The 456,487-nt window shown below is 71.5% G+C and carries 372 protein-coding genes, 10 tRNA genes, 5 pseudogenes and 3 CRISPR repeat arrays (1 of these 390 only partly in view); of the genes and pseudogenes, 206 read left to right on the top strand and 181 right to left on the bottom strand.

The window, feature by feature from the left end; translation table 11 throughout:
• Positions 1 to 35: 35 nt before the first annotated feature.
• The 4 genes from ACH4D5_RS03425 to ACH4D5_RS03410 all read right to left on the bottom strand — a co-directional run bounded on the left by ACH4D5_RS03425 (position 36) and on the right by ACH4D5_RS03410 (position 5,478).
• Complete coding sequence (locus tag ACH4D5_RS03425; RefSeq protein WP_398298040.1) at positions 36 to 1,397, bottom strand: AAA domain-containing protein; 1,362 nt, start codon at positions 1,395 to 1,397, stop codon at positions 36 to 38.
• Positions 1,397 to 3,001: a hypothetical protein gene (locus ACH4D5_RS03420; protein WP_398298038.1), complete on the bottom strand. Its 1,605-nt coding sequence runs from the start codon at positions 2,999 to 3,001 to the stop codon at positions 1,397 to 1,399. The genes ACH4D5_RS03425 and ACH4D5_RS03420 overlap by 1 nt, the downstream gene beginning before the upstream one ends.
• 397 nt (positions 3,002 to 3,398) lie before the next feature.
• Positions 3,399 to 4,574, bottom strand: coding sequence for a hypothetical protein (locus tag ACH4D5_RS03415; RefSeq protein WP_398298036.1), 1,176 nt, complete (start codon positions 4,572 to 4,574; stop codon positions 3,399 to 3,401).
• Positions 4,507 to 5,478, bottom strand: a complete 972-nt coding sequence (locus ACH4D5_RS03410) for a phosphatase PAP2 family protein (RefSeq protein WP_398298034.1) — start codon at positions 5,476 to 5,478, stop codon at positions 4,507 to 4,509. The genes ACH4D5_RS03415 and ACH4D5_RS03410 overlap by 68 nt, the downstream gene beginning before the upstream one ends.
• Positions 5,479 to 5,731: 253 nt before the next feature.
• On the opposite strand from ACH4D5_RS03410, the gene ACH4D5_RS03405 reads away from it, so the two are divergent.
• The gene (locus ACH4D5_RS03405; protein ID WP_398298032.1) at positions 5,732 to 6,325 is read left to right on the top strand and encodes a histidine phosphatase family protein; all 594 of its coding nucleotides are present in this window, start codon (positions 5,732 to 5,734) and stop codon (positions 6,323 to 6,325) included.
• Here the strand turns inward: ACH4D5_RS03405 and ACH4D5_RS03400 are convergent.
• Positions 6,322 to 7,761: a tetratricopeptide repeat protein gene (locus tag ACH4D5_RS03400; protein ID WP_398298030.1), complete on the bottom strand. Its 1,440-nt coding sequence runs from the start codon at positions 7,759 to 7,761 to the stop codon at positions 6,322 to 6,324. The genes ACH4D5_RS03405 and ACH4D5_RS03400 overlap by 4 nt on opposite strands.
• A gap of 291 nt (positions 7,762 to 8,052) precedes the next feature.
• Between ACH4D5_RS03400 and ACH4D5_RS03395 the strand changes: the two genes are divergently transcribed.
• Positions 8,053 to 8,589, top strand: coding sequence for a hypothetical protein (locus ACH4D5_RS03395; protein WP_398298028.1), 537 nt, complete (start codon positions 8,053 to 8,055; stop codon positions 8,587 to 8,589).
• A 91-nt stretch (positions 8,590 to 8,680) separates the two neighbouring features.
• On the top strand, positions 8,681 to 9,541 hold the full coding sequence (locus ACH4D5_RS03390; RefSeq protein WP_398298026.1) for a spermidine synthase: 861 nt from the start codon (positions 8,681 to 8,683) through the stop codon (positions 9,539 to 9,541).
• 21 nt (positions 9,542 to 9,562) lie between these two features.
• Here ACH4D5_RS03390 and ACH4D5_RS03385 read toward each other — a convergent pair whose 3' ends face one another.
• Positions 9,563 to 10,108, bottom strand: coding sequence for a hypothetical protein (locus ACH4D5_RS03385; RefSeq protein WP_398298024.1), 546 nt, complete (start codon positions 10,106 to 10,108; stop codon positions 9,563 to 9,565).
• Positions 10,109 to 10,207: 99 nt separating this feature from the next.
• Between ACH4D5_RS03385 and ACH4D5_RS03380 the strand changes: the two genes are divergently transcribed.
• From ACH4D5_RS03380 to ACH4D5_RS03370, 3 genes are all read left to right on the top strand, one after another.
• Positions 10,208 to 10,912: a response regulator transcription factor gene (locus ACH4D5_RS03380; RefSeq protein ID WP_398298022.1), complete on the top strand. Its 705-nt coding sequence runs from the start codon at positions 10,208 to 10,210 to the stop codon at positions 10,910 to 10,912.
• Entirely contained in the window at positions 10,909 to 12,315 is a 1,407-nt protein-coding gene (locus ACH4D5_RS03375) for a sensor histidine kinase (RefSeq protein ID WP_398298020.1), read from the top strand. Before ACH4D5_RS03380 ends, ACH4D5_RS03375 begins: the two co-directional genes overlap by 4 nt.
• Before the next feature lie 261 nt (positions 12,316 to 12,576).
• On the top strand, positions 12,577 to 13,620 hold the full coding sequence (locus ACH4D5_RS03370; RefSeq protein WP_398298018.1) for a chitinase: 1,044 nt from the start codon (positions 12,577 to 12,579) through the stop codon (positions 13,618 to 13,620).
• A 37-nt stretch (positions 13,621 to 13,657) separates the two neighbouring features.
• Here ACH4D5_RS03370 and ACH4D5_RS03365 read toward each other — a convergent pair whose 3' ends face one another.
• From ACH4D5_RS03365 to ACH4D5_RS03350, 4 genes are all read right to left on the bottom strand, one after another.
• Positions 13,658 to 15,079 carry a GH1 family beta-glucosidase gene (locus ACH4D5_RS03365; RefSeq protein WP_398298017.1) on the bottom strand — a complete coding sequence of 474 codons (1,422 nt, stop codon included), beginning with the start codon at positions 15,077 to 15,079 and terminating at the stop codon, positions 13,658 to 13,660.
• A 98-nt stretch (positions 15,080 to 15,177) separates the two neighbouring features.
• Positions 15,178 to 16,056, bottom strand: coding sequence for a carbohydrate ABC transporter permease (locus ACH4D5_RS03360; protein WP_398298016.1), 879 nt, complete (start codon positions 16,054 to 16,056; stop codon positions 15,178 to 15,180).
• Positions 16,053 to 17,057 (bottom strand): carbohydrate ABC transporter permease, encoded by a 1,005-nt coding sequence (locus ACH4D5_RS03355; protein ID WP_398298015.1) that lies wholly within the window; start codon positions 17,055 to 17,057, stop codon positions 16,053 to 16,055. Before ACH4D5_RS03355 ends, ACH4D5_RS03360 begins: the two co-directional genes overlap by 4 nt.
• A gap of 5 nt (positions 17,058 to 17,062) precedes the next feature.
• Positions 17,063 to 18,376, bottom strand: coding sequence for an extracellular solute-binding protein (locus ACH4D5_RS03350; protein WP_398298014.1), 1,314 nt, complete (start codon positions 18,374 to 18,376; stop codon positions 17,063 to 17,065).
• A gap of 312 nt (positions 18,377 to 18,688) precedes the next feature.
• On the opposite strand from ACH4D5_RS03350, the gene ACH4D5_RS03345 reads away from it, so the two are divergent.
• A complete protein-coding gene (locus ACH4D5_RS03345) occupies positions 18,689 to 19,744 on the top strand; it encodes a LacI family DNA-binding transcriptional regulator (RefSeq protein WP_398298013.1) in 1,056 nt (351 codons plus the stop codon).
• Between the two features lie 104 nt (positions 19,745 to 19,848).
• Here ACH4D5_RS03345 and ACH4D5_RS03340 read toward each other — a convergent pair.
• The 4 genes from ACH4D5_RS03340 to ACH4D5_RS03325 form a co-directional block, all read right to left on the bottom strand.
• Positions 19,849 to 19,921 (bottom strand) — tRNA-His (locus ACH4D5_RS03340).
• 111 nt (positions 19,922 to 20,032) lie between these two features.
• Positions 20,033 to 20,635 carry an oligoribonuclease gene (orn, locus tag ACH4D5_RS03335; protein ID WP_398298012.1) on the bottom strand — a complete coding sequence of 201 codons (603 nt, stop codon included), beginning with the start codon at positions 20,633 to 20,635 and terminating at the stop codon, positions 20,033 to 20,035.
• Positions 20,636 to 20,645: 10 nt separating this feature from the next.
• Entirely contained in the window at positions 20,646 to 21,875 is a 1,230-nt protein-coding gene (locus ACH4D5_RS03330; RefSeq protein WP_398298011.1) for a helix-turn-helix domain-containing protein, read from the bottom strand.
• Positions 21,876 to 22,298: 423 nt separating this feature from the next.
• Positions 22,299 to 22,727, bottom strand: a complete 429-nt coding sequence (locus ACH4D5_RS03325) for a hypothetical protein (protein ID WP_398298009.1) — start codon at positions 22,725 to 22,727, stop codon at positions 22,299 to 22,301.
• 376 nt (positions 22,728 to 23,103) lie between these two features.
• Between ACH4D5_RS03325 and ACH4D5_RS03320 the strand changes: the two genes are divergently transcribed.
• Positions 23,104 to 23,628 (top strand): universal stress protein, encoded by a 525-nt coding sequence (locus ACH4D5_RS03320; protein WP_398298007.1) that lies wholly within the window; start codon positions 23,104 to 23,106, stop codon positions 23,626 to 23,628.
• A 239-nt stretch (positions 23,629 to 23,867) separates the two neighbouring features.
• Here ACH4D5_RS03320 and glmS read toward each other — a convergent pair whose 3' ends face one another.
• From glmS to ACH4D5_RS03305, 3 genes are all read right to left on the bottom strand, one after another.
• Positions 23,868 to 25,685 carry a glutamine--fructose-6-phosphate transaminase (isomerizing) gene (gene glmS, locus ACH4D5_RS03315; RefSeq protein ID WP_398298005.1) on the bottom strand — a complete coding sequence of 606 codons (1,818 nt, stop codon included), beginning with the start codon at positions 25,683 to 25,685 and terminating at the stop codon, positions 23,868 to 23,870.
• 10 nt (positions 25,686 to 25,695) lie between these two features.
• The gene (locus tag ACH4D5_RS03310) at positions 25,696 to 25,953 is read right to left on the bottom strand and encodes a hypothetical protein (protein ID WP_398298003.1); all 258 of its coding nucleotides are present in this window, start codon (positions 25,951 to 25,953) and stop codon (positions 25,696 to 25,698) included.
• 143 nt (positions 25,954 to 26,096) lie between these two features.
• The gene (locus tag ACH4D5_RS03305; protein ID WP_398298001.1) at positions 26,097 to 26,978 is read right to left on the bottom strand and encodes a DUF4429 domain-containing protein; all 882 of its coding nucleotides are present in this window, start codon (positions 26,976 to 26,978) and stop codon (positions 26,097 to 26,099) included.
• A gap of 93 nt (positions 26,979 to 27,071) precedes the next feature.
• Here ACH4D5_RS03305 and ACH4D5_RS03300 point away from each other — a divergent pair, with 93 nt between their 5' ends.
• A complete protein-coding gene (locus ACH4D5_RS03300; protein ID WP_398297999.1) occupies positions 27,072 to 28,721 on the top strand; it encodes a beta-N-acetylhexosaminidase in 1,650 nt (549 codons plus the stop codon).
• Between the two features lie 62 nt (positions 28,722 to 28,783).
• Here the strand turns inward: ACH4D5_RS03300 and ACH4D5_RS03295 are convergent, their stop codons facing one another.
• The 7 genes and pseudogenes from ACH4D5_RS03295 to ACH4D5_RS03265 form a co-directional block, all read right to left on the bottom strand.
• Complete coding sequence (locus tag ACH4D5_RS03295; protein ID WP_398298527.1) at positions 28,784 to 29,098, bottom strand: GNAT family N-acetyltransferase; 315 nt, start codon at positions 29,096 to 29,098, stop codon at positions 28,784 to 28,786.
• A pseudogene (locus ACH4D5_RS03290) lies at positions 29,088 to 30,104 on the bottom strand (pyridoxal phosphate-dependent decarboxylase family protein); the annotation flags it as partial. The gene ACH4D5_RS03295 and the pseudogene ACH4D5_RS03290, both read right to left, overlap by 11 nt.
• Before the next feature lie 199 nt (positions 30,105 to 30,303).
• The gene (locus ACH4D5_RS03285; protein ID WP_398297997.1) at positions 30,304 to 31,353 is read right to left on the bottom strand and encodes an ABC transporter substrate-binding protein; all 1,050 of its coding nucleotides are present in this window, start codon (positions 31,351 to 31,353) and stop codon (positions 30,304 to 30,306) included.
• A 130-nt stretch (positions 31,354 to 31,483) separates the two neighbouring features.
• Complete coding sequence (locus ACH4D5_RS03280) at positions 31,484 to 32,638, bottom strand: acyl-CoA dehydrogenase family protein (RefSeq protein ID WP_398297995.1); 1,155 nt, start codon at positions 32,636 to 32,638, stop codon at positions 31,484 to 31,486.
• Between the two features lie 6 nt (positions 32,639 to 32,644).
• Positions 32,645 to 33,667 (bottom strand): hydroxymethylglutaryl-CoA lyase, encoded by a 1,023-nt coding sequence (locus ACH4D5_RS03275; RefSeq protein WP_398297993.1) that lies wholly within the window; start codon positions 33,665 to 33,667, stop codon positions 32,645 to 32,647.
• Positions 33,664 to 35,601 (bottom strand): acetyl/propionyl/methylcrotonyl-CoA carboxylase subunit alpha, encoded by a 1,938-nt coding sequence (locus ACH4D5_RS03270; RefSeq protein WP_398298525.1) that lies wholly within the window; start codon positions 35,599 to 35,601, stop codon positions 33,664 to 33,666. The genes ACH4D5_RS03275 and ACH4D5_RS03270 overlap by 4 nt, the downstream gene beginning before the upstream one ends.
• 13 nt (positions 35,602 to 35,614) lie before the next feature.
• Entirely contained in the window at positions 35,615 to 37,246 is a 1,632-nt protein-coding gene (locus ACH4D5_RS03265) for a carboxyl transferase domain-containing protein (RefSeq protein ID WP_398297991.1), read from the bottom strand.
• Positions 37,247 to 37,366: 120 nt separating this feature from the next.
• On the opposite strand from ACH4D5_RS03265, the gene ACH4D5_RS03260 reads away from it, so the two are divergent.
• The 4 genes from ACH4D5_RS03260 (at position 37,367) to ACH4D5_RS03245 (ending at position 41,101) form a co-directional block, all read left to right on the top strand.
• On the top strand, positions 37,367 to 37,957 hold the full coding sequence (locus ACH4D5_RS03260) for a TetR/AcrR family transcriptional regulator (RefSeq protein WP_398297989.1): 591 nt from the start codon (positions 37,367 to 37,369) through the stop codon (positions 37,955 to 37,957).
• Positions 37,958 to 38,051: 94 nt separating this feature from the next.
• Positions 38,052 to 39,209: an acyl-CoA dehydrogenase family protein gene (locus ACH4D5_RS03255; protein ID WP_398297987.1), complete on the top strand. Its 1,158-nt coding sequence runs from the start codon at positions 38,052 to 38,054 to the stop codon at positions 39,207 to 39,209.
• Positions 39,210 to 39,245: 36 nt separating this feature from the next.
• Positions 39,246 to 40,106, top strand: coding sequence for an acyl-CoA thioesterase (locus ACH4D5_RS03250; RefSeq protein WP_398297985.1), 861 nt, complete (start codon positions 39,246 to 39,248; stop codon positions 40,104 to 40,106).
• A 20-nt stretch (positions 40,107 to 40,126) separates the two neighbouring features.
• Entirely contained in the window at positions 40,127 to 41,101 is a 975-nt protein-coding gene (locus tag ACH4D5_RS03245; protein ID WP_398297983.1) for a cation diffusion facilitator family transporter, read from the top strand.
• Here the strand turns inward: ACH4D5_RS03245 and ACH4D5_RS03240 are convergent.
• Together ACH4D5_RS03240 and ACH4D5_RS03235 are read right to left on the bottom strand one after the other, a co-directional pair.
• Positions 41,062 to 41,850 (bottom strand): phosphatase, encoded by a 789-nt coding sequence (locus ACH4D5_RS03240; protein ID WP_398297981.1) that lies wholly within the window; start codon positions 41,848 to 41,850, stop codon positions 41,062 to 41,064. The genes ACH4D5_RS03245 and ACH4D5_RS03240 overlap by 40 nt on opposite strands.
• Before the next feature lie 79 nt (positions 41,851 to 41,929).
• Entirely contained in the window at positions 41,930 to 43,393 is a 1,464-nt protein-coding gene (locus ACH4D5_RS03235; RefSeq protein ID WP_398297979.1) for a PucR family transcriptional regulator ligand-binding domain-containing protein, read from the bottom strand.
• A 180-nt stretch (positions 43,394 to 43,573) separates the two neighbouring features.
• Here ACH4D5_RS03235 and ACH4D5_RS03230 point away from each other — a divergent pair, with 180 nt between their 5' ends.
• The 7 genes from ACH4D5_RS03230 (at position 43,574) to ACH4D5_RS03200 (ending at position 54,746) form a co-directional block, all read left to right on the top strand.
• Complete coding sequence (locus ACH4D5_RS03230) at positions 43,574 to 45,043, top strand: sodium:solute symporter (protein WP_398297977.1); 1,470 nt, start codon at positions 43,574 to 43,576, stop codon at positions 45,041 to 45,043.
• Between the two features lie 56 nt (positions 45,044 to 45,099).
• A complete protein-coding gene (gene speB / locus ACH4D5_RS03225; protein WP_398297975.1) occupies positions 45,100 to 46,083 on the top strand; it encodes an agmatinase in 984 nt (327 codons plus the stop codon).
• On the top strand, positions 46,080 to 47,768 hold the full coding sequence (locus ACH4D5_RS03220) for a thiamine pyrophosphate-binding protein (RefSeq protein ID WP_398297973.1): 1,689 nt from the start codon (positions 46,080 to 46,082) through the stop codon (positions 47,766 to 47,768). Before speB ends, ACH4D5_RS03220 begins: the two co-directional genes overlap by 4 nt.
• A 173-nt stretch (positions 47,769 to 47,941) precedes the next feature.
• Positions 47,942 to 48,841 carry a serine hydrolase gene (locus ACH4D5_RS03215; RefSeq protein WP_398298523.1) on the top strand — a complete coding sequence of 300 codons (900 nt, stop codon included), beginning with the start codon at positions 47,942 to 47,944 and terminating at the stop codon, positions 48,839 to 48,841.
• Positions 48,842 to 48,951: 110 nt separating this feature from the next.
• On the top strand, positions 48,952 to 52,680 hold the full coding sequence (locus ACH4D5_RS03210) for an ABC transporter ATP-binding protein (RefSeq protein WP_398297970.1): 3,729 nt from the start codon (positions 48,952 to 48,954) through the stop codon (positions 52,678 to 52,680).
• Positions 52,681 to 52,815: 135 nt separating this feature from the next.
• Positions 52,816 to 53,223 (top strand): hypothetical protein, encoded by a 408-nt coding sequence (locus ACH4D5_RS03205; protein ID WP_398297968.1) that lies wholly within the window; start codon positions 52,816 to 52,818, stop codon positions 53,221 to 53,223.
• An 89-nt stretch (positions 53,224 to 53,312) separates the two neighbouring features.
• Positions 53,313 to 54,746 carry an aminopeptidase gene (locus ACH4D5_RS03200; protein WP_398297966.1) on the top strand — a complete coding sequence of 478 codons (1,434 nt, stop codon included), beginning with the start codon at positions 53,313 to 53,315 and terminating at the stop codon, positions 54,744 to 54,746.
• Positions 54,747 to 54,770: 24 nt separating this feature from the next.
• Here the strand turns inward: ACH4D5_RS03200 and ACH4D5_RS03195 are convergent, their stop codons facing one another.
• Together ACH4D5_RS03195 and ACH4D5_RS03190 are read right to left on the bottom strand one after the other, a co-directional pair.
• Positions 54,771 to 56,534 (bottom strand): glycoside hydrolase family 3 protein, encoded by a 1,764-nt coding sequence (locus ACH4D5_RS03195; protein ID WP_398298521.1) that lies wholly within the window; start codon positions 56,532 to 56,534, stop codon positions 54,771 to 54,773.
• Between the two features lie 374 nt (positions 56,535 to 56,908).
• Entirely contained in the window at positions 56,909 to 57,805 is an 897-nt protein-coding gene (locus tag ACH4D5_RS03190; protein ID WP_398298519.1) for a LysR family transcriptional regulator, read from the bottom strand.
• 121 nt (positions 57,806 to 57,926) lie between these two features.
• Between ACH4D5_RS03190 and ACH4D5_RS03185 the strand changes: the two genes are divergently transcribed.
• A complete protein-coding gene (locus ACH4D5_RS03185; protein WP_398297964.1) occupies positions 57,927 to 59,006 on the top strand; it encodes an EamA family transporter in 1,080 nt (359 codons plus the stop codon).
• Here the strand turns inward: ACH4D5_RS03185 and ACH4D5_RS03180 are convergent.
• From ACH4D5_RS03180 to ACH4D5_RS03170, 3 genes and pseudogenes are all read right to left on the bottom strand, one after another.
• Positions 58,996 to 59,673 (bottom strand): annotated as a pseudogene (locus tag ACH4D5_RS03180) (sugar phosphate isomerase/epimerase family protein); the annotation flags it as partial. The gene ACH4D5_RS03185 and the pseudogene ACH4D5_RS03180 overlap by 11 nt on opposite strands.
• Positions 59,674 to 59,727: 54 nt before the next feature.
• Entirely contained in the window at positions 59,728 to 60,660 is a 933-nt protein-coding gene (locus ACH4D5_RS03175; protein ID WP_398298517.1) for a GNAT family N-acetyltransferase, read from the bottom strand.
• Between the two features lie 166 nt (positions 60,661 to 60,826).
• Positions 60,827 to 61,426, bottom strand: a complete 600-nt coding sequence (locus tag ACH4D5_RS03170) for a LysE family translocator (protein ID WP_398297962.1) — start codon at positions 61,424 to 61,426, stop codon at positions 60,827 to 60,829.
• A gap of 29 nt (positions 61,427 to 61,455) precedes the next feature.
• Here ACH4D5_RS03170 and ACH4D5_RS03165 point away from each other — a divergent pair, with 29 nt between their 5' ends.
• Entirely contained in the window at positions 61,456 to 62,991 is a 1,536-nt protein-coding gene (locus tag ACH4D5_RS03165) for a PLP-dependent aminotransferase family protein (protein ID WP_398297960.1), read from the top strand.
• Positions 62,992 to 63,197: 206 nt separating this feature from the next.
• On the opposite strand, the gene ACH4D5_RS03160 is transcribed toward ACH4D5_RS03165, so the two are convergent.
• Positions 63,198 to 64,241: a LacI family DNA-binding transcriptional regulator gene (locus ACH4D5_RS03160; RefSeq protein WP_398297958.1), complete on the bottom strand. Its 1,044-nt coding sequence runs from the start codon at positions 64,239 to 64,241 to the stop codon at positions 63,198 to 63,200.
• Positions 64,242 to 64,526: 285 nt separating this feature from the next.
• Between ACH4D5_RS03160 and ACH4D5_RS03155 the strand changes: the two genes are divergently transcribed.
• The 3 genes from ACH4D5_RS03155 to ACH4D5_RS03145 are packed head-to-tail and all read left to right on the top strand — an operon-like array spanning position 64,527 to position 67,704.
• Positions 64,527 to 65,684 carry a Gfo/Idh/MocA family protein gene (locus ACH4D5_RS03155; RefSeq protein ID WP_398297956.1) on the top strand — a complete coding sequence of 386 codons (1,158 nt, stop codon included), beginning with the start codon at positions 64,527 to 64,529 and terminating at the stop codon, positions 65,682 to 65,684.
• Entirely contained in the window at positions 65,681 to 66,850 is a 1,170-nt protein-coding gene (locus ACH4D5_RS03150) for a dihydrodipicolinate synthase family protein (protein ID WP_398297954.1), read from the top strand. Before ACH4D5_RS03155 ends, ACH4D5_RS03150 begins: the two co-directional genes overlap by 4 nt.
• A complete protein-coding gene (locus ACH4D5_RS03145; RefSeq protein ID WP_398297952.1) occupies positions 66,847 to 67,704 on the top strand; it encodes a sugar phosphate isomerase/epimerase family protein in 858 nt (285 codons plus the stop codon). Before ACH4D5_RS03150 ends, ACH4D5_RS03145 begins: the two co-directional genes overlap by 4 nt.
• A 24-nt stretch (positions 67,705 to 67,728) precedes the next feature.
• On the opposite strand, the gene ACH4D5_RS03140 is transcribed toward ACH4D5_RS03145, so the two are convergent.
• Positions 67,729 to 67,926 (bottom strand): hypothetical protein, encoded by a 198-nt coding sequence (locus tag ACH4D5_RS03140; protein WP_398297950.1) that lies wholly within the window; start codon positions 67,924 to 67,926, stop codon positions 67,729 to 67,731.
• Between the two features lie 385 nt (positions 67,927 to 68,311).
• On the opposite strand from ACH4D5_RS03140, the gene ACH4D5_RS03135 reads away from it, so the two are divergent.
• The gene (locus ACH4D5_RS03135) at positions 68,312 to 70,543 is read left to right on the top strand and encodes an ATP-dependent RecD-like DNA helicase (protein ID WP_398298515.1); all 2,232 of its coding nucleotides are present in this window, start codon (positions 68,312 to 68,314) and stop codon (positions 70,541 to 70,543) included.
• A gap of 197 nt (positions 70,544 to 70,740) precedes the next feature.
• Positions 70,741 to 72,039, top strand: a complete 1,299-nt coding sequence (locus ACH4D5_RS03130) for a citrate synthase (RefSeq protein WP_398297948.1) — start codon at positions 70,741 to 70,743, stop codon at positions 72,037 to 72,039.
• Positions 72,040 to 72,452: 413 nt separating this feature from the next.
• Here the strand turns inward: ACH4D5_RS03130 and ACH4D5_RS03125 are convergent, their stop codons facing one another.
• The 4 genes from ACH4D5_RS03125 to ACH4D5_RS03110 form a co-directional block, all read right to left on the bottom strand.
• Positions 72,453 to 74,717 (bottom strand): heavy metal translocating P-type ATPase, encoded by a 2,265-nt coding sequence (locus tag ACH4D5_RS03125; RefSeq protein ID WP_398297946.1) that lies wholly within the window; start codon positions 74,715 to 74,717, stop codon positions 72,453 to 72,455.
• Between the two features lie 123 nt (positions 74,718 to 74,840).
• Positions 74,841 to 75,161 (bottom strand): heavy-metal-associated domain-containing protein, encoded by a 321-nt coding sequence (locus ACH4D5_RS03120; protein ID WP_398297944.1) that lies wholly within the window; start codon positions 75,159 to 75,161, stop codon positions 74,841 to 74,843.
• Positions 75,162 to 75,321: 160 nt separating this feature from the next.
• Positions 75,322 to 75,519, bottom strand: coding sequence for a MerR family transcriptional regulator (locus tag ACH4D5_RS03115; protein ID WP_150168108.1), 198 nt, complete (start codon positions 75,517 to 75,519; stop codon positions 75,322 to 75,324).
• A 266-nt stretch (positions 75,520 to 75,785) separates the two neighbouring features.
• A complete protein-coding gene (locus ACH4D5_RS03110) occupies positions 75,786 to 76,685 on the bottom strand; it encodes a sugar phosphate isomerase/epimerase family protein (RefSeq protein WP_398297942.1) in 900 nt (299 codons plus the stop codon).
• Positions 76,686 to 76,842: 157 nt separating this feature from the next.
• Between ACH4D5_RS03110 and iolC the strand changes: the two genes are divergently transcribed.
• From iolC to ACH4D5_RS03075, 7 genes are all read left to right on the top strand, one after another.
• Positions 76,843 to 77,835, top strand: coding sequence for a 5-dehydro-2-deoxygluconokinase (gene iolC, locus ACH4D5_RS03105; protein ID WP_398298513.1), 993 nt, complete (start codon positions 76,843 to 76,845; stop codon positions 77,833 to 77,835).
• A complete protein-coding gene (locus ACH4D5_RS03100; protein ID WP_398297940.1) occupies positions 77,828 to 78,724 on the top strand; it encodes a deoxyribose-phosphate aldolase in 897 nt (298 codons plus the stop codon). The genes iolC and ACH4D5_RS03100 overlap by 8 nt, the downstream gene beginning before the upstream one ends.
• A gap of 27 nt (positions 78,725 to 78,751) precedes the next feature.
• Positions 78,752 to 79,564: a 5-deoxy-glucuronate isomerase gene (gene iolB, locus ACH4D5_RS03095; protein ID WP_398297938.1), complete on the top strand. Its 813-nt coding sequence runs from the start codon at positions 78,752 to 78,754 to the stop codon at positions 79,562 to 79,564.
• Positions 79,561 to 81,450: a 3D-(3,5/4)-trihydroxycyclohexane-1,2-dione acylhydrolase (decyclizing) gene (gene iolD / locus ACH4D5_RS03090; RefSeq protein ID WP_398297936.1), complete on the top strand. Its 1,890-nt coding sequence runs from the start codon at positions 79,561 to 79,563 to the stop codon at positions 81,448 to 81,450. The genes iolB and iolD overlap by 4 nt, the downstream gene beginning before the upstream one ends.
• A 17-nt stretch (positions 81,451 to 81,467) precedes the next feature.
• Positions 81,468 to 82,970 (top strand): CoA-acylating methylmalonate-semialdehyde dehydrogenase, encoded by a 1,503-nt coding sequence (gene mmsA / locus ACH4D5_RS03085; protein WP_398297934.1) that lies wholly within the window; start codon positions 81,468 to 81,470, stop codon positions 82,968 to 82,970.
• Positions 82,971 to 83,074: 104 nt separating this feature from the next.
• The gene (locus tag ACH4D5_RS03080; protein WP_398297932.1) at positions 83,075 to 83,419 is read left to right on the top strand and encodes a 5-carboxymethyl-2-hydroxymuconate delta isomerase; all 345 of its coding nucleotides are present in this window, start codon (positions 83,075 to 83,077) and stop codon (positions 83,417 to 83,419) included.
• Between the two features lie 400 nt (positions 83,420 to 83,819).
• A complete protein-coding gene (locus ACH4D5_RS03075; RefSeq protein ID WP_398297930.1) occupies positions 83,820 to 85,253 on the top strand; it encodes an APC family permease in 1,434 nt (477 codons plus the stop codon).
• 21 nt (positions 85,254 to 85,274) lie between these two features.
• On the opposite strand, the gene ACH4D5_RS03070 is transcribed toward ACH4D5_RS03075, so the two are convergent.
• From ACH4D5_RS03070 to ACH4D5_RS03060, 3 genes are read right to left on the bottom strand one after another with little or no spacing between them, the layout of a single operon-like run.
• On the bottom strand, positions 85,275 to 86,513 hold the full coding sequence (locus ACH4D5_RS03070; protein ID WP_398297928.1) for a pyridoxal-phosphate dependent enzyme: 1,239 nt from the start codon (positions 86,511 to 86,513) through the stop codon (positions 85,275 to 85,277).
• A 22-nt stretch (positions 86,514 to 86,535) separates the two neighbouring features.
• On the bottom strand, positions 86,536 to 87,195 hold the full coding sequence (locus ACH4D5_RS03065) for a response regulator (RefSeq protein ID WP_398297926.1): 660 nt from the start codon (positions 87,193 to 87,195) through the stop codon (positions 86,536 to 86,538).
• Positions 87,180 to 88,448 (bottom strand): sensor histidine kinase, encoded by a 1,269-nt coding sequence (locus tag ACH4D5_RS03060; protein WP_398297924.1) that lies wholly within the window; start codon positions 88,446 to 88,448, stop codon positions 87,180 to 87,182. The genes ACH4D5_RS03065 and ACH4D5_RS03060 overlap by 16 nt, the downstream gene beginning before the upstream one ends.
• Positions 88,449 to 88,599: 151 nt before the next feature.
• Here ACH4D5_RS03060 and ACH4D5_RS03055 point away from each other — a divergent pair, with 151 nt between their 5' ends.
• The 4 genes from ACH4D5_RS03055 (at position 88,600) to ACH4D5_RS03040 (ending at position 94,488) form a co-directional block, all read left to right on the top strand.
• On the top strand, positions 88,600 to 88,998 hold the full coding sequence (locus ACH4D5_RS03055) for a hypothetical protein (RefSeq protein ID WP_398297922.1): 399 nt from the start codon (positions 88,600 to 88,602) through the stop codon (positions 88,996 to 88,998).
• A gap of 130 nt (positions 88,999 to 89,128) precedes the next feature.
• A complete protein-coding gene (locus ACH4D5_RS03050; protein ID WP_398297920.1) occupies positions 89,129 to 91,786 on the top strand; it encodes an alpha/beta fold hydrolase in 2,658 nt (885 codons plus the stop codon).
• Positions 91,783 to 92,649, top strand: a complete 867-nt coding sequence (locus ACH4D5_RS03045) for an ABC transporter permease (RefSeq protein WP_398297918.1) — start codon at positions 91,783 to 91,785, stop codon at positions 92,647 to 92,649. Before ACH4D5_RS03050 ends, ACH4D5_RS03045 begins: the two co-directional genes overlap by 4 nt.
• Before the next feature lie 153 nt (positions 92,650 to 92,802).
• Positions 92,803 to 94,488: a von Willebrand factor type A domain-containing protein gene (locus ACH4D5_RS03040; protein WP_398297916.1), complete on the top strand. Its 1,686-nt coding sequence runs from the start codon at positions 92,803 to 92,805 to the stop codon at positions 94,486 to 94,488.
• Here the strand turns inward: ACH4D5_RS03040 and ACH4D5_RS03035 are convergent.
• A complete protein-coding gene (locus ACH4D5_RS03035) occupies positions 94,485 to 96,398 on the bottom strand; it encodes a hypothetical protein (protein WP_398297914.1) in 1,914 nt (637 codons plus the stop codon). The two genes, ACH4D5_RS03040 and ACH4D5_RS03035, sit on opposite strands and share 4 nt — an antisense overlap.
• Positions 96,399 to 96,500: 102 nt before the next feature.
• Positions 96,501 to 96,974: an SCP2 sterol-binding domain-containing protein gene (locus ACH4D5_RS03030; RefSeq protein ID WP_398297912.1), complete on the bottom strand. Its 474-nt coding sequence runs from the start codon at positions 96,972 to 96,974 to the stop codon at positions 96,501 to 96,503.
• Positions 96,975 to 97,200: 226 nt separating this feature from the next.
• On the opposite strand from ACH4D5_RS03030, the gene ACH4D5_RS03025 reads away from it, so the two are divergent.
• From ACH4D5_RS03025 to ACH4D5_RS03005, 5 genes are all read left to right on the top strand, one after another.
• Positions 97,201 to 99,195, top strand: a complete 1,995-nt coding sequence (locus ACH4D5_RS03025) for an AMP-dependent synthetase/ligase (RefSeq protein WP_398297911.1) — start codon at positions 97,201 to 97,203, stop codon at positions 99,193 to 99,195.
• Between the two features lie 310 nt (positions 99,196 to 99,505).
• Positions 99,506 to 100,471, top strand: a complete 966-nt coding sequence (locus ACH4D5_RS03020) for a hypothetical protein (protein WP_398297909.1) — start codon at positions 99,506 to 99,508, stop codon at positions 100,469 to 100,471.
• Positions 100,472 to 100,557: 86 nt separating this feature from the next.
• Entirely contained in the window at positions 100,558 to 100,734 is a 177-nt protein-coding gene (locus ACH4D5_RS03015; RefSeq protein WP_398297907.1) for a hypothetical protein, read from the top strand.
• Positions 100,735 to 101,007: 273 nt separating this feature from the next.
• Complete coding sequence (locus tag ACH4D5_RS03010; RefSeq protein ID WP_398297905.1) at positions 101,008 to 102,117, top strand: ferredoxin reductase; 1,110 nt, start codon at positions 101,008 to 101,010, stop codon at positions 102,115 to 102,117.
• Positions 102,118 to 102,141: 24 nt separating this feature from the next.
• A complete protein-coding gene (locus ACH4D5_RS03005; protein WP_398297903.1) occupies positions 102,142 to 103,317 on the top strand; it encodes a fatty acid desaturase family protein in 1,176 nt (391 codons plus the stop codon).
• 19 nt (positions 103,318 to 103,336) lie between these two features.
• Here the strand turns inward: ACH4D5_RS03005 and ACH4D5_RS03000 are convergent, their stop codons facing one another.
• The 3 genes from ACH4D5_RS03000 to ACH4D5_RS02990 all read right to left on the bottom strand — a co-directional run bounded on the left by ACH4D5_RS03000 (position 103,337) and on the right by ACH4D5_RS02990 (position 104,914).
• Positions 103,337 to 103,519, bottom strand: a complete 183-nt coding sequence (locus ACH4D5_RS03000; protein WP_398297901.1) for a hypothetical protein — start codon at positions 103,517 to 103,519, stop codon at positions 103,337 to 103,339.
• Between the two features lie 236 nt (positions 103,520 to 103,755).
• Positions 103,756 to 103,826: transfer RNA gene (locus tag ACH4D5_RS02995), tRNA-Arg, on the bottom strand.
• A 332-nt stretch (positions 103,827 to 104,158) separates the two neighbouring features.
• Positions 104,159 to 104,914, bottom strand: a complete 756-nt coding sequence (locus ACH4D5_RS02990) for a GntR family transcriptional regulator (protein ID WP_398297899.1) — start codon at positions 104,912 to 104,914, stop codon at positions 104,159 to 104,161.
• Between the two features lie 78 nt (positions 104,915 to 104,992).
• On the opposite strand from ACH4D5_RS02990, the pseudogene ACH4D5_RS02985 reads away from it, so the two are divergent.
• Positions 104,993 to 105,273: pseudogene (locus ACH4D5_RS02985) on the top strand (hypothetical protein).
• 12 nt (positions 105,274 to 105,285) lie between these two features.
• Positions 105,286 to 106,389, top strand: coding sequence for a GntR family transcriptional regulator (locus tag ACH4D5_RS02980; protein WP_398297897.1), 1,104 nt, complete (start codon positions 105,286 to 105,288; stop codon positions 106,387 to 106,389).
• Positions 106,390 to 107,049: 660 nt separating this feature from the next.
• Here the strand turns inward: ACH4D5_RS02980 and ACH4D5_RS02975 are convergent.
• The 4 genes from ACH4D5_RS02975 to ACH4D5_RS02960 form a co-directional block, all read right to left on the bottom strand.
• Positions 107,050 to 109,143: an ATP-binding protein gene (locus ACH4D5_RS02975; RefSeq protein WP_398297895.1), complete on the bottom strand. Its 2,094-nt coding sequence runs from the start codon at positions 109,141 to 109,143 to the stop codon at positions 107,050 to 107,052.
• A 32-nt stretch (positions 109,144 to 109,175) separates the two neighbouring features.
• A complete protein-coding gene (locus ACH4D5_RS02970; protein WP_398297893.1) occupies positions 109,176 to 110,324 on the bottom strand; it encodes a hypothetical protein in 1,149 nt (382 codons plus the stop codon).
• Between the two features lie 17 nt (positions 110,325 to 110,341).
• On the bottom strand, positions 110,342 to 111,415 hold the full coding sequence (locus ACH4D5_RS02965) for a DNA methyltransferase (protein WP_398297891.1): 1,074 nt from the start codon (positions 111,413 to 111,415) through the stop codon (positions 110,342 to 110,344).
• Between the two features lie 1,065 nt (positions 111,416 to 112,480).
• A tRNA-Arg gene (locus ACH4D5_RS02960) sits at positions 112,481 to 112,553 on the bottom strand.
• Positions 112,554 to 112,823: 270 nt separating this feature from the next.
• Between ACH4D5_RS02960 and ACH4D5_RS02955 the strand changes: the two genes are divergently transcribed.
• From ACH4D5_RS02955 to ACH4D5_RS02925, 7 genes are all read left to right on the top strand, one after another.
• Positions 112,824 to 114,515 (top strand): dynamin family protein, encoded by a 1,692-nt coding sequence (locus ACH4D5_RS02955; RefSeq protein ID WP_398297889.1) that lies wholly within the window; start codon positions 112,824 to 112,826, stop codon positions 114,513 to 114,515.
• A 5-nt stretch (positions 114,516 to 114,520) separates the two neighbouring features.
• Complete coding sequence (locus ACH4D5_RS02950) at positions 114,521 to 116,374, top strand: GTPase (protein ID WP_398297887.1); 1,854 nt, start codon at positions 114,521 to 114,523, stop codon at positions 116,372 to 116,374.
• A gap of 174 nt (positions 116,375 to 116,548) precedes the next feature.
• Positions 116,549 to 116,992: a single-stranded DNA-binding protein gene (locus ACH4D5_RS02945; protein ID WP_398297885.1), complete on the top strand. Its 444-nt coding sequence runs from the start codon at positions 116,549 to 116,551 to the stop codon at positions 116,990 to 116,992.
• A 302-nt stretch (positions 116,993 to 117,294) separates the two neighbouring features.
• Positions 117,295 to 118,707 carry a Cys-Gln thioester bond-forming surface protein gene (locus ACH4D5_RS02940; RefSeq protein WP_398297883.1) on the top strand — a complete coding sequence of 471 codons (1,413 nt, stop codon included), beginning with the start codon at positions 117,295 to 117,297 and terminating at the stop codon, positions 118,705 to 118,707.
• Positions 118,708 to 118,819: 112 nt separating this feature from the next.
• A complete protein-coding gene (gene ettA, locus ACH4D5_RS02935) occupies positions 118,820 to 120,484 on the top strand; it encodes an energy-dependent translational throttle protein EttA (protein ID WP_398297881.1) in 1,665 nt (554 codons plus the stop codon).
• A gap of 7 nt (positions 120,485 to 120,491) precedes the next feature.
• Positions 120,492 to 120,932 carry an acyl-CoA thioesterase gene (locus tag ACH4D5_RS02930; RefSeq protein WP_398297879.1) on the top strand — a complete coding sequence of 147 codons (441 nt, stop codon included), beginning with the start codon at positions 120,492 to 120,494 and terminating at the stop codon, positions 120,930 to 120,932.
• A complete protein-coding gene (locus tag ACH4D5_RS02925; RefSeq protein WP_398297877.1) occupies positions 120,929 to 121,615 on the top strand; it encodes a hypothetical protein in 687 nt (228 codons plus the stop codon). The genes ACH4D5_RS02930 and ACH4D5_RS02925 overlap by 4 nt, the downstream gene beginning before the upstream one ends.
• A 36-nt stretch (positions 121,616 to 121,651) precedes the next feature.
• On the opposite strand, the gene ACH4D5_RS02920 is transcribed toward ACH4D5_RS02925, so the two are convergent.
• Entirely contained in the window at positions 121,652 to 122,065 is a 414-nt protein-coding gene (locus tag ACH4D5_RS02920) for a globin (RefSeq protein WP_398297875.1), read from the bottom strand.
• A gap of 81 nt (positions 122,066 to 122,146) precedes the next feature.
• On the opposite strand from ACH4D5_RS02920, the gene ACH4D5_RS02915 reads away from it, so the two are divergent.
• A complete protein-coding gene (locus tag ACH4D5_RS02915) occupies positions 122,147 to 123,106 on the top strand; it encodes a methyltransferase domain-containing protein (protein ID WP_398297873.1) in 960 nt (319 codons plus the stop codon).
• Between the two features lie 42 nt (positions 123,107 to 123,148).
• Here ACH4D5_RS02915 and ACH4D5_RS02910 read toward each other — a convergent pair whose 3' ends face one another.
• The 14 genes from ACH4D5_RS02910 to ACH4D5_RS02845 all read right to left on the bottom strand — a co-directional run bounded on the left by ACH4D5_RS02910 (position 123,149) and on the right by ACH4D5_RS02845 (position 143,831).
• Positions 123,149 to 124,645 carry an FHA domain-containing protein gene (locus ACH4D5_RS02910; protein ID WP_398297871.1) on the bottom strand — a complete coding sequence of 499 codons (1,497 nt, stop codon included), beginning with the start codon at positions 124,643 to 124,645 and terminating at the stop codon, positions 123,149 to 123,151.
• A gap of 113 nt (positions 124,646 to 124,758) precedes the next feature.
• Entirely contained in the window at positions 124,759 to 126,114 is a 1,356-nt protein-coding gene (locus ACH4D5_RS02905; RefSeq protein ID WP_398297869.1) for a VWA domain-containing protein, read from the bottom strand.
• A 90-nt stretch (positions 126,115 to 126,204) separates the two neighbouring features.
• On the bottom strand, positions 126,205 to 127,560 hold the full coding sequence (locus ACH4D5_RS02900; protein ID WP_398297867.1) for a PP2C family protein-serine/threonine phosphatase: 1,356 nt from the start codon (positions 127,558 to 127,560) through the stop codon (positions 126,205 to 126,207).
• 2 nt (positions 127,561 to 127,562) lie between these two features.
• On the bottom strand, positions 127,563 to 130,091 hold the full coding sequence (locus ACH4D5_RS02895; protein ID WP_398298511.1) for a tetratricopeptide repeat protein: 2,529 nt from the start codon (positions 130,089 to 130,091) through the stop codon (positions 127,563 to 127,565).
• On the bottom strand, positions 130,085 to 131,404 hold the full coding sequence (locus ACH4D5_RS02890; RefSeq protein ID WP_398297865.1) for a hypothetical protein: 1,320 nt from the start codon (positions 131,402 to 131,404) through the stop codon (positions 130,085 to 130,087). Before ACH4D5_RS02890 ends, ACH4D5_RS02895 begins: the two co-directional genes overlap by 7 nt.
• A gap of 107 nt (positions 131,405 to 131,511) precedes the next feature.
• Entirely contained in the window at positions 131,512 to 132,528 is a 1,017-nt protein-coding gene (locus ACH4D5_RS02885) for a glutamate ABC transporter substrate-binding protein (RefSeq protein WP_398297863.1), read from the bottom strand.
• A gap of 62 nt (positions 132,529 to 132,590) precedes the next feature.
• Positions 132,591 to 134,114, bottom strand: a complete 1,524-nt coding sequence (locus ACH4D5_RS02880; protein ID WP_398298509.1) for a hypothetical protein — start codon at positions 134,112 to 134,114, stop codon at positions 132,591 to 132,593.
• A gap of 216 nt (positions 134,115 to 134,330) precedes the next feature.
• Positions 134,331 to 135,305 carry an N-acetylglucosamine kinase gene (locus ACH4D5_RS02875; protein ID WP_398297861.1) on the bottom strand — a complete coding sequence of 325 codons (975 nt, stop codon included), beginning with the start codon at positions 135,303 to 135,305 and terminating at the stop codon, positions 134,331 to 134,333.
• On the bottom strand, positions 135,296 to 136,561 hold the full coding sequence (locus ACH4D5_RS02870) for a 6-phospho-beta-glucosidase (RefSeq protein ID WP_398297859.1): 1,266 nt from the start codon (positions 136,559 to 136,561) through the stop codon (positions 135,296 to 135,298). Before ACH4D5_RS02870 ends, ACH4D5_RS02875 begins: the two co-directional genes overlap by 10 nt.
• Before the next feature lie 8 nt (positions 136,562 to 136,569).
• A complete protein-coding gene (locus ACH4D5_RS02865) occupies positions 136,570 to 137,481 on the bottom strand; it encodes a carbohydrate ABC transporter permease (RefSeq protein WP_398297857.1) in 912 nt (303 codons plus the stop codon).
• Positions 137,482 to 137,489: 8 nt separating this feature from the next.
• On the bottom strand, positions 137,490 to 138,425 hold the full coding sequence (locus tag ACH4D5_RS02860; RefSeq protein WP_398297855.1) for a carbohydrate ABC transporter permease: 936 nt from the start codon (positions 138,423 to 138,425) through the stop codon (positions 137,490 to 137,492).
• A gap of 19 nt (positions 138,426 to 138,444) precedes the next feature.
• Positions 138,445 to 139,806 carry an ABC transporter substrate-binding protein gene (locus ACH4D5_RS02855; protein ID WP_398297853.1) on the bottom strand — a complete coding sequence of 454 codons (1,362 nt, stop codon included), beginning with the start codon at positions 139,804 to 139,806 and terminating at the stop codon, positions 138,445 to 138,447.
• A gap of 56 nt (positions 139,807 to 139,862) precedes the next feature.
• A complete protein-coding gene (locus tag ACH4D5_RS02850; RefSeq protein ID WP_398297851.1) occupies positions 139,863 to 141,050 on the bottom strand; it encodes an ROK family protein in 1,188 nt (395 codons plus the stop codon).
• A 1,647-nt stretch (positions 141,051 to 142,697) separates the two neighbouring features.
• A complete protein-coding gene (locus ACH4D5_RS02845; RefSeq protein ID WP_398297849.1) occupies positions 142,698 to 143,831 on the bottom strand; it encodes a mechanosensitive ion channel family protein in 1,134 nt (377 codons plus the stop codon).
• A 274-nt stretch (positions 143,832 to 144,105) separates the two neighbouring features.
• On the opposite strand from ACH4D5_RS02845, the gene ACH4D5_RS02840 reads away from it, so the two are divergent.
• Positions 144,106 to 144,642, top strand: coding sequence for an HNH endonuclease (locus tag ACH4D5_RS02840; RefSeq protein WP_150184145.1), 537 nt, complete (start codon positions 144,106 to 144,108; stop codon positions 144,640 to 144,642).
• A gap of 62 nt (positions 144,643 to 144,704) precedes the next feature.
• On the opposite strand, the gene ACH4D5_RS02835 is transcribed toward ACH4D5_RS02840, so the two are convergent.
• Positions 144,705 to 147,689, bottom strand: coding sequence for a beta-N-acetylglucosaminidase domain-containing protein (locus ACH4D5_RS02835; RefSeq protein WP_398297847.1), 2,985 nt, complete (start codon positions 147,687 to 147,689; stop codon positions 144,705 to 144,707).
• 355 nt (positions 147,690 to 148,044) lie between these two features.
• Between ACH4D5_RS02835 and ACH4D5_RS02830 the strand changes: the two genes are divergently transcribed.
• Genes ACH4D5_RS02830 through ACH4D5_RS02820 form a run of 3 tightly spaced genes read left to right on the top strand, consistent with a single transcriptional unit; the run spans position 148,045 to position 150,688 of the window.
• The gene (locus ACH4D5_RS02830; RefSeq protein WP_398297845.1) at positions 148,045 to 148,281 is read left to right on the top strand and encodes a hypothetical protein; all 237 of its coding nucleotides are present in this window, start codon (positions 148,045 to 148,047) and stop codon (positions 148,279 to 148,281) included.
• Positions 148,281 to 150,428, top strand: a complete 2,148-nt coding sequence (gene malQ / locus ACH4D5_RS02825; RefSeq protein ID WP_398297843.1) for a 4-alpha-glucanotransferase — start codon at positions 148,281 to 148,283, stop codon at positions 150,426 to 150,428. The genes ACH4D5_RS02830 and malQ overlap by 1 nt, the downstream gene beginning before the upstream one ends.
• Positions 150,429 to 150,448: 20 nt before the next feature.
• Entirely contained in the window at positions 150,449 to 150,688 is a 240-nt protein-coding gene (locus ACH4D5_RS02820) for a hypothetical protein (RefSeq protein ID WP_150167792.1), read from the top strand.
• 82 nt (positions 150,689 to 150,770) lie between these two features.
• On the opposite strand, the gene ACH4D5_RS02815 is transcribed toward ACH4D5_RS02820, so the two are convergent.
• A complete protein-coding gene (locus ACH4D5_RS02815; protein ID WP_398297841.1) occupies positions 150,771 to 151,340 on the bottom strand; it encodes a TetR family transcriptional regulator in 570 nt (189 codons plus the stop codon).
• A gap of 127 nt (positions 151,341 to 151,467) precedes the next feature.
• Here ACH4D5_RS02815 and ACH4D5_RS02810 point away from each other — a divergent pair, with 127 nt between their 5' ends.
• The 3 genes from ACH4D5_RS02810 (at position 151,468) to ACH4D5_RS02800 (ending at position 154,993) form a co-directional block, all read left to right on the top strand.
• A complete protein-coding gene (locus ACH4D5_RS02810) occupies positions 151,468 to 152,955 on the top strand; it encodes an FAD-dependent monooxygenase (protein ID WP_398297839.1) in 1,488 nt (495 codons plus the stop codon).
• A 158-nt stretch (positions 152,956 to 153,113) separates the two neighbouring features.
• Positions 153,114 to 154,043, top strand: a complete 930-nt coding sequence (locus tag ACH4D5_RS02805; RefSeq protein ID WP_398297837.1) for a DMT family transporter — start codon at positions 153,114 to 153,116, stop codon at positions 154,041 to 154,043.
• 29 nt (positions 154,044 to 154,072) lie between these two features.
• Positions 154,073 to 154,993: a LysR family transcriptional regulator gene (locus ACH4D5_RS02800; protein ID WP_398297835.1), complete on the top strand. Its 921-nt coding sequence runs from the start codon at positions 154,073 to 154,075 to the stop codon at positions 154,991 to 154,993.
• 22 nt (positions 154,994 to 155,015) lie between these two features.
• Positions 155,016 to 155,307: direct repeats of the CRISPR family, unit length 22 nt; unit sequence CGCGCAGTTCCCCGCGCCCCTG.
• A gap of 181 nt (positions 155,308 to 155,488) precedes the next feature.
• Here ACH4D5_RS02800 and pepN (ACH4D5_RS02795) read toward each other — a convergent pair.
• The gene (pepN, locus tag ACH4D5_RS02795) at positions 155,489 to 158,056 is read right to left on the bottom strand and encodes an aminopeptidase N (protein ID WP_398297833.1); all 2,568 of its coding nucleotides are present in this window, start codon (positions 158,054 to 158,056) and stop codon (positions 155,489 to 155,491) included.
• A 255-nt stretch (positions 158,057 to 158,311) separates the two neighbouring features.
• Between pepN (ACH4D5_RS02795) and ACH4D5_RS02790 the strand changes: the two genes are divergently transcribed.
• Together ACH4D5_RS02790 and ACH4D5_RS02785 are read left to right on the top strand one after the other, a co-directional pair.
• Positions 158,312 to 159,601: a flavin-dependent oxidoreductase gene (locus ACH4D5_RS02790; protein ID WP_398297831.1), complete on the top strand. Its 1,290-nt coding sequence runs from the start codon at positions 158,312 to 158,314 to the stop codon at positions 159,599 to 159,601.
• 138 nt (positions 159,602 to 159,739) lie between these two features.
• On the top strand, positions 159,740 to 160,291 hold the full coding sequence (locus ACH4D5_RS02785) for a DUF1203 domain-containing protein (protein WP_398297829.1): 552 nt from the start codon (positions 159,740 to 159,742) through the stop codon (positions 160,289 to 160,291).
• A gap of 7 nt (positions 160,292 to 160,298) precedes the next feature.
• On the opposite strand, the gene ACH4D5_RS02780 is transcribed toward ACH4D5_RS02785, so the two are convergent.
• Positions 160,299 to 161,174: a LysR family transcriptional regulator gene (locus ACH4D5_RS02780; protein ID WP_398297827.1), complete on the bottom strand. Its 876-nt coding sequence runs from the start codon at positions 161,172 to 161,174 to the stop codon at positions 160,299 to 160,301.
• A gap of 124 nt (positions 161,175 to 161,298) precedes the next feature.
• Here ACH4D5_RS02780 and ACH4D5_RS02775 point away from each other — a divergent pair, with 124 nt between their 5' ends.
• A complete protein-coding gene (locus tag ACH4D5_RS02775; RefSeq protein ID WP_398297825.1) occupies positions 161,299 to 162,513 on the top strand; it encodes an MFS transporter in 1,215 nt (404 codons plus the stop codon).
• Positions 162,514 to 162,546: 33 nt separating this feature from the next.
• Here the strand turns inward: ACH4D5_RS02775 and ACH4D5_RS02770 are convergent, their stop codons facing one another.
• On the bottom strand, positions 162,547 to 163,563 hold the full coding sequence (locus ACH4D5_RS02770) for an aspartate-semialdehyde dehydrogenase (protein ID WP_398297823.1): 1,017 nt from the start codon (positions 163,561 to 163,563) through the stop codon (positions 162,547 to 162,549).
• A gap of 197 nt (positions 163,564 to 163,760) precedes the next feature.
• Here ACH4D5_RS02770 and ACH4D5_RS02765 point away from each other — a divergent pair, with 197 nt between their 5' ends.
• The gene (locus ACH4D5_RS02765) at positions 163,761 to 164,294 is read left to right on the top strand and encodes an RNA polymerase sigma factor (protein ID WP_398297821.1); all 534 of its coding nucleotides are present in this window, start codon (positions 163,761 to 163,763) and stop codon (positions 164,292 to 164,294) included.
• Positions 164,291 to 165,049 (top strand): hypothetical protein, encoded by a 759-nt coding sequence (locus ACH4D5_RS02760; RefSeq protein ID WP_398297819.1) that lies wholly within the window; start codon positions 164,291 to 164,293, stop codon positions 165,047 to 165,049. The genes ACH4D5_RS02765 and ACH4D5_RS02760 overlap by 4 nt, the downstream gene beginning before the upstream one ends.
• 67 nt (positions 165,050 to 165,116) lie before the next feature.
• Here the strand turns inward: ACH4D5_RS02760 and ACH4D5_RS02755 are convergent, their stop codons facing one another.
• Complete coding sequence (locus ACH4D5_RS02755; protein WP_398297817.1) at positions 165,117 to 168,401, bottom strand: S8 family serine peptidase; 3,285 nt, start codon at positions 168,399 to 168,401, stop codon at positions 165,117 to 165,119.
• 305 nt (positions 168,402 to 168,706) lie between these two features.
• Between ACH4D5_RS02755 and ACH4D5_RS02750 the strand changes: the two genes are divergently transcribed.
• From ACH4D5_RS02750 to ACH4D5_RS02740, 3 genes are all read left to right on the top strand, one after another.
• A complete protein-coding gene (locus tag ACH4D5_RS02750) occupies positions 168,707 to 169,171 on the top strand; it encodes an NUDIX hydrolase (RefSeq protein WP_398297815.1) in 465 nt (154 codons plus the stop codon).
• Positions 169,172 to 169,426: 255 nt separating this feature from the next.
• Positions 169,427 to 171,247, top strand: a complete 1,821-nt coding sequence (locus tag ACH4D5_RS02745) for a TIGR03767 family metallophosphoesterase (protein WP_398297813.1) — start codon at positions 169,427 to 169,429, stop codon at positions 171,245 to 171,247.
• A gap of 109 nt (positions 171,248 to 171,356) precedes the next feature.
• Entirely contained in the window at positions 171,357 to 172,514 is a 1,158-nt protein-coding gene (locus ACH4D5_RS02740) for a serine hydrolase domain-containing protein (RefSeq protein WP_398297812.1), read from the top strand.
• Between the two features lie 79 nt (positions 172,515 to 172,593).
• On the opposite strand, the gene ACH4D5_RS02735 is transcribed toward ACH4D5_RS02740, so the two are convergent.
• Positions 172,594 to 173,661 (bottom strand): hypothetical protein, encoded by a 1,068-nt coding sequence (locus ACH4D5_RS02735; protein ID WP_398297810.1) that lies wholly within the window; start codon positions 173,659 to 173,661, stop codon positions 172,594 to 172,596.
• Positions 173,662 to 173,870: 209 nt separating this feature from the next.
• Positions 173,871 to 176,447, bottom strand: coding sequence for an aminopeptidase N (gene pepN, locus ACH4D5_RS02730; RefSeq protein WP_398297808.1), 2,577 nt, complete (start codon positions 176,445 to 176,447; stop codon positions 173,871 to 173,873).
• Between the two features lie 196 nt (positions 176,448 to 176,643).
• Between pepN (ACH4D5_RS02730) and ACH4D5_RS02725 the strand changes: the two genes are divergently transcribed.
• Positions 176,644 to 177,285, top strand: a complete 642-nt coding sequence (locus ACH4D5_RS02725; RefSeq protein ID WP_398297806.1) for a DsbA family protein — start codon at positions 176,644 to 176,646, stop codon at positions 177,283 to 177,285.
• A gap of 168 nt (positions 177,286 to 177,453) precedes the next feature.
• On the opposite strand, the gene ACH4D5_RS02720 is transcribed toward ACH4D5_RS02725, so the two are convergent.
• The 3 genes from ACH4D5_RS02720 to ACH4D5_RS02710 form a co-directional block, all read right to left on the bottom strand.
• Complete coding sequence (locus tag ACH4D5_RS02720; RefSeq protein WP_362339562.1) at positions 177,454 to 178,104, bottom strand: superoxide dismutase; 651 nt, start codon at positions 178,102 to 178,104, stop codon at positions 177,454 to 177,456.
• 213 nt (positions 178,105 to 178,317) lie between these two features.
• Positions 178,318 to 179,742, bottom strand: coding sequence for an amino acid permease (locus ACH4D5_RS02715; protein WP_398297804.1), 1,425 nt, complete (start codon positions 179,740 to 179,742; stop codon positions 178,318 to 178,320).
• A gap of 135 nt (positions 179,743 to 179,877) precedes the next feature.
• Positions 179,878 to 181,296 (bottom strand): amino acid permease, encoded by a 1,419-nt coding sequence (locus ACH4D5_RS02710; RefSeq protein WP_398297802.1) that lies wholly within the window; start codon positions 181,294 to 181,296, stop codon positions 179,878 to 179,880.
• 262 nt (positions 181,297 to 181,558) lie between these two features.
• Between ACH4D5_RS02710 and ACH4D5_RS02705 the strand changes: the two genes are divergently transcribed.
• Positions 181,559 to 182,137 carry a biotin transporter BioY gene (locus ACH4D5_RS02705; protein WP_398297800.1) on the top strand — a complete coding sequence of 193 codons (579 nt, stop codon included), beginning with the start codon at positions 181,559 to 181,561 and terminating at the stop codon, positions 182,135 to 182,137.
• Between the two features lie 10 nt (positions 182,138 to 182,147).
• On the opposite strand, the gene ACH4D5_RS02700 is transcribed toward ACH4D5_RS02705, so the two are convergent.
• Both ACH4D5_RS02700 and ACH4D5_RS02695 read right to left on the bottom strand, forming a co-directional pair.
• Complete coding sequence (locus ACH4D5_RS02700) at positions 182,148 to 183,407, bottom strand: FAD-binding oxidoreductase (RefSeq protein ID WP_398298507.1); 1,260 nt, start codon at positions 183,405 to 183,407, stop codon at positions 182,148 to 182,150.
• Positions 183,408 to 183,622: 215 nt separating this feature from the next.
• Positions 183,623 to 185,071, bottom strand: a complete 1,449-nt coding sequence (locus ACH4D5_RS02695; RefSeq protein ID WP_398297798.1) for an amino acid permease — start codon at positions 185,069 to 185,071, stop codon at positions 183,623 to 183,625.
• 205 nt (positions 185,072 to 185,276) lie between these two features.
• On the opposite strand from ACH4D5_RS02695, the gene ACH4D5_RS02690 reads away from it, so the two are divergent.
• From ACH4D5_RS02690 to ACH4D5_RS02680, 3 genes are all read left to right on the top strand, one after another.
• The gene (locus ACH4D5_RS02690) at positions 185,277 to 185,762 is read left to right on the top strand and encodes a ribose-5-phosphate isomerase (protein ID WP_398297796.1); all 486 of its coding nucleotides are present in this window, start codon (positions 185,277 to 185,279) and stop codon (positions 185,760 to 185,762) included.
• A gap of 103 nt (positions 185,763 to 185,865) precedes the next feature.
• Positions 185,866 to 186,678 (top strand): Fpg/Nei family DNA glycosylase, encoded by an 813-nt coding sequence (locus tag ACH4D5_RS02685; protein ID WP_398297794.1) that lies wholly within the window; start codon positions 185,866 to 185,868, stop codon positions 186,676 to 186,678.
• A 73-nt stretch (positions 186,679 to 186,751) separates the two neighbouring features.
• Positions 186,752 to 186,979, top strand: coding sequence for a superinfection immunity protein (locus ACH4D5_RS02680; protein WP_398297792.1), 228 nt, complete (start codon positions 186,752 to 186,754; stop codon positions 186,977 to 186,979).
• 17 nt (positions 186,980 to 186,996) lie between these two features.
• On the opposite strand, the gene ACH4D5_RS02675 is transcribed toward ACH4D5_RS02680, so the two are convergent.
• The gene (locus ACH4D5_RS02675) at positions 186,997 to 188,226 is read right to left on the bottom strand and encodes a GNAT family N-acetyltransferase (RefSeq protein WP_398297790.1); all 1,230 of its coding nucleotides are present in this window, start codon (positions 188,224 to 188,226) and stop codon (positions 186,997 to 186,999) included.
• A 128-nt stretch (positions 188,227 to 188,354) separates the two neighbouring features.
• Here ACH4D5_RS02675 and ACH4D5_RS02670 point away from each other — a divergent pair, with 128 nt between their 5' ends.
• Complete coding sequence (locus ACH4D5_RS02670) at positions 188,355 to 189,530, top strand: PP2C family protein-serine/threonine phosphatase (RefSeq protein WP_398297788.1); 1,176 nt, start codon at positions 188,355 to 188,357, stop codon at positions 189,528 to 189,530.
• 18 nt (positions 189,531 to 189,548) lie between these two features.
• On the opposite strand, the gene ACH4D5_RS02665 is transcribed toward ACH4D5_RS02670, so the two are convergent.
• Positions 189,549 to 190,712 (bottom strand): cation:proton antiporter, encoded by a 1,164-nt coding sequence (locus ACH4D5_RS02665; protein WP_398297786.1) that lies wholly within the window; start codon positions 190,710 to 190,712, stop codon positions 189,549 to 189,551.
• 275 nt (positions 190,713 to 190,987) lie between these two features.
• Here ACH4D5_RS02665 and ACH4D5_RS02660 point away from each other — a divergent pair, with 275 nt between their 5' ends.
• From ACH4D5_RS02660 to ACH4D5_RS02650, 3 genes are read left to right on the top strand one after another with little or no spacing between them, the layout of a single operon-like run.
• Positions 190,988 to 191,806: an ABC transporter ATP-binding protein gene (locus ACH4D5_RS02660; RefSeq protein ID WP_398297784.1), complete on the top strand. Its 819-nt coding sequence runs from the start codon at positions 190,988 to 190,990 to the stop codon at positions 191,804 to 191,806.
• Complete coding sequence (locus ACH4D5_RS02655; RefSeq protein ID WP_398297782.1) at positions 191,806 to 194,262, top strand: FtsX-like permease family protein; 2,457 nt, start codon at positions 191,806 to 191,808, stop codon at positions 194,260 to 194,262. The genes ACH4D5_RS02660 and ACH4D5_RS02655 overlap by 1 nt, the downstream gene beginning before the upstream one ends.
• A complete protein-coding gene (locus tag ACH4D5_RS02650; RefSeq protein WP_398297780.1) occupies positions 194,259 to 194,723 on the top strand; it encodes an HD domain-containing protein in 465 nt (154 codons plus the stop codon). The genes ACH4D5_RS02655 and ACH4D5_RS02650 overlap by 4 nt, the downstream gene beginning before the upstream one ends.
• Before the next feature lie 8 nt (positions 194,724 to 194,731).
• Here the strand turns inward: ACH4D5_RS02650 and ACH4D5_RS02645 are convergent, their stop codons facing one another.
• Positions 194,732 to 195,943 (bottom strand): acyltransferase family protein, encoded by a 1,212-nt coding sequence (locus ACH4D5_RS02645; RefSeq protein ID WP_398297779.1) that lies wholly within the window; start codon positions 195,941 to 195,943, stop codon positions 194,732 to 194,734.
• A 553-nt stretch (positions 195,944 to 196,496) separates the two neighbouring features.
• On the opposite strand from ACH4D5_RS02645, the gene ACH4D5_RS02640 reads away from it, so the two are divergent.
• The gene (locus ACH4D5_RS02640) at positions 196,497 to 196,691 is read left to right on the top strand and encodes a hypothetical protein (RefSeq protein WP_398297777.1); all 195 of its coding nucleotides are present in this window, start codon (positions 196,497 to 196,499) and stop codon (positions 196,689 to 196,691) included.
• A gap of 76 nt (positions 196,692 to 196,767) precedes the next feature.
• Here the strand turns inward: ACH4D5_RS02640 and ACH4D5_RS02635 are convergent.
• Positions 196,768 to 196,838: transfer RNA gene (locus ACH4D5_RS02635), tRNA-Gly, on the bottom strand.
• Positions 196,839 to 196,982: 144 nt separating this feature from the next.
• Here ACH4D5_RS02635 and ACH4D5_RS02630 point away from each other — a divergent pair.
• From ACH4D5_RS02630 to clpX, 5 genes are all read left to right on the top strand, one after another.
• Positions 196,983 to 197,059, top strand: a tRNA-Pro gene (locus ACH4D5_RS02630).
• Between the two features lie 160 nt (positions 197,060 to 197,219).
• Positions 197,220 to 198,599 carry a trigger factor gene (gene tig, locus ACH4D5_RS02625; RefSeq protein WP_398297775.1) on the top strand — a complete coding sequence of 460 codons (1,380 nt, stop codon included), beginning with the start codon at positions 197,220 to 197,222 and terminating at the stop codon, positions 198,597 to 198,599.
• Positions 198,600 to 199,029: 430 nt separating this feature from the next.
• Positions 199,030 to 199,635 carry an ATP-dependent Clp protease proteolytic subunit gene (locus ACH4D5_RS02620; protein WP_190329594.1) on the top strand — a complete coding sequence of 202 codons (606 nt, stop codon included), beginning with the start codon at positions 199,030 to 199,032 and terminating at the stop codon, positions 199,633 to 199,635.
• A 62-nt stretch (positions 199,636 to 199,697) separates the two neighbouring features.
• Positions 199,698 to 200,393 (top strand): ATP-dependent Clp protease proteolytic subunit, encoded by a 696-nt coding sequence (locus ACH4D5_RS02615; RefSeq protein ID WP_362987667.1) that lies wholly within the window; start codon positions 199,698 to 199,700, stop codon positions 200,391 to 200,393.
• Positions 200,394 to 200,559: 166 nt separating this feature from the next.
• On the top strand, positions 200,560 to 201,846 hold the full coding sequence (gene clpX, locus ACH4D5_RS02610) for an ATP-dependent Clp protease ATP-binding subunit ClpX (protein WP_398297773.1): 1,287 nt from the start codon (positions 200,560 to 200,562) through the stop codon (positions 201,844 to 201,846).
• Between the two features lie 69 nt (positions 201,847 to 201,915).
• Here the strand turns inward: clpX and ACH4D5_RS02605 are convergent, their stop codons facing one another.
• The 4 genes from ACH4D5_RS02605 to ACH4D5_RS02590 form a co-directional block, all read right to left on the bottom strand.
• Entirely contained in the window at positions 201,916 to 202,743 is an 828-nt protein-coding gene (locus tag ACH4D5_RS02605; RefSeq protein ID WP_398297771.1) for a hypothetical protein, read from the bottom strand.
• Between the two features lie 64 nt (positions 202,744 to 202,807).
• Positions 202,808 to 203,806 carry a hypothetical protein gene (locus tag ACH4D5_RS02600; RefSeq protein WP_398297769.1) on the bottom strand — a complete coding sequence of 333 codons (999 nt, stop codon included), beginning with the start codon at positions 203,804 to 203,806 and terminating at the stop codon, positions 202,808 to 202,810.
• Positions 203,807 to 203,901: 95 nt separating this feature from the next.
• The gene (locus ACH4D5_RS02595; RefSeq protein WP_398297767.1) at positions 203,902 to 204,945 is read right to left on the bottom strand and encodes a hypothetical protein; all 1,044 of its coding nucleotides are present in this window, start codon (positions 204,943 to 204,945) and stop codon (positions 203,902 to 203,904) included.
• Between the two features lie 184 nt (positions 204,946 to 205,129).
• Positions 205,130 to 206,095 (bottom strand): hypothetical protein, encoded by a 966-nt coding sequence (locus ACH4D5_RS02590; RefSeq protein WP_398297765.1) that lies wholly within the window; start codon positions 206,093 to 206,095, stop codon positions 205,130 to 205,132.
• 135 nt (positions 206,096 to 206,230) lie between these two features.
• Between ACH4D5_RS02590 and ACH4D5_RS02585 the strand changes: the two genes are divergently transcribed.
• Positions 206,231 to 208,855: a valine--tRNA ligase gene (locus ACH4D5_RS02585; protein ID WP_398297763.1), complete on the top strand. Its 2,625-nt coding sequence runs from the start codon at positions 206,231 to 206,233 to the stop codon at positions 208,853 to 208,855.
• A 223-nt stretch (positions 208,856 to 209,078) separates the two neighbouring features.
• Here the strand turns inward: ACH4D5_RS02585 and ACH4D5_RS02580 are convergent, their stop codons facing one another.
• On the bottom strand, positions 209,079 to 209,723 hold the full coding sequence (locus ACH4D5_RS02580; protein ID WP_398297761.1) for a hypothetical protein: 645 nt from the start codon (positions 209,721 to 209,723) through the stop codon (positions 209,079 to 209,081).
• Positions 209,724 to 209,881: 158 nt separating this feature from the next.
• On the opposite strand from ACH4D5_RS02580, the gene ACH4D5_RS02575 reads away from it, so the two are divergent.
• Complete coding sequence (locus ACH4D5_RS02575) at positions 209,882 to 211,045, top strand: histidine kinase (protein WP_398297759.1); 1,164 nt, start codon at positions 209,882 to 209,884, stop codon at positions 211,043 to 211,045.
• A 172-nt stretch (positions 211,046 to 211,217) separates the two neighbouring features.
• Here ACH4D5_RS02575 and ACH4D5_RS02570 read toward each other — a convergent pair whose 3' ends face one another.
• On the bottom strand, positions 211,218 to 212,234 hold the full coding sequence (locus ACH4D5_RS02570; RefSeq protein ID WP_398297757.1) for a rod shape-determining protein: 1,017 nt from the start codon (positions 212,232 to 212,234) through the stop codon (positions 211,218 to 211,220).
• Between the two features lie 144 nt (positions 212,235 to 212,378).
• Here ACH4D5_RS02570 and ACH4D5_RS02565 point away from each other — a divergent pair, with 144 nt between their 5' ends.
• From ACH4D5_RS02565 to obgE, 18 genes are all read left to right on the top strand, one after another.
• Complete coding sequence (locus ACH4D5_RS02565) at positions 212,379 to 213,902, top strand: bifunctional folylpolyglutamate synthase/dihydrofolate synthase (RefSeq protein ID WP_398297755.1); 1,524 nt, start codon at positions 212,379 to 212,381, stop codon at positions 213,900 to 213,902.
• Positions 213,903 to 213,908: 6 nt separating this feature from the next.
• Positions 213,909 to 214,274, top strand: coding sequence for a DUF4233 domain-containing protein (locus ACH4D5_RS02560; RefSeq protein ID WP_398297753.1), 366 nt, complete (start codon positions 213,909 to 213,911; stop codon positions 214,272 to 214,274).
• 71 nt (positions 214,275 to 214,345) lie between these two features.
• Positions 214,346 to 214,759 (top strand): nucleoside-diphosphate kinase, encoded by a 414-nt coding sequence (gene ndk, locus ACH4D5_RS02555; RefSeq protein ID WP_127911807.1) that lies wholly within the window; start codon positions 214,346 to 214,348, stop codon positions 214,757 to 214,759.
• Positions 214,760 to 215,083: 324 nt separating this feature from the next.
• Positions 215,084 to 216,103: a rod shape-determining protein gene (locus ACH4D5_RS02550; protein WP_030362602.1), complete on the top strand. Its 1,020-nt coding sequence runs from the start codon at positions 215,084 to 215,086 to the stop codon at positions 216,101 to 216,103.
• A gap of 163 nt (positions 216,104 to 216,266) precedes the next feature.
• Entirely contained in the window at positions 216,267 to 217,217 is a 951-nt protein-coding gene (mreC, locus tag ACH4D5_RS02545) for a rod shape-determining protein MreC (RefSeq protein WP_398297751.1), read from the top strand.
• A 12-nt stretch (positions 217,218 to 217,229) separates the two neighbouring features.
• A complete protein-coding gene (gene mreD / locus ACH4D5_RS02540; RefSeq protein WP_398297749.1) occupies positions 217,230 to 217,904 on the top strand; it encodes a rod shape-determining protein MreD in 675 nt (224 codons plus the stop codon).
• A complete protein-coding gene (mrdA, locus tag ACH4D5_RS02535) occupies positions 217,901 to 220,078 on the top strand; it encodes a penicillin-binding protein 2 (RefSeq protein WP_398297747.1) in 2,178 nt (725 codons plus the stop codon). The genes mreD and mrdA overlap by 4 nt, the downstream gene beginning before the upstream one ends.
• Positions 220,078 to 221,271, top strand: coding sequence for a rod shape-determining protein RodA (gene rodA / locus ACH4D5_RS02530; protein WP_398297745.1), 1,194 nt, complete (start codon positions 220,078 to 220,080; stop codon positions 221,269 to 221,271). The genes mrdA and rodA overlap by 1 nt, the downstream gene beginning before the upstream one ends.
• A 63-nt stretch (positions 221,272 to 221,334) precedes the next feature.
• Entirely contained in the window at positions 221,335 to 222,939 is a 1,605-nt protein-coding gene (locus tag ACH4D5_RS02525; RefSeq protein ID WP_398297743.1) for a CHAD domain-containing protein, read from the top strand.
• 50 nt (positions 222,940 to 222,989) lie between these two features.
• Positions 222,990 to 224,915 carry a TIGR03960 family B12-binding radical SAM protein gene (locus ACH4D5_RS02520; protein ID WP_398297741.1) on the top strand — a complete coding sequence of 642 codons (1,926 nt, stop codon included), beginning with the start codon at positions 222,990 to 222,992 and terminating at the stop codon, positions 224,913 to 224,915.
• A 15-nt stretch (positions 224,916 to 224,930) separates the two neighbouring features.
• Positions 224,931 to 225,476 (top strand): GNAT family N-acetyltransferase, encoded by a 546-nt coding sequence (locus ACH4D5_RS02515; protein WP_398297739.1) that lies wholly within the window; start codon positions 224,931 to 224,933, stop codon positions 225,474 to 225,476.
• A 6-nt stretch (positions 225,477 to 225,482) separates the two neighbouring features.
• Positions 225,483 to 226,673: a hypothetical protein gene (locus ACH4D5_RS02510; protein WP_398297737.1), complete on the top strand. Its 1,191-nt coding sequence runs from the start codon at positions 225,483 to 225,485 to the stop codon at positions 226,671 to 226,673.
• 47 nt (positions 226,674 to 226,720) lie between these two features.
• Complete coding sequence (locus ACH4D5_RS02505; RefSeq protein ID WP_398297735.1) at positions 226,721 to 227,518, top strand: TIGR03936 family radical SAM-associated protein; 798 nt, start codon at positions 226,721 to 226,723, stop codon at positions 227,516 to 227,518.
• Positions 227,519 to 227,749: 231 nt separating this feature from the next.
• Positions 227,750 to 232,117, top strand: coding sequence for an Rne/Rng family ribonuclease (locus ACH4D5_RS02500; RefSeq protein WP_398297733.1), 4,368 nt, complete (start codon positions 227,750 to 227,752; stop codon positions 232,115 to 232,117).
• A 219-nt stretch (positions 232,118 to 232,336) separates the two neighbouring features.
• A complete protein-coding gene (locus ACH4D5_RS02495; protein WP_398297731.1) occupies positions 232,337 to 233,689 on the top strand; it encodes a phospholipase D-like domain-containing protein in 1,353 nt (450 codons plus the stop codon).
• 188 nt (positions 233,690 to 233,877) lie between these two features.
• Entirely contained in the window at positions 233,878 to 234,198 is a 321-nt protein-coding gene (gene rplU, locus ACH4D5_RS02490) for a 50S ribosomal protein L21 (RefSeq protein ID WP_055566950.1), read from the top strand.
• A 14-nt stretch (positions 234,199 to 234,212) separates the two neighbouring features.
• Positions 234,213 to 234,467, top strand: coding sequence for a 50S ribosomal protein L27 (gene rpmA / locus ACH4D5_RS02485; RefSeq protein WP_365355700.1), 255 nt, complete (start codon positions 234,213 to 234,215; stop codon positions 234,465 to 234,467).
• A gap of 123 nt (positions 234,468 to 234,590) precedes the next feature.
• Positions 234,591 to 236,039 (top strand): GTPase ObgE, encoded by a 1,449-nt coding sequence (obgE, locus tag ACH4D5_RS02480; RefSeq protein ID WP_398297728.1) that lies wholly within the window; start codon positions 234,591 to 234,593, stop codon positions 236,037 to 236,039.
• Between the two features lie 103 nt (positions 236,040 to 236,142).
• On the opposite strand, the gene ACH4D5_RS02475 is transcribed toward obgE, so the two are convergent.
• Positions 236,143 to 238,242, bottom strand: coding sequence for a hypothetical protein (locus ACH4D5_RS02475; RefSeq protein ID WP_398297727.1), 2,100 nt, complete (start codon positions 238,240 to 238,242; stop codon positions 236,143 to 236,145).
• 251 nt (positions 238,243 to 238,493) lie between these two features.
• Between ACH4D5_RS02475 and proB the strand changes: the two genes are divergently transcribed.
• From proB to ACH4D5_RS02450, 5 genes are all read left to right on the top strand, one after another.
• Complete coding sequence (gene proB / locus ACH4D5_RS02470) at positions 238,494 to 239,600, top strand: glutamate 5-kinase (protein WP_398297725.1); 1,107 nt, start codon at positions 238,494 to 238,496, stop codon at positions 239,598 to 239,600.
• Between the two features lie 215 nt (positions 239,601 to 239,815).
• Positions 239,816 to 240,304 (top strand): hypothetical protein, encoded by a 489-nt coding sequence (locus ACH4D5_RS02465; RefSeq protein ID WP_398297723.1) that lies wholly within the window; start codon positions 239,816 to 239,818, stop codon positions 240,302 to 240,304.
• Between the two features lie 100 nt (positions 240,305 to 240,404).
• Positions 240,405 to 241,697 carry a glutamate-5-semialdehyde dehydrogenase gene (locus ACH4D5_RS02460; protein ID WP_398297721.1) on the top strand — a complete coding sequence of 431 codons (1,293 nt, stop codon included), beginning with the start codon at positions 240,405 to 240,407 and terminating at the stop codon, positions 241,695 to 241,697.
• A 50-nt stretch (positions 241,698 to 241,747) separates the two neighbouring features.
• Positions 241,748 to 242,362, top strand: coding sequence for a hypothetical protein (locus tag ACH4D5_RS02455; protein ID WP_398297719.1), 615 nt, complete (start codon positions 241,748 to 241,750; stop codon positions 242,360 to 242,362).
• 66 nt (positions 242,363 to 242,428) lie between these two features.
• On the top strand, positions 242,429 to 243,514 hold the full coding sequence (locus ACH4D5_RS02450) for a hypothetical protein (protein WP_398297717.1): 1,086 nt from the start codon (positions 242,429 to 242,431) through the stop codon (positions 243,512 to 243,514).
• Between the two features lie 28 nt (positions 243,515 to 243,542).
• Here the strand turns inward: ACH4D5_RS02450 and ACH4D5_RS02445 are convergent, their stop codons facing one another.
• Positions 243,543 to 244,622: a M48 family metallopeptidase gene (locus ACH4D5_RS02445; protein WP_398297715.1), complete on the bottom strand. Its 1,080-nt coding sequence runs from the start codon at positions 244,620 to 244,622 to the stop codon at positions 243,543 to 243,545.
• A gap of 99 nt (positions 244,623 to 244,721) precedes the next feature.
• On the opposite strand from ACH4D5_RS02445, the gene ACH4D5_RS02440 reads away from it, so the two are divergent.
• The 9 genes from ACH4D5_RS02440 (at position 244,722) to ACH4D5_RS02400 (ending at position 249,551) form a co-directional block, all read left to right on the top strand.
• On the top strand, positions 244,722 to 245,006 hold the full coding sequence (locus tag ACH4D5_RS02440) for a hypothetical protein (protein WP_398298556.1): 285 nt from the start codon (positions 244,722 to 244,724) through the stop codon (positions 245,004 to 245,006).
• A gap of 86 nt (positions 245,007 to 245,092) precedes the next feature.
• Positions 245,093 to 245,257, top strand: a complete 165-nt coding sequence (locus tag ACH4D5_RS02435) for a hypothetical protein (RefSeq protein WP_362995757.1) — start codon at positions 245,093 to 245,095, stop codon at positions 245,255 to 245,257.
• A gap of 44 nt (positions 245,258 to 245,301) precedes the next feature.
• Positions 245,302 to 245,928 carry a nicotinate-nucleotide adenylyltransferase gene (nadD, locus tag ACH4D5_RS02430; RefSeq protein ID WP_356262450.1) on the top strand — a complete coding sequence of 209 codons (627 nt, stop codon included), beginning with the start codon at positions 245,302 to 245,304 and terminating at the stop codon, positions 245,926 to 245,928.
• A 16-nt stretch (positions 245,929 to 245,944) separates the two neighbouring features.
• Positions 245,945 to 247,582, top strand: a complete 1,638-nt coding sequence (locus ACH4D5_RS02425; protein WP_398297712.1) for an LCP family protein — start codon at positions 245,945 to 245,947, stop codon at positions 247,580 to 247,582.
• Positions 247,583 to 247,681: 99 nt separating this feature from the next.
• The gene (rsfS, locus tag ACH4D5_RS02420) at positions 247,682 to 248,125 is read left to right on the top strand and encodes a ribosome silencing factor (protein ID WP_398297710.1); all 444 of its coding nucleotides are present in this window, start codon (positions 247,682 to 247,684) and stop codon (positions 248,123 to 248,125) included.
• Positions 248,122 to 248,763: a histidine phosphatase family protein gene (locus ACH4D5_RS02415; protein ID WP_398297708.1), complete on the top strand. Its 642-nt coding sequence runs from the start codon at positions 248,122 to 248,124 to the stop codon at positions 248,761 to 248,763. Before rsfS ends, ACH4D5_RS02415 begins: the two co-directional genes overlap by 4 nt.
• A 127-nt stretch (positions 248,764 to 248,890) precedes the next feature.
• Positions 248,891 to 248,963, top strand: a tRNA-Ala gene (locus tag ACH4D5_RS02410).
• Between the two features lie 168 nt (positions 248,964 to 249,131).
• Positions 249,132 to 249,314 (top strand): hypothetical protein, encoded by a 183-nt coding sequence (locus tag ACH4D5_RS02405; protein ID WP_362995749.1) that lies wholly within the window; start codon positions 249,132 to 249,134, stop codon positions 249,312 to 249,314.
• Between the two features lie 3 nt (positions 249,315 to 249,317).
• On the top strand, positions 249,318 to 249,551 hold the full coding sequence (locus ACH4D5_RS02400; protein WP_365132444.1) for a hypothetical protein: 234 nt from the start codon (positions 249,318 to 249,320) through the stop codon (positions 249,549 to 249,551).
• On the opposite strand, the gene ACH4D5_RS02395 is transcribed toward ACH4D5_RS02400, so the two are convergent.
• Positions 249,520 to 250,782 carry a glycosyltransferase 87 family protein gene (locus ACH4D5_RS02395; RefSeq protein WP_398297706.1) on the bottom strand — a complete coding sequence of 421 codons (1,263 nt, stop codon included), beginning with the start codon at positions 250,780 to 250,782 and terminating at the stop codon, positions 249,520 to 249,522. The genes ACH4D5_RS02400 and ACH4D5_RS02395 overlap by 32 nt on opposite strands.
• A gap of 121 nt (positions 250,783 to 250,903) precedes the next feature.
• Between ACH4D5_RS02395 and ACH4D5_RS02390 the strand changes: the two genes are divergently transcribed.
• Positions 250,904 to 250,976, top strand: a tRNA-Ala gene (locus ACH4D5_RS02390).
• A gap of 94 nt (positions 250,977 to 251,070) precedes the next feature.
• On the opposite strand, the gene ACH4D5_RS02385 is transcribed toward ACH4D5_RS02390, so the two are convergent.
• Both ACH4D5_RS02385 and ACH4D5_RS02380 read right to left on the bottom strand, forming a co-directional pair.
• Positions 251,071 to 252,663, bottom strand: coding sequence for a ferredoxin (locus ACH4D5_RS02385; RefSeq protein WP_398297704.1), 1,593 nt, complete (start codon positions 252,661 to 252,663; stop codon positions 251,071 to 251,073).
• On the bottom strand, positions 252,660 to 253,748 hold the full coding sequence (locus ACH4D5_RS02380; RefSeq protein WP_398297702.1) for a hypothetical protein: 1,089 nt from the start codon (positions 253,746 to 253,748) through the stop codon (positions 252,660 to 252,662). The genes ACH4D5_RS02385 and ACH4D5_RS02380 overlap by 4 nt, the downstream gene beginning before the upstream one ends.
• A gap of 439 nt (positions 253,749 to 254,187) precedes the next feature.
• Here ACH4D5_RS02380 and leuS point away from each other — a divergent pair, with 439 nt between their 5' ends.
• From leuS to ACH4D5_RS02350, 6 genes are all read left to right on the top strand, one after another.
• Positions 254,188 to 257,088 (top strand): leucine--tRNA ligase, encoded by a 2,901-nt coding sequence (leuS, locus tag ACH4D5_RS02375; RefSeq protein WP_398297700.1) that lies wholly within the window; start codon positions 254,188 to 254,190, stop codon positions 257,086 to 257,088.
• A 194-nt stretch (positions 257,089 to 257,282) separates the two neighbouring features.
• Complete coding sequence (locus ACH4D5_RS02370; protein ID WP_398297698.1) at positions 257,283 to 258,023, top strand: hypothetical protein; 741 nt, start codon at positions 257,283 to 257,285, stop codon at positions 258,021 to 258,023.
• Between the two features lie 54 nt (positions 258,024 to 258,077).
• Positions 258,078 to 258,923, top strand: coding sequence for a DegV family protein (locus tag ACH4D5_RS02365; RefSeq protein WP_398297696.1), 846 nt, complete (start codon positions 258,078 to 258,080; stop codon positions 258,921 to 258,923).
• A 162-nt stretch (positions 258,924 to 259,085) separates the two neighbouring features.
• Positions 259,086 to 260,291 (top strand): helix-hairpin-helix domain-containing protein, encoded by a 1,206-nt coding sequence (locus ACH4D5_RS02360; RefSeq protein ID WP_398297694.1) that lies wholly within the window; start codon positions 259,086 to 259,088, stop codon positions 260,289 to 260,291.
• Positions 260,288 to 262,936 carry a ComEC/Rec2 family competence protein gene (locus ACH4D5_RS02355; RefSeq protein WP_398297692.1) on the top strand — a complete coding sequence of 883 codons (2,649 nt, stop codon included), beginning with the start codon at positions 260,288 to 260,290 and terminating at the stop codon, positions 262,934 to 262,936. Before ACH4D5_RS02360 ends, ACH4D5_RS02355 begins: the two co-directional genes overlap by 4 nt.
• A gap of 259 nt (positions 262,937 to 263,195) precedes the next feature.
• Entirely contained in the window at positions 263,196 to 264,080 is an 885-nt protein-coding gene (locus ACH4D5_RS02350) for a YceI family protein (protein WP_398298505.1), read from the top strand.
• 17 nt (positions 264,081 to 264,097) lie between these two features.
• Here the strand turns inward: ACH4D5_RS02350 and ACH4D5_RS02345 are convergent, their stop codons facing one another.
• Positions 264,098 to 264,343, bottom strand: a complete 246-nt coding sequence (locus ACH4D5_RS02345; RefSeq protein ID WP_398297690.1) for a hypothetical protein — start codon at positions 264,341 to 264,343, stop codon at positions 264,098 to 264,100.
• Positions 264,344 to 264,459: 116 nt separating this feature from the next.
• Between ACH4D5_RS02345 and holA the strand changes: the two genes are divergently transcribed.
• Positions 264,460 to 265,452, top strand: a complete 993-nt coding sequence (gene holA / locus ACH4D5_RS02340) for a DNA polymerase III subunit delta (protein ID WP_398297688.1) — start codon at positions 264,460 to 264,462, stop codon at positions 265,450 to 265,452.
• Positions 265,453 to 265,783: 331 nt separating this feature from the next.
• Here holA and rpsT read toward each other — a convergent pair whose 3' ends face one another.
• A complete protein-coding gene (gene rpsT, locus ACH4D5_RS02335) occupies positions 265,784 to 266,050 on the bottom strand; it encodes a 30S ribosomal protein S20 (RefSeq protein ID WP_365355753.1) in 267 nt (88 codons plus the stop codon).
• A gap of 217 nt (positions 266,051 to 266,267) precedes the next feature.
• Between rpsT and lepA the strand changes: the two genes are divergently transcribed.
• Together lepA and ACH4D5_RS02325 are read left to right on the top strand one after the other, a co-directional pair.
• On the top strand, positions 266,268 to 268,139 hold the full coding sequence (gene lepA, locus ACH4D5_RS02330; RefSeq protein ID WP_362995725.1) for a translation elongation factor 4: 1,872 nt from the start codon (positions 266,268 to 266,270) through the stop codon (positions 268,137 to 268,139).
• A gap of 294 nt (positions 268,140 to 268,433) precedes the next feature.
• Positions 268,434 to 270,323, top strand: a complete 1,890-nt coding sequence (locus ACH4D5_RS02325) for an AMP-dependent synthetase/ligase (RefSeq protein ID WP_398297686.1) — start codon at positions 268,434 to 268,436, stop codon at positions 270,321 to 270,323.
• Between the two features lie 58 nt (positions 270,324 to 270,381).
• Here the strand turns inward: ACH4D5_RS02325 and ACH4D5_RS02320 are convergent, their stop codons facing one another.
• Complete coding sequence (locus ACH4D5_RS02320; RefSeq protein WP_398297684.1) at positions 270,382 to 270,966, bottom strand: two-component system response regulator; 585 nt, start codon at positions 270,964 to 270,966, stop codon at positions 270,382 to 270,384.
• A 12-nt stretch (positions 270,967 to 270,978) separates the two neighbouring features.
• Entirely contained in the window at positions 270,979 to 275,082 is a 4,104-nt protein-coding gene (locus ACH4D5_RS02315; RefSeq protein ID WP_398297682.1) for a HAMP domain-containing protein, read from the bottom strand.
• A gap of 234 nt (positions 275,083 to 275,316) precedes the next feature.
• Between ACH4D5_RS02315 and ACH4D5_RS02310 the strand changes: the two genes are divergently transcribed.
• The gene (locus ACH4D5_RS02310; protein ID WP_398298503.1) at positions 275,317 to 277,314 is read left to right on the top strand and encodes a SpoIIE family protein phosphatase; all 1,998 of its coding nucleotides are present in this window, start codon (positions 275,317 to 275,319) and stop codon (positions 277,312 to 277,314) included.
• 40 nt (positions 277,315 to 277,354) lie between these two features.
• Complete coding sequence (gene hemW, locus ACH4D5_RS02305) at positions 277,355 to 278,587, top strand: radical SAM family heme chaperone HemW (RefSeq protein WP_398297680.1); 1,233 nt, start codon at positions 277,355 to 277,357, stop codon at positions 278,585 to 278,587.
• A 16-nt stretch (positions 278,588 to 278,603) separates the two neighbouring features.
• Here the strand turns inward: hemW and ACH4D5_RS02300 are convergent, their stop codons facing one another.
• Positions 278,604 to 279,422 (bottom strand): DUF3097 domain-containing protein, encoded by an 819-nt coding sequence (locus ACH4D5_RS02300; RefSeq protein ID WP_398297678.1) that lies wholly within the window; start codon positions 279,420 to 279,422, stop codon positions 278,604 to 278,606.
• Between the two features lie 35 nt (positions 279,423 to 279,457).
• Positions 279,458 to 280,192 (bottom strand): MBL fold metallo-hydrolase, encoded by a 735-nt coding sequence (locus tag ACH4D5_RS02295; RefSeq protein ID WP_398298501.1) that lies wholly within the window; start codon positions 280,190 to 280,192, stop codon positions 279,458 to 279,460.
• Between the two features lie 155 nt (positions 280,193 to 280,347).
• Between ACH4D5_RS02295 and hrcA the strand changes: the two genes are divergently transcribed.
• The 16 genes from hrcA to ACH4D5_RS02215 all read left to right on the top strand — a co-directional run bounded on the left by hrcA (position 280,348) and on the right by ACH4D5_RS02215 (position 298,248).
• Entirely contained in the window at positions 280,348 to 281,364 is a 1,017-nt protein-coding gene (hrcA, locus tag ACH4D5_RS02290) for a heat-inducible transcriptional repressor HrcA (protein ID WP_398297676.1), read from the top strand.
• Entirely contained in the window at positions 281,365 to 282,504 is a 1,140-nt protein-coding gene (gene dnaJ, locus ACH4D5_RS02285; RefSeq protein WP_398297674.1) for a molecular chaperone DnaJ, read from the top strand. It begins immediately after the preceding gene.
• Positions 282,505 to 282,761: 257 nt separating this feature from the next.
• Positions 282,762 to 283,835 carry a nitronate monooxygenase gene (locus ACH4D5_RS02280; RefSeq protein WP_398297672.1) on the top strand — a complete coding sequence of 358 codons (1,074 nt, stop codon included), beginning with the start codon at positions 282,762 to 282,764 and terminating at the stop codon, positions 283,833 to 283,835.
• The gene (locus ACH4D5_RS02275) at positions 283,832 to 284,572 is read left to right on the top strand and encodes a 16S rRNA (uracil(1498)-N(3))-methyltransferase (RefSeq protein ID WP_398297670.1); all 741 of its coding nucleotides are present in this window, start codon (positions 283,832 to 283,834) and stop codon (positions 284,570 to 284,572) included. The genes ACH4D5_RS02280 and ACH4D5_RS02275 overlap by 4 nt, the downstream gene beginning before the upstream one ends.
• A gap of 123 nt (positions 284,573 to 284,695) precedes the next feature.
• Positions 284,696 to 285,322 carry a hypothetical protein gene (locus ACH4D5_RS02270; RefSeq protein ID WP_398297668.1) on the top strand — a complete coding sequence of 209 codons (627 nt, stop codon included), beginning with the start codon at positions 284,696 to 284,698 and terminating at the stop codon, positions 285,320 to 285,322.
• A gap of 71 nt (positions 285,323 to 285,393) precedes the next feature.
• A complete protein-coding gene (locus tag ACH4D5_RS02265) occupies positions 285,394 to 288,642 on the top strand; it encodes a S41 family peptidase (protein WP_398297666.1) in 3,249 nt (1,082 codons plus the stop codon).
• Positions 288,643 to 288,730: 88 nt separating this feature from the next.
• Positions 288,731 to 289,084 (top strand): histidine triad nucleotide-binding protein, encoded by a 354-nt coding sequence (locus ACH4D5_RS02260; protein ID WP_398297664.1) that lies wholly within the window; start codon positions 288,731 to 288,733, stop codon positions 289,082 to 289,084.
• 14 nt (positions 289,085 to 289,098) lie between these two features.
• On the top strand, positions 289,099 to 290,004 hold the full coding sequence (locus ACH4D5_RS02255; RefSeq protein ID WP_398297663.1) for a ribonuclease Z: 906 nt from the start codon (positions 289,099 to 289,101) through the stop codon (positions 290,002 to 290,004).
• Between the two features lie 32 nt (positions 290,005 to 290,036).
• Entirely contained in the window at positions 290,037 to 291,038 is a 1,002-nt protein-coding gene (locus ACH4D5_RS02250; RefSeq protein WP_398297661.1) for an adenosine deaminase, read from the top strand.
• 167 nt (positions 291,039 to 291,205) lie between these two features.
• On the top strand, positions 291,206 to 292,396 hold the full coding sequence (locus ACH4D5_RS02245; RefSeq protein ID WP_398297659.1) for a macrolide family glycosyltransferase: 1,191 nt from the start codon (positions 291,206 to 291,208) through the stop codon (positions 292,394 to 292,396).
• 65 nt (positions 292,397 to 292,461) lie between these two features.
• The gene (locus ACH4D5_RS02240; protein ID WP_398297657.1) at positions 292,462 to 293,775 is read left to right on the top strand and encodes a glucarate dehydratase family protein; all 1,314 of its coding nucleotides are present in this window, start codon (positions 292,462 to 292,464) and stop codon (positions 293,773 to 293,775) included.
• 24 nt (positions 293,776 to 293,799) lie between these two features.
• Entirely contained in the window at positions 293,800 to 294,903 is a 1,104-nt protein-coding gene (locus ACH4D5_RS02235) for a carbohydrate kinase family protein (protein WP_398297655.1), read from the top strand.
• Between the two features lie 147 nt (positions 294,904 to 295,050).
• Positions 295,051 to 296,067 carry a PhoH family protein gene (locus ACH4D5_RS02230; RefSeq protein WP_362995693.1) on the top strand — a complete coding sequence of 339 codons (1,017 nt, stop codon included), beginning with the start codon at positions 295,051 to 295,053 and terminating at the stop codon, positions 296,065 to 296,067.
• Positions 296,068 to 296,079: 12 nt separating this feature from the next.
• On the top strand, positions 296,080 to 296,577 hold the full coding sequence (gene ybeY, locus ACH4D5_RS02225; RefSeq protein ID WP_398297653.1) for an rRNA maturation RNase YbeY: 498 nt from the start codon (positions 296,080 to 296,082) through the stop codon (positions 296,575 to 296,577).
• A 4-nt stretch (positions 296,578 to 296,581) separates the two neighbouring features.
• On the top strand, positions 296,582 to 297,895 hold the full coding sequence (locus ACH4D5_RS02220) for a hemolysin family protein (RefSeq protein WP_398297651.1): 1,314 nt from the start codon (positions 296,582 to 296,584) through the stop codon (positions 297,893 to 297,895).
• Positions 297,892 to 298,248 carry an MmcQ/YjbR family DNA-binding protein gene (locus ACH4D5_RS02215; RefSeq protein WP_398297649.1) on the top strand — a complete coding sequence of 119 codons (357 nt, stop codon included), beginning with the start codon at positions 297,892 to 297,894 and terminating at the stop codon, positions 298,246 to 298,248. The genes ACH4D5_RS02220 and ACH4D5_RS02215 overlap by 4 nt, the downstream gene beginning before the upstream one ends.
• Before the next feature lie 206 nt (positions 298,249 to 298,454).
• On the opposite strand, the gene ACH4D5_RS02210 is transcribed toward ACH4D5_RS02215, so the two are convergent.
• The gene (locus ACH4D5_RS02210; protein ID WP_398297647.1) at positions 298,455 to 298,586 is read right to left on the bottom strand and encodes a hypothetical protein; all 132 of its coding nucleotides are present in this window, start codon (positions 298,584 to 298,586) and stop codon (positions 298,455 to 298,457) included.
• Positions 298,587 to 299,010: 424 nt separating this feature from the next.
• On the opposite strand from ACH4D5_RS02210, the gene ACH4D5_RS02205 reads away from it, so the two are divergent.
• Positions 299,011 to 299,910 (top strand): helix-turn-helix domain-containing protein, encoded by a 900-nt coding sequence (locus tag ACH4D5_RS02205; protein WP_398297645.1) that lies wholly within the window; start codon positions 299,011 to 299,013, stop codon positions 299,908 to 299,910.
• 157 nt (positions 299,911 to 300,067) lie between these two features.
• Entirely contained in the window at positions 300,068 to 300,280 is a 213-nt protein-coding gene (locus ACH4D5_RS02200) for a DUF397 domain-containing protein (RefSeq protein ID WP_398297643.1), read from the top strand.
• 33 nt (positions 300,281 to 300,313) lie between these two features.
• Here ACH4D5_RS02200 and ACH4D5_RS02195 read toward each other — a convergent pair whose 3' ends face one another.
• Positions 300,314 to 301,753 (bottom strand): MFS transporter, encoded by a 1,440-nt coding sequence (locus tag ACH4D5_RS02195; protein WP_398297641.1) that lies wholly within the window; start codon positions 301,751 to 301,753, stop codon positions 300,314 to 300,316.
• A 91-nt stretch (positions 301,754 to 301,844) separates the two neighbouring features.
• Between ACH4D5_RS02195 and ACH4D5_RS02190 the strand changes: the two genes are divergently transcribed.
• From ACH4D5_RS02190 to era, 3 genes are all read left to right on the top strand, one after another.
• The gene (locus tag ACH4D5_RS02190) at positions 301,845 to 302,750 is read left to right on the top strand and encodes a helix-turn-helix transcriptional regulator (RefSeq protein ID WP_398297639.1); all 906 of its coding nucleotides are present in this window, start codon (positions 301,845 to 301,847) and stop codon (positions 302,748 to 302,750) included.
• A 62-nt stretch (positions 302,751 to 302,812) separates the two neighbouring features.
• The gene (locus tag ACH4D5_RS02185; RefSeq protein WP_398297637.1) at positions 302,813 to 303,166 is read left to right on the top strand and encodes a cytidine deaminase; all 354 of its coding nucleotides are present in this window, start codon (positions 302,813 to 302,815) and stop codon (positions 303,164 to 303,166) included.
• Positions 303,167 to 303,249: 83 nt separating this feature from the next.
• Entirely contained in the window at positions 303,250 to 304,212 is a 963-nt protein-coding gene (gene era / locus ACH4D5_RS02180) for a GTPase Era (protein WP_372459912.1), read from the top strand.
• A gap of 8 nt (positions 304,213 to 304,220) precedes the next feature.
• Here era and ACH4D5_RS02175 read toward each other — a convergent pair whose 3' ends face one another.
• The 4 genes from ACH4D5_RS02175 to ACH4D5_RS02160 all read right to left on the bottom strand — a co-directional run bounded on the left by ACH4D5_RS02175 (position 304,221) and on the right by ACH4D5_RS02160 (position 308,296).
• On the bottom strand, positions 304,221 to 305,459 hold the full coding sequence (locus ACH4D5_RS02175; RefSeq protein ID WP_398297635.1) for an MFS transporter: 1,239 nt from the start codon (positions 305,457 to 305,459) through the stop codon (positions 304,221 to 304,223).
• On the bottom strand, positions 305,456 to 306,814 hold the full coding sequence (locus ACH4D5_RS02170; protein ID WP_398297634.1) for a GH1 family beta-glucosidase: 1,359 nt from the start codon (positions 306,812 to 306,814) through the stop codon (positions 305,456 to 305,458). The genes ACH4D5_RS02175 and ACH4D5_RS02170 overlap by 4 nt, the downstream gene beginning before the upstream one ends.
• Positions 306,815 to 306,901: 87 nt before the next feature.
• Positions 306,902 to 307,168, bottom strand: a complete 267-nt coding sequence (locus ACH4D5_RS02165) for a protealysin inhibitor emfourin (RefSeq protein ID WP_398297632.1) — start codon at positions 307,166 to 307,168, stop codon at positions 306,902 to 306,904.
• Between the two features lie 51 nt (positions 307,169 to 307,219).
• Positions 307,220 to 308,296, bottom strand: coding sequence for a M4 family metallopeptidase (locus ACH4D5_RS02160; RefSeq protein WP_398297630.1), 1,077 nt, complete (start codon positions 308,294 to 308,296; stop codon positions 307,220 to 307,222).
• A gap of 291 nt (positions 308,297 to 308,587) precedes the next feature.
• Between ACH4D5_RS02160 and leuA the strand changes: the two genes are divergently transcribed.
• The 5 genes from leuA to ACH4D5_RS02135 all read left to right on the top strand — a co-directional run bounded on the left by leuA (position 308,588) and on the right by ACH4D5_RS02135 (position 315,495).
• Entirely contained in the window at positions 308,588 to 310,309 is a 1,722-nt protein-coding gene (gene leuA / locus ACH4D5_RS02155) for a 2-isopropylmalate synthase (RefSeq protein WP_398297628.1), read from the top strand.
• Positions 310,310 to 310,479: 170 nt separating this feature from the next.
• Positions 310,480 to 311,220, top strand: a complete 741-nt coding sequence (locus ACH4D5_RS02150) for a TerB family tellurite resistance protein (RefSeq protein ID WP_398297626.1) — start codon at positions 310,480 to 310,482, stop codon at positions 311,218 to 311,220.
• Positions 311,221 to 311,399: 179 nt separating this feature from the next.
• Positions 311,400 to 313,499: an MMPL family transporter gene (locus ACH4D5_RS02145; RefSeq protein ID WP_398297624.1), complete on the top strand. Its 2,100-nt coding sequence runs from the start codon at positions 311,400 to 311,402 to the stop codon at positions 313,497 to 313,499.
• Positions 313,500 to 313,561: 62 nt separating this feature from the next.
• The gene (locus ACH4D5_RS02140; RefSeq protein ID WP_398297622.1) at positions 313,562 to 314,815 is read left to right on the top strand and encodes a sensor histidine kinase; all 1,254 of its coding nucleotides are present in this window, start codon (positions 313,562 to 313,564) and stop codon (positions 314,813 to 314,815) included.
• The gene (locus tag ACH4D5_RS02135) at positions 314,812 to 315,495 is read left to right on the top strand and encodes a response regulator (protein ID WP_398297620.1); all 684 of its coding nucleotides are present in this window, start codon (positions 314,812 to 314,814) and stop codon (positions 315,493 to 315,495) included. The genes ACH4D5_RS02140 and ACH4D5_RS02135 overlap by 4 nt, the downstream gene beginning before the upstream one ends.
• 18 nt (positions 315,496 to 315,513) lie before the next feature.
• On the opposite strand, the gene ACH4D5_RS02130 is transcribed toward ACH4D5_RS02135, so the two are convergent.
• A complete protein-coding gene (locus ACH4D5_RS02130; protein ID WP_398297618.1) occupies positions 315,514 to 316,746 on the bottom strand; it encodes an MFS transporter in 1,233 nt (410 codons plus the stop codon).
• Between the two features lie 36 nt (positions 316,747 to 316,782).
• Complete coding sequence (locus ACH4D5_RS02125; RefSeq protein ID WP_398297616.1) at positions 316,783 to 317,376, bottom strand: malonic semialdehyde reductase; 594 nt, start codon at positions 317,374 to 317,376, stop codon at positions 316,783 to 316,785.
• Between the two features lie 229 nt (positions 317,377 to 317,605).
• Here ACH4D5_RS02125 and ACH4D5_RS02120 point away from each other — a divergent pair, with 229 nt between their 5' ends.
• Positions 317,606 to 318,112, top strand: coding sequence for a MarR family winged helix-turn-helix transcriptional regulator (locus ACH4D5_RS02120; protein WP_398297614.1), 507 nt, complete (start codon positions 317,606 to 317,608; stop codon positions 318,110 to 318,112).
• Between the two features lie 27 nt (positions 318,113 to 318,139).
• On the opposite strand, the gene ACH4D5_RS02115 is transcribed toward ACH4D5_RS02120, so the two are convergent.
• From ACH4D5_RS02115 to ACH4D5_RS02095, 5 genes are read right to left on the bottom strand one after another with little or no spacing between them, the layout of a single operon-like run.
• A complete protein-coding gene (locus ACH4D5_RS02115; protein WP_398297612.1) occupies positions 318,140 to 319,075 on the bottom strand; it encodes a dihydrodipicolinate synthase family protein in 936 nt (311 codons plus the stop codon).
• On the bottom strand, positions 319,072 to 320,169 hold the full coding sequence (locus ACH4D5_RS02110; protein ID WP_398297610.1) for an oligopeptide/dipeptide ABC transporter ATP-binding protein: 1,098 nt from the start codon (positions 320,167 to 320,169) through the stop codon (positions 319,072 to 319,074). The genes ACH4D5_RS02115 and ACH4D5_RS02110 overlap by 4 nt, the downstream gene beginning before the upstream one ends.
• A gap of 6 nt (positions 320,170 to 320,175) precedes the next feature.
• Positions 320,176 to 322,197, bottom strand: a complete 2,022-nt coding sequence (locus ACH4D5_RS02105) for a dipeptide/oligopeptide/nickel ABC transporter permease/ATP-binding protein (protein WP_398297608.1) — start codon at positions 322,195 to 322,197, stop codon at positions 320,176 to 320,178.
• Positions 322,197 to 323,156 carry an ABC transporter permease gene (locus ACH4D5_RS02100; protein ID WP_398297606.1) on the bottom strand — a complete coding sequence of 320 codons (960 nt, stop codon included), beginning with the start codon at positions 323,154 to 323,156 and terminating at the stop codon, positions 322,197 to 322,199. Before ACH4D5_RS02100 ends, ACH4D5_RS02105 begins: the two co-directional genes overlap by 1 nt.
• A 29-nt stretch (positions 323,157 to 323,185) precedes the next feature.
• Positions 323,186 to 324,829 (bottom strand): ABC transporter substrate-binding protein, encoded by a 1,644-nt coding sequence (locus tag ACH4D5_RS02095; RefSeq protein WP_398297604.1) that lies wholly within the window; start codon positions 324,827 to 324,829, stop codon positions 323,186 to 323,188.
• Positions 324,830 to 325,114: 285 nt separating this feature from the next.
• Between ACH4D5_RS02095 and ACH4D5_RS02090 the strand changes: the two genes are divergently transcribed.
• Positions 325,115 to 326,407 (top strand): aminotransferase class I/II-fold pyridoxal phosphate-dependent enzyme, encoded by a 1,293-nt coding sequence (locus ACH4D5_RS02090; RefSeq protein WP_398297602.1) that lies wholly within the window; start codon positions 325,115 to 325,117, stop codon positions 326,405 to 326,407.
• 144 nt (positions 326,408 to 326,551) lie between these two features.
• Here the strand turns inward: ACH4D5_RS02090 and ACH4D5_RS02085 are convergent, their stop codons facing one another.
• The 6 genes from ACH4D5_RS02085 to ACH4D5_RS02060 form a co-directional block, all read right to left on the bottom strand.
• Positions 326,552 to 328,147: a PH domain-containing protein gene (locus ACH4D5_RS02085; RefSeq protein ID WP_398297600.1), complete on the bottom strand. Its 1,596-nt coding sequence runs from the start codon at positions 328,145 to 328,147 to the stop codon at positions 326,552 to 326,554.
• The gene (locus tag ACH4D5_RS02080; protein ID WP_398297598.1) at positions 328,144 to 328,659 is read right to left on the bottom strand and encodes a PH domain-containing protein; all 516 of its coding nucleotides are present in this window, start codon (positions 328,657 to 328,659) and stop codon (positions 328,144 to 328,146) included. The genes ACH4D5_RS02085 and ACH4D5_RS02080 overlap by 4 nt, the downstream gene beginning before the upstream one ends.
• Before the next feature lie 102 nt (positions 328,660 to 328,761).
• Entirely contained in the window at positions 328,762 to 329,439 is a 678-nt protein-coding gene (locus ACH4D5_RS02075; RefSeq protein ID WP_398297596.1) for an AIM24 family protein, read from the bottom strand.
• Between the two features lie 89 nt (positions 329,440 to 329,528).
• Positions 329,529 to 329,831 carry a hypothetical protein gene (locus ACH4D5_RS02070; RefSeq protein ID WP_398297594.1) on the bottom strand — a complete coding sequence of 101 codons (303 nt, stop codon included), beginning with the start codon at positions 329,829 to 329,831 and terminating at the stop codon, positions 329,529 to 329,531.
• Positions 329,832 to 329,886: 55 nt separating this feature from the next.
• The gene (locus ACH4D5_RS02065) at positions 329,887 to 330,177 is read right to left on the bottom strand and encodes a hypothetical protein (RefSeq protein ID WP_398297592.1); all 291 of its coding nucleotides are present in this window, start codon (positions 330,175 to 330,177) and stop codon (positions 329,887 to 329,889) included.
• Positions 330,178 to 330,187: 10 nt separating this feature from the next.
• Positions 330,188 to 330,676, bottom strand: coding sequence for a hypothetical protein (locus ACH4D5_RS02060; RefSeq protein WP_398297590.1), 489 nt, complete (start codon positions 330,674 to 330,676; stop codon positions 330,188 to 330,190).
• Positions 330,677 to 330,716: 40 nt separating this feature from the next.
• Between ACH4D5_RS02060 and ACH4D5_RS02055 the strand changes: the two genes are divergently transcribed.
• Together ACH4D5_RS02055 and ACH4D5_RS02050 are read left to right on the top strand one after the other, a co-directional pair.
• On the top strand, positions 330,717 to 331,508 hold the full coding sequence (locus ACH4D5_RS02055; RefSeq protein ID WP_398297588.1) for an isocitrate lyase/phosphoenolpyruvate mutase family protein: 792 nt from the start codon (positions 330,717 to 330,719) through the stop codon (positions 331,506 to 331,508).
• Positions 331,509 to 331,518: 10 nt separating this feature from the next.
• Complete coding sequence (locus ACH4D5_RS02050) at positions 331,519 to 332,991, top strand: membrane-associated oxidoreductase (RefSeq protein ID WP_398297586.1); 1,473 nt, start codon at positions 331,519 to 331,521, stop codon at positions 332,989 to 332,991.
• On the opposite strand, the gene ACH4D5_RS02045 is transcribed toward ACH4D5_RS02050, so the two are convergent.
• Together ACH4D5_RS02045 and ACH4D5_RS02040 are read right to left on the bottom strand one after the other, a co-directional pair.
• The gene (locus ACH4D5_RS02045; RefSeq protein WP_398297584.1) at positions 332,978 to 333,262 is read right to left on the bottom strand and encodes a DUF397 domain-containing protein; all 285 of its coding nucleotides are present in this window, start codon (positions 333,260 to 333,262) and stop codon (positions 332,978 to 332,980) included. The genes ACH4D5_RS02050 and ACH4D5_RS02045 overlap by 14 nt on opposite strands.
• Positions 333,244 to 334,077: a helix-turn-helix domain-containing protein gene (locus ACH4D5_RS02040; protein ID WP_398297582.1), complete on the bottom strand. Its 834-nt coding sequence runs from the start codon at positions 334,075 to 334,077 to the stop codon at positions 333,244 to 333,246. Before ACH4D5_RS02040 ends, ACH4D5_RS02045 begins: the two co-directional genes overlap by 19 nt.
• A 336-nt stretch (positions 334,078 to 334,413) precedes the next feature.
• Between ACH4D5_RS02040 and ACH4D5_RS02035 the strand changes: the two genes are divergently transcribed.
• On the top strand, positions 334,414 to 334,641 hold the full coding sequence (locus ACH4D5_RS02035; protein WP_398297580.1) for a hypothetical protein: 228 nt from the start codon (positions 334,414 to 334,416) through the stop codon (positions 334,639 to 334,641).
• Positions 334,642 to 334,727: 86 nt separating this feature from the next.
• Here the strand turns inward: ACH4D5_RS02035 and ACH4D5_RS02030 are convergent, their stop codons facing one another.
• On the bottom strand, positions 334,728 to 335,075 hold the full coding sequence (locus ACH4D5_RS02030) for a hypothetical protein (protein ID WP_398297578.1): 348 nt from the start codon (positions 335,073 to 335,075) through the stop codon (positions 334,728 to 334,730).
• Between the two features lie 68 nt (positions 335,076 to 335,143).
• Between ACH4D5_RS02030 and recO the strand changes: the two genes are divergently transcribed.
• Together recO and ACH4D5_RS02020 are read left to right on the top strand one after the other, a co-directional pair.
• Positions 335,144 to 335,896: a DNA repair protein RecO gene (gene recO, locus ACH4D5_RS02025; RefSeq protein ID WP_398297576.1), complete on the top strand. Its 753-nt coding sequence runs from the start codon at positions 335,144 to 335,146 to the stop codon at positions 335,894 to 335,896.
• Positions 335,897 to 335,948: 52 nt separating this feature from the next.
• Positions 335,949 to 336,770: an isoprenyl transferase gene (locus ACH4D5_RS02020; RefSeq protein WP_398297574.1), complete on the top strand. Its 822-nt coding sequence runs from the start codon at positions 335,949 to 335,951 to the stop codon at positions 336,768 to 336,770.
• 66 nt (positions 336,771 to 336,836) lie between these two features.
• On the opposite strand, the gene ACH4D5_RS02015 is transcribed toward ACH4D5_RS02020, so the two are convergent.
• The 4 genes from ACH4D5_RS02015 to ACH4D5_RS02000 all read right to left on the bottom strand — a co-directional run bounded on the left by ACH4D5_RS02015 (position 336,837) and on the right by ACH4D5_RS02000 (position 340,027).
• Complete coding sequence (locus ACH4D5_RS02015) at positions 336,837 to 337,238, bottom strand: Fur family transcriptional regulator (RefSeq protein WP_398297572.1); 402 nt, start codon at positions 337,236 to 337,238, stop codon at positions 336,837 to 336,839.
• A 71-nt stretch (positions 337,239 to 337,309) separates the two neighbouring features.
• Positions 337,310 to 338,200 carry a metal ABC transporter permease gene (locus tag ACH4D5_RS02010; RefSeq protein WP_398297571.1) on the bottom strand — a complete coding sequence of 297 codons (891 nt, stop codon included), beginning with the start codon at positions 338,198 to 338,200 and terminating at the stop codon, positions 337,310 to 337,312.
• A gap of 19 nt (positions 338,201 to 338,219) precedes the next feature.
• The gene (locus ACH4D5_RS02005) at positions 338,220 to 339,026 is read right to left on the bottom strand and encodes a metal ABC transporter ATP-binding protein (protein ID WP_398297569.1); all 807 of its coding nucleotides are present in this window, start codon (positions 339,024 to 339,026) and stop codon (positions 338,220 to 338,222) included.
• A 29-nt stretch (positions 339,027 to 339,055) separates the two neighbouring features.
• Positions 339,056 to 340,027 carry a metal ABC transporter substrate-binding protein gene (locus tag ACH4D5_RS02000; RefSeq protein WP_398297567.1) on the bottom strand — a complete coding sequence of 324 codons (972 nt, stop codon included), beginning with the start codon at positions 340,025 to 340,027 and terminating at the stop codon, positions 339,056 to 339,058.
• 174 nt (positions 340,028 to 340,201) lie between these two features.
• Between ACH4D5_RS02000 and ACH4D5_RS01995 the strand changes: the two genes are divergently transcribed.
• Positions 340,202 to 341,584 carry a glycine--tRNA ligase gene (locus ACH4D5_RS01995; protein WP_362999753.1) on the top strand — a complete coding sequence of 461 codons (1,383 nt, stop codon included), beginning with the start codon at positions 340,202 to 340,204 and terminating at the stop codon, positions 341,582 to 341,584.
• Between the two features lie 78 nt (positions 341,585 to 341,662).
• A complete protein-coding gene (locus tag ACH4D5_RS01990) occupies positions 341,663 to 341,878 on the top strand; it encodes a hypothetical protein (RefSeq protein WP_398297565.1) in 216 nt (71 codons plus the stop codon).
• On the opposite strand, the gene ACH4D5_RS01985 is transcribed toward ACH4D5_RS01990, so the two are convergent.
• Positions 341,811 to 342,695: a helix-turn-helix transcriptional regulator gene (locus ACH4D5_RS01985; RefSeq protein ID WP_398297563.1), complete on the bottom strand. Its 885-nt coding sequence runs from the start codon at positions 342,693 to 342,695 to the stop codon at positions 341,811 to 341,813. The two genes, ACH4D5_RS01990 and ACH4D5_RS01985, sit on opposite strands and share 68 nt — an antisense overlap.
• 78 nt (positions 342,696 to 342,773) lie before the next feature.
• Between ACH4D5_RS01985 and ACH4D5_RS01980 the strand changes: the two genes are divergently transcribed.
• Complete coding sequence (locus ACH4D5_RS01980) at positions 342,774 to 343,223, top strand: hypothetical protein (protein ID WP_398297561.1); 450 nt, start codon at positions 342,774 to 342,776, stop codon at positions 343,221 to 343,223.
• 32 nt (positions 343,224 to 343,255) lie between these two features.
• Here the strand turns inward: ACH4D5_RS01980 and ACH4D5_RS01975 are convergent, their stop codons facing one another.
• Entirely contained in the window at positions 343,256 to 343,852 is a 597-nt protein-coding gene (locus tag ACH4D5_RS01975; RefSeq protein ID WP_398297559.1) for a TetR/AcrR family transcriptional regulator, read from the bottom strand.
• Positions 343,853 to 343,963: 111 nt separating this feature from the next.
• Between ACH4D5_RS01975 and ACH4D5_RS01970 the strand changes: the two genes are divergently transcribed.
• From ACH4D5_RS01970 to ACH4D5_RS01955, 4 genes are all read left to right on the top strand, one after another.
• Positions 343,964 to 344,656 carry a nitroreductase gene (locus ACH4D5_RS01970; protein WP_398297557.1) on the top strand — a complete coding sequence of 231 codons (693 nt, stop codon included), beginning with the start codon at positions 343,964 to 343,966 and terminating at the stop codon, positions 344,654 to 344,656.
• A gap of 65 nt (positions 344,657 to 344,721) precedes the next feature.
• Complete coding sequence (locus ACH4D5_RS01965) at positions 344,722 to 345,360, top strand: class I SAM-dependent DNA methyltransferase (RefSeq protein WP_398297555.1); 639 nt, start codon at positions 344,722 to 344,724, stop codon at positions 345,358 to 345,360.
• Positions 345,361 to 345,711: 351 nt separating this feature from the next.
• Positions 345,712 to 346,278, top strand: a complete 567-nt coding sequence (locus ACH4D5_RS01960) for a Uma2 family endonuclease (RefSeq protein WP_398297553.1) — start codon at positions 345,712 to 345,714, stop codon at positions 346,276 to 346,278.
• A 54-nt stretch (positions 346,279 to 346,332) separates the two neighbouring features.
• Positions 346,333 to 346,665, top strand: a complete 333-nt coding sequence (locus ACH4D5_RS01955) for a hypothetical protein (protein WP_398297552.1) — start codon at positions 346,333 to 346,335, stop codon at positions 346,663 to 346,665.
• A gap of 6 nt (positions 346,666 to 346,671) precedes the next feature.
• Here the strand turns inward: ACH4D5_RS01955 and ACH4D5_RS01950 are convergent, their stop codons facing one another.
• From ACH4D5_RS01950 to ACH4D5_RS01935, 4 genes are all read right to left on the bottom strand, one after another.
• Positions 346,672 to 347,259, bottom strand: coding sequence for a TetR family transcriptional regulator (locus ACH4D5_RS01950; protein WP_398297550.1), 588 nt, complete (start codon positions 347,257 to 347,259; stop codon positions 346,672 to 346,674).
• A gap of 24 nt (positions 347,260 to 347,283) precedes the next feature.
• On the bottom strand, positions 347,284 to 348,300 hold the full coding sequence (locus tag ACH4D5_RS01945; protein WP_398297548.1) for an aldo/keto reductase: 1,017 nt from the start codon (positions 348,298 to 348,300) through the stop codon (positions 347,284 to 347,286).
• Positions 348,301 to 348,397: 97 nt separating this feature from the next.
• On the bottom strand, positions 348,398 to 349,825 hold the full coding sequence (locus tag ACH4D5_RS01940; protein ID WP_398298499.1) for an MFS transporter: 1,428 nt from the start codon (positions 349,823 to 349,825) through the stop codon (positions 348,398 to 348,400).
• Positions 349,826 to 350,100: 275 nt separating this feature from the next.
• Entirely contained in the window at positions 350,101 to 351,546 is a 1,446-nt protein-coding gene (locus tag ACH4D5_RS01935; RefSeq protein ID WP_398297547.1) for an MFS transporter, read from the bottom strand.
• 101 nt (positions 351,547 to 351,647) lie between these two features.
• Here ACH4D5_RS01935 and ACH4D5_RS01930 point away from each other — a divergent pair, with 101 nt between their 5' ends.
• Both ACH4D5_RS01930 and dusB read left to right on the top strand, forming a co-directional pair.
• The gene (locus ACH4D5_RS01930; RefSeq protein WP_398297545.1) at positions 351,648 to 352,583 is read left to right on the top strand and encodes a helix-turn-helix transcriptional regulator; all 936 of its coding nucleotides are present in this window, start codon (positions 351,648 to 351,650) and stop codon (positions 352,581 to 352,583) included.
• 48 nt (positions 352,584 to 352,631) lie between these two features.
• Complete coding sequence (gene dusB / locus ACH4D5_RS01925) at positions 352,632 to 353,771, top strand: tRNA dihydrouridine synthase DusB (protein WP_398297543.1); 1,140 nt, start codon at positions 352,632 to 352,634, stop codon at positions 353,769 to 353,771.
• Between the two features lie 34 nt (positions 353,772 to 353,805).
• On the opposite strand, the gene ACH4D5_RS01920 is transcribed toward dusB, so the two are convergent.
• Both ACH4D5_RS01920 and ACH4D5_RS01915 read right to left on the bottom strand, forming a co-directional pair.
• Positions 353,806 to 355,164: a cytochrome P450 gene (locus ACH4D5_RS01920; protein WP_398297541.1), complete on the bottom strand. Its 1,359-nt coding sequence runs from the start codon at positions 355,162 to 355,164 to the stop codon at positions 353,806 to 353,808.
• The gene (locus ACH4D5_RS01915; RefSeq protein ID WP_398298497.1) at positions 355,148 to 356,449 is read right to left on the bottom strand and encodes a glutamine synthetase family protein; all 1,302 of its coding nucleotides are present in this window, start codon (positions 356,447 to 356,449) and stop codon (positions 355,148 to 355,150) included. The genes ACH4D5_RS01920 and ACH4D5_RS01915 overlap by 17 nt, the downstream gene beginning before the upstream one ends.
• A 720-nt stretch (positions 356,450 to 357,169) precedes the next feature.
• On the opposite strand from ACH4D5_RS01915, the gene ACH4D5_RS01910 reads away from it, so the two are divergent.
• Together ACH4D5_RS01910 and ACH4D5_RS01905 are read left to right on the top strand one after the other, a co-directional pair.
• Positions 357,170 to 357,961 (top strand): acetoacetate decarboxylase family protein, encoded by a 792-nt coding sequence (locus tag ACH4D5_RS01910; RefSeq protein ID WP_398297539.1) that lies wholly within the window; start codon positions 357,170 to 357,172, stop codon positions 357,959 to 357,961.
• Positions 357,962 to 358,020: 59 nt separating this feature from the next.
• Positions 358,021 to 358,605, top strand: a complete 585-nt coding sequence (locus ACH4D5_RS01905; protein ID WP_398297537.1) for a MarR family winged helix-turn-helix transcriptional regulator — start codon at positions 358,021 to 358,023, stop codon at positions 358,603 to 358,605.
• Positions 358,606 to 358,860: 255 nt separating this feature from the next.
• On the opposite strand, the gene ACH4D5_RS01900 is transcribed toward ACH4D5_RS01905, so the two are convergent.
• Positions 358,861 to 359,646, bottom strand: a complete 786-nt coding sequence (locus ACH4D5_RS01900) for a gamma-glutamyl-gamma-aminobutyrate hydrolase family protein (RefSeq protein WP_398297535.1) — start codon at positions 359,644 to 359,646, stop codon at positions 358,861 to 358,863.
• Positions 359,647 to 359,785: 139 nt separating this feature from the next.
• Between ACH4D5_RS01900 and ACH4D5_RS01895 the strand changes: the two genes are divergently transcribed.
• Genes ACH4D5_RS01895 through ACH4D5_RS01875 form a run of 5 tightly spaced genes read left to right on the top strand, consistent with a single transcriptional unit; the run spans position 359,786 to position 364,664 of the window.
• Positions 359,786 to 361,336 carry an aldehyde dehydrogenase gene (locus tag ACH4D5_RS01895; RefSeq protein ID WP_398297533.1) on the top strand — a complete coding sequence of 517 codons (1,551 nt, stop codon included), beginning with the start codon at positions 359,786 to 359,788 and terminating at the stop codon, positions 361,334 to 361,336.
• Between the two features lie 28 nt (positions 361,337 to 361,364).
• Complete coding sequence (locus tag ACH4D5_RS01890; RefSeq protein ID WP_398298495.1) at positions 361,365 to 362,312, top strand: 3,4-dihydroxyphenylacetate 2,3-dioxygenase; 948 nt, start codon at positions 361,365 to 361,367, stop codon at positions 362,310 to 362,312.
• Complete coding sequence (locus tag ACH4D5_RS01885) at positions 362,309 to 363,169, top strand: fumarylacetoacetate hydrolase family protein (protein ID WP_398297531.1); 861 nt, start codon at positions 362,309 to 362,311, stop codon at positions 363,167 to 363,169. The genes ACH4D5_RS01890 and ACH4D5_RS01885 overlap by 4 nt, the downstream gene beginning before the upstream one ends.
• Before the next feature lie 37 nt (positions 363,170 to 363,206).
• Entirely contained in the window at positions 363,207 to 363,404 is a 198-nt protein-coding gene (locus tag ACH4D5_RS01880) for a ferredoxin (RefSeq protein ID WP_362996863.1), read from the top strand.
• A gap of 9 nt (positions 363,405 to 363,413) precedes the next feature.
• Positions 363,414 to 364,664, top strand: coding sequence for an NAD(P)/FAD-dependent oxidoreductase (locus ACH4D5_RS01875; RefSeq protein ID WP_398297529.1), 1,251 nt, complete (start codon positions 363,414 to 363,416; stop codon positions 364,662 to 364,664).
• Between the two features lie 40 nt (positions 364,665 to 364,704).
• On the opposite strand, the gene ACH4D5_RS01870 is transcribed toward ACH4D5_RS01875, so the two are convergent.
• From ACH4D5_RS01870 to ACH4D5_RS01860, 3 genes are all read right to left on the bottom strand, one after another.
• Positions 364,705 to 365,277 (bottom strand): phosphatase PAP2 family protein, encoded by a 573-nt coding sequence (locus ACH4D5_RS01870; RefSeq protein ID WP_398297527.1) that lies wholly within the window; start codon positions 365,275 to 365,277, stop codon positions 364,705 to 364,707.
• A 226-nt stretch (positions 365,278 to 365,503) separates the two neighbouring features.
• On the bottom strand, positions 365,504 to 368,239 hold the full coding sequence (gene ppdK, locus ACH4D5_RS01865; protein ID WP_398297525.1) for a pyruvate, phosphate dikinase: 2,736 nt from the start codon (positions 368,237 to 368,239) through the stop codon (positions 365,504 to 365,506).
• 428 nt (positions 368,240 to 368,667) lie between these two features.
• The gene (locus ACH4D5_RS01860) at positions 368,668 to 369,954 is read right to left on the bottom strand and encodes an ROK family protein (protein WP_398297523.1); all 1,287 of its coding nucleotides are present in this window, start codon (positions 369,952 to 369,954) and stop codon (positions 368,668 to 368,670) included.
• A gap of 193 nt (positions 369,955 to 370,147) precedes the next feature.
• Between ACH4D5_RS01860 and ACH4D5_RS01855 the strand changes: the two genes are divergently transcribed.
• On the top strand, positions 370,148 to 371,518 hold the full coding sequence (locus tag ACH4D5_RS01855) for an MGH1-like glycoside hydrolase domain-containing protein (RefSeq protein ID WP_398298493.1): 1,371 nt from the start codon (positions 370,148 to 370,150) through the stop codon (positions 371,516 to 371,518).
• Complete coding sequence (locus tag ACH4D5_RS01850) at positions 371,515 to 373,479, top strand: glycogen debranching N-terminal domain-containing protein (RefSeq protein ID WP_398297521.1); 1,965 nt, start codon at positions 371,515 to 371,517, stop codon at positions 373,477 to 373,479. Before ACH4D5_RS01855 ends, ACH4D5_RS01850 begins: the two co-directional genes overlap by 4 nt.
• 2 nt (positions 373,480 to 373,481) lie before the next feature.
• On the opposite strand, the gene ACH4D5_RS01845 is transcribed toward ACH4D5_RS01850, so the two are convergent.
• From ACH4D5_RS01845 to ACH4D5_RS01835, 3 genes are read right to left on the bottom strand one after another with little or no spacing between them, the layout of a single operon-like run.
• The gene (locus tag ACH4D5_RS01845) at positions 373,482 to 374,318 is read right to left on the bottom strand and encodes a carbohydrate ABC transporter permease (protein WP_398297519.1); all 837 of its coding nucleotides are present in this window, start codon (positions 374,316 to 374,318) and stop codon (positions 373,482 to 373,484) included.
• 50 nt (positions 374,319 to 374,368) lie between these two features.
• Positions 374,369 to 375,319, bottom strand: coding sequence for a carbohydrate ABC transporter permease (locus ACH4D5_RS01840; RefSeq protein WP_398298491.1), 951 nt, complete (start codon positions 375,317 to 375,319; stop codon positions 374,369 to 374,371).
• Positions 375,320 to 375,348: 29 nt separating this feature from the next.
• Positions 375,349 to 376,614, bottom strand: coding sequence for an ABC transporter substrate-binding protein (locus ACH4D5_RS01835; RefSeq protein WP_398297517.1), 1,266 nt, complete (start codon positions 376,612 to 376,614; stop codon positions 375,349 to 375,351).
• 224 nt (positions 376,615 to 376,838) lie between these two features.
• Here ACH4D5_RS01835 and ACH4D5_RS01830 point away from each other — a divergent pair, with 224 nt between their 5' ends.
• Both ACH4D5_RS01830 and ACH4D5_RS01825 read left to right on the top strand, forming a co-directional pair.
• Positions 376,839 to 377,444, top strand: a complete 606-nt coding sequence (locus tag ACH4D5_RS01830) for a hypothetical protein (protein ID WP_398297515.1) — start codon at positions 376,839 to 376,841, stop codon at positions 377,442 to 377,444.
• A gap of 79 nt (positions 377,445 to 377,523) precedes the next feature.
• The gene (locus ACH4D5_RS01825; protein WP_398297513.1) at positions 377,524 to 377,961 is read left to right on the top strand and encodes a group III truncated hemoglobin; all 438 of its coding nucleotides are present in this window, start codon (positions 377,524 to 377,526) and stop codon (positions 377,959 to 377,961) included.
• 55 nt (positions 377,962 to 378,016) lie between these two features.
• Here the strand turns inward: ACH4D5_RS01825 and ACH4D5_RS01820 are convergent, their stop codons facing one another.
• From ACH4D5_RS01820 to ACH4D5_RS01795, 6 genes are all read right to left on the bottom strand, one after another.
• On the bottom strand, positions 378,017 to 378,943 hold the full coding sequence (locus tag ACH4D5_RS01820) for an oxidoreductase (protein ID WP_398297511.1): 927 nt from the start codon (positions 378,941 to 378,943) through the stop codon (positions 378,017 to 378,019).
• 139 nt (positions 378,944 to 379,082) lie between these two features.
• Positions 379,083 to 379,862, bottom strand: coding sequence for an SDR family NAD(P)-dependent oxidoreductase (locus ACH4D5_RS01815; RefSeq protein WP_398297509.1), 780 nt, complete (start codon positions 379,860 to 379,862; stop codon positions 379,083 to 379,085).
• Positions 379,863 to 379,929: 67 nt separating this feature from the next.
• A complete protein-coding gene (locus ACH4D5_RS01810) occupies positions 379,930 to 380,514 on the bottom strand; it encodes a TetR/AcrR family transcriptional regulator (protein ID WP_398297507.1) in 585 nt (194 codons plus the stop codon).
• A gap of 66 nt (positions 380,515 to 380,580) precedes the next feature.
• Positions 380,581 to 380,922: a nitrite reductase small subunit NirD gene (gene nirD, locus ACH4D5_RS01805; RefSeq protein ID WP_398297505.1), complete on the bottom strand. Its 342-nt coding sequence runs from the start codon at positions 380,920 to 380,922 to the stop codon at positions 380,581 to 380,583.
• Positions 380,919 to 383,480: a nitrite reductase large subunit NirB gene (nirB, locus tag ACH4D5_RS01800; RefSeq protein ID WP_398297503.1), complete on the bottom strand. Its 2,562-nt coding sequence runs from the start codon at positions 383,478 to 383,480 to the stop codon at positions 380,919 to 380,921. Before nirB ends, nirD begins: the two co-directional genes overlap by 4 nt.
• A 1-nt stretch (position 383,481) precedes the next feature.
• On the bottom strand, positions 383,482 to 384,741 hold the full coding sequence (locus ACH4D5_RS01795; protein ID WP_398297501.1) for an NAD(P)/FAD-dependent oxidoreductase: 1,260 nt from the start codon (positions 384,739 to 384,741) through the stop codon (positions 383,482 to 383,484).
• Positions 384,742 to 385,024: 283 nt separating this feature from the next.
• Here ACH4D5_RS01795 and ACH4D5_RS01790 point away from each other — a divergent pair, with 283 nt between their 5' ends.
• From ACH4D5_RS01790 to ACH4D5_RS01780, 3 genes are all read left to right on the top strand, one after another.
• Positions 385,025 to 386,356: a ferric reductase-like transmembrane domain-containing protein gene (locus ACH4D5_RS01790; protein ID WP_398297499.1), complete on the top strand. Its 1,332-nt coding sequence runs from the start codon at positions 385,025 to 385,027 to the stop codon at positions 386,354 to 386,356.
• 38 nt (positions 386,357 to 386,394) lie between these two features.
• On the top strand, positions 386,395 to 386,586 hold the full coding sequence (locus tag ACH4D5_RS01785; RefSeq protein WP_398297497.1) for a hypothetical protein: 192 nt from the start codon (positions 386,395 to 386,397) through the stop codon (positions 386,584 to 386,586).
• Positions 386,587 to 386,691: 105 nt separating this feature from the next.
• Positions 386,692 to 387,474 (top strand): sulfite exporter TauE/SafE family protein, encoded by a 783-nt coding sequence (locus ACH4D5_RS01780; protein ID WP_398297495.1) that lies wholly within the window; start codon positions 386,692 to 386,694, stop codon positions 387,472 to 387,474.
• A 19-nt stretch (positions 387,475 to 387,493) separates the two neighbouring features.
• On the opposite strand, the gene ACH4D5_RS01775 is transcribed toward ACH4D5_RS01780, so the two are convergent.
• From ACH4D5_RS01775 to ACH4D5_RS01755, 5 genes are all read right to left on the bottom strand, one after another.
• The gene (locus tag ACH4D5_RS01775; RefSeq protein ID WP_398297493.1) at positions 387,494 to 388,192 is read right to left on the bottom strand and encodes a class F sortase; all 699 of its coding nucleotides are present in this window, start codon (positions 388,190 to 388,192) and stop codon (positions 387,494 to 387,496) included.
• Positions 388,193 to 388,308: 116 nt separating this feature from the next.
• Positions 388,309 to 388,875: a hypothetical protein gene (locus ACH4D5_RS01770; RefSeq protein ID WP_398297491.1), complete on the bottom strand. Its 567-nt coding sequence runs from the start codon at positions 388,873 to 388,875 to the stop codon at positions 388,309 to 388,311.
• 293 nt (positions 388,876 to 389,168) lie between these two features.
• Positions 389,169 to 389,765: a redox-sensitive transcriptional activator SoxR gene (gene soxR, locus ACH4D5_RS01765; protein ID WP_398297489.1), complete on the bottom strand. Its 597-nt coding sequence runs from the start codon at positions 389,763 to 389,765 to the stop codon at positions 389,169 to 389,171.
• 113 nt (positions 389,766 to 389,878) lie between these two features.
• Entirely contained in the window at positions 389,879 to 391,198 is a 1,320-nt protein-coding gene (locus ACH4D5_RS01760) for an ATP-binding protein (protein WP_398297487.1), read from the bottom strand.
• On the bottom strand, positions 391,198 to 391,911 hold the full coding sequence (locus ACH4D5_RS01755) for a hypothetical protein (RefSeq protein ID WP_398297485.1): 714 nt from the start codon (positions 391,909 to 391,911) through the stop codon (positions 391,198 to 391,200). Before ACH4D5_RS01755 ends, ACH4D5_RS01760 begins: the two co-directional genes overlap by 1 nt.
• Before the next feature lie 345 nt (positions 391,912 to 392,256).
• Between ACH4D5_RS01755 and cutA the strand changes: the two are divergent.
• The 3 genes and pseudogenes from cutA to ACH4D5_RS01740 all read left to right on the top strand — a co-directional run bounded on the left by cutA (position 392,257) and on the right by ACH4D5_RS01740 (position 393,524).
• A pseudogene (cutA, locus tag ACH4D5_RS01750) lies at positions 392,257 to 392,597 on the top strand (divalent-cation tolerance protein CutA).
• Positions 392,594 to 393,034 (top strand): gamma-glutamylcyclotransferase family protein, encoded by a 441-nt coding sequence (locus ACH4D5_RS01745; RefSeq protein WP_398297483.1) that lies wholly within the window; start codon positions 392,594 to 392,596, stop codon positions 393,032 to 393,034. The pseudogene cutA and the gene ACH4D5_RS01745 overlap by 4 nt, the downstream one beginning before the upstream one ends.
• Before the next feature lie 199 nt (positions 393,035 to 393,233).
• Complete coding sequence (locus tag ACH4D5_RS01740) at positions 393,234 to 393,524, top strand: DUF6355 family natural product biosynthesis protein (RefSeq protein ID WP_398297481.1); 291 nt, start codon at positions 393,234 to 393,236, stop codon at positions 393,522 to 393,524.
• Between the two features lie 59 nt (positions 393,525 to 393,583).
• On the opposite strand, the gene ACH4D5_RS01735 is transcribed toward ACH4D5_RS01740, so the two are convergent.
• Both ACH4D5_RS01735 and ACH4D5_RS01730 read right to left on the bottom strand, forming a co-directional pair.
• Positions 393,584 to 395,707 (bottom strand): molybdopterin oxidoreductase family protein, encoded by a 2,124-nt coding sequence (locus ACH4D5_RS01735; protein WP_398297479.1) that lies wholly within the window; start codon positions 395,705 to 395,707, stop codon positions 393,584 to 393,586.
• 225 nt (positions 395,708 to 395,932) lie between these two features.
• Entirely contained in the window at positions 395,933 to 396,550 is a 618-nt protein-coding gene (locus ACH4D5_RS01730) for a vancomycin high temperature exclusion protein (protein WP_398298490.1), read from the bottom strand.
• Positions 396,551 to 396,940: 390 nt separating this feature from the next.
• On the opposite strand from ACH4D5_RS01730, the gene ACH4D5_RS01725 reads away from it, so the two are divergent.
• The 5 genes from ACH4D5_RS01725 (at position 396,941) to ACH4D5_RS01705 (ending at position 404,138) form a co-directional block, all read left to right on the top strand.
• A complete protein-coding gene (locus ACH4D5_RS01725; protein WP_398297477.1) occupies positions 396,941 to 397,855 on the top strand; it encodes a sirohydrochlorin chelatase in 915 nt (304 codons plus the stop codon).
• 124 nt (positions 397,856 to 397,979) lie between these two features.
• The gene (locus ACH4D5_RS01720; protein WP_398297475.1) at positions 397,980 to 399,308 is read left to right on the top strand and encodes a deoxyguanosinetriphosphate triphosphohydrolase; all 1,329 of its coding nucleotides are present in this window, start codon (positions 397,980 to 397,982) and stop codon (positions 399,306 to 399,308) included.
• Positions 399,309 to 399,499: 191 nt separating this feature from the next.
• Positions 399,500 to 400,762, top strand: coding sequence for an NAD(P)/FAD-dependent oxidoreductase (locus tag ACH4D5_RS01715; RefSeq protein WP_398297473.1), 1,263 nt, complete (start codon positions 399,500 to 399,502; stop codon positions 400,760 to 400,762).
• Between the two features lie 43 nt (positions 400,763 to 400,805).
• Complete coding sequence (gene dnaG, locus ACH4D5_RS01710) at positions 400,806 to 402,704, top strand: DNA primase (protein ID WP_398297471.1); 1,899 nt, start codon at positions 400,806 to 400,808, stop codon at positions 402,702 to 402,704.
• Between the two features lie 141 nt (positions 402,705 to 402,845).
• Positions 402,846 to 404,138, top strand: a complete 1,293-nt coding sequence (locus ACH4D5_RS01705; RefSeq protein WP_398297469.1) for an RNA polymerase sigma factor — start codon at positions 402,846 to 402,848, stop codon at positions 404,136 to 404,138.
• A 39-nt stretch (positions 404,139 to 404,177) separates the two neighbouring features.
• Here the strand turns inward: ACH4D5_RS01705 and ACH4D5_RS01700 are convergent, their stop codons facing one another.
• From ACH4D5_RS01700 to ACH4D5_RS01685, 4 genes are all read right to left on the bottom strand, one after another.
• Positions 404,178 to 406,100: an ABC transporter ATP-binding protein gene (locus ACH4D5_RS01700; RefSeq protein ID WP_398297467.1), complete on the bottom strand. Its 1,923-nt coding sequence runs from the start codon at positions 406,098 to 406,100 to the stop codon at positions 404,178 to 404,180.
• Complete coding sequence (locus ACH4D5_RS01695) at positions 406,100 to 407,833, bottom strand: ABC transporter ATP-binding protein (RefSeq protein WP_398297465.1); 1,734 nt, start codon at positions 407,831 to 407,833, stop codon at positions 406,100 to 406,102. The genes ACH4D5_RS01700 and ACH4D5_RS01695 overlap by 1 nt, the downstream gene beginning before the upstream one ends.
• A gap of 158 nt (positions 407,834 to 407,991) precedes the next feature.
• A complete protein-coding gene (locus tag ACH4D5_RS01690; protein WP_398297463.1) occupies positions 407,992 to 409,419 on the bottom strand; it encodes an FGGY-family carbohydrate kinase in 1,428 nt (475 codons plus the stop codon).
• Positions 409,420 to 409,554: 135 nt separating this feature from the next.
• Positions 409,555 to 409,869, bottom strand: a complete 315-nt coding sequence (locus ACH4D5_RS01685) for a YtxH domain-containing protein (protein WP_362996808.1) — start codon at positions 409,867 to 409,869, stop codon at positions 409,555 to 409,557.
• A gap of 185 nt (positions 409,870 to 410,054) precedes the next feature.
• Between ACH4D5_RS01685 and ACH4D5_RS01680 the strand changes: the two genes are divergently transcribed.
• The 5 genes from ACH4D5_RS01680 (at position 410,055) to ACH4D5_RS01660 (ending at position 411,555) form a co-directional block, all read left to right on the top strand.
• A tRNA-Asn gene (locus ACH4D5_RS01680) sits at positions 410,055 to 410,127 on the top strand.
• Between the two features lie 5 nt (positions 410,128 to 410,132).
• Positions 410,133 to 410,205: transfer RNA gene (locus tag ACH4D5_RS01675), tRNA-Asn, on the top strand.
• Positions 410,206 to 410,414: 209 nt separating this feature from the next.
• A tRNA-Ile gene (locus ACH4D5_RS01670) sits at positions 410,415 to 410,488 on the top strand.
• 429 nt (positions 410,489 to 410,917) lie between these two features.
• Positions 410,918 to 411,151 carry a type II toxin-antitoxin system VapB family antitoxin gene (locus tag ACH4D5_RS01665; RefSeq protein WP_398297461.1) on the top strand — a complete coding sequence of 78 codons (234 nt, stop codon included), beginning with the start codon at positions 410,918 to 410,920 and terminating at the stop codon, positions 411,149 to 411,151.
• The gene (locus ACH4D5_RS01660) at positions 411,148 to 411,555 is read left to right on the top strand and encodes a PIN domain nuclease (RefSeq protein WP_398297459.1); all 408 of its coding nucleotides are present in this window, start codon (positions 411,148 to 411,150) and stop codon (positions 411,553 to 411,555) included. Before ACH4D5_RS01665 ends, ACH4D5_RS01660 begins: the two co-directional genes overlap by 4 nt.
• Before the next feature lie 202 nt (positions 411,556 to 411,757).
• Here the strand turns inward: ACH4D5_RS01660 and ACH4D5_RS01655 are convergent.
• The 9 genes and pseudogenes from ACH4D5_RS01655 to ACH4D5_RS01615 form a co-directional block, all read right to left on the bottom strand.
• Positions 411,758 to 411,975: pseudogene (locus tag ACH4D5_RS01655) on the bottom strand (IS110 family transposase); the annotation flags it as partial.
• 23 nt (positions 411,976 to 411,998) lie between these two features.
• A CRISPR array of direct repeats spans positions 411,999 to 412,697; the repeat unit is 28 nt; unit sequence GGACCACCCCCGCACGCGCGGGGACCAC.
• A 122-nt stretch (positions 412,698 to 412,819) separates the two neighbouring features.
• A complete protein-coding gene (gene cas2e, locus ACH4D5_RS01650) occupies positions 412,820 to 413,179 on the bottom strand; it encodes a type I-E CRISPR-associated endoribonuclease Cas2e (protein WP_398297457.1) in 360 nt (119 codons plus the stop codon).
• The gene (gene cas1e, locus ACH4D5_RS01645) at positions 413,176 to 414,129 is read right to left on the bottom strand and encodes a type I-E CRISPR-associated endonuclease Cas1e (RefSeq protein WP_398297455.1); all 954 of its coding nucleotides are present in this window, start codon (positions 414,127 to 414,129) and stop codon (positions 413,176 to 413,178) included. The genes cas2e and cas1e overlap by 4 nt, the downstream gene beginning before the upstream one ends.
• Entirely contained in the window at positions 414,126 to 414,848 is a 723-nt protein-coding gene (cas6e, locus tag ACH4D5_RS01640; protein WP_398297454.1) for a type I-E CRISPR-associated protein Cas6/Cse3/CasE, read from the bottom strand. Before cas6e ends, cas1e begins: the two co-directional genes overlap by 4 nt.
• Positions 414,848 to 415,657: a type I-E CRISPR-associated protein Cas5/CasD gene (gene cas5e, locus ACH4D5_RS01635; protein WP_398297452.1), complete on the bottom strand. Its 810-nt coding sequence runs from the start codon at positions 415,655 to 415,657 to the stop codon at positions 414,848 to 414,850. Before cas5e ends, cas6e begins: the two co-directional genes overlap by 1 nt.
• Positions 415,654 to 416,889, bottom strand: a complete 1,236-nt coding sequence (cas7e, locus tag ACH4D5_RS01630; RefSeq protein ID WP_398297450.1) for a type I-E CRISPR-associated protein Cas7/Cse4/CasC — start codon at positions 416,887 to 416,889, stop codon at positions 415,654 to 415,656. The genes cas5e and cas7e overlap by 4 nt, the downstream gene beginning before the upstream one ends.
• A 63-nt stretch (positions 416,890 to 416,952) precedes the next feature.
• Complete coding sequence (gene casB, locus ACH4D5_RS01625) at positions 416,953 to 417,795, bottom strand: type I-E CRISPR-associated protein Cse2/CasB (protein WP_398297448.1); 843 nt, start codon at positions 417,793 to 417,795, stop codon at positions 416,953 to 416,955.
• Positions 417,796 to 422,433: a type I-E CRISPR-associated protein Cse1/CasA gene (casA, locus tag ACH4D5_RS01620; protein ID WP_398297446.1), complete on the bottom strand. Its 4,638-nt coding sequence runs from the start codon at positions 422,431 to 422,433 to the stop codon at positions 417,796 to 417,798.
• 888 nt (positions 422,434 to 423,321) lie between these two features.
• A CRISPR array of direct repeats spans positions 423,322 to 424,825; the repeat unit is 29 nt; unit sequence GGGACCACCCCCGCATGCGCGGGGACCAC.
• Positions 424,826 to 426,236: 1,411 nt separating this feature from the next.
• The gene (locus ACH4D5_RS01615) at positions 426,237 to 427,304 is read right to left on the bottom strand and encodes a YihY/virulence factor BrkB family protein (RefSeq protein ID WP_398297444.1); all 1,068 of its coding nucleotides are present in this window, start codon (positions 427,302 to 427,304) and stop codon (positions 426,237 to 426,239) included.
• Positions 427,305 to 427,465: 161 nt separating this feature from the next.
• Here ACH4D5_RS01615 and ACH4D5_RS01610 point away from each other — a divergent pair, with 161 nt between their 5' ends.
• The 3 genes from ACH4D5_RS01610 (at position 427,466) to ACH4D5_RS01600 (ending at position 430,838) form a co-directional block, all read left to right on the top strand.
• Positions 427,466 to 427,864 carry a molybdopterin-binding protein gene (locus ACH4D5_RS01610; RefSeq protein ID WP_398298488.1) on the top strand — a complete coding sequence of 133 codons (399 nt, stop codon included), beginning with the start codon at positions 427,466 to 427,468 and terminating at the stop codon, positions 427,862 to 427,864.
• A gap of 140 nt (positions 427,865 to 428,004) precedes the next feature.
• Positions 428,005 to 428,802 carry a molybdate ABC transporter substrate-binding protein gene (gene modA / locus ACH4D5_RS01605; protein WP_398297442.1) on the top strand — a complete coding sequence of 266 codons (798 nt, stop codon included), beginning with the start codon at positions 428,005 to 428,007 and terminating at the stop codon, positions 428,800 to 428,802.
• Positions 428,803 to 428,885: 83 nt separating this feature from the next.
• Entirely contained in the window at positions 428,886 to 430,838 is a 1,953-nt protein-coding gene (locus tag ACH4D5_RS01600) for an ABC transporter permease (protein WP_398298486.1), read from the top strand.
• 82 nt (positions 430,839 to 430,920) lie between these two features.
• On the opposite strand, the gene ACH4D5_RS01595 is transcribed toward ACH4D5_RS01600, so the two are convergent.
• The 4 genes from ACH4D5_RS01595 to ACH4D5_RS01580 all read right to left on the bottom strand — a co-directional run bounded on the left by ACH4D5_RS01595 (position 430,921) and on the right by ACH4D5_RS01580 (position 434,839).
• Positions 430,921 to 432,534: a GAF domain-containing sensor histidine kinase gene (locus ACH4D5_RS01595; RefSeq protein WP_398297440.1), complete on the bottom strand. Its 1,614-nt coding sequence runs from the start codon at positions 432,532 to 432,534 to the stop codon at positions 430,921 to 430,923.
• Between the two features lie 62 nt (positions 432,535 to 432,596).
• Positions 432,597 to 433,634: a rod shape-determining protein gene (locus ACH4D5_RS01590; protein WP_398297438.1), complete on the bottom strand. Its 1,038-nt coding sequence runs from the start codon at positions 433,632 to 433,634 to the stop codon at positions 432,597 to 432,599.
• Positions 433,635 to 434,213: 579 nt separating this feature from the next.
• Positions 434,214 to 434,516 carry a hypothetical protein gene (locus ACH4D5_RS01585; RefSeq protein WP_398297436.1) on the bottom strand — a complete coding sequence of 101 codons (303 nt, stop codon included), beginning with the start codon at positions 434,514 to 434,516 and terminating at the stop codon, positions 434,214 to 434,216.
• Positions 434,516 to 434,839 carry a hypothetical protein gene (locus tag ACH4D5_RS01580; RefSeq protein WP_398297434.1) on the bottom strand — a complete coding sequence of 108 codons (324 nt, stop codon included), beginning with the start codon at positions 434,837 to 434,839 and terminating at the stop codon, positions 434,516 to 434,518. Before ACH4D5_RS01580 ends, ACH4D5_RS01585 begins: the two co-directional genes overlap by 1 nt.
• Before the next feature lie 568 nt (positions 434,840 to 435,407).
• Here ACH4D5_RS01580 and ACH4D5_RS01575 point away from each other — a divergent pair.
• Positions 435,408 to 439,112 (top strand): S8 family serine peptidase, encoded by a 3,705-nt coding sequence (locus ACH4D5_RS01575; RefSeq protein WP_398297432.1) that lies wholly within the window; start codon positions 435,408 to 435,410, stop codon positions 439,110 to 439,112.
• A gap of 70 nt (positions 439,113 to 439,182) precedes the next feature.
• On the opposite strand, the gene ACH4D5_RS01570 is transcribed toward ACH4D5_RS01575, so the two are convergent.
• On the bottom strand, positions 439,183 to 440,772 hold the full coding sequence (locus ACH4D5_RS01570; protein WP_398297431.1) for an acyl-CoA synthetase: 1,590 nt from the start codon (positions 440,770 to 440,772) through the stop codon (positions 439,183 to 439,185).
• 218 nt (positions 440,773 to 440,990) lie between these two features.
• Here ACH4D5_RS01570 and ACH4D5_RS01565 point away from each other — a divergent pair, with 218 nt between their 5' ends.
• From ACH4D5_RS01565 to ACH4D5_RS01555, 3 genes are all read left to right on the top strand, one after another.
• Positions 440,991 to 443,396, top strand: coding sequence for a glycosyltransferase (locus tag ACH4D5_RS01565; RefSeq protein WP_398297429.1), 2,406 nt, complete (start codon positions 440,991 to 440,993; stop codon positions 443,394 to 443,396).
• Entirely contained in the window at positions 443,393 to 444,721 is a 1,329-nt protein-coding gene (locus ACH4D5_RS01560) for an acyltransferase family protein (RefSeq protein ID WP_398297427.1), read from the top strand. The genes ACH4D5_RS01565 and ACH4D5_RS01560 overlap by 4 nt, the downstream gene beginning before the upstream one ends.
• Before the next feature lie 72 nt (positions 444,722 to 444,793).
• Positions 444,794 to 445,852 carry an esterase-like activity of phytase family protein gene (locus tag ACH4D5_RS01555; RefSeq protein ID WP_398297425.1) on the top strand — a complete coding sequence of 353 codons (1,059 nt, stop codon included), beginning with the start codon at positions 444,794 to 444,796 and terminating at the stop codon, positions 445,850 to 445,852.
• 9 nt (positions 445,853 to 445,861) lie between these two features.
• Here the strand turns inward: ACH4D5_RS01555 and ACH4D5_RS01550 are convergent, their stop codons facing one another.
• The 3 genes from ACH4D5_RS01550 to ACH4D5_RS01540 form a co-directional block, all read right to left on the bottom strand.
• Positions 445,862 to 446,932 (bottom strand): YeiH family protein, encoded by a 1,071-nt coding sequence (locus tag ACH4D5_RS01550; protein ID WP_398297423.1) that lies wholly within the window; start codon positions 446,930 to 446,932, stop codon positions 445,862 to 445,864.
• A complete protein-coding gene (locus tag ACH4D5_RS01545) occupies positions 446,932 to 447,501 on the bottom strand; it encodes a cysteine dioxygenase (protein ID WP_398297421.1) in 570 nt (189 codons plus the stop codon). Before ACH4D5_RS01545 ends, ACH4D5_RS01550 begins: the two co-directional genes overlap by 1 nt.
• Positions 447,502 to 447,601: 100 nt before the next feature.
• The gene (locus ACH4D5_RS01540) at positions 447,602 to 448,507 is read right to left on the bottom strand and encodes a LysR family transcriptional regulator (protein ID WP_398297419.1); all 906 of its coding nucleotides are present in this window, start codon (positions 448,505 to 448,507) and stop codon (positions 447,602 to 447,604) included.
• Positions 448,508 to 448,715: 208 nt separating this feature from the next.
• Here ACH4D5_RS01540 and ACH4D5_RS01535 point away from each other — a divergent pair, with 208 nt between their 5' ends.
• On the top strand, positions 448,716 to 449,549 hold the full coding sequence (locus ACH4D5_RS01535; protein ID WP_398298484.1) for a RimK family alpha-L-glutamate ligase: 834 nt from the start codon (positions 448,716 to 448,718) through the stop codon (positions 449,547 to 449,549).
• Between the two features lie 18 nt (positions 449,550 to 449,567).
• On the opposite strand, the gene ACH4D5_RS01530 is transcribed toward ACH4D5_RS01535, so the two are convergent.
• From ACH4D5_RS01530 to ACH4D5_RS01495, 8 genes are all read right to left on the bottom strand, one after another.
• Positions 449,568 to 450,809, bottom strand: a complete 1,242-nt coding sequence (locus ACH4D5_RS01530; protein ID WP_398297417.1) for a beta-ketoacyl-[acyl-carrier-protein] synthase family protein — start codon at positions 450,807 to 450,809, stop codon at positions 449,568 to 449,570.
• A 138-nt stretch (positions 450,810 to 450,947) separates the two neighbouring features.
• Positions 450,948 to 451,544: a hypothetical protein gene (locus tag ACH4D5_RS01525; protein ID WP_398297415.1), complete on the bottom strand. Its 597-nt coding sequence runs from the start codon at positions 451,542 to 451,544 to the stop codon at positions 450,948 to 450,950.
• Entirely contained in the window at positions 451,525 to 452,328 is an 804-nt protein-coding gene (locus ACH4D5_RS01520; protein ID WP_398297413.1) for an FkbM family methyltransferase, read from the bottom strand. Before ACH4D5_RS01520 ends, ACH4D5_RS01525 begins: the two co-directional genes overlap by 20 nt.
• Positions 452,329 to 452,341: 13 nt before the next feature.
• Positions 452,342 to 452,569, bottom strand: coding sequence for a Trm112 family protein (locus ACH4D5_RS01515; RefSeq protein WP_398297411.1), 228 nt, complete (start codon positions 452,567 to 452,569; stop codon positions 452,342 to 452,344).
• A complete protein-coding gene (locus ACH4D5_RS01510; RefSeq protein ID WP_398297409.1) occupies positions 452,566 to 453,474 on the bottom strand; it encodes a hypothetical protein in 909 nt (302 codons plus the stop codon). Before ACH4D5_RS01510 ends, ACH4D5_RS01515 begins: the two co-directional genes overlap by 4 nt.
• Before the next feature lie 14 nt (positions 453,475 to 453,488).
• Positions 453,489 to 454,226, bottom strand: a complete 738-nt coding sequence (locus tag ACH4D5_RS01505) for a class I SAM-dependent methyltransferase (RefSeq protein WP_398297407.1) — start codon at positions 454,224 to 454,226, stop codon at positions 453,489 to 453,491.
• On the bottom strand, positions 454,223 to 455,623 hold the full coding sequence (locus ACH4D5_RS01500) for a condensation protein (RefSeq protein ID WP_398297405.1): 1,401 nt from the start codon (positions 455,621 to 455,623) through the stop codon (positions 454,223 to 454,225). Before ACH4D5_RS01500 ends, ACH4D5_RS01505 begins: the two co-directional genes overlap by 4 nt.
• Positions 455,620 to 456,487, bottom strand: partial view of a DUF3367 domain-containing protein gene (locus ACH4D5_RS01495; protein WP_398297403.1) — the 3' end only. Its footprint extends 3,524 nt past the window's final position; the window shows 868 of its 4,392 coding nt (coding positions 3,525-4,392); its start codon lies off the right edge, out of view — the gene reads right to left on this strand; its stop codon occupies positions 455,620 to 455,622. The genes ACH4D5_RS01500 and ACH4D5_RS01495 overlap by 4 nt, the downstream gene beginning before the upstream one ends.

Below are 456,487 nucleotides of genomic sequence, written 5' to 3'. Positions count from 1 at the left end.
CTCGCGCAGTTCCCCGCGCCCCTGCCGGGGCCCCATCAGGGGCGCCAAGTCACCCTGTGTTCGGAGAGACGGGCCAGGACCGCATGGTTCGCCTCCCAGCCGTCGGGGAACTTCACCGTGACGCCCAGCTGAACCGGCTCCGTCGACGGATGCTCGTCGAGCAGGGCGCTTACGCCCGCGCGGCAGACGACGATGCAGGCGTGCCGGTGACGGGACGCCAGAACGCAGAGGCGCCCCGTCTCCAGGTGGAAGGCCGTGGCGTCCGGCCGCCCGGAGAGCGGGTGCAGGACGACCGTCACGTCGTACTCCCGGCCCTGGAGACGATTCGCCGTGTCCACCGTGACGTCCAGGACGCCGAGGTCCGCGAGGGCGGCCCGCACCGCTGCCGCCTGGTCGCGGTGGGCGGTGCCGACGGCGATCCGGTCGGCGGTGAGCGGCGTGGGATCAGGGCCGCGCTCGGAGGTGGCCGCGCCGCCGCGGTCCAGCAGGCGGCGCACGACCTGCGCCAACGCGCGGACGGCCTCCGGATCCGTACGCGGCGTGTTCCGCGCGGGCAGCTCCAGCAGGCCCCAGCCCGACTCCGCCGCCTCGTCGATCACCCGGTCGGGGGCCGAACCGTCCGACGGCACCCCGAAGTTGAGCACACGGTCCCCGTGCCCCGTACCGCTGCGGAAGGGCGTGTACGGATAGAACGCGTCCGAGACGAGGGGCGCCGCCGAGGCCGGCAGCCGCCAGGACACCGGCAGGCGGTGCTGCGGCAGTTCGGGATTGTGGGCGAGCAGCGTCGACACGGCGGACGCCGAGGGGTCGTACGAAAGGCCTGCCCACTGCTCGGCGCCGACGATGGAGAACGGGTCCAACTGCCCCGGGTCGCCCACGAACAGCGCCCGCTCGAAGAGCCCCGCCACGGCGAGCAACGCGTCCGAGCGCATCTGATAGGCCTCGTCGACGATGGCGTGGCCCCACGGCGCGTCGAGCTGGTCGGCCTTGACGTGCGCCCACTTCGCGGCCGTCGAGATGACGATGTCGAGGCCCGCCAGGTCGCCCGCCTTCGTCGACGTGCGGACGTTCGCGAGGTCGTCGAGGGCCTTGTCGTACGGATCGGGGTCGCTGCTGTGCAGCCGGCCGACCGGCAGCTCGGGGTCCTTCTCGGCGAGGCGCAGGACCAGGTCGTCCACCTGCGCGTTCGTCTGCGCGATCACCATCAGGGGGCGGCCCGCCGCGGCCAGTTCGCGGGCCGCGCGGACCACGAGGGTCGACTTTCCCGCACCGGGCGGGGAGTCGACCACGACGCCGCGGTGCGTGCCGTGCAGCGTGTCGTGGAGGATCGCGTCCGTGGCGCGCGCGGCCTCGGCGCCGGGGTCGAACGTGCCGCCCGCGGGCGGGGCGAGCTGCATCACAGGGTGTCCTCCGCGGTCACGGGGTCAGGACTCTCCGCGGCGCCCGACGGCGGGCCGCCGTGGGTCCACGGGGTGGCTTCCGGGTCGGGCAGCTTGGGGCCGCCGCGCTGCTCGTGCTCGAAGAGCGTCCAGCAGATCCGGTCGCCCTTCTCGGGGACGGATCCCGGCTCGGGCTCCTTGCCGCGCCCCATCTTGTCGGTGATGCGCAGCACGACGGCCGCCGTGCCGCTCTCCCTCTCGTACGCCTCGTACCCCACGAACTCCGCGGTCTGCGGCTTGCCGCCGAGGGCGCGGTACACCTTCGTGCGCTCGCCGAGGTGCGGCTGGTCGTCCGTGCGGACGGTGACCAGGGGGCGCGGCCGCGGGCTCTTCCCCTCGCTGTACGCCATGACGACCTCCGTCACCTCGCCGACGAAGGCCTCGCCCGCGAGCCGGCGGCCGGCCATCACCAGCGGGTCGTCGAGGGCCTCCTGGGCTTCCAGGCGGGCCTGTTCGCGCTCGCGGGTCGCCAGTTTGTTCGCCGCGGTGACCGCGTCGTCGACGCGTGGCTGCGGCGGCTCGCCCGCCGCCACCCGGTCGCGGTGGCCGGTGAACGACCAGCGGTCGCGGGTCCACCGGTCGGCGGCGTGCGCCGCCTCGGGGAGCGTGCACAGGGCGTCGAGGCCGCGCCACACGGCGTCCCAGGTGGGCCGCGTCCTGCTGTCGATCAGGGCGTGGATCTCCCGCTCGGCGGCGGTCAGGAGCGCCAGCCGCTCGTCCGCCTCGACACCGTCCTCGGCGGCGGCCAGGGCGGTGCGCGCGCGGTCGTAGCGCTCGATGGCGGGGGCCAGCAGGTCGTTGTCGAACGCCGGGTCGGTGGCCGGGCCCGCGGGCGGACACAACAACTGGCCGTCCCCGTCCCGGGCCAGCTCGGCGCGGAGCGCGGCCTCGGCGCCCGAGGTGCCCTCCGGGGCCTCGATCCAGGCGAGCAGGGCGCCCAGGTGCTGGTCCTCCAGGCTGGACTGGCCCGTCGCCCAGTGCCGGGACAGCAGCTCGGTCATGGCGACGAGCAGGGACGACCCGGGGACGCGGGCCCGCTCCCCGAAGTGCGTCAGCCAGCGGCCGAGGAGGGGGACGCGGGGCGGGGCGGGGTAGGGCGCGTCGGGGTCCTGCTCGGCGGTGCGCCGGAACCGCATGGAGCGGCCGAGGAGCCGTACGAACTCGATGCCCGCGCGGCTCGGCACGATCAGCTGCGGCGCGTCCGTGCAGAGCTCCACCTCGACCTTGACGCGCTTGCCGGTCTCGGGGTCGGTTTCGTTGCGCTCGGCGGCCTCGACGTCCTGCGCGAACGCGTCCACGTACGGCAGAACGATCTCCGCGAGCTGCGCGAGGAACGCGAAGCGGAGGTCGCGGTCGCGGGGCTGCGGTACGACCAGCAGGCGGGGCGAGGTGCGCTCCGTCCCGACGAGCGCACCGAGCGGCGCGCCCGCCTCACCGGCGGTGATGAGCGGCACGAGCACGAGAGGCCGCTGAGACACATGCCGATGCCGAACGGTGGCCCGCACCTGCGCCCGCCCCGCCCTGACCGCCTCCAACCGAGCAAGCCCATCAATCAACGACACGAAGGCCCCTTCCCCATCCGCACAAGCCCCCCACCGACCTGCCCCCAACTCCCCACCCACGGTCCCCCGGCACCGCCTGCCCGGAGGCCGACGGCCCGAGCGGGCGCCGCGGGGCTGCCCGCCTGGGAGCCGACGATCCGAGCGATGGCCGCGTGGCCGCCCGGCCGGGAGCCGGCGGACTCTTCGCCGGTCGCCCCGTCGGTAGGCCGGCCGTCGGGCTCGGTGCCGGTCCGGCGGGGGCCGGCGGCTCGGTGACCCGGCACGGCACGGGTCGGCCAGATGCTGTCGGTCCTGCCGCCGCTGTGGTCGGCGGCGCCGACGCGCGGTGGGGGCGGGGTCGGTCGGTGGGTGAAGGGTGGGTGGGTGGGGAGGTGACCTTCGGGCGACGGGACGACGGTCAGCATTCCGCACCGCCCGAGGCGCCCACGCCAGAAATCGCGCCCACGCCAGCAACCGCCTCGGCCCGCAACCCCGCCGCCCTCCGCAGCGCCGCCACCGCCGGGTCGTCCGGGTCGCCCGCCGAGCCCGCGGCCGCCGCCAGGACCTCTCCGATGGTCGTCAGGCCGCCCAGCTCACCGCGGATCGCGCGGCCGAGGGCCGTCACCTCGCCGTGCTCACGGGCCCGCTCCCGGCAGTGGAAGGCCAGCTCGCAGGCGGCGAGGCACTCGGGGGCGTACGCCGCGGGGACCGCCTCGACCGCCGCCGTCAGCTCGTCCACGGGACGGCGCACGTCGAAGGTCGTGCCCTCCGGAAGCTCCGCCGCGATGTCCTCGACGCGGGTCAGCCGGGCCAGCTGGCGGCGGGTCACCGACAGCTGCTTGCGGACGTCGATCGCGGACGCCGTCGGCAGGTTCGAGAAGTCCTTGGGGCAGACGAGGACGACGTCGTGCCGGACGCGGGGCGCCGGCTCCATGCGCTCCGCCACCCGCTCCAGCGCCAGCGCGTACACCGCGGACTGGCGGGCGGCCGCGCCCACCTTCGCCGCGTCCGCCGAGCCGTCGATCATCGGGAAGGACTTGATCTCGACGACCGTCCAGCTGCCGTCCGGATGGACCACCACCGCGTCCGGCTCCAGGAAGGCGGGGCTCCCCGCGACGTCCAGGGCCAGCATGGGGTGGTCGAGGAGCGTCCACCCGCCCGCACCCGTGGCCTCCCGCAGCGCGAGCGCGGTCCGCGCGGCGCGGCCCTCGGGGCCCGCCGCCGACAGGTCGGGGACGGCCGACTCGCCGGGCACCGGCTCGGGCCCGCCGCCCACGCGCGCGTGCGTCAGGCGCAGCAGCTCCGCGCCGCCGTCGGCCTTGACCCGCGCCTCGAAGGCATTGCCCCGCATGAACGCGAACTGGGACTGGCCGAAGCCCGAGGGCGAGCCGAGGGACTCCGCGAGCGCCGCCTTGTCCACCCCCGCGCCGTCCAGCAGCGCACGCCGTCCGCACCCCGGGTTGGCCGCGAGCGCGGCCAGCGCCCGGGCGTCCAGCGGCCGCGCGGGAAGATCCGCGCCGCGCAGCTCAGCGAGCCGGTGCCGCAGCGCCTTCCCCCGCGTCGGTGGGTCGGCCGACGTCTGCGGGGCGGGCACTCGACTCGGTGCCGGGGGCGACACTCTGCTTGCGCTGTCGGGGAATTCGCTCACCTGTCGAAGTCTGGCATCCACCACCGACAATTGAGGACTCTGTGGCGGACGAGGGCACCGAGGACGGCAGGAAGCGGGCCCGCAACCGGTTCATCACGGGCTCCGCGAGCCGCTGCACGGGTCGTACGAGCAGCAGCCCGACGCCCATCACCGCGGCGCCCGCGAGCGCGTCGAAGAGGTAGTGGTTGGCGGTGCCCATCACCACGATCGTGGTGATGAGGGGGTAGGCGACGGCGGCCACCCTGGTCACCGGCGTGCGCCCGCACCGCCACAGCATCACGCCGCACCACAGCGCCCACCCCACGTGCAGGCTGGGCATCGCCGCGTACTGGTTCGTCATCCCGCCGAGCCCGCGCGGCGCGCTCGCCTCGCCGCCCCACCAGCCGTAGTTGCTGTACTGCGCCATGGTGTCGACGAAGCCGTACCCCTTGCTCAGCAGCCGGGGCGGGCAGGTCGGCAGGAGCGTGAAGCCGATCAGGCCGATCATGGTGGAGATCATCAGCCACGCGCGTGCGGCCCGGTAGCGGACGGCACGGCTGCGGAACAGCCAGACCAGGACGGCGGGCGTGACGAGGTAGTGCAGTGACGCGTACCAGAAGTCGGCGGGGACGCCGATCCAGGCGTTGTCGGTGAAGAGACGGTTCAGCGGGGTCTCCGCGTCGATACGGAGGAACCGCTCGGCCTTCAGGATTCCCACACCGTGGTCGATGGCACTGGAGACATCGCCTCGGACGATGAGCCGGCCCGCCGAGTACGCGGCGTACACCAGGACGATCAGCGGCAGCTCCGTCCACCAGCGCAGCCGGGGCCCGGATATGCCGGTGATGCCCGGCACGTCGGTCTTCGGCATCCGATAGGTCCCCCATGTCTTTGTTCACGCGGCGTCTGCCGCCGCCTCACTTTACGGCGTACGCGAAGGCGGGCGAGGCATCCCCCGGCCGACTAAGACGCAGAGATCGGCGCCCGGGTTGCCCACCCCGGCGGGGGCTCGATCACAGGTGGGCGATGATGGAGGGGCAGGCGCGCCCTGTCCGTAAAAAGCATCAAAAGTGTCATCGGCGCACGTGGCCGGATTCGACATGTGTACGACTTGGAGTGACCCCATGGCCCCCCGCATCCTGCTGGCCCGGCACGGACAGACGGAATGGTCCCTGTCCGGGAAACACACCGGCAGGACCGACATCCCCCTCCTCGAAGAAGGCCGCCGCGGCGCCAAGCTCCTGGGCGAGCGGCTGCGCCGCGCGCCCTTCGACGGCCTCCCGGACGTCGAGGTGCGCACCAGCCCGCTCTCCCGCGCGCGGGAGACCTGCGAACTCGCCGGCTTCGGGGACCGCGCCACCGCCTGGGACGCGCTCATGGAGTTCGACTACGGCGCGTACGACGGCATGACCCCCGCCGACATCCAGGCGATCCGGCCCGGCTGGCTCATCTGGCGCGACGGGGTCCCCGAGGGCGAGACGCTGGAGCAGGTCTCCGCGCGCGCGGACGAGGTCGTGGAGTGGGCGAGGAGCGCCGACCGCGACGTGCTGGTCTTCGCGCACGGCCACATCCTGCGGGTCATCGGCGCGCGCTGGCTGGGCCTCGGCATCGAATTCGCCGCCCGCATCCGCCTCAACCCGACGTCCCTGTCGGTCCTCGGCTGGGCCTACGGAGAGCCTGCCGTCGAGTCGTGGAACGAGACCGGTCACCTGGCCTAGTGCCCCGCGCCCTGGGCCACGCGCGGCAGGGCGGCGTGCCCCTCCAGGAAGTCGCTCACCCCCGAGGTGCTGCGGTGCGGCAGGAGGACCCGTGCCGTCGTGGCGAGCATCGACTGGATGCGTGAGGACTGCACCTCTCCCAGGAGCGCGAGGACTTCGAGACCCGCCGCCGCGGCCTCGTCGGGGCGGCCCGCGCGGGCCAGGTCGTCGGCGAGCTCGGCGGTGTAGAGCGCGATGTTCCGGGTGAACTGCGGGGTCTGCGAGGAGGCGGTGTCCACGGCCTGCCGGGCGTGCCCGGTGGCCCGCGCCCACTCGCCGAGGGCCGACCAGCACTGCGCCTCCAGGCCCGCGAACTCGGCGGGGCCGTAGAAGCTCATCCACTCCGGGTCCTCCGCGCGGGCCCCGCGGTCGAAGAGGCCGTGGGCGCGGGCCAGCGCCTGCTCGCAGCCCGAGCGGTCGCCGAGCCCCGCCCAGCCCCCGGCCTCCCGCAGCGCGATGAGCGAGAGCAGCCGGTGCGAGCCGAGGTGGCGGGCGGCGCGCGAGGCCGCCTGGGCCGCCCGCACCGCCTCCCGGGGCCGCCCCGCGTCCCGCGCGAGGAAGGCCGTGTTGCAGAAGGCGTGCGCCTCCAGGGCGTCGTCCCCGGAGACCCGGGCCGTCGCCAGGGCCTCGGCGTAGTGCGAGCGGGCGTCGTCGAAGCGGCCCGAGTCGTGGGCCAGCCAGCCCACCGAGATCGCCAGCTCACCGGCGGCCGCGTGCAGCCGGTCCGAGGTGGCCTGCCGGGTGGTGGTCCCCGCGTCGAGCAGGGTGTAGGCGGTGCGCAGGGGGGCGGCCGCGCGCCGGTAGAGCCCGTCGGCGCCGTGCCGGTCGTCGAGCAGCCTGATCTTGCGCACGGCCTCCTCGACCGCGCCGGCCTCGGCGTCACCGACCCTGCGGCCGCGCAGGGCGGCCGCCTCCGCCGGACCGCCCAGGGTGAGGCCGATGGGGCCGAGGGCGGCGGCCACGGTGGCCGTGGAACCGGTCATGAACGCGCGACGCTGCACGTCGCTCTCCTCGTGGGTCTGGACCGCGTACGGATCGCAGGCGCGGGGGTCGGACCCGGACGGATGGGACTCGTACAACTGGATCGTGGTCGGTTGCTCGGCGCGCGCCCCCCTGCCGCGCACCAGGGCGCGGGGGGCGAACCCCAGGTCGGTCAGGGACCGGCCCGGGAACATGTGCAGGAACACGCGCTCGTAGGCGTAGTTGGGACAGCGGATCTCGCCCGCCTCCACGCGCCCGATGTAGCGGGCGTCGCAGCTGACGCGTTCGCCGATCTCGCGGGCGGACCGTCGGACGGCCGCGGCGAACTCGCCCGGCGAGCGCTGTCCGCGGAGTTGTCGGAATGCGAGGTTCGGTCGTGGGGACTGAGTTGACGATGCCATCGGTGACGACGCCATGGCCGGACCCTCTCGTGCGGATCGTGCCGGATGGTGCACACGCTCGCGCACTGGACGCCGCGCCCGCGCGCTGGGTCTCGCGGGCCTGCCCTGTTCCGGCGGAGCACGAACGTACCGGCTGTGACGGGTCCGCCACGCGGGGTTTGGCTACAAACCGGATATCTCATCCGGGATCCGCCATGAAATGCCATCCTTTGCGGCGGCGTGCCGCAGTGCCTGTTGACGTCGTCGCGCGTTGAACCATGAGGAGCGGGAGCCGGGCGGCTGCCGCACTGGCGAGGAGGGGTTTCCTTGTTGGAGATCGGCATGGAGAACGGCGACTCCCGTAAGGGGAACGGCACGTCCCCGGCGTCCCTGACGACGGCGCGACACCGGCCCACCCAGGACCGCAGCGCCCCGCCCCCCGGCCCGATGCCCTGCGACGACGAGTGCTGCGACCTGGTCACCGTCCCGGCCAGGCAGGGCCTCGAAGCGGTCGACATCCTGCGCCGCGGCGCGGGCGACACCATCGGCCCCGTGCTGCACGACGGCGGCTGCGCCACGCTCGGCTTCCTCGTGCCGCCGGGCACCGCCGACGGCTGGGACCTGCCGGGCAGCGCCTGCACCCAGACGTACGGACGCGGCATGAGCGTGTACACCCACCCGGCGGCCGGGCAGCCGGGCCAGGGCGGGCCCGCCGGGTCCGTCGTCCCCGACCCCCCGGTCGCGGGCACCGGCTGGCTGCTCCCGCCGGGCGGCGAGACCGACCCCGTCACCGACCCGGCCGTCCTGCGGGCCGCGCTCGGCCAGGCCGCCCGCACCATCGAGGCCGCCGACAACTGCCGCTGAGCCGGCCCACAGCGCACCACACCGCACCGCAGGGCCCCGGCGCCCGCACCGCCGGCGGGCCGTGCCGTTCGCGTACGCCGATAATGGCCGGATGGCAAGGAACAAGCGGGCCCGGGAAGCGCGGGAGGCCGTCGTCGAGAAGGTGGACGGCGGACTCGCCGAACTCATGCCGGACCGGGACAGGCCGCGCGCCTGGACGCTGCTCGTGGACGGCGCCCCGCAGTCCCACGTCGACCTCGACGACCCCGCGTACCTCGACTTCGAGTACCAGCGCAGAATCGGCCACATCTGCGACCTCGTCGCCCCGCCCGGCAAGCCCGTGCACGCCGTGCATCTCGGCGGCGGCGCCTTCACCCTCGCCCGCTACATAGCCGCGACCCGCCCCCGCTCCACCCAGCAGGTGGTCGAGCGCGACACCGCCCTCGTCCGGCTCGTCCGCCGCGAGCTGCCGCTGGACCCGCAGAGCCGCATACGGGTGCGCGGCACCGACGCCCGCGAAGGCCTCGCCAAGATCCCCGACGGCTGGGCGGACCTCGTCATAGCCGACGTCTTCAGCGGGGCACGCACCCCCGCCCACCTCACCAGCACGGAATTCCTCACCGACATACGCAGGGTCCTGAAGCCCGGCGGGTACTACACCGCCAACCTCGCCGACGGCCCGCCGCTCGCACACCTGCGCGGCCAGCTCGCCACCGCCGCCGTCCTCTTCCCCGAACTCGCCCTCGCCGCCGACCCCGCCGTGCTCCGCGGCAAACGCTTCGGCAACGCCGTGCTGCTCGGCTCCGACCGGGAGCTGCCCGTCGCCGAGCTGACCCGGCGCTGCGCGAGCGACCCGCACCCCGGCCGGGTCGAACACGGGCGCGCGCTCCGGGACTTCGGCGGCGGAGCGGCGGCCGTCACCGACGCGGGCGCGGTCGCCTCACCGGCGCCGCCGCCGTCGGTCTTCCGCTGACGCCTCCGGGGCTCGCGAAGCTCAGGACTTGTCGATCTCCACGCGCGGCGCCGTGTCGTGCCACGTGCAGAACACCGAGACGCGGGCCGCGCCCCCGGTGAACTCCACCCGGATCCACTTGTCCTGCTTCCACGTCTGCACCGACCAGCCCGCCGCGGGCGTCGCCGAGACCAGCGTCGCGGAGTCCTTGCCGAGGTCGAGGACGACCCGGCCGCCGTCGGTGCTGTAGCTCTTCACCCTGCCGGAGCTCGTGGGCGGCGGGGCCGAAGGATCGTCGGAGGGTGTCCTGGACGGTCCGGCGGATTTCGGGGCAGTCGGCGGCTTCGGTGATTTCTCGGGCTTCCGGGACTTCTCGGGCTTCTCGGCCGGTGTCGACTCGGGGCGGTGCGTCGAGGACGCCAGCGGCTCCGCGCGGCCCGCGCCGCCGTCCTCACCGGCCAGCGGCAGGGCACGCGGCGGGTCGTAGGCGGTGCCCGCCAGCACGGTGTGGACGCCCCACCAGGACAGCGTGACCGCCGCGCCCGTGGCGAGCGACCAGGCGATTCCGTGTACGAGTCCTCTGCGCATCGCGGGCCATACTGCACCACGCGTCGCGCCGCTGTCCCCCGGGGGCACGGTCACCCGGGAGGGGGACCGCGTTCCTCCGTATGGCGTACGGTGCCGCCCATGGCAAGTGTGCTCGTCGTCGAGGACGACCAGTTCGTACGCTCCGCCCTCATCCGGCATCTGACCGACGCGTCGCACACCGTGCGCAGCGTCGGCACGGCCCTGGAGGCGCTGCGTGAGGTCGCCCATTTCCGCTTTGACGTGGTGATCCTGGATCTCGGCCTGCCCGACCTCGACGGGTCGGAGGCGCTGAAGATGCTCCGCGGCATCACGGACGTCCCCGTGATCATCGCGACCGCGCGGGACGACGAGACGGAGATCGTGCGGCTCCTGAACGACGGCGCCGACGACTACCTCACCAAGCCGTTCTCCGTCGAGCACCTCTCAGCGCGCATGGCCGCCGTGCTGCGCCGCGCGCGCGTCCCGGCCGGCGAGGCGGCGCCGGGCAGCGTGCTCCGCGTCGGCGGGCTCTCCATCGATCCGCTGCGTCGCCAGGCCGAGCTGGACGGGACGCGGCTCGACCTGACCCGGCGCGAGTTCGACCTGCTCGCCTTCCTCGCCGGGCGGCCCGGTGTCGTCGTGCCGCGCAAGGAACTGCTCGCCGAGGTCTGGCAGCAGAGTTACGGCGACGACCAGACCATCGACGTACATCTGTCGTGGCTGCGGCGGAAGTTGGGGGAGACGGCCGCCCGGCCGCGCTATCTCCACACCCTGCGCGGGGTCGGGGTGAAGCTGGAGCCGCCGTCGGCGGAGCCCGCGCCGTGAGGTGGGCTCTCGTCAAGGTGTGCCTGGCCGTCACGACGATGGTCGTGGTGGCGTTCGCGGTGCCGCTCGGCCTCGTCGTCAAGGAGATGGCAAGGGACCGCGCCATCTCGAACGCGGAACGGCACGGCGCGGGCATGGGCCCCACGCTCTCCATCACCACCGACCGCGAGGAGCTGACCCGGGCCGTCGCCTCGTCCGAGGCGGGCGGCGACGGCCGGATGGCCGTGTACGTGCCGGCCGTCGACGGCGCGGATGCCTTCGAGGTCGGCGAGCCGAGGGCCGGGGCGCGGGCCGTGGCGGCGACCCGCGAGGAGGGCAGGGCCAGGACCACCGGGGTGCCCGGCGGCTTCGTGGTCCTGCAGCCGACCGCGCTCAGCTCGGGCACGGCGGTCGTGGAGATCTACGTCCCCGAGGCCGAGGTCAGCAATGGCGTGGCCACGGCGTGGCTGGTGCTCGCGGGTGTCGGCATCGCGCTCGTCATCGGCTCGGTGGCGGTCGCGGACCGGCTCGGCGTACGCATGGTCCAGCCCGCCAAGCGCCTGGTGGGTGCCGCCCACGACCTCGGTGAGGGGAAGCTGGGCGCGCGGGTGCCGGAGGAGGGGCCGAAGGAGCTGCGGCTCGCCGCGGTGGCGTTCAACTCGATGGCGGACCAGGTGGTGCGACTCCTCGCCAATGAGCGGGAGCTGGCGGCCGACCTGTCGCACCGCCTGCGGACGCCGTTGACCGTCCTGCGGCTGAACGCGGCCTCGCTCGGCGAGGGGCCCGCCGCGGAGCAGACCCGCACGGCGGTCGAGACGCTGGAGCGCGAGGTCGACACCATCATCCGCACCGCGCGCGACGCGAAGCCGCAGACCGCGACGGTCGGACCCGGCGCGGGCTGCGACGCCGCCGAGGTGATCAGGGAGCGGATGGCGTTCTGGTCGGCGCTCGCCGAGGACGAGGGGCGCGAGGTGCGGGTGGCGGGTGTCGAGCGGCCGGTCCGCATCCCGGTGGCCCGCGCCGAACTGGTCGCCGCCCTCGACGCGTTGCTCGGCAACGTCTTCCGGCACACGGGCGAAGGCACCGCCTTCTCGGTGGACGTGCACAGCGGCGAGGACGCCGTGATCGTGCTCGTCTCCGACGCGGGCCCCGGCATCGCCGACCCGGAGGCCGCGCTCGCCAGGGGCGCGGGCTCCGGCGAGGACGGCTCCACGGGTCTCGGCCTCGACATCGTGCGCCGCCTCGCCGAGTCGACGGGCGGCGACGTCCGCATCGGCAGCTCGGTCCTCGGCGGCACGGAGGTCCGCATCTGGATACAGCTGGACGCCCGCCGCCCGGCCGAGGGGCGCCGGGGCCACCGGGGGACCGCGGTGCGCGGCCGCAAGCGCGCCCCGGGACCGAGCCGCCCGGGCCGGACGGCGTGACGCCGGCCGGGGAGAGCTACTTCCGCGGGAACATCGCCTGACTGGCCGAGTCGACGAACGGCGCCACCGTGTTGACGCAGTCCGCGCGCCGGTCCGCCCGCCCCCGTACGCGATCTTTAATCGGCCCCCATCCCTCCCTTAAGCGCACCCTAAGATCGCCGACCCCCGCCCCGCATGGGCGTTTTGTCGTTTCTCGCGCGGCTAGCGTGCTGCCGCACCCCCACCCCGTACAACTCCCCCTACAGCTAAGGCAGGCACGCCATGAGCAGCACGCACCGGCGCACGGTCAGCACCCGGTCCAAGGTCGTCGGCGGACTCGTCGCCGCGTCCCTCGTCGGCGGCGGCGCGTTCCTCTTCTCCGGGACGGCGCTCGCGACGAAGGCCGCCCCCGCGAAGACGAAGGCCGCCCCCGCGAAGACGAAGTTCGCTCCCTTCGTCGACACCTCCCTCGCCCCGGCCTACGACCTCCTCGAAACCGCGGCGAAGACCGGCGTGAAGGAGTTCAACCTCGCGTTCATCACCTCCGGCGGCGGCTGTGAGCCGCTGTGGGGCGGCACCACCGGGCTCGGTGACGACAAGGTGGCCGCGCAGATCGACGGCCTGCGCGCCAAGGGCGGCGACGTCCGCGTCTCCTTCGGCGGCGCGGCCGGTTCCGAGCTGGGCCTGAAGTGCGACAGCGCCGACTCCCTCGCCGCGGCGTACAGCAAGGTCGTCGACGCGTACGACCTGACCAAGGTCGACTTCGACATCGAGGGCGCCGCGCTGCCCGACACCGCGGCCAACACCCGCCGCGCCCGCGCGATCGCTCAACTGCAGGAGCGGCACCCGGATCTGGACGTGTCGTTCACGCTGCCCGTGATGCCGGAGGGCCTGACGCAACCCGGCGTCGACCTGCTCGCCGACGCGAAGAAGAACGGCGTGCGGATCGACGCGGTCAACATCATGGCCATGGATTACGGGCCCGCCTACAGCGGCGACATGGGCGAGTACGCGATCCAGGCCGCCACCGCCACGCAGAAGCAGCTCAAGACCGCGCTCGGCCTCTCCGACAAGGCCGCGTGGCAGACCGTCGCCGTCACCCCGATGATCGGTGTCAACGACGTCACCACCGAGGTCTTCAGGACCGAGGACGCCACCGAGCTCGTGAAGTTCGCCGAGTCCAAGGGCGTCGGCAGGCTCTCCATGTGGTCCTCGACCCGCGACAAGGCCTGCGAGGGCGGCGCGTCCGGCTCCGCGCAGCCGACGTGCTCGTCCATGGAGCAGCAGCCGCTGGAGTTCACGAAGGCGTTCGCCGCGTACAAGTAGCGAACCCCCGGCCGGGACGCCGCCCTGCCCGCACCCGTCAGCCCACGACGGACTCCGCGGGCAGCGCGCCCGCCCCCGCGACCGTCGCGTACCAGTGGGCGCTGGACTTCGGGGTGCGGACCTGCGTCTCGTAGTCGACGTAGACCGCGCCGAACCGCTTGCCGTAGCCGTACGACCACTCGAAGTTGTCCAGGAGCGACCACAGGTAGTAGCCCCGCACGTCGGCGCCGTCGGCGATGGCGCGGCGGACGGCGCTCAGGTGGCCGTGCAGATAGGCGATGCGCTCCGGGTCGTGGACGCGGCCGTCCGGGTCGGGCTTGTCGTCGTAGGCCGCGCCGTTCTCCGTGATGTACATCGGGAGCCCGGGCGCCTCCCGGGAGTACCGCATGATCAGCTCGTGCAGGCCCGTCGGGTCGATGGTCCAGCCCATCTCGGTGCGCTCGCCCGGCGTCTGGTGGAAGGCGACGTCGTCGGAGCCCGGCCACGGGGAGTGCTCGCTCACCCCGTGCCCGTCGGCGCGCCGGGTCGCGGAGCCGTCCGGCGCGGCCGAGACAAGGGCGGGCGTGTAGTAGTTGAGGCCGAGCGCGTCCAGCGGCTGGTGGATGGCGGCCAGGTCGCCGTCCTGCACGCAGGACCAGTCGGTGATCCGGGCCGTGTCCGCGAACAGGTCCGCCGGGTAGGCGCCGTGCAGCATCGGGCCGTGGAAGACGCCGTTGGCGAGGTTGTCGATGCGCCGCCGGGCGTCCTGGTCGCCCGGCGCGTCGGAGACCGCCCTGACCACCGCGGAGTTGAGGCTCACCGCGACACCGGCGCGGGCCGGCAGGACGGCGCGCAGCGCCTGGGTGCCCAGGCCGTGCGCGAGGTTCAGGTGGTGGGCGGCGTGCAGGGCGGCCGCCGGGTCGGTGCGGCCGGGGGCGTGCACGCCGGAGCCGTAGCCGAGGAAGGCGCTGCACCAGGGTTCGTTGAGGGTGATCCAGGATGGGACGCGGTCGCCGAGCGCCTCGCCGACGATGCCCGCGTACTCGGCGAACCGGTACGCCGTCTCGCGCGCCGGCCAGCCGCCCGCGTCCTCAAGCTCCTGCGGCAGGTCCCAGTGGTAGAGGGTCAGGGCGGGCTGGATGCCGCGGCCGAGCAGTTCGTCGACGAGGCGCCGGTAGAAGTCCAGGCCCCGCTGGACGGCGGGGCCGCGCCCGGTGGGCTGCACGCGGGACCAGGAGACGGAGAACCGGTAGGCGTTCAGGCCCAGGTCGGCCATGAGCTCCACGTCGTCGCGGTAGCGGTGGTAGTGCTCGACGGCGACGTCACCGGTGTCGCCGCCGGCCGTCCGGCCCGGGGTGTGGCTGAAGGTGTCCCAGATGGAGGGCGTGCGGCCGTCCTCACGCACGGCACCCTCGATCTGGTACGCGGAGGTGGCGGTGCCCCAGAGGAAGTCGGCGGGAAAGGCAAGGGATTCGGACATGGAAGCGCTCCCACGGGAGAGAGGAAAGGGGTACGAGAGGAAGGCGAAGCGGGGGTGAGGGCGGGGGAAGCCCGGGAGCCCGGAGGCTCCCGGGAAGTTCAGCCCTTGACCGCGCCCTGCATGATGCCGCTCACGATCTGCTTGCCGAACAGGACGAACGCGAGCAGCAGCGGCAGCGTGCCGAGCAGCGCACCCGCCATGATCACCGCCCGGTCGGGGATGTAGCCCGTACCCAGGGAGTTGAGCGCCACCTGGACGGTCGGGTTCGACTGGTTGAGCGCGATGATCGGCCACAGGAAGTCGTTCCAGGCCATGACGAACGTGAGCAGCCCGAGGACGGCCATCGCGGGCCGCGCCGCGGGGAACACCACGTGCCAGATGATCCGCAGGCTGTTGGCCCCGTCCATCCGCGCCGCCTCGATCAGCTCGCTCGGCAGCGCCTGCGTGAGGTACTGCCGCATGAAGAACACCCCGAAGGCGCTCACGAACGTCGGCAGGATCACCGCCTGGAGCTGGTTCGTCCACTGCAGGTCGGCCACCCACAGATAGAGCGGTACGACGCTGAGCTGCGGCGGTACCATCATCGTGCCGATGGTCAGCAGGAGCAGCGCGCCGCTGAACCTGAACTTCAGCTTGGCGAAGGCGAAGCCGGCGATGGTGGAGAACAGGACCGTGCCGATGGTGATGCTGCCCGCCACGATCGTGGTGTTGAGCATCGCGTCGCCGAGGCTCGCCTCGGTCCAGGCCCGTTCGAGGTTCTTGAAGAGGTTGCCGCCGAACCACAGGGGCGGCGGGGTCTGTGCGAGCCGCCCGCTCGTCCGCGAGGCCGCGATCGCCGTCCAGATCAGCGGCGCCAGCGAGACGGCCGTGAACAGCGCGAGGACGAGGTAGGTGACGGGCCCCGCGTGCATCGTGCGGCCGGCCTTCGGACCCAGCCGACGCCCTCCGGACTTCGGGTCCACCGTGCGGGCCTTCATCGGTCCTTCCTCAGTCGTCGGGCGATCAGCAGATTGACCGCGGCGATGAGCAGCAGGATCACGAACATCAGCCAGGCGACCGCGGACGCCCGGCCCAGGTGGCCGTTGATCCAGCCCTGGTCGTACAGATAGAGCCCCAGCGTCTGGAACTGGTGGTCGGCGCCGCCCTTGGACCCGGCCGTGCCGCCGAACAGCAGCGGCTCGCCGAAGAGCTGGGTCGCCCCGATGGTGGAGACGACCACCGTGAACAGGATCGTCGGCCGCAGCATCGGGATGGTCACGTGCCAGAACTGCTGCCAGCGCGAGGCGCCGTCCAGCGAGGCCGACTCGTACAGGTCGTGCGGCACGGCCTGCATCGCCGCCAGATAGATCAGCGCGTTGTACCCGGTCCACCGCCAGATGACGATCGAGGACACCGCGAACTGCGAACCCCACGACGACTCACGCCAGTTGACGGGGTCGATGCCCACCGACCCGATCATCCAGTTGACCATGCCGCCGTCCCACGCGAACAGCAGCGTGAAGACCAGCGAGGCGCTCGCCACCGACGTGGCGTACGGAGCGAGCATCGCCACGCGCCACAGCGTGGAGCCGCGCAGCTTGTAGTTGAGCAGGTGCGCGATGCCGAGGGCGACGGCCAGCTGCGGGACGGTGGAGATGACACCGATGGTGAAGGTGTTGCCGAGCGCGTTCCAGAAGTAGTCGCTCTGCAGCAGGTTGGTGTAGTTCTCCAGGCCGATCCAGGTGCTGTCGTCGAGGTTGGTCAGCGACAGGCGGTGCAGCGACGCCCAGCCGGTGTAGAGCAGCGGGAAGAGGCCGAAGGCGCCGAAGAAGAGGAAGAAGGGGGCGACGAAGACGTACGGCGACGCTTTTATGTCCCAGCGGTACAGACGGCTGCGCCACGGCGACGTGGGGGAGGCCTTGCGGCTCCCGGACGCGGCCGGGGCCGCGTCCCCCGCACCGGGGGACGCGGTCTCGGCGTACTCAGTGGTCTCGGACATGGGCGTCACTGTCCCAGAACGTCCTTGATCTCTTCCTGCGCGGCCTTCCAGCCCTCGGCCGGGGACTTGCCCTGTTGCTCCACCTGGAGCACACCGATGTCGGTGATGGACTGGCCGATCTGGGCGTCCTTCAGGCCGTAGACGGCCGAGGGGGTGTTCTTCGCGATGCCGGCGTAGATCTCCGTGATGGGCGCGTCGTTGAAGTACGCCTTCGTGGCGGGCGACGGCTTCAGCGTGTCGTAGACCGACGGGGTGGACGGGAAGCTGGCCTGCTTGGCGAAGATCTTCGCGAGCTGCTCGGGCTGGGTCAGCCAGACGGCGAGCTCGGTCGCCTCCTTCTTGTGCTTGCCCGCGCTCGGCACGCCGAGGAACGTGCCGCCCCAGTTGCCGTCCGTGGGCGCCTTGGCCATGTCCCACTGGCCCTTGCCCTCGGGGCCCGTCTTCTCCTGGATGTACCCGGCCATCCACGCGGGGCAGGCCACGGTCGCGAACTTGGCGTTGGCGAAGCCCTGGTCCCACGTCGGGTCGAACTGCTTGAGCTTGGCGGACATGTCGCCCTGCGCGACCTTCATCGCCGCCGCCCAGGCGTCCTTGCGGCCCTGGCTGTCCTCGTAGATCTCCTTGCCGCTCTTGTCGTAGTACCGCTCTTTCGCCCCGGCGAAGACGGCGTTGTAGACACTGGAGGCGGAGTCGACGAACTTGCTGCCCCCGGGCGCCTTCTTCATGTACTTCTCGCCCATGGCGACGTACTTGTCCCAGTCGCCGGCCCACTCCTCGGCGAGCTTCTCGCGGTCGGTGGGCAGGCCTGCCTTCTCGAAGAGGTCCTTGCGGTAGCAGAGCGCCGTCGGGCCGATGTCGACGCCGAGGCCGATCGTCTTGCCGTCCTCGGTCGTGGCCTGCTGCCACTTCCAGTCGAGATACGTCGACTTCTTGACGCCCTCGGCCTTGCTCAGGTCCTCGAACTTGGCGCCCTGGGTCTGCACGACCTCGGTGATGTTGCTGACCTCTATGGCCGCGACGTCGTTGACACCCGCGCCCGACTGCAGCTGGGTGAGGAGCTTCGGGTAGTAGGCGTCGTTCCGCTCGATGACGTTCTCTTTGATCCTGATGTTCGGATGCGACTTCTCGTACTCGTCGTAGAGACCGGCCTGCTTCAGGCCCAGTACGCCGAACGTGCCGACATTGAGCGTGATCTTGCCGTCGCCGCCTGCCGAGCCACTGTCGTCGTCGCTCGAACATGCGGTCAGCAGGCCCGTGGCCAGCGCGGTCGCTGCCGCGTAGGCCACCAGTCGGCGGGACCGGCGGTGATTGGTGCGCATGACGTCCTCCTGTTGCCTGACGTGCCGACCCCCCGGCCAACTGCACTGCTGGGCCCGTTGGTTCACGCTGCGGCTCGGGCGGGGAACGTGCGGGTTGTGTACGTGTCAGGTAGTGTGGGAGCGCTCCCACAGGTGATGAGTTGAAGACTCGTGGCTGGGGACGGGGGTGTCAAGGGACCGGACAGAGAGTTATGTCTTCGGTTATCGGGCCGTTACGGGAGGCCCCTGGTTCGGCCCGGCTCCGGCTCGGCGGCCCGCCAAAGATCGGGCTGTTACATTCCTCGCCGGGGGAAGTGTGACGGGAGGCGGACAATGGCAGCTCACGCAGCGCGCGGCCGCAGTGGCGGCCGGCCCACTCTGGAAATGGTCGCCGCGCGGGCGGGGGTCGGCCGGGGGACGGTCTCCCGGGTGATCAACGGCTCGCCCCGGGTGAGCGAGGCGACCCGCACGGCCGTCGAGGCCGCCGTCGCCGAACTGGGGTACGTCCCGAACACCGCGGCCCGCGCCCTCGCCGCCAACCGCACGGACGCCATCGCCCTGGTCGTGCCCGAGCCCGAGACCCGCTTCTTCGCCGAGCCGTACTTCTCCGACGTCCTGCGCGGGGTCGGCGCCGAGCTCAGCGAGACCGAGATGCAGCTGCTGCTGATCTTCGCGGGCAACGACCAGCGGCGCCAGCGCCTGGCCCAGTACCTCGCGGCCCACCGGGTCGACGGGGTGCTCCTCGTCTCGGTGCACGCCGACGACCCGCTGCCCGACCTGCTGTCCCAGCTGGAGATCCCCGCGGTGATCAGCGGCCGCCGCTCCGCCGAGGAGGCGCTGCCCTCCGTCGACTCCGACAACTACGCCGGGGCCTGCTCGGCCGTGGAGCACCTGCTCTCCCGCGGCCGCACCTCCATAGCCACCATCACGGGCCGCCTCGACGTGTACGGAGCCCAGCGCCGCCTCGACGGCTACCGCGCCGCGCTGCGGGACGCGGGCCGCCCGGTGGACGAGCGGCTGATCGTGCCGGGCGACTTCACAGAGGAGGGCGGCCGGCGGGCGATGCGGGAGCTCCTCGCCGCCTGCCCCGAGGTGGACGCGGTCTTCGCGGGCTCCGACGTGATGGCGGCGGGCGCCCGGCAGGCGCTGCGCGAGGCGGGCCGCCGCATACCCGACGACGTGGCGCTCGTCGGCTTCGACGACTCGGCGATCGCCCGGCACATGGACCCGCCGCTGACGAGCGTGCGGCAGCCGATCGAGGAGATGGGGCGGGCGATGATCGACCTGCTGCTCGCCGAGATCGCGGACAGCCGCCCCGCGGCCGCCCGGCGCCTGGAGCGGCGCCAGCTGGTGCTCCCGACGGAACTGGTGGAGCGGGCGTCTTCCTGACGCCCGGGGAAGCGGTCGGCCCGTGGGAGAACACGGAAAACCCGTGGGAGAACACGGAAAAGCGGAAGGGCCCCGGTTCTCTCGAACCGGGGCCCTTCCTTCAGGGTGAGTGACGGGACTTGAACCCGCGGCCACCTGGACCACAACCAGGTGCTCTACCAACTGAGCTACACCCACCATGTCCGGTCTTTTGTCGTTCTTCCGACCGGCCGAGAAAAAGTGTACAGGGTCCGAAGGGGTGCTCGCGCACACCTTTTCCGGACCCCGTACGAAGGGGACCCGCGGAGGCTACTCCGCAGGCAGGACGTGCTTGGCCGCGATCGTCCGCGCGGTCTCCGAGTCCGGGCCGGGCTGCGGCACGAAGATCGCCTCGCGGTAGTAGCGCAGCTCGGCGATGGACTCGCGGATGTCGGCGAGCGCGCGGTGGTTGCCGTTCTTGTCCGGACTGTTGAAGTACGCCCTCGGATACCAGCGCCGGGCCAGCTCCTTGATCGAGGAGACGTCGACGATCCGGTAGTGGAGGTACTCCTCCAGCGTCGCCATGTCCCGCAGCAGGAAGCCGCGGTCGGTGCCGACCGAGTTTCCGCACAGCGGAGCCTTCCGCGGCTCCTTGACGTGCTCACGTACGTACGCCAGGACCTGCTCCTCGGCGTCGGCCAGCGTGGTGCCGCCGGCCAGCTCGTCGAGGAGCCCCGAGGCGGTGTGCATGGCGCGCACCACCTCGGGCATGGTCTCCAGCGCCGCGTCCGGCGGGCGGATCACGATGTCCACACCTTCGCCGAGCACGTTCAGTTCCGAGTCGGTGACCAGTGCGGCCACCTCGATAAGTGCGTCATCCGTCAACGAGAGCCCGGTCATCTCGCAGTCGATCCACACCATGCGATCGTTCATGCCCCCAACCCTACGGCGCGCTCCTCTGGCCGGGCAGGGGAGCACGTCCTGGCGCGTACACGTCGGAGTTCGGCTTGCCGGAGTCGGTCGGCACCGAGGTCGACGGGCCGAGCGCGCTCGCGGCCGCCGTGCGCCGGGTCTGGGTCGGCACCGGGCCTGCCTCGACCAGCGTGGGCACGGCCTGCGCCGTCGCGGACACCGGCTCGAGCACGCGCTCGCCCTGCGGCCTGCGGGCGCGGTACGCGGCGCGGTAGGCGGCGGGCGACGAACCCAGCTGGCGCCGGAAGTGACCCCGCAGCGCCACCGGCGAACGGAAGCCGCAGCGGCCCGCGACCTCGTCGACGGAGTAGTCGGAGGTCTCCAGGAGCCGCTGGGCCTGCAGCACCCGCTGGGTGATCAGCCACTGGAGCGGCGCGCTGCCGGTGAGCGAGCGGAACCTGCGGTCGAAGGTCCGCCTGCTCATGTAGGCGCGCGCGGCCAGGGTCTCCACGTCGAACTGCTCGTGGAGGTGCTCCAGCGCCCAGGCGACGACCTCGGCGAGCGGGTCGGCGCCGATCTCCTCGGGTAAAGACCTGTCGAGATAGCGCTCCTGGCCGCCGGCCCGGCGCGGCGGCACCACGAGCCTGCGGGCGAGCGCGCCCGCCGCTTCGTTGCCGTGGTCCGTGCGCACGATGTGCAGACAGAGATCGATTCCGGCCGCGGTGCCGGCGCTCGTCAGGACGTCACCGTCGTCGACGAACAGCTCGCGCGGATCCACGTGGACGGACGGATAGCGCTTCGCGAGCGTCGGCGCGTACATCCAGTGGGTGGTCGCGGGACGCCCGTCGAGCAGTCCCGCCGCGGCGAGCACGAACGCGCCGGTGCAGAGCCCGACGATGCGGGCGCCCTCCTCGTGCGCGCGGCGCAGCGCTTCGAGCGCTTCCGGCGGCGGCGGTGAGGTGATCGACCGCCAGGCCGGTACGACGACGGTGCCGGCCCGGCCGATGGCCTCCAGGCCGTGTGGCGCGGTGAGTTCCAGTCCGCCGGTGGTCCGCAGCGGGCCCTCCTCGCCGGCGCAGACCAGCAGCCGGTAGCGGGGGACCCCCGCGTCCTGCCGGTCGATGCCGAACACGGAGAGCGGTATGGAACTCTCGAAAATGGGACCGCCGCTGAAGAGCAGCACCGCTACGATCTCCCGGCGGCGCCGCCCCGAGAGTTTCCGAGCCGCGGCCTCCGGCGCGGCAGTGGAGTCGTGGCTCATGGTGCTAAACCCCCCTTGGGCTTCGCGGCTCCCTGTTCCTGGCGTGCTTGACGTTTTTGACGTGCTTGACGCGCTTGCCTGGCTTGTCGCTGCTGCACGTTTCCCCTCGGTCCTCCACCAGTCCCCCGCCGTAATACAGTCAAGATCGAATCTACTGCGTCCCGTGCTGCCGGGGTGACCAGTTCATCACTCGGCAGATTGTCGACATGGCAACTTGGCGTGAAGCATTCGATCACGAAGCGTTGCACTCGGGCGGCTTACTGGGAAGTGCGCCTTGGCTCCATGGCCGGTCCCCGTAGGGTGCGGGCGGCTCGTGCGCGTCTTTCAGCCCTGGTCGGACGGGGGTTGAGGGGGCGTTCGGCCAAGGAATCGACGGCCCCCGGAAGTTGGCTGAAAAGCTACGGGAGCGTGTGTGTGAATTGGTCAGTCGACCGGCGCACTGTCGGCACTGTGACGAGTGCCCCTGTGCGCCCCCGAGCCCGTTCTGCCGTGCCGTCCCCGGTGCCCGTTGTTCTGTTCTGCAAGCAGTCGCGCGGCGCCCCGTTCGGACTGCCGCAGGAGCACCCGGCAGACCCCGGTGACGGCCACGAGGCCGAGCGCCGCGCCGGCGGCGCCGGCCAGTGAGCCCCCGTACCCGACGAGCACGACGGGGACCAGTACACAGCTGAAAGCGGCCCAGCGGACCACATCGCTCACCGAGTCCGCCGGGGGCGCGTCCCGCGGGTCGCGGGCGCGCGGCGCGGGCACCGCGGCGGGGTGACGCTCGTGCGCGCCCTCCCGGCCCGGCCGGCCTTGCTCGGGTGAAGGCGGGAAGAGGGTGGAAGGTGAGGACGCGGGCGAAGGTCCAGGCACGGCGTGCTCCCTGTGGCGGTGGCGTACGGAGATCCAGCGCTGTCCAACGCCTGGCTTCCCGGCGGGTCACTGGGGAGGCCGCCGGGTGGCGCCGGACGGGTGGGCAAACCGCCTGTAGGAGGCAGCAACCATTGCCATCCGGGCGACGCTCATGCATGCTCCGGTGAAGCCGGGAGGCCCTGTGCAGGCCCGGCGCGGCCTCTGTGCGGGGCTCTTCGCAGGTCCCGGGCAGGCTCTGGGCAGGAGGGGAGTGTCGCCGTACCCTTGGGGGTATGGGGTTGGGAAGATGATTCCCGGACGACCTTTCAAGTCCTGAACTTTCGCACCACCAGAAAAAGCCGACCCTCCCACAGAGGACTCCTTCGCCGAGACACCGATGGCCGGTCACGAATTCTTCGAACCTGCGGACCGCAAGCGGCAGGTCGCCGATCCGACAGCGACCCCCCGAGCGGCGGAAGAACCGCGTCACTCCTGCGATCCCGCCTTCAGGCACGGTGTCGTCGTCGGCTTCGACGGCTCGACCTCCAGTGAGCGGGCCCTGTCCTACGCGATCGGCATGGCCCACCGCTCCGGATCGGGCCTGATCATCGTCCACGTCGCCAACCGGCTGCCCACCACGGTGTGGGCGGGCTGCGAGCCGCCGGTCTTCGTCGACGTGCCGGACCACCGCACCGAGGTGCTCGGCCTGGAGCTGGCCTGCGCGGACTATCTCGCCGAGGTGCCGTGGATCCTCGTCGAGCGCGGCGGCGACATCTGCCACGAGCTGGAGGAGGTCGGCCGCGAGTACAGCGCGGACGCGATCGTCGTCGGCTCCACGCACGGCATCGTCGGCCGCATCTTCGGCTCCGTCGCGGGCCGTCTCGCGCGCCGTGCGCAGCGCCCCGTCGTCGTCATTCCGTAACGCTCCCCGGCTTCCGGCGAGTTGGGTCCGACAGCCCTCAACTCCCGTGCGCGGGCGGTTCCATGAGCAGATAAATCTACTCGTGCGTAGAGGTGGTTTGCGCCCTCGTGAAGGGTACATAACGGTCGGCGGCGCGGGTCGGGGTAATGGGCGACCCCGGCCCTTGAGGAACGACCCCCTGTGCGCTGGTGGCACGCACGGGGGGTCGTTCATGTCGCGGCCCGACGGGGGCCGTTCGGCTACTCGACGGTGACCGACTTCGCGAGGTTGCGCGGCTTGTCGATGTCCCGGCCGAGCGCCAGCGCCGTGTGGTAGGCGAGGAGCTGGAGCGGGATGCCCATCAGGATCGGGTCCAGCTCGTTCTCGTTCTTCGGGACGAGGATGGTCTGGTCGGCCTTCTCCTGCTCCTGGTGCGCGACCGCGAGGATCTTGCCGCTGCGGGCCTTGATCTCCTCGAGGGCGGCGCGGTTCTTCTCCAGGAGGTCGTCGTCCGGGACGATCGCGACCGTCGGCAGGGCGGGCTCGATGAGGGCGAGCGGGCCGTGCTTCAGCTCGGAGGCGGGGTAGGCCTCGGCGTGGATGTACGAGACCTCCTTGAGCTTGAGGGAGGCCTCGCGGGCGACGGGGTAGCCGCGTACGCGCCCGATGAAGAGCATCGAACGGGCGTCCGCGTAGCTCTTGGCGATCTTCTTGATCTCGTCCTCCTGCTTGAGGATCTCCGAGATCTGGCCGGGCAGCTTCCGCAGGCCCTCGATGATCCGCTTGCCGTCGGAGACCGACAGGTCGCGGATGCGGCCGAGGTGCAGGGCGAGCAGGCCGAAGGCCACGGTGGTGTTGGTGAAGCACTTGGTGGAGACGACGCAGACCTCCGGGCCCGCGTGGACGTACACGCCCGCGTCGGCCTCGCGGGCGATCGCCGAGCCGACGACGTTCACGACGCCGAGGACGCGGGCGCCCTTGCGCTTCAGCTCCTGCACGGCGGCCAGCACGTCGTACGTCTCGCCGGACTGCGAGACCGCGATGTAGAGGGTGTCGGGGTCGACGACCGGGTTGCGGTAGCGGAACTCGCTCGCGGGCTCGGCGTCGGCGGGGATGCGGGCCAGCTCCTCGATCATCTGGGCGCCGATCATGCCCGCGTGGTACGAGGTGCCGCAGCCGAGGATCTTGACGCGGCGCACCTTGCGGGCGTCGTGCGCGTCGAGGTTGAGGCCGCCGAGGTGCACGGTGGAGAAGCGGTCGTCGATGCGGCCGCGCAGGACGCGGTCGACCGCGTCGGGCTGCTCGAAGATCTCCTTGTGCATGTACGTGTCGTGGCCGCCCATGTCGTACGACTCGGCCTCCCACTCCACGGTGGTCGGCGAGGCCGTCGTGCGCGAGCCCTCGGTGGTGTAGGTGCGGTAGTCGTCGGCCTTGATGGTGGCCATCTCGCCGTCGTCGAGGGTGACGACCTGGCGGGTGTGCGAGACGAGCGCGGCGACGTCCGAGGCGACGAACATCTCCTTCTCGCCGATGCCGAGGACGACGGGGGAGCCGTTGCGGGCCACCACGATGCGGTCGTTGAAGTCGGCGTGCAGGACGGCGATGCCGTACGTGCCCTCGACGTGGCGCAGAGCCTCGCGGACCTTCTCCTCGAGGGTGTCCGCCTGGGAGCGGGCGATGAGGTGGGTGAGGACCTCGGTGTCCGTCTCGGAGAGGAACTCGACGCCGTCCGCGGTGAGCTTGGCGCGCAGCTCGGAGGCGTTGTCGATGATGCCGTTGTGGACGACGGCGACCTTCTCGTCCTGCGAGAGGTGCGGGTGGGCGTTCTCGTCGGAGGGGGCGCCGTGGGTGGCCCAGCGGGTGTGGGCGATGCCGGTCGTGCCCTTGAAGCGGGCGGGGACCCTCGCCTCCAGGTCGCGGACGCGGCCCTTGGCCTTCACCGTCTTCAGGCCCGTGGCCTTGGGGCCGGTGACGGCGATGCCCGCGGAGTCGTAGCCGCGGTACTCCAGGCGCTGCAGGCCTTCGAGGAGAAGCGGGGCGACATCACGCTTGCCGATGTATCCGACGATTCCACACATAGAGGGATTCCTAGCCGTAGACGATGCGGCGCAGCTGCCGGAGCGTGAGCTCCGGCGGTGCGACCGCGCGGTATGCGAGGTCCGCCGAGATCTGTTCGAAGATCGCCGCGTTCAGCAGGCCCTGACCCTGCAGCTCGCGGTGGCGGCGACGGACGAACTGCTCGGTCGTCTCGTCGAAGTAGGCGAGCACGTCCTGGATGACCCGCAGCGCTTCGCCCCGCTGGAGCGGGGTGCTGCGGGTGAGGTGGTCCACCAGGTCGTCGTGCATTCGTTGATCCTGGGGTATCGCATGCCCTTTCGCAAGAATCCTGCCCGGAATCGGGCAGGATCGTGTCGCATCGGCGCTCGCGCGCCATGGAATCGGTGGTCACGTGTGCCGGAATCGGTGGTCACGCGCGAGGGAATCCGTGGTCACATGCGGCGCAGGACCGCCTGCTTGGCCGTCGCGAACTCCTCGTCCGTGAGGATGCCGCCCTGGTGCAGCTCGCCCAGTTCGCGCAGGCGGCGCAGCAGCGTGTCGTGGTCGTCGGCCGGGGGCGGCGGGGTGAGGCTCTTGGTGACGGCGGACGGCGCGTCCGCCGGGGCCGCGGGGGCCGAGGGGTGCGGCAGCCGGGCCTGGACCGCGGCGGCGACCAGGGCCATCAGCGGGTCCTTCTTGAAGCCCCACAGCTCGACGGAGTTCGGGTCGTACTTCGGCGGGGCCTTCGTCGGCGCGTTCTTCACGGTGAACCGCAGGCAGCCGTTCTCCAGGCCGACCGCCGGCTGCCACTCGACCGCCGCGATGTCGGCGAGCGCCAGGGACCGGGTGCCGGACACCGACTTCGCCTCCTCCGTCTTCCAGTTCCACTCCAGGCGGACGCGCTCCCCGTCGAAGCTCGCCGTGCCGTCCCCCGCGGAGACGGACAGCGGCACGGACGGGCCGGGGAGGAGATAGGCGTCGCAGGGCGTGGTCGGCACCTGTTCGATCAGGTGCGCGTTGCGGACCTCGTCGACCAGGTACTCCGCGACCCCGTACCGGTCCGCATCGACCGTCAGCTGATACGGGTCCGAGGCGTCCGTCAGCTTCCCGCCCGTCGCCTGGAGCAGCGGGTCGGCGCCCTCCCGCAGCCGCAGCCGCAACCGGCCCGACTTCTTGCCCTGCTCGAAGGCGATGCCCGCCAACGCCCCCAGGGGGACGGTCAGTTCGCCCAGAGTCGCGCGCAACAGGGACACGCTCTTGTCGCGTCCGGGCACGAGGCGCAGCGTCTTCCCGTCGAAGGTCCAGGTCCCGTCGCGCTGGATGATTTCCGCCATGCAGGGATTCTCGCACCGACCTCTCGGATAACTGGTCTACACCCCTTGACCCCTTATGGGGCCCGGGTTACCAAGGGGGATCGTTCGATTGCGATGCACCACAGATGCGCCCGAAGGGACCCGCTCGTGAGATCGCACAGCAGATCGACACGCATCCTCGGCTCGCTGCTGCTCGTCGCGGCCGCCGGAATCTCCTCGTTCGCCGCGGCGCCCACCGCGAGCGAGGCGAGGGCCCCCGCCGTCACCCCGCTCGGCCGGGTCGTCCCCGCGCCCCTGGCGGCCGAGGCGGGCGGCGCCGGATACGAGATCACCGCCAAGACCCGGATCCGCGTGGGCAAGGGCAGCCCCGAGGAACGGCGCGTCGGCGAGTACCTCGCCGAGGTGCTGCGCCCCTCCACCGGCTACAAGCTGCCCGTCACCACCGGCGGGGGCCGCGACGGCATCCGGTTGCGCATCAGCGCCGAACCGGCGAACAAGGCCCTCGGCGACGAGGGATACCGCGTCATCTCCGCGCGCGGCTCCCTCACCATCACCTCATGGACCGGCGCAGGGCTCTTCCACGGCGTACAGACCGTCCGCCAGCAACTGCCCGCCGCCGTCGAGAAGAAGACGAAGCAGCCGGGCCCCTGGCGCATCGCAGGCGGCACCGTCAAGGACATGCCGCGCTACGGCTACCGCTCCACGATGCTCGACGTGTCCCGGCACTTCTTCACCGTCGACCAGGTCAAGCGGACCATCGACCAGGCCGCCCTCTACAAGATGAACAAGCTCCACCTGCACCTCAGCGACGACCAGGGCTGGCGCATCGCCATCGACTCCTGGCCGCGCCTCGCCACGTACGGCGGCTCCACGCAGGTCGGCGGCGGCAAGGGCGGCTACTACACGAAGGCGCAGTACAAGGAGATCGTCGACTACGCCGCCTCGCGGTACGTGGAAGTCGTCCCCGAGATAGACATGCCGGGGCACACCAACGCCGCGCTCGCCTCGTACGCCGAGCTGAACTGCGACGGCGTCGCCCCGCCGCTCTACACCGGCACCGAGGTCGGCTTCAGCTCGCTGTGCGTGAAGAAGGACGTGACGTACGACTTCGTGGACGACGTGATCCGCGAGCTCGCCGCGATGACGCCCGGCAAGTACATCCACATCGGCGGCGACGAGGCGCACTCCACCAGCCACGAGGACTTCGTCGCCTTCATGGACAAGGTGCAGCCGGTCGTCGCCAAGTACGGCAAGACGGTGATGGGCTGGCACCAGCTGACCGGCGCCAACCCGGCCAAGGGCGCCGTCGCGCAGTACTGGGGCTACGACAGGACCGGCGCCGCCGAGCGCGAGCAGGTGGTGAACGCCGCGAAGAACGGCACCAAGCTGGTCCTCTCGCCGGCCGACCGCTCCTACCTCGACCACAAGTACACGAAGGACACGCCGCTCGGGCTGTCCTGGGCGGGCTATGTCGAGGTGCAGCGCTCCTACGACTGGGACCCGGCCACGTACCTCAAGGGCGCGCCCGCGGACTCGATCCTCGGCGTCGAGGCGCCGCTGTGGACGGAGACGCTGTCGACCTCCGCGCACCTCGACTACATGGCGTTCCCGCGGCTTCCCGGCATCGCCGAGCTCGGCTGGTCGCCCGCGGCCACGCACGACTGGGAGAAGTACAAGGCGCGGCTCGCCGCGCAGGCCCCGCGCTGGGACGCGCTGGGCATCGGCTACTACAAGTCGCCGCAGGTGCCCTGGCCCGCCGAGTAGGCGGCGGACCCGGCACGTTCAGGAGCGGGGCTCCCGAGGACCGTCTCGGGAGCCCCGCTCGGTCAGGGGGCGGACAGGGCCCGCAGGTCGTACCACTCCACGAGGAACGACGGCACGCCCTCGCACAGGCCGAGGTAGGCCTCGCGGCGGCCGGAGGCCGCGATCGCCATGTAGGCGCGCTCGACGTCCGTCAGGGTGGCGTCCCGTGTCATCCAGTGCTCCGCCCGGGGGTCCGTCACCCAGGAGTGCAGCAGCTCGGAGTCGGTCAGGGGGTCGAGGGTCCGGAGCGTGAAGTCGGGGCTCCCGTGGGCGGGGCTCACACGGCCGGGGCTCACACCGTCGAGGCGTCCGGTGGGCAGGTGGAGGTCAGCAAGCACGGTCAAGGCGCTCTCCCAGGTACCGCTCGGCGTGGCCGGCGATCAGGTCGAGGACGGCCGTGATGTCCGCGACGGTCGTCCCGGGGTCGAGGAGCGTGCACTTCAGGAACTGCCGGCCGCCCACCTCGACGCCCGCCACCACCGCGTCCCCGGAGGCACACAGGGCCTTTCGCGCGTAGAGGTTGGCGCGGTCGATCACGGAGGGGGCGCAGATCCGCGCGGGGATGTAGCGGAAGACGAGTGTGGACAGCTGCGGCTCGGCCACCACGTCGAAGCGCGGGTCGGCGACGAGCAGTTTCCAGCCACGGGTGGCCAGGTCGCAGACCTCGTCGAAGAGGTCGCCGACGCCGTTCGCGCCCACCACGCGGAGCGTCATCCACAGTTCCAGGGCGTCGAAGCGCCGACCGGTGGCGAGGAGGGACCTGTCGCCCGGGGCACGCACCAGGACCGCCGACGAACTCGCCGGCTGGAAGAAGGCCTTGCGGTAGTCCACGGTCACGGAGTCGGCGCGCTCGATGCCGTCCAGGAGGTGCCGGTTCCTGCGCGAGGCGAGCAGCCCGCAGCCGTACGCGGCGTCCACGTGCAGCCAGGTGTCGTACTGCGCGCAGAGCGCGGCGATCTCGGGCAGCGGGTCGATGGAGCCGAAGTCGTCGGTGCCCGCGGTGGCGACGACCGCCATGGGGGAGAGGTCGTCGCGCACGCAGCGCTCAAGGGCCCGGGCGAGGGCCACGATCTGCATGCGCCCGCTCCGGTCGGTGCGGACCGCCACGACGGCTTCGTCGCCGAGGCCGAGCGACCGGGCCGTCCGGCGCACGCCGGGGAGAGCGGCCTCGGAGGTGAGGATCCGCAGGGAGGCGGGGTCCCGCTCCCCGACCGCCTCGCGAGCGAGCAGCAGCGCCTGGAGGTCTGACTCGGCACTGTCGCCGGTGAACACCCCGTCGGCGTCCGGCCCGAGACCGATCCGTTCGGCGGTCCAGCCGATGACGCGGCGCTCGACGGGGACGCCTTCGGTCACGGAGCTGCGGTACCGCTCCGCGGTGGTGCCGTTGAGCAGGTGCGAGCGCATGAGCTGTCCTCCAGGGCCGGGACTTGACTTAGGTAAGCCTAACCTAACTTCACCTCTCTTTGGGGTACGGGCTCGGAAAACGAAACCGCCCCCTCCGGGAGCGAAGGGGGCGGCGCGCCGAGGGCGGTGGTGGCGTGGGCTACTTCAGCTTCTTCGCCTTTTCGATCGCGTCCGCGAGGTCCTCGAGGATCGGCGCGCACTTGTCGTACGAGAAGATCGGCTCCGTGACGCGCGGGATGACCTGGCCGGCCTTGACCGCGGGCAGCTTCTTCCACGTCGGCTTGGACTTGTCGAGGTCGGCGGGCTGGATCGCGGAGGTGCGGTTGTCCATCATGATGATGTCCGCGTCGTACTTGTCGACGTTCTCCCAGCTGAGGTTCTCGAACCAGCCGCCGGACTCCTTCTTGGCCTTCTCCGGCGGCTCGATGATGTTCACGCCGAGCGCCTTGAAGTACTCCAGGTCGACCGAGAGGTTCGTGCCCGAGACGTAGAACAGCTCCTGGCTCGCGGAGCCGACCAGGATCTTGATGTCCTTGTGCGCCTTGGCGACCTTGCGCAGCCGCTCGGACGCGTCCTCGAAGCGCTTCTTCGCCTTGACGACCTTGTCGGACTTCACGTCCGCGCCCAGCGACTCGGCGAGTTCCAGGATGCGCTGCAGCGGGTGCGTGAGCTGCCGGTCGTAGACGCTGATGCCGACGCTCGGGGCGAGCTTGAGGATCTTGTCCTTGCTCTCCTCGGGGACGTACCAGAGGGTGCCCTGGCCGTCGAACATCGTGGAGATCAGCACGTCGGGCGCGAGGGCCGCGTACTTCTCGATCTTGAACTGACCCCATTCGTTGCCGATGATCGTCAGCTTGCTGATGTCCATGTCGCCGGCCTGGACGTCGGGCTTGCCGTCCTTGGTCTTCGTCGGGCCGAAGACGCCCTTGACCTCGATGCCGTAGTCGTAGAGTGCCGCGGCGACACCCGTGAACGCCACGATGTTCTTCGGCGTCGCGTCCTTCTCGGCCGTCTTGCCGCGGTCGTCCTTGAAGCTCCACGGGCCCGACTTGCCCGCGCCGCCCTCGGCCGTGCCGGACCCGTCCTTTTTCTCGCTGCCGCAGGCCGCCAGGACGGCGGTGAGGCCGAGGGCGCCGCCGGCGGCGAGGATGCCGCGGCGGGAAGGCTGGGGGAGGCGGGCCTGGGGCATGGGGGTCTCTGCTTTCGTGACGTACGGCGGCGGGGCCGCTGGCCGGAATTAGAGCTTAGGTTAACCTAAGCTAACTCCGGCTCGGCGGACCCCTCATGCCCGCCGTACGTCACGTCACGTCACGACCGGCTCAGCTCGCGAAGCCCAGCTCCCGGGCGATCAGCATGCGCTGCACCTCGCTCGTGCCCTCGCCGATCTCCAGGATCTTCGAGTCCCGCCACATGCGGGCGACCGGGTACTCGTTCATGAAGCCGTACCCGCCGTGGATCTGGGTGGCCTCGCGGGCGTTGTCCACGGCGACCGTCGAGGAGTAGAGCTTGGCGATGGCCGCCTCCTTCTTGAAGGGCTCGCCCGCGACCAGGCGCGACGCCGCGTCGTACCACCCGACGCGGGCCATGTGCGCCCGTGTCTCCATGTCGGCGATCTTGAACTGGATCGCCTGGTTCGCGCCGATCGGCTTGCCGAAGGCGTGCCTCTCCTTGGCGTACTTCACGGACTCGTCCACGCAGCCCTGCGCGAGCCCGGTGGCGAGCGCGGAGATCGCGATCCGGCCCTCGTCGAGGATGCGCAGGAACTGCGCGTACCCCCGGCCCTCCTCGCCGAGGAGGTTCGCCGCGGGCACCCGGACGTCGGAGAAGGACAGCTCGCGGGTGTCCGAGGCGTTCCACCCCACCTTCGAGTAGGGCGCGGCCACCGTGAAGCCGGGCGTCCCGGACGGCACGATGATCGAGGAGATCAGCGGGCGGCCGTCCGCCTTGCGACCGGTGACGGCGGTGACCGTGACCAGGCCCGTGATGTCCGTGCCGGAGTTGGTGATGAAGCACTTGGAGCCGTTGATCACCCAGTCGTCGCCGTCGCGCACCGCCGTCGTGCGCGTGCCGCCCGCGTCCGAGCCGCCGTCCGGCTCGGTCAGGCCGAACGCGCCGAGCATCTCGCCCGCGCACAGCCGCGGCAGCCACTGGCGCTTCTGCTCCTCCGTGCCGAAGAGGTGCAGCGGCATCGCGCCGAGCGAGACGCCGGCCTCCAGGGTGATCGCCACGGACGAGTCGACGCGGGCGAGCTCTTCGAGGGCGATGCCCAGCGCGAAGTAGTCACCGCCCATCCCGCCGTACTCCTCGGGGAAGGGCAGGCCGAACAGGCCCATGCGGCCCATCTCGCGGACGATCTCGTAGGGGAACTCGTGGCGCTCGTAGAAGTCGCCGATCTTGGGGGCGACGACGTCGTGCGCGAACGCCTCTACCGTGCGGCGCAGTTCCTCGTGCTCGGGGCTCAGACGGTGGTCCATCGTTCTTCACTGCTCCTGGTGGGAGGCGGTCGCGGTCTGCTCGTCGTGGGAGCGGGCCGTGAGGGCGCGGACGGTGCGGGAGGGGCTGGGCCGGCCCAACTGGTCGGCCATCCAGGCGCTGGTGGCGCTGAGCCGGACGAGGTCGACCCCGGTGTCGATGCCGAGGCCGTGCAGCATCCACACGAGGTCTTCGGTGGCGAGGTTCCCGGTGGCGCTCTTCGCGTACGGACAGCCGCCGAGGCCGCCCGCGGAGGCGTCCACCGTCGTCACGCCGTGCTGCAGGGCGGCGAGGGTGTTGGTGAGCGCCTGGCCGTACGTGTCGTGGAAGTGGACGCCGATGCGGTCGGTCGGCACCTGGACGGCGTTGAGCGCGGCGAGCATCGCGGAGACGTGGCCCGGCGTGGCCACGCCGATGGTGTCGCCGAGGCTCAGCTCGTCGCAGCCCATGTCGAGCAGGGCGCGGGCGACGCGGACCACCTTGGAGATGGGCACGGCGCCCTCCCAGGGGTCGCCGAAGCACATCGAGAGATAGCCGCGGACGTGCACGCCCTGCTCACGCGCGCGGGCGACCACCGGGGCGAACATCGCGAGGGCCTCGTCCACCGTGCGGTTGAGGTTGGCCCGGGAGAACGACTCGGTGGCGCTGGCGAAGACCCCGACGCGGTGCGCGCCGAGCGCGAGGGCGCGGTCCAGGCCGCGTTCGTTCGGCACGAGGACCGGCAGGTGGACGCCCTGGAGGTCGCCGAGGAGCGGGAACAGCTGCTCGGCGTCGGCCAGTTGGGGCACCCACTTGGGGTGCACGAAGCTGGTCGCCTCGACGGTCGTGAGGCCCGCGTCGGCGAGGCGGTGGATGAACTCCGCCTTGATCTCCGTGGGGAGAGCCGTCTTCTCGTTCTGCAGGCCGTCGCGGGCGCCGACCTCGTGGATGCGGACGTGGGAGGGCAGGCCGCGGGTCGGGACGACCATGGGGAGCGGCGCGTCCCCGAGCTCCATCGGCTCGGATTGGGGGGCCGGTTCGGTGCTGGTCATTCCTGCTCCTCCTCGGGGGTGACGACGGCGAGGACCTGGTCCATGGCGACGGTCGTGCCCGGGGTGACGTCGAGCTCCGTGACGGTGCCGGCGTGCGGGGCGGAGATGACGTGCTCCATCTTCATCGCCTCGACCACCAGCAGGCTCTGGCCCGCGTCCACCCGGTCGCCGGGGGAGACCTTCACGACGGTGACGGTGCCGGGCATGGGGGCGGTGAGGGCGTCCGCCCCGGCGTGCGCGGCGCCGGTGAGGGAGGCCGCGACGGGGTCGTGGTCCTGGATGTGCCAGGCGTCGCCGTCGCGGCCGAGCCAGTCGGCGGCGCGCCGGAAGGTGTGCCGGGTGCCGTCGACGGTGACGTGCACGCGGTCGGCGGTGACCGTGCGGTCGGTGCCCCGCAGGCGGTGGGCGACAGGTTCGAGTCCCGCGGCCTTGAGCCAGTGCGTCACGGGTGTCGGGGTGCCCCCGAGGCGCCAGCCGCTCGGCACGGAGAAGGGGTCGGTCCAGCCGTCGGCCGGGGGCCGGAGCGCGGCCTCGCGCACGGCGGCCGCCGCCTCGTACACCTCGTCGGGCACGCCGTCCGGGACGAGTGAGTCCGCCTCGCGCTCCACGAGGCCGGTGTCCAGCTCGCCCGCGACCACGGACGGGTGGGCGAGGAGCCTGCGCAGGAAGCCCGCGTTGGTCGGGACGCCGAGGGTGACCGTGTCCGCGAGGGCGGCGCGCAGCTTGCGGAGCGCCGTCGCGCGGTCGGGGCCGTACGCGATGACCTTCGAGAGCATCGGGTCGTAGAGGCTGCCGACCTCGGTGCCCTCGCTCAGGCCGGAGTCGGTGCGCACGCCGTCGCCCTGCGGCTCGTGCAGGGCGAGGACCGTGCCGCCGGAGGGCAGGAAGCCGCGGGAGGGGTCCTCGGCGCAGACACGGGCCTCCACGGCGTGCCCGGTGAGGGTGATGTCGTCCTGGGTGAAGGGGAGTTCCTCGCCCGCGGCCACCCGCAGCTGCCACTCCACCAGGTCGAGGCCGGTGACGAGCTCGGTGACCGGGTGCTCCACCTGGAGGCGGGTGTTCATCTCCATGAAGTAGTACGAGGAGGGGTCCTTGCCCGGCACGATGAACTCCACCGTGCCCGCGCCCGCGTACCCGCAGGAGCGGGCGGCCTGGACCGCGGCCTCGCCCATCGCCGCGCGCGTGGCCTCGTCCAGGAGGACGCTGGGCGCCTCCTCGATGATCTTCTGGTGGCGGCGCTGGAGGGAGCACTCGCGCTCGCCCAGGTGCACCACGTGCCCGTGGCCGTCGGCGAGGACCTGGATCTCGATGTGGCGGGGGCGGTCGACCCAGCGCTCCACGAGCAGGGTGTCGTCGCCGAAGGAGGCGCGGGCCTCGCGGCGGGCCGCCGCGATCTCGTCGGCGAGGAGCGTCTCGTCCCGCACCAGGCGCATGCCCTTGCCGCCGCCGCCCGCGCTGGGCTTGAGCAGCACGGGGGTGCCGATCTCGCGTGCCGCGTCGACCAGTTGGGCGTCGGTCAGGCCGCTGCCGGAGGAGCCTGGGACGACCGGCACGCCGGCCGCCTTCACGGTCTCCTTGGCGCGGATCTTGTCGCCCATGAGGGCGATGGCGGCGGCGGGCGGGCCGATGAAGGTGAGTCCGGCGTCGGCGCAGGCCTGGGCGAACTCGGCGTTCTCCGCGAGGAAGCCGTAGCCCGGGTGGACCGCCTGGGCGCCGGACTTCGCGGCCGCCTCCAGGATGCGGTCCACGCGCAGATAGCTCTCGGTGGCGGGCGCGGGGCCGATCCGCACCGCCGTGTCGGCCTCGCGCACGTGCCGGGCGTCCGCGTCCGCGTCGCTGAAGACGGCGACCGAGCGGACGCCGAGCGCCCGCAGCGTGCGGATGACGCGGACCGCGATCTCGCCTCGGTTGGCGACAAGGACCGTGTCGAACATCGTCATTTGTTCCTCACATCCGGAAGACGCCGAAGGCGGGCGCCGCGGGGTCCTTTTCGGGAAGCGGGGCGTTCGCACACGCCGTCAGGGCCAGTCCGAGCACCTGCCGGGTGTCCAGGGGGTCGATCACGCCGTCGTCCCAGAGGCGGGCCGTGGCGTAGTACGCGTTGCCCTGTTCCTCGTACTGGGCGCGGATCGGGTCCTTGAAGGCCTCTTCGTCCTCGGCGGTCCACTGCTCGCCGCGCGCCTCCAGCTGGTCGCGCTTGACCGTGGCGAGAACGGACGCGGCCTGCTCGCCGCCCATCACGGAGATCTTGGCGTTCGGCCACATCCACAGGAAGCGGGGGCTGTAGGCCCGGCCGCACATGGAGTAGTTGCCCGCGCCGTACGAACCGCCGACGACGACGGTCAGCTTCGGCACGCGGGTGCAGGCCACGGCCGTCACCATCTTCGCGCCGTGCTTGGCGATGCCGCCCGCCTCATAGTCCCGGCCGACCATGAAGCCGGAGATGTTCTGCAGGAAGACCAGCGGGATGCCGCGCTGGTCGCAGAGCTCGATGAAGTGGGCGCCCTTCTGGGCGGACTCGGAGAACAGGATGCCGTTGTTCGCGACGATGCCGACCGGGTGGCCGTGGATGTGGGCGAAGCCGGTGACGAGGGTCGTGCCGTACTCCGCCTTGAACTCGGCGAAGCGGGAGCCGTCGACCACGCGCGCGATGACCTCGCGGACGTCGTAGGGGGTGCGGGAGTCCGTGGGCACCGCGCCGTACAGCCCCAGGGGGTCGGCCTTCGGCTCCTCCACCGGCTGCACGGACCACGGCAGCGGGCCGCGCTCGGGGAGCGTGGAGACGATGGTGCGCACGATGCGCAGGGCGTGGGCGTCGTCCTCGGCGAGGTGGTCGGTGACTCCGGAGGTCCGCGAGTGGACCTCGCCGCCGCCGAGCTCCTCGGCGGTGACGACCTCGCCGGTGGCGGCCTTCACCAGCGGCGGGCCGCCGAGGAAGATCGTGCCCTGATTGCGGACGATCACCGCCTCGTCGCTCATCGCCGGGACATACGCCCCGCCGGCCGTGCAGGAGCCGAGGACGGCGGCGATCTGCGGGATGCCGGCGCCCGACATCCGCGCCTGGTTGTAGAAGATCCGCCCGAAGTGCTCGCGGTCGGGGAAGACGTCGTCCTGCATCGGCAGGAAGGCGCCGCCGGAGTCGACCAGGTAGAGACACGGGAGGCGGTTCTCCAGGGCCACCTCCTGGGCGCGCAGGTGCTTCTTCACCGTCATCGGGTAATACGTGCCGCCCTTGACGGTGGCGTCATTGGCGACGATCACGCACTCACGGCCCGAGACGCGGCCGATGCCGGCGATGACACCGGCGGCCGGCGCGCCTCCGCCATACAGCCCGTCGGCCGCGAGGGGGGCCAGCTCCAGGAAGGGTGAGCCGGGGTCGAGGAGCGTGTCGACCCGGTCGCGGGGCAGCAGCTTGCCGCGCGCCACATGGCGGTCCCGCGCCCGCTCGCCGCCGCCGAGCGCGGCTGCCGCGAGCTTGGCCCGCAGCTCGTCGACGAGGGCGGTGTGCGCCGTCTCGTTCGCCCGCCATGCCTCGGACGCGGGGTCAGCCGCGCTCGTCAGCACTGGTGCCTGCCGCATCAGTCGAGCCCCCTTGCTCGGTCCACTCGGTTCACTCGGTCGACCTCTGATCGGTTAATGAGCGTTAACGCGTTTCCTCCAGGTTAACGAGCGCTAACGGGCCTGTCTAGAATCAATTCCATGGCCACCAGAACCGACGCCCCCACCCGTCGCGAGCAGATCCTCAAGGAAGCCGCCCGGCTCTTCGCCGAGCGGGGCTTCCACGGGGTCGGCGTGGATGAGATAGGAGCTGCCGTCGGTATCAGCGGGCCCGGTCTCTACCGGCACTTCGCGGGCAAGGACGCGATGCTCGCCGAGCTGCTCGTGGGCATCAGCGGGCAGCTCCTGACGGGCGGCAGGCACTGTGTGGCCGATGTGGACGGCTCGCCCGAGCGGGTCCTCGACGCGCTGATCCAGGGGCACATCGACTTCGCGCTCGACGACCGCTCCCTGATCACCCTGCACGACCGCGAGCTGGACCGCCTGCGGGACAGCGACCGCAAGCTGGTCCGCCAGCTCCAGCGGCAGTACGTGGAGATCTGGGTCGACGTCGTCCGCAAGGTCTACCCGGACCTCGCGGAGAACGCGGCGCGGGTGGCCGTCCACGCCGTCTTCGGCCTGCTGAACTCCACGCCGCACCTGAGCCGCCGCGACGCGCTGCCCAGCCGGGGCGCCATGGCGGAACTCCTGCACCGCCTGGCCCGGGGGGCGTTCGCGGCCGCCGCGGAGTGACACGCGTCTCTGGACGCTCTCGTGACCGCCGGGTAACCTGCCTCTGAGCAAGCGCTTAGTCGATGCAGGCAGCTGTTGGCAGAGGGAGTTCTCCGTGCGCCGTACCGTTTTCAATGAGGACCACGAGGCGTTCCGGGAGACCCTGCGCGCCTTCATCGAGGCCGAGGTCGTCCCCGTCCACGACGAGTGGTTCGCCGCGGGTCAGGTGCCGCGCGAGTTCTACTACAAGCTCGCCGAGCTCGGCCTCTTCGGCATCAACGTCCCCGAGGAGTTCGGCGGCGCCGGCCTCGACACGCACAAGTTCGAGGCCATCCAGTACGAGGAGACCGCCCGCGCGGGCGTCTCCTTCGGCGGCTCCGGCGTCCACGTGCTGCTCGCCCTGCCGTACATCAAGATGCTCGCCACCGACGAGCAGAAGAAGCGCTACCTGGAGAAGTTCGTCTCCGCCGAGGAGATGTGGGCCCTCGCGATGACCGAGCCGGGTACCGGCTCCGACGTCGCGGGCATGAAGACCACCGCCAAGCTCTCCGAGGACGGCACGCACTACGTCCTCAACGGCGCCAAGACCTTCATCACCGGCGGCGTCCACGCCGACCGTGTGATCGTCTGCGCCCGCACCTCCGCGCCCACCGCCGAGGACCGCCGCTTCGGCATCTCCCTCTTCGCCGTCGACACCAAGTCCGAGGGCTACTCCGTCGGCCGCAAGCTCGACAAGCTGGGCCTGAAGACCTCCGACACCGCCGAGCTGGCGTTCGTCGACGTCAAGGTCCCGGTCGAGGACCTCCTCGGCGAGGAGAACAAGGGCTTCTACTACCTCGGCAGCAACCTCCCCTCCGAGCGCTGGGGCATCGCCTTCGGCGCCTACGCGCAGGCCAAGGCCGCCGTCCGGTTCGCCAAGGAGTACGTCCAGGACCGCACGGTCTTCGGCAAGCCGGTCGCCTCCTTCCAGAACACCAAGTTCGAACTGGCCGCCTGCCAGGCCGAGGTGGACGCCGCCGAGGCCGTCGTCGACCGCGCCCTGGAGGCCCTGGACGCCGGTGAGCTGACCGCCGCCGAGGCCGCGTCCGCGAAGCTCTTCGCCACCGAGGTCGCGCACCGCGTCATCGACAAGTGCCTCCAGCTGCACGGCGGTTACGGCTTCATGAACGAGTACCCCATCGCCCGCCTGTACGCGGACAACCGCGTCAACCGCATCTACGGCGGCACCAGCGAGGTCATGAAGATGATCATCGCCAAGAACATGGGCCTGTAGGGGCTCCCTCCGTAGAGGCCCGGTAGAACTACCTTCATGAACCAGGCACTTGAGGATCTCCTCGATCTGCTCGACTTGGAGCAGATCGAGGAGGACATCTTCCGGGGCGTGAGCCGCTCGGCGCTCGTGCCCCGCGTCTTCGGCGGCCAGGTCGCCGCACAGGCGCTCGTCGCGGCCGGACGCACCGTCCCCGACGACCGGCCTGCCCACTCCCTGCACGCGTACTTCCTGCGCCCCGGGGACCCCGGTGCGCCCATCGTGTACTCCGTGGACCGCATCCGCGACGGCCGCTCCTTCACCACGCGCCGCGTCGTCGCCGTCCAGCACGGGCAGCCGATCTTCCACCTCTCCGCGTCCTTCCAGACGTACGAGGAGGGCCTTGAGCACCAGTCCGGCATGCCGGAAGCGCCCGACCCGGAGACGCTGCCCACCGCCGCCGAGACGCTCCCGCGCCACCTGCCGCCCGAGGTCGCCGACCGGCTCCTGGAGACCCGCGCCGCCGTCGACCTGCGCTATGTCGACGACCCGCCCTGGGCCACCGTCGGACAGCCGCGCGAACCCCGCTCCCAGGTGTGGTTCCGCACCGACGGCAAGCTCGCGGACGACTCCCTGCTGCACGTCTGCCTCGCCACGTACGTCTCCGACATGACCCTGCTCGACTCCGTGCTGCTCGCGCACGGCCGGGGCGGGTGGGCCGTCGGCGACGTCGTCGGTGCCTCGCTCGACCACGCCATGTGGTTCCACCGGCCCTTCCGCGCGGACGAATGGCTGCTGTACGACCAGGAGTCGCCGTCGTCGTCCGGCGGGCGCGGGCTCGGCCAGGCGCGCATCTGGACACAGGACGGCCGGCTCGCGGTGACCGTCATCCAGGAGGGTGTCGTTCGCGTTCCCCGCTGATCGGACATACCGTCCGATACATGTCGGAGCAAGTGGAACAGAAGGACAACGGCGAGAGCACGTTCACCGTCATCGTCGCCGCCGTCGCCAACCTCGGGATCGCCCTTGCCAAGGCCGTCGCCGGTGTCATCAGCGGCTCCAGCGCGATGCTCTCCGAAGCGGCGCACTCCGTGGCCGACACCGTCACCGAGCTGATGCTGCTCGTCTCCCTGAAGGCCAGTGACAGACCGGCCGACGAGGAGCACCCGCTCGGCTACGGAGGCGCCCGCTACATCTGGGCGCTGCTCGCCTCCGTCGCCACCTTCGTCGGCGGCGGTGTCTTCGCCGTCTACGACGGCATCCACACCCTCACCCACGGGGAGGACCCGGGCGACCCCCTCATCTCGTACATCGTGCTCGCCGTCGCCTTCCTCCTGGAGGGCTACTCGCTGCGCACCGGCCTCAAGCAGGCCCGGGGCGAGGCGGACCGCTTCGGAGTGCACCTCAAGCGCTATCTGCGCCACACGCCCGACACCGCGGTCAAGGCCGTCGTGATGGAGGACTCGGCGGCGCTCGCGGGCCTCGTGCTCGCCGCGGCCGGACTGCTCGGCGGACAGCTCACCGGGTCCGGCGTGTGGGACGGCGTGGCCTCGCTCTGCATCGGCGTGCTGCTCGTGTACGTCGCCTGGGTCCTCGGGCGCGCCAACTCCGAGCTGCTCATCGGGCGTCCGCTGCCGCCGGAGATGCGGGCCGCGGTCCGCGCCGAGCTGCTCGCCGACCCGCACGTCGTGGACGTTCTGGAGCTGACCACGCTCCTCCAGGGGCCCAAGGAGGCCTTGGTCGCCGCGAAGGTCGACTTCCGGGACGTGTCGACGGCCGGGGACATCGAGCGCGCCTGCGACCGGATGGCGCAGCGCATCCAGGAGCGGTTCCCCGCCGTCCGGCGGGTCTACCTGGACCCGACGCCGGGCCCGGCTCAGGAGGCGGGCGTCAGCCCCGCCGCGTCGAGCAGGTAGGCCGTCAGCGGGTCGTAGTGGCGCGGGCTCGTGACGTGGTCGTCGAGCGGCACCGTCACCTGCACGGTGCCCTCGGCCTCGCCGATGAACAGCGCCGGGTCGTTGCAGTCCGCGTACCCCACGGAGTCCAGGCCGCGCTGGCCCGCGCGCCCCGCCCAGCCGTGGTCGGCGACGACGAGGTCGGGCTGCGGGCGGCCCTCGCGCTCCAGGCCGTCCAGGATGGCGTTCATCGGCTCGGGGGAGTGGGTGTGCCACAGCGTCGCGCCGCGCTCGAGCACCGCCACGTCCGCGAACTGGAAGACCATGCCCTCGTCGGCCATCAGGCCCTCGGGGATCACGACGATCTCGCAGCCCGCCGCGCGCAGGGCCGCGGCCGTCGCCCGGTGCACGTCGAGCAGCCCTCCGGGGTGGCCGGTAGCGAAGAGCACGCTCTCCTTGCCGGCGGCGGCCTTGCGCAGGCGCGCCGCCATCCGCTCCAGGGCGTCGACCGTCAGCTCCGGGTCGATGGTGTCCTGGCCGTGCCGGTACTGCGGGTCGTCGATGACGCCGCAGCGCTCCGCCATCACCGCGAGGACGTCCTGCTCGTCGGTCCACCGGTCGCCGAGCTCCAGACCGAGCCAGTAGTGGCGGTCGCCGTTCGCGAGCTTCCTGTAGTGGCTGAGGTTGTTGTCACGGGGCGTGGCGACGTCACCCGCGATGCGGGTGCGGACGAGATGGTCGACGAGCGCGGCACGGCTGGGTATCGGCATGGGTCCCATTCTGCCGTCGGTGGCGGTCCCGCGGTGGGCCGTCCCGAACCCCGGACCTGTGACCTCTGCCCCTTCGGCCTCAGGACGCACGGCTCAGCGCGAACCACAGCTCCATGCGCACGTCGGGGTCGTCCAGGTCCGCGCCGAGCAGTGCCGCGCAGCGCGTGATCCGCTGGCGGACCGTGTTGCGGTGCACCCCGAGCGCGACCGCCGTGCGGTCCCAACTGCCGTGCAGGGAGAGCCAGGTGCGCAGGGTGGTGATCAGTGCCTCGTTTCCGGCCAGGGGAGCGAGCAGCACGCGCGCGTGGGCGTCGGCCTCCTCGGGGGCGAGCAGGGCGGCGAGGCCGTTCTCGTGGTGGCGGACGAGGGGCTGCCGGGTGGCCTCCGCGCGGCGCAGGGCGCGGGCCGCGCGGGCGTCGGCCGCGGGCAGGTCACCGGGGGCCGCCGGGGCGGCGACGCCCAGCGTCCAGCCGTCCGTGGCGGTCACCTCTTGGCCGGCGGGGACCAGGAGGCGTACGACGTCGTCGTCATCCCTCGGGTCGACCAGGCCGGTGCCCAGCGCCGCGGCGAGGGCGGCCGCGGCCAGCGGGGTGCGCTCCCCGCGCGCGTGCACCACGGTCCACAGCTCGCTCCCCAGGAGAAGACCGGTCTCCTCCGGGGGCGCCCCGATGAGCAGCCGCACCAGCGCCGCCGAGCGGGCCGCCTCGGAGGCGCCCTGGTGTTCGCCGGTGAGCAGCGAGAGCAGGACGACCGCCGCCCCGGCGATGGTGTGGTCGCCCGGCTCGCGGCGCTCCGTGGCGACCCCGAGCGCGAAGCCGCGGCCGCCGCCCAGGGCGTAGGCGGCCAGGTGGGTGGCCCCCGCCGTGTCGGCGGCGGACGCCGGGGCGGCGGGCGCGGGGCGGCGCACGACGGCGGTCAGCTCCCGCAGCGCGTCGCGCGCGGCGTCCCGCGCCTGCCCCGCCGCCTGCAGCTCCGCCCCGTCCGGCCCGTACAGCACCGCGGCCCCGCCGAGCCTGGCCGCCAGCTGGCGCAGCACGGCCGGCACCGGGTCGGGCCGTGCCGCGGCCGTGGCGAGGCCCTGCTGCGCCTCCGTCACCCGGCGCAGCTCCGCGTGCCTGGCCTCGGCCATCAGCCGCCACACGGCCCGCGCGACCCCGCTGAAGGTGGTCCGCGGCGGGACCTCGACGAGCGGCAGGCCGTACCGGTCGCAGGCCTCGGCGAGGGCGCGCGGCACCGTGTCGTGCACGGGCGCGACGCCGAAGCCGAGGGCCGCGCCGCCCGCCGCGAGGATCCGGGTCACGTAGGCGTCGAGGTACGCGGCCGGGCCCGTCGGGTCCGTGAGGTGCACGCCCGCGGTGAGGAGCAGCTCGCCGCCGAGCAGGTAGGGGTACGGGTCGGCCATCTCCGAGGTGTGCACCCACTGCACTGCCGTGCCCGCGGTCCGCGCGTCGGGGCCCGCGATCTGGCGCAGGCCGAGGTCCTCGCGGGCGAGCAGCGCGGCGAGCGGGACGGGCGGGGTGGGGGGTGCCGTGGGGTCGGCCATGGTGGACGTTCCATCCGTCTGGGGCGCGGAGAGTGGAGGAAACGTACACTTCAGCGTTGCTTTCCGGCCACTTAAGGTCGTGCCGACCGCAGGCCTCGGGTACGGGCGGATGTCCCCGCGGCCGGTCCTCACCCCCATCTGCACGACACGCCACCGAGGTGCGCGAAGGAGGCCCCCCTTATGGCCGTCGACTACACAGTGATCGTCGTCTATCTCGCCGGGATGCTGGCCATGGGCTGGTGGGGCATGCGCCGCGCCAAGTCCAAGGCCGAGTTCCTGGTCGCCGGGCGCCGCCTCGGGCCGTGGATGTACTCCGGCACCATGGCCGCCATCGTCCTCGGCGGCGCCTCCACCATCGGCGGCGTCGGCCTCGGCTACCAGTACGGGCTCTCCGGCGCCTGGATGGTCTTCACCATCGGCCTCGGGCTCCTCGCGCTGAGCGTGTTCTTCTCCGCCCGCATCGCGCGCCTGAAGGTGTACACCGTCTCCGAGATGCTCGACCTGCGCTACGGAGGGCGCGCGGGCGTCATCTCCGGAGTGGTCATGTGGGCGTACACGCTGATGCTCGCGGTCACCTCGACCATCGCGTACGCCACGATCTTCGACGTCCTCTTCGACCTGAACCGCACCGTGGCGATCGTCCTCGGCGGCTCGATCGTCGTCGCCTACTCCACGCTCGGCGGCATGTGGTCCATCACGCTCACCGACATGGTGCAGTTCGTGGTGAAGACGATCGGCGTGCTGCTGCTCCTGCTGCCCATCGCGGTCGTCAAGGCCGGTGGCTTCGGCGAGATGAAGGAGAAGCTGCCCACCGAGTACTTCGACCCGCTCGGCGTCGGCGGCGAGACGATCTTCACGTACGTGCTGATCTATACGTTCGGCATGCTCATCGGGCAGGACATCTGGCAGCGCGTCTTCACCGCACGCAGCGACAAGGTCGCCCGCTACGGAGGCACCGTCGCCGGCACGTACTGCCTGGTCTACGCGATCGCGGGCGCCGTCATCGGCACCGCCGCCAAGGTCATGTACCCGAAGCTGCCCAGCGCCGACGCGGCCTTCGCGACCATCGTCAAGGACGAACTCCCCATGGGCGTACGGGGGCTGGTCCTCGCGGCCGCCCTCGCCGCCGTCATGTCGACGTCCTCCGGAGCGCTCATCGCCTGCGCGACCGTCGCCAACAACGACATCTGGTCGCGGCTGCGGGGTGCGGTCACCAAGGGCGGCGACGAGCCGCACGACGAGGTCAAGGGCAACCGCGCCTTCATCCTCGTCATGGGCGTCGCCGTGATCGTCATCGCCATCGCGCTCAACGACGTCGTCGAGGCCCTGACCGTCGCGTACAACCTCCTCGTCGGCGGCCTGCTCGTGCCGATCCTCGGCGGTCTGCTGTGGCGCCGCGGCACCGCGGCCGGCGCACTCGCCGCGGTCGCCGCCGGCGGGCTGTCCGTCATCGGGCTCATGTGGGGGTACGGGATCCTCGCCAACGAGCCCGTCTACTACGGCCTGCTGACCTCACTCGCCGTCTACGTAGTGGTCTCCTTCGCGACGAAGCCCACCGACGCCGCGGTCCTCGCCGCCTGGCGCGAACGCCTCGCCGGGCGCGGCGCCGATCCCGAGCCCGAGACCGAACCGACCCCCGTACCTCAGTAAAGTCAGAAAGCGCCCACAAAGCGCATCGAAGCGTAAAAAGGAAGGCACTCCCCACCATGAGCAGCAACGAGACGCCCCGCGGCCCCGTCGACTCCTCCCGCATCCCCCGGTACGCGGGCCCGGCGACGTACGCCCGGCTGCCCCGCCTCGACGAGGTCGGCGGCAAGGCGGACATCGCGGTGGTCGGTGTGCCCTTCGACTCCGGCGTCTCGTACCGCCCCGGCGCCCGCTTCGGCGGCAACGCGATCCGCGAGGCCTCCCGCCTCCTGCGCCCCTACAACCCGGCGCAGGACGCCTCGCCCTTCGCGCTCGCCCAGGTCGCCGACGCGGGCGACATAGCGGCCAACCCGTTCAACATCAACGAGGCCGTCGAGACCATCGAGGCCGCCGCCGACGACCTCCTCGGCACCGGCGCCCGCATGATGACCCTCGGCGGCGACCACACCATCGCGCTGCCGCTGCTCCGCTCGGTCGCCAAGAAGCACGGCCCGGTCGCGCTGCTCCACTTCGACGCGCACCTGGACACCTGGGACACCTACTTCGGCGCCGAGTACACGCACGGCACGCCGTTCCGCCGCGCCGTCGAGGAGGGCATCCTCGACACCGAGGCGCTCTCCCACGTCGGCACGCGCGGCCCGCTGTACGGCAAGAAGGACCTCACCGACGACGAGAAGATGGGCTTCGGCATCGTCACCTCGGCGGACATCTACCGGCGCGGCGCCGACGAGGTCGCCGACCAGCTCCGCCAGCGCATCGGCGACCGCCCGCTCTACATCTCCATCGACATCGACTGCCTCGACCCGGCCCACGCGCCCGGCACCGGCACCCCCGAGGCGGGCGGCATGACCTCCCGCGAGCTCCTGGAGATCCTGCGCGGCCTGTCCTCCTGCAACCTCGTCTCCGCGGACGTCGTCGAGGTCGCCCCGGCCTACGACCACGCCGAGATCACGGCGGTGGCGGCCTCCCACACTGCGTACGAACTGACGACGATCATGTCCCGCCAGATCGCGGAGGCCCGCGGGACGGGGAGCACACAGTGACCCACGACCACGACCTGGTGCTGCGCCCCACGCCGCGCCAGACCGAGGCGGCCCTGAACCCGCCGCCGGGCCGCAACGGCGGCGACCTCGTCGTCGAGACCCTCGCGGGCCTCGGCGCGACCACCGTCTTCGGCCTGCCCGGCCAGCACGCGCTCGGCATGTTCGACGCGCTGCGGCGCTCCTCGCTCTCGTACGTCGGATTCCGCGTCGAGAACAACACGGGGTTCGCGGCGGACGCGTACGGCCGGATCACCGGCGAGGTCGCCCCGCTGCTGCTCTCCACCGGGCCCGGCGCGCTCACCTCGCTCGCCGCGCTCCAGGAGGCGGCGGCGGGCTCCTCGCCGGTCCTCGCGATCGGCAGCCAGGTCCCGGTCGCCGGGCTCGGCGGCGGGCGCCACGGCTATCTGCACGAGCTCCGCGACCAGCAGGCGTCCTTCCGCGACGTCGTGAAGTCCGTCCACACGGTCCGCACGGCCTCGCAGATCCCCTCCGCGATCGCGGCGGCCTGGGAGTCGGCGCTGACGGCCCCGCACGGCCCCGTCTGGGTGGAGATCCCGCAGGACGTACTCCTCGCCGAGACGACGCTGCCGGTCGTCACGGCGATGGACGCGACCCCGGAGGAGGTCGTACCGCGCCCCGAGCTGACCGCCGTCGCCGCCGATCTGCTGTCGCGCGCCGAGCGGCCCGCGATCATCGCGGGCGGCGGCGTCGTCCGCTCGGACGCGAGCGGCAAGCTGCTCGCGCTCGCCGAGCTGGTCAACGCCCCTGTCGTCACGACCTTCGGCGGCAAGGGCGCCTTTCCCTGGGAGCACCCGCTCTCGCTCCAGTCGTGGCTGGAGGACCGCCACACCACGGACTTCCTGGAGGACGCCGACGTCCTGCTGGTGGTCGGCTCCGGGCTCGGCGAACTCTCCTCGAACTACCACACGTTCAAGCCCCGCGGCCGGGTCATCCAGATCGAGGCGGACGCCGGGAAGCTGGAGTCCAACCACCCCGCACTCGGCATCCACGCGGACGCCCGGATCGCCCTGTCGGCGCTCCTGGAGACGATCGAGACGCCCAGGGAGGACGCCGAGGCCCCCCAGAGGGTGGCCGCTCTCCTCGGCAAGGTCCGCGAGCGGATCGCCGCGCAGGACCTCACCCTGGAGCAGCAGGTCCTCACCGCCGTCCGCGACGCCCTGCCCGACGCGGCACCGTCCTTCTGGGACATGACGATCCTCGCGTACTGGGCGTGGTCGGCCTTCGACGCGCGGCGCCCGAACACCATGCACTCGGCGCAGGGCGCGGGCGGCCTCGGCTACGGCTTCCCCGCGGCGCTCGGCGCGGCCGTCGCGGACCCCTCGCACCCGGTCCTCGCCGTCTCCGGCGACGGCGGCGCGATGTACTCGATCGCGGAGCTGGCCACGGCGAAGCAGTACGACCTGCCGGTGACCTGGCTGATCGTCGACGACGGCGGCTACGGCATCCTGCGCGAGTACATGTCCGACGCCTTCGGCGAGGCGACCGGCACGGAGCTTGCGCGGCCCGACTTCGTGAAGCTCGCGGAGTCCTTCGGGGTGCCGGGCGTCCGGACGACCCCGGAGACGCTCCGGGACGACCTGGCGAAGGCACTGGCCGAGCCCGGGCCTTCGGTCGTGGTGCTTCCGGCGGTGCTTCGGATGTTCGCGCCGACGCATCTGGGCTGACCGACCGAGATTTTCATACAAGTCATACAACCCTTCACCGGTACCGGTGAGTCATGTGAAGCGAGCGCGTCGGGGGACGCGCTTGTACGGGCCCCGAGGGTCTTGTACAGACCCAAGGGGATGGGAAGAACTCCATGACTCACCCGGTATCCGGGATATCCCGGCGCGCCCGCATGCTCTCGGCCGGACTCGCCGCCGGAGTGCTCGTGCCGCTCGGCACGGCCGCGACCGCGACGCCCGCTGTCGCCGCGCCGGCACCCACGGTCACCTGCACCTCCGCGCAGGCCGGCCTGGCCGCCAAGCTCACCAAGGACATCACCGCCGCGCTGAAGAACCGCAAGGGCACCGTCGCGGTCGGCCTCCACGACCGCACCACCGACACCACCTGCACCCTGCGCGCGGGCACCTCCTTCGACTCGGCCAGCGTCGTCAAGGTGACGGTCCTCGCGGCGCTCCTGTGGGACGCGAAGAAGACCGAGCGGAAGCTGACCGAGCGCGAGTCGGACCTCGCGCACGCCATGATCACCACGTCGGACAACGCGGCGACCAGCACGCTCTGGCGCCAGCTCGGCACGGAGAAGATCAAGGGCTTCCTCAAGGCCGCCAAGATGACGAAGACCGTGCCGGGGACCGGCGGCTACTGGGGTCTGACCCGCATCAACGCCACCGACGAGCAGAAGCTGCTCGCCCTGGTCACCGCCAAGAACACCGTCCTCAGCGACAACGCCCGCGCCTACATCCTCAAGCTCATGGGCAAGGTCGTCTCCTCGCAGCGCTGGGGCACCCCGGCGGGCGCCCCGTCCGCCGTCAAGATCCACGTCAAGAACGGCTGGCTGCAGCGGTCGACCCACGGCTGGCGCGTGCACAGCATCGGCGCGTTCAAGGGCGGCGGCCACGACTACACGATCTCCGTGCTCACGCACGGCAACAGCACGATGAACTACGGCGTCGCCACGATTCAGGGGGTGGCCAAGGCCATCCACAAGGACCTCGCGCCCAGCGTCGCCGCGGCGAACCGGTACGTGCCGACGGACACGCCCCGTGAGGCCTTCGTGGCGGTGCCCGGCGCCTGAGCCCCCACAGGCCCGCGCCCCCGACGGGGCGCGGGTTTGTTGCGGCGGGATGAAAATCGCCTCCCGCCGTGTTGGGCCTCTCGGCAGGTCAGGTCGACGGGAGGCAAGTGGTGGCGGAGCAACGGGGCTGGGCCAAGCGGCTGACGGGATACGCATGGCGGTATCCGAAGGACGTCGTGCTCGCGCTCGGCTCCTCGCTCGGCGGCATGGCCGTCATGGCCCTCGTGCCGCTGATCACCAAGGTGATCATCGACGACGTCATAGGCCAGGACGGCCAGGGCGGCGGCCGGTCCATGGGGCCCTGGGCCGGCGCGCTCATCGGCGCCGCCGTCGTCGTCTACGTCCTCACCTACATCCGCCGCTACTACGGCGGCCGCCTCGCCCTCGACGTCCAGCACGACCTGCGGACCGAGATGTACGGCACGATCACCAAGCTCGACGGACGGCGGCAGGACGAGCTGTCCACCGGGCAGGTCGTGGGGCGGGCGACGAGCGACCTCCAGCTCATCCAGGGCCTGCTCTTCATGTTGCCGATGACCATCGGCAACATCCTGCTCTTCGTGATCTCCCTCGTGATCATGGCGTGGCTCTCCCTGCCGCTCACCCTCGTCGCGCTCGCCGTCGCCCCCGCCCTCTGGTTCATCGCCCGCCGCTCCCGTACCCGGCTGCACCCCGCCACCTGGTACGCGCAGGCCCAGGCCGCCGCCGTCGCCGGAGTGGTCGACGGCGCCGTCAGCGGCGTACGCGTCGTGAAGGGCTTCGGGCAGGAGGACCAGGAGACCGGGAAGCTCAGGGAGGTCGGGCGCAAGCTGTTCGCCGGACGGCTGCGGACCATCCGCCTCAACTCCCGCTACACGCCCGCCCTCCAGGCCGTTCCCATGCTCGGCCAGGTCGCCATGCTCGCCGTCGGCGGCTGGCTCGCGGTCGAGGGGGACATCACCCTCGGCACGTTCGTCGCCTTCTCCACCTACCTCGCCCAGCTCGTCGGACCCGTGCGCATGCTCGCCATGGTCCTCACCGTCGGCCAGCAGGCCCGCGCCGGCGTCGAGCGCGTCCTCGAACTCATCGACACCGAGCCGAGCATGCAGGACGGGACGAAGGAGCTGCCCGCCGACGCCCCCGCCACCGTCGAGTTCGACGACGTCGGCTTCGCCTATGAAGACGACCGGCCCGTCCTCAGCGGTCTCTCCTTCGAGATCCGCCCCGGCGAGACCCTCGCCGTCGTCGGCTCCTCCGGAAGCGGCAAGTCCACCGTCTCGCTGCTCCTGCCGCGCTTCTACGACGTGACGCACGGCGCCGTCCTCATCGGCGGTCACGACGTGCGCGAGCTGACCCTCGACTCCCTGCGGTCCGCCATCGGGCTCGTCCCCGAGGACTCCTTCCTCTTCTCCGACACCGTCGGCGCCAACATCGCCTACGGCCACCCGGACGCCACCCGCGAGGAGATCGAGACCGCCGCCCGCGCCGCCCAGGCCCACGGCTTCATATCCGACCTGCCCGAGGGGTACGACACCAAGGTCGGTGAGCAGGGCCTCACCCTCTCCGGCGGCCAGCGCCAGCGCATCGCGCTCGCCCGCGCCATCCTCACCGACCCCCGCCTCCTCGTCCTCGACGACGCCACATCGGCGGTCGACGCGCGCGTGGAGCACGAGATCCACGAGGCGTTGCGCAGCGTCATGGCGGGGCGCACCACCCTCCTGATCGCCCACCGCCGCTCCACCCTCGGTCTGGCCGACCGCATCGCCGTCCTCGACGGCGGACGCCTCGCCGACCTCGGCACGCACGAGGAGCTGGAGGAGCGCTCCGCCCTCTACCGGCGGCTGCTCACCGACCCCGACGAGCTGGGCGGCGTCTCGCCCGGCCACACGCTCCCCGCCGACCTGCCCGAGGACACCTCCGTACGCGACGAGCTCGACGCCGAGTTCGACGCGGAGCGCGGCATCACGCCCGCGCTGTGGACCGGCGACCGGGAGCCGAAGGACACCACCCTCGCCGGGATGCCGTCCACGCCCGAACTCCTCGCCCAGGTCGAGGCGCTGCCCCCGGCCACCGACACCCCCGGCATCGACGAGGCGCGGGCCGTCACGCCCGAGGAGTCGTACGGCCTGCGCAGGCTGCTCGCCGGGTTCGGGGTGCCGCTCCTGTTCAGCCTGCTGCTCGTCGCCGTCGACGCGGGCGTGGGGCTGCTCCTTCCCGTCCTGATCCGGCACGGCATCGACGAGGGCGTCAACGAGCTCGCGCTCGGCGCCGTCTGGGCCGCGGCCGGGCTCGCGCTCGCCGCCGTCGTCGTGCAGTGGGTGGCGCAGACCGGCGAGATGCGGATGACGGGACGGACCGGCGAGCGGGTGCTCTACTCGCTCCGGCTGAAGATCTTCTCGCAGCTCCAGCGGCTCGGACTCGACTATTACGAACGCGAGTTGACCGGGCGCATCATGACCCGGATGACGACCGACGTCGACGCGCTCTCCACGTTCCTGCAGACCGGACTCGTCACCGCGTTCGTCTCCGTCGTCACCTTCTTCGGCATCATGGCCGCCCTGCTCGTCATCGACGTGGAGCTGGCCCTCGTCGTCTTCGCGACACTGCCGCTGCTGATCGTCGGCACGTACTTCTTCCGCAAGGCCAGCGTGAAGGCGTACGAACTGGCGCGCGAGCGCGTGTCCGTGGTCAACGCCGACCTCCAGGAGTCCGTCGCCGGACTGCGCATCGTGCAGGCCTTCCGGCGCGAGCGCGCGGGCGCCGAGCGGTTCGCGGAGAACAGCGACAGCTACCGCAAGGCCCGCATCCGCGGCCAGTGGCTGATCTCCGTGTACTTCCCCTTCGTGCAGTTCCTGTCGTCCGTCGCCGTCGTCGCCGTGCTGATCGTCGGCGCGGGCCGGGTCGAGGCGGGCACGCTCACGACCGGCGCGCTCGTCGCCTACCTCCTCTACATCGACCTCTTCTTCGCGCCCGTGCAGCAGCTGTCGCAGGTCTTCGACGGCTACCAGCAGGCGTCCGTCTCGCTGGGCCGCATCCAGGAACTGCTTCAGGAGCCCACGTCCACGGAGGCCGCGAAGGAGCCGATGGAGGTGCTCTCGCTGCGCGGCGAGATCGCCTTCGAGGACGTCGACTTCGCGTACGCGGCCACCGGCGACGGCGACCCCGAGGAGGCGCTCAGCGACGTACGCCTGCGCATCCCCGCCGGGCAGACCGTCGCCTTCGTCGGCGAGACCGGCGCCGGCAAGTCGACGCTCGTGAAGCTCGTCGCCCGCTTCTACGACCCCACCGGCGGCCGCGTCACGGTCGACGGCACGGACCTGCGCTCCCTCGACCTCACCTCGTACCGCCACCGCCTCGGCGTCGTGCCGCAGGAGGCGTACCTCTTCGCCGGCACGGTCCGCGACGCCATCGCCTACGGCCGTCCCGACGCCACCGACGCCGAGGTCGAGGCGGCCGCCCGCGCGGTCGGCGCGCACGACATGATCGCGACCCTGGAGGGCGGCTACCTCCACGAGGTGAGCGAGCGGGGCCGCAACCTCTCCGCCGGTCAGCGCCAGCTCATCGCGCTGGCCCGCGCCGAACTGGTCGACCCCGACATCCTGCTCCTCGACGAGGCGACGGCCGCGCTCGACCTCGCCACGGAGGCGCAGGTCAACCAGGCCACCGACCGCATCGCGGGCAAGCGCACGACCCTGGTCGTCGCCCACCGGCTGACCACGGCGGCCCGCGCCGACCGGGTCGTCGTCATGGACCACGGCCGGGTCGCGGAGGACGGCACGCACGAGGAGCTCCTCGCGCTCGACGGGCGGTACGCGCGGCTGTGGCGGACCTTCGTGGGGGAGCCGGTCGAAGCGGCCTGAGACCGTCGGCGGACGGCGCACGGGGGAGCGCGCCGCGAAAGCGCGGGAAAAGGCGGGGTTTCCCTGCAACCGCAAGGGGTCGGGGCTGCGTCCGTACACCAGTACGCTGAGGCAGGAGTGGCGGGAGGGGCAACCGTGAGCAGTGAGCGGAGCAGTGGCCGGATACGACGGCGGCTGACGCTCGGCACCGCCGTGCTCGCCGCCGCCGTGCTCCTCGCCCTCGCGGGCCCCGGCACCGCGTCCGCGGAGGCCGTCACCGGCCTCTGCGGAGGACGCAAGGTGCGCACGCTCCCCTTCAGCACCGGCCGGGTCGACGTCTTCAAGACCCGCGGCTACGTCTGCGCCGTGGCCTTCGCCAAGCACACCGGCACCCGCAAGACGATGTCCGTCAGCGTCCAGGCCCGCGGCAGCAGGCCCGCGCGCGACAAGGGCCGGTACTCCCACCACGCGGGCCCGGTGACCGTTCACGCGGGCCACCGCTGCGTGTGGGTGAAGGGGAAGGTCGGCGGACACGGGGTCAGTTCGGGCTGGATTCTCTGCTGATCCCGTCGGCCGGGTCGCAACTCCCTCTGGTGCGGACCCAGTTGCTTCGTTAGGTTCCGGGGCATTGCTGTGTCGACAGGGGAGGGTGCATGCGCAAGACGCTCAGATGGGTGCTGTCGCTCGTGGTGCTGATAGGCACGGCGGGCGCGGCAGGAGCGACGTCCGGAGCGGCCACCGCCGCGGAACCGGGCAGGACCGACAGTGCGCACAGCACTGACATCAAGGACAGGCTGCTCGCCATCCCCGGCATGAGCCTGATCGAGGAGAAGCCGTACCCCGGCTACCGCTTCTTCGTCCTCAACTACACCCAGCCGGTCGACCACCGGCACCCGTCCAAGGGCACCTTCAAGCAGCGCCTCACCGTGCTGCACAAGGACACCAGCCGCCCCACGGTCTACTACACCAGCGGCTACAGCGTCTCCACGAACCCCGGCCGCCGCGAGCCGACCCAGATCGTCGACGGCAACCAGGTCTCCATGGAGTATCGATTCTTCACGCCGTCGCGCCCCGACCCGGCCGACTGGTCCAAGCTCGACATCTGGCAGGCCGCCACCGACCAGCACCGCATCTATCAGGCGCTCAAGCCCATCTACGGCAAGAAGTGGCTGGCCACCGGCATCTCCAAGGGCGGCATGACCGCGACGTACTACGAGCGCTTCTACCCGCGCGACATGGCGGGCATCGTCGCCTACGTAGCGCCCAATGACGTCGTCGACAAGGAGGACTCGGCCTACGACGAGTTCCTCGCGGAGGTCGGCACCAAGGAGTGCCGCGACCGGATCCAGGCCGTGCAGCGCGAGGCGCTGGTGCGCAGGGAACCGCTGTCGGCGAAGCTCGCGGCGTACGCGGAGGCGGAGGGCTACACCTTCAAGACCGTCGGCACGCTGGACAAGGCCTTCGAAGCCGTCGTCATGGACCTGGTGTGGGGCTTCTGGCAGTACCAGCCCGCCGCCACCGCCTGCGGAAAGATCCCGGACGCGGCCACCATGACCGACCAGGCCCTCTTCGACTACGTCGACACGGTGGGCGGCTGGTCCTCCTACACCGACCAGGGCCTCGCCCCCTACACGCCGTACTACTACCAGGCGGGCACCGAACTCGGCGCGCCCACCATCGAGCAGCCCTGGCTCGGCGACCTGAGCCGGTACGGCTACCAGCCGCCGCGCAACTTCGTGCCGCGCGAGATCCCGATGAAGTTCAAGCCGCACGCGATGCGGGACGTCGACCGCTGGGTGCGGCACAACGCGCACCGGATGATGTACGTGTACGGCGAGTACGACCCGTACGGCGCCGAGCAGTTCCGCCCCGCGCGGGGCGCCAAGCACGACAGCCACGTCTTCACGGCGCCCGGCGCCAACCACGGGGCGACCGTCGCGCAGCTCGTCGCCGACCAGAAGGCGAAGGCCACGCAGCGGATCCAGGCGTGGGCCGGGGTGCCATCCGACTCAGGCAAGCCGCTGGCCGCGTACGACAAGAAGCTCGACCGGCGTGACGTGCGGGAGGAGCGGACGCTGCGGCCGTAGGACGGCTGTGGCGGGGCGGACGGCTCAGTACGTCAGGCCGTACCCGATCGGGTACAGCACCTGCGCCGGGTCGTCCGCCCGCCGCACCGGCACGGGCAGCCGGCCCCGGGGCGCGACCCGGCCCGCGATGACCCGTGCGGCGGCGCGCAGCTCGACGTCCGTCCAGGAGTACGAGGCGAGGGCGGCGTCGACGGGGGGCAGGTGGGCGATGTCGTACGGGTTGCGGATCGCGAGGGTGATGACGGGGACGCCGGTCGCCTTGAGCGCTGCGACGAGGGTGGCCTGGCTGGTGTCGTCGGGGTGATCGGTGGCTCGGTGCGCCCGGGCGCGGGTGTTGTCCAGGGTCGTGTTCGCCGCCTGGGTGTTGTCCCTCGTGGTGGCGTGCGTGGTGATGTTGTACGTCGTCACGAGGACGGCGTCCTGGCCTCCCAGTGCGGCCGCCACGGCCTTCTCGATCGCCGCCTCGTCGGGGGCGGTGCCGGTCGGCAGGGCCGTGGCCCGGAAGCCCAGGGCGTCGAGGGCGTCCGCGAGGACCGTGGTCGGCGGACCCGTGGTCCCGGACGGCGAACGGGGGTCGGCGCCGACCACCAGGATGTTGGGGTGGGTGGCGGGTGACAGGGGGAGGAGCCCGTCGGTGTTGACCAGGAGGGTCGTGGTGGCGTCGGCGATGCGGTCGGCGGCGGCGAGGTGGGCGGGGGTGCCGACGGCGGGGAGTGCCGAGGCCAGGTCTGCGCCGGTGGGCTCGTCGTCGCTCAGGAGGCCCACTTTCGCCTTCATGCGGAGTACGCGCAGGACCGACTCGTCGATGCGGTCCTCGGTGAGTTCGCCGCTCCTGACCGCGTCGATGACCGCGTGCCACGCGACGTCCGGGCGGGGCGGGTTCAGGAGCTGGTCGGCGCCCGCCTTGAGGGCGAGTACGGCCACGCGGTTGTCGCCGTACTTCGTACGGACACCGCGCATCGCGAGCGAGTCCGTGGCGATCACGCCGTCGAAGCCGAGCTCCTCGCGCAGGACGCCGGTGAGGATCGGGTGGGAGAGCGTCGCCGGGTCGCCCGAGGGGTCGAGGGCGGGCACCACGATGTGCGCGGTCATGACGGAGTCGACGCCCGCGGCGATCGCGGCGCGGAACGGGGGCGCGTCGTAGCGGTCCCACTCCTCGCGGGTGTGGTGGATGTGCGGGAGCTCCGTGTGGCTGTCGTCCGTCGTGTCGCCGTGCCCGGGGAAGTGCTTGGCGGCGGTGGCGATGCCGGCGCTCCGATAGCCCTCGATCTGCGCGGTCACGAAGCCGGCGACGGCGTCGGGGTCGGCGCCGAAGGAGCGGACGCCGATGACGGGGTTGGCGGGGTTCACGTTCACGTCGGCGTCCGGGGCGTGGTCCTGGCGGATGCCGAGGGCGCGCAGCTCGGTGCCGGCGATGCGGGCGGCCTCGCGGGCGTGCTCGAGCGAGCCGGACGCGCCGAGGGCCATGGCGCCGGGGAGCAGGGTGGCGGGGGCGCCGACGCGGGCGACGACGCCGTGCTCCTGGTCGACGGAGATGAGGACGGGGACGGCCGGTGCCGCCTGCTGGATGCCGCGGGAGAGCTCGGCGATCTGCTGGGGGTCGCGGGTGTTGTGGGCCCAGCCGAAGTAGATGATGCCGCCGAGGCGGTAGCGGGCGATCAGCTCGGCGGCGTCGCGCACGCCGAGCTCCCGGAGGTTCGTGTCGATGTCGGCCCGGTCGGGGTCGGTCGCGCTGTGGCCGTACACGTGCATCACGAAGAGCTGGCCGACCTTGTCCTCCAGGGACATGGAGCCGACGAGGTCGCGGAGCCTGCGGTCGCTGTCGTCGGGCTGCTGCACGTGGGCTCCTGCGGTTCGGAGGAAACTTTCAGGAGTTACGGATATCCCGAAGATTTCTGCCGGTCAAGGGAGGAGCGCGGGCCGTCACCGGCGCTTGGAAGGGGGGCGCACCGGTGACGGCGGGCTGCCGACCGCGGGCGGCGGAGAGGGTGGTCAGCGTTCGCAGCCAGCAGCGATGCCGACACCGCCTCGCGGGGACTCACCGGCAGCGTGCCGGTTGGACGGCGGGGATGCCGGGCGGGTTCCCGCCCGCCCCCGAAATCCCGGAAGTCGGGGCGAGGGAGAGAAGGGAGAGAAGGGGGGAGAAGGGTGAAGCGAGCGGGCTAGGACGGCCAGTGGGACTGGAGGGTGTGGACTGTCTCGGCGATGGCGGGGCGGCGGGAGGCTCCCGTGCGCCACAGGGCGTAGAGGCGGCGGACAGGAACGGGGTCGAGGGGGACCGTGACCGCGCCGGACGGGATGGGGCCGCGGCCCAGGCGGGGGATGAGCGCGATGCCGAGCCCCGCGGCGACGAGCGCGACGAGGGTCGGGTTCTCCTCGGCCTGGTGGGCGATGTCCGGCTCGCACCCCGCCTCGCGGAGCGTCCGGATCAGCCACTCGTGGCAGACGAGCCCCGGAGGCTGCGTGATCCAGCGTTCCGCTTTCAGCTCCTCGCGGCGCACGGATGCGCGCCCCGCGAGCCAGTGGCCCTCGGGGACCACGAGGTCGCAGAAGTCGTCGCCGATGACCGTCTGTTCGACGCCGGGCGGTGTCGGAAGCGGCGCGATGTCCCAGTCGTGGACGACGGCCACGTCGATCGCGCCCTTGGCCACGAGGTCGACGGACAGATGCGGGTCGATCTCCGTCATGCGGGCGTCCAGGGCGGGGTGCCGGCGCGCCAGGTCGGCGAGGACGGACGGCAGGAGCCCTCGCGCCGCCGAGGCGAACGCGGCGATCGTCAGGCGCCCGGCGGGCACCCCGCGCCGCTCCTCCAGCTCTGTCTCCGCCCGCTCGACGATGGCCATCAACTGGCGTGCCGTCTCGGCGAGATGAAGCGCTTCCTCGGTGAGGGCGACGCCTCTGCCGCGGCGCTCCAGGAGCGTCGTGCGGGTCTCCCGTTCCAGCTTGGCTATCTGCTGGGAGACCGCGGACGGCGTATAGCCGAGCGCGGTCGCGGCGGCGCCCACCGTGCCGTGCACGGAGACGGCGTGCAGCGCGCGGAGCCGGGCGAGATCGAGCACGCGGTCCTCCCTCTTCATGAGTGTCGCTCTTCGTAAGCGTGCTATTCGTAAGCGTTGCTTCATCCAATCATGCAGAGATCCGCGCTGGTCCTACATGGTCGGGGCGGGTGATCCTCGACGCATGCGACCTGCACACATCTGTCTGGCTGTCCTCGTTGCCGCCGTCTGGGGCGTCAACTTCGTGGTGATCGAGGTGGGGCTCGGCCACTTCCCGCCGCTGCTCTTCTCCGCCTTGCGCTTCCTCGTGGCGGCGCTGCCCGCCGTCTTCTTCGTGGGGCGGCCGAAGGTGGCGTGGAAGTGGGTGATCGGGGTGGGGCTCGTGCTCGGCGTGGCCAAGTTCGGGCTGCTCTTCATCGGGATGGACGCCGGGATGCCCGCCGGTCTGTCCTCGCTCGTGCTGCAGGTGCAGGCCGTGTTCACCGCGCTGTTCGCCTTTGTGCTGCTGGGTGAACGGCCGGGCCGTGTACGGGTGGTGGGCATGGTCGTCGCCCTCGCGGGGATCGCGGTCGCGGGCGTCGACGAGGGCGGGACCGGCCCGCTCACCGCCTTCGCGCTGCTTGTGGCCGCCGCGGCCTGCTGGGGCGTCTCCAACATCCTCACCCGCAGGGCGTCGCCGCCGGACGCCCTGAACTTCATGGTGTGGGTGAGTACGGTGCCGGTGCTGCCGCTGCTCGGCCTCTCCCTGCTCTTCGAGGGGCCGTCCCGGGATCTGGCGGCCCTGCGCTCCCTCGACTGGTCGGGCGCGGGCATCATCGTCTACGTCGCCTGGGTCACCACGGTCTTCGGCTTCGGCGCCTGGGGCTATCTGCTGCGGCGCCACCCCGCGTCCACGGTCGCCCCGTTCTCCCTGCTCGTGCCGGTCTTCGGGATGTCGTCGGCCGCCCTGGTCCTGGGTGAGTCGGTGAGCGGGCTGCGGTGGTGCGCGGCGGCGCTGCTGGTGGGCGGGGTCGCGCTGACCTCGTTCGCGAGGACGGGCGGTCCGGCCCGCGCCCGGGTCGGCCGGAGCGGGTCGCCTGTCGTTGCCGACGGGGTCAGCGGGAGCGGGTCGCCTGTCGTTGCCGACGGGGTCAGTCGGATCGGGTCACCAGGCGTGACAGGAGTTCACGGCCCGGACCCAGCAACTCCGGCAGCGGTGCCGCCTCTTCGTACCAGCGCTTCTCGTACTCCCAGCACAGCCACCCCTCCCACTTCTCCGCGCTGAGCAGCGCCACGCACTCGGCGAGCGGCAGCGCGCCGGCGCCGAGGGCCAGCGGGGTCTTGTCGTCGGCGGACGCGATGTCCTTCACCTGGACATAGCCGAGGTAGGGGGAGAGCGCGGCGAAGGTGTCGGTGACGGACTCGCCGCCGAGCCAGGTGTGCATCACGTCCCACAGGGCGCCGACCTGGCGGTGCCCGACGGTGCCGAGGACGCGGGTGGCGGCGGCGCCCGTGCGGTGCGAGTCGTGGGTCTCCAGGAGGATGCGTACGCCGGCGTCGGCGGCGTGCCGGGCGGCGGTGCCGAGCCGCCGCGCGGCCGTCGCGTCGGCTTCTTCCGCGCTCTGTTCGGTGCCGCCGCCGGGGAAGACGCGGACGAAGGGGGCGCCCACGTCGCGGGCGAGGTCGACGAGGGACCGTATCTCGTCGAGGACGGGACCGTCCTCGCCGGGCGTCGCCACGCGCGCGTACCCGGAGATGCCGAGGATCTCGACGCCGGCCGCCTTGAACTCGGCGGCCACATCGGCCCGTTCGACGAGTCCGAGCCCCGGGTGCACCGGCTCCTCGGGGTGCGCGCGGAGCTCGACGCCGTGGTAGCCGTGGGCCGTGGCGAGCCGCAGCACGTCGGGGACGGGCAGGCCGGGGACGCCGAGGGTGGAGAAGGCGAATTTCATGGTCCCGACAGTAGGCGGCGCGCGGGCAAGGTCAACCCCGCCTCGGCGGGGGCGTCACGCGGGCCGCCCGTGCAGCGGAAGCAGCCAGTCCTGTCCCACGAGGTCGACGCCGAAGGAGCGGTGCGGCTTCTCGGAGACGAGGACGAAGCCGTGCCGCTGGTAGATCCCGCGGGCCGACGCGAGGACGTCGTTGGTCCACAGGGTCAGCTCGCGGTAGCCGACGCCGCGCGCGAACTCGACGCACGCGGTGACCAGTTGGTTTCCGATGCCGAGGCCCCGCGCGTCGGGTTCGACGAGCAGGAGGCGCAGCCGGGCCGTCCCGGGCGCCTCGTCCCGTACGCACATCACGCACCCCACGGGCCGCCCGTCGAGCTCGGCGATCCACACGCGCTCCAGGTGGGGGTCGTGGTCCTCGGCGAAGTCGGCGACGATGCGGGCGACGAGGCCCTCATAGTCGGTGTTCCAGCCGAACTCGGCCGCGTACACGGCGGCGTTGCGCTGCACGATCCATCCGAGGTCGCCCGGTCCCGGCTCCCTGAGCATTACGTCCGCGCGCTTCCCGCGGCGGTGGGGCCGTCCGCGGCCGCCCCCGAGGATCTCCCGCACCGTGCGCATCGCCGCCGCGAGGCGGGCCCGATCCGCGGCGGGCACCTCGGCGAGCAGCGAGCCGACGGCTTCCCGCGACCGCTCGTCGAGCAGCTCGGCGGCGTCGCGCCCGCGTGCGGTGAGCGTGATGCGCTGCCGTCGCGGGTCGGCCGCCGAGGGCGCCCGCTCGACGAGCCCGTCCCGCTCGAACTTGGCCAGGAGCCGACTCAAGTACCCGGCGTCGAGGGAGAGTTCGGCACGCAGATCGGCCGCGTCGGTACGCGCCGCGTGCGCCAGTTCGTACAGGACGCGGGACTCGGTGAGGGTGTACGGGACGTACAGATGGCGGCTGTAGTCCAGCGCGCCGATGAGGTTCGTATAGAACCGGTTGAAGGCACGCATCTCATGGATGGGGGCACGCGACACCACACGCGCCGGGGCTTCTCGCGGGGGCTTCGTCATGCGGATCACTCCGGGTCACCTTTGACTGAGTCAACGGTACGCCGGGTCGCCGAGGCTGGGAACCCCGGTGTCGGCCGGACGGTTCACAACCCGGACGCCGACCGTCTCAGAGGAACGCCAGGCGTGCGCCCAGTGCCGCGAAGGCCACGGCGAAGGTGCGGCGGAGCCAGCCCACCACGTGGGGGCGGGAGATGACGTGGTTGCGCATGGCGGCGGCGAACCGGCCGTACGCCGCGAAGACCAGGAACGTGATCAGCATGAAGTAGGCGCTCAGCTCCGTCATGCGCAGGGCGGCGTACGGCTCGTCGGTGTCCACGAACTGCGGCAGGAACGCGAAGAAGAACAGCGTCAGCTTCGGGTTGAGGATGTTGATCAGTACGCCCGTCAGGATCGTGCGGCCCGCCGAACGCGGCTCGCTCTCCTCTTCGGCGGTGAGCTCGCTCTTGTCCCGCAGCGTGCTCCACGCCATGTACAGCAGATAGGCCACGCCCAGGTACTTGAGCGTCTGGAAGGCGACGGCGCTGGTGTTCAGGAGCGCCGCGAGGCCGGTGATCGCCGCCACCATGTGCGGGACGACCCCCAGCGTGCAGCCGACGGCCGCGATCAGGGCGGCGCGGGTGCCGCGCGAGAGCCCGGCCGCGATGGTGAACAGGGCGCCGGTGCCCGGCGTCACGCAGACGACCAGGGAAGTGAGCAGAAATTCCATGCCCCCGACCCTCCCGCCACAATGGCTCCATGAACAGGTCCATTGGATCTCCTTCCCACAGGTCCATAAGTGTGGCCGGGGCCGTCGACTTCCTTCAGCTCGACATCGGTGACGCCCCCAGGGGCGGGCTCTCCGACTGGCTGGCGCGGCAGATCAGGGGCGCGATCGCCGACGGCCGCCTCGCCGTCGGCAGCAGGCTCCCCGCCACCCGCACCCTCGCAGGGGACCTGCGCGTGTCCCGCGGCGTCGTCACCGAGGCCTACCGGCGCCTCACCGAGGACGGACACGTCGCGGGGCGCGGCCGGGGCGGCACCGTCGTCGTGGCCGTGCCCCATGCGCGGGGCGTGGGCTCGCGGGCGTCGACCACCGCCGCGGACAAGGCAAAGGCGAGCGGAGCGCCTTCACCCTCCCCCTCCACCACCACCCTCTTCACCACCCCTCCCGACCTCGGCGTCTTCGACGCCATCCGTTCCGCGCCCGCCCGCATCGACCTGTCGCCCGGCCTGCCCGACCTCGCCGCCTTCCCGCGGGCGGCCTGGCTGCGCGCCGAGCGCTCCGTGCTCGCCGGGCTCTCGCCGGCGGACTTCGGATACGGCGACCCGCGCGGCACCCCCGCCCTGCGCGGCGCCGTCGCGCACTGGCTCTCGCGCAACCGCGGGATCCTCGCCGACCCGGACGACGTGCTGATCGTCAACGGCACGGCCCAGGCGCTGCGGATGCTCGTCGACGTCCTGCGCGCCGACGGGATCTCCCGTGTGGCGGTGGAGGAGCCGGGGTCGCTCGGCGTACGACAGCACCTGCGGCCGCTCGACACCCCGCCCGTGCCGGTCGACGCCCACGGCATCCGCGTCGACGCGCTGCGCGCCACGGGGGCGCCGGCCGTCCTGCTCACGCCCGCCCACCAGTTCCCCACCGGAGTCGTCCTCGGCGGCGAACGGCGCCGCGAGCTGATGGACTGGGCCCGCGACGGCGGCCTCGTCATCGAGGACGACTACGACGCCGAACACCGCTACGACCGGCCCGCTGTCCCTGCCCTGCGCGCCCTGCTCCCCGAACACGTCTGCTACGCCGGCAGCGTCTCCAAGCTCCTCGCGCCCGCCCTGCGCCTGGGCTGGCTGCTGGCCCCGCCCGCGTACCGGGAGGCGCTCGTCGACGCCAAACGCCTCATCGACCTCGGCAGCCCGGCACTGCCCCAACTCGTCCTCGCCCACCTCATGGAGTCGGGCGACCTGGAACGCCACCTGCGCCTCATCCGCAGGCACCACCGCCGACGCAGGGACGCGATGATCGGGGCGATCCGGGAACACCTGCCGGGGGCGGTGGTGCACGGCGCCGCGGCGGGCCTGCACCTGATGATCACGTTCGGCACGGAGGCACGCGGAGGCCCTTACGCCGACCTCTCCGACGCGGAGCTCGCCACCGAGGCCCTCGCCCAAGGAGTCAAGGTCCACCCCTTGTCCTGGCACACCCAACGCCCCCAGCCCCCCGGCCTGGTCCTCGGCTACGCGGCAACCGGCACGGCGGAGATCGCGGAGGGGGTGGCGATACTGGGAGGGCTGGTGTGAGGACCTCATCCACAGCGGCTGCGCTGGCTGCCCGGCGCCGCTCCAACTGCCCAGGCCACCCCAGCCGCTCCGGTCGCTGGCCCCCCGGCTGCCCGGGCCGCCCCGGCCACCGGCCACCCCAGCCGCTTCAGTCGCCGGTCACCCGGCCACCCGCCCGCCCAGGACCACCCCAGCCACCCCGCTAGCCCCAGCCGCCTCCGAACCCCCTACCGCGGCCCCGCCGTGGACCCCCGCACCATCAGCTCCCCGTGCACCGTCGCCACCCCGCCCGGCGGAGCCTTCTCCTTGCCCATCGCGATGCGGCCGGCGCGGGCGCCCGCCTCGTGGAGGGGGAGGCGGACCGTCGTCAGGGCGGGGACGGCGTCGATGCTGAACGGGAGGTCGTCGAAGCCCGCCACCGACACGTCGTCCGGGATGCGCAGGCCCTTGTCGCGCAGTGCCGCGCAGGCGCCGAGTGCCACCGTGTCGTTGGCGGCGACGACGGCCGTCAGGTCGGGGGCGCGGCGCAGGAGTTCGGCCGTGGCGTCGTAGCCGGACCGGCGGTCGTACGGGCCGTGGACCGTCAGCGCCGGGTCGTCCGCGATGCCGCGCGCGGCGAGGGCGGCACGGTGGCCCTCAAGACGGTGCCGGGTGGTCGTGCGCTCCTCCGGCCCCGCGATGTAGCCGATACGGCGGTGCCCGAGGCTCAGCAGATGTTCCGTCAGCTGCTGCCCGCCGCCCCGGTTGTCGAAGGTGAGCGCCACCGCGTCGGTGTCCGGCGAGGGCGGCCGGCCGCACAGCACCACCCGCGTGCCCGCCTCCGCGAGGCGCCGGAGCTTCCCCGCGATCGCGGCGGCGTGCTCGGCGTCCTCGATCGCGCCACCCGTGAGGATCACCGCGGCGGCGCGCTGCCGCTGGAGGAGCGTGAGGTAGGTCAGTTCGCGCTCCGGGGAGCCGCCGGTGTTGCAGACGACGGCCATCCGCTCGCCGCCCGCGCGGCCGCCGGGCCCGCCGATCTCGGACTGCACCGCGCCCGCCATGATCCCGAAGAAGGGGTCGGCGATGTCGTTGACGAGGATGCCGACCAGGTCGGAGGTGGCCGCGGCGAGCGCGCTCGCGGGACCGTTCAGGACGTAGTCGAGGTCGTCCACGGCGCGCAGGACGCGCTCGCGCGTGGCGGCCGCCACGGGGTAGTTGCCGTTCAGCACGCGGGAGACGGTGGCGGGCGACACCTGCGCGCGGGCCGCCACGTCCGCCAGGGTCACGGTCACGTCGTACTCCTCCGGTTGCCCATGCCCATGCCCACGCCCACGCCCCTGCCCATCACGTACTCCTCCGGTCGTCCCTCACACGCGCCCCTCCGGCCGCCCGGACCAGGCCCCAGCACACACCCGCCCCCGGTCACCCATTTGTCCTCGCCTGGTCGTCGCTCTCCACCGGAACCCTTGTCCGAACCTTGTCCGGCAGGCTAGCTTGCCCCCAAATAGAAAGCGCTTGCTACTAGCCTCGCTCCCAGCTCCCCGCTCCCCGCTCCCCGCTCCTACGGAGGGACTTCCGTGACACGCAAGACGGTGCGCATCGCCATGAACGGCGTCACCGGACGCATGGGCCACCGCCAGCACCTGGTCCGCTCGATCCTCGCCCTCCGCGAACAGGGCGGCCTCGATCTGGGCGACGGCACCGTGCTGTGGCCCGAGCCCGTCCTGGTCGGCCGTAGGGAGCACGCGCTGCGCGCGCTCGCCGCCCAGCACGGCCTGGAGCACTTCTCGACCGACCTGGACGCCGTCCTCGCCGACCCGACCGTCGACATCTACTTCGACGCGCAGGTCACCTCCGCGCGCGAGGACGCCATCAAGCGGGCCATCGCCGCCGGCAAGCACATCTACACCGAGAAGCCGAGCGCCACCGGACTCGACGCCGCCCTCGGGCTCGCCCGGCTCGCCGAGGACGCCGGCATCAAGCACGGCGTCGTCCAGGACAAGCTCTTTCTGCCGGGGCTGCTGAAGCTGAAGCGGCTCATCGACGGGGGCTTCTTCGGCCGGATTCTCTCCGTCCGCGGGGAGTTCGGGTACTGGGTCTTCGAAGGCGACTGGCAGAGCGCCCAGCGCCCCTCCTGGAACTACCGCGCCGAGGACGGCGGCGGCATCGTCGTCGACATGTTCCCGCACTGGGAGTACGTCCTGCACGAGCTGTTCGGCCGCGTGCGTACTGTCCAGGCGCTCACCGCCACCCACATCCCGCAGCGCTGGGACGAGCGCGACAAGCCCTACGACGCCACCGCCGACGACGCCGCGTACGGCATCTTCGAGCTGGAGGGCGGCGCCGTCGCGCAGATCAACTCCTCCTGGGCGGTGCGCGTCCACCGCGACGAGCTCGTGGAGTTCCAGGTCGACGGCACCGAGGGGTCGGCGGTCGCCGGGCTGCGCAACTGCCGCGTACAGCACCGGAGTACGACACCGAAGCCCGTCTGGAACCCGGACCTGCCCGTCACCCACTCCTTCCGCGACCAGTGGCAGGAGGTGCCCGACAACCAGGCCGACGGGTTCGACAACGGCTTCAAGGCGCAGTGGGAGCTCTTCCTCAGGCACGTGTACGCCGACGCGCCCTACCGCTGGGACCTCCTCGCGGGCGCGCGCGGCGTGCAACTCGCCGAACTGGGCCTGAAGTCCTCCGCCGAGGGCCGCCGCATCGAGGTCCCGGAGATCGCGCTGTGACCCGCCCCCCTCAGGTACTGCTGCCGGCCGCGGGAGGCGGCACGCGCGCGTACACCCCGCGCGAGGCGCCCCCGCGCACGACCGTCGGCGGGCCCCCGCTCACCTCCCGCACCGTCTTCTCGGCCGCCCACGTGGTCGCCGACCCGTACGCGGACGTGTCACCGGACGGCCCCGCCGCCGTCGACTGGGACGCCACCCTCGCCTTCCGCCGGCACCTCTGGGCGCACGGCCTGGGCGTCGCCGAGGCCATGGACACCGCCCAGCGCGGCATGGGCCTGGACTGGGCGGGCGCGGCCGAGCTGATCCGCCGCTCCGCCGCGGAGGCGAAGGCGTCCGGCGGGCGGCTCGCGTGCGGGGTGGGAACCGACCAACTCGCCCTGCCCGCAAGCCTTCCGCAGGTCAGGGACGCGTACGAGGAGCAGCTCGCCCTCGTCGAGTCGGTCGGCGCCCAGCCGATCCTCATGGCGTCCCGCGCCCTCGCCGCCGCGGCCACGTCGCCGGACGACTATGTGGAGACGTACGGCCATCTCCTGCGCCAGGCCACCGAGCCCGTGATCCTGCACTGGCTCGGCCCCATGTTCGACCCCGCCCTGGAGGGCTACTGGGGGTCGGCCGACCTCGACACGGCCACGGACACCTTCCTGGAGGTGATCGCCGCCCACCCCGACAAGGTCGACGGCATCAAGGTCTCGCTCCTGGCCGCCGACCGCGAGATCGCCCTGCGCCGCCGACTGCCGGACGGCGTCCGCTGCTACACCGGCGACGACTTCAACTACCCCGAGCTGATCGCGGGCGACGACCACGGCTTCAGCCACGCCCTGCTCGGCATCTTCGACCCGCTGGCCCCGGTCGCCGCGGAGGCCGTGCGCGTCCTGGACACCGGTGACGTGAAGGGCTTCCGGGCTCTCCTGGACCCCACCGTCGAGCTGTCCCGCCACCTCTTCCAGGCCCCGACCCGCTACTACAAGACCGGTGTCGTCCTGCTGGCCTGGCTGGCCGGACACCAGACGCACTTCACCATGGTCGGCGGCCTCCAGTCGGCCCGCTCGCTGCCCCACCTCGCCCGTGCCTACGAACTCGCCGACGGCCTCGGCCTGTTCCCCGACCCGCCCCTCGCGGCCGCCCGCATGCGATCCCTGCTCACCGTCCACGGAGTCCCGCAATGAGCCCCGAGCCCGAGCCCGCTCCCGTGCCGCTGTCGCTTTCGCGGCTGAGTGTGAACCAAGAGACCATCAAGCAGTGGTCGCTCCCCGAACTCGCCGAGGGCTGCGTCAAAGAGGGCATCGGAGCGGTCGGCCTGTGGCGGGCGCCCGTCCAGGAGTACGGGGTCGAGCGCGCCGCCCGCCTGATGCGGGACGCAGGCCTCACGGTGACGAGCCTGTGCAGGGGCGGCTTCCTCACGGACGTCGAAGAGGCGGCACGCGCGCGTGCCCTCGACGACAACCGCGCGGCCGTCGACGAGGCGGCGGCCCTCGGCACGGACACGCTGGTCCTGGTCTCGGGCGGCCTGCCGCCCGGCAGCAAGGACCTGTCCGGCGCGCGCGAGCGGATCGCGGACGCGCTCGCCGTCCTCGGGCCTTACGCCGAGGAGCGGGGCGTGCGCCTCGCGATCGAGCCGCTGCACCCGATGTTCGCGTCGGACCGCTGCGTGGTCTCCACCCTCGGCCAGGCTCTCGACATCGCGGAGCGCTTCCCGGCGCAGCAGGTCGGCGTGGTCGTCGACACGTACCACGTGTGGTGGGACGACCGGGCGCCCGAGCAGATCGCGCGGGCGGGGGCCGCAGGCCGGCTGCACGCCTTCCAACTTGCGGACTGGATCACGCCGTTGCCCGCGGGCGTCCTGCTCGGCCGTGGACAACTGGGTGACGGCAGCGTCGACTTCAGGGCCTTCCGCGGCCTCGTCGACGCCGCCGGGTACCGCGGGCCGATCGAGGTGGAGATCTTCAACGAGGGGCTGTGGGCGCGTGACGGGAGCGAGGTGCTGAGGGAGACGGCGGAACGCTTCCGCGCGTACGCGTAGCGGTCTGCTTCCCGCGCTCCCGGTCTACTTCCCGCGGCCCGTGCCCTTGGGGCCCGCGCCGCCCTTGCCCTTCGTGCGCGCGGCCCGCTTGGAGAGCACGGTCAGGACCACAGGGACGCCCACCTCGATCGCGCGCGTGACCGTCGGCACGGGAATGCCGGTCTTCTTGGAGACCGCCTTGGCCACCGGCTTGCTCAACTTCGCGAGGACACCGAACATCATTCCTCCTCAGTCATGCGTCAAACGCTACCTATGCCCCGCTTTGTCAGCACCTGGAAGCCCGCCAAAAACTTTTGGGCAACACCGTGCAACCCTTCGGGCACGACGCGTGTCGTATATGGCGTCAGAGCTTCTGAGGGGGGAAATCCAGGATCTGGGGGGATCCGGGGGATCCGGGGGATCCGGGGGGATCGCGAGGTTCTGACAGGGGAGGGGAAACCCGAAGGGGTCTGGTCCACGGGGCCAGGCCCCTTCGAAGTTGCCGCGGGCACGGACGTTGTCCACAGGCCCCGCCCGGCGTGCGGAAGCGTGCGGAAGTTGTCCACAGGCCCGCCGCGTTGTCGGTGCCGGGCGGTAGCGTCGGATCATGTCGAGTCCAGCTGCAGCGATGGCGGTGCTCGAGGGGGTCCTCGAGCGCATCACGTACGCCAATGAGGAGACCGGGTACACGGTCGCGCGTGTCGACACCGGCCGCGGCGCCGGTGACCTGCTCACCGTCGTCGGCGCGCTGCTCGGCGCGCAGGTCGGCGAGTCGCTGCGGATGCACGGCCGCTGGGCCTCCCACCCGCAGTACGGCAAGCAGTTCACCGTGGAGAACTACACGACGGTGCTGCCCGCCACCGTCCAGGGCATCCGCCGCTATCTCGGCTCAGGCCTCATCAAGGGCATCGGCCCCGTGATGGCCGACCGGATCACCACCCACTTCGGCGTCGACACCCTCGACATCATCGAGACCGCGCCGAAGCGGCTCGTGGAAGTGCCCGGCCTCGGACCCAAGCGGACGAAGATGATCGCCGCCGCCTGGGAGGAGCAGAAGGCCATCAAGGAGGTCATGGTCTTCCTCCAGGGAGTCGGAGTCTCCACCTCCATCGCCGTCCGGATCTACAAGAAGTACGGCGACGCGTCCATCTCCGTCGTGAAGAACGAGCCCTATCGCCTCGCCGCCGACGTCTGGGGCATCGGCTTCCTCACCGCAGACCGCATCGCCCAGTCCGTCGGCATCCCGCACGACAGCCCGGAGCGCGTCAAGGCCGGTCTGCAGTACGCCCTTTCGCAATCCACCGACCAGGGCAACTGCTATCTGCCCGAGGAGCGCCTCATCGCGGACGCGGTGAAGCTGCTCCAGGTCGACACGGGCCTCGTCATCGACTGCCTCGCCGAACTGGCCGGGGAAGAGGAGGGCGTCGTCCGCGAATCCCTGCCCGACCCGGACGGCGGGGACGACATCGCGGCCGTCTACCTCGTCCCCTTCCACCGTGCCGAACTGTCCCTGGCAGGACAGCTGTTGCGGCTCCTGAAGACCACGGACGACCGCATGCCCGCCTTCCGGGACGTCGCCTGGGACAAGGCACTCGCCTGGCTCTCGGACCGCACAGGCGCCGAGCTAGCGCCCGAGCAGGAGGAGGCGGTCCGGCTCGCGCTGACCCAGAAGGTCGCCGTCCTGACCGGCGGCCCCGGCTGCGGCAAGTCCTTCACGGTCCGCTCCGTCGTCGAGCTGGCCCGCGCCAAGAAGGCCAAGGTCGTCCTCGCCGCCCCCACAGGCCGCGCCGCCAAGCGCCTCGCCGAGCTCACCGGCGCGGAGGCCTCCACCGTCCACCGCCTGCTCGAACTGCGGCCCGGCGGCGACGCGGCGTACGACAAGGACCGGCCGCTCGACGCCGATCTGGTCGTCGTCGACGAGGCCTCGATGCTCGACCTGCTGCTCGCCAACAAGCTGGTGAAGGCCGTGCCGCCCGGCGCCCACCTGCTCTTCGTGGGCGACGTGGACCAGTTGCCGAGCGTCGGCGCCGGCGAGGTGCTGCGGGACATGCTCAGCGACGAGAGCCCGATCCCCGCCGTCCGGCTCACCCGCATCTTCCGGCAGGCCCAGGAGTCGGGCGTCGTCACCAACGCCCACCGGATCAACTCCGGCGTCCCGCCCATCACCCAGGGCATGAAGGACTTCTTCCTCTTCGTCGAGGAGGAGACCGAGGACGCGGGCCGCGTGACGGTGGACGTCGCCGCGCACCGCATCCCGAAGAAGTTCGGCCTCGACCCGCGCCGTGACGTGCAGGTGCTGGCCCCCATGCACCGCGGCCCGGCCGGCGCCGGCAATCTGAACGGCCTCCTCCAGCAGGCCATCACCCCCGCCAGGCCCGACCTGCCGGAGAAGCGGTTCGGCGGCCGGGTCTTCCGCGTCGGCGACAAGGTCACCCAGATCCGCAACAACTACGAGAAGGGCCAGAACGGCGTCTTCAACGGCACGGTGGGCGTCGTCACCGCCCTCGACACCGACGAGCAGCGGCTCACCGTCCGCACCGACGAGGACGAGGAAGTCCCGTACGACTTCGACGAACTGGACGAGCTCGCCCATGCCTACGCCGTGACGATCCACCGCTCCCAGGGCAGTGAATATCCGGCCGTGGTGATCCCGGTCACCACCGGCGCCTGGATGATGCTGCAGCGGAATCTGCTCTACACCGCCGTGACACGCGCCAAGAGGCTGGTCGTCCTGGTCGGTTCGCGCAAGGCTCTGGGACAGGCAGTGCGCACGGTCTCCGCGGGAAGGCGCTGCACGGCCCTGGATTACAGGCTTTCGGGGCCTGTCGGCCGCCGCGGAGCAGGCCCTGGAACATTTTGATCGATCAAACGAGTAGGAAAGCTCACACAGTACTTCCGGAACCGGGGCGAAGGGGGCAGGATGAGCAGGTTGGCGGCACTGAGTGCCGCCAATAGGCCCAATGGTCGACCCCGAGTGCACTCTCCAGGGCCAAATGGGGGATGGTAGAGACAGTCAGGGCACCTCGAAGAAGAGGCACAACGTCGGTGAGGGATGACGTGAGCGAGAACGCTAACAACGGTGTAGTACTGCGGTACGGCGACGACGAGTACACCTACCCGGTGATCGAGTCGACCGTCGGCGACAAGGGCTTCGACATCGGGAAGCTCCGCGCCCAGACCGGTCTGGTGACCCTGGACAGCGGCTACGGCAACACCGCCGCCTATAAATCCGCCATCACCTATCTCGACGGTGAACAGGGCATCCTCCGGTACCGCGGCTACCCGATCGAGCAGCTGGCCGAGCGCTCCACCTTCACCGAGGTGGCGTACCTCCTGATCAACGGCGAGCTGCCGAAGGTCGACGAGCTGGCCACCTTCAAGAACGAGATCACGCAGCACACGCTGCTGCACGAGGACGTCAAGCGGTTCTACGACGGCTTCCCGCGCGACGCCCACCCGATGGCGATGCTGTCGTCCGTGGTCAGCGCGCTGTCGACGTTCTACCAGGACAGCCACAACCCGTTCGACGAGAAGCAGCGTCACCTCTCGACGATCCGCCTGCTCGCCAAGCTTCCGACGATCGCGGCCTACGCGTACAAGAAGTCGCAGGGCCACCCGGTCGTCTACCCGCGCAACGACCTCGGCTACGTCGAGAACTTCCTGCGCATGACCTTCTCGGTGCCCGCCGCCGAGTACGAGCTGGACCCGGTCGTCGTCGCGGCGCTCGACAAGCTCCTGATCCTGCACGCGGACCACGAGCAGAACTGTTCGACCTCCACCGTGCGTCTGGTCGGCTCCTCGCAGGCGAACATGTTCGCCTCGATCTCCGCCGGCATCTCGGCCCTGTGGGGCCCGCTGCACGGCGGCGCCAACCAGTCGGTCCTGGAGATGCTGGAAGGCATCCAGGCCTCCGGCGGCGACGTCGACACCTTCATCCGCAAGGTGAAGAACAAGGAAGACGGCGTGAAGCTCATGGGCTTCGGGCACCGCGTCTACAAGAACTTCGACCCCCGGGCGAAGATCATCAAGGCGGCGGCGCACGACGTCCTCTCGGCCCTCGGCAAGTCCGACGAGCTGCTCGACATCGCGCTGAAGCTGGAAGAGCACGCGCTGGCCGACGACTACTTCGTCGAGCGCAAGCTCTACCCGAACGTGGACTTCTACACGGGCCTCATCTACCGCGCGATGGGCTTCCCGACCGAGATGTTCACCGTGCTCTTCGCCCTCGGCCGGCTGCCGGGCTGGATCGCCCAGTGGCACGAGATGATCAAGGAGCCGGGTTCCCGCATCGGCCGCCCGCGCCAGATCTACACGGGCGAGGTGCTCCGCGACTTCGTGCCGGTCGAGGGTCGCTGACCCCGGGCCGCACAAGCGGAAAGCGCCCCGCCGCCGATCCCCCCACGGGTCGACGGTCGGGGCGCTTCCCTTTTTCCCGGTGCGGATTCCCCCCACGGGATCCGGCCGGGCGTCTGTGGCGGCCCTGCGGTCTGCCGGGACGCGTACGTACGGGAGGGCCGCTCAAAGCTCCCCGGTGCACGTGCCCCGGCAACGCAATTTCCAGGAACATCCCCCAAGATGTTCCCTGATGTCAGAAGACGTCCCCCAAGACATCTTCCTGCATCGCCCCATTAGACTCTCGTCCCCCCTCAATGGTTACGTTCGGATCACTGTGATCTGCGTCTCTTGCATATGTCCAGTACATGCGCAAGGGCCCCGATATGGGGATTTCGGGACTGGCGTGAGGATGCTGAAACGACCTTGTGAAGGGGTTATGTGAACGTCCTCAGACGGAGACTGTTGGTCACCACGAAGACCGAGGAGAACGCCATCGCGGCGCCCGCGATCATCGGGTTCAGCAGACCGGCCGCCGCGAGCGGCAGCGCGGCCACGTTGTAACCGAAGGCCCAGAAGAGATTGCCCTTGATGGTGGCGAGAGTCTTTCGGGAGAGCCTGATGGCGTCGGCCGCGACCCGCAAGTCCCCGCGCACCAATGTCAGGTCGCTCGCCTCGATGGCCGCGTCCGTGCCGGTGCCCATCGCGAGCCCCAGATCGGCGGTGGCGAGCGCGGCCGCGTCGTTCACACCGTCCCCGACCATCGCCACGACCCTGCCCTCGGCCTGCAGCCTTCGTACGACGTCGACCTTGTCCTGCGGCAGGACCTCCGCGAAGACGGAGTCCGGCGCGATGCCCACCGCGCGGGCGACCGTGTCGGCGACGGCCTTGTTGTCGCCGGTCAGCAGCACCGGCGTGAGACCGAGCGCGCGCAGCTCGCGCACCGCTTCCGGACTGGTCTCCTTCAGCGCGTCCGCGACCGCGAGGACCCCGCGCGCGGCGCCGTCCCAGGCGACCAGGACCGCCGTGCGCCCGGCGGCCTCCGCGTCGTCCCGCAGCTTGGCCACCGCGTCGAGGCCCGTCACCCCCGCGTCCGCGAGGAGCCGCTCCCGGCCGACGAGCACCTCGTGCCCGTCCACCGTGCCGCGCACCCCGGACCCGGCGACGTTCTCGAACCCCTCCGGCGCCGGCAGCTCCCCGGCCGCGATCCCGAGACGTTCGGCGGCACCCGCCGTGACGGCACGGGCGACCGGGTGCTCCGAGGCGTGCTCCAGGGCGCCCGCGAGCCGGAGCAGCAGCTGCTCCTGCGCGTCCCCGGCGAGGTGCACGTCCGTCAGCTCCATGCGGCCCGTCGTCACCGTGCCGGTCTTGTCGAGCACGACGGTGTCGACGCGGCGGGTGGACTCCAGGACCTCGGGGCCCTTGATGAGGATGCCGAGCTGGGCGCCGCGCCCGGTGCCGACCATCAGGGCCGTCGGCGTGGCGAGGCCGAGCGCGCAGGGGCAGGCGATGATCAGTACGGCGACGGCGGCGGTGAACGCGGCGGTCACGTCGCCGGTGGCGCCCAGCCAGCCGCCGAGCGTGCCGATCGCGATGAGCAGCACCGCGGGCACGAAGATCCCGGCGATCCGGTCGGCGAGCCGCTGCACCTGGGCCTTGCCGGTCTGCGCGTCCTCGACGAGCCGCGCCATCCGCGCGAGCGAGGTGTCCGAGCCGACGCGCGTCGCCCGCACCACGAGGCGCCCGGAGACGTTCACGGTGCCCCCGGTCACGACGGCGCCCGTCCCCACGTCCACCGGCACGGACTCGCCGGTGAGCATCGAGGCGTCGATCGCGGACGCGCCCTCGACGACGGTGCCGTCGGTGGCGACGGTCTCCCCGGGGCGTACGACGAAGTGGTCCCCGACGGCCAGTCGCCCGACCGGCACCCGCTGCTCCGTGCCGTCCCGCAGCACCGCCACGTCCTTGGCGCCCAGTTCCAGCAGGGCGCGCAGCGCGGAGCCCGCCTTCCGCTTGGAGCGGGCCTCCAGCCAGCGGCCGAGCAGGATGAACGTGATGACGCCGGAGGCGACTTCGAGATAGATGGTGGAGGCCCCGTCACCGGGCGAGGCCGTGAAGTCGAAGCCGTGCCGCATCCCGGGCATCCCGGCGTCCCCGACGAACAGCGCCCACAGTGACCAGCCGAAGGCGGCGAGCGTGCCGACGGAGACGAGGGTGTCCATGGTCGCGGCGGCGTGCCGCAGGTTGGTGAACGCCGCCCGGTGGAAGGGCAGACCGCCCCAGACGACGACGGGCGCGGCCAGCGTCAGCGAGAGCCACTGCCAGTAGTCGAACTGCAGGGCGGGGACCATCGCGAGCAGGACGACGGGCAGGGACAGGACGGCGGAGACGATCAGGCGCTGCCGCAGGGTGTCGGGCTCGGTGATGTCGGCGGTGGTGGGGGCCGGGGGGCCGTCGGCGGCGGGGGAGAGGGGTTCCGGCGGCGCCGGCACGATCTCCTCGGCCGTGTAGCCGAGCTTCTCGACCAGGGCGATCAGCTGGTCGACCGCGACCCCCTCGCCCTCGTCGTACGAGACTTTCGCCTTCTCCGTCGCGAGGTTGACCGTGGCGGTCACGCCCTCCACGCGGTTCAGCTTCTTCTCGATGCGCGAGGAGCAGGAGGCGCAGGTCATCCCGCCGACGGCGAGTTCGACTTCGGTCATGACTCTTTCGTACTGCTTCCGGGTGGGGACACGGCGGCGGGCCCTGTGGTGTCGGCGCCGACACCACAGGGCCCGGGGTACCCGGCGGACCGCCGGGCAGACGTCGCGGCGGGCGCGGCGGCCTCAGGCCTTGGTCGAGACGAGCTCGTAACCGGCCTCGTCGACGGCGGCGCGCACGGCGGCCTCGTCCAGCGGCGCGTCGGAGACCACGGTGACCCGGCCCGTGGCGGCGACGGCCTTGACGGAGGTGACGCCCGCGATCGCCGAGATCTCCTCGGACACCGCGCCCTCGCAGTGCCCGCAGGTCATCCCCGTCACCTCGTACTCGGTGGTGACGGCGCCCTGCGGCGTCTCGGCGGCGTCGGAGTGGCAGGAACCGCTGGGGGAGCAGCAGGACCCGGTCGTCTCGGACGCGGCCTGCGGGAGCTCGGTCTGGGCGCTCATGTCGTTCTCCTCGGGGAGGGATGTGTACGTATGCGGCGTAGCGTGCTGGAGGTGGTCCCGGGAGCCCCGGCGACCTCCTCGCCCCACACTCCGAGACTATACCCCTAGGGGGTATTACTCAACGAGGAGGGGCCGCGGCGGCGGCCGCGGCCCCGTGGACTCAGCCTCTGCGGCCCCGATTGCCGGGCCGGGCGGCCACCCAGGCCCGGACGGTGTCCGCGTACCAGTAGGGCTTGCCGCCCTCGACGTGGTCGGGGTCCGGCAGCAGTCCGTGCTTGCGGTAGGAGCGGACGGTGTCGGGCTGCACACGAATGTGCGCGGCGATCTCCTTGTACGACCAGAGCCTGCGGTCGGTCATCGGTGGCACCTCCCTGCGCGCGCCCAGGGCGGCCGGAGAGGCCGACGGGGGAACTGGGCGGGACGCGTGGCGATCACTCAGCCTGTGCCCGGTGCAACGACGCAGGGTGACCACAGGGGGGTGACTGTCGACCGCCTGTGACGCAAGCCCCGCGTTCGTGAGACATGTGTGACAGGACGGGAGTGTTTGTGACAGAAGAGACGCATGCGGAAGCTGTGCGGTCCGGCTGTCCGTTCCCCCTCTACGCGCCGCACGACCTCAGGTCTCTACGCGCCGCACGACCTCAGGTAGGAGCGGGTGCGGCGGGCGACCGGCAGCGGCCTGTCCGGCTCGCACGGGTACATGTCCTGCTCCACGATGGCGAACAGCTCCACGCCGAGCTTCTGGGCGGCGTCGAGGACGGGCCCGAGGGCGGGCACCCCGGCGGGCGGCTCGCACATCACGCCGCGCGCCACCGCGGGCCCGAACGGCACCTCCTGGGCCCGCACCTCCGCGAGGATCTCCGGGTCGACCTGCTTGAGGTGCAGATAACCGATGCGTTCGCCGTACGTCTCGATGAGCTTGACGCTGTCGCCGCCGCAGTAGGCGTAGTGGCCGGTGTCCAGGCAGAGCGAGACGAGGTCCGGGTCGGTGGCGTCGAGGAAACGGGTGACGTTCTCCTCGCTGTCGATGTGGGTGTCGGCGTGCGGGTGGACCACCACGCGCAGGCCGTACCGCTCGCGGACCTCGTGGGCCAGGCGCTCGGTCTGGGTGGTCAGTTCGCGCCATTGTGCGGGCGTGAGGACGCGGTCCTCCAGGACCTCGCCGGTCTTGTCGTCGCGCCAGAAGGAGGGGATGACGACCAGGTGCTCGGCGCCCATGGCCTGGGCGAGCGCGGCGTTGTCCGCGACGTGCGCCCAGGTCTTCTCCCAGACGGCGGGCCCGTGGTGCAGCCCCGTGAAGACTGTGCCCGCGGACACCTTGAGGCCGCGGCGGGCCGTCTCCGCGGTCAGTTCGGCCGGGTCGGTGGGCAGATAGCCGTACGGACCGAGCTCGATCCACTCGTACCCGGACTCCGCGACCTCGTCGAGGAAGCGCCGCCAGGGGACCTGCCGAGGGTCCTCGGGAAACCAGACGCCCCACGAGTCGGGCGCCGAACCGATCCGGATACGGGACAGCGTCGTCATGCCAGCCAGACTCCAGGCCGTCTCGGAAGAGTGTCAAGCAGTGGTCCGAATGTAAGGACAAAATGTTGACAGGGTTCCTGGGGCGGGATTAGACCTGGGGGCACACGAACGCGAGGAAGGGGCGTGCAGGGTGTCCGATCCGTACGACGTCATCACGATGGGCCGGATCGGGGTGGACCTGTATCCCCTGCAGAGCGGGGTGCCCCTCGCCGAGGTGACCGCGTTCGGGAAGTTCCTCGGCGGCTCCGCGAGCAACGTCGCGGTGGCCGCCGCCCGCCTCGGCCGCCGCGTCGCCGTCGTCACCCGCACCGGCCAAGATCCCTTCGGCGACTATCTGCACGGCGCGCTGCGGGAGTTCGGCGTCGACGACCGCTGGGTGAGCCCGGTCGCGCACCTGCCGACGCCGGTGACGTTCTGCGAGATCTTCCCGCCGGACGACTTCCCGCTGTACTTCTACCGGCTGCCGAAGGCGCCCGACCTGGAGATCCACGAGGCCGAGCTCGACCTCGACGCGATCGCGGCGGCGCGGATCTTCTGGATGACGGGGACGGGGCTGTGCGCGGAGCCGAGCCGGTCGGCGACGCTGGCGGCGCTCGCCCGCCGTGCGCGGTCCGGGATCACCGTCTTCGACCTGGACTGGCGGCCGATGTTCTGGGCCGACCCGGAAGAGGCGCGGCCGCACTACGCCGCCGCCCTCGCCCACGCCACCGTCGCCGTCGGCAACCTCGACGAGGTGGAGATCGCCACGGGGGAGCGCGAACCGCTCGCGGCCGCCCGGGCGTTGCTCGACGCCGGGGTCGAACTGGCCGTTGTCAAGCAGGGCCCCGACGGCGTCCTCGCCATGAACCGTGAGGGGGAGTGCGCGCAGGTGCCGCCGGTGCCGGTGAAGGTCCTCAACGGGCTCGGCGCGGGGGACGCGTTCGGCGGGGCGCTCTGCCACGGGCTGCTCGCGGGCTGGGACCTGGAACGGATCATGCGGTACGCCAACGCGGCGGGGGCGATTGTCGCCTCCCGCCTGGAGTGTTCCTCCGCCATGCCGTTTCCCGGCGAGGTCGAGGAGGCGCTGGAGGATGCAGCTCGTCCGGCGTTTGAGGAGGAACTTGGCGGAGCCGGTGATCTGCGGGAACAGGGGCAGGGCAGGCATGAATAGCGGCTTGGACGTCTCCGCCCTGGTCAGGACCAGGGCCCGCCACCCCGAAGCCATAGCTGAAGCCGCCGCCAGGCGCCGGCGGCGCCCGCTGCTCGGGGACAGCGGGCGGCTGATGATCGTCGCCGCCGACCATCCCGCCCGCGGCTCCCTCGGCGCGGGCGGCGCGCCCTTCGCCATGGCCAACCGCGCGGATCTGCTCGAACGGCTCTGTCTCGCATTGTCGCGGCCCGGCGTCGACGGGGTCCTCGCCAGTGCCGACGTCCTGGACGACCTGCTGCTGCTCGGCGCCCTCGACGGCAAGGTCGTCATGGGGTCGATGAACCGCGGCGGCCTCGCGGGCGCCGCCTTCGAACTGGACGACCGGTTCACCGGGTACCGGCCCGAGGACATCGAGCGGCTCGGCTTCGACGCGGGCAAACTGCTGCTCCGCGTCGACTACGACGACCCGGGGTCGCTGCGGACCCTGCACTCCGCGGCCCGGGTCGTCGACGCCATGGCCGAGCGCAGGCTGCCCGTCTTCGTCGAGCCGTTCCTCACCGGACGCGACGGGACGGGCCCGCCCCGCAACGACCTGAGCGCCGAAGCCGTCACGCGGTCCATCGCCATCGCCTCCGGCCTCGGCGGCACCTCCGCGTACACCTGGCTGAAGGTCCCCGTCACCGAGAACCCCGACGACATGGCCCGTGTCATGGAGACCTCGACGCTGCCCGCGGTGCTGCTTGGCGGCGACATCGGGGGAGAGGCCGGGGACGCGGACGCCGCGTTCGAGAAGTGGCGCGGCGCCCTGCAACTTCCCACCGTGCAGGGGCTCGTCGTCGGCAGGGCGCTGCTCTATCCGCCCGACGGTGACGTGGCGGGGGCGGTCGACACTGCCGTAGGACTGCTGTAGCGGGGCGGACAGGCCGAGGAGGCCCACATGACGTACGTACCGAAAGGGAGTGCGGCCGACGGTCCGTACGCCCTGGACATCGATCCGAAAAAGGCCGGTTGGACCTATTCCCACCTGCGCGTCGTCGAGCTCGGACCGGGCGGGCTGCACTCCTTCGCCACCGGGGAGAGTGAATGGATCGTGCTCCCGCTGACCGGCGGCTGTACGGTGCAGACAGCAGACGGGATCATCGAACTGCTGGGCCGCGAGAGCGTGTTCAGCGGAGTCTCCGACTTCGCTTACGTGCCCCGTGACGCCCGGATCCAGATCGCCTCCGGCGCGGGAGGCCGCTTCGCCCTGGCAGGAGCGAAGTGCGAGCGTCGACTCCCCGCCCGCTACGGCTCCGCGCCGGAGGTACCCGTCGAGAGCAGAGGCAGCGGCGGCTGCGCCCGCGAGGTCCGCAACTTTGCCTCCGCGGACGCCTTCGACTGCGACCGGCTCATCGCCGTCGAGGTGATCACGCCCGGCGGCAACTGGTCCTCGTATCCACCGCACAAGCACGACGAGCACCGCCCCGGCGTCGAGGCGGAGCTGGAGGAGATCTACTACTTCGAGATCGAGGCGCCGGACGGCCGCGACGGCTTCGGTTACCAGCGCGTCTTCCCGTCGCGGGAAGGCGGCACCGACGTCCTCGCCGAGGTCCGCACCGGAGACGCCGTGCTGGTGCCGGACGGCTGGCACGGCCCGTCCATCGCCCAGCCGGGGCACGCGATGTACTACCTGAACGTGATGGCGGGCCCCGGCCAGGAGCGGGAGTGGCGGATCTGCTTCCACCCCGACCACACGGAGGGATACCGATGACACAGGTCAAGACCGGCCATGTGCGGCTCACCACCGCGCAGGCGCTCGTGCGCTTCCTGTCCCGGCAGTACACCGAGCGGGACGGCACGCGGCAGCGGCTGATCGGCGCGACCTGGGGCATCTTCGGCCACGGCAACGTGGCGGGCATCGGGCAGGCACTCGTCGAGCACGCCAACGAGATGCCCTTCCACCAGGGCAGGAACGAACAGGCCATGGTGCACGCCGCCGTCGGCTACGCCAGGCAGTGCGGCCGCCTCGCCACCCACGCCGTCACCACCTCCATCGGCCCCGGCGCCACCAACCTCGTCACCGGCGCCGCGCTCGCCACCGTCAACCGGCTGCCCGTCCTCCTGCTGCCCGGCGACACCTTCGCGGCCCGCCCCGCCGACCCCGTCCTCCAGCAGCTCGAAGTGCCCTACGCCGGCGACGTGTCGGTCAACGACTGCCTGCGCCCGGTGTCGAGGTACTTCGACCGCGTGACCCGGCCCGAGGCGCTGATCCCCGCCGCGCTCGCCGCGGTGCGGGTGCTCACCGACCCGGCGGAGACCGGCGCGGTCACGCTCGCCCTGCCGCAGGACGTGCAGGCGGAGGCGTACGACTGGCCGGACGAGTTCTTCGCCGAGCGGACGTGGACCGTCCGGCGCCCGGCACCCGATCCGCGCGAACTGGCCACCGCCGTGGCCGTGGTGCGCGCGGCCCGCCGCCCCCTGGTCGTGGCGGGCGGCGGCGTCCACCACAGCGCCGCAGAGGACGCGCTGCGGGACTTCGCCGACGCCACCGGGATTCCCGTCGCCTCCACCCAGGCCGGCAAGGGCTCCCTGCGCCACGACCACCCGGCGGACGTCGGCGGCATCGGGCACACCGGCACGGCCACCGCCGACGAACTCGCCCGCACCGCCGACCTGGTGATCGGCGTCGGCACCCGCTACACCGACTTCACCACCGCGTCCGGCACGCTCTTCGAGGCGCCCGGAGTGCGCTTCCTCAACCTCAACATCGCGCCATTCGACGGCCACAAGCTGGCCGGCGACACCCTGATCGCCGACGCCCGCGCCGGACTCGAAGCGCTCACGCAGGCGCTGCGCGGCCATCGCGTCGAGCCCGCGTACGCCGTCGAATACACGGACGACAAGGAGCGCTGGGAGCGGCGCGTCGACGCCGCGTTCCAGGCGGACGAGCCGGACGTGCGCCCGACGCAGGCCCAGGTCGTCGGCCTGCTCGACGCGCTGGTGACGGACGAGGACGTCATCATCAACGCCGCGGGATCGCTCCCCGGCGACCTGCACAAGCTGTGGCGGGCCCGGTCGCCGCGGCAGTACCACGTCGAGTACGGCTACTCCTGCATGGGATACGAGATTCCGGCGGCCATCGGCGTCGCGCTCGCCGCGCCGGAGCGGCCCGTGTGGGCGCTGGTCGGCGACGGCACGTACCTGATGAACCCCACCGAGATCGTCACGGCCGTCCAGGAGAACCTGCCGATCAAGGTCGTCATCCTGCAGAACCACGGTTACGCCTCCATCGGCGGGCTCTCGGAGTCCGTGGGCGGCGAGCGGTTCGGCACCGCGTACCGCTTCCGGGCGCCGGACGGGTCGTACACCGAGGGCCCGCTGCCCGTCGATCTCGCGGCCAACGCGGCCTCGCTCGGCATGCGGGTCCTGCGCGCCAGGACCGTCCGTGACCTGCGGGAGGCGCTGCGCGAGGCGCGCGGGGCAGACCGTCCCACATGTGTCTATGTGGAGACGGAAACGGCAGACACAGTGTCGGGGCCGCCCCCGGCGCAGGCGTGGTGGGATGTGCCCGTGGCCGAGACGGCGACCCGGGTGTCCGCGGTCAAGGCCAGGGAAGAGTACGACCGGCACGTCGCTGCCCGACGCCGCCACCTGTGAGAGTAGGGATGCTTGTCATGACGAAGACCGTCAATCACTGGATCGGCGGGAAGGCCGTCGAGGGCGCGTCCGGCAACCACGGCCCGGTCACCGACCCGGCGACCGGTGCCGTCACGACGCAGGTCGCGTTCGCGTCGGTCGACGAGGTGGACGCCGCCGTCGGCGCCGCCCGCGAGGCCTTCGCGACCTGGGGCACGTCCTCGCTCGCCAAGCGCACCGCGATCCTCTTCAAGTTCCGCGCGCTGCTCGACGCCAACCGCGACGCGATCGCCGAGCTGATCGTCGCCGAGCACGGCAAGGTGCACTCCGACGCGCTCGGCGAGGTCGCCCGCGGCCTGGAGATCGTCGACCTGGCCTGCGGCATCACGGTGCAGCTGAAGGGCGAGCTGTCGACGGAGGTGGCGTCGCGCGTGGACGTCTCGTCGATCCGCCAGCCGCTGGGCGTCGTCGCGGGCATCACGCCGTTCAACTTCCCCGCCATGGTCCCGATGTGGATGTTCCCGCTGGCCATCGCGTGCGGCAACACCTTCGTGCTCAAGCCGAGCGAGAAGGACCCCTCGGCGTCGATGAAGATCGCGGAGCTGCTGAGCGAGGCCGGTCTGCCGGACGGCGTCTTCAACGTCGTGCACGGCGACAAGGTGGCCGTGGACCGTCTCCTGGAGCACCCGGACGTCGCGGCCGTCTCCTTCGTCGGCTCCACCCCGATCGCCCGCCACATCCACGCCACGGCCTCCGCCAACGGCAAGCGGGTGCAGGCCCTCGGCGGCGCCAAGAACCACATGCTGGTCCTGCCGGACGCCGACCTGGACGCGGCCGCCGACGCCGCCGTCTCCGCGGCCTACGGCTCCGCCGGCGAGCGCTGCATGGCCATCTCCGCCGTCGTCGCGGTCGGCTCGATCGCGGACGAGCTGGTCGCCAAGATCAAGGAGCGCGCCGAGAAGATCAAGATCGGTCCCGGCAACGACCCGACGTCGGAGATGGGCCCGCTGATCACCGCGGCCCACCGCGACAAGGTCGCCTCGTACGTCACGGGCGCGGCGGCCGAGGGCTGCGAGGTCGTCCTCGACGGCACGGGGTACACGGTCGAGGGATACGAGGACGGCCACTGGATCGGCCTCTCCCTGCTCGACCGCGTCCCCACGACCGCCAAGGCCTACCGGGACGAGATCTTCGGCCCGGTCCTGTGCGTGCTGCGCGTCGACACGTACGACGAGGGCGTGGCGCTCATGAACGCCTCGCCGTTCGGCAACGGCACCGCGATCTTCACCCGGGACGGCGGCGCGGCCCGCCGCTTCCAGCTGGAGATCGAGGCGGGCATGGTCGGCGTGAACGTGCCGATCCCGGTGCCGGTGGGCTACCACTCCTTCGGCGGCTGGAAGGACTCGCTCTTCGGCGACCACCACATCTACGGCAACGACGGCACGCACTTCTACACGCGCGGCAAGGTCGTCACCACGCGCTGGCCGGACCCGTCGGACGCGCCGGCCGGGGTGGACCTCGGATTCCCGCGCAACCACTGAGCCACCTCCCCCGGCTCCCGAAGCCCCCGGCCCCCCCGGCCGGGGGCTTCGCCGTTGGTTCACCGTTCTACGATGTGTGTGCACTACATGAAAGGCCGTGAGCCATGCCGCACATCGACATCGACTACGCCGACACCCTGTCCGGCGTCCTGGATCTGCCGTCCCTGGTGGCGGAGCTGCATCCCCTGGTCGTGGAGCAGGTGGACTCGGTCGGTGTCGGCAAGACGTTCTGCCGCTCCTCGGCGGCCTTCGTGGACGGCAGGCCCGGCGCGCCCTTCGTGCACGTCACCGTGGGCCTGCTGCCGGGGCGCGGCCGCGCCGTGAAGGCGGCGCTCTCCGACGACGTGCTGGCGCTGCTCGGCAAGCACCTGTCGGGGGTGGAGGGCGCGACGTACTCGGCGGAGATCCGCGACCTGGATCCGTCGTACCGGCTCCACCCGACGCACTGACCGCAGCCAACCGATGACCGAGTGTGCATCAGGGCCGTCCGGATTCCGGACGGCCCTGATTCTTTTTTGACGCTCCCCTTGCGGTTCCCGTGCACAGGGCGCAATTCGGGCAGCTAAAGCCCCCGTGTTCATACGCCTGCAATATGAAGGTCATCTTCGGTAGCGGCATGTTCATTGAGGCCTGCCTCGGCAAACTCTTGGGAATGCGAGGCGACTTGGCGTCGGGCCGTGCTGCGGATTCCGTAGGTAAGTGACCGTTGACGTTCCGGTTGTCGCCGGGGTTCGATGACGCGCCGGGAGCCACAGAAACACGCAGCTCAACCAGCCTTCGGAGGCGATAGCGCTCCCGCCGCATCCCAGACGCATCTCCTGCCGCACGAGTCGATCGGAACCGCGCTCCATGACCGATACGCTTCGCCCGCCCCAGTCCGCCACCACCGAAGCACCTCCGGTGCCGGTGGCCGTCCCGGGTGATCCCCAGAAGCTCAAGCGTTCCATCGGCGTCGTCGGCGGCACCCTCCTCACGCTGTCGTGCGTGACGCCCGCCTCCACGCTCTTCGTCGTCGTCCCCGACCTCTTCTCCTCGCTCGGCACCGCCACCGCGCTCACCATCGCGATCGGCTCGCTGCTCTGCGTGGGCGTCGCGTTCTGCTACTCCGAGCTGGGCACCCTCATCCCCAGTGCGGGCGGCGAGTACGCCATGGTCTCCACGATGGCGGGCCGCCTCGCGGGCTGGCTGGTCTTCGTCCTGTCCCTGCTGGTCGTGATGATCGTGCCGCCCGTGATCGCCATGGGCACGGCCGACTACCTGGCCCCGGTCGTCCACCTCGACCCGTCCTACGCGGGCGCGGGCGTCATGATCTGCGCGACCCTCGCCGGCCTGCTCGACCTGCGCGCCAACGCGTGGATCACCGGCATCTTTCTGGTCCTCGAAGTCGTCGCGGCGGGCGTCGTCGCCGTCCTCGGCTTCGCGCACGCCGAGCGCGGCCCGGGCAGCCTGGTCGACCTGACGGTGGCGTCCGGCTCCGGCTCGGGCGGCTCCGGCGGCGTCGACACCGTCACCGCCATGCTCATCGTCTCCGGGCTCGCCATCGCCCTCTTCGTCACCCAGGGCTTCTCCACGGCCGTCTACCTCTCCGAGGAGATGGACAACCCCCGCCGCAACGTCGCGCGCACCGTCCTCGCCACCCTCGCCATCTCCGCCGTGATCATCCTGGTGCCGGTCATCGCCATCACCATGGGCGCGGAGAGCCTCACGGCGCTGACCGAGGGCGACATCAGCGCCATGGTGGCCGCCTGGTCGAACTCGGCGGTCGGCACGTTCGTCAGCCTCTGCGTGGCCCTCGCGATCATCAACGCGGGCATCGTCATGGTCATCCAGAACTCCCGCGTCCTGTTCGCGTCGGCGCGGGACAAGGCGTGGCCCACCCCGGTCAACAAGGCCCTGTCCAAGCTCGGCGCGTCCGGCGCCCCCTGGATCGCCACGCTGCTCGTGGGCGTCCCCGGCGCGCTCCTCTGCTTCGTCAACCTGGACACGCTGTACGGCGTGACCGGCGTCTCCGTGACCGGCATGTACCTGCTGGTGGCCGTCGCCGCGCTGCTGGCCCGCCGGGGCTCGCACAACCACGCGGCGGCCTGGCGGATGCCGCTGTGGCCCGCGGTGCCGGTGGTACTGATCGCGGTGCTCGCGTACGTGCTCAGCCAGCAGGAGGCGGCCTACCTCGGCTGGACCGGCGGGATCGTGGTGGCCGCCACCCTGTACTGGGCGCTGTACCTGCGGCCGCGACGGGACACGCGGTGGCTGGTGAGCGTGCCGGAGGACGGGCAGGGCTGACGCGGCAGACGCGGGGCGGGCTCACGCCCCCACCCGCCGCTCCACCTCCGCCCAGTCCGCCGGGTCCAGCTCGACGGAGCCCGCCCCGTCGAGCAGGTCACGGTCCTTGAACCCGCTGGACGTGGAGACGCACACCACGGGCCCCTCCACGGCGGCGGGCCCCAGCTGCCGGTACCCCGCGAGCCCCGCCGCGGCGGACAGCTCCGGCCACAGCCCGCCCCGCGCCAGCTCGTCCCGCGCGGCCACCATCTCCGCGTCCGTGACGAGCAGCGCCGCGCCCCCGCTCTCCCGCACGGCGACGACCCCGCGGTACCCGCCCACCGACGAGCTGATGGCGTACGCGGCCGTCTCGCCGACCGGCACCTCCGTCGCGGGCACCCCGTCCCGCAGCGCCGCGGCGAGCGGCCCGCCGGCCGCGGGCTCGCAGGAGTAGAAGCGCGGCACCCGGTCGGTCACGCCGATCCTGACCAGGTCCGCGAAGCCCTTCCAGACGCCGAAGAGGAGCTCGCCGTACCCGGTGGGCAGGAACACCGCGCCGGGGACGCCGAGTTCGGCATGGATCTCGTACGCGAGGGTCTTGTAGCCCTCGGGCCCGAACGCGTGTCCGGTGTGGGTGGGCGTCACGTTGCTGACGGGGTGGTAGCCGAACCGCTCCACGATCCGCCGCAGCAGCGGCCAGCGCGCGTCCACGGGCACCGGCAGCACCACGGCGCCGTACGCCCGCAGGAACGCGTCGACCGCGGGCGGTGTGTCCACCGAGGTGAGGACGGCGCAGCGCAGCCCCGCCCGCGCCGCGTACGCCGCCGCGGAGGCCCCGTGGTTGCCGGACGAGGCGACGACGATGCCCTCCGCGCCCGCGCCGACCGCCGCGCTCACGGTGACGCGGTTGATGCGGTCCTTGTGGCTCCAGGTCGGGTTGCGGGACTCGTCCTTGATCCAGAGGCCGTCGCCGAAGGCCACGAGGGGCGTGCCGCCCTCGCCGAGTCCGGGGGCGTGCAGCGGCGGCAGGACAGGGGCCCACCGGTCGTGGCCGTACGAATGGCGAGGTGCGGAGGTGAAGAGGTCGGCGGGCACCTGGTCGTAGGCGTAGTCGACCTCGACCGGGTACGACACGGTGTCCGTACTGGTGACCGGGCACCCGGCGGTGAGCGGCGGCCACAGCGGGAAGCGGACGGACGGATCACCCAGCGAACGCTGGCCGGTGGCGAGAGAGCCGAGCGGGTCGGGGGAGTTGGACGAGTCGGAGTCCCGGGATGTCATGACGCGACTCTATGGGGCGCGTTCAGGCGGGCGGGGAGGACTCGTTGAGGTAGGTCAGGACGGCCAGGACGCGGCGGTTGCTGTCGTCGTCGTCACTGATGCCGAGCTTGCCGAACATGGAGGTCGTGTACTTGCTGATCGCGCTCTCGCTGAGGAACAGGCGGCGCCCGATGGCCTGGTTGGACAGCCCCTCGGCCATGAGGGCGAGGACGGAGTGCTCGCGTTCGGTGAGCCGGTCGAGGCCCCGCCCGGTGGAACCGGCGGACAGCAGTTTCGCGATGACGGCCGGGTCCATGGCGGTCCCGCCGCCCGCGACGCGCTCCAGGGCACCGATGAACTGGTCGGCGTCGAACACGCTCTCCTTGAGGAGGTAGCCGACGGCGCCCGAGCCGTCGGCCAGCAACTCCCGCGCGTACAGCTGCTCGACGTGCTGGGAGAGGACGAGGACCGGCAGGCCCGGCATCTCACGGCGGGCGGCGAGGGCCGCGCGCAGCCCCTCGTCCGACTGCGTCGGCGGCATGCGGACGTCGATGACGGCCACGTCGGGGCGGAAGGTCCGCAGCGCGTCGAGCGTCTCGGGCCCGGTGGCAGCCGTCGCCACCACCTCGTGCCCGCACGCCTCGATCAGGCGGACCATCCCGTCCCGCAGGAGGTAGAGGTCTTCGGCTACGACGATTCGCATGGCACCGCCATCCTCACACGCGTCGGGCCGCCCGCGGGACTGCTGATCTCCAGAGTGCCGTCGAACACCGCGAGGCGGCGGCGCAGGCCCGCGAGCCCGCCGCCGTCCCGGGCACCGGCCCCGCCCCGGCCGTCGTCCTCGACCTCGGCGACGACGCCGGTGCCGTCCCGGGACAGGGAGACGCGTGCCCGGGTCGCGCCGGAGTGCCGCACCGCGTTGGTGAGCAGCTCGGCGACGCCGAAGTAGACGGCGGCCTCGATGGGCGGGTCCAGGCGCAGCCCGTCGTCGGCGGTGACGGTCACGTCGAGCGGGACGTCCAGGGCGAGCGCGCGGACGGCGTCGACGAGTCCCCGCTCGGTGAGCACCGGCGGGCTGATCCCCCGTACCAGCTCGCGGAGTTCGGCCAGCGAGGCCACGGCGCCTGCCCGCGCCTCCCGCATCAGCGCCCTGGCCTGCTCGGGGTCGGTCGCCATCAGCTTCTCCGCGGTCGCGAGGGAGAGCCCGAGGCCCACCAGGCGGGCCTGTGCCCCGTCGTGCAGGTCCCGCTCGATGCGGCGGATCTCGGCGGCCTGCGCGACGGTCGTGTCCGCGCGCTGGGCGGTCAGCTCGGCAACCCGGTCGGCCAGCGCCATCGCGGGCGACGGGCGCAGGAAGCGGACGGCCACCGGTCCGAGGAGGCGCCAGGCGTACGGGGCCGTGGCGACCGCCACCACCAGGCCAAGTACGCCGACGACGCGCACCCCGGCCCCCGCCCCGCCGAGCCCGACGACCGCCGCAGCCACTCCCGCCGGCGGCACACAGGCGGCCAACCCCGCGGTGAACGGCACGATCACCGTGAAGCGCAGGTCGCGCCAGGTGGCGGGGTCGGCCCACCGGACCCGCCACTTCTGGTCCATGAGGGCGTCGCGCCGGGTCCGCTCGTAGCCGAAGCCGTTCCACCAGTACCCGGTGGACATCCGCGTCACCGGCCCGGCCTGCCGGTATCCGGCGGGGAGCACCGTGCCCGTCCACCGCGCGACGAGGTGCCGTACCGCCCGGCAGACCGGGCGGGACAGCGCGAGCGTGCCCCCGCACACCAGCACGAACGGCGCGAGCCACGACCACGGGTTCCCTGGCCCCCACCGGATGCCCAGGGCCACGGCGGCGGCCCACACGGCGGGCACCGGCATGCTGACGACCACCACGGCGCACGCCCGCACGAACCCGGTGCCGACGCGCACCCCCGCCGCCCTCCACTTACTCAGCTGACGCATGTTTCTTCCTTCGCCTTCCGTCCCGGTGCTCCCACTCTGCACCGGACGGAGGCCGCGGCCGCCCCGATCGCCGGGGGAGTGGGTCTGGCCCCACCCACCCGTGCGTCCAGACGGATACTCCGCAGGTCACGCGCTCCCTAGCGTCGACGGCATGGAATCCCTCACGCACACCTTCCGGACGATCCGGCTCCTCGTCACCCTCTACGGAGCACTGAGCGCCGCGCTGCTCGGCACGGTCGCCGTGCTCGCGGCGACCGGACATCCGGTGAACACGTTCATGTGGGTGCGGGCGGTGCTGCTGCCCCTGGTCGCCGTGCTGATCCACCGGCTGACCCGCTCCGCTTCCCGCGGCTCCCAGCGGGCCCTCGAACGCGTGCGGACCCTCACCGTCATCATGCCGATCGCCGTCATCGGCGTCGACCTGATCCCCGGCGTCTGCCCGCCGTGGTACGCGGTGACGCAGACCGTCTGCATGCTGCCCGTCATCGGGGCCGCGTTCCTCGCCCGGCGCTCCGCACCGCCCTCTGCGACGCGCTCCGGCCTTGGCTGACCGACGACCCCGATCTCCCCGCGTACCACCACCGCGGTACGCGGGGCGCGGAGTCTACTCCCCGGGGAGGCGCACGGGTTCAGACCGGCGGCTGCCCCGGTTGTCGGTGCCCGCCCGTACGGTGGACGGCATGGATCTACGACTGCCCAGGCCCAGGTTCCCCGTGCCGCGAGGTCCGCGCCGGCTGCTCGCCACCGCGGCCGCCGTCGCGGTCCTCGCCGGCGTGGGCACATGGTCGGCGGTCGCCTCGGACGACGGCCCGGCCGTGCACAGGGCGGACCGCATGGTCGACACCGGCAAAGCCCGGATCGACACCTCGTACTTCACGGCGGGCGACCCGGACGAGAAGCGGCCCGCCGTCCTCATCGGCCACGGCTTCGGCGGCAGCAAGAGCGACGTGCGCGCGCAGGCGGAAGACCTCGCCAAGGAGGGGTACGCCGTCCTGACGTGGTCCGCCCGCGGCTTCGGCAGGTCCACCGGCAAGATCGGGCTCAACGACCCCAAGGGCGAGGTCGCCGACGTGTCGAAGCTGATCGACTGGCTCGCGACCCGCCCCGAGGTGCGGCTCGACAAGGACGGCGACCCCCGCGTCGGCGTCACCGGCTCCTCGTACGGAGGGGCGGTGTCACTGCTCGCCGCCGGGCACGACGAGCGGGTGGACGCGATCGCCCCCCAGATCACGTACTGGAACCTCGCGGACGCGCTGTTCCCCGACGGCGTCTTCAAGAAGCTCTGGGCCGGCATGTTCATCAACACCGGTGGCGGCTGCGAGAAGTTCGAGAAGCGGCTGTGCGCGATGTACGAGCGCGTCGCCGTGGCCGGCAAGCCCGACGCGGAGGCGCGCGAGCTGCTCGCCGAGCGCAGCCCGGTCGCCGTCGGCGACCGCATCAAGGTGCCGACGTTCCTCGCCCAGGGCCAGACCGACTCCCTCTTCCCGCTGAGCCAGGGCGACGCCATCGCCAAGGCCGTCCGCGCGAACCACGCGCCCGTGTCCGTCGACTGGATCGCCGGCGGCCACGACGGCGGAGACCGCGAGCGCGACCGCGTCGAGCAGCGCATCGGCACGTGGTTCGACCGCTATCTGAAGGACGACAAGAGCGTCGACACGGGCCCGGCGTTCCGCGTCACCCGCACCGGAGGGATGGACTCCACCGATGGTGCCGCGCGGCAGCGTGGCGCGAGCGACGACCGCTATCCGGGCCTCAGGAGCGGTCCGCGCGCGGTGCCGCTGGGTGGGCGCGAGCAGACCTTCGACAACCCCGCGGGCGCGAGCCCGCCCGCGATCTCCGGGCTCCCCGGGGCCGGCGGCGGCTCGCTCTCCCGGCTGTCCTCCCTGGGCGTCGGCGTCTCCCTGGACTTCCCCGGACAGTTCGCCAAGTTCGACTCGAAGCCCCTCGGCGGCGACCTGCGCATCACCGGGACCCCGACGGTGCGCGCCCACGTGAAGTCCTCCAGCGGCGACGCGGTCCTGTTCGGCAAGGTGTACGACGTGGGGCCCGACGGCAAGCAGCAGGTCCTGCCCTCCCAACTCGTCGCTCCCACAAGGGTGACCGGCGCGAAGGACGGCAAGGACGTCGAGCTGACCCTGCCCGCCGTCGACCACGAGGTGCAGAAGGGCCACCGCCTCCGCCTCGCCCTCTCCTCGACCGACCTCGGCTACGCGTCACCCGTCGAGCCCGCCAAGTACACCGTCTCCCTGAAGAGCGACCTGAAGGTGCCGACCGCGCCCGGCGTGGAGACCGCCGCCGCGCCGCTGCCCTCCTGGGTGTGGTGGCTGCCCGCCGCCGCGGCCGTCCTCGCCCTCGGCCTGCTCGTCACCGCGCGCCGGCGCACCACGGCCCCCGCGCCCGACCCGGAGCTCGCCGAAGTCCCCCTCCGGATCACCGACTTGAGCAAGCGGTACGCCAAATCCACCGACCGGTACGCGGTCCGCGACGTCTCCTTCACCGTGGAGAAGGGCCAGGTCCTCGGCCTCCTGGGGCCGAACGGCGCGGGCAAGACCACGACCCTGCGCATGCTCATGGGCCTCATCCGGCCCGACGCCGGCGAGATCCGCGTCTTCGGCCACGCGATCCGGCCGGGGGCGCCCGTCCTCTCCCGCGTCGGCGCGTTCGTCGAGGGCGCCGGATTCCTGCCGCACCTGTCCGGCCGGGAGAACCTGGAGCTGTACTGGAAGGCCACCGGCCGCCCCGCCGAGGACGCCCACCTGGAGGAGGCGCTGGAGATCGCGGGCCTCGGCGACGCCCTGGCCCGCGCCGTGCGCACGTACTCCCAGGGCATGCGCCAGCGCCTCGCCATCGCCCAGGCCATGCTCGGCCTGCCGGACCTGCTGATCCTCGACGAGCCGACGAACGGCCTCGACCCGCCGCAGATCCGCGAGATGCGCGAGGTCATGATCCGGTACGCGCGCGGCGGCCGCACCGTCATCGTCTCCAGCCACCTCCTCGCCGAGGTCGAGCAGTCCTGCACGCACCTCGTCGTCATGGACCGCGGCCGCCTCGTCCAGGCGGGCCCGGTCGCCGAGATCGTGGGCTCCGGAGACACGCTCCTCGTCGGCCTCGCGACAGACATCCCCGACCCGCTCGTCGAGAAGGTCGCCGCGCTGCCCGGCGTCGCCTCGGCGGTCCGCGCCGACGACGGCATCCTGCTGCGCCTCGACGGCACGGAGCACGGCAGTGCCGTCCGCCTCCTGCCCGAACTGGTCCGCCTGGACGTGCCCGTGGAGTCCATGGGCCCGCACCGCCGCCTCGAAGACGCGTTCCTGACCCTGATCGGAGGCACCGCATGAGCGCCCCCACCTTGGAGCGCCCCACCGCGCCCGGCTACCGCGCGGGCCGCACCCTGCCCCTGCGGGTCGAGGCGGTCCGCCAGCTGAAGCGGCGCCGCACACTCGTCATGGGCGGCATCATGGCGCTCCTCCCCGTCGTGCTGGTCATCGCGTTCGCCGTCGCGGGCGGCTCACCGGGCTCCCGCAGCGGCGAGGTGACGCTGATGGACACGGCGACGGCGTCCGCCACGAACTTCGCCGCGACGTGCCTGTTCGTGTCGGCGGGCTTCCTGCTCGTCATCCCCGTCGCACTGTTCTGCGGGGACACCGTCGCCTCCGAGGCGAGCTGGTCCTCCCTGCGCTATCTGCTCGCAGCGCCCGTGCCGCGGGCCCGCCTGCTCTGGTCCAAGATGGCCGTCGCACTCGGCATGAGCGCCGCCGCGATGGTGCTGCTGCCCCTCGTCGCCCTGGCGGTCGGCGCGCTGGCGTACGGCTGGGGGCCCCTGGAGATCCCCACGGGCGGCACGCTCCCCGCGGGCACGGCGACCCGCCGCCTCGTCATCGTCGTCGCCTACGTCTTCGTCTCCCAACTGGTCACCGCGGCCCTCGCCTTCTGGCTGTCGACAAAGACGGACGCCCCGCTCGGCGCGGTGGGCGGCGCGGTCGGCCTGACGATCGTCGGCAACGTCCTGGACGCGGTGACCGCCCTCGGCGGCTGGCGCGACTTCCTCCCCGCCCACTGGCAGTTCGCCTGGGCCGACGCGATCCAGCCCCGGATGGAGTGGGGCGGCATGATCCAGGGCTCGGCGGTCTCGGTGGCGTACGCGCTGGTGCTGTTCGCGCTGGCGTTCCGTGGCTTCGCGCGGAAGGACGTGGTCAGCTGAGGCGAGGATGCCGCATCGCGACCTTTCGACGATGCCGCACCGCAACCCTTCGACGATGCCGCATCGCAACCCTTCCGCAACGTCCCGGGCCGATCGTTCGACGCCCTCTCCGCGTCACAGTCGGGAAAGCCGACGACGACACGAGGGGGAGAGATGCGGACCCGGACGACGCGACACGGGCTGCTCGCCGTGGCCATGGTGGGCGGTCTGCTGCTCACCGGCTGCACCGGCGGCAGCAGCGGCAACGGCGCCACCGCGGAGGGCAAGGCCAGGGGCGACGGCTCCCGACCGCTCCCCGCGCCCGCGCCCACCACGCCCGGCGGGGAGGACGAGAGCGGCCACCGGGACGCCGCGCCCCCGCCCGACCACCTCTCCACGTTCGCCCTGGACGTCGACACCGCCTCGTACGGCTTCGCGCGGCGCACCCTCGCCGAAGGGCGGCTGCCCGATCCGGCGACGGTCCGGCCCGAGGAGTTCGTCAACAGCTTCCGCCAGGAGTATCCGCGGCCCGACGGCGACGGGTTCAGCGTGAGCGTCGACGGTGCAAGGACAGGGGACGACGGCTGGTCGCTGGTGCGGGTCGGCCTCGCCACCCGCGGCGAGCCGGACGCCGGCGAACGCCCGCCCGCCGCCCTCACCTTCGTCATCGACATATCGGGATCCATGGCCGAACCGGGCCGCCTCGACCTCGTGAAGAGGTCACTCGGGATCATGACCGACCAGCTGCGGCCCGACGACTCCATCGCGCTCGTCACCTTCAGCGACACCGCGGAGACGGTCCTGCCGATGACCCGCCTCGGCGCATCCGGCACCGGGGACGGTCGCCACCGCGTGCACGACGCCATCGACGGCCTGGAGCCCACCCAGTCCACCAACCTCGAAGCGGGCGTCACCACCGGCTACGACACCGCCGTGCGCGGCAGGAGGGCGGGCGCCACCAACCGGGTCGTACTGCTCTCCGACGCCCTCGCCAACACCGGCGACACCAGTGCCGACGGCATCCTGGAGAGGATCTCCGACGCCCGCCGCGAGCACGGCATCACCCTCTTCGGCGTCGGTGTCGGCAGCGACTACGGCGACGCCCTCATGGAGCGGCTCGCCGACAAGGGCGACGGCCACACCTCATACGTCTCGAACGACGAGGACGCCCGCGAGGTCTTCTGCGAGCAGCTCCCCGCCCACATCGAACTGCGGGCCCGCGAAGCGAAGGCGCAGGTCGCGTTCGACCCGGAGACCGTCGAGCAGTTCCGGCTCATCGGGTACGAGAACCGTGAGGTCGCCGACGACGACTTCCGCGACGACTCCGTGGACGGCGGCGAGATCGGACCCGGCCACACGGTGACGGCGCTGTACGCGGTGCGGGCCGAGCCGGGCGCGGAGGGCCACCTCGCCACGGCGAGCGTGCGCTGGCTCGACCCGGACAGCCGCGCGCCGCACGAGGAGTCGGGCCGGATCGAGGCCGCCGACCTCGACGGCTCACTGCGCGAGGCGGACGAGGGGCTGCGGGTCGCCGCGACCGCCGCCTATTTCGCCGACGGCCTGCGCGCAGCGTCCCCGGCCGGCGATCACTCCGGACCGGAGCGCGGAACGGCCCTCCCCGCCGCCCCGTCCCTGCGTGAACTGTCGGGGTGGGTACACGCGTTGCCCTCCCGCGGTCGCGACAAGCAGGTACGCGACTTGACCGAGGCCATCGACAGGGCGGTGCGTCTCACCGGTGGGCGGGCTGATGGCGGTCGGACCGATGGCGGTCGGGCAGATGCTGGTCGGGCCGGTGGTGAGGGCGCCGCCACCGGCCCGCCCCGCGGCGAGATCCGGCCCGGCGGCGCCCTCGCCGGCTAGGACTTCGCCGGGTGGGTCACGGTGCCGCACAGCTCCCGCTCGGCCCGCACCGGGTCGTTCGGGAAGCGGAAGGACGTGAGGTCCGCGGCCCCCGTCAGGTTCCGCCAGAACCGCCCCGCCGTCAGCGGCGCGCGCGTGGCCGCCCGCAGCTCCGCGAAAGGAGCACAGCGCAGGGCACGCCGGGCGGCGTCGACGCGAGCGGGGTCAAGCCCGGGGGGCAGGTCGCCCGGAACGCCGCGCTCGGCGACGATCCACTCGTCGGGGAGCCGCTTGTCGTGCCCCACACGGCCGACGAAGCCCTCGGAGTGGGCCGCCAGCGGGTAGGCGAGCCCGATCGGGTCGAGGGCGGCCCCGGAGAGCGGGATCACGGAGCCGCTGAAGCCGAGGGTGTTGTAGACCCCGGTCACCCCGGGCTGCCGGGCCCCGACGGGCGTCTGGGCCAGGAGCAGCGTGGGCGTGCCGGCCCGCGCCCGGTCCCGTACGAGCCGGGCGTACGACGCGTTGCCCGGATGCCCCGCGAAGTCGTGGTGGAGGGGGTGCGGCGCGGCGTTCTGCCGTACGTACACCCCGCGCTCGTCCGCGACACCGCTCTGCCCGATGTACCCCTCGTACGGAACCCGCAGACTGGCCGCGCACACGGCGGCCCACACCCCGACCACCACGGCGACAACGCTCCACACCCGTGTGACGGGCACGAGAAAGACGGGCAGCAGCATCAGCAACAGCCCCGGCAGGAACATCCGCCCGTGCATGAAGTCGCCGCCCACCTTGATGACGTACGCCCAGCAGAGGACGCCGGCGAGGACTGGGGCGAGGACCGGGGCGAGGAGGGGGGCAAGGGCGGGGGCCTCGGGGGTCTCGGCGGAAGCGGCGCCCGGAACCCCGGCAGCGGCGGCAGTGTGTGTGACGGCTGAGTCGGGTCCCGGCACACGCCCCTTCCGTCGCCCCGGCCCCGCCGCCAGAACCCCCGCGCCCAGCGCCGCCAACGGCAGCCACAGCGCGTACGGACCGGTGAAGTCCCAGAGGTAGTCGAAGCCCCGGCCCCACAGGCTGCGCGAAGCCTCCTTCGTGACGCCGGGCAGCGGCATCAGATGCCCGTAGTAGCCCATGCGGAAGATCTCGTACGAGACGGGCAGCGCCCCCGCGACACCCGCCCCGGCGAGGACGCCTCGCCACGAGGGCCGCGCCATGAGCCACTGCGCGGCCAGGAAGACCGCCGACACCAGGGCCAGATCGGGCCGGACGAGCGGTCCGAGCCCCAGGACCGCGCACGTCACCAGCGACCGGGGCCGGGCGATGAGCGCGAGCCAGGACCCCGCGATCCAGCAGGTGGCCAGGCCGGTCTCCAGACCGGAGGTGGCGAAGTCCCAGACGGGCGGCAGTGCGAGCAGCACGAGTGCCCCGCAGGGCAGCAGGAAGCCGTCCTCACCGGAGAGCCGGAGGGGGCCGACGCGGCCGACGCGGCCCACGCGGCCGACGCGGCCCACGGGGCGCGGGGGAGGCACGGAACGCAGCAAGCGCCGTGCCCCGAGCGCGGCCAGCGCGAACCCGGCGGCGGTGAGCAGCAGCCCTCCGTACATCGCCACCGTCGCGATGTCGGCCCCCGTCGCCCCGCCCGCGACGAGCAGCCACTGCCACAGGGTGCCGGTGGACGACTCGGCGCGCTCGCCGGGGTTGAAGACGGGTCCGTTCCCCGCAAGCACCTGCCGGACCGTCCGCACGTAGATGTGCCCGTCGTCGGACATCCACCGCCGCTGGAACCCGGCGAAGCCGATGACGAGAGCGGGCAGCAGGCAGACGGCGAGACGGACGGAACGGCCCCGCCATCGCCCGCCCCCGGGCGGCGCTCCGGGGGCGGGCCCGGCGACGGTTTCGGAGCTACGGACGGAGGAGTACGCAGACGTCGTCATGACCGCTACATCGGCGCAGGTCAACGACGGCTTGAGCCACGCCGACGCCCACGCCGGGGCCAGCGTCGACGCCGACTCCGACGCCGGGGCCCGGCGCCCCCCTCACGCTTTCGGAATGTCGAAGTACCGCGTGAGCCCGGCGGCCAGGGCCACGTCACCCGCGATCTTGACCTTGCGCAGCATGAACAGGGTGACGGGGCTGGCGTTTCCGGAGACGAGCTTGAGGAACTCGGCGTCGGCCATGACGAGCGTGACCCGCGGCTCCGCGTCCGAGCGCCCCTCGCGGACCACACACGTGCCGTCGGCGATATCCGTCTCGTACACCACGTCGTCGTTGCCGCCGCTGCCCGTGACCTTCCAGCGGATGAGGGCCTTCAAGGAGCCCGCCGCGTCCGGCTTGAACTGCCGCTCCACGCGCCCGAAGACCTCCTTCAGGACGCGCCCGCGCAACTCGCCGTCCTGGGAGATCTCGGCGATCTGCCTGCCGGAGAGGCCCTTCACAATCCGGGCGAACTCCTCGGGCGTGACGCGGGCGAAGTCGAGCTCGGCGATCCTGCTGATGTCGGCGTCCGCCACGGCAATCTCCCCACTGATCAGCAAACTTACTAGGAAGTAAGGTATGCCGCCGCCCAGCCCTTCGCCAAGCGTGGTGATCCCGGCGACTGTCGCCGAAGCCCGCGGCGACCGGACCTGAGCGGACTGTGTCCGTCCCATTGAATTTCTCTTACGTGTCAGTAAGTTGACCCCTGAGTAAGTACCTGGAGCGCGCCGATCACCTGGGAACCGGAAGCCGGGAGCCGTCATGGGCGTACGCAAGGATCTGAAACGGGCACAGCGCCACAGCGGCCTGGCGGACCGGGCCGAGGTCGAACTCATCAGGGACGAACACGGCACGGTGCGCGAGGTCCGGGCCGCCGCGCTCGTGGCACCCGCCACCGCAGGCAGCGCCGCCGACATCCCCTTCACCAACGCAGTCGAGGCCCCCGACGCCGTGGTCCTGCGCCGCAAGGAGGGCGACCAGTGGCGCCCCGTCACCGCGACCGCCTTCGCGCGCGAAGTGACGGAAGCCGCCAAGGGATTGATCGCGGACGGACTCGAACCGGGCGGCCGGGTCGCCCTGATGTCCCGTACCCGTTACGAGTGGGCCGTCCTGGACTTCGCGATCTGGGCGGCGGGCGGCCAGACCGTGCCCGTCTACGCCACGTCGTCGGCGGAGCAGATCGAGTGGATCGTCCGCGACTCGGGCGTCCGCTTCCTCATCGCGGAGACCGCGGAGAACGCGGCGACGGCCGAGCAGGCGCTGGCCGCCCTCGCCGACCCGCCGCGCATCCGGCACCTCGACGGCGGCGCGATGGCGGAACTGACCGCCCTGGGGCGGGAACTGTCGGACGAGGAGGTGACCAAGCGCAGGGCCGCGCTCACCCCGGACTCCATCGCGACGCTCGTGTACACCTCGGGCACCACGGGCCGCCCCAAGGGCTGCGTCCTCACGCACGGCAACCTGCACGCGGAGGCGGCGAACACCGTCGACCTCCTCCACCCCGTCTTCAAGGAGATCACGGGACAGGTCGCCTCCACGCTCCTCTTCCTGCCGCTCGCGCACATCCTGGGCCGCAGCATCCAGATCGCCTGCATGCTCGCCCGCATCGAGCTCGGCCACTGCCCCAGCATCAAACCGGAGGAACTCCGCCCGGAGCTGAGGGCGTTCAGGCCGACGTTCATCGTCGGCGTCCCGTACCTCTTCGAGAAGATCCACGACACCGGCCGTGCGACCGCCGAGAAGATCGGCCGCGCCTCGTCCTTCGACCGCGCGGAGCGGATCGCGGTGCGCTTCGGCGAGGCGTACCTGAACAAGTTCCTGAACAGGTCGCAGAGCAACAGGTCTCAGGGCAGCAGCTCCCAGAGCAACGGAACCCACGCCGACGGAACCCGTCCCACCAAGACCCCGGGCCCCTCCCTCGCCCTCTACGCCGGCTGGGCGCTGTACGAACTCCTCGTCTACCGGCGCATCCGCAAGGAGGTCGGCGGCCGGCTGCGTTACGCGATCAGCGGCGGCTCACCGCTGGACCGCAACCTCAACCTCTTCTTCTACGCCGCCGGAATCGTCATCTACGAGGGGTACGGCCTGACGGAGACCACGGCCGCCGCCACCATCACGCCGCCGCTCAGGCCCCGCCCGGGCACGGTCGGCCTGCCCGTCCCCGGCACGGCCGTGCGCATCGCGGACGACGGAGAGGTGCTGATCAAGGGCGGCATCGTCTTCGGCTCGTACTGGAACAACCCGGCCGCGACGGACGCCGTACTGACGGACGAATGGCTGGCCACCGGTGACCTGGGCGCGCTGGACGACCACGGCTATCTCACGATCACCGGCCGCAAGAAGGACATCATCGTCACCTCCGGCGGAAAGAACGTCTCGCCCGCCGTCCTGGAGGACCGGCTGCGCAGCCGCGCCCCCGTCGGTCAGTGCATCGTCGTCGGCGACAACCGCTCGTACGTCGCCGCGCTCGTCACCCTGGACCCCGAGGCGGTGGAGCACTGGCTCACCGTCCGCAAGCGCCCCAGGGACACGCCGCTCGCGGAGCTGGCCCGAGACCCACAGATGATCGCCGAGGTCCAGAAGGCCGTGGACCACGCCAACGCGGCGGTATCGAGGGCCGAATCGATCCGCAGGTTCGCGATAGTGGAGGGCGAGTTCACGGAGGACAACGGCCTGCTCACCCCGTCCCTGAAGATCAAGCGGCATGCGGTGACGGCGGCGTACGCGGCGGAGATCGAGGCGCTCTACGGCGGCTGAGCACACGGCGAGTTGGTGAGGCCGGCGGCGCCGCCGGCCTCACAGGGCCAACGCCCGGGCGGGCGCACGGAGTTCCCGCGACCCGGTGGGGCCACTCCCACGCGGGACCAAGCCTTGGCCTTCTGCGCGGGACCAAAGCCACGGCCTTCCGCGCGGGACCAAAGTCCCGACCTTGATCTCATTCACGTAACCCCGGGCGATCACTGTTGGTCACCTTCTACACATGTGTAAAAGTATGCGCGGCACCCCGGGCGGGGATCCTCTTCGAGGGCTCGGGGTGCCTTCGTATGCACTGAAACGGGAGGGACCCATGAAGAAGAGCACGCGGATGGCGCGGCGCATGACCGGCGGCCTCGTCGCGGCGGTGACGGCGGGGGCCGTCCTCGGGGCGACGGCCCCCGCGGCCGTCGCCGGAGAGGCGCCGTCGGCGGCGGCGCGGGCGGCCGCCGTGGTCGAGAAGGCGACCGGAACCGCGGATCTGACCGCGCTCGACGGCCGCCGTGGCAGCGGGCGGACCGACGAGGGGAACGTCACGGTCACCGCGCCCGCGAAGGCCGACGGCGACGTGCTGATCGACGCGCCGAACGCCGACGTGTCGCTCGGCGTCACGAAGACGAGGGGAGCCACCGGCGTCGCGGCCGGTGCGGGCACGGTCGTGTACCCCGACGCCGCGCCCTCGACGGACATCGCCGTACAGCCCACGGCGGACGGCGCCGCCCGCACCCTGGTGACGCTCAAGGACCGGAAGGCCCCGACCACGCACGACTTCTCGCTGACGCTCCCCGAGGGGGCGCGGCTGATGGAGGACGGCGAGGGCGGCTTCCTGATCGCCAGGAGCCACGGCGAGGACACCGAGGTCCTGGGCGCGATCGACGCCCCGTGGGCCAAGGACGCGGACGGCGAGGCCGTACCCACCCGGTACCGCCTCGACGGCGACAAGCTGACGCAGACGATCGACACCGACGCCGACACCGCGTTCCCGGTGGTGGCCGACCCGAAGGTCTCGCTCGGCTGGTCCATCTACCTCCGCTTCAGCAAGAAGGAGGTGAAGGACATGGCCAAGACCCCCATGTACCACTTCGCGGCGACGGCCACCGTGATGGCCTGCGCCAAGATCCCCAACGCGGTGGCGGCGGCGGGCTGCGGCGCCGCCCTGACCGCCCAGGCGAGCTCCCTGCGCGGCCAGATGCAGGACGCCGCCAAGGCCAACCAGTGCGTGGAGTGGAAGGTCAGCTACGTAGGGGTCATCACCAACTGGAAGCGCTACAAGTGCTGACGTCAGACCAGTCGACGACAGACCAGCTGACGACAGACCGGCTGACGGCAGACCGGCTGACGGCAGACCAAGAGAGGAAGACGAAGATGACCACGAAGACGAGCACGAAGAAGGACCTGCTGGTCCTCACCGTCACCTACCTCGCACTCGTGGCCGTCGCCTGGGCAGTCATGGACGGGAACACCGCCCGCTGGATGCTCCTGCTGCTCCCGGTACTGGTGGCGGCCCGCGCCCTCATGCTCCGAGGCCGCGGTTCGCGATGAGCCTTTCCGGGCCCTGACCCAGGGCGCTTTCCGCCCGTCTTCGGCCCGGGGTTCCGCTTCCGTCTCCGCAGGCCACCGGATCCGCATCCGGACACCGCCGCGTCGGGGCTGGCGGGGGAGGCGCGGCGGGTGGCGGAAAGCCCTCGCCGCCTCCTGTGTCCCGGCGCGCGGTGTGCTTCGCTGGCGAGCCCGGCAGGCGGGGCCCGCAGAGGCCGCGGAAGCCGCAGAAGCCGCGGATGAGCCGGGCCCGCGGGAAGGGAGGAGGGCGTCGGCATGTCCCTGTTGCCCATGTCGCCTCTATCGCCCCTATCACCCCTGTCGTCGCTGCTGGCGGCCGCGTCCTGGCTGACCAGCCCCCTGTCCCCGGACGACTATCTCGGGCTGCTCGACCCGTTGCTGTCGGCGCGGCACCCCGCGGGCCGGGTCACCGCCGTGCGGGCGGAGGGGCCCGCGGCGGCCACCCTGGTGATCCGGCCGGGCCGGGGCTGGGCGGGGCACCGTCCCGGCCAGTACCTGCCGGTGGGCGTGGAGATCGACGGCGTACGGCATTGGCGTACGTACTCGCTCATCACCCCGCCCGGCGCGCCGGACGGCAACGTCGCCGTCACGGTCAAGGAGGACCCGCGCGGCCGGGTCTCTCCGCACCTCGTGCACCGCACGCCGCCCGGCACTGTCCTGCGACTGGGCCCGGCTCAGGGGGAGTTCGTGCTGCCGGACCCGCCGCCCGGACGGATGCTGTTCGTGACGGCGGGCAGTGGCATCACCCCAGTGGTGGGGATTCTGCGCACCCTGGCCCGTCGCCGCCGGGCACCGACCCTCGACGTCGTACTCCTGCACAGCGCTCCGACACCGGAACAGTGCCTTTTCCGCGCCGAACTGACCGATCTGGCGGCCCGCTCGCGCTGGCTTCGGCTGCACCTGACCTACACGCGTACGGACGGCCGGCTGACCCCGGACCGTATCGTCGGGCGCTGCGCCGATTGGCGGAATCGGGACACCTGGGTGTGCGGTCCACCGGGGCTCCTCGCCGCGGCGGAACGGCACTGGGCCGAGCGGGGAGTCCTTGAGCGACTCCGCCTGGAGCGCTTCCGTCCTGCCCCGCTGCTCCCACCCGGCCCCGGAGTCACGGGCGGCCGGGTGCGGTTCGGCCGAACCGGTGTCGAGGCGGACGCCCCCGCGGCCGTGCCGCTGCTGGTGCTCGGCGAGGCCGAGGGCGTGGCGATGCCGTACGGGTGCCGGGCGGGGGTCTGCCACGGCTGTCTCGTCCCGCTCGCGGCCGGGAGGGTCCGCGATCTGCGGACCGGCGAAGTGCACGGCGAACCGGGCGGTTTGATCCAGACCTGTGTCAACGGAGCCACGGGCCCGCTCGTCCTGGACGTCTAGGACCTCCCGAGGAGGCAACTCCCCATGGCCACCACCACCTCGACAACAACGACGACCCCCTCCGCCGCCGAAGAGGAACCCCCGGAAGAGGCAGGCGGAGCAGCACCGGCGGACGAAGGCGCGTCTGAAGCAGCACCAGCGGGCGCGCCCGGAGCAGACCCGCAAGGCGCAGAGCGCATCGAGGAGCTAGGAGCGGAACTGGACCGTCTCCGCGCCGAGATCGTCGCGGCGCGCGGCAACGGCGACGCCCGCTACATCCGCACGGTGATCGCCGTCCAGCGCGGCCTGGAGACAGGCGGCCGGCTCGCCCTGGCCGTCTCCCTGTTCCCGCCCGCCTGGCTCACCGGCACCGCCCTGCTCGCCGCCGCCAAGACGCTGGAGAACATGGAGCTCGGCCACAACATCCTGCACGGCCAGTGGGACTGGATGGGCGACCCGGCCATCCACTCCACGACCTGGGAATGGGACTTCCTCACCCCCGCCGATGCCTGGAAGCACACCCACAACCACCTGCACCACACGTACACGAACGTCGTGGGCCGCGACCGCGACCTCGGCTACACCGTCCTGCGCATGAGCCCCGACCAGCCCTGGCGCCCGTTCCACCTCTTGCAACCGCTGTACGCGGCTCTGCTGGCGCCCGTCTTCGAATGGGGCATCGCCCTGTACGACCTGGAGGCCGACGCGGTGCGGGACGGCCGCAAGAGCCCGCGCGCGTTCCTCGGAGACCTGGCGGAGCTGCTCGGCAAGGCGGCACGCCAGTCGGCCAAGGACTACGTCCTCTTCCCGCTGCTCGCAGGACCGTCCGCGCTGCCCTGCCTGCTCGGCAACCTCACCGCCAACACCGCGCGCAACATCTGGGCGCACACCATCATCTTCTGCGGCCACTTCCCGGGCGATGTGCGGACCTTCGCCGAGGAGCAGCTGGAGGGCGAGAGCCGTGCCCAGTGGTACCTGCGGCAGATCCAGGGCTCCGCGAACATCGAGGGCGGCACCCTGTTCCACGTCCTCACCGGCAACCTCAGTCACCAGATCGAACACCACGTCTTCCCGGACCTCCCCAGCAACCGCTACGCCGAGGTGGCCCCGCACCTGCGCGAGCTGTGCGAGAAATACGGCCTGCCCTACGTCACGGGCCCCCTACGGAAGCAGTACACCTCGATGTGGCACCGCATCCTGCGCCACGCGCTGCCCGGCTGAGAGGCTCCGTTCCGCCCCCTCAGCGCCGGCGTCCGCCTCCGCGGCCGGACCATCCGGACCCCACACCGGCCGAGTGCAGGGCGAGGAGCGCGAGTCCGACCAGCATGAGACTCGTCGGGCTGAAGACCGTCTCGGTCGAGGTCTCGGCCGCGTGAATGACGAAGGCGATGACGAAGAGCAAGGCCGCCGCGAAAGCCAGCATCTGTCTCCTCCTGCCGATGAACGGCGAACCACGGGCCGCTCCCGTGGCTGCACCGGTGGCTGCCGTGTACCCGTCACACGGTGGATCAGGCAGCGGACATCGCGGGCAGTCGCGGACAGCGGTGGCGGGCAGGCCAAGGCACTTGGTGTCATTGCGATGACACGGCGACGGCGCAGCGATGTGTGTCCGGAGAGGAAAGAGCCTCTCACGCGTTTCCGCAGGTGAGAGGCCATTTGCGCCCTCGGCAGGACTCGAACCTGCGGCCAAGCGCTTAGAAGGCGCTTGGCTTTTCGGCGGCTGGACTGGCTCTGACCTGCGCGCGGTTCCCTCTTCCTGCCCATGGCGACGCTACCTTCGACAGGCGGTGCCCGAGCCACGGGTGGACGCCGGACCGACGCATCAAGATCACAAAAGGCGTCAGATTTGAAGCTGACTTATCTCCCCCTGGCGCGCAGGGTTGCCGTAGCGAGGCTGGTCGTCGGCATCACGCTTTGGGCCCACGCTGATCGGGCGGGCGCACGGCACTGAAGCGACCACTTGGGTACTGACTCCGGCTCTCATGCGCGAAATCCTGACGGAACCACAGGGGCGTGGGGAGGCGTGATGGTCAGTCACTGGGGTCACAACGGCCCGGAGCGGTCAACGATTGATCGGGATCTCATAGACGATCTCGCAAAGAGCGGTCGGCACCACGATGTCCGCCGTCTCGACGGGGCGGCCCTGGTCGCTGTAGTAGGTCCGCCGGATGTGGGTGACCAGCGCAGCCTTTTGGATGCCCAGCAGCGACGCTTCCTCGGTCGTCGCTGTGCGCGGCTCCGGCTGCTCCACCGCGTGGCTGACGGTGACCCCGATCGCCGCCATCCGGTTCACGACTCCCGCTCCCGCGTGCGGCCCGCCCTCGGGGAGAACGATGAGGGTTCCGGCGGTGAGGTCATACGGCTCCCAACTCGTCGAGAGCTGCACCGGCTTGCCGTTGGCCAGGAACTCGTACGTGGTGCGGACACACAGGTCTTCTTCGGCGAGACCGAGCCGAGCGGCGATGTCCGCCGGTGCCGGCACCTTCGCATCCGTCCGGCTCTCCCAGTCGCCTTGTCTGCCGAGGGACTTCATGCCGGCACGAAACGGCGAGCCTCCAGGCTGCTCCCGCGCCGATGACCGTACGACCCGCACTCGCTGCCGAGGCTCGGCGACGTATGTGCCAGAACCGGCGCGGCCTTCCAGAATGCCTTGCGAGATCAGGAGTTCCTGAGCACGGCGGACCACGTTCTCTCCGACCCCGTGTTCCTGGCCGATTTGCGCGCGGGAGGGGAGCCGGTCCCCGGGTGCCCACACGCGCTCCGCGATGAGCCGGCGGAACTCGTCGGTGAGGCGAAGGTAAGGCGGCTGCTCAAGCATATAGAAAATCTAGTCCACTAGCTCTATCTAGTTAACTAGGTTGGTGGAGGGTGATTGCCAAGTGACGGGGGCGGAGCTGTGTCTACTGCTTCGGGCGCACGCGCTGAAGGCATCGCTGCTCGGCTAACGGCGCTCGGACTCATTCCCCGCGTCCTAGGGCACGCCCAGCACTTGGTGATCGAGGCGAGGTACCCGACTCACTCCCCGCCGAGAGATGGCGGGATGTCCTGAACGCAGTGGCAGAGGCCGACCGATTCGGCCTCCTGGCCAACAGCCTCAACGGCCGCACGTTATGGGCCGCCGTCAACACAGAGCCCCAGTCGACGGGCGACGTCCGAGGGCCTGACAGCCAGCGATAGGAGCTGATCAGCATGTTCAACGGCATTTGCAGTACTGCCCGCAACATAGGCGCGCGGCGTACCCCACCCGTGGAGTTCGTACTAACAGGGCAGCGTGATGTCGCTGAACGAGCCCCCGGGCGTCTCCTACGAGACGCCCGTCCCGTACAGGTCGAGTGCATGTTCAGTCGGCAAGCACGACGCCTGCGCACAGACCTCGCCCGCGGCCGCAGCGGTCGATGTACCCCTGATCTACGAGACGTGCGGCTGCGAATGTCACCTGCTGGCCTCCGATGGCAGCACACCGAGGATGCCCCGGTGAGGGCGTGGTCGCCGAGTGGCGCAGTAGCAGCTCCGGTCGAGATCACTGCGTCCAGCATCCGGCGCGAGGACGTCATTAACGTCGGTGGCAGTCCGCATCGAGTAGTTGATCTCATCCAACTTCCTGGAGGGGCCAAGCAGGTCCGGTTCGAAACGGGCGACCTCCGCAACCAGATCACGGCCAGCGAACTCAAAGCCGGCGAACGCCTCCCACCAGAAACGACCCTCGCTTCGCGGTACGGAGTGAGTACATCGACGCTGCGAAGCGCCATGGCACTCCTCCAGAGCGAGGGCCTGGTCGAGAAGACCCACGGCAAGGGCAACTTCGTCAGTCACGCGTCGCGTCGTCACACATACGTCGGTGGTGGCCGAAAGCACCTTGAGACCAGCGGGATTGGCTCGACGCTTCGGGTCACTGTCCACACCACTCGACTTCAGGCGCAAGGCCCCTTGATCCCACTGCTGCGGGTGCCGCCCAACACGGAACTAATTCAGTTCCTGTGCATCCACAACGAGGGGACCTCCCCACACAGCCTGGCCCGCATCTACGTGCCATACGACCTGCCACCGAAGGGCCCACCCTGTGAGCCGCCTTCGTGCCAGGCCTTCGGAACGAGGCTGGCGGAGTACTGCCCACCGTCGGCACAGATCCGAGAACGCCTCACAGCCCGCTTACCGACACACGAAGAAGCCGACACCCTTCGAATCGGCTCCACCCTCGCCGTGCTCGACATCACCCGCGTGACGATCGACAGCACCGGACGTGTTATCGAGGCGGCGCTCCTCGTCCTTCCCAGCCACCGCGCAGACGCGTAGTTCCTTACCCGCGCCGCGCCCGCAGAGAACAGGAGGGAAGGATGACAACACCGAATGAGTTGCGACTCCTCCTTTGGGGCGCCTTGATGGCCAGCCCTGCTACTTGAGCACCGACAACGCGAACAGCTACTTGTCCCGCCTGGCCGACAACACCGAGGCCATCCACTTGGGAATGGCGGCCGAAGTCCTGGAGCAGGCTGACGGACTCCTCGCTGAGGAGAAGGTGACACCGAGCGACTTGCGACTGGTAGCGAGGGACCTTGTTGGAGCCCTGAGGCCAACCCTCAGAGTTGCCAAAAGCCGCGGTCGGCGCTTGCCCCAGCAGGACTCAGCCAGCGACGAGCTTGACGACGAGGGACCCCGGTTGCCGACATCGGCAATTGGCTAGCCAACCAGTACACAGACGATGGAGGGCCCTTAGGAACCACTGGGGCCCTCCATCGTTGCTGTCTGGCGCTTCAGTCTGTAGAGAGGCTAGGGATCATCCGCTCGGGACAACCGCCTGAGAGGTGATTGCCGGAGGCCGCAAGCAGAATGAGTAACGACTCCAAATACCGGATAGGTGCACCGTCTATCGGCAGGTCAGGGACATAACGTCAGCGGACCAGTCATGTGTCCGCCAGCCGTCCACACCCGCGCAGCGAACCTACCTACGGTGCGCTACTTCTGCTTAGCGCGCACCCACCTGACCTCCACAGACGGATCGTCAACCTTGGGCCGCTTGAACGACTCCCAACCGCCGTTGCCGAAGACGCCGTCGAGGACTTGAGTGACGGAACGGGCGGCCCAGGCGTTTTGGTCACTGGCTGTAGAGGAGGGCGCAAACGGTTCCAGAAATGAGATTACACCCCTCCAGGGCTTGCCTCGACCTGTGAGTTCAGTCATTAGTCGCTGGTCCTGCTTTACGCGTTCAATTGCGCTTTTAATTACTGTGGCTGAGACGTCGATGCTTCCACCATCGGCACCTGCTGAAACGGCTTGACCGCCAGCATCCCGGACGGCTTTCTGCAATTGTTGATCCATCTCGCCCCGCAAGAGCGATGCGTAAGTCTCGATGGATTCACTGCCGTTCTTATCGAGCAACTCAATGTCGCGCGCGAAGTCCAGAACGCGAACTGGAATCGGATACTTAGCACCTCCTACGCTGGACCACGTGACGCCATGACCAACCAGTGGCTCGTTCAGAAGAGAAGACAACAGGTCGTCAGAGAAGTGAGCGTTCGCCTTTTTTAGCGCAGTAAGGTCTACTGCGCTAAGCAGGTGGAATACGAACCAGTTGTCTCCCTGGCTTAGCAAGTCAGCCGATAGGCTGCCTGGCTGCTGAGTGATCAGCACAGCTCCGAGATCGTACTTCCGTCCCTCTTTAACCCAGGCGACGAAGGGGCTGTCACCGGTCATGGAGGCGCCGTTGAGAACGCTTTGGGCTTCTTCGAGCACAGCGATGGTGGGAATTGTCCGAGGCTCGGCAGCGGTAAACTCTTCCTGGTTGTGCTCGAAGATGTGCTGCATAAGAACGCCGGCCAAGTTGAGCCCCTGAGACCCGCGCATGCGCGAGATGTCTACGACGCACAGTTTTCCGTCGCCTAGGGCGCGCAGTAGGGCATCCAGCAGACGAGAAGACGGGTCGTGAAGTTGGCGGACGACACGGACCATGTTCGCTCGGGCAGCTAGCGCCTCAATCTCTTGATTGCCAGTCAGCCCGATGATCTCGCTAATGTTTTCGAGCGGTGTCTCATGCGCTGACCCGTGAACAGCGTCAACGAGGCGCCTCCACTTGTCGGGGTTTAGCTGCCTGAGTTTCTGAACGTTCTGTCGCTCTTGCTGCTCCGGCCCCAGGACTAGCGAAATAACCTTGGCTGCCGAGAGCTGGCGAATGTCGAGCTTTACGCCGTCGACGACAAATGAGCCGTAGACGCTACTGGGCGCCTTCCGATCGGTGAATAGTGCTAGCCGATTGCGAAGCCCGGGAACATCGCATAGACCAGGTCGCCCCTTGTCGTCAGGCCAGAAGTACTCGCCATCAGGGTCAAAAATTACCGTTCCAACGGGAACTCTCCGTCCGCCTCGCTTTGGGACTGAAGGCGAGTTCTCCCCGGCGTACAGCCCTGAAAATAGGAGCTTGACGAGGTTACTCTTTCCGAATCCGGCTCGGGCAAATACAAAGCTGCGACGCGCAACGAGTTGCTCGATATCGAAGCGCACAACGACGTCGGGTTTCTGTACAACCATCCAGGGCTCGGGGGAAAGTCGCGGATCGGAACCGGACCATATGAACTCACCCAGGGCGAAGAACCCCAGATCGGCGCCCACTAGGTCTGAGCCGGCAACGGCTCGCAGTACATCAGGCGAGAGAAAAGCTACTTTGGCACCAACGTGAGGAACACGTCTGTGGCTCGCTACGACATCGAGCCCCTCGCCTCTGGCGCGCACGACACCTAGAATGCGAATGTCGATTTTGTAGCGGAGGTACTGGTCGCGTAGATCTTCAGGGATGGGGCGATCGTCCTGAACGGCGCGAACCGCGTAGTCCTCTCCAGAAGTAGAGGCTAGCCTTCCCTGGGCACTCACAGATGTGACTCGTCCCAGCACTGCCTCATTCTCAGTTTCCAGCGCAACTAGCACAAACTGGCCATGCATCGCGCTGGATTGAAACTCGCTGCGATAGGGGAGCACCAAATCCGCGTGAAACTCTAACCCGCTGCCGGAGAAACCTCGGAAAACGCCAACGATGTGATCGCGATGAAAAAGCTGCATGTCAATGCTCCGGAGTTCTGAGAGATGCTGACCTATGAGTACCTACGCGAAGCGATGTCCGTATAAGCCAGCATCAAGCCGTCAAGGATCTTTTGCCGGGTTCCGTCCCCCAGGAGCCCTCTGACTGCCGCAGCCAGTTCATCACGCAAGATGTCCATGTCCAGGCCCACAACGTGAGCGTGCTCGTCTGCCCGCTGCAGACACAGGGGGTAGAAGGGGACTGGGAAACCTTCGACTGCATCGCCAAGCAGGAATCCGAAGATCTTCTGTGCGTCAGCTGCTTGTGCGTGCAGGAGGTCCGCAGTCCATACGGGGTCACTTTGCGCCGATCCAAAACGAACGAAGTGCATCGAACCGATATTGAACTTCGGATCCTCTTTGGAATCGCCATCGGCGTCTGCGACAGGTGCTCTGATGTATTCCGGCCACTTATACGCCTTCTGCTGCAGTTCCATCGGCACGGCAGCAAACAGTGGATGTCCAGACGGGAAGATCTCCTGGACGCTCATGGCGGTGGCGTATCGCTGCAAGACTTCTGTCCTCTTAGCGATTCCCACGAGGAAAACATCTCGCCGTCGACGCGACTTGGTTTCCTCGATGGTTTCCATAATGCGGCGATACATCTGCACGAATAAGTCACCGCGAAAGATTTTGGAGCGCAGCAGTCCGTCACGTACGATTAGGGTGTCCGAGCCCCAATGGGTCCTCGTGATGAGTTGATAAAGTACGGCCCATTCGCACAAGTCTCGGTAGACTAGAGGCCATCCGGGACTCTTTTTCTCAGGGTCGTTGTTGAGCATTGGACTCAAAGCGTACAGAGAGTCGCATCCCAGATCGCGCATGAGAGTGCCGAGCGGATCATCCGGCCTTGCTGGGTCGAGGTGCCAGGCCGCCAAATCTGCGAGGTCGGTATAGGGACTCACTACTTTGGTTAGGAGTTCCACTCCGTGGCTGTCCATTACTCGGACGACCTGCAGCTCGAATGGGTTGAACTCTGCGCGATTATTTCCGCCATCGCTAGCTACCAGTGAGATCGAGGTGGTAGTTCGTGGCTGAATTTTAATCGCGGCATGCCGCATCGGTTCGATCTCCGAGAGTAGCTGGTCGAGTAACCAGCGATTCTCGATGGTCGTGCGCTTCACTTCCTTACGCAGTCGTGTAATCGACTCCGCGTCAAACATGGCCCCCCCAATCTTTGTTACTTAGCCCTCTTTGCCCACACGTCTACCTCGCCAACGTATCCACCAGTTGTCGAAAACTGATCCGCTTGTCGGCGCCCCGAGGGGGCGACCCCCGCCGATTTGATAGTTGAGATGGTCCAGGCTTCGGAAGCTCTAAGTGATTCCTTAATCAAAGCCGCAGGGTCTTTCTTCAAGCTCGGTAGAGATCCGAACCTTATTACGAGCTTCGCGGAATCGTGGCAAGCTGCTGCGGCTTTCTGCCATACTGACGACAGGGCTTCAATGAATTCCACTTCTCGTTTTCCCCCGATCTGTCCTCGCTCGGAGTATTCGACGTCGGGAGAACCGCCGATGAACCAATTCCTCAGCCATTGGTCTGGTACGTAGCTACGCATGCCAAAATACGGAGGACTGGTTACCACCCAGTCGAAGGGCTTCTTCCCGATATTTTCCTTGCGCTCCAGGGCGTCACGGCTGTCACCGTTCTCGACGTAGGAATCAACGCGGGGAGGTAGCTCGGCGAGTGTAAATAGAGCCCTACGTCGCACTAGGTCGATAACTCGAACTTCTTCCGGCGGCATCTCCCGCTTTTGCCAGAAACGAACCGCGGCCGCAGGCTTGGTTGCGTAGGTTCGTGGCATTTGGTTGCTGAAATAGCTGGGTAGACTCTTCGTTCGTGGCCCGTGTAGCACACCCATTAGGAGGGCCCTAAGCAAATGCACGGTATCTTCATCCTCCGGCGAGATTCCCAGATTGGATGAATCGAGGAGGTGCCCTCTGATACGGCAGATGTCTTCTAGCGTTTGGGGTGCGTAGGCCCAATCCCAGAACTCTCCCTTAGGGGCTGCTTCGCAGGGTGCCGGCGTTTTGAGGGCCCTCTCCGCCAAGTCTGTCACCGCATCAGGGGTGGACCAGCTGATCTTGGCCCTGGATAGATGTGCGGCGACAGGTGAGCTGTCCACTCCGACACATTCGAGGCCTAGTAGGCGCGCCGCGAATAGCGTAGTCCCTCTTCCTGAAAAGGGGTCCAATACTTTTTGTCCCTCGGTCGCAGATGCCAATACTCGAAGGGGGAAGCTGAGCGGGAACATTGTATAATAGGGGCAGATCGCGTTTAGGCGGAGCGCCGGATGCGTAGCTGGCAGAGCGTTTAATTCTCTACTCGTGCGAAACCGGTTCAATGCCACAGAGGCTTGCGGGAATAGCGCCGGCGCGACGGCGCTGACCGCCGTCACTTGTGCCGCCGAAGAGGGAGGGAGCCGCGGGGCTCTGCGTCCTCTCGGTGTAGGTATGGACGCGGCGAGCGCTGAGTCACGTGACTACCTCCTGGTCTGCCATGGCCAACGTGAGTCCAAAGGCTGCCAGTTGGCTTGTGCATTGCCAACGTGACTCTGCGTGCCGGTGCTGTCGTTCACGATGCCACCAACTAGCTGAGGCCGCCACTAGTCCATCTGAGTTGGTCTGTAAGAAGCTGTCGGCAACGGTCCACGAAGGTCGGCGGAGCGGGTTTGGCCGGTGGCCTGCCCAGTCTGGGGTCGGGGACGATCAGGGGGCCGTACGCTCGTTGGCAACTCGGGCAGTCTTTGGATCTGCCCGGAATTTGGTCGATTGGCCCCCTGGTCTTGCTCGACGCGGGCCCCGGACTGGGGAGGTGGCTAAAAGCCGCGGAGCCAACCGGCCCCAGCCATGGCGGTTGTTCCTTGACCCTCGGCCCATGCATGCAAGGCTGTTCTGCCCCCGCACGTCTACGAGTCACCCATAGGCAAGTGGGTGTACGACCTGCGACACCCCCGCCTGACCAAGTGGCTCAACGACGGGATCCCGCCCGTTCAGGTGGCCGACTGGGCGGGCAACAGCGTCCCCGTGCTGCTCTCGATCTACGCCTGATGCGTCGACGGTCAGTTGCCGGACCTGAAGAGGCGACTCGAAGCGGCTGGGGATCTCGAAGACCTTCCCGAGGCCGACTGACTCACCGACCGCCCCGCCACCGAAAACTTCGACACGTAGTCGACACAGCGACCCGCAGAAACCCGGTTTCAGCCGGACAGCCCCGGACCCGCACCGTGATCATTGGGGGAGCGGCCGGGGCTTCTGCACGCTCGCCAAACATCCCCTGACCAGCAAAAAGGCCCCGCCGAAGCGGAGCCAGTTAGCGGCGCCCCCGGCAGGACTCGAACCTGCGGCCAAGCGCTTAGAAGGCGCCTGCTCTATCCACTGAGCTACGGGGGCCGGGTGTGGCCGGGTGGCAGGGGGTTCGGATGTGGGGGTGATCCGTGACCTTGCCGGGGACAAGGATAGGGCTCCCGGGGCCCTGTCCCTGGTGCTTCGCCTCCGCGCCGTGATGTGGAGGTTCGGTGAAGCGGTCCTGATAATCGCAGGCAGGTGCGAATCTCGCATCGCTTTTGGCGTCTCGCGCCCCGGGTGTTGTGCACTCGTTATGCCTGCGCCCCAGTCGCCCCTTCCATCCCCTGTGTCCGATCGGCGCGCAGAGACGGCCATATGCTTCAGAAAGCCGCCAAAATTGGGCATTCTTCGCATGTGGTGACCTTGGACGTACGGCCTCAATTGCTTGACGCACTCTCCGCCCTGCGCGAGCGTGTAGCCGCCGCACGCTTTCCGCTCCCCCTGCCAGGGGCGCCACGCGCGCGTGCCAACCGGGACGAGTTGCTGGCACAGCTCGATGACTATCTGGTGCCCCGGCTCAGGGCACCCGAAGCGCCCCTGCTCGCCGTCATCGGCGGATCCACCGGCGCCGGCAAGTCCACCCTCGTGAACTCCCTGGTGGGACGGCAGGTCAGCGAGGCGGGCGTGCTGCGGCCCACCACGCGTACGCCGGTGCTCGTCTGCCACCCGGACGATCATCACTGGTTCTCGGGGATGCGGATCCTGCCCGACCTCACGCGCGTGTGGGTGCCCCGGCAGGACCCGGGGGAGGGCGGCGACGGGGACGACGAGGGCGACGGCGAAGAGGACGTACAGGCGCTCGTCGGCGAGGACGAGCGGGCCCTGCGGATCGAGACCGCGTCCAGCCTGCCCTGCGGGCTCGCCCTCCTCGACGCCCCCGACATCGACGCGCTGGCCGCCGACAACCGCGTCCTGGCCGCCGAACTGATCTCCGCGGCCGACGTGTGGGTCATGGTCACCACCGCCTCGCGGTACGCCGACGCCGTGCCCTGGCATCTGCTGCGTACCGCCAAGGAGCACGACGCCACCCTCGTCACGGTCCTCGACCGCGTGCCCCACCAAGTGGTGACCGAGGTGTCACGGCAGTACGGGGCGCTGCTCACCAAGGCGGGCCTCGGCGACGTGCCGCGCTTCACCGTGCCCGAGCTGCCCGAGTCCGCGGGCGGCGGCGGGCTGCTCCCCGCCACCGCGGTCGCCCCCCTGCGCGCCTGGCTCACCCACCGCGTCCAGGAACCCACGGCCCGCGCCCAGGCCGTCGCACGCACCGCGCGGGGCGTCCTGCGCTCCCTCGACTCCCGGATGCCGGAACTGGCGAGCGCAGTCGCCGCCCAGCACGCCGCCGCGCTGCGGCTCACCGCCGCCGTCGACGACGCGTACGAGAACGAGCACGCGCGCGTGCACCGCCGTCTGCAGGCGGGCGGTGTGCTCGCCGGCGGCGCCCTGAAGCGGTGGCGCAGCTATCCCCTCGACTGCGGGGCCGGTGAGCTGCTCGACGCCATCGCCGAGAGCCTGGAGGCGCTGCTGCTGTGCGCCGTCACCGCCGCCGACGAGCGCATCGACGATGCCTGGCGCCGCGAACCCGCCGCGGGCGCTCCCGGCCTCGCCGACCGCGACCCGGAGGCGGAGAGCGCCGAGCACCGCATCGGGATGGCCGTCCGCAGATGGCGGCGCGTCCTGGAGGAGTACGCCGAGGACGAGGTGCGCGGGTTGGAAAGGGTCGACAAGAACGCCCTTCCCGACCCCGAGGTCGTCGCCGCGCTGCTCGCCACGGCGCTGCTCGGCGGGCGCCGGGCGCGGTCGGCCGGCGAGGTCCTCGCCGAGCGGATCGGCGCCCAGGGTGCGGTCCGGCTCCTCGACAGGGGCGGCCGCCTGCTGACCGAGTACCTGGAGAAGGTCCTCGCCGCCGAACGGGAGCGCAGGCTCGCCCCTCTCGACGCCCTCGAAGTGCACCCCGAACCCCAGGCCGAGCTCATTGCGGCCCTGTCCGTACTGCAGAAGGAGAGGTGACCGCGGTGACCGCCGTCACTGATCACGCCGACCGCGCCGATCACCCCGACCACAGCGACCGGACCGACCACGAGAGGCGCAAGGAGTCCCCCGGCGGCGGCAGCGAGCGTGAAAGGGCCTGGGACGACGGGCTGATCGCGCGGCGCGTCGCGGGCGGCCCGCGGGGCTCGCGCACGGGCACGCACAGCGGTGCCAGTACCGGCGCGGACACGGGAACCCGCTCGTACGCCCCGTCCGGCAGCCCCACTTCTTACGAAGGACCCCTGCGCGCCCGGCTCGACGCGCTCCGCGAACTCGTCGGGCTCTCCCGCACCCGCCTCGACAGCGGCACGCTCGCCGAGGCCGGCCGGATCCTGGACGAGGCGGCCGCCCGGCGCAGACTCTCCGAACGGCACACCGTCGTCGCCATCGCGGGCGCCACCGGAAGCGGCAAGTCCACGCTCTTCAACTCACTCGCCGGAGTGATGATCTCCGACACCGGCGTGCGCAGGCCCACCACGGCCGCACCCATCGGGTGCAGCTGGACGGACGGTGCGGCGGGGCTCCTCGACCGGCTGGGAATCCCCGGGCGCCTGCGCCGCCGGCCGCTCCAGGGACCCGGTGCCGACGAGCTCCAGGGGCTCGTACTCATCGACCTGCCCGACCACGACTCGGCGGTCGGCGAGCACCGTGAGCAGGTCGACCGCATCCTGGCCCTCGTCGACGCCGTCATCTGGGTCGTCGACCCCGAGAAGTACGCCGACGCGATGCTCCACGAACGCTATCTGCGGCCCATGGCCGGGCACGCCGAAGTCACCTTCGTCGTGCTCAACCAGATCGACCGGCTCCCCGGGGACGCCGCCGACCAGGTCCTCGACGATCTGCGGCGGCTCCTCGACGAGGACGGCGTCGCGCTCGGCGAGCACGGGGAACCGGGCGCCACAGTGCTCGCGATCTCCGCGCTGACCGGCGAGGGAATGGGCGAACTGCGCGAGACGCTCGGCCAGTTCACCCAGGAGCGTGGCGCGGCGGCCCGCCGCATCTCCGCGGACCTGGACGCCGCCGCGGAACGGTTGCGTCCGGTGTACGTCTCGGGGGCGCGCGGCGGCCGGAACCGCGGGCGGATCGGGCTCAGCGAGGAGGCGCGCGAGGAGTTCGCCGACCGGCTCGCGGACGCGGTCGGCGCGACCGCCGCCGGGGAAGCGGCGGAGCGCGCCTGGCGCAGGCACGCGGGCAAGGCGTGCGGCGACCCCTGGCTGCGGCTGTGGCGCCTGTACGAGGCCCGGCGCTCCCCGCAGGGCGTCCCGACGCAGACCACCCACGTCCCCGCCGACGAGGAGGTGACGGCACGTCAGCGTGTGGAGCAGGCCGTGCGCACGGTCGCCGATCAGGCGGCGACGGGCCTGCCCGCGCCCTGGGGCCAGGCGGTGCGGGAGGCGGCGGTGCGCGGCGCCGAAGGGCTGCCGGAGGCGCTCGACGAGCTGGCGGTGACGGCGGGCGTGCCGACCGGGCGGCCGCCGCGACCCGGCTGGTGGCCGGTCGCGGTCCTCGCCCAGGCGGCGATGACGCTGCTCCAGATCGTGGGCGGGCTCTGGCTTGTGGGGCAGATCATCGGGATCGCCACGCCGAACCTGGGCGTGCCGGTGCTGCTGATGCTGGCGGGGATCGTGGGCGGCCCGTGCGTGGAGTGGCTGAGCCGGATGGCGGCGCGGGGGCCCGCGCGCCGGTACGGCTACGAGGCGGAACGGCGGCTGCGGGACGCGGCCGCCGGGTGCGGGCGGGCGAGGGTCCTCGATCCGGTGGCGGCGGAGCTGCTGCGGTATCGCGAGGTCAGGGAGCAGTACGTGCGGGTGACGGGAGGGCGCTCCGCGATGGCCTGACGGACCACGTGCTCACCCCAGTGGCCTGACGGATGCCCCGATGGGGTGACGGAGTTTTCCACAACCGGATGGTTGCCCACAGGGCTCAGCGGGATCGGCGCGACCGGTGCAGTCTGAGATCGCGGCCGTGAGAGCGCGGCGGCGGACACGGACGAGCGGGGGAGAGGTTCGACGATGAACGAGACCTTGGTGACGGTGGTGGGGAACGTGGCGACGACTCCGGTGTACCGGGAGCTGCCGTCGGGACCGGTGGCGCGATTCCGGCTCGCGGTGACGTCGCGGTACTACGACGCCGCGAAGAACACGTGGAACGACGGGCACACCAATTTCTTCACGGTCTGGGCCTGGCGGGCTCTCGGTACGAACGTGCAGGGATCGGTGTCCGTGGGTGAACCGGTCATCGTTCAGGGCCGGTTGAAGGTCCGCGACGAGGAGCGGGGCGGGCAGCACTGGACGTCCGCGGACATCGAGGCGGTGGCCGTCGGACACGACCTGTCGCGCGGCACCGCCGCGTTCCGCCGCGTGGGCAGGGCCAATCCGGCGCTGACGGAGCCGACGGCAGGACGGGAGGAAAGCGCCGCCGGGGAGCGGGACAAGGAGCCGACGCCCGTGGGGTGACGGCCCATCAGGCAAGTGGACCGAAGTGCGGCATATCGGCGAATCAATGCCGTTGATTTGTCGATAAGCCCAGCTCGGAGCGGTTGTTGGGGATAACGATTCCGAGTCGGATCCGCTGTCCGATGAGATGCGTGGGGCTCGTGATGCGCTGCTTCCTTAGGATGCCGGACGTAGCTCACGGGGCAGTTGGCAGGAGATGCCATGCAGGTGGCAGGCGTTCCTGCCCCTTTCAGTCTGCTGGCGGGACCACCCCCCACGTTGTGAACGGGTCCCGCCCGGAGGGGAATTCAGTGTTTTCTGCGTTGTCCATACGTAGCCGAGGTGCCGCCCGGCTCGCCGCGGTGACCGTGTCGGCGGGTCTGGCCGTGGCGGGCGGAGTAACCCTCGCGGGCCCGGCCGCGGCGGAAGAGGCGCCACAGCACCGGGGCGGCGCGATCGCGACGCTGGGCGGGCTGCAGACGTACGACCAGGCGATCATCCGTGACAACGGCAGCTCGCAGCAGGTGCCCGCCGGACTCTTCGAGATGTCCGTGGAGGGCGGCGGCACCCTGAAGACGTACTGCATCGACATCCTGAACCCCACGCAGAAGGACGCCAAGTACGAGGAGACCCCCTGGAGCGGCACCTCGCTGAACGGCAACCGTGACGCGGGCAAGATCCGCTGGATCCTGCAGCACTCCTACCCGCAGGTGAACGACCTCGCGGCGCTGGCCCGCAAGGCGGGCGTGGGCTCCCTCACCGAGCAGACCGCCGCGGCCGGCACCCAGGTGGCGATCTGGCGGTACTCCGACGGCGCCGAGGTCGACGCCCTCGACCCGAAGGCGGAGAAACTCGCCGACTATCTGTACAAGAGCGCGCGCGGCAGCGCGGAACCCAAGGCGTCGCTGACGCTGGAGCCGCCCGCCGTGTCGGGCCGTGCGGGGGAGCGGCTCGGTCCGGTCACCGTGCGGACCGACGCCGAGTCGGTGACGGTGACGCAGCCCGCGGACTCCGCGGCGAGCGGTGTGAAGGTCGTCGGGAAGAACGGCAAGGCCGTGCAGTCCGCGGGCGACGGCAGCCGTCTCTACTTCGACGTGCCGAAGGGCGCGCCGGACGGTTCGGCCGCACTCTCCGTGCAGGCGTCGACCACCGTGCCGGTCGGCCGGGCCTTCGCCTCCGAGACCAGGAGCCAGACACAGATACTCGCGGGCTCCAGCGAGTCGACGGTGTCCGCGACGGCGACCGCCGACTGGGCCGCCGAGGGGGCGCTCCCCGCGCTCTCCGCCGAGAAGAACTGCGCCGAGAGCGGCATCGACATCACCGCGGTCAACAAGGGCGACAAGCCCTTCACCTTCCGCCTGATGGGCTTCAAGCACACGATCAAGGCGGGCTCCTCACAGACCGTGACGATCCCGCTGCAGGAGGACCAGCCCTACGACTTCACGATCAAGGGGCCGAACGGCGTCGAGAACCGCTTCAAGGGCGTGCTCGACTGCCGGACGGCCGGCGACACGATAGACAGCAAGGCCCAGCCCGTCTCCGAGCCGAGCCCCGCCTCCGCGGGCGGCACCTACGGCGGCGGCGACCTGGCAGAGACCGGCAGCTCCAGCAACACCCCGATGATCCTCGGCATCGCCGTGACGTTCATCGTGCTCGGCGGCGCCGCGGTCTTCTTCCTGCGCAAGAAGGACGCCCCGGCCCAGGCTGCGGACACCTCCACCTCGACGGAGGAGTGAGGCGCCGGTGGTCCCGTAGTCCCGGCGGACAACCATCCGGTTTCCGCCGGGGGGTGGCCGTCAGGCAAGATGGGGTGTATCTGCCCACTCACTGATTGCCGGACGGTTTCTCTTGGCTGAGTACATCTACACCATGCGCAAGACGCGCAAGGCGCACGGCGACAAGGTGATCCTCGACGATGTCACCTTGAGCTTCCTTCCTGGCGCGAAGATCGGTGTCGTGGGCCCCAACGGCGCCGGTAAGTCCACGGTGCTGAAGATCATGGCCGGTCTGGAGCAGCCGTCGAACGGTGACGCGTTCCTCTCGCCGGGGTACACCGTCGGCATCCTCATGCAGGAGCCGCAGCTCGACGAGTCGAAGACCGTCCTGGAGAACGTCCAGGACGGCGCCGCCGAGATCATGGGCAAGCTCAAGCGCTTCAACGAGGTCGCGGAGCTCATGGCGACCGACTACTCCGACGAGCTCATGGAGGAGATGGGCAAGCTCCAGGAGGACCTGGACCACGCCAACGCGTGGGACCTGGACGCCCAGCTCGAGCAGGCCATGGACGCGCTCGGCTGCCCGCCCGGCGACTGGCCCGTCACCACCCTCTCCGGTGGCGAGAAGCGCCGTGTCGCGCTCTGCAAGCTCCTCATCGAGGCGCCCGACCTGCTCCTCCTCGACGAGCCCACCAACCACCTCGACGCCGAGTCGGTGAACTGGCTGGAGCAGCACCTCTCCAAGTACGCCGGCGCCGTCGTCGCGGTCACCCACGACCGGTACTTCCTGGACAACGTCGCCGAGTGGATCCTGGAGCTCGACCGCGGCCGCGCCCACCCGTACGAGGGCAACTACTCCACGTACCTGGAGAAGAAGCAGTCCCGCCTCAAGGTCGAGGGCCAGAAGGACGCCAAGCGCGCCAAGCGGCTCAAGGAAGAGCTCGAGTGGGTGCGGTCCAACGCCAAGGGGCGCCAGGCCAAGTCCAAGGCGCGTCTGGCGCGCTACGAGGAGATGGCCGCCGAGGCGGACAAGATGCGGAAGCTGGACTTCGAGGAGATCCAGATCCCGCCGGGCCCGCGTCTCGGCAGCATCGTCGTCGAGGTCGAGAACCTCTCCAAGGCCTTCGGCGACAAGGTCCTCATCGACGACCTGAGCTTCACGCTGCCGCGCAACGGCATCGTCGGCATCATCGGTCCGAACGGCGCGGGCAAGACCACGCTGTTCAAGATGATCCAGGGCCTCGAGCAGCCCGACTCCGGCAAGATCAAGATCGGTGAGACGGTCAAGGTCAGCTACGTCGACCAGGGCCGCGCCAACATCGACCCGAAGAAGACGCTGTGGGCCGTCGTCTCCGACGAGCTCGACTACATCAACGTCGGCCAGGTCGAGATGCCCTCGCGGGCGTACGTCTCCGCCTTCGGGTTCAAGGGGCCGGACCAGCAGAAGCCGGCCGGCGTGCTCTCCGGTGGTGAGCGCAACCGCCTCAACCTGGCGCTGACCCTCAAGGAGGGCGGCAACCTCCTCCTCCTCGACGAGCCGACGAACGACCTGGACGTCGAGACCCTCTCCTCGCTGGAGAACGCGCTCCTGGAGTTCCCGGGTGCCGCTGTCGTGATCTCCCACGACCGGTGGTTCCTCGACCGGGTCGCCACGCACATCCTGGCGTACGAGGGCGACTCCAAGTGGTACTGGTTCGAGGGCAACTTCGAGTCGTACGAGAAGAACAAGATCGAGCGCCTGGGCGCCGATGCGGCCCGTCCGCACCGCGCCACCTACAAGAAGCTCACGCGAGGCTGAGGCGGCTGTGGCTCGACACATATACCAGTGCCCGCTGCGCTGGTCGGACATGGATGCCTTCGGGCACGTCAACAACGTCGTCTTCCTGCGGTATCTGGAAGAGGCGCGCATCGACTTCATGTTCCGGCTCGCGCCCGGTGACGGGTCGCCGTCGTTCTCCGGCGGGTCGGTCGTGGCCCGGCACGAGATCGACTACGTACGGCCGTTGGTGCACCGGCACGAGCCGGTCACCGTCGAGTCGTGGGTGACGAAGATCGGTGCCGCTTCGCTGACCATCGCGTACGAGATCAAGGACGCGGACCAGGTGTATGTGCGGGCCTCGACCGTGGTCGTGCCGTTCGACCTGGAGGCGCAGCGGCCGCGGCGGATCACCGCCGAGGAGAGGTCGTTCCTCCAGGAGTACGTCGACGACAGTGCCGACAGTGGCTCGGGGGCGCTCGCCGCATGACCTCGCGGCTCCACTTCGCCGATGCCGGGGAGGCGGCGGACCTCGCCGCCTTCCTGGCCAGGCTGATCCACTACGACAAGGCAGCCGCCGTACGGCTGCAGGCCGCCGGGGACACGCTCGCCGTGTTCGGGCGGCCGCCGTCGTTCGAGGTGCTCGTCGTCCGGACGGCGCGGCTCGCCAAGCCGTACGAACACGGGATCGACACCGCGCTGGACGTCACCGTCTCGGCCGGTGAGTTCCTGGAGTGCGTCGGTGAGTCGGCGGAGTCCCTGGAGAGCGCGGGGGTCGCCGATGTCCCGGAGGCCGTCACCGGGCCGCCGTGGGCGGGCGTGCTGCCGCCGCGCGGCGGCTGGCGGCCGGAGCCGGGACTTCCGGCTCCGGACGCGGTGCGGTCCCTGGTCAAGCAGGCCGTGGCCGAATTCCGGGCCCGCGTCGAGGAATTGCCCGCCGAGCGGCGGGTGCGGGCCGAGCTCGACCGGCTCGGGCGGGAGATCTGGTCCCGGCCCGTCGGCGACACCGAGCTGCCCGTACGGGCCGCGCACGCGGCGCAGACCCTGGGATTCCTGCGCGGAGAAGCGCTGACACTGCTGTCGGCCGGGGCGTGGCTGCGGTTGCGTACGGCCTACGGATCCGTCGCGGTGCGCCGGGCGGGTGCTTCGGGGCTCTCCGTCACACCCGCCTAGCCTCGCGGCGCTCCGAGGGGCGGTCTGAAGGGGTGGTCAGCCCTCGGAGTTGACCATGGACGCCGCCGCGTACGTCAGGTAGTTCCAGAGCGTGCGCTCGTGCTCCTCGGAGAGGCCGAGCTCGTCCACCGCCGCACGCATGTGCTTCAGCCAGGCGTCGTGCGCGGCCCTGTCGACCGTGAACGGCGCGTGCCGCATGCGCAGCCGGGGGTGGCCGCGGTTGTCGCTGTACGTCCGGGGACCGCCCCAGTACTGCATCAGGAAGAGCGCCAGGCGCTCCTCGGCCGGGCCCAGGTCCTCCTCCGGGTACATCGGTCGCAGCAGCGGGTCCTCCGCGACCCCCTGGTAGAAGAGGTGCACCAGGCGTCGGAAGGTCTCCTCGCCGCCGACCTGTTCGTAGTAGGTCTGCTCCTGAAGCGTGCCGCGCGGGATCTCGTTCACGCGTTCCATGGTCTCAGACGGGACGGCCGAGGACGGAAGGCTTAGGACCATCGCCTCGCATCGACGGCGACGGCGCAGCACAGTGGACCTATGGAACCCGATCCTGTGCTGCTCACCGAGGCCCGGACCGCCCTCGTGCGCGAGATCGAGGCGAGCGGGGCCTGGCGGGACGACCCGGCCTGGCGGGAGGCGTTCAGAGCCGTGCCGCGGCACCTGTTCGTGCCCTACTACTACCTGGGCGTCGTCGGCGGATACGAGCGGCTGTGGGGCGAGGACCCCGACGACCGACGCCGTACCCGCTGGCTGCGCGGCGCCTACGCGGACGCCCCGCTCGCCACCCGGGTGCGCGACGGGGAACTCGTCTCGTCCAGCAGCCAGCCGTCCCTGATGGCGAAGATGCTCGTCGAACTGGACGTACGCGAAGGCGACCGCGTCCTGGAGATCGGCGCAGGCACCGGCTACAACGCGGCGCTGCTCGCCCACCGGCTCGGCGACGACCACGTCACGACCGTCGACCTCGACCCGGAGATCACGGAGTCCGCGCGGCGGCATCTGGCGGCCGCCGGGTACCACCCCGCCGTGGTGACGGGCGACGGTGCGGCCGGCTGCCCCGAGCGCGCGCCCTACGACCGGATCATCGCCACCTGCACCCTCAGCTCGGTGCCCAGGGAGTGGCTCGCCCAGTGCCGCCCCGGTGCTCGCATCCTCGCACCCCTTGCCACCGGTCTGATCGCGCTGACCGTGCGGGACGCGGAGCACGCCGAGGGGCGTTTCCTGCACACCCCCGCGTACTTCGTGCCGCTGCGCGGCGGCGGCGCGAGGGCCCCGCAGGAGCAGCACATCGGCGGACTGCCGCGCAAGGCGCTGCAGAACGAGCTGTTCCGCTTCCTTCTGGAACTGACCGCGGGCAGCCTCGATCCGCACGAAGCGCTCGCGCTGTGGCAGCGCGAGGGGCGGCCGGTGCGCGAGCGCTTCGGGATCACGGTGAGCGGGGCGTACGAGTGGGCCTGGCTTGACGACCCCGAAGGGCCGTACGTCTGGCCTCTCTGACGGTTCGCCTCGGCCTCGCCTCGGTCTCGCCCCAGCCTCGACTCAGTCCCGGCGGATCGTGATCGTCGTCCAGGCGCCCACGTGCACCTGATCGCCGTCCTGGAGCGGGACGGGGACGAACGGCTGGATCGGGTCCTCGCCGCCGTTGACCGTCGTGCCGTTCGTCGAGTTCTGGTCGACGACCGCCCAGCTGCCGTCGGGCTGCTGGACCAGGACCGCGTGCTGGTGCGAGACGCCCGGGTCCTCCGGCGGCACCGACAGGTCGATGTCCGGGGTGTCACCCGTGGAGTGCCGACGGCGGCCGATGCTGATCTGGTTGCCGGCCAGCGGGCGCTGCTGCTCCGGCGAGTACGCGGGCAGGTTCAGCCCCGACGCCTCGGGGCCGCTGCGCTGCATCATCGCCATGAAGTACTCGCGGTCGGGACCGATCGTCACCGTCCAGGTGCCGGGACCCTGCTCGGCCTGCGGAGCCTGCGGCTGCTCGGCGCCCTGCTGGAAGGGCTCCTGCGGGAAGGACTCCTGCTGGGACGGGGGCGAGGACGGGGGCGAGAGCACCCAGTCGTCGTCTCCGCCGCCGAAGGAAGGGCCGCTGGGGCCGGGCGGCGGCGGGGGCGGGCCCTGCGGGCCGCCCTCCTGCGGGAACGCGGGGGGCGCGGGCGGGCCCGGCTGCTGGAACGCCTGGGGGGCACCGGGGGGTGCCTGACCCGGCCGACCGGGCTGCGGGCCGGGCTGGCCCGGCTGACCGTGACCCTGGGGGCCGTGGCTCTGCGGACCGTGCCCCTGCGGGCCCGGACCGGGCTGACCCGGGATCGGCTGACCGTGGCCCTGCGGACCCTGGCCCTGCTGGCCGGGTCCCTGCTGGCCAGGTCCTTGCCGGCCAGGCCCCTGAGGGCCGGGCCCGTGCGGACCGGAATTCTGCGGACCGGGACCCTGGGGACCACCCGGGCCCTGGGGGCCCGGACCCTGCTGGCCGCCACCCGGGCCACCGGGACCGCCGGGACCACCAGGACCGCCACCGTTGCCGAACGGCGGGATCGGCTCCGCGGGCCGGTTCACCTGCGAGGGACGCGAGCCCTGGTACTCGTACCCGGGCGGCGGCTGCTGCTGGAACTGCTGCGGCGGGTTCGGACCCGGCGGCATCCCGGGGCCGGCGCCCGGACCCCGCCCGGGACCGCCGCCGGGACCGCCGTGCGTGGCCGGCAGCGGCGGGTTCGGCGCGGCAGGCGTGTACGACGTCGCCGTGTTGGTGAGGAAGTTCCAGCGGCACTCCTCGCAGAACGGCGCGTTCGCCTCGCGGGGCGTGCGGCACTGCGGGCAGAGCTGCCCCTCCGGAGCCGGATCCGGCACGGCGGCCAGATGCGGGCGCCCCGGCGCGGGCTGCGGGAAGCCCGGGTCCTGGCCGGGCGGCGGCGGGGGATAGCCGTACCCGGCCGGGGGCGGCGGCGGGGGAGGCGGCGGTACGGCACCGGCCATGCGGTGACCGCAGACCTCGCACCAGTCGTCGGAACCCGACTGGTGTCCGTTCGGGCAGGTCGGCATGTCGGCGCTTCCCCCTCTCCTTCTCCGGCCCGAGGGCCGTACGTACTGCGTCTGTGCTGCTTCTGTACCGTCCGCGGCGCCGGAGCGCCGCGCTACCGCTCTGTCACGAGCGGCTACTGCTTCTTCACGCGAACAGTTTTCGTCGACCGTGTCTCGAGTGTCATCTCGTCGGCCTCGGCGACCTTCGCCTTCAATCGAACAGTACCTGCCGCGGCATCCACGACGTCCACCACCTTCGAAAGCAGTTTCGCCGTATCGGCGTTGCCCGAGGCGCTCGCGAGCTGGACGGCGCGGCCCAGTTTGGCCGTCGCCCCGTCGACATCTCCCGATTTGCGGGCGTCCAGTCCCTGCTGGATGACTTGCGCCAGTTCGGCCTGGCCGGTGTAGTGCGCGACCTGCGGATTCATCGAGGTGGAGGCCGCCATGTCGTCCGTCCACACCGCCCGCACGAGGCCCTGCGACAGCGTCTGCGCGCTGCCGTCCCCCTGCGGCACGACCAGCGAGACGCGGGCCGCGAGCATCTCCTGGCCCAGCTCGGCACTCGGCACCTGCACACAGATGTGGTAGTCGCGGGACTCGTCGCCCCAGGACCCCGTGGGGTAGTCCCCGGCGCGCGGCCCCGCCTCTGTGCGACGGTCCGTCAACTCCTCGACCCGGGGCGCCACTTGCTTGACGAACTTGATCTCCACGCCCATCGGCGTCCACAGCCGCAGGCTGACGTCGGCGACCTCCTTGCCCATCGCCGTCTCCATCATCTGCGTGAAGTCGGCGGCGAGCCCGGCCGGATCGGCGACGATGTCGGCGGTGCCGAGCAGCGCGGAGGCTATCCCTGTGACCTCCTTCACCTCCCAGTCCGTGCCGACGCCGCGGGCGTCGCAGGTGAAGCGGCCCGCGCAGGAGTCGAGCGCGGCCTTGAGGTCGTCCGGCGACTCGTGTTCGTTGCGGCCGTCGGTGAGCAGGATGCCGTGCCGGACCGCGGTCGGGGCGATGTCGGCGGAGGCCAGGAGGCGGTCGGCCAGGCGCAGCCAGGTGCCGATCGCCGTGCCACCGCCCGCGCTCAGCCTGCGCAGCGCCTGCTTGGCCTGTTCACGGGTCTGCGGTCCCGCCACCGCGAGGCGGCCGCCGCCCGGATAGACCTCCTTGGCGATGTGCGTGCCGCCGATCACCGCGAAGTGCACGCCGTCGCGGAGCGCGTCGATGGCGGCGGCCGTCGCGTCCCGCGCGCCCCGCATCTTCGTCGGCGGGTAGTCCATCGAGCCGGAACAGTCGACCATGATCGCCACGGCGGCGTCCGGGCTCCGCCCCGCCGCGTACAGGTGCGGTGCGCGCACCGCCGAGCCGATCGTCCCCCCACCGGTCGACGTGACCGTGGCGATGGCGTTGACCTCCCGGCCGCCCTCCGGGAGGTACTCGTTCTGATAGACCTCCACCGAGAACTGCGGCACGTTCGGTTTCGAGAAATTGGCCATGGAACTGCTCCCCCTCAGATCCTGAAAAACCTCACGGCCCCACGAGCCGGTACGGCCCCCCGCCCGGCTCCGGGCCGCTCCTGCCTCTGTCTAGGCCGATCCTGCCCCTTGCGGCACGTACGGGAACGGGACGACGGCCACTGTTACGTTGTCGTGGCCCCCGCCGTCCAGCGCGTGACCGACGAGCACCTGGGCGCTGTGCAGCGGCCGGTCCGCGGCGTCGGCGGGCACCGCGTCGGCCATCTCCTCGACGGCTTCGGCGTAGTTCCACAGCCCGTCCGTGCACACCACCACTACACCCGCACGGTCCGGCTTGAAGGAAGCGGTGTGCGGCTCCAGTTCGTACGCGTCGGCGCCGAGCCAGCCCGTGATGGCGTGCGCGCGCTCGTCGGCGTAGGCCTCGGCCTCGTTCATCAGGCCCGCGGCGACCATCTGCGCGGCCCACGAGTCGTCCTCGGTCAGGCGGACGGTGGGACCGCTGCGGTCGTCAGGGACCCAGTAGGCGCGGCTGTCGCCGACCCAGCCGACGACGAGCAGGCCATTGGCGACGACCGCGCCGACCAACGTGCAGGCAGGCGCGTTCTGATGGGGGCTGTGCTCGCGGGCCGACGCGGGCTCGGCGGCGAGCGCGTTGACGGCGTCGGCCGCGGCGAGGATCGCCTCGTGCATCGCCTGCTGCGGGTGGGTGCCGCGAGGCAGCGCCGCGAGCAGCGACTCGTTGGCGGCGCGGGAGGCGGCGAGCGAGGCCTCGTCCGGGCGGGTCGCCGAGGAGACGCCGTCGCAGACGATCGCGACGACGGCGGGGGAGCCGTCGGACAGCGCGGCCGCGGAGATCGCGAAGGCGTCCTCGTTGCGGTGGTGGCGCAGGCCGCGGTCGCTGACCGCGGCGACCGCGTCGAGCTCCTGCTCCATGTGGTCGCGCTCGCGCGGCTGGGCGTGCCCGCAGTTCTCGCAGTACCCGTCCGGGTCGACCCGCCCCGAGCGGCAGGCCACGCAGAGCTTGGTGCCGGCGGGGGGCGTGGGGTCGGGCATGTCCGTACGCGGGTCGGTGGCGGCCGCGGGCGCGGTCCCCGCGGCGGCGGGGGCCGGCAGCGGGTACTCGTCCGGCTCGCTCAGGCCGTCGGGGTGCTCCGGGGCCACGGCCTCGGGGTCCACGGCCTCGGGGGCGGCGGGCAGTTGGCCGCCCGCCGAGTCGGTGCCCCGCAGGTCCGTCGGGAGGTGGGTCGGCACCGGCGTGTCGGAGCTGTCGACCTCCGGAGCGTCGGGCCACTCCGACGGGTCCCCGTCCGGGACGGCGCTCCCCGACCGCGCGGATCCGTTGGGGGAGACGTCCGGCCGCGGTGGCACCGCCGACAGGTCGAACCCGCACGCACCGCAAAACAGGTCACCCGACTCCAGCGGCTCCTCACAGCTGGGGCAGGCAGACAGCTGGGGCATCTGCGACATACTCACACCCACGTCCGGGGGCGGAAACGGTTGGCCCGTTCCACCAGTTCGATCCTCTCATCGCCACCCTGTGCGAGCCGGGCCAGCGTCCGGTACGAACGCTCCAGACCGAACCGGAGTCCGCGCTCGTCCAGGTCGCTGCCGAGCAGTACGGTCCGCGCCCCGGCGGCGGCCGGTGGTGCGGAGACGTGACCAGAGTGCCTACCGGAGAGTACCCAGTCGAGCGCCGTCCCCAGAACCTCGGTCGACAGACGCTCCCTGCGCACCGCGTCGAGACCGAACCCGGCGAGCGCCTCGATCTGGCCCGCGGCCGCCCTCAAGTCGTCCAGCAGAGCGGTGTCCGACGGGACCGCCGCCGTGTCCGGCGCCAGCCTCTGCCGCAGCCGCGCCCGCACCGCCGCGACCCGGGCCGCGGTGTAGTGGATGGACGACTCCGGCACCGACTCCAGAGTGCGCACGGCACCGGCCCTGTCGGCGGCGGCGAGCTGCACCCGGGCCAGGCCGAACGCGGCGCTGACATAGCTGGGATCGGTCGTCCACACCAGGCGGTAGTACTCCGCGGCGTTGTCCAGCTGGCCGAGGACCTCCGCGCAGACGCCGAGCGCCAGCTTCGGCGCGGGCTCGCCGGGGAACGCGTCGTAGACCGCGTCGAAGGAGAGCGCCGCGCTCTCGAAGTCACCGGTCGCGAGGGCCGCGACGCCCCGGTACCAGACCACCCGCCAGTCGTCCGGGTGCTGGAGCTCCAGCTCGGCGAGGGCCTGGGCGGCGGGCGCCAGTTCACCCATGGCGAGCCGGGCGCGCAGACCGCGCAGCCGCAGCTCCAGGGAGTCGGCGGGCGCCGCGCCCAGCGCGGTGATCAGCTCGGCGGGCGCGGAGGCGATGAGTCCGGCGAGGAAGCCGGCGTTCGGGTCGTTCGGGTCCACGAGGGGGACGGGCAGCGCGAGGGCGGTCGCGGTGGCGTCGATGGCCCGCACGATCCCGGTGCCGCCCGCACCGCCGGCCTCCCCCGGGGCCCCCGCGACGGCGCGGGCGCCCAGCCGGGACACCTCCCCGGTCAGCTCCGCGAACAGCTCCGTGTCAGGGACCTTCACCTCGGGGCCGAACAGCGTGGAGAGCGCGGGCCGCGGCAGCCCCGTCTGCAGCGCCACGACCTCCCGCAGGACGCCCGTCAGCTGCTCGGCCATCTCCTGCGCGGAGGCGAAGCGGCGGGCCGGGTCCGGGTCGGTGGCGCGGACCAGGAGGCGGTAGAAGGACTCGTACTTCCGGAAGACCTCGATGTTGTCGGGGTCGGGCAGGGAGTCCACGAACACGTTCGTATAGCCCTGGAAGTCGAAGGTCAGGACCGCGAGCGTACGCGCCACCGTGTAGAGGTCGGAGGCCACCGAGGGCCCCACTTCGGCTACTTCGGGGGCCTGATACCCGACCGTGCCGTAGATCGCGGACTCGTCGTCGTCCATCCTGCGGACCGCGCCCATGTCGATGACCTTGAGCTGGCCCTCGGTCTGGATGGCGTTGTCGACCTTGAAGTCGCAGTACAGCAGATTGCGGCTGTGCAGATGACCGAGGGCTTCGAGGGCCTCGATGCCGTACGCGCACGCCTGTTCGACCGGCAGCGGATCGCGTCTGCCGTCCGGTGTGCGGCGGCTGTTGGCGATCTCCTTGAGGGACTTGCCGCCGACGTACTCCATGACGATGTAGCCGTCCATGGAGCCGGTGCGCTGGTCGAGGTGCTCGACGAAGTTGTAGATGCGGACGATGTTCGAGTGCTCGATCTCGGCGAGGAAGCGGCGCTCGGAGATCGCCGCGGCCATCGCGTCCTGGTCGCCCGTGTCGAGGAGGCCCTTGAGGACCACCCAGCGGTCGGACACCGCGCGGTCGATGGCGAGATAGACCCAGCCGAGGCCGCCGTGCGCCAGGCAGCCGACGACCTCGTACTGGCCGTGCACGATGTCGCCGGTGTTCAGCTTCGGCACGAAGGAGTAGGGGTGGCCGCACTTGGTGCAGAACCCCTCCGTGCGGCCGGGCCGCTCGCCGCGGGCGCGGCCCACCGGCGCACCGCAGTCGGAGCGGGAGCAGAATCGCTTCCGCTCGGGCACCTCGGGGTTCTTCTGCACCGCCTCGCGCGGGTCGGGACGCGGCACGTCCGGCACGGTGACCAGGCCGACGCCGAGCCGCCCGCGGGCCGAGGACGAGGCTGCCGAGCCGGAGCTGCGCACCGACACCGACCGGGACGTCGAACCGCCCGAAAGGGACCGCGAGAGCCGGCCCGAGACCGACCTGCGCGAGGACTGCGAGCGGGACGAGCGCGAGGACGACCTGGAGGACGACCGCGAGGACGAGCGGGCGCTGGAACTGCCGCTGCCCCGCGACCCCTTGCCGCCCGCCGTGATGCCGGTCGGCGTCGATCCGACCATGCCGTTCGGCGCGACGACCGGGGCGAGCCCGCAGGTGTCGCAGTACAGCTCACCGCCGCCGAAGTCGTCGTAGCTGCCGGTGCATGTGGGGCGCTGACACTGACGCTGGCTCACGATTCCCCCGTCCGGTCGGCGGGCCCGCCCTGCTGCGGGACCCTCGGCGCGAGCACTTCGGCGGCGGCCTGCTGATAGCGGAGGACCGCCTGCTCCGCCACGCGGAGGTCGCAGGGCGCGCTCCACAGCATCCGGCGCGCCGCGTCGTACCGCTCGATGAGCAGCGGGTCCTCGGCGTGGCCGTGCCGGGCGACCTTCGCCTTGTACGCGTCAAGGCGGCCGCGCAGTTCGGCGCGGACCGCGAGCGGTGCCGTGACGGCGCCCAGCGACTCACGGGCGCGCATCAGCTCGTCCTCGGCCTTCTGCTCCAGGGACTCCAGGAGCGGGGAGAGACGGTGCCACTGGCCGTGCCTGCGGTACTCGGCGGCGGTCGCCAGCTGTTCCTGCAGGGCGGTCGGCGGGCCGCTGACGGCCGGCACCTCGGAGGCGGCGATCTTCGCGAGGACCTCCCCGCGCGCGGAGCGGGCCTCGGCGAGGGTGCGGTCCGCGCGGGAGAGCACGTCGCGCAGCTTGCCGAGGCGGGCCTCCGCGTCCTGGCGGACGGTGAGCACCGCGTCGATCTCACGGCGCACCTCCTCCAGGGCGCGTGCCTCGCGGTCGTAGCGGTCGGTCGCGGGACGGCCGCCGCCAGGGGCCGAACTGCCCTGCGCGGGCACCCAGAAGGCCAGCGGGTCGGAGACCACCTGCTCGCGCAGGGCGGTCAGGGTGCGGGTGATCCGCTCCAGGTCGTCGCCCGAGGGGTGCTCCCCCGGCCGTACGCCGACGGAGTGCGCGAGCTGGCGGGTGCGGGCCAGCTCGGCGGCGAGCAGGTCGATGCGGGCGGGCAGCGCGGACCACACGGCGTCGGCGGCGACGACCATGTCGAGGGAGTGCGCGTACAGGTCGTTCATCCGGGTCACGAGCTCTTCGAGCGTGAAGCGCTCGGTCAGCCTGGCGGGGCCGGTGATCGACGAGGAGGCGCCCGACGAGGTGCCGCCCGCGACGGTCACGGACTCGCCGCGCAGCAGTTCGGTCAGCTCGGCGAGGTCGTCCCTGCTGGGCCAGCGCCGGCGCTCGCGCACCTCGTGGGCCGTGCGCAGGGCGCCCGCGTAGGCGTCGAAGTAGGCCCAGAGGAGCGTGATCCGGTTCTCCGTGGCCGCCCAGCGCTCCTCGGTGACGCCGGTGAGCCTGGCGCCTTCGAGGAGGCGGCGGCCCGCGTGGTCCTGGAGGGCGAGGAGCGAGGTCTCGATCGCCTCGTGCTCGGCGTCGAGCCGCGCCAGCGCACGGTCCACCTCGTCCCGGTCCATCACCGGACCGGGGGGTCCCGTGACGCTCATCGATCACCTCTCCGCTGTGCGTTGCCGTGACTCTTCAATCGTGACTCTTGAGTCGTAACTCTTCAGTCGTACCAGGTCGGTTGTCGGCTCCGGGTCAGTCCTCCGGGTCAGTCCCGGTACTCGGGGGCCGGCGGGCCCGGCGACTTGCCGAGGCCGCCCTTCAGCCACTTGTCGTACGACTTCTCCCAGCCGTCCTTCGTGTCCTTGCGGTAGTCGTCGAGGACCTTGTTGACCCGGCGGACCAGGTCGTCCGAGCCCTTCTTCATCGCCACGCCGTAGTGCTCGGTGGTGAACGGCTCCTCGCCCTTGAGCTCGACCGTCGGGTCCTGCGCGGCCTGGCCCGCGGCGAGCGCGCTGTCGGTCACCACGGCGTCCACCTCGCCGAGCTGGAGCCGCACGAGGCAGTCGAGCTGGTTGGGCACCGTGGTGGAGATGTCGGCGCCGAAGTCCTTCTTCTTGAGCTCTTCCTCGGCGATGGAACCGGAGGCGGTGCAGATCTTCTTGCCGGCGAGCGAGGAGTTGTAGCCGGTGATGTCCTTCCGCTTCTTCGGGGCGAGGACCTGCTGGCCCGTCTCGAAGTACCCGGTGGAGAAGTCGACGTCCTTCAGGCGGTCGCAGTTGATCGTCATCGTGCGGACGACCATGTCGACCTGACCGCTCCGGATCGCCTCGATGCGCTGGTTGGTGGGTATGGCGCGGAAGACGATGGCGTCGCGGTCTCCGAAGATCTCCTCGGCGATCTCCCGCGCGAGGTCGATGTCGAAGCCTTCGAGCTTGCCGCCCGCCCCGTTCGGATCGCGGTAGCCCCAGCGGTAGCTGTTCTGGTCGACGCCGACGACGAGCTTCTTGATCTCGCGGTTCTTGATCCGGTCGATCGTCGGGCCGTCCTTGGACGAGGGGCGCAGGCTGCGGTCGTTGCAGTCGTCGGCATCGGCCCGCGCGGGCGCGGCCACGGTGGTGCCGGGACCTCCGCGGTCCGCGCCGTTCCCGCCGGTGCCGCGGTCCGGGAGGACCAGGACGAGCGATCCCGCCAGGGCGCAGGCGAGGCCCATCGCGCCCACGCCGCCCCAGCCGCGCAGCCTGGCCGTGCTGCGCGGCGTCGCCGTGCCGGGTCGTGTCCGCATCGTCCGCGCGCCCCCTGCCACCTCTGGCCCCATCACCTCTGGCTCCATCACCTCTGGCTCCATCACCGGTACTCCGAAAGCCTGCGGCCGATGCCGAGCACGGCGCCCGCCGCGCCGAGGACCGCGAGGACGGCGGCGCCGACCGCGAGGCCGCTCATGGCGCCCCTGCCGTCCTGTGCCGCCCGCTGGAACTCGCGCTGCTCGTGCGCCAGGGCCCGGTCGAGGGCCGCGTCCACGTTGTCGAAGCACTCGCCGGTCGGCTTGTCGGCCTTGGCGCCGATGACCTTGTCGAGGGCTCCCTGATAGTCGCCGGAGTCGTCGCTGGAGCGGGCCACCTTGTGCCGGTCCTTCCATACGCCGACGTTCTCCGCGGCCTCGGCGACCGGGTTCTTCCCGGCGTCGTCGTCGGCGAGCTCGGCCGCCCTGCCGAGCAGTCCGCTGTCGGCGCCGCCCAGCTGCTTCATCTGCGCGCGGTACGCGACGTCGAACTTGTCCTCCGACTCGCCGCGCACCTCGGTGGTCTCGGCGCCGCGGCTGACCAGGGTGAGGTTCTCGTTGCCCCGGGCCTTCAGGGAGCTGATGCGGGCGTCGTTCAGGACGTTCAGGGAGCGCACGCCGTCGTCGTACGACTCGTTGAGGCCCGAGCGCGCGACGGTGTGGCCGACGACGAGCCAGAGCAGCACGACGGTCGCGGCCGCCGTAGCGGCGAGCAGGCCGTGGTTGAACACCCGGTTCGTGCGGCGGTAGTTGCGGTGCTGGGCCCAGCCGAGCGCGGCGAGCGCGAGGATGCCGAGGGCGATGGCGAACCAGGGGTACGGCTTGGCGTTTCCGTAGTCGGAGCTCAGCCGGGCGTTCTCCGCCTTGTAGAGCTTCTCGGCGGCCGGGAGCATCTGGGTCTGCATCTTGTCGTTCGCGTACCGCAGATAGGCGCCGCCCAGCGGGAGGCCCTGGCGGTTGTTGGCGCGGGCGCGCTCGATCAGGCCCGTGTACTCGGGGAGGAGCTTGTTCAGCTTGCCGACGGAGGCCGCGGACGACGAGTCCGAGCCCGCGTTCGACGCGGCGGTCGCCAGCTTCTCGGAGGCGCGCTCGATGTCGCGCTCGTACCGTGCGCGGACGGCGGCGGGCTCCTGGCCGCCCGCGAGGAAGCCGCTGGACGCCGCGGTGTTGGCGTCCGCGAGCGAGCGGTAGATGGCGGCGGCGTCGGCACTCAGCGGCTGGCTGCGGTGCAGCACGTCGTCCGCGGCGGCCGAGCGCTCCGTCATCTGCCAGGTGGTGACCGCCCCGAACGCGACGACGAGCAGGGCCAGGACGGCACCGATGATGCGCAACCTGCCCGGTTCCGTGGTCGCGGCGGCGCGCAGCCGGTCGACGCCCTCGGACCACGCCGTGCGGCGGCGCGCGGGGGTGCCGGCGGTGGTGGCCGCGGGCGGCGCGGGCGGCATGCCGGGCGCGGGCGGCGTGCCCGGTGCCTGTGGCGGCACGGTCGGCATCGTCGGCGCGGGCCGTCCCGGTGCCTGCGCGGGCACGGTCGGTGCCTGCCCGGGCGGGCCCGGCGGCACCGCGCCGCCGTTCGGCGGATGTGTCACCTTGACCTCGACCTCCCCCTCGGTCATCGGACGGGTCTCTCCGCCCGGCACGCGCGGAGCGGGAAGAAGTGCACGGCCGCAAGTATTGCCGCAGGGACAGACATCCGCACAGGCCTTGACTCGATCTTGTGCGGATCCCCGCCTCGGAACCCCCCGCCCCCGCCCCGGAACCCCCTGCCTTGGAACACGAGATCGAGGGGTGTTCGGTTCCCGCCGCTAGTAATGCGTCCGCACGCGCGCGTACACCTCGGGCGGGGCCCCCACCCGGTCGAGGCCCAGCAGCGCCGCGCCGAGCACGGGACGCGCGACGACCACTTGGGGCACCGACTTGGGCGCCCGTTCTGTCAGCAACGCCCGCACCCGGCCGTCCAGTTGCGGATGGCGCGCGGCGAGGACGCTGCCGCCGAGCAGCACCGGCGCCTCCTCGTCGAGCAGCCCGAGCCGCTCCAGGGCCACGGTCGCCATGGCCACGACCTCGTCGGCCATCCGGTCCACCAGCGACCGCGCCACGGAGTCGCCCGCCGCCGCGGTGGCGAACAGGACCGGCGTCAGCTCGTGCCGGCGCACCGGGGCGATGTGGCCGAGGTGCAGCGCCTCGATCAGCGCGTACATGGAGACCAGGCCGAAGTGCGCGGGCAGCGTCTCGCGGAGCGCGGTCGCCGGGCCGCGGCCGTCCTCGGCGCGCGCGGCGTGCCACAGCGCCTCCTCGGCGAGGCCGCCGCCCCCGCCCCAGTCGCCGGAGATGCGGCCGATGGCGGGGAAGCGTGCGGTGCGCCCGTCCGGCAGCATGCCGACGCAGTTGATGCCCGCGCCGCACACCACGGCGACACCGCGCGGCTCGGCGTCCTCCAGGAGCCCGGCGCGCAGCACGGCGAAGGTGTCGTTGCGCACGTCGACCGAGGACCCCCACCCGCGCCGCCGCAGCGCGTCCCCCAACTGCCGCTCCTCGACCGGCAGATCGGCGTTGGCGAGACACGCGGACACATGCCCCACGGAGTCGACGCCGGCCTCGGCGAACGCCTGCGTCACCGCGTCCGCGAGCACGTCCACTGCGGTCTCGACGCCGACCTTCGGCGGCTGGAACCCGCCGCCGCGGGCCGCGCCGACGACGCGCCCGTCGGCCGCGACCACCGCCACGTCGGTCTTGCTGTTGCCCGCGTCGATCGCGAGCACGCTCGTGCCTACGCCCACGCCAGGTGCTCCCGGTTGTGCGCGATCAGGCTGTCGGTGAGCTGCTCGGCGTACGCGTACTGGCCGACGAGCGGGTGGGCGAGCAGCGCCTTGAAGACGCGCTCGCGGCCGCCGTGCAGCGCGGCCCGCAGCGCCAGGTCCTCGTACGCGGTGACGTTCGCGACGAGCCCCGCGTACAGCGGGTCGAGCTCCGGCACGGCGAGCGGTTTGGCGCCCGTGCCGTCCACCGCGGCCTGCACCTCGATGACCGCGTCGTCCGGCAGGAACGGCAGCGTGCCGTTGTTGACGGTGTTGACCACCTGGTAGGGGCTGCCTCCGTTGCCGAGCAGCGAGGCCGCCAGGTCCACGGCGGCCTCCGAGTAGAAGGCGCCGCCGCGCTTGGCGAGCAGCTCCGGCTTCTCGTCGAGCGCCGGGTCGCCGTACATCTCCAGCAACTGCCGCTCCATGGCCGCCACTTCCGCGGCGCGCGACGGCTTCGTCCGCAGCTCGTCGACGACGGCGTCGTGCTGGTAGTAGTAGCGCAGGTAGTACGAGGGCACGACGCCCAGCCGGTCGACGATCGCCCGCGGCATGCGCAGGTCCTCGGCGACCGCGTCCCCGTGCTCGGCGAGCAGCTTGGGCAGGATGTCCTCGCCGCCGGGACCTCCGAGACGTACGCCTGTCTCCCACGTCAGGTGGTTGAGCCCCACGTGGTCGAGGTGCACCTCGCCCGGCGCGACGCCGAGCAGCTTCGCGAACTTGCGCTGGAAGCCGATCGCCACGTTGCACAGGCCGACGGCCTTGTGCCCGGCCTGGAGCAGCGCCCGCGTGACGATGCCGACGGGGTTGGTGAAGTCGATGATCCAGGCGTCCGGATTCGTACGCCGTACGCGCTCGGCGATGTCCAGGACCACCGGGACGGTGCGCAGGGCCTTCGCCAGGCCGCCCGCGCCGGTCGTCTCCTGGCCGACGCAGCCGCACTCCAGCGGCCAGGTCTCGTCCTGCTGACGCGCCGCCTGCCCGCCGACGCGCAGCTGGAGCAGCACCGCGTCGGCGTCCGCGACGCCCGCGTCCACGTCGGACGTGGTGACGATGCGGCCCGGGTGGCCCTGCTTGGCGAAGATGCGCCGGGCGAGGCCGCCCACCAGCTCCAGGCGGTCGGCCGCCGGGTCCACGAGGACGAGCTCCTCGATCGGCAGGGTGTCCCTCAACCGTGCGAATCCGTCGATGAGTTCGGGTGTGTAGGTCGACCCTCCGCCGACCACTGCGAGCTTCATATCGGTTCTCAGCCCTTTACTCCGGTGAGGGTGACGCCTTCGACGAAGGCCTTTTGTGCGAAGAAGAAGACGATGATGACGGGGGCCATGACGAGCAGCGTCGCCGCCATGGTCATGTTCCAGTTGACGCTGTGGGCGCTCTTGAACGACTCCAGGCCGTAGCTCAGCGTCCAGGCGCCGGGGTTCTGCGCCGCGTAGATCTGCGGGCCGAAGTAGTCGTTCCAGCAGTAGAAGAACTGGAAGAGGGCGATGGCGGCGATGCCGGGCTTGGCCATCGGCACGACGATCTTCACCAGGGTGCGGAACTCACCGCACCCGTCGACCTTCGCCGACTCGATGTACTCCTTGGGGATCGTCAGGAGGAACTGCCGCAGCAGGAAGATCGAGTAGGCGTCGCCGAACGCCATCGGGATGATCAGCGGCCACAGCGTGCCCGACAGGTGGAACTGCTGGGCCCACACCAGGTACATCGGGATCACGATGACCTGCGGCGGCAGCATCATCGTGGAGATGACGAGCAGCATCGCGGTGCGCCGGCCGCGGAAGCGGAACTTGGCGAGCGCGTACGCCACGGGGATCGCCGAGCAGACGGTGAAGAGGGTGCCGAGACCCGCGTACATGAGCGAGTTGCGCCACCAGTCGAGGAAGCCCGGCGTCTCGAACACGGCCTTGTAGTTCGACCAGTGCCAGGAGTCGGGCCACAGCTCGCCGCTCATCGCCTGCGAGTCGCTCATCACCGACGTCAGGAAGACGAAGACGAACGGCAGGACGAACAGCAGCGCGACGGCTATCGCGACGCTGTGCACGGCGATCCAGTGCAGGATCCGCTTGCGGCGGGCGCGGGCGGCGGCGGGCCCCCGGTTCGGGGCGGTCCGTTCGGCGGCCGCGGGCGCGGGCGCGCTGAGAGTCGTGGATGTCATCGAAGTCCTCAGTCCTCCGCCGCGAGCAGCCCGGAGCGCTTGCGCATCAGGAGCATCGTCACGGCCATGGCGATGGCGAAGAGCACGAGCGAGAGCACGCACGCGGCGCCGGTGTTGAAGTTCTGGAAGCCCATCTGGTAGACGAGCTGGGGGACCGTGAGGGTCGAGTGGTCCGGATAGCCGGGCTGGATGACGGATCCCGGGCCGATGTTGACGCCGGAGGCGACCTTCCCCGCGACCAGGGCCTGTGTGTAGTACTGCATGGTCTGCACGACGCCCGTGACCACGGCGAACATCACGATCGGCGTGATGGCGGGCCAGGTGACGTACCGGAATTTGGCGAACGCCCCGGCGCCGTCCAGGTCGGCCGCCTCGTACTGCTCCTTCGGTACGTCGAGCAGCGCGGCCATGAAGATCACCATCAGGTCGCCGATGCCCCACAGGGAGAGCAGCACCAGCGACGGCTTGGCGGTGTCCGGATCGTTGAACCAGTTGGGCCCGGAGATGCCGACCGCGCCCAGCATTTCGTTGACGGGTCCCGTGCCCGGGTTCAGCAGGAAGACGAAGGCCACCGTGGCGGCCACCGGCGGGGCGAGATACGGAATGTAGAAGGCGGTACGGAAGAACCCGACGCCCGTCTTGATCTTCGTGATGAGCAGCCCGAGCGAGAGCCCGAAGACCACCCGCAGCGCCACCATGATCACGACCAGCCAGAGCGTGTTCCACAGGGCAGGGCCGAAGAGGGGCATCTGCTCGAACACGTACTTCCAGTTCCGGAGGCCCACGAAGGTGGGCTCCTTGATCTGGTTGTAGTGCATGAACGAGAAGTAGACGGTGGCGATCAGCGGATACGCGAAGAAGACGCTGAAGCCGACCAGCCAGGGGGAGAGGAAACCGAGCGTGCGCAGTCTGCGGCGCGCGGGATTGGAGAGGGTCATTGCCATGACGGGGGTCCTCAGCTCTTCAGCTCTTCGACTGGAGGGTGTCGGCGTCGATCTGCTCGTCGAGCTTCTTCAGCCCCTTGCGCAGGTCGCCCACGCGGCCGGCCTCCACGGAGTACGAGAAGTCCCCCAGGGAGACGACGTACGCGCCGCCGTTGACGGAGGGCGGCAGGGCCTTGCTGTGCTTGTTCGCCAGGATGTCGAAGAAGGCCCGGAAGGTCGGATCGGCGTCCAGGTCGGGCGATTTGAGCGCCGCGAACGTGGAGGGGACGTTGTGGATGGCGTTCGCGAAGCTCACGACCTGCTTGGTGTCGGCGGTCAGGAACCGCACCAGCTCCCAGGCGGCGTTCTGGTGCTTGCTGCTGTGCGCGATGCCGGCGACGGTGCCGGTGATGAAGCCCCGCCCGTAGGTGTCGGCCTGGTCGTCGGGGACGGGCAGCGGCGCCACGCCCCAGTCGAACTCGGCCTTCGCCTCCTTCAGCATCAGGCCACGCCACTCGCCGTCCAGGAGCATGGCCACCTTGCCGGTCAGGAAGGCGTTCTGGCTGGACATCTCGTCGCCGAACGTGAGCCGGAACTTCTCCAGGTCCTGGAATCCGCCCTGTACGGCCGCGATTTGGCGCATGGTTTTGAAGAAGTCGTACGACGCGGGCTCGTCGGCGAGCCGTGAGGTGCCGTCCGCGTCGAAGTACTTCGGCCCCCACTGCGCGAAGAGCCGATCGGGACTGTTCTGATAAAAGCGGAAACTGGGCATGTACCCAACCCGCTCGTACGAGCCCTTGCCGCCGCCCCCGCCGCTCTTGCCGCCGCGCACGGTCAGCTTCTCGGCGACCTTCTTGAACTCGGACATGGTGCGGGGCGGCCGCTTGATCCCGGCTTCGGCGTAGGCGTCCTTGTTGTAGTACATCCCGAAGGCGTCCGCGAGGAGCGGCAGGGCGCACTGGTTGCCGCGGTAACTGGTGTAGTCGAGCAGCGTCTTGGGGAACGTCTTGTGCTTGTCGAGCCCGGTCTTCTTCATGAACGGGTCGAGGTTCACCCACATCCCGGAGTCGCAGTACTGGCCCACGTTGTTGGTGGTGAACGAGGAGACCACGTCCGGGGCCTTGTCGCCGCCTGCGCGCAGGGCCTGGTTGATGGTCTCGTCGGAGATGTTCCCGGTGGCCTTGACCTCGATGTTCGGGTGCAGCTTCTCGAACCGGTCGATGCTGTCGTTGATGGCCTTGACCTCGCCGGGCGTGGCCCAGCCGTGCCAGAACTTCAGGGTGACCGGCTTGGTCGGGTCGTCGTTCGCGCTGCCGACGCTCGGGTTGGCGCAGCCGGAGAGCAACAGGCCGGCTGCGGCGAGCGCCGCGGACGCGCAGGTGGGCATGCGCCATCGCGGCATGGCGGACTTCCTTTGCGGGGAGGGGAGTTGGGGGACTTCGGTGCTTGCCGGGGGCCTCAGGCCGTGTCGAACACCTGGTCCCGGGCCTGGGTGAGGGCCGAGCGCAGGGCGCCGGTGAGGATCGGGTCGCCGTCGAGTTCGCTGATGCGGATCTGCGGGCGGGGCAGCGCGAGCCCGGTCAGCTCCTCCTCGACCCTGGCGCGCAGCTTGTCGCCGCCCGCCTGGGAGACGGAGCCGGAGAGCACGACGAGTTCGGGGTCCACGACGGCGACGACGGCGGCGATGCCGGTGGCGATGCGCCGGGCGACCTCGGCGAGTGCGGCGTCGTCGGCCATGACGTCCGCCAGTGTCGCGTCACGGCCGCCGAGTTCACGCACGACGTACGCGGAGACAAGACTCTCGAACCCCCCGTCACCACCGCCGTCACCCTTTGCCCCCCTGCGTACCAGCGGGGCGCCCGGCAGCGGCATGTAGCCGATCTCGCCCGCGCCGCCGGTCGCGCCGCGCAGCAGGGTGCCGCCGAGCACGATGGCGGCGCCGACGCCCTCGTCGAGCCAGGTCAGCACGTAGTTGTCGTAGTCCTGGGCGGCGCCCTCGTACTGCTCGGCGACGGCGGCCAGATTCACGTCGTTCTCGATGTCGACGGGCGTGCCGAGGACGGCGGCGAGATCGTCGCGCAGCGTCCGCGAGTGCCAGCCCGGCAGGTGCGGGGCGTAGCGCAGCTGGCCGGTCTGCGGGTCGATGGCGCCCGGGGTGCCGATGACGGCGGCCCGCAGGTCCTCGTGGCCGAGCCCCGCCTGGCGCAGGGCACCGTCGACGGCCTCCGCGACCAGCTGGGCGGTGCGGTGGCGCACGTCCTCGGCGACGGCGTCGGCCTCGACGCGCGCCTGGCCGAGCACGGTGCCGGTGATGTCGGCGACGAGGGCGGTGATGCCGTTCGGATCGGCGGAGAGCGCGGCGACGTGGCCGGCGCGCGGGTCGATCTCGTACAGCAGGGCGTTGGGTCCGGGGCGCCCGCTGAGGCTGCCGGTGGTGTGCACGAGGCCGGCGGCTTCGAGCCGCCCGAGAAGCTGCGAGGTGGTGGGCTTCGAGAGCCCGGTCAGCTCACCGATGCGGGTGCGGGTGAGGGGGCCGTGCGCGACGAGGAGGTCGAGCACGGCACGGTCGTTCATGGCGCGCAGGACGCGGGGGGTCCCGGGGGTGCCCGGGGTACCCGGTGAGCCCGGGGTGCTGCCTGCTGCCATGACGCCCACCTGCCTGCCTGTCGGCCGCTAACTGTTAGGAAACTTTCCAATTGGTGAGGACCGTACGGCTGGCGTGAATGGGGCGTCAATAGAGGGCGCGGCCAGGGCAACCAAGTCGTTACCTGGGGCCCGCCTTCGGCGTACGGTGCCTTCGGTGGGCCGGTGACGTTGACGGTCACCGGGGCCGCCCGGACTTTCCGGAGTGTGGCGGTTCCGGGCCGGCAGTAAAGGGCGCTCCCTGCGGTCGCGTCGGCTACGCCGATTCCGCTCCGCTCCACCCTTGACTCCCGCCCCTCCACCGCACGTTGACTTCGACCCGGACGGCCAGGGGTGGGGCCGACGGGGACTGTGGGTGGGGTCATCCCCTTTCGCCGCCGGGTGCGGACCGGCCCAACGTGCGCCGACGTCACCGTCGGGCCTCGGCCCCCGGCTTCGCCGCTCGGGTCATCGGCTTTCGCGGCCGGGTGCGGACCGGCCCATCGTGAGCGCGGGCCACGCTCGGGGCTCGGCCGCCCGCGCGGCCCGGCTGACCGGGCCATCACCCTTCATCGCCGGGTGCGGGCCGGTCCATCGTGCCCGGTCGGGCACCTACTTTGGAAAAGTTGCGAATGGGGAGGCCGCGCGCCCCCCTGTCACACCCTGCGCGCCGTCACGCAGGGCCGTTCATCGCGGGATTGTGGCGCGGTGGGCTCGGATGCTGGGGGCGCATGGGCTGTTCACGCGGGGGCGTGCGGTGAACGCATTCGCAACTTTCCCAAAGTGGGTCCCCGAGGGGAGCCTCTCCCGCCCGGGCGGGGCGGCGTATTGGTCGTGAAGAGGGGGCGCGCGATCTCCCCATTCGCAACTTCGTGAAAGTTGGTCCCCGAGGGGCGGGTTCTCCCTCCCGGCCGGGGCGGCGTATTGGTCGTGAAGAGGGGGCGCGGGGCTCCTCCATTCACAACTTCGTGAAAGTTGATCCCCGACAGGCGGCCTTTCCCTCCCGGTCGGGGCGGCGCATTAGTTGTGAAGGGGGGCGCGCGGCCTCTCCATTCACAACTTTTCCGAAGTAGGTGCCCGGGAGGGGCGGGGCCCGGGCCTGCCCAGTGCCATGGACCTTGGCGGTCGCCCGCGATGGGCCGGTCCGCACCCGGCCGCGCGAGCCGATGACCCGAGCAGCGAGGCCGCGAGGCCAGGCCTGACCGAGCTGTGACCGTGACGAGCACGCACGATGGGCCGGTCCGCACTCGGCGATGAAGGGTGATGACCCGGCCAGCCTGGCCGCACGGGCGGCCGAGCCCGGACCGTGGCCCGCGCTCACGATGGGCCGGTCCGCACCCGGCAGCGAGAGCCGATGGCCCGAGCGGCGAAGCCGGGAGCCGGGGGCCGAGCTCCGACCGTGGCCCCCGCCCACGATGGACCGGTCCGCACCCGGCAGTGAAAGGGGATGACCCATCCCAGGGATACCCGTCGGCCCCACCCCTGGCCGTCCGGGTCAAAGTCAACGTGCGGTGGAGGGGCGGGAGTCAAGGGTGGAGCGAAGCGGAATCGGCGTAGCCGACGCGACCGTAGGGAGCGCCCTTTACTGCCGGCCCGGAGGCGCCACACTCCGGAAAGTCCGGGCGGCCCCGGTAAGCATCGAAGGCACCGGCCCACCAAAGCCGCGCCGCGCTACTTCGACAGATTCGGCGGAGCCGGTGGTATCGGGGAAGCCGCCAGGGACTGAGGAGACGTGGCCGAGGCGTAGGCGGACGGGGCCGCCATGGAGGCGGAGGGGTCCGAGGGGTCCTCCTGGACCGTCAGCGGCAGGCCGCCCACGATGCGGATCCCCGCCTCGTCGAACGCCCGCTTGATGCGCCAGCGCAGCTCACGCTCGACACCCAAGGACTGCCCGGGCATCGTCTTCGCCGAGACGCGAATCACCATCGAGTCGAGAAGGACGCTGTCCAGGCCGAGGATCTCCACGGGCCCCCACAGCTTCTCGTTCCACGGCTCGTCCTTGGCCATGGCCTCGCCGACCTCCGCCAGCGTCGCCTTCACCTTGTCCAGGTCCTCGTCCGGGCGGACGGTGACGTCGACGCCCGCCGTGGACCAGCCCTGGGAGAGGTTGCCGATGCGCTTGACCTCGCCGTTGCGGACGTACCAGATCTCGCCGTTGTCGCCGCGCAGCTTCGTGACGCGCAGGCCGACCTCTATGACCTCGCCGGAGGCCACGCCCGCGTCGATCGAGTCGCCCACGCCGTACTGGTCCTCGAGGATCATGAAGACGCCGGAGAGGAAGTCCGTCACGAGGTTGCGCGCACCGAAGCCGATCGCGACGCCCGCCACACCCGCGGAGGCCAGCAGCGGGGCCAGATTGATCTCGAAGGCGCTCAGGACCATCAGCCCGGCCGTGCCGAGGATCAGGAACGAGGCGACCGAGCGCAGGACCGAGCCGATCGCCTGCGAGCGCTGGCGGCGGCGCTCCACGTTCACCAGGAGGCCGCCGAGCGCCGTGCCGTCCACGGCCTGCGCCGTGCGGTTCATGCGGTCTATCAGCTTGGTGATGGCGCGGCGCACCAGGACGCGCAGGACGACGGCGATCGTGACGATCAGCACGATGCGCAGGCCGATACCGAGCCACGTGGACCAGTTCTGCTCGACCCAGCTGGCCGCGTTCGTGGCGCTCTCCTGGGCGTCCTCGAGCGTGGGCGGCTTGGTCTGTGGCGTGTCGTCCGGGTCCGTTCCGGCTGCCGACAGGACGGACAAGAACACGGCAGGTACCTCCAGGTATCGCGGCCTGCCCGGCGAACGAAGAACCGCCATCGAAGCGGAACCGGCGGAGTGGGGGGAGCCGGGCAGATTCACCACACTAACGGGGCATCGTGTGTGGATCGTTGTCATGTTCGAGGGAGAGACGGTGCTCACTCGGGAAGAACCAAGGAGGAGAAGAGAGAGGCGGCCGTCGCGGCCGCTGTGGTCGAAAACACTTCAAGGCCGTTACGAGTACATGCTGGCGCTACGACCAGGCATGAGGGGAGACTGGCTTGCAGATCGTCCCGGCGCGAGCCACGCGCCGCCGGCGTACAAGGAGGCATCCGTGCCGCATGTCCTGGTCCTCAACGCGTCGTACGAGCCCCTCGGCGTCGTACCGCTCCGCCGCGCGCTCGTCCTCGTCCTGGAGAACAAGGCTCTCTGCCTCGAGGAATCCGGCGCCTTCATGCACAGCGCGACGCGCACCGTCCCCGCACCCAGCGTGGTCCGCCTCAAGCGGTTCGTGCGGGTCCCTTACAGGGGGCCCGTTCCGCTGACCAGACGGGCGCTCTTCGCCCGCGACGGCGGCCGGTGCATGTACTGCGGTGGCGTCGCAACCAGCGTCGACCACGTCATTCCCAAGAGCCGAGGCGGCCAGCACGCCTGGGACAACGTGGTGGCTTCCTGCCGCCGCTGCAACCACGTCAAGGCCGACCGGCATCTCATGGAGCTCGGCTGGCGGCTGCGGCACAAACCCGCGCCGCCGTCGGGTCTCGCGTGGCGCATCATCGGGACCGGACATAGGGATCCGCGCTGGCTGCCGTACTTGCAGCCGTTCGGCGCGGACGACGCGATGGCTCGGATCGACGGCATTTCCGCCTAGCAGTCGATCCGGGCCTTTGTTGTACGTGTGTGCGAACGCACTCGGGCCGTACGCGGTCGCCGCTAATCCTCGGCGACCGCGTACGCCTCCACGGACCAGAGCGAGTAGCCGAAGCGCGTGGCCCGCTCGTCGCCCTGCACGCGGATGTAGCGGGTGTCACGCGCGTCCATGCGGACCGCCTCACGGCCGCCCCTGCCGTCCCGGACGGTCGCCGCCGTGCGCCAGGTCCGGCCGTCGGCGGACGTCTGCACGCGGTATCCCTTCGCGTACGCGTCCTGCCAGCGCAGCACCACCTGGCCGAGCCTGACCGGCTCCGCGAGCTCCACCTGCCACCACGCGCCGTCCTCGGCCGGTGACGACCAGCGGGTCTCCGGGTCCCCGTCGACGGCGCCCGACGCGGGGAAGTCCTTCGTCTCGTCACCCGACGACGACGCCTTCGCGCCGCGTGCCAGGTCGGGCCCCGCGGTGCGGGGGAAGGCGCGGACCGAGACCGTGCGGGTCTCGCCGCCGAAGGCGAGCGGAATCTCGTACGTCCCCGCGCGCGTGCCCGCCGGCACGGTGATGTCGACCGGCACGGCGACCTCTGTGCCGCGGGGCAGCGTGGACCTGTCGGGGACCCGTACCTCGATGCCCTCGGGGGCCTTCGCCCGGAGCCGTCCGCCGACGTCACCGGGGCGCAGCGGGAGCAGCTTCGCGGAGATCCGCAGCGGGCCGCCGCCGATCTCCGCGTCGGCCTCGGTGCGGGACAGCGACAGGCGGGCGGCGGGGGTGTCGGCGAACCAGGGGACGAGGTGGCGGACGGTGCCGTCGGCGGCCGCGGCCCGGACCGCGTCGGCGCGCACCGGCTCTCCCTTCGTGAGGTCGAGCTCGGTGAAGCCCTTCTCCGAGAGGGCCCCGATCCGCTGCCAGCCCTTCCCCGGAACGTGCGCCTCGACGGTGCCCCGCGTGCCGGGGTCGGTCAGCGCCGTCACCGCGGCGAGCGCCCGGTCGCGGCCGAACCGCGCCGTCGCGCCGTCCGAGGCCCGCTTCCTGTCGGTCCCCGCCCACGCCGCGTACGCCTTCTGCACGCGCGCGAGGAACGGGTCGAGGACGCCCTTGCCAACGGTGACGCCGCTGCGCCCGAGCTCCTTCCTGAGCTTCGCCAGGGTGCGCGCACCGTGCCAGGCCGCCGCGCCGTCGCCGGCGGACTGGGCGGTCAGGAGGTCGACCGCGGTCTCGCCGGCCTCGCCGTAGCGCGCAAGCTGTTCGATCCAGGGGCGCACCTCGTCGTCGAGCGCGCTGTCGGCGAGGCGCTCGGGCGCCTCCCGCATCACGGTGAAGGCGGCGCGCAGGCGCTCGGCGGCACGCGCGTTCCGCGCCCGGTCCTTCGTCGTGCGGGCGCGCCACAGCTCGCTCATGAGCGGCCGCAGGTACGCCGATTCGTCGGCGCCGAGCACGGAAGAGGCGTCGTTGCCCGCGAGGGCCCGCAGCGCGCCCCGCGCCTTCGGGTCGCCGCCCGCGAGGTCGTCGATGGCGGCGAGCCAGGACTCGTGGGGGCGGTAGGCGCGCGGGTTCCAGGCGTAGTCGGCGGCCGTGAAGAGGGGGATGCGGGAGGCGGCCGGCTGCTCCATGGCGTTGCCGAGGAGGGCGGCCGAGCCGGTGGCGACGGCGGGTTGGCGGCCGGTGTAGGGGCCGAGGAAGATGCGGTCCTGCGCGAAGTCGTTGACGGGGTAGTTGTCCATCGTGACCAGCGGGTGCGCGCCGAACGCCTCGCGGGCGCCCGCCAGTTCGCGCCCGGTGATGGTCCGCGGGACCACGCCGACGCCGGTCCAGGCCACCTCGACGCGGTGGTCCAGCGCGCGGGACAGGGCCGCGCGGTACTCGGTCGTCCCCTTCTGGAAGTACTCGGTCGGCATCAGGGAGAGCGGGTGCGCGCCCGGGTGGCGGACGCGCAGGTGCGCGGCGACCGCGTTCGCGACCCGGGCCTGCGCCTTCGCGGCGGCTTCCGGCCCCGACCCGAAGGTCTCGGCGTCCTGCTCGCAGTGCCACTCGCTGTAGCTGACGTTCTGGAACTGGAGCTGGAAGGCGCGCACGCCGAGCGCCCACATGGCGTCGATCTTGCGGGTGAGGTCCTTGACGTCCCGCTCGGACGACAGGCACATGGCCTGGCCGGGGGAGACGGCCCAGGCGAGCGTGACGTGGTTGGCCCTGGCGCGCTGCGCGAGGGCGCGGAAGTCGGCCCGCTGGTCCGCCGGGTAGGGCTCGCGCCAGCGGGCCTGGCGGTAGAGGTCGTCGCCGGGGGCGTAGAGGTACCGGTTCTGCTTGGTGCGCCCCATGAAGTCGAGCTGGGCGAGCCGCTGCTCGCGCGTCCAGGGGGTGCCGTAGAACCCCTCGGCCATGCCGCGCACGGCGGTGCCCGGCCAGTCCCGGATCTGGACGCCGGGGACGAGGCGGGTGCCCTGCGCGCCGCCGACGATCTGCCGCAGGGTCTGTACGCCGTGGAAGAGGCCGTCCGCACCGGCTCCCGCGAGGGCGACGGTGTCGCGTCCGGCGACGCGGCCGACGGCCAGCCGGTAGCCGCCCGCCGGCAGGTCGCCGTGCTCGCGGGCGCCGAGGGAGCGCAGCGCCCGGTCGGCGCCGGTCCCGCCGGCGCGCACGACGAGGGTGCCGCCCGCGGGCAGCGGGTCGCCGTCCCGCACCTCGGTGATCCGGCGGGCGCCCGCGTCGCGCAGGACGGCGCGGAGGGCTTCCAGGGCGTACGGGTCGGCATCGGCGCCGTCCGGCTTCCCCTGGGATGTCCTGCCGTCGGCCGTGACGAGCACGACGTCGTCGCCGACGGTGACGGCGCTTCCCGCCGCGCTCATCGACTGGGGGCGCGGCCAGACGGACGGCAGGTCGGAGACGGCGGCCCCGCGGCCGTCCTTGCCGCCGCCGTCGGGGGACGTGGCGGGAACACCGGGCCGGCCGGGCGCTCCCGGGGCCGCGAGGGCGCCGTGCGCGCCGCCGAGCGTGCCCGCGATCACGGCGACCGCGATGGCGGCCGCGCCCTTCCTGCGCCGCAACTGCACGGCCCTCGCCCCTGTTCTCGTCCCTCGGGGTCCTTGCGGTCCCTTGCGTCACATGTGGCAGTGAGCCCACCACTGAGGCGGCTGAGGTGTCAACGGGAGGCGGTACCGGCCGGGGGATTCTTCGCGGAACCTGCCCGAATTTCCGGAACGGGGGGCTAGGGGGTGACGACGGTGGACATCTTCCCGGCGGCGGACGGGGCGGAGCCCGTTCTTCCGGGGCGGGACGGGCTGCGGAAGACAACTTCCGTACGGGGAAGTGGATGTGACCAGGGTCACGTTGTGGCAACGTATACGTCTGCGCGTCCGCGCACTGGGTAGGGCTGCCGAGACCTGCCCCCTGAAAAGGAGCTCCCACGTGGCCGCTTCCGCCAACCTTCTGCTCTCCGCGCTCTCCAAACAGGTCTCCCACCCCGACTCGGGCCTCGACGGCTCGTTCTCCTGCGGCTGCGGCGAGCCGCCCCTCACCAGTGAGCCCCCGCTCGCCGACGCCGCGCCGCTGACCAGCGAGCCGCCCCTCGCCGACGCCGCGCCGCTGACCAGCGAGCCCACCTCCACCGGTATGGCCTCGGGCCTGGACACCATGGCGGTCTGATGCCTCTTGCGCGGCTGGCCGCTTCGTACGGCGTGGCCACCTCCTACTCTCCGTCCCCGGGGCACACCGTCCCGGCCTCCGACACCGCGGTGATCGCCGCCCTGGCCGCCCTGGATGTGGACGCGAGCACTCCGGAAGCCGCCGGGGCCGCGCTGGCCGCACGCGAGACGGAACTGTCCGCACGCCTGCTCCCGCCGACCGTGGTGCTCTGGACGGACGCCCCCCTGCCCCCGTCCCTCGCGGAACTCCCCGCGGGGTCACGGGTGCGGGTGGACCTGGAGGAGGGCGGAACGGCCGAGTGGACCGTGCCGGACGGCCCAGGCGCACCGGACGGTGCCGCGCGGCTCCCCGAGCCCCTGCCGCCCGGGGTCCACCGGCTCCGCGTGCGGTGCCCCGGCCGCAGTGACGCCGAGGCCCACCTCATCGCCGCGCCCCGCCGGATCAGGACCCCGGAGCGGCGCGCGCACGGGCTGCTGGTCCAGCTCTACTCCCTGCTGTCCCGGCACTCCTGGGGCATGGGGGACCTGAGCGACCTCGCCGATCTCGCCGCGTGGTCCGGCCGCGTCCTGGGCGCGGGCTTCGTCCAGGTCAACCCGCTGCACGCGGCCGTGCCCGCCGCCCCGGAGGGGCATGGGAGCGATCCCTCCCCGTACCGGCCCTCCTCGCGCCGCTTTCCCGACCCCGTGCACCTGCGCGTCGAGGCGGTCCCGGAGTTCGCGTATCTGCGGGGCGCGGCGCGCGAGCGGGCCGAAGAGCTGTGCCGGCGGGCGGCACGGCTGCGCGAAGGGGTCCTGGAACAGGGCGAGTTGATCGACCGTGACGCGGTGTGGGCCCTCAAGCGCGAGGCGCTCGAACTGCTCCACGACGTCCCCCTCGGCCCCGGCCGCCGCGCCGAGTACAACGCCTTCCTCGCCGAACAGGGCCCCGCCCTGGAGGACCACGCCACCTGGTCGGCCCTCGCCGAGATCCACGGCCCCGACTGGCACTCCTGGCCCGCCGCGCTGCGCGACCCGGACTCGCCCGGCACGGCCCGCGCCCGCCGCGAGGCGATGGACCGCGTCGACTTCCACTGCCGCCTCGCCTGGCTCACCGACACCCAGCTGGCCGCCGCCCAGCGCGCCGCCCGCGAGGCGGGCATGGACATCGGCCTGGTGCACGACCTCGCGGTCGGCGTGCATCCGGGCGGCGCCGACGCCTGGGCGCAGCAGCGGCACTTCGCCCCGCGCATGTCGGTCGGCGCCCCGCCGGACGCCTTCAACGCGCGCGGCCAGGACTGGGGCCTGCCGCCCTGGCGCCCGGACCGCCTCGCCGAGTCCGGCTACGCCCCCTACCGCGCTCTCCTGCGCGGCCTGCTCCGGAACGCGGGCGCGCTCCGCATCGACCACGTCATGGGCCTGTTCCGGCTCTGGTGGGTCCCGGAGGGCCGCGAGCCCACCGAGGGGACGTACGTGCGGTACGACGCCGAGGCGATGCTCGCCGTCCTCGCCCTGGAGGCGCACCGCGCGGACGCCCTCGTCATCGGCGAGGACCTCGGGACGGTCGAGCCGGGCGTCCGCGAGACCCTGCGCGAGCACGGCGTGCTCGGCACCTCGGTGCTCTGGTTCGAGCGGGACTGGCAGGGCACGGGCCGCCCGCTGCCCGCCGACGCCTGGCGCGCCGACTGCGTGGCCACCGCCACCACGCACGACCTGCCCCCGACCGCCGCCCGCCTCACCGGCGAACACGTCCGGCTCCGCCACGACCTGGGCCTGCTGACCAGGCCGCTGGCGCAGGAGCGGGCCGAGGCCGCCGCGGACGTGCGCGAATGGCTCGGGCTGCTCTGCCGGCTCGGCATGCTGCCCGGCGGCATCGGCTGCGAGGAGGACGAGATCCGCGCCGTGCACCGCTTCCTGCTGGCCACCCCGGCCCGCATGATCGGCGTCTGGCTCCCGGACGCGGTCGGCGACCGCAGGCCGCAGAACCTGCCCGGCACCTGGGACCAGTACCCCAACTGGCGCCTGCCCGTGGCCGACGCCGGCGGACACCCCGTCACCCTGGAGGAACTCGCCGCGTCGCCGCGGCTGCACGCCCTCATGGCGGTGTTCCGCGACGGTTCGGCGGAGGGCCGGGGCGCCCGTACGGCACCCCCGGGCGCGCACCCCGTTTAGGAGTTCGCTACGTTGGCACCGTGGACAAGAAGAACGCACTGCGCGCCGGCGCCCTGGCCTCCGGCACGACGCTGATGATGCTGCTCATGTCGTCCCCCGCCCTCGCGGCCGTGCGTGACGACGGTGACGACCCGGGCCCCGGCCTGAGCGTCATCGACACGCTCGGCCTGTATGTCGCCGCGCCCATCGTGCTGTTCCTGGTGATCGCGGGCCTCGTGATGGTCGGCGACAAGTCCCGCAAGCAGCAGAAGCAGGGCTGACCCGCAGCTTCCGGGCTTTCCGCGCCGAGGGCGCCTTCCGACGACGTACCCGGTACGTCGCCGGAAGGCGCCCTCGGCGTGCTCACGGGCGTTCGGCCGTCAGATAGCGCTGGAGCGTCGGCGCCAGCCAGTCCGTGATCTCCTCCCGCGTCAGCGCCGCCGACGGCGGGAACCGCAGGACGTACCGCGTCAGGGCGAGACCCAGCACCTGCGCGGCACAGAGCGCCGCCCGCGTCGGCGCCTCGGCCGGGTCGGGGCAGACCTCGCGCGCGACCGGCAGCAGCTGTGCCGCGAAGATCTCCCGCATGCGCTCCGCCCCCGCCTCATTGGTGATGCCCACCCGGAGCAGCGCGGTGAGCACCTCGTCGCCCTCCCACACATCGAGGAAGTGCGTCACCAGGACCCGCCCCACGTCCGCCCCCGGCACCTCGGCGAAGTCCGGCAGCCGCAGGTCGACCGAGGTGGCGGCGGCGAAGAGCCCCTCCTTGTTGCCGTAGTAGCGCATCACCATCGAGGGGTCGATGCGGGCGTCCTTGGCGATGGCGCGGATCGTCGCACGCTCGTACCCGTCCGCGGCGAAGCGCTCGCGGGCCGCGGCGAGGATGCCGGCCCGGGTCGCGTCGGAGCGGCGGGCAGGGGTCGTTTCCGTCATGCCAACAAACGTAGGCCAACAGCCGTTGACAGTCCATGGGTGCGGTCGTACGTTGGCCAACAAGCGTTGACCCACAAGTGTTGACCAACGAGCGTTGACCCGCACGTGTTGGCATCAGGAGGCGGCCATGAACGGCACGACCGGCGACACGAAGAAGAACGCGAATCCCACCGAAGGCACCGGCACCGGCGGCGGCGCCGTCGTGGTGGTCGGCGCCGGCCCCACCGGGCTGCTGCTCGCCGGGGACCTCGCCGCCGCGGGCGTCCCCGTCTCCCTCGTGGAGAAGCGGGCGCCCGGCATCAGCAACCTCTCCCGCGCGATGGTCCTGCACGCCCGCACCCTGGAGCAGCTGGACGCGCGGGGCCTCGCCGACGAGCTGGAGGCCGCGGGGGAACCGCTCGACAGGCTCCGCCTCTTCGGCCGCCTCTCGCTGGACTTCTCGCGGCTGCCGTCCCGCTTCCGGCATCTCCTCGTCCTCCCGCAGTATGAGGTCGAGCGCGTCCTGGAGCGGCGCGCGGCCGACGCCGGGGTGCGCTTCGCGTACGAGACCGAGGTGACCGGACTCGTCCAGGACGCGGAGGGTGTGACGCTCCGGGTCCGCGGCCCCGGCGGCGAGCCGGGCACGCTGCGCGCCGCCTACGCCGTCGGCACCGACGGCCTGCGCAGCGCCGTGCGCGAGGCGGTCGGACTGCCCTTCCCCGGCAGGTCCGTCATCCGCTCGCTCGTCCTCGCCGACGTCAAACTCGCCGAGAAGCCGCAGACACTGCTCACCGCCGACGCCGCGGGCGACGTCTTCGCCTTCATCGCGCCCTTCGCCGACGGCTACTACCGCGTCATCGGCTGGAACCGCTCGCGCGATGTCCCCGACAGCGAGCCCCTCGACCTCGACGAGGTCAAGGGCATCGTCCGGCAGGCGCTCGGCCGCGACTTCGGGATGCACGACGCCCGCTGGATGTCCCGCTTCCACAGCGACGAACGGCAGGCGCCCGCCTACCGGGTGGGGCGCGTCTTCCTCGCCGGGGACGCCGCGCACGTCCACTCACCGGCCGGCGGCCAGGGCATGAACACCGGACTCCAGGACGCCGCGAACCTGAGCTGGAAACTGGCCGCCGCGGTCCACGGCCGCGCCCCGCACGGCCTCCTGGACACCTACGAATCCGAGCGGTACCCGGTCGGCAGGGCGGCGCTCCGCAGCAGTGGCGGGATCGTCAGGCTCGCGATGGCCAAGCATCCGTGGACGCGCGCGGCCCGCACCGCCCTCACCGCCTTCGTCGACCGTGTGCCCGCGGTGCGTGCCAAGGCGACGGGCCGGGTCACGGGCGTCGGGATCGCGTACCGGTCCCCGAAGGGCGCCCACCGGCTCGTCGGACGGCGGGTACCCGACGTCGCACTCAAGGAGGGTCGACTCTACGAGGCCCTGCGCGCGGGCGAGTTCGTCCTCATCACACCGGAGGGCGAGAAGGAGTGCGGGACGGGGCGTGCCGTGCCCGCCCACTGGTCGAGCGGCCGCCGCACGACGGTCCTGGTCCGCCCCGACGGATACGTGGCGTGGGCGGCGGACGACGCGGGGGTGGGGGAGGTGGCGGCGGCGCTGGAGGAGTGGGGCGCGGCGTAGCCCCGGCAGCCCTCCATCGAACCCTTCAGTTCCCCTTCAAAGAATCAGCGAAAAGATTCGATGGACCTGATGGGTGCGGGGGTGTCACGGTGGTCCCGCACCGCACCGAGACACCCCATACGCCCCGCCACCGCGGGGAGAGAGGCAAGGGATACCCCGTGGCAGTCCTGGACCGGACCCCCGCTCACACCGCGTCGGCCGCCGCGAAGGCGGCCGCGCGCCCCATCGGCGTCGGCCTCGCCCTCGCGGCCCTCGCCACGGTCGTCTGGTCGGGCAGCTTCGTCACCTCCCGGGCCCTGCACGACAGCGTGCCGCCCGTCCAGCACGCGTTCTGGCGCTGGATCATCGCCATCGCGGCGGTCGCGCCGTTCGCGGCGCGCCGGACCTGGCGGCAGCGGAAAGTGCTCCGTGAGCACTTCAAATTCCTGCTCGTCGCCTCGCTGTTGGGCGTCACCGTCTACAACACCCTCGTGAACCAGGCGGGCATGACGACCACCGCGGGCAACATGGGCATGATCATGGCGGCGTCGCCCGTCCTGATGGCCGGCTACGAACGGCTCGGCGGCACCCGGCTCGGCGTGCGCCGCGTCACCGGCATGCTCGTCGCCTGCGCCGGTGTCCTGCTCCTGGTCAGCAAGGGCTCGCTCGCCATGGACTTCGCGGTCGGCGACCTCTGGATCATCGCGGCCGCGCTCTCCTTCGGCTCGTACAGCGCGCTGCTCAAGCGCAAGCCGGCCGAGATCGACGGGCTCCCCTTCCTCTTCTCGACATTCGTGCTCGGCGCGCTGATGCTGCTCCCGGTGTTCCTGGTCAGCTACGCGGTGCAGGGCGGTTTCCAGCCCACCGTCGGCACGGTCTCCCCGCTCCTCTACGTCGGCGTGGTGTCGTCGGCGGTCGCCTTCTTCGCCTGGAACAAGGCGATCGCGCTCATCGGCGCCGCCCGCGCCGGGGTCGTCTACTACCTCCAGCCGGTCTGCGTCGCCCTGCTCTCCTTCGCGGTCCTCGGCGAGGCGATGGGGTGGCTGCAGGTGCTGTGCATGGGGCTGATCCTGGGCGGGGTCGTGCTCGGCGCGGCCCGCACGAAGTGATGCTCCTGACCAGTCGGTACGTTGGGCTCATGAGCGAGTGGGACATCAAGAAGCTGCAGATCCTGCGCACGTTGAGTGAGCGGGGGACCGTCACGGCGACGGCGCAGACGCTGCGGATGACGCCTTCTGCGGTCTCGCAGCAGCTGTCCAACCTCGCCAAGCAGCTCGGCGTACCGCTCCTGGAAGCGCACGGGCGGCGGGTCCGCCTCACCGACGCCGCGCATCTCGTGCTGCGGCACGCGGAGGCGGTGTTCGCCCAACTGGAGCGGGCGGACGCGGAGTTGACGGCTTACGCGCAGGGGGAGGCGGGGGAGGTGCGGGTCGGCGCGTTCTCGACGGCCGTGCCCGCGCTGGTCGTGCCCGCGGTGCGGGCGCTGCGGGAGGCGGCGCCCGGCATCTCCGTACGGGTACGGGAGACCGAGGCGGCCCAGGCGTACGAACTCCTCGCGGCCGGCGAGGTCGACATCGCCCTGTCCCTGGCCGTCCAGGCGCCCGCGGAGACCGACGCGGACACGCGGTTCACCCGGGAGTCCCTGCTCGCCGACCCGCTGGACGTGGCGCTGCCCGGCGACCACCGGCTGGCGTCGGCGGAGGGGCTGCGCCTCGCCGACCTGGCCGCCGAGCCGTGGATCTTCGGCGGGAGCGGGCCCTGGTCCGAGATCACCCGGGCGGCGTGCGAGGGGGCGGGCTTCACTCCGGAGCAGGCGCACTCGGCGTCCGGGTGGACGGCGATCCTGGCGATGGTGGAGGCGGGGATGGGGGTGGCGCTTGTGCCTCGTATGGCTGCGGCGAGTCGCGCCGGTGTGACCATGCGCGCGCTCTCTGACGATCATCCCACTCGGCATGTTGTTGCTGCGGTGCGGAGGGGGGCGGCTGGGGGTACGGCGGTGTCCCGCGTCCTCGCCACCCTCCGGGCGGCAGTCCCCACGCGATCCTCTGCCCCTCACTGACCCGGCTTGCCTGCGGGTGGTGTGCGGCCCCTCGCGCAGTTCCCCGCGCCCCTGCCCTGGCGTTGCTTCTCACCGTCCCCGGCTGCGGGCCGCATGTGGCCGCTCGCGCAGTTCCCCGCGCCCCTGAGGTGGCTGGCCTCCGTCTTTTCGCCGCCGGTTGTTTGTGGCTGGGCGCGCAGTTCCCCGCGCCCCTGGGGTGGCTGCTGTCGTTTTTTGGCTCGCGGCTGTGTGTGGTTGCTCGCGCCGTTCCCCGCGCCCCTGAGTGGCTGGTCTCGTCTTTTCGCTGCGGCCTTGAGCGGCTCCCCCCGCCCCTTGGCTGCCGGCAGGCAGTCCAGGGGCGCGGGGAACTGCGCGCGCAACCACATGCGACCGGTGGATAGGGGACGGCAGGGGCGCCCCCCTCAGGGGCGCGGGGAACTGCGCGACCGGCCATGTGCGGGCCGCAGGGGGAGGGGCCTGCCCGGCCCCCGGTGGGGGTGGGCAGGCCGGGGGAGGTTAGGCGTCTGCGGCGCGGGCGCGGAGGGCGCGGTCGATTCCGGCGCGGGACTCCGTGATGAGGCGGCGCAACGCGGCCGACGGCTCCGCCGCGGCAAGCCACGCATCCGTCGCATCCAGCGTCTCCTGAGAGACCTGGAGCGACGGATAGAGCCCGACGGCGATCTGCTGGGCCATCTCGTGGGAGCGAGAGTCCCACGCGTCCTTCACCGTGGCGAAGAACTTCTCCGTGTACGGAGCGAGAAGCTCACGCTGGTCGGTCTGGACGAAGCCGCTGATCACCGCCTCCTGGATGGCGTTGGGCAGCGTGTCGGACTCGACGACCGAAGCCCAGGCCGCCGCCTTCGCCTCGGCGGTCGGCAGCGCCGCCCGGGCGGAGGCGGCGTGCCGCTCGCCGGCCGCCGTCCTGTCCCGCTCCAGCTCCGCCTCGATGCCCGCCTCGTCGAGCCGCCCGGTCGCCGCGAGCCGCGCCACGAACGCCCAGCGCAGCTCGGTGTCCACGGCCAGTCCGTCGATCGACTCCGAGCCGTCGAGCAGGCGCTCCAGGAGCGTGAGGTCCGCGTCCGTGCGTGCCGTCGCGGCGAAGGCGCGGGCCCACGCCAGCTGGTGGTCGCTGCCGGGCTCGGCCGCCCGCAGGTGCTCCAGCGTCGCCTCGGTCCAGCGGGCCAGCGCCGCGTCCCGGCGCGCCGGGGCCGCGTACAGGTCGAGGGCCAGCTTCACCTGGCGGTGCAGCGACTGCACGACGCCGATGTCGGACTCCTTGCCGATGCCGGAGAGGACCAGGGAGAGGTACTCGTGCGTCGGGAGCTCCGCGTCGCGCGTCGTGTCCCACGCCGACGCCCAGCACAGCGCCCGCGGCAGCGACGCCTCGAAGTCGCCGATGTGGTCGGTGACGAAGGCGAGGGACTCGCTGTCCAGGCGGACCTTCGCGTAGGAGAGGTCGTCGTCGTTCAGGAGGATGACCGCCGGGCGGGCCTTGCCCACCAGCTCGTCCACCGCGGTCAGTTCGCCGTCGACGTCCAGTTCCACGCGGTCCGTGCGGACCAGCTTGCCGGACGCGTCGTCCAGGTCGTAGAGGCCGATCGCGATGCGGTGCGGACGGAGCGTGGGCTCGCCCTTCGCGCCCTCGGGGAGCGCGGGGGCCTCCTGCTTGACGGCGAAGGAGGTGATGACCCCCGATGTGTCGACGTCGACCACCGGCCGCAGGATGTTGATGCCCGCGGTCTCCAGCCACTTCTTCGACCACGTCTTCAGGTCCCGGCCGCTGGTCTCCTCCAGCGCGCCCAGCAGGTCGGACAGGCGCGTGTTGCCGAACGCGTGCCGCTTGAAGTAGGCCTGCACGCCCCGGAAGAACTCGTCCTCGCCGACGTACGCGACGAGCTGCTTCAGCACGCTCGCCCCCTTCGCGTACGTGATGCCGTCGAAGTTGACCAGGACGTCGTCGAGGTCACGGATGTCCGCCATGATCGGGTGCGTGGACGGCAGCTGGTCCTGGCGGTACGCCCACGTCTTCATGGAGTTGGCGAACGTCGTCCAGGAGTGCGGCCACTTCGAGTCCGGCGCGTACGCCTGGCAGGCGGCCTCGGCGTAGGTGGCGAACGACTCGTTCAGCCACAGGTCGTTCCACCACTCCATGGTGACCAGGTCGCCGAACCACATGTGGGCCAGCTCGTGCAGGATCGTCGCGGCCCGCACCTCGTAGGCCGCGTCGGTCACCTTCGAGCGGAACACGTACTGGTCGCGGATGGTCACCGCACCCGCGTTCTCCATCGCGCCCGCGTTGAACTCCGGGACGAAGAGCTGGTCGTACTTGGCGAAGGGGTACGTGTAGTCGAACTTCTCCTGGAACCAGTCGAAGCCCTGCCGCGTCACCTCGAAGATCGCGTCCGCGTCGAGGAACTCGGCGAGCGAGGGACGGCAGTAGATGCCGAGCGGCACGGACTGGCCGCCGGGACCCTCGTACGACGAGTGGACCGCGTGGTACGGGCCGACGATCAGGGCCGTGACGTACGTGGACATGCGGGGCGTCGGCTCGAAGGACCAGACGTCGTCCTTCGGCTCGGGCGTGGGGGAGTTGGAGATCACGGTCCAGCCGGCCGGCGCCTTCACCGTGAACTGGAAGGTCGCCTTCAGGTCCGGCTGCTCGAAGGACGCGAAGACGCGGCGCGCGTCCGGGACCTCGAACTGCGTGTACAGGTACGCCTGTTGGTCGACCGGGTCGACGAAGCGGTGCAGGCCCTCACCGGTGTTGGTGTAGTCGCAGTCGGCGACGACCTTCAGTTCGTTGCGGCCTTCGTGCAGGTGCCGCAGCGCGATCCGCGAGTCGCGGAACACCGCGGCCACGTCCAGCGCGTGGCCGTTCAGGACGACCTCGTGGACCGCGGGGGCCACCAGGTCGATGAAGGTCTCGGCGCCCGCCTCCGCGGAGTCGAAGCGCACCGTGGTCACGGACCGGTAGGTGCCTCCTTCCTGCGCGCCGGAGAGGTCGAGATCGACCTCGTACGAGTCAACGGTGAGCAGCTTCGCCCGCTGCTGCGCCTCTTCGCGGGTCAGATTGGTGCCGGGCACGCGGTCATCTCCTCGTACGACGTGTCGCGTCTTCGTGGGTGCGACTTGTGGTGTTTCCGGCCATCCTTCCATGCCCCTCCGGATGGCCGCCCGGGCCATTGTTCTCCCGCTGCGGTGCGGCTACGCTCCGCGCGTCCGCACCGGTCCCGGCAGGCCGCAGACCACGGCCACAAGGGCGGTCAGGAAGCACAGGGGGACACGGAAGATGCTGGGGACCGAGAGACCGGCCGCCACCGGCCGCGCCGCCCGACGGCCATGACCGACGTACTCGTGGCGGGCGCGGGCATCGGCGGGCTCACCGCCGCGCTCAGCCTGCACGCGGCGGGCATCGAGACCCGCGTGGTGGACGCCACCGACCAGCTGCGGCCCGTCGGCGTGGGCATCAACCTCCTGCCGCACGCCGTGCGGGAGCTGACCGAGCTCGGACTCGGCGACCAGCTCGCGGCGACCGCCGTCGCGCCCGACGTGATGGTCCACTTCGACCGGCACGGCAACCGCATCTGGGCCGAACCGCGCGGCCTCGCCCTCGGCTACCGCTGGCCCCAGTACTCCATCCACCGCGGCGCCCTCCAGCTGCTCCTCCTCGACGCGGTCCGCGAGCGGCTCGGCGACCACGCGGTCCGCACCGGCACCGCCTTCGTCCGGCTCGCCGAGCACGAGGGCGGCAGACTCCGGGTGATCCTGCGGGACATGGCGCGCGCCCGGGAGTACGGCGTGCGGGTCCGCGCCCTGGTCGGGGCCGACGGGCTGCACTCGGCGGTACGGGCCGTGCTGCACCCCGGCGAGGGGCCGCCGCTGTGGAACGGCATCCGGATGTGGCGCGGCATCGCCGAGTGGCACCCGGTGCTCGGCGGGCGGACCGTCGCGGTGGCGGGCAGCAACGCCACCGCGAAGCTCGTCGTCTACCCGATCTCCCGGCGGGCTCTGGAGCGGGGCAGGACGCTGCTCAACTGGGTGGCGGAGGTGCGGTTCCCGCCGACGCACCACCACGGGATGGCGGGGCCCGCCGACTGGAACCGCTCCGGGCGGCTCTCCGACGTCCTGCCGCACTACACGGGCTGGCGCATCGGCGACCTGGACGTGCCCGCGCTGCTCGCCGCCACGCGGCACATCCTGGAGTACCCGATGGTCGACCGCGACCCGTTGCCCCGGTGGGGCCGCGGCCCGGTCACCCTGCTCGGCGACGCGGCGCACCCGATGTACCCGGTGGGGTCGAACGGCGGCTCCCAGGCGATCCTCGACGCCCGCGTCCTCGCCCGCTGCCTCGCCCACACCGCGCCGGACCGGGAGGCGGGGCTGCGGGCGTACGAGGAGGTACGGCGGGAGACCGTCAACGCGATCGTCCTCGCCAACCGCGACATGCCGGCCGACCGCATCCTCCAGACCGTCGCGGAGCGCGCCCCGGAGGGCTTCCACCGCGTGGAGGACGTCCTGACCCAGGAGGAACTGGCCGAACTGGACGCGGCGTACCGCAGAACGACGGGCGCGGACGTGGCGGAACTGAACGGGCGCGGGTCCTGGGGGGTGGGGTGGGGCGGCCAGTAACACGTGGCCAGTAATGCGCGGCCCGTAACGCGTGACTCATGACGCGTGACTCATGACGCGTGACCCGTGACGCGTCGCCGTAACGCGATGTCCGATATCCGCCAGCCCCCTGCCCGTCCCCCGCGCGAGGCTCGTCTCATGAACACCACGCACGCAGGGACCACGGTCCCGACAGCCACCGCCTACACCCCCCTCCCCATCTCCCCCGAAGTCCTCGCCCGGCTCCGTGTCACCGACGACGCGGGGCGGCCCTGCCTCCCGTACGTCGACCCGGAGGGCGGCCATCCGCTCCGCTGCTGTCTGCGGCCCGTCGCGCCCGGCGAGCGCATCGCCCTCGTCTCGTACGCGCCGCTGCGCCGCTGGGCCGCCGAGACCGGCGCCACCCCCGGCGCCTACGACGAGCAGGGGCCCGTCTTCATCCACGCCGACCCCTGCGAGGGGCCGGCGGAGGAGCGTGCCGGGTATCCGTTCTCGCGGGCCGGGGCGCTGCGCACGGTCCGTCGCTACAGCGCCGAGGGGCACATCCTCGGCGGCCGCCTCCTGGAGATCCCCGAGGACGAGGAGCGAGGCTTCGACGCCGCGTTCGCCGAGGCCTTCGCCGACCCGCGGGTCGCCCTCGTGCACGTCCGCGCCGTGGAGTACGGCTGCTTCCACTTCGAGGTGCGCAGGCCGGAGCCGGCCGGGGCCTGACAGAGGCTCAGGCCTCGTCCGCGGCCACCGCCCGCGCGAACTCCCTCACCCGCTCCGTCTCGCCGTCCCGGTGCCACACCATCCCGAGCACCGAGTCCGGCAGCCCGTCCACCGGCACGAAGACGACGTCCTTGCGGCCGTGGTACTCCGCCGTCGGACGGCACAGCAGCATCGCCCCCCGGTCCGCCGCGACCAGCGTCAGCCCCTCCTGGAGCGTGCGGACCGCCGGGCCCGGCGCGGCGGAAGGGGCGTGTGCCTCGCGCCAGTACGCGGGCGCCGGCGCCGCCGCCGCGATCAGCGGCGTCCCCGCGAGCTCCGCCGCCGCGAGCGACTCGCGCCCCGCGAAGGCGTGCCGCACCGACACGGCGACGGTCTGCCGCTCGCTGGAGAAGACGGGGCCGAGCACCAGATCGGGCTCGGCGACCGGCAGCAGCACGATCGCCGCGTCCACGGCCTTCTGCCGCACCGCCCCGAACGGGTCGGAGAAGGGGATCTCCACGATCTCCGCGACGCAGGCCGGGTGCCGCTCCTGGAAGACCGCGATGGCCCGCATCAGACGGTCGTCCGCCGTCCCCTGGAAGCCGATCCGCAGCGTGCCCTCGACGCCCCGCGCGGCCGCCCTGGCCCGCCCGACCACCGATGCCAATTCGTCGTACGACGGGCGGAGTTCGGCAAGGAAGCGTTCCCCTAGTGTGGTCAGTGCGACCCGTCGGCTCGTACGCTCCAGCAGGCGCGCGCCGATCCGTCGCTCCAGGGCGGCGAGCAGTTGGCTGACGCGGCTCTGCGAGACGTACAACCGCTCGCCGGCCCGCCCGAAGTGCAGCTCTTCGGCAAGCACCAGGAAACATTCCAGTTCCCGGATCTCCAGCCCGTTCCCGCTCATGGCGCGCGGCTCCTCTTCCTTGATCGTCCCGGTCGTCGATCATCGCTGATCGATGAACCCGGCTCATACAAGGATGAGATCTTCCGCGTTGTTCCCCGGCGGGCACCCCCACAGGGTGGATGCCATGTCACAGACCACACAACTCCCCACACCGGACGTCGCGTTGCAGCGGCGGCGCGGCGGTCCTGCCGTCCTCGCCGTCGCCGCCGCCACCTTCTCCGTCGTCACCACGGAGATGCTCCCCGTCGGACTCCTCACCTCGATCGGCGCCGGCCTGCACGTCTCGGACGGCACCGCGGGCCTCGCCGTCACGCTGCCCGGCCTCGTCGCGGCGCTCGCCGCCCTGCTGCTGCCCGTCGCTGTGCGCCGCGCCGACCGGCGCACGGTCCTCGCCGTCCTGATGGCGCTGCTCGCCGCCGCCAACGTGGCCTCCGCGCTCGCGCCCGCCTTCGGCGTCCTGCTCGCCGCCCGCGTCCTGGTGGGCGTCTGCATCGGCGGCGTGTGGGCCATCGCCGCCGGGCTCGGCGTGCGGCTCGTCCACGAGGAGGGCGCGGGGCGGGCCACCGCGGTCATCTTCAGCGGGATCGCGGTGGCGTCCGTGCTCGGCGTCCCCGCGGGCACGCTCCTGGGTGAACTGGCGGGCTGGCGCTGGGGGTTCGCGGCCCTCGCGGTGCTCGCCCTCGCCGTCGCGGGGCTGCTCGTCGCGGTCCTGCCCCGGCTCCCCGCGGACCGGGGCGTCAGGCTCGGCACCTTCCCCGGTCTGCTGCGCATCGGCAGGCTGCGGGCCGGACTCCTCGCCGTCACCCTCCTGGTCACCGGCCACTTCGCCGCGTACACCTACGTCCGGCCCGTCCTGGAGCGGGTGCCCGGCATCGGCGCGGGACTGGTCAGCGGGCTGCTCCTCGCCTACGGAACAGCCGGCATCGTCGGCAACTTCGCGGGCGGCGCCGTCGCGGCCCGCGACCCGCGCAGGGCGCTGCTCGCGATCTGCGCCGCGCTCGGCGCCGTGGTGCTGCTCATGGTGCCCGCGGGCGCCTCGCTCGCCGCGTCGGTGGCGCTGCTCGTGGCCTGGGGCCTGGCCTACGGCGGGGTCTCGGTCTCCGCCCAGAACTGGGTGATGGCGGCCGCCCCGCACGCCCGCGAGGCGGCGTCGGCGCTCTTCGCCGGCATCTTCAACGTGGCGATCGCCCTCGGCGCTTTCGCGGGCGGCCGGGTCGCGGACAGCCGCGGGGCCGGTGGCGTGCTGTGGCTCGGCGGCGCGCTCGCCGGGCTCGCGCTGGTGGCGGTGGCGTGCGCGAAGGGGACGGCCACACAGGAGAAGGGGACGGCCACCCGGTGAAGGGTGACCGCCCCCTGCGGGACGTACAGGACGTCAGCCCTTGAGCTCCGCGGCGACCAGCTCCGCGATCTGGACGGCGTTCAGCGCCGCGCCCTTGCGGAGGTTGTCGTCGGAGATGAAGAACGCCAGGCCGTTCTCGACGGTCTCGTCCTTGCGGATGCGGCCCACGAACGAGTCGTCCTTGCCCGCGGCGACCAGCGGCGTCGGCACCTCGGTGACGACGACGCCCTCCGCCTGCTCCAGGATCTCGGTGGCGCGCGCGGGGCTCAGCGGACGCGCGAAGCGGGCGTTGACCTGGAGGGAGTGGCCGGTGAAGACGGGGACGCGCACGCAGGTGCCCGACACCTTCAGCTCCGGGATCTCCAGGATCTTGCGGGACTCGTGGCGGAGCTTCTGCTCCTCGTCCGTCTCGTTCAGACCGTCGTCGACGACCGAGCCCGCCATCGGCAGGACGTTGTACGCGATCGGCGCGACGTACTTGTCCGGCTCGGGGAACTCGACCGAGGAGCCGTCGTGGGTGAGCTTCGGCGCGTCCTCGCCGACCTTCTTGATCTGCTCGAAGAGCTCGTCGACCCCGGCGAGACCGGAGCCGGACACCGCCTGGTAGGTGGCGACGACCAGCGCTTCGAGGCCCGCCTCGGCGTGCAGCGGCTTGAGGACGGGCATCGCGGCCATCGTCGTGCAGTTCGGGTTGGCGATGATGCCCTTGGGACGGTCCTTGATCGCGTGCGGGTTCACCTCGGAGACGACGAGGGGGACCTCGGGGTGCCGGCGCCAGGCCGACGAGTTGTCGATCACGACGGCGCTCTGCGAGGCGACCTTCTCGGCGAGGGCCTTCGAGGTGGCGCCGCCCGCCGAGAACAGCACGATGTCCAGGCCCGTGAAGTCGGCCGTGGAGGCGTCCTCGACGGTCACGCCGTCGATGACCGTCCCGGCGCTGCGGGCCGAGGCGAACAGGCGCAGCTCGTCGACGGGGAACTTCCGCTCGACGAGGATCTTGCGCATGACCTTGCCGACCTGACCGGTGGCTCCGACGATTCCGACCTTCACGGGGATGTCCTCCATATGTGCGTGCGGCCTCGTGACCTCGGCCGGTCTGTGGGGGGTGGCTCCATGATGCGTCTGTCCAGGGCCGCCTTGTCCAATCCATTGTCCGAGGTGCGGGACGCCACATTCGCCGCGCGCCGCCGTGAACGTTTCGCACGCCCGGGGCGTCCTAGGGGAAACGCGGGGAGGGGAGGGGCACATTGCTGCGCAGAAAAACGCGCCGCGCGCAGACGGGGGCCGGGGGAGCGGACCCGCTGGACGCGGCCCAGGAGGACCGGGTGCGGGCCGTGCTCGCGCTCGGCGGGGTGCCGCACGCCGATCTGCCGGACGGGGTGCAGCAGGTGCGGCTGAAGCTTCTGGAGCGGGCCGCGGACGGGCACGAGGCGCCGCGTGACGTGTCCGCGTGGGCCGCCGTCGTGGCGTCCAACCTGGCCATGGACTGGCACCGGGCCCGGCGCAGGCAGGAGCGGCTCGGCGAGCGGCTCGCCGTCCTGTGGCGGGAAGCCACCGACGAGGACGGCGCGGAGGCGCGGGCCACCTCGCTGGCCGTCGCCCAGGGCCTCGGCGAGCTGCCGGACGCCCAGCGGCAGGTCCTCGTCCTGCGTTTCTACGCCGACCTGCCGGTCCGGGCCATCGCCGACGAGCTCGGCATCCCGGAGGGCACGGTCAAGAGCAGACTGCACACGGCGGTACGGCTCCTGCGGGCGCGGCTGCACGAAGGGGAGGTGGTGTGACGGTGCGGGACGAGGACTTCGACGCGCTGATGCTCGCGATCACGGACGATCCCGTGCCCGGGGAGGCGCTGCGCGACCCCGACTTCGCGGCCGCCCACGCGGCGGCCGTCGCGGACGTCGCCCTGCTGAGGGAGCGGCTCGGGGCCGTGGGCGACGCGCTGGCGGCCGGCCCCGCCCCGCCGGAGAAGGCCGTTCCGCTCAGGCCCTCGCGCGCGGCGGCCCGGCACCGCTTCACGGTCTCCCTCGGCGCGGTCGCCGCGACGGTGGCCGCGGTCGTGGTCGGCGGGCTCGGCTGGCTGGCGGTGGACGCCGGACAGGGGACGAGCAGTGACGCGGACGGGGCGAAGGGCGCCGCGTCCGGCCAGCAGCGGGACGGGAAGCAGGAGGGGCAGCGGGACGGGGACGCCGGGGGCTCCGCGGAGGCGGACCTCACCCCCGAGGGCTTCGTCGCGTGCTCGCGGCTCATCGTGGAGGGCACGGTCACGGCGGTCGACGCGGTGCCCGGCGCCGCGCGGGACCGGGTCACGCTCGACGTGACCCGCTACTACAAGCCGAGGACGGGGGACGGCACCGTCACCTTCCCCATGGACCACGACGTCGACCCGCGCCTGAAGGCCGGCGACCGCGTCCTGATCACCATCCCCCGGGGCGCGGCCCAGCCCGACAACTGGGCCGTGGGCAAGGACCGCGACAGCCTGCGCCGCACGGTCCTCAATGCCCTGCCGGGTGCGGCGAAGACCCGCTGCGGGGAATGATGCGGGGAACGAAAAGAGCCGGTCGGGCTCGGCAGAGCCCGACCGGCGGTACTTCAGGCGCACACCGTTACGGCGTGACCTTCTCGACCTTCACGCTGCCGCTGCCCGCGACCGTGCCGCCCGCGTTGAGCAGGGACACCTCGCCGAACAGCTCACGGCCCGCGGCGGCCGGGGCCTTCGCCTCGACCTTGGCCTCGACCTGCGCCGAGGCGCCGTTGCCGAGCTTCACCGGCTTCGACTCGTCGACGGTCACCTGGCCGAGCGCGTCCGAGAAGAAGACGTCCCGGTAGTCGTACGCGGTCGAGCCGGACGGCACCGAGTAGCCCGTCACCTCGATCGTGTACGTACCGGCGGCCGGCTTCTTCAGGCTCACGGTCTCCTCCGAGTCGCCCTCCGCCGACGAACCGACGACCTGGCCGTCCTTCTTCACGGCGAGGTCCAGGTCGGCGGCGACGTCCGCGGGGGAGCCGATGGCGACGTCGAGACGCTCCGCGCCCGCGGGCACGACGACCTCGGTGGTCTGCGTCTCGTTCTGCTTGATGCTGGGCCGCGCCGACTTGGACGAGCCGAGCGAGCCGCCCTTCAGCTTGCCGTCGACGGCCGCGAAGTTGTTCGTGGCCTTCCAGGAGACGGGGGCGGGCGTGCCGACCTTCGCCTCCGGCAGCGTCTGCACGGCCGGGTCGAAGTCGACACCGAGCGCGGCGACGTTCAGCTTGTACGGGTTGTCGAGCAGCGGCGACGTACGGCGCGACTCGACCTCGATCTCCCAGACACCGGCCTGCGGCTCCGCGTACGAACGCAGGTCCGGGCGGCAGGTGTTGGCCGGGTTCTCGTAGTTCGGGTAGCAGACGATCGACGAGGTGGAGTCGACCGGGACGCCGTACGGGTGGATCGCTATGAAGCGGGTCTGGCTCTTGTCCTTCAGGCCGCTGAGGGAGACCTCAAGGGACTTGGCGCCCTTGGGGACCGTCACGAAGTAGGACTGAGGGGCGCTGCGCTGCACCGTGCCCTCGGCGGAGAAGGTGAACGACGGCTTGGCGAGCGGCGCCGAGACGACGACCGTCGACATGACCTGCTGGTCGATGCCCTCGGTGCGCTCGTCGTCGACGGTGAGGATCGCGCTGTGCAGGCCGGCGGACTTGGCCTTCGCCTGGACCTTGACGGTGACCGGCTTGTTCAGCGGCAGCTTGATGTCGTCGTCGCCGAGCAGACGGAAGGTCTTCTCGTGGTTGTTGACGAGGTCCAGCTCGTGGCTGATGGAGCGGTCCGGGCCCGAGGTGCGGGTGATCGTGACGTCGTACGTCCGCTTCTGGCCGGCCTTCAGGCCGCCCTCGCGGTCGTAGATGCCGGTGCCGGGCTTCTTCAGCTCCTGCTCCAGGGCGGTGTCGACCGGGGCCTTCACCGTGTACGTGTGGGCCTTCGCGTCGTCCTCGATGGCCTTCCAGGCGTCGACCACGTTGATGCGGCCGGTGCCCTGGGCGTACGCCTGCTCACCGCGGATGCGGTCCGCGGTGGAGGTCAGCGCGGTGCGCAGCTTCGCCGGGGTGAGGTCGACCTTCTCGCGCTTCGCGGCGGAGAGCAGCAGCGCCGAGGCGCCCGCGGCCTGCGGGGATGCCATCGAGGTGCCCTGCAGCATCGAGTAGCCGGCCGGGAGCTTGTAGCCCGCCTCGGCGACCGGGGAGCCCGGCAGCCAGGTCTGGGTGGTGTTGATGGCCGAGCCGGGCGCCGAGATGACCGGCGCGAAGCCGCCGTCCTCACGCGGGCCGCGCGAGGAGAACGGCATCATCGCGTACGGACGCTCCACCTGGGAGCCGTAGTTGGCGGCCCAGGTCTCCTTGGAGATGGCGGCGCCGACCGAGATGACCTTGTCGGCCAGGCTGGGGTCGCCGATGGTGTTGGCGCCGGGGCCCGAGTTGCCCGCGGAGATCACCAGCTGCACGCCGTAGGTGTCGATGAGGCGCGTGTAGAGCTCGGCGCGCGCGTTGTTGCCGTCGTTGAGGGCCGGCAGGCCGCCGATCGACATGTTGACGATGTCGACGCCGCGCTTCGTCACGAGGTCGATCATGCCCTCGGTGAGCGCGACGTTGGTGCAGCCGCCGGTCCAGGTGCAGGCGCGCGACGAGACGAGCTTGGCGCCGGGGGCGGCACCGTTCATCTTGCCGCCGAACAGGCCGTTGGCCGCGGTGATGCCCGCGACGTGCGTGCCGTGCTCGGACTCGATGACGCCGATGTTGACGAAGTCGGCCTTCTTGCCGACCCAGTCGCCGCCGTACGGGTCGGTCGGCACGTCCTTGCGGATCTCGACGACGAACGGGACGCGCTCGACGACGTCGGTCGCCGGGTCGTCCTTGCCGAAGTAGGCGACCTGGTGGCCGTCCTTGTACGGCTTCATCACCTCGTCGTCGGTGAAGTCCTTGTTGTTGTTCAGGTCGACGCGGACGGTGCCGGCGGCCGGGTCGTAGAGCATGCCCCAGCTGTCGGTGGTGTCGCCGTCGCGGTTGATGTCGCCCTTGGCGTCGCCGCCGGTGGTGGCCGACTCGCGGAAGCGGTTGACCTGGAAGGAGCCCGCCGGGGCCTGCCAGGTCTCGCTGTCCCAGGTGAAGGTGGGGCCGGTGACCGGGTTGGTCATGCGGCGCCAGGTGCCGTCCGCGTCCACGATCGGGTCGGTCGCCGTCACCCAGTCGGTGATCTTGCGCTCGCCGGTGGTGGTCTTCTTCAGCGCGGGGTGGCCGAGGTCGACGCCGGAGTCGAGGATGCCGATGGTGGTGCCGCGGCCGTCCGCCTTCGGGTGCTTCTTCACGAAGTCGACGGCGCCCGTCTCGGCGGCCGGGTTGTACGGGTTGTCCGCCGGGGTGTTCTTGTCCGGGCCCGGGTACGTCCCGCGGGCGGCGGTCTTCGCGCCCTCGGCGCGGTCGGCGGCCGGGGTCGGGTCGTCCAGCTCGATCTCGTGGCGCAGGTCGATGGCGTGGACCGACGACAGCTTCGCGGCCGACTTGATCGCCGCGTCGGCCTTGCCGGTCGGCACGGTCGCGCGGACGTAGCCGAGCTTGTCGTAGGTGCGGCCGACCGAGCCGCCCTTGACGGCGTCGAGCTGGCCGGCGACCTGCTCGGTGGCGCCGGGCGCGGTGGCCACCATCATCGTGACGGTCTTCTCGCCCTCCGCCTTGGCGTCGGCGAGCAGGTCGGCGTCGGCCGGACCGAGCTTGCCGCCCGCGGACTTGGGGGCGGGGACGGGGGTCTCGTCCGCCGCGAAGGCGAGGGGCACGGCCCCGGTCGCGCAGAGCGCGGCGGTGAGACCGACGGCTATCGCGAGACGGGGCGCGCGTCTGGCGCTGGAACTGGATCTGGGCATCGGCATCCCTGTGCGTGAAGGTCGGGAAGGAGGGTCGACCCGGCCCCGGGTTTCCGAAGAGTTCCGGAATGCGGGGCCGGATGACCGCTCAGCCTTACGCAAGTGACAGCTGTTTGGGGAGAGTTGTCCGAGCTGTGATCAGGGCGTGACGCAATTCCGCCATGCGCCATCGAGGACATGGGCGGCTATAGGGGGACATGGGGAGCGGTTGCACCCCTGGAAGGGGCGCGGGGAACCGCGCGACAAGCCACGGCGAACTCGCAGATGAACGACGGGCAAAGGAAGAACCGCCTAGCGTCAACCTCGTGCAGAAGGAACTCCGGGTGGCGGCCTACGCCGTATGCGTACGCGACGGGCAGGTGTTGCTGGCCCGCTGGGTGGCGGGCGACGGCAGCAAACGCTGGACGCTGCCCGGCGGCGGCATGGACCACGGGGAGGACCCCTACGACACCGTGATCCGCGAGGCCGACGAGGAGACCGGCTATGTCGTCGAGCCCGTCACGCTCCTCGGCATCGACTCGCTGCGCCGCCGCTACCCGCGCAGGCTCGGCGCCGTCGCCGACTTCCACGGACTGCGGATCGTGTACGAGGGGCGCGTCACCGGCGGCGAACTGCGCCACGAGACCGACGGGTCCACGGACCTCGCGGCCTGGCACCCCCTCGCGAGCGTGCCGGACCTCGACCGCGTCGGGCTCGTCGACATCGGTCTGGAACTGTGGCGCCGCCGCCCGGCCGACGGACACGGCCGCGCCTCGGGGCCGGTGCGCTGACCTCCTCCGGAGCCGTCCCTTCCCCGCGAGGTGAACGTGGAGTGACCGCTTCCTCTCCGGTCGGAGAGGAGTGCATGACCGCGCAGGGTGCCGGGTGATCCACGTACGGTGATCGGCGCTGCCCGTTGCCGTCTCGTTCACGCACAGGCCATTCCGGATGCCAACGATCCAGTACGAGCGGAAGTTCGCAGGCCGCAAGTCGGGCCGGGGCGACCGCGACCACTGCCGACGCGTTCGCACTCGGGGAGACCGCGCATGCCGCGCATACGCTCTGTCGCCACCGCAACAGTCACCGCAACCGCCGGCGCGACGGCCCACGCGGCCTCCGCCGTGGCCGGCGCCGCCGCCCGACTCGACCGCCGCGCGTTCCTCGCCGCCACCGGAGCGGTCACCCTCTCCGCGGGCGTCGGCTACGCGATGGGACCCGGCGCCGGCTCCGGGAACGCCGCACCCGCGGGCCACGCCACCGTCCCGCGCTCCCGCCCCGCGCCCGCCGCGCCCCTCATGCCGTACAAGAACGGCACCACCCTGCTCACCGTCGCCGCCCCGCACGGCGCCACCGGCTACCGGCGGCTCGGCGACGGGCCCGCGTGGCCGCGCGTCGTGCGCGGCGACCTCGCGGCGGCCGGGGCGGGCCGCGAGGAGCGGCGGACCCCGCTCGCCGCCTTCGTGCAATTCACCGACCTGCACCTCGTCGACGTCCAGCACCCGCTGCGGTACGAGTACTTGCGCGCGCAGACCGCGAGCGCCTGGCGGCCCCACGAGTCCCTGTCCGTGGCGGGCGCCGTCGCCCTCGTCGAACGCGTCAACGCGCTGCGCGGCGCGCCCGCCACCGGCGCGCCCCTGCACTGCGTCGTGACGACCGGCGACAACACCGACAACAACTCCAAGGCCGAACTCGACTGGTTTCTCAAGGTGATGAACGGCGGCCGCATCACCCCCAACACGGGCGACCCGCGCCGGTACGAGGGCGTGCAGGCGAGCGGCCTGAAGCTGTACTGGCACCCGGACGACGCCCTGCGCGACGCCGACAAGAGGCTCGGCTTCCCGCACCTGCACGGCTTCCTCGACGCCGCGATCCGCGAGGTCAACAGCCCCGGCCTCGGCCTGCCCTGGTACTCCACGGTCGGCAACCACGACGCGCTCCCCGGCGGCTGCTGGTCGCCCAAGGACTCGTACTTCACCGACTTCGCCGTCGGGGGAAAGAAGTTGATGTCCCTGGACGAGTCGCGCGGGGCCGCCCTCTGGAAGGCGGTCAAGAGGGGCCGCGACCCCAAGGGTGCGCAGTTCAAGGAGCTCCTGCGGAGCGAGAAGCGGCGGATGCGGTCCGTCACGCCTGACCCGTCCCGGGCGCCCTTCACCCCCGTCGAGTACCTCCAGGCGCACCTCGACCCCGCCCACACCGGCCCCGGCCCCCACGGCCACGGCTACACCCAGCAGAACCTCGCCGCCGCCACCCAGTACTACTCCTTCCGCGTCAGCGACGACGTGCTCGGCATCAGCCTCGACACCACCGACCCCGGCGGCCATTACGAAGGCTCCCTCGGCACCGCCCAACTCCGCTGGCTGGAACGCGAGCTCAAGGCCAACGAGCGGCGCGCCGGCGGCCCGTCGTACGTCGTCGTCTTCAGCCACCACACCAGCAGGACCATGCGCAACCTCCGCCACGACCCGGCACGCCCCGGCGAGGCCCGGCACGGCGGCGACGAGATCGTCTCGCTGCTCGGCCGGTACCGCTCCGTCCTCGCCTGGGTCAACGGCCACAGCCACAAGAACAGGATCACCCCGCACCAGACTCCGCACGGGTCCTTCTGGGAGGTGTCCACCGCCTCGCACATCGACTTCCCGCAGCTCGCGCGGGTGGTGGAGATCGCCGACAACCACGACGGCACGGTCTCCGTCTTCACCACGCTCATCGAGTCCGCCGCCCCGCACCGCACGGACTTCACCGACCTCTCGCAGACCGGCCTGGCCGCGCTCTACCGCGAACTGTCCTTCAACGCGCCCGGCGCGAAGCCCGCGCTGGGCGGCGAGGCGGGCGACCGCAACACCGAACTGGTGCTGCGGAAGGGCTGAAACCCGCCCAACCCCCGGGACGCCGCTCAACCCGCCGCCACGGGCCACGGGTCCCACCGGCCGAGGGCGGCGAAGCCCTTGCTGCGGCGACCGGAGGGACGGTACGGACATGGCGGTACTCAGGAGACGGCGGACCGGTGTGGCGGCGGCGCTGGCCGCGGCGGCGGTGGCGGGCGCGCTCGCGGCACCCGCGGCGGTCGCGGCCCCCGGGAGCGGGGACCGGCACCGGGAGACCCTGCGCGCGATGGAGGCGGCCCTGAGCGAGGACGTCCCCGGGGTGACGGCGCAGGCCACGGACCGGCGTGGCCCGTGGAACGCCGCCGCGGGCACCGGCGACCTGGCACGGAATACCCCGCGTGGGGCCCACGACCACTACCGCGTCGGCAGCATCACCAAGACCTTCGTCGCCACCGTCCTCCTCCAACTGGCCGCCGAAGGACGGCTCTCCCTGGACGACACGGTCGGACGGTGGCTGCCGGGCGTGGTCGAGGGCAACGGCCACGACGGCGACCGCATCACGGTCCGCCAACTCCTCAACCACACCAGCGGCATCTTCAACGTCACGGCCGATAAAGGCTTCCGGCAGCGGGTCTTCACCGAGGAGTTCCTCGACCACCGCTACGACACCTGGACACCCCGGCAGCAGGTCGCCATCGCCATGCGCCACGAACCGGACTTCGCCCCCGGCACCGCCTGGAAGTACTCCAACACCAACTACGTCCTCGCGGGCATGATCATCGAGAAGGTCACGGGCACGCCGTACGCCCGGCAGATCGAGCGGCGCGTCATCGAACCGCTCGGCCTGCGCGCCACGTCGGCCCCCGCCACGAAGCCGACCCTGCCGCGGCCCAGCTCACGGGCGTACACGAAATTCTCCGACGCACCCGGCGCCCCGCACCACGACGTGACGGAACTCAACCCGTCCGTGGCGGGCGCGTCCGGCGGCATGATCTCGAACTCGGCGGACCTCAACCGCTTCTACACGGCACTGCTGCGCGGCAGGCTCCTGCCGAAGAAGCAGCTCGCCGAGATGAAGACGACCGTCCCGAAGGGCGAGGGACAGCCGGGCGGGCGCTACGGCCTCGGCATCGAACCCGTCACCACCTCCTGCGGCACGGTCGTCTGGGGCCACGGCGGTGACATCCACGGCTCGGAGTCCGTGGCCATGGCGACGGCGGACGGCCGCCACGCGATGGCGTTCAACTTCAACGGTCCCGGTGCGGACTTCATCCCGGTCATGGAGGCGGAATTCTGCGGACGTGACTGAGGGCCGCCGGGAGCCGTCGGGAGCCGCCGGGAGCCGTCGGGAGCCGTCGTTCACTGGCCGACGGCTCCCGTCTCACGTGTCATCGGGGCAGCACCACGACATAGGCCGCCGGCTCACGGTCCGTCGACGCCATCAGCGCGGTCCGCACCACGGTGGCCTGCTGCTCCGCCGAGTCCCTGAGCTTCTTCGGGGTGATGTGGACGACGGTGATGCCGAGCCGCTCCAGGTGCTCCCGCTTGCGGACGTACTCGGACCACAGCATGTCGTCGTCCTGCCGGAGGCCCTGGCGAGGGGCCCGCGTGTCCAGCTCCACCGCCACGGCCTGGTCGGGCCAGTAGGCGTCGACACCGCCGAGCGGCGGGCCGCCGGGCAGACGCAGGTCGACGTTCCACAACGGGGCGGGCAGCCCGTACTCGTCGACCATCCGGTACAGCCGGTCCTCGGCGATGGCCCGCCCCTCGGCGAGCAGCGAGTCGACGGCGTCCACCACGTGCGGCCGGGTCAGCAGCCGGGCGAGGTTCAACTCCCGCACGACGGCGGCCGGTTCGCAGTGCCCGCCGCGCACCGCCTCGGTGAGCAGCCGGCGCACCGCACCCGCCTCGGAGAGCCGCGCCACGGCGTCGGCGATGGCCCGCGGCACGGGCGCGACCGGAACCCCCGTGACCTGCTGCGGAGTCGGCATCGCCGAGGTGCGCACGAGCCGGGCGAAGCCGACCGAACGCAGGCGCCGGGTGCGGGGCACCAGGACGTCGATGCGGTCCAGGGAGAGCAGCGGGGGAGCGGACGCGAAGCGGTGCAGGGCGAGCGCGGCGAGGCCCGTGATCATCGCGTCCGCGTACGCGGCGTGCGGCTCGTCCGCGCGGGGCTGGGCGGGCACGCCCCCGGCCTGCCTGGCCGGCGGCCGCCCCGCGTACAGCAGCGCGCCGTGCAGCCGCTCCTCGCTGGTCGGCGGCCCCGGGTGCAGCAGGCAGACGCCCGGCAGCAGCTGCTGCCAGGGGCCGCCGGGACGGCAGTGGGCCCCGGCGTCCGCCGCGGAGACGCCGTGCTCGCCGAGCTGGGCGGTGCTCATGACGCGGGGCCGGGCGTCGGCGAGGTGCCGGAGTGGCAGGGGGAGAGGGAGGGGGGAGAGCGAGGTGTTGTGGTTCATGACCCGGTCGTTCCTCGCCCGGTCACCCCGCTAACCGCTGTTACAAGCCCGTCGACAAACCCGGACAAGCTCGCCCTAAAGCACGGGCGTTCGACAGCCGATGAGTGTCCGCGCCGACCGGCACCCCTGACCTGCGCCTGCGGGCGCCCCACCGTGCCCAGGGAGCACCGTGGAACGCCCGCACCTCCTCGGGTGACCCAGGACGTGTCCTAGGCCGCGGCCCCGGCGTCGCACGCCTGTGCCCGCAGCGCGCGGGCCAGGTCGTCCCGCGCCTCCAGGACCAGGCGGCGCAGGGCCGGCGCGGCCCCCTCGTGGGCGGCGAGCCACTCGTCCGCCGCCGCGAGCGTCGCCGCGTCCCCCTGCAGATGGGGGAAGAGACCCTTCACCACGTCCATGCCGATCTGGATGGACCGCTCCGCCCACACCCGCTCGAGGGCGGCGAAGTACTTCGCCGCGTACGGCGCGGTGAGCTCACGCTGCGACGGCTGCGTGAATCCCGAGATGGTCGCCTCGACCAGCGCGTTGGACAGCGCGTCGGACTCGACCACCGAGGCCCACGCCTGCGCCTTGACGGCCGCCGAGGGCCGCGCGGCCAGGCACCGCACCTGGTGCCGCTTGCCGGAAGCCGTGTCGTCCCTTGCCAGCTCGGCAGCGAGGACCTCCTCGTCGGCGGCGCCGTGCGCGGCCAGCGGGTTCAGGAACGCCCAGCGCAGCTCCTGGTCGACGTCCAGACCGTCGATCTTCGCGCTGCCCGCCAGAAGGCCCTGCAGCAGCTGCAGGTCGGCGGGCGACGACGCCACCGCGGCGAAGAACCGCGCCCACGTCAGCTGGTGCTGGCTGCCCGGCGCCGCGATCCGCAGCTCCCGCAGCGCGCCCTCGGCGAGCGCGCGGCCGCCCTCCTCGCGCCACTCGGGCGCGGCGTAGTGCGTGAGGGCGGACCGCACCCACGCGTGGAGCATCTGCAGCACGCCGATGTCGCTCTCGCGCCCGGCGAAGCGGAGCACGAGCCCGATGAAGTCCCGCGCGGGCATCAGGCCGTCCCGCGTGAGGTTCCACAGCGCCGACCAGCACAGGGCGCGGGCCAGCGGGTCGGTGATGTCGCCGAGGTGGTCCCGCAGCGTGGCGAGGGAGTTCTCGTCGAAGCGGATCTTGCAGTACGTCAGGTCGTCGTCGTTGACCAGGACGAGCTCGGGCGCGGCCTCCCCGGCCAGCTCGGCCACGACGGTGCGCGGCCCGTCGACGTCGATCTCCGCGCGGGCGTACCGCTCCAGGTCGCCGTCCGGCGTCCGGTGGTAGAGGCCCACGGCGACGCGGTGCGGGCGGAGTTCGGGGTGGGACTCGGCGGCTTCCTGGAGGACGGAGAGCTCGGTGATCCGGCCCTCCGCGTTCAGGATGACCTGCGGCGTCAGGGTGTTGACGCCGGCCGTCTGGAGCCAGGACCGCGCCCAGGAACCCATGTCGCGCCCGGACGTCTCCTCCAGGACCGACAGGAGGTCGCCGAGGACCGTGTTGCCGTACGCGTGCCGCTTGAAGTAGCGGCGGGCGCCCTCCAGGAACGCGTCACGGCCCGCGTACGCCACGAGCTGCTTGAGGACCGAGGCGCCCTTCGCGTACGTGATGCCGTCGAAGTTGAGCTTGGCGTCCTCCAGGTCGCGGATGTCGGCCGTGACCGGGTGGGTGGAGGGCAGCTGGTCGGCGCGGTAGGCCCAGGCCTTGCGGTTGTTGGCGAAGGTGATCCAGCCGTTGGTGAAGCGGGTGGCCTCCACCATCGAGAAGGAGCCCATGAAGTCGGCGAAGGACTCCTTGAGCCACAGGTCGTCCCACCAGCGCATGGTGACGAGGTCGCCGAACCACATGTGGGCCATCTCGTGCAGGATGACGTTGGCCCGGCGCTCGTACGACGCCTGGGTCACCTTGCCGCGGAAGATGAACTCCTCGCGGAAGGTCACCAGGCCCGGGTTCTCCATGGCGCCGAGGTTGTACTCCGGCACGAACGCCTGGTCGTACTTCCCGAAGGGGTACGGGTAGTCGAAGTTGTCGTGGAAGAAGTCCAGGCCCTGCTTGGTGACCAGGAAGACGTCGTCGGCGTCGAAGTGCGGGGCGAGACCCTTGCGGCACATCGCGCCGAGCGGGATCTCCAGGCGGGTGCCGTCGTCGAGGACGCGGGTGTAGGAATCGGTGACGTAGTGATAGGGGCCCGCGACGACCGCCGTGATGTACGTCGAGATCGGCTTCGTCTCGGCGAACCGCCACACTCCGTCGGACAGTTCGCCCACGCCGTTGGACCACGCGGTCCAGCCCTCGGGGGCCTGCACCGAGAAGCGGTAGGGCGCCTTCAGGTCGGGCTGCTCGAAGTTGGCGAAGACGCGGCGGGAGTCCGCGGGCTCGTACTGCGTGTAGAGATAGACCTCGCCGTCCTCCGGGTCGACGAAGCGGTGCATGCCCTCACCGGTGCGGCTGTAGGCGCACTGGGCGTCCACCACCAGTTCGTTCTCCTCGGCGAGGTCCTCCAGGGTGATCCTGGTGCCGTCGAAGACCTCGGAGGGGTCCAGGTCCTTGCCGTTGAGCGAGAGGGCCGTGACGCTCGGCGCGATCAGGTCCGCGAAGGTCGCGGCGCCCGGCTCGGCGCTGCGGAACCGGATCGTGGTGACCGAGCGGAACGTGCGCGGCTCCTGACCGCTCTCGCCGACCGCCGACCGCAGGTCGAGGAAGACCTCGTACCCCTCGACGGAGAGCAGCGCGGCCCTCTCGCGGGCCTCGTCGCGGGACAGATTCTCACCGGGCACGGGCGGCACTCCCTTGTGACTCGCATGACTGTGATTCGCATGATCGGCACGAGTCGACTCGACTCGCATGACTCACGTGACTCGTACGAATGTCTACGATCCTCGCATGTGCCGTCTGCGGCCGACATCCGGGAATGCCCCGGTGCGCCACTGACGTTTCCCCGGCCAGATGCGAACGGATTCCCTAGGGAGAGACATGTCCGAGAACGGCAGCAAGACCCCCGTCGACTTCTGGTTCGACCCGCTGTGCCCCTGGGCGTGGATGACGTCGCGCTGGATGCTCGAGGTCGAGAAGGTCCGCGACGTGGAGGTCCGCTGGCACGTGATGAGCCTCGCCGTCCTGAACGAGGACAAGCTCGACGAGCTGCCCGAGGAGTACCGCGAGATGCTGGCCACGCAGGCGTGGGGTCCCGTCCGCGTCGTCATCGCCGCCCAGCAGAAGCACGGCGACGAGATCACCGGCAAGCTCTACACCGCGCTCGGCACCCGCTTCCACAACCGCGGCGAGGGCGCGACGCGCGAGGCCGTCGTCGGCGCCCTGGAGGACGTCGGCCTGCCCGCCGACCTCGTCGACCACATGGACTCGGACGCCTACGACACGGAGCTGCGCGCCTCCCACAAGGAGGGCATCGACAAGGTCGGCCAGGAGGTCGGCACGCCCGTCATCGCCGTCCCCGGCGCCGACGGCGGCCAGGTCGCCTTCTTCGGCCCCGTCGTCACCCCGGCCCCCAAGGGCGAGGCCGCGGCGAAGCTGTGGGACGGCACGCTGCTCGTGGCGTCGACCCCGGGCTTCTACGAGATCAAGCGGACCCGCACGCAGGGCCCGATCTTCGACTGAGCCACACCCGCGGCCGCGCCCGCTCGCCGGCATACCGAAAGGCCCCCGTGAGTCACGTCCTCACGGGGGCCTTTCCTTCATTCACCTGCCTCGGTGAAGGTTGAGAAGACGATCACGAGGCAGGATCTTCACGGGCTGTCAGCCGGGGGAGCGGACGACAGCCCTGGCTCACGGGGCGAGCAGCAGGCTGTTGACCCGCTCCTTCGCGGCGGCGTAACGCTTCGCCACGTCCTGCCAGTTGACGACCTGCCACATGGCCTCGATGAAGTCGACCTTCTGGTTCTTGTACTGCAGGTAGAAGGCGTGCTCCCAGGCGTCGAAGACCAGGATCGGCGTCGAGCCCTGGCCGACGTTGCCCTGGTGGTCGTAGACCTGCTCGACGATGAGGCGGCCGCTGAGCGGCTCGTAGGCGAGCACGCCCCAGCCGGAGCCCTGCGTCGTCGCCGAGGCCTTGGTCAGCTGGGCCTTGAACTTGGCGAAGGAGCCGAAGGACTCGGTGATCGCGTCCGCGAGGTCGCCGACACCGTCGGCGGCCAGCGGCTCGCCGCCGCCACCGTCCTTCGGGCTGTTCATGTTGTGCCAGTAAATGCTGTGCAGGATGTGCCCGGAGAGGTGGAAGGCCAGGTTCTTCTCCAGGCCGTTGATGGCGCCCCACGTCTCCTTGTCGCGAGCCTCCTCCAGCTGCTCAAGGGTGTCGTTCGCGCCCTTCACGTACGCCGCGTGGTGCTTGTCGTGGTGCAGCTCGATGATCTGCGGGTTGATGACAGGTTCGAGCGCCGCGTAGTCGTACGGAAGTTCAGGAAGCGTGTAAATGGCCATGAGTCCGAGCCCTCCGACTGCTGCTCTGCTGTGGTGCGCTGTTGTGTTGCCCAACTTATTGCAACTATCTCGCAAGTGCAGGCTAGCAGCAGGAACCCCGAGAAGTTGATCAGCCCTTCGTCCTAGGTCCGCAGGGGAATACCGGGACGCGAGAAGGCCCCGGACCACGAGGTCCGGGGCCTTCTCGTACGTCTCGTCTCGGGCTGCGACGCCCTAGGCGGCCGCCGCCGCCCGCTTCTCCGCCATCTTCTGCCGCACGAACCCGATCACGGCGAGCCCCAGCGTCAGAGCGCCCGTGGCGAGCAGCTGCTTGCGCGTGTCCGGCTGGTCGGTCATCAGGTAGAAGACGTACGCCATGGCGGCCAGCGCCACCCAGGTGAGGAACGGGAAGCCCCACATCTTCACGACCAGCGTCTCCGGAGCCTCGCGCTCCGTCCTGCGGCGCAGGATCAGCTGCGAGACGGCGATGAAGATCCAGACGACCAGGATCATCGCGCCGATCATGTTGAGCAGCCAGGGGAAGACGTCGTCGGGGCTCCAGTAGCTGAGCAGGACGCAGACGAAGCCGAAGACCGAGGAGGCGAGGACGGCGAGGCGCGGCACGCCGCTGTACACGCGGCCGAGCACCTTCGGGCCCTGGCCGCGCTCGATCAGGGAGTACGACATGCGCGAGGCGCCGTAGATGTTGGCGTTCATCGCGGAGAGCAGGGCGACCAGGACGATGACGTTCATGATCTCGCCGGCGCCGGGGATGCCCAGGTGGTCGAGCGTCGCGACGTACGGGCCCTTGGCGACGACTTCCTTGTTGTCCCACGGCAGCAGCGTGACGACGACGAGCATCGAGCCGACGTAGAAGACGGCGATGCGCCACATCGCCGTGCGCACGGCCTTGGCGACGCTCTTGACCGGGTTCTCGGACTCGGCGGCGGCGATCGTGACGGTCTCCAGGCCGCCGTACGCGAAGACGGAGGCGAGGAGGCCGATGATCAGGCCGTCCGTGCCGTTCGGCATGAAGCCGCCCTCACCGGTGAGGTGGGCCGTGCCGGGGGCGGGGACGTCCGAGCCCGGCAGGATGCCGAGGATCGCGAGGGCGCCGATGCCGAGGAAGAGCGTGATGGCGCCGACCTTGAGGGCGGCGAACCAGAACTCGAACTCGCCGAAGTTCTTCACGGCCGTCAGGTTCGCGCCGCAGAACACCAGCATGAAGAGGGCGACCCACATCCACTTCTCGGTGTCGGGGAACCAGCCCACCATGATCTCCGCGGCGCCGATGCCCTCCAGGCCGACGGCGACGCAGAGCAGGAACCAGAAGCCCCAGCCCGCGGTGAAGCCCGCCCACGGGCCGATGGCCCGCTCGGCGTGGACCGAGAAGGAGCCAGACGCCGGGTTGGCGGCCGACATCTCGCCCAGCATGCGCATCACGAGCATGACGAGCGCGCCGGACAGCGCGTAGGCGAGGACGATCGAGGGGCCGGCCGCGGCGATGCCCGCCCCGGACCCCACGAAGAGACCTGCCCCGATCACGCCACCGAGAGCGATCATGGAAAGATGCCGCTGCTTGAGGCCGTGCACGAGCGGCGAGTCGGCCTTGGGGACCTCTTCGGGTGCTGCGTCCTGCTGGGTGGACGTCCGAGACATGGGCGTGCCCTGTTCAGTAGCCGAGACGGGGGAGCGAGCGGCCCACAGTCTGAGGTCCGGTACCGCTGACAGGGAACACTTGACCGCTATACGGACACGACGCTCACACGTCGTGAAGAAATGCGCACAACAAGTTCATCTGCTGTTCACACGTGCCGCGTGCCACTCCCGCAGCCCCGCGATCACCAGGACGAGCCCCGTCGCCCCCGCCGACCACAGCAGCTGCGGCCGCGCCCCCTCGTCCGTCAGCATCAGGCCGAGCACGGCGGCCATCGCGGCCAGCGCCGCCCACGTCAGATACGGGAACGCCCACATCCGCAGCACGAGCCGCTCCGGGGCCTCCCGCTCGATGCGCCGACGCAGCCGCAGCTGCGAGACCGCGATCAGCGCCCATACGAAGAGGAGCACCGCCCCGACGGAGTTGAGCATGTAGAGGAAGACGGAGTCCGGCCACTTCAGATTGAGGACGACGGACACGAAGCCGAAGGCGACGGACGCGAGGACCGCGCGGCGCGGCACCCCGCCGCCGGACACCTTCAACAGGGCCTTCGGCGCCTCGCCGCGCTCCGCCAGCGAGAAGACCATCCGGGACGAGCCGTAGAGGTTGGCGTTCAGCGCGGAGAGCAGCGCCACGAACACCACGATGTTCATGATGGTCCCGGCGGACGGCACCCCGATCGAGTCGAGGACCGTCACATACGGGCTGGCCCCGGCCCGCTGCGCCGTCCAGGGCAGCACCGTCACGATGACGAGCATCGACCCGACGTAGAAGAAGAGGATGCGGTAGACCGCGCTGCGCACCGCGCGGGCGACCGAGCGCACCGGGTCGTCGGACTCGGCGGCCGCGATCGTCACGACCTCCAGGCCGCCGAACGCGAAGACGACGGCGAGGACACCCGAGACGACGCCCTCCCAGCCGTTCGGCAGGAAGCCGCCCTGCCCGGTGAGGTGGGTGAGGCCCACCGGGTCCGTGTCGGGCAGCACGCCGAAGACCGCGAGCAGCCCGAGGACCAGGAACGCGACGATCGCGAAGACCTTCAGGGCCGCGAACCAGAACTCGAACTCGCCGAAGTTCTTCACCGAGGCGAGGTTGGCCGCGGTGAACACCAGCATGAAGATCAGCACCCAGGCCCACTGCGGCACCGCCGGCGCCCAGCCGTGCGCGATCTGCGCGGCGCCCGTCGCCTCCACGGCGAGCACGACCACGAGCAGGAACCAGTAGAGCCAGCCGACGCTGAACCCGGCCCAGCGGCCCAGCGCGCGCTCCGCGTGCACGGAGAAGGAGCCGGAGGCGGGCATCGCGGCCGACATCTCGCCGAGCATCCGCATCACGCACATCGCGAGCGCGCCCGCGATCAGATACGAGACGACGATGCCGGGGCCCGCGACCGAGATCCCCGCCCCCGACCCCACGAACAGTCCGGCGCCGATGACTCCGCCGAGCCCGAGCATGGTGAGGTGACGCTGCTTGAGGCCGCCGGAAAGCGGCTCCGGCGCCGTCTCCGGCATGCCCCCGGTGCCGGGTACCGAGCGGTCGGGGGGTGCGTCGTGCATGGTGCTCAGGCTGCTCTCGGGGTCACAGGACTTTGGCGGGACTCCACAGTCTCCCCGGGCGGCCGCCCCTCGCGCAAAACGGGGCACCCACCCGCCGACCTCCGTGACGAGCGTCACGCCGCCCGAGGTGTACGAGCACCGCTTTGTACGGAGCCCACCAAGGCCCCGCCCCCGGGTTGTCGGCCGATGACCGTGTTGCCGCGCCACCGCCTGGGATAGCGTCGACGCGTTCCCCACCTGCCCACGTCCCCGCGGAGTCCCGATGAGCATCGCCGCTGCCACCACCCGTCCCGGCCAGGTCCTCGCGGACCTGCTGCCCGCGTCCCGCGTGAAGGACGCGGCGCTCGTGCTCGGCGGCGCCGCGCTCACCGGGATCGCCGCCCAGATCGCGGTGCCCGTGCCGGGCTCCCCGGTGCCGGTGACCGGCCAGACCTTCGCCGCGCTGCTCGTCGGCACGTCGCTGGGCGCCCGCCGCGGCTTCCTGTCGCTCGCGCTGTACGCCCTCGTGGGCATGGCGGGCATGCCGTGGTTCGCCCAGGCGGGCTCCGGCGTCGCCGCCCCGTCCCTCGGCTACGTCCTCGGCATGCTGCTCGCCGCCACGGTGGTGGGCGCGCTGGCCCGCCGCGGCGGCGACCGCTCGGTGCTGCGCACGGCGGGCACGATGGTCCTCGGCTCGGCGATCATCTACGCGGTCGGCGTCCCGTACCTGGCCGCCGCCACCGGCATGTCGCTGACCCAGGCCGTCGCCGCCGGTCTCACGCCCTTCCTGATCGGCGACGCCCTGAAGGCCGCGCTCGCGATGGGCGCGCTGCCCACGGCGTGGAAGCTCCTCGACCGCTGACAGCGGGCGTCTAACCGACGTTGTGGTTCCGCCTGAAGAGGTTCGCCGGGTCGTACGTGGCCTTCAACGCGGCGAGCCTCTTCAGCGTTTCCGGGTCGTACAGCCCCTCCGGCCGGTCGTTGCCGCCGAAGACGAAGTTCAGGGAGCGCCCCAGGGTCTGCGGTGCCAGGAGCCCGAACGCCTCCGCGTGCACCTTCCGCTGGGCCTCGACGTCCGTCCCGTCCAGCGGTGACAGGAGCCGCAGGAGCCAGCCCGCCTCGCGGTAGGGCACCGCGTTCCGCGCGGGCCGCGCCAGGGCTCCGCCCAGGTGGTTGAGCTGCAGGACGTGCATGGTGGCCGCGCCGGGCCCGGCGAGCGCGAGGACGTCGGCGGCCGCGTCGACGTCGAGCTCGCTCAGGAGCACGTTGTCGCCGTAGAAGGCGTGCGGGAAGTCCGGGTCGCCGTGGATGGAGGGGCTCTCGGCGTACGGCATCTCGCGCAGCGTGTCCGAGACGGTGGGCCCGATCTCCCGCAGGGGTGCCACGAGCCGCTCGCCGTCGGCCGCCGAGCCGGTGGAGGCGACCCGGATCAGGAGGAGGTAGCGGCCCTTCAGATGCGGCGGGAGCTGCGGCAGGTCCGGGTAGACGAGCGCCGCGAGCGACGAGGTCACCTCGTCGGGCAGGGTCCGCGTCCACTGCTCGTAGCCGCGCAGCACGGCGGCCGGGTCGACCACGCCGCCGTCGAACGCGAGAGCGCCGCCGTACAGCCTGGCCACCGGCACCAGACCGATCTCGAGCCCGGTGACGACGCCGAGGTTCGCGCCGCCGCCGAGCAGCCCCCAGCAGAGCTCGGGGTCGCTGTCCGCCGTGACGTGGCGCAGGACGCCGCCCGCGGTGACGACGTCGAGCGAGCGGACGTGGTCGGCCGCGTATCCGAACTCCCTGCCGAGGATGCCGAGTCCGCCGCCGAGGGTGTACGAGACGGCGCCCACGCTCGGCGCCGTGCCGTTCAGCGGGGCGAGGCCGTGCCCGACCGCGGCCTCGACGACCTGGCCCCAGCGGGCACCGGCGCCCACGGTGACGGAGCGCGCTTCGGGGTCGACGCGCACGGAGTCCATCCGCCGGGTACTGATCAGGACGCCGCCCTCCGACGCGCCCGGCACGCCGTGCCCGGTGGCCTGGACGCCGACGGGCAGGCCGGCCTCGGCGGCGTACGACACCGCGGCGACGACGTCGTCGGCGCTCTCCGCGCCGAAGACGATGGCGGGCCGCGTCGCGAAGCCGGTCTGCATGCCGGCGAGTTCCTCGTCGTATCCGGGATCGCCCGGCCGGAACACGAGTCGCTGTGCGGTGAAGTCCACGGGAGCCTCCGTTGAGCGGCCGGGCGGCGTCCGACCGCCGTCCTGCCTGCATACGTTGAGACGGGTGTCTCGTCTGACAGGGAGAGCATCCCTCACAGACGTGAACACCCGTCGTCAACTGTCCCGGCGCTCCACCGGAATTCAGGTCAGGCGGCCGCCCGGGGCCGCACCTTCTCGCGGACGAGCGAGAAGACGACGACGAAGGCGGCGGCGAGGAGCGAGAGCAGCACCTGCTTGCGCCCTGCCTCGTCGGTCAGCATGTAGACGAGCACGAACGAGATCATCGCGATCGTGACCCACGTCAGGTACGGGAAGAGCCACATCTTCACGACGAGCTTCTCCGGCTCCTCGCGCAGGATGATCCCGCGCATCCGCAGCTGCGTGAAGCTGATGATCAGCCACACGAAGAGGGCCACCGCGCCCGAGGAGTTGAGCAGGAAGTCGAAGACGGTGTCCTTCCACTGGTAGTTGAACCAGACGGCGACGAAACCGAAGACGACGGAGCCGAGGATCGCGGCCATCGGGACGCCCCGCGCGTTGGTGCGCGCGAAGGACTTGGGCGCGTCGCCGCGCTGGCCGAGCGAGAAGGCCATGCGGGAGGCGGTGTAGAGGCCGGAGTTGAGGCAGGAGAGCACGGCCGTGAGGACGATGACGTTCATGACCTGGCCGGCGTGCGGAATGCCGATCGAGTTCAGCGCGGCGACGTAACTGCCGTGCTCGGTGATCGACTTGTCATTCCACGGCAGGAGCGTGATGACGACGAAGATCGAGCCCAGGTAGAAGACGCCGATGCGCCAGATGACGCTGTTCGTCGCCTTGGTGACGGCGCGCTGCGGGTCCTCGGACTCGCCCGCGGCCAGGGTGACGATCTCGCTGCCCATGAAGGAGAAGACGACCATCAGCACACCGGTGAGGATGGCGCCGGCGCCCTTGGGCATGAACCCGCCCGCGTCGGTGAGGTGCGCGAATCCGGCGCCGGGGTTGTCGGAGCCGGGCAGCAGGCCGAAGACGGCGAGCAGACCGATGACGACGAAGCCGCCGATGGCGACGACCTTGATCCCGGCGAACCAGAACTCGAACTCGCCGTACGAGCCCACCGAGACGAGGTTCGTCGCGGTGAGGACGACCATCACGATCAGCGCCCAGCCCCACTGCGGGACGGCGGGTATCCAGCCGTTGAGGATGACGGCGCCGGCGGTGGCCTCCACGGCGAGTACGACGACCCAGAAGAACCAGTACAGCCAGCCGATGGAGAATCCGGCCCAGCGGCCGAGCGCCTGGTCCGCGTAGGTGGAGAAGGAGCCGGAGGCGGGCCGGGCGGCGGCCATCTCGCCGAGCATCCGCATCACGAGGACGACCATCGTGCCGACGAGGGCGTACGAGATGAGGATCGCGGGCCCGGCGGCGGCGATGCCGGAGCTGGAGCCGACGAAGAGGCCGGCGCCGATCACACCGCCGATGGCGATCATCGAGAGGTGGCGGTTCTTCAGACCCGCCTTGAGGCCGTCGCCGGTGTCACCACTCTGGCCTGACTGCGGATCCCCAGGGGATGCGGGGCTGCTGTCTGCCTTCGCAAGGGAGGGTTGCGAGGTCATGGACGAATCCTTAAGTTCTCGGGTCACGAGCCCCCGCATTCAAACTCAGGGGCGAACGGGACGGAAGTCCTGAATCCGGATCGTTGTATTCCGGCCAATGGCCTGGACCAAGGTCCCGTCCGGAGTGATTCCGGGGAGATCTCGACAAGATCAAGGTCCTGCCCGCTCGCGGCCACCCGCCCCGCGACATGCCACACTCGGTCCCATGCGCGTGTACCTCGGCTCGGATCATGCCGGCTACGAACTCAAGAACCACCTGGTCGAATGGCTCAAGAGCCACGGCCACGAGCCCGTCGACTGCGGGCCCCACATCTATGACGCCCAGGACGACTACCCGCCGTTCTGCCTGCGCGCCGCGGAGAAGACCGCCGCGGACCCGGAGGCCCTCGGCATCGTCATCGGCGGCTCCGGGAACGGCGAGCAGATCGCCGCGAACAAGGTGAAGGGCGTGCGGGCGGCCCTGGCCTGGAGCGAGCAGACCGCGGCGCTCGGCCGCGAGCACAACAACGCCAACGTGATCTCGATCGGCGGCCGCATGCACACCCAGGAAGAGGCGACGAAGTTCGTCGAGATCTTCCTGGCCACGCCGTACTCGGGTGAGGAGCGTCACACGCGCCGCATCGAGATGCTGTCGCGGTACGAGGAGACGGGCGAGCTGCCGGAGATCCCGGCGCACCACCCGCAGCCGTAGTTGTGCCTTCGCCGGGCGGTGCTGGAGGTTCTCAGCCCGTCCGGCGTTTGAGGACGAGCCCTCAAGGCGATTTCTTTCACCGCACCACCCCCGGAGGGACACCGTGCCGGAGGGGCACACGATTCACCGGCTGGCGGCCGACCACCGGGAACGCTTCCTGGGCCGCCCGGTCCGGGCCACCAGCCCGCAGGGCAAGTTCTCCGACAGCGCCGCCCTCCTCGCCGGCCAGGTGCTGGACAGCGCCGAGGCCCACGGCAAGCACCTCTTCCTGGGCTTCGCCGGGACCGGCTGGGTCCACATCCACCTCGGCCTCTTCGGCAAGTACGCCCTCGGCGAGTGCCCCGCCCCGCCCCCCACGGACACCGTCCGCCTGCGCCTGCAGACCGAGTCGTACTACTCCGACCTGCGCGGCCCCACCACCTGCGCCCTCATCACGGACGAGGAGAAGCGGGCGATACACGACCGCCTCGGCCCCGACCCCCTGCGGGACGGGGACGACCCGGAGAAGGCCTACCGCCGCATCGCCCGCAGCCGCACCACCGTCGCCGCCCTCCTCATGGACCAGAAGGTCATCGCGGGCGTCGGCAACGTCTACCGGGCCGAGGTCCTCTTCCGGCACGGCATCGACCCGTACACCCCCGGCAAGGACCTCACCGAGGCGCGGTGGACCGCGATCTGGGCGGACCTCGTGGAGCTGATGCGCGAGGGGGTGCGGCTGAACCGCATCGACACCGTCAGGCCCGAGCACACCCCGGAGGCGATGGGCCGCCCGCCGCGCGTCGACGACCACGGCGGCGAGGTCTACGTCTACCGCCGGGCGAACCAGCCCTGTCATCTCTGCGGCACCGACATCCGCACCGCCGACCTGGCCGCCCGCAACCTCTTCTGGTGCCCGACCTGCCAGCGCCCGGCCTGACCAGGGCCTCTGCCCCCACTTAAGATCCACTGACCGCTTTCACCAGTTTCACCGGCTCAACGGGGGCTCTCGCATGTTCGGCACCACATGGATCGACGGACCGATCGCCATCGCGATCGGCGTGCTCTTCGTCGCCTTCTTCCTGCTGCCGTCCCTCATCGCCTTCAACCGGGACGCCGAGAACCGCTGGCTGGTCCTCGTCATCAACCTCGCCTTCGGCGCCTCGGTCATCGGCTGGCTGATCGCCCTCTACCTCGCCACCCGCCGACCGAAGGCGGCCCGGTCGCCCCGAACCGCCTAGCGTCTGCCCGGCAGATCCTAGAACCCGTGCGGCAGCCACGGCGCCACGTCGGAGCCGAAGGCCACCGAGGCCTCGGTCAGGGCGCCCTGGCGCAGTTCCCGCACCCGGCCCGCGCCCGCCAGTGACGTCAGGGATGTGCCGCCGAGGTAGGCGGCGCCCAACTCCCGTACGGACAGGGTGAGATCGGCCGCGTCGTCCGTGCGCTCGCACGAGGCGCCCTTCGTGTCGCCGGTGAGCCGCCAACGCCCCGCGTTCCAGGGGCAGAAGGCGTCCTCGACCTCGAACACCACGTCCAGGGGCGTCTGATACGTGCGCGCCTCCAGCGCCGCGCCCACCTCGACGAGCCGCACGTGCAGCGAGTCGGCCACCCGCAGGTCGCACCGGCGGACGTCCGAGACGAGCTGGAGCAGCGGGTCGTCCACCGGCCGGTTCCGGGCGACGACCGACGACGTCAGGTCGATGTCGAAGAGGAACCGCCACAGCGCCGCGTACGCCGCCGGGTCGATGCCCTCGATGTCGCGCACCTTGACCACGCCCTTGGGGCCCTTGGTGTCCCACTCCGGCTTGATGGCGTACCGCACATAGCCGACGAGCTCGCCCGCGCGCTCGGCGACCACACACTGCAGCGGTGACGCGCCGTCCCTGCCGTCCTTCGGGTCGAGCAGCCCGAGCCGCTCCCAGCCCGGCTGCCGGGCCAGCATCCCCGGACGCCCGGTGACCCGGCGTGCGTACAGCGCCTCGCACGCGTCGTGGACGTCGGCGGCCTTCGCGTACCGGAGAGATACGTCATCCGTGCCGGCGGGGACGGACAGCCGCACCCGGGTCGTGTCGATGTCGGCCCGCAGTATCTGGGTGGCCGCGCCGTACCCGAAGCGGCCGTAGATGGCCGGCTCCGACGCGGTGAGCACGGCCAGCGCCTCGCCCCGCGCGCGCACGTCGTCGAGCTGCCGCCGCATCATCGACGTCAGGATCCCGCGCCGCCGGTGCGTCGCCGCGACGCCCACCATGGTCACGCCCGCCGCGTCCACCAGCGCGCCGCCCGGCACGGAGAGCCGGAAGGAGAACGCCCCCGCCGCCCCGACGCACGCGTCCCCGTCCCACACGCCCATCGACCGGTCGAACTCGACGAGCTCGCGCCACAGCTCCTGCTCCTCCCGGGACTCCGGCACGCCGCCGAACGCGACGTCCAACGCCCCGTACCAGGTGTCCCATTCGGTCTTCGCGAGCATGCGCAAGTCTGTCGTCATATGCCATGCCTACCAGGGCGATACGCCCGGTGCGACAGGATTTCCACGCCCGCGGCCCGCCTCCGACGGGGGGACAACCGGGACCTCCCGTGCGAAGTACGCGGCCCGCTGGATAAGGTCCACGAGCAATGGTGGTACGACGAGAAGGGCGCGCGCACCGCGAACGGCGCGCGGAAGCCGACACGTTCACGGCCCGGATGAAGAAGAGGGTGCACCGGGCCCGGATCGTGCTGCGCAAATCCGGGGTCGACTACTTCCGCGGCGACGGCTCCGACTGGGTCGCGCTGGCCGGACTGCTCCTCACCGTGCCGGTGATCACCTTCTGCACGATCGTCAACAACGTGTGGTTCTCACCGGCCGCGCTCGTCCTGCCCATCGTCGCGGGCGGCCTGCTGCTGCGCCCCGCCAGCCTGCTCGGTCTCTACGCGGCGTCGGCGGTGGCCCTCATCGTGGAGTCCGTCCGGCTCGGCCCGTACACGGAAGGCGCCTCCCGCGTCACACCCGGCGTCGTCCTGGTGGTCGCCGCCTGCGGTTTCTTCGGACTCCTCATCGCCCAGTTCCGCAGCCGGGTCGGCGTCCCCTGGCGCGGCGGCGGCACCATGCTCTTCGACCTGCGCGAACGCATCCGCGTGCAGAGCAAGCTGCCGAAGCTGCCGCGCGGCTGGCACCGCGAGATGGCGCTGCGCCCGGCCGGTGGCCAGTCCTTCTCCGGCGACTTCGTGGTCGCGGCCCGCACGAACGGCGGCCGCACCCTGGAGGCCGTCCTCACCGACGTCTCGGGCAAGGGCATGGACGCCGGGTCGCGGGCACTGCTGCTTTCCGGCGCGTTCGGAGGGTTGCTGGGCTCGCTGCCCCCGCACGCCTTCCTGCCCGCAGCCAACGGCTACCTGCTCCGCCAGGACTGGGACGAGGGCTTCGCGACCTCCATCCACCTCGTCCTCGACCTGGAGACCGGCGACTACGAACTGTTCTCCGCGGGCCACCCGCCGGGCCTCCAGCTCAGCGCGGGCAGCGGCCGCTGGGAGGAGAAGGCCGGGCAGGGTCCCCTCCTCGGCGTCTACGACGGCGCGCAGTTCGACCCCGTCAAAGGCGTCCTGCGCCCCGGCGACGTCCTGATGCTCTTCACGGACGGACTCGTCGAGACGTCCGACCGGGACATCGCCGAGGGCATGGACCGGCTGACGGGCGAGGCCGACCGGTATGTGGCCGGGGGCTTCCACGGCGCGGCCTGGCATCTGATCGAGGCGGTCGCGAAGGACGTGAACGACGACAGGGCGCTGCTGCTGATCTGCCGGGAGGCGTGAGCCGCCCCCGGGCCCGACCTAGGCCGCGTCCGCCAAGGCGTGGTCGCGGCCACCCGGCAGGACCCGCGCCAGCCACTCCGACCGTCCCGCGGCCAGCGGTCCGAGGACCGCGAGCAGCAGCACGTACCCCGCGATGAAGGGGGAGAGCCGCTCGTCGAGGCCCGCGCCCGCCGCCATCGTGGCGAGGATCAGCGCGAACTCGCCGCGGGCGAGCAGCGTCGTGGAGATGTTCGCCGCGGGGCCCGCCCCGAAGCCGTACACCCGCGCCGCCCCGAGGCCCGCGAGGACGTTCATCAGGAGCGTCACCGCGACCGCCGCGAGGACGGGCCAGAGCACCACCGGCAGGTCGCCGGGGTCGATGGAGAGCCCGAACGCGAAGAAGAAGATCGCCCCGAACGCGTCGCGCAGCGGATGCACCAGCTTGCGGATGCGGTCGCCGGACGCCGTGCTGCCCAGCATCAGACCGACCATGAACGCGCCGATCGCGTCGGCCACGCCGAACCACTCGGAGACTCCGGCGACGAAGACGGCGGCGCCGAGGAAGGAGATGACGAGCAGCTCGTCGTCGCGGGTGTCCATCAGCCGGCCGACGAGCCGCGTGCCGAAGCGGGCCGCGAGCGCGAGGAGCAGCAGGAAGCCGAAGGCCTTGCCGCCGTCGAGCACGGCCGCCGAGAGGCTGTCGGCGCCGGACAGGATCGGCTGGAGCGCCGCGAGGTAGAGGGCCAGGAAGATGTCCTCGACGACGATGATGCCGAGGATCGGCTTGGTCTCCGGATTGCCGAGGCGGCCGGTGTCGACCAGGACCTTCGTGACGATCGCGGAGGACGAGATGCCGAGCACTCCGGCGAGGACCAGCGCTTCGGAGGTGCCCCAGCCGAGCGCGAATCCGAAGCCCAGGCCGGCGCCGACGTTCAGGGCGAGGTAGGTGCCTCCGGCGACGGCCATCCTGCGGCCACCGGTCTTGAGGTCGTCCATGTGGAACTCGAGGCCCAGATAGAAGAGCAGCAGGACCAGGCCGAGCGCCGAGAGCATCTCCAGGTCGTGGGGGTCGGAGACCAGGACCACGCCGGGGGTGTGCGGGCCGAGGAGGATCCCGGCCAGGATGAACAGGGGAATGGTGGGAAGTCCGATGCGGCCGCCGAGGCGGGCGAGGACGGCGGCGGCCAGAAAGGCACCGCCCATGGCTATCAGGGTGTCTGCGTGTCCGATGGGCCCGCTCCTTCGAGATATCGGGTCAAGGGTTCGTAAAGAACGCGTCAATAGTTAGCTTACCAAAGGGTTTCCCGGGGGTGCCGGTGAGCCGACCCGGGGGTGCCGGTGAGCCGACCCGGGGGTGCGGACGAGCCGAGGGGTGGGGTTTCCCCTACCTGGCATCGGCCGGGAGCCGTCATGGTCCACAGCACCCCCTTCTCCGTACGTTCGAGAGGTCGAATTCGTACGGAGAGGTGGACAGGAACATGGGGCTGCGGCGGAAGAAGAACCAGGTCGTCGAGGAGGACGTGCGCGTCGTCGGCGCGCCGGCACACGGCGACTGGGCCGTCGAACTCCGGGGCGTCCGCCGCCAGTACGGCCGTGGCTCCGGCGCCGTGCACGCCCTCGCCGGCATCGACCTCGCCCTGCCCCGCGGCAGCTTCACCGCCGTCATGGGGCCCTCCGGCTCCGGCAAGTCCACCTTCCTGCAGTGCGCCGCGGGCCTCGACCGGCCGAGCGCCGGCACCGTCCGCCTCGGCGGCACCGAGATCACCGGCATGAGCGAGAACAAGCTCACCGCCCTGCGCCGCACCCGTCTCGGCTTCGTCTTCCAGGCGTTCAACCTGCTGCCGTCGCTGACCGTCGAGCAGAACGTCGTCCTGCCGATGCGCCTCGCGGGACACCGCCCCGACCGCCGCAAGGCCGCCGAGATGCTCACCCGCGTCGGCCTCGGCGACAAGGCGCGCCGCCGCCCCGGCCAGCTCTCCGGCGGCCAGCAGCAGCGCGTCGCCATCGCCCGCGCCCTGGTCACCCAGCCCGACGTGATCTTCGCCGACGAGCCGACCGGCGCCCTGGACACCACCACCGCCACCGAGATCCTCGCCCTGCTGCGCTCCGCCGTCGACGGAATGGGCGCCACCGTCGTCATGGTCACCCACGACCCGGCCGCCGCGGCCTACGCCGACCGCGTCCTCTTCCTCGCCGACGGCTCCCTCGTCGACCGCCTGGAGCGCGCCTCCGCCGCACAGATCGCCGCCCGCATGACGGCCCTCACCGCGCCCTCGTACGCGGGGGTGGCCGCGTAATGGCGTACGTGCCCAACGGCCTCGCCCGCGCGGCCGTCCGCTTCAAGCCCGCCGCGTTCGCCGGCACCTTCGTCGCCCTGATGATGGCCTCGCTGATCGTGGCCGCCTGCGGCATCCTCCTGGAGACGGGGCTGCGCGCCTCCGCGCCGCCCGAGCGCTACGCGGGCGCCCCCGTGGTCGCCGCCGCCGACCAGTCCGCCCACTTCGTCAGCGGCAGCGGCGACAGCAGGTCCGAGTCGAACACCCCGCTGCCCGACCAGGCCCGGCTCGACGACTCCCTGGTCGCCAAGGCCGGTGCGGTGCCCGGCGCCCGAGCCGCCGTCCCCGACGTCACCTTCCCCGTGCACTCCGGCGGCAAGGACGTCACCGCACACGGCTGGGGCTCCACCGCCTTCACCGGCGAGAAGCTGACCGCGGGCCGCGCCCCGCAGCCCGGCGAAGTCGTCCTCGCCGCACCCGGCGCCTCCGTCGGCGACCGCACCACGCTCACCACCGCGGACGGACCGCGCGGCTTCCGCGTCTCCGGCACGGTGAAGGCCCAACAGGGCGCGCCCACCGCCTGGTTCGCCGACGCAGAGGCCGTCCGCCTCTCCGGCCACCCCGGCCGCGTCGACGCCATCGCCGTGCTGCCCAAGGCGGGCGTCCCCGCCGACACCCTCAAGTCACAGGTGGCGCACGCCCTCGGCAGGAAGGCCGACGTCCACACCGGCGACGACCGCAGCGCGGCCGAGGGCTCCGAGCTCGCCTACGCCAAGGAACTGCTCACCGCCCTCGGCGGCTCCTTCGGGGGCATCGCCGCGCTCACCGCCGTCTTCACCTCGGCCGGCACCGTCGCGCTCTCCGTCGGCCAGCGCGCCCGCGAATACGCGCTGCTGCGCGCCATCGGCACCACCCCGCGCCAGATCCGCCGCACCATCGCCACCGAGACCCTGCTCGTCGCACCGGTCGCGGGCGCGGTCGGCGTCCTGCCCGGCATCGCCCTGGCCACCTGGTGGTTCGGGCAGCTGAAGGAGAAGGGCGCGGTCCCCGAGGCCGTCGACCTGTCCGTCTCCTTCATCCCGCTCGTCTCCGCCGTCGGCGTCGCCGTCCTCACCGCACTCGGCGCCGGGTACATGGCCGCCCGCCGCCCCTCCCGCATCAAGCCGGGACAGGCGCTCAGCGAGGCCTCCGTGGAGCGGGTGCCGCTCGGCTGGATCCGTACGCCGCTGGGCATCGCCGCCGCCGTCGGCGGCGCGGTCTTCGCGGGCTTCGCCGCGCACAACACCGGCGAGGACGCGGCGAACGCGGCGCTCGGCGTCGTCATGCTCTTCATGCTCGCCGTGGCCCTGCTCGGCCCGCTGGTGGCCCGCGGCTGCGCCGCCCTGTTCGGCCTCCCGCTGCGCGGCGCCGGAGCCCCCGCCGCACTGGCAGCCGCCAACTCCCGTACGAACGCCCGCCGCCTCGCCTCCGCGATCACCCCGATCGTCCTCGCCATGGCCTTCTCCTCCGTCCTCGTCTTCATGCACACCAGCGAGGACCGGGTCGCCGCCGATCAGCAGCGCGCGGGCATCACCGCCGACCACATCGTCACCTCCGCGTCGGGCCTCGCCCCGGGCGCCGTGACGAAGGCCGCAAACGCCGACGGGGTCACCTCCGCCGTCGGCCTGCTCAAGACCTCCGTGCTCGTCCCTGTCGGCTCCGGCGGCGACCGCTGGCTGGAGTCGGCGTCGGCGCAGGGCGTCACCGGCACCGCCGCCGACCTCGCGAAGGTCCAGGACCTGGAGGTCGAGACGGGCGCCCTGCGACTCGGCAGGGGCGAGATCGCGGTCGACGCCAACCTCGCCCGGTCCGCGCACGTGAAGGTCGGCGACCGCATCGACATCCGCCTGCCCGACGGCACCAAGGCCGCGCCGAAGATCGTGGCGACGTACGGCAGGGGGCTCGGCCTCTCCCAGGCGACCCTGCCCGCGGCCGACCTCAAGCAGCACGTCACCTCGTCCTTCACCACCGAGATCTGGACGAAGGGCGGCTCGGAGCGGGCCCTCGCCGGCCTCGGCACCCTCAAGGACCGCGACGGCTACGCCACCGCCCAGTCCCTCGACCGCGAGCTCAACGCCTGGGCCAACACCACGATGGCGGCCGTGCTCGGCGGCTTCGCGGCCGTCGCCGCGGTCAACACCCTGGTGATGACGGTCCTCGACCGCCGCCGCGAACTCGGCACGCTGCGCCTGATCGGCTCCACGCGCCGCCAGGTGATGCGCATGATCCGCTGGGAGGCGCTGCTCGTCGCCTGCGCGGGCATCGTCATCGGCTCGGCGATCGCCCTCGCCACGCTCGTCCCGATGATGAAGGGCCTGACCGGCGAGTCCCCGTACATCCCGCCGCTGACGTACGGCTCCTTCGTGGGCACGGTCCTGGTCCTCGGCCTGGCCTCGGCGACGATCCCGGCGCGGGCGGCGCTAAAGTCGGCCGCATGACGTCCGTCGGCCGAGGTCAGCAGTTCCTGTCCCTTCCCGAGGTGGAGGCCCTCGCCCGCGAGGCCCACGCCACCCAGACCGACAAGGCGGGCCGCCCCTACGCCGAGCACCTGCGGGCCGTGGCCGACGGGGTGCGCGCGAGGGGCGGCGACGACGAGCAGATCGCCGCGGCCTGGCTGCACGACTCCGTCGAGGACGACGCCCTGTCGGAGCGGTGGCTGCGCGAGGCCCCCCTCGCCCCGCGCACGAAGGACATCGTCCTGGCGCTCACCAAGCGCGCCGGGGAGTCCAAGGAGTCGTACGCGGAGCGCATTCTCGCCACCCCCGGCGCCCGCCTGGTGAAGGAGGCGGACCTGGCCCACAACGCGGACCCGGCCCGCCTCGCGGTGCTCGACGCGACGACAAGGGCGCGCCTGACGGCGAAGTACGCCACCATGCGCGCCCTGTTGGGGATCCGCTGAGGGGTCCGCTAGCCGGACCTGCCCCGTTCCCGGGCGAGCTGCGCCGCGTCCCGCCTGAAGGCCCACTCCATCTTGGGCTCCATCGCGAAGCGGAACATCCGCTGCACCGGAGGCGTGCACAGCAAGGTGACGACCGTGGCGGCGACCACCGTCACGAAGATCTCGCCGAGCGGCTTGTGCAGCCATGCGTAGTCCTCGAACCAGCCCCAGAAGCGGGAGCCCTTGGCGAGGAAGCCGTGCAGCAGATAGCCGTACAGCGTGCCGGCGCCGAGGATCGTGAACCACATCTTGCGGCGCGGCACCCATGCGAAGAAGCACGCGGTGAGGACGACGGAGCAGCCGAAGAGCGCCAGCGTCATCACGATGCCGACCCACCACGGCACGCCCAGCTCCTGGGCGCTGTCGCGGCGGTAGAACCACACGGAGGTCATCCGGGGCGCCGCCCAGTAGGCGAGGAGCACCGCGGCGGCGAAGACCGGCACGGACAGGATCCGCACCTCGCGGCGGCGCACCAGCTGGAAGTACTCGGGCTTCATGAAGAGGCCGAGCACGAAGAACGGCATGAACTGCAGGACGCGCTGCAGGTCGAGGTCGTCGCCGATGTCGGGTGAGATCACGGCGAGCATGGCGATGGCCAGCGCGAGCGGCACCGGCCAGCGCACGATCTTCCACAGCGGCACGGTGAGCCGCCACACGAAGAGCGCGACCAGGAACCAGGTGAGGTACCAGGGGTCGAGCAGGCTGATCGGATGACCGGGATCGTCGTCGGCCCAGCGCTTGAAGAGGCTGTACGCGACCTCGAAGATGACGTACGGCACGGCGACGCCGGTCACGAGCCGCTTCAGCCGGTCGGGGCGCATGTCGAAACTGCGCGAGAAGTAGCCGGAGATCACGATGAACGCCGGCATGTGGAAGGTGTAGACGGTCATGTACAGCGCCTCGGCGGCGCGGCTGTGATCCGTCAGCGGTTCCCATGCGTGGGCCATCGCCACGAGGACGATCGCCAGGTACTTGGCGTTGTCGAAGAACGCGTCCCGCTGCTTGGCGGGCTTCGACGCGCTCTGGGCGGTGCTGCGGCCGACCGGGGTGGGGGGAGCTGTGGCGGTGGCCTGCGGGGTCGTCGGGTGGGGGGCGCGGGGGATGGTGACTCCGGCCGCCGGCGCCTGGGCCGGGGGGAGCGGCGCCCGGTGGCGTCCGTGCGGGTGCACCGAGTTGGTCACAGGCCCTCCCACCACGAGCTCGGTGAGACGATCCGGGACCGCACTGCGCCTGCGGGGGTGGTGGCAGCGTGGAACATCTGAGGCACCCTAGCGTCGCCCCGGTGTATTCGTAAAACCCCCGTCGCTTTCGTCATCTCAATCCCCGGGAATCGGTTGAGGCGACAAAGAGAGTCGACAAAGAGATGTGCCGGTATGCGCGCGCATCGCGTCCGGTACGTCACAACTCATCCGGTTTAAATGGTGCATAACACCCCCGGCCGACTCCGGTGAAATGTCCGGTTGGCCGAATGGGAATTTCTTGCGAACGTCGTGTGTGGCGGTGGCAACGATCACGTCGAATTCACGTGTCCGTATGTCGTCGAATTGCTGTGCGACCGTGCGCCGCGCGGGCCCCCGCGGGGCGCCCCCGTGCGCCGGGGTCGGAAAGCGTTGGCCGACGATGTGTCACCGGCCGCATGGAGGGCGCCTGTTGGTGGCACGATGGTTTCTGGCGGGGGTGTGCGGGGCCGTACCCCCCGGGCCGGGAGAGCGACCGACCTAGGGTGTGATCAGTGTGGCCATTTCGCTGTCAGTGGTGCTGCTGTTGGCGATCATCCTTGTGGTGCTGATCCGCGGGGGATCGCTCAAGACGGGCCCCGCGATCGTCGCGGTGCTCTTCGGCTTCTTCCTCGCCTCCACGGGCATGGCTCCGTCCATAAACCGCTTTCTCAACGAAGTGGCGGAGACCATCAACTCGATCAGTTTCTGACCGATCGGCTTCTGACCGATCGGCTTCAGAAACGGCGAAACCCCAGACCGTCGCCGACCTGGGGTTTCCTCGCAAGAGCGGGCGACGGGAATCGAACCCGCGTAGCTAGTTTGGAAGACTAGGGCTCTACCATTGAGCTACGCCCGCACAGTTCGCGCCACGGGCGGAAGCCGCGGCACGACAGGCATCGTAGCGGGTCCCCGGGCCCGGGCGCACGTGCCCCCTCACATCCGGCCCCGTTTAACCGGGAGCCGCACTGCCTGCGGGCATGTACCCTACGTGTCGCACCGACGGGGTGTGGCGCAGCTTGGTAGCGCGTCCGCTTTGGGAGCGGAAGGCCGTGGGTTCAAATCCCGCCACCCCGACCACCTTGTTCCTCCCCGCGAGGCCCACCGTTCCTCTCCGCGAGCCTCCGGCGAAGATCGCATTGTGGCTCGGCTCCCGCTTGCCGTTACTATGCAAGTTGTGTGCCCGTGTGTCTCTGAGCCGGGCAGAATCCCAAGAAGTCAGCCCCAAGGAGACCGAACCGTGAAGAGCGCCGTGGAGACCCTGAACCCGACTCGGGTTCGGCTCACTGTTGAGGTGCCCTTCGAGGAGCTCAAGGACAGCCTCGACGCGGCCTACAAGAAGATCAACCAGCAGGTCACGGTGAAGGGCTTCCGCAAGGGCAAGATCCCGGCCCGAGTCATCGACCAGCGGTTCGGCCGTGGCGCCGTCCTCGAAGAGGCCGTCAACGACGCGCTCCCGAAGTTCTACACCGAGGCCGTCAACGAGGCCGAGCTCAACGTCCTGGGCCAGCCCGAGGTCGACATCACCGAGCTCAAGGACAACGAGACCCTCAACTTCACCGCTGAGGTCGACGTCCGCCCCACCATCGAGATCCCGGACTACTCCGGCATCGAGGTCGAGGTCGACGCCATCGAGGTCAGCGACGAGGACGTCGACAAGGCCGTCGAGGAGCTGCGCGAGCGCTTCGCCTCCACGTCCCCGGTCGAGCGTGCCGCCGAGGACGGCGACGTCGTGACGATCGACCTGCAGGCCAAGGTCGACGGCGAGGTCCTGGAGGACGGCGTCGCGAAGGACGTCTCCTACACGATCGGCTCCGGCGAGCTCCTCGAGGGCATCGACGACGCCGTGAAGGGCCTGGAGGCCGGTGGCGAGGCCACCTTCACCTCCGAGCTCAAGGGCGGCTCGGCCGCCGGCAAGGAGTCCGAGGTCACCGTCAAGGTCACGCAGGTCGCCAAGCGTGAACTGCCTGAGCTGGACGACGACTTCGCGCAGCTCGCCTCCGAGTTCGACACCCTCGACGAGCTCAAGGCCGACAGCCGCAAGCGCCTCGAGAACATGAAGCAGTACGACCAGGCCACGCAGGCCCAGGAGCGCGTCCTGGAGAAGCTGCTAGAGCTGGTCGAGGTCCCCGTCCCCGAGAAGCTCCTCGCGGACGAGATCCAGACCCGCAAGCACAACCTGGTGAACCACCAGCTCGGCCAGATGGGCCTCGACCTCGCGAAGTACCTGGAGATCCAGGGCAAGACCGAGGAAGAGTTCGACGCCGAGACCAAGGAGCAGGCCGAGAAGGGCATCAAGACGCAGTTCGTCCTCGACGAGCTCGTCAACAAGGAGAAGCTGAACGTGAACCAGGAGGAGCTCACCGAGCACCTCATGCGTCGCGCGCAGTCCTCCGGCATGTCCCCCGACCAGTTCGCCCAGGCCGTCGTCGAGGGCGGCCAGGTCCCGATGCTGGTCGGCGAGGTCGCCCGCGGCAAGGCCCTCGCGGTCGTCGTCGAGGCCGCCACGGTCAAGGACACGAACGGTGAGGTCGTCGACCTCGAGGACGAGGACGACGAGACGGCCGAGACCGTCGAGGCTTCCTCGGACGAGGCCGCCGAAGAGAAGACCGAGGCGTAAGCGCTGCCGCTCGGCTGAACGCACACCGGGGCTCCCAGGACTTCACGGTCCCGGGGGCCCCGGTGCCGTTCAGGGGCGCGGGGAACTGCGCGAGCAACCACGCACAAGCCGCACCCGCCACGAAGCCTGGCCCGGCAGACGCGCCTGCGGCCCGGCGGGGGCTGGCCGCGCAGTTCCCCGCGCCCCTGACGGGGCACGACCGGCACCGTTCCAGGCGCCCCTGACGGGGCACGACCTGCGCTCACAGCGAACAGTCAGGCCTCCGGGATTCCCGGAGACCCCCCGCGCGTTAGGGTCCATGAATACGAGGGCAGGGGAGTCCCCGACGCCGCCCCGGAGCGGCGCCGCACGCGGGCCCCCGGCCCCAGCTGAAGACGTGAGACGGCCCGGCGCCGTCGTAAGACGAGCAGGTGGATACGTGACGAATCTGATGCCCTCCGCCGCCGGCGACCCCTCCATCGGTGGTGGCCTCGGCGACCAGGTCTACAACCGGCTGCTCGGCGAGCGGATCATCTTCCTCGGCCAGCCGGTCGACGACGACATTGCCAACAAGATCACCGCACAGCTGCTGCTCCTTGCCTCCGACCCGGACAAGGACATCTACCTCTACATCAACAGCCCCGGCGGCTCGATCACGGCCGGCATGGCGATCTACGACACCATGCAGTACATCAAGAACGACGTGGTGACGATCGCGATGGGCATGGCCGCCTCCATGGGTCAGTTCCTGCTCAGCGCCGGCACGCCGGGCAAGCGCTTCGCCCTGCCGAACGCCGAGATCCTGATCCACCAGCCGTCCGCGGGCCTCGCCGGCTCCGCGTCGGACATCAAGATCCACGCCGAGCGCCTCCTCCTCACCAAGAAGAAGATGGCCGAGCTCACGGCGTTCCACACCGGGCAGACCGTCGAGCAGGTCACGCGCGACTCGGACCGCGACCGCTGGTTCGACCCGCAGGAGGCCAAGGAGTACGGCCTCATCGACGACATCATGTCCAGCGCCGCCGGCATGCCGGGCGGGGGCGGCACCGGAGCCTGAGCCCCTTGGTTCAGCGCCCCGAAGCCAATACCCAAGCCCCTCCCTCCTCAGGAGAATCAGAGATGAACCACTTCCCCGGCAGCGGCCTCCTCGGGCGTGCGCAGGCCGAGAGCGGCCAGGCCGAGTTCACCGGCGCCAGCGCCGAGTCCCGTTACGTCATCCCGCGCTTCGTCGAGCGCACCTCGCAGGGCGTGCGCGAGTACGACCCGTACGCGAAGCTCTTCGAGGAGCGCGTGATCTTCCTCGGCGTGCAGATCGACGACGCGTCCGCCAACGACGTCATGGCGCAGCTCCTGTGCCTGGAGTCGATGGACCCGGACCGCGACATCTCGATCTACATCAACAGCCCGGGCGGCTCGTTCACGGCCCTCACGGCCATCTACGACACGATGCAGTTCGTGAAGCCCGACGTGCAGACCGTCTGCATGGGCCAGGCCGCGTCCGCCGCCGCCGTGCTCCTCGCGGCCGGCACGCCCGGCAAGCGCATGGCTCTGCCGAACGCGCGGATCCTGATCCACCAGCCCTACAGCGAGACCGGCCGCGGGCAGGTCTCCGACCTGGAGATCGCCGCCAACGAAATCCTCCGGATGCGTGCGCAGCTGGAGGAGATGCTGGCCAAGCACTCCACGACGCCGATCGAGAAGATCCGCGACGACATCGAGCGCGACAAGATCCTCACGGCCGAGGACGCGCTCGCGTACGGCCTGGTCGACCAGATCATCTCCACCCGGAAGATGAACAATTCCTCGGTGGCCTGACGCAGCGCTGTAGCATCTGCCGCTCCTCGGCACGGTTCGCGCACGACTCGCGTCGAAGTGAACCGTGCCAAGGGGGGCCCGAACGGGGGGCCCGGCAAGGTACCGTCGGATAGAGGCACCAGGAGCCGCTGAACGTGGCGTCTCCCAGGCGAAGGGGAAGCACCTCGTGGCACGCATCGGTGACGGCGGCGATCTGCTCAAGTGCTCGTTCTGCGGAAAGAGTCAGAAGCAGGTCAAGAAGCTCATCGCAGGCCCCGGTGTGTACATCTGCGACGAGTGCATCGACCTCTGTAACGAGATCATCGAGGAAGAGCTCGCGGAGACGAGCGAGGTGCGCTGGGAGGAACTCCCCAAGCCTCGCGAGATCTACGAATTCCTTGAGGGCTACGTCGTGGGCCAGGAGCCCGCGAAGAAGGCCCTCTCGGTAGCGGTGTACAACCACTACAAGCGGGTCCAGGCCGGAGAGAACGGCGGCGCACAGGGCCGTGACGACGCGATCGAACTCGCGAAGTCCAACATCCTGCTGCTCGGCCCGACCGGCTCCGGCAAGACACTCCTCGCGCAGACACTCGCCCGCATGCTGAACGTCCCGTTCGCCATCGCGGACGCGACGGCGCTGACGGAGGCGGGCTATGTCGGCGAGGACGTCGAGAACATCCTCCTGAAGCTCATCCAGGCCGCTGACTACGACGTCAAGAAGGCCGAGACAGGGATCATCTACATCGACGAGATCGACAAGGTGGCCCGCAAGAGCGAGAACCCGTCGATCACGCGCGATGTGAGCGGCGAGGGCGTCCAGCAGGCCCTGCTCAAGATCCTGGAGGGCACCACGGCCTCCGTGCCTCCGCAGGGCGGCCGGAAGCACCCGCACCAGGAGTTCATCCAGATCGACACGACGAACGTGCTCTTCATCGTGGGCGGTGCCTTCGCCGGCCTCGAGAAGATCATCGAGTCGCGGGCGGGCGCGAAGGGCATCGGCTTCGGCGCCACCATCCGCTCGAAGCGCGAGCTGGAGGAGAAGGACCAGTTCGAGGACATCATGCCGGAGGACCTGGTGAAGTTCGGGATGATCCCCGAGTTCATCGGCCGCCTCCCCGTGATCACCTCGGTCCACAACCTCGACCGCGAGGCTCTGCTCCAGATCCTGGTCGAGCCGCGCAACGCGCTGGTGAAGCAGTACCAGCGCCTGTTCGAACTCGACGGTGTGGAGCTGGAGTTCGAGCGTGAGGCGCTGGAGGCCATCGCGGACCAGGCGATCCTGCGGCAGACCGGCGCCCGAGGGCTCCGCGCCATCATGGAAGAGGTTCTCCAGTCGGTGATGTACGAGGTGCCGTCCCGCAAGGACGTGGCCCGCGTCGTCATCACGGCGGACGTCGTCCGTTCGAACGTGAACCCGACGCTGGTGCCCCGCGAGGCGCGCGGTCCCGGCGCCGGGGAGCAGAAGTCGGCGTAGGTCCGGCACACACGCACAGGGGCGCCCGGCGATTTGATCGCCGGGCGCCCCTCTGCGCGTACCGCAGGATTACTTGATCTCTACGCGGACGTCGTCGCGCAGGTTCGCGACCTGGGTGGCGACGTCGTCCAGGGAGATCTCCTCGCCGCTGCCGGTCGCGGCGACGTCGGAGTACGTGGCGGACGCGACCGTGCTGTGGTCACCCCAGACGCACACCGGCGTCTGGAAGCTGCCCGGGACGCCCTCGTCGTTCGCGCCGGTCTCGCCCATCTTGAACTCGGCCTTCTGGCACTTCATGATGCCGTTCTCGAAGCCGTCCGGCGTGAACTCCTCGGGGCTGCCGGTGAGCTTGAAGCCGCCCGCCGAACCCTTCGCCTGGTTGTTCTTCATATCGGCGAACATCGCGTCGACGACCTTCTCCGGGTCGTCGATCTCGCCGTACGCACCGGCGTAGTTGAGGGACTTCATCGCCGGGCCCTTGCCGTAGTTGTACGCGGCGTGGGCCTCCTTGGGGTTCTTGACGCCCTGCTTCTCCAGCTCCGCCAGGTCGCTCGACGACATCCCGCCGGCGTCACCGGCCGACGTGTCCTTCTTGTAGCTGCCGAGCACCGTCTCGGGCGCCGTCAGCTTGTACGTCTTGCCGTCGTCGGAGACGGAGGAGGCGCTGACCTTGTCGTAGACGAAGTACCCACCCACCGCGAGCGCGGCCACGACGACCACGGCGCCTACGACAAGCCCGGTCTTCTTCTTGCCGCCGCCCTGCGGGGGGACGGGGCCGTAGGGGGCCTGCGGGTACTGGCCGTACGGCTGCTGCGGCGGGACCCCCTGCGGCGGCTGGCCGTACGGACCGGGCTGCTGAGGCTGTCCGGCGTACGGACCGGGCTGGTTGTAGCTCACTGCGTGGGTTCCCCTCGTTGATCTTGCGGTGGTGCGGTGGTGCGGTGTCGTGGTGCGTGGCGCGTCAGGCCTTCACGCGGACTTCCTTGCGGACCTTGAGGGCGGTGGCCGAGGCGCTGCTGAGCGAGGTCTTGCCGGCCATGGCGTCGACGACCTTGACGGGGACCACGACGGCGACGGTGCTGTGGTCGCCCCAGATGCAGACCGGCATGTGGATCTCCTTGGGGCCCGAGGCCGATCCGCCGCCCGCGTTGTCGTTCTTCAGTACGGACTCCTGGCACTTGATGACCACGTCGTCCGTGCTGAAGTCCTTGGGGCTGCCGACCAGCTTGCCCGTCTCCGCGCCCGGCTTCTCGGAGTCCTTCTTGACCTTGGCGAACATGCCGTCGACGACCTTGCCGGGGTCGTCGATCTCGCCGTAGACGCCCATGAACTGAATGAGCTTCTGGGACAGGGGGTTGCTCTCGTCCCCCGCCTGGTACGCGGCGTCGACGTCCTCGGCGTTCTTGACGCCCGCCTTCTCGGCGGCCTTCATGTCACTGGAGTTGAAGCCACCGGCTGGGCCGTCGCCCTTCTTGTACTCGCCGAGGATCGTGTCGGGCGTCGTCAGCTTGTGCGGGCCGTCGTCCGCCACGGAGCCACCCCCGCCCCCGCTGCCGCTGTCGCTGCCGCCGAGGACGAAGTACGCGCCGACGCCGAGCGCGGCGACCACGGCGACCGCGCCGATGATGATCCCGGTCTTCTTCTTGCCGCCGCCCGGGGGCGGGGGCGGGACCTGGCCGTAGGGGGCCTGGGGCTGCTGGCCGTACGGGGGCTGCGGGGGGACCTGCCCGTAGGGGCCCGGCTGCTGGGGCTGGCTGTAGCCGCCCTGCTGCGGGGCCTGCTGCGGGTAGCCGTAGCCGGGCTGGGGCTGCGGCGGGGGAGCCTGTTGGGGGTAGCCGTAGCCGGGCTGGGGAGCCTGCGGCGGCTGGCCGTAGGGGCCGGGCTGCTGCGGCTGCTGGCCGTACGGCCCGGGCTGCTGGGGCTGCTGCCCGCCGTACGGGCCCGGCTGGTTGTAGCTCATGGAGTTCCCCTCCGAAATGCTGATGTGTTCCCGACATCCTGACGCAACCGGGCCGGGCCGGATGACCGAGCCCGGTCGCTCGGCGACAACAGGCGTCAGATCTTCACGCGGACTTCCCCGCGGAACTTCGCGGTGGTGGTCGCCGCCTCGTCGAGGTCGGCCGACGTGCCGGACACCGCGCTCGCGACGTCCGTCGTCACCACGTAGCCGAGGGTGCTGTGGTCGCCCCAGATGCAGGTCGCCGCGGACATCTCGCTCGGGCCTGACGAGCCGGCAGTGGAGCCGGACGTGCCCGCGCCGCCGCCCAGGTCGACCTTCATCTCCTGGCACTTCAGGACGGCGCCGTCGAGCTCGGCGGGCTTGTACTCCTTCGGCTCGCCGACCAGCGTGACGCTCTCGCCGGTGCCGGTGCCGGTGCCCGCCGAGGACTCCTCCTTCTGCTTGGCGTTCGTGAACATGTAGTCGACGACCTTCTCCGGGTCGTCGATCTCTCCGTAGACGCCGCCGAAGCTCAGCACCTTCTGCGCCATCGGGTTGTCCTTGCTGCCCGACTGGTACTGCGCCTGGACGTCCTCGGGGTTCTTCACCCCGGCGGCCTCGGCCCGGTCGGGGTCGACGCTGTTCAGACCGCTGGAGCCCTGCGGGTCCTTCTTGTACTCGGTCAGGACCGTCACCGGCGTCGTCAGCTTGTGCGGACCGTCGTCCTTGATGCCGGCCTCGCCCCCGCCCCCGCCGCCGTCCGCCACGTTCGACGAGCCGCCCTTCTTGCCGCCCTTGTCGTCGTCGCCGCCCGCGAGGACGAAGTAGCCGCCGACGGCTGCGGCGGCGACCACGGCGACGGCGGCTATGACGAGACCGGTCTTCTTGCCGCCGCCACCCGGGGGCGGGGGCGGGACCTGGCCGTAGGGGGCCTGGGGCTGCTGGCCGTACGGGGGCTGCGGGGGGACCTGCCCGTAGGGGCCCGGCTGCTGGGGCTGGCTGTAGCCGCCCTGCTGCGGGGCCTGTTGGGGGTAGCCGTAGCCGGGCTGGGGAGCCTGCGGCGGCTGGCCGTAGGGGCCAGGCTGCTGCGGCTGCTGGCCGTACGGCCCGGGCTGCTGGGGCTGCTGCCCGCCGTATGGGCCCGGCTGGTGGTAGCTCATTGCTGGGGTTCCCTCCCGATGCTTATGCGTTCCGAACATCCTGGCGGATGGGCATACGGGGTCGGGGCATCGGACCGGATCGATGCGGAGTTGTTGAAGGGCTGTTCCCGAGCGCGGACGTACGAGGGCCCGGGGCGGTCCGACCGCCCCGGGCCCTCGTACGTCCGCGCTCCACTCCCCGGCGCTACGCCTTCACGCGGGCCGCCTTGCGCAGGTCGGCCGCGAAGGAGGCGACGTCGTCCGTGGACATGCCGCCGCTGCCCTTCATCATCGCCTCCACATCGATGCCGAAGACGATGCCGTACGTGCTGTGATCAGCCCAGATGCAGATCGGCAGCCTCGTCTCCTTGCCGTCTTCCTCGATGCTCGCCGTCTGGCACTTCATGACGGCGTTGTCGAGCCCGTCGGGCTCCACGGTCTCGGGGCTGCCGACGAGATCGAACTTCTCGTCGTCGCCCGCGTTGTCGCTCGACTCCTTCGCCGCGTTCTCGTCGGCCTTGGCGAAGCCGTCGTCGACGGACTTCTCCGGGTCGTCGATCTCGCCGTACATGCCCTGGAAGCTCATCTGCTTCCCCTTGAGGGCTTCACCGAATTCGTACGACGCCGCCACATTCTCCGGGTTCTTGATGCCGATCGCCTCGGCGTTCTTCTTGTCGCCGGAGCCGAGCGGCCCCTCGTCGGGGGATTCGGAGTCGCTGCCCTTCTTGTACTCGCCCACCGAGGCCGGCGGCACCAGCTTGTGCGCCCCGTCGTCCTCGACCGACACGGAGTCGCTGCCGCCGAAGAGGAAGTACGCGCCGACGCCGAGCGCGGCGACCACGGCGACCGCGCCGATGACGAGGCCGGTCTTCTTCTTGCCGCCGCCCTGCGCCGGCGGGGGAGGCGGCACCTGGCCGTAGGGCTGCTGCTGGCCGTAGGGAGGCTGCGCCGGCTGGCCGTAAGGCCCCGGCTGCTGCGGCTGGCTGTAGCCGCCCTGCTGGGGCGCCTGCTGGGGCGGCTGCGGGAAGCCGTACCCCGGCTGCGGCTGCTGCGGCGGCTGTTGCGGCGGGACTCCCTGCGGTGGCTGCCCGTACGGTCCGGGCTGCTGTGGCTGCTGCCCGTACGGGCCGTTGTTCGGGCCGTTGTACGGGCCTGGCTCGTTGTAACTCATTGCGTGGTCCCCCTCCGAACGCCGACGTGTCCCGGTCATCCTGAACGAAGTTCATGCCTCATGGCGGCCCGGGCCACAAGCGATGTCGAACATTCCGGTTTCGGGACCGCTCCACGACCCCTCTAAACTGGCCGCGTGACCGAGAACGCTCAGCAGCAGCCCCCAGCGACCACCCCCGAACTGCCGACCCAGTACGCGCCGGCCGAGGTAGAGGGGCCGCTGTACGAGCGCTGGGTAGAACGCGGTTACTTCTCCGCGGACGAGAAGAGCGAGAAGCCTCCGTACACCGTCGTCATCCCCCCGCCGAACGTCACGGGCGCGCTCCACCTGGGCCACGCCTTCGAGCACACGCTCATCGACGCCCTCACCCGCCGCAAGCGCATGCAGGGCTTCGAGACGCTGTGGCAGCCCGGCATGGACCACGCCGGCATCGCCACGCAGAACGTCGTGGAGCGCGAGCTGGGCAAGGAGGGCAAGTCCCGCCACGACCTCGGACGCGAGGCGTTCATCGAGCGCGTCTGGAAGTGGAAGGGCGAGTCCGGCGGCCAGATCTCCGGCCAGATGCGCCGCCTCGGCGACGGCGTCGACTGGGAGCGCGAGCGCTTCACCATGGACGAGGGCCTCTCGCAGGCCGTCCAGACCATCTTCAAGAAGCTCTACGACGATGAGCTGATCTACCGCGCCGAGCGCATCATCAACTGGTGCCCGCGCTGCCTGACGGCGATCTCGGACATCGAGGTCGAGTACCAGGACGACGACGGCGAGCTCGTCTCGATCAAGTACGGCGAGGGGGAGGAGACGCTCGTCGTCGCCACCACCCGCGCCGAGACGATGCTCGGTGACACGGCCGTCGCGGTCCACCCCGACGACGAGCGGTACAAGCACTTGGTCGGCAAGCAGATCAAGCTGCCGCTGACCGACCGCACGATCCCCGTCGTCGCCGACGAGCACGTCGACCCCGAGTTCGGCACCGGCGCCGTCAAGGTGACCCCGGCCCACGACCCGAACGACTTCGAGATCGGCCAGCGCCACAGCCTGCCGAACATCGCGGTCATGGACGAGCACGCCGTCATCACCGCGCACGGCCCCTTCCAGGGCCTTGACCGCCTGGAGGCCCGCTCCGCCATCGTCGGCGCGCTGCGCGCCGAGGGCCGCATCGTCGCCGAGAAGCGCCCGTACACCCACTCCGTGGGCCACTGCTCGCGCTGCAAGACCACCATTGAGCCGCGCCTGTCGATGCAGTGGTGGGTCAAGGTCGGCCCGCTCGCGAAGGCCGCCGGTGACGCGGTCCGCGACGGCAAGGTCAAGATCCACCCGCAGGAGATGGAGAAGCGGTACTTCGACTGGGTCGACAACCTCCACGACTGGTGCATCTCGCGCCAGCTCTGGTGGGGCCACCGCATCCCCGTCTGGTACGGCCCGAACGGCGAAGTCGTCTGCGTCGGCCCGAACGAGGAGCCTCCGACCGGCGAGGGCTGGACGCAGGACAACGACGTGCTCGACACGTGGTTCTCCTCCGGCCTGTGGCCGTTCTCCACGCTCGGCTGGCCCGAGCAGACCGACTCGCTCGCGAAGTTCTACCCGAACTCCGTCCTCGTCACCGGCTACGACATCCTCTTCTTCTGGGTCGCCCGGATGATGATGTTCGGCCTGTACGCGATGGACGGCACCCCGCCGTTCCACACGATCGTGCTGCACGGCATGGTCCGTGACCAGTTCGGCAAGAAGATGTCGAAGTCCTTCGGCAACGCGGTCAACCCGCTGGACTGGATGGACAAGTACGGCTCGGACGCCCTGCGCTTCACCCTCGCCCGCGGCGCCAACCCGGGCACGGACGTGCCGATCGGCGAGGACTGGGTCCAGGGCTCGCGCAACTTCGCCAACAAGATCTGGAACGCCACGCGCTTCGCGATGATGAACGGCGCCACGATCGAGGGCGACCTGCCCCCGGCCGAGCAGCTGTCCGCCACCGACCGCTGGGTGCTCTCCCGGCTGAACGCGACCGTCGCCGAAGTCGACGCGCTCTACGACGACTTCCAGTTCGCCAAGCTCTCCGACGCCCTCTTCCACTTCGCGTGGGACGAGGTCTTCGACTGGTACGTCGAGCTGTCCAAGACGACGTTCATGGCGGGCGGCGACGGCGCGAAGGTCTCGGCCCGCGTCCTCGGCGAGGTCCTCGACGTCACGCTGCGCCTGCTCCACCCGATCGTGCCGTTCGTGACGGAGACGCTCTGGACGGCGCTGACGGGCCGCGAGTCCCTTGTCATCGCCGACTGGCCCTCCGACAGCGGCTTCCGGGACCCCGCCGCCGAGCGGGAGATCGAGACGCTCCAGCAGGTGATCACCGAGGTCCGCCGCTTCCGCGCCGACCAGGGCCTCCAGCCGGGCCAGAAGGTCCCGGCCCGCCTGGCCCTGGACGGCACGGCGCTCGCCCCGCACGAGGCCGCCATCCGCCAGCTCCTGCGCCTCCAGCCGGAGGGCGACGCCTTCACGGCGACGGCGACGCTGCCGGTCTCGGGGGCCACGGTCGCGCTCGACCTGTCCGGCACGATCGACGTCGAGGCCGAGCGCAAGCGCCTGGCCAAGGACCTCGCCGCCGCCGAGAAGGAGAAGGCACAGGCCGAGGCGAAGCTGGGCAACGAAGCGTTCCTGGCGAAGGCCCCCGACCAGGTCGTGGACAAGATCCGCGGCCGCCTCACGAAGGCGGAGACCGACATCACCCGCCTGACGGCACAGCTGGAGGCGCTGCCGGCCGCATAACCGCGCACGCACACAAAGGCCCCGGGACCGCCACTGGCCCCGGGGCCTTCGCGCGCCCGCTGGTCTCGCGTGCCCGTTGGGCCTTGTGCGCCCGCTGGGCCTCGCGACCCGCTGGGTCTCGCGTGCCCGCAGAGCCCCACGCGTCTCCTAGGCCTCGCGCGCCCGCAGGGCCTCGTGCCCGCGGGCCCAGGGCCCCGTGCGTCTCCTGAGCCCCTCGCGTCTTCTAGACCTCGCTGGCCACCGGGCCCACGATCGTCTCTGTGGCCTGGGCCGGGACCGGGTGTCCTAGGGGGCCGTAGTCGGGGCGGTGAGGGAGGAGGTCGAGGCCCAGCCGTTCCAGCTCCGCCGCGGCCAGCGCGTCCAGGGTCTCCGGATCGCCGTGCCGCCAGCCCCAGGCGAGGCTGCCGGGTGTCGCGTCCGGGATCTCCGACGCGGTGGCGGCCACCTCGTGGAGCGGTCGCAGCAGCGTGCGCAGGGCGAGCAGCTCGCGGCCGTCGTCGGACGCGGCGAGGTCACGGGCGGCGCCCGCCTGCCGGACCCACCGCAGCCGGCGCGGCAGCCACGCGTTCAGGAGCAGGCCGACGGGCACGACGAACAGAGCGACGGCGCCCACGGCCACGGCGGCCCTGACGACCACCGGGTCCATGGCGTCGACGGCCCCCGCGACGCGCCGCAGCGCGAGGTCGACACGGCCGCCGACCAGCGGCAGCGGCGCGCTGTGTTCCTGGAGGGCGCGGGGGAGGGCGAGCGCGCAGGCCAGCCGGTACGCGACGACGGCCGCGGCGGCCCACAGCGCGGTCCAGACGAGGACCCCGGCGTCACCGGCGAGCTGATGGGTCCTCTTGGCGGGATTCTGGGCATACCACATGGTCCGATTTGACCCCCGGCACACGCCGGGACCGGGCAGCCGCGCCGGAAATACACCCGCACCGCGCCGGAAGTACACCCGCCCGGGGTGCGGCAAATCACCAAAACAGGGACGTAAGTCCGGCGGAACGGGCCGAAAGACCTTGGATGATGGAAGGCATGCGCACCCTGCCCGCCACCCAGGCGATTCGCCAGGCGGCGGCCACGGCCGGCCGCCTCTGCGGGCACTGGTCGCAGGCGCCGCGCGCCCTCGACGTGCTCGCGGCACTGAGCGCCTTCGCGCTGATGAGCCTCGACATCCCGGGCCTCGCCGAGGCGGAGGACAACGGCCTCAACGGCCCGCTGGCCGCACTCGCCCTGGTGGGCGGCGCCTCCTCGCTGCTGCTGCGCCGCAGGTGGCCCTGGCTGACGTACGGGGTCGCGCTCCTCTTCCTGGGCTGGCTGCACGAGCTGACGCTGGCCCAGTTCGCGCTCTACTCCCTCGGCCGCTACCGGGGCCGCGCGGCGGGGACGCTGGGCGTCGTCGGCTACGTCTCGTTCGCGTACGTGATGTTCAATCTGCCGGGCTGGCCGGTGCACCGCGGGGACACGCTCAGCTCGTTCCTGAGCCTGGTCGTCCCGATCGGCGTGCTCGCGGCGGGCGTCGGCGTCGCCGCGAACCGGCAGGACCTGGTCCGCGCGCTGGAGGCGCAGCGCGCCGAGACGGACACGCTGCACGCCGTCCAGCAGGAGCGCACCCGCATCGCGCGGGACGTGCACGACTTCGTCGGCCGCGAGCTGACGCTGTTGAGCGTTCGCTCCCAGGTCCTTGCACGGAGGGCCGAGGGCGGGCCCTTCGAGGAAGGCTTCGAGGAGCTCTCGGAGACGGCGCGCAGCGCGCACCGGATGCTGAACGAGATCATCGTGCAGCGCGGCACGGACGGCGCCCCGACCCCCGGCCTCGACGCCCTCCCCGAACTCGCCGAGCGCAGCGTCCGCGCGGGCAGCCCCGTCGACCTCCTGATCGACGACGCGGCCCACCGCCTCTCGCCACTGCGCCAGGCGGCGGTGCACCGGGTGGTCCAGGAGTGCCTGACGAACGCGGCGAAGCACGCGCCGGGCGAGCGGGTCACGGTCCACGTGGCCCTGAACGGCCCCCGCCTGGAGATCACGGTCCGCAACCCCCTCCCCACCAGGACCCCGCCCTCCGCCCCCGTCTCCGCCGGCACGGGCACCACGGGCATGGCGGAGCGGATCCGCGCGGTGGGCGGCACGTTTGCCGCGGGGCCGCGGGGGGCGGTCTACGAGGTCCGGGCGACTCTCTCGCCCGGCGAACTCACGTAGGTCCGACGCGCCGACGCCTGCTGCGGGCCGTGGGGGCTTGTCGCGCAGTTCCCCGCGCCCCTTTGGCGGCACCTTCGGCATCCGGCGAGGGAGGACCACCCAGGGGCGCGGGGAACTGCGCGAGCAACCCCCACCGGCCCGCAGACGACAAAGGGCACCCCGCGCCGCAGGCTCACGCCGCGGTCATCACCCGCTCGAGCCCGTCGAAGTCCTCCACGCACTTCCCGCACCCCATCGCGACGCTGTCCAGCGGATCGTCGGCGACGAAGACGGGAATTCCCGTGCCGGAGGCGATCCGCAGGTCGAGCCCCGGCAGCAGCGCACCGCCGCCGGTCAGCACGATCCCGTGCTCCATGATGTCGCCGGACAGCTCCGGCGGGCACTCCTCCAGAGTCGCCTTCACCGCGGCGATGATCTGCTCGACGGGCTCGTCCAGCGCGGCCCGCACCTCACGCGCGGTGAGGTCCACGGTCTTCGGCAGCCCGCCCACCTTCTCCCGCCCGCGCACGGTGAACGTCCGCATCTCCAGGGCGTCGTCGCCCGGCACCGGCCACGCCGACCCGATGGCGACCTTGATGTCCTCGGCGGTGCGCTCCCCGATGAGGAGCGTGTGCTCCTTGCGCACGAAGTCGGTGATGGCCGAGTCCAGCCGGTCACCGCCCACCCGCAGCGACTGGGCGGTGACGATGCCGCCCAGCGAGATGACGGCGACCTCGGTCGTCCCGCCCCCGATGTCGACGACCATCGACCCCCGGGGCTCGGAGACCGGAAGCCCCGCCCCGATGGCCGCCGCCATCGGCTCCTCGATGAGGTGCACGGCCCGCGCCCCGGCCCGCTGCGACGCGTGCACGATCGCGCGCCGCTCGACGGGCGTGACCCCGCTCGGCACGCACACGACCATGCGCGTACGGGGCCGGCGCCCCGGCAGGGCCTTCCGCACGAAGTGCCGGATCAGTTCTTCCGCGGCTTCGTAGTCACTGATCACGCCGTCCCGCAGCGGGCGGATGGCGGTGATGGACCCGGGCGTCCGCCCGATGGTCTCCTTGGCCTCCGCCCCCACGGCGAGCACCCCGCTCTTGCCGCCCCGGTCGGCCCGCACGGCGACCACGGACGGCTCGTTGAGCACGATCCCCTTGCCGCGCACGTAGAGGAGTGTGTTCGCAGTGCCGAGGTCGATACCTATGTCCATGATCGCCAAGTTTGCCCGGCGGCCGCCCGAAGCGGAGGGACCAAAGTCCCGAATCGGACGGGTCTAAAGTCCCGACGAGTGGATCCTGGGCCGTCTCGGAGGTCCTGACGGCGAGTGTCGGTGCCGCTCCGTAGACTGGCGTACGTGAGTGATCTCCCCCCGTACGACGACAGCGCCGACCGACCCGCCGACGGCGACCCCTTCGACGAGATCGTCGGTGCCGAGACGGACCGCGACCCCGACCTCGCGGTGATCGAGGCGGGCAGCCGTACCCTCCGCGCCCAGGGGGGCCCGCCGCAGGGTGACGTCCCCACGCGCCCCACCGATCCGGAGGTGGACAGGGCGTTGCGCGAGGTGGAGACGGAGCTCGCGTCCCGCTGGGGCGAGACCAAGCTGGAGCCCTCCGTCAGCCGCATCGCCGCCCTGATGGACGTCCTGGGCGAGCCCCAGCGGGCGTACCCCTCGATCCACATCACGGGGACGAACGGCAAGACGTCCACGGCCCGCATGATCGAGGCGCTGTTCTCCGCCTTCGAGCTGCGCACCGGCCGGTACACCTCGCCCCACGTCCAGTCGATCACCGAGCGCATCAGCCTGGACGGCGCCCCCGTCGAGGCCGAGCGCTTCATCGAGACGTACAACGACATCAAGCCGTACGTCGAGATGGTCGACGACCGGCAGGAGTACCGCCTCTCCTTCTTCGAGGTCCTCACCGGCATGGCGTACGCGGCCTTCGCGGACGCCCCGGTGGACGTGGCCGTCGTCGAGGTCGGCATGGGCGGCAGCTGGGACGCGACGAACGTGATCGACGGCTCGGTCGCCGTCATCACCCCCATCGACCTGGACCACACGGACCGCCTGGGCTCCACGCCGGGCGAGATCGCCAAGGAGAAGGCCGGCATCATCAAGCCGGACGCGACGGTGATCATGGCCCAGCAGCCGGTGGACGCCGCGCAGGTGCTCCTGAAGAAGGCCGTCGAGGTCGACGCGACCGTGGCCCGCGAGGGCCTGGAGTTCGGCGTCGTCGCCCGCCGGGTCGCGGTCGGCGGCCAGCTCCTGACGCTCCGCGGACTCGGCGGGGAGTACGAGGAAATCTTCCTGCCCCTGCACGGCGAGTACCAGGCGCACAACGCCGCCGTGGCGCTCGCCGCCGTCGAGGCGTTCTTCGGCGTCGGCTCGCAGCACGCGCGCACGCTGGACATCGACACCATCCGCAAGGCCTTCGCCTCGGTCTCGTCGCCGGGCCGCCTGGAGGTGGTGCGCCGCTCGCCCACCGTCGTCCTCGACGCCGCGCACAACCCTGCGGGCGCCCGCGCCACCGCCGCCGCGATCAGCGAGGTCTTCGACTTCAGCCGGCTGATCGGCGTGATCGGCGCGAGCGACGACAAGGACATGAAGGGCTTCCTCGAAGCCTTCGAGCCGATCTTCACCGAGGTCGTCGTCACGCAGAACTCCAGCCACCGCGCGATGGACGCCGACACGCTGGCCGCGCTCGCCGTGGAGGTCTTCGGCGACGAGCGCGTGCAGGTGGAGCCGCGCCTGGACGACGCGCTGGAGGCGGCGATCACCCTCGCCGAGGAGGAGGGGGAGTTCGCCGGCGCCGGCGTGCTCGTCACTGGTTCCGTCATCACGGTCGGCGAGGCCCGACTGCTCCTGGGGAGAGGCTGAATTCCTGTGCGTATGCTCTGCGCTTCGACGCTGATCGGCGAGTTCTTCGTCATCGGCTTCGCGGGTCTGGTCGCCATGAAGGACGACGACCTGTCCATGGGCACGGTCTGGACGGTCTGCGGCATCGCGATGCTGCTGAGCCTCCTGCTCTGCGGCATGATCACCCGGCCCGGCGGCATCCAGCTCGGCTGGGCCCTGCAGATCGCGCTGATCGCCAGCGGTTTCGTGGTGCCGACGATGTTCTTCCTGGGCGCGGTGTTCGCCGCCCTGTGGTGGGCGTCGGTCCACTTCGGACGCAAGATCGACGAGGCGAAGGCGCGCTTCGCGGCCATGGCGGAGGGGCAGCCGGAGGCCGGAGGTAACGCCGCGTAGCCGACCCCGGTATCGTGCGGCCCAATCCCCCGTGATCGCAGAGATCGTACGAACACCTCTTGGAGCCGCACATGAGCCAGCGCACCCTCGTCCTGCTGAAGCCCGACGCCGTCCGTCGCGGCCTGATCGGTGAGATCATCGGCCGCATCGAGCGCAAGGCGGGCTGGACGATCTCGGCGCTGGAACTGCGCTCGCTGGACCAGGAGACCCTGGAGCAGCACTACGGCGAGCACAAGGGCAAGCCCTTCTACGAGCCGCTGGTCGCCTTCATGTCGTCCGGTCCCGTCGTGGCGCTCGTCGTCGAGGGCGAGCGGGTCATCGAGGGTGTCCGCGCGCTCGCCGGGCCGACCGACCCGATCGCCGCGGCGCCCGGTTCGATCCGCGGTGACTTCGGCACGATCGTCCGGGAGAACCTGATCCACGCCTCGGACTCGGAGGAGTCCGCCGAGCGCGAGCTGAAGATCTTCTTCCCGGGCGTCGCCTAGTCCACAGGACGAGAGTCCGAAAGTGCGACATACGGTTTTCTGACCGCACGTCAGCAGCGCGCCGCCCGCCCCTGGACGGCCGAAGGAATTCGGCCGTCCTTTGGCATATGCGCCCCAATTGGGGGAACCCGTGCCTCCGATGGCACGTCTCCAAAGGCGAGGCGGCACATCATCTGCTGACAATGGCGAAGACCCTCGCGCCGTCTTCGCGCGGCCGAGACTACGATGGAAGCCTCCACTGCCACTCAGCACCCACCTCGCCTACCTAAAAAGCCATCACAAGCTCCAATAGGGAAGGCCAGACGCATCCTCATGGGGAACAACATGTCGTTCATCGGCCGTGACATGGCTGTCGACCTCGGGACCGCCAACACGCTGGTGTACGTCAGGGGTCGGGGGATCGTACTCAACGAGCCGTCCGTCGTCGCGATCAACACCAACACCGGCGGCATCCTCGCGGTCGGTGCGGAAGCCAAGAAGATGATCGGGCGCACCCCCGGCAACATCGTCGCCGTGCGTCCGCTGAAGGACGGCGTGATCGCCGACTTCGAGATCACCGAGCGGATGCTCCGCTACTTCATCCTGAAGATCCACAAGCGGCGCTACCTGGCCCGCCCGCGCGTGGTCGTCTGCGTGCCCTCCGGCATCACGGGCGTCGAGCGCCGCGCCGTCATCGAGGCCTCCTCGCAGGCCGGCGCGCGTCAGGTGCACATCATCGAGGAGCCCATGGCCGCGGCCATCGGTTCCGGCCTGCCGGTCCACGAGGCCACGGGCAACATGGTGGTCGACATCGGCGGCGGCACCACCGAGGTCGCCGTCATCTCGCTCGGCGGAATCGTCACGGCACAGTCGATCCGCGTCGCCGGCGACGAGCTGGACAACGCGATCATCCAGCACATCAAGAAGGAGTACTCCCTCCTCCTCGGCGAGCGCACCGCGGAGCAGATCAAGATCACCATCGGTTCGGCGTACGACATGGACGCCGACGAGCACACCGAGATCCGCGGCCGCGACCTGGTCTCCGGGCTGCCCAAGACCGTCGTCATCTCCGCCGCCGAGGTCCGCAAGGCCATCGAGGAGCCGGTCAACGCGATCGTCGACGCGGTCAAGACCACCCTCGACAAGTGCCCGCCCGAGCTGTCGGGTGACGTCATGGACCGCGGCATCGTGCTGACCGGTGGCGGCGCCCTGCTGCGCGGCCTCGACGAGCGGCTGCGCCGCGAGACCGGCATGCCGATCCACATCGCCGAGGACCCGCTGGACAGCGTGGCGCTCGGCTCCGGCAAGTGTGTCGAGGAGTTCGAGGCGTTGCAGCAGGTGCTGGACGCCCAGCCGCGCAGATGATCTGACGCGAGAACATCCGCCGTACGAGTGCCTGCCACTTCGTGCGGCGGATCGTTGATATAGAGGCAAGACACACAATTCCCGCAAGGCACGACAATTCCCCAGAACCTCGTGGAACCCGCAGTTTCCACGGAATCCGATTGAGGAAGGCACGCCGCCGCACGTGAGGGACACACGAGAGAGCCGGCTGCTTCTTGTGCTGCTGGTCGCCATCGCGTTCGCTTTGATCACGGTGGACATCCGCGGCGGTGAGGACTCGCCGGTCGACGGCGCCCGCCAGGCCGCCGCCACGGTCTTCGGTCCGGTCGAGGAGGGCATGTCCTCCGCCGTCGACCCGATCGGGAACGCCATCGGCGCGGTCCGCGACTCGGGCGAGCGCCACAGCCGCATCGCCGAACTGGAGCGCCAGAACGCCGCGTTGAAGGCCAAGCTCGGCAGCGACGACCGCAACCGCAGCCGCGTGCGCCAGCTCGACGGCATGCTCAAGAAGGCGGGCGCCGGACAGTACGGCATCAAGGGCGCCGAGGTCATCGGGATAGGAGCGGCCCAGGGCTTCTCCTGGACCGTGACGATCGACGCCGGCGCCAAGGACGGCATCAAGCGCGACATGACCGTCCTGAACAGCGACGGCCTGGTCGGCCGGGTCACCACGGTCGGCCCGGGCACCGCGACCGTCCTGCTCGCCAACGACCCCGACTTCACCGTCGGCACCCGCATGGAGAAGACCGACGAGCTCGGCTTCGCCACCGGACAGGGCGACCGTCCGCTCTCCGTCCAGCTGCTCAACGGCAAGGCCGAGGTCAAGAAGGGCGACCGGCTCGTCACCTTCGGCTCGCAGAAGGACCGGCCGTTCGTGCCGGGCGTCCCGGTCGGCGAGGTCGTCCGCGTCGACCCCTCGGGCGGCGACCTCACCCGCAACGTCTTCGTGAAGCCGTACGTCGGGTTCACCAAGCTCGACATCGTCGGTGTCGTCGTCGAGGCGCCCCGTGAGGACCCGCGCGACACGGTCCTGCCGAAGAAGCCCGAGAAGCCCAAGCCGACCCCGACGGTGACCGTGACGGCCACCCCGTCGGGACAGCCCCCGGCCGACGGCGCCGCCGCCGACGAGCAGTAGGAGACCGGACCCATGCGCTTCAACCGAATCCTGCTGTCCACCACACTGGTCGTCGTCGCCCTGGTCATCCAGGTCAGCGTCCTGGCCCGGCTCCAGCTGCCGGGCGCCGTGCCCGACCTGGTACTGCTCACCGTCCTCGGCCTCGCCCTCGTCTACGGCCACGTCGGCGGCGCCCTCGTCGGCTTCGGCGCGGGCCTCCTCGCCGACCTGGCCCCGCCCGCCGACCACGCCGCCGGGCGGTACGCCCTGGTGCTCTGCGTCATCGGCTACCTCGCGGGCCTCGCCAAGCCCGACGGCGGCAGACTCCGCTCCGCCACCGGGCCGCTCGTCGTGGTCGTCAGCGCCGCCATCGGATCGACGCTGCTCTACGCGGGCGTCGGCTCCCTCGTCGGCGACACCGCAGCCCGCCACGTGGGCCTGGTCGGGCTGCTGTTCACCGCCGCGCTCTACGACCTGCTGCTCGCGCCCTTCACGGTGCCGCTGATCATCGCGCTCGCCCGGCGCGCCGACAACGACCCGCTCGGGGAGAACGGACCCGCCAACAAGGCGGCCGACGTCTCCTCCGGCTGGCTCTCGTCCGGCACCGGTCTGCGCATCGGCGACCAGCGCGGCGGCGGCCTGCGGGCGAAGGCGGCCAAGGCCCGAGTCGCCCGCGCCGGACGCATCAAGGGGGTCAAGCGCCTGTGACCAACATCCCCGAGACGGGGCGCACGCCCCGCGTGCAGATCCGTCTCGTCATCATCCAGATCCTCGTCGTCTCCCTCCTCCTCACCCTCGGCGGCCGCCTCTGGTACCTCCAGATCCGCAACGGCGACGAATACGCCGAAGAGGCCTCCGGCAACCACGTCCAGCAGGTCGTCCAGCCCGCCGTGCGCGGCTCGATCCTGGACGCCCGCGGCGTGCCGATCGCCGACAACGAAACGCGGCTCGTCGTCTCCGCGTCCCGCACGGACCTGATGAAGATGAAGGACGACGGCAAGGCGGTCCTCGCCAAGCTCGCCGACGTCCTGGAGATGGAGCCCAAGGAGGTCTCCGACAAGGTCCGCCTCTGCGACTCCAAGACGCCGCAGCCCTGCTGGAACGGCTCGCCGTACCAGCCGATCCCGATCACCGACGAGGCGACGCCCAAGCAGGCCCTGCAGATCCGCGAACGCTCCGAGGACTTCCCCGGCATCACCGCCGAACCCACCGCGGTCCGCCGGTACGCGGCCCCCGGCAAGTCCAACACCGCGCAGGTCCTCGGCTACCTCTCGCCCGTCACCGACGAAGAGATCAAGAAGGCCGAGCACACCGACTCGCCGTTCCTCCGCTCCGACCAGGTGGGCCGCTCCGGCCTGGAGCGGACGTACGACAAGCAGCTGCGCGGCAAGGCCGGCGTGACCCGCTACGAGGTCGACAACCTCGGCCGCGTCATCGGCAAGGCCGAGTCCGACGCGGCCCAGCCCGGCGCCAACGTCGTCACCAGCATCGACGCGCGCGTGCAGGCCGTCTCCGAGTACTGGCTCAACGACGCGATGAAGAAGGCGCGCCAGGAGTTCGACAAGAACACCGGCGAGAACTACAAGGCCGACGCGGGCGCCGTCGTCGTCATGGAGAACAAGACGGGCCGCGTCGTCTCCATGGCCTCCAACCCGACGTACGACCCGAACGCCTGGGTCGGCGGCATCTCCGGCAAGGACTACGCCAGGCTCACCGGCAAGAAGTCCAACTACCCGCTGCTCAACCGCGCCATCCAGGGCCAGGCGGCCCCCGGCTCCATCTTCAAGGTCATCCCGACGACCGCCGCGGTCAACGCGGGCTACGACTTCAACGGCCGCTACCCGTGCCCCAGCTCCTACTCCATCGGCGGCCAGACCTTCAAGAACTTCGAGTCCAAGGGCCACGGCTCCATCACCCTCGGCCAGGCCCTCGAGGTCTCCTGCGACACCGTCTTCTACAAGCTGTCGCACGACCAGTGGGCGAAGGACGGCGGCAACAAGCCGAAGAAGGACGCCAAGGACTGGTTCTACAAGACCGCCCACCAGTTCGGCCTCGGCAAGGAGACCGGCATCGACCTGCCCAACGAGGTCACCGGGCGCGTCCCCGACCGCCAGTGGAAGAAGGACTACTGGAAGGCCAACAAGGACGCCTGGTGCAAGCAGGGCAAGAAGAGCGGCGGCGACTACGCCGAGCGCATCGCGTACGAGAACTGCCTCGAAGGCATGAAGATGCGCGCCGGTGACTCCGTCAACTACTCCATCGGACAGGGCGACACGCTCGTCACGCCGATACAGATGGCGACGATCTACAGCGCCATCGCCAACGGCGGCACCATGTACGACCCCACCGTCGGCAAGGCGATCATCAGCGCCGACGGCAAGCGGATCGAGGAGATCAAGCCGAAGTCGCACGGCAGGCTGCCGATGGACGCCAAGCTCCGCGACGACATAGACGGTGCCCTCGCGGACGTCGCGACGCGCGGTACGGCCGCGTGGCGGTTCGGCGGCTGGCCGCAGGACAAGATCCCGATGCACGCCAAGACGGGTACCGCCGAGGTCTACGGCAAGCAGACCACCTCGTGGTTCGCGACGTACACCAAGGACTACACGATCATCATGACGATCTCCCAGGGCGGTACGGGTTCCGGTGCCTCAGGACCCGCCGTCCGCAAGATCTACGACGCGATCTACGGCCTGGACGAGAACGGCAAGCAGGACCTGAAGAAGGCGCTCCTGCCCGAGCCGCAGAAGTCCCTGCCCAAGATCAAGGGCGACGGCTCGATCCACTCCCCGAAGATCAAGCCGTACAAGCCCGAGCCGCCCAAGGAGCCGGCCGAGCAGCAGGAGCTTGCCGGTGCCCCGGCGAACTGGAGGCGGGACTGATGACCGGAAGTGGCTTCTCCGTCTCCGGCTACGGACCCGAGCGCTCCGGCATGTCGCGGCTCCTCGCCCGCGACTCGGTGGTGCGCAGGCTCGACTGGGTGATACTGCTCTGCGCCCTCGCGCTGTCCGTGATCGGCTCCGCGCTCGTCTACTCGGCGACCCGCAACCGCACGGAACTCGTCGGCGACGACCCGTACGCCTTCCTGCTCAAGCACGTCATGAACATCGGCATCGGGCTCGCCCTGATGGCCGGCACGATCTGGCTCGGCCACCGCACCCTGCGCACGGCCGTGCCGATCCTCTACGGCATCTCCGTCTTCCTGGTGCTGCTCGTCCTCACCCCGCTCGGCGCCACCATCAACGGCGCCCACGCGTGGCTCGTGATCGCGGGCTTCTCGCTCCAGCCCTCAGAGTTCGTGAAGATCACGATCATCCTGGGCATGGCGATGCTGCTCGCGGCGCGCGTCGACGCCGGCGACCGCGAGCACCCCGACCACCGCACGGTGGTGCAGGCCCTCGGCCTCGCCGCCGTCCCGATAATGATCGTCCTGCTCATGCCCGACCTCGGCTCGGTCATGGTGATGGCGATGATCGTGCTCGGCGTGCTGCTCGCCTCCGGCGCCTCCAATCGCTGGGTGTTCGGACTGCTCGGCGCGGGTGTCGCGGGCGGCATCGCCATATGGCAGCTGGGCGTCCTCGACGACTACCAGATCGCCCGTTTCGCCGCCTTCGCCAACCCCGCCCTCGACCCGGCGGGCGTCGGCTACAACACCAACCAGGCGCGCATCGCGATCGGTTCGGGCGGCCTGACCGGCACCGGACTGACCAAGGGCTCCCAGACCACCGGCCAGTTCGTCCCCGAGCAGCAGACCGACTTCGTCTTCACCGTCGCGGGCGAGGAGCTCGGCTTCGTGGGCGCGGGCGCCATCCTGGTCCTGCTCGGCGTCGTCCTGTGGCGCGCCTGCCGCATTGCCCGCGAGACCACCGAACTCTACGGCACGATCGTCGCGGCGGGCATCATCGCGTGGTTCGCCTTCCAGGCCTTCGAGAACATCGGGATGACCCTCGGCATCATGCCGGTCGCGGGCCTGCCGCTGCCCTTCGTGAGCTACGGAGGCTCGTCGATGTTCGCGGTCTGGGTGGCGGTCGGACTACTCCAGTCGATCAAGGTGCAGCGGCCGATGTCCGCGTAAGCCGTCGCCGGAAGTCCTGTCGCGGGCATGTTTGGCCTCGCGTTTCGCGTCTAGATTCAATTCATGGCGGAGACGAAGCGCGAGATCGAGCGGAAGTACGACGTCGGGGCGGGCGCGGCGCTGCCCGACCTGTCGGGCGTCGCCGGGGTCGAGGACGTCGTCGACAGAGGCGTCGTCGAATTGGACGCCGTCTACTGGGACACCCCCGACCAGCGCCTCGCCGCGGGCTCGGTCACGCTGCGGCGGCGCACCGGCGGGGACGACGCGGGCTGGCACCTGAAACTGCCGGTGTCCCTCGCGGAGGGCGTGCGCGACGAGATCCACGCCCCGCTCTCGGACACGGTGCCGCGCGCCCTCTCCGGCCTCGTGCGCTCCCGGGTGCGCGAGGCCGAACTTGTCCCCGTCGTCAGGCTCCGGTCCGCCAGGAACCTGTGCCACCTCCTTGATGCCGAGGGCACCCTGCTCGCCGAGGTCAGCATCGACGGCGTGCGGGCCGAACGGCTCGACGGCGGCACCGGCACCGCCGAATGGTCCGAGGCCGAGGTGGAACTGGCGGACGGCGGCGACCCCGCGATCCTCGACAAGATCGAGAAGAAGCTGAAGAAGGCCGGCGCGCGCCGCTCCTCCTCACCGTCGAAGCTGGCCAGGGCCCTCGCCGAGACCGCTCCGAAGCAGAACGGGACGGAGCGGGCCGAGCCCGAGACCGCGACCCGCAGCGGCAAGAAGGCCGGCAAGAGCGAAGCCGTGGCCCACGTGGTCCGCGAAACCGTCGGGGAAGGCCCCGGAACCGCGGGCGACCACGTCGTCGCCTACCTCCGCGCCCAGCGCGACGCGATCGTCTCGCTCGACCCCGCCGTCCGCCGCGACCTGCCCGACTCCGTGCACCAGATGCGAGTGGCCACCCGACGGATGCGGAGCGCACTCAAGTCGTACCGCAAGTTCCTGGACCGGACGGTCACCGATCCCGTCGGCGACGAGCTCAAGTGGCTCGCGGGCGAACTCGGCGTCGACCGCGACCAGGAAGTCCTCGCCGAGCGGCTCACCACCCGCATCGACGCGCTGCCCAGGACCCTGCTCCTCGGCCCGGTCCGCGGACGGCTCCGCATCTGGAGCGTCGCCCGCCGCGCGGGCTCCCGCCGCAGGACCGTCGCCGTGCTCGACAGCAAGCGCTACCTCGCCCTCCTGGACACCCTCGACGCCCTCCTTGCCGCGCCCCCGCTGCGCCCCGCCGCCTCCGCCCCACCCGCGAAAGCGCTCCCCAAGGCCGCCCTCAAGGACTACGCCCGCCTCGCCGCCCGCGTCGAGCACGCCCTGGAGCTGCCCCCGGGCAAGCAGCGCGACGTCGCCCTGCACGACGCCCGCAAGGCTGCCAAGCGCGCCAGGTACACGGGCGAGTCGGCGGTGCCCGCGCTCGGCAAGCCCGCCAAGCGGTTCGCCAAGAGGATGAAGGCCGTGCAGAGCGTGCTCGGCGACCACCAGGACAGCGTCGTCGCGCGGGAGGCCCTGCGCGCCCTGGCGATCCAGGCGCACCTCGCGGGGGAGTCCGCCTTCACCTGGGGCCTGCTGTACGGCCAGGAGGAGGCGGCGGGCGCCGACCGGGAGCGCGAGCTGCCCGAGGTGTGGGCCGAGGCGTCCCGGGCGAAAGTGCGGGCGGCGCTGGGCGGGTGAACGCCGGGGTACGCTTGATGGTCACCCCTGCCCGCTCATGAAGGTTCGCGATGTCTGCCGAGTCGGTCTTCCCACAGCTCGAAGCTCTGCTCCCGCATGTGCAGAAGCCCATCCAGTACGTCGGCGGTGAGCTGAACAGCACCGTCAAGCCGTGGGAATCCTGCGACGTCCGCTGGGCGCTCATGTACCCGGACGCGTACGAGGTGGGCCTGCCCAACCAGGGCGTCATGATCCTCTACGAGGTCCTGAACGAACGCGAGGGCGTGCTCGCCGAGCGCACCTACAGCGTCTGGCCCGACCTGGAGGCCCTGATGCGCGAGCACCAGGTGCCCCAGTTCACGGTGGACAGCCACCGCCCCGTCGGCGCCTTCGACGTCTTCGGGCTCAGCTTCTCCACCGAGCTGGGCTACACCAACATGCTGACCGCCCTGGACCTCGCGGGCATCCCGCTGGAGTCCAAGGACCGCACCGTCGACCACCCGATCGTGCTCGCCGGCGGCCACGCGGCCTTCAACCCCGAGCCGATCGCCGAGTTCATCGACGCCGCGATCATCGGCGACGGCGAGCAGGCCGTGCTCGACATGACCGAGATCATCCGGGCCTGGAAGGCCGAGGGCCGTCCCGGCGGCCGCGAGGAGGTCCTCTTCCGCCTCGCCAGGACCGGCTCGGTCTACGTCCCGGCGTTCTACGACGTCGAGTACCTCCCGGACGGCCGCATCGGCCGCGTCGTCCCGAACCGCAGCGGCGTGCCGTGGCGCGTGTCCAAGCACACCGTCATGGACCTCGACGAGTGGCCCTACCCCAAGCAGCCCCTCGTCCCGCTCGCCGAGACCGTCCACGAGCGCATGTCCGTGGAGATCTTCCGCGGCTGCACCCGCGGCTGCCGTTTCTGCCAGGCCGGCATGATCACGCGCCCCGTGCGGGAGCGAAGCATCACCGGCATCGGCGACATGGTCGAGAAGGGTCTCAAGGCGACCGGCTTCGAAGAGGTCGGCCTGCTCTCGCTCTCCTCCGCGGACCACAGCGAGATCGCCGACGTCGCGAAGGGCCTCGCCGACCGGTACGAGGAGGACAAGATCGGCCTGTCCCTCCCCTCGACCCGCGTCGACGCCTTCAACGTGGACCTGGCCAACGAACTGACCAGGAACGGCCGCAGGTCGGGCCTGACCTTCGCCCCCGAGGGCGGCTCCGAGCGCATGCGCAAGGTCATCAACAAGATGGTGTCCGAGGAAGACCTCATCCGCACCGTCTCGACGGCGTACGGCAACGGCTGGCGCCAGGTGAAGCTGTACTTCATGTGCGGCCTGCCCACCGAGACCGACGAGGACGTCCTGCAGATCGCCGACATGGCGACGAAGGTCATCCAGAAGGGCCGCGAGGTCTCCGGCTCGAACGACATCCGCTGCACGGTGTCGATCGGCGGCTTCGTGCCCAAGCCGCACACCCCCTTCCAGTGGGCGCCGCAGCTCTCCTCCGAGGAGACCGACGCCCGCCTGGAGAAGCTCCGCGACAAGATCCGCGGCGACAAGAAGTACGGCCGCTCGATCGGCTTCCGCTACCACGACGGCAAGCCCGGCATCGTCGAGGGCCTGCTCTCGCGCGGCGACCGCCGCGTCGGCGCCGTCATCCGCGCCGTCTATGAAGAGGGCGGCCGCTTCGACGGCTGGCGCGAGTACTTCAGTTACGAGCGCTGGATGCGGTGCGCCGAGAAGACGCTGCCCGAGATGGGCGTCGACGTCGACTGGTACACCACGCGTGAGCGTACGTACGAAGAGGTCCTGCCCTGGGACCACCTGGACTCCGGTCTCGACAAGGACTGGCTCTGGGAGGACTGGCAGGACTCGCTCGACGAGACCGAGGTCGAGGACTGCCGCTGGACGCCGTGCTTCGACTGCGGCGTCTGCCCGCAGATGGACACGCACATCCAGATCGGCCCCACCGGCAAGAAGCTCCTGCCGCTCACCGTCGTCAAGTAGGGCCGGGAACCTCCGTTGCCCCGACTCGCCCTGCCCACCGGCCTGGTGCACCGCTCCTACCTCACCGCGATGGAGGAGTTCCGGGCCGAGGGGCGGGGCGGGCCCGACGACGACACGACGCTCGGCGCCACCCTGCGCGACTACGGCACCCGCTGGCGCGACCGGGCCGTCTTCGACGCGTACGTCGCCGAGGTCCGCGCCGCCGCGCACCCCGCCGAACCCTTCGCCGTCCCCGTCACCACCCTCTGGTACGTCGACGGCGCCGACTACTTCGGCCGCGTCAGCATCCGGCACACCGTCGCCACCCGCTTCCTGCGCGAGTACGGCGGCCACATCGGCTACGACGTCCGGCCCACCGCACGCCGCCGCGGCCACGCCACCCGCATGCTGCTCGGCTGCCTCCCGTACGCCGCCCGACTCGGCCTGGAATCCGTCCTGGTGACCTGCGACACCGACAACACCGGCTCGCGGAAGGTCATCGAGGCGGCGGGCGGCACGTTCGAGGACGAGCGGGGCGGCAAGCTGCGGTACTGGATCCGAACTGGCGCCATGAGCGTCTAGGACTACATGGACCTGGAAAAGCGGCCTCCCCAGGAGGCCGTCCCGCAGCCCTCGCCGGGGCGGACCGACCGGCAGCCCCCGCAGGCCGAGGGGTGTCTCGCCGTCGCGATCCGCATCCCGGTGCGGATCGTCGTGCTCGTGCTCGTCGTCCCCGTGCGCCTGGTGTGGGACGCCCTCGCCGTGTGCGGCCGCTTCATCCACCGCACCGTGCTGCGGCCCGTCGGACGCGCCATCGGGACGGTACTGACCTGGCTGTTCAAGGCCGTCTTCGTGTGGCCGTGGGTGGGCCTGTGGCGGTATGTGCTGGTGCCGGTCGGCAAGGGCCTCGCCTGGCTGGCCCGCATGCTTGTCGTGGTCCCCGCGGCATGGCTCTACGCGCGCGTGCTGACGCCCGTCGGGCACGGCATCGCCTGGCTCGGACGGGTCCTGTTCGTGATCCCCGCAAGGTGGCTGTACGCGCGCGTGCTGACGCCGATCGGGCACGGACTCGCCTGGCTGGCACGGCGGTTGGGCGCCGGGGCCGCCGCTGCCGGGCGTGGCATCGGTGCCGTCCTGGTGTGGCTGTTCAAGGCGGTCTTCGTGTGGCCGTGGGTGGGTCTGTGGCGGTACGTGGTCGTGCCGGTCGGCGTCGCGCTCGCCTGGCTGGTGCGGACGCTCGTCGTGGTGCCCGCGGTCTGGCTGTACCGGTCCGTGCTCACACCGGTCGGACACGGCATCGCGACGCTGCTCCGCTGGATCCTCGTCGTGCCCGCCGTCGCCCTGTGGCGGTGGGTGCTCGCCCCGGTCGGGCGGGCGATCGCCGTCGTCGCGCGGGAGGTAGGCGACGCGTTCGGACACGCCTGGCGCATCGCCGGGCACATTTCCCTCGCCGTCGGCCGGTTCCTCGGCAAGCTCCTGCGGTGGATCTTCGTTGAGCCCGTGCGGTGGGCGTACCGCTCGATCCTCACGCCCGTCGGGCACGCGGTCCGCGACGCGATATGGCGGCCCGCCGCCGCGGCGGCCCGGAGCGTCGGCCGCACGGCACGCCAGGCCCTCGCGTCCGCGCGCGACAGCGTCCGCCAGGCCAGGGCCGACGTACGGCGCATGCTCTTCGGCGCTCCGAGGGAGCCGGTGCCCGTACCGGTGGCCCGGCGGGAACCTGACGCGCCGGAGACACGTACTCTAGGTAGCAGTACGACGGCACTCATGAAGGACTGACGACACTGGGCAAGCGACAGCCCGTAGGCCCGCCGCCCGCACCCGCGGTGCAGCGCATCCGACTGCGCTACACCAAGCGCGGCCGCCTCCGGTTCACCAGCCACCGCGATTTCCAGCGCGCTTTCGAGCGTGCGCTGCGCCGCGCCGAGGTGCCCATGGCGTACTCGGCGGGGTTCACCCCGCACCCGAAGGTGTCGTACGCCAATGCCGCACCCACCGGCACGGGCAGTGAGGCCGAGTACCTGGAGATCGCGCTCACCGCGCCGCGCGACCCCGACAAGCTCCGTGAGCTCCTCGACGAGTCGATGCCCGCCGGGCTCGACATCATCGACGCCGTCGAGGCCCGCACCTCGGGACTCGCCGACCGCCTCACGGCCTCCGTCTGGGAGCTGCGCCTCGTCGGTGTGGAGCCCGCGGAGGCGGAGCGTGCCGCCGGGCTCTTCGCGGCCGCGGACAAGGTCGAGGTCCAGCGCCGCACGAAGAACGGCATGCGTACCTTCGACGCACGCGAGGCCGTCGTGAGCCTCGCACTCGCCGACGGCGAAGCAGTCGCTCACGACGCTGATAGGCCGACCGACAAGCCCTGTGCGATACTGCGGCTGGTTGTTCGGCACGTGACACCTGCCGTACGACCTGACGACGTCCTGTCCGGTCTCCGAGCTGTGGCCGACCTGGCGCCGCCGGTCCCCGCAGCGGTGACCAGGCTGGCGCAGGGGCTTTTCGATGAAGAGACCGGCACGGTGACCGACCCGCTCGCGCCCGACCGCGAGGCAGACACGGCCGCCCCACCCACGGCCGCCGTACCTGCCGCCGCGAAGGCGCCGGTGCCGGAAGGCCCCCGTTAGGGACGTACGTCGACGCGCAGCCCTCGTACTCGGGAGCCACCTGGGTCGGGCAGCGCACTGACCGAGACTTTCGCCAGGCCGTCCGCACATGGGCGTACGGAACCGGCGAGACAAGACATAGAGCTCCCGTGCGGCGCCCCGCCCCCGGATGGCGGCCCCGCGCACAGCGCGAGCCGCGGACATCACCGGACCAGGCGCGGCGCCCGGGAGCGTGACGGGAGAACAGCCCGCATGCTTGAGCCGAACGACCCCACTGAGGGTTCGCAGAACAACACCCCCAGCGACACCCTGCCGCCGCGCCGCAGGCGCCGTGCCGCGTCGCGTCCGGCGGGCCCGCCGACGGGCGCCGCCGAAGCCGCGGCCCCGGCCATAACGGCCGCCCCTGCCGCCGAAGAGGCCCCCGAGGTCGACGAGACCGAGGAGACGACCGAGGCCGCCGAGGTGTCGGCGCCGGTCGCCGAGCCGGAGCCCGAGGCCGCACCGGCCGCGCGCCCCCGCCGCCGCGCCACCCGCCGCGCCTCCGCGCCGGCCGGTACGCCGCAGGCCGCGGAGGTGACGGAGCCCGCCACCGAGACCCCCGCACCCGCCGCTGCGGAGCAGGAGAGCGCCGAGGAGGCCGCCCCGGCCGCGCGCCCGCGCCGCCGCGCGACCCGCCGCGCCTCCGCACCCGCCGGTGCCCCGCAGGCCGCCGAAGAGACGGCGACGGCTGCCGCTGTCGTGGAGACTCCCGCGCAGGCCGAGCCGGTTGCCGAGCCGGTCGCCGAGGAGGACGCGCCCAAGGGGCGCACGCGTCGCCGCGCCACCCGCACCGCTTCCGCGCCCGCCGGCACGCCGAAGGCCGCCGAGGAGACCCCCGCGCAGGCCGAGCCGGTCGCCGAGGAGGACGCACCGAAGGGGCGTACGCGCCGTCGCGCCACGCGCACCGCCTCCGCGCCGCAGCCCGTCGAGGAGACGGCCGCCGCTGTCGTGGAGACCCCCGCGCAGGCCGAGCCTGCCGCCGAGCCGGTGGCCGAGGAGGACGCGCCCAAGGGACGCTCGCGTCGCCGCGCCACCCGCACCGCTTCCGCGCCCGCCGGCACGCCGAAGGCCGCCGAGCAGGAGGTGGCCGCCAAGCTCGCCGAGCAGCCGGCCGCCGTCGAGAAGGCGACCGCCGAGAAGGCTCCGGCCGAGGACGCCGCCGAGATCGCCGACGAAGAGCCCCGTGGGCGTCGCCGCCGCGCCACCCGCAAGACCGCGGCCACCGGCTTCTCCGCGCCGTCCGGCCACAAGGCCCGCAGGGCCCAGCGCGCCGAGGAGTCCGGCGAGGACGGCGGGCGCAAGCCCCGCCCGGCCGTCGCCGTCTTCCAGGCGCCGGTGTTCGCCGAGCCGATGTTCCAGACCCCGGAGCGCGCCGCAGCGGCGGCCGCCGCCGAGGCCGCGGAGGAGAGCGCCGAGCCCGCCCCCGTGGCGGAGGAGGAGCCGACGCCGCGCAGGCGCCGCCGCCGTCGGGCCGCGGACGAGCAGCCCGCCGTCGAGGAGCGCGAGTCCGCCAGGCCCGCCAAGGCCGCCGACGAGCAGCCCGCCGACGAGCCCGAGGATGCCGCCGACCAGGCCGAGCAGGCCGACTCCGACGACGACACGGAGGAGTCCGGCGAGCGCCAGGGCCGCCGTCGCCGTCGCGGTGGCCGCCGCCGTCGCCGCGGTGACTCCGCCGACCAGGACGCCGAGCAGCACGAGTCCGCGCGCCACGCACAGGATTCCGACGACGCCCACCACGCCGACGACGACGCCGACACGGTCGCCGCCGAGCAGGCGGAGCAGGACGCCGAGGACAGCGCCGAGCAGGAGGCGGAGGACGCCGAGGAGTCGGAGTCGAACGGTTCCGGCTCCAGCAGCAGCCGTCGCCGTCGGCGCCGCCGGCGCCGCGCCGGTGACTCCGTCGAGGGCGAGCCGGCCGACGGCGACCCCGAGCGCACCGTCGTGAAGGTCCGCGAGCCGCGGGAGCGGCGCGCGAAGGACACCGAGCGCGAGCCCGGCACCGGCGCCGACGAGGTCCAGTCCATCAAGGGCTCGACCCGCCTCGAGGCCAAGAAGCAGCGGCGCCGCGAGGGCCGCGAGCAGGGCCGCCGCCGCGTGCCGATCATCACCGAGGCCGAGTTCCTGGCGCGCCGCGAGGCCGTCGAGCGCGTGATGGTCGTCCGCCAGAACGGCGAGCGCACCCAGATCGGCGTCCTCGAGGACAACGTGCTCGTCGAGCACTACGTCAACAAGGAGCAGGCCACCTCGTACGTCGGCAACGTCTACCTGGGCAAGGTCCAGAACGTGCTGCCGTCCATGGAGGCCGCCTTCATCGACATCGGCAAGGGCCGCAACGCCGTGCTGTACGCCGGTGAGGTCAACTTCGAGGCGCTCGGCATGGCCAACGGCCCCCGGCGCATCGAATCGGCCCTGAAGTCCGGCCAGTCGGTGCTCGTGCAGGTCACGAAGGACCCGATCGGCCACAAGGGCGCCCGCCTCACCAGCCAGGTCTCGCTGCCCGGCCGCTACCTGGTCTACGTGCCCGAGGGCTCGATGACCGGCATCAGCCGCAAGCTGCCCGACACCGAGCGCGCGCGTCTGAAGACCATCCTCAAGAAGATCGTCCCCGAGGACGCGGGCGTCATCGTGCGCACCGCAGCCGAGGGCGCGAGCGAGGACGAGCTGCGCCGCGACGTCGAGCGGCTCCAGGGCCAGTGGGAGGAGATCCAGAAGAAGGCGAAGGCGATCTCCACGAGCTCGCCTAGCCTGCTCTACGGCGAGCCGGACATGACGGTCCGCGTCGTCCGCGACATCTTCAACGAGGACTTCTCCAAGGTCATCGTCAGCGGCGACGAGGCGTGGGAGACCATCCACGGCTACGTCTCGCACGTCGCGCCCGACCTGGCGGACCGCCTCTCCCGGTGGACGTCCGAGGTCGACGTCTTCGCGACGTACCGCATCGACGAGCAGCTCGCGAAGGCCCTGGACCGCAAGGTCTGGCTGCCCAGCGGCGGCTCGCTGGTGATCGACAAGACCGAGGCGATGATCGTCGTCGACGTCAACACCGGCAAGTTCACCGGCCAGGGCGGCAACCTCGAAGAGACCGTGACGAGGAACAACCTCGAAGCGGCCGAGGAGATCGTGCGCCAGCTCCGGCTGCGCGACCTGGGCGGCATCGTCGTCATCGACTTCATCGACATGGTCCTGGAGTCGAACCGGGACCTGGTCCTGCGGCGCCTGCTCGAATGCCTCGGGCGGGACCGTACGAAGCACCAGGTCGCCGAGGTCACCTCGCTGGGCCTGGTCCAGATGACCCGCAAGCGCGTCGGCCAGGGCCTCCTGGAGTCCTTCTCGGAGACCTGCGTCCACTGCAACGGCCGCGGCGTCATCGTGCACATGGAGCAGCCCACCTCCGTGGGCGGCGGCGGCAAGCGCAAGAAGCGCGGCCGCGGCGGCTCCGACCACCAGGACCACGGTCACGAGCACACGCACGAGCTGGAGTCGGCGGACGACTCGGCGGAGACCGAGACCGCGGCCGAGGTCGCGGCGGAGGTGGCCGCTCCGGTGGCGCTGCCCGAGCCCGAGTTCGTCGCGGACGAGGAGCTGTACAGCAGTGCGGCCGAGGCCGAGGCGGCTGCTTCCCGCGGCCGTTCGCGGCGTCGTGCCACGCGGCGCGCGTCGGCTCCGGCGGGCGCTCCCCGTGTGGAGGCCGCTCCCGAGGAGGAGGCCGCGCAGGCCGAAGCCCCGCAGGCGGAGGCTCCCCAGGCGGACGCTCCGAAGGCCGCGAAGAAGTCCGGCAAGCGGGCGGCCAAGGCCGCCGAGCGCGCCGAGCGGGCCGCGAAGGCCGAGGCCGAGGCGGAGGCCAAGGCCACCGAGATCCCGGCCGTCGAGGCCGAGACCGCGCGCACGGTGGCTCCGGCCGTCGAGGACCCGATCGTGGGCAGCCCCGAGGCCGTCGAGGCGGCCCACGAGGCCCACGACGCCCACGAGGAGGCTCCGGCGGCTCCGGTGGACGACGCCGCGCCGAAGGGGCGTACGCGCCGCCGTGCGGTCCGCAAGGCGACGTCGCCGGCCGGTTCGCCCAAGGCCGCCGAGGGCGCTGCGGGCGCCGACAGCGCCGAGGTGGTCGTGGAGGCCCCCAAGGCCGAGCCGGTCGCCCCTGCGGTCACCGAGCCGGTGTCCGAGCCCGTCGCCGAGGCGCCCGTCGCCGACGCCGCGCCGCCGCGTCCGCGCCGCCGTGCGGTGCGCAGGGCCACCGCGCCGACCGCGTCCGCGGAGGCGGCCATCGTGGTCGTCCCGTCGGCGGAGAAGGCCGCTGAGAAGCCCGCCGAGAAGCCGGCCGAGGCCGAGCAGGCCGGTACGGAGACCGAGGCCCCCGCCGAGGAAGCCGCTCCGGCCAAGAAGACGGCGCGCAAGGCGGCCAAGAAGGCGCCCGCCAAGAAGACGGCGGCCACCAAGACGGCAGCCAAGAAGACCGCGGCCAAGAAGACGGCCGCAAAGAAGACGACGGCCAAGAAGGCGTCGAAGGCGACGGCGAAGAAGGCCGCGGCGGCGGAGCAGACGCCGTCCGGCGTCTCCGCGAGCGCGACCAGCGAGGACTGACCTCTTCGCGACCGGTGCCCCCCGCTCGGCGAGAACGCCGGGCGGGGGGCACCGCTGTGTCCGGGAAACGGCGTCGCACACCCCGAAAGCGTGAAGTGGGAGGGCCCTCCTTGGAGCTCCGGGGGGATACCTGTAAAACTCATGCGGTCTGATGAACGAACAGGGACGTGTGCGTGCGTTTGGGGAGACTGCGCGCCTTCGTCAGGGGAGGGATGACATATGGCGCACGGGCGCCTGCGAGGCACGGGACGGCACCGTGCGGTGAAACCGGTCAAGGGTGGCCGCCAGGCGGTGGCCCTGGCCACGGTCCTCTCGGCGGCGGGAATCCAGGCAGCGGGCTCTGTGGGGACCGCGTCGGCGGACCCGCTGCCCACCTGGACGGAGGGCCCGATCTTCAACGATCCCAAGGGCTCCGTCGACCAGCAGCACGCCATCAGGACCCGGCTGATCGAGCTGACGAACGCCGCCGTGCCCGGCTCGACGATCAAGGTCGCGGTCTACCACGTCTGGGAGGCGTCGGTCGTCGATGCGCTCGTCGCCGCCAAGAGGCGCGGCGTGCGCGTGCAGGTCCTGCTCGACGAGACGAGCAGGAGCGACCGGCCGACGAACACCTCGTACAACACGCTGAAGTCGGCACTCGGCACGGACAAGACCAAGTCGTCGTTCGTGTCCCTCTGTCCGACCGGCAAGTCCTGCCTGGGCAACCCCCAGTACGGCAAGTCGATCATGCACAACAAGTTCTGGCTGTTCTCGGAGGTCGAGGGCGCCAGGGACGTGGTCGTGCAGACCACGTCGAACTCGACGCCGTCGGCGCACACGAAGTTCTTCAACGACGCGCTGCTGCTGCCGGACAACCCCGCCATGTACGACGCGTACGCGGAGTACTTCACGGACATGCTCGGCAAGCGCTGGGCGGACTGGGACTACCGCACGGTCAGCAGCGGCCGCTACAAGGCCTACTTCTTCCCGCGCAACGGCACGGTCAACGAGACCGACACCATGTACTCCGTCCTGAACAACGTGAAGTGCACGTACAAGGACTCGGCGGGCGTGACGCAGCACACCAAGGTGCGCGCCGCCATCTTCAAGATCACGCGGAAGCAGATCGCCGACAAGCTCGTCTCGCTGAAGAAGGCCGGCTGCTCGGTCAGCATCCTGTACGCGGAGACCGACAGCGCCAAGAGCCAGGGCGGCACCCCGGGCACCTGGGAGCAGCTGCACACGTCGGGCGGCCCGTCCGTGCGCTGCTACAACGACGACCGGGACCCGCTGCACCCCGGCTCCCGCCTCACGACGCCGTACATCATCCACTCGAAGTACCTGCTGGTCGACGGCGTCTACGACGGCAAGCGGAACAAGGTCTCCTTCACGGGCTCGCAGAACTACACCGCGCCCGCCCTGCGGGAGAACGACGAGGCGATCGTCAAGATAGACGACGACTCGGTGCACGACACCTACCGCTCGCACTTCGACCGCACGCGGGCCGTGGCCTGGCCTGGCAGCGCCGACAAGACGGACCTGTGCAAGGGCGTCAAGCCGCTGCCGCCGGACGGTGAGAATCCGGTCAGGTGAGCTGGGGTACGGGGCCGGTTTGACCCGCCAGGACCGGCCCCGTAACATTGACCGTCGGCGTGTTCCTATGCACGTCCGCCCTCTGTAAACCTATTTCCTCTCGTGGCTCCGGGCCGTGAGAGAGGCTGTTCCGCTTCTGCGGGCGGCTGGACTGCAGGGGTCCCGTTCCGAGCGAGAGAGAGATCCGCGTGTACGCCATCGTGCGCAGCGGTGGTCGTCAGCACAAGGTTGCTGTCGACGACATCGTTGAGGTTGACAAGATTTCCACTGCCAAGGTTGGCGACACGGTCGAGCTCTCGACCCTGCTCGTGGTCGACGGCGATGCCGTGACGAGCGACCCGTGGGTGCTTGCGGGCATCAAGGTCCAGGCCGAGGTCGTGGACCACCACAAGGGCGCGAAGATCGACATCCTTCGCTACAAGAACAAGACCGGTTACCGCCGTCGTCAGGGTCACCGCCAGCAGTACACGGCGATCAAGATCACCGGTATCCCCACGGCTGCGAAGTAAGGGACTGAGACAAGATGGCACACAAGAAGGGCGCATCGTCCACTCGGAACGGTCGCGACTCCAATGCTCAGCGGCTCGGCGTGAAGCGCTTCGGCGGTCAGGTCGTCAACGCCGGTGAGATCCTGGTCCGCCAGCGCGGCACGCACTTCCACCCGGGCTCGGGCGTCGGCCGCGGCAAGGACGACACCCTGTTCGCGCTGGACGCGGGTGCGGTGGAGTTCGGCACGCACCGCGGCCGCAAGGTCGTCAACGTCGTTCCGGTCGCCTGATCCAGGCTTCCGTAGAACACGTTCTTCGCGAGGGCGGACCTCTCTTCCCGGTGTCGGGAAGAGGGTCCGCCTTTCGCGTGTTAGACGTAAGACATTTCCGTTCTTTTCTGGAGGCACCGAACCATGACCACCTTCGTGGACCGCGTCGAGCTGCACGCCGCCGCGGGTAACGGGGGCCACGGCTGTGCCTCCGTCCACCGTGAGAAGTTCAAGCCGCTCGGCGGCCCGGACGGCGGCAATGGCGGCCGTGGCGGCGACGTGATCCTGGTCGTCGACCAGGACGTCACCACCCTCCTGGACTACCACCACAGCCCGCACCGCAAGGCCACCAACGGCCAGCCCGGCGCCGGCGACCACCGCTCCGGCAAGGACGGCCAGGACCTGGTCCTGCCCGTCCCGGACGGCACGGTCGTCCTCGACAAGGAGGGCAACGTCCTGGCGGACATGGTCGGCCAGGGCACCACCTTCGTCGCGGGCCAGGGCGGCCGCGGCGGCCTCGGCAACGCGGCGCTGGCCTCGGCCCGCCGCAAGGCCCCCGGCTTCGCGCTGCTCGGCGAGCCGGGTGAGACCCGGGACGTCGTCCTGGAGCTCAAGACCGTCGCCGACGTCGCGCTCGTGGGCTACCCGAGCGCGGGCAAGTCCTCGCTGATCTCCGTGCTGAGCGCCGCGAAGCCGAAGATCGCCGACTACCCGTTCACGACGCTCGTCCCGAACCTCGGCGTGGTGACGGCGGGCTCGACCGTCTACACCGTCGCGGACGTCCCCGGCCTCATCCCGGGCGCCAGCCAGGGCCGCGGCCTCGGCCTGGAGTTCCTGCGCCACGTCGAGCGGTGCAGCGTGCTCGTGCACGTGCTCGACACGGCGACCCTGGAGTCCGACCGCGACCCCGTCTCCGACCTCGACGTCATCGAGGCCGAGCTGCGGGAGTACGGCGCGGGCCTGGAGAACCGGCCGCGCATCGTCGTCCTGAACAAGATCGACGTACCGGACGGACAGGACCTCGCCGAGATGGTCCGGCCCGAGCTGGAGGAGCGCGGCTACCGCGTCTTCGAGGTGTCGGCCGTCGCCCACAAGGGCCTCAAGGAGCTCTCCTTCGGGCTGGCCGAGCTGGTCGCGGCGGCGCGTGCCGCCAAGCCGAAGGAGGAGGCGACCCGCATCGTCATCCGTCCCAAGGCCGTCGACGACACCGGCTTCACGGTCACCCGCGAGGAGGTCGGCGGTGAGCCGCTGTACCGCGTGCGCGGCGAGAAGCCGGAGCGCTGGGTGCGCCAGACCGACTTCCAGAACGACGAGGCCGTCGGCTATCTCGCCGACCGGCTCAGCCGTCTCGGCGTCGAGGAGGCGCTGATGAAGGCCGGTGCGCGCAACGGCGACGGCGTCGCCATCGGCCCCGAGGACAACGCGGTCGTCTTCGACTGGGAGCCGACGATGATGGCGGGCGCGGAGATGCTCGGCCGCCGTGGCGAGGACCACCGTCTGGACGCGCCCAGGCCGGCCGCCCAGCGGCGCAGGGACCGCGACGCGGAGCGGGACGAGGCCCAGAAGGAGTACGACGACTTCAAGCCCTTCTAGCACGGCAGGGCAGCCCTCTGGGCAACGTCTCAGGGCGGCGCATGCGAAAGGGCCCCGGAGCTTGGATCCAAGCTCCGGGGCCCTTTCACATGCGCTCAGTCGGTCAGGCCGAGATCGAGTCCTCCGCGCCGTTCGGCTCGTTCGACTCGTTCGGGTCCTGCTCCGTCTCCTCCGCTGCTTCCTCCGCGACGCGCTGGCCCGGGATGTCCGCGTCGATGCGGGACGTCATGCGGGCGCGACGGGCGTCGGCCTTGGCGCTCAGGGCGAGGGCCGCGGCGTTGAAGCGGACCAGGGAAGGCGGGTCGGAGGGGCCCAGGAGGTGCTCCTTGAGCTCCGCGCGGGCCTCCGCGTGCGGGTCCAGCTCCGGGGCGCGCACGGCCTTCAGGAGGGCCGCCACGCCGTCCGCCTCGGGGGTGAGGATCGTCGCCGCGGACGCCGTCGGGAAGCTCGCGCGGAACTCCGCCTCCGACATGCCCGCCGTGTTGGCGACGGCGTACGGCTTCTCGCTGCTCAGCCAGTCGGAGACGACCGAGGAGACATCGCTGATCAGCAGGTCCGCCTGGTTGAAGCAGGCGAAGATCGCCGGGCGCGCGGACGTGATGATCTGGTGCTCCCACTCGGGGAAGGAGGCCCAGAACGCGGCCTCCCACGCGGCCGTCGCCGCGGCCACGGCCGCCTGCTGGCCGCCGTCCGGGGAGCCCTGGAGCATCATCCGCTCCTGTTCGTCCGCGCTCTTGCGGAAGCGCCGCGCGGTCAGCCGGTCCAGCTCCTCGGTGCGCCGGACCAGCTCGGCGGCGGCCTCGGGGCCCGGACGGGCGCCGGAGCGCTTCGCGTTCGCCGCGAGGATCATCGCCTTGATGCGCTCGTTGGCGGCGCCCGCGCGCGGGTCCTGCGAGCCGGTCATCGGGTGCGGCTTGTACAGGAGGCGTACGCCCGGGTCCGCGAGGAGCTCGCGGACGATGTTCTCGCCGGCGAGGACCACCGAGGTGTTGCCGGGGTTGCCGTCCCAGCCCTCCCAGGTGGGGGCGTACAGGACGGTCGTGTACGGCCCGGTGGGCGCGCCGGAGAACGGGCGGATCGGGGACAGCTGGGGGCGGCCGACCTCGACCACGTCCTTGTCGTCCACGCCGATGTCCGCGAGCTGGTAGCGGTCGCGGGCCGCGGGGCCCGCCACCCACACCTCGTCGTACGCCTTCGCGTAGGGGTTGCAGGAGGAGAGCTTGTCGCTCTCGCCGTGGTTGATGAAGGCGTGCTTGATCGTGGGGATGCGCAGCACCTGGGAGGTCTTCGCGGCGTTCGCCGGGTGCAGCATCATCTTCAGCGTCGACGTCTCCAGGGAGAACATCGTGGCGACCTTCGGGAAGCAGATGATCGGGACGTCGGTCGCGTCGATCTTCTGCACCATGAACCGCTCGCGCAGCACGATCAGCGGCTTGCCGTCGAGCGCGGCGAGCGTGGAGAGCCACATGTTCGCCTGGTACGCGGACGTGGTGCCGCCGGAGAAGTACATGGCGACGGTCGGCTTGTACTCGGCGAGCCACGCGTCGAGCCACTCGATGACCTTCTGGTCGTTCTTCGCCCGCTTCTTCGGCAGCAGCCAGGTGGCGAGGTAGAGCGCGCCGGCGCCGATCAGGGTGATGGAGACGGCGAGCCCGATGCCGCCCCAGTACGCGTCGGTGGTGGCCGCGGTGAGCAGCAGGCCGACCGTCGTCGGGACCGAGAAGGTCAGCAGGCGGTGGGCCTGGCGGCGGGAGAGGATCCGCGGCGGGGCCGCGGTCAGGTGCAGGTCCGACGCGTCGATGTTGCGGGTGACGATCGGCAGCGAGCGGGTGCGGCGCACGAGCACGGCGACGGCCTGGCAGGCGAAGTGCAGGGCGTAGAAGCCGAGCAGCGCGATGGTCAGCGGTGACTGCTCGGCGAGCGGCTCTATGCCGTCGATGCGGAGCAGCCCGACGAGGATCAGCATGTCGCGCAGGAGCTGGCGCACCGTGACGTCGAAGCGGATCTTGCCAAGGAGGGAGAGGAGGCCCGGCTGCTTGTACTGCAGATAGATGTCGAGCGCGAGATTCGCGGCGGCCGCGGCGATGAACACCGGGACGATGGGGATCAGCGCGGTCGCGAGCTGTGTCGCGAAGAGCGCGAACATCGCGAACAGCGCTGACAGCTGCACGATGCGTCGGGGGGCGAGTCCGGCAGAGGGCACGGGCTTGGGCTCCTGGCGGGGATGAAGGGGGATGAAGGGAAACTGGGGGGAAGTCGACCACTGACCGTATGACGCGCAGTGGCTCCCTAGCAATCTTCCGTGACATCAATCACCGGATAAAGGGGCAAAGGAGACTGAACCCCGAGGCCGTTTTCTGCCTCTGACTCGAATACGCCTTCCCGCGCCACGTAGATTGCACATCCGGAGCATCGGATCACTTGGGGAAAAGCGTGACAGCGGCAAGGCAGTCAGTGGCAGAGGCCCGGCGGGTCGTCGTCAAGGTCGGGTCGTCGTCCCTGACCACCGCGGCGGGAGGCCTGGACGCCGACCGTGTCGACGCCCTCGTCGACGTACTGGCCAAGAGCAGGAGCGGCGGCGAGCGCGAGATCGTGCTCGTCTCGTCCGGTGCCATCGCCGCGGGTCTCGCCCCGCTGGGGCTCGTGCGGCGCCCGAAGGACCTCGCCCGCCAGCAGGCCGCAGCGAGCGTGGGCCAAGGCCTGCTCGTGGCCCGCTACACCGCCTCCTTCGCGCGCTACGGCGTACGCGTCGGGCAGGTGCTCCTCACCTCCGACGACATGGCCCGCAGGGCCCACCACCGCAACGCCTCGCGCACCCTCGACCAGCTGCTCGCGATGGGCGCGCTGCCGGTCGTCAACGAGAACGACACCGTGGCGACCGACGAGATCCGCTTCGGCGACAACGACCGGCTCGCCGCCCTCGTCGCCCACCTCGTCCACGCCGACCTCCTCGTCCTCCTCTCCGACGTCGACGGGCTCTACGACGGCGATCCCGCCAAGCCCGGCACCTCCCGCCTCGACGAGGTCAGGGGCCCCGCCGACATGGCGCACGTCGAGATCGGCAGCGCCGGCAAGGCGGGTGTCGGCACCGGCGGCATGGTCACCAAGGTCGAGGCGGCGCGGATCGCCGCGGCCGCCGGCATCCCCGTCGTCCTGACTTCCGCGAGCCAGGCGGGCGACGCCCTCGCCGGCCGCGCCACCGGCACGTACTTCCACCGCACGGGCCGCCGCTCCGCCGACCGCCTCCTGTGGCTGCAGCACGCCTCCGAGCCGCGGGGCGCCCTCACCCTCGACGAGGGCGCGGTGCGCGCGGTCGTGGAGGGCCGCAAGTCGCTGCTGCCGGCCGGGATCGCCGCCGTCGAGGGCGACTTCACCGCGGGCGACCCCGTCGAGCTGCGGGACGCCGCGGGCCGGCCGGTGGCGCGCGGCCTGGTGAACTTCGACGCCAAGGAGATCCCGATGCTCATCGGGCGCTCCACCCGGGATCTGGCGCGCGAACTCGGACCTGCGTACGAGCGGGAGGTCGTGCACCGGGACGACCTCGTCCTGCTGCACGGATAGCGTCCGGAAAGCCCCAGGTCGCGTCGGACCGTCCGTCCCACACGCCTCACGCGCCCCGGCTGAAAACCGTCGTGGACGGCCCCGGCCGTCCAGTCCGCGGAAGGTAAAACTCCCCAAAACCGCCCCGCGGGACTGCTTGGCCTGCTCAACTTTGTTGAAGACAGTTCTGCACGACCGTTGCGTATCAGCACCACCATTGCGTAAAGGAGGCCGTCGTGAGACGAGTGCGCCCAGGGGCGGCGTCCCGCGGCTCGGCTGAGCGGACGCTGACGAGCGTCGCCGCGGGAACGGCGTACGAGAGCGACCCGCACGACGCGCGGGAGAGCGACGCGGGCGAGAGCCAGGAGGGCGAGAGCGCGGCGGCGCCCCGGCTGTGGCACGTCACGCTGAGCGTCTCGGGCGCAGAAACCCCGCTCGACGAGCTCAGGCGCGGACTCGAACAGCTCGCCCACGACCACCCCTTTCTCCTCACCAGCAGGTACGCGCCGGACCACGCAGAGATCCGCTACTGGGAAGAGGCCCGCGATCTGCACGACGCCGCCGCGGTCGCGCTGCGGCTGTGGGGCGAGCACCGGCAGAGCGCGCAGCTGCCGCCGTGGGAGATCGTGGGGCTCGAAGTGATCGGCCGCGACACATACCACCAACGCATCGCAGAGGGTTACGGTCCGTTACCGGCCGCCCCCGTCGGCGTACACCCCTTTTGAGCCGTCGTCTTCTGAGCCGTCGTCCCACGGGAGCATCGCACCGGTCTCGGGGACTGGAACACCGGGTGGACGCCCCGCGCGCGGGGATTACCCTGCGGGCATGACGTCGCTCTCTCCCGTCTCGCCCTACGACAACCTCTCGCCGGTCGCCCAGGCCGCCTACCGCGCCCGCGGCGCAGCCGCCACGCTCGCCCCGCTGCCGCGCTCCGCCAAGGACGACGCGCTGCTCGCGATCGCCGACGCCCTCGAGGTGCGGACCGCCGAGATCGTCGAGGCCAACGGCAAGGACACCGAGCGCGCCCGCGAGGCCGGGACCAGCGAGTCCATCGTCGACCGCCTCACCCTCACCCCGGAGCGGGTGCGCGCCATCGCCGCCGACGTGCGCGACGTGGCCGCCCTGCCCGACCCGGTCGGCGAGGTCGTCCGCGGCTCCACCCTCCCCAACGGCATCGACCTGCGCCAGGTCCGCGTGCCGCTCGGCGTCGTCGGGATCATCTACGAAGCCCGCCCGAACGTCACCGTGGACGCCGCCGCCCTCTGCCTGAAGTCCGGCAACGCCGTCCTGCTGCGCGGCTCGTCGTCGGCGTACGCCTCGAACACCGCCCTCGTGCGCGTCCTGCGCGACGCGGTGCACGGCGCGGGACTGCCCGCCGACGCCGTCCAGCTCGTCCCGGGCGAGAACCGCGACTCCGTGCGCGAGCTGATGCGCGCCCGCGGCCTCGTCGACGTCCTCATCCCGCGCGGCGGCGCCTCGCTGATCAAGACGGTCGTCGAGGAGTCCACCGTCCCCGTCATCGAGACGGGCACCGGCAACTGCCACGTCTACGTGGACGCCGCGGCCGACATCGACACGGCCGTCGACATCCTGATCAACTCCAAGGCCCAGCGCCCCAGCGTCTGCAACGCCGCCGAGACCCTGCTCGTGCACCGCGACATCGCCGACGCGTTCCTGCCGCGCGCCCTGGACGCCCTCGCGGAGGCCGGCGTGACCGTGCACGCCGACGAGCGCGTCCTCACGTACGGGGACGCCTCCAAGGCCACCGTCGTGCCCGCGACCACCGAGGACTGGGAGACCGAGTACCTCTCGTACGACATCGCGGCCGCCGTCGTCGACACCCTGGAGCAGGCCGTCGAGCACATCCGGCTGTGGACCTCCGGGCACACCGAGGCCATCGTCACCACCTCGCAGCAGGCCGCGCGCCGCTTCACCCAGCTGGTGGACTCCACGACGGTCGCCGTCAACGCCTCGACGCGCTTCACCGACGGCGGCCAGTTCGGCTTCGGCGCCGAGATCGGCATCTCCACGCAGAAGCTGCACGCGCGCGGCCCCATGGGACTGCCCGAGCTGACCTCCACCAAGTACATCGTGACGGGCGACGGTCACATCCGCTGAATTCCCTTTCCGGCTGCCCAGATTGCCCCTTCCAGGGCTACGCTGGAGGGGTGCCGGAGGACGTGGGGGGCACGCCGTCGTTCCCTGACGGCTGGGAGCCCGACGACGACCGCGACCGCGGGGGTGCGGACGAAGAGTTCGCCTCCGTGGTCTTCGACGAGGACTTCGTGCGGGCCGCGGAGATTCACGAACCGACCGCGGTGGAGCGGCTGTTGGCCGCCGCCCAGGCGCGCGCCGAGGCATCCGAGGCCGAGGCCCGCCGGGCGCGCACCCGCGGCCGCGGCCCCGACGCGACGGACGACGAGCTCCACGACGACGGCTTCGGCCCCGACGACGGCAGCGAGTTCGGCCGCGACGACGACCTCGACGACGCCTACGAACACATCGCCCGCGGCGAGGGTTACGGCCGCCCCGGCCGCCACCCCGGCCAGCTCCGCTGGCACCGCCCCATCGCCTGGATGCTCGCCCTCGTGATGGGCATCGGCATGGTCGCCCTCGCCTTCACCGCCGTGTACCGCGGAGCGTCGTCGGGCCGCCAGGACCAGGTGCCCGCACCCGCCTCGACCGAAGTCGGACAGGGCGCAGGCAAAGACACGCCGCCCAGCCCCTCCGTCTCCGCCGAGTTCGGCAGGTCGACGGTCCCCGCCGAGCCGCGCACACCGTGAAGAGTTGACTGAACTTGTCGTGTACCAGGGCGTTTACCCGGCGTCCCGGAGACCTACTCTGAAGGTATGGGCGGGCCAGGAGACCCACCCGCAGGGACACCCGAGGGCGCTCCCGGCGGTGGCGACGACGAGTACGGGTCGGTTGTCTTCGACGAATCGTTCGTGCGCGCTGCCCGCCTCCAGGAGTTCTCCGCGCAGGAGCGCATGGGCGACCACACGCGCGCCGTGCGCCGCCGCCCCGGACTCCACCGGAGCCTCTCCCGCCAACTCGTGGTCCTCGCCGTGCTGATGGCCGTCGCCTTCGGCACGGCGATCTACATGGGCGTACGACACCCCTACCAGTCCCCGGCGGCCAAGCGACCCGAGCCGCTGCGCATGACGGTCATACCGCTCGCCCCAGCGGGCCGCGTGCCCGGCTCGGCCAGCGTCCCCGACCTCTACGCACGCAGCCCGGCCGCACAGCTCCGGGTGGGCGCCGCCGGCATCAACCTCCCCGGCGCGCGCCGCACTTCACACTTCTCGGACAGCCAGGTGATGGCCGCGCTGGTCACCGCCAAGGACTATCTGGTCGAGTCCTCGCTCGACCCGGACGTCCTCACCGGCGGCTCCGCGCGCTCCGTGCGGATCCTGGTCGACCCGCAGCAACTGGCCCAGTTCGACCGGAGCTTCGCGCACCCGGCGGCCGACGGGCGGCACGCGGCCACCGGGTGGCTGGTGCGGTTCGACCCGGCAAAGACCGCGCTCGCCGACAAGCGGGTCAGGGCCGAGGGCACGATGCGGGTCGAGGAGGCCGGCAAGAACGCGCTGGAGGTCACCTCGGACCACACGTTCGTGTACGCGCTGCGGCCCGCGGGCACGGCGGCCGGCGGGGACCGCGTCGAGGCGTCCCTGTTCACCGTCCGCCGCGAGCTGCGCTTCCGCTTCGACCGCGACGACCTGCGGATGCACCGGGCCGAGCTGGTCACATCCGCCACCCAGGCGGGCCCCCTCGCCTGCGGGGGCGAGACGGCGAACCACCTGCGCCCGCTGCTCGCCGGGCAGAAGGCGAAGGCGGCGGGCCCGGCGGGCACCGATCCGTACGCGACGGGGGACGCGACGGCGCTGTGCGGATCGCTGGCGGCCTCGGCCCAGCCCTCGCTCGCTCCGTCGTGACCTGAGATCTCGCTCGCGACCTGGGCTGTTACGGCTGCTTGTCGTCGGTCGTGGAGCCGGGGCCGGAGCCCGTGAACCTCCCGCGGAGCTTGCCGCCCAGGTCGCCCGCGCCGCCCGCGATGTCGTTGACCAGCTTCATCAGCGGGTCCTTGCTGTTGCGCACGTCGTCGGCGTACGCGGAGGCCGACTGCCGGAAGGAGTCGGAGACCGAGGTGTCCTTGTCCTCGTCGCGGCGCGGGTAGTGGCCGTCCATGATCCGCTGGTAGTCGCGCGATTCGGCCCACTTCTTCAGCTCGGCGGCGCGGACCGTGGCGAAGGGGTGCGTGCGCGGCAGGACGTTCAGGATCTTCAGGACGGAGTCGCGCAGGTCGCCCCCGGCCTCGTACTCCTCGGCCTGCTCCAGGAACGCGTCCACGTTCATCTCGTGCAGGTGGTTGCCGCCGGCGAGCTTCATCAGGCCGCGCATCGAGGCCTTCAGGTCCTGCCCGACCAGCAGCCCCGCGCGGTCCGCCGACAGCTCGGACTTGCGGAACCACTCGCGCAGCGCCGTCACGATCGCCATGATCGCGACATTGCCGAGCGGGATCCACGCGACCTTCAGGGCGAGGTTCGTGAGGAACAGCAGGATCGTGCGGTAGACGGAGTGCCCGGAGAGGGCGTGGCCCACCTCGTGGCCGACGACCGCCCGCATCTCCTCCTCGTCCAGCAGCTCGACGAGGCCCGTCGTCACGACGATGATCGGCTCGTCGAGGCCGATGCACATCGCGTTCGGATTCGGGTCCTGGTTGACGTACATCGGCGGGACCTTCTCCAGGTCCAGGATGTAACAGGCGTCCCGCAGCATGGTGTTGAGGTGCGCGAACTGCGCGTCGGACACGCGCACGGAGTCCGACAGGAACAGCAGCCTCAGGCTGCGCTCGGGCAGCAGGCCGCTGAGCGCCTTGAAGACCGTGTCGAAGCCGGTCAGCTTGCGCAGGGCCACCAGGGCCGAGCGGTCCGCCGGGTGCTCGTAGGCCCGTGACGAGATGCCGGGGAAGCGCCTGCGCTGCCGGCTCGGCACGCGCTCGTAGCCCTCGCCGCTCCCGCCGTGGTCGTTGTCGTCGGTCATGCCGCATCCCCCATGTCTCGTCCTCTCGTGCCCCCGAGGTGGGGCCCAGCCTAGGCGGAGATACCGTGACAGGGCAGCACACAGAAGGAGTCTTCCGTCATGGAGCACAGTCCTGGAGCCGTCTGGCTCACGGAGGCGGCCAAGGCCGCGGAGCAGCAGGGACCGGGCAATCTGCTGCGGATCGTGCTGATCGTCATGGTCGTCGGATGCGTACTCGTCGGCTGGTTCCTGTTGCGCGGTTACCGCCAGGGCGCCGACAGCGGGGCGCGTACGGCCGAGAAGGGTGCGGAACGTACCCCTGAAGAGCGCAATGAGAGCAGCAACAGCTGCGGAGCGAGCGCGGAAGGTGCGCCCGACAAGGGAGCGGACAACCGCAACGGCTGAGTCGGCGTAAGCAGGAGCGAGCCCCCCGCTTACGATGGGCCGGAAATCTTTATGTCCATCCCACCTCCGGATAGGTCCTGCCTGAGATGAGCCTCCACAGCAACGCCGCCCAGCTGGTCACTCTCGCCTCCGAGGGCGGCGAGCACGGCGGCAACCACGAAAGCCTCAGCCCTCTCCTCACCGGCGGCGGCGCCTTCGTCGTCCTCATGCTCCTCCTGTGGATCACCACCCTCTTCAACCGGGACCGCTAGGACCGGAGCAGGGCCCCTCGACCGGGCCGGTAGGGTCTGCACGCATGGGAGAGCAGGACATGCCTACCGGTCCGGTGAGCAACGGCAAGCGCCGCCTGGGCGTCATGGGCGGAACGTTTGATCCGATCCACCACGGACACCTCGTGGCGGCCAGTGAGGTCGCCGCGCAGTTCCACCTCGACGAGGTGGTGTTCGTGCCGACCGGACAGCCGTGGCAGAAGAGCGACAAGCAGGTGTCACCTGCCGAGGACCGTTATCTGATGACGGTCATCGCGACCGCCGAGAACCCGCAGTTCTCGGTCAGCCGCATCGACATCGACCGCGGCGGGGCCACCTACACGACGGACACGCTGCGCGATCTGCGTGCCCTCAACCCCGACACGGACCTCTTCTTCATCACGGGCGCCGACGCCCTCGGCCAGATCCTCACCTGGCGGGACACGGAAGAGCTGTTCTCCCTCGCGCACTTCATCGGGGTCACCCGGCCCGGCCACACGCTGGCCGACCCCGGGCTGCCCAAGGGCGGTGTCTCCCTGGTGGAGGTGCCGGCCCTGGCCATCTCCTCCACGGACTGCCGCGCGCGGGTCGCCAAGGGAGACCCGGTCTGGTATCTGGTGCCCGACGGTGTGGTGCGTTATATCGACAAGCGTGAGCTGTACCGCGGCGAATGAGCCGAGAGGGGCACCGGTGAACGACCGACAGTACGACCCTTATGCGGGCAGCGATCCGTATGCGGGCGAGTACGCGGGTGAGTACGCGGCCGACCAGTACCAGGTCGTCGGGTACGACGAGTACGGGCAGCCGGTGTACCAGCAGGTGCAGCAGCAGCCACAGGTGCAGCAGCAGCCGCAGGTGCCTCAGCAGTACCAGGGGTACGGGTACGGGTACGACCCGTACGCCGGTGGTCAGGGCGATCAGCAGCAGGGCGTCGCCGCGACGTCGTACGACACCGCCTGGGTCCCTCAGCAGCAGCAATATCAGCCGCAAGCGGCCCCGGCTCCTGCTCCGGAACCCCGACGTGCACCCGAACCGGAACCAGAACCGGCACCGGCACCGGCACCCGAGTACAAGACCGAGCAGTTCTCGTTCATCGAGGAGCCGGACGAGGACTCCGAAGACGTCATCGACTGGCTGAAGTTCACCGAGAGCCGCACCGAGCGGCGCGAGGAGGCCAAGCGGCGCGGGCGGTCCCGGGTCGTCGCGCTCGTCGTGGCCCTCGTGTTGGTGATCGCGGGCGGTGTCGGTTATCTGTGGTTCGCGGGCATGCTGCCCGGCCAGTCGGACGGCGAGGACGGCGCGGCCGCGGCGACCGGGCCGCAGAAGCGCGACGTGATCGTCCTGCACCTGCACAACACCAAGGGCAAGGGCACCTCCACCGCGCTCCTAGTGAACAACACCACCACCAAGCAGGGCGCCACCGTCCTGCTGCCCAACTCCCTCGCCGTGACGGACGACAACGGCACGGCGACCACGCTCGGCAAGTCCGTCGACGACGACGGCTCGACCGGCACCCGCGAGTCGATCGACACGGTGCTCGGCACCCAGGTCGAGGGCACCTGGCGCCTCGACACCCCCTACCTCAACAACCTCGTGGAACTCGTCGGCAACATCGACATCGACACGAACACCGACGTGCCCGACCCCAAGGCGAAGAAGGGCGAGGCGCCCCTCGTGAAGAAGGGCGAGCAGCAGACCCTGAGCGGGCCGATGGCCGTCGCGTACGCCACCTACCGCGCGCCCGGCGAGACCGAGACCGACCAGCTGAACCGCTTCGGAGAGGTCATGCAGGGCGTCCTGCGCAAGCTCTCCTCGGACCCGCAGGCGGCCACGACCACCGTGCAGTCCCTCGCGCAGATCCTCGACCCCTCGCTGGAGGAGAAGGACCTCGGCGCCTTCCTCGCCAAGCTCGCCGACCGGGCCAAGGGCGGCGACTACAAGACGTCGCTGCTGCCGGTGCGGCAGGACGGCACGCTGACCGAGCAGGCCGGCGAGACCGTGGTCAAGGACGTCCTGGGCGGCACGGTGAAGAGTCCGGAGAAGGGCGCGGCCCTGCGGGTCGGTGTGCAGAACGCCTCGGGGAAGAAGGCAGCGGGCGAGGACGCCCGGGTCTCCCTGGTCAACGGCGGCTACACCTTCATCGACGGCGGCACGGGCTCCGCGGCCCGGCCCACCTCGCAGGTCACCTACGCCGACGCGGGCAAGAAGGCGCAGGCCACCGAGGTCGCCAAGACCCTCGGCCTGCCCGCGAGCGCGGTCCGCAAGGGGAAGACGGCGGCGAACGCGGACGTCTCCGTGGTCCTCGGCCAGGACTACCGGACCGGGTAGCCGGGGGGCGCCCCGAGGCGGTGACGTAATCGTCTGGGGCGCTGTCGGCGGTCCGTGAGACCCTTGGGGTGTATCCACCAGCCGAAGGAAAGCTCTCTAGTGACCGCCACGGACCGCTCCATCGAGCTCATCAACGTCGCCGCCCAGGCGGCTGCCGACAAGCTCGCGCACGACATCATCGCGTACGACGTCAGCGACGTGCTGTCGATCACGGACGCGTTCCTGCTCGCCTCCGCTCCCAACGACCGCCAGGTCAAGTCGATCGTCGACGAGATCGAGGAGCAGCTGAACAAGCAGCTCGGCGCCAAGCCGGTCCGCCGCGAGGGGGACCGCGACGCCCGCTGGATCCTCCTCGACTACGTGGACATCGTGGTGCACGTCCAGCACAGCGAGGAGCGTGTCTTCTACGCCCTCGAGCGCCTGTGGAAGGACTGCCCCGAGATCGGCCTGCCCGAGGACGCCAAGGCCACCCGCGGCAAGGCCGCCGAGCACGCCGAGCAGCGGGCCGCGGAGGAGGCCGACCTGGACGGGGAGCTGCGGTGAGCAACCGCGGCTGCCGGATCATCCTGTGGCGGCACGGCCAGACGGCCTGGAACCTGGAGCGCCGCTTCCAGGGCTCCACGGACATCGAGCTGACCGAGACGGGCGTCGCCCAGGCCAAGCGCGCCGCCCGGCTGCTGGCCTCCCTGAAGCCGGACGCCATCGTCGCCTCCGACCTCAGGCGCGCGGCGGCCACGGCCGCCGAGCTCTCCGCGATCACCGGCCTCACCGTCACCCACGAGGAGTCCCTCCGGGAGACGTACGCCGGTGAGTGGCAGGGCCTGACGCACGACGAGATCATCGCCCGCTTCGGCGAGCAGTACGCCGCGTGGAAGCGTGGCGAGGCCGTGCGCAGGGGCGGCGGCGAGCTGGAGACCGAGGTGGCCGACCGGGCCGCCCCTGTCGTCCTGCGCCATGCCGAGAAGCTGCCCGAGGACGGCACGCTGGTGGTGGTCAGCCACGGCGGCACGATCCGCACCACGATCGGCCGTCTCCTCGGCCTGGAGCCCCACCACTGGGAGGGGCTCGGCGGCCTCACCAACTGCTGCTGGTCGGTCCTCGGCCAGGGCGCGCGAGGCTGGCGCCTCCTCGAGCACAACGCCGGCACGCTGCCGGAGCCGGTGCTCGGCGACGACGACTGAGCGCTCCCGCGGCCGCTTCCGGGCGGCTCCGGAGCCGCTCCGGCGGGCGGCCCGACCCGGATTTCACATTCCGGCTGGTCGCAGGCTAAAGTTCTTCTTGTTCGCCCGCCGAGCGGGAAGAACGCAAGGGGCTATAGCTCAGTTGGTAGAGCGCCTGCATGGCATGCAGGAGGTCAGGAGTTCAATTCTCCTTAGCTCCACAGTCCCGGAAATCCCGTCCCCGCCAGGGGGCGGGATTTTCTTTTGCCGCCGCCCGTCAGCGGGTGCCGTGTCCGGACTGGTACGAATGCGTCGCTGACCGGGTCGCTCGTGCCGTGGCAGAATCGGACGGCCGGAAGGGGACGCAGCCCGACGGGAGGGAGAGCGCGATGCCTGCGAGCATCCTCGGAGAGGTCGACCGCCTCTCCGAAGCGGCGGACGTACGAGAACGGCCCGTGCCCCGCACGCTCCTCGACTGCCCTTCCTGCGGCTCGTCCCACGTCGCTCAAGTGCTCGGTGACAACGGCGGAATCTCGTACGTATGCACCGCCTGCGGCCACAGCTGGAGCTGATCGATGGGTGCACACAGGCGGAAATGCGACTGGTGCGACAGTGGCACACCGATCGTCCGCGACATGGAGCCGGTCAACCAGGAGTATCAGTACTGGTGCGAGGAGTGCGCACGGGCGCTGATCATAAAAGGCGACCCCATCGAGACGTACCGCGAACTCGAAGGGGAGCCGATCTACGGTCGGCTGCTGGACGAACACTGCACGCTCAAACGGTTCTACTCGTTCGCGACCGCGTGACCCCCGCTGACGTCACTGCCGTAACTGTCGTCGCTGCCGTCCCCAGGAGAAACCCGAAAGCGGTCACTACGTAGAGGGCGGACAGCGTCATCTGGCCACAGTCCTGGGCGAGTTCGAGCCGTCCTTCGCCGTGCGGCACCCACCACAGGGCGTACGAGCAGAAGACCAGGGACGCGGCCCCGACGGCCGCCCACCTCCACCGCCCGCCCCGGCGCCTGGCCTCCGCGCCCAGGAGCAGCACCATCGGCACGCACCACACCCAGTGGTGCGACCACGACACGGGACTCACCAGGAGCGCGGTGGCCGCGCAGGCGATGACGGCCCGGGCGCGCTCCCCGCGCAGCGCTGCGGCCACCGCGACCGCGAGGCCGAGCGCGCCGGCCGCGGCGGCGGCCAGGGCCCAGTGGGCGCCGGGCTCCCCGGTGTGCAGGAGCCGGGCCAGGACGCCGCGCAGCGACTGGTTCGCGGTGTCCTCGGCGAACCCGACCCGGCCCGCCTCGAAGACCATCCGGGTCCAGAAGCGCCACGAGTCGTACGGCAGGACGGCGGCCGCGAGGACCGTCGCACCGGCGAAGGAGACGGCCGCCACGCACGCGTGCCGCACGGCCGCCCGCCACGGCCCGTGCCGCAGGGCCTCCACGGCCCCCGTGAGCAACAGGAACGCCGCGAAGAGCGCGGGCGTGAGCTTGACCGCCGCCGCAAGCCCGATGCCCACGCCCGCCCAGCGGTGACCGGGGCGCCGGGTCAGGTCCCACAGGACGAGGACGGCGAGCAGCAGATTGACCTGTCCGTAGCGCAGCGTCGTCCACACCGGCTCGCACCAGACGGCGAGGGCGGACGCCCACAGGACGCTCTCCACGCGCGCGTGCCGCTCGCCGTGGATCAGCCGCAGGGAGAGGTGCACGAAGACGACTAGGAGCAGCAGGTTGCCCAGCGTCGCGAGCGTGCGCATGTCCGCCGGGTCCAGGAGCGTGAGCGGGGTGAAGAGCAGCGCGGCGAACGGTGGGTAAGTGGTGGGCAACTGGGCGCCGGTGGCGCGCAGCGCGTAGAGGTCGCCGCCCGCGCGTACCGTCGCTCCCTCGGCCCGGTAGACCATCAGGTCGATCATCGAGACGTCGGCGGCGCGCTGCGCGAGCCAGAAGGCCGTGAGGGAGAGCAGACAGCCCCCGGCGGCCAGCGGCACACGGCGACGGGCGGTGGCGAGCGCGGTCGCGGTCACGGGCACGGTCACGAAGGCTGACAGTACCGGTCGTATCGGCTGGTATCCGCCCAGACCGGAAACGATTTGGTGGAGCACGGGTATGACCGTGTAATGTTGGCGGAGCCGCCGGGGAAACCGGGCGGACAAGCAAGGGGCTATAGCTCAGTTGGTAGAGCGCCTGCATGGCATGCAGGAGGTCAGGAGTTCAATTCTCCTTAGCTCCACAGGATATGAGCGGGCCACCCGATTCGGGTGGCCCGCTCTTTCGTTGTCCTGGCCGTTGTTCCGGCTTTCGTTGTCACACCCTTCTTGCCGTCGCTACTGTCTGCCGCTGCCGAGTGCGCGGCGGCCCCGGCCCGGCGGGAGCACGGCCGGCAGCGTCCGGGGTGCGGGAAGGGCCGTCTTCGGGGCCTCCTCGATGCGCAGGGCGAGCGCGGGACAGCGGCGCACCGCGCGGGTGGCGCGTGCTTCGGAGTAGCGCGGTACGGACGCCTCCGCCACCGAGGGGAAGCCGTCCGGGCCCAGTTGGATGAGTTCGGGCACGATGTCCGCGCACAGCCCGTGGCCCTGGCAGAGCGTCCAGTCGACGGCGAGCTTGCGGCCACTGGGCGTCTCCGCCCGGGGCGCGTCCGCCTGGAGGGGCAGGACTCCCTCGACGGGGCGGCCGCAGCCGCCGCCCAGGACGTGGGCCGCGAGGTCGTCCGTGAACGCCGAGATCGACGACTCCAGGAAGGCCGCCGAGCCGTCCGGGTGCTTGCACGCGCCGCGCCGCTTCACGGCCCGGGTCACCTCGCGCAGCGCTTCGAGAGCGGTCGGCCCGCCGCCCTGGAGGACGTCGGCGAGGCCGCGGGCCGCCGCGGGGAGTCCGAGGTAGCAGGGGCCGCACTGCCCCGAGCTCTCGGCGGCCAGCCAGTGCGCGACCCGCAGCGACTCCCCGAGCGGGCAGGTGCCCGCGCCGATCGGCAGGATCGCGCCCGCGCCGAGCGCGCCCCCGCAGGCGTCCAAGGAGGCGCGTGAGACGACCGCGTCGTGTGCCGTCATGCCGTCGAGCCACTTGCCGTGATAGCCGCCCGTCAGCACGCCCTGCGGGAGCGCGGGCGCGCCGGCGAGTTCGAGGACGTACCGCAAGGGCACTCCCGTGGGGACCTCGACGACCATCGGCCGTGCGACCGCTCCGGAGAGGGTCAACAGGACCGTGCCCGGCTCGTCGCGCAGGCCGGTGCGGCAGTAGCGGTCGGCGCCGGCCCGGGCGGCGACGGCGAGCTGCGCGAAGGTCTCCGCGTTGGAGAGCAGGGTGGGGGCGCCGCCCACTCCGGAGTCGGCCGTCCGCATCTTGCGGCCCGGTGGCAGGGGAGGTCCGCCGTCCGCCGAGCGGACGAGCGCGGAGGACTCTCCGGTGACCATGCGTACAGGATTGCGCTGCACGCGCGCGCGGAGGGCGGGCCCGCGCCGGTTGCCGAGGCCGCGCTCGGCCAGCGCGGTGCGCATGGAGTTCTCGGTGGAGTCGCGGGTCACGCCGACGACCAGCGTGCGGGCTCCCAGGGCCTCGGCGGCGAGCAGGGCGCCGTCCAGGATGAGGTGCGGGGCGCGGTTGATCAGGACGGTGTCCTTGCGGCAGGCGGGCTCGTCCTCGCTGCCGTTGACGACGACCACGGGGCGTACGCCGCGGCGTATCGCCGCGTCGGCGACGGCCCGCAGCTTCTGGGCGAAGGGGAAGCCCGCGCCGCCCCTGCCGCGCAGCGCGATCTGCTCGGCGAGGCGGGCGAGGGGTTCGCCCGCCATGGGTTCCAGAGGGCCGTGGACCTTCAGGTGCATGGCGAGGTCGAGGCGTTCGACCAGGTCGAAGCCGGAGGTGAGCAGGGGCAGGCCGACGACGCGGACTTCCGGGACATCAGGCAGCGGGGCGTTCACGGGTGGCCTCCGGTGGCGGCGTTCCAGGGCTCGCCCGCGCCGGGGGCCTGAAAGGGCCGGGGCAGCGGTTCGGTGGCGGGGCCACTGTCGTACGCGGGGTCGAGGGGCGCGTCGTACGAGGGGTCGTAGACGGGCTGAGGGGTGGTGTCGTACGTGGGCGGGGGCGCGATGTAGGGCGACTCGGCGGGTGGTGGCGGGCAGGGCGCCGGCCAGCGGCCTGTGGGGTCGGCGCGGGGTGGTGGGACGGTGGGGTGCGGGGGAGCGTTCGGGGTCAGCGCGCGGTAGGCCGCCGAGATGCCGGCGACCGGCTCCGGAGAGGGGGTGGGGGCGGTGGTGCCGGGCAGCGGGGTGGAGGCGGTGTCCCGCGCGGGCGGCTCGGCCCGGAGGGCGGTGTCGCGTTTTGACCGTGGTGCGGCGTCGCGGTCCGGTTCGAGCAGGGCGAGGATCCGGGCGGCGACCTTCCGCTTGACCGGGCGTGGGGCCGCACGCAGCGCGACGGCACCGGCGACCCCGACCAGGCACAGGGCGTACAGCGCGATCACCCACCCCGCTGGCGGGCGGCCCGCGTACAGGCCGTGGATCAGCCCCGCACACCAGGCGGGATAGGCCAGCATGTGCAGCGACCGCCAGCGCGATGCGATCCGCGCGGGAGAGGCGAAGGCGCTGCGCAGGGCGCCGGTGACGGCTGTGGCGATCATGAGGATGCCCGCGAGCGAGCCGAGGCCGATGAGTCCGGCGCTGCCGGAGACGCCGAGCCCGAACGGCATGAGGGCGCCGAACAGCGACACGTGGTCGAGTGCCACCTTGACGGTGCCGTGCAGCAGCAGGAAGCCGACGGAGGCGATCGCGGTGGTGCGGTGCACGGCCTGGGCGAGCAGGCGCTGGCGCGGATGCAGGAACAGGCGGTCCGTGGCGACCAGGCCCCAGACGACGGCGGCGGTCAGGCAGACCAGGGAGAGGACGCCGGTGGTGAAGTCGATCGCGGCCCGTAAGCCGTCGCTGCCCGCGAGGACGAGCAGGGGTATCAGCAGCAGGGCTCCGGTACCGAGCAGAGCACTCTTGCGGTGGAGGTGCAGAGGGTTCATGGGGGCGGCTCCGAAATGGTTCGGTCCCGCCGCATGCTAAGTCGCTCCATACCGGTGGGTACGGGATTTGAGTTATTGCGTTGTTATCAAAGTGCGACACGATCTTGGTGTTGCCCCGATAGTGGGCGGTACGCGGAGTAACCCATGGCCAATGGTTGGGGATCGGCCGGGGCCGGCAGGGTGCCGCTCGGGAATCGACCGGTTCTCAGGCCGCCCGGGCGGCGTGGGCGGAAGCTCGTCGCGGGGCGCGGGAGGGCTGCGGTACCCTGACGCCATGCGTGCCGTACGCCTTCTGCTTAGCGGGCCGCGCTGATCAGTCCCGACCGCCGGTGATCGCGGTCGGAATCGGCGCGGCGTCCCCTCCTGTGCGAGGGGCATTTTTATTTGGCCCAGCAGGCCGATTCCGTGGGCAGAGACGATCGATGGAGCTTTGAGGATCATGAGCGAGACGAATTCTGCTGCCGCCTCCGAGGTGGCCGCGCCGCACCGCTATACGGCCGCTCTGGCCGCCGAGATCGAGGCACGCTGGCAGGACTTCTGGGACGCCGACGGCACCTACGAGGCGCCGAACCCGAGCGGTGACATGGCCGCGCGCGACGAGGCCGAGACCGCGCTGGTCGGCAAGCCCAAGAAGTTCATCATGGACATGTTCCCGTACCCCTCCGGAGCGGGCCTGCACGTCGGCCACCCGCTGGGCTACATCGCCACGGACGTCTTCGCGCGCTTCCAGCGCATGACCGGACACAACGTCCTGCACACCCTGGGCTTCGACGCCTTCGGCCTGCCCGCCGAGCAGTACGCCGTGCAGACGGGCACCCACCCGCGCGTCTCCACCGAGGCCAACATCGAGAACATGAAGGCCCAGCTGCGCGCACTGGGCCTGGGCCACGACAAGCGGCGCTCGTTCGCGACGATCGACCCCGAGTACTACAAGTGGACCCAGTGGATCTTCGTCCAGATCTTCAACTCCTGGTACGACGCCGACGCCGAGAAGGCGCGGCCGATCGCCGACCTGGTCGCGCAGTTCGACAGCGGTGACCGCGCCGTACCGGGCACCACGCGCGCGTGGAGCGAACTGGACGCCGCCGAGCGCGCCGACGTGCTGAGCCAGTACCGCCTGGCCTACGCCTCCGACGCGCCCGTCAACTGGTGCCCGGGCCTGGGCACCGTCCTGGCCAACGAGGAAGTCACCGCCGACGGCCGCTCCGAGCGCGGCAACTTCCCCGTCTTCAAGGCCAAGCTGCGCCAGTGGAACATGCGCATCACCGCGTACGCCGACCGCCTGCTGGACGACCTGGACGCGCTGGACTGGCCCGACGCCATCAAGCTGCAGCAGCGCAACTGGATCGGCCGCTCCGAAGGCGCCCGCGTGAACTTCCCCGTGGGCACCGAAGGCGACGCGATCACCGTCTTCACCACCCGCCAGGACACCCTGTTCGGCGCGACCTACATGGTCCTGGCGCCCGAGCACGACCTGGTCGACAAGGTCGTCCCCGCGGCCTGGCCCGAGGGCACCCACGAGACGTGGACCGGTGGACACGCCACGCCCGCCGAGGCCGTCGCCAAGTACCGCGCCTTCGCCGCGTCGAAGTCCGACGTGGAGCGCCAGGCCGACGCCAAGGAGAAGACCGGCGTCTTCACCGGCGTCTACGCCACCAACCCGGTCAGTGGCGAGCAGGTCCCCGTCTTCATCGCCGACTACGTCCTGATGGGCTACGGCACCGGCGCGATCATGGCCGTCCCGGCGCACGACAGCCGCGACTTCGCCTTCGCGCGCGCCTTCAACCTGCCGATGCGCTGCGTGGTCGAGCCGTCCGACGACCGGGGCACCGACACCCGCACGTGGGACGACGCCTTCTCCTCGTACGAGGCGAAGCTGATCAACTCGTCGAACCAGGAGATCTCCCTGGACGGCCTGGACGTGGCGAGCGCCAAGGCCCGCATCACCGGCTGGCTGGCCACCCGCGGCATCGGCGAGGGCACCGTCAACTTCCGCCTGCGCGACTGGCTGTTCAGCCGCCAGCGCTACTGGGGCGAGCCCTTCCCGATCGTCTACGACGAGGACGGCATCGCCCACTCGCTGCCCGAGTCGATGCTGCCCCTGGAGCTGCCGGAGGTCGACGACTACTCCCCGCGCACCTTCGACCCGGACGACGCGGACACCTCTCCGGAGACGCCGCTGTCCCGCAACGAGGACTGGGTCAACGTCACCCTGGACCTGGGCGACGGCCCCAAGCAGTACCGCCGCGAGACCAACACCATGCCCAACTGGGCCGGTTCCTGCTGGTACGAGCTGCGCTACCTGGACCCGCGCAACGACCAGCAGCTGGTCGACCCCGCCGTCGAGCAGTACTGGATGGGCCCGCGCGAGGGGCAGCCGACCGGCGGCGTCGACCTGTACGTGGGCGGCGCCGAGCACGCCGTGCTGCACCTGCTGTACGCGCGCTTCTGGTCGAAGGTCCTGTTCGACCTGGGCCACATCTCGTCCGCCGAGCCGTTCCACAAGCTGTACAACCAGGGCATGATCCAGGCCTACGTCTACCGGGACAGCCGCGGCTTCCCGGTGCCGGCCGCCGAGGTCGAGGAGCGCGACGGCAAGTTCTTCTTCGAGGGCGAGCCGGTCAAGCGCGAGCTGGGCAAGATGGGCAAGTCCCTGAAGAACGCGGTCACGCCGGACGAGATCTGCGACGAGTACGGCGCGGACACCCTGCGCCTGTACGAGATGGCGATGGGCCCCCTGGACGTGTCGCGTCCCTGGGACACGCGCGCGGTCGTCGGCCAGTACCGTCTGCTGCAGCGGCTGTGGCGCCTGATCGTCGACGAGTCGACCGGTGAGGTCACCGTCGCGGACGTCGCCGAGGCCGACATCGACGAGGCCACCCTGCGCGCCCTGCACAAGGCCATCGACGGCGTCCGCCAGGACCTGGACGGCATGCGGTTCAACACCGCCATCGCCAAGATCACCGAGCTGAACAACCACCTGACGAAGGTGGGCGGCACGGTACCGAAGTCCGTCGCGGAGCGCCTGGTGCTGCTGATCGCGCCGCTGGCCCCGCACATCGCCGAGGAGCTGTGGCGCAAGCTGGGCCACACCGACTCGGTCGTCCACCAGGACTTCCCGGTCGCCGACCCGGCGTACGTCGTGGACGAGTCCGTGACCTGCGTCGTGCAGATCAAGGGCAAGGTCAAGGCGCGCCTGGAGGTCTCCCCGTCGATCTCCGACGCGGAGCTGGAGAAGGTGGCGCTGGCCGACGAGAGGGTCGTGGCCGCGCTGGACGGTGCGGGCATCCGCAAGGTCATCGTGCGGGCGCCGAAGCTGGTGAACATCGTTCCCGCGTAACGGCATGCGCCGGGCGGTGCGTAACGGCACGCGCCGGGCGGCATAGGGGTCTTCCCTTACGGGCAGGTTGGGGGTTCCGCTGGAACCTCCGACCTGCCTTCTGCGTTTACGGTGGAGGAGTCGCTGAAGCGGACTTCGCCGGCGCACGCTGGACTGGACTGGACTGGACTGGACCGGATGCGGAGAGGAGCGTCATGGAAGCCGTGGGCGCGATCGTGGCGCTGCTTTTCGTGCTGTTCTTGGTGCTGGGCGTCTATCTGACGGTGAAGGCCGCCCGGGCGGCCAAGCGGGGCGTGGACCGCACCATCCAGGAGGCCCGCCGGACGGTGGAGGACACCACGCTGCGGGCGAAGAGCTTCGCGGTCGGCCCCGCCGCCGAACTGGCGCAGCTGCGCCTCTCCTTGCGCACCTCCATGCGCGCCACACAGGACGTCCTGCAGGCGGGCGCCGCCGACGACGCGTCGCTGAAGGAGACCCTGCAGCTCTTCGACCGGCTCAGCGTCCACGGACACGAGCTTGACGACGACCTCAGGCGCCTGGAGCGAGACCCGGACAAGGCCGCCTTGGCCGAGCGGCTCCCCGAGATGCGGGAACGCACGGAGCAGATCAAGAAGGCCGCCGACTCCCTGCGCTGGTCGGCGCGCGACCGGGCCCGCCGGTTCGCCAATGACGACCTGGACTCGCTGAGCTCACAGATCGACATGGAGGCGGGCGCCCTGCGGCACTGGACGACGGAGCCGCCGCCCGCCGAGGCTCCCGCCGCCTGGCCCGAGCCCGCGGCGGACACCGACAAGGACGCCGAACAGGCCTGGTCCGAGCCGTCCGGGTCCACCCGGCAGACGGACCGGGAGCAGACGCGGCCCGCGATCACCCCGCCCACCGCCAGGCCGGCGTATCCGTGGGAGAAGAAGACCAAGCCGGAGAGCACGACCTGAGGTGCGCGGGGGCCGGGCTGCCACCCGGCGGCGCAGACAGGTAATCTCCAGCTCATGTCCCGCCATGTCGCGATCGTCACGGATTCAACGGCCTACCTGCCGCAGCCGACGATGGACCGGCACGGCATCACCGCGGTGCCCCTGACCGTGGTCCTCGGGGACCAGGCGCTGGAGGAGGGAACCGAGATCTCGGCCCGCTCGCTCGCCCTGGCGCTGCAGAAGCGGAAGCCGGTGACGACCTCCCGGCCCAGCCCCCAGCTCTTCGCCGAGACGTACCGGAAGGCGGCCGAGGCGGGCGCCACGGCCATCATCTCGCTGCACCTGTCCGCCGAGTTCTCCGGGACGTACGACGCCGCGGTCCTCGCCGCGCAGGAAGCGCCCGTGCCGGTGCGGGTGGTGGACACCGGCATGGTCGCGATGGCTCTCGGCTTCTGCGCCCTGTCGGCGGCGCAGGCCGTGGAGGCGGGCGACTCGGTGGAGGAGGCGGTGGCGGCCGCGGAGAAGCGGGCCGCCGGCACGTCCGCGTACTTCTACGTCGACACCCTCGACTATCTGCGCAGGGGCGGCCGCATCGGCGCCGCACAGGCGTTGCTGGGCTCCGCGCTCGCCGTCAAGCCGCTGCTGAAGCTGGACGGCGGCCGCATCGACATGCTGGAGAAGGTGCGGACGGCGTCAAAGGCGATCGCCCGCCTTGAGGAGATCGTGGTCGAGCGCGCGGGCAGCGGCCGGGTCGACATCGCGGTGCATCATCTGGCGGCGCAGGAACGGGCTTCGGTGCTCGCCGAGCGGCTCAGGGAGCGGGTGCCGGGCCTCGCGGAGCTGCACGTCAGCGAGGTCGGCGCGGTGATCGGGGCGCACACTGGGCCGGGGTTGCTGGGAGCAGTGGTCTCGCCTCGATGAGGCGCCGTTCAGCCTTGGGCTCTCCCGCTTGAACTCCCTCCCTTTGGGCTCTCTTGCTTGAGCTCCCTCGTGTGGGTGACGGAGTTATCCACAACTGCCGAGTAATCCACGGAATTTGAGCAAGATCAACAGCTTTCTGCCGCTGTGCCTAACGTCGTCGGCATGGCGATTCGATCACTTTCCAGTTCCAGGACAGCTTCCGCGACGAGCGGCCCCGGCCGCGCTCCCGCGTCCGACGGCCGGGCGAACCACCGCCAGGCCCGTGAGCGGGCCCGCCGCAGACGAGCCTCGGCCGCCTCCCCGGCCGCCTCTGCGGAGGCGGTCCGGCTGCGGGCGGAAAGCCTCTTTGCCGAGCCGCAGTCGCCCTCGCGACTGTCGGGGTCTCCGCGGCTGGACGTGGCGGCTGCCGACGCCGAGTTGGTGGGCGGGGCTCCGGTCGGGGCCGGATCGGTACCGCGTGCGTCCGTGCCCGCGCCGGGGTGGGCACGGGAGGCGGAGGCGGAGGTGGGGGCGAAGGTGGGGGAGCCACCTGACCCGGGTGGGGAGGCCAGGCCGGGGCCCTCGCGGCGTGAGCGGATGGGGCTCGCCCTGCGGGAGCGGCTGCCCGTGTGGCTGCAGTCGCGGTGCGGTCTGGAGCGGCGCAGCGTGGTCGCTCTCGTCGTGGTCCTCGCCGTCGCGGCGGTGTTCGCAGTGCAGCACTTCTGGTCGGGGCGGACCCAGCCCGTGCGGCCGCCCGAAGTGGTGCGTGCGGCGGGCGCCGCCGCTGACCGGGGCGCGGAACCGGCTCCGTCGCCGGGCCCTCCGGCGCAGGCGGGACGGGCCTCGGGGAGCGGGGGCGGTGCGGGCGGCCCGGGTGGCCCGGGTGGTGCGACGGCCGCCGGTGGCGCCGCGGGCGTGATCGTCGTGGACGTCAGCGGGAAGGTCCGCCGCCCCGGGGTGCATCGGCTGCCCGCCGGGTCCCGGGTGGCCGACGCCCTGCGGGCCGCCGGCGGGGTCAGGCCCGGCACCAAGACGGACGGTCTCAACCGGGCGCGGTTTCTCATGGACGGTGAACAGGTGGTGGTGGGAGGAGCCGCCACAGCGGGCGCGCCGGGTGCGGGCACAGGAGCAGCGGCAGGCGCGGGGGGAGCGGCAGCGACGACGGGAGCGGCAGGAGTGGGCGGGGTGCCCGCCACCGCCCCGATCGGTCTGAACACGGCGACCGCCGAGCAGCTCGACCAACTTCCCGGCGTCGGACCCGTGTTGGCGCAGCACATCCTCGACTACCGCGCGGAGCACGGCGGTTTCCGCTCCGTCGAAGAGCTCCGCGAGGTCAACGGCATCGGTGACCGGCGCTTCGCCGATCTCCAGGATCTCGTACGGCCATGACGCGCCCGGCAGTTCACCTCGCGTCGGGTCACCGGCTTGGTGCCTCGAACCCCCGGCAGGAAGGCCCGGCCGACCTCCGGCTGGTGCCGCCCGCACTGGCCGCATGGGGGACGGCGGCACTGATGCTGGACGCCCCGACGCGGTGGGCGGTCACCACGGTGGCGGTCTGCGTGCTCGTCGCCGGAGCGCTGATGGTGACGTGGACGCTGGGGCGGCGGCAGTCCGTGGGGCGTCGGGAGCGGACGCGGCGGCGGCAGTGGGGAAGGCTCTCGGTGGCCGCGGTTCTGCTCTGCACCGCCGGGGCGACGGTCTCCGCGGCTCTGCACGGCGCGGACCTGCGCCGTGGCCCAGTCCCCGGACTGGCCGCTGAATACGCGGAAGTCGACGCGGAGTTGAAGGTCACGTCCGACCCCCGGCGCTCCCGGCCTCCCGTCGCGCGTGCGCACACGATGCCGCCCGCGGTCGTCCTGGACGCCGAGGTCGTGCGGGTCAGGGAGGCGGACGGGACATCGACCGCGACGCGCACGCCGGTCCTGGTCGTCGTGCGGACGGGGAGCCCGGACTCCGCGAGGAGCGTGGGCAGGGGTGGCGTGGCCGCGCAGCGGGGAGCGGGCTCCGGTGGCGGCGGCGAGATGGTGGGGTGGGGTGCCGGTCCCGGTGACGTGGCCGGGGAGCGAGGAGGCGGTCCCGAGGGAGGTTGGCTCGCGTTGTTGCCGTCGACACGGGTGCGTGTGCAGGCACGGCTGGCGCCGCCCTTGTCGAAGGGGGAGCGCGTTGCTGCGGTGCTGCGGGTGTCGGGGGAGCGGGCGCCGCGGGTGGTCGGGGCGCCGTCCGGTGCGCAGCGGCTGGCGGGGCAGCTGCGGGGCGGGCTGCGCGAGGCCACGGACGGTCTGCCGGCCGACGCCCGCGCACTGCTCCCCGGGCTCGTCATCGGGGACACGTCACGGGTGCCGGCCGAGCTGGACCAGGCCTTCCGGACGACCGACCTCACGCACCTGCTCGCCGTCAGCGGTGCGAACCTCACGATCGTCCTGGTCCTGCTCATCGGGCCGCAGGGCACCGCCCAGCGGGTCGAGCGGCGCGGTCTGGCACCGAAGCTGGGCATTCCGTTGCGGACGACGGCGGTGCTCGGCGGGGGGCTCACCCTCGGATTCGTCATCGTCTGCCGGCCGGACCCGAGCGTGCTGCGGGCCGCGGCGTGCGGACTGATCGCGCTCCTCGCCATCGCCACCGGGCGACGCAGGTCCCTCATTCCCGCGCTCGCCGCGGCGGTTCTGCTGCTCGTCCTGTACGACCCCTGGCTGGCCCGGAGTTATGGGTTCCTGCTCTCCGTCCTGGCCACCGGCGCCCTGCTCACCCTCGCGCCGCGCTGGGGGGCCGCATTGCGCGGCCGAGGGGTCCCGCCGCGGTTCGCCGAGGCGTTGGCCGCCGCGGCCGCTGCGCAGGCGGTGTGCGCGCCCGTCGTCGCCGTCCTCGCGGCCCGGGTGAGCCTGGTCGCGGTGCCGTGCAACCTCCTCGCGGAGTTCGCGGTCGCGCCCGCCACCGTGCTCGGCTTCGCGGCGCTGGCGGCGGCGCCGGTCGCGATGCCCGTCGCCAAGGCGCTGGCCTGGGTTGCGAGTTGGCCCACCGAGTGGATCGCGGGAATCGCCCGCACCGGGGCGGCGCTCCCCGGGAGCGGGGTCGACTGGCCGGGCGGCTGGCGCGGCGGACTCCTGCTCGCGGTGGCCACCATGGTCCTCGCCCTGGTGGGACGCAGGATCGTGCGGCACCCCTGGCTCATTACGGCCTGTGCCGCGCTTCTCTTCCTCGTGATCGTCCAGCCTCCGCCCGTCACCCGGGTGATCGCGGGCTGGCCGCCACCGGGATGGCGCATGGCGATGTGTGATGTCGGGCAGGGCGATGCCATGGTGCTCGCGGCGGGCGACGGCGCGGGGGTGGTGGTCGATGCGGGGCCCGACCCGGTGGCCGTCGACCGCTGTCTGCGTTCGCTCGGGATCACGCGCGTGCCGCTCGTCCTGCTCACGCACTTCCACGCCGACCATGTCGCGGGCCTGCCGGGGGTGCTGCGAGGGCGAGCGGTGGGAGAGGTCCAGACGACGGGGTTCCAGGAACCGCCCGAGCAGGCCGCGTTCGTACGGGAGCAGGCCGCGGCGGCACGCGTTCCGGTGGTCCCGGCCGTGGCGGGGGAGCGGCGCCGGGCGGGCCCCTTGGACTGGCAGGTGCTGTGGCCCACGGCGGGACCGGTGCCGCGACCCGAGGGGCCGAACGACGCGAGTGTCACCCTGCTCGTGCGGACGGGAGGGCTGACCTTGCTGCTCCTCGGGGATCTGGAGCCGCCCGCCCAGCGAGCCCTGCTGCGCACCCCTGCCGCCGCGTCGCTCGCCTCCGTGGATGTGCTCAAGGTCGCCCATCACGGCTCCGCCCACCAGGACCCGGAGCTCCTGCGCAGGGCGGCACCGCGGCTGGCCCTCATCTCCTGCGGCGCCGACAACTCGTACGGACATCCGTCGCCGGTCACGCTGGCGGCGCTGCGGGCCGGGGGAGCGCAGGTGATGCGTACGGACACGCAGGGGGCGATCGCGGTGGTGGGGTCGGGCTCCCGGTCGGCGGCACCACGGCTCGAAGTGGTCACCCGGTCGCCTTGAGCTGGGCCGAGCCACCTCCGCGCCCCGCCAACGATTGCTCTCGCCCGCATGGGGCTACCGCGGGGAACCCGTCGTGAGCAGGCACGATGTGGAGGAGGGTGGGCCAATTCGGGCCAGTCGCGACACTTCGCTGCGCATCGGCAGCATTCCCGTGATCTGGGTCCGTGTTGCATCGAAAGCCGCAACGGTGATCGAATGCCTCTTCGTTGCAGTTTGCAGGTGTTGTGGTGTTGTCAAGCAAGGCGGGGGTGTGTCGCGCGTGTTCGGCCGTTGGCTGGGAAACCGTACGAATCGGGCCGGACGGACGAGACCGTTGTCGGCGCTCACGGTTCCGTCGAGCGCGGGGGTGCTCAGCTGCCGGGTGCTCGACCCGGTCAACGAGCCCGTGCGGAACGCGGAGTTCGCTGTCAGCGACGCCATGGGCCGCAAGGTCGTCAGTGGGGGCACTGACCCCTTCGGATCGTTCGTCACCGCTGTTCCGGCCGGGGACTACCGTCTCGCGGTCTCGGCGGAGGGGTTCACTCCGTACCGGGCGAGCGCCACGGTCGCGGAGGACGCGCACGCCTCGCTCGGCGATGTCACGCTCCAGGTCGCCCCGCCCCCGGCGCTCCCCGAGCCCGGCGACTGGGAGATCGACCCGCTGCACTCCTCGGTGGCCTTCACCGCGCGGCACATCGGGCTCGCCCGCATTCGCGGCCGGTTCAACAGCTTCGCGGGTGCGATCAGGCTGGGCGAGCGGATGGAGGAGTCCGCGATGCATGTCGTCATCGACGCGGCCTCCATCGACACCGCGGTCACGATGCGCGACGACCATCTGCGGTCCGGTGACTTCCTGGACGTGGCGCGCTACCCGACGATGGAGTTCTACAGCGACCGCTTCGTCCACAAGGGCGGCAGCCGCTGGGCGATATCCGGCGGCCTGACGCTGCACGGCGTGACGCGTACGGTGACGCTCGACACGGAGTACCTCGGCATCGGCAAGGGCCTCGAAGGCGAGACCCGCGTCGCCTGCCGCGCCACCACCGAACTGCACCGCGACGACTTCACGATCAGCTGGCAGACGATGCTCGCTCGCGGTATCGCCGCCGTCGGGCACAGCATCACGATCGACCTCGACATCCAGGTCATCCCCAAGACCGGCTGACCTTTCCCTACGGGGACCTACGGGGCCTCCAGCCAGCCCTCGTGCTCGGCGGCCAGTTCGTCGAGGGCCGCGGGGTCGAGACGGGCCGCGGGGTCCTCGACGACCACCAGCCACTGGGCGTCCTCGGCGTCGTCCTCGCCGGCGAGGGCGTCGCGGACGAGCTGGGGTTCCTCGGTCACGCCGAAACGGTCGGGGAGCTCTTCGGCCACCGTCTCCGCGGCATCGCGGTCGGGCAGCACCAGGACATGTCGTACGTCGGTCACCGGACCATTCTCCGACAAGGGCCGGGCGGGGTCGGGACGGGGCGGGCTCAGAACGGGCGGCTCAGGTCGGGCGGCTCGGGGCGGGGTGTCAGTGCCGCGTGGGATGCTTGACCGCGATGGCCAGGAAGACAGATACCGCAGCGTCGGACCCGCTCGCTCCCCTCACGCTCGCCGTGGGACAGGAGGAGCTGCTCCTCGACCGCGCCGTGCAGCAGGTCGTCGCGGCCGCCCGCGCGGCCGACGCGGACACGGATGTGCGCGACCTCACCTCCGACCAGCTGCAGCCCGGCACCCTCGCCGAGCTGACCAGCCCGTCGCTCTTCGCCGAGCGCAAGGTCGTCGTCGTGCGGAACGCGCAGGATCTGTCGGCGGACACGATCAAGGACGTCAAGGCGTATCTGGCGTCGCCCGTCGAGGAGATCACCCTCGTCCTGCTGCACGCGGGCGGTGCGAAGGGCAAGGGCATGCTCGACGCCGCGCGCAAGGCGGGTGCGCGCGAGGTCGCCTGCCCCAAGATGACCAAGCCCGCGGACCGGCTGTCGTTCGTGCGGAGCGAATTCCGGACCCTGGGGCGTTCGGCGACCTCGGAGGCGTGCCAGGCGCTCGTCGACTCGATCGGCAGCGATCTGCGGGAGCTCGCCTCGGCGGTCTCCCAGCTGGCGGCGGACGTCGAGGGCACGATCGACGAAGCGGTCGTCGGGCGGTACTACACGGGCCGTGCGGAGGCCTCCAGCTTCACGGTCGCCGACCGGGCCGTCGAGGGGCGGGCCGCCGAGGCGCTCGAAGCGTTGCGCTGGTCCCTTGCGACCGGGGTCGCTCCCGTCATGATCACGAGTGCTCTTGCGCAGGGGGTGCGGGCGATCGGGAAGCTTTCGTCCGCGCGTGGTGGCCGTCCCGCCGATCTCGCCCGTGAGCTGGGCATGCCGCCCTGGAAGATCGACCGTGTCCGTCAGCAGATGCGGGGGTGGACGCCGGATGGCGTGGCTGCGGCGCTTACCGCCGTTGCGGCGGCGGACGCGGGGGTCAAGGGGGGCGGTGACGATCCGGAGTATGCGTTGGAGAAGGCCGTGGTCGCGATTGCTCGGGCGGCGCGGGCCGGGCGCCGCTGAGCGCTGCGCTTGGCTTGGGCGGGGGTGGCTTGCCTGGCTGGCGGTGCCTTGTCGTCTGCGGGCCGTTGTGGCTGGTCGCGCAGTTCCCCGCGCCCCTGACGGGGCCCAGCCGCGCCCAGTCACGGCCCCGTGCCCCGCAACCCTGACGAGACTTACTCCCAGACCATAGACCCCCAGACACAGCAATGCCCCCGGAGTGGGTCCGGGGGCATTGGCGCAGCGTGGCGTACTGCGTGCGTCTGTCCGCGATTCGAGGTAGAGGGCTCGAATTACCCTCGCGGGAGGATTGATCACCGCCCCGGCGTACTGCGTACTAGCCGGGGAAAGGGCTTCAGCCCTTAAGGGCCGCGGCCTTCGTCGCAAGCGCCGACTTCTTGTTGGCGGCCTGGTTCTTGTGGATGACGCCCTTGGAGACGGCCTTGTCGAGCTGGCGCGTGGCCTCACGCGTGAGCTCGGCGGCCTTCTGGGTGTCACCGGCGGCAACGGCCTCGCGGGCCTTGCGGATCGCGGTCTTCAGAGAAGACTTGACCGCCTTGTTGCGCTGACGCGCCTTCTCGTTGGTCTTGATCCGCTTGATCTGGGACTTGATGTTCGCCACGAAAGAGCCTTTTCAGGTTCAGGTACTGCAGAGGTACTGCAGATGAATTTGATGACACGCGCCTCGACGCTTGAGAGGGCTACGAGACACAGCTGTCCACGGTACCAGCCGCCCTCGGACCGGCCCAAACCGAGCGCAGTGCGCCACCCATGGGACGATGGAAGCTACGTATAGATCCGACCCGAGGCTACAGGCGCCTCAAGAGACAGGACCCTGCGTGCCCGCGACCCCTAACAATGTGCCCGAGCCGAGCCGTACCGACCCGGCTCTGATCCGCAATTTCTGCATCATCGCGCACATCGACCACGGCAAGTCCACGCTCGCCGACCGCATGCTCCAGCTCACCGGGGTGGTCGAGCAGCGGCAGATGCGTGCTCAGTACCTCGACCGGATGGACATCGAGCGCGAGCGCGGCATCACGATCAAGTCCCAGGCCGTGCGTCTGCCCTGGGCCCCGAACGAGGGCCCGGACCAGGGCAGTACGCACATCCTCAACATGATCGACACCCCGGGCCACGTCGACTTCACGTACGAGGTCTCGCGTTCGCTCGCGGCCTGTGAGGGCACGATCCTCCTCGTCGACGCGGCCCAGGGCATCGAGGCGCAGACTCTCGCCAACCTCTATCTGGCGATGGAGAACGACCTCAAGATCATCCCCGTACTGAACAAGATCGACCTGCCGGCCGCTCAGCCGGAGAAGTTCTCCGAGGAGCTCGCCAACCTCATCGGCTGCGACCCCGCGGACGTGCTGAAGGTCTCGGCGAAGACCGGCATGGGCGTCGAGGCGCTGCTCGACAAGGTCGTCGCCGAGATCCCGCCGCCGGTCGGCGTCGCGGACGCGCCCGCCCGCGCGATGATCTTCGACTCGGTCTACGACTCCTACCGCGGCGTCGTGACGTACGTACGAGTCGTCGACGGCCAGCTCAACAAGCGTGAGCGGATCCGGATGATGTCCACCGGCGCCACGCACGAGCTGCTGGAGATCGGTGTGTCGTCCCCCGAGATGACCTCGGCCGACGGCATCGGCGTCGGTGAGGTGGGCTACATCATCACCGGCGTGAAGGACGTCCGTCAGTCCAAGGTCGGTGACACGATCACCTCCCTGCACAAGGGCGCCACCGAGGCGCTCGGCGGCTACAAGGACCCGAAGCCGATGGTCTTCTCGGGGCTGTATCCGCTGGACGGCTCGGAGTACCCGGACCTGCGCGAGGCACTGGACAAGCTCCAGCTCAACGACGCCGCGCTCGTGTACGAGCCGGAGACGTCCGCCGCGCTCGGCTTCGGCTTCCGCGTCGGTTTCCTGGGGCTGCTGCACCTCGACGTGATCCGTGAGCGGCTCGAGCGCGAGTTCGGGCTCGACCTCATCGCCACCGCTCCGAACGTGGTCTACCGCGTGATCATGGAGGACGGCACCGAGCACACGGTCACCAACCCGAGTGAATTCCCCGAGGGTAAGATCGACGAGGTGTACGAGCCCGTCGTGCGCGCCACGATCCTCGCGCCCAGCGAGTTCATCGGCTCGATCATGGAGCTGTGCCAGAACCGGCGCGGCGTCATGCTCGGCATGGACTACCTCTCCGAGGACCGCGTCGAGATCCGCTACACGCTGCCGCTCGCCGAGATCGTCTTCGACTTCTTCGACCAGCTGAAGTCCAAGACGCGTGGTTACGCCTCGCTGGACTACGAGCCCACGGGCGAGCAGTCCGCGCAGCTCGTCAAGGTCGACATCCTGCTGCACGGCGACAAGGTCGACGCGTTCTCCGCCGTCACGCACAAGGACGCGGCGTACGCGTACGGCGTGCGGCTCGTCGCCAAGCTGCGCGAGCTCATCCCGCGCCAGGCGTTCGAGGTGCCGGTGCAGGCCGCGATCGGCTCCCGGGTCATCGCCCGCGAGACCATCCGCGCCATCCGCAAGGACGTCCTCGCCAAGTGCTACGGCGGTGACATCTCCCGTAAGCGCAAGCTCCTGGAGAAGCAGAAGGAGGGCAAGAAGCGCATGAAGATGGTCGGCTCCGTCGAGGTGCCGCAGGAAGCCTTCATCGCGGTGCTCTCCAGCGACGACAGCGGCCCCGGCAAGGCCAAGAAGTAGTCGCCCCGCCGCGGTGGAGCGGCCGCCACGCGGGCCCGGTGCGCAGACGCACCGGGCCCGCGGCGCGTTGCGGCGGGCCTGCTCGTTCCGTTTGGGTGTCTGGAGGAAGTGACAGGCAGCTGCCCCTTACGCGCGACGCGCCGGAGCTCTACTCTGATCACCACTCGTAGGTTACTCACAAGTTAAACAAGTAGCCGCAGGGACATAAGCAGAGCCAAGAAGCAGACACAAAAAGCAGATACAAGAAGCAGCCGCCAGCCAGTTCGCCGCACCGTCGTGGGCCCGGAGGATGTCGTGAGCGACACACAGACCTTGATCGAGAACCGTCCGCCGTCCGTGGCGCATCTCTTCCTGGAGCGCGTGGCGGCCACGCCGGATGCCGAGGCCTACCGCTACCCCGTCCCGGCGGCCTCCGGCGAGGGCCCCGACGACTGGAAGTCGCTCAGCTGGGCGCAGGCCGCCGAGCGCGTCCACGCCATCGCCGCCGGGCTCGTCGAGCTCGGCCTGCGGTCGGAGGACCGGGTCGCCCTCGCCTCGTCCACGCGCGTCGAGTGGATCCTCTGCGACCTCGCCATCATGTGCGCCGGCGCGGCCACCACGACCGTCTATCCGCAGACCAACGCCGAGGAGTCGGCGTACATCCTCGCCGACTCCGGCAGCCGGGTGCTGATCGCCGAGGACGCCGCGCAGCTCGCCAAGGCCCGCGAGAAGCGGGCCGACCTGCCCGAGCTGCGGCACGTCGTGGTGCTCGACCCCAAGGGCGCGGACCCCGTCGACGGCGACCCCGAGGGCTGGGTGCTCACGCTCGCCGACCTGGAGGCCCGCGGCGCCGCGCACCTGGAGAAGAACCCGGAGCTCATCAAGGAGCGCATCGCGGCGATCACCAAGGATCAGCTCGCCACGATCATCTACACCTCCGGCACCACGGGCCGCCCCAAGGGCGTGCGCCTGCCGCAGGACAACTGGTCGTACATGGCCAAGGCCATCGCCGCGACCGGCCTCCTCGGCCCGGACGACGTGCAGTACCTGTGGCTGCCGCTCGCGCACGTCTTCGGCAAGGTGCTGACCTCGGGCCAGATCGAGCTCGGGCACGTCACCGCGGTCGACGGCCGCGTCGACAAGATCATCGAGAATCTGCCGGTCGTGCAGCCGACGTACATGGCGGCCGTGCCCCGCATCTTCGAGAAGGTCTACAACGGCGTCGCGGCCAAGGCGCGCGCGGGCGGCGGCGCCAAGTACAAGATCTTCCTGTGGGCCGCCGAGGTGGCCCGCGAGTACGCGAAGGTCAGCCAGGACAACTTCCGCAGGACCGGCACGGCCTCGGTGCCCTTCGGGCTGCGCGCCAAGCACAAGGCCGCCGACACCCTCGTCTACTCCAAGCTGCGCGAAGCCTTCGGCGGCCGGCTGCGCGCCGCCGTCTCCGGGTCGGCCGCGCTCGCGCCCGACATCGGCTACTTCTTCGCGGGCGCCGGCATCCACATCCTGGAGGGGTACGGCCTGACCGAGTCCTCCGCGGCCTCCTTCGTGAACCCCGGCGAGGCCTACCGCACCGGTACCGTCGGCAAGCCGCTGCCCGGCACCGAGGTGCGCATCGCGGACGACGGCGAGATCCTGCTGCGCGGCCCCGGCATCATGGAGGGCTACCACGGCCTCCCCGACAAGACCGCCGAGGTCCTCGAATCCGACGGCTGGTTCCACACCGGGGACATCGGCGAGCTGTCCGTCGACGGCTATCTGCGGATCACCGACCGCAAGAAGGACCTGATCAAAACCTCCGGCGGCAAGTACATCGCGCCCGCCGAGGTCGAGGGCCAGTTCAAGGCCGTGTGTCCGTACGTCTCCAACATTCTCGTGCACGGCGCCGACCGCAACTTCTGCGCCGCCCTGATCTCCCTCGACGAGCCCGCGATCCTGGAGTGGGCCAAGGAGAACGGCCTGGAGGGCAAGTCCTACGCCGAGGTGTGCGCGGCTCCCGCGACGGTCGAGCTCATCGACGGCTATGTGCGGCAGCTCAACGAAGGCCTGCAGCGCTGGCAGACCATCAAGAAGTTCCGGCTCCTGCCGCGCGACCTCGATGTCGAGCACGGCGAGCTGACGCCCAGTCTGAAGCTGAAGCGTCCGGTGGTCGAGCGGGAGTACAAGCACCTGATCGAGGAGATGTACGCGGGTTCGCGCGAGGCCTGAGCGCGCAGGCACGCGGCCCGGGGTCCTGGGGCCTCCCGTGCGCGGCCGGGGCGTCGGCCTAGACGCCCCGGCCGCGGCGCATCTCCTGCACCAGTTCTTCCATGTGCGTCACGTGGCGGCGCAGTTCGAGGACGTCCTTGAGGCTGCTCGCGGACATATGGGTCTCGATCGCCGAGAGCCGCGCGGCCAGCTCGTCGAACTGGCGCTGCTCGCGGGCCAGGATCCGCTCCAACTGTCTGTTCTTACGGTGCAGTTCGAGGAAGACGGTGACCTTGGCGCGCAGCACCCAGGGGTCGAACGGCTTGGTGAGGTAGTCCGCCGCTCCCGTCGCGTAACCGCGGAAGGCGTAGCCGGCGTCGTTGTCGGTGCCCGTCAGGAAGATGATGGGCACGTCCTTGGTCTGGTCGAGGCGTTTGATGTTCGACGCGGTCTCGAAGCCGTCCATGCCGGGCATGCGGACGTCCAGCAGGATCACGGCGAATCGTTGCCTCAGAATCGCCTTCATGGCCTCCTCGCCCGAACGGGCGCGCACCAACGGCTCGTTCAGTGATCCGAGGACGGCTTCGAGCGCCATCAGGTTGTCCTCCATGTCGTCGACCAGGAGGATGCTCGCGCGGTTGTCGGTTGGGGCCTCTGCACTCATGGTCACGGTGCCTCACTCGGTTGTCGGCGGAACAGCGCCTTCTCCTCGAGTGCTGGTCTGTTCCGGAGCGACAGTCTCTGGATCGGGGGATTCGGCGGAAGCGGGCTGCTCGGCGGTGGCCGAGCCGGCGGGGTCCAGGAGGGCACAGACGACGCCGAGCAGCTGGTCCACGTCCACGGGTTTCGGTACGTAGTCGGTGGCGCCCTGGGCGATGGCCTTCTCGCGGTCCCCGGGCATGGCCTTGGCGGTGAGGGCGACGATGGGCAGGCCCCGCCAGCGCGGACTGCGACGGATCGCGGCCATGGTTTCGTAGCCGTCCATCTCCGGCATCATGATGTCCATCAGGACGATGTCGACGTCCGGATTGCGCTCCAGCGTCTCGATGCCCTCGCGGCCGTTCTCCGCGTACAGGACGGGCATGCCGACGCGGCTCAGCACGTGGGTGAGCGCGAAGACGTTGCGGATGTCGTCGTCGACGATGAGCACCCTGCGGCCCGGCAGTATGCGGCCCGGGCGCCCTTCCTTCCACTCCTCCAGCTTGGTGGGCGCGGGCCAGCTGTCGTCGGGTTCCAGGCTGGTGTGCGGCCGCAGCGCGGCCTGTTCCATCGGCTCCGGCAGGTGCTGCGTGTGCGTCGCCGCGTACGCGATGGCGGCCGCGCCGTGGCCCGGATGCACCACGGGAACGTACAGCGAGAAGGTCGAACCCTGGCCGGGGGAGCTCTCCGCGGTGATGCGGCCGCCGAGCAGGCCCGCGATCTCGCGGCTGATGGAGAGGCCGAGGCCGGTGCCGCCGTACTTGCGGTTGGTGGTCCCGTCGGCCTGCTGGAACGCCTCGAAGATGACCGGCAGCTGCTCGGCGGGGATGCCGATGCCGGTGTCCCTGACGGCGAAGCAGAGCAGGTCTTCGTGGTCGTGCACCAGCCGGTCGCGGGCGGTCTCCTTGACGCGGCTGACGCGCAGCTCGACGCTGCCCGCCGAGGTGAACTTCACCGCGTTCGACAGGAGGTTGCGCAGGATCTGCTGGAGGCGCTGCTCGTCCGAGAACATCTCGCGCGGCACGTCCTCGCCGACCGACACGTCGAAGGCGAGCCCGCGGTCGAGGGTGAGCGGGCGGAACGTCGCGTGGACGTAGTCGAGGACCTTGATGAGTGGGAGCTTCTTGGGGCGCACGTCCATGCGGCCGGCCTCGATCTTCGACAGGTCGAGGATGTCGTTGATGAGCTGGAGCAGGTCGGATCCGGAGCGGTGGATGGTCGTCGCGAACTGCACCTCTTGGTCGGAGAGGTTGTTGTCGGGGTTGTCGGAGAGCAGCCGCGCCAGGATCAGCAGGGAGTTGAGCGGGGTGCGCAGCTCGTGCGACATGTTCGCGAGGAACTCCGACTTGTACTGCGAACTCGTGGCGAGCAGCGCCGCCTTCTCCTCCAGCTCCGCGTTCGAACGGCGCAACTCGGCCTGCTGGCGCTGGAGTTCGTCCGAGCGCTCCTGGAGCTGGGTGGCCAGGCGCTGGGACTCGCCAAGCAGTGACTCCGTGCGGGAGTTGGCGATGATGGTGTTGATGGCGACGCCGATGGTGTTCACGAATTGGTCGAAGAACGCCAGGTGGACGTCGGAGAAGCGGGAGAACGTGGCCAGCTCGATCACGCCGAGCAGCTTGTCCTCGAAGAGGATCGGGATGATCACGACGGTGGCGGGAGCCGCGTCGCCGAGCCCCGAATGGATCTTGATGTAGTCCCGCGGGACCTCCTCGACGAGGATGCGCTTCTTCTCCAGCGCGGCCTGGCGCACCAGGCCCTGCGCGGGCATCCCGCCGGTGTCGACGACCGAGCCCTGCGCCGCGCCGTACCCCGCGATGAACGCGAGGCCCTTCGCGGTGACCTGGGTGGGCGCCGGGCTCTCCGCGGTGTCCGGGTCGGCGAGGAAGAACGCGCCGTACTGCGCGTTCACCAGCGGGGTCAGCTCGCGCAGGATCAGGTCGGCGACCTCCATCAGGTCGCGGTGGCCCTGCATCAGGCCCGCGAGACGGGCGAGGTTGGACTCCAGCCAGTCCTTCGCACGGGTGGTCTCGCGGAGGTTGGACACCATCAGGTTGATGTTGTCCTTGAGGTCGGTGACCTCGCCGCGCGTCTCGACCGTGATGGCGCGGGTCATGTCGCCCTGGGCGACGGCGGAGGCGACCTCGGCGATGGCGCGGACCTGGGTGGTGAGGTTCAGCGCCAGCTCGTTCACGTTCGTCGTCAGGCGCTTCCACGTGCCGTACACGCCCTCGACCCGGGCCTGCCCGCCCAGCTGGCCCTCGGAGCCGACCTCGCGGGCCACACGCGTGACCTCGGAGGAGAACGAGGACAGCGTGTCCACCATGGTGTTGATGGTGGTCTTCAGCTCCAGGATCTCGCCGCGCGCGTCCACGTCGATCTTCTTGGAGAGGTCGCCCTGGGCCACGGCCGTCGCGACCTGCGCGATGTTGCGGACCTGGCCCGTGAGGTTGTCCGCCATGTAGTTGACGTTGTCGGTGAGGTCCTTCCACACGCCCGATACGCCGAGGACCTGCGCGCGGCCGCCGAGCCTGCCGTCCGTGCCGACCTCGCGGGCGACGCGGGTGACCTCGTCGGCGAAGGCGCGCAGCTGCTCCACCATGGTGTTGACGGTGTCCTTCAGCTCCAGGATCTCGCCGCGCGCCGTCACCGTGATCATCTTGGAGAGGTCGCCGTTGGCGACGGCGGTGGTGACCTGGGCGATGTTGCGGACCTGGGAGGTGAGGTTCGACGCCATGAAGTTGACGTTGTCGGTGAGGTCCTTCCACACGCCCGATACGCCGCGTACCTGGGCCTGACCACCGAGGTTGCCCTCGGTGCCGACCTCGCGGGCGACGCGGGTGACCTCGTCGGCGAAGGCCGACAGCTGGTCGACCATCGTGTTGATCGTCGACTTCAGCTCCAGGATCTCGCCCTTCGCCTCCACCGTGATCTTCTTGCCGAGATCGCCCTGGGCGACGGCCGTCGACACGAGCGCGATGTTCCGCACCTGGGAGGTGAGGTTGTCGGCCATGAAGTTGACGTTGTCGGTGAGGTCCTTCCAGACACCGGAGACGCCCCGCACCTGGGCGCGCCCGCCCAGATTCCCCTCCGTGCCGACCTCGCGGGCGACGCGGGTGACCTCGTCGGCGAAGGCCGACAGCTGGTCGACCATCGTGTTCACCGTCGACTTCAGCTCCAGGATCTCGCCCCGGGCGTCGACGGTGATCTTCTGGCTCAGGTCGCCGTTGGCGACGGCGGTGGTGACCTGGGCGATGTTGCGGACCTGGGAGGTGAGGTTCGACGCCATGAAGTTGACGTTGTCGGTGAGGTCCTTCCACACGCCCGAGACGCCTCGCGCCTGCGCGCGGCCGCCCAACTGCCCCTCGGTACCGACCTCGCGCGCCACGCGCGTCACCTCGGCGGCGAACGCGGAGAGCTGCTCCACCATCGTGTTCACGGTCAGCTTCAGTTCGAGGAGCTCACCCGTGGCCTCCACGGTGACCGTGCGGGTCAGGTCGCCCTGCGCCACCGCCGTGGTGACGAGGGCGATGTCCCGCACCTGGGCCGTCAGCCGGGCCGCCATCGTGTTGACGGCCTCCGTCACGTCCCGCCAGCTGCCCGAGAGCCCCCGCACCTTGGCGCGCCCGCCGAGCCGCCCCTCCGTGCCCACCTCGCGGGCGACACGCGTGACTTCACCCGTGAAGAGGGACAGCTGATCGACCATCGTGTTGACGGCACGCCCCAGACGGCGTAAGTCTCCCCGCAGTTCACGGGTGCCGTCGTGCAGGTCCACGCGCTGCGTCAGATCGCCGCCCGCCACCGCGTTCAGCACCCGGGTGGCGTTCGCCGCCGGCGCGACCAGCGCGTCCAGCAGGGTGTTGACCTCCGAGACCCGCGCTGCCCAACGGCCCTGACCGGGGCTCGCGCCGAACCGCTCGTCAAGTCGGCCGTGCCGTATGATCTCGCGGCGCACGCGGACCAGTTCGCCGTCGAAGTGGAGCGAACGGTCGAGCATTTCGTTGAAGACCGCGTACAGCTCGGCGGTGATGCCCTCGCCGACCGGTGCGACCTTGGTGAAGTCGCCGTCCCGTGCGGCGCGCATGGCAGCGAGAAGCGGACGCAGCTGGCTGGTGACCGATTCCGTGCCGGAGCCGGTCATCTGCGCCGGAACCGGAAGCCGGTCTCGCGGGGACACAGGCATAGCACTGTTCTCACTCATAACGGCCCACTTCGGTGACTCGGTGCTTATGGGCGTGGCCAGTCTGTCACTCTGTCGGTGTCGCCTGAGGCGCATTCGCCCGAACTGCTCAGGAGCCGCACCGTGGGGTCCATTCCGATGCAACGGAAGAACGATTTCCGTGCCTCCGCCACGGACCCGGACCCGGCCGGGCCACCGGCGGTGGTGCGCACCTCGCTGCCCGGGAACCCGCTGGCGCCCGCCGCCGCGCGCCGGTTCGTGCGGGCGGCGCTCGCCGACTGGACCGAACTGGGCGTGCCCGCCGCCGCGGGCATCACCGACCGCCTGGCCGACGACTCCGTGCTGCTGGTCAGCGAGTTGGTGACCAACGCCGTCGTGCACGCGGGCACCGCCGTCGAGCTGCTGTGCCGGCTCGATGACGCGCTGCCCGACGAGAGCTCGGACGCCGTCGTCATCGAGGTCTCCGACCACCACCCCTCCCGCGCCGTCCGCAGCGAACAGGGCCCGCCGCCGTCCTCAGGCACCCCCGAGTACGGCCGGGGCCTGCAACTCGTCGCGACCCTCTCCGGCTCCTGGGGCATCACCTACCGCACGGGCGTCAAGACGGTCTGGGCCCGGCTGCCCGTCGAAGGCGTCCGGGCCGCCCACGAGATCGAGTCGTACGCGAGCGAGCAGGCCCTGCAGCGCGGCCTGCGCGCCGCCGAGATCCTCGCCCCGCTGCCCAAGCGGATCTCGAACGACATGGAGTGGGTCAACAGGGGCGCGCTGACCTTCCTCGCCGAGGCGTCCGACCTGCTGGCCGGGCAGTTCGACGAGGACATGGTGGCCGCCCTCGCCGGGCAGCTGCTCGTGCCGCGCCTCGCGGACTGGTGCGCGGTGTGGCTGGAGGACGCCTCGGAAGGGCCGGCGCGCGGGGGCCTGGGGGCGCCGGGGGCGCGCCTCGCCCGTGTGTGGCACACCAGCGAGCACCGGATAGAGGAACTGCGCCGCGTCCTGGAGAAGGAGCCGCCCCGGCTGCCCGAGGCGGCGGGCTCGGGCGCGTTTCCTGTTCCCTGGCCGGGGGAGGCGCTGGTGGGCGGGGCGGGTGAGCCGGCGCCCGGTGGGTCCGGTGGGTCCGGCTCCGGGGCGACCGCTGTGTTCGACGCTTCCGCGGCGTCCGGCTCGTCCGGCGCGGCACTCGCGTACCGGCTGACCGCGGGCGGGCGCGCGCTGGGCACGCTCCTCATCGGCCGGGCCGGCCTCGTCCGGTTCCCCGACGAGGTCACCGGCCTCGTCGAGGACTTCAGCCGCCGGGTCGCCCTGGCGATCAGCACGGCCCGGCGCTACCAGCGCCAGGCCAACATCAGCCAGGTCCTCCAGCGCGGGCTGCTCCCCAGCAAGGTCGCGGAGATCCCCGGCGTCGAGAGCGGCCTGGTCTACGAACCCCGGGACAAAGGCGGCCCCGGCGGCGACTTCTACGACGTGTTCCAGGCGGGGGAGGGCCGCTGGTGCTTCGCGCTCGGCGACGTGCAGGGCAAGGGGCCGGAGGCGGCCGTCGTCATCGGGCTCGCCCGGCCCTGGCTGCGGCTCCTCGCCCGCGAGGGGTACCAGGTCGCGGAGGTCATGGACCGTCTCAACCAGCTGCTCCTCGACGACGCGACCGAGGCGGCGGACGCGGCGGCGGCGGTCGTCGCGGTGGCGGGCGGGCAGGGCGTGCCGCCCGACGGGCCCACCTCGCGCTTCCTCTCGCTCCTGTACGGGGAGCTCGTGCCGTACGAAGGGGGCGTGCGCTGCACGATCGCGTGCGCCGGGCATCCGTTGCCGCTCCTGCTCTCCCCGGAGGGAGAGGTACGGGAAGCGGCCACTCCGCAGATGCTGCTCGGGGTCGTCGACGACGAGACGTACACCAGCGAGAGCTTCGAGCTGCGGGCCGGTGAGACGCTGCTGTGCGTCACGGACGGCGTGACCGAGCGCCGGACGGGGCGGCGCCAGTTCGACGACGGGAACGGGCTCGCGGCGGCGCTGGCCGAGTGCGCGGGGCTCGACGCTCCGCTGGTGGCGGAGCGGATCCGCAGGCTCGTCCACGAGTTCTCGGAGCGGCCGCCGGACGACGACCTCGCGTTGCTGGTGCTTCGGGCTCAGGGAGCGAATGAGTGAGCGGCGCGGGGTTGCCCGAGGGTGCGGGACAATCGAAGACATGCCTTCCGCACTGCCCGATGGTGAGCCCATGCCCGAGGACGGGGCGCTGCCCGCGTCCGCCCTGGACGGCGCGGCCTCCCGCCCCCTCGGCTTCTACCTGCACGTCCCGTACTGCGCCACGCGCTGCGGCTACTGCGACTTCAACACGTACACCGCCACCGAGCTGCGCGGCTCCGGTGGCGTGCTCGCCTCCCGGGACAACTACGCGGACACCCTCGTCGACGAGGTGCGGCTCGCCCGGAAGGTCCTCGGGGACGACCCGCGGCCCGTGCGGACCGTGTTCGTCGGGGGCGGTACGCCGACGCTGCTCGCCGCCGGGGACCTGGTGCGGATGCTGGGCGCCGTGCGGGACGAGTTCGGGCTCGCGGTCGACGCCGAGATCACGACCGAGGCCAATCCGGAGTCCGTCGACGCGGCGTATCTGAGCGAGCTGCGGGAGGGCGGGTTCAACCGGGTCTCCTTCGGCATGCAGAGCGCGAAGCAGCACGTCCTGAAGGTGCTCGACCGTACGCATACGCCCGGGCGGCCCGAGGCGTGCGTCGCCGAGGCGCGGGCGGCCGGGTTCGACCACGTGAACCTGGACCTGATCTACGGCACGCCGGGCGAGACCGACGACGACTGGCGGGCCTCGCTCGACGCGGCGATCGGGGCCGGTCCCGACCACGTGAGCGCCTACGCGCTGATCGTGGAGGAGGGCACGCAGCTGGCCCGGCGGATCCGGCGCGGGGAGGTGCCGATGACCGACGACGACGTCCACGCGGACCGGTACCTCATCGCCGACGAGGTGCTGGGCGGCGCGGGCTTCGACTGGTACGAGGTGTCCAACTGGGCGACGTCCGAGGCCGGGCGGTGCCTGCACAACGAGCTGTACTGGCGCGGGGCCGACTGGTGGGGCGCCGGGCCGGGCGCGCACAGCCACGTGGGGGGCGTGCGGTGGTGGAACGTCAAGCATCCCGGGGCGTACGCGGGGGCACTGGCGGGCGGGGGGTCGCCCGGGGCCGGGCGTGAGGTGCTCTCCGCCGAGGACCGGCGGGTGGAGCGGATCCTGCTGGAGCTGCGGCTGCGGGAGGGATGTCCGCTGTCGCTGCTGAGGGAGGCCGGCCTGGCCGCCTCCCGGCGGGCGCTGACGGACGGGCTGCTCGAAGCCGAGCCCTATGGGGCCGGGCGGGCCGTGCTGACGCTGCGGGGCCGGTTGCTGGCCGACGCGGTGGTGCGGGACCTGGTCGACTAGGTCTCGCACCACCGCGTCACGGCAGGGTGACGAAGTCGATCAGTTCTTCGACCCGGCCCAGGAGCGGGGGCTCCAGGTCCTTGTAGGAGTGGACCGAGTTCAGGATGCGCTGCCAGGCCGCGCCGGTGTTCTCCGGCCAGCCCAGGGCTCTGCACACGCCCGTCTTCCAGTCCTGGCCGCGTGGCACGCGGGGCCAGCCGGGGATGCCGACGGAGGCGGGTTTCACCGCTTCCCATACGTCGATGTAGGGGTGGCCGACCACCAGGGCGTGGGCGCTGGTGACCTCCGCCGCGATGCGGGACTCCTTGGAGCCGGGGACCAGGTGGTCGACGAGGATGCCGAGGCGGGCGTCGGGGCCGGGGGCGAACTCGGCGACGATCCCGGGGAGGTCGTCGATGCCTTCCAGGTACTCGACCACGACGCCCTCGATGCGGAGGTCGTCGCCCCAGACGCGTTCGACGAGTTCGGCGTCGTGACGGCCCTCCACGTAGATACGTCCCGCGCGGGCGACCCGGGCCCGCGCCCCGGGGACGGCCACCGAACCGGAGGCGGTACGGGAGGGACGTACAGGAGCAGAAGCCTGCGTGGGCCGGACCAGGGTGACCGGGCGGCCGTCCAGGAGGAACCCGCGGGGCTCCATCGGGAACACGCGCTGCTTGCCGAAGCGGTCCTCCAGCGTCACCGTCGGGCCCTGCGCCGTCTTCTCGCAGCGGATCACCGCCCCGCAGAAACCGGTGCTCAGCTCCTCGACCACGAGGCCGGCGTCCGCCGCCACCTCCGGTACGGGCTTCGGCTTCTTCCAAGGGGGCGTGAGGTCGGCGGAGTACTGGCGCATTCCGGTGACGATAGGAAGAGCGGAAGGCGTTGCGGTCACGACACGCCGAAGCGGGCTGCCAGTGTGGCGCGTTGCGCGCGGACAAATGCCGCATTCACCGTGGCGCCGTGTCCGGGGACGTACAGCGCGTCCTCGCCGCCCAGGTCGAGGAGGCGGTCCAGCGCCGCAGGCCACCGCTTCGGCACCGCGTCCGGGCCCGCCTGCGGTTCGCCCGACTCCTCGACGAGGTCACCGCAGAAGACGATCTCCGGTGCGCCGTCGGTGCCGGGGACGAGGACCGCCAGGTCGTGGCCCGAGTGGCCGGGCCCGATGTTCGCGAGCAGCACCTGGAGGCCGCCCAGGTCGAGCGTCCACTCCCCGCACACCAGGTGGTGCGGGTGGACCAGCAGGTCGGCGGCCTCCGCCGCCGCGTCCGCGTCCAGGCCGTGGCGTACCGCGTCCTCGCGCAGTTCCTCGCGGCCCTTGGTGAAGACCGTCTCGATGCCCACCGCCCCGTACACCTCCACGCCCGCGAAGGCGGCCGCGCCGAGGACGTGGTCGAAGTGCGGGTGGGTCAGCGCGAGATGGGTGACCCGGCGGCCCCCGCCGAGGATTTGCCGGGCCTGTGTCCGCAGGGCCGCGCCCTCCGCGAGGCTCGACCCGGCCTCGATCATGAGGGCCGCGTCGTCCCCGACGACCAGCCCCGCCGTACAGTCCCAGCGGGGCAGGCGGCGCCGCCCCACGCGCGGTGCGAGCCGCTCCCAGCCCGCCGCTTCCCATGCCGGCGTCACGTTCATACGGTGACGCTATCCGCACGCGCGGTGTTCGGCAGCCGCTGTCTTGCCGGGGCCGTACCCGACGGCCGTACACTGACCCTTTGAAAGGCTGGCACTCGCCCGCGGTGAGTGCCAGGCGGGGCTCACAGAGACAGCTGGAGGTGTGCGCGATGCTCAGTGAACGCAGGCTCGAAGTGCTGCGCGCCATCGTCCATGACTATGTGGGGACGGAGGAGCCCGTCGGCTCGAAGGCGCTCACCGAGCGGCACCGTCTGGGGGTCTCCCCGGCCACCGTCCGCAATGACATGGCGGCGCTGGAGGAGGAAGGGTTCATCGCCCAGCCCCACACCAGCGCGGGGCGCATCCCGACGGACAAGGGGTACCGCCTCTTCGTCGACAAGCTCGCCGGCGTCAAGCCGATGACCGCGCCCGAGCGTCGCGCCATCCAGAACTTCCTCGACGGCGCCGTGGATCTCGACGACGTCGTGGGGCGTACGGTGCGGCTGCTCGCGCAGCTGACCCGGCAGGTCGCCGTCGTGCAGTACCCGTCGCTCACCAGGTCGACGGTGCGGCACGTGGAACTTCTCTCGCTGGCTCCGGCCCGGCTGATGCTCGTACTGATCACCGACACGGGACGGGTCGAGCAGCGCATGATCGACTGCCCGGCGCCGTTCGGCGAGAGTGCGCTCGCGGACCTGCGGGCCAGGCTGAACAGCAGGGTCGCGGGGCGCCGGTTCGCGGATGTGCCACAGTTGGTGCAGGACCTGCCCGAGGCCTTCGAGACCGAGGACCGCGGCACGGTCGCGACGGTCCTCTCCACCCTCCTCGAAACGCTCGTGGAGGAGACCGAAGAACGGCTGATGATCGGCGGAACCGCCAATCTCACCCGCTTCGGACATGACTTTCCCCTCACCATCCGGCCCGTTCTCGAAGCCCTTGAGGAGCAGGTCGTGCTCCTCAAGTTGCTTGGTGAGGTGCAGGATTCGGGCATGGCCGTACGGATCGGTCACGAGAACGCCCATGAGGGGCTCAGCTCCACGTCCGTGGTCTCGGTCGGCTACGGTTCGGGAAGCGAGGCAGTCGCCAAACTCGGCGTGGTCGGACCGACCCGCATGGACTATCCGGGAACGATGGGAGCAGTACGCGCAGTGGCACGTTACGTCGGACAGATCCTGGCGGAGTCGTAAGTGGCCACGGACTACTACGCCGTACTCGGCGTGCGCCGCGACGCTTCCCAGGACGAGATCAAGAAGGCCTTCCGGAGGCTGGCGCGTGAGCTTCACCCGGATGTGAATCCGGATCCGAAGACTCAGGAGCGCTTCAAGGAGATCAACGCCGCGTACGAGGTGTTGTCGGACCCGCAGAAGAAGCAGGTCTACGACCTCGGCGGCGACCCCCTGTCCCAGTCGGGCGGCGGCGGAGGCGCGGGCGGCTTCGGCGCCGGCGGCTTCGGCAACTTCTCCGACATCATGGACGCGTTCTTCGGGACGGCGTCGCAGCGCGGCCCGCGCTCGCGCACGCGTCGCGGCCAGGACGCCATGATCCGCCTGGAGATCGACCTCGAAGAGGCCGCCTTCGGGACCACCAAGGACATTCAGGTCGACACGGCTGTCGTCTGTACGACCTGCAGCGGCGAGGGTGCCGCGCCGGGGACGTCCGCCCAGACCTGTGACATGTGCCGCGGTCGCGGTGAGGTGTCGCAGGTCACGCGGTCCTTCCTCGGGCAGGTCATGACGTCGCGGCCGTGCCCGCAGTGTCAGGGCTTCGGCACCGTCGTGCCGACGCCGTGCCCCGAGTGCGCGGGCGACGGGCGGATCCGCTCGCGCCGGACCCTGACGGTCAAGATCCCGGCCGGTGTCGACAACGGCACGCGGATCCAGCTCGCGGGCGAGGGCGAGGTCGGCCCCGGCGGCGGCCCCGCCGGTGACCTCTACGTCGAGATCCACGAGCTGCCGCACGCCGTCTTCCAGCGGCGCGGCGACGATCTGCACTGCACGGTGACGATCCCGATGACCGCGGCGTCGCTCGGCACGAAGGTGCCGCTGGAGACGCTGGACGGCCTGGAGGAGATCGACATCCGGCCCGGCACGCAGTCCGGCCAGTCGGTACCGCTGCACGGGCGCGGCATCACGCACCTGCGCGGCGGCGGACGCGGCGACCTCATCGTGCACGTCGAGGTCCTCACGCCGACGAAGCTCGACCCCGAGCAGGAGCGGCTGCTGCGCGAGCTGGCGCAGCTGCGCGGGGAGGAGCGGCCCACGGGGCAGTTCCAGCCGGGGCAGCAGGGGTTGTTCTCCCGCCTCAAGGATGCGTTCAACGGGCGGTAGCGCCTTGAGCGGTGGCCTTGTCGGTCACCTGCGGGGCGGTGGGGGCTGGTCGCGCAGTTCCCCGCGCCCCTGAAGACGACCGTCCCGCGCCCCTTGAAGGGGCCCGGAACGGGCCTTCAAGGGGCGCGGGGAACTGCGCGAGCAACCCGGGACGGCCCGCAGTTGCCGACGGCGGTCGATGGGGCAGACGAGGCGGCGCACACCCGGCGCGGGGTACGCGATTCGGCACGGTCGAAGGAGCGTGGCACGATGCGTGCATGTCCTCCGCACTGACCGCTCTCTGCCGCCATCCGATCGTGCAGGCCCCCATGGCGGGCGGCGCCTCCGGGCCGCAGCTGGCCGCGGCCGTCGCCGAGGCCGGCGGGCTCGGGTTCCTCGCCGCCGGGTACAAGACGGCCGACGGGATGTACCAGGAGATCAAACAGTTGCGGGGGCTGACCTCGCAACCCTTCGGCGTCAACCTCTTCATGCCACAGCCCGACACCGCGGACCCCGCGGCCGTCGAGGTCTACCGCAGCCAGCTCGCCGGCGAGGCCACCTGGTACGAGACGGAGCTCGGCGACCCGGACAGCGGGCGTGACGACGGGTACGACGCCAAGCTCGCGATCCTCCTCGACGACCCGGTGCCGGTGGTCTCCTTCACCTTCGGGTGCCCCACCCGCGACGTCCTCGACGCGTTCGCGCGCGTCGGCACCCTGACCGTCGTCACCGTCACCACGCCGGAGGAGGCCCAGACCGCGCAGTGGGCCGGCGCCGACGCCGTGTGCGTGCAGGGCATCGAGGCGGGCGGACATCAGGGCACGCACAAGGACAACCCCGAGGCCGACGGCTCCGGGATCGGGCTGCTCTCCCTCATCACCCAGGTCCGCGAGACCGCGCAGATCCCGATCGTCGCGGCCGGCGGGCTGATGCGCGGCGCGCAGATCGCCGCGGTGCTCGCGGCGGGCGCGGACGCGGCGCAGCTCGGCACGGCGTTCCTCGTCACCCCCGAGTCGGGCGCCAACGCCCTGCACAAGCAGGCCATGACCAACCCGCTGTTCGTACGGACCGAGCTGACCCGGGCGTTCTCCGGGCGCCCCGCGCGCGGTCTCGTCAACCGCTTCATGCGCGAGCACGGTCCGTACGCCCCCGCCGCCTACCCCCAGGTCCACCACCTCACCAGCGGTCTGCGCAAGGCCGCGGCCAAGGCCGGTGACGCGCAGGCCATGGCGCTCTGGGCCGGACAGGGCCACCGGCTCGCCCGGGAGCTGCCCGCCGGGCAGCTCGTGGAGGTCCTCGCCGCCGAACTGGCCGAGGCCAGGGCCTCGTCGACGGCGGAGGGCGCCGCGTGACCGCCCCCGTCTTCGTCGTCGAGGACTTCACCGCGGGCGCCGACGGGCGGTACGTACTGGACGGCCCGGAGGGGCGGCACGCCGTCTCCGTGAAGCGGCTGCACGCCGGTGAGGACGTCGTCCTGACCGACGGCGCCGGGCGGTGGGCGCAGTGCGTGGTCCTCGACACCGAGGGCAAGGACCGGCTCGTCGTGCGGATGGACGCCGTGGCCGAGGAGCCCGAGGAGTCGCCCCGCATCACCGTCGTACAGGCGCTGCCCAAGGGCGACCGCGGCGAGCTGGCCGTGGAGACCATGACCGAGACCGGCGTCGACGCCGTCGTGCCGTGGACCGCGTCCCGCTGTATCACCCAGTGGAAGGGCGACCGCGGTCTCAAGGCCCTCGCCAAGTGGCGGGCCACCGCACGCGAGGCGGGCAAGCAGTCGCGCCGGGTCCGCTTCCCCGAGGTCGCCGACGCCGCGTCGACCAAGCAGGTCGCGGCGCTCCTCGCCGGCGCCGACCTCGCGGCCGTCCTGCACGAGGAGGGCAGCGAACCGCTGGCCACGGCGGAGCTCCCGACGGCCGGGCACATCGTGCTGGTGGTCGGCCCCGAAGGGGGCGTGTCCCCGGACGAGCTCGCGGTGTTCGCCGAGGCGGGCGCGAAGCCGTACCGCCTCGGGCGCAGCGTGCTGCGCACCTCGACCGCGGGGACCGCGGCGACGGCGCTGCTCCTTGGGCGTACGGGGCGCTGGTCCTGACCCCACCTCGCGTCAAGCGGCCGGGGTTGAGCCGTTTCCGGTCGACGTGACTCCCGGCCGCGAGGGGACAGATGGCCGCAAGGGGCCTACCGCACCGGCGTACGCGGTGGCACTCTGCCGCCCATGGGGGCATTGAGACGGTTACGCGGCCGGGTGCCGGGCAAGCGGCGTCCGACGATCCTGTACGCCGTCGGGCTGGCCGGCGCCGCCGCGCTCGGCGTCACCGCGTGCGATCCCGTGGACGGTGAGCTGAACACCTCCGCGGTCGCGCTCACCACGGACGAGATGGCCACCAAGGAGCTGGAGCGGCAGAAGGCCGACGTGGCGTGGCTCAGCTGTACCGCCAGCTTCGACGACAGGGTCACCCCGCGCGGCAGGTCGGCGTCGGCGGACGCGGTGGTCGACGTGGACTGCCAGGGCGAGACCGACGACGGCAAGGACATCGGCGTCAAGGGCAAGGTGCACTCCGTCGCCGACGGCCGCTGCGTACGCGGCGACCTCACCGCCAAGGTCGACGGCAAGCAGTGGTTCCGCGTCGACGTGCTGGGCAACTGCGGTGCGGACGACGGCAATGGCGACGGTGACGGCGGTGACGACCAGCCCTCCGACCAGCCCTCCGATCCGCCCGACTCCCACCGGCCGCCGCCCTCCCACGACCCGCCCGACCCCGCACCCACCACCACCGTCACCGTGACGGTCACCCCGGACCCGCCGCCCCACCCGACCTGCCACTGCGTCCCCGGCAAGTGATCCGCCCTCTGTCGGCCACCGGGTGATCCGCCCTCTGTCGGCCCGCCGAGACCGTGCCTAGGCTGGTCGGCGTGACAGAGGCAGCGCACTCCGCGTATCTCCGGTTCCCGCACATCCACGGCGAGTTGGTCGCGTTCACGGCCGAGGACGACGTCTGGGTCGCGCCCCTCGACGGGGGCCGCGCCTGGCGGGTCAGCGCCGACAACGTGCCCGTGAACCACCCCAGGATCTCCCCGGACGGCACGACCGTCGCCTGGACCTCCCGCCGCGACGGGGCACCAGAAGTGCACATCGCGCCCCTTGAGGGCGGCCCTACCAAGCGGCTGACGTACTGGGGGAGTTGGCAGACCGCCGTGTGCGGCTGGACGCCCGACGGGCAGGTGCTCGCCGTCAGCGCGGCGGGGCAGGCCTCCCTGCGGCGCAGCTGGGCACGGGCCGTGCCGCTCGACGGCGGACCCGCGGCCACCCTGCCGTACGGCATCGTCGGCGACGTCGCGCACGGCCCCGACGGGCAGGTCCTGCTGCTCTCTGCCCCGATGGGCCGCGAGGCCGCCCGGTGGAAGCGGTACCGGGGCGGCACCGCGGGCAAGCTGTGGATACGTCGGCCCACCGGGGGCGACGAGGACGGCGGCGGCGAGGGGCTCGTGGAACCCTTCGTGCGCGTCCACGAAGAACTCGACGGGAACATCGAGTACCCGCTCTGGGTCGGCGACCGCATCGCCTTCCTCTCCGACCACGAAGGCGTCGGCGCCCTCTACTCCTCGCTGCCCGACGGCACCGACCTGCGGCGCCACACCCCGCTCGACAGCGGCTTCTACGCACGGCACGCCGCCACCGACGGCACCCGCGTCGTCCACATGTCCGCCGGTGAACTGTGGCTCCTCGACGACCTGGTGGACGCCGAGCCGCGCCGCGTCGGCCTCCGCCTCGGCGGGCAGCGCACCGACCTGCAGCCGCACCCCGTGTCCGCCGCCCGCTGGTTCGGGGCCGCCGCGCCCGACCACACCGGGCGCGGCAGCGCCGTCTCCGTGCGCGGCTCCGTGCACTGGGTCACGCACCGCGAGGGCCCCGCCCGTGCGCTCGCCGCCGAGCCGGGGGTGCGCGCCCGGCTGCCCCGCACCTTCCGCGTCGAGGGTGAGGAACACGTCGTGTGGGTGACGGACGCGGAGGGCGACGAGGCGCTCGAATTCGCGCCGGCCACCGGCCCCGCGCCCGGCACCACCCCGCGCAGGCTCGCCGCGGGACAGCTCGGCCGGGTCCTCGGGCTCGCCGTGGCGCCGGACGGCTCCCGTGCCGCCGTCGCCTCGCACGACGGCCGCGTGCTGCTCGTCGAGCGGGAGAGCGGCGAGGTCCGCGAGGTCGACCGGAGCGCCGACGGCGAGGTCACCGGGCTCGTCTTCTCGCCCGACTCCGCCTGGCTCGCCTGGTCGCACCCCGGGCCGAGCCCGCTGCGCCAGCTGAAGCTCGCCAACACCGCGGACCTGTCGGTCGCCGAGGCGACCCCGCTGCGCTTCCGCGACTACGCGCCCGCGTTCACCCTCGACGGCAAGCACCTCGCCTTCCTGTCCGCGCGCGCCTTCGACCCGGTCTACGACGAACACGTCTTCGACCTCGCGTTCGTCGGCGGCTCCCGGCCGCACCTGCTCACCCTCGCCGCGACCACGCCGTCCCCCTTCGGACCACAGCGGCACGGCAGGCCCTTCGACGCGCAGGACTCCGGCTCCGAGACGCCCGACAGCGAGGGCGCCCCCGTCACCCGCATCGACTTCGACGGGCTCGCCGACCGCATCGTGCCGTTCCCCGTCGAGGCGGCCCGCTACACCACGCTGCGGGCCGCCAAGGACGGCCTGCTCTGGCTCCGCCACCCGGTGCGCGGCGTGCTCGGCGCCTCCCGCGCCACCCCGCACGACCCCGACCCCAAGACGGAGCTGGAGCGGTACGACCTCGCACAGCACCGCGTGGAGGGGCTCGCCGCGGACGCCGACCACTTCGCCGTCACCGGTGACGGCAAGCGGGTCCTGCTGTGGACCGACGGCAAGCTGAAGGTGGTGCCGAGCGACCGGCGCGCCTCCGGCGACGAGGACAGCGACTCGAACATCACCGTCGACCTCTCCCGGGTCCGCTACACCGTCGACCCGGCCGCCGAGTGGCGTCAGATGTACGAGGAGACGGGCCGCCTCATGCGGGACAACTTCTGGCGGCCCGACATGGGCGGCGTCGACTGGGACGGGGTCCTGGACCGCTACCGTCCGGTGCTCGCCCGCGTCGCCACCCACGACGACCTCGTCGACCTGCTGTGGGAGGTGCACGGCGAACTCGGCACCTCGCACGCGTACGTGGTCTCCGGCGGCGGGGGCGGCGCGCACCGCCAGGGGCTCCTCGGCGCCGACCTCTCGCGCGGCGACGACGGGCTGTGGCGCATCGACCGGATCCTGCCCTCGGAGACCTCCGACCCGGCCGCCCGGTCCCCGCTCGCCGCGCCCGGCGTCGCGGCCCGCCCCGGCGACGCGGTCATCGAGGTCAACGGCTGCCCCGTCGACCCGGTCGCGGGCCCCGGGCCGCTGCTGGTGGGCACCGCGGGCAAGCCGGTCGAGCTGACCGTGTCGCCGTCCGGCGGCGGCGACCCGCGGTACGCCGTGGTGATCCCCGTCGACGACGAGGAGCCGCTGCGCTACCACGCCTGGGTCGCCGGCCGGCGGGCGTACGTCCACGAACGCTCCGGCGGCCGCCTCGGCTACCTCCACGTGCCCGACATGCAGGCGCCCGGCTGGGCGCAGATCCACCGTGACCTGCGTATCGAGGTCGCCCGCGAGGGCCTGGTCGTGGACGTGCGGGAGAACCGCGGCGGGCACACCTCGCAGCTCGTCGTGGAGAAGCTGGCGCGCCGCGTCGTCGGCTGGGACGTGCCGAGGGGGGCCCGCCCGTTCAGCTATCCCATGGACGCGCCGCGCGGCCCGGTCGTCGCCGTCGCCAACGAGTTCTCCGGCTCCGACGGGGACATCGTCAACGCCGCGATCAGGGCGCTCGGCATCGGACCCGTGGTGGGCACCCGCACCTGGGGCGGCGTCGTCGGCATCGACAGCCGCTACCACCTGGTCGACGGGACGCTGGTGACGCAGCCGAAGTACGCGTTCTGGCTGGAGGGCCACGAGTGGGGCGTCGAGAACCACGGCGTCGACCCGGACGTGGAGGTCGTCACCACCCCCGACGACCATGTGGCGGGCCGCGACCCGCAGTTGGACGAGGCGGTCCGCATCGCGCTGGCCGCGCTGGAGGAGCACCCGGCGAAGACACCGCCGCTCCTGCCCGGCGCGGAGTGACCCGGCCGGGGCCCGGCCCCCGGCCTCTTGACGCGACGGCCGATAGCATGCCGGACGTACTGATCTTTCCGTTTCCAGGAGGCGGCCCATGGCGGGCGAAGCGCAAAGCGACTGCTTGTTCTGCAAGATCGTCACGGGTGAGGTGCCCGCGACCGTCGTCCGGGAGACCGAGACGACCGTGGCCTTCCGCGACATCAACCCGCAGGCGCCCACCCACGTCCTGGTGATCCCCAAGGCGCACTACCCGGACGCGGCCTCCCTCGCCGCCGCCGAGCCGCAGATCGCCGCGGACGTGCTGCGCGAGGCGGGCGAGGTCGCCGCGCAGGAGAAGGCGGAGAGCTACCGCATCGTCTTCAACACCGGCGCCGGCGCGGGCCAGACCGTGTTCCACACGCACGCGCACGTCCTGGGCGGCCGCGGCCTCCAGTGGCCTCCCGGATAGCGGGGCCGCACTCCTTGTCCGTACGTGAACTGGTGGTGCTCGGCACCGCGAGCCAAGTCCCCACCCGGCACCGCAACCACAACGGCTACGTCCTGCTCTGGGACGGCCAGGGCATCATGTTCGACCCCGGCGAGGGCACGCAGCGGCAGATGCTGCGCGCCGGGGTCGCCGCCCACGACCTGCACCGGATCTGCGTCACGCACTTCCACGGCGACCACTCCCTGGGGCTCGCCGGGGTGATCCAGCGCATCAACCTCGACCGGGTCCCGCACCCCGTCACCGCCCACTACCCGGCGTCGGGGCAGCGCTTCTTCGACCGCCTGCGGTACGCGACGGCGTACCGCGAGACCGTGCGGCTCGCCGAGGAACCGGTCGCCGCCGACGGGCCGCTGGCCGTGACGGACTCCTACACCCTCGACGCGATCAAGCTCTCACACCCGGTCGAGTCGTACGGCTACCGGATCACCGAGCCCGACGGGCGCCGGATGCTGCCCGCCCTGCTCGCCGAGCGCGGCATCAAGGGGCCCGACGTGGGACGGCTCCAGAAGGAGGGCAGCCTCGGCGGCGTGACCCTCGACGAGGTCAGCGAGGTGCGGCGCGGGCAGCGGTTCGCCTTCGTGATGGACACCCGCCTCTGCGACGGCGTGCACGCGCTCGCCGAGGGCTGCGACATGCTCGTCATCGAGTCGACGTTCCTCGACGAGGACGAACAACTCGCCACCGACCACGGCCACCTGACGGCAGGACAGGCCGCCCGCGTGGCCGTCGACGCGGGCGTGCGGCACCTCGTCCTCACCCACTTCAGCCAGCGCTACCCCGACCCGGCCCTCTACGAACAGCAGGCCCGCGCCGCCGGCTTCGACGGCGAACTCACCATCGCGCGGGACCTGTCGCGCGTACCCCTCCCCAAACGAACCTGAACCACCCCCCCCGAACTGAGCGAGACCGCACCATGCCGATCCCCAAGGCCGAACTCCACCTCCACATCGAAGGCACCCTCGAACCCGAGCTCGCCTTCGCCCTCGCCGCGCGCAACGGCGTCGAACTGCCCTACGCCGACACCGAAGAGCTCCGCAAGGCCTACCTCTTCGACGACCTCCAGAGCTTCCTGGACCTCTACTACAGCCTCATGGCCGTGCTGCGCACCGAGGCCGACTTCGAGGAGCTCGCGGACGCCTACCTCGCCCGCGCCGCCGCACAGGGCGTCCGGCACGCGGAGATCTTCTTCGACCCGCAGGCGCACACGGCCCGCGGCGTCCCCATCGCCACCGTCATCGAGGGCCTCTCCCGCGCCCTGGACCGCAGTGAGGAGCGGCACGGCGTCTCCACGCGGCTGATCATGTGCTTCCTGCGCGACCAGTCCGCCGACTCCGCCCTGGAGACCCTGAGGGCCGCCGAACCCCACCTCGACCGGATCATCGGCATCGGCCTCGACTCGGCCGAGGTCGGCCACCCGCCGGCCAAGTTCAAGGAGGTGTACGAGGCCGCCGCCGCGCTGGGCCTGCGGCTCGTCGCCCACGCGGGGGAGGAGGGCCCGCCCGCGTACATCACGGAAGCCCTCGACGTCCTGCGCGTCGAGCGCATCGACCACGGGCTGCGCTGCATGGAGGACCCGGAGCTGGTGGAGCGGCTGGTCCGCGACCGCGTGCCGCTCACGCTCTGCCCGCTCTCCAACGTCCGGCTGCGCGCCATCGACGTCCTGGAGGAGCACCCGCTGCCGCAAATGCTGGACGCCGGCCTGATGTGCACGGTCAACTCCGACGACCCGGCCTACTTCGGCGGGTACGTCGACGACACCTTCCACGCCGTGCGCGAGGCGCTCGGCCTCGACCAGGAGCGGCTGCGCACGCTCGCCCGGAACTCCTTCGAGGCGGCCTTCCTGGACCGCGACGAGGCGGACGAGGCGCTGCGGGCCCGGTACCTCGCCGAGGTCGAGGCTTATTCGTTCGACTGACCGTCGGTGCCGGGTTACGGTCATCGGCATGGACTCCATCGCGCAGATCTACGGCTGACACGGCCCTCGCAGGCCCCCGCCCGCCCCTGAGGGGCCGAGGCGGCGGGCCGCCGTGTCCCCGTCAGATCCACAGCTCTCTTTAGCTGTCCGTACGCGAAGGAATTCCCATGTCATCCCGACGGCTCTCCCGTCGCCCTGCCCACATCGCCATGATCGGCGTGCCGATGGTCAGCCACGTGCTGCCGGGCCTCGAGGTCGTCCGCGAGCTCGCGGCCCGCGGCCACCGCGTGACGTACGCCAACGACCCGGCCGCCGCGGGCCTCATCGAGCCCACCGGCGCCGAGTTCGTCGCGTACGAGTCGACGCTCCCGCACCGCGACAACATCTGGCCCGATGACCCGATCGAGGCGAGCGCGCTCTTCCTCGACGACGCGATGGCGGTCCTCCCGCAGCTCCACGCGGCGTACGACGACGACCCCGCCGACCTGTACCTGTACGACATCGGCGCCTACGTCGCCCGTGCGCTCGCCGAGGCGCAGGGGCGGCCGCTCGTGCAGCTGTCGCCCACCTTCGTGGCGTGGGGCAGCTATCAGGAGGACGTCGGCGCGCACCTCGCGAAACTGCCGGGCGCCGACGCCCTGGAGGCCCGGTTCAAGGAGTGGCTCGCCGGGTGCGGGGCCACGACGCCGGACGTGGGGGAGTTCTCCGGCGTGCCGCCGCGCGGCATCGCCACGATCCCGCGCGCCATGCAGCCCCACGCCGACACCGTCGACCCGGAGCGGATCGACTTCGTCGGGCCCTGCCTCGGCGACCGCGCCCTGCGCGAGAGCTGGACGCGGCCCGAGGGCGCGGAGAAGGTGCTCCTGGTCTCGCTCGGCTCGGCGTACACCGTGCAGCCGGAGTTCTACCGGCAGTGCGTGGCCGCGTTCGGGGACCTGCCCGGGTGGCACGTCGTCCTCCAGATCGGCAGGCACGTGGATCCCGCGGAGCTGGGCGATGACGTTCCGGGCAACGTCGAAGTCTGCTCTTGGGCGCCGCAGTTGGCGATCCTGGAGCAGGCCGACGCGTTCGTCACCCATGCGGGCATGGGGAGCAGTGGGGAAGGGCTCTTCTGTGGGGTGCCGATGATCGCGGTGCCGCAGGGGGCCGAACAGCCCATGAACGCGGACCGGTTGGTGGAGTTGGGGGTGGCTCGGCGTGTCGACACGGCCGACGCGACGGCGGCCGTGCTGCGGGGTGCGCTGCGGGAGCTGACCTCTGACCCCGAAGTCGCGCGCCGGTGCGCGGAGTTGCGGGAGCAGGTCCGTGCCGAGGGCGGGGCGCGGCGGGCCGCCGACCTGATCGAAGCGGAACTCTAGAGCTCCGCTGGGGCGGTGAATCCCCCCATTGACGCTTGCTGTTCGCGTACCTAGTCTCCGTTCTCATGTATGGACACCGCTCCGGCAGTCTCGTCATCACGGACGTCCGTCTCACGCCCGTCCTCGTCGCCGATCCGCCGCTCCTCAACACGCAGGGCGTGCACCAGCCCTACACGCCCCGGCTGATCATCGAGGTGGTCACGGCCGGTGGGGTGACGGGGATCGGGGAGACGTACGGGGACGGGAAGTACCTGGAGATCGCGCGGCCGCTCGCCCGGCGGCTGGTCGGCCACGCGGTCTCCGAGCCGAACCGGCTGTTCACACTCGCGGACGAGACGGCCGTCGACGCCGCCCGCGTCGACGACTCCGTGGACGTCGGCGGCCTGCGCGGCGTGCAGACCGCCGACAAGCTGCGGCTCTCCGTCGTCTCCGGGTTCGAGGTGGCCTGTCTGGACGCCCTCGGCAAGACGCTCGGGCTTCCCGTGCACGCGCTGCTCGGCGGCAAGGTGCGCGACGCCGTGGAGTACAGCGCGTACCTGTTCTACAAGTGGGCCGAGCACCCGGCGGGGATCGCGAGCGAGAAGGACGACGGGTGGGGCGCCGCCCTCGACCCGGCCGGGATCGTCGCCCAGGCCCGGCTCTTCGCCGAGCGGTACGGCTTCTCGTCCTTCAAGCTCAAGGGCGGCGTCTTCCCGCCGGACGAGGAGGCCGCCGCGATCCGCGCCCTGGCCGACGCGTTCCCCGGCCGCCCGCTCCGGCTCGACCCCAACGGCGCCTGGTCCGTGGAGACTTCGCTGAAGGTCGCGGACGAGCTCGGCGACGTACTGGAGTACCTGGAGGACCCCGCGCTCGGCACGCCCGCGATGGCGGAGGTCGCCGCGGGCACGCCGGTGCCGCTCGCCACGAACATGTGCGTGACGACCTTCGAGGAGATACCCGAGGCCTTCGCGAAGAAGGCCGTGCAGGTGGTGCTCTCCGACCACCACTACTGGGGCGGCCTGCGGCGCACCCGCGAGCTGGCCGCCGTCTGCCGCACCTTCGGCGTGAGCGTGTCCATGCACTCCAACACGCACCTGGGCATCAGCCTCGCCGCGATGACGCACGTGGCCGCGACCGTGCCCGGACTCGACCACGCCTGCGACACGCACTACCCGTGGCAGGCCGAGGACGTGCTCACCTCGCGGCTGCGGTTCACCGACGGGAACATCGCCGTCACCGACACCCCGGGTCTCGGCGTCGAGCTCGACAGGGACAGGCTCGCCGCCCTGCACGCGCGCTGGCTGGACGACGACTTCCGCGCGCTGCGGGAGCGGGACGACGCGGCGGCGATGCGGGTGACCGACCCGGCGTGGACCACCCCGGCCGTGCCGCGCTGGTAGCCCCTCGTCCGTTACGTTGCCTGCATGGTCGTACCCGAACAGCCCACCGTCGACCCGCTGAAGGCGGCCCGCAGAGCCGGGGATCCGGACTGCGACGTCTACCTCACCGGCACGGTTTTCCTCGACATCATCTTCACCGGCCTCGACTCCGCGCCCGTGCGCGGGACCGAGTCGTGGGCGCGCGGCATGGGGTCGAGCCCCGGCGGCGTCGCCAACATGGCGACCGCGCTCGCCCGGCTCGGCCTGCACACGTCGCTCGCCGCGGCCTTCGGCGACGACCACTACGGGGAGTACTGCTGGGACGCCCTGGAACAGGGCGAGGGCATCGACCTCACCCCGTCACGGACCGTGCCGGGCTGGCACTCGCCGGTGACGGTCTCCATGGCGTACGAGGGCGAGCGGACCATGGTCAGCCACGGCCACGAGCCGCCGCCGGACGCCGACGCGCCGGACGGGGGCGCCCCCTCCTGCCCGCCACGCGCGCGTGCCGCCGTCGCCTCGCTGACGCCCGGCGTCCACGCCCCCTGGATCGAGCGGGCCGCGCGGAGCGGCACCCGCATCTTCGCCGACGTCGGCTGGGACGACACCGGGCGGTGGGACCTGGCCGCTCTGCCCGACCTGGAGCACTGCGAGGCGTTCCTGCCGAACGCCGAGGAGGCGATGCGGTACACGCGCACGTCGTGCCCCCGCGCCGCGGCCCGGGCGCTCACCAAGCACGTGCCGCTCGCCGTGGTGACGCTGGGAGCCGAGGGCGCGTACGCCGTGGACGGGCGGACCGGCGAGACCGCCGAGGTCCCCGCCATCGAGGTCGAGGCGCTCGACCCCACCGGCGCGGGGGACGTCTTCGTCGCGGGATTCGTCACCGGGACGCTCGCGGAGTGGCCCCTCGCGGACCGGCTCGCCTTCGCGGGTCTCACGGCGGCGCTCTCGGTGCAGGAGTTCGGCGGGTCCCTGTCGGCGCCCGGGTGGGCGGAGGTCGGCGCCTGGTGGCGCCGGGTGCGGGAGCTGGACGGCCAGGATCCGGTCGCGCTGCGGCGGTACGCGTTCCTGGAGACGCTGCTCCCCGCGGCGAGCCGCCCGTGGCCCCTGCGGCGGGCCGTGCCGACGATCGGCTTCCGCTCGGCATGACGGGCCGGGCCCGGGGGACGTGTGGGACGGACGGGGGAAAAGGCCTACGGCCTCGGGCGTGGCGCGTCGTACTCTTGGCAGTGCAAGGCTGTCGAGCGGCCACCGAGCCCCGCATGAGGAGGATGAGCAGGCCTTCAGAGCCGGCCCATGACTCAGACACCCACAACTCACACCGATGCCCAGGGCCAGTCCCGAGCGCACTTCACCGTCCCGGCGAAACATCCCATGGTGACGGTCCTCGGCTCCGGCGACGCCCTGCTGCGGGTGATCGAGAAGGCCTTCCCGGCGGCCGACATCCACGTCCGGGGCAATGAGATCAGCGCCGTGGGCGCGGCCCGCGAAGTCGCCCTCATCCAGCGCCTGTTCGACCAGATGATGCTGGTGCTCCGCACCGGTCAGCCGATGACGGAGGACGCAGTGGAACGCTCGATCGCCATGCTGAGGGCGGACGAGAACGGCGACGGCGCGGAGGAGACCCCCGCCGAGGTCCTCACCCAGAACATCCTCTCGTCCCGCGGCCGCACCATCCGCCCCAAGACGCTGAACCAGAAGCGGTACGTCGACGCGATCGACAAGCACACCATCGTCTTCGGGATCGGCCCCGCCGGCACGGGCAAGACCTACCTCGCCATGGCCAAGGCCGTGCAGGCCCTGCAGTCCAAGCAGGTCAACCGCATCATCCTGACCCGCCCCGCGGTCGAGGCGGGCGAGCGGCTCGGCTTCCTGCCGGGCACGCTGTACGAGAAGATCGACCCGTATCTCCGCCCGCTCTACGACGCCCTGCACGACATGCTCGACCCGGACTCGATCCCGCGCCTGATGGCGGCGGGCACGATCGAGGTGGCGCCGCTCGCGTACATGCGCGGCCGGACGCTGAACGACGCGTTCATCATCCTCGACGAGGCGCAGAACACCAGCGCCGAGCAGATGAAGATGTTCCTCACCCGCCTCGGCTTCGACTCGAAGATCGTCATCACCGGTGACATCACCCAGGTCGACCTGCCGGGCGGCACCAAGAGCGGCCTGCGCGAGGTGCAGCAGATCCTCGACGGCGTGGAGGACATCCACTTCTCGCGGCTCACCTCCCACGATGTCGTTCGGCACAAGCTCGTCGGCCGTATCGTCGACGCGTACGAGCAGCACGACAGCCGCGACGGGAAGTAGACGAGCACCACCATGTCGATCGACGTCAACAACGAATCCGGAACCGAGGTCGACGAGCAGGCGATCCTCGACATCGCCCGCTACGCCCTCGCGCGGATGCGCATCCACCCGCTCTCCGAGCTCTCGGTGATCGTCGTGGACGCCGACGCCATGGAGCAGCTGCACATCCAGTGGATGGACCTGCCGGGGCCGACGGACGTCATGTCCTTCCCGATGGACGAGCTGCGGCCGCCCATGAAGGACGACGGCGAGCTCCCGCAGGGCCTCCTCGGCGACATCGTGCTCTGCCCCGAGGTCGCCACGCAGCAGGGCAAGGACGCCCCGACGCAGCACTCCATGGACGAGGAGCTCCAGCTCCTGACCGTCCACGGGGTGCTGCACCTGCTCGGGTACGACCACGAGGAGCCCGACGAGAAGGCCGAGATGTTCGGTCTGCAGGCCGCGATCGTCGACGGCTGGCGTGCCGAGAAGGGCCTGACTGGCCCCTCTCCGGCGCCCACCGTCTCGTAGCGCCATGAGTCCTCAGCTGATCGTCGGCGCGGTCGCCCTTGTCGTCGTGGCCTGGCTCGCGGCGTGCGCGGAGGCGGGCATCGCCCGGGTCTCCAGCTTCCGCGCGGACGAGGCGGTCCGCTCGGGGCGGCGCGGCAGCGCGAAGCTCGCGCAGGTCGCCGCCGACCCGACCCGCTATCTGAATGTGGCGCTGCTCGTGCGGGTGGCCTGCGAGATGGCCGCGTCGGCCCTGGTGACGTACGCCTGTCTGCGGGAGTTCGACGAGACCTGGCAGGCCCTCGCGGTCGCCATCGGCGTGATGGTCCTCGTCAGCTATGTGGCGGTGGGCGTGTCCCCGCGCACCATCGGCCGCCAGCACCCGCTGAACACGGCGACCGCCTCGGCGTACGTCCTGCTGCCGCTGGCCCGCGTCATGGGCCCCATCCCGCCGCTCCTGATCCTGATCGGCAACGCCCTCACGCCCGGCAAGGGCTTCCGGCGCGGCCCGTTCGCCTCCGAGGCCGAACTGCGCGCCATGGTGGACCTCGCCGAGAAGGAGTCCCTGATCGAGGACGAGGAGCGCCGCATGGTGCACTCCGTCTTCGAGCTGGGCGACACCCTGGTGCGCGAGGTCATGGTGCCCCGCACCGACCTGGTCGCCATCGAGCGGTTCAAGACGATCCGCCAGGCCCTCACCCTCGCGCTGCGCTCCGGCTTCTCGCGCATACCCGTGACGGGGGAGAGCGAGGACGACGTCGTCGGCATGGTGTACCTGAAGGACCTGGCGCGCAAGACGCACATCAACCGCGACAGCGAGTCCGACCTGGTGTCGACGGCGATGCGCCCGGCCACCTTCGTCCCCGACACGAAGAACGCGGGCGATCTGCTGCGCGAGATGCAGCAGGAGCGCAACCACGTGGCCGTGGTCATCGACGAGTACGGCGGGACGGCCGGCATCGTCACCATCGAGGACATCCTCGAGGAGATCGTCGGCGAGATCACCGACGAGTACGACCGTGAGCTGCCCCCGGTGGAGGAGCTGGCGGACGGCTGCTACCGCGTGACGGCGCGGCTCGACATCGGCGACCTGGGGGAGCTGTTCGGCCTCGACGAGTTCGACGACGAGGACGTCGAGACCGTCGGCGGTCTGCTCGCCAAGCGCCTCGGCCGCGTCCCGATCGCGGGGGCGTCGGCGGTGGTGCCGCTGCCGGACGGGCGGGATCTCAAGCTCACCGCGGAGTCCGCGGCCGGCCGCCGGAACCGCATCATGACGGTCCTTGTGGAGCCCGCCCCGGCCGATGCCGAAGGCGGCGCCGTGAAGGCGGAGGAGTCCGGGTGACGCCCGAGAAGCTGCGCGCCTTCTGCCTGTCCTTCAACGGCGCGGTGGAAGACTTCCCGTTCAATCCGGAGACGTCGGTCTTCAAGGTGGCCGGGAAGATGTTCGCGCTCACGGCACTCGACGCGCGTCCGCTCACCGTCAACCTCAAGTGTGAGCCGGACATCGCCGTCCGGCTGCGGGCCGAGCACCCGGAGATCGTGCCGGGCTGGCACATGAACAAGCGCCACTGGAACACGGTGACGGTCGACGGCAAACTCACCGACCGGCAGGTCAGGGAGCTCGTCGAGGACTCGTACGACTTGGTGGTCGCGGGTCTGCCCCGGGCGGAGCGCCTGCGGCTCGACCGCCCCTGAGGGGCGTACGCGGCGCGGGGTGCTCCGCGCAGAGTGTCCCCAACAGCCCCTCGCCATCGGGGTGGTGGGGCAGGCAGAATGGAGTGAAGGGCGGATCCGAAACGCTCCCACTCCGGGCTGCCGGCCAAGGGAACTCGGAGTGGAAACGTCAGTGCGATGGCGTCCGCCGCAGCTGGCCCCGGCCTCAGGTCGGGGCCAGTTCGCGTTCACACGTGGGGCAGCACCCACTTGTCGATGATCTCCTGGACCATCACCAAGAGGCTCACCCACGGGGCCGACAGTGCGACCCGATCGGTCCACGTGCGGATGGTGCGGCGCCCGTCAGGCTCCTCGGCCATCGGGCTGTACTCCTTCCTGGTTCCACACACGTCGTGGATACCGCGGCGAGCCACGAACGGGTGGCGCCAGGAAGGGGGAACTCGGCGGTGTCGACGGCCCTCGATGGAGTGAGGCCGTATCGAATCGACTCTGCTCTCAACCTCCTTGCGGCGGCGGACAGTTGGCAGGCTACCCTCTGCCATATCGTAGCTCGGACGTGGCGACATGGGTAGTACTGTCGGACACATCGCGCATCGTGGGCTCGCCAAGTGCGATATAGCTACTCGGCAACTGTCGGCCTCGGCTCGCCCGCTGCGGTTGCGCGCCCCCGCGCTTCGAGGTCTCCTGACAGTGGCGTGAACTGTCGTCCCGGAAGGTCTCGATGAGTAAGCTGCTAGTCTGCTATGTTGCACCTCGCACGGTCCGGTTGGGGGTGGAGCCATCATGAGCGCGCCAAGTGCGGCACTTCAGCGGCTGCGGCTGCGCACAGAGCTCCGAAAGGCGCGGACCGCCGCGCAGCTGACCCAGCGCCAGGTCGCCGCGAAGATGGAGTGGAGCCCCTCCAAGCTGATCCGCATCGAGGCCGGCGAGGTCGGCATCTCGGTCAACGACCTGCGGCCCCTCCTGGAGACGTACGGGATCCGGGACCGACGCAAGATCGAGGAGCTGCTCGACCTCGCCCGGGGCAGCCGGAAGATGCCGTACGCGGAGTACCGCGACCTGTACAGCAAGGAATTCCTGCAGCTCCTCGCCCTGGAGTCGTCGGCATCCATCGTCCGGGCGTACAACTCGCTCCAGGTGCCGGGACCCTTGCAGACCGAGGAGTACGGCCGCGCCATCATGCAGGCCTACGACAAGGGCATCGACAACGAAGCCGTCGAGCGGGCCATCGAGGTGCGGCTCTCCCGCCAGGAGACGCTGACATCGGGCGACCGCGAGGTCTTCTACATCCTCGACGAGTCGGTCGTGCGCCGTCAGGTCGGTGGACGCGGCGTCATGCGCGCCCAGTTGGAGCGCCTCGCGGAGCTGGCCGCCCTGCCGAAGGTCAGCATCCAGATCCTCCCCTTCAGCGTCGGAGCGCATCCTGGGATCCAAGGCCCCTTCATGCTCTTCGAGTTCGAGGCGGACGAGATGCCGGACACGCTCTACCTGGAGAACCCGCGCGGCGACTCCTACAGCACCAACGCGCCCGAGGAGAGCGGGCGTTACCTGGAAAGGTTCTGGGAGCTGGAGGACCTCGCCATCAAGGAGCGCAACGTGGACATGCTGAGAATGCTGGCGGCCAGGGCCGAGGAGGGCGTCGACGACCTGGAGCGGCTGTTCTCGCCCGTCGAGGTGACCTGACACACCATCAGTCCCGCGTGTCACAAGGGACCTTGGCGCGAAACGGGCCGTACAGATCTGTGTGACGCGCCGTTATTCTGGAAGAGGTGCTGCGTCCCTCTGCACCAGCCGTGCTGGGCCGGCTGGCCTTCCGCACCCGGGGTGGAGGAGAAGCGTGGTGAGTACGTGGGCATGGCGCAAGAGCAGTGCGAGCGGGTCGGCCAACGACGAGTGCGTGGAGATCGCCTGGACCGGCAGGACAGTCCTCGTCCGTGACTCCGCGCGGCCCCGGGGCGCGGTCGTCGCGGTGGGCCCGGACGCCTGGGACGCCTTTCTCTCCTCGGTCGCCGGCAACGACCCGGTGCATGACGTGGCAGCGGCCCGGCCCTGACGGGGCCGGGCCGGTTCACGCCGCTCGCGGGGCTCAGGCGCGCTTGCGTCCGCCGAGCCCGACCGCCACCGCGGCCGCCGTCACCAGCACCACCGCCGCGTCGATCGCGAGCACCGTCCGCGTGCCCGCCAGCAAGTCCGTGTTCGTCGTCGCGAGGACGCCGAGCAGGGGGATGCCGATGGTGATGCCGACCTGCTGGGTGGAGGTGACCAGGCCCGTGGCCAGGCCCTGCTCCTCGTCGGGGACGCCCGACGTGACCGTGAGGCCGTACGAGATGATCGCGCCCAGGTGGCACATGCTCGCCAGCGACACCGCGGCCGTCGCGAGCCAGACCGACCAGCCGCTCTCACCGATGCCGAGCAGCGCCGCGCCCAGCACGCCCTGACCGGCCAGCGAGCCGACCAGGGTGCGGCGGGCGCCGAAGCGGCCGATGACCTTCGGCGCGTACACGCCGGCGACCACCGAGAGGACGCCCTGCACGCCGAAGACGAGACCGGTCTCGAAGGCGGAGAGGCGCAGGACCTCCTGGAGGTACAGCGTCAGCACGAAGACGACCGTCGACATCATCGAGAACGTGACCAGGCCGCCCAGATTGCCCCACGCCACCGTGCGGCGGCGCAGCATCGGCAGCGAGACGAGCGGGGACGCGGCGCGCGACTCGACGTATCCGAACGCCACGAGCAGGGCGACGCCCGCCACCAGCGCCACGATGACGTCCGTGCCGCCGAAGCCGCGCTCGGCCGCCGTGGAGAGGGCGTAGATCAGGGAGAGCAGTCCGCCGGTGACCGTCACGGCGCCCGGGAGGTCCAGGCGGGGGCGGTCCGGGGTGCGGGACTCCGGCAGCAGCCCGGGGGCCAGCGGCAGCACGATCAGCGCGAAGAGCGTAAGGAGGCCCATCGTGGAACGCCAGCCGAGCGTGTCGGTCAGTACGCCGCCGAGCACCATGCCGACCGTGAAGCCGAGCGACAGGAGCGTGCCGGAGATGCCGAGCGCCCGGTCGCGCTGCGGCCCCTCGGGGAACGTCGTCGTCAGGAGCGACATGCCGGTCGGCACGATCGCCGCCGCGCCGAGACCCTGCAGCGCACGTGCCGTCAGGAACGACGCCGGGTCCCACGCGAACGTGGCGAGCAGCGAGGCGAGGCCGAAGAGCGCGAGGCCCGCGAGGAACAGCTTGCGGCGCCCGAAGAGGTCACCGGTCCTGCCGAAGAGGAGCAGGAACCCTCCCGAGGGCAGGGCGAAGGCGGTCACCGCCCACTGCAGCGCGGAGTGGCTCATGCCGAGGTCGGCGCCGAGCACGGGCAGCGCCACGTTCAGCACGGAGAAGTCGAGCGCGACCATGAACTGTGCGGCGCAGAGCACGAAGAGGACGAGCTTGTCACGGGCGGAGAGCCTGGGTCCTGGCTCGGATTTCCGCGGTTGCGGCGCCGGCGGCGCGGCCTGGGGGGACGGGGCAGTGGTGGTGTCGATCGCCATGGTCAAGAGCTTGCGGCGGCCGGAATAGACGTGGGGAGCGGGAACTTATGCTGGTGGTCGGAACACCAGTCAGGGCTTGGGGGAGCGCCACATGGCAACACCGTCGGTCGCGGCGTCGGGCACGGAGGCGTCCAAGGCGCGCCGCCTCGGGGAGCTGCGGGAGTTCCTGATGAGCCGCCGCGCGCGGATCAGCCCCGCGGAGGCCGGACTCCCGGACGGCGGGGCCCGACGGCGCACGCCTGGGTTGCGCCGCGAGGAGGTCGCCGTGCTCGCCGGCGTCGGGGCGTCCTGGTACCAGTGGCTGGAGCAGGGCCGCGACATCTCCGTCTCGCCGCAGGTCCTGGACTCCGTGGCGCGCGTGCTGAAGCTGAGCGGCGCCGAGCGGCGGCATCTGTACGTCCTTGCCGGGCTCAACCCGCCGCGGCCCGAGGTCGCAAGGGACGACGCGGAGATGTGCGAGGGGCTGCACCGGCTCATCGACACGTGGATGCCGCAGCCGGCGCACATCATGGACGCGTACTGGAACTGCGTCATGTACAACGACGCGGCCGCGTCGGTGCTCGGCATGCGCTCGGAGACCTCCGAGAACTGCCTGCTCACCTTCTTCACCGACCCCATCTACCGCGCCCGGGCGCGGAGTTGGGAGCGGAACGCGCCGCAGGTCGTGGCGATGTACCGGGCCGCGTGCTCGGAGCACCCCGACGACGACGGCTTCGCCGCGGTGATCGCCGAGGCGCAGTCGGTGAGCCCCGAGTTCGCGGAGCTGTGGGAGCGGCGGGACATCCTGCCCGGCGGGCAGGTCGCCAAGGAGATCGAGCATCCGGTGGTGGGCGCGCTGTTCCTGGAGTCGACGCAGCTGAAGGTGCCGGCCAGGCCCGACCTCACCATCGTGCTGCACACGCCGCTGCCGCACGCCGAGGTGGACACGGCGGGCAAGCTGGCGTGGCTCGCCTCGCCCGAGGGGCGCCGGGGCTCGATCCATCCGGTGGCGATGTGAGCAGGTCTGCGAGCGGTCCATCCGGTGGCGGGGCGGCGGTGCCCGCTCCGTATGCTCGGGGCATGACTGAGAGCGCCGCGCTTGGCCCCGAGGACCGCAAGATCGTCACCCTGGCCCGTTCCGCCCGGGCCCGCAACGGAGTGCCCGAGGGGGCGGCCGTGCGGGACGAGACCGGTCGGACGTACGTCGCCGGGACGGTGGCTCTCGACTCGCTCCAGCTGTCCGCGCTGCGGACGGCGGTGGCGATGGCGGTCGCGTCGGGGGCGGAGTCCCTTGAGGCGGCGGCGGTCGTCTCCGGGGCGGAGAAGGTTTCCGACGAGGATCTGGCCGCCGTGCGGGACCTGGGCGGGGCCGGTACGCCCGTCTTCCTGGCGGGGCCCGACGGCGAGGTCCGGGCGCGGGTCGAGGCGGGCTGAGCGCTCCGCTCCCGCCTCCGGGCGGGTCCCGGCTTCCCCCCTTCGGGCCGGGCGGTGCGGCGGGGCTCCGGGGATCAGGGACAATGGGCGCCATGAGCGTTCGTACCCCGTCATCAGCCGAGCCGTCCGAGGCCGCCCACCGGGCCGGCTTCGCCTGCTTCGTCGGCCGCCCCAACGCGGGCAAGTCCACCCTCACGAACGCTCTGGTCGGCAAGAAGGTCGCGATCACCGCGAACCAGCCGCAGACCACGCGGCACACGGTCCGCGGCATCGTGCACCGGCCGGACGCCCAGATGATCCTGGTGGACACCCCCGGGCTCCACAAGCCGCGCACGCTGCTCGGCGAGCGGCTGAACGACGTCGTGCGGACCACCTGGGCCGAGGTCGACGTGATCGGCTTCTGCCTGCCGGCGAACGAGAAGCTCGGCCCCGGTGACCGGTTCATCGCCAAGGAACTCGCGTCCATCAAGAAGACGCCGAAGATCGCGATCGTCACCAAGACCGACCTGGTCGACAGCAAGACGCTCGCCGAGCAGCTCATCGCCATCGACCAGCTCGGCACGGAGCTGGGCTTCGAGTGGGCCGAGATCGTGCCGGTGTCGGCCGTCGGCGACCAGCAGGTCGGCCTGCTCGCCGATCTCATCGTGCCGCTGCTGCCGGAAGGCCCCCCGCTCTACCCCGAGGGCGACCTCACGGACGAGCCCGAGCAGGTCATGGTCGCCGAGCTGATCCGCGAGGCGGCGCTGGAGGGCGTGCGGGACGAGCTGCCGCACTCCATCGCGGTCGTGGTGGAGGAGATGCTGCCGCGCGAGGACCGCCCCGCCGACAAGCCGCTCCTCGACATCCACGCGTTCGTCTACATCGAGCGGCCCAGCCAGAAGGGCATCATCATCGGCCCGAAGGGCAAGCGCCTGAAGGACGTCGGCATCAAGTCCCGCAAGCAGATCGAGGCGCTCCTCGGCACGCCCGTCTTCCTCGACCTGCACGTCAAGGTCGCCAAGGACTGGCAGCGGGACCCTCGCCAGCTCCGCAAGCTCGGGTTCTAGGGGCGCGTCTACCTGACCCCCTTGATGCGGCGTACCAGCACCGCCCCCGCCAGGCCGATCACCGCCGCCGTCAGGTACAGCGTCCGGTAGCCGCCCAGGTGGGTGACGAGCGGGGCCGCCAGGGCGGGGGCCGCGACCTGGGGGAGTGAGTTGGCGATGTTGATGATGCCGAGGTCCTTGCCGCGGTCCATGGTCGTGGGCAGGACGTCCGTCATCAGGGCGAAGTCCACGGACGTGAAGACGCCGAAGCCGACGCCGAGCACCGCCGCCGCGACGAGCGCGCCGGGCCAGGTCTGCCAGAGCGCGAGCAGTCCCGTCGCCGCCGCCATCAGCGCCCCCGACCAGAGCACGAACGGCTTGCGGCGGCCCACCCGGTCCGACCAGGCGCCGCCCACCACCACCGTGGCCAGCATCGTCGCGCCGTTCACGGCCGTCAGGATCAGCACGCCCTCCTCCGGGTCCCCGTACTCCAGGCGGTCCCGCAGGAAGTAGAGAAGGTAGAGCAGCACCAGCGCGTTGCTGACGTTGATCAGGAAGCGGGTCAGCCAGGCCCAGGCCAGGTCCGGGTGGCGGCGCGGGCTCAGCCGGAAGCCGGCGAGGAAGTCGCGCCGGTTCCACGGCGGGCGGTCGGCCGGTGACAGGCGCAGGTCCCGGTGGCGTACGACGTAGGGCAGCACGCCCGCCGCGGTGAAGAGCGCACACGCCGCGTACCCCGCGACCGTCCCGCCCGCCACCGTCGCGAGCCCCGTGCCGACGACCACGCCGAGCAGCTGTGCCGCGCCGAGCCAGCCGCCCACCGAGCCCCGCTGCCGGCGCGGCACCCGGTCCGGAACGGCCGCAGTGACCGCGGCGAACGCGGCGTTCAGGGCGAGTTGGACCAGGCACCAGCCCGCCGCCAGCCACCACACCGAGCCCGCGGCGGAGAGCAGCAGGAGCGCGGCGGCGCCGCCCGCCGCCCCCGCCACGATCCACGGGGTGCGCCGGCCGAGCCGGGACGTGGTGCGGTCCGAAAGCGCGCCGAAGAGGGGGTTCGCGGCGAGGGAGACGACCGCGCCCACGCCCGTCACCCAGGCCAGGACCGTCTCCTTGGACGTGCCCGCGGGGGCGAGATCCTCCGCCTGGACGGCCAGCAGGATCTGCAGCGGGCCGTACCAGCCCACCCAGATCGCGCCGTTGGCGAGCGACAGCGAGGCCGTCCAGCCGCGGCCGACCCGCTCGGTCGGCTCCCGCAGCGCGGTGGCGGTCATGGGCGGCGCGCCCGCAGCACCTCGCGGAGCCAGTGGTACGACGCCTTCGGGGTGCGCCGCTGCGTGGCGTGGTCGACGTGGACGAGGCCGAAGCGCTGCCGGTAGCCCTCCGCCCACTCGAAGTTGTCGATCAGGGACCAGACGAAGTAGCCGCGCACGTCGACGCCCGCCTCCAGGGCGCGGTGCAGGGCGCGGAGGTGACCGTCCAGGTAGGTGATGCGGTCCCGGTCGTCGAGTCCTTCGTACGAGCAGCCGTTCTCGGTGATGACCAGGGGCGGGAGCCGGTCGCCGTACCGGTCGCGGAAGGCGGTGAGGAGTTCGGTGAGGGCGTCGGGGGCGACGGGCCAGCCGAAGTCCGTGACCGGATACCCCTCGATCCGCCGGGGTGAGAAGGGGAGTTCGGGCGGGAGCGTGACGCCGGCGAACTCGGCCGCCGTGCCCTCGGGGAGCGGGGCGCCCACCTTCGTCGGCTGGTAGAAGTTGATCCCGTACCAGTCGAGGGGCTCGGAGACGACCTTCAGGTCCGCGTCCAGGTCCGGCGACGGCATCAGTTCGCCGATGCCCTCCGGGTAGTGGCCGAGCAGCAGCGGGTCCGCGAAGAGGCGGTTGAGGAGCACGTCGTAGAAGTCAGCGGCGGCCGTGTCCTCCGCGCCGGCGGAGGCGGGCCAGGTCGGGCCGTGCGAGTTGGCGATGCCGATGTCGTCGGCGCCCGCCGCGCGCAGCGCCCGTACGGCGAGGCCGTGGGCGAGGAGCTGGTGGTGGGCGGCGGGCAGCGCGTCGAAGAGGAGCCGCTCGCCGGGGGCGTGCTGGCCGAGGGCGTGGCCGAGAAGGGTGTGTTCCGCCGGTTCGTTGAGGGTGATCCACTTCGTGACGCGGTCGCCGATGCGGGCCGCGACCACGGCCGCGTAGTCGGCGAACCGCTCGGCGGTGCTTCTCTCCAGCCAGCCGCCCGCCTCCTGCACGGCCAGCGGGGTGTCCCAGTGGAAGAGGGTGGGGACGGGGCGCACGCCCGCCGCGCACAGCTCGTCGACGAGCCGGTCGTAGAAGTCGAGGCCCGCCGGGTGCACCGCGCCCGCGCCGGTGGGCAGCACGCGCGGCCAGGAGACCGAGAAGCGGTAGGCGTCCACGCCGAGGTCGCGGATCAGCGCCACGTCCTCGCGGTAGCGGTGGTAGTGGTCGCAGGCGACCGCGGCGGTGGTGCCGTCCTTCACGTTCCCCGGCACGGCCGTGAACGCGTCCCAGACCGAGGCGCCGCGCTCGTCGACGGCGCCCTCGATCTGGTGGGCCGATGTGGAGACGCCCCACAGGAAGTCGCGGGGGAAGTCGGGTATCGGGCTCGCCGCAGTCGCTGCCATGGGCGGGATCCTCCGTACCGGCGAGTACGGAAGTCAATGGGCGTGCCGCAAGAAGATGAACAAAGCTCAGGTTTTATCCGGGGTGCGTTACGAGCCCTCCTTCAGCACCCGCGAGATCAGCTTCCGCTGCGGCTCCGTCAGCCGCGGGTCCGCGCAGTACACCGTCCGCCCGTCCACCGTCAGCTGGTAACTGAAGCCGTCCGGCACCCCTATGGGCGGCGTGCTCCGCCCCTCGGCCACGGCCTGTTCGGCCAGGGCGTGCCATTCCGGGGCATCGGCCAGCTGCGAGGTGTCCACCTCGGCATGCCGGTCGATGCCCGCGAATCCTCCGGTCCGCTTCACCTGGATACGCATGGGTCCTGTCTACTCCACCGGGCGGGCGGCCGGTAGCACGCCGTCAAGCCGTCACTCGCTCGTCGGCACCTTGACCGTCGACCACGCGTCGACGACGGCCTTGAGCTCGTCGCCGTCGCCGAACTTCTGGCGCGCGGCGGCGACCGTCAGCTTGGCGAAGTCGGTGAAGGACGCGTCCTGCGCCAGCTCGCCGCCGGTCAGGACGGCGTACCAGATCTGTCCGGCCCGCTCCCACGAGTGCCCGCCGAGGGCGTCGGCGACCAGGTAGAACGCGCGGTTGGGGATGCCGGAGTTGATGTGCACACCGCCGTTGTCGCGGCCCGTGCGGACGTAGTGGTCCATGTCGGCGGGCTGCGGGTCCTTGCCGAGCACGTCGTCGTCGTAGGCCGTGCCGGGCTCCTTCATGGAGCGCAGCGCCTTGCCGGTGACGCGCGGGGCGAGCAGGCCCGCGCCGATCAGCCAGTCGGCCTCCTGGGCGGTCTGGCCGAGCGTGTACTGCTTGATCATCGAGCCGAAGACGTCCGCCATCGACTCGTTCAGCGCGCCGGGCTGGCCGAAGTACGTCAGGTTCGCCGTGTACTGCACGACGCCGTGGGTGAGCTCGTGGCCGATGACGTCCACGGGGATGGTGAAGTCGAGGAAGATTTCGTTGTCACCGTCGCCGAACACCATCTGTTCGCCGTTCCAGAAGGCGTTTCCGTAGTCCTCGCCGTAGTGGACGGTCGCGTTCAGCGGGAGGCCGTTGCCGTCGATGGAGTTGCGGTCGTACGACTTCTGGAAGAGCTCGAAGGTCGCGCCGAGGCCTGCGTAGGCACGGTTGACCGTGGCGTCCTTGCCGGGCTTGTCGCCCTCGCCGCGCACCTTGCGGCCCGGCAGCTCGGTGCGGTGCTTGGCGTCGTAGATCGTGCGGTGCGGTTTGCCGGCCGTGGCCTCCTTGGGCGGGGTGACGGAGGGCGCGCCGATGACGGTCGTCAGGCGGCGGTGGGTGCGCTCGATGGAGTCCCGCTCCAGGGTGCGGCGGGCGGGTGCGGCGAGCGCGGGGTCCTGGCTCTGGGCGAGGGTGTCCAGGACGTGGGGCGGCACGATGGTGCAGAAGACGGGCTCGAAGCCCGTGGGGTTGGCGGTCATGGCGGCAATGTGGCACTGGGTCATGCCGCTGTCACTACCTGCAACCATGATTGCTGAAATAGAGGGATAGATCACCACTGGGGGTTTATCCGGCCACGGTCCCGCATACTGATACGGGCCCGCGCACAGAGCGCGGCTCGGCTAGGCTGCGGCACATCATGCGATTCGGGCTGCTTCTCCTTAGCTGCCGCGGCGAGGGCCTGTAGTCGAGGCCGACCCCCTCCCCGCGGAGTTCGGCGTTGCGCTAAGACCGTCGGCCGTCCTTCAGGACACTTCCGAGGAGCCCCGCACATGCCGAACTTCCAGCGCCCCACTTCCATGCCGGTCCACAAGTACGGGCAGTACGAGCAGGTCGACATCCCCGACCGCACGTGGCCGGGCAAGCGGATCACGGTCGCTCCCCGCTGGCTCTCCACGGACCTGCGCGACGGCAACCAGGCGCTGATCGACCCGATGTCGCCGGCCCGCAAGCGCGCCATGTTCGACCTGCTCGTACGCATGGGCTACAAGGAGATCGAGGTCGGCTTCCCCTCCTCGGGCCAGACCGACTTCGATTTCGTACGGTCGATCATCGAGGACGAGGACGCCATCCCGGAGGACGTGACCATCTCCGTCCTGACGCAGGCGCGCGAGGAGCTCATCGAGCGCACCGTCGAGTCCCTGAAGGGCGCCCGGCGCGCGACGGTCCACCTGTACAACGCGACCGCACCCGTGTGGCGCGATGTCGTCTTCCGCGGCTCGCGCGACGCCGTGAAGCAGATCGCCGTGGACGGCACGCGCCTGGTCATGGAGTACGCCGACAAGCTGCTCGACGACCGGACGACCTTCGGCTACCAGTACAGCCCCGAGATCTTCACCGACACCGAGCTGGACTTCGCCCTGGAGGTCTGCGAGGGCGTCATGGACGTCTGGCAGCCCGACGCCGAGCGCGAGATCATCCTCAACCTGCCCGCCACGGTGGAGCGTTCGACGCCCTCGACCCACGCGGACCGCTTCGAGTGGATGTCGCGCAACCTGTCCCGGCGCGAGTTCGTCTGCCTCTCCATCCACCCGCACAACGACCGCGGCACCGCCGTCGCCGCCGCAGAGCTGGCCGTCATGGCCGGCGGCGACCGCGTCGAGGGCTGCCTGTTCGGCCAGGGCGAGCGCACCGGCAACGTCGACCTGGTCACCCTGGGCATGAACCTCTTCAGCCAGGGCGTCGACCCGCAGATCGACTTCTCGGACATCGACGAGGTCCGGCGCGTGTACGAGTACTGCACGCAGATGGAGGTCCACCCCCGCCACCCGTACGCGGGCGACCTCGTCTACACCGCCTTCTCCGGCTCCCACCAGGACGCCATCAAGAAGGGCTTCGACGCGCTGGAGAGCCGGGCCGCGGCCGCGGGCAAGACCGTCGACGACATCGAGTGGGCCGTGCCGTACCTGCCCATCGACCCCAAGGACGTCGGCCGCTCCTACGAGGCCGTCATCCGCGTCAACTCGCAGTCCGGCAAGGGCGGCATCGCGTACGTCCTGCAGAACGACCACAAGCTGGACCTGCCGCGCCGCATGCAGATCGAGTTCTCGAAGATCATCCAGGCGAAGACGGACGCCGAGGGCGGCGAGGTCACGCCCGACGCGATCTGGAGCGTCTTCCAGGACGAGTACCTGCCCAACCCCGAGAACCCCTGGGGTCGTATTCAGGTCAAGAACGGCCAGACGACGACCGACAAGGACGGCGTCGACACCCTCACCGTCGAGGCCACCCTGGACGGCGCGGACACCGTCCTGACCGGTTCCGGCAACGGACCGATCTCGGCGTTCTTCGACGCGCTGCAGGGCATCGGCATCGACGTACGCCTGCTGGACTACCAGGAGCACACGATGAGCGAGGGCGCGTCCGCGCAGGCCGCCTCGTACATCGAGTGCGCGATCGGTGACAAGGTGCTGTGGGGCATCGGCATCGACGCCAACACGACGCGCGCCTCCCTGAAGGCCGCCGTCTCCGCCGTCAACCGCGCGGCGCGCTAGTCACCCGACCGGTTCCGCCCGGCCCCGTCCGCCGATCCGGCGGGCGGGGCCGCGTCGTCTCCCGGCCATGTCCGGCTCGCTCTCCTGTACGAGATGCTGACGCCGCATCATCGATGTGGCTAACATCACGCCAACGCGGCAATGCAGCCGGGGAGTTACGGAGGTGTGTGGTGCTGCCAGATCGTGGACGAAACGGCCGGAATTCCCGCATCCCCGCCAAGCCGGTCTCCCGTGGGCGGGCGCTGTGCAGGCGCGTGGTCGGCATGCACACCGCCTGGGACACCGTCGGCGACGGCGAGTTCTTCTGCCCGGCCTGCGGCGGCGACCGCAACTACCAGCGGCTCACCGGCCGGCGCCGCTTCGTCCTGCTCGGGCTGCCCGTCGTGCCGCGCGGCACCCGCGGACCCGTCATCCAGTGCGCCGCCTGCCAGGACCTGTTCGACCCGGACGTCCTGGACCACCCCACCACCACCCGGCTCTCCGCGATGCTCCGCGACGCCGTGCACGCGATCGTCGTCGCCGTCCTCTCCACGGGCGGCACCGGCTCCCGCGCGGTCATCGAGACGGCCGTCTGCGCGCTGAGCGGGGCCGGCCACGAGGACTGCTCCGAGGAACGGCTCGTCGCCCTCGTCGACACGCTCGCCACCGAAGCGGGGCCCACCGGCGACTCCGACTGCGGCCCCGGCCTCCCCGGACTCGCCATCGAACTCCACGAGGCGCTCGGCCCCCTGGCCCCGCACCTCGCCCCCGCGGGCCGCGAGGCCCTGCTCCTCCAGGGCGCCCGCATCGCCCTCGCCGACGGCCCGTACACCCCCGCGGAGCGGGACGTGCTCACCACGGCGGGCTGCGCGCTCACGATCTGCTCGGAGAACGTCGCCCGCCTCCTGGTGGCGGCGCGGACGCCGTCCTGAGCGGAGGCGTGCTCTCCGGCCGTCGCCGGGAGACACGGCACCTACTCCCCGGGGAGTAGTCGCGGCCCGCCGCCTCCCCGGGCCGTACCGCTCAACTCGCCCGTCGGCCCGACGGATTGCGGGCGCGGTCCCGGCAGGGTTGACCCCGAAAACGTCACCCCTGCCGAAGGAGGCCCGTCATGGGGCCCGCACAGACCTCTGCCGCGCCGCGACGGCGACGGCGCGCCGTGCCCTGGGTGTTCCTGGGGCTGTGGATCGTCGTGCTCGCACTGGCCTCGCCGTTCGCGGCGAAGCTCGCCGACGTCCAGAAGGACCGGGCCGTCGACTATCTGCCGGCGAGCGCCGCGTCCACCGAAGTCGCGAAGATCCAGGAGCGGTTGCCGGGCGGCGAGGCCACCGAGCTGGTGCTCGTCTACCACCGGGACGGCGGGCTCACCGCCGCCGACCGGACGACCGCGGGCAACCAGGTCGCCGAGATAGCGGGCGCCCACCGGCTCGTCGCGAAGCCCGAGGCCGTGCCCTCCGAGGACGGCACCACCCTCATGTACCCGATCGCCACCACCGAGCCCGGACAGGACGAGGAGAAGCGGGACGCCCTCGTCGAGGACGTCAGGGAGACCGCCCGCGGCGAAGCCGGGCTGAGCGTGGACGTGGGCGGGGCCGGAGCCCTCGACACCGACGCGAGCGAGGTCTACAACTCGCTCGGCGGACCCCTGCTCTACACCACCGCGGGCGTCGTCGCCCTGCTGCTCATCCTCATCTACCGCAGCCCCTTCCTGTGGCTCGTGCCGCTCGCCGTCGCGGGCGTCGCCGACTACCTCGCGATGGGCGTCGCGTACGGACTCAACCAGGGCTTCGGGACCTCCGTCTCCGGGCAGAGCTCGGGCATCATGACCATCCTCGTGTTCGGCGCGGGGACGGACTACGCGCTGCTGCTCGTCTCCCGCTACCGGGAGGAGCTCAGGCGCATCGAACAGCCCTACGACGCGATGGTCGCCGCCCTGCGCGGCTGCGGGCCCGCCGTCCTCGCCTCCTCCGGGACCGTCGCCGCCGGACTGCTCTGCCTGCTCGCCGCCGACCTCAACAGCAGCCGCGGCATGGGCCCGCTCGGCACGGTCGGCGTGCTCTGCGCCCTCGTCACGATGCTGACGCTGCTGCCCGCCGTGCTCGTCCTGCTCGGACGGCGCGTGTTCTGGCCGCTCGTGCCCGCGTTCGGGAGCACCCCGAAACAGCGGCGCAGCCTCTTCGCCGCGATGGGCGGCTCGGCCGGGCGCAGGCCCCTCACCGTGCTCGCGAGCGGCGCCGTGCTGCTCGGCGCGCTCGCCCTCGGCGCGCTCAACCTGCCGGGCGCGCTCAAACAGGAGGACTCCTTCACCAAGACCCCCGAATCCGTGTCCGCCATGGAGACCCTCGCCACCGCCTACCCCGAGCGCGGCACCCAGCCCATCACCGTCATGACCCCCGCCGACCGGGCCGACGCCTCCCTGGCCGAGATCCGCGGCACGAAGGGCGTCGACAGCGCGGAGCAGGGACGTACCGCCGAGGGCTGGACCGAGATCACCGTCACCGCGGCGTCCGCCCCCGAGTCGGCCGGCGAGACCGCGACCATCGAGGCGCTCCGCGACGGCCTCGACGCCTCCTACGTGGGCGGCCCCAGCGCCCAACAGCTCGACCTGAAGGACACCAACGCCCGCGACCGGAACATCGTCGTCCCGCTCGTCCTCGGCGCGGTCCTGCTGGTCCTCGTCGCCCTGCTGCGCAGCCTCGTCGCGCCGCTGCTGCTGCTCGCCGCGGTCGTCGCGGTGTGGGGCGCCTCGCTCGGCATCGCGGGCCTCGTCTTCGAACCGCTCTTCGGGTTCGAGGGCACCGACCCGGGGCTCGGGCTGCTCTCCTTCGTCTTCCTCGTCGCACTCGGCGTGGACTACGGCATCTTCCTGATGCACCGCATGCGCGAGGAGTGCCTGAACGGGGCCGAACCGGGGACGGCCGCGCTCACCTCCCTGCGCACCACCGGCGGCGTCGTCGCCTCCGCGGGGCTCGTCCTCGCCGCGACGTTCGCCGTGCTGACCAACATGCCGCTGGTCCAACTCGTCGAACTGGGCTTCGTCATCGCCGTCGGCGTGCTCCTCGACACCTTCCTCGTCCGCACGTACCTGGTGACGAGCGCGAGCGTGGCACTCGGCAGGAAGGTGTGGTGGCCGGGACCGCTCTCCAAGGCCCCCGCCGCGCCCGCCCCGCCGCCCCGCGAGGCCGAGCCCGTGCGGGTCGCGTCGCCTTGAGCCGCAACTTCAGGGTGCCCCTCCCCTCCCGGAGGGGCACCCGCGTGCTGGAGGATGCAGCCGTGGAATCTCCCGAGACCGGTCAGGGCACAGGGCGTGGCCTCGTCCGCCGCAACCTCGTCGAGCGTGTTCTCGGACCGGCCGCACCCGGCGAACGCCTGCGCACGGACGCCCTGTTCGCCCTCGCCATGGCAGTCAGCGCCGTCGTGATCGTGCGGGTCGTGCGGGACAACGGGCAGGTGCCGGACGTGGCCGGCTGGGCGCTGCTGCTCGTCGCCCACATCGTCGTCGTGTGGCGGCGCCGCGCCCCGGTGCGCGTCATGGTCACCCTGATGGCGATCCTGCTGACCTACCACTCCCTGGACAACAACCACACCGCACCCATGGCCGTGTCGATGGTCGCGCTGTTCACCGTGGCCTCCCGCACCCGGCCCCGCAACACGCTCCTCATCGGCGCCGGTGTCATGGGCGCCATGCTGAGCGTGAAGTTCCACGAAGGCATGGCCGAGGGCGCGCAGTCCCTGCGCATCTCCGGCTGGATCGTCGCCTTCCTGCTCCTCGGCGTCTACGTCCGCATCCACCGCCAGTACGTCACCTCCGTACTGGAGCGGGCCGAACGCGCGGAGCGCACCCGCGAGGAGGAGGCGCGCCGCCGCGTCGCCGAGGAGCGGCTGCGGGTCGCCCGCGACCTGCACGACCTGCTCGCGCACAGCATCACCCTCGTCGGCGTCCAGACGTCCGTCGCCGCGCACGTCCTGGCCGCCGACCCGGACCGCCTCGACCGCGCGGCCGTCGCCAAGGCGCTCGACGACGTCGCCGAGACCTGCCGCAGCGCCCGCGGGGAACTCCGCGCCACCCTCCAGGTGTTGCGGTCCGGCACCGACGACGAGACCGACGAGGCCAGAGGGCCGCTGCCCGGCCTCGACGGGCTGCCCGACCTCGCCGCCGCGGCCCGCACCGCGGGCGCCCGCGTCGAGCTGGCGGTGGCCGAGTGCCGGGCACCGGCCGCCGTGGGCGCCGCGGCCTACCGCATCGTGCAGGAGGCGCTCACCAACGTCGTACGGCACGCGGGTCCCGGCATCACCGTCCGGGTGTCGGTGCGCACCGAGGACGCGGCGCTGTGCGTGCGCGTCACGGACGACGGTTCCGGCACCGCCCAGGAGACCGGCCACGCGCCGGGGTACGGGCTCGTCGGGATGCGGGAGCGGGCCCGCACGGTCGGCGGCACCCTGGACGCGGGTCCACGCCCGGAGGGGGGTTTCATGGTGTCCGCGGTGCTGCCCCTCGCACCCGTGTCTCTGGGAGGACTGTCATGACGGTGCCCATCCGTGTGCTGCTCGCCGACGACCAGACGCTGGTGCGCGCGGCGTTCGCGATGCTCGTCGACTCGGCGCCCGACATGGAGGTCGTGGGGCAGGCGGGCACGGGCCGCTCGGCGGTCGACCTGGCCCGCTCCGAGCGCGCCGACCTCGTCGTCATGGACATCCGCATGCCCGACCTCGACGGCATCGAGGCGACCCGGCTGCTCGCGGCCGACGAGGACCTGGCGGGCGTGAAGGTCCTGATGCTGACGACGTACGACACGGACGAGCACGTCGTCGACGCGCTCCGCGCGGGCGCGTCCGGCTTCCTGGTCAAGGACACCAAGCCGGCCGAACTCCTCGACGCGATCCGCACGGTGGCGGCCGGCGACTCCCTCCTGTCGCCAGGACCCACGGCCCGCCTCATCGCCCGCGTGCTGCGGGCCCCGGACGCGGAGATGCCCCTCACCGGCGGGCCCGAGAACCTCTCGGAGCGGGAGCGGCAGGTCCTGCGGCTCGTCGCGCGCGGCCTCAACAACCAGGAGATCGCCGACACGCTGGGCCTTAGCCCCCTGACCGCGAAGACCCACGTCAGCCGCATCATGGGGAAGCTGAGGGCCCGCGACAGGGCCCAACTGGTCATCATGGCGTACGAGTCGGGGCTCGTCGCCCCCGGATCGGTGACCTCGACCTGAGCGCCATCCGGGGGCCCGTCAGCGGAGTGCGATCGCGGCGGCGACGGCCGGGCCGAAGGCGCCGCCCAGCTGGTAGCAGAGGCTGAACAGGCCGATCGCCGTGGGGCGTTGCGCGGTCGGCGTGGCCGCGGTCGCGTACACCGCGAGCGTCGCCTGGCCCGCGCTGGTGGCGAGGACGGCCAGGGCCGCGGCCGCCAGGAGCAGCGGGGCCCAGGGGCTGAGCGCGGCGGTGAGCGGCGCGGCCGCGCCGAAGGCGAGCAGGACCGTCAGGACCCGGGGGCGGGTCATCCGGGCCGCCGCCGCGGCCAGCGCCATGGAAAGCGCCGAGCCGGCGAGGAGGGCGGCCAGCTGACCGGTGCCGATCGTGGCGGACGACCAGCCGGTACGGTCGCGCAGCAGCTGCGGAACGGTGAAGAGCAGCGCGAAGTACGAGGTCGCGAGGGTGCAGGCGAGCGCGGCGGAGAGGACGAACGCGCGGGAGCGCAGGAGCGCGGCCGGTACGAAGCCGGTGGGCCGGGACCGGATGTGCAGGGCGAGGAGCACGGCCGACACCAGTGCGGCGGCCACCGCGGGCAGCGGATGGCGTGGGACGAGGACGAGGGCTGTCGCCGTCAGGACGAGCAGGGCGGCGCCCCGGGCGTCGAAGGGGCTGCCGTGGCGCGGGGCCGTCAGGTCGGCGCGGCGCACGACCGCGGGCAGCGCCAGGAGGGCGACGGCGCCGACGGACAGGGACACCCGCCAAGACGCCGTGCTCGCCAGCGTCGAGCCGAGCAGCGGTCCGACCGCCCCGAGCGTGCCGAAGCCCGCCGTGATCACGCCCATCCGGCGGACCGAGCCCGCGAGGCTCATCGCCGCGGTGACGAGACCCGCCCCGCCCGCGGCCTGCGCCGCCCGGCCCGCCATGGCCAGGGGCAGCCAGGGCGCGATGGCGAGCACGGCGGTGCCGGTCACGATCAGGGCGCCGCTCACCTTGAGCGCGGCGCCGAGGCCCCGGCGGCGCAGCAGGCCCGCCATCAGCGGGGTGCCGACGGCCATGGCCCAGGCGAAGACGGTGACGAGCCAGGTCGCGTCAGCGGTGCGGACGCCGAGCGAACCGGCCATCTCGGGCAGGATCAGGACGGGGCTGTTGCCGCCGGCGGCGACGGGGGCGGCGAGCAACGCCAGCCAGAGGGCGGGGACTTGAGGTGCGGCGGGCCGGGGGAGTCGCGTGGGGCGGGCGCGGCCAAGGGTGGGCGGGGACGGCGACGGCATGGTGGCGGCTCCTGAAGGGGTGAGGGGGTGCGCGGCTCAGACAGTGGTGACGACCTGGTCGTAGCCGAGCCGCGGGGAGCGCGGGTACCAGGCGTCCGGGCCGGGGCGGCCTATGTTCACGACCATCAGCGGCGTGTGGTCGTCGTCGAGGAACTCCTTCTGCACGCCGGGGAAGTCGAACCCGGTCATCGGCCCCGCGGCGAGGCCTGCCGCGCGCACGCCGAGGATGAAGTAGGCCGCCTGGAGCGACGCGTTGAGCCGCGCCGACTCCTCGCGGACCGGCCGCTCGGCGAAGAAGAGGTCCTTGGCCTGCGGGAAGTGCGGGAGCAGCGACGGGAGTTCCTCGTGGAACTCGTTGTCCGCGGCGAGGATCGCGACGAGCGGGGCCGCCAGGGTCTTCGCGCGGTTGCCCTCGTCCATGAGCTCCCCGAGCCGTGCGCGGCCTTCGGCGGAGCGCACCAGGACCACCCGCAGGGGCGACTGGTTGTAGGCGGTGGGCGCGTACTTGATCAGGTCGTAGACCGCCTGCATCTGGGCCTCGGTGACCGGCTCGGTCGTGAAGGTGTTGGCGGTCCGCGCCTCGCGGAAGAGGAGGTCCTGGGCGGCGGGGTGGAGGGTCAGCTCGGACATGAGGGTGCTCCTGTCGATCGTCGTTCGCTCGGTGAGTCGGCCGGTTCCGACCATCTCGATAGTGAGATAGAAGCATCTGGCTATCCCAGGGTCAAGTATCTCGAATCTAAGAGAACACAGAACTAAGAGAACCGAATCCGAGATGGTCAAGGCTGGTAGGGTCGCCACCGAGAGAATTCGCACCGTGAGCATGCGCCCCGCGCGCACGCGTACCGAGAGGAGTGCGGCGATGAGTGACGCCGTGGATGCGATCATCGGCCAGTGGGCCGCCGAGCGCCCCGACCTGGTGGAGGACCTCTGGCCGGTGGAGCTCTTCGGGCGCATCCAGCGGCTGGGCGTGCTGGTCGAGAAGACGGTGAAGGCCAGTGCCGCCCAGCACGGCCTCGACGTCGGCGAGTTCGACGTCCTCACCACGCTGCAGCGCTCGGGCCCGCCCTACGCGCTCACCGCGGGCACCTTCCTCAAGGCCTCCATGGTGTCGTCCGGCACGATCACCAACCGGATCGACAAGATGGAGGCCAAGGGCCTGGTGGAGCGGGTGCGCGACGGAATGGACCGGCGCACCGTCAAGATCCACCTCACCGAGCGCGGGCACGAGGTCACCCGCGCCGTCTTCGCCGACCACCTGGCGAACTACGCGCGCGTGCTCTCCGACGTGGACCGCGAACTGGTCGGGAAGGCGGCCGACGGGCTCCGCCAGGTGATGGAGGCCCTCGGCGACACGGACATCAAGTAGCAGCCCGCAGCTGTCGCGAGAGCCGGATCACAGCAGCCCGGCCGTCGCCAGGTGCTTGCCGACCCGTTCGGTCTCCGCCGGTGAGAGCGGGATCTGCGGCTCCGCCGTGGCCGCGCAGTCGATCACCCCGCGCAGCCGCAGCGCCGCCTTGAACGCGCCGAGCGCCGACGAGCTCCCGCCCATCCGCGCCGGATCCCCTGCCGCCACCATCCCGAACAGCCCGCACAGCCGCTCCTGTTCGGCCCGCGCCCGCGCCCAGTCGCCCTCCCGGCACGCCCGGTGGAGGCGCACGTATCCGCCGGGGTCCACGTTTCCGAGGCCGGGCACGACGCCGTCGGCGCCCATCGCGAGCGCCGAGTCGGCCGTCACCTCGGAGCCGGTGAGGACGCTGAACCCGGCGAGCCCCGGCTCCGACCGCTTGCCGAGGACGACACTCCGGAAGGCGCCCTCGTCGCCGCTGGAGTCCTTCAGACCCGCGAGGACGCCGTCCCGGGCCAGTTCGAGGATCAGGCCTGCGCCCAGCTTGGTGTGCACCGCCATCGGCAGGTCGTACGCGAAGACCGGCACCGCGCAGCCCTCCGCGACCAGGCGGAAGTGGCGGGCGATCTCGGCCGGATGGGTCCGCGTGTAGAAGGGCGCGGTGACCACGACCGCGTCCGCGCCCGCCCGGGCGGCGGTGCGGGCGTGGTCCAGGACGCGGGGTGTGGTCATGTCGATCGCTCCGGCGAGGACGGGCAGCCGGCCGCCCACGTGCCGGACGACCGTGTCGACGACGAGGGCCCGCTGCCGGTCCGTCAGGTACGCGACCTCCGAGGTCGAGCCGAGCACGAACAGGCCGTCGACACCGCCCGCGACCAGGTGGTCGACGAGTCTGGTGAGGGAGGGGGTGTCCACCTCGCGGTCCGGTGTCAGGGGGGTGCAGACGGGCGGGACGACACCGGTCAGCGGGGTGGGAAGGGTCATGGATGCTCCCTCGGTGCGGTGACAGAGGCCGGGCCGGAAGCCGTTCCGGAAGCCGTGGCGGCGGCCGTTCCGGAGGCCGTGGCCGTGGCGGCGGCCTGGGTGACGAGTGCGTGGGTCGACTCTCCCTCGTCGACGGGGTGGAAACAGCGGAACCGGTGCCCCGCGCCCGACGGCCGGGCCTCCGGCATGGCGGTGGCGCACTCCTCGTCCGCCTTCCAGCAGCGGGTGCGGAACGGGCAGCCGCTCGGCGGCCGGGTCGCCGACGGCACGGGACCGGCCAGCGGAATCGGGTCGATGGGGTCGAGCAGTCCGGGCGTCGCGGAGAACAGGGCGCGGGTGTACGGGTGCCGGGCGCGGTCCAGGATCTCCGCGGCCGGCGCCTCCTCGACGATCCGGCCGAGGTACATCGTGACCACCCGGTCGCTCATCCTGCGTACGGTCTGGATGTCGTGGGACACGAAAACCAGGGCGAGGCCGAGGCGTTCCTTCAGGTCGAGGAGGAGGTTGAGGATCTGGGCGCGGACGGACACGTCGAGGGCGCTCGTCGGCTCATCGGCGACCAGCAGGTCGGGTTCGAGCGCGAGGGCGCGGGCGATCGCCACGCGCTGCCGCTGGCCGCCGGACAGCTGGCCGGGCAGCCCGTCCGCGAGGGCCTTCGGCAGGCCGACCAGGGCCATCAACTCCCGTACGCGTTCGTCCCGTTCTCTGGGCGTCCCGCGCTTGTGCACGTCGAGAGGGTCACGGAGGATCCGCCCGACCGGGAGCCTGCGGTTCAGGGCGGTCGAGGGGTCCTGGAAGATCATGCCCGTGTGGGAGCCGATGGAACTCCGCCTCTCGGCGGGTGTCATCCTCCACAGGTCGTGGGCGCGGAACGAGACGGTTCCGGCGGTGGGCCGCTGGGCGCCCACGAGGACCTTGGCGAGGGTCGACTTGCCGCAGCCGGACTCTCCTACGATGCCGACGGTTTCGCCTCCGGCGACGGTGAGGGTGGCGCCGGTCAGCGCGTACACCTTGTCCCGGGAGAACAGGCCGCCCGACCTGGTCTTGTGTACTACGTGGACGTCGTCCAACTCGACGATGGGGGTGGTCGTCATTTCGGGTCACGCTCCGTCGTGGCTGGTCGCGCAGTTCCCCGCGCCCCTGGGAGGCGCCCCTGCGGGGCGCTCCCCCCAGGGCGCGTCCGCCGGGTGGTGGCAGGCCGCCGAGTGGGCCGGTGTGCCCGCCAGCTCCGGTGTCGTCGTACGGCACACCTCGCTTGCCAGCGGGCATCTGTCCGCGAACCTGCACCCCTGGGGGAAGTCCGCCGGGGACGGTACGACCCCCTTGATCTGGGTGAGGCGCTGTGCCGCCGACTCCAGGGAGAGCACCGAGCCGAGCAGGCCGCGCGTGTAGTGGTGCGCGGGGGACTCCACGACGTCCGCCGTCACGCCCGTCTCGACGATCTGCCCGCCGTACATCACCACGACCCGGTCGGTGACGTCGGCGACGAGCGCCAGGTCGTGGGAGACGAGGATCAGCGCGAAGCCCAGCTCCTCGCGCAGCCGCAGCAGCAGCTGGATGATCTGCGCCTGCACGGTGACGTCCAGCGCGGTCGTCGGCTCGTCGGCGACGATCAGTTTCGGGTCGCGGGAGAGGGCCATGGCGATCAGGACGCGCTGGCGCTGGCCGCCGGACAGCTCGTGCGGGTAGCTGCGCAGGGTGCGTTCGGGGTCGAGGCCCACCATGTCGAGGAGTTCGCGCGCGGTGCGGCGGCCACCTCTTCGTACGACCTGTTTGAGCTGGGAGCGGACCGTCATCGCCGGGTTCAGGGACGACAGGGCGTCCTGGTAGATCATCGCCATGTCGTGGCCGAGCAGGCGGCGCCGGGCGCGCGGGGGCAGGCCGGTCAGCTCCTGTCCGTCGAAGGTGACGCGGCCGCCGACCCGGGCGCCCTTCGGCTCCAGGCCCATCACCGTCAGCGCGGTCAGTGACTTGCCGCAGCCGGACTCGCCGACGAGGCCGAGTACTTCACCGGGGCGTACGTCGAAGCTGATGCCGTCGACGATGTCCACGCCCTCGTGGCGCTGCGGGAAGGAGATGGTCAGGCCGGTCACGGCGAGGACGGGCTCGCCCGTGGGGAGAGGGCGGGCGCGGGAGCGGAGGCGGTGGGCCGCCTCCGTGAGGCCGGGGAGTTCGAGGACCCGGCCGCTGCCGGGCTCGGGGGTCTCCAGGCGGTCCTGCGTGCGGGCAGGACCCACGACGTCACGGCCGGACGGGGCCGCCCAGGCGTCCGACACGCCCTCGGAGAGGATGTTCAGGGCGAGGACGGTGAGCAGCATCAGGAGCCCGGGGAAGACCGTCGCCCACCAGCCGCCGATCAGGACCATGTTCTTGCCGTCGGCGATGACGCTGCCCCAGGACGGGTCGGGCGGCCGCACGCCGGCGCCGATGAAGGAGAGCGAGGCCTCGAAGACGATGGCCTCGGCGACCTGCACGGTGCAGAAGACCAGGACGGGCGCCGCGCAGTTCACGGCGACGTGGCGGATCAGGATGTGCGGGGTGCGGGCGCCCAGGACCCGTTCGGCGACGACATAGTCCTCGCCGTACTGGTCGAGGACATTGGCCCGTACGACACGGGCGATGGGCGGGGTGAACAGGAAGGCGATGGCGCAGATCAGGACGAGGATGCCGCCGCCGAACACCGCGACGAGCACGGCGGCGAGCGCGATCCCCGGGAACGCCATGACGACGTCCAGGCAACGCATCAGCGTCTCGTCCACGGCCTTGCGGGAGGTCGCTGCGACCGCTCCGATGAGGGCGCCGGCGACGAGGGCGAGCAGGGTCGCGCCCAGCCCGATGGCCAGCGACCAGCGCGCCCCGTACATGAGCCGGCTGAGGATGTCGCGGCCGAGGCTGTCCTGGCCCATCCAGTGGTCGGCGGAGGGGTGACCCGTGCCGTCGGTCTGCGGCTGCTGGTCGAGCGGGTCGTGCGGGGCGATGAGCGGGGCGAACAGCGCCACAAGGACGACGAGGCCGACGACGCCGACCGCGATCCGGGACAGCACGGGAAGTTTGCGGAAGGAGCGGATCCGCAGGCCGGGCACGGCGAGGCGCTCGGTCAGCTCCTTGCGTGAGGTGAACATCAACTCGACCCCCTCAGGCGCGGGTTGACCAGGAGGTGGAGGACGTCGATGACGAGGTTCACGACGACGAAGCCGACAGCGGTGGTGATGACGACGCCCTGGACGACGGCCGGGTCGCCGTTCTTCACGGCGTCGATCATCAGCTTCCCCATGCCGGGCAGCGAGAAGATCGTCTCGATGACGACGGCACCGCCGAGCAGATAGCCGACGCGCAGCCCGAGGACGGTGAGCGGGTTGATGAGGGCGTTGCGCAGGACGTTGCGGCCGACGACGACCACCGGGGGGAGGCCGTTGCCGATGGCGGTGCGGACGTAGTCCTTGTCGAGCTCCTCGACCACGGCGGTGCGGATGATGCGGGTGAGACCGGCCGCCACCGGCAGGGAGAGCGCGAGGGCGGGCAGCGTCATGGTCTTCAGCCAGCCGGTGAGGGAGTCGGCGGGGTTGATGTAGCCGCCGGTCGGGAACCAGCCGAGGTCCACGGCCAGGTACTGGATCATCAGCAGCGCCAGCCAGAAGCCGGGCGCCGCGACACCGGTCAGGGAGACGACGCGGATCAGCTGGTCGGGCAGCCGGTCGCGGTAGATCGCCGCGGTGACGCCGAGGGTGAGGGAGAGGACGACCGCGATGCCGAGCCCGAGGAAGGTGAGCTGCATGGTGAGCGGCAGGGCGGTGGTGACCTGGTCGACGACGGGGGAGCGGTTGAGGACGCTGATGCCCATGTCGCCGTGGAGCAGGTCGCCGACGAAGGCGACGTAGCGGACGGGCAGCGGGTCGAGGAGCCCGTTCTCCTCACGGAACGCGTGCAGTTGCTCGGGTGTCGGGTTGGCGCCCTGGAAGAACGCGGACGCCGGGTCGACGTCCGAGAAGCGCATCACGAGGAACACGAAGAGCACGATGCCGAGCAGCAGCGGGACGAGCAGGGCGACGCGGCGGGCCAGGATTCTGAGGACTGCGGTCAAGGCGTACGACTCCTCACCTCACGTGCCGGTCAAGCCCACTTGGCCTGGAGGAGGTTGATACCGGGATAGGGCTGGGCCTTGACGCCGGTGACCTTCTTCGGGTCCCAGGCGGTCATGAGTTCGTTGTGGACGACGGGATAGAGGACGGCCTGTTCCGCGACGACGTCGATGTACTCCTGGATCATGGTCTTCTTCCGGCCGGCCTCGGGCTCACGGGTGGCGGCTGCCATGTCCTTGAAGAGCTTCTTGGCGACGGCGTCGTCGGCCCACCGCGCGTACCCCATCCAGAGGTTCTCGGGGCCGTAGTTGTAATGCATGATCAGGTCGGCGTCGAGCCCGAACTGGTTGGGGTTCGAGGCGGCCGCGACGATCTGGAAGTCCTTCTTCTGGTCCAGTTTGGTGAAGACGGCGGTGGTCTCCTGCGGGTCGAGGGTGACCTCGACGCCGAGCTTCTCCCAGCCGTCCTGGATGGTCGGCAGGCAGTCCACGATCCAGCTCACGTTGACGGCCATGAGGTTGATCTTCAGCGAGCCGACGCCCGCGTCCTTCAGCAGTTTCTTTGCCTTGGCCAGGTCGTATCCGTAGACGGTCTTGGCGGGCCGGTAGGAGGGGTTGGCCTCGTTGAGGAAGGAGGTGGACGCCTTGCCGTGGCCCTTGAGGGCGGCCCGGATCATCTTGTCGCGGTCGATGGCGTAGTGCAGGGCCTGCCGGACACGGACGTCGTCGAACGGCTTGTGGGCCGTGTTGAAGAGCAGGAAGAGATTGTTCATCCCGGCCCCGCCCTCGACGGTCATCCCGCCCTTCTTCAGCTGCTCGATGTTGGCGTACGGGATGTTGTCGGCGATCTCCGCGTCCGCGCTGCCGCCGGAGATCTTCGCGACGCGCGGCGCGGCGTCCACGATGGTCAGCCAGTTCATCTTCTTGAAGGCGGCCTTGCGCGGGCCGTTGTAGTCGTCGAAGGCCTCGAAGGTGGTGTTCGACTTCGGGTGGTGCGAGGCCTGCTTGTACGGTCCGGAACCCACCGCCTTCCCCTTGGTCGCGTCGTCCCAGGCGCCGGGTTTCCCGAACACGTGCTTCGGCATGATCTTGGCGAGGGAGAGCCGGGCGGCACCGTCGGGGAAGGGAAACCTCAGCACCAGCTCGACGGAGGTCGCGTCGACCTTCCTGACCTCCTTCAGCCAGCTCGCGAAGAAGCCCTTGGCGAGCGTCTGGGTCTTCGGGTCGAGGATGCGGTCGAAGACGAACACGACGTCGTCGGCGGTGACGGGCTTCCCGTCGTGCCACTTGGCCCCCGGCCGCAGGGTGAACTTCCACGTCGTCGCCTTGAGGTCGTTCGGGATCTCCGTGGCGAGCGCGGCGTACGGCTCACGGGTGATCGGATCGGTCCCGAGCAGCCCCTCGTAGATGTGTTCGTTGCCGGCCATCGCGAAGGCGGACGCGGTCTGGGTCGGGTCCCAGCTGCCGTCGTTCCCGTACCCGATGACGGCCGTGAGCGTCGACCCGCCGCCCTGACCGCCACCCCCGGTCTCATTGGTCGACTCGGGCCCCGAAGAGCAGGCGGAGAGCGTGGTCGTGACGGCGGCGGCCGCGCTCAGCGCACCCGAGTACTTGAGGAAGGCCCGGCGGTCCGGCAGGACGGCGCGGCGCACGGTCGGAGAGGGCAGATCGGTCACTGTGTCTCCCTTGCCTACCTGAGAGGTCCCACGTCCTACGTCATGGGTGGCGTGGCGACGATAGGAGCGGGCGGGGGGCGGGTCAAGACTCCACGCAGCGCGCCCGCACGGGTGGGAAATCTGGGGTCAGGACGTGCGGTGCCCGCCGGCGCGTCCGCCGCTGCGCCCGCTGGTGCGCCGCCGGTGTGTCCCGGTGTGTCCGCTCACGGGCCGGACGGCGCCGCCGTCGTGCCGCGCCGGTTTGTATCCTCGGCAGGCTTTACCCGACCTGCGAGAGGCGACACCATGACCACCGAGCTGAGCCCCGACGCCACGGCCCCCGACGCCCCGGCCCTCGCCGGGCTGCTCGAGCGGGCGCGGCGGGACTACGAGGAGCTCGCCGGGCGCGGGCTCTCCCTCGACCTGACGCGGGGCAAGCCGGCGCCGGAGCAGCTCGACCTCGCCGTGGACCTGCTGAGCCTGCCCGGTGGACGGCACACCTCCGCCGACGGCACCGACGTGCGCAACTACGGCGGGCTCCAAGGCCTGCCCGAGCTCCGGGAGATCTTCGCCGAGCTGCTCCAGGTGCCCGCCGGGCAGCTGCTCGCGCTCGGCAACTCCAGCCTGGAGCTGATGCACGACTGCCTCGTGCACGCCCTCCTCGGCGTGCTGCCCGGCGCCGAGTCGCGCTGGGTGGACCAGGGGCGCATCGCGTTCCTCTGCCCGGTGCCCGGCTACGACCGGCACTTCGCGCTCTGCGAGCGGTTCGGCATCGACATGATCCCCGTGCCGATGACCGCCGAAGGCCCCGACATGGACGAGGTCGAGCGGCTCGCCGCCGGGAACCCGGCGGTCAAGGGCATCTGGTGCGTGCCGAAGTACAGCAACCCCGACGGCGTCGTCTACAGCGACGAGACCGTCGCGCGGCTCGCCGCGATGCCCACCGCCGCCCCGGACTTCCGGATCTTCTGGGACAACGCGTACGCCGCCCACCACCTCACCGACGAGCCCGCCGAGATCGCCGACCTGCTCGCCGCCTGCGCCGCGGCCGGGCACGAGGACCGCGCCTTCGTCTTCGGCTCCACCTCGAAGATCACGGCGGCGGGCGCGGGCGTCGCCTTCTTCGGCTCGTCGCCCGCCAACGTGAAGTGGCTGCTCGCCCACAACCAGAAGCGCTCGATCGGCCCGGACAAGGTCAACCAGCTGCGGCACGTCATGTTCCTGAAGGACGCGGACGGCGTACGCGCCCACATGGAGCGGCAGCGCGCCCTGCTGCAGCCCAAGTTCGAGACGGTCGCCCGCATCCTGGACGCGGAGCTCGGCTCCACGGGCCTCGCCTCCTGGACGTCGCCCAAGGGCGGCTACTTCGTCACCCTCGAAGTCCCGGACGGCTGCGCCAAGGAGGTCGTGCGCCGCGCCGCCGAGGCGGGGATCGTCCTCACTCCGGCCGGGGCGACGCACCCGTACGGGAACGACCCGCGCGACGCCGTCATCCGCATCGCGCCCAGCTACCCCGGCCTCGCGGAGCTGGAGCAGGCGATCGAGGGGCTTGCTGTGTGTGTCCGCCTCGTCGGCTACGAGAAGCGGGCCGCTCGCTGAGTTCAGGGGGGGGGCGGGCGTGTGGGGACTGTGCGGGTTCGTTGTGGCTGGTCGCGCAGTTCCCCGCGCCCCTTACGGGGCGACCCCGCGGCGGAGCCGCTGGCGATGCCGCCTGCGCCTCTTACGGGGCGCGAGCCTGCGCCCTTACGAGGGCGTGGTGGGGGCCCCTTCCAGGAACGGGGTCAGAAGACCCGGTACCGCCCGCTCCGCGAACACCAGCCCCTCCGCCTCTCCCACGTCGTACGCCGCGTACGCCTGCGCGCCCGCGGCCGTCGTCGCGCTCAGGGTGACCAGGCCCGCCCGGCGCTGGAGCACGGACTGCTTGACGGTCCAGCCGATGACGCCGCCGCGGCGCAGCGCCACCGTGGAGCGGCGCAGCGTGCCGGAGCGTACGACCAGGTAGTCGGCGTCGAGCGCGTGCCCCAGGCTGCGGTACGCGTCGCAGGCGAGCGCCACCGCCACCGGCACCAGGACCACCGCGACGCCCGCCCCCAGATACGTGAGCGTCGGCAGGCCGGTCAGCGCCCCGAGGAGCAGCAGGACCAGCGCGGGTGCCAGCGCCGCAGACACCGCCCAGCGGATCCGCCGGGACCGCGCCGCCCGCGGATGGGCCGTGAGTCGCGCGGCGGTGGGCGTCGCCGGCTCCCGCAGGACCCGCGCCGCCACCTCGTCGGCGAGCCGGCGCGGCGCGGCGGGCAGCAGGGTGCTGGGGCCCGCCTGGTCCTCCTCGTCACGCCGGGACAGACCCGTGGCGACCGCGTCGACCCGGGCCGCGCCCGACAGCCGCAGGCCCAGCGGCTCCACCACGTCGACACCGCGCAGCCGGGCCTCCTCCAGGGAGACCGAGCGCGTCGTGAGCAGCCCGCGCCGCACCCGCAGCGTCCCGCCGGGCTCCCGTTCGAGGCGGTAGTTCCACCACATCTCGACCCACAGCCCGAGCGCCCCCACCGACCCGGCCGCCAGCGCCCCCGCGACCAGGGCGAGCACGATGCCCGCCACGGACATCCCGCGGAACAGGTCACCCACCCACTCGATGACCTCCTCCTGCACCCCGAACCACTCGCTGACCTGCATCACCGCGCCGCCCGCCGCGGCGGCGAGCGCGGAGGTGACGAAGGACAGCGGGGCGTACCTGATCCAGCGGAAGTCGAGGGCGGCGATCGTGCCCTCCGCGTCCGACGCGGCGTCGGGGGCCGCCCGGCTGAGCAGTTCGCGCCGCAGCCGCTCGCCCTCGGCCCTGCGGACCGGACGGAGTTCGAGGGTGGCCTCTTGGGCGGAGCTCTGCTCGCCGGTGCCGATCCGGACCTCCACCAGGCCGAGGAGGCGCAGCAGTGGGTGGGCGACGAGGTCGACGGAACGTATCCGCTCGCGGCTCAGGGAGCGGTGCTTGGCGAAGAGGATGCCGCTGCGCAGCTCGGCCCGCTCGGGGCCGACGCGGTAGCGGCTGTGGCGCAGCCGCAGCGCGTCGAGCCCGACGCCGCACGCGATCACCAGCAGGCTCAGCCCCACCGCCCAGGCGATCACGGGCCCCATGTCCACCCAGCCCTGGAAGCTGAGGGTGACCGGCAGGCCGATGGCGGTCACCACGCCGCCGGTCATCTGCACGGTGACGAGCAGCGAACGCCGGTCGAGCCGCCGCCAGCCGGGCTCGTCGTGGACATCGGAGGCGTCACGGACATCGCCGACACCGAGGGCACCGGAGGCCGTGGGGGCACCGGGGGACTCGGCCACCCCGCTCACGTCGCGTCCCCCGGCGTCGCCTGGGTGACGAGGGCGAGCCGCTCGGCCAGTTCGGCGGCGGTCGCGTGGTCGAGCCCCTTGACCTTCAGGGCGCCCTTGGCGGACGCCGTGGTGACCGTCACGGTCGTCAGCCCGAAGACCCGCTGGACGGGCCCGCGCATCGTGTCGACCGTCTGGAGCCGCGACATCGGCGCGATCCGGCCCTCCATCCAGAAGAAGCCGGTCCGCACGTACACCGCGTCGTCGGTGACCTCCCAGCGGTGCACCTTGTACCACCACAGCGGGAGCAGCGCCCCGGCGAGCAGCCCCGGCACCGCGATGACCGCGGCGGGCAGCAGCAGCCAGAAGCGGGCCGGCGCGATGAGCACGGCGAGCAGGACCAGGAGGCCCACCGGGACGGCCGTCGTCAGCAGCAGTTGCGTACGCCACCAGGCGACGGCGCGGCGGTCCAGGGAATGGCGCGGCGGCCGCAGCCGCACACCCGCCCTCTCGTCTCCTTGGTCAACAAGCATGAGACGAAAGGTACTTGCTTGCACAAGACGCCTGCTCGCCGGCTGTAGCGGCGCTCGGCCGGTTATCGACCGTCACCGACACCGCGTACCGCGTCCGGGGGCTCAGTGCTGCTGCGCCTTCTGCGGCGTCACCTCGCTCGGCCGCACGATGACGTGCCCCTCGCCCTCCAGCTTCAGCTGCACGGCCTCGCCCGAGCCGCCGCGGATCATCGACCCGATGGACTGCGAGCGGTGCAGGGACGTGCTCAGGCCGGCGGTCCAGCCGACCACCGCGTCCGTGTCGACGTACACGGGCTGCTGCGGCGACACGGGGATCACCAGCGGATTCCCGTCGCAGACCAGGCCGAGCCGCCCGCTGCCGGTGAAGACGCTGTTGAACAGCCCGCCCCCGGCGATGCCCGAGCCCTTCACGGTCTTGATCTCGTACGAGAGGGTCGCGTCGAAGCAGAGGACGTTGCGGCCGTTGACCGTGAGGACGTCGCCGGGCTCGATGTCGACGATGAAGCAGTTCTGCGCCTCGTGCGCGAACCACGCCTCGCCCTTGCCCCGCACGGCCATCAGCGGCAGCCCCTCGCCGGTCACGGCGCGCTTGAGCATGCCGCCCACGCCCTGCCCCTTGCGTTCGAACTGCAGGTCGCCCCGGTAGGCGATCATGGCGCCCTGCCGGGCGAACATCTCGCCGTCCACCGCGTACTTGACGGATTTGGCATTCTGGAGCGTCATGCCGGGGGCGAGGGCCGGCTGGGCCATGTGGTCACTGGAGAACAAGTCACTCTTCATGTGCACATCTTGGGCCATGCCTTGTGCGCACGAAAGCGCATGGGCGCCCCACTCGCAGCGGGACGCCCACCTCTCGGTGACTCACGCGCTCAGCCCCGTACGGGCTCCCCGACGAAATACAGGTAGCCGAAGGAGGCGATCGCGAACTCGGCCGCCGCGATGAGCTTGCGCACCGTACTGTTCTTCTCCCGCTCCGGGAGAGCGTTCAACTCCGCCACGAAACGCTTGAGTTGAATCTCGTTGAACATGGTGTCGCCGTGGCGGTTCACGGCGCGCAGGATGCTGCCCTCCGGTGCCGACTCGCACAGGGCCAGGAACGTCTCCTTGCGGTCTTCGTGGGTCTTGGCCATCCGGCCGTGCACTTGGTCTTCCACGTAGATGACGAGGGGCATGCGGTACGTCTTCCTCCAGACTTTCTTCCGGCTGTCATCCAGCTGTCTTTCGGGGTCAGTCCCCGGAGATGAACAGGTAGCCGCGCAGAGCCGCGGCCCGCTGCGCCATCTCGGCCACCCGCCGGGTCGTGTCCGTCTTGAGCTCCTCGGGGAGCTGGTTCAGCTCCTCCGCGAGCCGCGGCAGTTGCAGCTCGTTGAACATGGTGTCGCCGACGGAGAAGACGCCGCTCATGACGCTGCCGTCCGGTGCCGCGTGGCATGCCGTGAGGAAGCTTTCGTCCGGATCGTCGCCGACGCGCGCCATTCGCTCGCGCGTCCCGTTCTCCAGGTAGATGGTGACTGCCACTGGCTTTCCCCTACTCGACCGGTTTCGATATCGGGTACATGCTGCGTACGCTGCCGTACTCGTCCTGCACGAGCTTGAACCATGAGGTGGGCTGGCTGCCGACGCCTTTCTCGGGCTCGACGTGCGCGCCGCCTTCGACATGCTTGCCCCGCACGTAGTCCTCTCCGACGTTGTCCAGCATGGGCGGTATCAGGCACCCGTCGCCCGCATTGCGCGACACGGCCGCACCGCGGAGACCGCGGCCACCGCAGGCCTTCAGCGCCTCCCTGGCCCGCTTCCCGATGCCGGCGATCACGTCGGACGACAGGCCGGACGCCTTGACGGCCTTCCAGGCGCCGGACGTCTTGCTGCCCGCCCTGAGTGCCTGGTCGAGTGAGCCGATGGCCCGGACGGCGTCTTCGATCTTCTTGCCGGGGATGAAGTTGGAGGCTGCCCAGGCGCATCCGCGGGCGACGCGTACTTCCCCGCGCGGGAGGAGTGAGCGTGCCGGTCGGCACACTTCGCCCCCCGCCGAAACGTCACGCCCTTACGGTCGTGGCATGACGACGCTGCTTCGGTACGAGGAGTTCCGCGACCTGCACCGCGCCGGTGCGCCCCTGCTGCTGCCCAACGCCTGGGACCACGCGTCGGCCGCCGCGCTCGTCGCGGCCGGTTTTCGCGCGGTCGGCACGACCAGCCTGGGCGTGGCGGCCGCGGCGGGCCTGCCTGACGGGACAGGCGCCACCCGGGCGGAGACGGTCCGGCTGGCCCGCGGCCTGGCCCGCCTCGACGCGCTGATCAGCGTCGACATTGAGGGCGGCTTCACCGACAACCCCGAAGAAGTGGCCGTTCTTGTGGCCGAGTTGGCGGCCACGGGAATCGTCGGCATCAACATCGAGGACGGCCGCCCGGACGGCTCGCTACGGGACCTCACGCACCAGTGCGAGATCCTCTACGCCGTACGAGAGGCCGCGGCCGGCAGGCTTTTCGTCAACGCCCGCACGGACACGTACTGGTTGCCGGGCGCGGGGAAGGCCCCGGAGACCGGGGAACGACTGGCCGCCTACCGCAGGGCGGGCGCGGACGGGGTGTTCGTCCCGGGCCTGCGCGACCTGCGCGCCATCGCCGAGCTGACCTCGGCCCTCGAAGGCACCCCGCTCAACACCCTCCACGCCCCTGAGGGACCTTCCCTGCCGGAACTCGCCGAGGCGGGCGTACACCGGGTCAGCTGCGGGTCGCTGCTGTTCCGCGCGGCACTGGGCGCGGCGGTGGCGGCGGCGCGGGACCTTTCAGTGAGCGGCGAAATCCCCTCGTACGCGGAGACGCAGGCGCTGTCCGACGCCTTCGCCTAATGTCTCGTCGGTGGAGATCAGCGAACTGACGGACGCCGAAAGGCTGCTGTGGGAGGCGTTTCCGCTCGGGCGGACCGTGGACTTCCGTACGACATGCGAGGAGGGCCCCGAATTCGGTGCCGGCTGGGGGCCCGAGCGCACCGTCCGGGCGGAGGTGCTGCGAGCGCTGCTCCTGAACGGGCCCCGGCGCGACGGGGAGACGCCGGTGCTCCGGCTCGCCGGGGCCCGGATCAGCGAGCGGCTCGACCTCCAGTACGCGGACGTCGCGGGACCCGTGCACATCTGGGCCTGCTACTTCGACGACGTACCCGACCTGTACGGGGCACAGCTGCGGCAGCTCAACCTGAGCCGCTCCGTCCTGCCCGGCCTGCACGCCATCGCACTGCGCGTCGATGGCTCACTGCGCATGTCCAAGTGCCGGGTGCGGGGCCCCGTCCGGCTCGGCGGCGCGCGTATATCGGGGGCGGTCTTCCTCAATGGTGCGCACGTGGGGGAGCAGGGCGTCGCGCACTCCGAGCCCGTCCTCGCCCTGAACCGCGTCACGATCGACGATGACCTCCAGGCCGACGAGGGTTTCACAGCCCACGGCCAGGTCCGCCTCGCGGGGGCAGTCATCGCCGGGTACGTCTCGTTCGACGACGCGGTGCTCAGCGATCCGGGAGGAACGGCCCTGCACGCGTCGAACCTCAGCGTGGGGACGGACCTGCACGTGGCGCGGCTGAAGGCATCCGGACGGCTCAACATGCCCGGCGCCCGTATCCCCGGCATGATCGATTTCGAGGGCGCCCGCCTCTCCGATCCGGGCGGCACGGCCCTGCGCGCCAGCAACGTGGTCGGGGGTTCCCTCTATCTGGCCGAGGCCGAGCCCATACAGGGTGTCGTCACCTTGCGCGGCTGCCAACTCGACTTCCTCCACATCGCCCCGGAGACCTGGCCGGACCAGGTCCGCCTCGACGGCCTGACGTACGCCAGGCTTGGCCCGCCCGAGCCCGCCGAGCGCCGGCTCCAGGTCCTGGAACGGGACACCGACGGCTACGTCCCGTACGCGTACGAACAGCTCACCGCCGCGTACCGCCGCAACGGCGACGACGCGGCCGCCCGCACGGTGCAGCTCGCGAAGCACCGCCGCCACCGGGCGACCCTGCCGTGGTACGCCAGGGCCTGGGGCCACCTCCAGGACGTGACCGTCGGCTACGGCTTCCGGCCCACGCGGGCGGCGGCCTGGCTGCTGTCGCTGCTGCTCGTCGGGTCCGTCACGTTCGCGCTGCGCGAGCCGCCCGCGCTGAAGCCGGACGAGTCCCCGGACTTCAACGCGCTCTTCTACACGCTGGACCTGCTGCTCCCGATCGTCGACTTCGGCCAGGAGAAGGCGTACGCGGCGGAGGGGGCGTACCAGTGGTTCGGGTACACCCTGCTTGTTCTGGGCTGGACCCTGGCGACGACGATCGCGGCGGGCATTACGAGGGCGATCAGTCGTCAGTAGGCGCGACCATCGCCACGAACGCGGACCAGGCACCGGCGCCGATCACCAGGGCGGGGCCCTGGGCGACCTTGCTGTCCCGCACGGGGACGACACCGGGGACTCCGTCGGCGACCTCGACGCAGTTGTCGCTTTCATCGCCGCTGCTGTAGCTGCTCTTACGCCAGCGGGCGGCGCCGACGAAGTCGTAGGCGACCTCGACGCATTCGCCGCTGTCGCCGCCGCTGTACGTGCTCTTGCGCCAGCGGGCGGTGCTCAGGTCGTACTCGCGCATGGTCTGTAGTCCTCCACCGCCGACTCGATCAAGGCCAGGGACGCCTCCGGTGACAGCGCGGCGGCCCTGAGCAGATCGTATGCCGCCTGCATCTGCTTCACCATTGCCGGGTCGTCCAGCAAGTTCCCCGAAAGTACGCCCTCTGTATAGGCAGTTGGCGGAGCGTCGTCGAACTCCATCAGCTTCAGCATCTTGCCCATGTTCGGGTAGGCCCCGGCAGAGAACGGCAGTACCTGAACCATCGCTGTGCGCGCACGCATCATGGCGGTGACGTGGTCCAGTTGCTGAGCCATCACGTCCGGGCTGCCGACCGGGGTGCACAGCACGCCCTCGTGCAGGATCGCCCAGTACATGGGACGGGCGGCGTCTTTGAGGATCGGTGCGCGGTCCATGCGAGCCATGACTCTCTCCTCGACGTACTCGTCCGTCGCGAACGGGTGAGTCGCCAAGAACACGGCGCGGGCGTAGTCCTTGGTTTGCAGGAGCCCCGGAACCACCGCCGGGGCGAAGTCGCAGATCTCCGTGGCGAGCTGCTCCAGCTCGGCCACATGCGCGAAATACTCCGCGTAGCGGGTCTCGCTGATCAGCTTTCGGCACATCCGCTCGAAAAAGCCACCGGTTTGCAGCACCTCATCAATACGCTGCGCCACATCCAGCTGAGGTTTTCGAATGGCCTGCTCGAACTGGCCGATGTATCCCCCGGATACGAATACCCGTACCCCCAGAGCGGACTGGCTGAGCCCAGCCTCCTCGCGGCGTCGCTTCAGCTCCGCGCCGAAGAACTCCCAGGCCGCCTGCCGCGAACCATTGGCCATGGCCAACCGCCTTCCACTGCCCCGCAGTTGTAGAGGACAGACTGCTGCCGAGTGTAGGTGGCGTGCGTCACTGTGGGGGTGAGAAGAGTGAAATCCGAAGGCGAAGGGGAGCCACGTGAAGGCGGACGGAAAGCACCACGCAGTGGCATGTGTCGAACAGGCGGAGGAAACCGTGAAGGAATTGCGCGCCGCGCTGACGCGAGCGGGAATTGTGTTGCCGTCATTGGGGATCGATCCGGCGAGCATCGCCAGGGAGGCCCCGTGTCCGCGGATCGAATTGGGAGGGTGTTCGGTCGACGCGGCGGCCCGCCTCGCGGCCGCGCTGAGGAGCGCGCCATGAGCGTGCCGGCGAACCTCCCGGTGGGCGCGTACGTCGTCGACACGCGCAGTGGCCGTGTGGGGCGGGTGATGGGCCACGAGGGGCCGTACGTCCAGCTGCGCCCTTATGGAGGGGGTCGCGAGTGGGACTGCGCCCCGGAGGCGATCCGCACGGCGACGGCGGCGGAGCGGCTGCGCGCGGCGACGGCGTACGCGAACGCGCGAAGCCGGGGCGAGGTGCCCTGACGCTCAGCTGTACTCGGCCACGACGCCGGGCGGAACTCCTTCGGTGAGGTACTCCTCGCCCGGGTTCCAGTCCCAGGACCAGTCGGTCACAGACCGGCCTCCGCTTCCGCGTCGTTCCGAATGCGGCGGATCTCAGTGATGGCGTCCGAGGGGTCCTGCTCCGCCGCATCCACCAGCCGCTCCAGTTCGCGCAGGCGGGCCGCGCGCTGCGGATGCCGCTCGATCGCGACGAAGACGGCCCATGAGTGGACGAAGGCGCGCAGGGGAGCCAGGCTCTGCGTCTGCTGGGCGTTCGTCGTCGCCTCGAAGAGGTGCTGGGTGAGCGCGGGGATCCGGCTGGGGGCAATCCGGGCCACCGCGGCGCGCAGCGCGTCGGGCGTCAGCTCGGGCATCGGGATCAGCGGCCCGCACGGGCCGTCGGACTGTGCGCTCACAGGGTCCTCCCGGACCTGATCGGGCACCCCGGCCCGGAGACCCGGCGCCGTACGCGAGAATGGACCCCATGAGTCTGTTCCGCGACGACGGCATCGTGCTGCGCACCCAGAAGCTGGGTGAAGCGGACCGCATCATCACGATACTCACCCGCAGTCACGGACGCGTACGCGCCGTCGCCCGCGGGGTGCGGCGGACCAAGTCCAAGTTCGGGGCCCGGCTCGAGCCGTTCTCGCACGTCGACGTGCAGTTCTTCGCGCGCGGGAGTGAGCTCGTCGGGCGCGGGCTGCCGCTCTGCACGCAGAGCGAGACCATCGCTCCGTACGGTAGCGGCATCGTCACCGACTACGCCCGCTACACCGCCGGCACGGCCATGCTGGAGACCGCCGAGCGGTTCACGGACCACGAGGGCGAGCCCGCGGTGCAGCAGTATCTGCTGCTCGTCGGCGCGCTGCGCGTCCTGTCGCGCGGCGAACACGCGCCCCACCTCGTCCTCGACGCCTTCCTGCTCCGCTCCCTCGCCGTGAACGGCTACGCGCCCAGCTTCACGGACTGTGCCAAGTGCGGCCTGCCGGGACCGAATCGCTTCTTCTCCGTCGCGGCGGGCGGCTCGATTTGCGTCGACTGCCGGGTGCCCGGCAGCGTCGTACCGTCCACGGAGACGCTCACGCTGCTCGGCGCGCTGCTCACCGGCGACTGGGAGACGGCGGACGCGTGCGAGGCGCGGCACGCCAGGGAGGGCAGCGGGCTTGTTTCCGCCTATCTGCACTGGCACCTGGAGCGCGGACTGCGTTCTTTGCGGTACGTAGAGAAAAGCACGTGAGCACGCGAGTACGTCGCGTGCGGTGAACAAGCTAGGTAGGAGAGAGCCCCCCATGGCACGACGCGGAATCCTCGGACGGTCCCGCCGTGAGTATCAGCTGCCCGAGCCCCACCCCTCGGGCGCGCGACCGCCGAAGATCCCCGGTGAGCTGGTCCCGCAGCACGTGGCGATCGTCATGGACGGGAACGGGCGGTGGGCGAAGGATCGCGGGCTGCCGCGCACCGAGGGGCACAAGGTCGGCGCCGAGCGCGTCCTCGACGTGCTGCAGGGCAGCATCGAGATGGGCGTCGGCGCGATCTCGCTCTACGCCTTCTCCACGGAGAACTGGAAGCGGTCCCCGGACGAGGTGAAGTTCCTGATGAACTTCAACCGCGACTTCATCCGCAAGACCCGCGACCAGCTCGACGACCTCGGCGTGCGGGTGCGCTGGGTGGGCCGGATGCCCAAGCTGTGGAAGTCGGTCGCCAGGGAGCTGGAGATCTCCCAGGAGCAGACCAAGGACAACGACAAGCTGACCCTGTACTTCTGCATGAACTACGGCGGCCGCGCCGAGATCGCGGACGCGGCCCAGGCCATCGCGGAGGACGTGAAGGCGGGCCGGCTCAACCCGGCCAAGGTCAACGAGAAGACCTTCGCGAAGTACCTGTACTACCCGGACATGCCGGACGTCGACCTCTTCCTGCGCCCGTCCGGCGAGCAGCGCACCTCCAACTACCTGCTGTGGCAGAGCGCCTACGCCGAGATGGTCTTCCAGGACGTCCTGTGGCCGGACTTCGACCGCCGCGACCTGTGGCGGGCATGCCTCGAATACGCCTCCCGGGACCGGCGCTTCGGCGGGGCCATTCCCAATGAGGAGCAGATCGCGAACAGTTAGGTCCATGGACCGCGAAGGGGCCCGCACCGTCAGCGCGACGGTGCGGGCCCCTCCACGTACGTACGACTACTTGCTCGCGCACTCCTGGCACGTACCGAAGATCTCCACGGTGTGCGCCACGTTCACGAAGCCGTGCTCGGAGGCGATCGCCTCGGCCCACTTCTCGACCGCGGGGCCCTCGACCTCGACGGCCTTGCCGCAGACGCGGCAGACCAGGTGGTGGTGGTGGTCGCCGGTCGAGCAGCGGCGGTAGACCGTCTCTCCGTCGTTGGTGCGCAGGGCGTCGACCTCGCCGGCGTCGGCGAGGGACTGGAGGGTGCGGTAGACCGTGGTCAGACCGACCGAGTCGCCCTTGTGCTTGAGCATGTCGTGCAGCTCCTGGGCACTGCGGAACTCGTCCACGTCGTCGAGTGCCGCGGCCACCGCCGCACGCTGGCGGGTCGACCTGCCTCGAACCGGGGCTCCCACGGTTGCCTCCTCGCGTCACGCTCTGGTCTGGGCCTTGCCGGGCCATTGTGCCAGGTCGGCCCGGAGCCGGGTCAGGCCTTGGCCACCGGCTGGGCCGGTACCGAGCACTCCGCGGGGTCGCCGGCCGCCTCGGCGGCGGCCGCGGCCCGCGCCCTGCGCCTGGCCAGCGGCGTCGCGAGGACCGTCAGGACGATGAAGACACCGATGGTCAGGAGCACGATCGTCGCGCCGGGCGGCACGTCCTGGTAGTACGAGGTGACGGTGCCGCCGAGCGTCACCGCGACGCCGATGGCCACCGAGCCCGCGAAGGTCACCGCGAAGCTCTTGGTCAGCTGCTGCGCGGCCGCCACCGGCACCACCATCAGCGCGGAGACCAGGAGCAGGCCCACGACCCGCATGGCGACGGTGACCGTGACCGCGGCGGTGACGGCGGTGAGCAGGTTCAGGGCGCGCACCGGCAGGCCCGTGACGCGCGCGAACTCCTCGTCCTGGCTCACCGCGAAGAGCTGGCGGCGCAGCCCGACCGTGACGAGAACCACAAAGGCGGCGAGCAGGCAGATCGCCGAGACGTCCTCCTCGGAGACCGTCGAGAGCGAGCCGAAGAGGTACGACTGGAGGTTCGCGTTCGAGCCGCCGGGAGCGAGGTTGATGAACATGACGCCGCCCGCCATGCCGCCGTAGAAGAGCATCGCCAGGGCGATGTCGCCGCGCGTCTTGCCGTACCAGCGGATCAGCTCCATGACGACGGCGCCGACGATCGCGACCGCCGTCGCCATCCACACGGGCGAGGCCGACAGCAGGAAGCCGAGGCCCACACCCGTCATCGCCACGTGGCCGATGCCGTCGCCCATCAGGGCCTGGCGGCGCTGGACGAGGTAGATGCCGACGGCGGGCGCGGTGATGCCCACGAGGACGGCGGCGAGCAGCGCCCGCTGCATGAAGGCGTAATCGAGGAGTTCCATGGTTCTTGCTCGCCCTCGGTCAGGTCAGCAGGCCGGTACGGACCGGTTCCGCGTCGGCGGTGTGCGGGTGGACGTGGTCGTGGCCGGGCAGGGCGTGCTGGCCGACGGCGCGCGGGGGCGGGCCGTCGTGCATCACGCAGCCGTCGCGCAGCACCACGGCGCGGTCGATCAGCGGCTCCAGGGGGCCGAGCTCGTGCAGGACGAGGAGGACGGAGGTGCCGGCCGCGACCTGCTGGCGCAGGGTGGCCGCGAGGACCTCCTGGCTCGCGAGGTCGACGCCCGCCATCGGCTCGTCCATGATCAGCAGCTCCGGCTCGGAGGCCAGCGCGCGGGCGATGAGGACCCGCTGGTGCTGGCCGCCGGAGAGCGCGTTGACGGAGTCCTTGGCGCGGTCGGCGAGGCCCACCAGGTCGATGGCGCGGGCGACGGCCTCGCGGTCGGCCTTGCGCAGGATGCCGAGGCGGGCGCGGGAGAGCCGCCCGGAGGCGACGACCTCGGTGATCGTGGCGGGTACGCCGCCCGCGGCGGTGGTGCGCTGCGGGACGTACCCGACGCGGGCCCAGTCGCGGAAGCGGCGGCGCGGGGTGCCGAAGATCTCGACGTCGCCGCCGGTGACGGGGACCTGCCCGATGACCGTGCGGACGGCGGTGGACTTGCCCGAGCCGTTGGCGCCGAGCAGGGCGACGACCTCGCCGCGGCGCACGGTGAGGTCGATGCCGCGCAGCACGGGGCGCGAGCCGAGCTCGGCCGTCACCTTGCGCAGGGATATGACGGCTTCGCCGCTGTCCTCGCCGCTGCCTTCACCGGTGCAGGCGTTCTTGCTCATGGCTCGTGCCTCCGTAACCGCAGGGGGTGTCACTTGGCGCCCAGGGCCTTCTGCAGGGCCTTCAGGTTGGACTCCATGACCTGGATGTAGTCGTCGCCCCTGGAGTCGTCGGTGATGCCCTCGACGGGGTCGAGCACATCGGTCTTCAGGCCGGTGTCCTTGGCGAGGGTCTTCGCCGTCCGGTCGCTGACGAGCGTCTCGTAGAAGACCGTGGTGACGCCGTCGGCCTTCGCCATCTTCTGGAGTTCCCTGACGCGCTTGCCGCTGGGCTCGCCCTCGGGGTCGAGGCCGCTGATGGCCTCCTCGGTGAGGCCGTAGCGCTCGGCGAGGTAGCCGAAGGCGGCGTGGGTGGTGATGAAGACCTTGTTCTTGGTGTTCTTCAGGCCGTTCTCGAAGGACTTGTCCAGGCCGTCGAGGTTCTTCACGAGCTTCGCGGTGTTCTTCTTGTACGCCGCCGCGTTGTCCGGGTCGGCCTTCTGCAGGGCCTTGCCGACGCCCTCGGCGACCTCGGCGTACTTCACCGGGTCGAGCCAGATGTGGGGGTCGGCGCCTTCGTGGGAGTGGCCGTGGCCGTGGCCCTCGTGGCCCTCCTCCTCGTGCTCGTCGGCGTGCCCGCCGACCTCGGTGCCGTGCTTCTCCGTGCTGGTCAGCGAGGCGGCGTCGACCTTGGTCTTGATGCCGGACTGGTCGATCGCGTCGTCGACGGCGGGCTGCAGGCCCTTGAGGTACAGGGCGACGTCGGACTCTTCGAGCTCGCCGCGCTGCTTGGCGGAGACGTCGAGGTCGTGCGGCTCCTGGCCGGGCTCGGTGAGCGTGGTGACGGAGACGTGGTCGCCGCCTATCTGCTCCGCGAGGTACTGCATGGGGTAGAACGACGCCACGACGTCCAGCTTGCCGTCCTTGTCGTCCGCGGCGGAGGTGGAGCAGGCGGTCAGCGCCGTGAGGCCGAGGACCGTGGCGGAGGCAAGGGCGGCGGTGGGTATCAGGCGTCGTACGTTCATGACACTCATTTTCAACAAATGTGGAAACGATTGTCAACAAGGGGTCGGTGAGGGGATGTGCGGGTAACCGATTTGATTAGGGGGGTCGGGCCGCCGGTAACCTGAAGCATTCGCTCCCGAAGCCGCTGCTCCGGCAGCACTTGCTTCGTCCGCCGTCGTAATGAAGAGAGCACCGTGGCCGCCGACAAGATCGACACCATCGTCAGCCTCAGCAAGCGCCGTGGCTTCGTTTTCCCCTGCAGTGAGATCTACGGCGGTCAGCGCGCCGCCTGGGACTACGGACCGCTGGGCGTCGAGCTGAAGGAGAACCTCAAGCGCCAGTGGTGGCGCTACATGGTCACCTCGCGCGAGGACGTTGTCGGTATCGACTCGTCGGTGATCCTGGCCAGCGAGGTCTGGCAGGCCTCCGGCCACGTCGCGACCTTCTCCGACCCGCTCACCGAGTGCCTCTCCTGTCACAAGCGCCACCGCGCCGACCACCTGGAAGAGGCTTACGAGGCCAAGCACAACCGCCCGCCGGCCAACGGCCTCGCGGACATCAACTGCCCCAACTGCGGCACCAAGGGCCAGTTCACCGAGCCCAAGCAGTTCTCCGGCATGCTCGCCACGCACCTCGGCCCCACGCAGGACAGCGGCTCCGTCGCCTACCTGCGCCCCGAGACCGCGCAGGGCATCTTCACCAACTTCGGCCAGGTCCAGCAGACCTCGCGCCGCAAGCCGCCCTTCGGCATCGCGCAGATGGGCAAGTCCTTCCGCAACGAGATCACGCCCGGCAACTTCATCTTCCGCACCCGCGAGTTCGAGCAGATGGAGATGGAGTTCTTCGTCAAGCCGGGCGAGGACGAGAAGTGGCAGGAGTACTGGATGGAGCAGCGCTGGAACTGGTACACCGGCCTGGGCCTGCGCGAGGAGAACATGCGGTGGTACGAGCACCCGAAGGAGAAGCTCTCCCACTACTCCAAGCGCACCGCTGACATCGAGTACCGCTTCCAGTTCGGCGGCAGCGAGTGGGGCGAGCTGGAAGGCGTCGCCAACCGCACGGACTACGACCTGACCGCGCACTCCAAGGCCTCCGGCCAGGACCTGTCGTACTTCGACCAGGAGGCCGGCGAGCGCTGGACTCCGTACGTCATCGAGCCCGCGGCCGGCGTCGGCCGCACGATGCTCGCCTTCCTCCTCGACTCCTACATCGAGGACGAGGCCCCGAACGCCAAGGGCAAGCTGGAGAAGCGGACGGTCATGCGCTTCGACCACCGCATCGCGCCGGTGAAGGTCGCGGTCCTGCCCCTTTCGAGGAACCCGGAGCTCTCCCCGAAGGCCAAGGGCCTGGCCACCGCCCTGCGCCAGAACTGGAACATCGAGTTCGACGACGCGGGCGCCATCGGCCGCCGCTACCGCCGCCAGGACGAGATCGGCACGCCGTACTGCGTGACGGTCGACTTCGACACCCTCGACGACAACGCGGTGACGGTGCGCGAGCGCGACACCATGAAGCAGGAGCGCGTCTCCCTCGACCAGATCGAGGGCTACCTCGCGACGCGTCTCGTGGGCTGCTGACGAACCGACTGACATTGGCTGCGGGAAGCCCCCGGTTCCGGGTTATGGAACCGGGGGCTTCCGTGCACACTGAGGCGCATGCCTACCCCCACGACCACGAGCAGGGTCAGACGATGGGACCAGCACGGGCGGGAGCACGTGGTGCGGGTCCAGAAGGCCGGTGTGCAGCGGCAGTTGAGCTGTGACACCTGCGGGTGGCGCAGGAAGGCGCAGTTCCTGCCGTGGCTCAAGGCCGAGGAGCACCTGACGGTGGAGCATCAGGCGACGGTGGATCCGTCGACTCCGGGAGCGTAGTGGCCGCAGGGGTCATCACGAGGATGGTGGTGTCCTGCGGCTGCGGGGTGAGCAGCAGGTTCATGGCGTACGGGCGGGGCGTCGGGTCGTCTTGCCGCGTGATCCCGACGGTCCGCGGGGCGAAGTCCCCGACGGAGCGGCAGGCCCACCAGTCGTCCAGATCCGGCCGTGCGGCCGCGAGCCGGTCGGTGAGCCGCTGAAAGGCCCCGTCGCCGGGGCGGCGGTCCGCGCGGGTGCGCAGGTGCCGATAGAGGTCCATGGCGACGGACTCCCAGCCGGGCAGCACCTGCTGGTGCCGTTCGTCCCCGACGAGCAGGAGCAGCAGATTGCGCTGCTCCGCGGGGAGTCCGGCGGGATCGGGCCATACCTCGGCGTACGCGCCATTCCAGGCAAGGATGTCGTGGGCAGGGCCCAGGATCAGCGCCGGACTGCCGACCCAACTGTCGAGCATGGCACGGAGGTTCGGATCGTACGAGGCGCGTGGGGCCGCCGCGCCGGGAGCGAACCCGGCGAGGGCGAGGGCGTGCCGGTGGGAGGCGTCGTCGAGGCGCAGGGCGCGGGCGACGGCGTCGAGCACCTGCCGGGAGGTGTCCACGCGCCCCTGCTCCAGCCAGGTGTACCAGGCGACGGAGACGCCGGACAGCGCGGCGACCTCCTCGCGGCGGAGCCCGGGGGTGCGGCGGCGCGCGGTGTGCGGCAGTCCGACGTCACCAGGGGAGAGCCGCTCGCGGTGGGCGCGCAGGAACCCGCCAAGTTCCTTGCCGAGGGGCTTGGTTGCCGTGCCCGTTGCCGTGGTGGTCGCCGTCGTGGTCGCCATGCGCCCAGCGTATGACCTGGAGTCACCCCCATGAACGCCTGTCTGGCTGCGCTGCCCGCCGGCCCCGAGGCTGAACCCATGACGGAATCCACGACGAAAACCACGAGGGAAACCCCCACCATGTGGCGCCACCGGAACGACTCCTCAGACCTCGCCGCACCCCGCCCCTTCATCCGCGTCTACACGGGCCCCGGCACGCTGGACACGCTGACGGCGTCCTACGAGCGCCTGCTCGGCACGGAACGGGACATGTGGTTCACGTACCCCGAGAAGGGGCTGAACCTGGCGGTGGTCGGAGCGTTCCTCCTGATCGAGGGCACGGAGGAAACGCTGGCCCCCTTCCGCGCCGTCGACGGCACGCTGCTCGTGGACTCGGCCCAGGCGTACCTGACCCGCCTGGCGGCGGAAGGCGCGACCATCACGGAGCCCCTGATCAAGGTCCCCACGGGCTCGGGTTTCACGGCCCGCCATCGCGACGGCACGGTCATCGAATACGTGGAACACAGGCCGACGGAGGAGGGGTTGTAGGGACGGACGGGGGCGGAGGCCGCCCTCCTCGGTCAGCGCGTGCTGCCCGGCAGGGCATGGTCGAGAAGGACCTCAGCCGCTGCCCGCGCGTGCCGTCCGTAGTCCGCGTCGCCCAGCACCATGGCGCGGCTGGCGGCCCCGTCCGCGAGGGTGACGAGTTGCTCGGCGAGTGCGGCGGGCTCGCGGCAGCCGAGTTCCGTGACGAGTGCGGTCACCAACTGCACCATCAGCAGCTTCTGTTCGCGGGCGTAGGAGTGGACCGCGCTCTGCGGGTCGGGGAACTCGGCCGCGGCGTCGATGAACGGACACCCGCGTACAGGGGCCGCGTCCGCCGCGGGCAGGACGAACAGCGCGAGGATCCGCTCTCTGGCCGGGATGTCCTCACGCGCCAGCGCGCTTTCCAGGGTCCCGCCGGACGAGGCGAGGTCGCGAAGGTGGGCGACGACCAGGTCGCTCTTGGTCCGGAAGTGCGCGTAGAGGGTGCGCTTGGACACCGGAGCCTGCTCCGCGACCTGTTCCATACCGGTCGCGTTGATCCCCTGGGTCGCGAACAGTTGGGCGGCAGCGGCCAGGATGCGCTCGCGTCCTCCGCGCCCCTGCCGCCGAGCGGCCGTCGTCACCGTACTCATGGGGGAAGTATACGTTCCCGTTTACTTCGGAGGGAGGCGATGGTTACAGTGGCGCCGCAAGTAAACGAGACCGTTTACTTAATCGGCGCTTCTGGGTCTGAGGAGAGCTCTATGAGCAGGCTGGCCGTTTCCACCGAGTTGAGCGACTACGCGGAGAAGCTGATACGGGGTCGCCACGCGACGCGCGCGTTCCGCCCCGACGCCGTGCCCGACGACACCATGCGTGCGATCTTCGCTCTCGCCGGCACCGCACCGTCCAACTCCAACGCGCAGCCGTGGTGGGTCGAGGTGGTCAGCGGCAGGAAGCGCGAACGCCTGGCGGAAGCCTTGCGGGCGGCCCACGCCGAACAGCGCACCTCGGCCGACTTCCCGTACTCCGAGGGCATGTACGCCCCCGTCCACCAGGAGCGGCGGGCGGCGTTCGGCGCGGGGCTGTACGGAGCCCTGGGCATCGGCCCCGACGACCACGCGGCACGCGCGGCCTACGACGCGGAGAGCCTGCGCTTCTACGGGGCGCCGCATGCCGCGTTCCTGTTCGTCACCGGCGACGGCGGGCCGCGGCTGGCCGCCGACGTCGGCGCCTACCTGCAGACGCTGCTCCTGGCCATGGCCGCATACGGCGTGGACAGCTGCCCGCAGGGTCTGCTCAGCTTCTACGCCGACACCGTCCGGGAGGAACTCGGCTCCACAGGGGGACGCTTGCTCGTGGGCGTCTCCTTCGGCTACGCGGACGAGAGCGCGCCGGTGAACCGGGCCACGACGGGGCGGGCCGCCCTGGAGGCGACGACAGCCTTCCACGCCTAGCGCCCGCCCACGGCGGTCCGTGCTGGATGTCGGAATGTCAGAGGGAGGCCCTAGGGTCCTGCCTCGTGACTGAATCCTCCACCCACCTCAGTACGACGGCAGACGCCTACGACGCCATCGCCACCGTGTACGCGGGACTGCCCCGCGACGACCTCCGCAGCCCTTCCCTGGACCACGCGATGCTCACGGCGTTCGCCGGCCACGTGCGGGCCGACGGCGCGGGCCCCGTCGCGGAGCTGGGCTGCGGCCCCGGCCCGGTGACGGCCCTGCTGCACGACCTGGGCCTGGACGTCCTCGGCATCGACCTGTCCCCGGCGATGATCGACCTGGCCCGCGAGACCTACCCGGACATCCGGTTCGAGGTCGGCTCCATGGACGCCCTCGCCCTGCCCGACGGCGAGCTGCGCGGAGTGGTGTCCTGGTACTCACTGATCCACGCCCCGGAGCGGGATGTGGCCGCGTACCTGGCGGAGTTCCACCGCGTCCTCGCCCCCGGCGGCCACCTCCTGCTCGCCTTCTTCGAATCGTCGGGCGACCCGCTCACCCCCTTCGACCACAAGGTGACAACGGCGTACCGCTGGCCGATCGACGCCCTGGCAGCCCTCACCCACAAGGCAGGCTTCACCGAACTGGGCCGCCTGCTCCGTGAGCCGGTCGAGGGCGAGCGGTTCCGACGGGGGACTCTGCTGCTGCGCAAGGGGTGAGACCGGGCGCCGGCCCGGGCGCACGGGTGCCCGGACCGGCGGTCCGACGTCCCTCGCGCCGCATCCCCCAGCGCCGGTGTGCTCCGCCTCAGCCTCCGGTTGTCCGGACGTGACCCAGCCGCGGAACTGCAGTCGGCTCGGCGGCGGGCCTCCCGCGCCTGTTGCTCCAGTGCGCGCAGCTGCTCGTGGAGCAGTTGCGCCGCCCGAGGCCGTGTTGTCCCCCGCGCTCCCCTCCTGGCCGCCGCGTCCGGGACCGCCCGCAGCGGGTTTCCGTACCGCCCCGGCGCGTGGGAGTCAGTACGCTGAGTGCAGCGGGATCGGGCCCGCCGCACAGTGTCCGGGAGGCGTGTCATGACTGCCGAGATGGTGGCCCCGGCGTGGATGCACCAGCAGATCACGGCGGAGGAGTACGAGTCGTGGTCCGAGGAGCAGTGCGCCGGCATCGAGATCGTGGACGGAATGGTCGTCGTGAGCCCCAGCGCCTCCAAGCGGCACAATCGGCTGGCCCGGCTCCTGGCGAACGCCCTGGACGCCGCAGCCGGCCCCGATTGGAACGCCGACACGGACTTCGACGTCCGGCTTCAGGACGTCCCGCTGACCAATCGCCGCCCCGACATCATCGTCTACCGTGCGGACACGATCGACATCACGCCCACCCGCCCGGAGCACGTACTGCTCGTGGTCGAGGTGGTGTCGCCGGGCTCGGAGACCACCGATCGGGTCGTGAAGGTGGACCAGTACGCCAAGGCCGGGATCGGCTTCTACTGGCGGATCGAGCAGGCCGCGACGGGTACACCGCTGGTGTATACGTACCTGCTCGATCCCGCGACGAGGACGTACCGCGAAGGGGACGCGTTCGCCGGCGCCCTGAAGATCACCGCTCCCTTCGCAGCGGAGATCGACCTCGGCCAGATCTGAACCGGTCGCAGGGCTGTTGAGCAGGTGGGTATGAAGAAGGAGTGTGTCCCCGTCGTGAGCAAGGACTGGGAAGTTGATGTTCAGTTGTTGCTGGACGTCTCCGACGACGCGTGGGCGGTTCTTCAGGAGGGGATGCTCGCCGAGATGGTGAGCGAGCCGGAGTACGAGTTCGTGCCGACGGCCACCTCTCATGGGTACGCCGGTGATTTCTTCTCGGTCGGGGCCACGTTGCAGGTCAGGGCCGAGATGCCCGGTGAGGCGGCCGATATTGCTGTTGCCGCTGTGCGGCGTGCTCTCCGGAGTGCTGGAGGAGGGCCGGACAATGGCGTCGCGGAGATCATCGTGCGGCAGGGTGAGGTGGATCCCCGGCTGCTGGGGCGCCGGTAGCCGGCGTCAGGGTCGCAGGCCGCGCAGGGTCAGGTCGAGGACCGCTGTGAAGTCGTCCTCGATGCCCGGGCGGGACCAGTGTGCCGCGTACGCCGGGTCGTGGAAGCGGCTCGTCGCGTCGAAGACCGCGCGGGCCGAGACCTCGGGGGAGGGGGACGCGAAGTCCCCCTCCGCCACGCCCTCTTGGATGATCGTCGTGAGTTGGGACGTGAGGTCCGCGATGTGGTCGTCCACCACGTCGCTGTTCTCGCCGACCAAAACGGAGTAGGTGGCGAACAGTTCGGGGTCGTCGCCGGCCTTGTGCTGTTTGGCGTCGAAGAGGGCCGCCAGCCAGTGGCGGAGCTTCGCCTCGGGGGGCTCCGTGCCGGTGACGATTCCGGAGAGCGTCTCCGACGTACGGTCCAGCCAGCGCCGCGTCACCGCGCCGCGCAGCTCCGTCTTCGTACGGAAGTGGCGGTACACCGTGCCGTGGCTCACCCCGAGGGCGCGGGCCACGTCGACGACCGTGGCCTTGGCCGCGCCGTGCCTGCGCAGCACCTCCTCGGTCGCTTCGAGGATGCGCTCGGGGGTCAGGGGAGCCGCGGTTGCTGCCATGGCTAGACCGTACCCGGGGACGGATCAGCGCTCGCTGTCGAGGTGTGCCATCTGGGAGTCCGGGTAGCGTGCGCCCGCCGCCGCGTCCGCGGGGACGGCCGCTTCGATCGCGGCCAGGTCGGTGGCGTCGAGCGTCACGTCCAGGGCGGCGAGCGCCTCACCCAGGCGGGTGCGGGTACGAGCGCCCACCAGTGGCACGATCGACGCCCCGTGTCGCGGTCCCTGCGCGAGCACCCACGCGATCGCGGTCTGCGCGACGCTCACGCCCTTCTGGTCGGCGATCTTCCGCAGCGCGTCGACGAGGTCGAGGTTGCGGTCGAGGTTCTCGCCCTGGAAGCGGGGGCTCATCGCGCGGAAGTCGTTCGCGGCCAGCTTGCGGTCGCGGGTGAAGTGGCCGGAGATCAGGCCGCGGGAGAGCACCCCGTACGCCGTCACGCCGATGCCCAGTTCCGCGACCGTCGGCAGGATCTCGGACTCGATACCGCGCGAGATCAGGGAGTACTCGATCTGGAGGTCCGAGATGGGGGCCGTGGCCGCCGCCCGGCGGATCGTCGCGGCGCCGACCTCAGAGAGGCCGATGTGCCGCACATACCCCTTCTCGACCAGCTCCGCGATGGCGCCCACCGTCTCCTCGACCGGGACGTCCGGATCGATGCGGGCGATGCGGTAGACGTCGATGTGGTCGACGCCGAGGCGCTGGAGGGAGTACGCGGCGAAGTTCTTGACCGCCGCCGGGCGGCCGTCGTACCCCGACCAGCCGCCGTCCGGGTCGCGTAGGGCGCCGAACTTGACGCTGGTGAGGGCCTGCTCGCGGTGGGCGGCGGGGGCCGTGCGCAGGGCCTCGCCGATCAGGAGTTCGTTGTGCCCCATGGCGTAGAAGTCGCCGGTGTCGAGGAGGGTCACGCCCGCTTCGAGCGCCGCGTGGATGGTCGCGATGGACTCCGTCCGGTCCGCCTCTCCGTAGAGCGCGGACATGCCCATGCAGCCGAGGCCGAGGGCGGAGGTCAGGGGGCCGGCCGTGCCGAGAGTGAGAGTACGCATGCGTCCACCATGACATGACAGATGACAGAATTCAATATCTGTCATCTGTCATCTGTTACCTGTCGTCTGTCACCTGTCGTGTGTCATCGCGTGTGCGTCATTTGTCCTGCGTCAGCGGCTGGGCGGTGGCCGTCTCCTCCTCCAGCCGCTCCGCCGTCCTCCGCGCCGACTCCCGCGCCCACCGCCCGCTCGTCACCGCCCCGAGCACCAGCACCGCGAGCCCGCAGCCCGTGAGGATCCACCAGGCCGGGCGGCTCGCCTCCGTGAAGTCCTCCGCGTACGAGGAGGACGCGACGCCCGACGCCAGGACCGCGCCGATCACCGCGACGCCGAGGGTCGTGCCGATCTGGCGGCTGGTGGAGGCGACCGCCGCGGCGACGCCCGCCTGGGCGCGCGGCATCCCGGAGACGGCCGTGTTGGTGATCGGCGCGTTCACGAAGCCGAAGCCGAGGCCGAAGAGGAGGTAGCCGACCAGGCGCGGCCCGCCCGTGGACTCCGCCTCGAACGCGGCGAAGAGGATCCCGGAGGCCGTCATCGTCACCCCCGCGATCAGCAGCGGGACGCGCGGGCCGCGGCTGCCCACCAGGCGGCCCGACAGCGGACCGAAGACCAGCGCCATGGCCGCGATCGGCAGCATCCACAGCCCGGCGTGCAGGGCGTCGAGGCCGCGGACGTCCTGGAGGTGCAGCGTCGACAGGAAGAGGAAGCCGCTGAGGGACGCGAAGGCACAGACCGCGATCACCGTCGCGCCGCTGAACGGCGCCGAACGGAAGAAGCGCAGGTCGATGAGGGGCTGGGCGCGGCGCGGCTCGTACCGCAGCAGTCCGGCGAGGCCGAGCACCGCGACGCCCGCGGAGCCGAGGATCAGCGGTGACGTCCAGCCGGCGCGCGGCGCCTCGATGATCGCGAACGTCAGCGCGCCGAGCAGCGCGATCACGAGGAGCTGGCCGACCGGGTCCGGGCGGCGCGGCTTCGGGGCGCGCGACTCGGGGACGTACCGCAGGGTGAGGAGGAGCGCGGCGAGGCCCACCGGCAGGTTGACCAGGAAGATCGAGCGCCAGCCGACCGTTTCCACGAGCACCCCGCCGAGCAGCGGGCCCGCCGCCATGGAGATGCCCGCGACGCCGCCCCAGACGCCGATGGCGCGGGCCCGCTCGCGCGGGTCGGTGAAGGTGTTGGTGATGATCGACATCGCGACCGGGTTGAGCATGGAGCCGCCGACCGCCTGCACCATGCGGAAGACCACGAGGAGTTCGAGGCTGGGCGCGAGTGAGCAGAGCGCCGAGCCGAGGGTGAAGACGACCAGACCCGTCACGAAGATCTTGCGGCGGCCGATCCGGTCGGCGGTCGAGCCCGCGAGCATGAGGAGCGAGGCGAGGACGAGCGTGTACGCGTCGACCGTCCACTGCATGCCCGAGACGCTCGCGTCGAACTCCTTCTGCAGGGTGGGCAGCGCGACGTTCAGGACCGTGTTGTCGAGCGTGACGATGAGCAGGCTGGTGCAGCAGATCGCGAGGACGAGCATCCGTCGGCGGTGGGGGAGTCCGTCGCGGTGGCTGGTTTCGTCACGGTGTTCCGGCTCGGGCTTGCGGTGGCCCCGCTCGGCGTCACGGCGGTTCGGCTCGGTGTCGCGGCGGTTCGGCTCGGGCTTGCGGTGGCCCCGCTCGGGCTCAGGGTGGCCCGGCTCGGTGTCGCGGTGGTCCGGCTCCATGTCGCGGTGGTTCGGTTCAGCGGGCATCTTTCGACCGTAAATCGCCGGGCGGGCCCCGGCCCGGACAGGGCCGGGGGAGGCGAGCCGGTTCAGGCCAGCCGCCGCGGCAGCCGCAGGCTGAGCAGCGCCAGGCCGAGCAGCCCCGCCAGCTGCACCCCGAGCGCCGTCACGAACGCGCTCCGCATGCCGATGTCGGGGACCAGCGCCAGGAAGAGCGAGCCGATCGTCGCCACGCCCACGGCCAGGCACGACTGCTGCACGGTCGCGGCGAGGCCGCTGCCCGCGCCCGCCCGCGCGGCGGGTACGGCCGCGAGCGCGACGCGGTAGTAGAGGGCGAGCTGGACGCCCTGTCCTGCGCCGCACAGGAGCAGCCCGGGAGCGAGGGCCAGGGGGTTCAGGCCGGGCCACGGAGCCCACAGCACCGTCGCCGCGAGCACCGCGAGACCCGTGGCGTGGACCAGGGCGGCCCGGGGCATCGCGCGGGTTCCCCAGCGGCGCACCAGGCGCGGCACGAGCATCGACGCGGGGATCTGCGTGAGGCCCATCGGGATCACGGCCAGGCCCGCCTGCAGCGCCCCGTACCCCAGCCCCTGCTGGAGGATGATCGCGAACCCGAACATGAAGCCGCTGAAGCCGATGAAGATCGGCAGGCCCAGGACCAGGCTCCTGCGCACGGCGGGCTCGCGCAGCAGCGACGGCGGCAGCAGCGGGCTGCCGCCGGTGCGTTCGGCGCGGCTCTCCACGGCCCCGAAGGCCCAGCCGAGCAGCGGCGCCGCGACCAGCAGGAGCACCGACCACAGCGGCCAGCCCGTCGCGCGGCCCTCCGTCAGGGGCAGCAGGAGCGCGGTCAGCGCGCCGGCGAACAGGACGGTGCCGAGTACGTCGCCCCGTACGGGCCGCTCGGCGCGGCTATCCGGCACCGCCCGCACCCCGACGAGCAGCGCCACCACCGCGACCGGCACGTTGACGAGGAACACCGCGCGCCAGCCCGTGCCGCCCAGGTCCGCGGCGACCAGGGCGCCGCCGAGGGCCTGCCCGAGCAGCCCCGCGACGCCGCTCACCGCGCCGTACAGCGCGACGGTCCTGGCCCGGCGCTCGCCCCGCGTCGTCGCGTGGATCGTGCCGAGGACCTGCGGCAGCATCAGCGCGGAGGCGGCGCCCTGCGCCACCCGCGCCCCCACCAGCCACCACGCGCCGGGCGCGAGCCCGCAGGCCAGCGAGGTCAGGCCGAAGGCGGCCACGCCCCACAGGAAGAGCTTCCGGCGCCCGTACGTGTCCCCGAGGCGGCCGCCCAGGACGAGCAGTACGGCGTACGCCACCGCGTACCCCGCGACGACCATCTCCAGCGTGGCGGGGGAGGCGCGCAGGTCGCGCTCGATGCTGGGCAGGGCGATGTTGACGATGAAGAAGTCGATGCTGGAGAGGGAGGCGCCGAGGAGGACGGTGAGGAGGCCGAGGGAGGTGAGGGGAGAGGGCGCGGCGGGACCGGCCGCACCGGTGGCGGGGGACTTGTCGGTGTGGGTCGTGAGAGTCACGGATACGACGATGTTCCGGCGCCCAGAGGGGTACCAGAGTGTCCTTATCCTGGTACCAGGCGAACCTGGAAACAGGCTGCGCGATGACGCAGCCTGGAGCGGTGACCGCCACCGCCACCACCGCCACCGCCACCACCGCCACTGCCACCACCGCCACCACCGGCGCCGCTGCATCTGCCGCGCCCCTCGCCGCCGACCTCCGCCGCCAAGAGCTCGCCGCCTTCCTCCGCAGCCGCCGCGAACGCGTCACGCCCGAGCAGGTCGGCCTGCCCCGCGGCGCCCGCCGCCGCACGCCGGGCCTGCGCCGCGAGGAGGTCGCGCAGCTGGCCTGCGTCGGCGTCACCTGGTACACGTGGCTGGAGCAGGCGCGCTCCATCAAGGTGTCCGCGCAGGTCATCGACGCGATCGCGCGGGCGCTGCTGATGGACCCCAGCGAGCGCGCCCACCTCTTCGCGCTCGCCGGCGCCGTCGACCCGCGCCCGGAGGCGGAGTGCACGGCGCTCTCCGCGGAGGTACGACGGCTGATGCGCCGCCTCGGCCCCTACCCGGCCACCGTGCAGAACGGCCGCTACGACGTCCTCGCGTACAACCGCTCCTGGACCCACGTCTTCGGCGACTTCGACGCGATGGAGCCGCGCGACCGCAACTGCCTGTGGCTCCTGGCCACCAGCCGGAGCTGGCGGGAGACCTTCCTCGACCGGGACGAGATGCTGCGCGACCTGGTCGCCAAGTTCCGCGGCGCCATGGCCGAGCACGGCGCGGAGCCCGCCTGGAAGGAGCTGCGCGACCGGCTTGCCGGGGCGTCCGCCGAGTTCCGCGAGCTGTGGGAGCGGCACGAGGTGGCGACCATGGCGCCGCACGTCAAGCGCTATCAGCACCCCCGGGTCGGCCTGCTCCGCCTGGAGCACCGCATGCTGTGGATGGCCCCGCTCACGCAGGCGTACCGCCTGATCGCGTACATCCCCGCCGACGACGCCACGGAGGAGCGCCTGGAGCGCCTCGCGGGGCTCTCCGGGGAGGGCGGCACGGCCGCCTGAGGAGTGAGGGACAATAGAGGGTCCCGTCGTCCGTCCCGGAGATCATCCATGCCCTCCCAGCCGCAGCCCCTGTCGATCGGCCCGCACACCGTGCAGCCGCCCGTCGTGCTCGCCCCCATGGCGGGCATCACGAACGCGCCGTTCCGGACGCTGTGCCGGGAGTTCAGCGGCGGCAAGGGCCTCTTCGTCAGCGAGATGATCACCACCCGCGCCCTGGTGGAGCGCAACGAGAAGACGATGCAGCTGATCCACTTCGACGAGACGGAGAAGCCCCGCTCGATCCAGCTGTACGGCGTCGACCCGGCGACCGTCGGCAAGGCCGTCCGCATGATCGCGGAGGAGGACCTGGCCGACCACATCGACCTGAACTTCGGCTGCCCCGTCCCCAAGGTCACCCGCAAGGGCGGCGGCTCCGCGCTCCCGTACAAGCGCCCGCTGCTCCGCGCCATCCTCCGCGAGGCCGTCAGCGGCGCCGGTGACCTCCCCGTCACCATGAAGATGCGCAAGGGCATCGACGACGATCACATTACCTTCCTGGACGCGGGCCGCATCGCGGTCGAGGAAGGGGTCACGGCGATCGCCCTGCACGGCCGCACGGCCGCCCAGCACTACGGCGGCACGGCCGACTGGGACGCCATCGCCCGCCTCAAGGAGCACGTCCCCGAGATCCCCGTCCTCGGCAACGGCGACATCTGGTCGGCCGCCGACGCGGTCCGCATGATGAACGAGACGGGCTGCGACGGCGTCGTCGTGGGCCGCGGCTGCCTGGGCCGCCCCTGGCTCTTCGGCGACCTGGTCGCCGCCTTCGAGGGCACGGGCGCGCCCAAGGCGCCGGACCTGCGCGAGGTCTCGGCCGTCATGCTGCGCCACGCCGCGCTCCTCGGCGAGTGGATCGGCGACGAGGCGCGCGGCGTCATCGACTTCCGCAAGCACGTGGCGTGGTACCTGAAGGGCTTCGCGGTCGGCTCGGAGATGCGCAAGCGCCTCGCCGTCACGTCGTCGCTCGCCGAACTGGAGGACGGCCTCGGCGAGTTGGACCTCGACCAGGAGTGGCCGGCGGGCGCGGACGGCCCGCGCGGCCGCACGTCCGGCAACAACCGCGTGGTGCTGCCGGACGGCTGGCTGAAGGACCCCTACGACTGCGCGGGCGTCGGCGAGGAAGCGGAACTGGACACGTCGGGCGGCTGAACGGCCCCCGCGTACGGGCTGCTTGAGCGTCACGCTAGCTGAGCGTGACCGTCACGGGCAGCTCCTTGATCCCGTTGACGAAGTTGGACCGCACGCGCCGCACCTCACCGGCGACGCGGATGTCCGCGAGCCGCGGCAGCAGCTCCTCGAACATGACCCGCATCTCCAGGCGGGCCAGGGAGTTGCCGAGGCAGAAGTGCGGGCTGCCCTTGCCGAAGGTGACGTGGTCGTTGTTCTCGCGGGTGACGTCGAAGCGGTACGGATCGGGGAAGACGTCCTCGTCGCGGTTGCCGGAGGCGAACCACAGCACGACCTTGTCGCCCGCCCTGATCCGCTTGCCGCCGAGCTCGACGTCACGGGTCGCCGTCCGCCGGAAGTGGTAGACGGGCGAGGCCCACCGCAGGCACTCCTCGACGGCGCCGGGGATCAGCGAGGGGTCGCCGACGAGTCTGGCGCGCTCCTCGGGGTGCTCGATGAGGGCGAGCATGGAGTGCGAGATGGCGTGCCGGGTGGTCTCGTTCCCGGCGACGACGAGCAGCAGGAAGTAGTTGTCGAAGTCGGTCGCGGAGAGCGGCACCCCGTCCCGGGGCGAGCTGTTCACCAGAGCGCTCACGAGGTCGTCCCCGCTCCCGCCCCGCCGCCGTGCCGCCAACTCCCGCCCATACGCGAAGACTTCAAGAGCGGCAGGCGACCGAAAAGGCAGGTTCCGATACCGCTCGCTCTCCGCGCTCTCCAGCAGCACGTCCGCGTAGTCGGGGTCGGTGTTGCCGATGATGCGGTTGCCCCAGTCGATGAGCCGTTGCGTGTCCTCCTCGGGTACGTCGAGCATGCGCGCGAGCACGTTGATGGGAAAGTCGGCGGAGATCTCCCGCACGAAGTCGAAGGTCCCCTTGGGCAGGGCGGCGTCGAGCGTGCGCGCCGTGAGCCCCCGCAGGAACGTCTCGTACGTCGCGACGGCCCGCGGCGTGAACCGCTTCTGCAGGATGAGCCGCATGGCCCGGTGCCGCAGCCCGTCGGTCTCCAACAGTGAACGGCGCAGGGTGATGTAGTCCTCGTCCACCTCCTCCAGGTTGGTGAACCGCTCGGAGGTGAAGGTCTCGGGATCGCGGTCGACCCGCACGATGTCGGCATGCCGGGTGACCGCCCAGAAACCGGAGTTGGGCGGCGGCTCGGGCTGCCAGTGGACGGGATCCTCGCGACGCAGCACGTCGAACATCCGCCAGGGCAGCGCAGGGTCGGTGAACCGGTCGTTGTCGGCGAGGTCGACGTCGGCGAGGGAGAGGAACCCGGCCGGAGCCCGGTCGGATGAGATCTGGTCGGATGAGTCCCGGTCGGATGAGTCCCAGTCAGTTGAGTCCCAGTCAGTTGTGTTCCGGTCAAATGAGAAACGCATACTCACCGAACTCCCAGTCAGTCACCGCCAGTTGACACCTCTCGACTTCATTGCGCTTGTACGTCAGGAAGGCGCGGACGAAGCCGTCGCCGAGCAGCCCGGTGAGCGCCTCATCGGCTTCCAGGGCGTCGAGGGCGGCGGGGAGAGTGGCGGGCAGCCGGGCCGCTGAGGTCTCGTCGTATCCGTAACCCTCCAGCGGGGCGGGCGGTTCGGGCTTGTCGCGCAGCCCGAGCAGCACAGCGGCGACAGCGCCCGCGACCAGGAGGTAGGGGTTGGCGGACGCGTCACCGAGACGCAGCTCCAGCCTGGCGCCCGCGCCGCGCTCGGGCGGTATGCGGACCATGGCGCTGCGGTTGTCGAGACCCCAGTCGATCAGCCAGGGGGCGAGGGTGTCGGGCCCGAAGCGCTTGTAGGAGTTGACGGTCGGATTCAGCAGGGCGGTGAGCGCGGGCGCGTGCCGCAGGACACCGCCGACGGCGTGCCGGGCGGTGGCGGAGAGCCCGCCGTCAGCATGCGGATCATCAAAGATATTCCGCCCGTCGGCGTCGACCAGTGACAGATGCGCGTGGAACCCGGACCCGCCGAGCCCGTTGAAGGGCTTCGCCATGAAGGTCGCGAGCCGCCCCTCGTGGCGGGCGGCCTCCTTGACGGCGGCCTTGAAGAAGAAGGCGCGGTCGGCGGCGTCCAGGGCCCCGGAGTGATCGAGATTGATCTCGAACTGCCCGCCGTCGAACTCGTGGTTCCCCGCGATGACGCCGATGCCGAGCTCGCGCAACAGCCTGAGTGTGCGCAGCAGATGACCGTCGGGGTCGCCGCGCCGCCCGGCGCTGTACACGTTCCCCGTGGCGCCGCCGTAGGGGACCCAGCCGGACGCGGCTGCCGGGGAGGCGTCGCACAGGAAGTACTCCAGCTCGGGTCCGACGACGACGGAGATCCCGTCGTCGCCCACGTACTCGCCCGTCCGGTCGAGGACCCGCCGCAGCAGGGCGCGGGGCGACTCGGCGACGGGCGCTCCCGTGTGCGGATCGAGACTGTCGCCCAGGCACCAGGCGACGCCGGGCTCCCACGGCAGCGGTTTGAGCGTGCGCAGATCCGGTTGTACGCAGATGTCGGGGAGCCCCGCGTCGAGTCCCCCCGGGACGGGGACGACGTCGCCCCTGGGGGTGGTGTGGTAGACGGCGCGGCAGAAGGTGAGCCCGTGCCCGCAGGCTCCCGGCAACTGTCCGACGAGGACGTCGCGTCCGCGGTCCGCCCCTAGGAGGTCGGGGTAGATGACGCGGACGATGTCGGTGCCGGTGGTGCGGAGGGCCTCGACGGTTTCCGTGACGTGGGTGTGCTCGCCGGTGGCCCTACCGGGGTCCCCACACGGGTCCCCACCCTGGAATGGTGCGCTCGCTTCACTCACCCGTGCCCAGCCTTTCTGGGGGTGCGATGTCCGATGCGCGGTTGTTGTTTGACCTCAAACGATAGGAAGGGTGGGGGGTTGCACGCAAGGGGGTGGGGGCGGGTGGGTGGTTGCCCTGCGCTGTCCCGCTGGGGTAGGAGCCCCAAGCCCGCCGCTTCGCGGCGGATGCTTCCCACCCACCCACCCGTTTGCCCCGCGACGTCCTGCGGGGGTAGGGGCGGGGTGGGTGGGGTCTGCCCGCGCCGCCCCGCTGGGGTAGGAGCACCGAGCCCGCCGCTTCGCGGCGGATGTTTCCCACCCACCCACCCGTTTGCCCCGCGACGTCCTGCGGGGGTAGGGGCACGGCCCCCACCGGGGTGCAGGCGCACGCGCTCGCGAGGGGACGTGGGGGTATGTGCGAACGGAGCACCGAGCACACTGTGGCGTCTTTGGACTTGAGGCGCGGCGCAGGGATGGCGAGTACGCACATACCCCCGCGGCCCCGCCCCACAGACGGGCGGAAGGCGACCCCCGCCCAAGGCGCCCCCGCCAGAACCCGTGACAGCGCACCACGCCCCGGCGTACCGTACGGGATCAAACGAGTTGCGGAAGGGGCTGGTCATGGCCGGACTCAGGGGATTCCTGCCGCCCAAGAGCGCCACCGGCCGGTCCTCCATCGTGCCCCCACCCCCCTGGCACTACTCCGGCGACCTCCTCACCGTCGAGTACCGCACCGACCCGGCCCGCGTCCGCGAACTCCTCCCCGCCCCCCTCGACCCCGCCCCGGACGACCCCGGCGCAGTCGCCCTCATCTGGGCCGACTGGCAGTCCTGCGGCGCCGGCAGGGCCGAACTCCTCGACCCCGTCCGTGCCCAGTACAAGGAGTGCTTCGCGGTCGTCCGCTGCGCCTACCGCGGCCGCACCTACTCCCGCTGCGTCTACATCTGGGTCGACAAGGACTTCGCCATCGCCCGCGGCAACCACCAGGGCTACCCGAAGAAGCTCGGCTCCATCCACCTCACCCGCCCCCACCCCTACGGCCCCGCCCCTCGCATCGAACCCGGCGCGACCTTCGGCGCCACGCTCGCCGCCGCCGACCACCGCCTCGCCCAGGCGGTGGTCACCCTGCGCGCCCCCTCGCCCACCAACGGCTTCGTCAACGCCCACCCCATGGCCCACCACCGTCAACTCCCCTCCATCGACGGCAAGGGCCTGGCCCTGGACGAGCTGATCGAGTCGGGCGCCGCGGCCTTCGAGGGCGGCCAGGCCTGGTCGGGCGAGGCCGAACTCGACCTCTTCGAGGCGCCCACGGAGGAGCTGGCCGCGCTCACCGTCGAGGAGCCGATCGGCGCGTACTACCGTCAGGTGGGCGTCACCTGGAACGGCGGGACGCTGCTGGAGCGTGAGCTGTAGACACCTGGCCGGCCCCGCCCGGCCGAGCACGAACCACATGAGCAATGAGGAGACACCGAGTGACGGGCCACCGCACCATCCGCGAGACCGAGAAGGCGGTCCGGGCCAAGCTCGGCGGCACCGGAACCCCTGTCCAGTACGCGCAGATGGCCGCCGTCTCGAACATCTACCGCGCGGCGGCGGCCGTACGGCAGCACTTCGAGAACTCCGTGCTCCGCGGCGCCGAACTGACGTGGACCTCCTTCGTGGTCCTCTACGTCGTCTGGATCTGGGGCGAGACGGAGACGCGTCACGTCGCCGAGGAGGCCGGCATCTCCAAGGGCACGCTCACGGGGGTGGCCCGCACCCTCATGGGGCGGGGCCTCGTCGAGCGCCGCGGTCACCCCGACGACGGCCGGCTCGTGCTGCTCCGCCTCACGGACGAGGGTGAGCGCCTCATGGGTGAGGTCTTCCCCGCCTTCAACGCCGAGGAGGCGTTCGTCACGGAGGGGCTGTCGGACGAGGAGTGCGAGACGTTGGCGGATCTGTTGCGCAGGATCGTCGTGCGGACGGAGGAGGAGGGGGACGGGCGGCGGCGGCGCCTCCTGGGTGGGGCGCCGCCCGTTCCCCGGCGCAGTGGCCGCAGACCCAAACGATCCGCTTAGCCCCGGCCCCCGCGCCCCGCGCCTCGTGCCCGGCGCCCCGCCTCGTGCGTTCGCTGCGGGTTGTGGGGGTTGGTCGCGCAGTTCCCCGCGCCCCTGGGGGTGGTTGCGGTGCGTGGTTCTCTGCCGGATGGTGGGGGTTGGTCGCGCAGTTCCCCGCGCCCCTGGGGGGTGGCTGCGGAGCGTGGTTGTCTGCGGGGTCGTGGGGGCTGGTCGCGCAGTTCCTCGCGCCCCTGAAGGGGCGCTTGTGGGTGGGGGTTACTCAGTTTGGGGTGCGGCTGCTCGGATCAGGGACTCGAACAAGCCCTGCTGGCCCGCATCCTCCTCCGCCGTATCCTCCGGGTGCCACTGCACCGCCGCGAACCACCCACGTCCACCCACAAGTTCCAGCGCCTCGATGGTTCCGTCGGCTGCCCACGCGGCGGCGGTGAGGCCCCGCGCGAGGCGGTCCACGCACTGGTGGTGGTAGCAGGAGACCACCACCTCACCGGAACCCACCCCACCCGCACCCACACCCGCACCTGCCCCCACATCCGCACCCATCGCCCGCGCCAACGTCGACCCGGCCGCCACCCGCACCGGGTGCAGCACATGGCGGTGCTCCGCGCCGGGGCCGCCCATGTCCTGGCGCAACGTGCCGCCGAGGGCGACGTTCACCGCCTGCAGCCCGCGGCACACCGCCAGGGTGGGCAGGCCGGCGGCCAACGCGCAGTCGACGAGGGCGAGATCGAAGTCGTCCTGCGCGTCATCGACGTCGTACACCGCACTGTGCACTCGCGGTCCCCCTTCAGGGGGCGATCCCCGCCCCACCCCGTACCGCCACGGCGCGATGTCCCCGCCGCCCGGCAGCAGCAGTCCGGCGCAGCGCGACAGCCGTTCGGCGGCCTCCTCCGGGGGACCGGGGAGCATCATGAACGGCTCGCCGCCCGCGCGGAACACGGCCTCGGCGAGGGCGCGGGCGGTGACGACGGCGGCGTAACGGAGGGCGGAGGTCGTCGCGGCGTACCGCTGGGGGAGGGCGATCAGGGGGCGGCGGCACGGCATGGAGACCTCCCCACGGCCGGGATGGATCCGCGCTCGTTTGGTCCCAAACGGTAGAGCAATAGGCCGTCCCTCACGAGGGGTTGACCCCCGTCCGCCTCCGCTCGTACGTTGTTTGGGTTCAAACGAACTGGAGGCAGTGATGGCTCAGGCTCCTCCCACCGCGGCCCCCGAGGACGCACCCGCGACCCCCGAGGACGCACTCGCGATCGTCGAAGGCGTGCCCATCGACACCCGCCACTGGATCGACGGCACCCGCGTGCCCTCCGCCTCCGCCTCCACCTTCACCGACCACTCGCCCATGGACATGGACATGGACATGGACGGCGCCCCGCTCGCCCGCATCGCACGTGGCGGCCCCGGCGAGGCACGTGCCGCCGTGGTCGCCGCCCGTACCGCGTTCCCCGGCTGGGCGGCGACGCCGCCCGCCGAGCGGGCCCGGCTGCTGCACGCCGTCGCCGACGGCGTCGACGCCCGCGCCGAGGACCTCGCGGCGGTCGAGACCGCCGACAACGGCGCGCTGCTGCGCTCGCACCGCCGTGGCGTCATGCCGCGCGTCGCGCACAACTTCCGCTACTTCGCCGACCGGCTCCTCGCCCTCGGCCACGAGGACTTCGACACGAGGGGCCATACGAACCACGTCAGCTGGGACCCGGCGGGCCCGGCCGTGCTCATCACGCCGTGGAACGCCCCGCTGATGCTGGCCAGTTGGAAGGTAGCGCCGGCGCTCGCGGCGGGCTCCACCGTCGTGCTCAAACCCGCCGAGTGGACCCCCCTCACCGCTTCCCTCCTCGCCGACATCACGCATGAGGCGGGGCTGCCGCCGGGCGTCTTCAACCTCGTGCAGGGGTACGGTGAAGAGGTCGGGGCGCCCCTCGCCGCCGACCCCGACGTGTGCCGCGTCAGCTTCACCGGCTCCGTGCCCACCGCCCGCCGCGTCGCCGGGGCCGCCGCCGCCCACCTCGTGCCCTGCAGCTTCGAGCTCGGCGGCAAGTCGCCGCTGCTCGTCCTCGCCGACGCCGACCTGGAGCTGGCCGCCGACCTCGCCGTGGAGCAGTACGACAACGCGGGGCAGGTCTGTCTCGCCGCCACCCGCATCCTCGTCGAGGAGCCCGTGCGCGACGCCTTCCTCGACCGCTTCCTCGACCGGGTCTCGAAGCTGACGCAGGGGGATCCGCGCGACGAGGCCACCGACATCGGGCCCAACATCCACCCCCGGCACGTGGAGCGCGTCGACGGGTTCGTCCGCCGTGCCGTCGAGGCGGGCGCGAAGGCCGTCACCGGCGGCGGCCGCAACACCGCGCTCGGGGGGAACTATTACCTCCCCACCCTCCTCACCGACGTCGCCCAGGACTCCGAGATCGTCCAGGAGGAGGTCTTCGGGCCGGTCCTCACCCTCCAGACGTTTCCCGGAGGCGACGACGACGAAGCCGTGCGCCTCGCCAACGGCACCCGGTTCGGTCTCGCCGCCACCCTCGTCGCCGGCGACCGCGACCGTGCCGCCCGGATCGGCGCACGGCTCGTGGCGGGCACGGTCTGGGTCAACTGTTTCTTCGTACGCGACCTCTCCGCGCCCTTCGGCGGATCGCGCGATTCCGGCATCGGGCGCGAGGGCGGCGACTGGTCCTTCGACTTCTACTGCGACCTCAAGAACACCGTGACCGCGCCGAAAGGGTGGACCCGCCATGGATGAGGCCAGGGGGGACGCCAGGGGCGAGGCCATGGGTGAGGTCAGGGAGGACGTCAGGGGCGAGGCCAGGGGCGAGATCGTCGGGGCCGGGCTCCTCGCCCACGTACCGACCATCGTGCTGCCCGAGGAGACCCGCAAGGAGCTCAACGAGGGCCGCGAGATCAGCCTCGTCCCCGGCCTGCGCAGCCTGCGCGCCGACGTCTTCGAGACGCTCGACTACGACACCGTCGTCGTCCTCGACTCGCACTGGGCGACCACCGTCGAGTTCGTGGTCTCCGCACACCACCGCCGCGCCGGGCTCTTCACCTCCGAAGAGCTGCCGCGCGGCATGTGCCGCATGCCGTACGACTACCCGGGCGATCCCGAACTCGCCCACTCCGTCGCGCGGTTCGCGGAGAAGCACGGCACCTGGATCACCCCGATCGACGACCCCTTCCTGCCCGTGTACTACGCCACGATCAACCTGTGGACGTACCTGGGCCACGGCCTCCCCGAGAAGAAGTGGGTCTCGATCGGGGTCTGCCAGACCGGTGACGTCGAGGACCACCTGCGGCTCGGCCGCGCGCTCGCCGACGGCATCGGCGCGCTGCCCGGCCGCAAGGTCCTGCTCATCGCGTCCGGTGCCCTCTCGCACACGTTCTGGCCGCTGCGGGAGCTGCGCGCCCACGAGGCGAGCGACCCCTCCCACATCCGTACGCCCGAGGCGCGCGCCGCCGACCGGCAGCGCATCGAGTGGTTCGAGCGCGGCGACCACGCCCAAGTCCTGCGCACCATGCCGGAGTTCCTGGCGCACCGGCCCGAAGCCCGTTTCGGGCATTACCTCATGATGATCGGGGCCCTCGGCGAGGAGCGCTGCACCGCCCCCGGGCGCCCCTACAGCGCGTACGAGAACTCCGTCGGGACGGGGCAGATCCACCTCTGGTTCGACCGCCCGGCCGACGGCTGGACCGGTACCGAGCGGAAGGAGGCAGCCGCATGAGGGCGGCGAGCACCATCGAGTACCGCCGCGTCCTCCTCGACGGAGCTGCCGTCCAGGTCGTGCGCGACGGCGACGAACTCGTGGCCCCGGACGGGCGCTGCGTCAAGGCCTCCGAGGCGCACCACCTCCCTCCCGTGCGACCCTCCAAAGTGATCGCCGTGCACCTCAACCACCGCAGCCGGGTGGCGGAGTTCGGGGTCGTGCTGCCGCCCGCGCCCACCTACTTCCACAAGCCCGTCTCCGCCCTCAACGCCCACGGCGGCGCGGTCGTACGCCCCGAGGGCTGCAAGTACCTGAACTACGAGGGCGAGATCGGCATCGTCATCGGCCGCACCTGCCGCAACATCGCGCCCGCGGAGGCCGGTTCGTACATCGCGGGCTACACCGTCGCCGACGACTTCGGCCTGCACGACTTCCGCGACACCGACGCCGGGTCGATGCTCCGCGTCAAGGGCTCCGACACGCTCTGCCCGCTCGGCCCCGGCCTCGTCACCGGCTGGGACTTCCGCGGCAAGTACCTGCGGACGTACGTCAACGGCGTGCTCGTGCAGGACGGTTCGACGGACGAGATGGCCTGGGACATGCACTACCTCGTCGCCGACATCGCCCGCACGATCACCCTGGAGCCGGGCGACGTGCTGCTCTCCGGGACGCCCGCGGGGTCCCGCCCTGTCCGCCCCGGGGACGTCGTCGAGGTCGAGGCCGAGGGTCTCGGGCGGCTCACCAACCACGTCGTCACCGGGCCGGCGGCGATCCGCACCGACGTCGGCGCCCAGCCCACCGCGTCCGAGGAGGTCCTCTCCACGGCGCTGGGCGGCGACTGGGAGTTCCGCGGCATCCGCCCACCGCGCCGCTGAGGACTTCCGCATCCCCTTCACTGCCAGAGGAGTTGAAATGGGCCGAGTCATCGTCACCGTGGACCTGGACGTCTGTCAGGACCACGGGCAGTGTGTGTTCGCCGCGCCGGACATCTTCCGGCTCGACGGCGAAGGGCACCTCGCGTACGTCGACTCGCCCGACGAATCGCTGCGCGCCGACGCGGAGGACGCGGCCGACGTCTGCCCGCTGCAGGCCATCCGGGTCGAGGGCTAAGGCCCGAGCATGGCGGCACCGGCAGCGGCACCGGCACATGCACCCGGAGCGGCCTCGGCGGCGGCGGTGGGGATCGCCGTCGTGGGCGCCTCCCTGGGCGGGCTGCGCGCGGCGGAGCAGCTGCGGGCCGCGGGATGGCGGGGAGCGATCACCGTGTTCGGGGACGAGCCCCACCTCCCGTACAACAGGCCGCCGTTGTCCAAGCAAGTTCTCGCGGGCGAGGTGCCCGCCGGTGCCACCCGATTGCGCCGCCGCCCCAGCGTCGAGGACGTCGAATGGCGTCTGGGCGTGGCGGTCGCGTCCGCCGATCTGGCCGCGCGCACGCTGACGCTGGCCGATGGTTCGGCGTACGTGTACGAGGGTCTCGTGGCCGCGACGGGGGTGCGGCCACGACGACTCCCGCTCACCGGGGGCCCGCCCCGGCACGTCCTCCGCACGCTGGAGGACTCGGCGGCTCTGGCCGCCGGGCTGGTGGCGGGCGCCCGGGTGCTGGTCATCGGCTCCGGTTTCATCGGCTGCGAGGTGGCGGCGACCGCGCGTACGGCGGGCTGCGACGTGACGGTCGTCGCGCCGGAGGCCGAGCCGATGCTCCTCGCGGTCGGCGAGGACCTCGCCCGGGCGCTGCGGCGCCGCCACGAGGCGCGAGGCGTACGCTTCCTGATGGGCCGCTCGACGGTCGAATTCACGCCTCACTCGGCAGTGTTGGACGACGGCACCGAGGTCCCGGCCGACCTGGTCGTGGAGGCGGTGGGCTCACGGCCCAACACCGAATGGCTGGCGGCGACCCCCGGACTGGATCTGACCGACGGGGTGCTCTGCGACGCCCACCTGCGCGTCGGAGGCCTCCCGCACGCGGTAGCCGTCGGCGACGTCGCCCGCTTCCCGAACCCGCGCTACGGCCCCGTGCCGCGCCGCGTCGAACACTGGTCGGTCCCCGGCGACACCGCCCGCCACGCGGCCCGCACCCTGGTCGCGGGCCTGACCGGCACCGCCCGGCCCGACCCCGCCCCCTTCGCCCCGCTCCCGTCCTTCTGGAGCGACCAGTACGCACTGCGCCTGCAGTCCTTCGGCCAGCCCTCCCTCGCCGACCACTGCCACCTCCTGCAAGGCGACCCGACCGCCCCCGAAGGCGACCTGCTCTACGCCTACTACCAAAACGAACACCTGATCGCCATAACCGCCCTGGGCGGCCCCACAGCAACGACCGCGGCATCCCACCACCGCGCCCACCTGCTACCACTCCCCGAACCAACACCCTGACCCAACACCCCGCCCACCGCCACACAGGCGACCCGGCTCCTCAGCGGAGCGCCGGTGGCAGCCGGCCCACCCAGTGGCGCAGCAGCAGGCGAGGGGCGTGGCGGGTGAGCCACGCCGTGGTGAGGCCGATCGTGGCGCCGGCGGCGACGTCGGTCGGGTAGTGGGCGCCGGACTGTACGCGTTCGACGGCGACCATGGCGGCCGGTACCGCGCACAGCCCGCCGGCGAGCGGCCAGCTCGGGATGACGGCCGCGGTGAAGGCCACGGCGGCGGCGGTGTGTCCGGAGGGGAAGGACGAGGACTCGGAGCGGTCTTCGACGTCGTCGTGGGGGATCCACTCCTTGGGCGGCCGGGGTCTGTCCACGAGCTGCTTGCCCACGCCGTTGGAGACGAGCTGCGCCACGGCCATGGACGCGAGGCCCGCGACAGCGGCCGTACGGCCCCGGCGGCCGCCCGTGCAGGCCATCACCGCGGCCGCGCCCCACCACAGCTTCGTGCTCTCCGCCATCTCCTCCACCGCCGACAGCGCCCGGTGAAGGCCGGGCGGCGCACCGGCGGCGATCCGCTTGGTCAGGTGACGGTCTACCTGATGTGTTTTTGCCAGCAAGCCCATGACCAGCGAGTATCCCGTTGATCATCAGCCATGCCCGCGCGAAACGGGAACGGGACGGGACGGGAACGGAACGGGACGGAACGGGAAACGGAAAGGCAGCACCCCCGCACGGGTGCTGCCTTTCCATCGCGAACCGGAACCGCCGCCGCATCGGTACTGAGGGTCGGGGACGCGGCGACGGTCCCGGGGTCGGGCCGGGGCCCGTACGGGCCCCGGAAACTGCGGGCTACCGGTGGTCGCTGCCCACCGAGTGGGACGCCGCGCGGCCGGCCTCCAGGCGGGCCACCGGGATGCGGAACGGCGAGCAGGAGACGTAGTCCAGGCCCACCTCGTGGAAGAAGTGCACGGACTCCGGGTCGCCGCCGTGCTCGCCGCAGACGCCGAGCTTGAGGTCGGGGCGCGTGGCGCGGCCGGCCTCGACCGCGTCCTTCACCAGCTTGCCGACGCCGTCCTTGTCGATCGTCTCGAAGGGGGAGACACCGAAGATGCCCTTTTCCAGGTACGCCGTGAAGAAGCTCGCCTCCACGTCGTCCCGCGAGAAGCCCCAGACGGTCTGCGTGAGGTCGTTCGTGCCGAAGGAGAAGAACTCGGCGGCCTCCGCGATCTGGTCGGCCGTCAGCGCGGCGCGCGGCAGCTCGATCATCGTGCCGAGGGCCAGCTTCAGCTCGACGCCGGTGGTCTCCTGGACCTCCGCGATGACCTGCTCGGCCTCCTCGCGGACGATCTCCAGCTCCTGGACGGTGCCGACGAGCGGAATCATGATCTCCGCGCGCGGGTCGCCCTTGGCGGTCTTCCGCTCAGCCGCGGCCTCCGCGATGGCGCGCACCTGCATGGTGAACAAGCCCGGGATGACGAGGCCGAGGCGTACGCCGCGCAGGCCCAGCATCGGGTTCTGCTCGTGCAGGCGGTGCACGGCCTGGAGGAGGCGCAGGTCGTTCTCGTTGGCGTCCTTGCGGGACTCGGCGAGCGCGACGCGGACGGACAGCTCCGTGATGTCGGGCAGGAACTCGTGCAGCGGCGGGTCGAGCAGCCGGACCGTCACCGGCAGGCCGTCCATCGCCTCGAACAGCTCCACGAAGTCGCGCTTCTGCAGCGGCAGGAGCTCCTTCAGGGCGTCCTCGCGCTCCTCGTCGGCGTCGGCGAGGATCAGCCGCTCGACCATCTCGCGGCGCTCACCGAGGAACATGTGCTCGGTGCGGCACAGGCCGATGCCCTGCGCGCCGAAGCGGCGGGCCCGCAGCGCGTCTTCCGCGTTGTCCGCGTTGGCGCGGACCCGGAGCCGGCGCACCCGGTCCGCGTACGCCATGATCCGGTGCACGGCGGCGACCAGCTCGTCGGCGTCGTCGGCGCCCGCGTGCATGCGGCCCTCGAAGTACTCGACGACGGGGGAGGGCACCACCGGTACCTCGCCGAGGTAGACCTTGCCCGTCGAGCCGTCGATGGAGACGACGTCGCCCTCCTCGACGACGGTGTCGCCCACCGTCATCCGGCGGCGCTTGGTGTCGACCTCCAGCTCCTCCGCGCCGCAGACACAGGTCTTGCCCATGCCGCGCGCCACGACCGCCGCGTGCGAGGTCTTGCCGCCGCGCGAGGTCAGGATGCCCTCGGCGGCGATCATGCCGTCGAGGTCGTCGGGGTTGGTCTCGCGGCGGATCAGGATGACCTTCTCGCCGGAGCGCGACCACTTGATGGCGGTGTACGAGTCGAAGACGGCCTTGCCGACCGCGGCACCCGGCGACGCGGCGATGCCGCGACCCAGCTGCTCGACCTTGGCGCTCTCGTCGAAGCGGGGGAACATCAGCTGCGCGAGCTGCGCGCCGTTGACGCGCTGGAGCGCCTCGGCCTCGTCGATCAGACCCTGGTCGACGAGCTGCGTCGCGATGCGGAAGGCTGCACCGGCGGTGCGCTTGCCGACGCGGGTCTGCAGCATCCACAGCTGGCCGCGCTCGATGGTGAACTCGATGTCGCACAGGTCCTTGTAGTGCGTCTCGAGGGTCTCCATGATCTGCATGAGCTGGTCGTACGACTTCTTGTCGATCTGCTCCAGATCGGCGAGCGGCACGGTGTTGCGGATGCCCGCGACGACGTCCTCGCCCTGCGCGTTCTGGAGGTAGTCGCCGTACACGCCCTGGTGGCCGCTGGCCGGGTCGCGGGTGAACGCGACGCCCGTGCCGGAGTCGGGGCCGAGGTTGCCGAAGACCATCGAACAGACGTTGACGGCCGTGCCGAGGTCGTGCGGGATGCGCTCCTGGCGGCGGTAGAGCTTGGCGCGGTCGGTGTTCCACGACTCGAAGACCGAACGGATCGCGAGGTCCATCTGCTCGCGCGGGTCCTGCGGGAAGTCCCGCCCGGCCTCCGTCTTGACGATCTTCTTGAACTTGGTGACCAGCTTCTTGAGGTCGGCGGCCTCCAGGTCGGTGTCGACCGTGACCTTCTTGGCCTCCTTGGCCTTCTCCAGCGCGTCCTCGAAGAGGTCGCCGTCGACGCCGAGGACGGTCTTGCCGAACATCTGGATGAGCCGGCGGTACGAGTCCCACGCGAAGCGGTCGTCGCCGGACTGCTTGGCGAGGCCGGTCACGGACTTGTCGGAGAGCCCGATGTTCAGGACGGTGTCCATCATGCCGGGCATCGAGAACTTGGCGCCCGAGCGCACCGAGACGAGCAGCGGGTCGTCGGCCTGGCCGAGCTTCTTGCCCATCTTCTTCTCGAGGGCGTCGAGGTGCGCACTCACCTCGTCGCGCAGCTCGACGGGCTCCTCGCCGCTGTCGAGGTACGTCTTGCAGGCCTCGGTGGTGATGGTGAAGCCCGGGGGGACGGGCAGCCCGAGGTTGGTCATCTCGGCGAGGTTCGCGCCCTTCCCGCCGAGCAGGTCCTTGAGGTCCTTGTTGCCTTCGGTGAAGTCGTAAACGAACTTAACGCCCTCACTCGTGTGAGCTACGTGGGGATCTTTGTTTTCCGACACGGGTCTCGGCTCCTCGAGGACTCGGTGGCTGCCCTGACGGCCAGGAACATACCCAGATCGAAGGCACCTGGGTACGTCCACTTGTGCGTCATACGGCCGTAACCACCCGTCCGCCGCTAGATCGAAAGTGACTCGGCAGTAGCGGGGGAGGGAAGCGTGACTTCAAGACTTGAACTCACGACCCGCGTAGAACCCCTAAAACGCTCAGATGAGCGGACTGAACTCAGATGTGAGTTCACCTCATGAATGATCGAGCAGTGGCACTGAGTGCCACCCCTTGGAGAAGTGCAGTCGGCCGTGAAGCGCTCATCTGAGCGCAAGGCCTATCAGGGGTGGCGAGAATCACGCCGTTTGAAGGGGCTGGATGTCAGCATCCGGACCTCCGCGGAGGGGGCGGGGCCGCCTTCGCGGGCGATTCGCGCGCCGCGCTACACGCCGAGCGCGACGAGCCGGTCCTCGACCCGTTCCGGGGCGTACAGGTGCTCGACCACGAGCTTTCCCGCGCCGATGAGCGCCGCGTGCTCGCCCAGGCGCGAGGTGACCACCTCCAGGTGGGCCGTGGAGCGCGGCAGCGCGCGCTGGTAGAGCAGCTCGCGGACGCCCGTCAGGAAGGGGGTTCCGGCCAGATCTCCGGCGATCATCAAAACGCCCGGGTTCAGCAGCGTCACGACCGTCGCCAGGACCTCCCCGACGTGCCGCCCGGCCTCCCGCGCGAACCCCACGGCGACCGGGTTCCCCGCCTCCAGGAGGCGTCGCACGTCCGAGCCGGACGCCGCGGGTACGCCCGCCTCCGTCAGCCGGCGGGCCACGGCGCGCCCGCTGGCCACGGCGGCCAGACAGCCGTACGAGCCGCACTTGCAGAGCGCCCCCGCGCCCTCGGGCACCCGAATATGCCCGATGTCGCCGGCACCCCCGTCGATGCCCCGGTAGACCTCGCCGCCGACGACGACCCCGGCCCCGATACCCGTGGACACCTTGACCAACGCGAAGGCCGAACAGTCCGGGTAGTGGGTGCGCTGCTCCCCGTACGCCATGAGGTTGGCATCATTGTCGACAACCACCGGCACCTCGGCGTCCACCCCGACGGTCCCCCTACCGGACCCGCCGCCCGCCCGTTCGACGAGCCCGTCACCCCCCACCCCCTCGGCGAACGCCCGGCGCAGTCGCCCCCTTATGTCGTAGCCGTCCCAGCCCGGCATGATCGGTGGCTGGACGACGCGGCCCGTTCCGCTGTCCACGGGGCCCGGTACGGCGAGGCCCATGCCGCATACCGAAGCGGGCGAGTGTCCCGTTTCGCGCAGGAGTTCGCCGAAGCGAATGCCGAGTTCGCCGAGGACCGCGTCGGGGCCTGCCTCGATGGCGAGGGGTGTCGACCGTTCGGCGAGGATCTCGCCGCCGAGGGTCAGCAGGGCGGTGCGGGCGTGCCGGGTCTCCAGGGCGGCGGCGAGGACGACGGCGTGCGTGTCGTCGAACTCCAGCCGGCTCGCGGGCCGCCCCCCGAGCGGCGAGTCCACCGGCGCCCCGGCCCCCTCCCGCAGCCACCCCGCGCGGAAGAGCCGGTCGAGCCGCTGCCCGACGGTGGCCCGGGACAACCCGGTGACCTGCTGGAGGGCGCCCCGGGTGGTGGCGCGGCCGCTGCGCACGAGGTGCAGCAGGTCTCCGGCGCCGCCGGAGGTGGCGCCGGTTCGCATCCGTCCGCGGCCTGCCGTGTGCATGCGCCCTCCCGCGCTCGTCCGCTCCTTGTGCGCCCCAACTCCACGTTACATAGTGGGTTTTGCGTGCTGAGTAGACGTAACTCTAGGGTGAAGTGAACTGAACTGACAGGGCGTCGAGTCTTCCCGGGAGGACCGCGTGGACCGCAGTACGACCACCTGGCCCGCCGCTCACCGTGCCGCCGCCCGGCGGCGGATGCTGCGGGAGCGGGCGGCCGAGGTGCTGCGGGCCAACTGGACGGGCACGTCGACCGTCCCGTCCCGCGCCCTCTACCCCCACCAGTGGTCCTGGGACTCGGCCTTCATCGCGATCGGCCTGCGCCACCTCTCGCCGCTGCGCGCCCAGTCCGAGCTGGAGACGCTCCTCGCCGCCCAGTGGGGCGACGGCCGCGTCCCGCACATCGTGTTCGACGACGCCGTCCCGCTCGACGCGTACTTCCCGAGCCCCGACTTCTGGCGCTCCACGACGGCGGGCCGCCCGGCCGGCGCACCCCGTGACGTGCAGACCTCCGGCCTCGTGCAGCCGCCGGTGCACGCGCTCGCCGCCTGGCTGGTGCACCGCGCGGACCCCGGACTGTCCAGGGCCCGCTCCTTCCTCGCCCGCCTCCATCCGCGCCTGGCCGCCTGGCACCGCTATCTGCTGTCCGCCAGGGACGCGGGCGGCGCGGGCCTCGCCGCCGTGCTGCACCCCTGGGAACAGGGCATGGACAACAGCCCCTGCTGGGACGGCCCGCTGAGCCGCGTCGAGCCCGCCGAACCGGGCACCTACCGCCGCGCGGACCTGGCCCACGGGGCGCCCGAGGACCGGCCGACGGACCTGGACTACGGCAGGTACGTGCGGCTGGCGGCCGACTACCGGGACCGGCGGTACGCGGACGACGCGGGCCTCGGCGCCTTCTCGGTCGAGGACCCCGCCTTCAACGCGCTGCTCATCACGTCCGAGTACGCGCTCGCCCGGATCGAGGACGAATTGGCGGCCGAGGGAGCCGTGTTGACGCATGACCCGGATGAGCGACGGGCCCGTGCTCAGGCGCTGACCGGGGCCCTCGTGAGCCGCCTCTGGGACCCGCGCCGCGAACTCTTCCTCTGCCGCGACCTGCGCGCCCCCGGCCCGCACGGGGAACTCGTCGCCGAGCGCGGCGTCGCCGGTCTCGTCCCCCTCGTCCTGCCCGCGCTGCCGCCCGGCATCGCCGCGGCCCTGGTGCGCACCGCGTGCGGCCCGCACTTCGGGCTCGGCGGCCCGGCGCGCCTCGTGCCGAGCTACGACCTCACGGGGCACGCCTTCGACCCGCGGCGGTACTGGCGTGGGCCCGCCTGGTTCAACACCAACTGGCTCCTGGTGAAGGGGCTGCGGCTGCACGGCGCACACGTGCGGGCCGACGCACTGCGGGACGCGCTGCTCGACGCGGCGCTCACCTCCGGGTTCGCCGAGTACGCCGACCCGTACACCGCCCGGGGGAGCGGCGCCCGCGGCTTCGGCTGGACCGCGGCGCTCGCGCTGGATCTGCTGCTCGACGACGTCCGGGGCGAGCGGGCCGGGCCCTCCGGAGGAGAGGTGTGGGCATGAGTGATCGGCATCGGCTGCTGGTGCGGGGGCGGACGTTCGCGGCCGTCGGCACGGGCGGCGACATCAGCGGCGTCGGCGCCGCGCGTGGCGGCGGTGCGGGACCGGACGGCCTGTTCGTGCGGGACGCGCGGCATCTCAGCCGCTGGCAGCTGACCGTCGACGGGGCCGTCCCCGAGGTCCTCACGCCCGTGGACACGTCCGGCGCGGCGGGCGGCACGGCGCGCTGCGTCCTGGTGCCGCGCGGCAGCCGCCTGGAACCTCCCGCATACACCGTCTTCCGTGAACAGGCCGTCGCGGACGGCGTGTTCGTCGAGTCCCTGCGGGTCCTGAGCAACCGCCCGGTGCCGACCCGGGTGGGGCTCGCGCTGACCGTGGACGCCGACTTCACCGACCAGTTCGAGCTGCGCGCCGATCACCGCACGTACGCGAAGCCGGGCGCCGTCAGGTCACGGCGGCCGCTCGACGCGGGCGAGGGCGTCGAGTTCACCTACCGGCGGGGCGAGTGGCGTTCCCGTACGACGGTGACGGCCGACCCGGCACCCGACGGCATCGAGGAGACCGGGACCGGTGCGCGGCGCCTCGTATGGACGCTGGAGCTCGACCCGCACGCCTCGGCGGAGGTGGCACTGCGTGCCGCCGCGCAGCCGCACGGAGAGCCCCCGCCGCACGCGCCCGCTTCCGCCGCCGAGGCCGGGCGCCGACTCGCCGCGATCGAGGCGGAGTACGCGTCCGGCGTCGCGTTGCCCACCGCCTGGCCGGAGCTCGCGGCGGCCTGCGCGCGTGGCCTCGCGGACCTCGCCGTGCTCCAGGTCCCGGCGAAGGGCCCCGACGGCGAGGATCTCCAGGTGCCCGGCGCCGGAGTGCCCTGGTTCCTCACGCTCCTGGGCCGCGACGCCCTGCTGACCTCCCTCTTCGCGCTGCCCTACCTGCCGCGCCTGGCCGCCGCGACGCTGCCCGCGCTCGCCGCGGCGCAGGCCACGGAGGCCGTGGCCGACGCGGTCGCCCAGCCGGGCAAGATCGTCCACGAGGTGCGGCACGGCGAGCTCGCGCACTTCGGACAGGTGCCGTTCGGCCGCTACTACGGCTCGGTCGACGCGACCCCGCTCTTCCTGGTGCTCCTCGGCGCCTACACGGAACAGACCGGCGACGGCACGCTCGCCCGCCGCCTGGAGCCGCACGCCAGGGCCGCCGTCGGCTGGCTGCTCGACCACGGCGGGCTCACCTCGCGCGGCTACCTCGTCTACCGCGCGGACGAGGGCGGCCTCGCCAACCAGAACTGGAAGGACTCGCCCGGCGCGATCTGCTCCGCCGACGGCAGCGGGGCGACGGGACCCGTCATGGCGGCGGGCGCGCAGGGCTACGCGTACGACGCCCTGCGGCGCACCGCCCGACTCGCGCGGACCGTCTGGGACGACAAGGTGTACGCGGACCTGCTCACACAGGCGGCGGCCGACCTGCGGGACCGCTTCCAGCGGGACTTCTGGATGCCGGACCGCGACTTCCCCGCGCTCGCCCTCGACGGCGAAGGACACCGGCTCGACGCGCTCGCCTCGGACGCGGGCCACCTGCTCTGGTCCGGGCTGCTCGACAAGGAGTACGGCGAGACGGTGGGCCGCCGCCTCCTGGAGCCCGACTTCTTCTCCGGCTGGGGCGTACGGACGCTCGCGGCCGGACAGCCCGCCTTCCACCCCCTCTCCTACCACCGCGGCTCGGTGTGGCCGCACGACAACGCCCTGATCGCGCTGGGCCTCGCCCGCTACGGCCTGCACGACGAGGCCCGCACGGTGGCCCGCGCCCTGGTCTCCGCGGCCACCACGGCGGACGGCCGCCTCCCGGAGGTCCTCGCGGGCTACGACAAGCACACCCACCCGACCCCGGTCCCGTACCCCCACTCCTGCATCCCGGAATCCCGCTCGGCGGCGGCCCCCCTGGCCCTGCTGACGGCCGTGGGCGGTGCGTGACCTCAGTCGTCGATCCCCGACCGCTCCACCCCCGCCACGATCCACCGCTGGAAGAACAGGAACACCACCAGGAGCGGGACGATCGAGACCGCTGCCGCGACGAACAGTTCGTGCAGGCGGATGACCTGGGACGTCGTGAAGGTGGCGAGGGCCACCTGGACCGTCCATGCGTCGCGGTCCTGGCCGATGACCAGGGGCCACAGGAAGGAGTTCCACGCGCCGATGAACACGATCGTGCCGACGGCCGCGAAGACGGGGCGGGAGTTGGGGACGACCACGCGCCAGTACGTGCGCCAGTAGCCGAGCCCGTCGACCCGCGCCGCGTCCTCCAGCTCCCTGGGGAAGCCCAGGAAGTACTGGCGGAAGACGAAGCAGGCGAACGCGGAGAACAGGGTCGGGACGATCAGGCCGCGCAGGGTGGAGACCCAGCCGAGCGACGAGACCAGGACGAAGCTCGGGACGAAGGTGACGGCGGCCGGGACCATCATCGTGCCGAGGATCGCGTAGAAGACCCGGTCGGCGTGGCGGTAGGGGATGCGGGCCAAGCCGTAGCCCGCGAGAGAGGCCAGGACGAGGGTGCCGAGCGTCGTCGCGACGGCGATCAGCGACGAGTTGAGCAGCGCGCGGGCCATCGGCACGGCAGGGTCGGCGAAGAGCTCGGAGAGGTTCGACCAGTGCAGCGTCGAGGGGAAGAACGTCCAGTCGGGGGAGGTGATGTCGTCCTCGGACGCGAGGCCGTTGCGGACGAGGAGATAGAAGGGGATCAGGAACAGCAGCGCGAGGGCGACGAGCAGGACGACGCGCAGAGCGCGCCCCACGCGGACCAGGGCGTCGTCCATGGGCGGCCTGTTCGCGGAAGGGGAAGGGGGAGGGGGAGGGGGCACGGGACTCAGTCCTCCTTTCTGCCGAGGCCGAACCAGCGCGCCTGGCCGACCGTCACCACCGCGATGATCAGCGCGAGGAGCACCGCGCCCGCGCTGCCGAGGCCGAGGTTCTGCTCCCGGCCGAGCGCCGTGTAGTAGAGGTAGACGAGCGGTGGACGGGCGTGGGGCGGATAGCCGCTGGAGGTCGAGAGCAGGTTGTAGAACTCGTCGAAGGCCTGAAAGGCGTTGATGACGAGGAGCAGCGTGACGGCGACCGAGGTCGCGCGCAGCTGCGGGAGCGTGATGTGGCGCAGGACCTGCCAGCCGGGCCGCGCCCCGTCCACGGCGGCCGCCTCGTAGAGGGTGGGGGAGATGCGCTGCAGGCCCGCCAGGAACAGGATCATGTAGAAGCCCGCCTGGAGCCAGAGCCGCACGGTGACGATGACCAGCCAGTACCAGGGCGGTTCCGTCGTCGAGAGCCAGGCGATCTGCTCGGCGCCGAACCAGTCGAGGACGGTGTTGGCGAGCCCGAACCGCACCCCGTTGAAGATCGACAGCTTCCAGATCAGCGCCGCCACGACGTAGCTGCACGCCGCCGGGAGGAAGAAGACGGACCGGAAGAACGCCTGGGCGCGCCGCATCCGGTTCACCATCAGGGCGAGCGCGAGCGACAGCACGAAGGTCGTCGGGACGATGAACGCCGAGAAGACCGCGAAGGTGACGAGGCTGTCGGTGAACGCCTCGTTCCGCAGCATCGACGTGTAGTTGTCGAGGCCGACGAAGTCGTCGGGCGAGACGGTGTTGTGGGCGTCGAAGAAGCTGAGGTACACGCTCCAGGCGAGCGGCACATAGGTGAAGAGGGCCAGGCCGAGCGCGAAGGGGCCGACGAACACCCAGAACCAGAGGGTGCGGTTCTGGGTGCCGAGGAGCCGGCTCTTCACGGGAGCGCTGCTCTTCGCGGGGGCGCTGCTCTTCACGGGGGCACCGCTCCCGACGCGGGTGCGGCTCACGACTTCTTCCTGACCCGGTCCAGCTCCGCCCGCACCTTCCGTACGACGGACTTGAGCTCGCTCTCGGGATTCGCGCCGGACTTGATGATCCGGCTCAACGCGTCCTGGTACGCGGTGCGGCTCGCCGGCGTCCACAGCAGCGGCTCGGAGTAGCCGTTCTCCGTGGAGTAGCGCACGGCGTCCGCCGCCGGGCCCTCCTTCAGCTTGTCGGCCTTCTTCGCGAGGGAGAGCCTGGCCGGGATGTGGAAGCCGTAGGAGAGCGCGAAGTCCTCCTGGTACTCCGTCCTGTCGATCCACAGCCACTTCAGGAAGTCCTTCGCCTCCTTCTTGTGGTCGCTGCGGGCGCTCACCGCCGCGCCGTACGACCCGACGGGCAGCGACGCCTTGCCGTCCGGGCCGTCGGCGGGCAGCGCGAGGACACCGAAGTCGTCGCCCAGCTCCTCCTTCACCGCGGGCAGCGCCCACAGCCCGCACCACTGCATGGCGGTCAGCTCCTGCACGAACGCGGACGGGTCCGACCAGTCGGCGGGCGCGCCGAGCAGCAGCGACTTGTCCGCGTACAGCTGGCGCAGCTTGCCGAGGGTGCGGGCGGCCGCCGGGTCGTCGAAGCCGACCTTCCCGTCGTCGGTGACGGAGGAGAGGCCCGCCGCGTACAGGGGCGTGACGCCGAGGGCGCCCGCGCCGCCGTCGTTGCCGAGGAAGAGGCCCTTCACGTCCTTCGTGGTGAGCGCCTTCGCCGCGTCGACCAGCTCGTCCAGGCTCTCCGGCGGCCGCACCCCGGCGTCGTCGAGCAGGCTCTTGCGGTAATAGAGCAGGTGCATGTCGACGACCTGCGGAATCGCCCAGATCTTTCCGTCGTACGTCTTGGGGGCGAGCACGGCCGGATTGAAATCGTCCCGCACGCCTTCGAACAGGTCGGTGAGGTCGACTACCTGGCCGCCCCGGATCTGGTCCAGGGAGGGGCCGTTGACCTCGAAGACGTCGGGGCCGGAGTCCGTGAGCAGCGCCGCCGCGGTCTGCTCGTCGTAGTTGCCCGGACGCCACTGGACGCTGACGTCCGCCTTCTCGTACGCGGCGGCGTACCGCTTCACGGCCTGCTCGGTGCCCGCCTCGCCGTACTGGTGGTACCACTGCGCGAGCCGCGGGCCCTTGCCGCCCGAGCCGCCGCCGTCGCGCCCTGTGTTGGACCCGCACGCGGTGAGCAGCCCGAGCGCCGCACCCGTCGCACCTGTCCCGAGAAGTGTCCTGCGGCTGATGGCCATGCTGGTCGTCCCCCTGCGTGACGTAGGTGTGTGCCGGGCCCAACGATCAACCATGCGGCGGGATTACGACAGGGGTGTTGCGGCCGAGTGTCACCCTTCGGACACGCTCCGGCAGGGCGGCGTAGGTACGCCGCGTCAGCGGGCCGTCAAGGTGGGCCCGTGGCGTGTAAGCGGCGCGTCAAGGGCGACGACGCGGTCCGGCGTACCGTCGTACCGTGCCGCACATGGGACACAACAGGACGAGACGGGGCGCCGCGCGGGCCGCTGGGGCGCGCGGCGAGGCGGGCGCGCGCTCAGGGACGGAGGCGCCCTACGGGCCGGGGACCCCGTACGCGACCGTGGCGGACCGCGGCTGGGCGGCCGACGTGCGGACCGCCGCCTTCTGCGCGCTCGGACTCTTCGGGCTCGTCCTCTTCATCGACTGGGCCGGCGGCACCCTCGCCCCCGTTCGCCTCTGCCTCTGGGCCCCGCTCTCCGTGCTGCTCTACCTGGTGCTGCACCCCGTACGGGTGACCGCGGGCCCCGGCTGGCTCGCGGTACGGGGCCTCGGGCGCCGCAAGCACGTCTGCACCGGCCTGCTGACCGCCGTGCGGCACCGCGAGGGCGTCGCCGCCCGGCTGGTCCTGTGCGACTCGCTCGGCAACCGCGTCGAGCTCGACCCGCGCGTCCTCGTCGACAACCCCCTCCTCCTGCACCGCCTCGACACCGGCGCCCGCGCCGCGCGGGAGGCCGGGCTGCTCAGGACGGGCTGTGCCGAGCTGCGGCGGCTCACCGAGCGCGCCGACGGGGCGGCGGCGAAGGCCGTCTTCGAGGCGTCGGACCTGCACTGAAAGGCAGGCGACCTCCGCTGGAAGGCAGGCTCCGAGGGACTTCGGCGCCGGGCATCCCACCCGTGGCACAGTTTCAGGTGTGGACATCGCATCCCGCGCCGACCTCGACGTGCTCCTCCGCCGCTTCTACACGGCGGCCTTCGCCGACCCGCTGATCGGCCCCTTCTTCACAGAGATCGCAGGCACCGATCTCGACGCGCACCTGCCGCGCATCACCGACTTCTGGGAGCGGGTACTCCTGCGCACCGCCGCGTACCGGCGCGACGCGTTCACCCCGCACGCCGCGCTGCACGCGGTGCGCCCGCTCACCGCCGAGCACTTCGGCCGCTGGGTCCAGCTGTGGCACGCCTCCGTCGACGGACTGCACCGGGGCCCGGCCGCGGACCGCGCGAAGGCACAGGGGGAGCGGATCGCGCTCGCCCTGCTCCGGCGTCTCGGCGGCGGGCACGCGCCCACCTCCGGGGACGGCCACGGCTTCATCCCGCTGGCGGCGCTGGAGCTGCGCAGGGCGGCGTGAGCGGGGCTTGCTCTGTGGCGCGAATTGTCCGCCGTTCAGGCCTCTTGGCTACGTCTCAGCCCTTGAGCACGTCGTACCGCACGCCCGTCAGCCCCTCGGACGCCGCCCAGAGCCGTTCGCCCGCCACGTCGTTCAGCGTCCACGTCGCCCGCCACGACCGTGTGGGCGCCCCGCGGAACCCGAGGGGGCCCGGCCCGGTGAACGAGTCGGGCCGCACGCCGGGCGCCGTCGCCGCGTACAGCGTGGGCAGCGCCCCGGCCGTGGCGGGCTGCGCGACGAACCGGTTGCCGAGCGCCATGAAGCGCTCGGTGCCCCTGCGGCCCATCATCCTCGGGCCCGCGCTCTGCAGGTTGGTCGAGGCGTAGCCGGGGTGGGCGGCGGCCGCGACGGTGTCGGCGCCGGTGGCGGCGAGGCGGCGCGCCAGCTCGTGGACGAAGAGGAGGTTGGCCGTCTTGGAACGGCCGTAGGCGAGCCAACGGCGGTAGTTGCGCTCGCTGTTGAGGTCGCCGATGTCGATGTTGCCGAGCGCGTGCAGACCGGACGACACGGTGACGACGCGTGCGCCGGGGGTCTCCAAGAGGCGGGGGAGCAGCAGCCCCGTGAGCGCGAAGTGCCCGAGGTGATTGACGCCGAACTGCGTCTCGAAGCCGTCCGCGGTGCGGCGGTGAGGGAGCGCCATCACGCCCGCGTTGTTGATCAGCAGGTCCAGGCGCGCGCTGTCGTACGCGTCCGCGAACCGTCGTACGGACGCCAGGTCGCCGAGGTCGAGCGGTGCGAACTCGGCGTGGGCGCCCGGCACTTCGCCGAGCAGGCGGTCGACCGCCGCGCGCCCGCGTTCCTCGCTCCGGCAGGCGAGGAGCACACGTGCGCCGCGGCGGGCCAGTTCGCGTGCGGTCACGTAGCCGATGCCGCTGTTCGCGCCGGTGACCACGGCCGTGCGGCCGCTCTGGTCCGGGATGTCGTTCGCGGTCCACGCCGCCATGCCAGGGCTCCCTCGCCTCGACTTCTCGCTCCGGGGCACGTCGTGTTACCCAGGGTAGGCCGTGCGGGGGAGCCTACGGCAGCGGCGGGCGGCTCGTGGCGGCCGGGTCGCGGCGGGCGGCTCGTGGCGGGGGTGGTCCTCAGGCCGAGGCGCCGCCGTCGATCACCAGGTCCGCGCCGACCACCGAGCCGGACTCGTCGGAGGCCAGGTACAGGACCGCCGCGGCGACCTCCTCGGTCGTCGACACGCGGCCCAGCGGCGTCGACTCCTTCATGCGGGCCGCCCGGCCGGCCTCGGTCTCGCCAGGACGGAGCGACATGGTGGTGTCGGACGAGCCCGGGCTGACGGTGTTGATGCGGATGCCGTCCCGGATGTGCTCGGCGGCGGCCGCGCGGCTCAGCGCGGCGACGGCGGCCTTGGTCGCCCCGTAGGCCGCCGTGCCCGGCACGCTGGTGTGCGCGCCGAGGTTCGACGCGATGTTCACGATGGCGCCGCCCGCGGGCTGCGTGCGCATCTGCTTCACCTCGGCCTGGAGGGCCAGCAGGACGCCGGTGACGTTGATGTCGAGCATCGTGCGCCAGTCCTCCTCGGGCAGGTCGGCGACCGGCTGCCCGGCGCGCAGGACGCCCGCGTTGTTCACGGCGACGTCCAGGGAGCCGAAGCGGTCGACGGTGGCGGCGACGAGCGCGGCGAGGTCGGCGGAGCGGGAGACGTCGGCGGTGACGGCGAGGGCCTTGCCCCCGGCGTTCTCTATGAGCGCCGCGGTCTCCTTCAGGGGGCCCTCGGTACGCCCGGCGACGACGACGTCTGCGCCCTCGGCGGCGAAGGCGAGGGCGATGGCCCGGCCGAGACCGGAGCCGCCGCCGGTGACGAGGGCGGTGCGGCCGGCGAAGCGGGAGCGGGCGGCGGAAGCAGTCATGACAGCTCTTTTCTTGACCGATCGGTTCAGTATAAGAACAAATAAAAAGGGCGGGCGGCCCCGGCCCTCAGTCGAGCAGGGCCAGGGCCTGCTCCACCGCGTCCCGCACCCGCGCGGGATCCGCGGAGGCCTTGCCGACCACCCGCAGGCCCTGCGTCACGACGAGCAGCGTGCGGGCGAGCGCCAGCGGGTCGCGGTCCTCGGGCAGCTCGCCCTGCGCCTGTGCGCGGACGAGTGCGGAGTGCAGCAGGGTCTCGATGTGGTCCCAGCTCCGCTCGACGCCGCGGGCGGCCGCCTCGTCGTGCGGGCCGAGCTCGGCCGCGGTGTTGGTGACGAAACACCCGGCCATGCGGCCCTCCTCGGAGGTGGCCTCCGCGGCGAAGCGGCGCAGCACCGCGCGCACGGCGGGCAGTGCGGGGCCCGGCTGCGCGAGCTCCGCGAGCAGCAGCGGCCGCTGGAGCTCGCCGTACCTCTCCAGTGCCTTCAGGTACAGCTCGTGCTTGTTCCCGAAGGTCGCGTAGATGCTGGCGCGTCCGATGCCGAGCGCCTCGACGAGGTCCGCCATCGACGTCGCCTCGTAGCCACGCCGCCAGAACAGCTCCAGGGCCGACTGCAGCGCGGCGTCCGGATCGAATTCCTTGGTCCTGGCCACGAGGGGAACGTTACGTCTTTCTGGAACGACCGGTCAAGGCAAATTCCGGAATGAGCGGTCAAGTTGTCAGGCGATGCGGACCGGGTGCACCGCCACCGACACCTCATCGTCGTCCAGGCACCGCCCCGTCTCCAGGTCGAACCGCTGCTTCAGGAGCGGCGATGCGACGAACGGCCGTCCCCGCTCCGTCCCGAGCAGCCCCCGGGAGAGGACCGCGGCGCCCGTGAACGGGTCCCGGTTGTCGATCGCGTACGTACGTCCCTCGCGGTCGAGGAAGAGCGCGGCCTGCCGGCCGTCGGGCAGCAGGGCGGCGAGACCCCGCCCCGGCATCAGCTGCGTACGGTCGCAGATCTCCAGCCAGTCGTCTTCCAGGCGCAGTTGGACGCTGGCGGACGTCGATTCGCTCATCGTGTGGCTCCTTCCAGGGGGCGGGGGCTGATGGACAGCAGGGGGAGGTCCGGCTTGATCTGGTCGCGCTCCGGGACGAAGCCCACCGTGGGGTCGGGCACGCCCGGCGCGTTCACGAAGGACACGAAGCGCGCGAGGCGCTCCGGGTCGTCGAGGGTCTCGGCCCACTCGTCGCGGTAGTGCGTGACGTGGGCGGCCATCAGCGACTCCAGCTCGTCGCAGATGCCGAGCGAGTCGTGGACGACGACGTCGCGCACGTGGTCGAGGCCGCCGTCGATCCGGTCCAGCCAGGCGGCGGTGCGCTCCAGACGGTCGGCGGTGCGGATGTAGAACATCAGGAACCGGTCGATCAGGCGCACCAGTTCGGCGTCGCTCAGGTCCTGCGCGAGCAGGTCCGCGTGGCGCGGGGTGGCGCCGCCGTTGCCACCGACGTACAGGTTCCAGCCGCTCGCCGTGGCGATCACGCCGAAGTCCTTGGACTGGGCCTCGGCGCACTCGCGGGCGCACCCGGAGACCGCCGACTTCAGTTTGTGGGGCGCCCGCAGCCCGCGGTACCGCAGCTCCAGGTCGATGGCCATGCGCACGGAGTCCTGCACGCCGTACCGGCACCAGGTCTGTCCCACACACGACTTCACGGTGCGCAGCGCCTTGCCGTATGCGTGGCCCGACTCGAAGCCCGCGTCCACCAGCCGCGCCCAGATCACCGGCAGCTGCTCGACGCGCGCGCCGAAGAGGTCGATGCGCTGCCCGCCGGTGATCTTCGTGTAGAGGCCGAAGTCCCGCGCCACCTCGCCGATGACGATCAGCTTCTCCGGTGTGATCTCGCCGCCGGGGATGCGGGGCACCACCGAATAGGAGCCGTTCTTCTGGAGGTTGGCGAGGAAGTGGTCGTTGGTGTCCTGGAGCGCGGCCTGCTCGCCGTCGAGGACGTAGCCGCCCGCGCCGATCGTCGGCGCAAGGGACGCGATGATCGAGCCGACCGCCGGCTTGCACTCGTCGCAGCCCTCGCCGCCACGCGCCTCCTCGCGGCCGTGGGCGTCGAGGAGTTCGCGGAAGGAGGTGATGCGCAGGGCGTGGATGATCTCGTACAGCTCCTGGCGGGTCTGCCCGAAGCAGCCGCACAGCCCGCCGTCACCGCTCTTGGGGAGGAGCTGCCCGATCACCTTCAGGCAACTCCCGCAGCCCGTACCGGCCTTGGTGCACTTCTTCACCTCGGGCAGCGAGGAGCAGGCGCAGATCTGGTCCTTGGTGACGTTGTGGCAGTTGCAGATCACCGCCGAGCCGGGCAGCGCCTCCGGGCCGAGCGCGACGGGGGCGCCCGCGCCCGCGGGCAGCACCAACTGCTCGGCGGGCACCGGCGGCACGGAACCGGTGAGCGGGCGCAGCAGCCCGTACGCGTCCGCGTCACCGACCAGGATCCCGCCGAGCAGCTCGCCGCCGGGCGCCATCACCAGCTTCTTGTACGTCCCCGAGCGCGAGTCGGTGTAGACGACGTCGAGGCAGCCCTCCGCCGTGCCGTGCGCGTCGCCGAACGAGGCCACGTCGACACCGAGGAGCTTCAGCTTGGTGGAGAGGTCGGCGCCGGTGAAGCTCGCCTCGCGGGAGGCGATGGCGGCCGCCGCCGTCTGCGCCATCTCGTAGCCGGGCGCGACCAGGCCGTAGACACGGCCGTCCGCCGCGAGGGCGCACTCGCCGATCGCGTACACGTGCGGGTCGCTGGTGCGGCACTGCTCGTCGACCGCGATGCCGCCGCGCTCACCGACCTCCAGGCCGTGCTCGCGGGCGAGCTGGTCGCGCGGCCGTACGCCCGCGGAGAACACCACCAGATCCGTGGCGACCTCGCTGCCGTCGGACAGCTTCATGCCGGTCACGGCGCCGTCCTCGCCCGTCACGATCTCCTGCGTGCCGGTGCCGGTGTGCACGGTCAGACCCATGCCGGTGATGGTCCGCAGGAGCGCGGCGCCACCGCCCTCGTCGACCTGCACCGGCATCAGCCGCGGCGCGAACTCCACGACGTGCGTGCTGAGTCCGAGACCCTTCAGGGCGCCCGCCGCCTCCAGGCCGAGCAGCCCGCCGCCGACGACCGCGCCGGTCGTGGCGCGCCGCTTCGCGTACTCCTCGATGGCGAGCAGGTCCTCGATGGTGCGGTAGACGAAACAGCCCGTCGCGTCCTTGCCGGGCACCGGCGGCACGAAGGGGTAGGAGCCGGTCGCGAGCACGAGCGTGTCGTACGCGAAGACGGCGCCGGAGCGCGCGGTGACCGTCCTGACCTCGCGGTCGAAGCTCTCCGCCGCGTCGCCCACGTACAGCTCGATGCCGTGCTCGTCGAGGAACGCCCGGTCGGTCATGGAGAGTTCGTCGGGCGTGCGGCCCGAGAAGTACGAGGTGAGCTGCACCCGGTCGTAGGCGGGGCGCGGCTCCTCGCACAGGACCACGATCCGGTGGCTCGCCGTGAGGCCCTGCTCGGCGGCGGCCTCCAGGAACCGCTGGCCGACCATGCCGTGCCCGACGAGTACGAGGGTGGGGCGGGAGTGCGGGGTCTGTGCGGGCGTGGTCATGTCAGCGGCCTCCGTCGTAAGCGAGCAGGTGGAGCAGGGGGCTGTCGTCGTCGGGCAGCGGGTCGTCGGACTCCCAGGCACGGGCCAGCGCGCCGACCGCGCCCAGCTCGCCGAGCAGGACACCGCCGACGAGCCGGCCGCCGCGGACGACGACCTTGCGGTACGTGCCGCGGGTGGCGTCGGCGAGCTGGATGACGTCGTCGTCGGGGCGCGGCTCCGGGTCGCCGAAGGCCGCGAGGTCCAGCGGGCCCGGGCCCGGCAGGGTGAGGCGCGTGAGGGTGCGGGTGCCGGTGTACGGGCGGGCGGCGTCCGGAGCGGCGGGTTCGCGGGCGAGCGCCGCGGCGAGCGCGTCGGCCTGCTCCACGGCGGGCGTCGCCAGACCGTAGACGCGGCCCGCGTGCTCCGCGCAGTCGCCGACCGCCCGGATGTGCGGGTCGGACGTCCGCAGCAGGTCGTCCACGACGATGCCGCGGCGCACGTCGAGACCGGCGGCCTGCGCGAGGCCCGTGCGGGGGCGCACCCCGCAGGCGAGGACGGTCAGATCGGTGTCCAGCAGAAAGCCGTCGGCGAGCTCCACCCGGCGTACGGCGCCGTCGGTGACGCCGACCCCGCGCACCCGGCACTCGGTGTGCACCTCCACCCCGAGATCCGTCAGGTGCCGGCGCACCAGCTCCGACGAGGTCGGGTCGAGGTGCCGCTCCATGAGCCGCTCGGCCTGCTGGGTCAGCACGACCTGGGCGCCGCGCCGGGCCAGCGCGCGGGCCGCCGACACCCCGAGGAGGCCGCCGCCGATGACGACGGCGCGGACGCCCGGCGTCACGGCCGCGGACAGGGCGAGACAGTCGTCCATGGTCCGGAACGCGTGCACGCCGCCCGGGAGCTCGTGGGCCCCCGGCGCGAACAGGCCCCGCAGCGGCGGCAGGACCGGGTTCGAGCCCGTCGCGAGGACGAGCGTGCCGTACGGGACGACGCTGCCGTCCGCGCAGTGCACCCGCCGCTCGGCGCGGTCGACGCGGACCACGCGCGTGCGGAGCACGGACCCCGGCGGGCTCGGCAGGGTGATCACGTCCGGCCCGTACCGGCCCGCGAGGACCTCGGCGAGCAGCACGCGGTTGTACGGGGGGTGCTCCTCCTCGCCGATCAGGACCGTGCCGGCGCCGAGGCGCTGCGCGACGCGGGTGCCGGCGAGGCCCGCGCCGATCACCACGACACCGGGGCCCGGTGCGGGGCCGGGGGGCGTCGGCTGCGCTGAGGAGGTCATGTCCCGCAGCCTGCGGGGCGGGTGTTACCCGGCCGGGGCCGGGTTGTTTCCCTGGGGGAACGGTGTGCTCAGCGGGTGCCTTCGGCTTGTGTGAGGGGGTTCCTGGCCCGCCGCTTCGCGGCGGATGTCTCCCACCCGCCCACCCGTTTGCCCCGCACCGCGCCCTTGCCGTAGGGGCCCCTCGCTTAACCCCCGTTGAGGTCTTCCTCAAGGGCGCCTTAAGGATCGTACGAACGCCTCTGACCAGCGCCTTCTCGCCTCTCCCTGCGCCTAGTGTGCCGCCGTGACCCCCCAGCCAGCCGCACCCCCTCTCCGCATCTCCCCCCGAGCCCTCCGCGCCGGCATCACCGGCGGCGGGGGCGCCGTCGTCGCGCTGTGGGCCGTACAGCTGGAGCCGTCCGCACGGCTCGACGTGCTGTTCGCCACCGGGGCGCACCTGACCGGGCTGCTCGCCGGGTACGGGGTGCTCGTCATGCTGTTCCTGATGGCCCGCGTGCCCGCCGTCGAGCACGGCGTCGGCGCCGACCGGCTCGCGCGGGGGCACGCGCTCGGCGGGCGGTACGTCCTGAGCCTCTGCGCGGCCCACGCCCTCCTCGCGCTGTGCGGAGACGCCGTCCACACCGAAACCGACCTGCTCCACGCCACCCTCGACCTGCTCGGCTACCCGGGCCTCGCCGCCGCCACCGCGGGCACCGCCCTGCTCGCTGCCGTCGGCGTCACCTCCGCCCGCGCCCTGCGCTGCCGCATCCCGCACGAGACCTGGCGCGCCCTCCACCTGCTCACCCACCTCGGCGCCGCCCTCGCCTTCGCCCACCAGCTCGCCGGACCGGATGTCGCGGGCAGCGTCCTGGCCGTGTGGCTCTGGTCGCTGGCGCACGCCACCGTCGCCGTCCTCCTCGTCTGGTACCGCATCGTCGTGCCCGTACGGCAGGCGCTGCGGCACAGCCTGCGTGTCGTCGACGTACGCGACGCGGGTCCCGGCGTCGTCTCCGTGGCCGTGCGGGGCATCGGCGTCGACCGGCTGCGCGCCGAACCGGGGCAGTTCTTCCGGTGGCGCTTCCTCCAGCGCAGGCTCTGGCACACCGCGCTGCCCTTCTCGCTCTCCGCACCCGTCCGCGACGACACGCTGCGCATCACCGTTAAAGCGGCCGGCGACCACACCCGGCGGATGCGGCGGCTGCGGCCCGGCACGCGCGTCCTGGCCACCGGCCCCTTCGGCGCGCTCACCGCGCACCGGCGCACGCGGCGCAAGGTGCTGCTCCTCGCGGGCGGCCTCGGCATCACACCGCTGCGGGCGCTCTTCGAGACGCTGCCCGGCGGGCCCGGCGACCTCACCCTGCTCTACCGGGCGAGCAGCGCCGAACAGCTCGTCCTGCGGGACGAACTGGAGGCCATCGCCGCGAGCCGCCGGGCCGGCCTGCACTACCTGCTCGGCCCCTCCGACGCCGCCTTCGACCCCATGGCCCCCCAGTCCCTGCGCAACCTCGTCCCCGGCCTCGCCGACCACGACGTCTATGTGTGCGGCCCGCCGGGCATGTCCGCCGCGGCGACGAACGCCCTCGCCCGCGCGGGAGTCCCGGAGGACCGCATCCACACGGAGTGCTTCACGCTCTGACCGAGCGCCGCACCGCCCCCCTCACGAGAAAGCTGGTCATGGGACGCCACCGCAAACCCCTCGCCCCCGCGCCGCACCCCACCCGCCGGGCCCGTCGCGGGCTCGCCGCCGGGCTGGCCGGAGCGAGCGCGCTGATCGCCACGGTCCTCGCCCTCACCGTCGACCCGTCGGCGCCCCCGGCCCCCGACCGGCCCTCGGCGGACGTACTCGCGCCACAGGCCGCACCTTGAACCGGTCAGAGAAGACCACAGGAGACCTCAGAAGTCGCTCAAGTCTCGCCCTTTCCCACCGATTTCCGTGGACGGCGCAATGATCGCGTCCATAGGGTCGCGATCATGCCTGACATATCGCTGACCACGGTCGTCGTCCTCTGCCTCGCCGCCCTCGCGGCCGGCTGGATCGACGCCGTGGTCGGGGGCGGGGGACTGCTGCTGCTTCCCGCCCTGCTGCTCGGACTGCCCGGCGGCACGCCGGCCGCGCACGCGCTCGGCACGAACAAGGCCGTCGCCATCGTCGGGACGACCGGCGCCGCCGTCACGTACGTCAGGAAGACACCCGTCGACGTGCCGACCGCCGTGCGGATCGGGCTCGCCGCGCTCGCCGGGTCGATGGGCGGTGCCTTCTTCGCGGCGGGGATGAGCACCGAGGTGCTGAAGCCCGTGATCATGGTGGTGCTGCTCGCCGTCGCCGCCTTCGTGATCCTCAGGCCCGCCTTCGGCACCGCGCCCGCCACCGGACCCGCGTCCCCGAAGCGGATCCTCGCCGCGATCGGCCTCGCGGGCCTCGGCATCGGCTTCTACGACGGCCTCATCGGCCCCGGCACCGGCACGTTCCTCGTCCTCGCCCTGACCGCCGTGCTCCACCTCGACCTCGTCACGGCCTCCGCCACCGCGAAGATCGTGAACTGCTGCACCAACGCGGGCGCCCTCGCGATGTTCGCCTGGCAGGGCGCGGTCCTGTGGCAGCTGGCCGGTCTCATGGCGGTCTTCAACCTCGCGGGCGGCATGTTCGGCGCGCGCACGGCCCTCAAGAAGGGCAGCGGCTTCGTCCGTATCGTGCTCCTGACCACCGTCTTCGGGCTCGTCGTGAAGATGGCGTACGAGCAGTGGGTGGCGTAGCGACGGAGCCCGGGGAGGCTCAGCGCACCGCCGTCAGGTGGGCGAAGACCACCACGTTGCCCTGGTAGCCGGTCTGTTTCGAGTACTTCCCGCCGCAGGTGATGACCCGCAGCTCGGGCCGCGCCGCGGCGCCGTACACCTTCCGGTCCGGGAAGTCCTTGGCGTCGTACACCTCGTTCGCGTCGACCGTGAAGACGGCCACGCTGCCGTCCCTGCGCTCCACCTCGATGGTGCGGCCCTTCTGCAGCGCGCCCAGCTCGTAGAAGACGGCGGGACCCTCCTGGTTGTCGACGTGACCCGCCACGATGGCGGTGCCGCGCTCGCCGGGCGTGGTGCCCGCCTCGTACCAGCCCGCGAGGTTCGTGCGCTCCGGCGGCGGTACGTCGAGGCTGCCCTGCCGGGTCAGGCCGAGCCCCATCAGGGGGGTGTCGACGCCGATCGAGGGGATCCGCACGCGGTCGGGCGGGGACGGGGGGAGCGGTGCGGTGCCGGGGGCGCGGGAGGCGGCGGGCTGCTGGTGGCGGGCGTCGGGGCCGGGTGACGCGGCCTGCGCGGCGGAGGGCTGCGGCGGCGGCCGGAGCCCTCCGCCGCCGCTCAGCAGCCACGCTCCGGAGCAGAGCGCCACGGCGGTGACGGTTGCTATGACGGCGTTGCCGGTCTTGCGGCCGGCACCACGTCGCGTACGAAGACGCGTACGAGGTCGTGTACGGATGCGCATACGGCGGCCCCCTCGGGGTCGAGCGGTGCTGGCCCTCGTCCCCCTCCCCGCCCGAGGGGGACACGGGCCGGGAGGGGGCGGGGGTGGCGGTACCGGTGGACAGCGGAGGGTGTCCGTCAGATCCTGTCGCCTCTCGCGCGGCGGTGCAGGAGCCAGGTACCGCCCGCGGCGGCGACGGCCAGGGCCGCCACTCCCGCCGCGGTCTGCACGGGGTCGGGACCGAGCGCGCCGCCGACCCCCGTCTTCACGTGTCCCTTGGGAAGCTGTCGGGGCCGCTCACCGGCGGCCGCGGTGGAGGTGATCGTGACGACGAGATCACCCGCGACCCGCTTGTCCTTCGTGCCGGAGCCGCCGGACCCGGAGCACGTCGCGACGATCTCGTACGTGCCGGGCTGGGCGGACGGCGGCACCTCGAACCGTCCCGCGGCGGCCTCACCGCCCTCCTGGCGCGTGCCGGGCGCCAGCGCGAACCTGCCCGCCCCCACCGCGCTCGCGTCACCCGCCGCGGTCCCGCCCGAACCACAGGCGGTCGTGTGCACGGTGACGGTGGAACCGGGGGTGACGGTGGCGGGCCGGATCTCCAGGCCGCCGGCGGGCGGGCCGGGAGCGGCGGATGCGGGGGCGGTCAGGGCGCCCGTGGCCACGACGAGAGCGGTGACGGTCAGCAGGCGGGCGTTGCGCATGTGCTCGTTCCTCCGAGGGGCCTACGCGCGAGAACGGCCCGCGGCACCCCCAAGTGCCGCTGCGTCGGTCGAACCCCGCTCTACCGAGGTAAGTGGCACTCGGCGGCGCACGCCTCCTGATCAGGCATCAGAAAGTGGGCGCGGCGGCGGTTCCTGACGCGGCGAAGGCTGCGTTCCAGCAGGTCACCGGCGTGTCGGAGGAAAGTGTCCGAAGGGTGGGGGCGGCGCCTGTGAATGGGTGACCCGGACCGCCGGACGGGGGGCTGCCGGCCCCGCGGCCCGCCCCACCCCTGTCACGCGGACACGGTGTTCTGGTCCTCGTCGGTGGTTTCACAGGTGCCGGTGGTTTCACAGGTCCCGGTGGCTTCGCAGGACTCGGTGGTGGTCTCGCAGGGCCCGCTGGCTTCGCAGGACTCGGTGGCGCACGGGATCTTCTTCTCCACCAGGCGGCGCGGGCCGGGGCCGCGCGAGCCGAGGGAGTCCCACGTGTTCGACAGCGCGCACCGGGAGAGCGAGAGGCAGCCGCAGCCGATGCAGTCGGTGAGGTTGTCGCGCAGCCGCTGGAGGGTCCGTATCCGGGTGTCGAGGTCCTCGCGCCAGCACTCGGAGATCTTGGCCCAGTCCGCACGGTTCGGCGTGCGGTCCTCGGGGAGCAGGGCGAGCACCTCGCGGATCGTGGCGAGCGGCATGCCGAGCTGCTGCGACGTACGGATGAAGGCGACCCGGCGCAGGGTGTCGCGGCTGTAACGGCGCTGGTTGCCCGGGGTGCGGCGGGACGTGATGAGGCCTTCGCTCTCGTAGAACCGCAGGGCGGACGGGGCGACTCCACTCCGCTCGGCGAGCTCGCCGATGGTGGCTTCCTTGGCTTTCGGCGTGAGGCGCTGGGTCATGCGGTCAGCGTAAGTCAGCGCGGTTGTCCAACACCCCCGACCTGAACCATTGTTCAGCTCCGCGACCCCCTCCCTCAGGCACCCGTCTCAGGCACCCGCCTCAGGCCCCCGTCTCAGGCACCCGGCAGGCGGACCACCGCCAGCGCGCCCCCGTCCGCCGCGTTGGCCAGGTCCACCCGGGCGCCGATCACCTGGGCCTGGCCGAACGCGATGGTCAGACCGAGCCCGGTGCCCTGGCCGCGTTCGCGCGCGCCGGTCTGGAAGCGCCGCGGGCCGTCTTGGAGCAGGTGTTCCGGGAAGCCGGGGCCGTGATCGCGGACCGTCACCGCCACGCCGTCGACCTCCACCTCGACGGGGTCGCCGCCGTGCTTGCGTGCGTTGTTGACGAGGTTGGTCAGGATCCGCTCCAGGCGGCGCGCGTCCGTGCGGACGAACGTGTCGTACGCCGTCTCCGCGCCCCGCACCGTGAAACCGGCCCCCGAACCGCCGCCCGCACGCTCCGCGATGGTCTCGACGAGCCGCCCCAGCGGATGCGCCTCCAGGTCCGGCTTCTCCACCTCCGCGTCGAGGCGCGCCACTTCGAGCAGATCCTCCGTGAGGGTGTGCAGGGCGCGGACCCGGTCGCGCACGAGCTCGGTCGGGCGGCTCGCGGGCAGCAGCTCGGCCGCCGTGTGCAGACCGGTCAGCGGGGTGCGCAGCTCGTGGGCGACATCGGCGGTGAAGCGCTGTTCGGCCTCCAGCCGCTGCTGGAGCGTCGCGGCCATCGTGTCGACGGCGGTGGCCAGTTCGGCCACCTCGTCCTTGCCGTGCCGCGCGCCGGGCGGGCGCGGGTGGTCGATGCGGGCGTCCAGGTCGCCCTGGCTGATGCGCCGCGCGATGGCCGCCGCCGTGCGCAACTGTCGGCTGAGCCTGCTGGACAGGCCCGCGCCGCCGAGCGCGGCGAGGCCGACGACGACGGCGCCGGAGATCAGCAGCCGCCGGTCGAAGTCGGCCATCTCCGCGGCCTGTTCGCGCAGCGGCTCACGGACGGACAGGACGTGCCGGGGGCGGTCGCCGACCGGCCGTGCCGCCCAGACGCACGGGTCGTCGTCCGAGGACATGTCGAGGTAGGTGGTGCGCTGGCCGGCCAGCGCCGCCCGCCGCAGCGCCGCGGGCAGCCCCGGGTCGTCGAGGGCGGAGTCCGTCTCGCTCTGGTCGACCTGTCCCGTCAGCTCGTACAGCTGGCGTACGCGCACGAGCTGCGCGATCGCCCCGGACCGCGCGCCCGACGAGACCTGGTCGAGCCGGGCGTGGTGGACGAGCAGGCCGATGGCGACGGCGACCACGGCGCAGCCCGCCGCGAGCAGCGCGGTGATCTTCCAGCGCAGCCCGAGGCCGAGCCCGATCCCGATCCCGATCCCGAACCCGAGCCTGGTGGGCGCGAGGCGCGGCATCACGGGCCTCCCGGGGACGGGGACGGGGACGGGGCCGGGGAGGTCGGCTCGTTCGTGTCGGTCGGCCGGGGCGGCTTCTGGTAGTTCTTGATGTCACTGACCGTGGACATCCGGGCGCCGTCCCAGTGGAAGCGGACGGCCTGCTCGCCGCCCTCGGAGCACGGGGTGCGCACCAGCAGGTCGGGGCCGATCGTCTCCACGCTCAGGTTCCTGCCGGAGGTGAACAGGACGGGGAAGACCTTGCCGTCGTGTTCCCTGTAGACGGCCAGGAGCGAGCGCCCGCTCTCCGTGTCGGCGGCCACCAGCATCTCGGGCTTCTTGTCACCGGTCAGGTCCAGGAACATCGGCGGCCGCAGCCCCGCCCGCCCCGGCCGGTCGATCGTCCCGCGTCCGGCCAGCGGCTTCATACGGGGGTCGGCCCGCAGGATCGCGTGGACGTCCATCGCGGCGAGCCCTCCGGAGCCCACCTTCGGCAGACCCGGCAACGCCCGCGGCGGCGGCTGGTGCGTGGCGGCCTCGGCTCCCGGGGAGCGCGACGACTTGCCTGCCCAGGCGGGCCAGACGGCCTCGGGGTGCGGCTGCACGGAGACGGACGGCGCGGCGTCGCCGTGCCCGAGTCCGTCCGTGCTGCCGCATCCGGTGAGCGCGAGGACCGCCACAGCGGCGAAGAGGGCGGCGCTCAGGAGGAGCGGGCGGCGGAGGATCGGATTCATGGGGGCTGACCGTCGTCACGTGGAGAGCGGGGGCGGGGGGTGGGGAGCGGAGGGGCTGGGGGGGAGCGGGGGAGCGGGGGCGCTGGTGGTGGCCGGTCCGGGGACTGCGACGGGGATTCGACAGAGGGACCGGGCCGGCCACCGCTCTCGAAGGTAGGAACCGTCCATCACGGAAGACCGGAGGTTGTGTAACAACTGCCCCCAAGCTCCCCCAGAACGCCATGTTCAGGACCTTCGACCTGTGCACTCGCCCCTGGACGCCGTTGGACGCCGTTGGACGCCGTTGGACGCAGCTGGACACCCCTGGACGCCGCTGTGCTGTGCCGCGCTGTGCACAATCGGCGTATGGACGACGAACCGAACGTGCGGGTGCTGACCGTGCTGACCACGACGGACACCGAGGACAAGGCGCGGGACCTCGCTGGCGGTGCGGTGCGGTGCGGGCGCGCGTCGCGGCCTGCGCGCAGATCGCCGGACCCGTCACGTCCGTATACCGGTGGGAAGGCGCGCTGGAGACCGCCCACGAGTGGCAGGTGCTGTTCAAGACGACGCCCGGCCGCTACGCCGCCCTGGAGACATGGCTCCACGCCGCCCACGACTACGACACCCCGGAGATCATTGCGACCCCGGTCGTGCGGGGCAGCGCGGCCTACCTGGAGTGGGTGGAGCGGGAGACCACCGAGTGACCTCGCGTGCCGCGGCCCGGCTGCCGTTCTTCGTGTACGGCACGCTGCGCCCGGGGGAGCGGAACCACGCCGCCCACTTCGACGGCCGTATCGCCGCGCAGGGACCGGCCCGGCTGCCGGACGCCGTCCTCTACGAGGGGCCCGGCTACCCCTACCTCGTCGAGGAACCCGGGAGCGGCCCGGTGCACGGGGAGTTGGTGACCGCGCTGCCCACCGCCTACGACCGGCTCCTCGCCGCCCTCGACCTCCTCGAGGAGTACCGCCCGGGCGACCCCCGCAACCTCTACGAACGAGTCGCACGCGCCGCACTCCGGCCCGACGGGTCGGTGGTACCCGCCTGGGTCTACGTCGCGGCCCCGCGCGTCGCGGCCGCCCTGCGGGCATCCGGGACGGTGATCGACGGCGGGGACTGGGCCGCGCATCGCCTCGGGAGGTAACTCCCGCCCCACGCGGCGGCGTTCGCCCCATCAGGGCGAATCCGCAGCTCAAACGCGTATCCACCCGATCCGGTGATCCGAATCACTCGTGCGAGCGAGTTGGCGTGACTACGCTCTGTGAGCGACGCCAAGCTCTCCGTGTGCACCTGCTGGTGCGCGAGGAGGTGCGCGAGCACCCTGTCCCAGAAGGAATCGCCCTATGCGAGTACGCCGTTCCCTGTCGGCCCTCATCGGCGCCCTGACCCTCGGCCTCGGCATGACCCTGGCGTCCTCGGCCTCCGCCGAGCCGGCGGCCGTCATGAACCCCTGCGGGTTCTACGAGACCCACACCGACGCCTACTACAACCACTGCACGAGCGACGGCTCGAAGATCCTCATCGAGATCGACGACTGGGGCCCCAACACGACCAGGTGCGTGGGACCGGGCGTCACCTGGATCGGCAAGGCCGGTGACGTGGACGGCGCCTGGTACATCGGCCGCACCTGCTGATTCCCGCCTCCTCGTACGACCGCGGGCCCGGACCTCGACCCCGGGCCCGCCCCACCGCCTCACGACCGCGCCACCCGCTCCACCTCTTCCGCCCGCTCCACCTCTTCCACCCGCTCCAACCGCACCGCGCACACCTTGAACTCCGGCATCCGTGACACGGGATCCAGCGCCGGGTTCGTCAGGTTGTTGGCCCGCCCCTCGCCCGGCCAGTGGAACGGCATGAAGACCGTGTCGGCGCGGATCGCCGTCGTGACCCGCGCCGGGGCCACCGCGCGGCCCCGCCGAGAGACCACGGCGACCGGATCGTCCTCCCCGACCCCCAGACGCGCGGCGAGCCTCAGATGCAGCTCCACGAAGGGCCCCGGAGCAGCAGAGTTGAGCTCGTCGACGCGCCGCGTCTGGGCCCCGGACTGGTACTGCGCGAGCACCCGTCCTGTGGTGAGCAGCACCGGATACTCCGCGTCCGGCTCCTCCGCCGCATCCCGGTGCACCACCGGCACGAAACGCGCCCGCCCGTCCTCGGTCGCGAACCGGTCGAGGAACAGCCGCGGCGTACCCGCGGCCTCAGGCCCCGCGGGGCACGGCCAGAACACTCCCTTCCCGTCGTCCTCCCGCAACCGCTCGTAGCTGATCCCCGAGTAGTCCGCGGGCCCGCCCGCGCTCGCCCGGCGCAACTCCTCGAAGACTTCCTCCGGTTCGGTGGGGAAGCCCTTCCCGTGGCCGAGGCGCTCCGCGAGCCCGTGCAGCACGTCGAGGTCGCCGCGCACCCCGGCCGGCGCGGACACGGCCTGCCGCCGCAGCAGCACCCTCCCCTCCAGGTTCGTCACCGTCCCGGTCTCCTCCGCCCACTGCGTCACCGGCAGCACCACGTCCGCGAGCCGAGCCGTCTCGGACAGCACCACGTCCGCCACCGCGAGGAAGTCGAGCGACCGCAGCCGCTCCTCCACATGCGCGGCCCGCGGCGCGGACACCACCGGGTTGGAGCCCATCAGCAGCAACGTCTTGATGTCCACGCCCAACGCGTCCAGCAACTCGTACGCCGACCGCCCCGGCCCCGGCAGGGAGTCCGGGTCCACCCCCCAGACCTCCGCCACATGGGCCCGCGCCGCCGGATCCGTCAGCTTGCGGTAACCGGGCAACTGGTCCGCCTTCTGACCGTGTTCACGCCCACCCTGGCCGTTGCCCTGCCCCGTCAGGCAGCCGTACCCGGACAGCGGCCGCCCCGCCCGACCCGTGGCGAGACACAGGTTGATCCACGCCCCCACCGTGTCCGTGCCCTTGGACTGCTGCTCCGGCCCGCGCGCGGTGAGCACCATCGCGTTGTCGGCGTCGCAGAAGAGACGCACGGCCTCCCGCAGCTCGGGCACCGCCACGCCGGTGATCCGCTCGACGTGCTCCGGCCAGTGCGCCATCACCGCCGCCCGCGCCTCCTCCCATCCGCTCGTCCGCTCCTCGATGTACGCCTCGTCCGTACGGCCCTCGGCCACGACCAGGTGCAGCAGCCCGAGCGCCAGGGCGAGGTCCGTGCCGGGCCTCGGCGCCAGGTGCAGGTCGGCCTGCTCGGCCGTCCGGGTCCGCCGGGGGTCCACGACGATCAGCATGCCGCCGTTCGCCCTGAGCTCGGTCAGATACCGCAGGGCGGGCGGCATCGTCTCGGCGAGGTTCGACCCGACGAGGATCACGCAGCCGGTGCGCGGGATGTCCTCCAGCGGGAACGGCAACCCCCGGTCGAGCCCGAACGCCCGCTGCCCGGCGGCCGCGGCCGACGACATGCAGAACCGTCCGTTGTAGTCGATCTGCGACGTGCCGAGCACCACCCTCGCGAACTTGCCCAGCGCGTACGCCTTCTCGTTGGTCAGACCGCCCCCGCCGAACACCCCGCACGCGTCCGCGCCGTGTTCCGCACGGGTACGGGTGAGTTCGCCCGCGATCCGGTCGAGGGCCTCCTCCCAGGTGGCCGGCGTGAGCCTGCCCGTGGCGTGGGATCGGACGAGTGGCTCCGTCAGACGCACCCGGGAGGAGAGCACGGCGGGAGCCGTGCGGCCCTTGCCGCACAGGGCTCCCTTGTTGACGGGGAAGTCCGGCCGCTCGACGACCTCCACACCTTGGGGGCCCTCGGTGAGGGCCATCCCGCATTGCAGCGCGCAGTACGGGCAGTGGGTCGCAGTCGCCGTGGTGTGCATGGGGTCAGCGTGCGTCGGGCTTGTTACGTGTCCTGCGCCTTCGTGTTACGCGTGCGGTAATCCCATCTCAGGCGTCCCTGCGTCCTGCGGTGAGGCCTCCCCCCTGTGTGTCGTTTGGCGGCTCGGCTTCTCGGCTGCCTGGATTTGAGCGTTGCCGGGTGCGGGTTGTTCTTGGCTGGTCGCGCAGTTCCCCGCGCCCCTTACGGGGCGCGCCGGTCCGGGTCCTTATGGGGCGCGGTGTGTCGTCAGGGCTTGGGTTATGCCTGGTTCCTGGGGGCCCAGGAAGTGGGGGTCCGGGTGGAATGTCGCGTCCAGGGCGGCCTTGCCTGCGGCGAGAATCTCGCGGGCGCCGCCGTAGTACCAGGTCGCGTCGTGTACGGCGTCCACCGCGACCCCGTACGACGAGACGCCCGCCGCGTCGCACAGCGCGACCGCTCTGCGTATGTGGAAGCCCTGGCTGATCAGCACCGCACGGTCCACGCCGAAGATCTTCTTGGCGCGGACGCAGGAGTCCCAGGTGTCGAACCCGGCGTAGTCACTCACTATGCGCCGCCCCGGCACGCCGTGCTCCTTGAGATAGGCGCGCATGGCATCCGGCTCGTCGTAGTCCTCGCGGCTGTTGTCGCCCGTGACGAGCACGACCTCTATTCGTCCCGTGCGGTACAACTCCGCCGCCGCGTCGAGCCGGTGCGCCAGATACGGCGACGGCTCGCCCTTCCACAGCCCGGCGCCGAAGACCACCGCGACCCGGGTGCGCGGCGCGTCCGCGACCGAGCCCACCTTGCCGTCCGTCGACACGAACAGCCAGGTCGCGGGCAGCAGCGCGAGCACGCACAGCGCCATCACCGCCTGCACCGCACGCCGCTGCCCCTGCCGTGAGCGCGGCAGCCGTAGCCGTAGCCGTAGCCGCAGCCACTGAGGTTTGCGCAGCCGCAGTCGCGGGCCGTCCGTACGGCGCGTCGTCCCGTCGCCGTCCCCGTGCTTTTCCATTGGTGACCCGCCCCCGTGCCCGTCGGATCTCCCCCGATCCGATCAATGCCACAACCGTAGACCGGCCCACCGGCCACGTCAGTGACGCGTGCCCCCGAAAACACCCCCGAGAACACCCCGAGAGCACCCCGGGAACACCCCGACCCACCCCTGACAGCGCCCCGCCATCCACCGTGAGCCCGTGGAAAACAGTCGTCACGGCCGCGCAACGCGTCCGCAATATGTCCCCGCCATCCTCGGTTCATGACGCCGTCGACCGCTCTTCGCGACGAGTCCGGCAGCACTCACCTCGACAGTACGGCGCAGATCATGGACCGCATCACCAGCCAGCTCGGCACCCAGCTCAGCCTCGTCTCACCCGACGGCAGCCGCCGCCCCGCCCCGCGCCACACCCCGCGTCCCGACCCCCGCCCCACGCTCGTCCTCGTCGCCCACGGCAGCCGCGACCCGCGCGCCCTCACCACCGTCACGGCCCTCGCCGAGCGGATCCGCGAGCAACGCCCCGGCCTCGCCGTCCGGCTGGGCCACATCGAGCTGAACGAGCCGCTGCTCACCGAGACCCTCGCGGCGCAGCGGTCCGGCTCCGCCGTGCTCGTGCCGCTGCTCCTCGGCCGCGGCCAGCACGTCAAGCGCGACGTGCCTGCGGCCGCCGCGGGCGCGCCCCACCTCGACACCCGCGTCGCCGCCCCGCTCGGCCCCCACCCGCTGCTCGCCGAGGCGCTGCACGCCCGGCTCGTCCAGGCCGGCTGGCCCGAGCGCCCCCGGGGCGCGGGCGCGCGGCGCAGGCACGCGGTGGTCCTCGCCGCCGCGGGCTCCCGCGACCCCGAGTCGGCCGCCGACACGGAGACCGCCGCCGGGCTGCTCGCCGAACGCCTGGGCGTCCCCGTCGTGCCCGCCTACGCCGCGCCCACCCCGGCCTGTGCCCGCACCGTGCCGGAGGCGCTCGAAGCCCTGGCCGCGGACGGCCGGACGCGCACCGCCGTCGCCGCCTACTTCACCGCGCCGGGCCGCTTCGCCACCCAGACCGCGGCTGCCGCACCCTGGATCGCCGCCGCCCCCCTCGGCCCCCACCCGGCGCTCGCCCGCCTCGTCCTGCACCGCTACGACCAGGCACGCACCGCCCCGGCACCGTCCCGGCGGCGGCTCACCAGCGTCTGACGGAGGGTGGGCGCCGAGGGAAGAACGCCGGAGGACGGAAGCCGGGCGCCCGAGGGCGGACGCGGGAGGCCGAATCCAAGGGGCCAGATCCCTGTTTGTCACTGCTTGCGTCTACTGTCGGTGCATGGAAGGCACAGCACGGAACGCGCGACCCGAGACCCGCACCGCCGATGGCGTCTACGGCGCGTACGACGACGCGGCCGTCGAGCGGTGGGCCGCCGAGCCCGACAAGAGGCCGGGGCGCACGGCCTTCCAGCGCGACCGCGCGCGCGTCCTGCACTCCGCGGCGCTGCGCCGCCTCGCCGGAAAGACCCAGGTCGTCACGCCCGGCACGAGGAGCCAGGCCTGGGACGCCAGCGCCCGCACCCGGCTGACGCACTCCCTGGAGTGCGCCCAGGTGGGCCGCGAGCTGGGCGCCGCCCTGGGCTGCGACCCCGACCTGGTCGAGATGGCCTGCCTCTCCCACGACCTCGGCCACCCCCCGTTCGGGCACAACGGCGAACAGGCGCTGAACGAAGTCGCGGCGGACTGCGGCGGCTTCGAGGGCAACGCCCAGTCGCTCAGGCTCCTCACCCGCATCGAGCCGAAGCGCTTCGTCCGCTCCGAGTCCACCGGCGACCTCGTCAGCGTGGGACTCAACCTCACCCGGGCCGCCCTCGACGCCGCCACCAAGTACCCCTGGCCGCGCGGCGCCCACCCCGCCGACCCGGCATCCCCCAAATTCGGTGTCTACGAAGACGACCGGCCCGTCTTCGACTGGGTCCGCAAGGAGGCCCCGGGACAGCGCATCTGTTTCGAGGCGCAGATCATGGACTGGTCCGACGACGTCGCGTACTCGGTGCACGACTTCGAAGACGGCCTGCACGCCGGCCACATCGATCCGAACGCGTTGCACGCCGAGCCCGAGCGCCAGGACATCTACGCCGTCGCGCTCGGGCGTTACGTCCCTTCGGACACCGACCCCGAAGAGCTCGCCCAGGCGCTCGACCGCCTCCTGGACCAGGAGTGGTGGCCGCACGGGTACGACGGATCGGCCGTCGCGCAGGCCCGGTTGAAGGACGCCACCAGCCAGCTCATCGGCCGTTTCTGTCTGGCCGCGGAGAGCGCCACCCGCGCGCGGTACGGCACGGGCCCCCTCACGCGGTACACCGCGGAGCTCGTCGTCCCCCGCGAGGCACGACACGAATGCGCCGTCCTGAAGGCCGTCGCCGACCGCTATGTGATGCAGCGCCCCGCCCAGGAGCGGCTCCGCGCGGACCAGCGCGTCGTCGTCGCCGAGCTCGCCGAGGCACTCACCACGCGCGCGCCCGACGGACTCGACCCGCAGTTCCGCGCGCTGTACGACGCGGCGCCCGACGACCGCGCCGCCCAGCGCGTCGTGGTCGACCAGATCGCGTCCCTCACCGACGCGGCGGCCCGCGCCCTGCACACCCGACTGACGGCGAGACTCTGATGAAACGACGATGAGAGCCTGTGTCGTGACCATGGAGTGACCACGGGCTGTGACGAAATGTGGCCAGTCGAGGCCACGCCCCCTTCCCCCATCACGCTCCGTGCGGGACGCTCCCTGTTGCGGCAAGGCCGAAAGGCAACGCTGTGTTCTTCCGGGGGACACCCCCGGTACCCCGGGCAAGGAGGCATCAAGTGGTCGACGCGGATCAGACGTTCGTCATTGTCGGAGGAGGTCTGGCCGGCGCCAAGGCGGCCGAGACCCTGCGCTCCGAAGGGTTCACCGGCCGGGTGATCCTCATCGGCGACGAGCGGGACCACCCCTACGAGCGCCCGCCCCTGTCCAAGGGGTACCTCCTCGGCAAGGAGGAGCGCGACAGCGTCTTCGTGCACGAACCGGGGTGGTACGCGCAGGCGGACGTCGAACTGCACCTGGGCCAGACCGTCGTCGCCGTCGACCGCGAGGCGAAGGCCGTGCGCCTCGGCGACGGCACCGTCATCCGCTACGACAAACTGCTGCTCGTCACCGGCGCCGAGCCGCGCCGCCTCGACGTCCCCGGCACCGACCTCGCGGGCGTCCACCACCTGCGCCGCCTCGCGCACGCCGACCGGCTGCGGCACGTCCTCGCCGCCCTGGGCAGGGACAACGGCCACCTGGTGATCGCGGGCGCAGGCTGGATCGGCCTGGAGATCGCGGCGGCCGCCCGGGAGTACGGCGCGGAGGTCACCGTCGTCGAGCCCGAGCCGACGCCGCTGCACGCCGTCCTCGGCCCCGAGGTCGGCCAGATGTTCGCCGACCTGCACGCCGAGCACGGCGTCCGCTTCCACTTCGGGGCCCGCCTCACCGAGATCGTCGGCCAGGACGGCATGGTCCTCGCCGCCCGCACCGACGACGGCGAGGAGCACCCCGCGCACGACGTGCTCGCCGCGATCGGCGCGGCCCCGCGCACGGCCCTCGCCGAGGCCGCGGGCCTCGACCTGGCCGATGCCGCCGCCGGCGGCGGCATCGCCGTCGACACGTCGCTGCGCACCTCCGACCCCGACATCCACGCCGCGGGCGACGTGGCCGCCGTCCGCCACGCGCTCTTCGGCACGAGCCTGCGCGTGGAGCACTGGGCCAACGCCCTCAACGGCGGCCCCGCCGCGGCCCGCGCCATGCTCGGCCAGGACGTCACGTACGACCGCGTGCCCTACTTCTTCTCCGACCAGTACGACGTGGGCCTGGAGTACTCCGGCTGGGCGCCCCCGGGCACGTACGACCAAGTGGTGGTCCGCGGCGACACCGGCAAGCGCGAGTTCATCGCCTTCTGGCTGCGCGAAGGACAGGTCCTCGCGGGGATGAACGTGAATGTGTGGGACGTCACGGAGACCGTGCAGGAGCTCATCCGGCGGGGCGCCCGCCCCGACCCCGACGCCCTCGCGGACCCGTCGACCCCCCTGGCGTCGCTCCTGACGTGACCGGCCGGGCGGGAGTGTCACAGGCGCGCCGTAGTATTCGTACGTGGCAGGCAGGATCAATGACGAGGACGTGAAGGCGGTTCGGGACGCGGTCCCGATCGACGCCGTGGTCTCCGACTACCTCCAGCTGCGCAACGCGGGGGGTGGAAACCTCAAGGGTCTGTGCCCCTTCCACGACGAGAAGTCACCGTCCTTCCAGGTCAGCCCGAGCAAGGGTCTCTTCCACTGCTTCGGCTGCCAGGAAGGCGGCGACACGATCGCCTTCGTGATGAAGATCGACCACCTCACGTTCTCCGAGACGGTCGAGCGCCTCGCCGCCCAGGCAGGCATCACGCTCCGCTACGAAGAGGGTGGCTACAACCCCTCGCACCAGCGCGGCGAGCGCATCCGCCTCGTCGAGGCCCACAAGATCGCCGCCCAGTTCTACGTGGAGCAGCTGGAGAGCGCCGAGGCCGAGATCGGCCGCAAGTTCCTCGCCGAGCGCGGCTTCGACCAGGCCGCGGCCGCGCACTTCGGCGTGGGCTACAGCCCCGCGGGCTGGGACCACCTCACCCGCTATCTGCGCGGCAAGGGCTTCAGCGACAAGGAGCTGACCCTCTCCGGCCTCTCCCAGGAGGGCCGCCGCGGCCCCATCGACCGCTTCCGCGGTCGCCTCATGTGGCCGATCCGCGACATCGGCGGCGAAGTGGTCGGCTTCGGCGCCCGCAAGCTCCGCGACGACGACAACGGCCCGAAGTACCTGAACACGCCCGAGACGCCGATCTACAAGAAGTCCCAGGTCCTGTACGGAATCGATCTCGCCAAAAAGGAGATCGCCAAGTCCAGCCGCGCCGTCGTCGTCGAGGGCTACACGGACGTGATGGCCTGCCACCTCGCGGGCATCACCACCGCCATCGCGACCTGCGGCACGGCCTTCGGCGGCGACCACATCAAGATCCTCCGCCGCCTCCTGATGGACAACGGCTCGGCCCGGGTGATCTTCACCTTCGACGGCGACGCGGCCGGCCAGAAAGCGGCCCTGCGCGCCTTCGAGGACGACCAGAAGTTCGCCGCCGAGACGTACATCGCGATCGCCCCCGACGGCATGGACCCCTGCGACCTGCGCCTCGCCAAGGGTGACGGCGCAGTCGCCGACCTGGTCGAACCGCGTACGCCGCTCTTCGAGTTCGCGCTCCGCCAGATCGTCTCTCGCTACGACCTGGAGACCCCCGCCGGCCGCGCCGCCGCCCTGGACGAGGCCGCCCCCGTGGTGGCCCGCATCAAGAACAGCGGCGCGCAGCACGAGGTCGCCGTGCAGCTCGCCGGCATGCTCGGCATCCTCGACACGCAGTTCGTCGTCAAGCGCGTCGCGCAGCTGGCCCGCTGGGCCCGCGACCGCGGCGGCCGGGGCCCGGCCCCCGCCCCGCAGCGCTCCTCCCCGGCGTACGAGGCCGCGCCCCAGGGCTTCAGCGGCCCCGCGCTCAACCTGCGCAGCCCCGCCCACCGCACCGAGCGCGAGCTGCTCAAACTGGCCCTGCAGTACCCGCATTTGGTCTCCCCGGCCTTCGACGCGTACGGCCTGGACGAGTTCACCGCCCCGCCCTACGCCGCGGTGCGCCGCGCCATCGAGGAGGCCGGCGGCGCCGAGCAGGGCGCGCAGGACCCGCAGGAGTACCTCGTCCGCGTCCGCGAAGCCGCGCCCGACGACGCGGTCCGCTCCATGGTCACCGAGCTCGCCGTCGAGGCGATCCTGCGCAAGACCGTCGACGAGATGTACGCGGGCATGCAGCTGGTCCAGGTCAGGCTGCGCGCCGTCGACCGCCGCATCCGGGACGTCCAGGGCAGCCTCGCCCGGCTCGGCGCGGGCGGCGACCCGCAGCATCTGGCGGCGGTCCAGAGCGAGTTGTGGGTCCTCCAGCAGTACGGCCAGGCGCTGCGCGAGCGGGGCGCGGAAGCGCTCTGAGGCGCCCCCGGCGGCCGCCGGGAGGTTCACCTGAGCGGCTGAGGGTTACCCGTCGGGTAACCACGCGGTCACGGACCGGACTCAAAAAGTCACCGCACGCCCCTCGTGGCGGCCGTGTGTCGTGCCCCACACTGGGTTCCGGTGCCTGAGTCCTCGGAGCGCGGCCGACCCGCAGACAGCGGGTCCGACACCCCCGCGGTTCCACACATCGTGTCCGGGACGGACAGCGGCGAGGCCGTCGTCCCTCTCCCGTTGCCGCACGCCTCAGCAGCGATCACCCTGGAGGTCGCCCCCGTGCAGACCCAGACCCTCACCCAGACCGACACCGCCGCCCGCGCGGATGCGGATGCGAACGTCCTGGAGTCGGTCCCGCCGCAGAGCCGAGCCACCCGGCACCCGGAGGTGCAGGGCGAACCCGAAGCGGCGGAGCCCCAGGCGGCACAGGAAGCCCCGGAGGTCCCCGAGGCCCTGGAGCCCGAGACCCTCGACCTCCCCACGCCCCGCAGCCGCGCCGACACCGGCGGCCCCTCGTCCGACCTGTTCCGCCAGTACCTGCGCGAGATCGGGCGGATCCCGCTGCTCACCGCGGCGGAGGAGGTGGAGCTGGCCCGCGCCGTCGAGGCCGGCCTCTTCGCCGAGGAGAAGCTGAGCAACACCCCCGACCTGGACTCCCAACTCGCCCTGGACCTCGACAAGCTGGTCGTCGTGGGCCGGATGGCGAAGCGCCGCCTCATCGAGGCCAACCTCCGCCTCGTCGTCTCCGTCGCCAAGCGGTACGTGGGCCGCGGCCTCACCATGCTCGACCTCGTCCAGGAGGGGAACCTCGGCCTGATCAGGGCGGTCGAGAAGTTCGACTACGCCCGGGGCTACAAGTTCTCGACGTACGCGACCTGGTGGATCCGCCAGGCCATGTCCCGCGCCCTCGCGGACCAGGCCCGCACCATCCGCGTGCCGGTGCACGTCGTGGAGCTCATCAACCGTGTCGTACGCGTCCAGCGCCGCATGCTCCAGGAGCGGGGTTACGAGCCCACGCCCGAAGAGGTCGCCGCGCACCTGGACCTGCCGCACGAGCGCGTCAGCGAGGTCCTGCGCCTCGCCCAGGAGCCCGTGTCGCTGCACGCTCCCGTCGGCGAGGAGGACGACGTCGCGCTCGGTGACCTCATCGAGGACGGCGACGCCACGAGCCCCGTGGAGTCGGCGGCGTTCCTGCTCCTGCGCGAGCACCTGGAAGCGGTCCTGTCCACGCTCGGCGAGCGGGAGCGCAAGGTGGTCCAGCTGCGCTACGGCCTCGCGGACGGCAGGCCCCGCACCCTGGAGGAGATCGGCCGGATCTTCGGCGTGACCCGCGAACGCATCCGCCAGATCGAGTCCAAGACCCTCAACAAACTGCGGGACCACGCCTTCGCGGACCAGCTCAGGGGCTACCTCGACTGAGGCAGCCCCCCGCAGGCCCCCGCAGGCCCCGCGCGGCCCCTAGTCGACCTCGGCCACGGCCTGCGCGAACTGAGCCGCGTACAGCCGCGCGTATGCCCCGTCCGCGGCCAGCAGGGCATCGTGCGTTCCCTGCTCCACGATCGACCCGTTCTCCATGACCAGGATCGTGTCGGCGTCCCGGATGGTGGAGAGCCGGTGGGCGATGACGAAGCTCGTGCGCCCGTGCGCGAGGCGGGCCATCGCCTTCTGGATCAGCACCTCGGTGCGGGTGTCGACGGAGCTCGTCGCCTCGTCGAGCACCAGGATCACCGGGTCGGAGAGGAACGCCCGCGCGATGGTGATGAGCTGCTTCTCGCCAGCGCTCACGCCCGTGCCCTCGTCGTCGATGACCGTGTCGTACCCGTCGGGGAGCGTCCGCACGAAACGGTCCGCGTGGGCGGCGCGCGCCGCCTCCTCGATCTCCTCGCGCGTGACGTCCTTCGCCGCGCCGTACGCGATGTTCTCCGCGATGGTGCCGCCGAACAGCCAGGTGTCCTGGAGCACCATGCCGATGGCGGACCGCAGTTCGTCGCGCGACATGTGCGCGATGTCGACGCCGTCGAGCGTGATGCGCCCGCCCGTCACTTCGTAGAACCGCATCAGCAGGTTGACCAGCGTCGTCTTGCCCGCGCCGGTCGGTCCGACGATGGCGACCGTGTGGCCGGGGTCGACGACCAGGGAGAGGTCCTCGATGAGCGGCTTGTCCTCTTCGTAGCGGAAGGACACGTGGTCCATCTCGACGCGCCCGCGCAGCTTCGCGGGCCGCTCGCCGGGCACCGGGTCGGCCTCCTGCTCCGGCGCGTCGAGGATGTCGAAGACCCGCTCGGCGGACGCCACGCCCGACTGCACCAGGTTCGCCATCGAGGCGACCTGCGTGAGCGGCATCGAGAACTGCCGCGAGTACTGGATGAAGGCCTGCACGTCACCGATCGACAGCGACCCGGAGGCCACCCGGAGACCGCCCACCACGGCGACCAGCACGTAGTTCAGGTTCGAGATGAAATACATCAGCGGCTGCATGACACCGCTGTTGAACTGCGCCTTGAACCCGGCCTCGTACAGCTGCTCGTTCTGCTCGGCGAACGCCTTCGCCGACTCCTCCTGCCGCCCGAAGACCTTCACCAGGGCGTGGCCGGTGTACATCTCCTCGACGTGGGCGTTGAGCGCGCCGGTGGTCTTCCACTGCTGCACGAACTGCGGCTGCGACCGCTTGCCGACCTTCGTCGCCACGTAGAACGACAGCGGCACCGTGACCAGCGCCACCAGCGCGAGCAGCGGCGACACCCAGAACATCATGACCAGGACGCCGATGATGGTCAGCAGCGAGTTGATGAGCTGGCCCATCGTCTGCTGCAGCGTCTGGTTGATGTTGTCGAGGTCGTTCGTGGCGCGGCTCAGCACCTCGCCGCGCTGCCGCTTGTCGAAGTACGCCAATGGCAGCCGCGACAGCTTCGCCTGTACGTCGCCGCGCAGCCGGAAGACGGTCCGGTTGATGGCGCGGTTCGAGAGCCGCGTCGCCACGGCCATCAGCAGGCCCGCCACCAGGAACGTGCCGAGGGCGAGCAGCAGGACCTCGCCCACCGCGCCGAAGTCGATGCCCTTGCCGGGGGTGAAGTCGACGCCGGAGAGCATGTCGGCCATGCCGCCCTCGCCCTTGGCGCGCAGACCGTCGAGGGCCTGTTCCTTCGTCGTCCCCTCGGGCATGTCACGGCCGACGATGCCCGCGAAGAGCAGGTCGGTCGCGCGGCCGAGGATCTTCGGGCCGAGCACGGAGAGCGCGACGCTCAGGACACCGGCCAGGAGCATCCCGTACATCGTGGCGCGCTCGGGCCTGAACTGCGCGAGCAGCCGCTTGCCCGAGCCCTTGAAGTCCATGGACCGGGAGTCCGGCCCCATCATCGGTCCACCGATGCCAGGGGGCATTACGCGGCCTCCGCTTCCGTCAGCTGGGAGAGCACGATCTCCCGGTAGGTCTCATTGGTCTCCATCAGCTCGTGATGGCGGCCTGTGCCCACGACCCGGCCCTCGTCGAGGACCACGATGCGGTCGGCGTCCCGGATGGTGGACACGCGCTGGGCGACGATGACGACGGTCGCCCCGGCGGTCTCCCGGCCGAGCGCGGACCGCAGCGCCGCGTCGGTGGCGTAGTCGAGCGCGGAGAACGAGTCGTCGAAGAGGTAGATCTCCGGGCGCTGCACGAGGGTGCGCGCGATGGACAGGCGCTGGCGCTGGCCGCCGGAGACGTTCGTGCCGCCCTGGGCGATCGGCGCGTCGAGCCCTTCCTCAAGGCCCTCGACGAACTCCTTGGCCTGCGCGACCTCCAAGGCGTGCCACAGCTCCTCGTCGGTGGCGTCCGGGTTGCCGTAGCGCAGGTTGGTCGCCACGGTGCCTGCGAACAGGTAGGGCTTCTGCGGGACGAGGCTCACCGTCTTCGCGAGCAGGACGGGATCGATGGTGCTCACGTCCACGCCGCCGACCAGCACCTCGCCCTCGGTCGCGTCGATGAGCCGCGGCACGAGGCCGAGCAGCGTCGACTTGCCGCTGCCGGTCGACCCGATGACGGCGGTCGTCTCGCCGGGGCGGGCCACCAGGTGGATCGACTTGAGGACGGGCTCCTCCGCGCCGGGGTAGCGGAAGCCGGCGTCCCGGATCTCCAGGTGGCCGTGGCTGCGCAGCTCGTGCACCGGGGCGGCCGGCGGCACCACGCTGCTGTCGGTGTCCAGGACCTCCTCGATGCGCTCGGCGCAGACCTCCGCGCGCGGCACCATCATGAACATGAAGGTGGCCATCATCACGGACATCACGATCTGCATCAGATAGGTGAGGAACGCGGTGAGCGCGCCGATCTGCATGCCGCCGCTGTCGATGCGGTGCGCGCCGAACCACACCACCGCGATCGAGGAGATGTTCACGACGGTCATGACGATCGGGAACATCAGCGCGAGCAGCCTGCCGGTGCCGAGCGACACGTCGGTCAGATCGGCGTTGGCCTTCCGGAAGCGCTCCTTCTCGTACGCGTCCCTGACGAAGGCGCGGATGACGCGGTTGCCGGTGATCTGCTCGCGGAGGACCCGGTTCACGGTGTCGAGCCGCTCCTGCATGGTGCGGAACAGGGGCCGCAGCCGCCGCACGATCAGGCTGACGCTGATGCCGAGGACGGGCACGACGGCGACCAGGACCGCGGAGAGCGGCACGTCCTGGCCGAGCGCCATGACGATGCCGCCGACGCACATGATGGGCGCCGACACCATCAGCGTGAACGACATCAGGACCAGCATCTGCACCTGCTGGACGTCGTTGGTGGTCCGCGTGATCAGCGTCGGAGCGCCGAACCGGCCCACTTCGCGCGCGGAGAAGGACTGCACCCGGTCGAAGACGGCGGCCCGCACGTCACGGCCGAGGGCGGCGGCGGTCCGCGCGCCGTAGAAGACGGCACCGACGTTGCAGACCATCTGCACGACCGTGACGGCGATCATGATGCCGCCGAAGGCCAGGATGTAGCCCGTGTCTCCCTGGACGACACCGTTGTCGATGATGTCGGCGTTCAGGCTGGGCAGGTAGAGGGCTGCGCAGGTCTGCAGGAACTGCAGCAGCACCAGCAAGACGATGGGTTTGTGGTACGGACGCAGGTACGTCCGGAGGAGTCGTATGAGCACGCTCGGTCTCTCGAGGAGTCGGGTGACGGCAAGTTGGGGCGAGGTGGCTCCCATACTCCGGCACCCGACCCGGGGCCGTGCAACCAATTAACCCATGACCGGGTCAAATTTCAGTCCCGGTCAAGAACTGGGCTCACTCAAGGATCAGAAGCGGCACATCAGTAGGCAAAAGCGCCGGGATGCGTCTGCTCCCGCACCGTCGCGTGCTGCTGCCGCACCGCCTGCCCCACCGCGAGCTCCTCACCGGGCTCGAAGATCTGCGCCGCGGCCCCCTGCCAGTGCGGCAGTTGACCGGTCAGCGCCCACGCGGCCTGCCGCGCCGCGCCGATCGCGGCGTAGTCCGCGGGCTGCGGCACCACGACCTGCGTACCGAACAGCATCGGCGCCGCGGCCTGCACGGCGGGCAGCTCCGCGGCGGCACCGAGCAGGAACACCCGCCGGACCTCCACCCCCCGCGCCCGCAGGACGTCGAGCGCGTCCCCGAGCCCGCACAGCATGCCCTCGAAGGCCGCCCGCGCCAGGTGCTCCGGCTTCATCGACTCGCGCCGCAGTCCGGTCAGCGTCCCCGCCGCGTGCGGCAGGTTCGGCGTCTTCTCGCCCTCCAGATACGGCAGGAGCACCAGGCCGTGCGCGCCCGGCGTCGACTTCATGGCGAGCGCGGAGAGCTCCTCCAGGTCGACGAGGCCGAGCATCTCGGCGGTGCCCCGCAGCACCCGCACGGCGTTCGACGTGTGGACGACGGGCAGATGCATCCCGGTGGCGTCCGCGAGCGAGGTGATGATGCCGCGGGCGTCCGACAGCGCCTCGTGGTGCACGGCCATCACCGACCCGGAGGCGCCGAGCGACACCACGGCGTCGCCCTGCCGCACCCCGAGTCCGAAGGCCGCCGCCATCGTCTCGCCCGTGCCCGCGGAGATCAGCAGCCCCTCGGGCGTCGTCCCCGCGGCCTCGGCGGGCCCGATCACCTCGGGCAGCATCGCCTGGTGCCCGAGGGCCAGTTCGACGAGGTCGGGGCGGTAGGAGCCGGTCGCGGCCGACCAGTAGCCGGTGCCCGACGCGCCGCCCCGGTCGGTCGTGCGCCGGGCCGGCCTGCCGAGGAGCTGCCACACCAGCCAGTCGGGAGCCTGCAACAGCCCCGCCACGTGCCGCGCCGCCTCGGGCTCGGTCTTCACCAGCCAGCGCAGCTTCGTCACGGGGTGCGCGGACTGCGGCACGCACCCGACGGCCTGCGCCCAGGCCTCGCGGCTGCCGAGCCGGTCGATGAGGTCGACGGCGGCCACCTGCGCCCGCCGGTCGTTGCCGACGAGCGCGGGCCGCACGGTGTTGCCGTGCTGGTCGAGCGGTACGAGTGCGTTCTGCTGGGCGGACACGCCAATGGCCTGCACGCCTTCGAGGAGCCCGCCGCCCGCGGCTTCGCCGAGGGAGAGCAGCCAGGCCTGTGGATCGACATCGGAGGGCCTGCCGCCCTCGGCGCTCTCCAGCGGATGAGGGGCGTACCCCTGCTTGAGCACGGCGCCCGTGTCCGTGTCACAGACCACGATGCGCGTGAAATCGGGCGAACTGTCCAACCCTGCGACTATCCCCATGCCTGGAATTCTGCCGCACCGCGGGACGTGTCCCGTACCTCTGTTCGCTCTCCGTGATCCGTGACCCGGCGGGAACCGTGCTCTCGCGCCGTCCTGCCTGTTGCTCGTGCCGTTCTACGTGTTGCTCGTGCCGTCTTACGTGTTGCTCGTGCCCCAGTCGTCCTCGGTGCCGCCGCCCGGTCCGCGCTCGCGCAGGGACCGGACCCGGTCGGCGACCGACTCGGGCATCTTGTCCCCGACCTTCTCGGAGACCGTGTGGAAGGCCTTGCCCGCCACCTCGCGCCCCTGCTGGGTCGCGGACTCCACGGTGTTGCGCACCGCCGGGTTCTGCGAGATCTCGCGGGCGGACTTCCGCAACTGCTCATAACGCTCGCGTCCGGCCCGGGTCCCGAGCACGTACCCGAGGGCCAGTCCCGCCACGAATGTGAGCCGGTACCGCATGGCTGCCACCCTTCCCTTGCGTCGGCTTCGCACGTCTGTCACTCGTATCTGTCACGCGTCTGTCGCTCGCCTGCTGATCGCCCGAGGGATACCGATTGGCGGAGCACCCCCCTGCTTGCGCTAATGTATGTGTCGCAGCGAGCGCGCGCCGCCCGGAGAGTTCCCAGCTAGGTGCGTTCGATGCAACGAGACGATCCCCTGTAGCTCAATTGGCAGAGCAGCCGGCTGTTAACCGGCAGGTTACTGGTTCGAGTCCAGTCGGGGGAGCTCGGTCTCCTGTAGCTCAATTGGCAGAGCAGCCGGCTGTTAACCGGCAGGTTACTGGTTCGAGTCCAGTCGGGAGAGCTGTGCAGAAGGACCCCTGAGATGTCTGTCGGGGGTCCTTCTTCGTACGGGTTTCGTACTGGTTCCGCACGGGTTCCGCGCCTCGTGGAACCACGCGGGCAGCCCTGCGGTCCTCATGGTCGAGCGATGCCGACCATCCGAAGCAGGAGATCGTATGAGCGGCTATGCTGCGGCAGACGGCGCGCACAAATGTGCGCGACGCGCCGTTAGGGGCGGTAGCTCAGCCGGTTAGAGCAGCGGACTCATAATCCGTCGGCCGTGGGTTCGAGTCCCACCCGCCCCACCCTTCATCTCCGGGCAGAATCGTTCTGACCTGGGGAAACGCACCCCTCGGGGGCGTCTTGCGTGTGGCGTTCGCCTCGCGGAGGTGTGGCGAACGTGAGCCCTCGCGCATCCAGGGCGAGCTGTGAACGGCTTTGACCTGGGGTTTTGTGGTGACGTCGTCGTGGGAGTGTCGTGAAACGGCGCCACGGCCTCACGGCCCTCGTAAGGGGCTCGCATACGCCGAGCATGCTGCGCCCTAGGTTCCCCGGCGAAGTGGTCCCGTGTTTCGGGTTGCGGCCGGGTCAAGGGTGTGGTGACCGTACCCGGACCGGCGGGCGTCTCTCGGTGATCGAGTCGCGTTTGCCCTCTGCGTGATGCCTCCGCAGGGGCATGTTGGTGATGTATCGTGGTTATGTACATCACGTACTCTCGGTGAGGGGTGGCTGGTATGTCTGTTACTCAGATCGATCTCGATGACGAGGCACTGGCCGAGGCGATGCGGCTCATGGGTGTCTCGACGAAGAAAGAGACGGTCAACGGGGCTCTGCGGGACTACGTGGCGCGCATCAAGCGGCTGGAGGCTGCCGAGAAGCTGGCCGCGCGGGGTGAGCGGGGCGAGTTCGAGGCCGCGGCTGCGGCGCATGCTGCTGCTAAGCGTGCCCGGCAGGCAGCCTTCGAGTGATCACCTACCTCCTTGACGCCTCCGCCCTCTGGCATCTCTTCCGCACGCCGGGGGCCTTGCTGCCCTGGGAAGGGCACATCGCCGCGGGCGTGTTCCATATCTGCGAACCCACAAGGGCAGAGTTCCTCTACTCGGCCACCAGCCCGGCCCACCGCGACGAGTTGACCGGGGAGTTGGATGCTCTCTGTCAGTTCTCGCCGGTTCCCAAGAATGCGTGGCGGTGGGTGGAGACTGCGCAGTACAAGCTCACCCAGCAGGGGCAGCATCGCGCCGCCGGAGCCATCGATCTCCTGGTGTGCGCGACAGCGGCCCATCACGGTCACACGGTGCTCCATGTGGACAACGACTTCGCCACAGTGGCGGCGGTCCTCAAGGAAGTGCAGCAGCGGGACGTTCGCGCTTGACGGTGTCGGGGGTTGCTTCTGGGGGCCGCGCGAGGCGGGGATTGGTCAGGCCTTGACCGGGAGCACCTGAGGTGTACGCGCGGGAGCCTGGGGCACGTCTCGGGAGGTGCCGACCGGTCGCGGTCGATGTTGGGGGGGGGACCGGTAAGCCCCTGTATGGCAAGGCAGTTCTTCGGCCAGGTGGGCCCTCGGGGCCCCTATGACTTTGGTGCTTGCCCTGGGCGATCTTCCTGTCCACGTGGGACTGGGAGACCGGGACGGTCAGGGCGGCGAACCCGGAGCGGAGATGGAGGGAGAAGGCCCTCTGAGCTGTTTGTTTCCGCTGCGTAAGGGTTGTCAGCCTCGGATTGAGGAACCCAAACCCCTCGTTGCTGGAGCCAGGCCGGCGTAGGCCGCGAGGTAGGCAGCACCGGGAAAACTGGCACAGTCTCCGAGTCAGGTACTCGGCCAATCCTGCATGTGCGGGGACCACGCGTCGCTAGGTCGGCGCGCCGACGGCACGCGGGGATCGCTCCTGCATGCGCGGGGACCACAGGCCGGAGGTCCGGCCGAGCGGCAGCTCCGGGGGACCACCCCCGCATACGCGGGGACCACTTCACGCGGCGGCTCGTGACCACCCCGTCCTTGGGGCCACCCCCGCATGCCGGGGACCACTCGGTGGAGGGCTCCAGGCCGTCGGCGCCGAGGGGACCACCCCCGCACGCGCGGGGACCACAAGGCGGGCAGTTACCGACTGAGAGGCGGACAGGGACCACCCCCGCACGCGCGGGGACCACCCCTTAATGCGTTAGCTGCGGCACCGACGACGTGGACCACCCCCGCACGCGCGGGGACCACCCGCGCGGCCCGGGCTGGTGGTACGAGCCCAAGGGACCACCCCCGCACGCGCGGGGACCACATGACGCAGCAACCCAGAACGGCGAACTTCCGGGGACCACCCCCGCACGCGCGGGGACCACCATAGAAGCTCGAGAGCCCGCCGCCTTGGCTGAGGACCACCCCCGTTCGCGCGGGGACCACTGGCGGCGCCGCACCGGCACCAGCGAAGGAGAGGGACCACCCCCGCACGCGAGGGGACCACTGGCCCCGCGGTCGCCACGACGGTGCCGCTACGGGACCACCCCCGCACGCGCGGGGACCACGCGAGTGACCTGCATGCCTGTGGGCAAGGACGCCCGATTTTGCTTACTAACCAAGATTTCGGCATAACGTGCAAATGGGGCTTCGTGTCTGTGTGGGAGGACCAGGCGGTCCGTCGTTCTTGTCAGCCGCCGAACCGTCGTCTCTTCGACGCCTTGCTCCATCCCGAGCGAGGTGGTGACGGTTGACGGTTGTCGGAGTGAGGAGTGGTGAGGGACGGGCGGTGGATCAGGGTCAGGCCTTCGTGGTCCATCGGGTGCCAGGCGTGGTCGTGGGTCTTGAAGGCAAAGCCTTGTTCGGTGTCGGTTTGGTAGGCCAGGAGGGCGCGGCCCTGGCCGGAGTACTGGCGTACTTCTGCCCACAGAATGTCTCGTACGCGCGCTGTGGGAGCGCCCAGGAAGACGCCGGGGGAGATCTCCAGGAGCCAGCGTGTGAGGAACCCTCTGAGTCCGGAGGGGCAGTTGGCGAGCACGATGACCGTCACCAGATCGGTTCCTCTGCGCCGTAGTTGCGTCCGCCTTCGAGATGGGTGTCGCCGTCTGACTGCACGGTCGTGCGGTCCTCTTCGGTGTCCATGGCCGCACCGGCGCCCGTGTGGCCGAGCAAGTTCTTGATGTCGCGTACACAGCGATCAAGCAGGTTCGCCCGGTTGATGCGGTCCCGCAAGGCCCTGCGGGTTCGGGAGGCGACGTCCTCCGCTCCCTCCGCGGCTGCATCGAACGCTGCTGGGATGGCCACGTCTGTCTTATAGAGGTCCGCGATGTCGAGTACGAAGGACCGTTCGTTGCCGGAGTGCACGAACCCGAGGGCGGGCGAGCAGCCCAGGGCGGAGACGACGGAGTGGGCGACGCCGTACATGCACTGTGCTGCCGCGGTGACCGCTTGGTTGGGCGGATCGCCTGCCGAGAAGTCCTCTCGATGATATTCGCGTCGTCGCCATGGGACTCCGGTGCGGGCCGCCTCACGTCCGTAGCACTCCTTGAGTCGACGTCCCTCCATGCTCAGCAGTTCCTGGCGGGAGTGTCCGGCGGGGTCGTCGTGCGGAAACCGGAGACGGTACATCGCACGGGCCACTTCGAGCCGGGTACGTCGGTTTGCCCAGGCGGTGGCCTGTGCCTCGGCCAGTGCGGACGAGCGGCTCAGAGCGCGTCCGCCCGCGTAGAAGCGCACGCCGTGCTCGCCGACCCATGTCACGCCTGCTCCGCACTCGCCGAGCAGGGTCATGGCCTGGTGGGTGACTCGGGTGCCGGGACCGAGGAGCAGTATGCCGATGGTGGCGGACGGAATGTGGGTCACACCGTCCGCATCGGTCGCTGTGATCGCGTTGTCGTCGCGGTGAATGGTGCATCGCTCCAGGTAGATGAAGGACAGTCGGTCCCCGACCCGGGTGAGTTCACGGGGTGTGGACGCCGGCCTGCGTCCGACGGTGCTCACTGAGGGGCCACCGGGGCGAGCGTCATCAGTCCGCAGCCGTATGCCTTGGCCTTGCCGAGGCCGTGGGTGAGGGTGCGGCGGAAGGCTTCGGGATCGGTGATCCGCAATCGTCCGTCGAAGGTCACCCGGGTGAATCGGACGTCTTGGCGCGGTCGTTCTGCCCCAGGCCGTCGGAACCGGAGCGGCAGCTGGTCCCGCACGATCAGTTCGTACTCGTCGCCGAACTGAGTCAACTGTTTGCCGGGGGCCTTGCGCAGTACCTCGAAGCCCGCCCCTTCCTGGCGCTCCAGCAGCCAGCGCAGCTGGTGGCGTGGTGTGCGGTGGGCGGTGCGATGGGTGCGGGCGCCTGGTCTGTCCTGGGGCAGACGGATGTTGTGGACAGGGTTGGCGGTGAGCCTGAAGCTCCAGGTGTCTTTGGCGGCGAGGGCATCGAGGAAGCCGGTGTAGGCGAAGGTGGCCCAGCCGGGTTCGGCCAAGGTCGGCCAACCGGCCTGCTCGACGAGGTGCGTCAGGTCGGGCCGGTGCGGACTGACGATGTAGAGCTGGGTCCGTGCCTGGTGGTCGTTGTCGAGGCGCCACAGGACACGTGGGCCCTGGCCGTCCCGTGCCGGTGGTTCGGGGAAAGCCATGTTCACGGCGCCGTGCATCAGGTGGGGCGAGCCGAGGAGGCGACGCGCTCCGGAGCGTGCGGAGTTGAAGCGGAAGCGGGTCAGATACATCAGTGGATCCTCGGCAGTCCGGATTCCGGTGGTGTCATGTCCGGGGGCCAGGCGGAGGCGGACGGTCCGTCGGCAGGTGGGAGCAGGCTGGTCGGTTCGTGCGGTGGGGAGGAGGGTGCGACACCTGGCGGGGGTGTGGGGGGCTCGGGCCGTCCTGTACGTACTCCGCGCAGACCGTACTGGCGGTGCCGGGGATCGAAGCTCAGCGGAATGTCCCGTACCGAGAAGTCGGGTACTTCGGCGGGAGGACAGTCGATCAGTGTCTCCAGGGCCGGATCCGAGCCAGGCACACCGCTGTCTCGCCGGCGTGCAGTGGATTGCCTGACGTACCAGTTGGCCGCCTGCCACGGGGTTTCGCGCAAGGCCTCCTCCAGCGGAATCTCCTGGGGCGGGCCGATGGTGATGGGGCGCGCCGGCGGACATGACCGACGGCCGAGGAACGGAAGGAACCGCGGGGCGAGGAGCGCCTCATAGAGTTGTCGGATCAGACGGTTGTCGCCTTCGACCCCGGCCAGGAAGACCGCGTCCGCCAGGTAGAACCGCTCGGACAGCGGCATGGCCCGGCCCGAGACCGAGTGGTGGGCCGTGTGGAAGTCCCGCACCCGGGTGCCTGGCTGGTCGATCCTTACACCGAACCGCAGTGCCGCCAGGTCGGACAGGTCCTCTTCCCGTCCTCGGCCCAGTGCTGCGGCGAGCAGCCCGAGGACGCCGCTCTTGGTCGGGGCGTTCTCCGTGCTGCGGCGGGCGAAGCGGGCCGCGGATCCCCACGCCTGCAGAGGCCCGGCCAGCCGGAGCAGCAGGACGCTCATGCCGGCGACCCCGGCGACCCCGGCGACCCCGGCGCTCCCAGCCGCTGCGCGACGGCGTCCTCGACGGCTTTGGTGAGGGTGCCCAAGGTGACCCCGGTGCCCAATTCCGCGAGCGCCCGGGTTTCCTCGCCTACGCGAAAGACCCAGGTCGGCTGGTCGTCGGGGACCCCGTACTGGCGTTCCAGGTCGGGAATGTAGGCCGCGAGACGCTTGCAGCTCTCCCGGACGTAGCCGCCCTCGGTGCCCTGGCGCACTGGTTCTTCGAACGCGCCGACGAAGCTGATGGGCCGCTGCGAACGGAGTTTGACGATCACGGCAGCCGGCAGTGTGTGATTGCCGAAGGTGTTGATCTTTCCTGTCGGCAAGGAAGTGATGAACGCTTCGAGGAAGGCGCTCGCCGCCTTCTGTGCAGGCGTCGTCGGGTGTTCGTTCTCCTGGAGTCCGGCGCCGAGATTTCGATGGAGTTCGTCGATGTCCACCGCGGCATACCGGTAGAGCGTCGCCGAGTTGAAGTCGATGGTGCCGATCATCCCGGCTCCGGATGCTTCGTCGGCGCTCCGGTCGTCCACGGCCGTGAAGTAATCCGATTCGATCTCGGAGGGGTGCACCCCGATCGCGTGGGCGACCTGGGTGGCCCCTTCCACATTCAGGCCGGGTGAGTCGGCGACCATACGACCGAACAAGGCGATGTCCACGGAGTGGCGGCTGTCGACCGCATCCCGGATGCGGGCCCTGTACTCCTTGTTGTTCTTGAGGACCTCTTTGAACGCCTTGAGGTCGCCACTGGGGCTGCCCTCCAGAGCGAGCACTGCCAGTGCGTCGAGCTGACGGCCGCTGAGGAACATCAGATACGAGGACTCGGGGCTCGGCTCGCGTTCTGCCTCTGCTCCGCCCTTGCCCCGGCTTTTCGGCGTATCGATCTTGGAGCCGGTAGCGGCACGCATGACATCAGCGGCCAGTTCGACACTCGTGGAGGCTTCCCATGACGGTTTCAGCTCCGTGATCCGCTCGGCGAGCGCGTCAACGACCTTTTTTGTCCGTACGCCGAGTTCGGACGGGGGGAGCAGGTCGGCGAAAGCCCTCCGCGTAGCCCGCTTCCACGCCTGGCTGGAGACACGGGCCCGCCGTACGCCACCGTAGACGGCAGATTTGGGGGTGCCCGTCTCGTCGCGATTCAGGTTGCTGGGCGGCACGGACTGAAGAATGTGGATGTCAAGAATGGTGCGTGTCAACGAGAGTTCTCCCTGTGAGTGCCAGCACATGCAGTGACGAATGCCGAGTTGTCACCCTGCTCGCTAGTCGTCGGCGTTGAGTAGGTCGTCGAGGCCGGCCCTGTTGTCTCCGTCAACCGCGGGACCTGCCTCGCTGCTGCGGGATCTTCGTTGCGCGGACAGGTGGAAGTCGCGGCCCCAGGTCCGGCGGACCTCGGCTTGACGGGCGGTGTCCTGCCAAGCAGCCAATTGGTCGGCCAGTCGCGCATAGTCGAGGGGGAGCCGCGCGCCACGGAGCAGCAGCACCATTTCGCGGAGCCTGGTGCCCAACATCTCAAATGATGTGGAAGTGCCGATCCGTACGAACCGTTTACGGATGGGCTCGTTCAGCTCCTCGTTCAACTTGACGACGGACGTCGTGGGTTGTGGTTCTCCACCAATCGACCGCCCCTGCGCCAGGTGGCGGACGGATCGGCCCAGGCCCCAGTCATGCGCGTGCATATTGGCGTCGCGGATGGACTGTTGATGGAGCGCCCACAACGTGATCGCAAGGAATACGGCTTTCTCCTCGGCGAGTTCGCGCTGCTCGCTCCAGTAGCGTTCCTCGGCGGAGTAGTACTTTGCTGACGCTCCGTCCCCCGGCTCGACGTCCTCGGCGGAGTCGTGCTCCGCTCGGATGGCGGACAGCTCCTCCAATCCGTCGTTGCCCCAGCTCTCGGGCGCTTCGTGCACGGTCTTGCCGACTCCCCGCCGGAGACGGGCCAGGGCCGCTGCGGCGCTCGATTCCTTCTGTCGGTACAGGGCCTGCAGGCGCCCTATGCAACGGTCGGTGGCGCGTCCTGGTGCCTGCAGGGACGGACGAAACAGCCCACCCCCCGAAGATGACCGCGGTGTGCTCTTGGGCGGTGACGGCATGTCGTCGGTCATTCAGTTACCTTCGTTCGGGTCTTGTCGCGGTGGCGGTAATACCTGGTTCAGCCGCTGTCGGAACAACACTTCCGCGCGTGCGTCATTGACCCAGAGACGCCCCGAGCCGGGAACCGTGGCCACCCGGCCCTCCGAGGCGGCGGACCCCGCGGAATCGAGTAAATCCAGCCCGAGCCGCGTTATCCGCTGTCGGACAGTGGCCTGCCAGAGCCTCCGAGCCTCGTGCGGGTCGGTGCCCGGACGCAAGGCGGCAAGCCACTGCCGGTACGGCCCATCCAGCGCTCCGAAACCGAGGTCGCGGGCGGCATCGCTTGCGGGATCGGGGTTCGAGCCCACGGCACGCGCCAGGTTCCCGGCCAGCTGGCCCAGCGCCGTCACCGCGCCCTGCGCGTCGTGCACCGCATCGACCGCTGTGGCGCCGAAGTCGGGTTTCTCCTCGTGCAGGAGGACCACCGGCAGGACGACCGAGTCATCCACGATCTCGTCCACCACGGACTGCTGCGTGCCGTACACCGCGCCTACGAGCCGCACCCGGATCAATGACGTCTGATCGATGAAACCTTCCGAAGCCAGCATCGAATACCAGGAGACGACTCCGGCGGGAAGCGATTCCGGAGTGCCGCGCCCAGTGTCGTCGCCGGCCGAGCGCCGCGCCGGCAGCAGCGAGCCCAACCCGCGCCAGGCCGCCCGGCTCGGATCGTGTTGGCGCGGCATGTAGACCAACGGCCGCCCCTGCTTCTTCTCCTGTGCGGCACTGCGCCTCCAACTGCACATGGGCTCCCGCTTCCAGGGCGCGTGCGGAGTCAGCGGGTCCCCGTACCCGAGAACGACACCGCTCACCTGCTCGCCGTCGACGTGCAGGCGCAGGCGCCGTGACTGCCAGGTGTACAGGTCACGCAGCCCGACCGGGCCCCGGGCGAGTCGGCCTGGGTCGGCGGCCCCTGCCGTGGACGGGGGGTGTCGCCAGGCGGGCAGGTCCCTTTCTTCTTGCTCGACAATGCCCTCGTCGAAGGCAATCAGGTTCAGGAGCAGGGTCTGGTGCAGGGTGATGCCCTCGGCATGGATACCGCCGAGATTGCCGAGGGAGCCGACGCCGAGCGGATACACCTTGCCGGACTTGGCCCGAGGGTCCCCCACCATCCCGGACTTGATTCCCGAGGGGTCGTAGGCGTGAGCGTGTACCAGCCAGCGCGCGGCCTCGGCGTAGGAAAGCCGCTCAACGCCGGGATTTCGCATGGTGAAGAAGGGCTCCCCGTTCGGCACGTCGGCGACGAGGCGGTTGAGAGAAGCTATTTCTTCCTTTGCTGTGGTCAGGCCGGACACCTGATAGAAGGGCGCATCCGCCTGGAACAGGTCGAAGCGGTCCCGGTGCCGATCGAGGTAGCCGGGGACTTCGCCGAACGGGTCCTGCGACTCCCACAACTGCGCCCAGTCTTCGAGTTCCGCCGGACCGTCGACCGCGTCGTGCAGAATCGCCAACAACAGCCTCAGCAGGGCGAAATCCTGAGTCGGAAGGTCACCCACGAGGCGACGCACATCTCGGGCCTGGGCAAAGATTTCCGTGAGTGACAGCTCGTCCATGCTTCCGTCGAGGCGCTGGACCGGCAACCACGCGGATGTCACGAGGCTGAAGGAGGGAGGGCCCTGGAGAGGAGGGCGCGTCGGTGGCACGGGGCTCAGCTCCTTACCGGTGACGAGCGTGGGGACCGACCGGCGTGCTGCCCGATCATCATCGACTTCCTCCGTCGGTTCGGCCTCGTGCACTGGCACGGTGGGGGCACGTGGCGCCTCGAAGGCGGTCTGCACCCGCAACCCGTCGTCGACGCTGTACCTGAGAACGAAGCCTGACAGACGGGTCTGACAATCCTCGTCCAGAACGAGCAGCAACTCGCCTGCCAGCAAAGGGCATTCCTTCACCTGCCAGGCAGGGACCATGAAACGCTCCAGCTCACCGATGGTCCGATCGATCGCACCGGGATGGGTGAACAGCCGAGGCAGAGCGATCACGCTCGCGGCGACGGCCTCGGCGGTCCGACGGTCGGGAGGGAAGTCCGTCGGCAGCCTCAGACCGCCCTGCCCGCGGGGCAGCCAGGGCACCGTGGCAAGCGTGCCATCACGCAATCGCTGCACCACCATGACCTCCAGGCTTTCCTGGCTGTCGCGCACTTGCGCTCTGCCCTCACGGGTGTCGTCGGCATCGCCGGCATTGGCACCGAGCCAGCCGTAGATCGGGCGCCCGGCCCGTCTGACCGGACCGAGCAAAAACGCCTCTGCCTTCTGCCGCTTGTCCGCGAGAACGCGGAAGTGTTCCGCCTTCGCCGCGCTCAGTTCCCCTGCCCATCTCGGCGAGCCGAGCTCGGCCTTACCGTAGGCGGCCTGAACGAGGGGGCTGATGTGGTGGGGAAGCACCAGCTGTTCGCCGTCGAGATGTGGCCCGAGCACGGCCAGGCACCGAAGCAGAGCGTGCCGTCCGTAGATGACCTCCGAGCCGCGCACGGGCTGTGGCAGATCCGGCTCCCACGCGGCACCCGTCACAAGGCAGCGGGCCATGGCGAGCCGCGTCGGGCGCTGTCGTGGGTGTCGGTGCAGTCGCCCCATGCGCTGGAGCATCAGGTCCACCGGTGCCAGATCGGTGACAAGCAGGTCGAAATCCACGTCGAGTGACTGCTCGACCACCTGGCTGGCCACCACGATGTGTGGGCCAGTGGGCCGCTTTCCGTCTGGCCCAAAGACATCCCGCAGTTCGGCGTCCCGAGCTGCTCGGTCAGCGGCCAGGAACCTGGAATGCGTGACCGTCACGTGCTGTGCACCGAACCGCTCACGCAACCCGTCGGCCGCATCCAAGACGCGCTGGACGGTGTTCCGCACGACCAGAGCGCAGCCGCCGTCCTGGAGCTCATGCATCAGCCGGTCGGCTAGCTGGTCAAGATCGTCGTCCAACCGTTCCAACGTCACATCCGTATGGCGCTCCGATGCGCCAGGAGGCTGTACAGACAGGACAGGGGCACCTGGCGCAACGGCGGTGATCAGAGGGTAGGCAGCGGAGTCCGACCTCATCGTGCCATCCGTGACCGCTTCTCCTGCGTAACTGGCCGCCAGCGCTCGCCTGCGGTCGGCAGGAAGGGTCGCCGACAGCATGATGACCGGAACGCGATACGCGGCGAGCCACTCCAGAACCCGGTCGAGGTATCGGCTCATATAGGCGTCGTAGGCGTGTACTTCATCGATGATGACGACCTTGCCCGCCACCGCCAGATGCCGCAGTGCCAGGTGTCGGCTCTTGAGCCCGGCGAACAGCACCTGATCGATGGTCCCCACCGCGAACGAGGCGAGCAGTGTCTTCTTCCGCCCCCGTAACCACTGATGAGCCTGTAGCCCGGCAGGTTCGGAACGAGGGGACCGCACCCCGCTCAGCTGCTGTGATCGATCCGGCTCGACCGCTGCGATGGTGCGATGTCCCCGGCGCAAGAGACCCGACCAGACGTCGTTGAGCGCTGCTTTCGCATGGGCCAGGGCGATCGTCGAGGGACCGGAGTCGGGCAGGTGATCGAGCCAGTCCAACAACCGCGGGAACATGGCATCACCAGTCGCCCGAGTGGGTAGCGCCACCAGACAACCACCGGCCCCGCTCCTGGCGGCCAGGATCTCCGCAGCCGCGAATGCCGCTTCGGTCTTGCCTTCACCCATTGGGGCTTCGATCATCAGCAGCCCTGGAGAGGGCATCTGGCGCGCTGCCCGAACGGCCTCGCTCTGTACCGGTCTGATCTGAGCCTCGACGGGGAGAGCGAAGCGCTCGGCGAACAGTGATTCTGCGGAGCGGTCAGGTTGCTCAGGCTCCCAGGGGCCCGGCAGGTCCAATCCCTCCCAGGCTGCCGTGAGACGGCGGGCTTCGCCTACCGGGCCGATCGGATGCCAGGAAGCCGGATCGTACGGGAACAGCTCAGCGGAGCTGGCTATCCAGTCCGCCAGGATCACGATCGCGGTAAGGAGAACTTGCGCGGGTTGCGTAAGTCGAACATTCTTCCAACCAGGTAAATACCTTGTGACGCCCGCTAGTTCAGCGCATCCGTCCATCAACTCGTACTGCACGCTGCGCCACAGGCTCTCGGCATCGCCGGGGTGGCGCAGGAGCCAGGGGCGGAGTTGAAGGTCATGAATCTGCTGGTGCTCGGGCGGCGTGCCGTGATGCCCGCCTGCCACTACAGCAAACTGTCCGGACACCCTTGTGGTCATGCCAAAGCGCACGCTGAGCCATTCCTGGAGCAGCAACTGCCCGGCGAGCCCATGCGGTGCTGTGTGGCGATCGGTTCCATATCGCGCGGCGGTCGGCATTTCCAGGCCGGCAGAGCGCATGCGATCGGCGAGCGAATCGACTTGGCACGCGAAGGCACAGGTTGCCTTGCCGACGTCATGGGCTCCCGCGAGGAACATCACGAGCCGTCGTGCACCGCTCTCACCCTCTGGAAGACCTTTGGCCACAAGGGATTTGATGTTGGCGGGCAGCCACACATCCCAGAGCTTCCCGGCCACGCCGGCGCTGTCGGCCAGGTGCCGCCACAGGGGCAGATGACCATCGGTCTTCGGGTCGTGTTTCGCCCAGGGAGTGCGGGCAGCAGGGGAGAGCTGCGCGAAGGGCACGTCACCTTCCGGGAATTCTTGAACCACAGGTGTATGAAACACGTCCGAGCCCTCACGGAGACGGTTTTACAGAAGAAGAGGGGCTTGAGGGCGGCTGGCTTAGTAAGGCGCCGGGGACGCGTCGAAGGCCACGTCGGGAACGGTCGGCACCACGCGGCGTGCCGGATGCCGACCGAGGCGGCTCCGTCAGGCCTGAGTGCTGCCCAACGTTGGCTGCGTGATCACCAGGACGATGACCACGACCACGACGGCACCCCATACCCACGAAGCGTATGGGGAAGGTGCGGTCGGGCAGGCTGCGAGGAGCGCCGCGAGCACAGCGTAGAGAGCGGCGAACGGGTCGGCGGGGCCTTCTGAGCTGCGGCTTGGACGTAATACCATGATTGCGTTCCTACGATCGTCAGGTGGATAGGGACAGGCCGGGCCCGGCCTCCTCGCTGACACGGGGAGGTGCAACGGGTCCGGCCGTTTTCGTGAACGGGCCTGCTGCGAGGGCTGGTTGGGGGGATCGTATATGGGGGGCAGGTGGTTCAGTCTGCGCTTTGGAAAATTTGCTCGTAATAAGAGAGATCCCCAGTTGATGCTTCCGAACGGGCTCTAAACAGCGTCCTGTGTGCGCGGGGACCACAACGGGCCTGGCTTGGGCGGCCGGGAGAGTCAGGGGCCACCCCCGCATGCGCGGGGACGCGCCCGTCTAGGAGCCGGAGGGGCAACCCCCACGTACGGGGACCACCGCCGCACGTGCTCACGTGTAAGTGCGCGCATCGGACCACCCCCACATGTACGGGGACCGCATGTGCCTTTTCCTCGGTGTCCGGGCATTCCGAGGACCACGCCCGCATGCGGGGGGACCACCATCGGAATCCTGTTCGGCATCGCCCTGCCTGGAACGGGCCCCCCGCATGCTCGGGGACTCCCCCTCACGCTCGGGGACCACCGGCGACACGATCACATCCCACAACCCCACCAGGTCCCCCGCATCGCGGGGACCACTCCTGCCGGGCCCGCTTGACGGCCGCGGCAGCGGGACCCCCCGCATGTGCGGGGACCACGATGGAGCCGACGTGATCGACGCCCTCAGCACGGGGCCACCCCCGCATGCGCGGGGACCACGGCGAGCGCGGGTACGGCTACGGCATGGGGATGGGACCACCTCCGCATGCGCGGGGACCACCCACGGCGAGCTGGCGCGGTACATCAACCCGACGGGACCACCCCCGCATGCGCGGGGACCACTCGGTCATCGACTCGATGAGGAGCACCGCCTCGGGACCATCCCCGCATGTGCGGGGACCACTCGACGTGGATACGACGCTCGCCGGGGCGGTCGGGACCACCCCCGCATGCGCGGGGACCACAAGCCCTCCCCCACCGCCGACCCGGGCGAGAAGGGGCCACCCCCGCATGCACGGGGACCACGCCCGCTCGAAGATCATCGCGGCGCTCGCCAGGGGACCACCCCCGCATGCGCGGGGACCACTCTTCGTCCGGGTGCAGCACGCGCACCTCGTCGGGACCACCCCCCGCATGCGCGGGGACCACCAGCCGTCCGCGCGGCCCGGGGTGCCCCACACGGGACCACCCCCGCATGCGCGGGGACCACGTGGCCCGGTTCGTTCGGCCCAGACCGGACGAGGGACCACCTCCGCATGCGCGGGGACCACCCAGGAAAGCCCTGGTGGGCATTGTTCTCGACGGGACCACCCCCGCATGCGCGGGGACCGCCGCGGCCCGGCCAGGGCCTGCGCCAGGAAGTAGGGACCACCCCCGCATGCGCGGGGACCACTTGGCACCGAAGAACAGCTGAGTGGTCAGCTCGGGACCACCCCCGCTGGGCGGGGACCACCGACCATGGGCGTCCGCGACGACATGGTCATGGGGACCACCCCGCATGCGCGGGGACCACCCGGACCCCCAGCGCGTCCCCTCCCCGTCCGGGGGGCCACCCCCGCATGCGCGGGGACCACGAAGGCCAGCCGTCCGTGCTGATTAGGCGGGACCACCCCCGCATGCGCGGGGACCACTGTCCGGTTCGACGAACAGGCCCTCATAGGACGGGGACCACCCCCGCATGCGCGGGGACCACGCCTCGGCAGGCGACCGGGAGCGCCAGCGGGAGGGACCACCCCCGCATGCGCGGGGGCCACCCCCGTGCTGCGGTTCGTGCACGGCGGTCGAAGGGACCACCCCCGCATGCGCGGGGACCACGCGACGGCCGATGTCGACTACACCAACCCCAAGGGACCACCCCCGCATGCGCGGGGACCACACTCGGTCCCGGCTCCCTGCGGGACCTGTCCCGGGACCACCCCCGCATGCGCGGGGACCACCCGAAAGGACCAGCACGTGACCGCCCGACCGCCGGGACCACCCCCGCATGCGCGGGGACCACAGGGGCCGACCTGCACGTTCATGGGTTGGGGTAGTCAACTTTGCCTACTAGCACGGGAACCGACATTTCTGGCAACTGTCTTCACGCTTTACGGACCATGAGAGGAGCTCTTGTTGCTGCGGTGCCTACAGTGCAGCCCAAGAACGACCTTGGGGACTTGCGAAGCGGGCAGGAGGGCAGACATTCTCTCACTCTGAACAGAGCTGCTCCAGGCCATAAACGTCTGAAGGTTCTCCAGGTTGCCGCTCGCCGATGGACTGGCGAGTGGGGGTGCGGTCCTCGCGTCTGCGGGGGTGATCCCTGGGGGTCTCTGGTATTTGAGTGTTCCCCGCTCCTGCGGGGCTTGAGGTGGATTCGCAGGTACTGGTACGTTCACGCCCTCTTGGGCCACCCCTGCATGCGAGGGGATCACGAGTCGACGGTGATCCCGGTGCCGGCCGTGCCGGGCCCCGCATACGCGGGGACCACACCGCCGCAGTGTCCATTCCGACCGGTAACCGGGGGCCACCCCCGCATGCGCGGGGATCACGTCCGTCAGCCGGCCAGGGCGTCGCCGGGCCGGAGCACCCCTGCATGTGCGAGGAGCAGCGGCCATCACGCCAGGCCACCAGCGCGTGGGCGGGACCGTCCCGCGTGTGAGGGGAGCAGATCGTGCACAGCATCTGCAGGAAGCGTCGATGGGACCATCTCCGCGCGCGGGAATGGTCTCCCCGCAACGGGCGGCAGCGGACTGCCGCCCGTCTCCTCCCCATGCCTATGGGGATGGTCCCCTCGCCATGGGGGCTCTCCCCCTCTGGGACACCTGCTCCCCGCGCCCGCGGGGGATGTTCCCGCATCCCGCGCCTACCCCGCGTTGATCAGCTTTTGCTCCTCCAGCAGCGGGGAGGGCCTCGACGTTCTGCCGCCGATGCGCAACATCGCGGCGTGTCTTTTGGCTTGGGCGCATGACCGTCGAGGCGTTCAGCATCCTGGGTCTGGTCGACGTACTCCGAGGGCACGTTCCAGAGGGCGGGCGCTGATCTGCATGCCGGACCGTAGTTACGCAGTGTAGTGACTTCTTCGGAGTCTTGGCTGTGAATGATCAGGTCCCGGTGCCGCATGTATTGGCGGGGGAAGCAGCACTAGGTTCGTTGCTGAGTCTCGTGCGCTCCTGCGGGCGTGGAGACGCGCGAGTGGGGGGTGTGGCGAACACCTAACGCACCCTTGATCGAGCAGGATCGAGGTGGATGCGGCGGGGACAGGCGTAAATGTTCGTCCCGTCCGCATTTTCGCAGGTGAGGCGCGTCACTGATTTGGGTTCGAGTCCCACCCGCCCCACCATGTGTTGCCCATGCAGGAACGTTTTAAGCAGGGGCGACGCAAGGCCCCCGCTGACGGCGGGGGCCTTTTTCGTGCCGTCACACGTCCGGCATCAGACGTCCGAAGAGGTCGCCGGGCGGCCCTTGCGGCGGCGCGGCCACTTCCGGGTGTCGCGGGGCTCCACGTAGGGCTCCTCCTCCGGGGGCATGCCGCCGGAGATCGCCCGCTGGCGGGCCAGCTCCGCGTCGAATTCGAGGCCGAGCAGGATGGCCAGGTTCGAGAGCCAGAGCCAGATCAGGAAGACGACGACACCGGCGAGGGTTCCGTACGTCTTGTTGTACGAGGCGAAATTCGCGACGTACAGGGCGAAGCCGCCGGAGGCGAGCAGCCAGAGCAGGACCGCGAGGGCGCTGCCGGGGCTCAGCCAGCGGAAGCCGGGGCCGTGGACGTTCGGGGCGCGCCAGAAGAGCAGGCCGATCATCACGATCACGAGGACCAGCAGGACCGGCCACTTGGCGATGGACCAGACGGTCAGCGCCGCGTCGCCCACGCCGATCGCGTCACCGGCCCGCTCGGCCAGCGGCCCCGTGAAGACCACGATCACCGCGCTGACGGCGAGCAGGATCATGAGGACCACGGTCAGGGCGATGCGGAGCGGGGTCAGCTTCCACACCGGGCGGCCCTCGGGAAGGTCGTAGACGGCGTTGGAGGTGCGGATGAACGCCGCCACGTAACCGGAGGCCGACCAGACCGCGAGCACCAGGCTCACGATCGCCATCACGCCGCTGGTACCGCCGCTGTCCCCGAGCTGCCGCACCGCGTCGCCGAGCAGATCGCGCACCGGGCCGGGGGCCAGCTGCTGCAGATTGTCGAGGACCGTGTGGGTCGCCGATTCGCCGATCACGCCCAGGATCGAGACGAGGACCAGCAGCGCCGGGAAGAGGGAGAGGACGCCGTAGTACGTCAGGGCCGCGGCCCGGTCGGCCAGATCGTCGTCCATGAACTCCTTGCCGGTGCGCCGCAGGACCGACCACCAGGAGCGCGCGGGCAGCTCGGTGGGCTCGTCCGGGGCGGCCCGCTCGACCTCAGGGCCCGGGCCGGTACCGAGGGTGGGCTCGGTCCTGTCGTGGGCCGGCTCGTTCTCGCCGTGCACGTGTTTGTCCCTGCCGAAGAGTGCCATGCGGAGGCGAGTTGACCGGTTCGGGCGGCGTATGCCTGCTGGGGGGTGGGCGTGCTGGGGCTTGGAGGTTCCTCCAGGGGTTGGGGTGTGGTGGCGCAGTTGCCATGGAGAAGTGCCTCAACTTTTACAAATGCGAGGCGATCGCGCTTATCTTGTCGCATATGCAGTCCTACACAATCGGGCAGGCCGCCCGTCTGCTCGGGGTCAGTCCCGATACCGCTCGTCGTTGGGCCGATGCCGGGCGGGTCGCCACGCATCGGGACGAGGGTGGGCGGCGGCTCATCGACGGGCGGGATCTTGCCGCCTTCTCCGTCGAGGTCGGGCAGGCCGGTGGTGGCGGGGAGGAGGACGTTCCGTACACCTCCGCGCGTAACGCCTTTCCCGGGATCGTCACCGCCGTGAAGCTCGGTGACGTCGCCGCGCAGGTCGAGATCCAGGCCGGGCCGCACCGGCTGGTCTCGTTGCTGACCCGGGAGGCCGTGGAGGAGCTCGGCCTGGAGGTGGGTGTGGAGGCCACTGCTCGGGTCAAGTCCACCAGCGTGCATATCGATCGTGCGTGAGTGCGTCCGTGCGTGAGTGAGTCCGTGCGTGGTCGCGGCCGTGTCTGGGCGCGTCCATGCCTGAGCGCGTCCATGCCTGAGTGAGTTTGTGTCTGAGCGCGTCGCTTTGTCTGTGTTCGTCGTCCGCTAGGAGCCGTGCCATGTCCCCGAAGTTCTCCGGCCGCACCGTCCGTCGTGCTGTCGCCGCTGCCGCCACCGCCGCCCTGCTCGTTCCGCTCGCCGCGTGCGGGAATGACGACGACAGTGAGAGTGAGAAGGACAGTGGAGGGAAGGACGTGAGCCTCACCGTGCTTGCCGCCTCCTCCCTCACCGATGTCTTCGCCACTGCCGAGAAGGCGTACGAGAAGGAGCACCCGGGGACGAAGATCACCGTTTCCGCTGCCGGGTCGCAGGAGCTCGCCGCGCAGGTCAAGCAGGGGGCGCCGGCCGATGTGCTGGTCACCGCCGACACCAAGACCATGGACGGGCTGAAGGGGGAGACCGGCAAGCCCACCGTCATCGCCAAGAACCGGCTCGTCATCGCCACCCGTGAGGGCAATCCGGAGAAGGTGAAGGGGCTGAAGGATCTCGGCGACAGCAAGCTGAAGGTGGTGCTCGCCGATGACACCGTGCCCGTCGGGCGGTACAGCAAGCAGGTTCTCGACAAGCAGGGCGTCGACGTTAAGCCGGTCTCCAAGGAGGCGAACGTACGCTCCGTGCTCAGCAAGGTCGAGCTGGGCGAGGCCGATGCCGGGATCGTGTACCGGACCGACGCCGCCACCGCACCGGACAAGGTCGACGCCGTCGAGATTCCCGACGCGCAGAACGCCGTCGCCTCCTACCCGGCCGCGACCCTCAAGGGGTCCGAGAACGGGGAGGCGGCTGCCGCCTTCGTGAAGTGGCTCAGCACGCCCGAAGCGCAGAAGCTGCTGCGGGACGCCGGCTTCCAGAAGCCGTGACCCGCCTCCGCACCGGTCTCCGCACCCGCACCCGCACCGGTCTCCGTGCCCGCACCGGCACCGGCGACCGCACCGGCAGTCGTATGCGGGCGCGTGGCCGTCCGCCGCTCACGCTGGCCCTTCCCGCGCTGCTCGCCGTCGCGTTCCTGCTGATGCCGCTCGTCGGCATCCTCGCCCGGACCGAGTGGGGCGACCTCGGAAGTCATCTGACGGCTCCCGGGGTCACCGAGGCCCTGAAGCTCTCGCTGGTCGTGTCCTTCTGGGCGCTCGGGCTCTCGCTGCTGCTCGGGGTGCCGCTGGCCTGGCTCCTTGCGCGCGTCGAGTTCCGGGGGAAGGCGTTCGTACGGTCTCTCGTGCTGCTGCCCATGGTGCTGCCGCCGACCGTCGGCGGTGTCGCGCTGCTCCTCGGATTCGGGCGGCGCGGGCTGCTCGGGCCGTGGCTGGAGGACACCTTCGGGATCGTGCTGCCCTTCCACACGTCGGGTGCGGTGGTCGCGGCGACGTTCGTCGCCATGCCCTTCCTCGTCATCAGCCTGGAAGGCGCGCTGGGCGGGTTGCGGCCCGGCTTCGAGGAGACCGCGGCGTCGCTCGGTGCCTCTCCGGTACGGGTGTTCCTCACCGTCACCCTGCCGATGGTCGCCCCCGGGCTCGCCGCCGGGGCCGCGCTGACCTGGGCGCGGGCGCTCGGTGAGTTCGGGGCCACCATCACCTTCGCGGGCAATCTGCCGGGGACCACGCAGACCTTGCCGCTCCAGGTGTATCTGCTGCTCCAGGACTCGCCGGAGGCCGCGACCTCCCTGTCGCTGCTGTTGCTCGCCATCGCGATGGCGGTGCTCGTCGGGCTGCGGGGGCGGTGGACGGCGGGGGCCTCCGTGCGGGCACCCCGTGGCCCGGGCGCGGACGAGTCGGCGGCGCACGATGACGATCCCAAGGGTTCGGCCGAGGGGGACGGTGCCGAGGCGGACGGTGGAGGCCCCGTCGGGCCCGTTCCCTCCCAGAAGTGGAGCCTGCACGCCGACGTCACCGGCCACAACCAGCTCACCCTCGACGCCGAACCCGGCACCACCATCGCCGTCGTCGGGCCCAACGGCGCAGGCAAGACCACGCTCCTGCGCGCCCTCCTCGGCCTTACCCCGCGCGCCCACGCACGCCTGCGGCTCGGCGAGCGCGACGTCACCGCGCTGCCGCCGCACCGGCGTGGGGTCGCCTGGGTGCCCCAGGAGGGCGCGCTCTTTCCGCATCTGACCGCGCTCGGCAACACCGCGTACGGGCTGCGCGCGCAGGGCGTCCGGCGTGCCGGGGCCCGCCGCGAGGCGCAGGCCTGGCTCGACCGGCTCGGCGTCGGGCACCTCGCGCACCGCAGGCCCGCCCAGCTCTCCGGCGGGCAGGCCCAGCGGGTCGCGCTGGCGCGGGCGCTGGCGGCCAGGCCCCGGCTGCTGCTCCTCGACGAACCGCTCGCCGCGCTCGACCAGACCACCCGCGCCCACGTCCGCCACACCCTGCGCCGCCACCTCGACGGGTTCGGCGGGGTCTGCCTCATCGTCACGCACGACCCCGTCGAGGCGGTCTCGCTGGCCGACCGGGTCCTCGTGCTCGACGAGGGGCGTACGTTGCAGGACGCGCCGCCCGCCGAGGTGACCCGGCACCCGCGTTCACCCTGGGTGGCCCGCATGCTCGGCCGCAACGCCTGGCCCGGCACGGCGACCGCCGACGGGGCGCTCGCGCTGGCGGGGGAGGGGCGGCTGGTCGTCGCCGATCCGCCGCCGGCCGGGGCGCGGGCGCTCGCGGTCATCGCGCCGGAGGCCGTGTCCGTGCACCGCGAGAAGCCGACGGGCAGCCCTCGCAACGTCTGGCCCGGGACGGTACGGGAGATCACCGCCGCCGGGAGCCGGCTTCGCGTCCTCATCACCTCGCGTGCGGCGCCGGACTTGGTCGCCGAGATCACTCCGCAGGCGGCCCTGGAGCTGGGGCTCGCGGACGGGGTGGAGGTGTGGACGAGCGTGAAGGCGACGGAGGTGTCCGTGGTGGCGCTCTGAGGGGGGCTTGCTGCGTGTGGAGGTGGAGGGGTCTGCTGTGGGGCCGTCTGGTTACAGCGGTGCCTGCCGTGGTGCCGTCTGGCTACAGCGGTGCCTGCCACGTCACCGTCGTCCCCGCCTCCACGCCGTCCGTGTCCCCGTCGTCGTACACCGTCAGGCGCACGCCCTCGCGGCCGTCGGGAAGGGTCGCCCGCGCGTCGACCGTCACGTCGACGCGGGTGACGCCGGTGCGGCGGGAGGTGGCGGCGAGGGAGCGGCGGAGGGCGGCCAGCAGGTGGCCGGCCGCCGGGTCGGTGACGCGGGTGTCGACGGCGCCGGCGAAGTGTACCGACGGCTGGATGCCGAGGACCGCGGCGGCGCCCGCTGTCTCACGCAGGACCTTGCCGCGGAAGGTCGCCGGTGCGTCGGCGGGTGGCTGCTGGAGCGCGAAGATCGCCGTACGGACCTCCTGGATGGTGGACTCCAGCTCGTCGACGGCGTGGTCGAGGGTGGACTCGACCGGGGTCGACCGGGCCCTGCGGCGGGTGGACTCCAGCATCATGCCGGTGGCGAAGAGGCGCTGGACGACGAGGTCGTGCAGGTCGCGGGCGATGCGGTCGCGGTCCTCGAAGACCGCGAGGCGCTCCCGGCCCTGCTGGGCGTCGGCCAGTACGAGGGCGACCGCGGCCTGCGAGGCGAACTGCGTGGCGAGGAGCCGCTCGGCGGAGGTGTAGGCGGGCGCGCCGCGGCGGCGGGGCAGCGCGAGCGTGCCGATGAGCCGGCCGCCCGCCTGCAGCGGCAGCATCATGCTGGGCCCGAAACGGGCCCGCACGTGCGTCGTCATGCGCGGGTCCGTGGCCGAGTCCTCGATGAACACCGGCTCACCCCCGAGGAGCTGCGTGAGCACGGCACTACCGGGCTCGATGGTGGTGCCGATGAGGTCGTTGGGGTGGGGGTGTGGAGCGGGCGCAAGGGCCGCTGTCCCACCGCCCGGCAACGCGCCGCCCGCCCCGCGGCCGCCCCCGGCGCGTTCCTGTGCCGAGGCCGAGGCTGAGGCCGAGGCGCCCCAGCCGTGGGGCTCGCCGTCCGTGGCGGCTGCGACGATGCGCATGCCGCCTGCCTTTGTGGGCTGCAGGATCACGCCTGCCGCCGCGCCCGCGAGGATCCTTGCCCGGTCGGCGACCGTCATCAGTGCGTCCGGTGCGGTCTCGCCGGTGAGGAGGGCTGTGGTGACGGCCGCGGCGCCCTCGATCCAGCGCTCCCGTTGGCGGGCCGCCTCGAACAGGCGGGCGTTGCCGATGGAGATGCCCGCCTGGCTCGCCAGGATCCGCAGGAGCTGGCGGTCCTCGTCGGTGAAGGGGCCGCCGCCCGCCTTGCGGGCGAGCAGCAGCGTGCCGAAGGGCTCGTCGTGGACGTGGATCGGCACGTGGACGGCGGTGCCGTCCTCGTCCGCCTCCGGGCGCACCGTCGGCACGCCGTCGGGGAAGCGGCCGGGGCCGCCCGCCACGAACAGTTCCGCCGACCCCTCGTGACCGGCGGAGACGTCGACGGAGAGCGTGCCGAGGCCCGCCCCGGTCAGCCGCGCCGCGCTGTCCACGATGTGCTGGAGCGTCGCGCGCAGTTCGAGGTCCGTGCCGACGCTGAGGACCGCCTCCAGGATCGGCTGCAGCGGCGAAGGCGGCGGCCCGTCCGCTCCTTCGGGCGTCTCCTCGGTCACGTACGACGTACTCCGTACTCCGTGCTCGCCGGCGGTGCCGTGGCGGTGGGGGCCCTTGCCCGTCAGCCGGACAGAGGGTCCAGGACCAGCGGCTGGATCTTGCCCTCCAGCATCGCACCAAGTCCCATGACAGCGCACACATCCGGGCGTTCCGCGATATGTACCGGCATTCCGGTCGCGTCCCGCAGCATCTGGTCGAGGCCGGGGAGGAGCGCGCTGCCGCCCACCAGCATGATCCCGCGGTCCGCGAGGTCGGCCACCAGGTCCGGCGGGCAGTCGCGCAGCACCTTGCCGATGCCGTCGAGGACGGCGGTGAGCGGGGTGTGGATCGCCTCGCGGACCGCGGCCGTGTCCACCTGGACCGAACGGGCCACGCCCGTCGCGACGTCCCTGCCGTGGATCTCCGTGGACTCGGGCCCCTGCGGGGTGAGGCCGTTGCCGCGCAGGGCGAGCTGGAGGGGGCGTACGGACTGGGAGGGCAGCATCAGTTCGTGCTGGTGGCGCAGGTGCTGCACGATCGCGTTGTCGATGGCCTCGCCGCCCACGGGAACGCGCTCCGCGGTCACGATCGAGCCGAGCGAGAGGACCGCGACCTGGGTGGTGGCGGCGCCGCAGACGAGGATCATCGTCGCCTCGGGGCGCTCCACGGGGAGGCCGCAGCCGACGGCCGCCGCGATGAGGGTGTCCACCAGCTCCACGCGGCGGGCGCCGAGCCCGACCATCGTCTCGACGGCGGCGCGCTGCGCCAGCGGGTCCGCGTCGTGCGGGGTGCAGGCGGCGGCGCGCAGCCGGGGCTTGCGGCGCAGGGTGCGGCGGAGCTTCTCGCCGAGCAGGTGCCGCAGCATGCGCTGGGCCATCTCGATGTCGACGACGGTGCCGCCGGAGACGGGGCGGACCACGCGGATGTAGCCGGGCGTACGCCCCGTCATCTGCTCGGCGAACTGGCCGACCGCGATGAGCGCGCCGGTCCGGGTGTTCACTGCGGCGGCGCTCGGCTCGTCGACGACGAGCCCGGCTCCCTTCACGAACACCCGGGTCCTCGCGGCACCCATGTCGACGGCGATGTGACAGCGGCGCAACTGCTCCAGACTGACGGTCATGGCAGGTCCTCCCGAGAGCGCAGACCGTACGGCCCGCCGGACGGCGGTCCTGTCTCGCATCGTGCGGCGCACGCGCGCGCCTCGCGCGCTGGGTTGAGCCGGGCGGGGTGCCGCCGCACGGGTGGTCTTTGGTGATGGACCCTCAGGCGCTCCGGACGATCTCGATGAACGCGCGCACGAAGCCGACCGTGCGTGTGGGCCCGACGACGGTGAGAGCCACCGCCCTGTACTCCGGTGTGCTGGACGGCACGGCCCTGCCGTCCCGGGGGACTGTGGGCGGCCCGAGGGGCGAGCAGATCGGTTCTTGCATTGGGCGGGCAGCGAAATGCACCAGCTCGGCGGCGCCAGGCGCTGACGCGGAGGCGGCCAGGTCCGAAGGCGAGGGGCGGCCGACTCCAGGGTGGTGAGGACCGCTTTCGGAGCGGTGACCTGTCGTGCGGGGCTCTACGCCCGGCTCACCAGAGTGGCCGCCAAGCTTTGGTATGTCTCGTACAGGAGGCGTCCCGTCGCTCGCGTACTTCGCGGACCTGGACGGTGTGCAGGTGTGCCTCTCCGTGCCGTACCAGCTGCCGTGCTGTTTCAGGGCCCAGGCGACGGCGACCTTGACCTTCCTGGGGGTGCCTTCGGGCAGTTCGTAGCCGGCGGGCAGTACGGCACTGGCGCTGCCGCGGGGGCGGAGAAGCGGGCGCTCATGGCATCTCGGCCACCAGTGGGGGAGCTGGGGACATGCGTGCTGGGCGCGCCGCGTCGTCGGTGAGCAGCGGTCCGAGGCCCGGTGACGTCGTGGCCCATGTCAGCCAGAGCGATGGACAGTTCGCGGTTGACGGTGACGATGCCACCGCTGTGGCCCGCCCAGGCCGTGGAGAGAGTGAGAACGCGCATCAGTCGACGAGGCCACCGGCGTTGGCCATGCGTTCGGCGAGGTCGCTGGTCACCTGCGCGAGTTCTTCGGCGCCCGAGGAAGCCGCTCCGTGCGCGAGGTCATGCCGCAGCCGGGCGGCGAACTCCTTCAGCAGGGCCGCGCTTGCCAGTGCTTCGGTGCCGGTGATGGTGACGCGCGCGTCATCGAGCCTGCCGGACAGGTTTTCGCGCTGCTCCGCCGCCTCCTCCGTGAAGCTGACGGGCTGGGAGACAACCGTTCCAGAGGCGTCCCGCAGGTACCGGCGGCTGCTCAGCAGGTGTTGCCTGGGATCCAATTCGGTCATGAGGACAATCCTTCGCTTCGGCATGTGTGGGTGACAGGACGTGATGGTGCGATGCGAGCCTTCGCGGTAGTCACTATGTGGGTCATGTGGTCCGGGTCTCCGGCGGTGTAGCGGGACAAGGAGGTCTCCGGTGCCATCAGCAGGCGCCCGCAGACTCGTCGCCCCCAGCGTCCAAACGCCAGATGACGGCCCAGCCCTCTGTAGATCATCATGTATGTGAAGTCGGCGGCACCGAAATAGTCATATTCGATGACCTCGATGGGGGTCAGATCCGTGCGTCCCGAGCCCTCATACTCACGCCGGAACCGGTCCGCTTCCTGGGCCGTCCCCTCGGGCCAGACGATTGTCCACGATCACCGGCAGTCCTTCCGGTCGATCTGTTGGGCCGCCCCAAGTCCCCGACCGGGTCGTGCCGTCACTGCGCGAGGCCCTTTGACTGGCGGATACGTGCCCTGGCGGATTCCCGCCACGTCACAGCAACTCCCTTGTACCACAGGGGCGCAGACACTTCTCGCAGCACTCGGGCACCACCCCCCTTGCCCGGGTCCGAAGAAGAGAGGCAGCCTCCATGACCAGAGCCCCTGTGCGGCGAAGAGCCGTGTTCGTGGCCGCCGCCGGTCTCGCGTTCGTCCTGCTTCCCGCCGGGCAGGGTGGTGCCGTGGCCGGTGACGGCGCCAAGGTCGCCGGTGCCCCTGAGAGAGGGGTCGCCCCCACCCCCGGCCACACCGTCACCCTCATCACAGGGGACAAGGTCACCGTCACCCGGCTCCCCGGCGGTCGGCAGGCCGTCACCGTCGACCGGCCCGCCGGGGCGGGCGGGGCGGTGCGCAGTCAGTTGGCGGGCGGGCACCTCACCGTCGTGCCGGACGAGGCGCGCCCGTATCTGCACTCCGGTGTCCTCGACGAGCGGCTGTTCGACGTGACGGAGCTGATCGGGCAGGGGCTCGCGTCCACAACCCCGGGAAAGACCGGGGGCGGGCTGCCCCTCATCGTCACCTACGACAAGAAGGCGCGGGGCGCCCGCGCGCTGCCGCGTGGGGTCGAGAAAGTGCGCTCCCTGGAGAGCATCGAGGGCGTCGCCGTCACTGCGGAGCAGCCGAGCGAACTGTGGCGTTCCCTGCGCGAGAAGGCGGCGAAGGCGTCAAAGGCGTCCCGCATTGACAAGGTGTGGCTCGACGGGCGCGTCCACGCGGACCTGGCGCAGAGCAATGCGCAGATCGGCACCCCCAAGGCCTGGGAGGCCGGGCTCACCGGCAAGGGTGTCAAGGTCGCCGTCCTGGACACGGGCTTCGACGCCGGGCACCCGGACCTCGAGGGGCGCGTCGCCGAGTCCAGGAGTTTCATATCCGGCGAGGAGGTCGCCGACCGCAACGGGCACGGGACGCATGTCGCCTCCACCGTCGGCGGGAGCGGCGCCGCGTCCGACGGCGGCAAGGAGAAGGGCGTCGCGCCCGGCGCCTCGCTCGCCGTCGGCAAGGTGCTCAGCGACGAGGGCTTCGGCAGCGAATCCGAGATCATCGCGGGCATGGAGTGGGCGGCGAGGGACGTCGACGCCACGATCGTGTCCATGAGCCTCGGCTCGCAGGAGGCCAGTGACGGCACCGACCCGATGGCCGCCGCCGTGAATTCTCTCTCCAAGGAGACTGGCGCCCTCTTCATCGTCGCGGCCGGGAACACCGGCGCACCCTCCTCCATCGGCTCGCCCGGTGCCGCCGACGCGGCGCTGACCGTCGGCGCCGTCGACTCCGCCGATGAGGCCGCGTACTTCACGAGCCGGGGCCCGCGCGCCGGTGACCACGGCCTCAAGCCCGACCTGTCGGCCCCCGGCGTCGATATCCTCGCCGCCCGCTCCCAACTCGCCGAAGGGGACGGCTTCTACACCGAGATGAGCGGTACGTCGATGGCGACGCCGCACGTCGCGGGTGTCGCTGCCCTGCTCGCCGAGCGACACCCCGACTGGACGGGCGCGCGGCTCAAGGACGCCCTGATGTCCACGTCCAGACAAATCGACGCATCCGCGTACGACTTGGGGGCGGGGCGGGTCAGCGTGCCGGACGCCCTCGACGCGCCCGTCACCGCGACCGGCAGTGTCGACCTCGGCTTCTACGGCTGGCCCTACGAAGGCAATGAGCCGGTCGGCAGGACCATCACGTACACGAACTCCACTGACACGAAAGTCGAGTTGAGCCTCGACGTCCAGGGCGCCGACGACGGCGTCGTCACGCTCGCCGACTCCGCCCTCACCGTCCCCGCGCACGGCACCGCGTCCACCACCGTCACCGGCGACGGCGCGCGGGCGCCCGTCGGGAACACCAGTGGTGCCGTCGTCGCGAGCGTCGGCGGGAAGAAGGTCGCGCACACCGCGTTCGGGCTGGTCAAGGAGGAGGAGCGGTACACGCTCACCGTCCACGTCAAGGACCGTGCCGGCGCCGCCGCCCCCGCCGACCTCGTGGTGCAGCGGCTCGCCGGGGGCACCGAGCCGTTCCCGGCCGCCGTCGGCGGCTCCGGCACGCTGAAGCTGCGGCTGCAACCCGGCACGTACGCCCTCTCGACCTTCCTCGACGTGCGCGGCAGCAAGGGTGAGGACTCCCTCGGGCTCGGTTTCCTCGCCGATCCTGAGATCCGCCTCGACCGGGACCGCACGGTCACCCTGGACGGGCGGAAGCTGCGCGAGATCACGGCCGACGTCGGCCGGCGCACCGAGACGAGGCAGCTGCTGATGGAGTACGACAGGAAGGCCGGCGGCGCCGACCTGATGGGCGCCGTCCAGGTGCCCGTGAAGTACGACAGCGTCTTCGCCGCGCCGACCGAGAAGGTCACCGAGGGCAGCTTCGAGTACCGCACCGTGTGGCGGCTCGGGAAGCCCCTCGTGGAGGTGAAGGGCCTGCGCGAGGCCGTCGCCCAGCCCGGCGGGACGATCGCCGAGGGGCGGCGGAAGTGGGCGCTGGTGGACGCGGGCGACGGCACCCCGGCCGCGTACGAGGGCAAGGACGTCCGTGGCAAGGCCGTCGTCGTGCGCCGTACGGACGCGGTCACGCCGGAGCGGCTCGGGCAGGCCGCACAGGACGCGGGCGCGGCCGCGCTGTTCGTGACGGACGGCCGGGCGGGGCGGCTGAACGCCTGGTTCGGCACCGACGACAACCGCGACCGGCCCCTCCAGATCGCCACGGTCGACGCCGCCGACGGGGCCCGGCTGATCGCCGCGGCGAAAGCGGGCAGGAAGGCCGAGAGCACCGGCACCCTCAACACCCCCTATGTGTACGACCTCTCCGAGGGGCATGAGGGGGCCGTCCCCAAGGACCTCGCGTACGAGCCCGGGAAGCGCGAACTGGCGGTTCTCGCAACGAAGTTCCACGCGGTGAAGCCCGCGGCGGGCGGCGAGTTCCGCTACTCCGTCACCGACACCTTTACCGTCGGCCTCGGCTTCCAGGAGAAGATCGACTACCCGGCCGAGCGGACGGAGTACGTCTCCACGGGCAAGGGCCAGCTGTGGCACGAGTCCGTGTCCACCGGGCCCGGCGCGCTGGAGGAGCGCAGCGGCCTCGTCGCCTACCGGGGCGGCAGGCAGACGGAGTTGAACTGGTTCAAGCCGGTGCTGCATCCCTGGCTCGGCACCGGTCTCGGCTGGGGTCAGACGCGCAGCGGGAACGACCTGGCGTTCAATGTGCCCGGCTGGGGCGACTCGGGCCCCGACCACACCGGCTTCGGCGACGTCTGGAACGAGGACTCGATGACGCAGGTCAGCGAGGTGTTCGTGGACGGGGTGAGCGCCGACCGGCGCAAGAGCTCGGGTGTGTACGTGTGGGACGCGGATCCCGCGGAGCGGACGTACAAGGTAGTGACCGACACGACGCTCGCCCCCGAGAGGTGGCACCTCGCGACCAAGGGGCACGCGGAGTGGACCTTCCGGTCCGAGGAGACGCCGGCGGGCAAGAAGACGTTCCTGCCGCTCCTGAACCTCGGGTTCGACGTGGACACGTCCCTGTCGGGCGACGTGCGGGGCGGGCGGACCGTGCCGGTCGGGATCTTCGCGGAGTACGTGAAGGGGGCGCCGGACACGGGCGTCATCGGGGGCGGGAAGCTGTCCGTCTCCTACGACGAGGGGGCGACGTGGAAGGAGGTTCCCTTGGTCCGGGGCGGCAAGAAGGCTTCCTGGGAGGGTGAGTTGAGGGTGCCGCGTGACGCCGGGTCCGTGTCCCTGCGGGCGTCTGCCTCCGACGACCGGGGCGGGGCCGTCTCCCAGGAGATCATCCGGGCGGTGGGGGTGAAGTAGCCCCTCCCCGCGGAGGGGGCCCGTGTCGTTCACGGACACGGGCCCCACCCTGGACCCCGAACCCCGCTCCTCAGTCGCCGGAGCGGCTCGATTCCAGCGCCCGCTTCATGATCTTCCCCATGTCGTTCCGCGGCAGCGCCTCCAGATACCGCACCACCCGCGGCCGCTTGTGCGGAGCCAGGCTCGACGCCACATGGTCCGCCAACTCCCCGGCGGTCGGCGGCGCCTCGGGGTCGGCGGGAACCACCCACGCCACGATCCGCTCGCCCAGGTCCGGGTCCGGCTCGCCGGTGACGGCGGCCTCCCGCACCCCGGCGTGTTCGAGCAGCGCGTTCTCGATCTCACCCGCGCCGATCTTGTAGCCGCCGCTCTTGATGAGGTCGGTCGCCTTGCGCCCGACGATGCGCACATAGCCGTCGGCGTCCCGTACGGCCATGTCGCCGGTGCGGAACCAGCCGCCGGGCGCGAACGCCGCCGCGGTCGCGTCCGGGCGGTTCAGGTACTCCGTGAACAGGTTGGGGCCGCGCACCTGGATCTCGCCGACCGCCTCGGGCCCGTACGTCGCGATCTCCTCGCCCGCCTCGTCCACCAGGCGCAGTTCGACACCCGGCAGCGGTACGCCGACCGCGCCCGCGCGGGGCTCCCCGTCGGCCCGCACGCTCGTGTTCATGAGGGTCTCCGTCATGCCGTACCGCTCGATGACGCGCCGGCCCGTGGCGGCCGCGATGCGCTCGTGGTCGTGGACCGGGAGCGCCGCCGAGCCGGACACCAGGAGCCGCGCCCCGGCCAGCGCCTTCGCCAGCTCCGGGTCGTCCGGCAGCGCCTCGGCGATCCGGTGGTACATCGTCGGCACCCCGAACAGCATCGTCGCCCCGGAGCCGAGCTCGCGCGTCACGCCCTCGGTGCCGAACCGGCCGAGGTGCCGCACGGAGCCGCCGCGCCGCAGCGGGCCGAGCGTGCCGAGGATCAGGCCGTGCACGTGGAAGAGCGGCAGGCCGTGCACGAGGACGTCGTCGCCGGTCCACTGCCAGGCGTCCGCCAGGGCGTCCAGCGTGGTGGCGATCGCGCGGCGCGGCAGGACGGCGCCCTTGGGCGGGCCCGTGGTGCCGGAGGTGTAGACGATCAGGGCGGGGGATTCGGGGTCGGGTTCGGCGGGTGCGCCTGCCGGGCGTTCGGAGGGTGCGCCTGCCGGGTGCCCAGCGGCCGTGCCCGCCAGGCGTTCGACGGCCGCGTCTGCCGGGCGTTCGGAGGGTGCGCCTGCCCGGCGTTCGGAGGGCGCGCCTGCCGGGTGCGCCGCGCCGTCCTGTCGTACGTCGACGTCGTGCCGGTCCACGTCGGCCAGGGCGGGCGGCAGGGAGACGCCGGGCTCGGCGAGCACCAGGGACGGCCTGCTGTCGCGCAGGATGTGCGTGAGCTCGGAGTCGCCCGACTTCGGGTTGAGCGGCACGGCAGGCACCCCCGCGAGCAGCGCGGCGACCACGCCGACGGCCGTCTCCAGGGACGGGGTCGCCCAGACGGCGACGCGGCTCTCGTCGCGCAGCCGCAGCGCCAACGAGCCCGCGACGGCGGCCAGTTCGGGGTAGGTCAGTGAGCGGTCGCCGAACCGGAGGGCCTCGCCGCGCGCGGCGTTGAGGGCCGGGAAGAGGGGATGGGGATCCACGTGTCGTACTCCTCGAAGTCCGTCGGGTGGTGCGTGCAGAGCATGTGCAGTCTCTGCACCGGGGCGTAATGAGAGTGTTACGCCCCTGAAGGTGCGGTGTCACAGTGATCACTGAGGCTGATGTGGCTGTCCGTCACTTTCCGATCAGCCAGCAGTAGTTATGTAACCCGGTCCTCCCCCCACGATCCGAACAGGATGGGACCACCTTGACCACCTTCATGTCCGATGCCCTGAAACATCCCGATGCCCCGCCCCAGCCGCACGTCGGATCCCACCCCCACGTCGAACCCCACCCCCACCACCGCCCCCACGTCCTCGCGGTCGGTTCCCCCGGACCCGGCAGGGAACAGCTCACCCGCACCCTCCGCCACACCGGCCACGAGGTCACCCACGCCGTCCCCGGCGAGGTGCGCCACCAGGTCAGGCAGGCGCCACCGGACGCGATCGTCGCCCTGGACGACGGCCCCGACGGGCGCCGGCAGGGCCGCGACGTCATCAAGGAGGTGCGTGCCGATCCGGCGGGCCAGGCGCTCCCGCTGGTCATGGTGACGGCGGCCCGCGCGCCCGCGACGGTCGCCGAACTCCTGCGGCACGGCGCCGACGACTGCGTGTCGGAGGCGTCCGACCCGGACGAGCTGTCCGCCCGCATCGCCGCCAAGCTGCACCGGGTTCCCGTCCCCGTCGAGCAGTTGCTCCTCGACCCGCGCACCGGCCTGTACTCGGCACCGCACTTCATGGCCGAACTCGACCGTGAACTCCAGCGGCCCGCCGCCGCCCGGCGCGGCGGTGTCCTCGCCGTCGTCCGCGTCGCGGAGACGGAGGCCCTGGAGACCCGGCTCGGGCCGCGCGTGCGGCGCGAGGTCGCCGAACGGCTCGCTCAGGTCGGCGAGCGCCTCGGCAACGTCTGCGACCGGCTCGGGTGGGACGACGAAGGCCGCCTCCTCGTCCTGATGCCGGGCGTCGACGAGGAGACGGCGACCGCGAGCCTGCGGGAGTTCGCGTCCTCCGTGGCGGGCACCCGGTTCGTCGTCGCCGACGAGAACGTCCGGCTCACCCCGGCCGTCGGCTGGGTCCCGCTGTCCGCCTGCACCGGCGAGGGGGCGAGCGCGCGCGCCGCCGAACACGCGCGGGACGCCGCAGAGGAGGCGCTGCGCCACCGCGACCTGCGGCCCGTGCGCTACGAACCGTGGATGCGGACCGCCGCCGCGCACGGTCACCGCCGGGCGCGCCCCGGCCTGCGCGGCCTGCTCGCCGCGGTGACACCGCTGCTCTCGCCGGTCCTGATGCTGGCCCTCGGCGTGGGCGTGCCGTTCGCCCTGTACCAACAGGCGTACGCCATGGGCTGGGACGCGGCGGCCGTCGCGTACTGGGTGGTCGTCGCGGGCCTCGTCGCGTCCGCCCTGCTCATCGTCCTCGAATGCCTCTTCTCGCTCGACGCGAAGTCGCGCCCGGCCGCCCCCGGGCAGCCGTACCCGGTGGCGAGCGCGGTCATCGCGGCGTACCTGCCGAACGAGGCGGCGACGATCGTCGACACCGTCGAGTCGTTCCTGCGCCTCGACTATCCGAACGAGCTGGAGATCGTCCTCGCGTACAACACCCCGCACCCGCTGCCCGTCGAGGAGACGCTGCGGGAGATCGCGCGGCGCGATCCGCGCCTGGTGCTGCTCCCGGTGGCGGGCAGCACGTCCAAGGCGCAGAACCTGAACGCGGCCGTGACGCGGGTGCGCGGCGAGTTCGTCGGGATCTTCGACGCCGACCACCATCCGGCCGCCGACGCCTTCCGGCACGCCTGGGACTGGCTGTCCAACGGCTACGACGTGGTGCAGGGCCACTGCGTCATACGCAACGGCGAGAGCTCGTGGGTCGCCGAGCTGGTGGGCGTCGAGTTCGAGGCGATCTACGCGGTCAGCCACCCGGGCCGCACCCGGCTCTACGGCTTCGGCGTCTTCGGCGGCTCCAACGGCTTCTGGCGCACCGACCTGCTGGCCAGGACGCGGATGCACGGCTCGATGCTGACCGAGGACATCGACTCCACGATGCGGGCCCTCGGCGAGGGCGCGCGCATCGCCACGGACCGCACGATCCTCTCGCGCGAGCTCGCCCCCACGATGCTGAAGCCCCTGTGGAACCAGCGGTCGCGCTGGGCGCAGGGCTGGCTGCAGGTCTCGCTCAGGCACCTGTGGCGCGGGCTGCGCTCGCCGGTGTTCACGCGCCGCCAGAAGGCCGGCCTCTTCGTGCTGCTCGGCTGGCGCGAGGTCCAGCCGTGGCTGACGCTGCAGATCCTGCCGATCCTGCTGCACGCCGCGTGGCGTGCGGGCGGCGCCGACCGGCTCGACTGGGCGGTGCCCGTCTGCCTGGTCGCGGCGGCCGTCACGATGTCGGCGGGCCTGGTGCAGGCCGCCTTCGCCTGGCGGCTCGCGGTGCCCGAACTCCGGCGCCGCAAGAGCTGGTTCTGGCGCTATCTGCTCGTGACGACGTTCTTCTACACCCACTTCAAGAACATGGTGGCGCGCGCCGCCCACCTGAAGGAGGCGCTCGGCGACCGGCAGTGGCGCGTCACGCCGCGCGCCGCAGCCGCCGTCACCGTCGCCGCCGAGCCGGCCGGCCCGGGAGGGGGCTCGTGACCTCGCCCATCGCCCCCGAGGCACCCGAGACACCCGAGACACCCGAGACCCACGGAACGGCGGTTCCGGGCCGCCGACAGCCGCGGGCCCGCGGGCGCGCGCCCGAACTCCAGGGCCTCCGCGGTCTGGCCGCGCTCAGCACCGTCGTCTTCCACGTCTGGCAGCAGTACCACACGTACGACGCGGCGGGCTCACACCCACCGGTCGACAATCCGTACGTCGGCGCGCTGTTCTCCCTCGAAGTGATCGACCTGTTCTTCGTGATGTCGGCGTACCTGCTCACGCTGTCGTACGCGAGGGCCGCCGTCGACGGCGAGGAGGGCGCGGTCAGGCCGGGCCGGGTGTTCCTCTTCCGGCGTGCGATCCGCATCCTGCCGGTGTACTTCCTGGCGGTCCTCGTCGTGTGGTCGACGCGCAATCCGACGCTGCCGGGCGACTGGCGGGACCTCGTCGAACACCTCACGTTCACGCACGTCTTCGACCGGGAGCGGATCTTCTACACGCTCGGCCCGAGCTGGTCGCTGTCGCTGGAGGTCGCCTTCTACCTGGTCCTCGTGGCGCTCGGCCCGCTCGCGGTGCGCGCCTGCCGGAAGCTGCGGACCCGGCGGGCCCGGGTGGCGCTGTGCGCGGCGGGCTGCGCGGTCCTCTTCGCGGCGCCGCTCGCCTGGATCTCCTGCGCGCACTACGTCCTCGGCGTGCCGCACACCGACTGGCCCGTGTACTTCGGCCCGCAGGCCCGCTTCGGAGGCTTCGCGGCGGGCATGGCCCTCGCGGTGCTCCTGACGGCGCTGGGCGACGAACGGGGCAGGCTGCGGGCCCGGTGGGCGACCGCCCTGTCGGCCGCGGCACTGGCCGGCCTGCTCACGCTGTCGTACCTCTCCGCTCCGGAGAACCTCGCGCACACCTTCTACCATCCGATCGCCTCCGTGCTGTGGTGCGCCCTCCTGTACGCGGCCCTGCACATCCGGCCCCGGGAGCGCCAACGCCTCGGCTGGCACCGCCTGTTGCGGGCCCGCTGGGCCACGTCGGTGGGCCTCGTCAGCTACAGCCTCTACGTCTGGCACGAGCCGGTGCTGCTGCAACTCGACGCGTCGGGGGTGCTGCCGTCGTCGCAGGCCGGCTTCCCGGTCGCGGTGCTCGTCGTGGTCCTCGTGGCGCTGGCGGCCGGCACGGCGAGCTACTGGCTCGTGGAGTATCCGGCGGGGCTGCTGGGCAGGGCGAAGGACGCCGGGGGGAGGGCGCGGGACTTCTATCCCGAGGCCGCGACCGCGACCGTGGCCGAGCCGAGGGCCGTTGCCGAGGTCGGGGCCGCTTCGTCGCGCTGAGTTGTTCGCATCTTCACCGGACACTGCTGTACTGACGTCCCGTCACGCACACTCCCGGCCAGGGGGCACCCCATGGGATTCCGTACGACAGTGAGCCTCGCGGCGAGCGCCGCGCTGCTGGTCTCGGGCACGACCGTCGCGCACGCCGCCGCGCCGGCGGGCGGCTCCTGCTCGCCGAACGTCTCCGTCGCCCGGTACTCCGACGCGCTGAACAAGGCGGAGGTCGACGGCCGGCTCGTCGGCGGCCTCTCCGCGCTCGCCGTCGAACGCGACGGCTCGGTGAGCGCCGTCTCCGACCGCTCGGCCCTCTTCCGGCTCGACGTGCGCGGGAAGCAGCCGCAGGCCACGGCCCGGATGCCGCTCGCCGACGAGGCGGGCGCCGCGCTGGACTCGGAGGGCCTGGCCGTGGAGCGCGACGGCAGCCGTCTGGTGGCGGACGAGCGGGGCCCCGCCGTCCTCAGCTACGGCAGGGACGGTGCCCTGCTCGGCCGGTTGCCGGTGCCGCAGCCCCTGCGGGTCGCCCCCGCGGGCCGCGCCCGGCTGAACCAGACCTTCGAGAGCCTCACCCTGCTGCCCGGCGGGCGCACCCTGGTCGCCGGGATGGAGGGCCCGCTGTCGGGTGACGGGACGGACGCGGCGGGCCGCACCCTGAACCGCGTACAGACCTGGCAACGGCCCGCTTCAGGAGCCGGGTTCACGCTCGGCCGACAGCTCGCGTACCCCGTCGACCCCGGCATGGGACTCGTCGAGCTGGCGCCCACGGGGGACGGCAGGCTCCTCGTCCTGGAGCGGGGGTTCACCCCGGACTTCCTCATCGACGTACGGCTGTACGTCGCGGACCCGCGCGGCGCCGAGGACGTGACCGGCGTGGAGAACCTCGGCGCCGGCACCCGCGCGCTGCGCAAAACCCTCCTCGCCGACCTCTCCGACTGCCCCTCGCTGGGAGCACCCTCGAACTTGCCGCCCGGCAACAACCCCCTGATCGACAACATCGAGGGAATGGCTGTGACGGGCCGCCCGCACGGCCCTGGCCGTGACCGCCTCCGCCTGCTGCTCGTCAGCGATGACAACGAACTGCCCCAGCAGATCACCCGCCTGTACGACGTCCGGGTCACGCTGCCCCGCCCCTAGCCCGGGCCCTCAGTACGTCAGCACCACACCCGCGTACGACACCCCAGCGATCACGCCCCACGAGATGAGCCCGAGCGCTGCCACTCGGCCGCCGGTACGGGTCAGGGACGGCAGGTCGACCGCGCTGCCCAGGCCGAACAGGGCCGCGGCCAGGAGGAGTTCCTGGGTCGTGTGGGCCAGGTCGAGTGCCCCGCCGGGCAGCCAGCCGGTGGTGCGCAGGGCCACCATGGCGAGGAAGCCGACGACGAAGAGCGGCACGAGGGGCGGCCGCTTGGTGCCCGCGGTCCCGGCGGCGGTGGCCGGGACGCGTCGGCGTGCCCGTACCGAGAGGGCCACCGCCGCGACGAGCGGCGCGAGCAGCGCGACCCGCATCAGCTTGACCAGGACCGCGTCGCCGAGCGCCCCCGCGCCCGCGGTCTGCGCGGTCGCCACCACCTGCCCCACGTCGTGCACGCTCGCCCCGACCCAGCGCCCGAACTCCGCGTCGCTGAGCCCCAACGGGTGTTGCAGGAGGGGGAGTACGGCGATGGCGAGCGTGCCGCACAGGGTCACCAGAGCCACCGACGTGGCCGTGTCCCGCTCGTCGCTCTCGGACACCTCGCTGACCGCGCCGATCGCGGACGCGCCGCAGATCGAGTAGCCGGTGGCGATCAGCAGGGGCTGGTCGCCGCGCAGCCCCATGCGGCGGCCCAGCCACCAGGTGCCGAAGAAGGTCACCGCGACGACGCAGAGCACCATCGCCACCGAGGCCCAGCCGAGCCCGAGCACGTCGTCCAGGCTCAGCTTCAGGCCGAGCAGCACGATGCCGACGCGCATCAGCCGCTTCCCCGCGAACGTCAGTCCGGCCTTGCCCGGACCGCGTACGAACGCGTGCGCGGCGCCCGGCAGATGGGCCGCGACGATGCCCAGGACCACGGCGGCGGTGAGCATCGGCACGCCGGGCACCAACTGGTGGACACCCCACGCCACGGCGACGCCCAGCACGGCAAGCGCCAGGCCGGGCAGCTTGCGGGGCGGGCGGGCGAGGGGGGCGGTGGCGCGAGGCGTACGGGACTTCGGGCGTTCGCCGAGGAGTGCCATTACCGGTCGGCCGGCAGCTCGTACACCCGGCGGACGCTGCTGCCCAGGCGGGCGATGTCCGCCCCGTATATGTGGATCGATATCGCGCGGCTGCCACAGGCGTTCCACACCCGGTGGATGTCGCCGGGCGGCGCGAAGCCGCAGACCGCGCCCTGCGGGTTGACGACGTCCTCCGTGGCGACGAGCCGCGCGGCACCGCCGTTCTCGGCGGCGGGCACCAGCCGGTAGCGGCGCTCGCGCTCCTCGCCCTCGTGGACACCCGTGACGCACCACGACACGTGGTCGTGGACCGAGGTCCGCTGCCCCGGCAGCCAGACCAGCGCCACGATCGAGAAGCTGCCGTCGTGCTCGGCGTGCAGGACGTGCTGGCGGTAGCGGTCGGGGTCGCCCTCGCACTGCTCGTCGGTGAGCAGGTCGGCGGTGCCGAGGTGGGGGGCGAGCCGCTCGCCGACCAGGTACGCGGTCAGGTCGGGGGGCAGGCCGCGCCCCACCGCCTCGCGCACGTCGGCGACGAGGGAGTCGAGGCGCTCTGTGGTCCGGGCGGCCCGGTACGCGGTCGGAGTGCTCATACGGGCAGCGTCGCGCCGCCGACCCATCACGTCCAACGACAGTCTTTTGGCAACCCCCCAACTTCCGCTTATGGGTGGCGCGGCACGAGAGGGCGGGCGATCAGCAGCCGACGCGGTGGGCGGCCACGGTCCGCAGCTCGTCGAGGACCAGGGCGGTGGCCGGTATCCGCAGATGGTCCTTGAGGACGTACGCCGACACCTGGCGCCGCGACGCGGGGTCGAGGGCGCGGCCCGTCACCTTCCGGTGGCAGAGGAAGTTCAGGACGAGGCCCGGCATCATCGCGATGCCGAGCCCCTCGGCGACCAGGCTCTGCACCACCAGGTTGTCGTCGGTGGTGAAGGCGATGTCGGGCGCGAAGCCCAGCTCGGCGCACTCGTGCAGGAAGTTGGCCCGGCAGCGCGGGCAGCCCGCGATCCACCGCTCGTCCGCCAGCTCGGCGAGCCGGACCGACCGCTGGCGGGCCATCCGGTGCCCGGTGGGCAGCAGCACGGTCAGCTGGTCCTCCAGGAGCGGGATCTCCGCCAGCTCCTCCGGCACCTCGTCGTGCAGGCCGGGATAGGTGAAGGCGAGCGTGATGTCGCACTCGCCGCGCACCACGCGCCGCAGCGATTCGGGCGGCTCGTCCTCCAGGAGCTCCACGCGCACGCCCGGGTGCCCGGACGCGAGCCGGGCCAGGGCCTCGGGGATGAGGGTCGCGTTGGCGCTCGGGAACGCGCAGACCCGCACCCGGCCCGAGCGCAGCCGCGTGATCGCGTTCATCTGCTGCTGGGCGGCGGAGATGTCGTCCAGGATGATCCCCGCGTGCCGCGACAGCGCCTCGCCCGCCTCCGTCAGCCGCATGCGGCGGCCGACGCGGGTGAACAGCGGAGTGCCGACGGACCGCTCGAGAGCCTTCATCTGCTGGGTGATGGCCGGCTGCGTATAGCCGAGCGAGCGGGCGGCCGCCGAGTACGAACCGGCCCGGACCACCTCGTGGAACGTCCTGATGTGCCGTGAATCGAACACCGCTGAATCATAAGCAGATGTTGGAGGCGGCGAACAAGGCCGGTGCGCGGCTTTTGCCTCCGGGGCACGCCGTCGCTTCTCGCCGGGTACGCGTCCTCGTCCTCCGGGGCGTGTGGGGCGCGGTTGTTAGCCTGCGGGGGCTGTGACCGCGTACGAACAAGGAGTCCCCGTGGCAAGCCCCCGCATCGCACTGGTCACCCTTCGGCCGATGCCCGACCACGACCGCGACCTGCCGTCCCTCGCGCGGGCCCTCGGCGAGTCCGGAGCCGAGCCCCACATCGTCGGCTGGGACGACCCCGACGTCGACTGGGCCGGGTTCGACCTCGCGGTGATCAGGTCCACGTGGGACTACAGCTGGCGCGCCGCGGAGTACGTGGCGTGGGCCGAGCGGTGCGCCCGGCTCACCCGGCTCGCCAACCCCGCGGACGTCGTCCGGTGGAACACCGACAAGCGCTACCTCGGCGAACTCGCCGAGGCCGGCGTGCCCGTCGTCCCGACGTACTACCGCGCGCCCGGCGAGGCCGCGGAACTCCCCGAGGTGGAAGGGGAGTTCGTGGTCAAGCCGACCTCCGGGGCCGGGGCGCGGTACGCCGCCCGCTACCGCGCGGACGAGCGGGAGACGGCACTGGCGCATCTGGCCCGCATGCACGAGGAAGGCTTCACCGCCATGGTGCAGCCCTACATGCGGCGAATAGACGTCACCGGCGAGCGCGCTCTCGTCTTCTGCGGCGGACAGTTCCTGCACGCCGTCCAGAAGGGCGCGGTGCTCGCGCCCGGCACGGCGTACGACGCGGCCAAGACGCCCCACCCCGACCTGCGCCCCTGGCAGCCCACCGAGGCCGAACTCGACGTCGCCGAGCGGGCGTTGGCGGCGGTGCCCGGCTTTCCCGACCTGCTGTACGCGCGCGTGGACCTCGTCGACGGCGCCGACGGCGGCCCGCACGTCATGGAGCTCGAACTCGTCGAGCCCAACCTCTTCCTCACCGTCCACCCCGGCTCGCTGCCCCGCGTCGCGGAGCTGATCCACAAGGCGGCGTTGTGACGCCTCCCCGCGAAGGCCTCATGCGCGGGCGAGGACGAGCACGGAGTTGTGTCCGCCGAAGCCGAGCGAGGTGGACACCGCACAGTCCAGGCGGGCACTCTTGGTCGTCCCGGCCACCTCGACGGGGACGCGCGGGTCCTGCGTGCGGAGATTGACCGTGCCCGGCACCAGCTGCTCCTCCAGGGCGAGGACGGTGAAGGCCGCCTCGATGCCGCCGGCGGCACCCAGCGTGTGCCCGGTCATGGACTTGGTGGAGGTCACCAGCGGGCCCTCGCCCAGCACGCGGTGCAGCACGGCGCCTTCCACCAGGTCGTTCATGACGGTGGAGGTGCCGTGCGCGTTGACGTGGCCGATGTCGCCCGGGCCCACCGCCGCGTCGGCCAGCGCGGCGCGCAGCGCCAGCTCGACACCGGCCTCGCTCGGGGCGACGGGGGAGGAGGCCTCGCTGGAGGTGGTGGCCCCGTACCCGCGGACGGCGGCCCGCGGCCTGGCGCCGCGTGCCCTGGCGTGTTCCGCGCGCTCCAGGACCAGCATCCCCGCGCCTTCCCCCACCACGAAGCCGTCCCTGTCGACGTCGAACGGGCGGCAGGCGCCGGCGGGGTCCTCGGTGCGGGAGGACAGCGCCTTCGCGTTGCACGTACCGGCGAAGACCGCCCGGGTGCACATGGACTCCGCGCCGCCCGCGACGGCGATGTCGCAGGCCCCGGCGCGCAGCAGGTGCAGCGCCGTGCCGATCGCGTCGGTGCCGGAGGAGCAGGCGGTGGCCACCGCGAGGCTCGGCCCGCGCGTGCCGAGGTCCCTGGCGACGCTGCCGGCCGCTCCGTTGACCACGCTCAGCGGCGCGAGCCTCGGCGACACCCGGCGGGCGCCGCGCTCGGTGAGCGTGGCGTGCTGCTCGGCGTAGAAGTCGAGGCCGCCGTGGGCCGAGCCGACGACCACCGCGACGCGGGTGCTGTCCCAGACGCCCGGGCCGAGCCCCGCGTCCGCCACGGCCTCCCGCGCGGCGACGACGGCCAGCTGCGCGAAGCGGTCCATCAGCCGGTGGCTCGCCACGCCGAGCACGGCGTCGATGTCGAGGTCGTCGATGGTGTACATGAAGTCGCAGGGCAGATCCCGCAGCGCGGCGGGGCGCCGCACCCCGCGGGGGACGGTGGCGGTGGTGACCTGGTGCCAGGTGTCCTTCACGCCGATGCCCGCGGCGGTCACCAGCCCGATGCCCGTCACCGCGGCCGCGACGGGCTCCCGTGCCGCCCCCGTCATGCCGCGACTGCCTTCTGGCGCACGGCGGACTGCGGGGGGTTCTTCTTCAAGAGAAACGTTGCACGCTCGGTGACTTCCACGTCGGTACCGCTCCTTGTTCGCGACGGACACGTGGGGAACGCGTCACCGCGCGGCAAGTCACGGTTGCCCGCGGGTACCGAACGAACGTTGGAGCAGCCCCCAGGTGAACTCCGCGACGCACGACCGCAGTTGCCCGTCCGCGTCCGGCGCTTCGAACGCGAGGCCCCACCGGGTCGGCGCCGACCCCTCCATGGGACGCGCCGGCGCGAAGGCGCGCGCCGCCTCGTCGACCGTGCACGACCAGGGCGTCAGATCGTCGAGCGTCCGCAGCTCGGGCGCCGGCGCTCCGGGCGCGCGCACCAGCCACTCGTTCCAGACCGCCCCGTTCGGTGCGAGGAGCACCTCGAAGCGCAGGTCGGGCCAGAGCGGCACCGGCCAGAGCAGCGCCTCGCACTCCAGGTCGCCGATCCGGCGGCGGACGGACGACTCCGGGGCGCCGAGGACCGAGCGGTACCGGGACGCGGCGCCGCGCGAGCGCGCGGAGCGGGTCATCGCCTGCCAGCGGCGGTTGGCCTCCCGCATGTCGGCGACGGAGACGCCCAGTTCGTGCCGGGCGTCCTCCACCAGGTCGGCGTTGTGGTCGGCCATCCGGCGCAGCAGGACCAGCTGGAAGTCCAGGGCGTCGAACGAAGAGCTAGCGGGCATGCACCCCATCGTCGCGCACCTCGAGCGCTCCCGGGCGGTGACCGTCGGGGAGGAACAGGACCGAGTTGACGTACCGCGGGTGTCTCGGTGTGAGGACCCGGCGCAGCAGGCCCTGCGACACGACGTACGACGTGCCGGACTGGTGCGCCTCCAGGTCGAAGGAGGCCAGCGGCAGCCACGTGTCGTGCGGCAGCACCCAGCCCCGGTAGCCGTGGCCGCGGGTCAGGAGCTCCACGATCGGGGCGATCGGCTGGATGCGGGACTCCAGCTCGATGAAGATCGCCGGCCGGTCGCGGGTGATCAGCTCGTGCGCGCCGCGCAGCACCGGCAGCTCGTTGCCGTCCACGTCGATCTTGACGAAGTGCACGTCCCGCAGGCCGAGCCCGTCCAGGGTCACGCACGGCACGTCCACGGCGACGTCGTGGATGTCGCGGCGGACGAGGGACGACACGCCCCGTTCGCCGCGGTCGCCGCGCGGCAGCCAGAGCCGGGCCGTGCCCGGGCGGTCCGTCGCCGCGGCCTGGATCACCCGGACGTTGCCGGGCGTGCTGGCGGAGAGCAGCCGCGCCAGGTGCGGCACCGGCTCCACGGTCACCACGCGGTGCGCGCGCGAGGCGAGCCGCCGCGACCACGGGCCGTACCAGCCGCCGACGTCCACGGCGGTGCCGCAGCCCGGCGGGCAGAGGTCGCCGAGCCGTCCGAGCTCCGGCTCGAAGCGGGGGTAGACAAGGCGGGCCAGGGCGGCGATCAGACGGTCGGGGACATAGGGCGCCACGCGGGCGGCGAAGGTCATGGGCACCCTCTCGTCATGGGGACATTCGTTTGAGCAGCTGTTCGTGCGTGTCTTCCGGGACCTGCTCGCCGGAGGAGGGCAGCAGCTGCGGTATGCCGTCGATGACGGGGTAGCGGCGGCGCAGCCGCGGGTTGTACAGCGACTCCTCCGGTACGAGGGGCTCCTCGGCGGACAGCAGGTGCAGCGGGCCCTTGTCGAGGGGGCAGGCGAGGATCTTCAGCAGCGGGTCGTCGGGGTTCATCCGCTGGTCAACTCCTTGGGAGCGGGGGAGGGTCGGGGAGAGGCGCCGTCGTGCTTCGGCATGGCGATGAGCACCGACACGGCGAGGACGGTGCCCGCGATCCGCAGCGTCAGGCGCACCGGCTCGTGCGGCAGCGCCTCACCGAAGGCGAGGGTGCCGAGCACCGCGGTGAACAGCGACGTCACCGTCGTGCACACCGGGACGATCAGCGACGCCCGGCAGCGCTGCAGGGCCGCCTGCGACATGATCAGGCCGAACGCGCCGGTGAACAGCAGCAGATAGGGGTAGGGCGAGCGCAGCAGGCCGCCGAGCGCGCCGCCGATGTCCTCCGTCGTCAGATAGCTGGACACGCCCTTGATGGCCAGCGAGCTCACGCCGTACAGCAGGCCCACGGCGACGCCGTACTCGACGCCCGCCGTCGGCATGCGGTGCCGGTGCCTCGCGCGGCGCTCCGCGGAGCCGTACAGCCAGACGCCCGCCGCGAGCGACGGCAGGCAGACCGTGAGGATGAGCGCCACGGGCGCGCCGCGGCCGACCGTGTCGCTGTCCTCGCTGAGGGAGAGGACCACCATGAGCAGCGCCAGCAGGATCCCGGCGACCGCGTACCGCTCGCGGCCCGAGGTCCGCTCGCCGAGCAGCACGGACGAGAGCAGCAGGAGGAGGACGAGGCCGGACACGAAGATGCCCTGCGCGGCGGCGATCGGCAGGGTGCGGTAGACGGCAAGCTGGGCGGCGAAGCCCGCCGCGAGGGACAGCGAGCCGCCGATCCACAGCCAGCTGCCGAGCACCTGCCGCAGCAGCTGGGCGGGTTTGCGGACGCTGACCGACGGCATGGCCGTCAGCGCCCGCTTCTCCAGGACGAAGCCGGTGCTGTAGAGCAGGTTCGCGATCAGTGCCGCGGCCACGCCCCACCACATGGTCAGGCCCTTCGGGCGTGCAGCAGGAGGATCGAGGCGGCGCTGGGCACGGCGCAGGCGAGGCGGTCCAGGGCGCGCAGCGGGCGCGGCACGCCGTGGAAGGGGGCGCCGGACAGGCGTACGACCTCGAAGCCGGCGGCGGCGACGAATTCGCGCAGGGCGCGGGCCGTGTACAGCCGCAGGTGTCCCACGACCTCCTTGCCGGGGCGGCCGTGGATGGCGCGCAGGCTGACCTCGGAGAAGACGGGCTGCACTCCGGCGAGGAGCAGGCCGCGGTTGTACCAGGCGGCGAGGTTGGGGGTGGAGAGCATGAGGTGCCCGCCTGGTCGCAGGATCCTTCTCAGCTCGTCGAGGGCGCTGTCCGGGTCGACGAGGTGTTCGACGACCTCGCTGAACAGCACGGCGTCGGCGGCACCGTCGGCGAACGGCAGCCCGCCGTCGGAGAGTTCACCGCGCACGACGTACGGGAGCCTGGCGTGCGCGCGCTTCAGGGCGTCCTGCGACCAGTCCACGCCGATGACGCGGTGGCCCGCGAGGACCGGTGCCGCGGTCGCCGCGGCTGTGCCGTCCCCGCAGCCGATGTCGAGGACCGTGGCGGTGCGGGCGGTGGCGGGGCCGAGCGCGGCGGCGAGGATGCGGGCCTGGCGGAGGCTGCGCGCGTCGCCGGACGCGACGGGGACGGCCGGGTTCTCGTAGAAGTCCCGGAGCTCCGGGGGGCGTTTGGTGGTCGCGGTGGTCACTTGGGCCCCTCCTTCTTCTCCGCGGCGGGTCCGCCGGGCTCGGTGTGCTCCGTCGCGTGGAGGTAGTGCTCGAAGAGGTCGCGCAGGTGGGCGCCGTCGCCGTGGCTCAGGAGCGTCTTGGACCAGCGCAGGGCGAGGTGCAGGCGGCCCGCCGTCGAGGCGGTCGTCACGGTGAGGCCGCGGGGCAGCCGGGCCGGCGCGGAGAACCACACGGCGTGCGCGCGGCCCGCGTCGCCGAAGTCCAGGGCGTACGGGACGCGGCCGATGTTGCTGAGCAGCGTCGTCGACGTCCAGGGCGCGGCGGCCCTGCGCAGGCCGCGGGTGGCGGCGGCCCTGAGGGTGACGGGCAGGACGGGTGCGGTCAGGAGGGCCGCGCCGCGGCCCAGCTGGGGGCGGGGCAGGGCCTTGAGGGCGCTGGTGCGTTCGGAGGTGCGGCGCAGCAGGTCGCGGGTGGCCTCCGGGGTCCACTCGCGCGGGGCCAGCTCGGCGGCGCCGAAGGGCACTTCGACGAGGCGGGTGCCGTTGCCGATCGGCATGGTGGCGTCGCGGGGGCGGTCGTCGACGGGCATCGTGATGCGGAAGGGGCGGGGCCGGGCGCCGTGTTCGCGGTTCCAGTGGGCGATCATCAGCGCGGTGGCGACCATGAGCTGGTCGTTCACGGTGAAGGGCGAGCCCTTGGGGCGGCGCGGCACCGGCAGCTCCGCGACGAGCATGCCGTTGCCGGGGGAGGGCTCGGGCGAGCCCTTCGCGACCCGGGCCGGGGGCGACAGGGCCGACGGGGCGTCGGCCGGCAGCTGTTCCTGTACCGCCTGCGGTCCGGCGGGCGCACGGGACGGCGGAGCCGCCGGGGAGTTGTCGCGGCCGCCGTAGAGCTCCGCGGCCGTCGCGAGGACGCGCAGGCAGGCCGGGCCGTCCAGGGCGGTGTGGTTGATGGTGAGGAAGAGGACGGAACCCCGGTCCTCGGTCGCCGGTGCGCCCTCCGCGGGGGGCGGCTGCTTCACCACCTCCAGGCGGATCGGCGGTGAGGACGTCAGCGGGGGCGCCTCGGCCAGGGCGCGCTCGCGGGCGCGTTTGAGGGCGTCCGGTTCGGCGGGCGGGAACGTCACGACCTCCACGTCCGGGTCCGCCGTCAGCTCCCACTCGTAGCGGCGGCGGTACCAGGGGCCCCGCGCCTCCCGCATCAGGATGCGGGGGTGGCGGCGCAGGGCCTCGGCGAACGCGGCCTTGAGGCGGTCCTGGTCCGGGGTGCCCGGCAGGTGCACCTCGATGTGCACGGTCTCCGGCTCCTCCTCCTGGAGGCAGTGCCGGGAGACCTCGTCGACGACGGGGAACGGCACGCGCGCGGGCGGCCGCCCGGGGCCGTCCGCACGCCGTGCCGGATGTTCCAGTGCGGTCATCGCTGGGTGCCTTCTCCTGTCGTGGACTTCCGCCCGCGGCGTGCGAGGCGCATCGTCCTGCGGCCCGGCGGCGCGGGCTCGGGCTGGGCCGCCGCGGGGCCGCGGGCCGAGACGGTCGGGCCCGCGTCGTGCCGGGGCGCTTCCGGTGCGGTGTCCGGGCCGCCTCGTGTGCGGCGGGGCAGCGGGGGCGTCGCGGGGGCGGGGCCCGGCGCGGGCGGGTAGGGCGGGACCGGGCCGTACTCCAACGTATCCGTGGTGCGGTGCCGTGTCTCCCGTACCGTCACCAGCGCGGCGAACAGTGCGATGAGGGCGAGGAGTTGGGCCGCCGGGCCGAACGCTCCCTCGTCGGCAGAGACGGTCTCGCCGGCTCCCGTCGCCGCCGCGATGCCCGCGCCCGCCATCGCCAGGAACGCGACCGGCACCAGGAGCGCGTGACGCCACCAGGCCAGGAGCGCGAGCGCCGGGACCAGCAGGGCGAACGGGCCCGCGATCACCGCGGCCACCAGCGTGAGAGCCACCGTGCCGAGGACGATGCCGGGGGCGGGCGGCGGGCCGGCCGGGGCGTCCGTGTCGGTGTCGCGGCGCCGTGAGAGGACCAGGACCAGGGCCGCCAGGGCGAGGACGCCGACGCCGGCCAGGATCAGCCCGATCTCGTAGATCTGCGACGGCTCGTAGGTCAGCTTGACCGTGCCGCCCTCGCCGCTCGGCACCAGCCAGCCCTGCTGCCAGCCGTCGAGCCGCACCGAGGTGAGCTCCTTGCCGTTCAGGGTCGCCTTCCAGCCGTCGTTCACGTTCTCGTACGTGGTGAGGTACGAGGCCGCTCCCGAGCCGACCGTCACCTCGCGGCGGTCACCGAGCCAGTCC

This window comes from Streptomyces sp. NPDC018029 (assembly GCF_044327655.1).
Lineage (GTDB): Bacteria > Actinomycetota > Actinomycetes > Streptomycetales > Streptomycetaceae > Streptomyces.
The sequence above is the reverse complement of the archived record's forward strand: the minus strand, read 5'-3'. Positions and strand labels throughout refer to the sequence as shown.

Bases quoted from the DNA above. Each gene is read 5' to 3' on its own strand.
- ACH4D5_RS03425 (WP_398298040.1), bottom strand. From the start codon at position 1,397: ATGCAGCTCGCCCCGCCCGCGGGCGGCACGTTCGACCCCGGCGCCGAG.
- ACH4D5_RS03410 (WP_398298034.1), bottom strand. From the start codon at position 5,478: ATGCCGAAGACCGACGTGCCGGGCATCACCGGCATATCCGGGCCCCGG.
- ACH4D5_RS03405 (WP_398298032.1), top strand. From the start codon at position 5,732: ATGGCCCCCCGCATCCTGCTGGCCCGGCACGGACAGACGGAATGGTCC.
- ACH4D5_RS03400 (WP_398298030.1), bottom strand. From the start codon at position 7,761: ATGGCGTCGTCACCGATGGCATCGTCAACTCAGTCCCCACGACCGAAC.
- ACH4D5_RS03390 (WP_398298026.1), top strand. From the start codon at position 8,681: ATGGCAAGGAACAAGCGGGCCCGGGAAGCGCGGGAGGCCGTCGTCGAG.
- ACH4D5_RS03385 (WP_398298024.1), bottom strand. From the start codon at position 10,108: ATGCGCAGAGGACTCGTACACGGAATCGCCTGGTCGCTCGCCACGGGC.
- ACH4D5_RS03380 (WP_398298022.1), top strand. From the start codon at position 10,208: ATGGCAAGTGTGCTCGTCGTCGAGGACGACCAGTTCGTACGCTCCGCC.
- ACH4D5_RS03370 (WP_398298018.1), top strand. From the start codon at position 12,577: ATGAGCAGCACGCACCGGCGCACGGTCAGCACCCGGTCCAAGGTCGTC.
- ACH4D5_RS03365 (WP_398298017.1), bottom strand. From the start codon at position 15,079: ATGTCCGAATCCCTTGCCTTTCCCGCCGACTTCCTCTGGGGCACCGCC.
- ACH4D5_RS03360 (WP_398298016.1), bottom strand. From the start codon at position 16,056: ATGAAGGCCCGCACGGTGGACCCGAAGTCCGGAGGGCGTCGGCTGGGT.
- ACH4D5_RS03355 (WP_398298015.1), bottom strand. From the start codon at position 17,057: ATGTCCGAGACCACTGAGTACGCCGAGACCGCGTCCCCCGGTGCGGGG.
- ACH4D5_RS03350 (WP_398298014.1), bottom strand. From the start codon at position 18,376: ATGCGCACCAATCACCGCCGGTCCCGCCGACTGGTGGCCTACGCGGCA.
- ACH4D5_RS03345 (WP_398298013.1), top strand. From the start codon at position 18,689: ATGGCAGCTCACGCAGCGCGCGGCCGCAGTGGCGGCCGGCCCACTCTG.
- orn (WP_398298012.1), bottom strand. From the start codon at position 20,635: ATGAACGATCGCATGGTGTGGATCGACTGCGAGATGACCGGGCTCTCG.
- ACH4D5_RS03330 (WP_398298011.1), bottom strand. From the start codon at position 21,875: ATGAGCCACGACTCCACTGCCGCGCCGGAGGCCGCGGCTCGGAAACTC.
- ACH4D5_RS03320 (WP_398298007.1), top strand. From the start codon at position 23,104: ATGGCCGGTCACGAATTCTTCGAACCTGCGGACCGCAAGCGGCAGGTC.
- glmS (WP_398298005.1), bottom strand. From the start codon at position 25,685: ATGTGTGGAATCGTCGGATACATCGGCAAGCGTGATGTCGCCCCGCTT.
- ACH4D5_RS03310 (WP_398298003.1), bottom strand. From the start codon at position 25,953: ATGCACGACGACCTGGTGGACCACCTCACCCGCAGCACCCCGCTCCAG.
- ACH4D5_RS03305 (WP_398298001.1), bottom strand. From the start codon at position 26,978: ATGGCGGAAATCATCCAGCGCGACGGGACCTGGACCTTCGACGGGAAG.
- ACH4D5_RS03300 (WP_398297999.1), top strand. From the start codon at position 27,072: ATGCACCACAGATGCGCCCGAAGGGACCCGCTCGTGAGATCGCACAGC.
- ACH4D5_RS03285 (WP_398297997.1), bottom strand. From the start codon at position 31,353: ATGCCCCAGGCCCGCCTCCCCCAGCCTTCCCGCCGCGGCATCCTCGCC.
- ACH4D5_RS03280 (WP_398297995.1), bottom strand. From the start codon at position 32,638: ATGGACCACCGTCTGAGCCCCGAGCACGAGGAACTGCGCCGCACGGTA.
- ACH4D5_RS03275 (WP_398297993.1), bottom strand. From the start codon at position 33,667: ATGACCAGCACCGAACCGGCCCCCCAATCCGAGCCGATGGAGCTCGGG.
- ACH4D5_RS03270 (WP_398298525.1), bottom strand. From the start codon at position 35,601: ATGTTCGACACGGTCCTTGTCGCCAACCGAGGCGAGATCGCGGTCCGC.
- ACH4D5_RS03265 (WP_398297991.1), bottom strand. From the start codon at position 37,246: ATGCGGCAGGCACCAGTGCTGACGAGCGCGGCTGACCCCGCGTCCGAG.
- ACH4D5_RS03260 (WP_398297989.1), top strand. From the start codon at position 37,367: ATGGCCACCAGAACCGACGCCCCCACCCGTCGCGAGCAGATCCTCAAG.
- ACH4D5_RS03250 (WP_398297985.1), top strand. From the start codon at position 39,246: ATGAACCAGGCACTTGAGGATCTCCTCGATCTGCTCGACTTGGAGCAG.
- ACH4D5_RS03245 (WP_398297983.1), top strand. From the start codon at position 40,127: ATGTCGGAGCAAGTGGAACAGAAGGACAACGGCGAGAGCACGTTCACC.
- ACH4D5_RS03240 (WP_398297981.1), bottom strand. From the start codon at position 41,850: ATGCCGATACCCAGCCGTGCCGCGCTCGTCGACCATCTCGTCCGCACC.
- ACH4D5_RS03235 (WP_398297979.1), bottom strand. From the start codon at position 43,393: ATGGCCGACCCCACGGCACCCCCCACCCCGCCCGTCCCGCTCGCCGCG.
- ACH4D5_RS03230 (WP_398297977.1), top strand. From the start codon at position 43,574: ATGGCCGTCGACTACACAGTGATCGTCGTCTATCTCGCCGGGATGCTG.
- speB (WP_398297975.1), top strand. From the start codon at position 45,100: ATGAGCAGCAACGAGACGCCCCGCGGCCCCGTCGACTCCTCCCGCATC.
- ACH4D5_RS03215 (WP_398298523.1), top strand. From the start codon at position 47,942: ATGCTCTCGGCCGGACTCGCCGCCGGAGTGCTCGTGCCGCTCGGCACG.
- ACH4D5_RS03200 (WP_398297966.1), top strand. From the start codon at position 53,313: ATGCGCAAGACGCTCAGATGGGTGCTGTCGCTCGTGGTGCTGATAGGC.
- ACH4D5_RS03195 (WP_398298521.1), bottom strand. From the start codon at position 56,534: ATGTCCCTGGAGGACAAGGTCGGCCAGCTCTTCGTGATGCACGTGTAC.
- ACH4D5_RS03185 (WP_398297964.1), top strand. From the start codon at position 57,927: ATGCGACCTGCACACATCTGTCTGGCTGTCCTCGTTGCCGCCGTCTGG.
- ACH4D5_RS03175 (WP_398298517.1), bottom strand. From the start codon at position 60,660: ATGCGTGCCTTCAACCGGTTCTATACGAACCTCATCGGCGCGCTGGAC.
- ACH4D5_RS03170 (WP_398297962.1), bottom strand. From the start codon at position 61,426: ATGGAATTTCTGCTCACTTCCCTGGTCGTCTGCGTGACGCCGGGCACC.
- ACH4D5_RS03165 (WP_398297960.1), top strand. From the start codon at position 61,456: ATGAACAGGTCCATTGGATCTCCTTCCCACAGGTCCATAAGTGTGGCC.
- ACH4D5_RS03145 (WP_398297952.1), top strand. From the start codon at position 66,847: ATGAGCCCCGAGCCCGAGCCCGCTCCCGTGCCGCTGTCGCTTTCGCGG.
- ACH4D5_RS03140 (WP_398297950.1), bottom strand. From the start codon at position 67,926: ATGATGTTCGGTGTCCTCGCGAAGTTGAGCAAGCCGGTGGCCAAGGCG.
- ACH4D5_RS03135 (WP_398298515.1), top strand. From the start codon at position 68,312: ATGGCGGTGCTCGAGGGGGTCCTCGAGCGCATCACGTACGCCAATGAG.
- ACH4D5_RS03125 (WP_398297946.1), bottom strand. From the start codon at position 74,717: ATGACCGAAGTCGAACTCGCCGTCGGCGGGATGACCTGCGCCTCCTGC.
- ACH4D5_RS03120 (WP_398297944.1), bottom strand. From the start codon at position 75,161: ATGAGCGCCCAGACCGAGCTCCCGCAGGCCGCGTCCGAGACGACCGGG.
- ACH4D5_RS03115 (WP_150168108.1), bottom strand. From the start codon at position 75,519: ATGACCGACCGCAGGCTCTGGTCGTACAAGGAGATCGCCGCGCACATT.
- ACH4D5_RS03110 (WP_398297942.1), bottom strand. From the start codon at position 76,685: ATGACGACGCTGTCCCGTATCCGGATCGGTTCGGCGCCCGACTCGTGG.
- iolC (WP_398298513.1), top strand. From the start codon at position 76,843: ATGGGCCGGATCGGGGTGGACCTGTATCCCCTGCAGAGCGGGGTGCCC.
- ACH4D5_RS03100 (WP_398297940.1), top strand. From the start codon at position 77,828: ATGAATAGCGGCTTGGACGTCTCCGCCCTGGTCAGGACCAGGGCCCGC.
- iolB (WP_398297938.1), top strand. From the start codon at position 78,752: ATGACGTACGTACCGAAAGGGAGTGCGGCCGACGGTCCGTACGCCCTG.
- iolD (WP_398297936.1), top strand. From the start codon at position 79,561: ATGACACAGGTCAAGACCGGCCATGTGCGGCTCACCACCGCGCAGGCG.
- mmsA (WP_398297934.1), top strand. From the start codon at position 81,468: ATGACGAAGACCGTCAATCACTGGATCGGCGGGAAGGCCGTCGAGGGC.
- ACH4D5_RS03080 (WP_398297932.1), top strand. From the start codon at position 83,075: ATGCCGCACATCGACATCGACTACGCCGACACCCTGTCCGGCGTCCTG.
- ACH4D5_RS03075 (WP_398297930.1), top strand. From the start codon at position 83,820: ATGACCGATACGCTTCGCCCGCCCCAGTCCGCCACCACCGAAGCACCT.
- ACH4D5_RS03070 (WP_398297928.1), bottom strand. From the start codon at position 86,513: ATGACATCCCGGGACTCCGACTCGTCCAACTCCCCCGACCCGCTCGGC.
- ACH4D5_RS03065 (WP_398297926.1), bottom strand. From the start codon at position 87,195: ATGCGAATCGTCGTAGCCGAAGACCTCTACCTCCTGCGGGACGGGATG.
- ACH4D5_RS03060 (WP_398297924.1), bottom strand. From the start codon at position 88,448: ATGCGTCAGCTGAGTAAGTGGAGGGCGGCGGGGGTGCGCGTCGGCACC.
- ACH4D5_RS03055 (WP_398297922.1), top strand. From the start codon at position 88,600: ATGGAATCCCTCACGCACACCTTCCGGACGATCCGGCTCCTCGTCACC.
- ACH4D5_RS03050 (WP_398297920.1), top strand. From the start codon at position 89,129: ATGGATCTACGACTGCCCAGGCCCAGGTTCCCCGTGCCGCGAGGTCCG.
- ACH4D5_RS03045 (WP_398297918.1), top strand. From the start codon at position 91,783: ATGAGCGCCCCCACCTTGGAGCGCCCCACCGCGCCCGGCTACCGCGCG.
- ACH4D5_RS03040 (WP_398297916.1), top strand. From the start codon at position 92,803: ATGCGGACCCGGACGACGCGACACGGGCTGCTCGCCGTGGCCATGGTG.
- ACH4D5_RS03035 (WP_398297914.1), bottom strand. From the start codon at position 96,398: ATGACGACGTCTGCGTACTCCTCCGTCCGTAGCTCCGAAACCGTCGCC.
- ACH4D5_RS03025 (WP_398297911.1), top strand. From the start codon at position 97,201: ATGGGCGTACGCAAGGATCTGAAACGGGCACAGCGCCACAGCGGCCTG.
- ACH4D5_RS03020 (WP_398297909.1), top strand. From the start codon at position 99,506: ATGAAGAAGAGCACGCGGATGGCGCGGCGCATGACCGGCGGCCTCGTC.
- ACH4D5_RS03015 (WP_398297907.1), top strand. From the start codon at position 100,558: ATGACCACGAAGACGAGCACGAAGAAGGACCTGCTGGTCCTCACCGTC.
- ACH4D5_RS03010 (WP_398297905.1), top strand. From the start codon at position 101,008: ATGTCCCTGTTGCCCATGTCGCCTCTATCGCCCCTATCACCCCTGTCG.
- ACH4D5_RS03005 (WP_398297903.1), top strand. From the start codon at position 102,142: ATGGCCACCACCACCTCGACAACAACGACGACCCCCTCCGCCGCCGAA.
- ACH4D5_RS03000 (WP_398297901.1), bottom strand. From the start codon at position 103,519: ATGCTGGCTTTCGCGGCGGCCTTGCTCTTCGTCATCGCCTTCGTCATT.
- ACH4D5_RS02990 (WP_398297899.1), bottom strand. From the start codon at position 104,914: ATGCTTGAGCAGCCGCCTTACCTTCGCCTCACCGACGAGTTCCGCCGG.
- ACH4D5_RS02980 (WP_398297897.1), top strand. From the start codon at position 105,286: ATGTTCAACGGCATTTGCAGTACTGCCCGCAACATAGGCGCGCGGCGT.
- ACH4D5_RS02975 (WP_398297895.1), bottom strand. From the start codon at position 109,143: ATGCAGCTTTTTCATCGCGATCACATCGTTGGCGTTTTCCGAGGTTTC.
- ACH4D5_RS02970 (WP_398297893.1), bottom strand. From the start codon at position 110,324: ATGTTTGACGCGGAGTCGATTACACGACTGCGTAAGGAAGTGAAGCGC.
- ACH4D5_RS02965 (WP_398297891.1), bottom strand. From the start codon at position 111,415: ATGTTCCCGCTCAGCTTCCCCCTTCGAGTATTGGCATCTGCGACCGAG.
- ACH4D5_RS02955 (WP_398297889.1), top strand. From the start codon at position 112,824: ATGCTTCAGAAAGCCGCCAAAATTGGGCATTCTTCGCATGTGGTGACC.
- ACH4D5_RS02945 (WP_398297885.1), top strand. From the start codon at position 116,549: ATGAACGAGACCTTGGTGACGGTGGTGGGGAACGTGGCGACGACTCCG.
- ACH4D5_RS02925 (WP_398297877.1), top strand. From the start codon at position 120,929: ATGACCTCGCGGCTCCACTTCGCCGATGCCGGGGAGGCGGCGGACCTC.
- ACH4D5_RS02920 (WP_398297875.1), bottom strand. From the start codon at position 122,065: ATGGAACGCGTGAACGAGATCCCGCGCGGCACGCTTCAGGAGCAGACC.
- ACH4D5_RS02915 (WP_398297873.1), top strand. From the start codon at position 122,147: ATGGAACCCGATCCTGTGCTGCTCACCGAGGCCCGGACCGCCCTCGTG.
- ACH4D5_RS02910 (WP_398297871.1), bottom strand. From the start codon at position 124,645: ATGCCGACCTGCCCGAACGGACACCAGTCGGGTTCCGACGACTGGTGC.
- ACH4D5_RS02905 (WP_398297869.1), bottom strand. From the start codon at position 126,114: ATGGCCAATTTCTCGAAACCGAACGTGCCGCAGTTCTCGGTGGAGGTC.
- ACH4D5_RS02900 (WP_398297867.1), bottom strand. From the start codon at position 127,560: ATGTCGCAGATGCCCCAGCTGTCTGCCTGCCCCAGCTGTGAGGAGCCG.
- ACH4D5_RS02890 (WP_398297865.1), bottom strand. From the start codon at position 131,404: ATGAGCGTCACGGGACCCCCCGGTCCGGTGATGGACCGGGACGAGGTG.
- ACH4D5_RS02885 (WP_398297863.1), bottom strand. From the start codon at position 132,528: ATGCGGACACGACCCGGCACGGCGACGCCGCGCAGCACGGCCAGGCTG.
- ACH4D5_RS02870 (WP_398297859.1), bottom strand. From the start codon at position 136,561: ATGAAGCTCGCAGTGGTCGGCGGAGGGTCGACCTACACACCCGAACTC.
- ACH4D5_RS02865 (WP_398297857.1), bottom strand. From the start codon at position 137,481: ATGACATCCACGACTCTCAGCGCGCCCGCGCCCGCGGCCGCCGAACGG.
- ACH4D5_RS02860 (WP_398297855.1), bottom strand. From the start codon at position 138,425: ATGGCAATGACCCTCTCCAATCCCGCGCGCCGCAGACTGCGCACGCTC.
- ACH4D5_RS02855 (WP_398297853.1), bottom strand. From the start codon at position 139,806: ATGCCGCGATGGCGCATGCCCACCTGCGCGTCCGCGGCGCTCGCCGCA.
- ACH4D5_RS02850 (WP_398297851.1), bottom strand. From the start codon at position 141,050: ATGGCAGCAGGCAGCACCCCGGGCTCACCGGGTACCCCGGGCACCCCC.
- ACH4D5_RS02845 (WP_398297849.1), bottom strand. From the start codon at position 143,831: ATGGCGGTTCTTCGTTCGCCGGGCAGGCCGCGATACCTGGAGGTACCT.
- malQ (WP_398297843.1), top strand. From the start codon at position 148,281: ATGCCTCTTGCGCGGCTGGCCGCTTCGTACGGCGTGGCCACCTCCTAC.
- ACH4D5_RS02815 (WP_398297841.1), bottom strand. From the start codon at position 151,340: ATGACGGAAACGACCCCTGCCCGCCGCTCCGACGCGACCCGGGCCGGC.
- ACH4D5_RS02810 (WP_398297839.1), top strand. From the start codon at position 151,468: ATGAACGGCACGACCGGCGACACGAAGAAGAACGCGAATCCCACCGAA.
- ACH4D5_RS02800 (WP_398297835.1), top strand. From the start codon at position 154,073: ATGAGCGAGTGGGACATCAAGAAGCTGCAGATCCTGCGCACGTTGAGT.
- ACH4D5_RS02790 (WP_398297831.1), top strand. From the start codon at position 158,312: ATGACCGACGTACTCGTGGCGGGCGCGGGCATCGGCGGGCTCACCGCC.
- ACH4D5_RS02785 (WP_398297829.1), top strand. From the start codon at position 159,740: ATGAACACCACGCACGCAGGGACCACGGTCCCGACAGCCACCGCCTAC.
- ACH4D5_RS02780 (WP_398297827.1), bottom strand. From the start codon at position 161,174: ATGAGCGGGAACGGGCTGGAGATCCGGGAACTGGAATGTTTCCTGGTG.
- ACH4D5_RS02775 (WP_398297825.1), top strand. From the start codon at position 161,299: ATGTCACAGACCACACAACTCCCCACACCGGACGTCGCGTTGCAGCGG.
- ACH4D5_RS02755 (WP_398297817.1), bottom strand. From the start codon at position 168,401: ATGCCCAGATCCAGTTCCAGCGCCAGACGCGCGCCCCGTCTCGCGATA.
- ACH4D5_RS02745 (WP_398297813.1), top strand. From the start codon at position 169,427: ATGCCGCGCATACGCTCTGTCGCCACCGCAACAGTCACCGCAACCGCC.
- ACH4D5_RS02740 (WP_398297812.1), top strand. From the start codon at position 171,357: ATGGCGGTACTCAGGAGACGGCGGACCGGTGTGGCGGCGGCGCTGGCC.
- ACH4D5_RS02735 (WP_398297810.1), bottom strand. From the start codon at position 173,661: ATGAACCACAACACCTCGCTCTCCCCCCTCCCTCTCCCCCTGCCACTC.
- ACH4D5_RS02725 (WP_398297806.1), top strand. From the start codon at position 176,644: ATGTCCGAGAACGGCAGCAAGACCCCCGTCGACTTCTGGTTCGACCCG.
- ACH4D5_RS02720 (WP_362339562.1), bottom strand. From the start codon at position 178,104: ATGGCCATTTACACGCTTCCTGAACTTCCGTACGACTACGCGGCGCTC.
- ACH4D5_RS02715 (WP_398297804.1), bottom strand. From the start codon at position 179,742: ATGTCTCGGACGTCCACCCAGCAGGACGCAGCACCCGAAGAGGTCCCC.
- ACH4D5_RS02710 (WP_398297802.1), bottom strand. From the start codon at position 181,296: ATGCACGACGCACCCCCCGACCGCTCGGTACCCGGCACCGGGGGCATG.
- ACH4D5_RS02705 (WP_398297800.1), top strand. From the start codon at position 181,559: ATGAGCATCGCCGCTGCCACCACCCGTCCCGGCCAGGTCCTCGCGGAC.
- ACH4D5_RS02700 (WP_398298507.1), bottom strand. From the start codon at position 183,407: ATGCAGACCGGCTTCGCGACGCGGCCCGCCATCGTCTTCGGCGCGGAG.
- ACH4D5_RS02695 (WP_398297798.1), bottom strand. From the start codon at position 185,071: ATGACCTCGCAACCCTCCCTTGCGAAGGCAGACAGCAGCCCCGCATCC.
- ACH4D5_RS02690 (WP_398297796.1), top strand. From the start codon at position 185,277: ATGCGCGTGTACCTCGGCTCGGATCATGCCGGCTACGAACTCAAGAAC.
- ACH4D5_RS02680 (WP_398297792.1), top strand. From the start codon at position 186,752: ATGTTCGGCACCACATGGATCGACGGACCGATCGCCATCGCGATCGGC.
- ACH4D5_RS02675 (WP_398297790.1), bottom strand. From the start codon at position 188,226: ATGACGACAGACTTGCGCATGCTCGCGAAGACCGAATGGGACACCTGG.
- ACH4D5_RS02670 (WP_398297788.1), top strand. From the start codon at position 188,355: ATGGTGGTACGACGAGAAGGGCGCGCGCACCGCGAACGGCGCGCGGAA.
- ACH4D5_RS02665 (WP_398297786.1), bottom strand. From the start codon at position 190,712: ATGGGCGGTGCCTTTCTGGCCGCCGCCGTCCTCGCCCGCCTCGGCGGC.
- ACH4D5_RS02660 (WP_398297784.1), top strand. From the start codon at position 190,988: ATGGGGCTGCGGCGGAAGAAGAACCAGGTCGTCGAGGAGGACGTGCGC.
- ACH4D5_RS02655 (WP_398297782.1), top strand. From the start codon at position 191,806: ATGGCGTACGTGCCCAACGGCCTCGCCCGCGCGGCCGTCCGCTTCAAG.
- ACH4D5_RS02650 (WP_398297780.1), top strand. From the start codon at position 194,259: ATGACGTCCGTCGGCCGAGGTCAGCAGTTCCTGTCCCTTCCCGAGGTG.
- ACH4D5_RS02620 (WP_190329594.1), top strand. From the start codon at position 199,030: ATGCCCTCCGCCGCCGGCGACCCCTCCATCGGTGGTGGCCTCGGCGAC.
- ACH4D5_RS02615 (WP_362987667.1), top strand. From the start codon at position 199,698: ATGAACCACTTCCCCGGCAGCGGCCTCCTCGGGCGTGCGCAGGCCGAG.
- ACH4D5_RS02600 (WP_398297769.1), bottom strand. From the start codon at position 203,806: ATGAGCTACAACCAGCCGGGCCCGTACGGCGGGCAGCAGCCCCAGCAG.
- ACH4D5_RS02595 (WP_398297767.1), bottom strand. From the start codon at position 204,945: ATGAGCTACCACCAGCCGGGCCCATACGGCGGGCAGCAGCCCCAGCAG.
- ACH4D5_RS02590 (WP_398297765.1), bottom strand. From the start codon at position 206,095: ATGAGTTACAACGAGCCAGGCCCGTACAACGGCCCGAACAACGGCCCG.
- ACH4D5_RS02580 (WP_398297761.1), bottom strand. From the start codon at position 209,723: ATGTGGTATGCCCAGAATCCCGCCAAGAGGACCCATCAGCTCGCCGGT.
- ACH4D5_RS02575 (WP_398297759.1), top strand. From the start codon at position 209,882: ATGCGCACCCTGCCCGCCACCCAGGCGATTCGCCAGGCGGCGGCCACG.
- ACH4D5_RS02570 (WP_398297757.1), bottom strand. From the start codon at position 212,234: ATGGACATAGGTATCGACCTCGGCACTGCGAACACACTCCTCTACGTG.
- ndk (WP_127911807.1), top strand. From the start codon at position 214,346: ATGAGCCAGCGCACCCTCGTCCTGCTGAAGCCCGACGCCGTCCGTCGC.
- ACH4D5_RS02550 (WP_030362602.1), top strand. From the start codon at position 215,084: ATGTCGTTCATCGGCCGTGACATGGCTGTCGACCTCGGGACCGCCAAC.
- mreD (WP_398297749.1), top strand. From the start codon at position 217,230: ATGCGCTTCAACCGAATCCTGCTGTCCACCACACTGGTCGTCGTCGCC.
- rodA (WP_398297745.1), top strand. From the start codon at position 220,078: ATGACCGGAAGTGGCTTCTCCGTCTCCGGCTACGGACCCGAGCGCTCC.
- ACH4D5_RS02525 (WP_398297743.1), top strand. From the start codon at position 221,335: ATGGCGGAGACGAAGCGCGAGATCGAGCGGAAGTACGACGTCGGGGCG.
- ACH4D5_RS02520 (WP_398297741.1), top strand. From the start codon at position 222,990: ATGTCTGCCGAGTCGGTCTTCCCACAGCTCGAAGCTCTGCTCCCGCAT.
- ACH4D5_RS02510 (WP_398297737.1), top strand. From the start codon at position 225,483: ATGGACCTGGAAAAGCGGCCTCCCCAGGAGGCCGTCCCGCAGCCCTCG.
- ACH4D5_RS02500 (WP_398297733.1), top strand. From the start codon at position 227,750: ATGCTTGAGCCGAACGACCCCACTGAGGGTTCGCAGAACAACACCCCC.
- ACH4D5_RS02495 (WP_398297731.1), top strand. From the start codon at position 232,337: ATGGCGCACGGGCGCCTGCGAGGCACGGGACGGCACCGTGCGGTGAAA.
- rpmA (WP_365355700.1), top strand. From the start codon at position 234,213: ATGGCACACAAGAAGGGCGCATCGTCCACTCGGAACGGTCGCGACTCC.
- obgE (WP_398297728.1), top strand. From the start codon at position 234,591: ATGACCACCTTCGTGGACCGCGTCGAGCTGCACGCCGCCGCGGGTAAC.
- ACH4D5_RS02460 (WP_398297721.1), top strand. From the start codon at position 240,405: ATGACGTCGCTCTCTCCCGTCTCGCCCTACGACAACCTCTCGCCGGTC.
- ACH4D5_RS02450 (WP_398297717.1), top strand. From the start codon at position 242,429: ATGGGCGGGCCAGGAGACCCACCCGCAGGGACACCCGAGGGCGCTCCC.
- ACH4D5_RS02445 (WP_398297715.1), bottom strand. From the start codon at position 244,622: ATGACCGACGACAACGACCACGGCGGGAGCGGCGAGGGCTACGAGCGC.
- ACH4D5_RS02440 (WP_398298556.1), top strand. From the start codon at position 244,722: ATGGAGCACAGTCCTGGAGCCGTCTGGCTCACGGAGGCGGCCAAGGCC.
- ACH4D5_RS02435 (WP_362995757.1), top strand. From the start codon at position 245,093: ATGAGCCTCCACAGCAACGCCGCCCAGCTGGTCACTCTCGCCTCCGAG.
- nadD (WP_356262450.1), top strand. From the start codon at position 245,302: ATGGGAGAGCAGGACATGCCTACCGGTCCGGTGAGCAACGGCAAGCGC.
- ACH4D5_RS02405 (WP_362995749.1), top strand. From the start codon at position 249,132: ATGCCTGCGAGCATCCTCGGAGAGGTCGACCGCCTCTCCGAAGCGGCG.
- ACH4D5_RS02400 (WP_365132444.1), top strand. From the start codon at position 249,318: ATGGGTGCACACAGGCGGAAATGCGACTGGTGCGACAGTGGCACACCG.
- ACH4D5_RS02380 (WP_398297702.1), bottom strand. From the start codon at position 253,748: ATGAACCCTCTGCACCTCCACCGCAAGAGTGCTCTGCTCGGTACCGGA.
- leuS (WP_398297700.1), top strand. From the start codon at position 254,188: ATGAGCGAGACGAATTCTGCTGCCGCCTCCGAGGTGGCCGCGCCGCAC.
- ACH4D5_RS02370 (WP_398297698.1), top strand. From the start codon at position 257,283: ATGGAAGCCGTGGGCGCGATCGTGGCGCTGCTTTTCGTGCTGTTCTTG.
- ACH4D5_RS02365 (WP_398297696.1), top strand. From the start codon at position 258,078: ATGTCCCGCCATGTCGCGATCGTCACGGATTCAACGGCCTACCTGCCG.
- ACH4D5_RS02360 (WP_398297694.1), top strand. From the start codon at position 259,086: ATGGCGATTCGATCACTTTCCAGTTCCAGGACAGCTTCCGCGACGAGC.
- ACH4D5_RS02355 (WP_398297692.1), top strand. From the start codon at position 260,288: ATGACGCGCCCGGCAGTTCACCTCGCGTCGGGTCACCGGCTTGGTGCC.
- holA (WP_398297688.1), top strand. From the start codon at position 264,460: ATGGCCAGGAAGACAGATACCGCAGCGTCGGACCCGCTCGCTCCCCTC.
- ACH4D5_RS02320 (WP_398297684.1), bottom strand. From the start codon at position 270,966: ATGAGTGCAGAGGCCCCAACCGACAACCGCGCGAGCATCCTCCTGGTC.
- ACH4D5_RS02315 (WP_398297682.1), bottom strand. From the start codon at position 275,082: ATGCGCGCCGCACGGGACGGCGACTTCACCAAGGTCGCACCGGTCGGC.
- ACH4D5_RS02310 (WP_398298503.1), top strand. From the start codon at position 275,317: ATGCAACGGAAGAACGATTTCCGTGCCTCCGCCACGGACCCGGACCCG.
- hemW (WP_398297680.1), top strand. From the start codon at position 277,355: ATGCCTTCCGCACTGCCCGATGGTGAGCCCATGCCCGAGGACGGGGCG.
- ACH4D5_RS02300 (WP_398297678.1), bottom strand. From the start codon at position 279,422: ATGCGCCAGTACTCCGCCGACCTCACGCCCCCTTGGAAGAAGCCGAAG.
- hrcA (WP_398297676.1), top strand. From the start codon at position 280,348: ATGCTCAGTGAACGCAGGCTCGAAGTGCTGCGCGCCATCGTCCATGAC.
- ACH4D5_RS02280 (WP_398297672.1), top strand. From the start codon at position 282,762: ATGTCCTCCGCACTGACCGCTCTCTGCCGCCATCCGATCGTGCAGGCC.
- ACH4D5_RS02270 (WP_398297668.1), top strand. From the start codon at position 284,696: ATGGGGGCATTGAGACGGTTACGCGGCCGGGTGCCGGGCAAGCGGCGT.
- ACH4D5_RS02260 (WP_398297664.1), top strand. From the start codon at position 288,731: ATGGCGGGCGAAGCGCAAAGCGACTGCTTGTTCTGCAAGATCGTCACG.
- ACH4D5_RS02250 (WP_398297661.1), top strand. From the start codon at position 290,037: ATGCCGATCCCCAAGGCCGAACTCCACCTCCACATCGAAGGCACCCTC.
- ACH4D5_RS02245 (WP_398297659.1), top strand. From the start codon at position 291,206: ATGTCATCCCGACGGCTCTCCCGTCGCCCTGCCCACATCGCCATGATC.
- ACH4D5_RS02240 (WP_398297657.1), top strand. From the start codon at position 292,462: ATGTATGGACACCGCTCCGGCAGTCTCGTCATCACGGACGTCCGTCTC.
- ACH4D5_RS02235 (WP_398297655.1), top strand. From the start codon at position 293,800: ATGGTCGTACCCGAACAGCCCACCGTCGACCCGCTGAAGGCGGCCCGC.
- ACH4D5_RS02230 (WP_362995693.1), top strand. From the start codon at position 295,051: ATGACTCAGACACCCACAACTCACACCGATGCCCAGGGCCAGTCCCGA.
- ybeY (WP_398297653.1), top strand. From the start codon at position 296,080: ATGTCGATCGACGTCAACAACGAATCCGGAACCGAGGTCGACGAGCAG.
- ACH4D5_RS02220 (WP_398297651.1), top strand. From the start codon at position 296,582: ATGAGTCCTCAGCTGATCGTCGGCGCGGTCGCCCTTGTCGTCGTGGCC.
- ACH4D5_RS02210 (WP_398297647.1), bottom strand. From the start codon at position 298,586: ATGGCCGAGGAGCCTGACGGGCGCCGCACCATCCGCACGTGGACCGAT.
- ACH4D5_RS02205 (WP_398297645.1), top strand. From the start codon at position 299,011: ATGAGCGCGCCAAGTGCGGCACTTCAGCGGCTGCGGCTGCGCACAGAG.
- ACH4D5_RS02195 (WP_398297641.1), bottom strand. From the start codon at position 301,753: ATGGCGATCGACACCACCACTGCCCCGTCCCCCCAGGCCGCGCCGCCG.
- ACH4D5_RS02190 (WP_398297639.1), top strand. From the start codon at position 301,845: ATGGCAACACCGTCGGTCGCGGCGTCGGGCACGGAGGCGTCCAAGGCG.
- ACH4D5_RS02185 (WP_398297637.1), top strand. From the start codon at position 302,813: ATGACTGAGAGCGCCGCGCTTGGCCCCGAGGACCGCAAGATCGTCACC.
- era (WP_372459912.1), top strand. From the start codon at position 303,250: ATGGGCGCCATGAGCGTTCGTACCCCGTCATCAGCCGAGCCGTCCGAG.
- ACH4D5_RS02175 (WP_398297635.1), bottom strand. From the start codon at position 305,459: ATGACCGCCACCGCGCTGCGGGAGCCGACCGAGCGGGTCGGCCGCGGC.
- ACH4D5_RS02170 (WP_398297634.1), bottom strand. From the start codon at position 306,814: ATGGCAGCGACTGCGGCGAGCCCGATACCCGACTTCCCCCGCGACTTC.
- ACH4D5_RS02165 (WP_398297632.1), bottom strand. From the start codon at position 307,168: ATGCGTATCCAGGTGAAGCGGACCGGAGGATTCGCGGGCATCGACCGG.
- ACH4D5_RS02160 (WP_398297630.1), bottom strand. From the start codon at position 308,296: ATGACCGCCAACCCCACGGGCTTCGAGCCCGTCTTCTGCACCATCGTG.
- leuA (WP_398297628.1), top strand. From the start codon at position 308,588: ATGCCGAACTTCCAGCGCCCCACTTCCATGCCGGTCCACAAGTACGGG.
- ACH4D5_RS02145 (WP_398297624.1), top strand. From the start codon at position 311,400: ATGGGGCCCGCACAGACCTCTGCCGCGCCGCGACGGCGACGGCGCGCC.
- ACH4D5_RS02135 (WP_398297620.1), top strand. From the start codon at position 314,812: ATGACGGTGCCCATCCGTGTGCTGCTCGCCGACGACCAGACGCTGGTG.
- ACH4D5_RS02130 (WP_398297618.1), bottom strand. From the start codon at position 316,746: ATGCCGTCGCCGTCCCCGCCCACCCTTGGCCGCGCCCGCCCCACGCGA.
- ACH4D5_RS02125 (WP_398297616.1), bottom strand. From the start codon at position 317,376: ATGTCCGAGCTGACCCTCCACCCCGCCGCCCAGGACCTCCTCTTCCGC.
- ACH4D5_RS02120 (WP_398297614.1), top strand. From the start codon at position 317,606: ATGAGTGACGCCGTGGATGCGATCATCGGCCAGTGGGCCGCCGAGCGC.
- ACH4D5_RS02115 (WP_398297612.1), bottom strand. From the start codon at position 319,075: ATGACCCTTCCCACCCCGCTGACCGGTGTCGTCCCGCCCGTCTGCACC.
- ACH4D5_RS02110 (WP_398297610.1), bottom strand. From the start codon at position 320,169: ATGACGACCACCCCCATCGTCGAGTTGGACGACGTCCACGTAGTACAC.
- ACH4D5_RS02105 (WP_398297608.1), bottom strand. From the start codon at position 322,197: ATGTTCACCTCACGCAAGGAGCTGACCGAGCGCCTCGCCGTGCCCGGC.
- ACH4D5_RS02090 (WP_398297602.1), top strand. From the start codon at position 325,115: ATGACCACCGAGCTGAGCCCCGACGCCACGGCCCCCGACGCCCCGGCC.
- ACH4D5_RS02080 (WP_398297598.1), bottom strand. From the start codon at position 328,659: ATGCTTGTTGACCAAGGAGACGAGAGGGCGGGTGTGCGGCTGCGGCCG.
- ACH4D5_RS02075 (WP_398297596.1), bottom strand. From the start codon at position 329,439: ATGAAGAGTGACTTGTTCTCCAGTGACCACATGGCCCAGCCGGCCCTC.
- ACH4D5_RS02070 (WP_398297594.1), bottom strand. From the start codon at position 329,831: ATGCCCCTCGTCATCTACGTGGAAGACCAAGTGCACGGCCGGATGGCC.
- ACH4D5_RS02055 (WP_398297588.1), top strand. From the start codon at position 330,717: ATGACGACGCTGCTTCGGTACGAGGAGTTCCGCGACCTGCACCGCGCC.
- ACH4D5_RS02045 (WP_398297584.1), bottom strand. From the start codon at position 333,262: ATGCGCGAGTACGACCTGAGCACCGCCCGCTGGCGCAAGAGCACGTAC.
- ACH4D5_RS02040 (WP_398297582.1), bottom strand. From the start codon at position 334,077: ATGGCCAATGGTTCGCGGCAGGCGGCCTGGGAGTTCTTCGGCGCGGAG.
- ACH4D5_RS02035 (WP_398297580.1), top strand. From the start codon at position 334,414: ATGAGCGTGCCGGCGAACCTCCCGGTGGGCGCGTACGTCGTCGACACG.
- recO (WP_398297576.1), top strand. From the start codon at position 335,144: ATGAGTCTGTTCCGCGACGACGGCATCGTGCTGCGCACCCAGAAGCTG.
- ACH4D5_RS02020 (WP_398297574.1), top strand. From the start codon at position 335,949: ATGGCACGACGCGGAATCCTCGGACGGTCCCGCCGTGAGTATCAGCTG.
- ACH4D5_RS02010 (WP_398297571.1), bottom strand. From the start codon at position 338,200: ATGGAACTCCTCGATTACGCCTTCATGCAGCGGGCGCTGCTCGCCGCC.
- ACH4D5_RS02005 (WP_398297569.1), bottom strand. From the start codon at position 339,026: ATGAGCAAGAACGCCTGCACCGGTGAAGGCAGCGGCGAGGACAGCGGC.
- ACH4D5_RS02000 (WP_398297567.1), bottom strand. From the start codon at position 340,027: ATGAACGTACGACGCCTGATACCCACCGCCGCCCTTGCCTCCGCCACG.
- ACH4D5_RS01990 (WP_398297565.1), top strand. From the start codon at position 341,663: ATGCCTACCCCCACGACCACGAGCAGGGTCAGACGATGGGACCAGCAC.
- ACH4D5_RS01985 (WP_398297563.1), bottom strand. From the start codon at position 342,695: ATGGCGACCACGACGGCGACCACCACGGCAACGGGCACGGCAACCAAG.
- ACH4D5_RS01980 (WP_398297561.1), top strand. From the start codon at position 342,774: ATGACGGAATCCACGACGAAAACCACGAGGGAAACCCCCACCATGTGG.
- ACH4D5_RS01975 (WP_398297559.1), bottom strand. From the start codon at position 343,852: ATGAGTACGGTGACGACGGCCGCTCGGCGGCAGGGGCGCGGAGGACGC.
- ACH4D5_RS01970 (WP_398297557.1), top strand. From the start codon at position 343,964: ATGAGCAGGCTGGCCGTTTCCACCGAGTTGAGCGACTACGCGGAGAAG.
- ACH4D5_RS01960 (WP_398297553.1), top strand. From the start codon at position 345,712: ATGACTGCCGAGATGGTGGCCCCGGCGTGGATGCACCAGCAGATCACG.
- ACH4D5_RS01950 (WP_398297550.1), bottom strand. From the start codon at position 347,259: ATGGCAGCAACCGCGGCTCCCCTGACCCCCGAGCGCATCCTCGAAGCG.
- ACH4D5_RS01945 (WP_398297548.1), bottom strand. From the start codon at position 348,300: ATGCGTACTCTCACTCTCGGCACGGCCGGCCCCCTGACCTCCGCCCTC.
- ACH4D5_RS01940 (WP_398298499.1), bottom strand. From the start codon at position 349,825: ATGCTCGTCCTCGCGATCTGCTGCACCAGCCTGCTCATCGTCACGCTC.
- dusB (WP_398297543.1), top strand. From the start codon at position 352,632: ATGCCCTCCCAGCCGCAGCCCCTGTCGATCGGCCCGCACACCGTGCAG.
- ACH4D5_RS01920 (WP_398297541.1), bottom strand. From the start codon at position 355,164: ATGCGTTTCTCATTTGACCGGAACACAACTGACTGGGACTCAACTGAC.
- ACH4D5_RS01910 (WP_398297539.1), top strand. From the start codon at position 357,170: ATGGCCGGACTCAGGGGATTCCTGCCGCCCAAGAGCGCCACCGGCCGG.
- ACH4D5_RS01900 (WP_398297535.1), bottom strand. From the start codon at position 359,646: ATGCCGTGCCGCCGCCCCCTGATCGCCCTCCCCCAGCGGTACGCCGCG.
- ACH4D5_RS01895 (WP_398297533.1), top strand. From the start codon at position 359,786: ATGGCTCAGGCTCCTCCCACCGCGGCCCCCGAGGACGCACCCGCGACC.
- ACH4D5_RS01890 (WP_398298495.1), top strand. From the start codon at position 361,365: ATGGGTGAGGTCAGGGAGGACGTCAGGGGCGAGGCCAGGGGCGAGATC.
- ACH4D5_RS01885 (WP_398297531.1), top strand. From the start codon at position 362,309: ATGAGGGCGGCGAGCACCATCGAGTACCGCCGCGTCCTCCTCGACGGA.
- ACH4D5_RS01880 (WP_362996863.1), top strand. From the start codon at position 363,207: ATGGGCCGAGTCATCGTCACCGTGGACCTGGACGTCTGTCAGGACCAC.
- ACH4D5_RS01875 (WP_398297529.1), top strand. From the start codon at position 363,414: ATGGCGGCACCGGCAGCGGCACCGGCACATGCACCCGGAGCGGCCTCG.
- ACH4D5_RS01870 (WP_398297527.1), bottom strand. From the start codon at position 365,277: ATGGGCTTGCTGGCAAAAACACATCAGGTAGACCGTCACCTGACCAAG.
- ACH4D5_RS01860 (WP_398297523.1), bottom strand. From the start codon at position 369,954: ATGCACACGGCAGGCCGCGGACGGATGCGAACCGGCGCCACCTCCGGC.
- ACH4D5_RS01855 (WP_398298493.1), top strand. From the start codon at position 370,148: ATGCTGCGGGAGCGGGCGGCCGAGGTGCTGCGGGCCAACTGGACGGGC.
- ACH4D5_RS01850 (WP_398297521.1), top strand. From the start codon at position 371,515: ATGAGTGATCGGCATCGGCTGCTGGTGCGGGGGCGGACGTTCGCGGCC.
- ACH4D5_RS01845 (WP_398297519.1), bottom strand. From the start codon at position 374,318: ATGGACGACGCCCTGGTCCGCGTGGGGCGCGCTCTGCGCGTCGTCCTG.
- ACH4D5_RS01835 (WP_398297517.1), bottom strand. From the start codon at position 376,614: ATGGCCATCAGCCGCAGGACACTTCTCGGGACAGGTGCGACGGGTGCG.
- ACH4D5_RS01830 (WP_398297515.1), top strand. From the start codon at position 376,839: ATGGGACACAACAGGACGAGACGGGGCGCCGCGCGGGCCGCTGGGGCG.
- ACH4D5_RS01820 (WP_398297511.1), bottom strand. From the start codon at position 378,943: ATGGCGGCGTGGACCGCGAACGACATCCCGGACCAGAGCGGCCGCACG.
- ACH4D5_RS01815 (WP_398297509.1), bottom strand. From the start codon at position 379,862: ATGACTGCTTCCGCCGCCCGCTCCCGCTTCGCCGGCCGCACCGCCCTC.
- nirD (WP_398297505.1), bottom strand. From the start codon at position 380,922: ATGAGCGAATCGACGTCCGCCAGCGTCCAACTGCGCCTGGAAGACGAC.
- nirB (WP_398297503.1), bottom strand. From the start codon at position 383,480: ATGACCACGCCCGCACAGACCCCGCACTCCCGCCCCACCCTCGTACTC.
- ACH4D5_RS01795 (WP_398297501.1), bottom strand. From the start codon at position 384,741: ATGACCTCCTCAGCGCAGCCGACGCCCCCCGGCCCCGCACCGGGCCCC.
- ACH4D5_RS01785 (WP_398297497.1), top strand. From the start codon at position 386,395: ATGGGACGCCACCGCAAACCCCTCGCCCCCGCGCCGCACCCCACCCGC.
- ACH4D5_RS01780 (WP_398297495.1), top strand. From the start codon at position 386,692: ATGCCTGACATATCGCTGACCACGGTCGTCGTCCTCTGCCTCGCCGCC.
- ACH4D5_RS01775 (WP_398297493.1), bottom strand. From the start codon at position 388,192: ATGCGCATCCGTACACGACCTCGTACGCGTCTTCGTACGCGACGTGGT.
- ACH4D5_RS01770 (WP_398297491.1), bottom strand. From the start codon at position 388,875: ATGCGCAACGCCCGCCTGCTGACCGTCACCGCTCTCGTCGTGGCCACG.
- soxR (WP_398297489.1), bottom strand. From the start codon at position 389,765: ATGACCCAGCGCCTCACGCCGAAAGCCAAGGAAGCCACCATCGGCGAG.
- ACH4D5_RS01760 (WP_398297487.1), bottom strand. From the start codon at position 391,198: ATGCCGCGCCTCGCGCCCACCAGGCTCGGGTTCGGGATCGGGATCGGG.
- ACH4D5_RS01755 (WP_398297485.1), bottom strand. From the start codon at position 391,911: ATGAATCCGATCCTCCGCCGCCCGCTCCTCCTGAGCGCCGCCCTCTTC.
- ACH4D5_RS01740 (WP_398297481.1), top strand. From the start codon at position 393,234: ATGCGAGTACGCCGTTCCCTGTCGGCCCTCATCGGCGCCCTGACCCTC.
- ACH4D5_RS01735 (WP_398297479.1), bottom strand. From the start codon at position 395,707: ATGCACACCACGGCGACTGCGACCCACTGCCCGTACTGCGCGCTGCAA.
- ACH4D5_RS01730 (WP_398298490.1), bottom strand. From the start codon at position 396,550: ATGGCGCTGTGCGTGCTCGCGCTGCTGCCCGCGACCTGGCTGTTCGTG.
- ACH4D5_RS01725 (WP_398297477.1), top strand. From the start codon at position 396,941: ATGACGCCGTCGACCGCTCTTCGCGACGAGTCCGGCAGCACTCACCTC.
- ACH4D5_RS01720 (WP_398297475.1), top strand. From the start codon at position 397,980: ATGGAAGGCACAGCACGGAACGCGCGACCCGAGACCCGCACCGCCGAT.
- ACH4D5_RS01700 (WP_398297467.1), bottom strand. From the start codon at position 406,100: ATGCCCCCTGGCATCGGTGGACCGATGATGGGGCCGGACTCCCGGTCC.
- ACH4D5_RS01690 (WP_398297463.1), bottom strand. From the start codon at position 409,419: ATGGGGATAGTCGCAGGGTTGGACAGTTCGCCCGATTTCACGCGCATC.
- ACH4D5_RS01665 (WP_398297461.1), top strand. From the start codon at position 410,918: ATGTCTGTTACTCAGATCGATCTCGATGACGAGGCACTGGCCGAGGCG.
- cas6e (WP_398297454.1), bottom strand. From the start codon at position 414,848: ATGTATCTGACCCGCTTCCGCTTCAACTCCGCACGCTCCGGAGCGCGT.
- cas5e (WP_398297452.1), bottom strand. From the start codon at position 415,657: ATGAGCGTCCTGCTGCTCCGGCTGGCCGGGCCTCTGCAGGCGTGGGGA.
- casB (WP_398297448.1), bottom strand. From the start codon at position 417,795: ATGACCGACGACATGCCGTCACCGCCCAAGAGCACACCGCGGTCATCT.
- ACH4D5_RS01615 (WP_398297444.1), bottom strand. From the start codon at position 427,304: ATGGCACTCTTCGGCAGGGACAAACACGTGCACGGCGAGAACGAGCCG.
- ACH4D5_RS01610 (WP_398298488.1), top strand. From the start codon at position 427,466: ATGCAGTCCTACACAATCGGGCAGGCCGCCCGTCTGCTCGGGGTCAGT.
- modA (WP_398297442.1), top strand. From the start codon at position 428,005: ATGTCCCCGAAGTTCTCCGGCCGCACCGTCCGTCGTGCTGTCGCCGCT.
- ACH4D5_RS01600 (WP_398298486.1), top strand. From the start codon at position 428,886: ATGCGGGCGCGTGGCCGTCCGCCGCTCACGCTGGCCCTTCCCGCGCTG.
- ACH4D5_RS01590 (WP_398297438.1), bottom strand. From the start codon at position 433,634: ATGACCGTCAGTCTGGAGCAGTTGCGCCGCTGTCACATCGCCGTCGAC.
- ACH4D5_RS01585 (WP_398297436.1), bottom strand. From the start codon at position 434,516: ATGCGCGTTCTCACTCTCTCCACGGCCTGGGCGGGCCACAGCGGTGGC.
- ACH4D5_RS01580 (WP_398297434.1), bottom strand. From the start codon at position 434,839: ATGACCGAATTGGATCCCAGGCAACACCTGCTGAGCAGCCGCCGGTAC.
- ACH4D5_RS01575 (WP_398297432.1), top strand. From the start codon at position 435,408: ATGACCAGAGCCCCTGTGCGGCGAAGAGCCGTGTTCGTGGCCGCCGCC.
- ACH4D5_RS01565 (WP_398297429.1), top strand. From the start codon at position 440,991: ATGTCCGATGCCCTGAAACATCCCGATGCCCCGCCCCAGCCGCACGTC.
- ACH4D5_RS01555 (WP_398297425.1), top strand. From the start codon at position 444,794: ATGGGATTCCGTACGACAGTGAGCCTCGCGGCGAGCGCCGCGCTGCTG.
- ACH4D5_RS01550 (WP_398297423.1), bottom strand. From the start codon at position 446,932: ATGGCACTCCTCGGCGAACGCCCGAAGTCCCGTACGCCTCGCGCCACC.
- ACH4D5_RS01545 (WP_398297421.1), bottom strand. From the start codon at position 447,501: ATGAGCACTCCGACCGCGTACCGGGCCGCCCGGACCACAGAGCGCCTC.
- ACH4D5_RS01535 (WP_398298484.1), top strand. From the start codon at position 448,716: ATGCCCGACCACGACCGCGACCTGCCGTCCCTCGCGCGGGCCCTCGGC.
- ACH4D5_RS01530 (WP_398297417.1), bottom strand. From the start codon at position 450,809: ATGACGGGGGCGGCACGGGAGCCCGTCGCGGCCGCGGTGACGGGCATC.
- ACH4D5_RS01525 (WP_398297415.1), bottom strand. From the start codon at position 451,544: ATGGGGTGCATGCCCGCTAGCTCTTCGTTCGACGCCCTGGACTTCCAG.
- ACH4D5_RS01520 (WP_398297413.1), bottom strand. From the start codon at position 452,328: ATGACCTTCGCCGCCCGCGTGGCGCCCTATGTCCCCGACCGTCTGATC.
- ACH4D5_RS01515 (WP_398297411.1), bottom strand. From the start codon at position 452,569: ATGAACCCCGACGACCCGCTGCTGAAGATCCTCGCCTGCCCCCTCGAC.
- ACH4D5_RS01500 (WP_398297405.1), bottom strand. From the start codon at position 455,623: ATGACCGCACTGGAACATCCGGCACGGCGTGCGGACGGCCCCGGGCGG.